Origin of the sequence: Thermosynechococcus sp. B3, from assembly GCF_030323045.1 — a bacterium.
Lineage (GTDB): Bacteria > Cyanobacteriota > Cyanobacteriia > Thermosynechococcales > Thermosynechococcaceae > Thermosynechococcus.
In genome coordinates this window covers 1,110,283-1,571,655 of record NZ_CP097584.1, presented here as the reverse complement: position 1 = coordinate 1,571,655, position 461,373 = coordinate 1,110,283, and the positions used below count along the sequence as shown (strand labels likewise).

Annotated in this window: 439 protein-coding genes, 8 tRNA genes, 5 pseudogenes, 1 CRISPR repeat array and 1 riboswitch (2 of these 454 cut by a window edge); of the genes and pseudogenes, 210 read left to right on the top strand and 242 right to left on the bottom strand. The window is 53.6% G+C overall.

All coding sequences use genetic code 11. The annotated features are described in order from the left end of the window. The 7 genes and pseudogenes from rppA to glgP form a co-directional block, all read right to left on the bottom strand. Nucleotides 1-347, bottom strand: partial view of a two-component system response regulator RppA gene (rppA, locus tag M0646_RS07910; RefSeq protein ID WP_286625237.1) — the 5' portion only. Its footprint begins 340 nt before the window's first position; the window shows 347 of its 687 coding nt (coding positions 1-347); it begins with the start codon at nt 345-347; the stop codon falls past the left edge of the window. 12 nt (nt 348-359) lie between these two features. After that, a complete protein-coding gene (locus tag M0646_RS07905; protein WP_286625236.1) occupies nt 360-1,214 on the bottom strand; it encodes a hypothetical protein in 855 nt (284 codons plus the stop codon). Beyond that, nucleotides 1,211-1,432, bottom strand: a complete 222-nt coding sequence (locus tag M0646_RS07900; RefSeq protein WP_286650004.1) for a hypothetical protein — start codon at nt 1,430-1,432, stop codon at nt 1,211-1,213. The genes M0646_RS07905 and M0646_RS07900 overlap by 4 nt, the downstream gene beginning before the upstream one ends. A 35-nt stretch (nt 1,433-1,467) precedes the next feature. Then, nucleotides 1,468-2,182 (bottom strand): annotated as a pseudogene (locus tag M0646_RS07895) (efflux RND transporter permease subunit); the annotation flags it as partial. A 59-nt stretch (nt 2,183-2,241) separates the two neighbouring features. Further along, complete coding sequence (locus tag M0646_RS07890; protein WP_286649488.1) at nt 2,242-2,724, bottom strand: hypothetical protein; 483 nt, start codon at nt 2,722-2,724, stop codon at nt 2,242-2,244. Next, the gene (locus M0646_RS07885) at nt 2,718-3,023 is read right to left on the bottom strand and encodes a nucleotidyltransferase domain-containing protein (RefSeq protein ID WP_149819724.1); all 306 of its coding nucleotides are present in this window, start codon (nt 3,021-3,023) and stop codon (nt 2,718-2,720) included. Before M0646_RS07885 ends, M0646_RS07890 begins: the two co-directional genes overlap by 7 nt. A 12-nt stretch (nt 3,024-3,035) precedes the next feature. Beyond that, entirely contained in the window at nt 3,036-5,627 is a 2,592-nt protein-coding gene (gene glgP, locus M0646_RS07880) for an alpha-glucan family phosphorylase (RefSeq protein ID WP_286649487.1), read from the bottom strand. Between the two features lie 38 nt (nt 5,628-5,665). On the opposite strand from glgP, the gene M0646_RS07875 reads away from it, so the two are divergent. Next, nucleotides 5,666-6,793: a hypothetical protein gene (locus M0646_RS07875; protein ID WP_286649486.1), complete on the top strand. Its 1,128-nt coding sequence runs from the start codon at nt 5,666-5,668 to the stop codon at nt 6,791-6,793. Here M0646_RS07875 and M0646_RS07870 read toward each other — a convergent pair. Together M0646_RS07870 and M0646_RS07865 are read right to left on the bottom strand one after the other, a co-directional pair. After that, nucleotides 6,697-7,701: an RsmB/NOP family class I SAM-dependent RNA methyltransferase gene (locus M0646_RS07870; RefSeq protein ID WP_286625229.1), complete on the bottom strand. Its 1,005-nt coding sequence runs from the start codon at nt 7,699-7,701 to the stop codon at nt 6,697-6,699. The genes M0646_RS07875 and M0646_RS07870 overlap by 97 nt on opposite strands. After that, nucleotides 7,679-8,419: a DUF561 domain-containing protein gene (locus M0646_RS07865; protein WP_286625228.1), complete on the bottom strand. Its 741-nt coding sequence runs from the start codon at nt 8,417-8,419 to the stop codon at nt 7,679-7,681. Before M0646_RS07865 ends, M0646_RS07870 begins: the two co-directional genes overlap by 23 nt. 109 nt (nt 8,420-8,528) lie before the next feature. On the opposite strand from M0646_RS07865, the gene M0646_RS07860 reads away from it, so the two are divergent. Next, nucleotides 8,529-9,473 (top strand): GTP-binding protein, encoded by a 945-nt coding sequence (locus M0646_RS07860; RefSeq protein WP_286625227.1) that lies wholly within the window; start codon nt 8,529-8,531, stop codon nt 9,471-9,473. On the opposite strand, the gene M0646_RS07855 is transcribed toward M0646_RS07860, so the two are convergent. Beyond that, the gene (locus M0646_RS07855; protein ID WP_286625226.1) at nt 9,470-11,059 is read right to left on the bottom strand and encodes an iron uptake porin; all 1,590 of its coding nucleotides are present in this window, start codon (nt 11,057-11,059) and stop codon (nt 9,470-9,472) included. The genes M0646_RS07860 and M0646_RS07855 overlap by 4 nt on opposite strands. A 136-nt stretch (nt 11,060-11,195) precedes the next feature. Here M0646_RS07855 and recJ point away from each other — a divergent pair, with 136 nt between their 5' ends. Further along, entirely contained in the window at nt 11,196-13,484 is a 2,289-nt protein-coding gene (gene recJ / locus M0646_RS07850) for a single-stranded-DNA-specific exonuclease RecJ (protein WP_286649485.1), read from the top strand. Between the two features lie 20 nt (nt 13,485-13,504). On the opposite strand, the gene psb30 is transcribed toward recJ, so the two are convergent. Further along, entirely contained in the window at nt 13,505-13,645 is a 141-nt protein-coding gene (gene psb30, locus M0646_RS07845) for a photosystem II reaction center protein Ycf12/Psb30 (protein WP_149819710.1), read from the bottom strand. 153 nt (nt 13,646-13,798) lie between these two features. Between psb30 and larE the strand changes: the two genes are divergently transcribed. Further along, complete coding sequence (gene larE / locus M0646_RS07840; protein ID WP_190278327.1) at nt 13,799-14,611, top strand: ATP-dependent sacrificial sulfur transferase LarE; 813 nt, start codon at nt 13,799-13,801, stop codon at nt 14,609-14,611. Here larE and M0646_RS07835 read toward each other — a convergent pair. Both M0646_RS07835 and M0646_RS07830 read right to left on the bottom strand, forming a co-directional pair. Then, nucleotides 14,583-16,124 (bottom strand): helicase C-terminal domain-containing protein, encoded by a 1,542-nt coding sequence (locus tag M0646_RS07835; protein WP_286649484.1) that lies wholly within the window; start codon nt 16,122-16,124, stop codon nt 14,583-14,585. The two genes, larE and M0646_RS07835, sit on opposite strands and share 29 nt — an antisense overlap. Next, a complete protein-coding gene (locus M0646_RS07830) occupies nt 16,097-17,590 on the bottom strand; it encodes a UDP-N-acetylmuramoyl-L-alanyl-D-glutamate--2,6-diaminopimelate ligase (protein WP_286649483.1) in 1,494 nt (497 codons plus the stop codon). The genes M0646_RS07835 and M0646_RS07830 overlap by 28 nt, the downstream gene beginning before the upstream one ends. A 347-nt stretch (nt 17,591-17,937) precedes the next feature. Between M0646_RS07830 and M0646_RS07825 the strand changes: the two genes are divergently transcribed. Both M0646_RS07825 and glmS read left to right on the top strand, forming a co-directional pair. Then, nucleotides 17,938-18,243 carry a hypothetical protein gene (locus M0646_RS07825; protein WP_286625221.1) on the top strand — a complete coding sequence of 102 codons (306 nt, stop codon included), beginning with the start codon at nt 17,938-17,940 and terminating at the stop codon, nt 18,241-18,243. 39 nt (nt 18,244-18,282) lie between these two features. Further along, nucleotides 18,283-20,163, top strand: coding sequence for a glutamine--fructose-6-phosphate transaminase (isomerizing) (glmS, locus tag M0646_RS07820; protein WP_286625220.1), 1,881 nt, complete (start codon nt 18,283-18,285; stop codon nt 20,161-20,163). Nucleotides 20,164-20,286: 123 nt separating this feature from the next. Here glmS and M0646_RS07815 read toward each other — a convergent pair whose 3' ends face one another. Both M0646_RS07815 and M0646_RS07810 read right to left on the bottom strand, forming a co-directional pair. Next, entirely contained in the window at nt 20,287-20,613 is a 327-nt protein-coding gene (locus tag M0646_RS07815; RefSeq protein ID WP_149819700.1) for a 2Fe-2S iron-sulfur cluster-binding protein, read from the bottom strand. Between the two features lie 207 nt (nt 20,614-20,820). Further along, nucleotides 20,821-21,561: an FHA domain-containing protein gene (locus M0646_RS07810; protein WP_286649482.1), complete on the bottom strand. Its 741-nt coding sequence runs from the start codon at nt 21,559-21,561 to the stop codon at nt 20,821-20,823. 316 nt (nt 21,562-21,877) lie between these two features. Here M0646_RS07810 and M0646_RS07805 point away from each other — a divergent pair, with 316 nt between their 5' ends. After that, nucleotides 21,878-22,015 (top strand): hypothetical protein, encoded by a 138-nt coding sequence (locus M0646_RS07805; protein WP_024125599.1) that lies wholly within the window; start codon nt 21,878-21,880, stop codon nt 22,013-22,015. Here the strand turns inward: M0646_RS07805 and M0646_RS07800 are convergent. Further along, a complete protein-coding gene (locus tag M0646_RS07800) occupies nt 22,012-24,774 on the bottom strand; it encodes an SMC family ATPase (RefSeq protein WP_286649481.1) in 2,763 nt (920 codons plus the stop codon). The two genes, M0646_RS07805 and M0646_RS07800, sit on opposite strands and share 4 nt — an antisense overlap. A 442-nt stretch (nt 24,775-25,216) precedes the next feature. On the opposite strand from M0646_RS07800, the gene M0646_RS07795 reads away from it, so the two are divergent. Next, nucleotides 25,217-25,576 (top strand): hypothetical protein, encoded by a 360-nt coding sequence (locus tag M0646_RS07795; RefSeq protein ID WP_206200320.1) that lies wholly within the window; start codon nt 25,217-25,219, stop codon nt 25,574-25,576. 11 nt (nt 25,577-25,587) lie between these two features. Here M0646_RS07795 and menD read toward each other — a convergent pair whose 3' ends face one another. From menD to ftsH3, 3 genes are all read right to left on the bottom strand, one after another. Beyond that, on the bottom strand, nt 25,588-27,276 hold the full coding sequence (menD, locus tag M0646_RS07790; RefSeq protein ID WP_286625216.1) for a 2-succinyl-5-enolpyruvyl-6-hydroxy-3-cyclohexene-1-carboxylic-acid synthase: 1,689 nt from the start codon (nt 27,274-27,276) through the stop codon (nt 25,588-25,590). Between the two features lie 148 nt (nt 27,277-27,424). Continuing rightward, nucleotides 27,425-27,495 (bottom strand) — tRNA-Gly (locus M0646_RS07785). A gap of 55 nt (nt 27,496-27,550) precedes the next feature. Next, complete coding sequence (gene ftsH3 / locus M0646_RS07780) at nt 27,551-29,389, bottom strand: ATP-dependent zinc metalloprotease FtsH3 (RefSeq protein WP_286625214.1); 1,839 nt, start codon at nt 29,387-29,389, stop codon at nt 27,551-27,553. A 128-nt stretch (nt 29,390-29,517) separates the two neighbouring features. On the opposite strand from ftsH3, the gene M0646_RS07775 reads away from it, so the two are divergent. After that, nucleotides 29,518-30,327 (top strand): pentapeptide repeat-containing protein, encoded by an 810-nt coding sequence (locus M0646_RS07775; protein ID WP_286649480.1) that lies wholly within the window; start codon nt 29,518-29,520, stop codon nt 30,325-30,327. Here the strand turns inward: M0646_RS07775 and hisB are convergent. Beyond that, the gene (gene hisB / locus M0646_RS07770) at nt 30,324-30,956 is read right to left on the bottom strand and encodes an imidazoleglycerol-phosphate dehydratase HisB (protein ID WP_286625210.1); all 633 of its coding nucleotides are present in this window, start codon (nt 30,954-30,956) and stop codon (nt 30,324-30,326) included. The two genes, M0646_RS07775 and hisB, sit on opposite strands and share 4 nt — an antisense overlap. Nucleotides 30,957-30,962: 6 nt before the next feature. Further along, complete coding sequence (locus tag M0646_RS07765) at nt 30,963-31,583, bottom strand: hypothetical protein (protein ID WP_206200315.1); 621 nt, start codon at nt 31,581-31,583, stop codon at nt 30,963-30,965. A gap of 127 nt (nt 31,584-31,710) precedes the next feature. Between M0646_RS07765 and M0646_RS07760 the strand changes: the two genes are divergently transcribed. Both M0646_RS07760 and M0646_RS07755 read left to right on the top strand, forming a co-directional pair. Next, nucleotides 31,711-32,625: a cell division protein FtsQ/DivIB gene (locus M0646_RS07760; RefSeq protein WP_286649479.1), complete on the top strand. Its 915-nt coding sequence runs from the start codon at nt 31,711-31,713 to the stop codon at nt 32,623-32,625. Nucleotides 32,626-32,674: 49 nt separating this feature from the next. Continuing rightward, on the top strand, nt 32,675-33,406 hold the full coding sequence (locus M0646_RS07755; protein WP_286649478.1) for a peptidylprolyl isomerase: 732 nt from the start codon (nt 32,675-32,677) through the stop codon (nt 33,404-33,406). Here the strand turns inward: M0646_RS07755 and M0646_RS07750 are convergent. Together M0646_RS07750 and M0646_RS07745 are read right to left on the bottom strand one after the other, a co-directional pair. Next, a complete protein-coding gene (locus M0646_RS07750; protein WP_286625208.1) occupies nt 33,366-33,902 on the bottom strand; it encodes a DUF2062 domain-containing protein in 537 nt (178 codons plus the stop codon). The two genes, M0646_RS07755 and M0646_RS07750, sit on opposite strands and share 41 nt — an antisense overlap. A gap of 78 nt (nt 33,903-33,980) precedes the next feature. Next, nucleotides 33,981-35,192 carry an MFS transporter gene (locus M0646_RS07745; RefSeq protein WP_286649477.1) on the bottom strand — a complete coding sequence of 404 codons (1,212 nt, stop codon included), beginning with the start codon at nt 35,190-35,192 and terminating at the stop codon, nt 33,981-33,983. A 310-nt stretch (nt 35,193-35,502) separates the two neighbouring features. Between M0646_RS07745 and M0646_RS07740 the strand changes: the two genes are divergently transcribed. Continuing rightward, entirely contained in the window at nt 35,503-36,906 is a 1,404-nt protein-coding gene (locus M0646_RS07740; RefSeq protein WP_149819674.1) for a BCD family MFS transporter, read from the top strand. Nucleotides 36,907-36,912: 6 nt separating this feature from the next. On the opposite strand, the gene M0646_RS07735 is transcribed toward M0646_RS07740, so the two are convergent. After that, nucleotides 36,913-38,163 (bottom strand): hypothetical protein, encoded by a 1,251-nt coding sequence (locus M0646_RS07735; protein WP_149819672.1) that lies wholly within the window; start codon nt 38,161-38,163, stop codon nt 36,913-36,915. Between the two features lie 295 nt (nt 38,164-38,458). Next, nucleotides 38,459-38,863, bottom strand: coding sequence for a hypothetical protein (locus tag M0646_RS07730; protein WP_149819669.1), 405 nt, complete (start codon nt 38,861-38,863; stop codon nt 38,459-38,461). A gap of 139 nt (nt 38,864-39,002) precedes the next feature. Here M0646_RS07730 and M0646_RS07725 point away from each other — a divergent pair, with 139 nt between their 5' ends. From M0646_RS07725 to cobA, 3 genes are all read left to right on the top strand, one after another. Continuing rightward, nucleotides 39,003-39,443 carry a DUF29 domain-containing protein gene (locus M0646_RS07725; RefSeq protein WP_286649476.1) on the top strand — a complete coding sequence of 147 codons (441 nt, stop codon included), beginning with the start codon at nt 39,003-39,005 and terminating at the stop codon, nt 39,441-39,443. Between the two features lie 89 nt (nt 39,444-39,532). Then, entirely contained in the window at nt 39,533-40,174 is a 642-nt protein-coding gene (locus M0646_RS07720) for an L-threonylcarbamoyladenylate synthase (RefSeq protein WP_286649475.1), read from the top strand. A gap of 53 nt (nt 40,175-40,227) precedes the next feature. After that, entirely contained in the window at nt 40,228-40,995 is a 768-nt protein-coding gene (cobA, locus tag M0646_RS07715) for a uroporphyrinogen-III C-methyltransferase (RefSeq protein ID WP_149819663.1), read from the top strand. Here cobA and M0646_RS07710 read toward each other — a convergent pair. Continuing rightward, nucleotides 40,969-42,855 carry a chloride channel protein gene (locus M0646_RS07710; RefSeq protein WP_286649474.1) on the bottom strand — a complete coding sequence of 629 codons (1,887 nt, stop codon included), beginning with the start codon at nt 42,853-42,855 and terminating at the stop codon, nt 40,969-40,971. The two genes, cobA and M0646_RS07710, sit on opposite strands and share 27 nt — an antisense overlap. Nucleotides 42,856-42,928: 73 nt before the next feature. Then, nucleotides 42,929-43,609, bottom strand: a complete 681-nt coding sequence (locus M0646_RS07705) for an NnrU family protein (protein WP_399374967.1) — start codon at nt 43,607-43,609, stop codon at nt 42,929-42,931. Between the two features lie 175 nt (nt 43,610-43,784). Here M0646_RS07705 and M0646_RS07700 point away from each other — a divergent pair, with 175 nt between their 5' ends. Next, a complete protein-coding gene (locus M0646_RS07700; RefSeq protein WP_286649473.1) occupies nt 43,785-44,852 on the top strand; it encodes an AI-2E family transporter in 1,068 nt (355 codons plus the stop codon). 108 nt (nt 44,853-44,960) lie between these two features. On the opposite strand, the gene M0646_RS07695 is transcribed toward M0646_RS07700, so the two are convergent. The 7 genes from M0646_RS07695 to accC form a co-directional block, all read right to left on the bottom strand. Then, complete coding sequence (locus M0646_RS07695; protein WP_286625199.1) at nt 44,961-45,149, bottom strand: nucleotidyltransferase substrate binding protein; 189 nt, start codon at nt 45,147-45,149, stop codon at nt 44,961-44,963. Between the two features lie 3 nt (nt 45,150-45,152). Further along, entirely contained in the window at nt 45,153-45,815 is a 663-nt protein-coding gene (locus tag M0646_RS07690) for a Uma2 family endonuclease (RefSeq protein WP_286649472.1), read from the bottom strand. 28 nt (nt 45,816-45,843) lie between these two features. Then, nucleotides 45,844-46,518 (bottom strand): Uma2 family endonuclease, encoded by a 675-nt coding sequence (locus M0646_RS07685; RefSeq protein ID WP_286649471.1) that lies wholly within the window; start codon nt 46,516-46,518, stop codon nt 45,844-45,846. Nucleotides 46,519-46,597: 79 nt separating this feature from the next. Then, a complete protein-coding gene (gene purM, locus M0646_RS07680; RefSeq protein ID WP_286649470.1) occupies nt 46,598-47,623 on the bottom strand; it encodes a phosphoribosylformylglycinamidine cyclo-ligase in 1,026 nt (341 codons plus the stop codon). Further along, complete coding sequence (locus tag M0646_RS07675) at nt 47,623-48,117, bottom strand: low molecular weight protein-tyrosine-phosphatase (protein WP_149819649.1); 495 nt, start codon at nt 48,115-48,117, stop codon at nt 47,623-47,625. The genes purM and M0646_RS07675 overlap by 1 nt, the downstream gene beginning before the upstream one ends. 10 nt (nt 48,118-48,127) lie before the next feature. Then, the gene (gene murG, locus M0646_RS07670; RefSeq protein WP_286649469.1) at nt 48,128-49,198 is read right to left on the bottom strand and encodes an undecaprenyldiphospho-muramoylpentapeptide beta-N-acetylglucosaminyltransferase; all 1,071 of its coding nucleotides are present in this window, start codon (nt 49,196-49,198) and stop codon (nt 48,128-48,130) included. Then, the gene (accC, locus tag M0646_RS07665; protein ID WP_286625194.1) at nt 49,198-50,559 is read right to left on the bottom strand and encodes an acetyl-CoA carboxylase biotin carboxylase subunit; all 1,362 of its coding nucleotides are present in this window, start codon (nt 50,557-50,559) and stop codon (nt 49,198-49,200) included. Before accC ends, murG begins: the two co-directional genes overlap by 1 nt. 135 nt (nt 50,560-50,694) lie before the next feature. Between accC and speA the strand changes: the two genes are divergently transcribed. The 8 genes from speA to M0646_RS07625 all read left to right on the top strand — a co-directional run bounded on the left by speA (nt 50,695) and on the right by M0646_RS07625 (nt 58,635). Next, nucleotides 50,695-52,629, top strand: a complete 1,935-nt coding sequence (gene speA / locus M0646_RS07660; RefSeq protein WP_399373731.1) for a biosynthetic arginine decarboxylase — start codon at nt 50,695-50,697, stop codon at nt 52,627-52,629. Nucleotides 52,630-52,637: 8 nt separating this feature from the next. Further along, nucleotides 52,638-53,024, top strand: a complete 387-nt coding sequence (locus M0646_RS07655; protein ID WP_286625193.1) for a hypothetical protein — start codon at nt 52,638-52,640, stop codon at nt 53,022-53,024. 49 nt (nt 53,025-53,073) lie between these two features. Next, entirely contained in the window at nt 53,074-54,192 is a 1,119-nt protein-coding gene (locus M0646_RS07650; protein WP_286625192.1) for an S-layer homology domain-containing protein, read from the top strand. A gap of 60 nt (nt 54,193-54,252) precedes the next feature. Continuing rightward, nucleotides 54,253-55,077: a signal peptide peptidase SppA gene (sppA, locus tag M0646_RS07645; RefSeq protein WP_286625191.1), complete on the top strand. Its 825-nt coding sequence runs from the start codon at nt 54,253-54,255 to the stop codon at nt 55,075-55,077. Nucleotides 55,078-55,107: 30 nt separating this feature from the next. Beyond that, nucleotides 55,108-55,539, top strand: a complete 432-nt coding sequence (aroH, locus tag M0646_RS07640) for a chorismate mutase (protein WP_149819637.1) — start codon at nt 55,108-55,110, stop codon at nt 55,537-55,539. A 2-nt stretch (nt 55,540-55,541) separates the two neighbouring features. Further along, nucleotides 55,542-56,012 (top strand): CBS domain-containing protein, encoded by a 471-nt coding sequence (locus M0646_RS07635; protein ID WP_149819635.1) that lies wholly within the window; start codon nt 55,542-55,544, stop codon nt 56,010-56,012. Nucleotides 56,013-56,108: 96 nt separating this feature from the next. Next, entirely contained in the window at nt 56,109-57,626 is a 1,518-nt protein-coding gene (locus M0646_RS07630; RefSeq protein WP_149819633.1) for a CapA family protein, read from the top strand. Between the two features lie 604 nt (nt 57,627-58,230). Further along, a complete protein-coding gene (locus M0646_RS07625) occupies nt 58,231-58,635 on the top strand; it encodes an NIL domain-containing protein (RefSeq protein ID WP_149819631.1) in 405 nt (134 codons plus the stop codon). Nucleotide 58,636: 1 nt separating this feature from the next. Here M0646_RS07625 and M0646_RS07620 read toward each other — a convergent pair whose 3' ends face one another. Beyond that, nucleotides 58,637-59,218, bottom strand: coding sequence for a Uma2 family endonuclease (locus M0646_RS07620; protein ID WP_286625188.1), 582 nt, complete (start codon nt 59,216-59,218; stop codon nt 58,637-58,639). 62 nt (nt 59,219-59,280) lie between these two features. On the opposite strand from M0646_RS07620, the gene M0646_RS07615 reads away from it, so the two are divergent. The 3 genes from M0646_RS07615 (at nt 59,281) to M0646_RS07605 (ending at nt 61,998) form a co-directional block, all read left to right on the top strand. Continuing rightward, the gene (locus M0646_RS07615) at nt 59,281-59,934 is read left to right on the top strand and encodes a TIGR02281 family clan AA aspartic protease (RefSeq protein WP_149819627.1); all 654 of its coding nucleotides are present in this window, start codon (nt 59,281-59,283) and stop codon (nt 59,932-59,934) included. 3 nt (nt 59,935-59,937) lie between these two features. Continuing rightward, entirely contained in the window at nt 59,938-60,522 is a 585-nt protein-coding gene (gene rdgB, locus M0646_RS07610; RefSeq protein ID WP_149819625.1) for an RdgB/HAM1 family non-canonical purine NTP pyrophosphatase, read from the top strand. 282 nt (nt 60,523-60,804) lie between these two features. Next, nucleotides 60,805-61,998, top strand: a complete 1,194-nt coding sequence (locus M0646_RS07605; protein WP_286649468.1) for a hypothetical protein — start codon at nt 60,805-60,807, stop codon at nt 61,996-61,998. Here the strand turns inward: M0646_RS07605 and M0646_RS07600 are convergent. The 11 genes from M0646_RS07600 to M0646_RS07550 all read right to left on the bottom strand — a co-directional run bounded on the left by M0646_RS07600 (nt 61,995) and on the right by M0646_RS07550 (nt 74,455). After that, the gene (locus tag M0646_RS07600; protein ID WP_286625186.1) at nt 61,995-64,238 is read right to left on the bottom strand and encodes a glycosyltransferase; all 2,244 of its coding nucleotides are present in this window, start codon (nt 64,236-64,238) and stop codon (nt 61,995-61,997) included. The two genes, M0646_RS07605 and M0646_RS07600, sit on opposite strands and share 4 nt — an antisense overlap. Before the next feature lie 402 nt (nt 64,239-64,640). Further along, nucleotides 64,641-66,848, bottom strand: coding sequence for a glycosyltransferase family 2 protein (locus tag M0646_RS07595; RefSeq protein ID WP_286625185.1), 2,208 nt, complete (start codon nt 66,846-66,848; stop codon nt 64,641-64,643). Between the two features lie 3 nt (nt 66,849-66,851). Next, on the bottom strand, nt 66,852-68,105 hold the full coding sequence (locus tag M0646_RS07590; RefSeq protein ID WP_286625183.1) for an HlyD family secretion protein: 1,254 nt from the start codon (nt 68,103-68,105) through the stop codon (nt 66,852-66,854). Next, complete coding sequence (locus M0646_RS07585) at nt 68,102-68,602, bottom strand: gamma-glutamylcyclotransferase family protein (RefSeq protein ID WP_286625182.1); 501 nt, start codon at nt 68,600-68,602, stop codon at nt 68,102-68,104. Before M0646_RS07585 ends, M0646_RS07590 begins: the two co-directional genes overlap by 4 nt. Continuing rightward, nucleotides 68,602-69,063 carry a tRNA (cytidine(34)-2'-O)-methyltransferase gene (locus M0646_RS07580; protein WP_149819613.1) on the bottom strand — a complete coding sequence of 154 codons (462 nt, stop codon included), beginning with the start codon at nt 69,061-69,063 and terminating at the stop codon, nt 68,602-68,604. The genes M0646_RS07585 and M0646_RS07580 overlap by 1 nt, the downstream gene beginning before the upstream one ends. A 27-nt stretch (nt 69,064-69,090) precedes the next feature. Next, complete coding sequence (gene lpxA / locus M0646_RS07575) at nt 69,091-69,897, bottom strand: acyl-ACP--UDP-N-acetylglucosamine O-acyltransferase (RefSeq protein ID WP_315863029.1); 807 nt, start codon at nt 69,895-69,897, stop codon at nt 69,091-69,093. A 12-nt stretch (nt 69,898-69,909) separates the two neighbouring features. Beyond that, entirely contained in the window at nt 69,910-70,371 is a 462-nt protein-coding gene (gene fabZ / locus M0646_RS07570) for a 3-hydroxyacyl-ACP dehydratase FabZ (protein WP_286649467.1), read from the bottom strand. A gap of 62 nt (nt 70,372-70,433) precedes the next feature. After that, complete coding sequence (lpxC, locus tag M0646_RS07565; RefSeq protein ID WP_286625179.1) at nt 70,434-71,291, bottom strand: UDP-3-O-acyl-N-acetylglucosamine deacetylase; 858 nt, start codon at nt 71,289-71,291, stop codon at nt 70,434-70,436. A gap of 11 nt (nt 71,292-71,302) precedes the next feature. Beyond that, nucleotides 71,303-73,336 (bottom strand): BamA/TamA family outer membrane protein, encoded by a 2,034-nt coding sequence (locus M0646_RS07560; RefSeq protein WP_286625178.1) that lies wholly within the window; start codon nt 73,334-73,336, stop codon nt 71,303-71,305. A gap of 118 nt (nt 73,337-73,454) precedes the next feature. After that, on the bottom strand, nt 73,455-74,036 hold the full coding sequence (locus M0646_RS07555) for a thioredoxin family protein (RefSeq protein WP_149819602.1): 582 nt from the start codon (nt 74,034-74,036) through the stop codon (nt 73,455-73,457). Nucleotides 74,037-74,218: 182 nt separating this feature from the next. Beyond that, nucleotides 74,219-74,455, bottom strand: a complete 237-nt coding sequence (locus M0646_RS07550) for a hypothetical protein (RefSeq protein ID WP_149819600.1) — start codon at nt 74,453-74,455, stop codon at nt 74,219-74,221. Between the two features lie 173 nt (nt 74,456-74,628). Here M0646_RS07550 and surE point away from each other — a divergent pair, with 173 nt between their 5' ends. Beyond that, entirely contained in the window at nt 74,629-75,432 is an 804-nt protein-coding gene (gene surE / locus M0646_RS07545) for a 5'/3'-nucleotidase SurE (RefSeq protein ID WP_286625175.1), read from the top strand. Here the strand turns inward: surE and xth are convergent. Further along, nucleotides 75,382-76,203 (bottom strand): exodeoxyribonuclease III, encoded by an 822-nt coding sequence (gene xth / locus M0646_RS07540; protein WP_286625174.1) that lies wholly within the window; start codon nt 76,201-76,203, stop codon nt 75,382-75,384. The two genes, surE and xth, sit on opposite strands and share 51 nt — an antisense overlap. 102 nt (nt 76,204-76,305) lie before the next feature. Between xth and M0646_RS07535 the strand changes: the two genes are divergently transcribed. Next, nucleotides 76,306-77,745: a DUF3084 domain-containing protein gene (locus tag M0646_RS07535; protein ID WP_286625173.1), complete on the top strand. Its 1,440-nt coding sequence runs from the start codon at nt 76,306-76,308 to the stop codon at nt 77,743-77,745. A 97-nt stretch (nt 77,746-77,842) separates the two neighbouring features. Continuing rightward, entirely contained in the window at nt 77,843-78,910 is a 1,068-nt protein-coding gene (gene cax / locus M0646_RS07530) for a calcium/proton exchanger (RefSeq protein WP_149819592.1), read from the top strand. Here cax and M0646_RS07525 read toward each other — a convergent pair. Then, on the bottom strand, nt 78,907-79,752 hold the full coding sequence (locus M0646_RS07525) for a transglutaminase family protein (RefSeq protein ID WP_149819589.1): 846 nt from the start codon (nt 79,750-79,752) through the stop codon (nt 78,907-78,909). The genes cax and M0646_RS07525 overlap by 4 nt on opposite strands. 244 nt (nt 79,753-79,996) lie before the next feature. Next, entirely contained in the window at nt 79,997-80,302 is a 306-nt protein-coding gene (locus M0646_RS07520; protein ID WP_149819587.1) for a DUF3155 domain-containing protein, read from the bottom strand. Nucleotides 80,303-80,575: 273 nt separating this feature from the next. Between M0646_RS07520 and M0646_RS07515 the strand changes: the two genes are divergently transcribed. Together M0646_RS07515 and M0646_RS07510 are read left to right on the top strand one after the other, a co-directional pair. Then, a complete protein-coding gene (locus M0646_RS07515) occupies nt 80,576-80,749 on the top strand; it encodes a hypothetical protein (RefSeq protein ID WP_149819585.1) in 174 nt (57 codons plus the stop codon). After that, on the top strand, nt 80,750-81,952 hold the full coding sequence (locus M0646_RS07510; protein WP_286625168.1) for an anion transporter: 1,203 nt from the start codon (nt 80,750-80,752) through the stop codon (nt 81,950-81,952). Here the strand turns inward: M0646_RS07510 and M0646_RS07505 are convergent. Further along, nucleotides 81,949-82,227, bottom strand: a complete 279-nt coding sequence (locus M0646_RS07505) for a hypothetical protein (RefSeq protein ID WP_149819581.1) — start codon at nt 82,225-82,227, stop codon at nt 81,949-81,951. The two genes, M0646_RS07510 and M0646_RS07505, sit on opposite strands and share 4 nt — an antisense overlap. Before the next feature lie 68 nt (nt 82,228-82,295). Further along, nucleotides 82,296-82,520 (bottom strand): replication restart DNA helicase PriA, encoded by a 225-nt coding sequence (locus M0646_RS07500; RefSeq protein ID WP_149819579.1) that lies wholly within the window; start codon nt 82,518-82,520, stop codon nt 82,296-82,298. A gap of 432 nt (nt 82,521-82,952) precedes the next feature. On the opposite strand from M0646_RS07500, the gene M0646_RS07495 reads away from it, so the two are divergent. Beyond that, on the top strand, nt 82,953-84,650 hold the full coding sequence (locus tag M0646_RS07495) for an N-acetylmuramoyl-L-alanine amidase (RefSeq protein ID WP_286625167.1): 1,698 nt from the start codon (nt 82,953-82,955) through the stop codon (nt 84,648-84,650). On the opposite strand, the gene rfaE1 is transcribed toward M0646_RS07495, so the two are convergent. After that, nucleotides 84,647-85,669, bottom strand: a complete 1,023-nt coding sequence (gene rfaE1 / locus M0646_RS07490) for a D-glycero-beta-D-manno-heptose-7-phosphate kinase (RefSeq protein ID WP_286625165.1) — start codon at nt 85,667-85,669, stop codon at nt 84,647-84,649. The genes M0646_RS07495 and rfaE1 overlap by 4 nt on opposite strands. 183 nt (nt 85,670-85,852) lie before the next feature. On the opposite strand from rfaE1, the gene glmM reads away from it, so the two are divergent. Both glmM and M0646_RS07480 read left to right on the top strand, forming a co-directional pair. After that, nucleotides 85,853-87,223 carry a phosphoglucosamine mutase gene (glmM, locus tag M0646_RS07485; RefSeq protein ID WP_286649466.1) on the top strand — a complete coding sequence of 457 codons (1,371 nt, stop codon included), beginning with the start codon at nt 85,853-85,855 and terminating at the stop codon, nt 87,221-87,223. 55 nt (nt 87,224-87,278) lie between these two features. Next, nucleotides 87,279-88,211 carry a methylenetetrahydrofolate reductase gene (locus M0646_RS07480; RefSeq protein ID WP_286649465.1) on the top strand — a complete coding sequence of 311 codons (933 nt, stop codon included), beginning with the start codon at nt 87,279-87,281 and terminating at the stop codon, nt 88,209-88,211. Here the strand turns inward: M0646_RS07480 and M0646_RS07475 are convergent. After that, nucleotides 88,165-88,449: a DUF427 domain-containing protein gene (locus M0646_RS07475; RefSeq protein WP_149819570.1), complete on the bottom strand. Its 285-nt coding sequence runs from the start codon at nt 88,447-88,449 to the stop codon at nt 88,165-88,167. The two genes, M0646_RS07480 and M0646_RS07475, sit on opposite strands and share 47 nt — an antisense overlap. Nucleotides 88,450-88,476: 27 nt before the next feature. After that, nucleotides 88,477-89,199 carry an ABC transporter ATP-binding protein gene (locus M0646_RS07470; RefSeq protein ID WP_286625161.1) on the bottom strand — a complete coding sequence of 241 codons (723 nt, stop codon included), beginning with the start codon at nt 89,197-89,199 and terminating at the stop codon, nt 88,477-88,479. Nucleotides 89,200-89,310: 111 nt separating this feature from the next. Between M0646_RS07470 and M0646_RS07465 the strand changes: the two genes are divergently transcribed. Together M0646_RS07465 and M0646_RS07460 are read left to right on the top strand one after the other, a co-directional pair. After that, nucleotides 89,311-90,441 (top strand): polysaccharide biosynthesis/export family protein, encoded by a 1,131-nt coding sequence (locus tag M0646_RS07465; RefSeq protein WP_149819566.1) that lies wholly within the window; start codon nt 89,311-89,313, stop codon nt 90,439-90,441. A gap of 16 nt (nt 90,442-90,457) precedes the next feature. Continuing rightward, nucleotides 90,458-92,686: a polysaccharide biosynthesis tyrosine autokinase gene (locus tag M0646_RS07460; RefSeq protein ID WP_286649464.1), complete on the top strand. Its 2,229-nt coding sequence runs from the start codon at nt 90,458-90,460 to the stop codon at nt 92,684-92,686. Nucleotides 92,687-92,693: 7 nt separating this feature from the next. Here M0646_RS07460 and M0646_RS07455 read toward each other — a convergent pair whose 3' ends face one another. From M0646_RS07455 to M0646_RS07425, 7 genes are all read right to left on the bottom strand, one after another. Then, nucleotides 92,694-93,764: a RuBisCO accumulation factor 1 gene (locus M0646_RS07455; protein WP_286649463.1), complete on the bottom strand. Its 1,071-nt coding sequence runs from the start codon at nt 93,762-93,764 to the stop codon at nt 92,694-92,696. A gap of 52 nt (nt 93,765-93,816) precedes the next feature. After that, nucleotides 93,817-94,722, bottom strand: coding sequence for a homoserine kinase (thrB, locus tag M0646_RS07450; RefSeq protein ID WP_286625156.1), 906 nt, complete (start codon nt 94,720-94,722; stop codon nt 93,817-93,819). A gap of 3 nt (nt 94,723-94,725) precedes the next feature. Beyond that, nucleotides 94,726-95,388, bottom strand: coding sequence for a uracil phosphoribosyltransferase (upp, locus tag M0646_RS07445; protein WP_149819559.1), 663 nt, complete (start codon nt 95,386-95,388; stop codon nt 94,726-94,728). Nucleotides 95,389-95,446: 58 nt separating this feature from the next. Next, the gene (gene uppS / locus M0646_RS07440) at nt 95,447-96,196 is read right to left on the bottom strand and encodes a polyprenyl diphosphate synthase (protein ID WP_190278017.1); all 750 of its coding nucleotides are present in this window, start codon (nt 96,194-96,196) and stop codon (nt 95,447-95,449) included. A 22-nt stretch (nt 96,197-96,218) separates the two neighbouring features. Next, nucleotides 96,219-97,097, bottom strand: coding sequence for a diadenylate cyclase CdaA (gene cdaA / locus M0646_RS07435; protein WP_149819555.1), 879 nt, complete (start codon nt 97,095-97,097; stop codon nt 96,219-96,221). 20 nt (nt 97,098-97,117) lie between these two features. Next, nucleotides 97,118-98,470, bottom strand: coding sequence for a diaminopimelate decarboxylase (gene lysA, locus M0646_RS07430; RefSeq protein ID WP_286625155.1), 1,353 nt, complete (start codon nt 98,468-98,470; stop codon nt 97,118-97,120). A gap of 131 nt (nt 98,471-98,601) precedes the next feature. Beyond that, nucleotides 98,602-99,441, bottom strand: a complete 840-nt coding sequence (locus tag M0646_RS07425) for a prohibitin family protein (protein WP_286625152.1) — start codon at nt 99,439-99,441, stop codon at nt 98,602-98,604. Nucleotides 99,442-99,547: 106 nt separating this feature from the next. Here M0646_RS07425 and M0646_RS07420 point away from each other — a divergent pair, with 106 nt between their 5' ends. Further along, a complete protein-coding gene (locus M0646_RS07420) occupies nt 99,548-100,204 on the top strand; it encodes an ATP-dependent Clp protease proteolytic subunit (protein WP_149819549.1) in 657 nt (218 codons plus the stop codon). Here the strand turns inward: M0646_RS07420 and M0646_RS07415 are convergent. From M0646_RS07415 to M0646_RS07395, 5 genes are all read right to left on the bottom strand, one after another. Further along, nucleotides 100,201-101,562 (bottom strand): LCP family protein, encoded by a 1,362-nt coding sequence (locus M0646_RS07415; RefSeq protein ID WP_286625151.1) that lies wholly within the window; start codon nt 101,560-101,562, stop codon nt 100,201-100,203. The genes M0646_RS07420 and M0646_RS07415 overlap by 4 nt on opposite strands. A 190-nt stretch (nt 101,563-101,752) precedes the next feature. After that, nucleotides 101,753-102,724 (bottom strand): solanesyl diphosphate synthase, encoded by a 972-nt coding sequence (gene sds / locus M0646_RS07410; RefSeq protein WP_011057594.1) that lies wholly within the window; start codon nt 102,722-102,724, stop codon nt 101,753-101,755. Between the two features lie 94 nt (nt 102,725-102,818). Continuing rightward, the gene (locus M0646_RS07405; protein ID WP_286625150.1) at nt 102,819-103,892 is read right to left on the bottom strand and encodes an ABC transporter ATP-binding protein; all 1,074 of its coding nucleotides are present in this window, start codon (nt 103,890-103,892) and stop codon (nt 102,819-102,821) included. Between the two features lie 3 nt (nt 103,893-103,895). Beyond that, on the bottom strand, nt 103,896-104,054 hold the full coding sequence (locus M0646_RS07400; protein WP_149819543.1) for a chlorophyll a/b-binding protein: 159 nt from the start codon (nt 104,052-104,054) through the stop codon (nt 103,896-103,898). A gap of 56 nt (nt 104,055-104,110) precedes the next feature. Continuing rightward, a complete protein-coding gene (locus M0646_RS07395; RefSeq protein WP_286625149.1) occupies nt 104,111-105,100 on the bottom strand; it encodes a succinate dehydrogenase/fumarate reductase iron-sulfur subunit in 990 nt (329 codons plus the stop codon). A 54-nt stretch (nt 105,101-105,154) separates the two neighbouring features. Between M0646_RS07395 and M0646_RS07390 the strand changes: the two genes are divergently transcribed. From M0646_RS07390 to M0646_RS07375, 4 genes are all read left to right on the top strand, one after another. Then, nucleotides 105,155-105,487, top strand: a complete 333-nt coding sequence (locus tag M0646_RS07390; RefSeq protein ID WP_315863028.1) for a YnfA family protein — start codon at nt 105,155-105,157, stop codon at nt 105,485-105,487. A gap of 261 nt (nt 105,488-105,748) precedes the next feature. Beyond that, nucleotides 105,749-106,873: a sodium-dependent bicarbonate transport family permease gene (locus M0646_RS07385; protein WP_286625145.1), complete on the top strand. Its 1,125-nt coding sequence runs from the start codon at nt 105,749-105,751 to the stop codon at nt 106,871-106,873. Nucleotides 106,874-106,913: 40 nt separating this feature from the next. Beyond that, nucleotides 106,914-107,246 (top strand): P-II family nitrogen regulator, encoded by a 333-nt coding sequence (locus M0646_RS07380; protein ID WP_149819537.1) that lies wholly within the window; start codon nt 106,914-106,916, stop codon nt 107,244-107,246. 53 nt (nt 107,247-107,299) lie between these two features. Next, nucleotides 107,300-107,371 (top strand) — tRNA-Gly (locus M0646_RS07375). Nucleotides 107,372-107,421: 50 nt separating this feature from the next. On the opposite strand, the gene uvrC is transcribed toward M0646_RS07375, so the two are convergent. From uvrC to M0646_RS07320, 11 genes are all read right to left on the bottom strand, one after another. After that, complete coding sequence (gene uvrC, locus M0646_RS07370) at nt 107,422-109,308, bottom strand: excinuclease ABC subunit UvrC (RefSeq protein WP_286625144.1); 1,887 nt, start codon at nt 109,306-109,308, stop codon at nt 107,422-107,424. Nucleotides 109,309-109,321: 13 nt separating this feature from the next. Beyond that, on the bottom strand, nt 109,322-111,097 hold the full coding sequence (locus tag M0646_RS07365; RefSeq protein WP_286625143.1) for a M61 family metallopeptidase: 1,776 nt from the start codon (nt 111,095-111,097) through the stop codon (nt 109,322-109,324). A 30-nt stretch (nt 111,098-111,127) separates the two neighbouring features. Then, nucleotides 111,128-111,442: a 30S ribosomal protein S10 gene (rpsJ, locus tag M0646_RS07360; protein ID WP_149819531.1), complete on the bottom strand. Its 315-nt coding sequence runs from the start codon at nt 111,440-111,442 to the stop codon at nt 111,128-111,130. 100 nt (nt 111,443-111,542) lie between these two features. After that, entirely contained in the window at nt 111,543-112,772 is a 1,230-nt protein-coding gene (tuf, locus tag M0646_RS07355; protein ID WP_149819529.1) for an elongation factor Tu, read from the bottom strand. A gap of 17 nt (nt 112,773-112,789) precedes the next feature. After that, complete coding sequence (fusA, locus tag M0646_RS07350) at nt 112,790-114,865, bottom strand: elongation factor G (RefSeq protein WP_206200247.1); 2,076 nt, start codon at nt 114,863-114,865, stop codon at nt 112,790-112,792. A 74-nt stretch (nt 114,866-114,939) separates the two neighbouring features. Continuing rightward, nucleotides 114,940-115,410 (bottom strand): 30S ribosomal protein S7, encoded by a 471-nt coding sequence (gene rpsG / locus M0646_RS07345; protein WP_149819525.1) that lies wholly within the window; start codon nt 115,408-115,410, stop codon nt 114,940-114,942. Nucleotides 115,411-115,481: 71 nt separating this feature from the next. Next, a complete protein-coding gene (gene rpsL / locus M0646_RS07340; RefSeq protein ID WP_149819523.1) occupies nt 115,482-115,886 on the bottom strand; it encodes a 30S ribosomal protein S12 in 405 nt (134 codons plus the stop codon). Between the two features lie 56 nt (nt 115,887-115,942). Next, nucleotides 115,943-116,677: a 16S rRNA (uracil(1498)-N(3))-methyltransferase gene (locus M0646_RS07335; RefSeq protein WP_286625142.1), complete on the bottom strand. Its 735-nt coding sequence runs from the start codon at nt 116,675-116,677 to the stop codon at nt 115,943-115,945. Nucleotides 116,678-116,688: 11 nt separating this feature from the next. Next, nucleotides 116,689-118,179: a leucyl aminopeptidase gene (locus tag M0646_RS07330; RefSeq protein WP_286625141.1), complete on the bottom strand. Its 1,491-nt coding sequence runs from the start codon at nt 118,177-118,179 to the stop codon at nt 116,689-116,691. Between the two features lie 55 nt (nt 118,180-118,234). Beyond that, nucleotides 118,235-118,654 (bottom strand): VOC family protein, encoded by a 420-nt coding sequence (locus tag M0646_RS07325; RefSeq protein ID WP_190278324.1) that lies wholly within the window; start codon nt 118,652-118,654, stop codon nt 118,235-118,237. A gap of 9 nt (nt 118,655-118,663) precedes the next feature. Next, nucleotides 118,664-119,950, bottom strand: a complete 1,287-nt coding sequence (locus tag M0646_RS07320; protein ID WP_286625138.1) for an efflux RND transporter periplasmic adaptor subunit — start codon at nt 119,948-119,950, stop codon at nt 118,664-118,666. Between the two features lie 145 nt (nt 119,951-120,095). Here M0646_RS07320 and M0646_RS07315 point away from each other — a divergent pair, with 145 nt between their 5' ends. The 4 genes from M0646_RS07315 (at nt 120,096) to M0646_RS07300 (ending at nt 124,103) form a co-directional block, all read left to right on the top strand. After that, on the top strand, nt 120,096-121,397 hold the full coding sequence (locus tag M0646_RS07315) for a valine--pyruvate transaminase (protein WP_149819513.1): 1,302 nt from the start codon (nt 120,096-120,098) through the stop codon (nt 121,395-121,397). Between the two features lie 36 nt (nt 121,398-121,433). After that, a complete protein-coding gene (locus tag M0646_RS07310) occupies nt 121,434-122,339 on the top strand; it encodes an Rpn family recombination-promoting nuclease/putative transposase (protein ID WP_286625136.1) in 906 nt (301 codons plus the stop codon). 103 nt (nt 122,340-122,442) lie between these two features. Continuing rightward, complete coding sequence (locus M0646_RS07305) at nt 122,443-123,723, top strand: glutamyl-tRNA reductase (protein ID WP_206200238.1); 1,281 nt, start codon at nt 122,443-122,445, stop codon at nt 123,721-123,723. A 5-nt stretch (nt 123,724-123,728) separates the two neighbouring features. Next, nucleotides 123,729-124,103 carry a YraN family protein gene (locus tag M0646_RS07300; protein WP_149819506.1) on the top strand — a complete coding sequence of 125 codons (375 nt, stop codon included), beginning with the start codon at nt 123,729-123,731 and terminating at the stop codon, nt 124,101-124,103. 5 nt (nt 124,104-124,108) lie between these two features. Here M0646_RS07300 and M0646_RS07295 read toward each other — a convergent pair whose 3' ends face one another. The 5 genes from M0646_RS07295 to queC all read right to left on the bottom strand — a co-directional run bounded on the left by M0646_RS07295 (nt 124,109) and on the right by queC (nt 129,091). Continuing rightward, complete coding sequence (locus M0646_RS07295) at nt 124,109-125,536, bottom strand: mechanosensitive ion channel domain-containing protein (RefSeq protein WP_286649462.1); 1,428 nt, start codon at nt 125,534-125,536, stop codon at nt 124,109-124,111. Between the two features lie 125 nt (nt 125,537-125,661). Next, nucleotides 125,662-125,961 carry a TMEM165/GDT1 family protein gene (locus tag M0646_RS07290; protein WP_149819503.1) on the bottom strand — a complete coding sequence of 100 codons (300 nt, stop codon included), beginning with the start codon at nt 125,959-125,961 and terminating at the stop codon, nt 125,662-125,664. 10 nt (nt 125,962-125,971) lie between these two features. Continuing rightward, nucleotides 125,972-126,136: a hypothetical protein gene (locus M0646_RS07285; RefSeq protein WP_011057571.1), complete on the bottom strand. Its 165-nt coding sequence runs from the start codon at nt 126,134-126,136 to the stop codon at nt 125,972-125,974. Nucleotides 126,137-126,341: 205 nt separating this feature from the next. After that, nucleotides 126,342-128,264 (bottom strand): molecular chaperone DnaK, encoded by a 1,923-nt coding sequence (gene dnaK / locus M0646_RS07280; RefSeq protein ID WP_149819501.1) that lies wholly within the window; start codon nt 128,262-128,264, stop codon nt 126,342-126,344. Nucleotides 128,265-128,389: 125 nt separating this feature from the next. Next, the gene (queC, locus tag M0646_RS07275; protein ID WP_149819499.1) at nt 128,390-129,091 is read right to left on the bottom strand and encodes a 7-cyano-7-deazaguanine synthase QueC; all 702 of its coding nucleotides are present in this window, start codon (nt 129,089-129,091) and stop codon (nt 128,390-128,392) included. 143 nt (nt 129,092-129,234) lie between these two features. On the opposite strand from queC, the gene M0646_RS07270 reads away from it, so the two are divergent. The 3 genes from M0646_RS07270 to M0646_RS07260 are packed head-to-tail and all read left to right on the top strand — an operon-like array spanning nt 129,235 to nt 131,356. Beyond that, nucleotides 129,235-130,269, top strand: coding sequence for a Gfo/Idh/MocA family protein (locus tag M0646_RS07270; RefSeq protein ID WP_149819497.1), 1,035 nt, complete (start codon nt 129,235-129,237; stop codon nt 130,267-130,269). Nucleotides 130,270-130,329: 60 nt separating this feature from the next. Next, on the top strand, nt 130,330-130,767 hold the full coding sequence (locus tag M0646_RS07265; RefSeq protein ID WP_226971906.1) for a hypothetical protein: 438 nt from the start codon (nt 130,330-130,332) through the stop codon (nt 130,765-130,767). Nucleotide 130,768: 1 nt separating this feature from the next. After that, nucleotides 130,769-131,356 (top strand): 4'-phosphopantetheinyl transferase superfamily protein, encoded by a 588-nt coding sequence (locus tag M0646_RS07260; protein WP_286625126.1) that lies wholly within the window; start codon nt 130,769-130,771, stop codon nt 131,354-131,356. Between the two features lie 54 nt (nt 131,357-131,410). On the opposite strand, the gene ribBA is transcribed toward M0646_RS07260, so the two are convergent. Continuing rightward, complete coding sequence (ribBA, locus tag M0646_RS07255) at nt 131,411-133,054, bottom strand: bifunctional 3,4-dihydroxy-2-butanone-4-phosphate synthase/GTP cyclohydrolase II (RefSeq protein ID WP_286649995.1); 1,644 nt, start codon at nt 133,052-133,054, stop codon at nt 131,411-131,413. A gap of 232 nt (nt 133,055-133,286) precedes the next feature. Between ribBA and M0646_RS07250 the strand changes: the two genes are divergently transcribed. Then, nucleotides 133,287-134,267: a methyltransferase domain-containing protein gene (locus M0646_RS07250; RefSeq protein WP_286649461.1), complete on the top strand. Its 981-nt coding sequence runs from the start codon at nt 133,287-133,289 to the stop codon at nt 134,265-134,267. On the opposite strand, the gene M0646_RS07245 is transcribed toward M0646_RS07250, so the two are convergent. Then, nucleotides 134,236-134,880, bottom strand: coding sequence for a YqiA/YcfP family alpha/beta fold hydrolase (locus tag M0646_RS07245; protein WP_286649460.1), 645 nt, complete (start codon nt 134,878-134,880; stop codon nt 134,236-134,238). The genes M0646_RS07250 and M0646_RS07245 overlap by 32 nt on opposite strands. A gap of 378 nt (nt 134,881-135,258) precedes the next feature. Between M0646_RS07245 and M0646_RS07240 the strand changes: the two genes are divergently transcribed. After that, the gene (locus tag M0646_RS07240; RefSeq protein WP_149819488.1) at nt 135,259-135,678 is read left to right on the top strand and encodes a photosystem I reaction center subunit II PsaD; all 420 of its coding nucleotides are present in this window, start codon (nt 135,259-135,261) and stop codon (nt 135,676-135,678) included. Between the two features lie 30 nt (nt 135,679-135,708). Here the strand turns inward: M0646_RS07240 and M0646_RS07235 are convergent, their stop codons facing one another. The 3 genes from M0646_RS07235 to M0646_RS07225 all read right to left on the bottom strand — a co-directional run bounded on the left by M0646_RS07235 (nt 135,709) and on the right by M0646_RS07225 (nt 140,284). Further along, the gene (locus M0646_RS07235; RefSeq protein ID WP_149819486.1) at nt 135,709-136,797 is read right to left on the bottom strand and encodes a patatin-like phospholipase family protein; all 1,089 of its coding nucleotides are present in this window, start codon (nt 136,795-136,797) and stop codon (nt 135,709-135,711) included. A gap of 2 nt (nt 136,798-136,799) precedes the next feature. After that, complete coding sequence (locus M0646_RS07230; RefSeq protein ID WP_286649459.1) at nt 136,800-137,741, bottom strand: diguanylate cyclase regulator RdcB family protein; 942 nt, start codon at nt 137,739-137,741, stop codon at nt 136,800-136,802. A 134-nt stretch (nt 137,742-137,875) separates the two neighbouring features. Further along, nucleotides 137,876-140,284: a dynamin family protein gene (locus tag M0646_RS07225; RefSeq protein WP_286649458.1), complete on the bottom strand. Its 2,409-nt coding sequence runs from the start codon at nt 140,282-140,284 to the stop codon at nt 137,876-137,878. Between the two features lie 328 nt (nt 140,285-140,612). On the opposite strand from M0646_RS07225, the gene M0646_RS07220 reads away from it, so the two are divergent. Then, nucleotides 140,613-140,915 carry a DUF3181 family protein gene (locus M0646_RS07220; RefSeq protein WP_149819480.1) on the top strand — a complete coding sequence of 101 codons (303 nt, stop codon included), beginning with the start codon at nt 140,613-140,615 and terminating at the stop codon, nt 140,913-140,915. Nucleotides 140,916-140,917: 2 nt separating this feature from the next. Here M0646_RS07220 and acsF read toward each other — a convergent pair whose 3' ends face one another. Beyond that, the gene (acsF, locus tag M0646_RS07215) at nt 140,918-141,982 is read right to left on the bottom strand and encodes a magnesium-protoporphyrin IX monomethyl ester (oxidative) cyclase (protein ID WP_286625120.1); all 1,065 of its coding nucleotides are present in this window, start codon (nt 141,980-141,982) and stop codon (nt 140,918-140,920) included. 273 nt (nt 141,983-142,255) lie between these two features. Between acsF and M0646_RS07210 the strand changes: the two genes are divergently transcribed. The 3 genes from M0646_RS07210 to M0646_RS07200 all read left to right on the top strand — a co-directional run bounded on the left by M0646_RS07210 (nt 142,256) and on the right by M0646_RS07200 (nt 145,351). Then, complete coding sequence (locus M0646_RS07210; RefSeq protein ID WP_286625119.1) at nt 142,256-142,987, top strand: heme oxygenase (biliverdin-producing); 732 nt, start codon at nt 142,256-142,258, stop codon at nt 142,985-142,987. Between the two features lie 38 nt (nt 142,988-143,025). Continuing rightward, nucleotides 143,026-144,408 carry an oxygen-independent coproporphyrinogen III oxidase gene (gene hemN, locus M0646_RS07205; RefSeq protein ID WP_286649457.1) on the top strand — a complete coding sequence of 461 codons (1,383 nt, stop codon included), beginning with the start codon at nt 143,026-143,028 and terminating at the stop codon, nt 144,406-144,408. A 94-nt stretch (nt 144,409-144,502) separates the two neighbouring features. Next, a complete protein-coding gene (locus M0646_RS07200) occupies nt 144,503-145,351 on the top strand; it encodes a fatty acid desaturase (protein WP_286649456.1) in 849 nt (282 codons plus the stop codon). Here the strand turns inward: M0646_RS07200 and M0646_RS07195 are convergent. After that, complete coding sequence (locus M0646_RS07195; RefSeq protein WP_226971905.1) at nt 145,343-146,080, bottom strand: DUF928 domain-containing protein; 738 nt, start codon at nt 146,078-146,080, stop codon at nt 145,343-145,345. The genes M0646_RS07200 and M0646_RS07195 overlap by 9 nt on opposite strands. Nucleotides 146,081-146,462: 382 nt before the next feature. Between M0646_RS07195 and M0646_RS07190 the strand changes: the two genes are divergently transcribed. The 7 genes from M0646_RS07190 to M0646_RS07160 all read left to right on the top strand — a co-directional run bounded on the left by M0646_RS07190 (nt 146,463) and on the right by M0646_RS07160 (nt 154,364). After that, complete coding sequence (locus M0646_RS07190) at nt 146,463-148,142, top strand: alpha/beta hydrolase (RefSeq protein ID WP_286649455.1); 1,680 nt, start codon at nt 146,463-146,465, stop codon at nt 148,140-148,142. Next, on the top strand, nt 148,142-149,638 hold the full coding sequence (locus M0646_RS07185) for a cobyric acid synthase (RefSeq protein WP_286649454.1): 1,497 nt from the start codon (nt 148,142-148,144) through the stop codon (nt 149,636-149,638). Before M0646_RS07190 ends, M0646_RS07185 begins: the two co-directional genes overlap by 1 nt. Nucleotides 149,639-149,734: 96 nt before the next feature. Continuing rightward, on the top strand, nt 149,735-150,088 hold the full coding sequence (locus tag M0646_RS07180) for a hypothetical protein (RefSeq protein WP_149819466.1): 354 nt from the start codon (nt 149,735-149,737) through the stop codon (nt 150,086-150,088). 37 nt (nt 150,089-150,125) lie between these two features. Continuing rightward, complete coding sequence (gene trpD / locus M0646_RS07175) at nt 150,126-151,145, top strand: anthranilate phosphoribosyltransferase (RefSeq protein ID WP_286649453.1); 1,020 nt, start codon at nt 150,126-150,128, stop codon at nt 151,143-151,145. A gap of 13 nt (nt 151,146-151,158) precedes the next feature. Then, complete coding sequence (gene nadC / locus M0646_RS07170) at nt 151,159-152,013, top strand: carboxylating nicotinate-nucleotide diphosphorylase (protein WP_315863181.1); 855 nt, start codon at nt 151,159-151,161, stop codon at nt 152,011-152,013. Nucleotides 152,014-152,066: 53 nt separating this feature from the next. Further along, complete coding sequence (locus M0646_RS07165; protein WP_399373702.1) at nt 152,067-153,710, top strand: ABC transporter permease; 1,644 nt, start codon at nt 152,067-152,069, stop codon at nt 153,708-153,710. Nucleotides 153,711-153,782: 72 nt separating this feature from the next. Next, nucleotides 153,783-154,364, top strand: coding sequence for a DUF1997 domain-containing protein (locus M0646_RS07160; protein ID WP_149819459.1), 582 nt, complete (start codon nt 153,783-153,785; stop codon nt 154,362-154,364). Between the two features lie 7 nt (nt 154,365-154,371). Here the strand turns inward: M0646_RS07160 and M0646_RS07155 are convergent, their stop codons facing one another. Both M0646_RS07155 and M0646_RS07150 read right to left on the bottom strand, forming a co-directional pair. After that, nucleotides 154,372-155,547, bottom strand: coding sequence for a hypothetical protein (locus tag M0646_RS07155; protein WP_286625108.1), 1,176 nt, complete (start codon nt 155,545-155,547; stop codon nt 154,372-154,374). Between the two features lie 13 nt (nt 155,548-155,560). Then, the gene (locus M0646_RS07150; RefSeq protein ID WP_286625107.1) at nt 155,561-155,980 is read right to left on the bottom strand and encodes a hypothetical protein; all 420 of its coding nucleotides are present in this window, start codon (nt 155,978-155,980) and stop codon (nt 155,561-155,563) included. Between the two features lie 203 nt (nt 155,981-156,183). Between M0646_RS07150 and M0646_RS07145 the strand changes: the two genes are divergently transcribed. Then, the gene (locus M0646_RS07145; protein WP_286625106.1) at nt 156,184-157,089 is read left to right on the top strand and encodes a polyphosphate kinase 2 family protein; all 906 of its coding nucleotides are present in this window, start codon (nt 156,184-156,186) and stop codon (nt 157,087-157,089) included. A gap of 43 nt (nt 157,090-157,132) precedes the next feature. Here the strand turns inward: M0646_RS07145 and radC are convergent, their stop codons facing one another. Further along, a complete protein-coding gene (gene radC / locus M0646_RS07140) occupies nt 157,133-157,882 on the bottom strand; it encodes a DNA repair protein RadC (protein ID WP_286625105.1) in 750 nt (249 codons plus the stop codon). Between the two features lie 309 nt (nt 157,883-158,191). Between radC and M0646_RS07135 the strand changes: the two genes are divergently transcribed. The 5 genes from M0646_RS07135 to M0646_RS07115 all read left to right on the top strand — a co-directional run bounded on the left by M0646_RS07135 (nt 158,192) and on the right by M0646_RS07115 (nt 163,951). After that, the gene (locus M0646_RS07135; protein WP_286649451.1) at nt 158,192-159,946 is read left to right on the top strand and encodes an iron uptake porin; all 1,755 of its coding nucleotides are present in this window, start codon (nt 158,192-158,194) and stop codon (nt 159,944-159,946) included. Nucleotides 159,947-160,096: 150 nt separating this feature from the next. Continuing rightward, complete coding sequence (locus tag M0646_RS07130) at nt 160,097-160,432, top strand: hypothetical protein (protein ID WP_286649450.1); 336 nt, start codon at nt 160,097-160,099, stop codon at nt 160,430-160,432. After that, on the top strand, nt 160,419-161,099 hold the full coding sequence (gene rsmG, locus M0646_RS07125; protein ID WP_286649449.1) for a 16S rRNA (guanine(527)-N(7))-methyltransferase RsmG: 681 nt from the start codon (nt 160,419-160,421) through the stop codon (nt 161,097-161,099). Before M0646_RS07130 ends, rsmG begins: the two co-directional genes overlap by 14 nt. 180 nt (nt 161,100-161,279) lie before the next feature. Further along, entirely contained in the window at nt 161,280-161,570 is a 291-nt protein-coding gene (locus tag M0646_RS07120) for a DUF1816 domain-containing protein (protein ID WP_149819445.1), read from the top strand. Between the two features lie 95 nt (nt 161,571-161,665). Beyond that, nucleotides 161,666-163,951, top strand: a complete 2,286-nt coding sequence (locus tag M0646_RS07115) for a ComEC/Rec2 family competence protein (protein ID WP_286649448.1) — start codon at nt 161,666-161,668, stop codon at nt 163,949-163,951. Here the strand turns inward: M0646_RS07115 and M0646_RS07110 are convergent. Genes M0646_RS07110 through M0646_RS07100 form a run of 3 tightly spaced genes read right to left on the bottom strand, consistent with a single transcriptional unit; the run spans nt 163,948 to nt 165,766 of the window. Continuing rightward, complete coding sequence (locus tag M0646_RS07110; protein ID WP_286649447.1) at nt 163,948-165,156, bottom strand: GTPase family protein; 1,209 nt, start codon at nt 165,154-165,156, stop codon at nt 163,948-163,950. The genes M0646_RS07115 and M0646_RS07110 overlap by 4 nt on opposite strands. Then, entirely contained in the window at nt 165,125-165,406 is a 282-nt protein-coding gene (locus M0646_RS07105) for a DUF2973 domain-containing protein (RefSeq protein ID WP_149819439.1), read from the bottom strand. The genes M0646_RS07110 and M0646_RS07105 overlap by 32 nt, the downstream gene beginning before the upstream one ends. A gap of 36 nt (nt 165,407-165,442) precedes the next feature. Continuing rightward, a complete protein-coding gene (locus M0646_RS07100; protein WP_286625093.1) occupies nt 165,443-165,766 on the bottom strand; it encodes a DUF2605 domain-containing protein in 324 nt (107 codons plus the stop codon). 184 nt (nt 165,767-165,950) lie between these two features. Here M0646_RS07100 and M0646_RS07095 point away from each other — a divergent pair, with 184 nt between their 5' ends. Then, complete coding sequence (locus M0646_RS07095) at nt 165,951-166,487, top strand: phycobiliprotein lyase (RefSeq protein WP_190278015.1); 537 nt, start codon at nt 165,951-165,953, stop codon at nt 166,485-166,487. Then, nucleotides 166,487-166,840 (top strand): VOC family protein, encoded by a 354-nt coding sequence (locus M0646_RS07090; protein ID WP_149819433.1) that lies wholly within the window; start codon nt 166,487-166,489, stop codon nt 166,838-166,840. Before M0646_RS07095 ends, M0646_RS07090 begins: the two co-directional genes overlap by 1 nt. Here M0646_RS07090 and sfsA read toward each other — a convergent pair. Next, nucleotides 166,837-167,562, bottom strand: coding sequence for a DNA/RNA nuclease SfsA (gene sfsA / locus M0646_RS07085; protein ID WP_149819431.1), 726 nt, complete (start codon nt 167,560-167,562; stop codon nt 166,837-166,839). The genes M0646_RS07090 and sfsA overlap by 4 nt on opposite strands. 345 nt (nt 167,563-167,907) lie before the next feature. Between sfsA and M0646_RS07080 the strand changes: the two genes are divergently transcribed. Genes M0646_RS07080 through M0646_RS07060 form a run of 5 tightly spaced genes read left to right on the top strand, consistent with a single transcriptional unit; the run spans nt 167,908 to nt 172,119 of the window. Beyond that, nucleotides 167,908-168,243: a rubredoxin gene (locus M0646_RS07080; protein ID WP_149819429.1), complete on the top strand. Its 336-nt coding sequence runs from the start codon at nt 167,908-167,910 to the stop codon at nt 168,241-168,243. A gap of 25 nt (nt 168,244-168,268) precedes the next feature. Further along, complete coding sequence (locus M0646_RS07075) at nt 168,269-169,276, top strand: photosynthesis system II assembly factor Ycf48 (RefSeq protein ID WP_255451625.1); 1,008 nt, start codon at nt 168,269-168,271, stop codon at nt 169,274-169,276. Nucleotides 169,277-169,315: 39 nt separating this feature from the next. After that, nucleotides 169,316-170,389 (top strand): aromatic ring-hydroxylating dioxygenase subunit alpha, encoded by a 1,074-nt coding sequence (locus tag M0646_RS07070; RefSeq protein WP_286649446.1) that lies wholly within the window; start codon nt 169,316-169,318, stop codon nt 170,387-170,389. Between the two features lie 57 nt (nt 170,390-170,446). Further along, nucleotides 170,447-171,226 (top strand): enoyl-ACP reductase FabI, encoded by a 780-nt coding sequence (fabI, locus tag M0646_RS07065; RefSeq protein ID WP_149819423.1) that lies wholly within the window; start codon nt 170,447-170,449, stop codon nt 171,224-171,226. 47 nt (nt 171,227-171,273) lie between these two features. Beyond that, nucleotides 171,274-172,119, top strand: coding sequence for a PspA/IM30 family protein (locus M0646_RS07060; RefSeq protein ID WP_286649445.1), 846 nt, complete (start codon nt 171,274-171,276; stop codon nt 172,117-172,119). Between the two features lie 6 nt (nt 172,120-172,125). Here the strand turns inward: M0646_RS07060 and M0646_RS07055 are convergent. The 7 genes and pseudogenes from M0646_RS07055 to M0646_RS07030 all read right to left on the bottom strand — a co-directional run bounded on the left by M0646_RS07055 (nt 172,126) and on the right by M0646_RS07030 (nt 175,709). Further along, nucleotides 172,126-172,197 (bottom strand) — tRNA-Lys (locus tag M0646_RS07055). 54 nt (nt 172,198-172,251) lie between these two features. Then, on the bottom strand, nt 172,252-173,034 hold the full coding sequence (locus tag M0646_RS07050) for an HAD family hydrolase (RefSeq protein WP_149819420.1): 783 nt from the start codon (nt 173,032-173,034) through the stop codon (nt 172,252-172,254). 17 nt (nt 173,035-173,051) lie between these two features. Continuing rightward, a tRNA-Gln gene (locus M0646_RS07045) sits at nt 173,052-173,123 on the bottom strand. A 69-nt stretch (nt 173,124-173,192) separates the two neighbouring features. Next, on the bottom strand, nt 173,193-174,203 hold the full coding sequence (locus M0646_RS07040; RefSeq protein WP_149819417.1) for a sulfate/molybdate ABC transporter ATP-binding protein: 1,011 nt from the start codon (nt 174,201-174,203) through the stop codon (nt 173,193-173,195). Nucleotides 174,204-174,420: 217 nt separating this feature from the next. Continuing rightward, nucleotides 174,421-175,002: a transposase gene (locus M0646_RS07035; protein WP_399374786.1), complete on the bottom strand. Its 582-nt coding sequence runs from the start codon at nt 175,000-175,002 to the stop codon at nt 174,421-174,423. A 12-nt stretch (nt 175,003-175,014) separates the two neighbouring features. Beyond that, a pseudogene (locus M0646_RS13210) lies at nt 175,015-175,188 on the bottom strand (IS630 transposase-related protein); the annotation flags it as partial. A 134-nt stretch (nt 175,189-175,322) separates the two neighbouring features. Continuing rightward, complete coding sequence (locus M0646_RS07030; RefSeq protein ID WP_286625081.1) at nt 175,323-175,709, bottom strand: hypothetical protein; 387 nt, start codon at nt 175,707-175,709, stop codon at nt 175,323-175,325. Between the two features lie 448 nt (nt 175,710-176,157). Between M0646_RS07030 and M0646_RS07025 the strand changes: the two genes are divergently transcribed. The 5 genes from M0646_RS07025 to M0646_RS07005 all read left to right on the top strand — a co-directional run bounded on the left by M0646_RS07025 (nt 176,158) and on the right by M0646_RS07005 (nt 180,966). Continuing rightward, on the top strand, nt 176,158-176,697 hold the full coding sequence (locus M0646_RS07025; protein WP_286649444.1) for a spore coat U domain-containing protein: 540 nt from the start codon (nt 176,158-176,160) through the stop codon (nt 176,695-176,697). 182 nt (nt 176,698-176,879) lie between these two features. Next, nucleotides 176,880-177,455, top strand: a complete 576-nt coding sequence (locus tag M0646_RS07020) for a spore coat U domain-containing protein (protein ID WP_286649443.1) — start codon at nt 176,880-176,882, stop codon at nt 177,453-177,455. Nucleotides 177,456-177,561: 106 nt separating this feature from the next. Next, nucleotides 177,562-178,227 (top strand): molecular chaperone, encoded by a 666-nt coding sequence (locus M0646_RS07015; RefSeq protein ID WP_286625078.1) that lies wholly within the window; start codon nt 177,562-177,564, stop codon nt 178,225-178,227. A gap of 10 nt (nt 178,228-178,237) precedes the next feature. Further along, entirely contained in the window at nt 178,238-180,502 is a 2,265-nt protein-coding gene (locus M0646_RS07010) for a fimbria/pilus outer membrane usher protein (RefSeq protein WP_286625077.1), read from the top strand. Then, nucleotides 180,475-180,966 carry a spore coat U domain-containing protein gene (locus M0646_RS07005; RefSeq protein ID WP_286649442.1) on the top strand — a complete coding sequence of 164 codons (492 nt, stop codon included), beginning with the start codon at nt 180,475-180,477 and terminating at the stop codon, nt 180,964-180,966. Before M0646_RS07010 ends, M0646_RS07005 begins: the two co-directional genes overlap by 28 nt. A gap of 14 nt (nt 180,967-180,980) precedes the next feature. Here the strand turns inward: M0646_RS07005 and M0646_RS07000 are convergent, their stop codons facing one another. The 7 genes from M0646_RS07000 to M0646_RS06970 form a co-directional block, all read right to left on the bottom strand. Continuing rightward, on the bottom strand, nt 180,981-181,214 hold the full coding sequence (locus M0646_RS07000; RefSeq protein WP_149819402.1) for a DUF370 domain-containing protein: 234 nt from the start codon (nt 181,212-181,214) through the stop codon (nt 180,981-180,983). Then, on the bottom strand, nt 181,208-184,510 hold the full coding sequence (carB, locus tag M0646_RS06995; RefSeq protein WP_286649441.1) for a carbamoyl-phosphate synthase large subunit: 3,303 nt from the start codon (nt 184,508-184,510) through the stop codon (nt 181,208-181,210). The genes M0646_RS07000 and carB overlap by 7 nt, the downstream gene beginning before the upstream one ends. Before the next feature lie 120 nt (nt 184,511-184,630). Then, nucleotides 184,631-185,137: a DUF6790 family protein gene (locus tag M0646_RS06990; protein ID WP_149819398.1), complete on the bottom strand. Its 507-nt coding sequence runs from the start codon at nt 185,135-185,137 to the stop codon at nt 184,631-184,633. 186 nt (nt 185,138-185,323) lie between these two features. Further along, nucleotides 185,324-185,971 carry a type II secretion system protein J gene (locus M0646_RS06985; protein WP_286625075.1) on the bottom strand — a complete coding sequence of 216 codons (648 nt, stop codon included), beginning with the start codon at nt 185,969-185,971 and terminating at the stop codon, nt 185,324-185,326. Between the two features lie 11 nt (nt 185,972-185,982). Further along, entirely contained in the window at nt 185,983-186,489 is a 507-nt protein-coding gene (locus M0646_RS06980; RefSeq protein ID WP_286625074.1) for a GspH/FimT family pseudopilin, read from the bottom strand. After that, the gene (locus tag M0646_RS06975) at nt 186,467-187,258 is read right to left on the bottom strand and encodes a prepilin-type N-terminal cleavage/methylation domain-containing protein (protein ID WP_286625073.1); all 792 of its coding nucleotides are present in this window, start codon (nt 187,256-187,258) and stop codon (nt 186,467-186,469) included. The genes M0646_RS06980 and M0646_RS06975 overlap by 23 nt, the downstream gene beginning before the upstream one ends. A gap of 18 nt (nt 187,259-187,276) precedes the next feature. Further along, nucleotides 187,277-188,992 carry a hypothetical protein gene (locus tag M0646_RS06970; protein ID WP_286649440.1) on the bottom strand — a complete coding sequence of 572 codons (1,716 nt, stop codon included), beginning with the start codon at nt 188,990-188,992 and terminating at the stop codon, nt 187,277-187,279. 414 nt (nt 188,993-189,406) lie between these two features. Between M0646_RS06970 and M0646_RS06965 the strand changes: the two genes are divergently transcribed. Together M0646_RS06965 and M0646_RS06960 are read left to right on the top strand one after the other, a co-directional pair. Then, a complete protein-coding gene (locus tag M0646_RS06965; RefSeq protein WP_226971901.1) occupies nt 189,407-190,711 on the top strand; it encodes an NCS2 family permease in 1,305 nt (434 codons plus the stop codon). Between the two features lie 49 nt (nt 190,712-190,760). Then, nucleotides 190,761-191,273, top strand: coding sequence for an adenine phosphoribosyltransferase (locus M0646_RS06960; RefSeq protein ID WP_149819388.1), 513 nt, complete (start codon nt 190,761-190,763; stop codon nt 191,271-191,273). Nucleotides 191,274-191,291: 18 nt separating this feature from the next. Here M0646_RS06960 and M0646_RS06955 read toward each other — a convergent pair whose 3' ends face one another. Continuing rightward, on the bottom strand, nt 191,292-192,989 hold the full coding sequence (locus M0646_RS06955) for a phospholipase D-like domain-containing protein (protein ID WP_286625071.1): 1,698 nt from the start codon (nt 192,987-192,989) through the stop codon (nt 191,292-191,294). Nucleotides 192,990-193,111: 122 nt separating this feature from the next. Between M0646_RS06955 and M0646_RS06950 the strand changes: the two genes are divergently transcribed. The 7 genes from M0646_RS06950 (at nt 193,112) to M0646_RS06920 (ending at nt 200,582) form a co-directional block, all read left to right on the top strand. Next, complete coding sequence (locus M0646_RS06950) at nt 193,112-194,341, top strand: acetate/propionate family kinase (RefSeq protein WP_286649439.1); 1,230 nt, start codon at nt 193,112-193,114, stop codon at nt 194,339-194,341. A 169-nt stretch (nt 194,342-194,510) separates the two neighbouring features. Continuing rightward, on the top strand, nt 194,511-194,942 hold the full coding sequence (locus M0646_RS06945) for a hypothetical protein (RefSeq protein ID WP_286649438.1): 432 nt from the start codon (nt 194,511-194,513) through the stop codon (nt 194,940-194,942). 29 nt (nt 194,943-194,971) lie between these two features. Continuing rightward, nucleotides 194,972-195,553 carry a L,D-transpeptidase gene (locus M0646_RS06940; RefSeq protein WP_286649437.1) on the top strand — a complete coding sequence of 194 codons (582 nt, stop codon included), beginning with the start codon at nt 194,972-194,974 and terminating at the stop codon, nt 195,551-195,553. Between the two features lie 263 nt (nt 195,554-195,816). Then, the gene (pilM, locus tag M0646_RS06935; protein ID WP_315862996.1) at nt 195,817-196,896 is read left to right on the top strand and encodes a type IV pilus assembly protein PilM; all 1,080 of its coding nucleotides are present in this window, start codon (nt 195,817-195,819) and stop codon (nt 196,894-196,896) included. Nucleotides 196,897-196,907: 11 nt separating this feature from the next. Further along, complete coding sequence (locus M0646_RS06930) at nt 196,908-197,609, top strand: PilN domain-containing protein (protein ID WP_286625067.1); 702 nt, start codon at nt 196,908-196,910, stop codon at nt 197,607-197,609. Continuing rightward, the gene (locus M0646_RS06925; RefSeq protein WP_286625066.1) at nt 197,606-198,328 is read left to right on the top strand and encodes a type 4a pilus biogenesis protein PilO; all 723 of its coding nucleotides are present in this window, start codon (nt 197,606-197,608) and stop codon (nt 198,326-198,328) included. The genes M0646_RS06930 and M0646_RS06925 overlap by 4 nt, the downstream gene beginning before the upstream one ends. Before the next feature lie 94 nt (nt 198,329-198,422). Then, nucleotides 198,423-200,582: a secretin N-terminal domain-containing protein gene (locus tag M0646_RS06920; RefSeq protein ID WP_286625064.1), complete on the top strand. Its 2,160-nt coding sequence runs from the start codon at nt 198,423-198,425 to the stop codon at nt 200,580-200,582. A gap of 65 nt (nt 200,583-200,647) precedes the next feature. On the opposite strand, the gene M0646_RS06915 is transcribed toward M0646_RS06920, so the two are convergent. The 4 genes from M0646_RS06915 to M0646_RS06900 form a co-directional block, all read right to left on the bottom strand. After that, on the bottom strand, nt 200,648-202,030 hold the full coding sequence (locus tag M0646_RS06915) for a ferredoxin:protochlorophyllide reductase (ATP-dependent) subunit N (RefSeq protein ID WP_149819371.1): 1,383 nt from the start codon (nt 202,028-202,030) through the stop codon (nt 200,648-200,650). Between the two features lie 33 nt (nt 202,031-202,063). Beyond that, nucleotides 202,064-202,444, bottom strand: coding sequence for a DUF5331 domain-containing protein (locus M0646_RS06910; protein WP_149819369.1), 381 nt, complete (start codon nt 202,442-202,444; stop codon nt 202,064-202,066). A 44-nt stretch (nt 202,445-202,488) separates the two neighbouring features. Then, nucleotides 202,489-203,334, bottom strand: coding sequence for a ferredoxin:protochlorophyllide reductase (ATP-dependent) iron-sulfur ATP-binding protein (gene bchL, locus M0646_RS06905; RefSeq protein ID WP_149819367.1), 846 nt, complete (start codon nt 203,332-203,334; stop codon nt 202,489-202,491). Between the two features lie 66 nt (nt 203,335-203,400). Then, a complete protein-coding gene (locus M0646_RS06900; RefSeq protein ID WP_286649436.1) occupies nt 203,401-203,658 on the bottom strand; it encodes a hypothetical protein in 258 nt (85 codons plus the stop codon). 294 nt (nt 203,659-203,952) lie between these two features. Here M0646_RS06900 and M0646_RS06895 point away from each other — a divergent pair, with 294 nt between their 5' ends. Then, nucleotides 203,953-204,585, top strand: coding sequence for a CPP1-like family protein (locus tag M0646_RS06895; protein ID WP_149819363.1), 633 nt, complete (start codon nt 203,953-203,955; stop codon nt 204,583-204,585). On the opposite strand, the gene dnaN is transcribed toward M0646_RS06895, so the two are convergent. From dnaN to obgE, 5 genes are all read right to left on the bottom strand, one after another. Beyond that, nucleotides 204,582-205,691 (bottom strand): DNA polymerase III subunit beta, encoded by a 1,110-nt coding sequence (gene dnaN, locus M0646_RS06890; RefSeq protein WP_149819361.1) that lies wholly within the window; start codon nt 205,689-205,691, stop codon nt 204,582-204,584. The two genes, M0646_RS06895 and dnaN, sit on opposite strands and share 4 nt — an antisense overlap. Before the next feature lie 96 nt (nt 205,692-205,787). Further along, complete coding sequence (murJ, locus tag M0646_RS06885) at nt 205,788-207,356, bottom strand: murein biosynthesis integral membrane protein MurJ (RefSeq protein ID WP_149819359.1); 1,569 nt, start codon at nt 207,354-207,356, stop codon at nt 205,788-205,790. Nucleotides 207,357-207,422: 66 nt separating this feature from the next. Beyond that, on the bottom strand, nt 207,423-208,694 hold the full coding sequence (locus M0646_RS06880) for a HAMP domain-containing sensor histidine kinase (protein WP_315863027.1): 1,272 nt from the start codon (nt 208,692-208,694) through the stop codon (nt 207,423-207,425). Between the two features lie 2 nt (nt 208,695-208,696). Next, nucleotides 208,697-211,228, bottom strand: a complete 2,532-nt coding sequence (locus M0646_RS06875; protein WP_286649435.1) for a CHAT domain-containing protein — start codon at nt 211,226-211,228, stop codon at nt 208,697-208,699. 38 nt (nt 211,229-211,266) lie between these two features. Further along, nucleotides 211,267-212,277: a GTPase ObgE gene (gene obgE, locus M0646_RS06870; protein ID WP_149819353.1), complete on the bottom strand. Its 1,011-nt coding sequence runs from the start codon at nt 212,275-212,277 to the stop codon at nt 211,267-211,269. Nucleotides 212,278-212,470: 193 nt separating this feature from the next. On the opposite strand from obgE, the gene M0646_RS06865 reads away from it, so the two are divergent. The 3 genes from M0646_RS06865 to M0646_RS06855 are packed head-to-tail and all read left to right on the top strand — an operon-like array spanning nt 212,471 to nt 215,378. Next, entirely contained in the window at nt 212,471-213,838 is a 1,368-nt protein-coding gene (locus M0646_RS06865; RefSeq protein ID WP_286649434.1) for an LCP family protein, read from the top strand. Then, the gene (locus tag M0646_RS06860; protein WP_286625054.1) at nt 213,835-214,731 is read left to right on the top strand and encodes an ROK family protein; all 897 of its coding nucleotides are present in this window, start codon (nt 213,835-213,837) and stop codon (nt 214,729-214,731) included. The genes M0646_RS06865 and M0646_RS06860 overlap by 4 nt, the downstream gene beginning before the upstream one ends. Nucleotides 214,732-214,775: 44 nt before the next feature. Continuing rightward, nucleotides 214,776-215,378 (top strand): Uma2 family endonuclease, encoded by a 603-nt coding sequence (locus tag M0646_RS06855; protein WP_149819347.1) that lies wholly within the window; start codon nt 214,776-214,778, stop codon nt 215,376-215,378. Here M0646_RS06855 and M0646_RS06850 read toward each other — a convergent pair. Further along, a complete protein-coding gene (locus M0646_RS06850) occupies nt 215,375-216,538 on the bottom strand; it encodes a pyridoxal phosphate-dependent aminotransferase (protein ID WP_286649433.1) in 1,164 nt (387 codons plus the stop codon). The genes M0646_RS06855 and M0646_RS06850 overlap by 4 nt on opposite strands. 96 nt (nt 216,539-216,634) lie before the next feature. Then, nucleotides 216,635-216,707 (bottom strand) — tRNA-Glu (locus M0646_RS06845). Nucleotides 216,708-216,807: 100 nt separating this feature from the next. On the opposite strand from M0646_RS06845, the gene M0646_RS06840 reads away from it, so the two are divergent. Continuing rightward, entirely contained in the window at nt 216,808-217,656 is an 849-nt protein-coding gene (locus M0646_RS06840; protein WP_286649432.1) for a glycosyltransferase family A protein, read from the top strand. Here the strand turns inward: M0646_RS06840 and M0646_RS06835 are convergent. Further along, nucleotides 217,653-219,647, bottom strand: coding sequence for an elongation factor G (locus tag M0646_RS06835; protein WP_286625052.1), 1,995 nt, complete (start codon nt 219,645-219,647; stop codon nt 217,653-217,655). The genes M0646_RS06840 and M0646_RS06835 overlap by 4 nt on opposite strands. A gap of 181 nt (nt 219,648-219,828) precedes the next feature. Between M0646_RS06835 and M0646_RS06830 the strand changes: the two genes are divergently transcribed. Further along, entirely contained in the window at nt 219,829-220,881 is a 1,053-nt protein-coding gene (locus M0646_RS06830) for a tetratricopeptide repeat protein (protein WP_149819339.1), read from the top strand. Between the two features lie 3 nt (nt 220,882-220,884). On the opposite strand, the gene hmpF is transcribed toward M0646_RS06830, so the two are convergent. From hmpF to M0646_RS06795, 7 genes are all read right to left on the bottom strand, one after another. Further along, nucleotides 220,885-222,570, bottom strand: a complete 1,686-nt coding sequence (gene hmpF, locus M0646_RS06825; RefSeq protein WP_149819337.1) for a pilus motility taxis protein HmpF — start codon at nt 222,568-222,570, stop codon at nt 220,885-220,887. Nucleotides 222,571-222,857: 287 nt separating this feature from the next. Beyond that, on the bottom strand, nt 222,858-224,054 hold the full coding sequence (locus tag M0646_RS06820) for a homocysteine biosynthesis protein (RefSeq protein WP_149819335.1): 1,197 nt from the start codon (nt 224,052-224,054) through the stop codon (nt 222,858-222,860). A 5-nt stretch (nt 224,055-224,059) separates the two neighbouring features. After that, a complete protein-coding gene (locus tag M0646_RS06815; protein ID WP_149819333.1) occupies nt 224,060-224,860 on the bottom strand; it encodes a hypothetical protein in 801 nt (266 codons plus the stop codon). Nucleotides 224,861-224,878: 18 nt separating this feature from the next. Next, the gene (gene rpaB / locus M0646_RS06810; protein WP_149821735.1) at nt 224,879-225,622 is read right to left on the bottom strand and encodes a response regulator transcription factor RpaB; all 744 of its coding nucleotides are present in this window, start codon (nt 225,620-225,622) and stop codon (nt 224,879-224,881) included. Between the two features lie 249 nt (nt 225,623-225,871). Then, entirely contained in the window at nt 225,872-229,291 is a 3,420-nt protein-coding gene (locus M0646_RS06805) for a phycobilisome rod-core linker polypeptide (protein ID WP_149819331.1), read from the bottom strand. A gap of 221 nt (nt 229,292-229,512) precedes the next feature. Further along, nucleotides 229,513-230,499 carry a thiamine-phosphate kinase gene (gene thiL / locus M0646_RS06800; protein ID WP_315863026.1) on the bottom strand — a complete coding sequence of 329 codons (987 nt, stop codon included), beginning with the start codon at nt 230,497-230,499 and terminating at the stop codon, nt 229,513-229,515. A gap of 2 nt (nt 230,500-230,501) precedes the next feature. Next, nucleotides 230,502-231,011, bottom strand: coding sequence for a TIGR02652 family protein (locus M0646_RS06795; RefSeq protein WP_149819327.1), 510 nt, complete (start codon nt 231,009-231,011; stop codon nt 230,502-230,504). Between the two features lie 177 nt (nt 231,012-231,188). Here M0646_RS06795 and thiO point away from each other — a divergent pair, with 177 nt between their 5' ends. Beyond that, entirely contained in the window at nt 231,189-232,295 is a 1,107-nt protein-coding gene (thiO, locus tag M0646_RS06790; protein WP_286625044.1) for a glycine oxidase ThiO, read from the top strand. On the opposite strand, the gene rpe is transcribed toward thiO, so the two are convergent. After that, nucleotides 232,292-232,987 (bottom strand): ribulose-phosphate 3-epimerase, encoded by a 696-nt coding sequence (rpe, locus tag M0646_RS06785; RefSeq protein WP_250681659.1) that lies wholly within the window; start codon nt 232,985-232,987, stop codon nt 232,292-232,294. The two genes, thiO and rpe, sit on opposite strands and share 4 nt — an antisense overlap. Before the next feature lie 195 nt (nt 232,988-233,182). Between rpe and M0646_RS06780 the strand changes: the two genes are divergently transcribed. Next, nucleotides 233,183-233,854, top strand: a complete 672-nt coding sequence (locus tag M0646_RS06780; RefSeq protein ID WP_286649431.1) for a hypothetical protein — start codon at nt 233,183-233,185, stop codon at nt 233,852-233,854. A 2-nt stretch (nt 233,855-233,856) separates the two neighbouring features. On the opposite strand, the gene M0646_RS06775 is transcribed toward M0646_RS06780, so the two are convergent. From M0646_RS06775 to M0646_RS06755, 5 genes are all read right to left on the bottom strand, one after another. Continuing rightward, on the bottom strand, nt 233,857-234,501 hold the full coding sequence (locus M0646_RS06775) for a tRNA isopentenyl-2-thiomethyl-A-37 hydroxylase MiaE (RefSeq protein WP_315863163.1): 645 nt from the start codon (nt 234,499-234,501) through the stop codon (nt 233,857-233,859). Then, complete coding sequence (locus M0646_RS06770) at nt 234,446-234,937, bottom strand: universal stress protein (RefSeq protein WP_286625040.1); 492 nt, start codon at nt 234,935-234,937, stop codon at nt 234,446-234,448. Before M0646_RS06770 ends, M0646_RS06775 begins: the two co-directional genes overlap by 56 nt. A 180-nt stretch (nt 234,938-235,117) precedes the next feature. After that, the gene (ubiE, locus tag M0646_RS06765; protein WP_286625039.1) at nt 235,118-235,795 is read right to left on the bottom strand and encodes a bifunctional demethylmenaquinone methyltransferase/2-methoxy-6-polyprenyl-1,4-benzoquinol methylase UbiE; all 678 of its coding nucleotides are present in this window, start codon (nt 235,793-235,795) and stop codon (nt 235,118-235,120) included. Nucleotides 235,796-235,804: 9 nt separating this feature from the next. Continuing rightward, nucleotides 235,805-238,087 (bottom strand): cache domain-containing protein, encoded by a 2,283-nt coding sequence (locus tag M0646_RS06760; protein WP_149819312.1) that lies wholly within the window; start codon nt 238,085-238,087, stop codon nt 235,805-235,807. Between the two features lie 88 nt (nt 238,088-238,175). Then, nucleotides 238,176-242,873: a translocation/assembly module TamB domain-containing protein gene (locus M0646_RS06755; RefSeq protein ID WP_286649429.1), complete on the bottom strand. Its 4,698-nt coding sequence runs from the start codon at nt 242,871-242,873 to the stop codon at nt 238,176-238,178. 163 nt (nt 242,874-243,036) lie between these two features. On the opposite strand from M0646_RS06755, the gene M0646_RS06750 reads away from it, so the two are divergent. Next, entirely contained in the window at nt 243,037-243,756 is a 720-nt protein-coding gene (locus M0646_RS06750; RefSeq protein ID WP_149819310.1) for an SDR family oxidoreductase, read from the top strand. On the opposite strand, the gene clpX is transcribed toward M0646_RS06750, so the two are convergent. From clpX to tig, 3 genes are all read right to left on the bottom strand, one after another. Further along, nucleotides 243,753-245,075: an ATP-dependent protease ATP-binding subunit ClpX gene (gene clpX / locus M0646_RS06745; RefSeq protein WP_149819308.1), complete on the bottom strand. Its 1,323-nt coding sequence runs from the start codon at nt 245,073-245,075 to the stop codon at nt 243,753-243,755. The genes M0646_RS06750 and clpX overlap by 4 nt on opposite strands. A gap of 32 nt (nt 245,076-245,107) precedes the next feature. Continuing rightward, a complete protein-coding gene (clpP, locus tag M0646_RS06740) occupies nt 245,108-245,797 on the bottom strand; it encodes an ATP-dependent Clp endopeptidase proteolytic subunit ClpP (RefSeq protein ID WP_149819305.1) in 690 nt (229 codons plus the stop codon). 84 nt (nt 245,798-245,881) lie between these two features. Continuing rightward, entirely contained in the window at nt 245,882-247,336 is a 1,455-nt protein-coding gene (gene tig / locus M0646_RS06735) for a trigger factor (RefSeq protein WP_286627169.1), read from the bottom strand. A gap of 264 nt (nt 247,337-247,600) precedes the next feature. Between tig and M0646_RS06730 the strand changes: the two genes are divergently transcribed. Continuing rightward, entirely contained in the window at nt 247,601-249,700 is a 2,100-nt protein-coding gene (locus M0646_RS06730; RefSeq protein WP_149819303.1) for a TIGR00300 family protein, read from the top strand. Between the two features lie 58 nt (nt 249,701-249,758). After that, nucleotides 249,759-251,216 carry a glutamate--tRNA ligase gene (gene gltX, locus M0646_RS06725; protein ID WP_286627140.1) on the top strand — a complete coding sequence of 486 codons (1,458 nt, stop codon included), beginning with the start codon at nt 249,759-249,761 and terminating at the stop codon, nt 251,214-251,216. Here gltX and M0646_RS06720 read toward each other — a convergent pair. The 5 genes and pseudogenes from M0646_RS06720 to ileS all read right to left on the bottom strand — a co-directional run bounded on the left by M0646_RS06720 (nt 251,206) and on the right by ileS (nt 257,040). Further along, nucleotides 251,206-251,700: a pentapeptide repeat-containing protein gene (locus M0646_RS06720; RefSeq protein ID WP_226972035.1), complete on the bottom strand. Its 495-nt coding sequence runs from the start codon at nt 251,698-251,700 to the stop codon at nt 251,206-251,208. The two genes, gltX and M0646_RS06720, sit on opposite strands and share 11 nt — an antisense overlap. Before the next feature lie 46 nt (nt 251,701-251,746). Next, nucleotides 251,747-252,551 (bottom strand): annotated as a pseudogene (locus M0646_RS06715) (transposase). Nucleotides 252,552-252,861: 310 nt separating this feature from the next. After that, entirely contained in the window at nt 252,862-253,365 is a 504-nt protein-coding gene (locus M0646_RS06710) for a hypothetical protein (protein ID WP_149819297.1), read from the bottom strand. Then, complete coding sequence (locus M0646_RS06705; protein WP_286627138.1) at nt 253,362-254,162, bottom strand: site-specific DNA-methyltransferase; 801 nt, start codon at nt 254,160-254,162, stop codon at nt 253,362-253,364. The genes M0646_RS06710 and M0646_RS06705 overlap by 4 nt, the downstream gene beginning before the upstream one ends. Before the next feature lie 16 nt (nt 254,163-254,178). After that, nucleotides 254,179-257,040 carry an isoleucine--tRNA ligase gene (ileS, locus tag M0646_RS06700; RefSeq protein WP_286627137.1) on the bottom strand — a complete coding sequence of 954 codons (2,862 nt, stop codon included), beginning with the start codon at nt 257,038-257,040 and terminating at the stop codon, nt 254,179-254,181. Nucleotides 257,041-257,137: 97 nt separating this feature from the next. Between ileS and ruvX the strand changes: the two genes are divergently transcribed. Further along, entirely contained in the window at nt 257,138-257,593 is a 456-nt protein-coding gene (ruvX, locus tag M0646_RS06695; RefSeq protein WP_149819291.1) for a Holliday junction resolvase RuvX, read from the top strand. Between the two features lie 41 nt (nt 257,594-257,634). On the opposite strand, the gene M0646_RS06690 is transcribed toward ruvX, so the two are convergent. Beyond that, nucleotides 257,635-258,360, bottom strand: a complete 726-nt coding sequence (locus M0646_RS06690; RefSeq protein ID WP_286627136.1) for a hypothetical protein — start codon at nt 258,358-258,360, stop codon at nt 257,635-257,637. 142 nt (nt 258,361-258,502) lie between these two features. On the opposite strand from M0646_RS06690, the gene M0646_RS06685 reads away from it, so the two are divergent. Further along, nucleotides 258,503-259,669: an aminotransferase class V-fold PLP-dependent enzyme gene (locus M0646_RS06685; RefSeq protein ID WP_286627135.1), complete on the top strand. Its 1,167-nt coding sequence runs from the start codon at nt 258,503-258,505 to the stop codon at nt 259,667-259,669. Between the two features lie 36 nt (nt 259,670-259,705). Here M0646_RS06685 and M0646_RS06680 read toward each other — a convergent pair whose 3' ends face one another. The 7 genes from M0646_RS06680 to M0646_RS06650 form a co-directional block, all read right to left on the bottom strand. Continuing rightward, a complete protein-coding gene (locus M0646_RS06680) occupies nt 259,706-260,326 on the bottom strand; it encodes a hypothetical protein (RefSeq protein ID WP_286627134.1) in 621 nt (206 codons plus the stop codon). A 148-nt stretch (nt 260,327-260,474) separates the two neighbouring features. Beyond that, on the bottom strand, nt 260,475-261,116 hold the full coding sequence (purN, locus tag M0646_RS06675; RefSeq protein ID WP_315863013.1) for a phosphoribosylglycinamide formyltransferase: 642 nt from the start codon (nt 261,114-261,116) through the stop codon (nt 260,475-260,477). Then, a complete protein-coding gene (locus M0646_RS06670; protein ID WP_286649989.1) occupies nt 261,106-262,341 on the bottom strand; it encodes a S41 family peptidase in 1,236 nt (411 codons plus the stop codon). The genes purN and M0646_RS06670 overlap by 11 nt, the downstream gene beginning before the upstream one ends. Nucleotides 262,342-262,435: 94 nt before the next feature. Continuing rightward, nucleotides 262,436-264,214 (bottom strand): iron uptake porin, encoded by a 1,779-nt coding sequence (locus M0646_RS06665; protein ID WP_286649988.1) that lies wholly within the window; start codon nt 264,212-264,214, stop codon nt 262,436-262,438. Nucleotides 264,215-264,490: 276 nt separating this feature from the next. Beyond that, nucleotides 264,491-266,173 (bottom strand): DUF3685 domain-containing protein, encoded by a 1,683-nt coding sequence (locus M0646_RS06660; RefSeq protein ID WP_286649987.1) that lies wholly within the window; start codon nt 266,171-266,173, stop codon nt 264,491-264,493. A gap of 11 nt (nt 266,174-266,184) precedes the next feature. Further along, entirely contained in the window at nt 266,185-266,352 is a 168-nt protein-coding gene (locus tag M0646_RS06655; RefSeq protein ID WP_149819279.1) for an ion channel, read from the bottom strand. A gap of 21 nt (nt 266,353-266,373) precedes the next feature. Then, nucleotides 266,374-266,961: a Uma2 family endonuclease gene (locus M0646_RS06650; protein WP_286627127.1), complete on the bottom strand. Its 588-nt coding sequence runs from the start codon at nt 266,959-266,961 to the stop codon at nt 266,374-266,376. A gap of 358 nt (nt 266,962-267,319) precedes the next feature. On the opposite strand from M0646_RS06650, the gene M0646_RS06645 reads away from it, so the two are divergent. The 7 genes from M0646_RS06645 to M0646_RS06615 all read left to right on the top strand — a co-directional run bounded on the left by M0646_RS06645 (nt 267,320) and on the right by M0646_RS06615 (nt 272,288). Further along, on the top strand, nt 267,320-268,333 hold the full coding sequence (locus M0646_RS06645; RefSeq protein ID WP_286649986.1) for a hypothetical protein: 1,014 nt from the start codon (nt 267,320-267,322) through the stop codon (nt 268,331-268,333). A gap of 93 nt (nt 268,334-268,426) precedes the next feature. Further along, nucleotides 268,427-269,578 carry an NAD-dependent epimerase/dehydratase family protein gene (locus M0646_RS06640; protein WP_286649985.1) on the top strand — a complete coding sequence of 384 codons (1,152 nt, stop codon included), beginning with the start codon at nt 268,427-268,429 and terminating at the stop codon, nt 269,576-269,578. A 6-nt stretch (nt 269,579-269,584) separates the two neighbouring features. Next, nucleotides 269,585-270,421 (top strand): sulfurtransferase, encoded by an 837-nt coding sequence (locus M0646_RS06635; protein ID WP_286649984.1) that lies wholly within the window; start codon nt 269,585-269,587, stop codon nt 270,419-270,421. A gap of 30 nt (nt 270,422-270,451) precedes the next feature. Further along, nucleotides 270,452-271,048 (top strand): DUF3611 family protein, encoded by a 597-nt coding sequence (locus M0646_RS06630; RefSeq protein ID WP_286627124.1) that lies wholly within the window; start codon nt 270,452-270,454, stop codon nt 271,046-271,048. A gap of 24 nt (nt 271,049-271,072) precedes the next feature. Beyond that, nucleotides 271,073-271,777, top strand: a complete 705-nt coding sequence (gene pyrF, locus M0646_RS06625) for an orotidine-5'-phosphate decarboxylase (protein WP_226972032.1) — start codon at nt 271,073-271,075, stop codon at nt 271,775-271,777. Between the two features lie 52 nt (nt 271,778-271,829). Beyond that, nucleotides 271,830-271,901, top strand: a tRNA-Val gene (locus M0646_RS06620). 54 nt (nt 271,902-271,955) lie between these two features. Beyond that, complete coding sequence (locus M0646_RS06615; RefSeq protein WP_149819267.1) at nt 271,956-272,288, top strand: hypothetical protein; 333 nt, start codon at nt 271,956-271,958, stop codon at nt 272,286-272,288. On the opposite strand, the gene glmU is transcribed toward M0646_RS06615, so the two are convergent. After that, a complete protein-coding gene (gene glmU, locus M0646_RS06610) occupies nt 272,285-273,634 on the bottom strand; it encodes a bifunctional UDP-N-acetylglucosamine diphosphorylase/glucosamine-1-phosphate N-acetyltransferase GlmU (RefSeq protein ID WP_286649983.1) in 1,350 nt (449 codons plus the stop codon). The two genes, M0646_RS06615 and glmU, sit on opposite strands and share 4 nt — an antisense overlap. Before the next feature lie 214 nt (nt 273,635-273,848). On the opposite strand from glmU, the gene M0646_RS06605 reads away from it, so the two are divergent. The 3 genes from M0646_RS06605 to M0646_RS06595 are packed head-to-tail and all read left to right on the top strand — an operon-like array spanning nt 273,849 to nt 276,475. Next, nucleotides 273,849-274,577 (top strand): HpsJ family protein, encoded by a 729-nt coding sequence (locus tag M0646_RS06605; protein ID WP_149819265.1) that lies wholly within the window; start codon nt 273,849-273,851, stop codon nt 274,575-274,577. A gap of 37 nt (nt 274,578-274,614) precedes the next feature. Further along, nucleotides 274,615-275,784, top strand: a complete 1,170-nt coding sequence (locus M0646_RS06600; protein ID WP_286627121.1) for a SpoIID/LytB domain-containing protein — start codon at nt 274,615-274,617, stop codon at nt 275,782-275,784. Nucleotides 275,785-275,836: 52 nt separating this feature from the next. Continuing rightward, nucleotides 275,837-276,475: a histidine phosphatase family protein gene (locus M0646_RS06595; protein WP_149819261.1), complete on the top strand. Its 639-nt coding sequence runs from the start codon at nt 275,837-275,839 to the stop codon at nt 276,473-276,475. 1 nt (nt 276,476) lies between these two features. On the opposite strand, the gene frr is transcribed toward M0646_RS06595, so the two are convergent. From frr to M0646_RS06580, 3 genes are all read right to left on the bottom strand, one after another. Further along, complete coding sequence (frr, locus tag M0646_RS06590) at nt 276,477-277,025, bottom strand: ribosome recycling factor (protein WP_149819259.1); 549 nt, start codon at nt 277,023-277,025, stop codon at nt 276,477-276,479. Next, nucleotides 277,012-277,740: a UMP kinase gene (gene pyrH / locus M0646_RS06585; protein WP_149819257.1), complete on the bottom strand. Its 729-nt coding sequence runs from the start codon at nt 277,738-277,740 to the stop codon at nt 277,012-277,014. Before pyrH ends, frr begins: the two co-directional genes overlap by 14 nt. A gap of 52 nt (nt 277,741-277,792) precedes the next feature. Beyond that, nucleotides 277,793-277,866 (bottom strand) — tRNA-Arg (locus M0646_RS06580). A gap of 65 nt (nt 277,867-277,931) precedes the next feature. Between M0646_RS06580 and nblR the strand changes: the two genes are divergently transcribed. Both nblR and M0646_RS06570 read left to right on the top strand, forming a co-directional pair. Further along, entirely contained in the window at nt 277,932-278,621 is a 690-nt protein-coding gene (gene nblR / locus M0646_RS06575; RefSeq protein WP_286627120.1) for a response regulator transcription factor NblR, read from the top strand. Further along, nucleotides 278,602-279,114, top strand: a complete 513-nt coding sequence (locus M0646_RS06570) for a DUF192 domain-containing protein (protein ID WP_149819253.1) — start codon at nt 278,602-278,604, stop codon at nt 279,112-279,114. Before nblR ends, M0646_RS06570 begins: the two co-directional genes overlap by 20 nt. Nucleotides 279,115-279,138: 24 nt before the next feature. Here the strand turns inward: M0646_RS06570 and M0646_RS06565 are convergent, their stop codons facing one another. Beyond that, nucleotides 279,139-279,309 carry a hypothetical protein gene (locus M0646_RS06565; protein ID WP_190278275.1) on the bottom strand — a complete coding sequence of 57 codons (171 nt, stop codon included), beginning with the start codon at nt 279,307-279,309 and terminating at the stop codon, nt 279,139-279,141. Nucleotides 279,310-279,548: 239 nt separating this feature from the next. On the opposite strand from M0646_RS06565, the gene chrA reads away from it, so the two are divergent. Continuing rightward, nucleotides 279,549-280,778 carry a chromate efflux transporter gene (chrA, locus tag M0646_RS06560; protein WP_286649982.1) on the top strand — a complete coding sequence of 410 codons (1,230 nt, stop codon included), beginning with the start codon at nt 279,549-279,551 and terminating at the stop codon, nt 280,776-280,778. On the opposite strand, the gene M0646_RS06555 is transcribed toward chrA, so the two are convergent. The 8 genes from M0646_RS06555 to menB all read right to left on the bottom strand — a co-directional run bounded on the left by M0646_RS06555 (nt 280,775) and on the right by menB (nt 289,184). After that, the gene (locus tag M0646_RS06555) at nt 280,775-281,590 is read right to left on the bottom strand and encodes a ParB N-terminal domain-containing protein (RefSeq protein ID WP_286649981.1); all 816 of its coding nucleotides are present in this window, start codon (nt 281,588-281,590) and stop codon (nt 280,775-280,777) included. The genes chrA and M0646_RS06555 overlap by 4 nt on opposite strands. 16 nt (nt 281,591-281,606) lie before the next feature. Continuing rightward, nucleotides 281,607-282,479, bottom strand: a complete 873-nt coding sequence (locus tag M0646_RS06550) for a ParA family protein (RefSeq protein ID WP_286627116.1) — start codon at nt 282,477-282,479, stop codon at nt 281,607-281,609. A 32-nt stretch (nt 282,480-282,511) separates the two neighbouring features. Next, nucleotides 282,512-285,175 carry an ATP-dependent chaperone ClpB gene (gene clpB, locus M0646_RS06545; RefSeq protein WP_286649980.1) on the bottom strand — a complete coding sequence of 888 codons (2,664 nt, stop codon included), beginning with the start codon at nt 285,173-285,175 and terminating at the stop codon, nt 282,512-282,514. Between the two features lie 95 nt (nt 285,176-285,270). Beyond that, a complete protein-coding gene (locus M0646_RS06540) occupies nt 285,271-286,032 on the bottom strand; it encodes a hypothetical protein (RefSeq protein ID WP_286649979.1) in 762 nt (253 codons plus the stop codon). A 9-nt stretch (nt 286,033-286,041) separates the two neighbouring features. Then, nucleotides 286,042-286,566: an SRPBCC family protein gene (locus M0646_RS06535; protein ID WP_286649978.1), complete on the bottom strand. Its 525-nt coding sequence runs from the start codon at nt 286,564-286,566 to the stop codon at nt 286,042-286,044. 4 nt (nt 286,567-286,570) lie between these two features. Beyond that, nucleotides 286,571-287,890, bottom strand: a complete 1,320-nt coding sequence (locus M0646_RS06530) for a TrkA-related ion transporter (protein WP_255451725.1) — start codon at nt 287,888-287,890, stop codon at nt 286,571-286,573. 164 nt (nt 287,891-288,054) lie between these two features. Next, entirely contained in the window at nt 288,055-288,303 is a 249-nt protein-coding gene (locus M0646_RS06525) for a Ycf34 family protein (RefSeq protein ID WP_149819240.1), read from the bottom strand. 44 nt (nt 288,304-288,347) lie between these two features. Next, on the bottom strand, nt 288,348-289,184 hold the full coding sequence (gene menB, locus M0646_RS06520; RefSeq protein ID WP_149819238.1) for a 1,4-dihydroxy-2-naphthoyl-CoA synthase: 837 nt from the start codon (nt 289,182-289,184) through the stop codon (nt 288,348-288,350). A gap of 155 nt (nt 289,185-289,339) precedes the next feature. Here menB and M0646_RS13130 point away from each other — a divergent pair. The 6 genes and pseudogenes from M0646_RS13130 to rpmB all read left to right on the top strand — a co-directional run. After that, nucleotides 289,340-289,567 (top strand): annotated as a pseudogene (locus M0646_RS13130) (hypothetical protein); the annotation flags it as partial. Between the two features lie 166 nt (nt 289,568-289,733). Beyond that, nucleotides 289,734-292,055 carry a DNA helicase PcrA gene (gene pcrA / locus M0646_RS06515; protein ID WP_286649977.1) on the top strand — a complete coding sequence of 774 codons (2,322 nt, stop codon included), beginning with the start codon at nt 289,734-289,736 and terminating at the stop codon, nt 292,053-292,055. Nucleotides 292,056-292,179: 124 nt separating this feature from the next. Beyond that, nucleotides 292,180-292,626: a hypothetical protein gene (locus M0646_RS06510; RefSeq protein WP_286627110.1), complete on the top strand. Its 447-nt coding sequence runs from the start codon at nt 292,180-292,182 to the stop codon at nt 292,624-292,626. A gap of 62 nt (nt 292,627-292,688) precedes the next feature. Further along, nucleotides 292,689-292,772, top strand: a tRNA-Leu gene (locus tag M0646_RS06505). Nucleotides 292,773-292,831: 59 nt separating this feature from the next. Further along, nucleotides 292,832-293,470, top strand: coding sequence for an LON peptidase substrate-binding domain-containing protein (locus tag M0646_RS06500; protein WP_149819234.1), 639 nt, complete (start codon nt 292,832-292,834; stop codon nt 293,468-293,470). Nucleotides 293,471-293,551: 81 nt separating this feature from the next. Then, entirely contained in the window at nt 293,552-293,788 is a 237-nt protein-coding gene (gene rpmB, locus M0646_RS06495) for a 50S ribosomal protein L28 (RefSeq protein WP_149819231.1), read from the top strand. Between the two features lie 14 nt (nt 293,789-293,802). On the opposite strand, the gene M0646_RS06490 is transcribed toward rpmB, so the two are convergent. After that, the gene (locus tag M0646_RS06490) at nt 293,803-294,513 is read right to left on the bottom strand and encodes a M15 family metallopeptidase (RefSeq protein ID WP_286627108.1); all 711 of its coding nucleotides are present in this window, start codon (nt 294,511-294,513) and stop codon (nt 293,803-293,805) included. 5 nt (nt 294,514-294,518) lie between these two features. Continuing rightward, nucleotides 294,519-294,923, bottom strand: a complete 405-nt coding sequence (gene psb27, locus M0646_RS06485; protein ID WP_149819226.1) for a photosystem II protein Psb27 — start codon at nt 294,921-294,923, stop codon at nt 294,519-294,521. Nucleotides 294,924-295,094: 171 nt separating this feature from the next. On the opposite strand from psb27, the gene M0646_RS06480 reads away from it, so the two are divergent. Continuing rightward, entirely contained in the window at nt 295,095-295,637 is a 543-nt protein-coding gene (locus M0646_RS06480) for an NADAR family protein (protein ID WP_226972031.1), read from the top strand. Here M0646_RS06480 and mutL read toward each other — a convergent pair. From mutL to M0646_RS06465, 3 genes are read right to left on the bottom strand one after another with little or no spacing between them, the layout of a single operon-like run. After that, nucleotides 295,579-297,189, bottom strand: a complete 1,611-nt coding sequence (gene mutL / locus M0646_RS06475) for a DNA mismatch repair endonuclease MutL (RefSeq protein ID WP_286627105.1) — start codon at nt 297,187-297,189, stop codon at nt 295,579-295,581. The genes M0646_RS06480 and mutL overlap by 59 nt on opposite strands. Next, nucleotides 297,189-298,403 carry a bifunctional phosphopantothenoylcysteine decarboxylase/phosphopantothenate--cysteine ligase CoaBC gene (gene coaBC, locus M0646_RS06470; protein WP_286649976.1) on the bottom strand — a complete coding sequence of 405 codons (1,215 nt, stop codon included), beginning with the start codon at nt 298,401-298,403 and terminating at the stop codon, nt 297,189-297,191. Before coaBC ends, mutL begins: the two co-directional genes overlap by 1 nt. Beyond that, complete coding sequence (locus tag M0646_RS06465; RefSeq protein ID WP_286649975.1) at nt 298,390-298,605, bottom strand: DUF2555 domain-containing protein; 216 nt, start codon at nt 298,603-298,605, stop codon at nt 298,390-298,392. The genes coaBC and M0646_RS06465 overlap by 14 nt, the downstream gene beginning before the upstream one ends. Before the next feature lie 141 nt (nt 298,606-298,746). Here M0646_RS06465 and M0646_RS06460 point away from each other — a divergent pair, with 141 nt between their 5' ends. After that, nucleotides 298,747-302,142: an EAL domain-containing protein gene (locus tag M0646_RS06460; protein WP_286649974.1), complete on the top strand. Its 3,396-nt coding sequence runs from the start codon at nt 298,747-298,749 to the stop codon at nt 302,140-302,142. Between the two features lie 81 nt (nt 302,143-302,223). After that, a complete protein-coding gene (locus M0646_RS06455) occupies nt 302,224-302,598 on the top strand; it encodes a hypothetical protein (protein WP_149819218.1) in 375 nt (124 codons plus the stop codon). Here M0646_RS06455 and M0646_RS06450 read toward each other — a convergent pair. Beyond that, the gene (locus M0646_RS06450; RefSeq protein ID WP_149819216.1) at nt 302,595-303,071 is read right to left on the bottom strand and encodes a Dps family protein; all 477 of its coding nucleotides are present in this window, start codon (nt 303,069-303,071) and stop codon (nt 302,595-302,597) included. The two genes, M0646_RS06455 and M0646_RS06450, sit on opposite strands and share 4 nt — an antisense overlap. Before the next feature lie 195 nt (nt 303,072-303,266). Between M0646_RS06450 and M0646_RS06445 the strand changes: the two genes are divergently transcribed. The 3 genes from M0646_RS06445 (at nt 303,267) to asnS (ending at nt 308,091) form a co-directional block, all read left to right on the top strand. Then, nucleotides 303,267-304,226: an FHA domain-containing protein gene (locus M0646_RS06445; protein ID WP_149819215.1), complete on the top strand. Its 960-nt coding sequence runs from the start codon at nt 303,267-303,269 to the stop codon at nt 304,224-304,226. A 68-nt stretch (nt 304,227-304,294) separates the two neighbouring features. After that, on the top strand, nt 304,295-306,691 hold the full coding sequence (locus M0646_RS06440; protein ID WP_286627098.1) for an endonuclease MutS2: 2,397 nt from the start codon (nt 304,295-304,297) through the stop codon (nt 306,689-306,691). Between the two features lie 11 nt (nt 306,692-306,702). Continuing rightward, on the top strand, nt 306,703-308,091 hold the full coding sequence (asnS, locus tag M0646_RS06435; RefSeq protein ID WP_286649973.1) for an asparagine--tRNA ligase: 1,389 nt from the start codon (nt 306,703-306,705) through the stop codon (nt 308,089-308,091). A gap of 1 nt (nt 308,092) precedes the next feature. Here the strand turns inward: asnS and trpB are convergent, their stop codons facing one another. Next, a complete protein-coding gene (gene trpB, locus M0646_RS06430; protein WP_286649972.1) occupies nt 308,093-309,334 on the bottom strand; it encodes a tryptophan synthase subunit beta in 1,242 nt (413 codons plus the stop codon). Nucleotides 309,335-309,382: 48 nt separating this feature from the next. Then, the gene (locus M0646_RS06425) at nt 309,383-310,159 is read right to left on the bottom strand and encodes a DUF1350 family protein (RefSeq protein WP_286627093.1); all 777 of its coding nucleotides are present in this window, start codon (nt 310,157-310,159) and stop codon (nt 309,383-309,385) included. Between the two features lie 75 nt (nt 310,160-310,234). Here M0646_RS06425 and M0646_RS06420 point away from each other — a divergent pair, with 75 nt between their 5' ends. Beyond that, nucleotides 310,235-311,455, top strand: coding sequence for a F420-0:Gamma-glutamyl ligase (locus M0646_RS06420; protein ID WP_190278271.1), 1,221 nt, complete (start codon nt 310,235-310,237; stop codon nt 311,453-311,455). A gap of 193 nt (nt 311,456-311,648) precedes the next feature. On the opposite strand, the gene M0646_RS06415 is transcribed toward M0646_RS06420, so the two are convergent. The 5 genes from M0646_RS06415 to tyrS all read right to left on the bottom strand — a co-directional run bounded on the left by M0646_RS06415 (nt 311,649) and on the right by tyrS (nt 320,176). Then, complete coding sequence (locus tag M0646_RS06415; protein WP_286627092.1) at nt 311,649-312,146, bottom strand: hypothetical protein; 498 nt, start codon at nt 312,144-312,146, stop codon at nt 311,649-311,651. Between the two features lie 94 nt (nt 312,147-312,240). Next, nucleotides 312,241-314,793: direct repeats of the CRISPR family, unit length 35 nt; unit sequence TTTCCATTTGTTCGGCTGGGAAAGAATCCCAGCAC. Nucleotides 314,794-315,088: 295 nt separating this feature from the next. After that, nucleotides 315,089-315,811 carry a cytochrome c biogenesis protein CcdA gene (locus M0646_RS06410; RefSeq protein ID WP_149821714.1) on the bottom strand — a complete coding sequence of 241 codons (723 nt, stop codon included), beginning with the start codon at nt 315,809-315,811 and terminating at the stop codon, nt 315,089-315,091. 4 nt (nt 315,812-315,815) lie between these two features. After that, nucleotides 315,816-318,500, bottom strand: a complete 2,685-nt coding sequence (locus M0646_RS06405; RefSeq protein WP_286627091.1) for a pitrilysin family protein — start codon at nt 318,498-318,500, stop codon at nt 315,816-315,818. 62 nt (nt 318,501-318,562) lie between these two features. After that, on the bottom strand, nt 318,563-318,892 hold the full coding sequence (locus M0646_RS06400; protein ID WP_286627089.1) for a hypothetical protein: 330 nt from the start codon (nt 318,890-318,892) through the stop codon (nt 318,563-318,565). A gap of 57 nt (nt 318,893-318,949) precedes the next feature. Next, entirely contained in the window at nt 318,950-320,176 is a 1,227-nt protein-coding gene (gene tyrS / locus M0646_RS06395; protein ID WP_286627167.1) for a tyrosine--tRNA ligase, read from the bottom strand. A 150-nt stretch (nt 320,177-320,326) separates the two neighbouring features. Here tyrS and M0646_RS06390 point away from each other — a divergent pair, with 150 nt between their 5' ends. The 7 genes from M0646_RS06390 to gap all read left to right on the top strand — a co-directional run bounded on the left by M0646_RS06390 (nt 320,327) and on the right by gap (nt 327,566). Continuing rightward, on the top strand, nt 320,327-322,258 hold the full coding sequence (locus M0646_RS06390; RefSeq protein WP_149819196.1) for a transglycosylase domain-containing protein: 1,932 nt from the start codon (nt 320,327-320,329) through the stop codon (nt 322,256-322,258). A gap of 221 nt (nt 322,259-322,479) precedes the next feature. Beyond that, nucleotides 322,480-323,001, top strand: a complete 522-nt coding sequence (locus tag M0646_RS06385) for a transcriptional repressor (RefSeq protein WP_190278270.1) — start codon at nt 322,480-322,482, stop codon at nt 322,999-323,001. 3 nt (nt 323,002-323,004) lie between these two features. Then, nucleotides 323,005-323,541, top strand: coding sequence for a DUF2808 domain-containing protein (locus M0646_RS06380; protein WP_286627088.1), 537 nt, complete (start codon nt 323,005-323,007; stop codon nt 323,539-323,541). 1 nt (nt 323,542) lies between these two features. After that, nucleotides 323,543-324,439 carry an LD-carboxypeptidase gene (locus M0646_RS06375; RefSeq protein WP_286627087.1) on the top strand — a complete coding sequence of 299 codons (897 nt, stop codon included), beginning with the start codon at nt 323,543-323,545 and terminating at the stop codon, nt 324,437-324,439. A 145-nt stretch (nt 324,440-324,584) separates the two neighbouring features. Next, nucleotides 324,585-326,132 (top strand): NAD(P)H-quinone oxidoreductase subunit N, encoded by a 1,548-nt coding sequence (locus M0646_RS06370; RefSeq protein WP_286627086.1) that lies wholly within the window; start codon nt 324,585-324,587, stop codon nt 326,130-326,132. A 52-nt stretch (nt 326,133-326,184) separates the two neighbouring features. Continuing rightward, nucleotides 326,185-326,520 (top strand): rhodanese-like domain-containing protein, encoded by a 336-nt coding sequence (locus M0646_RS06365; protein WP_149819186.1) that lies wholly within the window; start codon nt 326,185-326,187, stop codon nt 326,518-326,520. Nucleotides 326,521-326,543: 23 nt separating this feature from the next. Further along, entirely contained in the window at nt 326,544-327,566 is a 1,023-nt protein-coding gene (gap, locus tag M0646_RS06360) for a type I glyceraldehyde-3-phosphate dehydrogenase (RefSeq protein WP_286627085.1), read from the top strand. Here gap and M0646_RS06355 read toward each other — a convergent pair. After that, complete coding sequence (locus M0646_RS06355; protein ID WP_286627084.1) at nt 327,563-328,198, bottom strand: 1-acyl-sn-glycerol-3-phosphate acyltransferase; 636 nt, start codon at nt 328,196-328,198, stop codon at nt 327,563-327,565. The genes gap and M0646_RS06355 overlap by 4 nt on opposite strands. Further along, entirely contained in the window at nt 328,195-329,085 is an 891-nt protein-coding gene (gene fabD, locus M0646_RS06350; protein WP_286649971.1) for an ACP S-malonyltransferase, read from the bottom strand. Before fabD ends, M0646_RS06355 begins: the two co-directional genes overlap by 4 nt. Before the next feature lie 106 nt (nt 329,086-329,191). Here fabD and rpsP point away from each other — a divergent pair, with 106 nt between their 5' ends. Genes rpsP through M0646_RS06330 form a run of 4 tightly spaced genes read left to right on the top strand, consistent with a single transcriptional unit; the run spans nt 329,192 to nt 331,006 of the window. After that, nucleotides 329,192-329,443 carry a 30S ribosomal protein S16 gene (gene rpsP, locus M0646_RS06345; protein WP_149819178.1) on the top strand — a complete coding sequence of 84 codons (252 nt, stop codon included), beginning with the start codon at nt 329,192-329,194 and terminating at the stop codon, nt 329,441-329,443. Nucleotides 329,444-329,446: 3 nt separating this feature from the next. Continuing rightward, nucleotides 329,447-329,797, top strand: a complete 351-nt coding sequence (locus tag M0646_RS06340; RefSeq protein WP_149819176.1) for a KH domain-containing protein — start codon at nt 329,447-329,449, stop codon at nt 329,795-329,797. A 3-nt stretch (nt 329,798-329,800) separates the two neighbouring features. Next, on the top strand, nt 329,801-329,974 hold the full coding sequence (gene rpsU, locus M0646_RS06335; RefSeq protein WP_015126245.1) for a 30S ribosomal protein S21: 174 nt from the start codon (nt 329,801-329,803) through the stop codon (nt 329,972-329,974). Nucleotides 329,975-329,983: 9 nt separating this feature from the next. Then, nucleotides 329,984-331,006 (top strand): PhoH family protein, encoded by a 1,023-nt coding sequence (locus M0646_RS06330; protein WP_149819174.1) that lies wholly within the window; start codon nt 329,984-329,986, stop codon nt 331,004-331,006. Here M0646_RS06330 and M0646_RS06325 read toward each other — a convergent pair. Both M0646_RS06325 and M0646_RS06320 read right to left on the bottom strand, forming a co-directional pair. After that, nucleotides 330,951-331,673: a superoxide dismutase gene (locus M0646_RS06325; RefSeq protein WP_286627080.1), complete on the bottom strand. Its 723-nt coding sequence runs from the start codon at nt 331,671-331,673 to the stop codon at nt 330,951-330,953. The two genes, M0646_RS06330 and M0646_RS06325, sit on opposite strands and share 56 nt — an antisense overlap. A 54-nt stretch (nt 331,674-331,727) precedes the next feature. Then, on the bottom strand, nt 331,728-332,009 hold the full coding sequence (locus M0646_RS06320) for a hypothetical protein (protein ID WP_286627079.1): 282 nt from the start codon (nt 332,007-332,009) through the stop codon (nt 331,728-331,730). A 232-nt stretch (nt 332,010-332,241) separates the two neighbouring features. Between M0646_RS06320 and M0646_RS06315 the strand changes: the two genes are divergently transcribed. Next, on the top strand, nt 332,242-332,988 hold the full coding sequence (locus M0646_RS06315; protein ID WP_286627078.1) for a hypothetical protein: 747 nt from the start codon (nt 332,242-332,244) through the stop codon (nt 332,986-332,988). 71 nt (nt 332,989-333,059) lie between these two features. Here the strand turns inward: M0646_RS06315 and M0646_RS06310 are convergent, their stop codons facing one another. Next, nucleotides 333,060-333,245, bottom strand: a complete 186-nt coding sequence (locus M0646_RS06310) for an NblA/ycf18 family protein (RefSeq protein ID WP_024125509.1) — start codon at nt 333,243-333,245, stop codon at nt 333,060-333,062. A 204-nt stretch (nt 333,246-333,449) separates the two neighbouring features. On the opposite strand from M0646_RS06310, the gene lpxD reads away from it, so the two are divergent. Next, nucleotides 333,450-334,466 carry a UDP-3-O-(3-hydroxymyristoyl)glucosamine N-acyltransferase gene (gene lpxD, locus M0646_RS06305; protein WP_149819166.1) on the top strand — a complete coding sequence of 339 codons (1,017 nt, stop codon included), beginning with the start codon at nt 333,450-333,452 and terminating at the stop codon, nt 334,464-334,466. A gap of 113 nt (nt 334,467-334,579) precedes the next feature. Then, the gene (locus M0646_RS06300) at nt 334,580-335,539 is read left to right on the top strand and encodes a hypothetical protein (protein ID WP_149819164.1); all 960 of its coding nucleotides are present in this window, start codon (nt 334,580-334,582) and stop codon (nt 335,537-335,539) included. On the opposite strand, the gene M0646_RS06295 is transcribed toward M0646_RS06300, so the two are convergent. The 3 genes from M0646_RS06295 to M0646_RS06285 form a co-directional block, all read right to left on the bottom strand. Further along, entirely contained in the window at nt 335,536-336,678 is a 1,143-nt protein-coding gene (locus M0646_RS06295) for a histidine kinase (RefSeq protein WP_149819162.1), read from the bottom strand. The genes M0646_RS06300 and M0646_RS06295 overlap by 4 nt on opposite strands. Nucleotides 336,679-336,792: 114 nt before the next feature. Further along, nucleotides 336,793-337,119, bottom strand: a complete 327-nt coding sequence (locus M0646_RS06290; protein ID WP_149819160.1) for a hypothetical protein — start codon at nt 337,117-337,119, stop codon at nt 336,793-336,795. Next, complete coding sequence (locus tag M0646_RS06285; RefSeq protein WP_286649970.1) at nt 337,116-338,096, bottom strand: hypothetical protein; 981 nt, start codon at nt 338,094-338,096, stop codon at nt 337,116-337,118. The genes M0646_RS06290 and M0646_RS06285 overlap by 4 nt, the downstream gene beginning before the upstream one ends. A 162-nt stretch (nt 338,097-338,258) precedes the next feature. On the opposite strand from M0646_RS06285, the gene M0646_RS06280 reads away from it, so the two are divergent. The 8 genes from M0646_RS06280 (at nt 338,259) to M0646_RS06245 (ending at nt 342,970) form a co-directional block, all read left to right on the top strand. Next, nucleotides 338,259-338,558: a TMEM165/GDT1 family protein gene (locus tag M0646_RS06280; RefSeq protein WP_286627074.1), complete on the top strand. Its 300-nt coding sequence runs from the start codon at nt 338,259-338,261 to the stop codon at nt 338,556-338,558. Between the two features lie 134 nt (nt 338,559-338,692). After that, entirely contained in the window at nt 338,693-339,154 is a 462-nt protein-coding gene (locus M0646_RS06275) for a Fur family transcriptional regulator (RefSeq protein WP_149819154.1), read from the top strand. A gap of 5 nt (nt 339,155-339,159) precedes the next feature. Beyond that, nucleotides 339,160-339,804 carry a pentapeptide repeat-containing protein gene (locus tag M0646_RS06270; RefSeq protein WP_149819152.1) on the top strand — a complete coding sequence of 215 codons (645 nt, stop codon included), beginning with the start codon at nt 339,160-339,162 and terminating at the stop codon, nt 339,802-339,804. Nucleotides 339,805-339,881: 77 nt separating this feature from the next. Continuing rightward, a complete protein-coding gene (locus tag M0646_RS06265; protein WP_149819150.1) occupies nt 339,882-340,079 on the top strand; it encodes a DUF454 family protein in 198 nt (65 codons plus the stop codon). Then, nucleotides 340,076-340,411: a hypothetical protein gene (locus M0646_RS06260; RefSeq protein ID WP_286649969.1), complete on the top strand. Its 336-nt coding sequence runs from the start codon at nt 340,076-340,078 to the stop codon at nt 340,409-340,411. Before M0646_RS06265 ends, M0646_RS06260 begins: the two co-directional genes overlap by 4 nt. Nucleotides 340,412-340,614: 203 nt before the next feature. Then, the gene (gene folD, locus M0646_RS06255) at nt 340,615-341,535 is read left to right on the top strand and encodes a bifunctional methylenetetrahydrofolate dehydrogenase/methenyltetrahydrofolate cyclohydrolase FolD (RefSeq protein WP_149819146.1); all 921 of its coding nucleotides are present in this window, start codon (nt 340,615-340,617) and stop codon (nt 341,533-341,535) included. Between the two features lie 10 nt (nt 341,536-341,545). Further along, the gene (gene crtE / locus M0646_RS06250) at nt 341,546-342,469 is read left to right on the top strand and encodes a geranylgeranyl diphosphate synthase CrtE (RefSeq protein WP_149819144.1); all 924 of its coding nucleotides are present in this window, start codon (nt 341,546-341,548) and stop codon (nt 342,467-342,469) included. Between the two features lie 51 nt (nt 342,470-342,520). Next, nucleotides 342,521-342,970, top strand: a complete 450-nt coding sequence (locus M0646_RS06245; RefSeq protein WP_149819142.1) for a divergent PAP2 family protein — start codon at nt 342,521-342,523, stop codon at nt 342,968-342,970. 15 nt (nt 342,971-342,985) lie between these two features. On the opposite strand, the gene M0646_RS06240 is transcribed toward M0646_RS06245, so the two are convergent. Then, a complete protein-coding gene (locus M0646_RS06240) occupies nt 342,986-344,416 on the bottom strand; it encodes a mannose-1-phosphate guanylyltransferase/mannose-6-phosphate isomerase (RefSeq protein WP_149819140.1) in 1,431 nt (476 codons plus the stop codon). 257 nt (nt 344,417-344,673) lie between these two features. Here M0646_RS06240 and ndhO point away from each other — a divergent pair, with 257 nt between their 5' ends. The 5 genes from ndhO (at nt 344,674) to M0646_RS06215 (ending at nt 349,518) form a co-directional block, all read left to right on the top strand. Continuing rightward, on the top strand, nt 344,674-344,886 hold the full coding sequence (ndhO, locus tag M0646_RS06235) for a photosynthetic/respiratory NAD(P)H-quinone oxidoreductase subunit O (protein ID WP_149819138.1): 213 nt from the start codon (nt 344,674-344,676) through the stop codon (nt 344,884-344,886). Between the two features lie 110 nt (nt 344,887-344,996). Then, nucleotides 344,997-346,352 (top strand): folate/biopterin family MFS transporter, encoded by a 1,356-nt coding sequence (locus tag M0646_RS06230; protein ID WP_286627071.1) that lies wholly within the window; start codon nt 344,997-344,999, stop codon nt 346,350-346,352. Next, the gene (locus M0646_RS06225; RefSeq protein ID WP_286627070.1) at nt 346,349-347,812 is read left to right on the top strand and encodes a carotenoid oxygenase family protein; all 1,464 of its coding nucleotides are present in this window, start codon (nt 346,349-346,351) and stop codon (nt 347,810-347,812) included. The genes M0646_RS06230 and M0646_RS06225 overlap by 4 nt, the downstream gene beginning before the upstream one ends. A 3-nt stretch (nt 347,813-347,815) precedes the next feature. After that, on the top strand, nt 347,816-348,298 hold the full coding sequence (locus M0646_RS06220) for a CYTH domain-containing protein (protein ID WP_286649968.1): 483 nt from the start codon (nt 347,816-347,818) through the stop codon (nt 348,296-348,298). A gap of 38 nt (nt 348,299-348,336) precedes the next feature. After that, a complete protein-coding gene (locus M0646_RS06215) occupies nt 348,337-349,518 on the top strand; it encodes a M20 family metallopeptidase (RefSeq protein ID WP_286649967.1) in 1,182 nt (393 codons plus the stop codon). Here the strand turns inward: M0646_RS06215 and M0646_RS06210 are convergent. Genes M0646_RS06210 through M0646_RS06200 form a run of 3 tightly spaced genes read right to left on the bottom strand, consistent with a single transcriptional unit; the run spans nt 349,515 to nt 352,090 of the window. Continuing rightward, a complete protein-coding gene (locus M0646_RS06210; protein WP_149819130.1) occupies nt 349,515-350,654 on the bottom strand; it encodes an LptF/LptG family permease in 1,140 nt (379 codons plus the stop codon). The two genes, M0646_RS06215 and M0646_RS06210, sit on opposite strands and share 4 nt — an antisense overlap. A 3-nt stretch (nt 350,655-350,657) precedes the next feature. Then, nucleotides 350,658-351,068, bottom strand: coding sequence for a hypothetical protein (locus tag M0646_RS06205; protein ID WP_286627067.1), 411 nt, complete (start codon nt 351,066-351,068; stop codon nt 350,658-350,660). Further along, nucleotides 351,068-352,090, bottom strand: a complete 1,023-nt coding sequence (locus tag M0646_RS06200) for an ABC transporter ATP-binding protein (RefSeq protein ID WP_190278320.1) — start codon at nt 352,088-352,090, stop codon at nt 351,068-351,070. Before M0646_RS06200 ends, M0646_RS06205 begins: the two co-directional genes overlap by 1 nt. Nucleotides 352,091-352,195: 105 nt before the next feature. On the opposite strand from M0646_RS06200, the gene M0646_RS06195 reads away from it, so the two are divergent. The 5 genes from M0646_RS06195 to M0646_RS13200 all read left to right on the top strand — a co-directional run bounded on the left by M0646_RS06195 (nt 352,196) and on the right by M0646_RS13200 (nt 357,279). Then, nucleotides 352,196-353,158, top strand: coding sequence for an HMA2 domain-containing protein (locus M0646_RS06195; protein WP_149819126.1), 963 nt, complete (start codon nt 352,196-352,198; stop codon nt 353,156-353,158). 49 nt (nt 353,159-353,207) lie between these two features. After that, nucleotides 353,208-354,287: a PIN/TRAM domain-containing protein gene (locus M0646_RS06190; RefSeq protein ID WP_286649966.1), complete on the top strand. Its 1,080-nt coding sequence runs from the start codon at nt 353,208-353,210 to the stop codon at nt 354,285-354,287. A gap of 26 nt (nt 354,288-354,313) precedes the next feature. Then, nucleotides 354,314-356,524, top strand: a complete 2,211-nt coding sequence (locus M0646_RS06185; protein WP_286627066.1) for a glycosyltransferase — start codon at nt 354,314-354,316, stop codon at nt 356,522-356,524. 193 nt (nt 356,525-356,717) lie between these two features. Further along, nucleotides 356,718-357,002 (top strand): IS630 transposase-related protein, encoded by a 285-nt coding sequence (locus tag M0646_RS13205; RefSeq protein ID WP_399374366.1) that lies wholly within the window; start codon nt 356,718-356,720, stop codon nt 357,000-357,002. Beyond that, nucleotides 356,980-357,279 (top strand): transposase, encoded by a 300-nt coding sequence (locus tag M0646_RS13200; protein ID WP_399363083.1) that lies wholly within the window; start codon nt 356,980-356,982, stop codon nt 357,277-357,279. The genes M0646_RS13205 and M0646_RS13200 overlap by 23 nt, the downstream gene beginning before the upstream one ends. A gap of 23 nt (nt 357,280-357,302) precedes the next feature. Here M0646_RS13200 and M0646_RS06175 read toward each other — a convergent pair whose 3' ends face one another. From M0646_RS06175 to M0646_RS06145, 7 genes are all read right to left on the bottom strand, one after another. Further along, nucleotides 357,303-357,836 (bottom strand): NUDIX hydrolase, encoded by a 534-nt coding sequence (locus M0646_RS06175; protein ID WP_149819120.1) that lies wholly within the window; start codon nt 357,834-357,836, stop codon nt 357,303-357,305. Further along, nucleotides 357,824-358,648, bottom strand: coding sequence for a site-specific DNA-methyltransferase (locus tag M0646_RS06170; protein ID WP_149821710.1), 825 nt, complete (start codon nt 358,646-358,648; stop codon nt 357,824-357,826). The genes M0646_RS06175 and M0646_RS06170 overlap by 13 nt, the downstream gene beginning before the upstream one ends. A gap of 247 nt (nt 358,649-358,895) precedes the next feature. Beyond that, entirely contained in the window at nt 358,896-359,249 is a 354-nt protein-coding gene (locus tag M0646_RS06165) for a DUF1257 domain-containing protein (RefSeq protein WP_149819118.1), read from the bottom strand. Nucleotides 359,250-359,369: 120 nt separating this feature from the next. Beyond that, entirely contained in the window at nt 359,370-360,899 is a 1,530-nt protein-coding gene (locus M0646_RS06160; RefSeq protein ID WP_286627164.1) for an AAA family ATPase, read from the bottom strand. A gap of 44 nt (nt 360,900-360,943) precedes the next feature. Beyond that, a complete protein-coding gene (locus M0646_RS06155; RefSeq protein WP_149819114.1) occupies nt 360,944-361,267 on the bottom strand; it encodes a ribbon-helix-helix domain-containing protein in 324 nt (107 codons plus the stop codon). A gap of 132 nt (nt 361,268-361,399) precedes the next feature. Beyond that, nucleotides 361,400-362,395, bottom strand: a complete 996-nt coding sequence (fmt, locus tag M0646_RS06150; protein ID WP_286627063.1) for a methionyl-tRNA formyltransferase — start codon at nt 362,393-362,395, stop codon at nt 361,400-361,402. A 36-nt stretch (nt 362,396-362,431) separates the two neighbouring features. After that, nucleotides 362,432-364,696: a ribonuclease R family protein gene (locus tag M0646_RS06145; protein ID WP_286627062.1), complete on the bottom strand. Its 2,265-nt coding sequence runs from the start codon at nt 364,694-364,696 to the stop codon at nt 362,432-362,434. Between the two features lie 221 nt (nt 364,697-364,917). Between M0646_RS06145 and acpP the strand changes: the two genes are divergently transcribed. From acpP to M0646_RS06115, 6 genes are all read left to right on the top strand, one after another. Then, a complete protein-coding gene (gene acpP / locus M0646_RS06140) occupies nt 364,918-365,163 on the top strand; it encodes an acyl carrier protein (protein ID WP_149819108.1) in 246 nt (81 codons plus the stop codon). 4 nt (nt 365,164-365,167) lie between these two features. Then, nucleotides 365,168-366,430: a beta-ketoacyl-ACP synthase II gene (gene fabF / locus M0646_RS06135; protein ID WP_149819106.1), complete on the top strand. Its 1,263-nt coding sequence runs from the start codon at nt 365,168-365,170 to the stop codon at nt 366,428-366,430. Nucleotides 366,431-366,465: 35 nt separating this feature from the next. Then, nucleotides 366,466-368,460 carry a transketolase gene (tkt, locus tag M0646_RS06130; RefSeq protein ID WP_286627061.1) on the top strand — a complete coding sequence of 665 codons (1,995 nt, stop codon included), beginning with the start codon at nt 366,466-366,468 and terminating at the stop codon, nt 368,458-368,460. Between the two features lie 97 nt (nt 368,461-368,557). Continuing rightward, the gene (locus tag M0646_RS06125; protein WP_286627060.1) at nt 368,558-368,980 is read left to right on the top strand and encodes a hypothetical protein; all 423 of its coding nucleotides are present in this window, start codon (nt 368,558-368,560) and stop codon (nt 368,978-368,980) included. Between the two features lie 4 nt (nt 368,981-368,984). Then, nucleotides 368,985-369,395 carry a hypothetical protein gene (locus tag M0646_RS06120; protein WP_286627058.1) on the top strand — a complete coding sequence of 137 codons (411 nt, stop codon included), beginning with the start codon at nt 368,985-368,987 and terminating at the stop codon, nt 369,393-369,395. A gap of 97 nt (nt 369,396-369,492) precedes the next feature. After that, entirely contained in the window at nt 369,493-370,110 is a 618-nt protein-coding gene (locus M0646_RS06115; protein ID WP_149819098.1) for a DUF3727 domain-containing protein, read from the top strand. Here M0646_RS06115 and M0646_RS06110 read toward each other — a convergent pair. After that, nucleotides 370,107-371,504, bottom strand: coding sequence for an aminotransferase class I/II-fold pyridoxal phosphate-dependent enzyme (locus M0646_RS06110; RefSeq protein ID WP_190278264.1), 1,398 nt, complete (start codon nt 371,502-371,504; stop codon nt 370,107-370,109). The genes M0646_RS06115 and M0646_RS06110 overlap by 4 nt on opposite strands. Before the next feature lie 43 nt (nt 371,505-371,547). Here M0646_RS06110 and M0646_RS06105 point away from each other — a divergent pair, with 43 nt between their 5' ends. Genes M0646_RS06105 through M0646_RS06090 form a run of 4 tightly spaced genes read left to right on the top strand, consistent with a single transcriptional unit; the run spans nt 371,548 to nt 374,349 of the window. Continuing rightward, on the top strand, nt 371,548-371,829 hold the full coding sequence (locus M0646_RS06105) for a helix-turn-helix transcriptional regulator (protein ID WP_011057702.1): 282 nt from the start codon (nt 371,548-371,550) through the stop codon (nt 371,827-371,829). After that, nucleotides 371,822-372,073 (top strand): hypothetical protein, encoded by a 252-nt coding sequence (locus M0646_RS06100; RefSeq protein ID WP_286649965.1) that lies wholly within the window; start codon nt 371,822-371,824, stop codon nt 372,071-372,073. The genes M0646_RS06105 and M0646_RS06100 overlap by 8 nt, the downstream gene beginning before the upstream one ends. Nucleotides 372,074-372,115: 42 nt before the next feature. Further along, on the top strand, nt 372,116-373,108 hold the full coding sequence (locus tag M0646_RS06095; RefSeq protein WP_286649964.1) for a pentapeptide repeat-containing protein: 993 nt from the start codon (nt 372,116-372,118) through the stop codon (nt 373,106-373,108). A 44-nt stretch (nt 373,109-373,152) separates the two neighbouring features. Beyond that, nucleotides 373,153-374,349, top strand: coding sequence for a GNAT family N-acetyltransferase (locus M0646_RS06090; RefSeq protein ID WP_149819092.1), 1,197 nt, complete (start codon nt 373,153-373,155; stop codon nt 374,347-374,349). On the opposite strand, the gene nrdR is transcribed toward M0646_RS06090, so the two are convergent. Then, on the bottom strand, nt 374,346-374,834 hold the full coding sequence (gene nrdR, locus M0646_RS06085; protein WP_149819090.1) for a transcriptional regulator NrdR: 489 nt from the start codon (nt 374,832-374,834) through the stop codon (nt 374,346-374,348). The two genes, M0646_RS06090 and nrdR, sit on opposite strands and share 4 nt — an antisense overlap. A gap of 119 nt (nt 374,835-374,953) precedes the next feature. On the opposite strand from nrdR, the gene M0646_RS06080 reads away from it, so the two are divergent. From M0646_RS06080 to M0646_RS06070, 3 genes are all read left to right on the top strand, one after another. Next, a complete protein-coding gene (locus M0646_RS06080; RefSeq protein WP_286627052.1) occupies nt 374,954-375,085 on the top strand; it encodes a hypothetical protein in 132 nt (43 codons plus the stop codon). A 317-nt stretch (nt 375,086-375,402) separates the two neighbouring features. After that, nucleotides 375,403-375,726, top strand: a complete 324-nt coding sequence (locus tag M0646_RS06075; RefSeq protein ID WP_286627050.1) for a hypothetical protein — start codon at nt 375,403-375,405, stop codon at nt 375,724-375,726. 139 nt (nt 375,727-375,865) lie between these two features. Continuing rightward, nucleotides 375,866-378,004, top strand: a complete 2,139-nt coding sequence (locus M0646_RS06070) for a bifunctional diguanylate cyclase/phosphodiesterase (RefSeq protein WP_286627049.1) — start codon at nt 375,866-375,868, stop codon at nt 378,002-378,004. A gap of 29 nt (nt 378,005-378,033) precedes the next feature. Here M0646_RS06070 and M0646_RS06065 read toward each other — a convergent pair whose 3' ends face one another. From M0646_RS06065 to cofH, 5 genes are all read right to left on the bottom strand, one after another. Next, nucleotides 378,034-378,564, bottom strand: a complete 531-nt coding sequence (locus tag M0646_RS06065) for a YqhA family protein (RefSeq protein ID WP_149819084.1) — start codon at nt 378,562-378,564, stop codon at nt 378,034-378,036. Nucleotides 378,565-378,690: 126 nt separating this feature from the next. Then, nucleotides 378,691-379,776, bottom strand: coding sequence for a 3-isopropylmalate dehydrogenase (gene leuB, locus M0646_RS06060; RefSeq protein ID WP_149819081.1), 1,086 nt, complete (start codon nt 379,774-379,776; stop codon nt 378,691-378,693). Nucleotides 379,777-379,833: 57 nt separating this feature from the next. After that, nucleotides 379,834-380,763: a pentapeptide repeat-containing protein gene (locus M0646_RS06055; RefSeq protein WP_149819079.1), complete on the bottom strand. Its 930-nt coding sequence runs from the start codon at nt 380,761-380,763 to the stop codon at nt 379,834-379,836. Nucleotides 380,764-380,833: 70 nt separating this feature from the next. Then, complete coding sequence (locus M0646_RS06050; protein ID WP_286627046.1) at nt 380,834-382,435, bottom strand: DUF3352 domain-containing protein; 1,602 nt, start codon at nt 382,433-382,435, stop codon at nt 380,834-380,836. Further along, nucleotides 382,435-383,613, bottom strand: coding sequence for a 7,8-didemethyl-8-hydroxy-5-deazariboflavin synthase subunit CofH (gene cofH, locus M0646_RS06045; RefSeq protein WP_286627045.1), 1,179 nt, complete (start codon nt 383,611-383,613; stop codon nt 382,435-382,437). The genes M0646_RS06050 and cofH overlap by 1 nt, the downstream gene beginning before the upstream one ends. Nucleotides 383,614-383,682: 69 nt before the next feature. On the opposite strand from cofH, the gene M0646_RS06040 reads away from it, so the two are divergent. Continuing rightward, complete coding sequence (locus M0646_RS06040) at nt 383,683-384,012, top strand: carbon dioxide-concentrating mechanism protein CcmK (protein WP_286627044.1); 330 nt, start codon at nt 383,683-383,685, stop codon at nt 384,010-384,012. Here the strand turns inward: M0646_RS06040 and M0646_RS06035 are convergent. The 6 genes from M0646_RS06035 to M0646_RS06010 are packed head-to-tail and all read right to left on the bottom strand — an operon-like array spanning nt 384,004 to nt 387,137. Then, nucleotides 384,004-384,447, bottom strand: coding sequence for a hypothetical protein (locus M0646_RS06035; protein WP_286627042.1), 444 nt, complete (start codon nt 384,445-384,447; stop codon nt 384,004-384,006). The two genes, M0646_RS06040 and M0646_RS06035, sit on opposite strands and share 9 nt — an antisense overlap. A gap of 16 nt (nt 384,448-384,463) precedes the next feature. Further along, the gene (locus M0646_RS06030) at nt 384,464-384,622 is read right to left on the bottom strand and encodes a hypothetical protein (RefSeq protein WP_190278260.1); all 159 of its coding nucleotides are present in this window, start codon (nt 384,620-384,622) and stop codon (nt 384,464-384,466) included. Nucleotides 384,623-384,626: 4 nt separating this feature from the next. Further along, entirely contained in the window at nt 384,627-385,022 is a 396-nt protein-coding gene (locus M0646_RS06025; protein WP_286627041.1) for a Spy/CpxP family protein refolding chaperone, read from the bottom strand. Nucleotides 385,023-385,055: 33 nt separating this feature from the next. Beyond that, nucleotides 385,056-385,763 (bottom strand): GUN4 domain-containing protein, encoded by a 708-nt coding sequence (locus tag M0646_RS06020; RefSeq protein ID WP_286627040.1) that lies wholly within the window; start codon nt 385,761-385,763, stop codon nt 385,056-385,058. Beyond that, entirely contained in the window at nt 385,739-386,284 is a 546-nt protein-coding gene (gene rfaE2 / locus M0646_RS06015; protein WP_286627039.1) for a D-glycero-beta-D-manno-heptose 1-phosphate adenylyltransferase, read from the bottom strand. The genes M0646_RS06020 and rfaE2 overlap by 25 nt, the downstream gene beginning before the upstream one ends. Then, entirely contained in the window at nt 386,268-387,137 is an 870-nt protein-coding gene (locus tag M0646_RS06010; protein WP_149819065.1) for a branched-chain amino acid ABC transporter permease, read from the bottom strand. The genes rfaE2 and M0646_RS06010 overlap by 17 nt, the downstream gene beginning before the upstream one ends. Nucleotides 387,138-387,480: 343 nt before the next feature. Between M0646_RS06010 and M0646_RS06005 the strand changes: the two genes are divergently transcribed. The 5 genes from M0646_RS06005 (at nt 387,481) to ychF (ending at nt 393,493) form a co-directional block, all read left to right on the top strand. After that, nucleotides 387,481-388,557, top strand: coding sequence for a glycosyltransferase family 4 protein (locus tag M0646_RS06005; protein ID WP_286627037.1), 1,077 nt, complete (start codon nt 387,481-387,483; stop codon nt 388,555-388,557). A 59-nt stretch (nt 388,558-388,616) separates the two neighbouring features. Further along, nucleotides 388,617-389,975, top strand: coding sequence for a glycosyltransferase family 1 protein (locus M0646_RS06000; RefSeq protein WP_149819061.1), 1,359 nt, complete (start codon nt 388,617-388,619; stop codon nt 389,973-389,975). A gap of 168 nt (nt 389,976-390,143) precedes the next feature. Further along, complete coding sequence (locus M0646_RS05995; RefSeq protein ID WP_149819059.1) at nt 390,144-390,641, top strand: DUF2085 domain-containing protein; 498 nt, start codon at nt 390,144-390,146, stop codon at nt 390,639-390,641. Between the two features lie 109 nt (nt 390,642-390,750). Then, nucleotides 390,751-392,166 carry a type I glutamate--ammonia ligase gene (gene glnA, locus M0646_RS05990; protein WP_286627034.1) on the top strand — a complete coding sequence of 472 codons (1,416 nt, stop codon included), beginning with the start codon at nt 390,751-390,753 and terminating at the stop codon, nt 392,164-392,166. A gap of 235 nt (nt 392,167-392,401) precedes the next feature. Continuing rightward, nucleotides 392,402-393,493, top strand: a complete 1,092-nt coding sequence (ychF, locus tag M0646_RS05985; protein WP_286627033.1) for a redox-regulated ATPase YchF — start codon at nt 392,402-392,404, stop codon at nt 393,491-393,493. A 23-nt stretch (nt 393,494-393,516) separates the two neighbouring features. Here the strand turns inward: ychF and M0646_RS05980 are convergent, their stop codons facing one another. The 4 genes from M0646_RS05980 to rodA all read right to left on the bottom strand — a co-directional run bounded on the left by M0646_RS05980 (nt 393,517) and on the right by rodA (nt 396,103). Further along, on the bottom strand, nt 393,517-393,969 hold the full coding sequence (locus M0646_RS05980) for a diacylglycerol kinase family protein (RefSeq protein WP_286649963.1): 453 nt from the start codon (nt 393,967-393,969) through the stop codon (nt 393,517-393,519). 128 nt (nt 393,970-394,097) lie between these two features. Beyond that, nucleotides 394,098-394,586, bottom strand: coding sequence for an rRNA maturation RNase YbeY (ybeY, locus tag M0646_RS05975; protein ID WP_286627029.1), 489 nt, complete (start codon nt 394,584-394,586; stop codon nt 394,098-394,100). A gap of 20 nt (nt 394,587-394,606) precedes the next feature. Next, a complete protein-coding gene (locus tag M0646_RS05970; protein ID WP_149819048.1) occupies nt 394,607-394,774 on the bottom strand; it encodes a DUF3285 domain-containing protein in 168 nt (55 codons plus the stop codon). Nucleotides 394,775-394,828: 54 nt separating this feature from the next. Then, entirely contained in the window at nt 394,829-396,103 is a 1,275-nt protein-coding gene (gene rodA, locus M0646_RS05965; protein WP_286627028.1) for a rod shape-determining protein RodA, read from the bottom strand. Nucleotides 396,104-396,181: 78 nt separating this feature from the next. On the opposite strand from rodA, the gene M0646_RS05960 reads away from it, so the two are divergent. The 4 genes from M0646_RS05960 to M0646_RS05945 are packed head-to-tail and all read left to right on the top strand — an operon-like array spanning nt 396,182 to nt 400,648. After that, nucleotides 396,182-397,618 carry a cache domain-containing protein gene (locus tag M0646_RS05960; protein WP_286627026.1) on the top strand — a complete coding sequence of 479 codons (1,437 nt, stop codon included), beginning with the start codon at nt 396,182-396,184 and terminating at the stop codon, nt 397,616-397,618. Beyond that, on the top strand, nt 397,615-398,148 hold the full coding sequence (locus M0646_RS05955) for a GIY-YIG nuclease family protein (RefSeq protein WP_286627024.1): 534 nt from the start codon (nt 397,615-397,617) through the stop codon (nt 398,146-398,148). The genes M0646_RS05960 and M0646_RS05955 overlap by 4 nt, the downstream gene beginning before the upstream one ends. Next, on the top strand, nt 398,145-399,026 hold the full coding sequence (locus M0646_RS05950; RefSeq protein WP_286649962.1) for a 3'(2'),5'-bisphosphate nucleotidase CysQ: 882 nt from the start codon (nt 398,145-398,147) through the stop codon (nt 399,024-399,026). Before M0646_RS05955 ends, M0646_RS05950 begins: the two co-directional genes overlap by 4 nt. Nucleotides 399,027-399,079: 53 nt before the next feature. Beyond that, nucleotides 399,080-400,648, top strand: a complete 1,569-nt coding sequence (locus M0646_RS05945; RefSeq protein WP_286649961.1) for a serine protease — start codon at nt 399,080-399,082, stop codon at nt 400,646-400,648. Here M0646_RS05945 and M0646_RS05940 read toward each other — a convergent pair. The 5 genes from M0646_RS05940 to rseP all read right to left on the bottom strand — a co-directional run bounded on the left by M0646_RS05940 (nt 400,645) and on the right by rseP (nt 405,178). Beyond that, nucleotides 400,645-401,937 carry a hypothetical protein gene (locus M0646_RS05940; protein WP_286649960.1) on the bottom strand — a complete coding sequence of 431 codons (1,293 nt, stop codon included), beginning with the start codon at nt 401,935-401,937 and terminating at the stop codon, nt 400,645-400,647. The two genes, M0646_RS05945 and M0646_RS05940, sit on opposite strands and share 4 nt — an antisense overlap. Nucleotides 401,938-401,999: 62 nt before the next feature. Next, nucleotides 402,000-402,758 (bottom strand): hydroxyacylglutathione hydrolase, encoded by a 759-nt coding sequence (gene gloB, locus M0646_RS05935; RefSeq protein ID WP_286649994.1) that lies wholly within the window; start codon nt 402,756-402,758, stop codon nt 402,000-402,002. After that, nucleotides 402,755-403,384 carry a Uma2 family endonuclease gene (locus tag M0646_RS05930; protein WP_286649959.1) on the bottom strand — a complete coding sequence of 210 codons (630 nt, stop codon included), beginning with the start codon at nt 403,382-403,384 and terminating at the stop codon, nt 402,755-402,757. Before M0646_RS05930 ends, gloB begins: the two co-directional genes overlap by 4 nt. A gap of 10 nt (nt 403,385-403,394) precedes the next feature. Next, nucleotides 403,395-404,063: an endonuclease III gene (gene nth / locus M0646_RS05925; protein WP_149819035.1), complete on the bottom strand. Its 669-nt coding sequence runs from the start codon at nt 404,061-404,063 to the stop codon at nt 403,395-403,397. An 8-nt stretch (nt 404,064-404,071) separates the two neighbouring features. Continuing rightward, nucleotides 404,072-405,178 carry an RIP metalloprotease RseP gene (rseP, locus tag M0646_RS05920; protein WP_286627016.1) on the bottom strand — a complete coding sequence of 369 codons (1,107 nt, stop codon included), beginning with the start codon at nt 405,176-405,178 and terminating at the stop codon, nt 404,072-404,074. Between the two features lie 235 nt (nt 405,179-405,413). Here rseP and accD point away from each other — a divergent pair, with 235 nt between their 5' ends. The 3 genes from accD to M0646_RS05905 all read left to right on the top strand — a co-directional run bounded on the left by accD (nt 405,414) and on the right by M0646_RS05905 (nt 412,690). Continuing rightward, complete coding sequence (gene accD, locus M0646_RS05915; RefSeq protein WP_149819033.1) at nt 405,414-406,337, top strand: acetyl-CoA carboxylase, carboxyltransferase subunit beta; 924 nt, start codon at nt 405,414-405,416, stop codon at nt 406,335-406,337. Between the two features lie 119 nt (nt 406,338-406,456). Beyond that, complete coding sequence (locus M0646_RS05910) at nt 406,457-408,316, top strand: serine/threonine phosphatase (RefSeq protein ID WP_286627014.1); 1,860 nt, start codon at nt 406,457-406,459, stop codon at nt 408,314-408,316. 111 nt (nt 408,317-408,427) lie between these two features. Then, entirely contained in the window at nt 408,428-412,690 is a 4,263-nt protein-coding gene (locus tag M0646_RS05905) for a CHAT domain-containing protein (RefSeq protein WP_286627013.1), read from the top strand. 7 nt (nt 412,691-412,697) lie between these two features. Here M0646_RS05905 and hemC read toward each other — a convergent pair whose 3' ends face one another. Together hemC and M0646_RS05895 are read right to left on the bottom strand one after the other, a co-directional pair. Then, entirely contained in the window at nt 412,698-413,660 is a 963-nt protein-coding gene (gene hemC / locus M0646_RS05900) for a hydroxymethylbilane synthase (RefSeq protein WP_149819026.1), read from the bottom strand. 73 nt (nt 413,661-413,733) lie between these two features. Beyond that, nucleotides 413,734-415,068 (bottom strand): TIGR03279 family radical SAM protein, encoded by a 1,335-nt coding sequence (locus M0646_RS05895; protein ID WP_286627012.1) that lies wholly within the window; start codon nt 415,066-415,068, stop codon nt 413,734-413,736. 144 nt (nt 415,069-415,212) lie between these two features. Between M0646_RS05895 and psb35 the strand changes: the two genes are divergently transcribed. After that, a complete protein-coding gene (gene psb35 / locus M0646_RS05890; protein WP_226972025.1) occupies nt 415,213-415,458 on the top strand; it encodes a photosystem II assembly protein Psb35 in 246 nt (81 codons plus the stop codon). Continuing rightward, nucleotides 415,455-417,071 (top strand): cyclic peptide export ABC transporter, encoded by a 1,617-nt coding sequence (locus M0646_RS05885; protein WP_286627011.1) that lies wholly within the window; start codon nt 415,455-415,457, stop codon nt 417,069-417,071. The genes psb35 and M0646_RS05885 overlap by 4 nt, the downstream gene beginning before the upstream one ends. Here the strand turns inward: M0646_RS05885 and ntcA are convergent. The 4 genes from ntcA to M0646_RS05865 form a co-directional block, all read right to left on the bottom strand. Then, complete coding sequence (ntcA, locus tag M0646_RS05880; RefSeq protein WP_190278317.1) at nt 417,068-417,733, bottom strand: global nitrogen regulator NtcA; 666 nt, start codon at nt 417,731-417,733, stop codon at nt 417,068-417,070. The genes M0646_RS05885 and ntcA overlap by 4 nt on opposite strands. A gap of 174 nt (nt 417,734-417,907) precedes the next feature. Beyond that, nucleotides 417,908-418,552, bottom strand: coding sequence for a DUF2834 domain-containing protein (locus tag M0646_RS05875; RefSeq protein WP_286627010.1), 645 nt, complete (start codon nt 418,550-418,552; stop codon nt 417,908-417,910). A gap of 6 nt (nt 418,553-418,558) precedes the next feature. Beyond that, the gene (locus tag M0646_RS05870) at nt 418,559-419,218 is read right to left on the bottom strand and encodes a hypothetical protein (protein ID WP_286627008.1); all 660 of its coding nucleotides are present in this window, start codon (nt 419,216-419,218) and stop codon (nt 418,559-418,561) included. A gap of 391 nt (nt 419,219-419,609) precedes the next feature. Further along, nucleotides 419,610-422,336: an MGH1-like glycoside hydrolase domain-containing protein gene (locus M0646_RS05865; protein WP_286649958.1), complete on the bottom strand. Its 2,727-nt coding sequence runs from the start codon at nt 422,334-422,336 to the stop codon at nt 419,610-419,612. A 671-nt stretch (nt 422,337-423,007) separates the two neighbouring features. On the opposite strand from M0646_RS05865, the gene M0646_RS05860 reads away from it, so the two are divergent. Further along, nucleotides 423,008-423,850 (top strand): fatty acid desaturase, encoded by an 843-nt coding sequence (locus M0646_RS05860; RefSeq protein WP_286627005.1) that lies wholly within the window; start codon nt 423,008-423,010, stop codon nt 423,848-423,850. Here M0646_RS05860 and M0646_RS05855 read toward each other — a convergent pair. Together M0646_RS05855 and M0646_RS05850 are read right to left on the bottom strand one after the other, a co-directional pair. After that, complete coding sequence (locus tag M0646_RS05855) at nt 423,847-425,619, bottom strand: hypothetical protein (protein WP_286627004.1); 1,773 nt, start codon at nt 425,617-425,619, stop codon at nt 423,847-423,849. The two genes, M0646_RS05860 and M0646_RS05855, sit on opposite strands and share 4 nt — an antisense overlap. A gap of 232 nt (nt 425,620-425,851) precedes the next feature. Continuing rightward, a complete protein-coding gene (locus M0646_RS05850; RefSeq protein WP_149819006.1) occupies nt 425,852-426,400 on the bottom strand; it encodes a DUF1269 domain-containing protein in 549 nt (182 codons plus the stop codon). A gap of 141 nt (nt 426,401-426,541) precedes the next feature. Between M0646_RS05850 and M0646_RS05845 the strand changes: the two genes are divergently transcribed. Beyond that, on the top strand, nt 426,542-426,934 hold the full coding sequence (locus tag M0646_RS05845; RefSeq protein ID WP_149819004.1) for a 2Fe-2S iron-sulfur cluster binding domain-containing protein: 393 nt from the start codon (nt 426,542-426,544) through the stop codon (nt 426,932-426,934). A 6-nt stretch (nt 426,935-426,940) separates the two neighbouring features. Then, nucleotides 426,941-427,792: an inositol monophosphatase family protein gene (locus M0646_RS05840; protein ID WP_149819002.1), complete on the top strand. Its 852-nt coding sequence runs from the start codon at nt 426,941-426,943 to the stop codon at nt 427,790-427,792. On the opposite strand, the gene M0646_RS05835 is transcribed toward M0646_RS05840, so the two are convergent. After that, on the bottom strand, nt 427,789-428,514 hold the full coding sequence (locus M0646_RS05835) for a segregation/condensation protein A (RefSeq protein WP_286627003.1): 726 nt from the start codon (nt 428,512-428,514) through the stop codon (nt 427,789-427,791). The two genes, M0646_RS05840 and M0646_RS05835, sit on opposite strands and share 4 nt — an antisense overlap. A gap of 48 nt (nt 428,515-428,562) precedes the next feature. Further along, the gene (locus M0646_RS05830) at nt 428,563-430,488 is read right to left on the bottom strand and encodes a DICT sensory domain-containing protein (RefSeq protein WP_149818998.1); all 1,926 of its coding nucleotides are present in this window, start codon (nt 430,486-430,488) and stop codon (nt 428,563-428,565) included. Nucleotides 430,489-430,845: 357 nt separating this feature from the next. Between M0646_RS05830 and M0646_RS05825 the strand changes: the two genes are divergently transcribed. The 3 genes from M0646_RS05825 to M0646_RS05815 are packed head-to-tail and all read left to right on the top strand — an operon-like array spanning nt 430,846 to nt 433,443. Next, nucleotides 430,846-432,555, top strand: coding sequence for an AarF/ABC1/UbiB kinase family protein (locus M0646_RS05825; RefSeq protein WP_149818996.1), 1,710 nt, complete (start codon nt 430,846-430,848; stop codon nt 432,553-432,555). Nucleotides 432,556-432,609: 54 nt separating this feature from the next. Beyond that, nucleotides 432,610-432,981 carry a hypothetical protein gene (locus M0646_RS05820; RefSeq protein WP_149818994.1) on the top strand — a complete coding sequence of 124 codons (372 nt, stop codon included), beginning with the start codon at nt 432,610-432,612 and terminating at the stop codon, nt 432,979-432,981. 27 nt (nt 432,982-433,008) lie between these two features. Then, nucleotides 433,009-433,443 (top strand): hypothetical protein, encoded by a 435-nt coding sequence (locus tag M0646_RS05815; protein WP_149818992.1) that lies wholly within the window; start codon nt 433,009-433,011, stop codon nt 433,441-433,443. Here the strand turns inward: M0646_RS05815 and M0646_RS05810 are convergent. Genes M0646_RS05810 through M0646_RS05800 form a run of 3 tightly spaced genes read right to left on the bottom strand, consistent with a single transcriptional unit; the run spans nt 433,440 to nt 436,896 of the window. After that, a complete protein-coding gene (locus M0646_RS05810) occupies nt 433,440-434,765 on the bottom strand; it encodes a (Fe-S)-binding protein (protein WP_286627000.1) in 1,326 nt (441 codons plus the stop codon). The genes M0646_RS05815 and M0646_RS05810 overlap by 4 nt on opposite strands. Nucleotides 434,766-434,785: 20 nt before the next feature. Continuing rightward, a complete protein-coding gene (locus M0646_RS05805; RefSeq protein ID WP_286626999.1) occupies nt 434,786-436,033 on the bottom strand; it encodes an FAD-binding oxidoreductase in 1,248 nt (415 codons plus the stop codon). Next, nucleotides 436,030-436,896 carry a response regulator gene (locus tag M0646_RS05800; RefSeq protein ID WP_149818986.1) on the bottom strand — a complete coding sequence of 289 codons (867 nt, stop codon included), beginning with the start codon at nt 436,894-436,896 and terminating at the stop codon, nt 436,030-436,032. The genes M0646_RS05805 and M0646_RS05800 overlap by 4 nt, the downstream gene beginning before the upstream one ends. Nucleotides 436,897-437,075: 179 nt before the next feature. Here M0646_RS05800 and M0646_RS05795 point away from each other — a divergent pair, with 179 nt between their 5' ends. Continuing rightward, on the top strand, nt 437,076-437,903 hold the full coding sequence (locus M0646_RS05795; protein WP_286649957.1) for a DUF3598 family protein: 828 nt from the start codon (nt 437,076-437,078) through the stop codon (nt 437,901-437,903). Here the strand turns inward: M0646_RS05795 and lnt are convergent. Continuing rightward, on the bottom strand, nt 437,866-439,386 hold the full coding sequence (gene lnt / locus M0646_RS05790; protein WP_286649956.1) for an apolipoprotein N-acyltransferase: 1,521 nt from the start codon (nt 439,384-439,386) through the stop codon (nt 437,866-437,868). The two genes, M0646_RS05795 and lnt, sit on opposite strands and share 38 nt — an antisense overlap. Next, complete coding sequence (locus M0646_RS05785) at nt 439,337-440,536, bottom strand: DNA double-strand break repair nuclease NurA (RefSeq protein ID WP_149818981.1); 1,200 nt, start codon at nt 440,534-440,536, stop codon at nt 439,337-439,339. The genes lnt and M0646_RS05785 overlap by 50 nt, the downstream gene beginning before the upstream one ends. A gap of 130 nt (nt 440,537-440,666) precedes the next feature. Between M0646_RS05785 and M0646_RS05780 the strand changes: the two are divergent. From M0646_RS05780 to M0646_RS05770, 3 genes and pseudogenes are all read left to right on the top strand, one after another. Further along, a pseudogene (locus M0646_RS05780) lies at nt 440,667-440,896 on the top strand (acetamidase/formamidase family protein); the annotation flags it as partial. Nucleotides 440,897-440,956: 60 nt separating this feature from the next. Then, nucleotides 440,957-441,100 (top strand): hypothetical protein, encoded by a 144-nt coding sequence (locus tag M0646_RS05775; protein ID WP_226972024.1) that lies wholly within the window; start codon nt 440,957-440,959, stop codon nt 441,098-441,100. Nucleotides 441,101-441,520: 420 nt separating this feature from the next. Beyond that, nucleotides 441,521-442,069: a hypothetical protein gene (locus M0646_RS05770; RefSeq protein ID WP_286649955.1), complete on the top strand. Its 549-nt coding sequence runs from the start codon at nt 441,521-441,523 to the stop codon at nt 442,067-442,069. Between the two features lie 117 nt (nt 442,070-442,186). On the opposite strand, the gene M0646_RS05765 is transcribed toward M0646_RS05770, so the two are convergent. The 4 genes from M0646_RS05765 to M0646_RS05750 form a co-directional block, all read right to left on the bottom strand. Further along, nucleotides 442,187-442,639 (bottom strand): DUF4278 domain-containing protein, encoded by a 453-nt coding sequence (locus tag M0646_RS05765; RefSeq protein WP_286626992.1) that lies wholly within the window; start codon nt 442,637-442,639, stop codon nt 442,187-442,189. A 44-nt stretch (nt 442,640-442,683) separates the two neighbouring features. Next, nucleotides 442,684-442,768, bottom strand: a riboswitch (Glutamine riboswitch). Between the two features lie 124 nt (nt 442,769-442,892). Continuing rightward, on the bottom strand, nt 442,893-443,510 hold the full coding sequence (locus M0646_RS05760) for a Crp/Fnr family transcriptional regulator (RefSeq protein WP_286626990.1): 618 nt from the start codon (nt 443,508-443,510) through the stop codon (nt 442,893-442,895). A gap of 167 nt (nt 443,511-443,677) precedes the next feature. Next, nucleotides 443,678-445,198 carry an anthranilate synthase component I gene (gene trpE / locus M0646_RS05755; RefSeq protein ID WP_286626988.1) on the bottom strand — a complete coding sequence of 507 codons (1,521 nt, stop codon included), beginning with the start codon at nt 445,196-445,198 and terminating at the stop codon, nt 443,678-443,680. Nucleotides 445,199-445,231: 33 nt separating this feature from the next. After that, a complete protein-coding gene (locus M0646_RS05750) occupies nt 445,232-446,059 on the bottom strand; it encodes an aldose epimerase (RefSeq protein WP_286626986.1) in 828 nt (275 codons plus the stop codon). A gap of 78 nt (nt 446,060-446,137) precedes the next feature. Here M0646_RS05750 and M0646_RS05745 point away from each other — a divergent pair, with 78 nt between their 5' ends. From M0646_RS05745 to M0646_RS05720, 6 genes are all read left to right on the top strand, one after another. Next, the gene (locus M0646_RS05745; protein ID WP_149818969.1) at nt 446,138-446,503 is read left to right on the top strand and encodes a hypothetical protein; all 366 of its coding nucleotides are present in this window, start codon (nt 446,138-446,140) and stop codon (nt 446,501-446,503) included. Nucleotides 446,504-446,611: 108 nt separating this feature from the next. After that, complete coding sequence (locus tag M0646_RS05740; protein ID WP_149818967.1) at nt 446,612-446,953, top strand: LapA family protein; 342 nt, start codon at nt 446,612-446,614, stop codon at nt 446,951-446,953. A 73-nt stretch (nt 446,954-447,026) separates the two neighbouring features. Next, a complete protein-coding gene (gene def / locus M0646_RS05735; RefSeq protein WP_149818965.1) occupies nt 447,027-447,593 on the top strand; it encodes a peptide deformylase in 567 nt (188 codons plus the stop codon). 18 nt (nt 447,594-447,611) lie between these two features. After that, nucleotides 447,612-447,809, top strand: coding sequence for a hypothetical protein (locus M0646_RS05730; protein WP_286626984.1), 198 nt, complete (start codon nt 447,612-447,614; stop codon nt 447,807-447,809). Between the two features lie 16 nt (nt 447,810-447,825). Continuing rightward, nucleotides 447,826-448,209 (top strand): glycine cleavage system protein GcvH, encoded by a 384-nt coding sequence (gcvH, locus tag M0646_RS05725; RefSeq protein ID WP_149818961.1) that lies wholly within the window; start codon nt 447,826-447,828, stop codon nt 448,207-448,209. Continuing rightward, complete coding sequence (locus tag M0646_RS05720) at nt 448,210-449,145, top strand: branched-chain amino acid ABC transporter permease (RefSeq protein WP_149818959.1); 936 nt, start codon at nt 448,210-448,212, stop codon at nt 449,143-449,145. 10 nt (nt 449,146-449,155) lie between these two features. Here the strand turns inward: M0646_RS05720 and M0646_RS05715 are convergent, their stop codons facing one another. Both M0646_RS05715 and M0646_RS05710 read right to left on the bottom strand, forming a co-directional pair. Then, complete coding sequence (locus M0646_RS05715) at nt 449,156-450,814, bottom strand: Ppx/GppA phosphatase family protein (RefSeq protein ID WP_286626982.1); 1,659 nt, start codon at nt 450,812-450,814, stop codon at nt 449,156-449,158. Nucleotides 450,815-450,854: 40 nt separating this feature from the next. After that, entirely contained in the window at nt 450,855-451,577 is a 723-nt protein-coding gene (locus tag M0646_RS05710) for a hypothetical protein (protein WP_149818954.1), read from the bottom strand. Nucleotides 451,578-451,648: 71 nt separating this feature from the next. Here M0646_RS05710 and M0646_RS05705 point away from each other — a divergent pair, with 71 nt between their 5' ends. From M0646_RS05705 to M0646_RS05685, 5 genes are read left to right on the top strand one after another with little or no spacing between them, the layout of a single operon-like run. After that, nucleotides 451,649-452,173, top strand: coding sequence for a GNAT family N-acetyltransferase (locus M0646_RS05705; protein WP_149818952.1), 525 nt, complete (start codon nt 451,649-451,651; stop codon nt 452,171-452,173). Between the two features lie 39 nt (nt 452,174-452,212). Then, nucleotides 452,213-454,498, top strand: coding sequence for a phosphoribosylformylglycinamidine synthase subunit PurL (purL, locus tag M0646_RS05700; protein ID WP_286626981.1), 2,286 nt, complete (start codon nt 452,213-452,215; stop codon nt 454,496-454,498). After that, nucleotides 454,499-455,947 (top strand): amidophosphoribosyltransferase, encoded by a 1,449-nt coding sequence (gene purF / locus M0646_RS05695; protein WP_286626980.1) that lies wholly within the window; start codon nt 454,499-454,501, stop codon nt 455,945-455,947. It abuts the gene before it with no gap. Further along, entirely contained in the window at nt 455,944-457,794 is a 1,851-nt protein-coding gene (locus M0646_RS05690; RefSeq protein WP_286649954.1) for a S9 family peptidase, read from the top strand. The genes purF and M0646_RS05690 overlap by 4 nt, the downstream gene beginning before the upstream one ends. A gap of 7 nt (nt 457,795-457,801) precedes the next feature. Then, nucleotides 457,802-458,452 carry a riboflavin synthase gene (locus M0646_RS05685; RefSeq protein ID WP_286649953.1) on the top strand — a complete coding sequence of 217 codons (651 nt, stop codon included), beginning with the start codon at nt 457,802-457,804 and terminating at the stop codon, nt 458,450-458,452. Nucleotides 458,453-458,457: 5 nt separating this feature from the next. On the opposite strand, the gene tsf is transcribed toward M0646_RS05685, so the two are convergent. Both tsf and rpsB read right to left on the bottom strand, forming a co-directional pair. Beyond that, nucleotides 458,458-459,384: a translation elongation factor Ts gene (gene tsf, locus M0646_RS05680; protein ID WP_149818944.1), complete on the bottom strand. Its 927-nt coding sequence runs from the start codon at nt 459,382-459,384 to the stop codon at nt 458,458-458,460. Nucleotides 459,385-459,401: 17 nt separating this feature from the next. Next, entirely contained in the window at nt 459,402-460,193 is a 792-nt protein-coding gene (rpsB, locus tag M0646_RS05675) for a 30S ribosomal protein S2 (protein WP_149818942.1), read from the bottom strand. A 217-nt stretch (nt 460,194-460,410) separates the two neighbouring features. On the opposite strand from rpsB, the gene M0646_RS05670 reads away from it, so the two are divergent. Continuing rightward, nucleotides 460,411-461,373, top strand: partial view of a ParA family protein gene (locus tag M0646_RS05670; RefSeq protein WP_286626972.1) — the 5' portion only. Its footprint extends 429 nt past the window's final position; the window shows 963 of its 1,392 coding nt (coding positions 1-963); the start codon lies at nt 460,411-460,413; its stop codon lies beyond the right edge, outside the window.

Below are 461,373 nucleotides of genomic sequence, written 5' to 3'. Positions count from 1 at the left end.
GCCCGCAGCCGCGCCAGCAACTCAGCCATTGCAAAGGGCTTAATCAAATAGTCATCTGCCCCCGCATCTAATCCCTGAACGCGATCGCTGAGGCCATCCCGTGCCGTCAGCAACAAAATGGGCACCGTGTAGTGGTGGATACGCAGTCGCTGACAAACCTCCAACCCCGACAGCCGAGGGACCATCCAATCCAAAATCGCAACACTGTAGTCCACCTGCAACTGCTCAATGTAGGCCCAAACCAGTTCCCCCTCCTGCGCCCAGTCCACCACATAGCCTTCCCGTTGCAACACCCGCTGAATGGCGGCTCCTAAATCCGGTTCATCTTCAAGCAGCAACACCTTCATCCGTGCAATCCCCTAATTCACCGTCACCCAAAAGGGAGCAGTAACAATTTGCTCACCCCGCTGGAACTGTCCCCAGAGCTTGTAACGTCCGGGCACAGGAAACTGGGTCATAAAACGGATCACCTCCTTAGGTTGATGATCCACGGCATGGGCATGGAGATAATCAGCAGGTTCGAGGGGAGTCGTGTCTCGCAAAATCACCAGATGCCCTGCTTCGCCAAGGTAGGGGCGCAGATCCCTAAGGGGTTGCTGGGTGGCAGCATCCCGTAGGCGAAAGGCCACTTCCACCGCTGATCCAGCCTTGAGGGGTTGAGGGAGTTTTAGTTCGACTGCCGTTGTGCCAATCACTTGGGTGGTTTGAGCGGTTGGCGTACTCGATGCGGGCGGCGTTCCTTCAGCCGCGATCGGGATCATCGCCACCGTTTCGTCAGCGCCAGCGGGTTTATAATCAGCAATGAGGGTGTAGCCTCCCCCCTGGGGCAATGTGGTTGTGACTTGAAACTGACCTTCACCCAGATAGCGGGGATGCAGGTGCTGAAACACTTGAAAATCATCACTGACGATGATCAGGTGCATTAGCGCCTCTTGAAAACGCTCAAACTGCGTCACTGCTTCACCAGTGTGGGTGCGAATCGCCAACGTAAAGGTGGTTGGTTGTTGAGGCGTAGGTGCGGGCGCATTCAGCAGTTCCATATGGGTCGTAGCAGAGCCGTCTGCGTGCTCATGGTTGGGACTGTGGTGCAGGTGATGGTGGTCATGAAGCATAGGCATTTGCCGTTGCTGGGCAATCCCAAGGGTGGCGATCGCCCCACTCAAGAGCATGGCCAGTCCCAAGAGGGTGGGTTGGATAAAGCGTGGTAGCATCATTCTTGTCTTCCTCCCTGATTGGGTTCATAACGAAAGCGAAAACGACTGTTAATGGGTTGACCATTGATGGGGCTAAGGAGAACAATACGATAGTCTCCTGCCACGGGATTGGCTAGCCGTGCGGTGTAGTGTTTGTCCTCAGGGGTATAGGTCATCGGTAGAGTGACCCGATCGCCCGTTGGCGTTTCAATATCAGCAGTAACGGTAGCAGTACCCACGGGAATATGGTCTTCCCCCTCTTGGATATAGAAGTCAATATAAGCATAATTGCTCGCTGTCCATTAACACTGCCATCTCCCCGCGCTAAGGCAGGCCCTTTCGTGACTGTTGCCACATCCTGCACGCGAATTGGTTGGCCATTGCGGTGCGCCACCAACGCCACCGCTAAATCAGCGACTGATGTTGCCCGACCAATGCCCCGCACAATTAACTCCTGATCGGGAGTGACAATGACCCCACCCGCTGCATTTTCATTGGCGCCACTCACCCCCGCCACCACGTCCTGCAAAGAGACCTGTTGTGCGGCGAGGCGATCGGAGGGCATACATCAAAATCGTGGCAATGGGGGAGGTAATCGGTGAAATTTGGGGTGAGGCATTAGGTGGTAGGCGATCGCGCACCTCCTGCAACCGCTCGGTAATCAGTTGCCGTGCTTGATAGATATTCGTTTGCCAACTAAAAACTACCTTGACAACAGATAAGCCAAGAGACGATGCAGAGCGCACAGTTTCGACCCCTGCCGTACCATTGACGACACTTTCAATGGGCAGCGTAATCAGCGATTCCACTTCCTCTGGTGCTAGGCCCGGTGCCTCCGTTTGAATTTCCACTTGGGGGGGCGCAAACTTTGGCAGTACATCAAGGGGCATTTGCCGCAGTTGAAAAATACCGAAAATCGTCAGGGCGATCGCCCCGAGCACCACCAACCAACGTTGGACAATTGACCACCAAAGAATTCGATTCAGCATTACCACAGTGTGTTACTAAGGCTGATTTTGGCAAAGGCACATGAAATAAAGATGAAAAGCTAGGAGTTGCCGGACGATTTGTGCTTTATTCGTTGGCAAAACCGAGTTGCAGTTTCAATCAGGACAGGAACAAACTCGTGGGCAGCTTGCAAACTCGTGGCTAAGATGGCTGCATCTCGAATGTAATCGTGAACCATTTGATTGCGCAGTTGCCGCATGGTAAACCAAGCATCTGCATCGGACACAAGGCCGAGCCGTTCAGCACGGTCAAGGTTTTCCAAGAAAGTCGCCACTGGTTCGCCAAAGGCACTCAGATAGGCGGGCAATAGCTTGCTCCCTAGGGTATCTTGAAGGCGGCCAAAGCGTGCCAAAAAAGCATCCACCCGCTCCGCTAGGTCAATATCCTCCTCCAATTGTGCTGCCCGCCGTGCCGTAAATGGCTCCTGAAAGAGGCGTTGATCCGTCACCTGTAGGTGTGCCACTTCTCGCTCCACCAGTTGGCAGAGGTGATGTAGGCGTTCCTGAAGTTGAGGACTCAACATTGAAGGCGAACTCCCGTTTGTTGGGCCCAATCGTGAATCGGCTGCCGCTGGAGATTGGGTGCCCAGAGGAGAATGTCCACTTTACGACCTGCCATGGCGCGGCTGATTTTGGCACTGAGTCGAGCACTGACAAGGGCAGGATTCTCAACGGGGTGAGACAGCCGGATCAATAAATCCACATCGCCGCCCTTTAGGTCATCGTTCACCCGCGAACCAAACAACCACACTTCGGCTTCGGTACCTACCAGCGCCGCCACCGTCTGGCAAATTTGCTGCACTTGCTGATCCGTTAATCGCAACCTGATTCTCTCCTAAGCCCACAAAACCAGTCCCATTTCATAGGGATGACTCAAATAGGCGTGGCGCGGTAGCAGTTGGAGGGCAATGCCTTGGTGGCCACTCGTGTCGTAGCTCATCTCAGCGGTGTAAAGGCTATGGCCTTCAGGGGTGGTACCCACAAACGTCATCAGGGTAGGACAGGCCTCCTCTAGGGTGCCGGCCTCATTCACCCGCCCTTGGAACAAAATCACCTGCACATCGCTTGGCAATAGGGCACCGAGGGCAATCACGGCTTTGACTTCCACAAGTTCGTTAACCTCGAGGTTGTGCTCAGCCGAGGTTTCAACCCCGATAATCTGAATCGAGTACCAATGTTCAAAAATGTGGGCTTTCCAGCGAGCCAGTTCCTTGGCTGCGGCATAGTTATTTTCCTTGAGGATAAAGGAGCGATCGCTAGCAGGGAAATAGCCGCGATGGGCATACTCACGCACCATGCGGGCGGTATTGAACTGGGGCGTATTCAAAGAGAGGGCGGCTTTCATCTTTTGCACCCAGCCGCGCGGCACCCCATTTTCATCGCGATCGTAAAAGAGGGGAATGACATCCCGCTCCAACCGTTCATAGAGCGCATTGGCTTCCACTTGATCTTGATAGTGGCGATCGTCATAGGTTTCGCCGTGGCCAATCGCCCAACCCGTTTTCACATAGTCCGCCTCGTCCCACCAACCGTCCAAGGTACTCAGATTGGGTAAGCCATTCATGGCCGCCTTCATGCCACTGGTGCCGGAGGCCTCCTGAGGCCGCAAAGGGGTATTCAGCCAAACATCACAGCCTGCCACCATCATTTTCGCCACGTGCATATCGTAATCCGGGATAAAGGCAATGTGGTTGGCCATGCCCTCTTGGCGCGTAAAGTGAATAATTTCCTGAATCAGTTCTTTGCCGGGGTTATCCTTGGGGTGCGCCTTCCCCGCAATCACAAACTGGACAATCGGCCGCCGCTGCTTCGCCCCCGTTTTCACCGGTACGGATCCCAATAAAATTCGCCGCAGCCGTTCCACATCCCGCAAAAAGAGAGTGGCGCGTTTATAGGTAGCAAAGCGACGGGCAAAGCCAATGGTCAAGGCGGTCGGATCCAGCACTTCTGCCGCTTGCGTCAATTCAGCACTAGAGGCGCCCTGCTCTTCAAGCATCCGTTGTAGGCGCGATCGCACAAACATCACCAACTGATAGCGGCAAATCTCATGGATACGCCACAACTCCTCATCGGGAATACTGCTGACCCGCGACCAGAGGGGATCCGCCAAGGGCGCATCAGACCACTGCGGCCCAAGGTAAATATCCAGCAGGTATTGCAATGGTTCAGAAACGCGACTGCGAGCATGGACGCCATTGGTAATCGAGGTAATCGGCACCTCCGTCGGCGGCAGATTGGGCCACAGACCTTGGAACATCTGGCGGGAGACTTCACCGTGGAGCGCGCTCACCCCATTGACAAAACTGGCGGTATGAATGGCTAGGTTCGCCATACTAAAGGGTTCTTGAAAAGCCCCCGGATTCACACGACCCAAGGAGAGAAACTCCTGCTGTGAGAGGTTAAAGGCCTCCGCATAGTGGCCGACATAGTAGGTCACTTTATCGGCAGGAAACAGATCAATCCCCGCAGGCACGGGGGTATGGGTGGTAAACAACTGGCTGGCCTTGACCACCTGCAAGGCTTCATCGTAGGTAAGCTGCTCTTCGGTGATCAGTTGGCGAATGCGCTCTAGGGATAAAAAGGCGGAGTGCCCCTCATTCATGTGATAAACCGTTGGTCGCAACCCCAAGCTGTGGAGCAGACGCACGCCACCAATGCCCAGCAACATCTCTTGATGGATGCGCATGTCCATGTCCCCACCGTAGAGGTAGTCGGTGATCTGCTGATCGTAGGTACTGTTTTCTGGCAGGTTTGTGTCTAAAAGATAAAGGGGAACCCGACCCACCTGAACTTGCCAAACCCGTGCTTGGACTTCTCGATTGGGGTAGTCCACTCGAATCCGATGCTCTTGACCTTGGCCAGTAGTGACCAGCTTGAGGGGCAGGGTATAAAAATCGTTGCTGGGATAGCGTTCCTGCTGCCAGCCATCGGCACTGAGGTACTGCGAAAAATAGCCCTTTTGATAGAGCAGCCCCACCCCCACCAAGGGCAGTCCCAAGTCACTGGCGGATTTGAGGTGATCTCCGGCCAAGACCCCCAAGCCCCCCGAATAGATTGGCAGGCACTCCGTGAGGCCAAATTCAAGGGAAAAATAGGCAATACACTCGCCGGGAGGCGCGTCCGTGCGCGTTTGCTGGTACCACGTCTGCACAGGCTGGGCATATTCTTGAAATTGGCTGATCACCCGCTCCATCTGTGCCAAAAAGCCGTTGTCGGCCGCCGCATCCAAGAGGCGATCTTGGCGAATGCGTCCCAAAAGGGCGACAGGGTTATGGTTTGTTTGCTCCCACAGTTCTGGGTCGAGGCGGCGAAAGAGGGCGATCGCCTCCGTGTTCCACGTCCAGTAGAGGTTGTAGGCCAGTTCCCGCAGGGGTTCCAAACGTTGCGGCAGGTGAGGACGAACGTTAAACGTGCGGATGGGCTTCATAGGGGCTGCCAGTGTCGTCGTTTCTATCTTAATTTCCTATGCGCTTTGAGTATGATTTGCTGATTGTGGCGGCGAGTCCTTTGGCATTGGACATTGCCTATCGGTGTGCGGCCTTGGGGCGGATTGGCCTAGTAATCCCAGCCGCTGATGTGCATTGGCAATGGCAGTGGCAACGCTGGTGGCTGTCGCAGTTTCCCCCCCAAAGGTTGGACACTCAGCAGTGGCAGCACTTTCAAGCCCACCTCAGCCACGGACAGCGCCGCTATGCCCTTAGGGTCTTGGAATTGGTGGGGGTCGATGTGATCACAGGGGCGGGGGAATTTGTCTGGCAGCCCCGCTGTCATTTTCAGGTGGGGGGCGATCGCCTGTATGCGCAAGGCTATTTCCTCCTTGATGCGCCTGCGGCAATGGATGCTCAGGATATGGACGCCCTCAGCAGGATTGAGCTGGCCTGTTGGCACCACTGGTCTGGCAAAGCCTTGCATCCCGATGCACAAGGTCTGCCGCTTGTGGCCACAGAAGATGCGTGGTTCAACGATCGCCTGCATGCTGCCCTGAGTGGCCTCGGTCTAGGGGTTCCCCCACTGGGAAGGCGCAAAGCCCCCGATCCAACTCCTTTGAACCTGCACCGCCTCCAGCGAGATGCTCAAGGGTGGCTGCGGATCAATTCCCAAGGGCGCACCAGTCATCCCCAAGTCTATGCCTGTGGCGGTTGGCAGCGGGGGTACCATTTGCCTTCCCTGACCTACTTTGAGGCCTTTGCGATCGCCCGCCAGATTTTACAGCGAAAATCCCTGCCCCTTGATTACTACCGTCAACCGTGGTGGATTGCCCTACCTGTTCCCATTGCCCGCGTCGGTTGGAATGCGCGGCAAGCCCAGCAACGCCTCAGGGAACCCGTTCAACTGTGGGAGATTCAGCAGTTTAGTTCCGAGGGTCAGAGCTTGGGTCAAGTGGTGATCAACCGCCAAGGACAACTGCTGGGAGCTACCTTAATGGGTCAGGACGCGATCGCCGGTAGTCGCATTTTTGGGCAGTGTTTAGGTCAAAATGCCGTTGCTGCCATTACCTATGCCGGTTGGGAATTCGATTGCCAGCGCCAGCGATCGCCCAAGGCGCAACCTTCAGCCAATTGCGGTAAAGGATTGGCTTCCCCAGACCCCTGATGCTGCCAGAGGATCGTAAAGGCGCCTGCCCCTTCTCCTTGGTGGGGCCACAGCCGATAGCAGGGAAAGGCTGCTAGATGGGATTGATAGGCCGCCAGTGCCGCCACAGGTTGAGGAACCCACTGCGGAAACCTTGCCATCAGCCAAGCCGCCACATCCTCATTTTCATCCTGACTAAAGGTGCAGGTGCTATAGAGCAACCATCCCCCCGGACGCACCAAGGCTGTTGCAGTTGCGAGAATGCGTTTTTGCCGCCGTTGGTTGTGGCGAATCGTCAATGGATGGAAACACCCTTCAGCTTTTTGCCCCTTGGCCAGCAGCGATTGCCCAGAGCAGGGAGCATCCACAATCACCACATCAGCAGCGCCTTGGAACTCAGCAGCCAGCACTTCACTATCCCAAGCGGTGACGCCCACTGGATGCACTCGACAGCGTTTGAGATTGCTAATCAGCATCCCCACCCGTTTGCCAATGGTTTCATTACAGATGAGGTAGCGGGGTTGCAGCGATCGCCACGCAAAGAGGCTCTTGCCGCCGGGCGCCGCACACACATCAATCACCAATGACGGCTCTTGGGGCAGCGTCAGCAGCGGAACCGCCGCAAACACCGATGAGCTATCCAAGCAATAATAAGCCCCGGCCTCATGGAGAGGGTGTTGACCGGTACGGCTGCCGGGGGCAAAGCGACTCACCCAAGGGGGCTGCCAAGAAAGTGGCGGCAACGGCTCAAAGGGTAAGGGGGACGCTGACTCGCGACACCACAGCACCGTGGCAGGGTAGGGCGGGGGGGTGGTGAGAGCCTCTAAAAAACGCTCCCGATCGCCGGCAGTCTCAAAGAGACGGTTGGCACAGGCCACAGCCAATCGGGAGAGCATCACCACAGGCTTAGCGGTGGACGGCGATGGCACCTTTGACCGCTTCCGCGAGGGCACGCACACTGGCCACCATAGCCACTTCACTATTGAGTTGGTTGACGGCAGAGCCGACCCCGACACCCGCAGCCCCAGCAGCGATCGCCAAGGGAATCGTCACTGTCGAAAGCCCCGAAGCACACAGCACCGGCACCGCAACGGCGCGGGAAATTTCGTAGGCTGCCGCCAATGTCGGGGCTGCTTTTTCAATGAGACCCAACGTGCCACTGTGGTGGGGTTGGCTACTGGTTCCCCCTTCGGTTTGAATCACGTCGGCACCAGCGGCCACCAAGGCCTCAGCAAGGGCAACCTGTTGATCCAAAGGCAGCGTGTGGGGCACGGTTACTGACAGCATGATTTGGGGCAGCAACTCGCGAGTTTGGCGCGTCAATACCAGCACTTCCTCAGCGCTAAACACCCGCCCCTGGGCATAGAAGCTATCGTAGTTGCCGATTTCCACCAGATCGGCACCAGCGGCAACGGCATTCAGCAGTTGTAATGGCTCCACCGCAGACACACAGATGGGCAGCATCGTTAGTTCCTTGGCAAGGCGCACCAGCTCAGGATCGGCAGCAATATCCACAAAAGTGGCACCCCCTTGATCGGCAGCAGTCACCACCGCCCGCACGCGATCGCGATCAAAATTGTTGAGGCCACTAATAATCTTGAGAACAGAACGCTGCTCAAAGGCAGCGGCTAAACGCGGATGCAGCATAGACTTGAAACTTTCCGTAGTTGTGCATTTTTTTATCCTACAGCCCTTTTCACAACGACTGTAACTGATATTTGATAGGCTCAAAGAGTCTCTAGCTGTTGTCCAGCCTATGACCGTTCCCGTTACAGTGCTCACTGGCTACTTGGGTGCCGGTAAAACCACACTCCTCAATCGCATTCTCACCCACGAACACGGCAAGAAGGTCGCTGTGATTGTCAACGAGTTTGGCGAAGTGGGCATTGATCATCAACTGGTGGTCAATACCGATGAAGAAATTTTCGAGATGAATAATGGCTGCATTTGCTGTACGGTGCGCGGCGACTTGATTCGCATTATTGGCAACCTGATGAAGCGGCGGCACAAGTTTGATCACCTTGTTATTGAAACCACGGGGCTTGCCGATCCCGCACCCGTCATTCAAACCTTCTTCATGGATGAGGACATCCGCAGCCAAACTCACCTAGATGCCGTGATTACCGTGGTGGATGCCAAGCACATTCACTACCACTGGCAAGCGGACGAAGCCCAAGAGCAAATTGCCTTTGCCGATGTGATTTTGCTCAATAAAACGGACTTGGTAAGCGAAGCAGACCTCGCCCAGTTGCGCGATCGCATTCATGCCATGAACCCCTTGGCCAAAGTGTATTGCACCCAGCAGGCCGCCATCCCCATGGAGCACATCCTCGATGTGGGGGGCTTTGACCTTGAGCGGGCCCTCGAACTCGACCCAGACTTTCTTGGCGAAGATCACCATGAACACGATGAATCTGTTGGTTCTGTGGCCATTGTTGCTGAGGGCAAATTGGATGGCGCTAAGCTGCAAACGTGGCTGAGCCAGTTGCTGCAAACCCAAGGCCCCGATATTTTCCGCATGAAGGGGATTTTGCACCTCGCGGAGCAGCCCCAGCCCTTTGTTTTTCAGGGGGTGCATATGCTCTTTGATGGTCGTCCCCTCGATCGCCCCCTTGGCCATCAGCGCAATGAACTCATCTTTATTGGCCGCAACCTTGATGAAAGCCAACTGCGCCAAGCCTTTAGAGCCTGTCTTGTTTAGAAGCTAAACGTAGTGCGGATCAGCCCTTGGAAAATGGGGCTATTGGTGGCGCTATTGTTGGCATTGGTGATTGCCATAAACACAGGCGTGATTGTGATATTATCACTGAGGGGATAGCGGAAAAAGAGTTCATAGTTGGTTTGGGTGGCATCATTGATCCCGGATGCTGATGCCAACGAGTTAATAAAGGGCTGACCCACCGCCGCTGCTAGCAATGATCCTTCCGCCAACAAGTCCCGATAGGCCAAACCCGCCATCCATGTTTGCGCGGTGGTGTTTACTTGGCCACCAGCGGGAAGGACAAAGACCCCCGGATCCACAGTAAAGGGCCCCAAGCCATTAATCGTTGCTCCATCGCCATAGAGTTTCATATCGGAGTAGGCATAGCGGCCAAAGAGGCCAAACTTACCGAGGGTGAGTTCCACATTGACACCGCCGGCATTCTGGGAAATATTCAGGGTTGAGGAGTTGGTATATTGCAGGCGCACCGCAAAGTTGTTCCGTTCATTGGCACCAAAGGCACGGGCAAACTCCAGTTCCACGGTTCCCTGATAGGGATCGCCAAAAAGACCTCCTCCCGTAGGGATACCCGTCGGTGCTCCTGCTGCAGCGGCCACATAAACACCGCGCAGTGTGAAGAATCCGCCTCCCGGATTCCATTCAATACTGACACCCGCCCCACCGGGATCATTGACGGCATAGGGCACAATCAGCGGGTTGTTGATAAAGAAATTGGAACTAAAATCCCTGAAAGAATCGTTGGCGTAGCTATTGGTATCCACAATATCACTGGGATAAAATTGCGGCCCAACGCCGATGGTCAAATCTTTTGTGGGCTTGAAGCTATAGAACAGTCGAGATAATTCCACATTTGCGCCAACACCACTGTAATCGGCAGCGCCACCGGCAATCAAGCCGTTAGTACCAATCCCCGTTGCCCCAAACGTATCTAACCCGTTGTTACCCACTTCGAGGGTCGTGGTCAGTAAATCCGTACCGCGAAAACTGGTATTGAGGTTAATCTCCACCTTGCTAATCACCGTCGGATTGTAGCTGCCCCCAGTGAACGTATTCCCAGAGACGGGGTCAACGACTTGGCGAGTATTGCCACCGGCTTGAAAGGCCATCACGGCATCCACAGAGAGCTTGGTGGTTGTTGAAAATTGCGTGGCCTCCAGAGTAGCAGTACGGGCTTCGAGGTTGTCCACCCGTCCGCGTAGGGTCGCTAGTTCAGCGGCAAATTCCTCAGAGAGCCGTTGCAAAGTGGCTAAATCTTCCTTGGTGGCAAAGCGATCGCTCACAACATCGAGGCAGGCATTCAAGGCAGCAGCCATCTCAAACCGTGTTAGGGCACGGTTGCCCCGAAAGGTGCCATCGGGATAGCCGGCAATACAGCCGTATTTTTCGACAAGGGAAGCAAGGGCTTGATAGGCCCAATCGGTGGGGCGCACATCAGACAGTTGGGAGACAGAGGTCACCTGTCCCATGCTGGCACCAGCGGACATCTGAGGTTCAGCAACAGCGGCTGGACTGAGTAGTGCAAGGTGAATGGCACCCACCATGACCGTTGTTAGGGATTTTTCCATCACTGACCTCCTTACCTCACACCAAGACACTGCCCCGGGAATTCACCAAGGCTAAATGAGAATGATAACGATTATTATTCTATTTTCTCGGCCTGTCAACCGAAGCCACGCTCAAGTTAGCATTGGGGTTATCGCTTTGCCTATCTCCCCCCGCCGCATCATGGGTGCCCTTCCCCAGCAACGTTGGCTCTTGCCACCAATTGATCCCGAGTCTTGTGACGCCTTGAGGCAGGCCTTGGGTTGTCCCGCATCACTGGCGGAAATTTATCTGCGGCGGGGTCTCACGACTCCCACAGCCGTCCGGGCGTTTCTTGAACCCGAAACCCTAGAGCTACCGCCTCCCAATACCGTCTTTCCTGACCTTGATTTAGCGGTGGAATTGTTGCAACGGGCGATCGCCCGCGGTGACAAAATGACCATTTGTGGCGATTACGATGCCGATGGCATGACCAGCACTGCCCTTCTATTGCGTGCGCTGCGCCATCTAGGCGCCGACATTGACTATGAAATTCCCTCGCGGATGCAGGAAGGCTACGGCATCAATGAGCGGATTGTTCAAGACTGCTACGAGCGCGGTGTGAAACTGATTCTCACGGTGGACAACGGCATTGCTGCCCACCAGCCCATTCTCAAGGCACGGGAACTGGGACTGACGGTGATCGTGACGGATCACCACGATGTACCGGAGCAACTGCCCCCTGCCCATGCCATTCTCAATCCAAAACTGGTGCCGCCAGCATCCCCCTACCATACCCTCGCTGGGGTGGGAATGGCCTATACCCTTGCTCTGTCCCTAGCACAGCGACTGGGCAACTGGCGCGAACTGGTGCGACCCTTGCGAGAACTGTGTACCTTGGGCACGATTGCGGATCTGGCGCCCTTGACGGGAGTGAATCGCCGCTGGGTCAAGCAGGGGTTGCAAACAATTCCCACCTCTTCTCTTGTGGGGGTGCAAGCGCTGATGCGGGTGGCGGGTTGTTTGCCTGCTCAGGATGCTGCTCTCAAGCCGACGGTGGTGGGGTTTCGCTTGGGGCCGCGCATCAATGCCATTGGCCGCATTGGCGATCCCCAAGTGGTAATTGACCTGCTGACCACAGAAGATCCGCAGCGTGCTCTGGAATTGGCCACCCTCTGCGAGGCAACGAACCACCGCCGTCAGGAACTCTGTGCTGAAATTGAGAGACAGGCGATCGCCCACCTTGAAGAGACGGGCTTTGATCCCCAACAGGAGTGGGTCTTAGTGATCGTCCAGCCCGACTGGCACCATGGGGTCATTGGCATTGTTGCCTCGCGGCTTGTGGAGCGCTACGGCGTACCGGTGTTTATTGGCACCTATGAAGATGAGACAACCATTCGCGGCTCAATTCGCAGTATTCCCGAATTCCATGTCTTTGAAGCCCTTGAAGCGACCAAGGATCTGCTCTTGAAATATGGCGGTCATAGGGCAGCCGGGGGGTTTAGCCTACGGGCAGAGCATTTAGCGACTTGGCGCGATCGCCTGCGAGCCTTTGCCCAAACCTGTCTCAAACCAGAGGATCTGCGTCCCCTTGTTACCCTTGATGCCGAAGTCTCCTTTGAGCAGCTGACGTGGGACTTTTACGCCCAAGTGGAGCAACTGCAACCCTTTGGCAGTGAGAATCCGCAGCCAATTTTCTGTAGTCGCGGGGTCAAGATTCTCGAACAAGCACCCATGGGTCAGCAGCGGGAACATCTGCAACTCACCCTAGAGCAGAATGGGCGGCAGATGACCGCTAAGGCTTGGCGCTGGGGACAATTTTTTCCGTTGCCCACCACGGTCGATATTGCCTATCACCTCACAGCCCACACTTGGAATGGCGAAACCCAGTTGGAACTCGAACTCAAGGGGGTCAAACTCTCACTGGCGTGGTACGTCCCTAATCCGCCCAGTCACCCGCTTCCCCATTGGCAACCCCTACCGCCTTTGACAACCCTCCTGCCGCAGTTGCGGGACAATGTCTTGCTCTATGGCTATGGCCGCCCTGAGGTCCCCCCAAACTTAACCACGGCAATCATTCACTACGATCGCCCCCGCGATCGCTGTCGCACCCTCATTCTCTGGTCACTGCCGCCCTCTGCTACCCATTTGCGTTGGCTCTTGGCCATTGCCCAACCAGAAATGGTCTATGTAGGGTGCCAACGACCGGCGATCGCTCCTCTGACAACCCTCATCCTTTCAATTCAAAATGACCTTAAAGAACAGACTACGGTGAATCTTTTAGCCTTGAGTCAAACCTATTGGATTGCCCCCTGTACGCTTGTAGCGATCCTGCGCCATTTGGGCTATGGCTGCGAAGGATTTGCCCCCACCCTGAGCATTACCGCCGAACTGACACGATTGCAACGCTGGTATCAGCTGCAAGCCAAGGATTTGGCACGGCTAGCGCAAAGGTGGGGGACTTCCTAAGTCTTGAATAAAGAAATCGCCTACAAATTGCCGCGACGCACAGCCAATAGGAAGATAATTGCCGGCCCTGCAATGCCAATCATGGCAATCATGGTCAGTTGGGCAATCACCTCAAAGTTGATATTGCTAAGAAATTCAATAATGCCATTGAAAATTCCCATAGGTTCTCCCGAGCAATCAGCGGTTATCAGTTCGTGATTTTATTGTAGAGCAGGGGGGAGCACTCGCAGCATTTGGTTAATGAGGGCTTGAGCGTTCTTCTCTTATCCCTAAGCTAAACTGTAGGAGCAGAATTCTCGGAATATCGGTCGGTGATGGGCGTGGACAAACTAGCGGCCTTACGGGATCTCATTGGCGAACTCGATCGAGCCTTGATTGCCTACTCTGGTGGTATTGATAGTACGCTCGTGGCCAAGGTGGCTCAGGATGTCTTGGGCGATCGCGCAGTGGCGGTCACGGCGGTGTCTCCCTCATTATTTCCAGCGGATCTAGAGGATGCGCGTATTCAGGCAGCGACCATTGGCATTCGCCATGAGCTGATTGAAACCCATGAACTGGAGAACCCCAACTACGCCACTAACCCCGTCAATCGCTGCTACTTTTGCAAAAGTGAACTCCACGATCGCCTGCGGGAACTGGCTCAGGCGTGGGGCTATGACTATATTCTTGATGGCGTGAATGCCGATGATCTTCAAGACTATCGCCCCGGCATTGCTGCGGCCAAAGAGCGGGGGGTGCGATCGCCCCTTGCCGAGGTGGGGATTGGTAAACTCGAGGTGCGCGAAATTGCCAAATCCCTAGGGCTGCCGTGGTGGAATAAACCTGCCCAACCCTGTCTCAGTTCGCGTTTTCCCTACGGTGAGGAAATTACCCTTGCCAAGCTGCAACGGGTGGGCAATGCCGAATACTACCTGCGCAAGCAGGGCTGGGAACTGTGCCGCGTCCGCAGCCATGGCGATACGGCGCGCATTGAGGTGCCCCAAGAGCAGATTGCCCACTTTGTGACGATGACGGATCTGGAGAAGCTGGTAAACCACTTTCAGTCCCTTGGCTTTACCTATGTCACGTTGGATCTAGAGGGCTTTCGCAGTGGCAAACTCAACGCGGTGATTGGGCGCGATCGCTAACGCGGTTGTAGGGACTGAGACTCTGGAGAATTTCCCGGCCATAGCTGCGCTCCGTGAGCCGCCGATCCAAAATCGCCACCAGCGTTTCATCCTGACGCACAGGGGCAAGGGCACGATCCAGCACCGTCAAGCACTCTGGCAAGAGATACTGGCGAAACCAATCCTGTTTTTGCTGCTTGTGCCATTCAATGCGGGCACTTACCACCGCTTTTTCTGGCGAGGGCAAGGGCAACGTCGTTAAGACGAATAGCGCTGGGCAGGGCAACTGCGCCCCATGACGCAGCCAAAAGGTCTCCCCCGTCACTAAAATCGTGTTCGTGTCAAGGTTGGGGGTCTCCACCTGTACCCGTGAACCGTAGAGGGCAGCCAATTGGGTGGCCAACTGTTCCCGTAGGGGCACATCGCTGACAAGGATCACCGCCCGCCGATGGCCGATCGTGCCAATGAGATCGTAGAGACGCCGCAGGACGGCTGGGGCAAATTCTGGGGTGTTAGGGAGAGGTAAGTCTTCAGCAATTGAGAGCGTAATCGCTTCACTGTGGCGATCGCCAGCAAATTTAATCGTGGTTTGGGGAGGAATGCCCAATTCCTGTTGCACATAGGCCAAGGGCGGGTCAGTCTCCGGACCGCTACCGATCAGAACAAAGGGAGCTTGTGACCAAATGCCTTGAAAATAGGGACGCAAATTCAGGGGGTGCCCTTGAAGCGTAAAGTAGCCCACCGTCGGGTGGCGGCGTCCCCAAATTGCCGTGTCACTGCGGTTGAGGTATTCACGCAGTTGTGACCATTGGGGAGGCAACCCCTGCGGCCATTGATTGAGTAGCTCAAGGAGCGGTTGTTGTTCCGTTGGCGTCAGCAGGTAATCGCCATAGGGGTTGTGGGGCCGTTGCAAGAGATGCTGCACCAACTGGGCATAGACTTGGCGAATGGCATCAACTGCACCGGGAAGAGCCAGTTTCAAATGCTCCCAATCGCTGGTGGTAATGGTGCAGGTCATCTGCTGCTGGGCAATTTGGGGCAAGGCTTCAATGCCATCAATGATCGTGACAACGTTGGGATGGACGGTGGTGTGGCGACACCAGTCCTCGAGGCTCATTACAAGCACCCCCTCAAAGGCTGGCTGCGGGTACTGGCTATGCTGAATCGGTTTCGCAACCGCAAGGAAGGTGAGGAGTTCAGGAATTTTTTGGTGCAGTAGTCGTGTCAGTCGCTCTTGGGGGACGACAAGCAGGGCAGGTTCAGGATACAACAGCAGCGGCAGCAGATAACTCAGGCCATAGCGATGGTGCAACACTGCCCGCTGAGTGACTTGAAGTAAACACCCCCGCTGCAGCCGTAGGGCACGGGCAACCAGCCGCGCCAAGGTGAGATGGTGAGGCCACCGGCGATCGCCACTGCTGCGTAAAAATGCCCGTAATTGGCGGTGAACCTCTGCCTCAATCACAATCTGCTCGCTGTGGAACAACAATCCCCTATTGTGGCACGTTAGCCCTGATCCGGTCGTTGTTTGCATCGCTGTTCGAGGGCAGTGCGGGCTTCCTCGCGATCGTCGAAGTGAACTTTTTCAGTCCCCAGAATTTGGTAGTCCTCATGGCCTTTGCCGGCAATGATCACGCCATCACCCGGCGCTGCGCTCAGAATGGCTTGCAGAATCGCTTGACGGCGATCGGCCTCAACAATCAGCGGCGTTTGTGGTGGGATACCGGCTAGGATGTCATCAAGAATGCGGCGGGGATCCTCGGTGCGGGGATTGTCGGAGGTCACCACCACTTGATCCGCAAGGCGAGCGGCAATGGTTCCCATCTGGGGACGCTTGGTACGATCGCGATCGCCCCCACAGCCAAAGACACAGATCAGCTTACCGGGAATAAAGGGACGGGCAGCTTTTAACAAGTTCTCAAGGCTATCGGGGGTATGGGCATAATCCACAAGAACCGTAATCTCTTGGTCTGGGCTAATGCGCACCTGCTCCATCCGCCCCGGTACCCCCGCAAAGTCACGAATGGCCTTCAGCATCGATTCTAGGGGGAGTCCCACCGCTGCCCCCATGGCGATCGCGGCCAGCACATTGGCCACATTAAACTGTCCCACCAAAGGCGAGTCTAGGGTGCCGCTACCGATAGGGGTATGAACCGTGCCCGTCACGCCATTGACACGATAGGTGAGATGCTCAGCCCGAAAATCAGCATTCTCGCTGAGGCCATAGGTCCAGTAGCGATCGCGCGGCAACTGTTGAGCCAGTCGCTGGCCAAAGGGATCATCGCCATTAAGAATTGCTCGACCCTTGAGATAGTCAGCAGTAAAGAGCTTGGCCTTAGCGGCAAAATAGTCCTCCAGATCGCGGTGATAATCCAGATGATCTTGGGTCAAGTTGGTAAAAGCCGCCACCTCAAACTGACAGCCCCACACTCGATCCTGCGCCAAGGCATGGGAACTCACCTCCATGACCGCAAACCGACAGCCCGCTGCGACTGCTGCCGCTAATTGTTCCTGAAGGGTCACCGCAAAGGGCGTGGTATGACTGGCAATCTCACAGTGTCCCGGCCAACGACTATAGAGCGTGCCTAGGAGTGCCGTTGGGTAGCCCACACTGTTGAGGAGATGTTCCACCAAGTGGGTGGTGGTTGTTTTGCCGTTGGTACCCGTAACCCCTAGCAGGCTGAGATGCTGAGTGGGGTAATGATAAAAAGCAGCCGCGAGCCGACCACAGGCACGCTCAATATCGGGCACCACAATCACACAGGCATCTCCCTCACGGGGTTTGGCTTGCGGAGACACCACTGCCGCGATCGCCCCTGCCGCCAAGGCACTCGGCCAAAAATTGCCCCCGTCCACCCGCGTGCCGGGCATACCAATAAACAAAGAGCCACGCTGACACTCCCAAGAATTCGTACTCAGGGACTTCACCTCTTGATCGAGGGCAGGATGCTCAAAACTCGGCGTAATCGCTGCCGCTGTCAGGAGTTCCCGTAGGTTCATGGCTGTGCATCTCCAGTGATAGGCCGTTTAGGGTATTGTGGCACTACGGCACTCGCCGGTGAAAGATACGGAATTGAACGACCCCACTGTATGGATGAGGAATTCTGCGAGAGGAGATAAAGCCTAGGCACGTACCAGTTTGTGAAGTGTCTTGAGTTGCACTAAAAGCGCATGGACCCTAGCGGATTGGCGTAATTGCTCAACACAGCAGGTGACGGGAGTTATAGGCTGTCTCTCTGGCATCCTGTGACAATTTTTGTCCAAAGCTTGCCTTTTGTTAAAATTCCGATAATCTAGTTCATAAAAATCCAAATAACAAGATGTCATCAAGGTGTGGGTGTTGGGTGATGAGTGAGTGGCACAAAGTAGAGTGGAACATGGATGATCAAGAATGGCAAGCGATCGCCAATTCTCGCCGCCAGATTGAAACCTCTTGGCACAGGACAGTTTACCGCGTTCAGGTTCCCTCCAGAACCGCCTCGAAACCCTTAGACGCGATCACCATGCCAGCAGTTTCCCATCCGCGTTCGATTCAACCCATTGGCATTCAACCGTGGCAAGCCGAATTCACCAAAGAACGCTTTGCCTCCCGTTCGCGAATCCCCCTCAAACGGTCACAAGTGGAACTGCCGCAATTTGCTAGCCGTCGTTAGAGCACTCCTGTTTCTCTCAGCTTACGAGGTCTATAAATTATGTGTGGCATTGTTGGTTATATTGGCCCACAGCGAGCAGCCCAAGTCCTGCTTCAGGGGCTGCAAAAGCTGGAATATCGAGGCTATGATTCCGCTGGCATTGCCACACTCAATGAAGGCGAACTCCTCTGTGTGCGCGCCAAGGGCAAACTCCACAACTTGGCTGCAAAAGTTGAACAGCTTGACATTCTTGCCCATGTTGGCATTGGCCACACCCGTTGGGCGACCCACGGTAAACCAGAGGAACACAATGCCCACCCTCATCGCGACAGTCGCGATCGCCTAGCCGTGGTGCAAAATGGCATCATTGAAAACTACCGTGAACTGCGGGAGCAACTCCAAGCGCGGGGGCACATTTTCCGCTCCGAGACCGATACAGAAGTCATTCCCCACCTGATTGCCGAAGCGTTGCCTGAGACCCCCACCGCCAATGGCCTCCTAGCAGCAGTACGCCAAGCGGTTCATCAACTGGAAGGGGCGTTTGCGATCGCCGTTATTTGTGCGGATTATCCCGATGAATTGATCGTGGCCCGGCAGCAAGCCCCTCTTGTCATTGGCTTTGGCCAAGGGGAATTCTTCTGCGCCTCCGATACCCCAGCGATCATTCCCTATACCCGTGCTGTATTGCCGCTGGAAAATGGCGAACTGGCTCGGTTGACGCCCACAGGGGTTGAAGTCTATGACTTTGCGGGACATCGCCTACGCAAAACCCCTCGCACCCTCAACTGGAACCCCGTCATGGTGGAAAAGCAGGGCTTTAAGCACTACATGCTTAAGGAAATCTATGAGCAGCCGGGGGTGGTGCGCACCTGTTTAGAGGACTATTTGCGAGCCGATTGGGATGAGAACAGTTCCTGTAGCCCGGTGCAGTTGCACCTAGACCCCAGCCTCCTCGAAAATCTGCAGCACATTCAAATTGTTGCCTGTGGCACCAGTTGGCACGCTGGCCTTGTGGGCAAATATCTTCTTGAGCAAATCGCCCAGATTCCCACCAGTGTGCAATATGCCTCAGAGTTTCGCTACGCGCCGCCGCCCCTACTACCCCATACCCTCACCATTGGTGTCACCCAGTCTGGGGAAACAGCCGACACCCTTGCCGCCCTAGAGATGGAGCTAAAACGCCGCCAAGGACTCGAGGGTGCTCTCCAACCTCGTTTGCTGGGGATTACCAATCGCCCGGAAAGCAGTCTAGGGCATCTGGTGCCCCACATTATTGATACCCGTGCCGGCATTGAAATTGGTGTAGCCGCCACAAAAACATTCGTTGCCCAGTTGATGGCCTTCTATCTGCTGACCTTGGAGTTGGCATGGCAGCGGCAGTCTTGCGATCGCTCCCGCTTGGCGGAACTCGTCACTGGCTTGCGCCAATTGCCTGCCCAGATGGAGCAAATCTTAGAGAGCCAAGAACGCTATATTGAAGGTCTCTCCCATGACTTTTCCGAGACCCAAGACTTTATCTTTTTGGGACGGGGCATCAACTTTCCCATTGCCCTCGAAGGTGCCCTCAAACTCAAGGAAATTAGCTATATCCATGCTGAGGGGTATCCTGCGGGTGAGATGAAACATGGCCCGATCGCCCTGCTCGATGCCAAAGTACCGGTGGTCACGATCGCCATGCCTGGCAGTGTCTTTGAGAAAGTCCTCTCCAATGCCCAAGAAGCCCGTGCCCGCGATGCCCGCCTCATTGGTGTTACCCCCCTTGACGAAGCCGAAGCCCAGCACACCTTCGATAACCTTTTACCTGTACCCGAGGTCGATGAGCTTCTCTCCCCGATCCTGACGGTGATCCCCCTGCAACTGTTGGCGTATCACATTGCTGCTCGCCGTGGCTTAGATGTCGATCAACCCCGCAACCTCGCCAAGTCAGTAACTGTTGAATAACCTTAGTATTGCACCGACGGCAATGTCAATAACTAATAAAAGACCACCTAGCAAAACTTGTGGTCTTGCCCCTACGGGGTACTTAATTTTTGAGCGATAATAATGACGAAATTAACTAAAAGATTAAGTCAAGTTCAGTAAGTTATCTTCTTCGTGGGTTGAGATCACACAATCGGACGTGGGATAGGCTGCACACAGGAGCACAAATCCAGCATCCAACTCCTTAGGCTTCAAAAAGGAGTGATCCGACTGATCCACCGTGCCTTTGATGATCCGACCAGCACAGTTGACGCAGGCACCGGCGCGGCAGGAGTAGGGCAAAGCAATGCCTTGGGCTTCGGCAGCATCAAGAATGTACTCGTCGGCATGAACACGAATGGTTTTATTCAAGCCTTTGGCTTCATTGACCAGTGTGACATTATAAACTTTGCTATGATCCCGCTTTGTCATTCAAGCTCTCCTAAAACTTGCTTTTGAAATGCCTGTCTGTTTGTCCGCTTAACCCATGGCTTTAGAGCGATCGCAACCCCACAGGCAGTTGTAGAACGCATTCTATATTGCTTTCATTTTAGCAAAGGGACTCAGGGGAACGACTGTTATACGGAATTGTTTATACTTTGAAACTATTTATCAAAGCGATGCAGGATCTGGGTTGAGCTAGTGGCGGGTTTGAGTGGCAGGTGGTGTACTCTGCGGTTGACTGGGGGAGAAGCCCGATCGCCAGACGGCTCCTGCGATAATGGCAACAACCACCAGGGCGATCGCCCCTAGACCCACGAGGCTGGTTTTTGAGCCTTGGCTCTCTTTTTCATGGACGGTTTCTTTGTTGTTCCCCTGCGGCTCCCTGTCGCTCTCACTGGCCAAGGTCTCTTTTGCGGGTTCGGCTTCAGGATGTAACTGCGTGGCTGCCGCTGCCACCAATTCACGGCTCGGGGTTCGCCGCAGTTCGCCACTTAGCTCCATACCCACAAGGGTTTCCTTGGCACCCCGCAGATCGGATTTAATGCTTTGGAAGGCAATGGATTGCAGATATTGGCTGAACTCAGTATCCGCCATCGAGAGCATGAGATAGGAAGCCTTGGCTTTACGACCAAAGAGAATCACATCGCCGTGCTGCAATTCATGGCTACTGATGCGCTTGCCATTGACAAAGGTGCCGTTGGTACTGGGCTTACCATTGGCATTGCCATCCACCAAACGATAGCGATAGCTGGTGGTACCGGGGACAGGTACCCGCAGGAGAATAGCGTGCTGGCGGGAAACGGTTTCAAAGTCAATAACAATGGCATTACTCTCATCGCGCCCAAGGGAGTAGGCCGCTGCCTCAAGGGCGATCGCCCGCCGGCCACCCACGGTATTCAAAATTAAGACGTGACGTTCCTGTTGCAGGCTATTCATTATCTCTATCCCCCGTGTTTCAACAGCCCTCAAGAAATCATCCCCTCTGCAAATCTGAATACTCCCCGCCTTCAGCTTGAGTTAGGGCAGGAGCAACGTTACAAAACGTGACACTTCAACAAGTGGTCTAGGCTGTGTGCTTACTTCTACCTTTGCCTGTTTCACCTAGGGCTGCTGTGATATTGATCACATTGAAGAGGGTTTTTAGGGAGCGCCACAAATCGTAACAAGTCGTTATCCTCAACCCCACTGCCAGAAAAGCAGCCTAAAATTAATTTGGTTACTGTGGATTCAATGGTGCTTGGAGTTTATTCCTATGGCCACGGATTTTAATCGCGGCATTATGAAGTTTGATGGTGCCGACAGCCCAGCGATGATCGCGATTTCTGCCGTTTTGATTCTTGGCTTTATTGCGGCACTCATTTGGTGGGCACTCCACACGGCCTACGCCTAAGGGAGCGATCGCTCCAGATGGATCGTGTGCTCGGTGAGGGCTTCAAAGGTTTCATCGTGGCTAATCACAAAAAGTTGATGAAAACTTCTGAGATTGCTCAGGCTCTCGGCCAGTTGTTGGCGGCGCACCTGATCCATATTGGTGGTCGGTTCATCAAAGAAGGCAATGTCGGTGTTGACCAGTACCCGCAGCAGGGCTAAGCGCACCGCAAGGGCAGCACACATTTGCTCGCCGCCAGAGAGGCTCTTGAAGGGTCGCCAGTAGCCGCCCTCGTTCACTTGAATTTCGTAGTCTGCCGTCCACTGGAGCGACACATCGGGACGGTTGAGAAGTTCGCGCAGCAGGCGATCGGCTTCGCTGGAAACGGTGTGCAAATAGGCTTCACCAACCCGGGGACCGCTCTTTTTGAAAATGTCGCGGGCCGTCTCAATCAGAGAGTGGTGTTTTTGTGCCGCTACGAGCTTTTGCAGTGTCTTTTCCTTTTCGGTGGCGACTTCATCAAGATGCTTGAGGGTGGCAAGGCAGGTTTGGTACTGCTTTTCTTTTTCAGGAATCGCACCAAGGAGCCGTTGATACTCGCGGTGTAGCTGCTCGTAGCGATCGCGCACGGCTTCCAGAGCGGCTAAATCGACCCCTTGCTCTTGGGCGTTGTACTCTGCTTGGGCTTTGGCAAGGGCAGCTTGCAATTCATGGGCGGATTGGGTGGCTGTTCGCAGGGCAGCTTCATAGCTCTCTACTTGGGCGGCCTGCTGCTGGTGTTGGAGATAGGTATCATAGCTGGGACGCAAGCTAGCTAGTTCATCCCTAAGCTGTTGCCGCTGTTCCTCAAGGGTGGCATAGTGTTGGCGTTCCTCATAGAGGGGGGTGAGGCGAGCTTGTAGGGTGGCCTGTTCGGTACCCAAACGTGCGTAGTCGGCTTCCAGTTGGGGGGCTGCTGCCTGCTGCTCCAGTAACAGTTGCCGCTGGGCATGGGGTTGACCAAGGTTAGCGCGTTCTTGGCGTAATTTTTGCAGGCGGCGTTCGAGATCAGGGAGTTGTTGACTCAGGGGTTCTAGGGCTTGCTGGCGATCGCCCAACTGCTTAAGCTCTGCTGCCAAACGGCTGCGTTCCTCCTCAAGGGCTTGGGCTTGCAAGAGGGATCGTTCTGCTGCGGCAGCACGGGCAATGTCAGTTTCTAACTGTTTTAACGTCTGGTTGAGGGCGGGAATAGCGGCAGGATCCGTGAGGGTTTGTCGCAGTGCCGTGAGTTGATCCAAAAGCCAGTGATAATTCTGCTGAAGCTGCTGAAGTGCTTCTAGCCCCTCTTGAATGGCGGTGGCAACGAGGGAAAATTGCTGTGCCGCTGTAAGGCTTGTCATGGCCGCTGTGACAAGGGGATCGGTTGCCGTAGCGTGGCTTTGAGCCGTATTGAGAATGGGATCAAGGGTGGCAGCAAAGGCATGGGCGGCGGTGGCGTGGCTGAGTTGGGCTTGGAGTCGCTCCCATTCTGCTTGTTTAGCGCTCAAGGTGGCGGCTAAGGGACGCTGTTGCTCTAGGGCTTGCACCTGTTGCGCCATTTCCTCAAGGCGGGCTTGCAACGTTGCCGCTTGTTGCTTGAGGTGGCGCAGTTCTTGATCCGCCTGCTGGGCTTGTTGGTAGCGCGCCTCAAGGGGGGCAATTTCGGCATCGAGGGCGTCGGCAGCAGCAATTTGGGGTTCAAGGGCCGCGAGTTGGCTGGCAATGGTGGCGATCGCTTGGCGTTGGCTTTCAATACTAGCTAATTGGGTGGCCAGCTTGTGTTGCTGCTGCTCTAGCTTGCGAATGTTCTGCTCAAGGGCAGCTCGTCCCCGTAGTTGCTGCTCAAGTTCTTGGTAGCGGCTCTCTTGCTGCCGATAGCGATCGTAGTCGGCTTGCAATTGCTGGCACTGGGCTTGGCTGTTGCGAGCTGCGGCCAACTGGCGCTGGCGATCGCGACAGAGTTCCTCCTGCTGATGGAGTTGGGCTTCGAGGCGCTGACAGGTTTGCGCAAGACGGTTCAGCGTTTCAACGGCAGCTTCATATTGCTGTTTTTCAGTGGCTAAGGCCTGACATTGTTGGTGTAATTCCTCGCACTGCTGGCGATCACGCTCTAGCTCCGCTGCCAAGGCGGTTGCCTGTTGTTCATATTGCGATCGCGTGGCCAGTTCCTGTTTTTGCACCGCCAACTGCCGCTCTAGGGACACCACCTGCTCTTGGGAAAAATTGACGAGGGCAAGGGCATTGTCAAAGGCTTGGCGATAGTCACTGACTTGCAAAATCGGTTCAAAAACTTGCCGCCGCTGGGCGGGTGGCTTGAGAAAATCCGCCGTGATCATCCCTTGGGGAATGCCAATGATCTGCTCAAAGAGATCCCGAAGCGGAAAGGCACTGCGGATACCGAGGTGCTCCTGCAACCACACCTGCACATCTTCACGCAACGAAAGACCGAGGTCTCCCACTTGGGGGTCATAAATCGCGTACCCCGTTTGCGTATTGCGCCGTACCACATAGGAGCGACCATCTGCTGCCGAGATAAACTGAACTGTGGCTTCGGCGCGTTTAGCACCCTTGCGAATAATCGCCTTATTAAAGCCACTGCCATAGCCCGAGGTGGCATCAAAGAGAACCCAAGCAATGGCTTCAAAAATACTGGTTTTGCCCGCACCATTCTCGCCACAGATGACATTCACACCGGGCAGAAACTCAAACGTGCGATCGCGGTGGGTCTTAAAGTTTTTTAGGGTTAGTCGCTGAATTTCCACCGTCTGTCTCCAAAGGCTAGGGCAGTTGATAGAACGTTGATCAACCCATATCAAACAACAAGTGAGAGAGTTAAAGCTAGCTACCCTCGCTCAGCCAAGTGTGAAGTTCTTTAGGAATATTACTTGTCGGTAGGTGTTCTGCATTGATAAAACGATCCATACTTTTACAAAAGTTTACTTGGTCTTAAGTCTTTTTGAAAAAGTTGCCATTGGCGAGTGACTTTCCCTAGGCTGGATCTATAGTAATATCCTTGTTTTTCGGCAAGCTTGGTCTCCGCACTCGATGCTCCTAGCTCTAGGCACCCTACGCTTGGAGAAATGCCTAATTTATCTTATCAAGCGTATTTCCAGTGCCTAGGGTTAGCAATGCCTTGCACCGCTATTTTCTCCAGAGGCAGTTGAGTTGACAACTACAGCATTTCACCACGAGAGGATTTGACCTGTGGATTTATTACATAAGCAGATTCTGGTTCTGAGTAACAAAATTGATGCCCTCTACCAGATCGTTGAACAACTCAACCAAAAGGTTTCTAAGGCCCTAGAGGAGGGGCGGCTCAAGCCTCTGCCTGTAACCCCTACTGAGCAGAATCCTCTGCCCAAACCTCGCCCCTTGGTGAGTACCCCAGAACACAAGGATATTCTGGTGGATGATGACTATAGCCAAACACGCAACCTCAGTGGCGATCGCCCCCTGAGTCCAGAGGTGCAAATTCAACGGCTCACGGCACAACTCACGGCGGCCTACAACCAGATTGCTGCTCTGGAGGAACAGTTGCTCTCCCACCACATCCACAGCCACTGAGATACCACAAGTCAGATCCCAAGGTGAGCCAGCACCTGCTGTCGCCATTGGGCGTTCTGGTGGCGATCGCTCCTAAATTCCAAAAGCCGTATTTTTGGCCAAGGGGCAAGGGAAAGTTGGGTTTGCACATCCGCCCAATCCTGTAAGCAGTGATAGGGAATACCGTAGGCCGCTGCAAGATGGGCAAAATTGACCGCTTGGGGGGTGGCAAAAAAGGCCTCAAAGGGTGGATCAAACTGCCGAATCGGTAGATGCTCAAAAATACCACCGCCGTTGTTATTGATCAGCAGTACAGTGAGACACCCCTGAAACTGTGGCGTGATCAGCCAACCATTGGTATCGTGCAAGCAGGCCAGATCCCCAGTGATCAAGAGGGTCGGTTGACCGCGATGGGCAACCCCAAGGGCACTAGATAATGTGCCATCAATGCCGTTGGCGCCTCGATTAAAGTAAAAACGATGGTGGCGATCGCTCGCCCGCCAAACCCTCTCAACATCGCGCACGGGCATACTACTGGCCACAAAAATCGCCGTTTGCGATGGCAACCACTGCGGCAGATGGTAAATCAGCTTGGCCTCACAGAACCAATCAATGGCCTCAAAGGTTCGCTGCAGTTGCTCATGTACTCGTTGATCGTGGTCTTGCCAGTCCTTGAGGTAGGGGTTGGGGGGTAGGGGGTCGGGGGGGCAGTCCACCGCTTGGGGGGCGATCGCCAGCGTCTGACAGCGACCATGGAGAGGATTGTTGTTATCGCCCGTGGGGTCAAAGCACCAGATCAGCGGATCGCAGGCACTCAGCCACTCCCGCAGGGTCTTACTGGTGGGCAGCGGTCCCAGTTGAATCACTGCTTCAGGACGCAAGGATTCCCGTAGGTGGGCATTTCGCAGTAGCAGATCGTAATGGGTAATACTGTGGGGCAGCCCCCGTGCGTAGGAGAGGGCATCGGCAAGCACTGGCCACTGCAGAAACCGACTCAGGCGATCAATCGCGGCAGCTTCCGCTAGAGAATCCACCCCATGACTAGGCCCCGCAATAATTAACCCCCGCTGCATCTGCTGCCATGTTTGCCAAGGGAGAGCGGTGACAACCCGAGGCGGCACAAAGGGCTGCACCTGATCAAAGAAGTTTTCAGGAAGTGCCCCATGAAAATTGGCCTCAGGGCGCAGGTCAAGGGGATCCCGCAGGGGAATATTCAAATGGACTGGCCCCGGATCTGGCCAGAGGGCAGTTTGCCAGCTATGGCAGAGGGTTTGCCGCAGGTAGGGCAGCAAAGCAAGTTCCGGCAGACTTAGTTCGCGATAGTGACGTACCGCCTGACCATAGAGATGCACCTGATCAATGGCTTGCCCCGCTTGGCAAAAGCGCAATTCGGGGGGGCGATCGGCGGTCAGCACAATTAACGGTAAATGACTGAGGCTTGCTTCAATAATCGCGGGATAGAAATTGGCCGCAGCGGTTCCTGAAGTGCAGACAAGGGCAACGGGTCGTCCCTGCTGTTGGACAAAGCCAAGGGCAAAAAAAGCTGCCGAGCGTTCGTCAAGAATCGGCAGGGCCTCAAGATGGGGATGGGCAGCAGCCGCGATCGCCAATGGTCCAGAACGTGATCCCGGCGAGAGAACGACTGTCCGCAGTCCCAAGCGATAGAGGGTTTCAAAGAGGACGCTCGCCCAGAGGACATTGAGATTTTCAGTGAGAATCATCTATCAATCCAGAAGCGCTACCCTAGCCATAGGCCACCAATAGAATAGGGTGCTAAATCCAGTTTGAGCCTATTTTGAGACTTTGAAAGAGCATCCCAGAGTCTTTGCCATACGCCAAAATGCAGGTTCTTCAAGGAGTTGAGTGTTAAGCGGGCAGCGGGAATCGAACCCGCGTCTCTAGCTTGGAAGGCTAGGGTTTTACCATTAAACCATGCCCGCAGTCCCAAGGAATACTACATTAGCACGACCCTTGGGGCGATCGCAAAGGGCAAGCCTAGGGAATCGTTGCCATCTTCACATCGTTGCGATCCAAGATGCTTTGGAGTTCCTCAGCATCGATCGTTTCTTTTTCAATCAGCACTTGGGCAATTTGGTCAAGGACATGGCGGTTGTTCACCAAGACCTCTTTGGCACGGCGATAGGCTTGCTCGACGAGATTGCGCACTTCGTCATCAATGGTGGCAGCCGTTTCCTCGGAGAAGTCCCGTTCTGCCATAATGTCGCGGCCAAGGAAGACATTCCCGGTTTGCCGTCCCAAGGCCACAGGTCCTAGGCGATCGCTCATGCCAAAGCGCGTCACCATTTGCCGCGCCACCCGTGCCACCTGTTGCAGGTCGTTTGAGGCACCCGTTGTCACCTCATCTTCGCCAAAGACAATTTCTTCCGCGATGCGACCCCCCAAGGCAACAGCCATTTGGTTTTGCAGGTAGGCACGGCTATAGAGACCCGAATCCATCTGATCTTCGTTGGGGGTAAACCAAGTCAGACCACCTGCCCGCCCCCGGGGAATGATGCTCACTTTTTGGACAGGATCGTAGTCGGGCATCAGGGCACCGACAAGGGCATGACCCGCCTCATGGTAGGCGACTAACTTCTTGCGGCGATCGCTCATGACGCGGTCTTTTTTCTCAGGGCCCGCGAGGACGCGATCAATGGCATCGTTAATCTCATCCATCGAGATTTCAGTCAGGTTGCGGCGAGCTGCCAGAATGGCCGCTTCATTGAGCAAGTTCGCGAGATCCGCACCGGTAAAGCCCGGCGTCCGCCGCGCAATTTTGTCGAGATCCACGTCCTTAGCGAGGGTTTTGCCACGGGCATGGACTTTGAGAATATCGAGGCGACCCTTGTAATCAGGACGATCCACCACCACTTGACGGTCAAAACGCCCCGGACGCAACAGCGCTGCATCTAAAACATCCGGACGATTTGTCGCGGCAATAATAATGATGCCCGTATTCCCCTCAAAGCCATCCATTTCCGTCAGCAATTGGTTGAGGGTTTGCTCCCGTTCATCATTGCCACCGCCCAGACCGGCACCGCGCTGGCGACCAACGGCATCAATCTCATCAATGAAGACAATACAAGGGGCATTGGCTTTAGCTTGTTCAAAGAGGTCGCGCACCCGTGAGGCACCCACCCCCACAAACATTTCCACAAACTCCGAACCCGAAATCGAGAAGAAGGGAACGCCCGCTTCACCAGCCACTGCCCGCGCAAGCAGGGTTTTACCCGTTCCAGGAGGCCCCACAAGGAGGACGCCCTTGGGAATTTTGGCGCCCACTTCCGTAAAGCGATCGGCGTACTTGAGGAATTCCACCACTTCCCCCAGTTCCAGCTTGGCCTGATCAATCCCAGCCACATCATTAAAGGTCACTTGGGTTTGGGGTTCCATCTGTACCCGTGCCCGCGACTTACCAAAGTTCATCGCTTGGTTGCCGGGACCTGCTTGGGCACGCCGCAGTAGGAAAAAGAGCAGTACCAAAAGACCAATGGGAACAAGCAAGCTGCTCAGGGCGCGGAACCAGAAGCCATCGTTGCTTTGGGGCAAGACAGCGATGTCCACATTGTTAGTTGTGAGAATATCAAGGAGTTCAGGGTCATTGGGAAGATTGACGAGTACTCGCGTGCCATCTTGGGTTATAGCTTGAGCTTGGGAGCGGTCAGGGGTGATACTGACTTTGGTGATTTGCTTACTTTCGACCTGTTGGATGAACTCACTGTAGGGCCATGTCTGTTTGGTCGTGGGTTGGCGATCAAAGAAGGCAGTGGCCAAGGCCAGCACCACGATTGCAAGAAGAACGTATAAACCTGCGTTTCGCCATTGTTTATTCACCGATCGCCATCCTCCGCTAGGAAAAGTGAAAAGTCTTTACATAAGTTCATACTAACGCATTCTTTCGCAACCCTAGGTGAGCAGTCCCGTGGTTAAGATCATCAATATCCATGATAAGCCGTCAGAAAATGCTCGATTTAGACACCTGCTACCGGGTACTGGAGTTGGAGCCGGGGGCAACCCTCGAGGAAGTGAACCGAGCTTATCGGGATTTGGTGTTTATTTGGCATCCCGATCGCATCCCGAAGGACAACACACGGCTAATCGAGAAGGCACAGGAGAAAATTAAGCAGTTTAATGAAGCGCGGGATCAACTGCGGCAGCATATTGCCCGACACGGCAGCCAAACCTCCCAGCGGACTGCTAGCCAGCGGCAAACCTATCATTCCTCGCCGCCACCCCCACGCTATCAATCCAATCCCTACACCTATCGCAGCTATCATCCGCCCCGTGAGCCGCAGCAAACGACGCACCAGACCTATAGCCAACACCACAACCACACCTACAGCACCTATCAGCGCCAACGCACAGCCGCGCCCCCGCCCCCAGAGCCACCCCGCACGACGCCTCCCCACAAGGATATGTCGGGGGTGAATTTACAGGGAGCCAACCTGAGTGAAAAGGACTTTGAGGGGCGCAACCTCAGCCATGCCAATCTCAGCTATGCCGATCTCAGTGATGCCTTTTTGCACCGCGTGATTCTCCACCGTGCTAACCTGCGCCACGCCAATCTCTTTCGCGCCAATTTGCTGCAAGCGGATCTCAGCTATGCGGACCTGCAAGAGGCCAATCTCATTGGTGCTGACTTGAGTGGGGCTGATCTGCGGGGTGCCGATTTACGGGGAGCAAAGATCAGCCAAGGCAATCGCCTCCTAGTGAAACTGACCGGGGCACGCCTCACGGGAGCGATTATGCCCGATGGGCACGTCCACGCCTAAGCTTGAATCACACCCTTAGAACTGGGAATTTGCTGACTGCGGCGCGGGTCAATGGCGATCGCCATGCGTAGGGCACGGGCAAAGGCTTTGAATGTCGCTTCAATAATGTGGTGGGAATTAATGCCATCCAATTGGCGAATATGCAGCGTCATGCGGCTATGGTTCACCAAAGCAACGAAAAACTCCCGCACCAGTTGCGTATCATAGGTGCCCACCCGCTGCGTGGGAATCTGCAACCCATAGCTAAGGTGGGGACGCCCCGAGAAGTCTAGGGCAACTTCCACCAAACTTTCATCAAGGGGCGCTACAAAGTGACCAAAACGATGAATCCCCCGGCGATCGCCCAAGGCTTGATCGAGTGCCATCCCCAAGGTAATGCCCACATCCTCATTGGTGTGGTGGTCGTCAATATGGGTATCGCCTGTGGCCTGCACCCGCAAATCCACAAGGCCGTGGGAGCAAAGCTGATCCAGCATGTGATCGAGAAAGGGAATCCCCGTGTGATTGTCCGCTCGACCATTGCCATCGAGAACCAGTTCAACGTGAACGCTAGTTTCTTTGGTCTGGCGATCGATCGTGGCTTGGCGCAACAGAGGCGCGTGGCCATTACTGAGGAGAGAGTCATTCATGAAGAATTACTGACGCGGTTGGGGATTGGCAGAAGTGGCTGGCGGTGGACTCGCCGCAGGCGTTCCGGAAGGAATTGCCCCCGTACGCGGAAAGGGCACATCCACAAAACCTAATTCTAGCAATTGCTGATAGGCCTTTTGTCCCAGTTCACGGGTGGGGTTTTGGCTGCGGATAATTTCCACCAAAAGGGGCACGGCAAGCTCAGGTTGGTTATTAGCGCGATAGACCAAAGCCAGTTGAAAAGTTGCTTGATCGCGCAGTTGTGCTGCTTCTAGGGCACGGCGACGGTTGCTATCGGCAGCCGCAGTATCAATCCCCAAAAAGCTAGAGTTGAGGGACTGGTAAAAGTTCGAGAGTTGGTTCATCACCGTACGGGCTTCCAGCAGCTTGCGAGCGGCGACGGCATAATTTTGGCTATTGACTGCGGCGGCAGCCTCATCCATCAAGCGCTTGCCCCCCTCAAGGGTATAGATTGAGGAGCTGGGTGGGGGTGTGGGATTCACAATCTGGACATTGGGGCTAGAAGATTGATTCTGAGCAAACACTGCCCGCGGGAGTACCCCCAGTAGTAACACCCCAAGGAGCAGCGATGATCTTGAGCAGTGAGCAAATGTATTCAGGGGCATGGTGCGAACCCTTTACTAAGATAGAGGCAGTCAAGCGGACAATCAACATCGCGTATCTTATCACCAAGTAATGACAGCCCGTGCAGGATCCTAAGTTCCAATTTTCCTCAAGACTGAGGCCGTGGCCATGGTAAATCCCACTCCTCAGGGGACAACGGCTCATGATGCCATTCGGGAACGGCGCCGCCAATTGCAAAGTAAACGCCGCTGGCGGCAACTGGCAGGGCTTTGGCGTACCAGTGTCCTCTTGACCTTAACAGGGGGACTGGTTTGGGGACTGACGCTGCCGGACTGGGTTATCCGCCGCCCGGAGCAAGTGGTGATTCGCGGCAATCAACTGCTGAAAACGGAAGCGTTGCAGGCACAATTGCCCCTTGAGTATCCGGAGTCACTGCTGCGTTTGCGGCCACAGGAGATCATTCATGCCTTAGAAACGACGCTGCCTCTGCAACGGGTGACGATCGCCCGCCAACTCTTTCCGCCGACACTGATTGTCGAAGTCCAAGAACGCAAGCCTGTCGCAGTGGCCACCTGTAATCAATGCTGGGTAATGAGTGCAACCGGGCAGCTGCAAGGGCCTGCCAGTCGCTGGTTGGTGGATGGTCTCGGATTTGTTGCCCCGCTGAGTAGCTATCAAGCTAGGGCCGTGAAGCCAATGCCCACACTCCAGTTGCAGGGGTATTTTGTACCCGTTAAGGATGCGCCGCGCCCGCAGACATTGGCCGTGGATGGCGATCGCCAGCAGCAGTGGCAGCAAATTCACCAGATTCTCCAGCAGCAGGATCTGCCGATTACGGGTTTAGATTGGCGCAATGAACAGAATCTAATTGTCCAAACCCCCCTCGCGCCGGTTCACCTTGGGGTGGTGCAGTGGCATAGTCCCACATTTAAGAAACAACTCAGTGCCCTAGCCAGCCTCAAGCAGTTACCTCAGTACTTGGATCCCCGCCAAATGGTCTTTATTGACTTGGTGAACCCCGATGAACCCTTGGTGCAACTGCGGCAGCAGCCGACACAGCAACCCCTTCCCCGCAGTCATTAAGGCGCAAGGGCACGGCATAATAGAACGGTTAGCTTGGAGTGGCTGGTCAATGAAACCCTTGAAGTTCGGCACAAGATTGCCCCGATTTCTGCCACAGTTGGTGATGGTGCTCGGTGTGCTTCTGCTGGTGAGTTGCGCGTCACTCTCCTCAGTGGCTGACACCAGTTCAATTCCAGGAGCACAAAGCCCAACCCCTACGGCCAATTTACCTCGACTCAATGGCGATGCAACGATTGTACTGACAGTCAACGATCGCCCGATTACGATTCAAGTGAAGGGGGATGCTGCCCCGATTACCGCTGGCAATTTTGTGGATTTAGTACAGCGGGGGGTCTATGATGGCACGATTTTTCACCGCGTCGTCCGTGAACCCCGACCCTTTGTGGTTCAAGGGGGGGATCCCCAGAGCAAAGACCCCAGTGTGTCGCCGCAACTCTACGGCACGGGTTCATTCATTGACCCCGCGACCAATCGCCCCCGCTACATTCCCCTAGAAATTCTTGGTCAGGGCAGTGACACCCCCACCTATAGCCAAGCGGGCAAAGTCTCACCCGTTCTGAATCATACGCGCGGTGCGGTGGCCATGGCGCGATCGCAACTCCCCGATTCGGCCTCAGCCCAGTTTTATATTGCCCTTGATCAACTGGATTTTCTGGATGGCAATTATGCCGTCTTTGGCTATGTCACCGATGGTATGGACGTGGTGGACACGATCCAACAGGGCGATCGCCTGCAATCCGCTAAGGTTGTGGCCGGTTTAGAAAATTTACAGCAGCCATAGCAGAACGCCGCCGAAAGCGTTGCCGCAGGGTGGGTAACAGCCGCAAACACAGGGCGTAGGTGAGGAGTCCGGCAATCACGCCCACCCAAACACTGCCAAAAATCAGAATCGTTGCCATTTGCCCCCCCTGTTCGAGGAGCTTTTCCCAAGATTGCCACTCGCCAAAAGATAGGGCAGGCTGCCCCATCAGCCACCAGCCCACCTGAAAGTTAAACCAATACAAGGGCACATAGGTAAAGGGATTGCTCACCCAAGTGGCAAGGGCGGCCAAGGGCTTATTTCCCCGCACGAGGAGCGCTACACTGACCGCAATGAGCATCTGACCCCCAAAGAGGGGAAGCATGCCAGCAAAGACCCCTGCCCCAAGGCCACGGGCAATACTCTCAGTGCTACTGTGGGAGCGCATCAAGCGCAAATAGTGATAGCGGAGCGATCGTCGCCAAGCATGGAGCCAACGGGGCTGTCGAGAAGGCTGAGGAAAAGACAACCGCATCATAGGTGAGCTTCGAGAGGGTTCAAAGGTTGAAAAAATGGGCGAATAAAGGTCTTTGCTTAGCAGTTTGACATATTTTGCTTAGAGAGTGCTAGGGGTCGCATCCTTGGGCTTGCCCAATCCCAGCGCCAAAAAGCCAAGGGCGATCGCCATCATCACACTACTTTGCCAAGCGGGCGCCACCCCACCCCAGCGATCGAAGACCCACCCTGCCCATGCCGGTCCAGCAATCCCCGCCACACTTTGGAGCGATTGGCTAGCGCCAATAATTTTCCCCTGATCTTGATCTCGCACCCGATTGGAGATCACCCCTCGCAGGGAGGGCAACATGATGCCCACCCCAAAGGCCAAGCCCACAACACAGCTGTAGAGGAGCGGCACGCTGAAACTGCCCCCACTGGGAACAGCGGCAATCCCCAACAAGGCCAAGGCCACTAGGAGCAATCCCCCCAAGCTCAAGCGCTGCTCACCAAAGCGAGGAATCAATGAGCGAATCAAGCCCGCCTGCACAATCGTACTCACCACGCCAATAATCACAAAAATGATCCCCGCTTGGGCAGGTCCCCAACTCAATTGCCGCTTCAAGAAGAGGACGAAGATACTGGTAAAGCCAGCAAAGGCAAAGTTGAAAATAAAGAAGGCCATGAGTAAGGCTTGGAGGGTGCGTTGATTGAATAGCTCCAACCACTGTTGCTGCAAGGCAAAGCTCTTTAGGGTCAGGGGCGATCGCTGGGCTGCGGGCAATGACTCCGGCAAGATGAAGTAGGCCAACACCACATTGACCAGTGCCAAAACAGCGGCAAACCAAATCGGCAACTTGAGATCAATGGCTGCTAGACTGCCGCCAATGGCCGGCCCAAAAATGAAGCCAATGCCAAAGGCTGCCCCCGTTAAACCAAAGTTCTTAGCCCGATCTGCTGGAGCGGAGGTGTCGGCAATATAGGCCTGAGCCGTTGAAACCACGCCCCCCGTGAGGCCATCAATAATCCGCGAGACAAAGAGCAGCCAAGGCACCGTTGCCACAGCAAAGAGAATGTAGGATAGGGCAGTACCGGCAATGCAAATCAGCAACACCGGGCGACGTCCCCAGTGATCCGAGAGGGCACCCAGTAGCGGAGCAGCAATAAATTGAGCAGCGGCAAAGGCAGAAAATAACAGCGTCAAGCTCAAGGCATCAAAGTTAAATCGCTCCACAAGGAAGGGCAAAATGGGGAAAATCAGACTCTCACCCAAACGGTCGATGACAATTGTGAGTAAAACAATGAATAATGGTGAGCGTAGGTTGATCCCCATTGATGTGATACGTCCTGATGTAATGGATGCCTGCCCTGTCGGGTTTAGACCCCCAGAAAAAAGGCAGTACAATAAAAGACTACAACTTAACACAATACAGTCCTTTTCCCATCGATTGGACACAGCCCAAAACATCCTACTGATGAGGTGATGCCACCCATGTCTGCTTATACGGAATCTTTGAAGCGATCGCTCTTTTTGACACTGATTGCCCTAGTTGTATCATTGACGATTTCCTTCTTGATGGCAATCTAAATTTGCCCTGAAAATCATTTATCATCTTCTATCAGTGATGTGAGTTGAGTGAGGTATGGCCACTCGTTCTGCCGCTGCACCCCCGCCGCTGCCCCTGTGGGTCATGTTTCGCTTGGGTCTGTTTCAGATGGCACTGGGGATGATGTCGATTCTGGTGTTGGGGGTGCTCAACCGCATCCTGATTAAAGAACTGGCGGTGCCGGCCACATTGGTGACGCTGACGATCGCCATGCATCAATTTGTCTCACCGGTGCGCGTGTGGTTTGGCCAGCTCTCCGATGCCCATCCCATTGGCGGCTATCATCGCACGGGGTATGTCTGGGGTGGGGCTTTGGCCTTTACGTTGGTCACCTACGCGATTGTTCAAGTGATCTGGCAGGTGGGGCAGAGTTTAGATCAAGCGGGCTGGAGTCTCGTCACCCAAGGGTGGATTGGCCTATTGGGATTGCTCTTTGCCGCCTATGGCATTTGTGTCAGTAGTAGCTCGACCCCCTTTGCTGCCCTGCTCGTGGATGTCTCCGAAGAGGAAGATCGGGGCAAATTGGTGGGCATTGTCTGGTCCATGTTGACCGTGGGCATTGTTGTCGGTGCCATTCTCAGTAGTGTGCTGCTGCGGCAGTTGGAGCTAGACACCCCCATTGAACTGCTGCAACAAAGTGTGAATCGCCTCTTTTTGGTGGTTTTGACAGTGGTCTTTGCACTCGCGATCGCCAGCACCTGGGGGGTTGAGGCCAAGTATTCCCGCTACCGTGTGCGCAGTCGTGCCTGTGACAACCCGGAAAACATTACCCTTGGTCGCGCCCTGAAAATTCTCACGGCCAACTCCCAAACGTGGCGCTTTTTTCTCTTCCTTGTCCTGATGACCCTGAGTTTATTTATTCAGGAACCGATTCTGGAACCCTTTGGCGGTGAAGTTTTTGGCATGACGATCGCCGAAACCACCCGCTTGAATGCCTACTGGGGCATGGGTACCCTTGTGGGTCTAAGTTTCACCGGATTTTTGATTGTGCCCCGCCTCGGCAAGATCCGCACCACCACCTATGGCTGTTGGGGGGTGGCCTTGATGTTCTTGCTCTTGATCATCTCAGGCGTCACGCAGCAGGTGTGGCTCTTTCAGTTGCAACTCTTTCTCTTTGGCATTGCCGCTGGGGTGACAACAACGGGTGCCCTCAGTCTCATGCTGGACTTAACGGCGGCGGAAACAGCGGGGACATTTATTGGCGCTTGGGGCTTAGCGCAGGCCATTGCCCGGGGATCAGCGACTGTTGTCGGCGGAACGGCCCTTGATATTGGGCGTCAACTGTTTGGCGTGCCGATCCTCGCCTATGGCTTTGTCTTTTGTCTGCCGATGCTGGGAATGCTGGCCGCTGTCTTACTTCTGAAACGAGTGGATGTCAGTCAATTTCGCCAACAATCTCAGGTGGCGATCGCCAAGGTCTTGGCTGAGGACTTGGAATAGAGTCACCTACCAGCGGGCAAAGAAGGAAAAATCCAACTTACCAAAGTGGGTGACATGGGCGATATTAAAATACTCTAGGCAATTCACCAGCCAGCGTACCTTGCCGCGACTAAAGGACTGATAGTGGTTAAACAGGATCGCAAAGCGTTTTTCAAGGTAGGGTTTTACTTTCTTGCTGAGGAGCACAACCTTGAGCAATAAGCCAATCGTTGCCGCTGTGCCGATGGTATTGAGCAAGTCAACAAAAACCAGATGGTTAGGATTTTGGGCGCTATCCACCACTAAGTAGTTGAGGGTTTGGCTACAGGTGCGCACAATCGTAAATTCATTCAGAGGTTGTGGCTGCTGAAAGAGGGGCAGCGTTTCCAAATACTGGTAAAAGCGCTGGCGAAAGCGACCCCGCCCCACATCCGCTGTGGTGTCCGTCAAGTAGTGGAAGAAGGCATCCCGAAAGTCGCGGGTGGATTTCAGGCGTTGCAGCCGCTGTCCAAATTGACTGGCCAAGTCGCGATAGGTGTGGCGGCCATCCACCTTACCGACAAAGTGTTGAATCGAGGTTCTGACTTCCTCAGCAGAGAGCAACGTGGGATTTTTCACCAGTGGGATATTGTTATGCCCCTGAGCACGGCGAAACTCACTCGTGAGGTATTGACTCAGGTTCATTTCAAACTGCTGAGTGGCCTTTTGCTGAAAGTCTTGAATGTAGCGCAGGTCTTCGGGTGTCGTGTCATCGCCCACCAAGCAGTGGTTATAGAGATAGGGATAGCGGCGAATTAAGGTAGCAAGGGGGCGATCGCTATTTTGCTGAATCTGTGAAACGTCTTGGGCATCTTCTTGCAGAAATTGCACCATGCGCTGGAGCTTCTGAAAGGCTTCACTCTCTAAATAATCCTTCAGGAGCAGCCGCAGCTTACGCACAATCGGTGCCCGGCTCAGACCCCCCGCCGGCATCGCCACAGGCGTTTGCAGCATAGCCAGAAATTCGGGAACTGCCCCTTGGAGCAAAGGACGCGACTGCCAGCGGTTAATCAAAATGTGGCAGCAGCGGTTCATAAAGGGACGAAAATTATCTGCCACCCGTGCCCCCGTCACAATCCGATCCATCGCCTCTTGAATCTGGCGATCGGGATAGGTATAGCCCATGAGAAAAAGGGCACGAAACCGCTCAATGACTTGCTGCGGACTCTCGTGCTGCACACATTCCAGCAAGTGGTCGTAAATCAGTTGGTAGTCGTTTGCCTTTATCCAAGTATTCATGGGGAATATGCGCTCCTAAGCCACGCCGCTACCGACCGTGCTGGAATTCAGGGGCACAACTGCGAGGTTCTAACATACCTGCATCATAAAAGGCAACATATCGTTAACTGGTGATCGAAAGCACGTTTTTCCCGTGATCCTAATCACAAGAATGACTTAAGTACCTTTGATCGCTGACTAGCGCAAACGCCCTACTACTTTTTGATGATAAACAACAAGACAATCAATTGACAACCGACGATAAAAATTGGTGCCAAGTTCTCTCCTCATAAAGAGTTTTTAGGCTTCAAGAGCATTAGCGCCCCTGATACCCCGAAAGCTGAGCTAGACCCTCTAGGGGATAGACCCCCTCATAGCGTTTACCGTTGATTTCCCATGTGGGGTAGGCACGGATATTGGCCTGTTTGCACAGTTCTGGCTGGCCATTGGTACCGCGCGCATCGCACTCAATATAGTTGATACTTTTGAAAGCGCTGCCAAAGAGTTCTTTTTGCTTCATGCAAGCGGGACACCAGTAGGCACCGTACATCTTGGCATTGATTTTCTTGAGGTGGTTCGCCAGCCCTTGGGGGGAAATGGTTTGACTGGTTCCCTGCGCCATGACCATATCGGGAGAGTGCAAAACAGGTAAACGGGGCACAAGGGCGATCGCCAACCCCACACCCAAGCCAAACAGGAGATAGCGCAAGGAGTTTTTCATTGAGAACCATCCACTAACCCAATCTAGTGTACTGTACTCTACATAGTGCTAGAGCTAAAGACCGCGAGTACCGTCTTGTAGTTCCGCTATTCTGAAAATTGCATCTAAGAATCATGCTGGCACGCCTTATCTAGGAACAATGAAGCAGCAGTACGACCAAGATTACAGTGCGTGGATTGCAGAAACAGTGGCATTATTGCGAGAAGGACGATGGCAAGAGTTGGATCTGCCCCATCTCATTGCTGAGGTAGAGGACTTGGGCAAAAGTGAACGGCGCGCCATCAATAGCCAGTTAACTCGTCTGTTGCTACACCTCTTAAAGTGGCAATATCAACCCCAGCACCGCTCTGATAGTTGGTTGGATGCGATCACGGATGCCCGCACTCAAATTGAGCTGACTATAGCTGATAGTCCGAGCTTGCGGGATTATCCAGCCAGCCAACTTGCCATAAGCTATGAGCGCGCTCGCCGCCAAGCAGCAGCGCAAACGGGTTTACCGCTGAGCACTTTTCCTGAAACCTGCCCTTATCCCCTAGAGAGGGTTTTGACCCAGAGTTGGCTCCCCGAAACGGACACTTAGCTCAAAACACTAGACGAGGTGCATTCGCCCGTGCTATTGCCGTTAAACTAAAACTACGTTATAGCGGCAGTGCCCTTGCGGATCTTTGAATGGCAGCGATTTTTGAGCTTCATCCGGTTAACCCCCAGCCCCGCACGATCGCCCAAATTGTTGAGGCTCTCAAGGAAGGGGCAGTCATGCTCTACCCCACGGATACCGTCTATGCCATTGGCTGCGACATGAACCACAAAGGAGCGGTGCAACGGGTACGCCAACTCAAGCAACTCTCCAACGATAAACCCGTCACTTTTTTGTGCTCTTCCCTCTCCAACATTGCCCAGTATGCCTATGTCAGCGATGCCGCTTATCGCCTCATGCGTCGCCTGATCCCAGGCCCCTACACCTTTTTGCTCCCCGCTACCAAACTGGTGCCCCGCCTTGTCCAAAATCCCAAACGCAAAACCACGGGGATTCGCGTACCTGACCACGTTGTGAGCCAAGCGCTGTTGACCGCCTTGGGGAATCCGATTATTTCCACCTCAGCACGACTGCCTGACGACGAGACGTATTACGTGAATACCGCAGATCTCTTCGATGCCTTTGACAAACGGGTGGATTTAATTATTGATACCGGCGACCCCCCCGGACAGCAAATGTCGAGTATCCTTGATCTCACCGTTGACCCCCCGCTACTGGTACGCAAGGGACAAGGGTGGGAAGCGCTACCGGCAGAACTGGTGACTGCTGAGTGAGCCACTCTAGCTTTTCGGCAGATAGAAACCGTTATACAAGGTTTGATTTAAGAATGACTTCATCGCAATTAATTGGCAAAGTATATTTAGTGGGCGCAGGCCCCGGCGATGTGGGGCTACTGACGGTGCGTGCCAAGACGCTACTGGAGTGGGCGGATGTGGTGCTCTACGATGCGCTGATTAGCCCCGCAATTCTTAACTTGATCAACCCCGAAGCGGAAAAAATTCATGTGGGCAAGCGGCGGGGCAACCATACCCTGTCCCAAGGGGAGATTTGCCGCCTGTTGATTGACTTGGCTCAGCGCCATGCGGTGATTGTGCGCCTCAAGGGGGGTGATCCCTTTGTCTTTGGCCGAGGGGGTGAAGAGTGTCTTGCCCTTGTCGAGGCTGGCATTACTGTCGAAGTGGTGCCGGGGGTCACCAGTGGGGTGGCTGCACCTGCCTATGCGCACATTCCCCTCACCCATCGGGATTTTAGTTCTTCGGTGGTTTTTGTCACGGGCCATGAGGCTGCTGGTCGCTATCAACCGCGTGTAAATTGGTCGGCTCTGGCTACGGCGGTGGATACGATTGTGATTTACATGGGACTCCACCATCTGGGGGAAATTGTGCCGCAACTCTTGGCGGGTGGGCGATCGCCCCAGACGCCCTTGGCCTTTATTGAATCAGGGACAACACCGCAGCAACGGGTGGTGGTGACAACCCTAGAGCGAGCGATCGCCACCTATGACGAGGCACAGATTCAAACGCCTGCCCTGATTGTCATTGGCGAGGTCATTCACCTGCGCTCCCAGTTAATGGGAGGTCTCCACCAGATCTGAAGCAGCGGGTTCTAGGGGCAGCGACAGCATCGCCCACTCTAAATAGGGCAAAAGCTTACGTCGCGTTTGATCCAGAGAATAGGCAAGGCGGATATTCTCTCTGGTGAGTAGGCCTAACACCCGTTGCGGGTTCTGGCGATCGACCACGGGCAACTGCCTTAAATCCCGCGCTGCCATGCGATCGAGGGCGTCCTTCAGGGGTTCATCCCCATAGGCCAGTAACAGATCTCGCGTACAGACACTCCCCACCGTTTGCGTTTGATAGGCGGTTGTTTCCTGATCTGCTTCCCAACGGGTCAGCACCCGATTAATATCCCCAAGGGTGACCAACCCCATCAAGTCCTGCTGACTATCGGTCACAAAGGCGCAGTAGGCTTTTTTTTCGATGAGTTGTAAGCCAGCTGCAACCACAGGCGTCGCTTCGTTCAGAAACAGCACCTCCGATTGCATGGCTTCCGCCACAGAAAGATTGGGGGGACTTTCCTCCTGCTCCTCCTTCTGGGTCTGAGCGCTGGGTGCCAATGCGGGCAGTTCGCCCCGTTTTTGAACACTCAAACTATTCACTAGCCAGACACTCAAGCCCACCGCTGCCATCAGAGGCAAAATAATGCGATAGTCCCGCGTCATTTCAAAGAGTAGCAAGATAGCGGTTAAGGGAGCATTGACACTTGCCGCGAGGACAGTTGCCATTCCCACTGTGGCATAGGCTGCTGGTGCAGCAATGCTGTTGGCAAACATGGGTAGCAGGATCGGCAACACCTTACCGTAGGCAGCTCCTAGAGAAGCCCCCAAAAATAGGGCTGGTGCAAAGATGCCCCCCACCAGACCACTGCCAAGACTCACTGCCGTCAGTACCATTTTGGCTAGCAGCAATACCAACAACAAACCGAGGGAGAGGTTCACATCCCTGAGAATTGCTTCCACCGTTTCATAGCCAACGCCCAGCACTTGCGGTAAATGCAAAGCCACAAGGCCAACACATAACCCACCCACAAGGGGACGCAGCAGTAGGGGAATGCGACCTAAAAACTGCAGGGGGGGTATCTTCCTCTGAAAGACTTGGGGGAGCCACTGGAGCAAGTGGGTATAGGCAACGGCGACACCGTAGGCCAACAGTCCCAAGCCCAAATACAAGGGCAACTCAAGGGAACTGCGCACTTCATAGGTGGGCAAATCAAAGGCGGGTTGTGACCCCAAGCCAATTTGGGTAATCAGGGCAGAAATCACAGCGGCCAAAAGCACCACACTCACAGCCGTTGTTTCAAACGTGGTGCCCAATACCACCTCTAGGGCAAAGAACACGCCAGCGATCGGGGCATTGAAGCCTGCTGCCAACCCTGCCGCTGCCCCTGCACCGAGGAGCAACTTTTGCCGTTCTCGGGAAACCTTCAGCGCTTGACCAAGGAGAATACCGATGTTGGCGCCCACTTCCACACTGGGGCCTTCTGGACCAAGGGACGCACCTGTACCAAGGGAAATCGCCGCCGCAAGGGTTTTGGCCATGGGACGAATGAAGGGAATTTCCTTGCCCGCTTCTACGGCACCCATCAATGACACCAAGTTGGGACTAAACTCTTGGACAAACTGGCGGATGATCCCCACCAGCAAGCCCCCTAATGCAGGAACACAGGCCAGTGTCCAAGCGCCCCATCGACCCATCAGCCCCATCAAGTCTTCAAGGGCCATGTGATGAATTGTCTCAATCAGGTAACGAAACAGCAGCACACTCAGCCCTGCACTACCGCCAATCAGCACTGCCAAGACCAGTACGACGGTTTCCGGGGGCGGTTGTAATTGATTGAAAAGTCGAGTGAGGCGAGATTCAGCAGTCAGGGAAGGAGGGGAGGATGGGAAGGACACTGTTGCAAAGGGGTGAGAAAAAGTTGCTTAAAATAGCTCTATCTTCAATTATGCGGAATTTCCAATGGAGAAGCTAAAAGGGCAAAATTTGCGGCGTGACATGATAAAAGTAAGGATGTAGCCACCACAGCAAACCGACAAAGATCGCTACTCCCCCATAGGCGGGGCGCCAAAATTCCCGCCACACGAGTTGTTGCTTACCTTCCCAAATGGCTTTGAAGGGAATGATTGAGGTGCGGGCTTTCAGAGCAGTAAACACTTCTCCATGCCGTGCGTACCAGCGGCGATCGCCATGCCAAACCCCAAAGCAGTGATGGGCAATCAGCCCAAGGGAGGTCAACAGTGTAAAGGACGTGCCCAACCACAGCGTATGCGCCACACACCAGATCACCTGTCCCCATAACTGCGGGTGGCGGGTAATGCGAATAATGCCCGTTTCGTAGAGGTGCACTTCTGGCTTTTGTACAGCGGCAATCTCTAGCAAGTTAAATGTGGCTGGATAAAGAAAGAGAAACGAGATCGCCGATAGCCCCCACACGAGCGCCCCCATCCCCGGTACCCCTTGGAGTTGCCACAGTTGCACGCCGTCGTAGCGATGGGCCAAAAAGTAGAGAATCAAGGTTGTCGCTAAGGGCAGACTCACTAGGGCAAAAAAAATGCGATAAAGGCGGGCACCGACGCGCTTTTCTGCCCAAGGACGTAAGCTTGCCAATCCACTGTGGGCGATCGCAAACAAGAGCAATAACCCCACCATGATCCACTGCGAACTGGTTTGCCAACTGTGCTGATCCACGCCGATCTACTCCGTACGATTAAAACCCCATCCCATGATCCCAAAGGGTCAGACGCTTTGTAAAGTAATGTAACTGAGCCGCAAAACGCAGCCTATGAGCTATAGTCAAGGCGTTGAGGGCATCCGACATCAATCTATGTTCAATTGGCTCGATCGCCTCGAAAACCGCCGCCTACTGCGCCTGCTGCTGCTCTTTGCCCTTGGCTGGATTGGCGTGCAACTTTTGCACTACTTTGCCTACGTCTTACTGATCTTTCTTTTTTCGGCCATTCTGGCGTTTTTACTCAACTATCCTGTGGGCTGGCTCAAGCGTTACTTGCCCCATAGTTTGGCGGTTACCATTGTGTTTCTGGGGACATTGGCAATTCTAATCGGCTTGGGGATTACCCTTGGGTTGGCGATCATTGGCCAGTTGCAGGACTTGATCACCAATTTGCCTAGCCAAATTGATCTGTGGATTGACTCCCTTGAGAGGATGCAGCAGTTTCTGGCGCGATGGAATCTAGACATCAATTTCCAGCAACTGGAGTCAGAATTGCGCAACTTTGCCCTTGCGGGTCTGCAGTTTGGTTTTGGCAAGTTGCAGTCTGTCTTTGCGCTGTTGCTCAGCGGCATTATTCTGGCTGTGATTACCTTCTTTATGCTGCTGGAGGGGGAGCGGCTATGGCAGTACCTACTGAGTTTTTTGCCTGATCCGTGGCGCGATCGCGTGCCCCAAGCCTTAGAGCGGAACTTTTTGGGCTTCTTTAGTGGCCGTTTGCTTCTCTCTCTCTTCTTTGGTACTGCCACATTCCTTGTCTTGCTGGTGTTACGTGCCCCCTATGCCCTTGCCCTTGGGGCGATCGCCGGTGGCTTGGATCTCATTCCAGGGATTGGCTCAACGATGGGCATTTCCCTCATCTGCTTGATCCTGCTGCCCAAGAGTATTGCCCTGAGTGTACAAGTGCTGATTAGCTGTATTCTGCTGCAACAGGTGGAAGAAAATATCCTCATGCCCCGTGTGATGCGCAACTCCGTCAACCTGAATCCAGTGGTTTTATTTTTTTCCCTCCTAGTAGGGGCAACAGTCGCAGGAATTGTCGGTATTTTCCTTGCCATTCCGATGACGGGGACGATCGTCAGTTTGCTAGATCTCAAAGCCTTGCAGGCAAGCAGTGAGGCTGATCCGAAATCCTCGCAGGGCAAACGCATACTCAGGCAGTAGCAAGGAGATGAGCGAGGTAGTCATCGTCTGCTCTCAAACGTTTTGCCTTGACGCCGACCTTCACAAAGGTGTCCTGACGCATTCACAATTATTGTGCTGGATAATATCTCATTCTTGATTGGAATAGCTATAGTCCCTGAGCAGGTTCCACGCCAGTTCAAACGTGTACTCAAATCCTTGAATCACTCCCTGCTTTTCTATATTGCTCAAGGGGCGAGTACGGCACAGTTCCACCCCTTCCTGAAGCCTCTGAAACGCTTTTTTATAACTCTTGAGTCGCCACTGCCAGTGTTCCATGATCTATCCTTCACTGAGGGGGTGATCACTTCTTGTTGCCAACCCCTGTTGCAATGTGAGCATCACCTTTTTCATATCCCCTTGCAAAAGGGCCGGCAAGTTCAGCCAGAGGCCGGCAAACTCTTGACTACGCAGCACTCCCTCGCGATCGGGTTGTTGTTGAACGTAGCTTCCCTGCTCGCGGTGATACCAGTAAAAGACCTGTTCTGAGACCACCCACACCAGATATTCCTTGACGCCAAAACGGCAATAGAGGTCTTTCTTGTCGTGGAGATCGTAGGCGGCACTGCTAGTGGCAATTTCAATCACTAACTCCGGTGCCCCTTTGATGTAGTCATCGGCACTAATGCGTGATTGTCCCCCCGCCGATTCTTCGAGGCGCAATAGCACATCAGGTTGCACTTCATTGCTGTCATCCAGCCGTACAGTAGCATTGTCACACATCATCAAACTGGGCATCAGTGTCGCATAGGTACCCAGCCACACAACCATGTGTCCGTGAGGTTGAGCGTGCTTTCTTACTCTAATTGGGGAGGCCACAAACACGACTCCATTGATGAGTTCCGCTTTTTTGATGTGGGGAGAGTGCTCATAGCGGTATTCAAATTCCTCGCGGGTTAGGCGATCGCCACTTTCAAGGGGGATGATATTAACTAATTGAGTCATTCCGTAGCCTCCGGGGGCAACGCTAAATTTATTGTGATTGCCGCTTTAAGGCTTCAGCAAACCGTTGGCATTCAGGGGAAGCTAGCCCCTGTTGTAATGTGATCATTACGCTTTTCATATTCCCTTGTAAAAGGGCAGGCAAATTCAACCAGAGACCGGTAAACTCTTGACTGCGAAGCACTCCCTCGCGATCGGGCTGTTGCTGAACGTAGCTCCCCTGCTCGCGGTGATACCAGTAGAAGGCCTGTTCTGAGACCACCCACACCAGATATTCCTTGACGCCAAAACGGCAATAGAGGTCTTTCTTGTCGTGGAGATCGTAGGCGGCACTGCTAGAGGCAATTTCAATCACTAACTCCGGTGCCCCTTCGATGTAGTCATCAGCACTAATGCGCGATTGTCCCCCCGCCGATGCCTCAAGGCGCAATAGCACATCGGGTTGGACTTCATTTTGGTGATCAAGCCGGACTGTGGCGTTATCGCAAACCATGAAGGCGCTAAATTCAATGCTGTAGTGAAAGAGCCAGCCAAGAATGTTGCTATGGGGCTGGGCGTGGTTTCTAACCCGAATTGGTGAGGCCACAAACACGACTCCATTGATCAGTTCCGCTTTTTTAATGTGGGGAGAGCGGCCATAGCGGTCTTCAAATTCCTCGCGGGTCAGGCGATCGCCACTTTCAAGGGTGAGGAGAGGAGCCGTCATTTTTCGCAAAAGTCCGTGATAGCACCCAGCACCTTTATTCTAGGCGTCAGTGAGATGGTGAATGGTACACGCGCATCAACTAAGCAGCAGGTAATCCCAGTACCTCACCGGTGCCCGCAACAACGGTGCCAATTGGCCAACTCTCAACCCCCCACTCGGCAAAGCAGGCCTGCGCCGCTGCAACCGCTGACGGCGGTAAAACCACGGTGTACCCAATCCCCATATTGAAGGTGTTGAAAAGTTCGCCCAAGCTGACTTCCCCCATCTCCCCCAGCCAGTGGAAAAGGGGTGGAATCGGCCAAGCCTGAGGATCCAGTTGTGCGGATTGCCCTTGACCCAAGCAGCGGGGCAAATTTTCCGGCAGACCACCGCCGGTGATGTGAGCCATGCCGTGGATGGGAATCCCTTGCGCCAAAGCAGCACGAATGGGTTGGACATAGAGGCGCGTCGGTTCTAAGCACAGCTCGCCAAAGGGGGTGGAGCCAAGGGGGGTATCCTGCCAACTGAGCTGGCGATCGCCGACAATTTTGCGTACCAAACTAAAGCCATTACTGTGCAAGCCAGAACTGGCTAAACCCAACACCACATCCCCCACCTGCACCTGGGTGCCATCCAGCACCTGATCCTGCTCAACGACACCAACACAGAACCCCGCAAGGTCATAGACCCCTTCGGCATAGAATCCCGGCATTTCCGCTGTCTCCCCCCCCAAGAGGGCACAACCCGCCGCTTCACACCCTTGGGCAATACCCGCCACCACAGCGGTCATAATCTCTGGCGCCAGACAACCACAGGCAATGTAGTCCAAGAAAAAGAGTGGCTCAGCACCGCAGGTGAGGACATCGTTGACACACATGGCCACCAGATCAATGCCAACCGTATCGTGGCGATCAAGCGCCTGAGCCAGCTTTAGCTTCGTGCCCACCCCATCAGTTCCCGACACCAAAAGGGGCTGACGATAGCCCTTGGGAATTTGACATAGCCCAGCAAAGCCTCCCAGTCGTCCCACCACTTCCGGTCGTTGGGTGCGCTGCACCAAGGGGCGAATTTGCTCGACAAAGGCACGGCCAGCGGCTACATCTACACCGGCACTGCGGTAGTCCATCAATGCTGCTCCTGTAGTTGGGGGTAGTGAGCCTTGAGATACTCTAGGAGGCCTTCACAGGCATCGGTGAGCAGATCCAACACCTTCTCAAACCCCTGACGACCACCGTAGTAGGGGTCGGGCACTTCCCTCGCGTCGTGGTGACGGCAAAAATCACACATTAACCGCACTTTATCGCGGTATTTCCCTTCGGGGTCAAGGCGCAAGATATCATAGTAGTTTTCCCGATCCATCGCCAAAATCAGATCAAATTCCTCAAAGTCGGCGGCATGAAATTGGCGTGCTCGATGGGTCAAGGGCAGTCCCCGTTGCCGTGCCGTCATCACCATGCGGGCATCCGGTGGATCGCCAACGTGAAAGTTGCTGGTGCCGGCGGAATCACACTGAATCTCATGCTCTAGGCCGGCCTTTTTGATCAGATCCTGCATGATCCCTTCGGCAGCAGGGGAGCGACAGATATTACCAAGACAAACAAAAAGCAGACGGATGGGCATAGCGCGTTTCCTAGGGGGCGGGAATCAGCGTACGAATGAGATCAGCGACCTGCTGACTGCTGTTGGGCATGGCCAATTGGCGGGCATTCTCTGCCATGGCTTGTAATTTTTGGGGCTGCCCTAGCCATTCTAAAATGATCCGTCCGAGGCGATCGCCCGTCAATGCCGACTGCGGGATCATTTCAGCAGCGCCGGCACTCACCAGCACTTCAGCATTCACCGTTTGGTGATCTTCAGCCGCATAGGGATAGGGAATCAACAGCGCTGGGGTTCCTGTGAGGGTTAGTTCCGCCAAGGCACTGGCGCCAGCTCGACTAATGACGATATCCGCGCGGTGCAGCAGGGGTCCCATGGGTTCAAAGAAGGGAAAGACGAGATAGTGGGGATGCTGAACACTTTGGGCATCGGGATCATTGTTGCCCGTGAGATGCACCACCCAAGCCCCCGCCTCGAGCCAGCGGTGAACCGTTTCCCGTACAAGGCGATTGATGGCCACTGCCCCTTGACTCCCCCCCATCACTAGAATCAGGGGTACCTCCTTGGGAATCGGCAACTCCAAGTCGCCGGGATGGAGAATATCGGGACGCACCGGCGTGCCCGTGACCCGTAGGTTCAGCCGTTTGGATTTGAGGTAGGCTAAACTCGCGGGGGTACCCAAGGCAACCAGCGTACACCAAGGCGCCAGCCAGCGGGTGACTTTGCCCGGTAGGGCGTTGGATTCATGGAGCAGGGCGACACGCCCCAAACTGCGAGCCGCTAAAATAGCTGGCGCTGCAATGTAGCCACCGGTGGTAAACACCCCTTGGAAGTGTCCCTGTTTTAATAACTGGCGCGTTTGCCAAAAAGCTCCCCAAAATTGCCAGAGGGGGCGCAGCCTTGCCCAAGGGGTCTTGCCTTGGACACCAGCGAAGTTGATCGTATGCAGGGGGTACTGGGGCGGAATTAATTTCTGTTCAAGGCGATCGCGCACCCCCAACCAATGGATGTCATATTCAGGTAACTCTTCTGCTACTGCTAGTGCGGGAAAGAGATGCCCGCCGGTACCACTCGCTGCAATCAGTAGTTTCCTTTGCCCCAGCATTAAACATTCCAGCCCAATGTGGTCATGAGCTTATCGACAAAGTTGGTATAGACAATACCGCTGCGAAACTCTGGTGTGTCCATCACCTGCTGATGAAAGGGAATGGTGGTCGGCACCCCCATAATCGCACATTCTCTTAGGGCACGCTTCATGCGGGCAATGGCAGCGGGGCGATCGCTCCCCCACACCACCAATTTACCGATCAGCGAATCATAGTAGGGGGGGATTTCATAGTCGGTATAAACATGGGAGTCCATGCGCACCCCAGGGCCACCGGGGGGCAAATAACCGCTAATACGACCGGGATGGGGACGGAAATTGCGCTCCGGATCCTCGGCATTGATGCGGCACTCGATCGCGTGTCCGCGCAACTCAACCTGCTCTTGGGTCAAACTGAGGGGTTCCCCTTGGGCAATGCGAATTTGCTCCGCAATCAGATCCAGCCCCGTAATCATTTCTGTGACGGTGTGCTCCACCTGAATGCGAGTATTCATTTCCATAAAGTAAAAGTTGTCTTGGCCGTCGAGGAGAAATTCAATGGTGCCGGCACCGACGTAGTTAATGGCTTTGGCGGCAGTGACAGCAGCAGCTCCCATCTTGGCACGCAGTTCTGGGGTGAGGGCAGGGCTAGGCGCCTCCTCAAGGAGCTTTTGATGACGCCGCTGTACAGAGCAATCGCGCTCCCCAAGGTGAATGACATTGCCATAGCTATCCGCCAGAATCTGGAACTCAATGTGGCGGGGATTTTCAATAAACCGCTCCAGATAGACGCCGGCATTGCCAAAGGCGGCTTCCGCTTCCCCTTGGGCGGCACTGAGAGCCCGTCCTAAATCTTCAGCAGAGCGCACCAAGCGCATCCCCCGGCCACCCCCCCCAGCCGTGGCTTTAATCATCAGGGGATAGCCAATTTTGCGAGCGATCGCCCGCGCGGTTTCCTCATCCTGCACCAGTCCATCACTGCCGGGAATTGTTGGCACCCCCACCTGTTGCATCGTCGCTTTGGCGGTGGATTTATCCCCCATAGCACGCATGGCAGCGGGACTCGGCCCAATAAAGGTAATTTTGTGGTCGGCGCAGATCTCGGCAAAGCGGGCATTTTCCGCCAAAAAGCCATAGCCCGGGTGAATCGCCGAGACATGGCGGGTGAGGGCAGCAGCAATAATGTTGGGAATATTGAGATAGCTGCGGCTACTGGGGGCTTCGCCAATGCACACCGCCTCATCGGCCAATTGCACATGCAGGGCATGGCGATCTACGGTGGAATAGACGGCAACCGTTGCAATGCCCAATTCCTCACAGGTACGCAGAATCCGCAGTGCAATTTCGCCACGATTGGCAATCAAAATTTTCGTAAAGGCCATGGCGGTCAACGGTAGGGGAAGCGATCCCTAATGCTACCATGCCAGCCGAACGCTTCCGAAAAGGCGACGGCAATTGCATTGGTGCCACTGGCAAAAACAAGTTAGGATCAGCAGGGTTTTATTTGGGAGCGCACTATGGCTGCTGTGTCACCCACGATGGCCTTGACCGTTACGAAAACCAGCAATTGGACAATTGAGGACAGCGAGCAGCTCTACCGCATTCAGGGCTGGGGCGAACCCTACTTTGGGATTAATGCTGCGGGTCATGTCACCGTCTCTCCCAAGGGCGATCGCGGTGGGTCATTGGATCTCTATGAATTGGTGCAGGCGCTCCAACAGCGCAACATTGGCCTCCCCCTGCTACTGCGGTTTTCCGATATCCTTGAGGATCGCATTGAGCGACTCAATGCCTGCTTTGCCCGTGCCATTGCCCGCTATGGCTATCAGGGCACCTACAAGGGGGTCTTTCCCGTTAAGTGCAATCAACAACGCCACATCATTGAAGCCCTCGTGCGCTTTGGCCAGTCCCATCAGTTTGGCCTAGAGGCAGGATCAAAACCGGAATTGCTGATTGCCTTGGCCATGCTCAATACACCGGGGGCACTGCTGATCTGCAATGGCTATAAGGATCGCGGCTACATTGAAACGGCTATTCTGGCGCGTCGCCTCGGCCACACCCCGATCATTGTCCTTGAGCAGCCTGAAGAAGTCGCGGAAGTGATTGCTGTCAGTCAGGCTTTGGGCATTGAACCCATTGTGGGGGTGCGGGCAAAACTCAGTACCCAAGGGGTGGGGCGTTGGGGCACTTCTGCGGGCGATCGCGCCAAGTTTGGTCTGACGGTGCCAGAGATTTTAACAGCGGTTGAACAACTGCGAGAAGTAGGAATGCTCAATTCCTTGCAACTGTTGCACTTTCACATTGGCTCGCAAATCTCTGCCATTAGCGTCATTAAGGATGCCATTCGCGAAGCGGGGCAAATTTATGGCGAGCTGGTGCGCCTCGGTGCCAATATGCAATACCTCGATGTGGGCGGTGGCTTAGGGGTGGATTACGACGGCTCGAAAACCAATTTCCATGCCTCGAAAAACTACAGTATGCAAAACTATGCCAGTGATGTGGTGGCCGGCATTAAGGACGCCTGTCGGCAGCGGGGCATTCCCGATCCCATTCTCATTAGTGAGAGTGGCCGCGCCATTGCCTCCCATCAATCGGTGTTGATTTTCAATGTCTTGGGGGTCAGTGAAGTGCCCAAAATTACCCCCGAACCGGCCACGGAAGAGGAGCACCTGATTATTCGCAATCTCTACGATACCTACCAAACAATTGATGAAAACAACTACCAAGAGGCCTACAACGACGCCCTGCAATTTAAGGGAGAAGCCATCAGTCTCTTTAACTTTGGCTACTTGAGTTTGCCAGAGCGGGCACGGGCAGAGAGTCTGTTTTGGGCCTGTTGTGCCAAAATCCTCGGCATTGCTCGCCAGCAGGAATATGTGCCCGACGATCTCGAAGATCTTGAGAAAATCATGGCTTCGATTTACTACATCAATCTGTCGGTGTTTCAATCGGTGCCCGATAGCTGGGCGATCGATCAACTGTTTCCAATCATGCCAATCCACCGCCTCGATGAAGAACCCACAGAACGGGGCATCCTTGCGGATCTCACCTGCGACAGCGACGGCAAAATTGACCAGTTCATTGACCTGCGGGATGTGAAATCGGTCTTGGAACTGCATCCCTTTCGCCTAGGGGAACCCTACTACCTTGGCCTTTTTCTCAACGGTGCCTACCAAGAGATCATGGGCAACCTCCACAATCTCTTTGGGGATACGAATGCCGTCCATATCCGTCTAACCCCCAAGGGCTACGAAATTGAGCATTTGGTGCGGGGCGATACAATGCAAGAAGTCCTCGGTTATGTGCAGTACCAAGGGGATGCCCTCCTCGAGAAAATTCGCCGTCGTGCCGAGGCTGCCCTTGCGGAGCAGCAAATTACATTGGCAGAAGCGCAGCACCTACTGGAAAACTACGAGCGGAGTTTGCGCAGCTACACGTATCTATCCTCTTAGGGAAAGCCATGCTGGGAACATTTCAATCAAGCCATTTGCGCATTGAAGTGCCGGCCACCGCAGACCAACTGCGGGATTATTTGACGCAGCCAGCACAGTTACGGCAGTGGTTGTGGCCCCTACAGATTCAGACGACGGGCGATCGCCTGCAAGTGGGGGATACCTTCAGCAGTGAATTCCTGTGGTTAAAACTGGAACATCGCGTGGAACTACTCACAGCAGAGCGACTGGTATTGGTGCTGCGGCAGACCATTGAGGGCTGGCAAGAATGGTCGTGGGGAGAGGGCTGGGTACAGTCCTGTATTGAGGGGGTGACACCGCTGCCTCTAGAGTTGGGGCAGACTTTCCTTCTATGGCGGTTGAAATCAGTGCTGAGTGAAACGGTAGCAAGCTGAGGGTCGAAGAACGTTGAAGCGATCGCGCCAATTGGGATGGATCTTATTCTTGAGTGCCCTGCTTCTCAGCAGTTGTGAGGGCAGTGGGCTACAAAGTTGGTTTGCTGCTGACCCCAATGCTGATCAATGGGCGGGGAAAGCACCCACGCCAGAACCGACGACAACGCTACCAGAGAATTTACGGTTTCCTAATGCGATGCTTGTAGCCAATCAGCCCCAAGCGGGGTCACCCCAGACGACGGAAACCCGCTGGCAAGCACCCGCGCCGGCGATCGCCATCCAGCAATTCTATAGCCAACAATTTCAGCAGTCGGGCTGGCAACTGGTGGAGCAACAGGTAGCCGACAATACGATCACCCTCAGGGGGCGCAGTGCTGAACTGGAAGTGAGCGTCACCATCAACACGGTGCCAGAAAATAACCTGACAACCTTCACCGTGGCCTACACATCCACCAATAGCACCACGGCCACACCGTCTCCCCAGCCCACCCATTCCTCCCCCCAAACGTTCGCTGATCTAGAGGACGCCCCTGCCCCCCTACAGCCGGCCATTCGTGACTTGGCAGAACTGGGGGTTCTCAGCACCACGGGCGATCGCCTGCAACCCAATACCCCCATCAGTCGTGCTCAGTTTGTGCGTTGGTTGGTGACCACCTACAACCGCTTTTATGCCGATCGCCCCGCACGCCAAATCCGCTTGGGCAGCCGCAACGACACACCCATTTTCCAAGATGTGCCCCGTGATAATCCCGACTTTCCCTATATTCAGGGACTGGCGATGGCAGGATTTTTGCCCAGCCCCCTCACCGGCGATACTAGTACCCTCTTTCGCCCCAATGCTCCCCTTACTCGCGAAACGCTGTTGCAGTGGAAAGTGCCCCTTGATCAACAGGGGCGGCTCAGTCCCAGCACGATTGACCGCATTCAGCAAACATGGGGCTTCAAGGACAGTCAACGGATTGCTCCCCCCGCCATCAATGCCGTGGCCGCTGACTATCTCGCGGGGGATCTCTCGAACATTCGCCGCGTTTGGGGAGAAACCCTCTTGCTCCAGCCCCAAAAACCCGTCACCCACGCCGAAGCCGCAGCAGCCCTGTGGTATATCGGCAACGGTACCGAGGGACTCTCAGCAGCGATGGTGAAGCAAGCACCGCCCTCTGCCTCCTAGAACCTTGCTAGATTAGAAATCCGAGTCAATTGTTACGATTTGCTGAACTGATTGCTACCTATGCCTTGGCCCTTATCCCGTGGTTACCATCGTCAAATTGCCCGCCTCGAAATTACGGGGGCGATCGCTGGGGGTACTCGCCGTCGTGTCCTCAAAGCCCTGAAAACCATTGAAGAACGGGGCTATCCGGCACTACTGGTGCGCATTGACAGTCCCGGCGGGACCGTGGGGGACTCCCAAGAAATCTATGCGGCTCTCAAGCGTTTGCAGTCGAAAATGAAAATCGTTGCCAGTTTTGGCAATATCTCTGCCTCTGGCGGGGTCTATATCGGTATGGGGGCACAGCACATCATGGCCAACCCCGGCACCATTACGGGCAGTATTGGCGTCATCCTGCGGGGCAACAATTTGCAACGGCTCCTCGACAAGGTGGGGGTCTCATTCAAGGTGGTCAAGTCTGGCCCCTACAAGGACATTCTTGCTTTCGATCGCGACCTTACCGAGGAAGAAATCCGCATTCTCCAAGACCTCATTGACACCAGCTATCACCAATTTGTCCAAACCGTGGCCGAAGGCCGTAACCTCGATGTCGAAACCGTGCGCAGTTTTGCCGATGGCCGTGTCTTTACGGGTGAACAGGCCCTTGCTCTCGGACTGGTGGATCGCCTAGGAACCGAGGAGGATGCCCGGCGCTGGTTAGCGGAACTGGCCGGACTTGACCCCGACAAAACCAAGGTGCAAACCATCGAAGAACCCAAGTCCCCCTTGGCTCGGCTGTTTCCGCGTCAGCAGGAACGATTCCCCTTTCCCTGGCAAGCGGGTCTCGACTGGCTGGAATTTGAAATGGCCACCAATGGACTTCCCCTATGGCTCTATCGCCCCTAAGCTGGATACAGTACCCTTGCGGATATCTTGATGGAGGAGCACACTGTGGGCTGGCGCGTCCGAGCAATTCGTGGAGCAACTACCGCCACTGAAAATTCAATTCCAGCAATCCGTGAGGCGGTTTTGGAACTCCTCGGCGAGATTGAGCGGCGCAATGCCCTCGATTTCTCGGAAGTGATTAGTGTAACCTTCTCTGTGACCCGTGACCTCGATCAAATCTTTCCGGCGGCGATCGCCCGGGAATGTCCCCATTGGCGCAACATTCCTCTCCTCGATGTTCAACAAATGCATGTGGAGGGAGGCTTACCCCGCTGTATCCGCTGCTTGATTTACTTCAACACCCCCAACCCCGATCAACCGATTTACCATGCCTACCTGCGCCATGCCCAGAGCCTCCGTCCCGATCTGGCAATGCACGGCGACTACCATCCCCTCCATCTGTCCTCTCATTCCCTAGGTTAACTATGACCGCTCTTGTCCGTGACTACATGACCCCCAACCCCTTTACCATTCCTACCGATGCCCCGATTTCTGAGGCAGTTCGCCTGATGGAAGAAAAACAGGTGCGCGGCCTCCCCGTGGTGGATGATAAGGGCAAATTGGTGGGCTTGGTGTCTGAAGCTGACCTGATTGTGCGCGAAGCGCCTCTCGAGCCACCGTTGTACATTACGTTCCTCGGCAGCATTATTTACTTTGAGTCTCCAGAATCCTTTCATCAACACCTCAAGAAAACCCTCGGCCAACAGGTGCAAGATGTGATGACCCCCAACCCCCACACGATTAACGTCGATGCACCCATTGCTGAAGCGGCTCGCCTCATGGTGAATCACCACATTAGTCGCCTGCCGGTCTTGAATGCCCAAGGAGAATTGGTCGGCATTATTAGCCGTCATGATCTGTTGCGAGCCTTGCATACCCAAGAAACTTCTGCGTGACGTTTGTCAAATTGACCTGACACTAACTTTCAAGATTGGTGACTTCCCATAGAATAACCACAGGTTCGCTCGCGATCGCCTGAGGGTTCTTTGATCATGACCGCTTCCCTTGATTTGATTTGGCAGCAGGCACGGCAGGGTCAAGCAGAGGCCATTGCCCATTTGATGAACCGCACGCTTCAGGCCAAGGGAGTGCGTGCCCTCGTTCGGCGACGGGGTGACTGTTTACAAATTATGTTTGAAGCGGCGCGATCGCTCCCTCCCCAAGTCTGCGTTCAGTTTGTTTGCCGAGGCCTCAAGCAATTGGCGCCCCAAGGCGTTCTACGTGTACGGCTCCATGCTCGGCTCCTTGGCGAAGAATGGCCAGAATGGACACAGACCATTGACTTACAGGAGACCTTACCAGCGGCGCCGTCTGTGCAGACAAGCTCAAATCCAACGACACCTGCCACCACGCCATCCCATCAAGCGGTCAGTGCTTTTGCCCTCAGTTTATTGGCGATCGCGGGCACGGGTGCCGTTGCCCTTACCCTGCAAAATCAACTCAGTGTCGATGCCCCGCCGAGTGCGGAACCCAGTCCAGCCATTACAACCCCTGAACCCGACGTTCCCCTTGTGCCCCCCCCACCCGCCCCGAGCGATCGCCGTTTGCGGATTAAGGCCGTTGGCGATATTGTCCTTGGCACCAATTTTCCGAGTAACCGCTTGCCTGCGGATCCACAAAAGCTCTTTGCCCAAGTGAAACCCTATCTTCAGGGGGCAGATCTCCTCTTTGGCAATTATGAAAGTACCCTCACCGATCATCCCCATCCCTTCAAAAACACCAGTAGTGGTCGCAGTTTTGCCTTTCGCTCACCGCCCAGTTATGCACAGGTGTTGCGCCAAGCTGGTTTCAATGTCCTCAACATTGCCAACAACCACAGCTACGACTTTAATGAGCAGGGATTTCGCGATACGATTCGCCACATCAACGCCGCTGGCATGACCGCCATTGGTGATCTCAATCAAATTACCTACCTCGAAGTCAATGGCCTGAAAACCGCATTTATTGGCTTTGCCACCTACTACGGCCAAAATCGCATTCAAGACCTCAAGGCCGGTGCTGCTCTTGTCCAGAAGGCCAAGCAAAACGCTGATATTGTGGTTGTTAGTTTCCATGGTGGCGCCGAAGGCAGCGATCAAATTCACACCCGCGATCGCACCGAGTACTTTTATGGCGAAGACCGCGGCAATGTGGTTCAGTTTGCCCGCACCATGATTGATAACGGTGCCGATTTAATCTTAGGTCATGGTCCCCATGTCCCCCGTGCCCTCGAATTGTATAAAGGCCGCCTCATTGCCTATTCCCTAGGGAACTTTGTCGGCTATCAGACCCTGAGCAGTCACGGCACCCTTGGCAAGTCCTTAATCCTCGATGTTGAACTCGATGGTTCTGGCCGCTTCCTTCAAGGTAAAGTCATTCCTGTACGCCTCAATGCCAAGGGGATTCCCCACATTGATCAAAACTTTGCCAGTGTGCAACTGATTCGCCGTTTAACCCAAGCCGACTTTCCCAACACTCCCTTGCAGATTGAACGCCTCGGTGAAATTGTCAGCACCGATTCCCAATCCTAGTCTTCCTCTGGTCGATGAGACAACTGTTGGTGCTCAATTTTGACCGGTAGAAACTTAGGAATTTGCGTAATAAAGGATTCGGCTGTCGAACTATTTCCTCTTTGATTTCAATGTTACTCCTTGAGACATATTCAACTAACATTTCATTTCGTTTATACAATCCCCAAAACCAATATTCTTTAACTAAGCACTGGGCAGTGGCGGTCATATCTTTCGTTTCAGTGCGCTGACAACTCAACTGTACTGAAAGGGTGGGAGAAAAGTATAATTTTAAGAAAATGATTATCAAGCCAGCAAGCGTCCATAAAAGAGCCATTTCATCAGCAACGGATGAACCTTCTAGCTTGATTTGAGATTCGCTTTTCTTTGCAATGTTCATTTTTTAATAATTTATTAAATTTTGATAAAAATTCTCTATCTCATCCTATCTAGCAGGGTAACAATTTCACTTTGGAGATGGCTTTTAGGTTTATAGACTAGTAAACAAAATTTAATGGTTTTTCATTTTCAATTCCTATGAAAAGGGCTGTGCGCTAACTTTCACAGCGTTGCGAGTGTGCGATACTTGTGGAAAGGGCTGTACTGCGATGCAAAGCTTCAACCAGTGAAAAAGCGAGTCACATTGACATTCCCTCGACGGACGATTCAAATGCCCGTCACCTATCGCCTAGCCAAGGACTTTAACATTGCTGCCAATATCATCCGCGCCCAAGTGGCACCTAACCAAGTGGGCAAACTGGTTCTAGAGTTGGCTGGGGACATTGATCAAATGGAGGCCGCCCTAGAATGGTTACGACAACAGAATATTGAGGTTTCCCTTGCCAGCCGTGAAATTGTGATTGATGAGCAGGCCTGTGTCCACTGTGGCCTCTGTACGGGGGTATGCCCCACTCAGGCGCTGACGCTCCATCCAGAGACGTTTCAACTCCAATTTAGCCGCTCCCGTTGCATTGTCTGTGAGCAATGTGTGACCGCGTGCCCGATGGAGGCGATTCACACCAACTTTTAATTCAACTCCTCAACTCCTCCTCAAGGGTCACGTCTTGATAGATATCAGACAAGTGGCCTTGCCAAGCGATGCTCTTGAGTTCAACCGAATTTTGTGGCGGGGAATAGCCCTGCCAAACCCATAAGCCCGAGGTACTGCGACGAAAGGTCTCTAGCCGCTGCTGACGAGTATTGACCAGCACGTATTCCTCTAGCGTCTCAAGGCTTTGATAGTCAAGGAACTTATCGCCGCGATCAAAGGCCTCTGTTGAAGGAGAGAGCACCTCAATCACCAAGCAAGGGAAAGATTTATAGAGAGAGGTTTGCCGATCCCGTGGATCGCAGGTAACAAAAAGATCCGGATAGTAAAAGCAATTTCGCTGCTCCAGACGCACTTTCATATCTGAAATGTAGAGACGACAGCCCCGTTGGCGCACCGTTGGTCGTAGCAGAGTTGCCAAATTTAAGGCTAAGGTGACATGGGCATCGCTTGCCCCTGCCATTGCGTAGATCTGACCGTTGATGTATTCGTGCTTGACCCCACTTTGGGTTTCCCGTTGCAGATAGTCTTCAGGACTCAGTTGTGGCGAAGGTTGCGTGCTCATTGGCAGCCTAGAATAGCCAACGCTTATCTCGCTACTATTGATCCTAGGGTACGAAGAAAATTATGACCCAACAACACGGATATTGGGCACTGGCAACGCTGGCAGGGATGATGCTCCTGATTGCCCCGGCCAAGGGGGTGCCTGCGGTGGCACTGCCAGAAAGTTTTTATCGGGCGATCGCCAACCAAGACTGGGCAACAGCGGTGCAAATTCTCGATCAGGTCATTCGTGCCCATCCCCAACAGGCGCCAGCCCTTACTAGCTATCGTCAAGAATTGGTGCGGCTGCAACAACTTCCCCGAACCCCTGCTCCGCCCATGGCAACAGTGATCACCCAGCCCAGTGGCATCGTACCGATTCTGCGGCGGCAGGGAGGAATTCCCGTTATCCCAGTGATGTTTAATCAACGGTTACGGTTTGAGATGCTAGTGGATTCAGGCGCCAGTATGACAGTGATTACGCGATCGATGGCACGCGCTTTAGGCATTACCCCCGCTCAAGTGGTGGATAATCGCCTGTTTCATACCGCGAATGGTCAAGTGGTGCTGCCAGTGGTCTATGTCCAATCCATCAGCGTCGGCGGTTTTCATCGGAAGCAAGTGCCCGTTGCTGTCGCTGGGCCTGAAATGACCATTGGCCTATTGGGGCAGGATTTTCTGCAGCACTTTGATGTCAGTTTGCGGCAAGATCATATTCAGTTGCAGCGTCGTCCTTAGGAAATGCCCATTCTCGCCCAAGCGGTCTTAGCCAGTCACAATGCCGGTAAAGTCAGAGAGTTTCAAGGCTGGTTACAGCCATGGATTGGGGAGTTGCTGCCCCTGCCAGCCACGATTGAGATTGCTGAAACTGCGGATTCCTTTGTGGGCAACGCCTGTTTGAAGGCCATCACTGCCGCTCAGGAGCTGGGAAAGTGGGCGATCGCCGACGACTCGGGGCTAGCCGTTCATGCCCTTGAGGGGGCACCGGGGATCTACTCGGCTCGCTACGGTGCGACGGATGCTGAGCGTATTGAGCGTCTATTACGGGAAATGGCCGGTGTCAGCGATCGCGCCGCTGAATTTATTTGTGTCATTGCCCTCGCGCGTCCCGATGGCACGATTGCCGTTACGACCGAAGGACGGTGTGCAGGTGAGATTTTAACGGCGGCCCGCGGTCAAGGGGGGTTTGGCTACGATCCTATCTTTTGGGTGCCCAGTCAGCAGCGTACCTTTGCCGAGATGAGTCCCACTGAAAAGCAACAGGTCAGTCATCGGGGTCAGGCATTACAGCGGCTGCGGGAGTATTTGCAAACCTTTCATCCGTAGATTCACGGTTGTTGGCAGCAAGCTTTTTGTCCTACACTGACGCCAATAGTGTTCCTCAACCAACCTGTGGCCACTATGCAAGAACGGGTCTAGCGTCGCAAAGCTCCATTCAGCGATGCCCTTGATAGAAAGAAATTCACAGGGAATATAATGAAAGGAAAGGTGCACGTCCCGTAGGCCCAGTGGCTGGTAGTCTTCTTGCCGTGATTCAAAGCAAAAACTATGGGCGATCGCGAATTAATAGACCAATTTATTAAAGACTTGATTCAGAAAAATTCGCGAATGCTCTCGAATCGGCACCTGCGCGTCGAAACCACCTTTGATGAAGTTCAGTTGATTTCCTACAAAGATGGCATTGTTGCTCGGGTGAAAACAGATGCCCCCACCCTTGCCATTGAAGTACGAGATGCCTCCCCCTATCGGCCTCTGATTCAAGAGGTAATGGTAGATTATAAGATCTTCCAAGTCGGCGTGGCTCAAACCCCCGGATGTTTACGTTACGAACATCGCACCGTTCCCGAAGGCTATGTGATCCAGTACACCGAAGCGGGAGTGCTGTGGAAAGACCGCTGGGCACGGGGTAAGCGACGCGGCGCTCTGACAGGGGGTAACTCCCTTGGGATGGATGCGATGATTCTCTATCGGGGTACGTGGTATCCCATTCAAAGCGTCAATGCGGCCAATGGCTTTGTTGCTATTCGTACCTTGGGCGGGGAAGCCACCTACAGTGCCTCTGACTTTTTGGTGTGGCTGAAAAAAGAGGAAAAAGACACCGCCGAGAGTCCCAGTCAGATCAGTGCCTACAAACGGGGAGAACGCATGGGAGACATTGACAGCGCCCCCACCCAAATCCTCGATGCTACGGAAATTATGGCTGCCAAGGCCAGTAGCACCCCATCAACGCCAATTGACTCCCCTGCTGGCGAACCGGAGAAGGAAGAAGATCACGCCGTCATTTTGCCGTCAGCGCCACCAGTACCTGCGGTTGCAGCAACAGTTTCAACGCCCCCTGAGCCTGCGCAACCGGTTGAAGCCACCCAAGGGTATCCAGCGGCCAACTACGAGCACGCCGTCGGCTATTCTCACCCCAACTATGATTATTCCCAAGGGTATCCAGCGGCCAACTACGAGCATTCCGTGGGTTATCCCCACCCCAACTATGATTATTCCCAAGGGTATCCAGCGGCCAACTACGAGCATTCTGTGGGCTATCCCCACCCCAACTATGACTATTCCCAAGGGTATCCAGCGGCCAACTACGAGCACTCCGTTGGCTATGCCCATCCCAGTTATGGTCAGCCCTACCCGCCCCAAACCTACCAGCACATTGATCCCAACATTCAGATGGCCTTAACCTATCTCCAATCCAGCTTGGCCTATCTGCTGCAAGTCGAGCCAAAGAATGCCAACGTTCAAGCCGCAGTTCGCGCCACTAGTATGGCGATTCAAAATCTCCTCACCCTTCTCAATGGTTAGCGGCTCTCGGCGAGGGGATGCAGGCGAAGGACACTTTGAATCATTGCCCAAGCGGTTTTAATCTCAGGCACACGAACTTCATCCCATTGGCCGGGTTGACAGTAAAGATAACGAATAAAGCGACGTTGCTTTGGCAAAGAAAAGGGAAGAAACTGCACACCAATCTCTAAAGCCGTGGCGTTTTTTCCTAACGCAACCATTCTTGACCACCGCAGTTGGATCGGTAAGCGCAAGTAGACCAAAGGGCTCGGCGCCAGAAAGTGCAGTTCGCCTCGGGGGTCATCTAACAACTCCGCCGGCAACCTATTGAGACGTATTCGTGCCCCCTCCTCAGACAGGTCAACCGTTTGTCCGCCATAGCAGTTGTCCCCAACGATGAGTTCACAGGGTTCAGAACGCAGGAACCGCGGATGTCGTCGCTGCGGCACATCAATGGCCACCAGAGCACAGACCAAAATCAAGAGAAAGTTGTAGCTAGACCAGACCATGTTAATGGCCAAACTATCGGGATTGACCAGCGTCTCTTGCAAAGGCGAACTCCGCCAAATGAGACCAAACATCATTAGAGCGGCAATGATTAACAAGGGACGAATGACTGGCCAATTAACATTGATGCGATGGGGATCCACAATCCCCTTGGGCGTGACTTTGAAGGTTTTGCCCCTAGGACTGATCAGGGTGCGGATCACTGTGATAGCCATGGGAAAAACAATGATGGTTTCATAAACATCGGACCAAAAGGCGGAGCGGCGGCCTTCGGTGAGCCAAGAAAAGGCCATGATATTGCCCAAATAGTAGGGACAGTAAAAGTACACTACCTCGTTAATTGTGGCGCGCAGCGGCGCCAGCCCAAAGAGCAAAAAGGCCAAGGGCGCCAGCAAAAAAATAACGCGGGGGATCGACAGCAGCCAATAGAGCACGCCAAGGCTATGGTAAAAACGCTGCAGGAAGTTGAGGTTAGGAATGGTAAAAAAGTTGTCCTTGAGGAACAGTATTTGCAGGGTACCTTGTCCCCACCGCAATCGCTGGTTAATATAGGCGCTGATGGTTTCTGGCGACATTCCTGCTGAGAGGGCTTCATTCAGGTATTTGATCTGATAACCACGCCCCTGCAAATAGAGTGAGGTGAGGTAGTCTTCGGTGATACTGTCGGTGGGAATGCCGCCAATTTCATCGAGGGCACTACGGCGAATCACAAAACAGGTGCCACAACACACAACGGCGTTAAAGAAATCGCGGCTGGGCTGAATGAAGCGGAAAAACAGCGTCTGCTCGTTGTTGAGAATCCCCTCTAGCCCCAGATTCACAGTCACTGGATCCTCATTGAAAAAGTGTTGGGGGGTCTGTACCATTGCCGTTTTCGCATCTTGGAAAAAACCCACCGTGCGGGTGAGAAAGTTGCGACTGGGAACAAAGTCGGCATCAAAGACGGCAATCAACTCCCCCGTGAGCGTGGGCAGTGCATGGTTAATGTTACCGGCTTTGGCATGGCGGTTGTCGGGGCGATCGCGATATTCACAGCCGAGTTCTGCAGCTAGGGCACGCACCGCCGGCCGTCGGGTATCGTCCAGCAAGTAGATGCGCTTGTGGGGGTAGTCCATGGCTTGGCAGGCAATGACTGAACGCCGCAAAATGTCCACCCCTTCGTTGTAGGTGGGCAGAATCACATCCACCCAAGGCAAATACTCCCCCCGAATCACAGCTTGGCTTAGGCGATCGGCCTCAGGGCTGCGGTCTTTAGAAAAGATACACAGGGCAAAAAAGCAAATGGTATTTGTTAGGGTCAGTAGTTCAGCGATAAATAACAGAATCGAAATCGTGCCATTGAGGGGATCATCTAGGTTGAGGCTGTTAAAAAAACGCCAGAGGATATACCGCAGTGCCAACAGGGTCAGCCCCAAACCCACAATTAAACGCGACCAAAAATTGGGCTTGGGGGAGATCTCCTTCAGGAAGAACGTAATGGCAATCCAGACTAGTGTGGGCAATAGGAGTGCTTGAAGCGTCGTGCCGTCAGCCCGCAGCAGTGCTTTCCCCTCGTGCCAAAGACCGACTAAGTTGGGTAGAAAGTTTTGCCAATCCAGTTGACTCAGCAGGACGGCCAGAAATGCGCCACTGCCCAACAGTAAAAGCCACAGATCAGGGCTAATACGTCGCGATCGCGCAGGTGCCTGTGGCGTAGGCGGCCTCGATGGCTGAGAAACCCTAGGGGATAGGTTGTTAGTTTCAAGTAGCTTCATGGGAACACAGTCAGTTGGGATGAAGCTCTACATCCTGTACTCACTCAGAGTTGAACAACGCCACGACCTCAAAATTACGATCGGGTGAGCAACTCTTTAGATTTCAACTATTTTCAATGCTTTGATCAATGAGTCTTGGATGTAGCAGTGGTGTTAATTGATTTGATGAATAACAACGCTTCTAAATGCAAGATTAATTATCAGCAAAATTTCTGACTGCCTAGAATAATTGCAGCGAATTCGTAGGCTAAAAAATATGGCCGCTTTGGCTTGACAAGAATGGGACAGATGTAATTTTTCACCATGGTGCTAATCCATTTAGGGAACTTACCTCTAGTGTACCCAATGCTTTAGCAAAACTAAGCCTATACCGAAAAATTAAAGCAAAATTTCAACAATAGGCTAGCGACTTTCGGCAAGGGGATGCAGGCGAAAGACACTTTGAATCATTGCCCAAGCGGTCTTAATTTCAGGCACACGAGTTTCATGCCATTGCCCCGGTTGGCAGTAGAGGTAGGGGATCAGGCGACGGTGCTCTGCCAAGGATAGATCCACAAAGCGAATTCGCATTTCGACAGGGTTGCTGCTCGCCCCCTGCTGAAGTTGAATCAGGCGCTCCTGATCGTGCCAGCGCAGCTCTGCCGAGAGCCATAGATCTGCGAGTTCGCTAGGAGGCAAGAGGCGAAATTGGGCACTATAGGTTCGCAATCCCTGCGGCGAAGCATGGTTTTCCTGACAAGTGTCACAGCGGCGGATTTGTAAGCGGGCGCCCTCTTCAGAAATATCCACAGTTTGCCCGACGTAGCGATCGCCCCCAACAATGAGTTCACAGGGTTCAGCCCGCAGAAAGCGAGTAAAACGGCGCTGCGGTACATCAATGGCCACCAGCATACACACCAACAGCAGCGACAGATTATAGATTGACCAGACGATATTTACCGCCAAGCTATCGGGGTTGACAATCGTATCCTGCAGGGGAGAACTGCGCCAGATCAGGCCAACAATCGTCAAAATGGCAATGATCATCAGGGGACGAATCAGCGGCCAGTTGATATTGATGCGATGGGGATCCACCACCCCTTTGGGGGTCACTTTAAAGGTTTTACCCCTCGGACTAATGAGCGTGCGAATCACCGTGATCGCCATCGGAAAGGCAATAATCGTTTCATAGACATCCGACCAAAAAGCGGAGCGGCGACCTTCGGTGAGCCATGAAAAGGCCATGATATTCCCCAGATAGTAGGGAAAGTAAAAGTAAAGAATCTCGTTCACCGTTGCTCGCAAGGGAGCAATACCAAAGAGCAAAAAGGCCAACGGTGCCAAAAGAAAGATCACCCGCGGAATGGAAAGAAACCAGTAGATAATACTCAAGGAATGGGAGAGGCGCTGCGTTAACCGCAGATTAGGGGCAGTGAAAAAGTTTCCCCCCAAAAAGAGCATTTGCAGTGTGCCCTGCCCCCAGCGCAGCCGTTGGTTAATGTAGGCACTAATCGTCTCCGGGGACATACCCGCCGCCAAGGCTTCATTGAGGTATTTGACGCGATAGCCAAGGCTTTGCAGCTTAATGGTTGTCATGTAGTCTTCGGTGATACTGTCTGTGGGAATGCCACCAATTTCATCGAGGGCACTACGGCGAATCACAAAACAGGTACCACAGCAGACAACGGAGTCCCAGTAGTCACGACTGGGCTGAATAAAGCGGAAGAAAAGGGTTTGCTCATTGTTGAGGATGCCCTCAAGGCCGAGATTGACGGCAACGGGGTCTTCATTGAAAAAATGCTGCGGCGTCTGCACCATTGCCGTCTTGGGATCTTGGAAAAAGCCAACGGTGCGGGTGAGGAAGTTGCGGCTGGGGACAAAATCAGCATCAAAGACTGCTATGAGTTCACCACTAAGGGTGGGCAGCGCATGGTTAATGTTCCCTGCTTTGGCATGGCGGTTGTCGGGGCGATCGCGATATTCACAGCCGAGTTCTGCGGCAAGGGCACGCACCGCTGGCCGACGGGTATCATCGAGCAGGTAAACCCGCTTGTTGGGGTAGTCCATGGCTTGGCAGGCAATCACCGAACGCCGCAAAATATCCACCCCTTCGTTGTAGGTCGGCAAGATCACATCTACCCAAGGCAGATACTCACCGCGAATCACCGCTTGACTGAGGCGATCGGCTTCGGGAGCGCGGTCAATGGAGAAAATACAGTGAAAGAAAAAGGCCACACTATTGAAAACCGTCAGCAATTCTGCCAAAAAGAGAACGACGGAGATCGTGCCATTGAGGGGATCATCCAAGTTCAAACTGCCAAAGAAGCGCCACAATTCATAACGGATTCCCAGTAGGGCAATGCCGATGCTGACGATCAGCCGTGACCAAAAAGTGGGTTTAGGGCAGAGTTCCTTAAGAAGAAACGTGATGGCAAGCCACACAAAGGCAGGCAACAGCAGTGCTTCAAGGGTTGTCCCCTGAGGGCGCATGATGGCTTGTCCGCCCTGCCAAAAACCGACAAGATTCGGCAGCAAATCTCGCCAATCGACTTGCCACAGCAGTACCCCTAGAAGGCCGAGAAAGCCTAGGATCAAAAGCCAGCCATCGGCTTGCAACGACTTGAGGCGCATGATTTAGCTTCCAAAGATCACTTCAACACTTTGACCCACACCACAGAAACGCTCAGCGCTTAAGTCTTCAGGTAGGTTGTTCAGTTGAACGTCAACTGCCAGTTCGTTACGTACCAAGTCGGGAGGGGGCACAGCCACATTTTCACCCACTTCGACTTTGCCCGGCCCGCCGCGAATGGCACGGACAATCCCCGTTAGCCGGCGATCGCTCCCATCCAATAAGCGCACTGTTGCTTCCTGACCCACCCGCAGGCGAGGATTATCCCGCTCCGCCACCAAGCCCGTTGCCCAAACATCGCTACAGTCGAGAATTTTAACGATCGGATCCCCTGCGGTCAGGGGAATACCCAAATCCCCTGTTTTGTGGATCACTGACCAAACCACTGCGGTCGTCGGTACTTTCACGGGGGCAAGGCGTTGCAGGGAGAGTTGCTGTTTGATATTGGCAATTTCACGGCGTAACTCGGCAATCGTTGTGGCCACTGCCAAAAGTTCAACATCAATATCAACCAGTTCAGTTTCTAAATCAATGAGGCGGATTTGGGGAAAGCTAAAAGTACGCGAAGCATCCAGTTGCAATCCTTGGCGAGCCGCTTGTAGGGCTGTTTGTTGGCGGCGCAGTTCGGCCTGTTTACTCTCAACAAATTTCGCTGCTTGCTTGGCACGGGAAACGGCTTCATCGGCGAGTTGGCGCGCCACAGCCCCTGTTTCCACTAAGCTGGTATAGCGATCGGCTTCAATGCGGGCAATGGCCAGAGCTTCTTGGGCTTGGCGCAGTTCGCCTAGGGTACGCTGCACTGCCTCTTGGGCAAAGCGAACTTCAAGGGTTTGCTGACTCTGCTGATAGCGATCGAGTTGAGAAATCAGAGCCATACGGCTGTTGCGTTTCTGTTGCAGTCCCCGTTGTTGGGAAAGGGCGACATTGAGTCGAGTTTCAAGGTTCTGGCGATCGGTTTCCAGTTGGGGATTGCGATCGTTGCGAATCGTCCCAATTTCCGTACCGGCACTCAGGAGTTCGCCAGGGCGCAGTGCTCTTAGGGTTAAGGTGCCGGGAATTCTGGCATAGAGGGTAATAATTGTGCCATTGAGGTAGCCGACCCGACTGACCACATTGCGCTGTCGCCACCACAGGACATACACAGCTAAGCCAATGAGTGTCACCCCCAAGCCAATCCGCACTATCCGAAAAATGCGGCGCCGTTTCTCAGTTTGTGGGGGTTTGGTGGCAACTGCACGGGAAGATGATGAGGTATTCATATTCGGTTTTTCCACTCCCCCAACTCAGCAACATACTCAACAGGAAGCCCATGCTCCTTTGCCCCTTGGAGAATTGTCTCTAAATAGTCGGCTGAAGGCCACAGGGTTTCATCAATAAAATCCTCCCCTGCCACATAGGTCAGAGCCGTTATCGCCTGACCCGTGGACGTTATGACTCTAACAAATTCATGGCGGTAATGTCCCCACTTAACACCTTCGTAAAAATCTAAGCGTTCAATGTCTGCTTCTGTGCAGCGATAAATCACACCCCAAACAGAACGGTGAGGATCAGGGACAACATTTGCTTTGCCAGTGCCATCATTACTGCGTTTATTGAACACAAGGCGATAGCCCCGCAGTTCAGCAACTTCAGCAGTGGGGACGGTACCGATGCGACGTTTTTTTTGGGCGGTACAGAGGTTGCTGCCGTAGGCAAAGTACCAGATACAGCCGTTGTCTAAAATATGGGAATCATCAAGGGGGAGTGATTCGGTCATCAAGCAGTTGAGGAATAGAGTTGGCGGTAAACTTCCATGAGGGCGATCGCCACCGAAGCCGAGAGATTCAAACTGCGCACCGCCGGCTGCCACATGGGAATTTTCAAAAAGGCGTCACAGGTCGCTAAGACTTCGGCGGGGATGCCATCGGGTTCGCTGCCAAAGATCAGCCAATCACTCTCAGCAAAGCTAAAGTCCCAGTAAATCTGTTGGGCTGAAGGCTCAAAGGCAATCAGACGCCCCCCGCTATGGGTGGTTTTGAGGAACGTCGGCCAGTCGGGGTGGCAGTGCAAGGTGACATAGGGCCAGTAATCAAGACCAGCTCGCTTGAGGTAGCGATCGCTGAGTTCAAAGCCCAAGGGTTCAATCAGATGCAGTGGTGTGTGGGTGGCAGCACAGGTGCGGGCAATATTGCCTGTATTCGGGGGAATTTGGGGATGGACAAGCACCACAGCAGGCATGGCGTTGAGTCAGTGGCAACTAGAGACTTAATCCGTTGTCGCCCGGCCACTGGGGGTTAAGCCGCGCCGTCCCTCTTCGCGGGCATAGGTTAAAAAGCGCTGTAGATGCTCTAAATGCTCAGAAGGGGGTAGGGTTGCTAATTGGGCGATCGCCTGGGCAAGAGGTAACTCACGACGATAGAGAATCCGAAACGCCTCCTTGAGGTCGCGCATTTCTGCGTCTGTGACGCCTGCCCGCCGCAGTCCCACCTGATTGAGGGCACGAACCCGCGCCGGATGACCTTCCACCAGCATATAGGGGGGCACATCCCGATCTACCCGTGCCATGGCTCCCACCATTGCCAAGCGACCAATATGGACAAACTGATGAATGCCCACCATACCGCCAATGCGGGCCTTTGATTCAATGCAAACATGGCCAGCGATCGAGGCCGCATTCGTAATTACCACCTGATCCTCAATCACACAATCATGGGCCACATGGACATAGGCCAGCAGTAGATTATGGTTACCAATGATCGTGGCATCCCCTTCACCATTGGCGCGGTTAATCGTCACAAACTCGCGAATCGTGTTGTAGTCACCAATGCGCAGGGCACTATTGGCACCCGTATATTTTTGATCCTGAGAAGCCGTGCCGATGATCGCTCCCGGAAAGATACGATTACCTACCCCCACCTCCGTTGGCCCTTCAATAATCACGTGGGCACCAATTTCGGTATGGGCACCAACGCGCACCTGTTCACCAATCACGGCATAGGGGCCGACCCGAACTGTGGGATGTAGCTCGGCACTGGGATGAATGACAGCAGTAGGATGGATCAGTGTTTGCATCATTGATTGTGACTAGTCCACCAGCGAGAACATCATCTCGCCCTCACAGACCAATTGACCATTCACCTCAGCCCGTCCTTGCATTTTGCCGATGCGCTGCTGCTTGACAACAAGAAGCTCGGCCCGCAGGATTAACTGATCGCCGGGGACGACGGGACGGCGAAAGCGCACCTTATCAATGCCCGCAAACACAGAAAGCTTATCCTTTGCCCAGTTCATCTGCATCAGGACAACCCCTCCCACTTGGGCAAGGGCTTCCACAATGAGCACCCCCGGCATAATTGGGCGACCGGGAAAGTGCCCTTGGAAAAAGGGTTCGTTGATCGTGACGTTTTTCAGCCCCACGGCATACTTTTCTGGCACATAGTCAATGATCCGATCCACCAGCAAAAAGGGGTAGCGGTAGGGAAGCAACTGCTGAAGATCGGTAACCGTCAGCACAGTGGTCGGTGGGGAGTCAGTCAACGTTGGCATAGGGGTAGGTGTCGGCTGCAAATCAAAGATATAAACAAATCATAGGGGAGAATGGTTTTCTACTAAACCATCTGTTGGGCGATCGCCCGTGCCAATTGGGTATGCAGATGATGACTCGCCCGATAGGCGACATAATGCGCGATGGGGGGTGTCCCTAGGAGGGCTAAATCTCCCCAAAGATCGAGTAACTTGTGGCGAACGGGTTCATCGGCAAAGCGTAACGGCGGGTTGACCCAACCACTGGCACTGCACACCAGAGCATTCTCTAAACTGCCCCCCTGAATCAGGCCTTGGCTGCGCAGATACTCCACTTGTTCGGCAAAACCAAAGGTACGGGCAGGGGCAACGGCCACCGCTAGTTCTGAAGGGGTAAAGCTACACCACTGGCGACCAATCGCCGCATAGGGGAAGTCAATGCCATAGGTGAGGCGCAGCTCAGGAGCAGGAATGGCACTGACAAAGGCTGCCCCTTCGTAAATGGTGACAGGTTCCTTCAAGATGACTGCTGGCCGAGGAATCTCCTGAGGGACAACACCGACCCTTTGAATGCCTTCTAACCAAGGTTGCGCCGAGCCATCGAGCACCGGCACCTCAGCGCCTGTGATCTCAATCGTGACATTATCAATACCAGCGATCGCCAGCGCTGCCAAGAGATGTTCAACCGTGCGCACACTGGCGCCATTGGCGACCAACTCCGTTGCCAACTGAGTGGATTGAACCGCATCAATCTGAGCAGGAATCACGGGCTGTCCCTCCAGATCAAGGCGCACAAAGTGCCGTCCCGTGTTGGCGGGTGAGGGTTTCAAGGTCACTTCAACTGATTGACCAGAATGCAAACCTACCCCTGACCATTGGGCAGCCTTTCCAAGAGTTTGCTGTGCAGTTGCAGTCGGTGCCGTTGGTACAGAGGTCGTTACCATGGGTATTTCTCCTAGAAGCGTTCGCCAATGCCAAAGCTGAAGGCGCTGCCCCCTTCATTATTCCAGCCAAAGTCAATGCGGATATTGCCTAGGGGGGTATTCACCCGCAGGCCGCCGCCATAGCCTAGCCCCTCGCCGGGTTTACCGCGCACAATCCCCGGCTGACCGGGTACGCTGCGTTGGGTACCGAGCAAACTGGCTCCATCCACAAAGAGGGCGCCACCAACAATATTAAAAATTGGGAACCGATACTCTATTGTCCCTTGCACAAAGGCGCGCCCGGAGCCGATCGCCCCCTCTTCCCAACCGCGCACAGAGTTGGCACCGCCAATCGTAAAGGATTCATAGGGGGGCAAATCACCAAAAATATTGCCCGCTTGGATATTGAAGGCAAGGGTTTGTGGCCCCTCAATCCGCAGAAACTTCACGGGGATATAGAAGCTATAACTGCCCCGCACCCGATTCATGAGAATATTGCCCGCCCCAATGGGAAGCGACTGATCTACCCCCAAACGGATCACTTGGCCACTCGTCGGCCGCAGGGGATCATTACGCAAGTCCCGCAGAATTGCTGCTTGCACCGTAAACAGGTCATTAAAACCACGGCAAACACCATTGTCTGGAAAGGTTAAGCAGTTGCCTAAAGCATCCGTATTAAAGCGGCTAAAACCACTGTCTAGGGAGGTAACCCGCTGATATTGCAGCCCCAAGGAACCGGTCCAAGCGGTGCGTATCTGATCCCGATCCTTCGTAAAGGGTCGCGTAAAGAAGACGGCACTCCCCAAGCGGTTAATCCGCGGAAAGTCACCATTGGCCAAGCGAACATCAATTGGGCCATTGGTGAAGGTGGTGGGCACTGTCAGGCGGTTAAAGGCACTCACGGTATAGGAGGTGCGGTAGGGATCCCCCTTAATCCAAGGATCGGTAAAGTTAATGTCAAAGAGAAACTCCCCTTCAGTCCCCCCTTGGGCTTCAACACCAAATTTCCAGTTGCGACCAAAGAGGTTGTTTTGTTGGAATGCCACTGTGCCAAATAGCCCTGCAGCGGAACTATACCCCGCCCCAGCGGAAATACTGCCCGTATTGCGCTCTCTGATATTGAGAATTAGGTTCACTTTGCGTGGGTCTTGACCCGGTTCAAGGGCAACTTGCACATCTTCAAAGAGTCCCAGTTCAAAGAGGCGTCGCAAATCTGCTTGCACAGTATTTTGGTTGAGGACAACGCCGGGCTGGGTGTCCATTTCACGGCTAATCACAAAGTCACGGGTACGCTGTTTTGTCGGCTCTCCTTCTTTATTAAGGAAACGATAGGTGACCGCTTCAACCACCCCTTCAGCCACCTGCAACGTCACGACGCCATCGGGATCCACTTGGGGCGTGCCAACCACCTGCCCCAAGATATAGCCATTGTCCCTATAGAACCGGTTGATTTGCTCAATGCCAGACTGTAGCTCTCTGAGGTTGAGCGTGCGACCAATTTGCGGGGCAAAAATCTCGTTGACTTTTTCTGGGGTGAGTACCTGATTGCCCGCTACTTGAACGGCTCGCAGTACTGGATAGGGGCGCACGACAAATGTAATCCGCACACCGAGGGGGGTATCGCTGGGGACGGCATTGACATCAGCAAAAAAGCCCGTGGCAAAGATGGCGTTGGTATCCTCTTGTAGTTGCGTGCGGGTGGTGGTACTGCCAGGGCGAGTGCGAATGACTTGATACACCAATTGTTCAAGTTCGGGTGTGGCACCTTCAACCACCACTTCCGCAATCAGAACTTGGGGTTCATCAGCGGGGGGCTGACTCACAGGCGGCGGGGTGGGCGGTGCTGGGGTTGCTGCGGGAGGGCTTTCAGGCGCAGGCTCTACCGCTGGTGGCGTTGGGGATACTGGAGCTTCCGCAGGTTGGTTTTCAGGCGGAGGGGCTTCTTGGCCACGACTGGGACTCAAAGGACCGAGGGCGATCGCCACGGTTGCCATTGCCACTGCTACCGTTTTCAGGGCAGCCCCCATTGGCTGCATTCGCACTGGCGAAAAAAGTTGGTTATTCACTGCTCACACCTAAAAAACAAATCGCGTCAATACAGCCAAACCCATTGGCATTGATATAACAGTAGGTTAACGACTCAAAAGCGGCAATAAAAGTGCCCCTCTCTTTACCTTTCCAACATTAGCCGTAATAGGCGGGTTCATTCCCCGGTTTCCACTTGATATTACAGCCAAGACTCGGTTTTTGATCCTCGCTGGGGGTTTGACCAGCTAACACGGCATCAATGGCTGCACGCAAGTCTTTCCCAGTCACCGGTAAGCCATTCTGGGGGCGGCTATCATCGAGCTGTCCGCGATACACAAGCTTGCGATCGCCATCAAAGAGGAAGAAGTCGGGTGTACAGGCTGCCGTGTAAGCCTTGGCCGTTTCTTGGCTCTCGTCGTAACAAAGCGGAAATGTAAACCCTAGTTCAGTGGCCATCGCCTTCAGGGACTCTGGGGCATCATCGGGATAGTTGGCAGCGTCATTGGCACTAATGGCAACAATTCCTAGGCCAGTGTCTTTGTAGTCGCGCCCCAGCTTCGCCAATTCCTCTTGGACGTGTTTTACATAGGGGCAGTGGCGACAAATAAACATCACCAGTAGGGCTTTCTTATCGGCAAAGCTACTGAGGGAAATCGTTTGCCCACTCACCACATCGGGCAGCTGAAAATCGGGAGCAACAGTACCAAGGGCAAGCATCGTGGACTCTGTCCGCGCCATAAAACCTCCTGAGAACGCTGGCAAGAGTGTTACAAATAGCAATATCGTCCCTAGTGTACTCTGTTGCGATCGTTCCTCAAAGTGGTGAGAGGAGCAACTCCCCTAACCAACGCAAAAAGCAGCAAGATCACTCCTGCTTAGATATCATAGGTTTTAATTTTTGAGCACAGAGAAAAATTGCTTTAGCCAATATAGCTTTGACGGGAGACGTGCTTCTCAAAGGTGGCTTGGGTTTGATGGAGAAGTTGCTCGCGGCTGTCGCTGGTGTGTTTCAGGGCAGGCACCAAATTGCGCGCTTGGAGTGCCATGTGCAGTTGCAAATGGGCAACGTATTCGCTGAGGTCTTCACGGAGTAACGGATGACTTTGATGCACAGACACAGTGTTCTCCTTCAACTGATGGTTCAGTAGGCGTTCCATAGATCCTATCAATCCCTAAAGGCGGTCATGTCAGGAATGGTGCGTTCAAACTGTTCGGCAGGGTGGGGTGCGTCACTTAACCCTTTTAGAGGTTAACATTTCTCAGGGAGGGTGTTGCGATTTGCAATCAACTGTAATGTTTTGCCAATACTTCACGATTCAGGGGGCAGGAAATGCGGTTACTCATTGCCAATGATGATGGGGTCTTTGCCCCCGGCATTCGGACGTTAGCAGATACGCTGGCGATCGCTGGCCATGAAGTCGTGGTTGTGTGTCCGGATCGCGAACGCTCTGCTACAGGGCATAGCCTCACGGTCTTTGATCCGATTCGCGCCGAAGTCGTTAGCGATCGCTTTCACCCTAGTATTAAGGCGTGGGCCTGCTCCGGTACCCCCTCTGACTGTGTCAAACTCGCCCTTGGTGCCCTCCTAGAGGCACCCCCAGATTTTGTCGTTTCTGGGATTAACCAAGGCTCCAACCTCGGCACGGATATTCTTTACTCCGGCACGGTGTCTGCTGCCATGGAGGGGGTGATTGAGGGAATTCCCAGTATTGCCATTAGCCTCACCAGTTTCACAGTTCATGACTTTCAGCCAGCCGCTGACTTTGCCAGTCGTCTGCTCAAGGCACTGGAAACCGCCCCCCTGCCCCCAAAGATGCTCCTCAATGTGAATGTGCCGGCTCTGCCTGCCAGTGAAATTGCTGGCGTTGTCATTACACGACAGGGGATTCGCCGCTACCATGACCTGTTCCAGAAGCGCATTGACCCTCGCGGCAAAACCTACTACTGGCTCGCTGGTGAAGTGGTTGAAGAATATCCCCAAGACCCCAATCAAGCCCCCACGGATGTGGAAGCCATTGCCCAAAATCTGATTAGTATCACACCGCTGACCTTTGATCTCACCTACGGCCAAGGGGTTCAGGATTTAACCGAGTGGCTGCGCCAGCCCACTGTACAGCCCCTTTTCAATCTCTAAAACCACCGGTGCATGGTCACTGGGTTTCGCTAACCGCCGAGGGGCAGTATCAATATAACAGTTGCAGGCACAGGCTTTGATGCCAGGGGTAATGTAGAGGTGATCAATGCGCCAGCCGTGATTGCGGCGAAAGGCATTAGTGCGATAATCCCACCAAGAGTAGTGCCCAGGCGCCTCGGTAAAGTGGCGAAAGGCATCGTGGAAGCCAAGGTCGCGAATGGCCGCTAACAGGTTGCGTTCGGCATCGGTGGCTCCCACTTTTGTGGCGCGATCGCTGGCATCAAAAAGGTCTTTATCTTCTGGGGCAATATTAAAATCACCACAGAGAATCACCTCCCCTTGGGCAGTGAGCTGCTCGAGATAGACATGGAGGGTTTTTAACCAGTGCAGCTTGTAGTGGTATTTCTCACTGTCGTACTCTCCGCCGTTGGGAATATAGACATTTACCAAGGTGACATCAGGGGCTAATTGGGCGCGAATCAGTCGTTTTTGCGTATCCAACTCACTGTGACTGGGTAATTGGGGGGCAAAGCCTGCTTCTACGCCCGCAAGGGGCTGACGACTGAGAATGGCCACCCCGTTGTAGGCCTTTTGGCCACTACAATAAACTTGATAGCCACGATCCAGAAAGGGCTGACGCGGGAACTCAGCATCTGTGACTTTGGTCTCTTGAAGACAGAGATAGTCCACTCCAGTGGTGTCTAACCAGTGGCACACATGGTCAAGGCGGGTGCGAATTGAGTTGACGTTCCAAGTAGCAATTTTTGGCATCGGTTGATTTCAGTCAAAGTGATTTGCCCAAACCGTTATAGGGGGCAGCATCGGCACATACTGTAGAAAGTATAGTTGGGGAGTGGCAGCAGTACCCGAAATATGGCTGGGTATGTTTTGGTCTTGGCCGTGATTATTCTTGGGGGCGCGATCGCGACAGTGGGCGATCGCCTAGGCTCAAAAGTGGGCAAAGCCCGATTGAGCTGGTTTAATTTGCGGCCTCGCCAGACGGCTGTCCTGATTACCATTCTCACAGGCAGCTTAATTTCTGCCTCCACCCTTGCCATCCTCTTTGCCCTCAGCCGTGAATTGCGCGATGGCGTGCTGCGCATTGATACGATTCGCCGTCAACAAGCGGCTGCGGAACAAGAACTCGCCGAAACCCGTGCCCAAAAGGATGAAATTGAGGCGGAACTGGCACAATCCCAAATTGAACTGGCCAACATTCGCCAACGCCTTAGTCAAACCAACCAAGTCCTAGAGCAGGCCGTCAATCGTCAAACCCTCACAGAAGCAGAACTCAAGCAACTTCAAGACCGCTACACCCAAGCCCAAAAAGACCTCGAAAACTTTGAAGCCCAAGGGGCACGCCTGCGGCAAGAAATTCAGCGTTTGCAACGGGAGCGACAAGCCATCCAAGGCCGCCTCGAGGATGTGGCTGGCCAAAAAGCAGCCCTAGAAACCGCCATTCGCACGGCTCAACAGCGCCTTGCCGAGGTGGAAGGTCAAAAGGATCGTCTCCAAGCAGAGATTGATCGCATTCAGGATCAACTGGCCGTTGCCAATCAGCAGCAGCAGGTGTTACGGAATCAACAGCGCACGCTTCAGCAGGAAATTGCTGCCCTTGAGGCCAGTCGCCAACGCCTTGAGGAAAACGTGAGCATCCTTTTGCTAGGATTACGGCGGGGGACGATCGCCATTCGCACGGGGCAAGTCTTGGCCTCTGCGGTGATTCAAAATGTCAAAGATTCGGCTCAAGCCACCCAAGTCATTGAAGAACTCCTGCGGCAAGCGCGGCGCAATGCCATTGTCCTGAATAGTCCCCAAAACGTCAAACCAACGGATCAGGTGATTCAAATTACCACCGAAGACGTGAACCGCCTGCGCAGCCAAATTAGTGATGGCCAGCCCTATGTGGTGCGCATTTTAGCTGCAGCCAATTATCTACAGGGAGAAAGCAATATTCTTGTAGTGCCCCAAGTGGCGCGCAATCAGGAGGTTTTCCGCGAGGGTGAGAATCTGGCTACCATTTCCTTGGATCCGAGCCAGATGACCGATGAGCAAATTTTGCAACGCTTGGATCAGTTGTTTACGGTCAGTAATCAGCGGGCGATCGCCTCTGGCGTGCTCCCAGATCCGGTCACTGGCAGTGTTGGCTCCTTTCGCCAAATTGAGCTGGTGAAATTTGTCCTCGACCTCAAAGATCACCAAGGGACGATTGATATTAGCGCGGTCACCCCCACGTCCGTTTATACCGCTGGCCCTCTCACCCTCTCCCTTGTTGCCCGCCAAAATCAGCGAGTGATCCTGCGCAGTGGTTAGGCATCAGCATCATTGCCCACGAATTGGGCTGGATTCATCAAACCGCAGGCTAGGATAGAGGAGATTTTTCTCCGTTCACCATGTAAGGGGTGCCCCCATGAAGCGACTGGTTTCGATTGGTTTTTTGGTGTTCATTCCCCTCTCCATTGCTGCTGAAAAATTGGAATGGGGCGCCCTCACGGTTTTTGTTTTGGCGGCACTGGCGATCGTGCCCTTGGCGATTTGGTTGAGCACCGCAACGGAGGAGGTGGCTCTGGCCACTGGACCAACCATTGGTGGCCTCTTGAATGCCCTCTTTGGCAATGCAACGGAACTGATTATTGCTATTGTGGCGCTGCAAGCGGGTTTAGTGGATATTGTCAAAGCCAGTATTACGGGCACCCTGATGGCGAACCTTTTGCTGGTGATGGGGTTATCCATGCTGCTGGGGGGCATTCGCTACAAGGAGCAATCCTTTGCCCCAGTGGTGGCACGGGTGAATGCTTCCTCGATGACGGTGGCGATCGCCGCGATTCTCCTACCGGCAATGGTCATTTACACCTCCAGCAGTGTGCCGCCAACCGCAATTTCCAAAATGTCAGTCGTGGCCGCAATCATTCTGATTCTGGTCTATGGACTAACGTTACTCTTTTCTTTGAAAACCCACAGCTATCTTTACGATGTCAGCCAGGTGGAACTGGGGGACGAAGCGGGGCACCATGAAAAGCCGAACCTGCCCCTGTGGATCACGGTTCTAATGATTGCCACGATTGGCGTAGCCTTTGAGTCAGAAATTTTTGTCGGCGCAGTTGAAGCAGCAACGGAGGGCTTGGGTCTAACGCCCCTATTTACTGGGGTCATCCTCTTGCCGTTGGTGGGTGGTGCAGCGGAATATGTGACTGCGGTGGGGGTTGCCCTGAAAAACAATATGGATTTGTCCGTGTCCATCGCCTTGGGTTCATCCCTCTTGGTGGCGCTCTTGGTGGCACCTGTGCTGGTGCTGATTGGCCAGTTTATTGGTCAGCCGATGGATTTAAACTTTAGTCTTTTTGAAGTGGTGACGGTGATTATTGCGGTCGTGATTGCTAATGTGATTAGCCTAGATGGCCGCTCCAACTGGCTAGAGGGGGCGCTGCTGTTGGCCACCTATGGGATTCTCGGCACCGCCTTTTTCTTCCATACTTAGGAGAGGCGCTGAATCTGTAGTTGATAGGTCATGGTTGAGGTCACCCCCTGTCCCCGCAGGGCACCTTGAATGGGGGCAGCATCTGCCGGATCAGCGGCAGCCACAAGGGCAATGTGGCGATCGCTCACCGCTAGGCCGTGGGTGGGATCATAGCCGCGCCAGCCTGCCCCCGGCAAATACACTTCTACCCAAGCATGGAGGTGCCGTTCAGGATTATCCAAGTCTCCTTCCTGATAGCCACTGACAAACCGCGCCGCTAAGCCCACAGCCCGACAGGCATGGATAAACAAGACGGCCGTATCGCGACAGGAACCCATTTGTTTTGCCCAAGTCACACAGGGGGGCCAAGGGGCACCGGTTTCACGAATTTGGTGCTGACAGATACGGTAAATTTTGTTATTGAGGTCACTGAGAAATGTGAGGACACTGCCATCGCCACTGGCTAAAATTTGCCAAGCCAATTCATAGGCAACAGGATCCACTGACGGTGATAGATAGGGATGCAGGCTAGTTGCCAGTCGCTGCGGATAGTTAAAAGGGAGGGTGACTGCCCACGAGTCAAGCAGATAGTTAAAGGGGTTGTCGCAATAGGTTTCTACTTCAGAGGTGACCTGAATCATCAGGGAGGTGGTGGGCTGTGGTGACCACCAGTAGCGTTGAATGTGATTGCCATGGACATCGAGGACAGTACTTTGGCCTTGGGGAGTTGGTAAAATTTGGAGGGAGAGCGATCGCAGGCGTTGGTGGCCATCACTACGCGGGATCAAGCGTAAATCATGGGGGGCAAGGGCAACAGGGGCGCTGTAGGTGTAGGTAGTTTGATGATAAATGCGATATTCCATTTCATATCTAAAAGGAAGCCGCCCGAACCAATAACTGTCCAGGCGGGGTGTGGTGTGAGGAGTGAACGGAAACGTGCGTCTCCGCTATTTCTATTGTAGGGGACAGTTTCCAAATTGCCATAAGTAAATGGCGCAAAAAGATCAAATCTTTAGACCACACCCTAGATCCTCTCACTACCAAAGCAAAAAGAGTCAAGAACAGATCCTGACTCCTCAATAAAACAGACGTTTGTAAAAAAACAGCCTAACGAGTCGTGGCTGCCATTTTCTCTTCTGCAAGTTCCCTTAGGCTAGGGAATAAAAAGTGGTTTTCTTCAACGTACTGCGCACCAAACAAGCCCTTTTCTGCCCAGAAGTAGCGATCGGTGGTGTGCTCATTCCGCTTAACAAGAAGTAAAGCGGGTGGGGTGATCCCCTTGGCTTGAATAAATTTTCGTGCCGCTGTCACAGGTTTATCTTCGCCACTTTCGATGCTATATTGAGGTACGCACTCAAGGATTTTGCGTCCTTCGAGACGCCGCCGGCTCTTCCGCTTCCGTCTTCTGGCCAAGTTGCCTTACCTCCTTTGCCTTCAAAGAACTGTTATTGAGTTTACAAAAGTCGCCCTTTAGTATATCTGGTGTATTCTAGAATTTCAACTTTCCTTAATTTATCGAAACACGATTTATTGACGGGACAACGATCCCCAGCTTAGGATCAACGCTTTGCTGATCCCAGTGCCCCCACTATAGCAAATTGTGCCACTTGAGAAAGTGGTTCCTTCCATTTGCCCCACAGCCAATGGGCTACCCTAGAGAACGACTGTCTAAGCTGCTGAACCCCTATGATGATCCAACGCTTAGTGCAACGGGTGCTCGAAACCCAAGTGTTAACCTCAGCCATTGAAAACCAAATTTCCCAACTGTTGTGGAAGCGGGAATATGACGGTGATGACATGGCGGCTCTTGGGGAATTGCTCGATGCCCTAGAGGCCAAGAAAATTCAAACCCAACAGTAGGTGCTGCGGTCTCTCCTGCAACTTCTGATCCTTGCCCTCAGCTACGGTGCCTTAGCCCTTGGGGGGGTGCCGGGGCTATGTATGAATCGCGCAACGATCGCCCTTGTGAGTGCGGCTCTTTTGATTGCCTTAGGGGCGATTGATCTACCCACTGCATGGCAAGCCATTGATCCCCAAGCCATCGTGTTCTTGCTCAGCATGATGATTGTCAATGCTTATCTGGGCTTGAGCGGCTTTTTTCAAATAGCGATGGTGACGGTGGTGCGCTTTAGTGGCAGTCCCTTGGGGTTGTTGGTGTTTCTCGCTGTGGCGACGGGAATGCTATCGGCGGTCTTTCTGAATGATACCCTTGCCCTTGTGACGACGCCTTTAACCCTGCGCATTACCCATGTCTTGGGCTTAAATCCAGTGCCCTATCTGCTAGCGATCGCAGCGGCAACGAATATCGGTTCTGTGGCCACCCTCAGCGGCAACCCCCAAAATATCCTCGTGGGATCGTTTTCCGAGTTAGGATATCTGCCGTTTGCCCAAGTGATGGTTCCCGTCGCAGTGCTGGGGTTAGGGCTGCAAGTGGTTTGGTTGGGGTGGCTCTATCCGGAGGTGCGATCGCGCCAACCCTGTACATTGGCTACGCTCCAACCGGTGCAGGTGCAAAAAGGGTTACTCCATAAGACACTGATTGTCTCTGGGCTGATGTTTTTGGCCTTTCTGCTCGGCTTTCCCTTGGCAGAATCCTCTCTTTTGGCGGCAGCAGCTTTACTGGTCACCCGTCGGGTGAAGCCAGAGCGCATCCTTGCTCAGGTGGATTGGTCACTATTGGTTCTGTTTGCGGGTCTGTTTATTCTTACCCGCTGTATTCAAAACTTTGATTTATTAGCCGTTTTGCGCCCTTGGGCGAATCAGCCCTTGCCCCTCGTGGTGATTACAGCACTGCTGTCAAATTTAATTTCTAACGTGCCCACGGTGCTGCTGCTCGCACAGTTTATCCCCAAAGGTGCCGATCAACTCTGGTACCTACTGGCAGCCACAAGTACCCTCGCGGGCAATCTTACGCTTTTTGGTGCTGTGGCTAATTTAATTACCGTTGAGGCCGCTGCTAGCTCAGGACAGCGGTTTTCCTTTTGGCAGCACTTGCGCTTTGGTGCACCGCTCACAGTGTTGACGCTGGCGATCGCCTACGTTTGGATCGTGAGTCAGACCTAGGGGCTAAAGGTTGGGGTCGTTGCTCCAGAGGCACTCTCAAAGTAGGCCACATCAGACATGATGACAGGCGCATCGGATTCAGGAATAGGCTGCCCTTGACTGAGATAGCCGACACAGCCATTCATCAAGCTATAGACAAAAATCACGCCTCCCGCTGAGATGGCCACGAGGCCACTGGCCAGCAGTAAGGAAAAATCCCGGAGGCGGTAGGCACCGTGGAGGAGTCGCACCGACCACAGCACCAATGCCAGTACCAGTAGAAGTAAGATAGCCATATGTAAACTATCTTAACAACTCTCAGGATTTTCCTCATCAATCTTTAGATTCTTCTAATGAATTCTTGCTAGCACAGTGCCCGTGTTCGCTCTATGGTGCAGGTGAGATTGGCGCCATACTGACCCACATGGGTAATTTCAGGTGTATAGGCCTCTAACACCCGTCCTGTGCGATCGCACATCGTTAGGACGTAATCACAGTGGGGACACTGGGTGTGACTCACGGAGCCATAGCGTTGGCGAAGGGCTAATTTACCACAGTGAGGACAGTGAATCGTTTGCATGGTAACCATAGTTAAATAATCCTTAAATTCTTTTTGATGGACATGAACTTGTGATAAAAGGCGCTGCGCAAACTTGCGTTTCAAAATAACAAGACCAAAGAAATAGTATTGCGCAACATTAAGGCAATTTATGAGAGAGGACATTTTTTATTATGGATGGATTTCCCAGAGATGGCAATGATCCCAATGTTAAAAAATATGCTAATCTAGCGGGGATCAACGAATTCCATAAGTAGCCTAAGAGAAAACTTTTTCTTTTTTCTGAGAAGTGATTGACTTTTATAACACTCCTTTTCACAAGGATTAAACAGAACCACAATAGGCAAAACGGCATCATGGGCACCCCGCATTTTAGAAAAGGGCTGTAATCTGAAGAAAGGATTAAGAAATGTATGAGGGTTGGGGGTAAATAGGTTGAGTTTGAGTTTCTTTGGTGCACTCATGGTGAGTTCACTCCAGCCAGCAACAGCACAGGGTTCGCTACAAGTGGTTTATCCGCCGCGAGAGCACACCACCAGTGCCCCTCAGATTTTCTTTATTGGCACAGCACCGCCACAGGTCGTGGTGACGCTCAATGGTCGAGTGATTGGCGATCGCTCGCCAGCGGGACACTTTGCCCCCAAGCTTCCCCTGCAACCCGGATTGAATCACATCACCCTCCAAGCTGGAGATCAGCGCCTTGACTTTGCCATCACCCGCACGGTGCCCCAAGTACCGACCACCCTACAACCCCTAGAGCCAACAGCCGATTTAGTGCGCCTAGCCAATGAAATTGTTTGCTTTACTGCTGCTGCCCCCAGCGATCGCGCCGTGCAAGTCCAAGTGGGCCAGCGCATTCTGCCCCTAGAACCCCTACCGCCCCAAGTGCAACTGCCCTCTAATCTGGCTGCGCTGATTCATCAAGCGGATGTGGTTACTGCTCGCCCTTCTCTCTATCGCAATTGCCTCCAGCTCACCGAAGTGGGCGACTATGGCCCGATTCAATGGCAATTAGGAAACCAACGCCAACTGGGTGCCCGCATTCGTGTGGCTGAGCCAACGCAATTACCTGTTGTTGAAGTCACCCGCTCCCTTGGGGGGGTGGCACGCACAGGTCCTAGCACTGACTATTCCCGGCTGACGCCCTTGCCAGTGGGAACACGCGCACGGGTACGCGGACAAACGGGGGATTGGCTGCATTTGGACTATGGGGGTTGGATCCGCGCCAATGAAGTGCGGTTCCTCTCCAGTGCTCTGCCGACAACAGCCACCATCCGCAGTATTACCAGCCGTCAGCTTGCGGGTTGGACAGAAATCAGCTTTCCTTTGGATGTGCCCGTACCGATTTCGATTCAGCAGGGCGATCGCCAGTTCACCCTGACGCTCCACAACACGATTCCCCAAACCGACATCATTCGCCTCAATGCCGATCCCGTCATCCAGCGCCTGGACTGGTACCCCCTTGATCAAGACCGGGTGGAGTATCGCTTGACGCTGCATCATCGCCAACAGTGGGGCTATCGCGTGGCCTATGAGGGCAATCGACTAGTGCTGCAACTGCGTCATCCACCCCAACTCCAACGGGGGACACAACCCCTGCGGGGGATTAAAATTCTCCTTGATCCCGGCCATGGCGGGCCTGAGGACTTGGGAGCACGCGGCCCAGATGGTACCCCAGAGAAGGTCGTCACATTGGCACTGGCCCAAAAACTGGCACCCGAGCTAGAACGCCTTGGGGCAACAGTCATTTTGACGCGCACAGAGGATATTGATCTGGACTTGCCCGATCGCTTTCTCGCCATTGAATCAGCCCAACCCACCCTTGCCCTCAGCTTGCACTACAATGCTCTCCCCGATGCTGGCGATGCCCGTAATACCCAAGGAATTGGCACCTTTTGGTATCATCCCCAAAGCCATGACCTTGCCGTTTTCCTAGAGGGGTATCTCAGTCAGCGACTGCGGCGGCAGCAGTATGGTGTGTTTTGGAATAACCTTGCCCTGACTCGTCCGACAATTGCCCCTGCGGTGCTGCTGGAACTGGGCTTTATGATTCACCCTGAAGAGTTTGAGTGGATTGTTAACCCCCAAGCCCAAGCCGAGCTTGCCCATACCTTGGCTCAAGGGATTCTGGAATGGTTGCAGCAGGCGACGCGGGATTAATCTTCCAGCAAATGGTGAAGGGCTGCCGCCATCTCGGCGGTGGATGTGGTGGCTGTGCCAAACTGACGTACGACAATACTGGCAGCCAAATTGCCTAAAACTGCCGCCTCCCAAAGACTGGCACCCGCCACAAGGGCAAGGGTTAAAGCAGCAACAACGGTATCGCCTGCGCCAGTGACATCAAAGACATCCGTACGGTTAAAGGCGGGTAAATGGTAGGGCGCCGCCTCGCGACTAAAGAGACTCATACCAGCATCCCCCCGCGTAATCAGCACATATTTAGCCGCCGTCAACTCCAGCAGGTCTTCCCCAGCTCGCAGTACCTCCGCCTCTGTGCGAATCGGGTAGCCCACCGCTGCCTCTGCTTCTGGCAGGTTTGGCGTAAATAGGAAAGCACCGCGATAGCGAGCTAAATCCCGTTGGGTATCAACAATCGTGCGCTCATGCTCTAGGGCAGCCGCAATCACAGGGGGCGTAAAGACACCATCGCCATAGTCGGAGCAAACCACGGCATCGGCAGTCCCCACCTGCTGACGAATAAAGGCCGCTAGCGCCTCCTGAAGGGCTGGGGCAGGCAGATCATCGGACTTGCGATCCACGCGCACAATTTGCTGCGTCACCGACTGGCGAGCATGGCCAGAAATACGGGTTTTCGTCACGGTGGGGCGATCGCGATCCCTAAAAATTCCTTGGGTATCAATTCCTGCCCTTTGAAAAATCTCACACAGGGCTTGCCCTTGAGAATCCTCACCCACCAGACCCACCGCCTGCACCTGAGCACCCAACTTGGCCAAATTGTAGATGGCATTGGCACCGCCGCCGGGCACTTGGCGGGTAAACTCATGGCGCAAAATCAGAACAGGGGCTTCCCGCGAGAGGCGTTCCACCTGACCCGTGAGGAATTCATCGAGGGTGAGATCCCCCACCACCAGTACCCGTGCTGAGGAAAAGGACTCCAAAAAGTGTAGGAGTCGCCCTTGGGACGATTGCAATTGCTGGCGCAGGTCGGGTGGTAACATTTGGCTTTGCCTCAATTCCCGCTGATCCAGAATACTCCTGTGGGGGGACGTTGATGTGGCAGCAAAGGTTCATAGAGGTGCTATAGTCCAGAGAGAGTGAATAAATGTTAAGAATCGTCTCCTGCATAGCTCAGGAGATCGACTAGAAAATAATGAGTGTTGGTGTGGCGTGAGGAATCAACCATGACTGGGCAGCAGCCGATTCGGTTCGGAACCGATGGCATTCGTGGGCGGGCGGGGGAGTTGCTAACCCCCAACTTGGCCTTAAGCTTGGGATATTGGGTGGGAGAAGTGCTGCGACAAAGGACGGATGCACCCCAAGGCCCTTTTATCATTGGTCAAGATTCCCGCAACTCCAGTGATATGTTGGCCACAGCCTTGGCCGCAGGGTTAACCGCCGCTGGTTTTGAAGTGTGGAATGTGGGCCTGTGCCCGACCCCCTGTATTGCCTACCTAACGGCCACCACAGAAGCCATCGGTGGCGCCATGATTTCCGCCAGTCACAATCCCCCCACCGATAACGGCATTAAAATTTTTGGCAGCGATGGCAGCAAGCTCAGCCCTGATCTGCAAAAAGAAATTGAAGCCCACCTAAATGCTGGCCTATCCTTGCCCCATACGGAGTACTGGGGGCATTTGCATCATCGTCCCGAATTGCTTCAGCGCTATCGCCATGCGGTGCAAGCCCCCCTTGAGGATCGTCAACCGCTGCGGGGACTGCGGGTGGTGTTGGATTTAGCCTGGGGATCTGCGGTGGCGGTGGCACCGACGGTGTTCCATGCCCTAGGGGCTGAGGTGATTGCTCTCCACGATCGCGCCGATGGCGATCGCATTAATGTCAACTGCGGTTCCACCCATTTAGAACCATTACAACAGGCTGTCCGTGAAACCCGTGCCGCTATGGGGTTTGCCTTTGATGGCGATGCCGATCGCGTGCTAGCGGTAGATAGTCAAGGACGGGTGGTTGATGGCGATCACATTCTCTACTTCTGGGGACAACGGCTTCAGTCGCAGGCACAACTCCCCAAGGATTTGATTGTCGCCACTGTGATGTCGAATCTCGGCTTTGAGCGAGCTTGGCAAGCGCGGGGTGGACAACTGGTGCGGGCAGCAGTGGGCGATCAATACGTCCATGCAGAGATGCTACGCCACGGTGCCATGCTAGGGGGAGAACAGTCGGGACATATCCTCTGCCGTCACTATGGTGTGGGGGGGGATGGCTTGCTCACAGCGGTTCATTTAGCGACCCTAGTTCAGGATTCCCGTCTATCCTTGGCACAACTGCGAGACCAAAGTTTTACCGCCTACCCGCAAATTCTCCGCAATGTCCGTGTTGAGGATCGGCAGCGGCGGCTCCACTGGCAGGAGTGTGAACCTCTGCAGCAGATGATTGCCAAAGCGCAACTGGATATGGGCGATCGCGGGCGAGTCTTGGTACGTGCCTCTGGGACAGAACCCGTTATCCGCGTCATGGTGGAAGCTGAGCAGCAAAGTGTTGCTGATTATTGGACAGAGACCTTGGTGCAGACGGTGACTGCTTATTTAGCGGCCTAGGAACAGGCGTCACTAGCTTGTATGATAATTGCCTAGTCGCGCTCTAGCCATTTCCTTGTCAGTCTCGCGTTTTCAAGCTGCCTGTGAGCAGGGTGAGTTTCTCATCACCGCAGAGGTGTGCCCCCCAAAGGGCAGGGATGCCACAGCGATGTTGCGTCAAGCAGCCCATCTCAAGGGGCGGGTTCATGCGGTTAATGTCACCGATGGCAGTCGCGCTGTGTTGCGCATGAGTTCTTGGGCAGCCGCCTATTTGTTGCAACAGCAGGGGTTTGAACCCATTTGCCAGATCGCCTGTCGCGATCGCAACCGCATTGCCCTGCAAGCGGATCTCATGGGCATTGCTGCTTTAGGTTTGCACAACATTTTGGCACTCACGGGCGACCCCGTCAAAGCAGGCGATCATCCCCAAGCCAAGCCCGTTTTTGATTTAGAGTCTGTACGTCTATTGCGCATTATTGGCCAACTGAATCAAGGGGTGGATAGCGAGGATCGTCCCCTACCCGATGGCGCCACTCAATTTTTTGCTGGCGCTGCGGTTGATCCTCAGTCTGCCAGTTGGTCAGGCCTGCAACAACGGTTTGAACGCAAATTGGCAGCGGGTGCTCAATTTTTCCAAACGCAGTTAATTACCGATTTTGAGCGGCTAGCCAAGTTTATGGATCAGATTGCCGCTGGCTGTGGGCGACCCATTCTTGCTGGAATTTTTCTCCTCAAGTCGGCCAAAAATGCCCTGTTTATCAATCGCGCCGTGCCGGGGGCTTCGATTCCGCAGCACCTTATCGATCGCCTTGCCGCTGCCGCTGATCCCCTCGATGAAGGGATAACTATTGCTGCCGAGCAAGTGCAACAGGCACGGGAACTCTGTCAGGGAGTGCATTTAATGGCGGTGCGCCGTGAGGATTTGATTCCGGAAATTCTCAACCGAGCGGGAATTGCTCCCCTTAGCGCGTCACCTGTACCCCGCGCCAAAACGCCACATAGCCTTTGATATTGGCTGCCGCCGGCTTGGGATCGGGGTAGTACCACGCAGCATCACGATTCACCTCACCATTGACAACAACGTGGTAGTAGCTGGCTGTGCCTTTCCAACCACAAACGGTGTGGGTATCGCTGGGCTGAAAATAGGCCGGATTGAGTGCCTCTGGCGGAAAATAAACATTGCCTTCGACCAACTCATAGCGATCGCTCTCGGCCAAGGTTGCGCCTTTCCAAACTGCTTTTGCCATTGCTTTTTTTCTCAGTCGCTCCCCTTCTTAAGATAAAACAGGTGCTGTCAGCGGGGTAGGCACGTTGGGGCGATCGCAAAGAATTTGACCGTCACGAAACTGAATAATGCGGTGCGTGACAGCCGCCACATCGGGTTCATGGGTCACCATAATTACCGTCATGCCCGCCGCATTGAGTTGCCCAAAGATAGCAAGAATTTCTGCCGTGGTGTGGCTATCGAGGGCACCGGTGGGTTCATCGGCGAGCAGGAGTAGGGGCTGATTGACAATGGCGCGGGCGATCGCCACCCGTTGTTGCTGTCCTCCCGAGAGTTGATTGGGGCGATTCTCAAGGCGGTGACCCAACCCCACCTGTTCCAATGCAGCGATCGCGCGATCGCGCCGTTCCTTGGGGGGAACCTGGGCATAGACCATGGGTAGCATCACATTTTCCAGTGCCGTTAGCTGCCCCAGCAAGTAAAACTGTTGAAAGACAAAACCAATCTTGGCATTGCGAATATGGGCGAGTTCATCATCACTGAGGTGTGCCACATCTTGGCCATCGAGAAAATAGCGACCAGAGGTCGGGCGATCCAAACAGCCCATAATATTCATCATTGTGGACTTCCCTGACCCCGAAGCCCCCATAATTGCACAGTATTCTCCCCGCTGAATGTTGAGATTCACCTCCCTAAGGGCGTGAACTTCCGTTTCCCCTTGGCCATACACTTTAGAAATCTGTTCTAGGCAAATGAGTGGCGAATCCAGCATTACAATGAGGTAACAAGGCCATTTGCACTCATTCTAAAGCCTTTTTTCATGACCTTGGTGGCGAATAGATGGCGTATGGTAGAACAAACAAGTGAGTGAGGAGAATGAACCATGGGGTGCAAATCATTGCCAAGGCTACACAACACCGTCATCACGCTGGCGATCGCCAGTGGATTCACCCTTGGGGCAACACTGATGGTACCCCGCTCGGCCACTGCTCAACCCATGCCCCTCAGTCCAAGCTCCTATAGTTTTACCAGCATTAACCCCCTTCAGGACTATCTCCTGGGTGCAGGGGATGTGCTTTTCATTGAAGTGGTCAACCTGCCAGCCAGTGTTACTGGTCAGCGACAATTCACTGTTAATCTCGATGGCTCAGTCACCCTACCTTTGGCAGGGCGCGTCATGGTGGGCGGCTTAACTCTCCCCCAAGCGGAGCAGGTGATTCTGAACGCCTATAGTAAAGTCATGCGCTTTCCAGCAGTAACGGTTACATTGCAGACGCCGCGCCCCATGAAGATTTTGGTGGCAGGTGAGGTGAGCCGTCCAGGCTCCTATGTTGTTCCTTTTACTTCTGTATCAGCTTCTGCCCCCGGTATCGGCCTTTCCGGTGGCTTAACATGGCCTCGCCTGAGCCAAGTCCTTGCTCAAAGCGGTGGAATTACCCAAGAGGCCGATATTCGCAACATTGAGATACGCCGCCAACTGGGGAATGGCCAAACAGCCGTAACCAGAATTAATCTTTGGGAGATGATTCAGTCGGGGGATGCGAACCAAGATATCACGCTGCGCAGTGATGATGTGATTGTGGTGCCCAAGGCGAAGGAAGTGAATGCGGCTGAAGCCGTACGGGTGGCCTCGGCAACGTTTTCGCCACAGGTGATTCGGGTGCAGGTTGTGGGCGAAGTATTGCGACCGGGCTTGGTCGAAGTGCCAGCCAATGCCACGCTCACTCAGGGAATTGGGGCGGCTGGCGGATTCAATGTGCAACGTGCCAATATGTCTAGGGTGACGCTGGTGCGGCTGAATCGCGATGGCACAGTCAGTCGGCGACGGATTCCCTTTAGCTTGGCGGCTCAACCCAATGCCAACAATAATCCTGTGTTGCAACAGGGGGATGTGATTGTGGTGGAACGGTCAGGGCTAACGCAGGTGGGGGATACGATTGGGAATGCCCTGCGGCCGATCGGCGCCTTAGGAACCTTAGGAGTGTTCCTCAACTTAGTTAACATATTTGATTAGGAATGGCGTACTACTGATGTCGCTCCCACAAAAGATACCCAATTTACGGGTCGTTGATCGCGAAGTGCGTCCTGCGGGCGATCGCCAGCGAAATCCATCACGGTTCAGCACCAGAAAAAGTTCTAACAAGGGTGGGCTGCAAGCTTTTAGCGATCGCTGTCGGCGACGGTGGCGACTACTGTCAGGAACGGTTTTACTCTCATTCTTGGTCATGGGGGGGTATGTTTTCTGGCAACCCGAAATGTACGAGGCCTATTTTCGCCTCCTGATGGAACCAGTGAAGGAACCACAGCCTGCGCCAACCCTGACCCCCCGTGATGGCATTGCCAGTACCCTCCCCTCCCCGCCGCCAACCACACCCCCTCCAGTGGATGTGGGGGCACAGATTCTCGTTCTAGAAAGTGACAAAGTACTGGCACCCATTGCCCAGAAACTACAACAGCAGTATCCCCATCTGACCACGCGGGTCTTAGCTGAGCATCTGGAAATTCGACCAGTGGTTAGTTCCGCCACAGAGCAACTGCCGACCCAAACAAAAGTGCTAGAAGTGGCCTATCGCGATCGCCAGCCAGAAATCGTGACCGCAGTATTAAAGGCCGTGGCAGAGGCGTTTGTTGACTACAGTCAGCGCGATCGCCAAGAACAACTCAATCGCACCCTAGAGCAACTGGACAAAGACATCAATCAGCACCTTACAGAATTAGAGCAACTCCAGCAGCAACTCCAAGCCAGCCAACCCCAAGGCACGAGCCTGCAACCCTCAGAACAACTGCGCTTTTTAACAGAACAGTATCGCCAAATCCATAGCCTGCGCCAAGCGGCTCGCCTGAAGGCCGTGGAAGCCTACGGTCGTTTTCAAGGGTTTCAAGAACAACTCAAGATGACGCCCGCCGAAGCCCTAGCAGCAGCGAATTTAAGTACCTCCCCTGCTTATCAGCAACAGCTGGCACGCATTCAAGAACTGGATCAAGAAATTGCCAAGAATCTAGCCATTTTTCGGGAAGGGACACCCGTTATCCAAGCTCTTGAGGAACAGCGGCGAGTTTTGGTGGAGCAATTGCAGGCGATCGCCCGCCAAGTGATTGGTGAGCAATATCAAGTGGACAACCCCACGGCTCTGGGCTTTCAGGGAACAGTGTCACAAACGCTGATTACCAACTACATTACGGCGTGGATTGAATACGAAAACCAGCGGCGCTATGACGCCGAATTGGCTGCCCCTCAAAGGACAGTTGCCCAACAATTACAACAACTGAGTAGCCAACTCCCCGCCATTGATCGCCTTGAACATCGGATTCGGACGGCCAACCTCTCCCTCGAGATGCTCAATCAAGCCCGACAGGCAGTGCAACTACAACTAGCACAGAATAACTTTGCTTGGCAGGTGTTGACGGATTTAGAGAATCCCGCTGTCCAACCCACCTTCCCGCGCTTACTGCTGTTGGTGCTAGGGGCGATCGCCAGCCTTGTGTTGGGGGTTCTGGCTACTTATGTTGCAGATGCAGCCGCCAATACGTTTGTCAGTCCAGCCCAAGTGGAAGATGCCCTAGGCTTGCCCCTCCTTGGCAAAATTCCCAAGGCAACCCCCCAAACTAACCTCCGCCTAGAGCGCGTGGTGAAGGGCAATTCAGGGCTGTGGCAGGTGACTCAAGTCCTACCCTCTGTCGGGGAATGGGTGAAGTTTCAGGAAGCCTTTCACCATGTGTTTGCCAACCTCCAGGCCGTGGGTTTGGGGCATTCGTTAGCCGTGATTTCAGCCCTACCCACTGATGGGCGCACCACCGTTGCTCTGCATCTTGCCCTTGCTGCCGCAGGCACGGGTCAGCGGGTTCTGCTGATTGATGGGGATTTACGGCGACCCCAGATTCACCGCTATCTCGGCCTGACGAATGAACAGGGCTTGGCAGATTGGTTAATTCATCGGCGGCACTGGTATAGCGTTGCTCAGGCGCGGCGCGGTCTGGCAATTTTAACCGCTGGTGAGTTGCGGCAACAGCCGATGCGGCTCCTCAGCCAAGACACGCTCAAACAGTTCATGGCTCACCTGAAAAACTATTTTGATCTGGTGATTGTGGATACACCCCCCTTGGCCAACTTTGCTGATGCCAAACTCTGGTCGGGACTGGTGGATCAGACCCTTGTGGTAGTGAATCTGAAGGCACCCCAGCAGCCGGTGCGACTAGCCTTGGCAGATTACAGTTTGGGAAGTAGTAGCGCTCTGGGCGTTGTGGTGAATCTCGCCTAAAGTTAAGCTATTCCTCAAAGAACCAAAGTTCCTTGTTGATACTCTCATCCAGCACTTGGGGGGGGCGTAAGACGAGCAGGAGTTGGCCAAGAATTGGCGCTGTAGGGGGTTCAGGAAACCAAGCCAGTTGGACAGGATCGCTGGCCGCAGGTGCAATCAACAGATAGCGATCGCGCTCCCATTCTGGAAGACCACGATCCACAATCAGGAGCACTTGTTCAATGGGGAGTCCCTCAGGCGTGGGCGGTAATTCTGTGGGTAGGTCTGCCACTGGCCAAAGCACCCCGACTGGGTCAACAGCATTCAGGAGAACCTGCCAACTGGGGAGAGCCACTAGGGTCATGGGTTGAGGAACAGCGACTAATTGAAAAGCACCTGTAGAAGTTAACTGCGGTACTTGATTAAAGGCTGCAGCAGCGAGGGGGGCTGTTCCTGCCATGGGAACGAGGTAGGGCAGGTCTTCAGCGGAATCCAAGCGGTAAAGGGGGAGTCGAGGTTGGCTAGCAGCGGGAACCACGGTCAAGTCCGTCAGCAGTTTCTCAAGCGCTTGGCGACCTGTGGCGGATTCAACAAAGCGAAAGCCCTGAGCAATAAGGCGCGATCGCTGGGCTAAATCGCGTTGCTGCCGCGCCAGTTGCCAATAGTAGCGACCAATGCGATCGCCCACACTCTCACCAAAACCTGCACTGTCATCCTTTTGATAGCTCACGGCCTTGAGGGCACGGCAGACCTCATGAACCGCAGTGACATCCAGTTGTTTCTCAACAATGAGGGTGGCTGCTGCAAGGCGATCGCCCGCTGATAAGACCCGCAGTTCATAGAGCAGATCGCTGCCCCGCGTTTGAAAATAGGCACGCACAGATTCAGGGGCTTCCCGTAGGCTCTGACTCACTTGCAGGGCAATGATCAGTTGATTTTGGTGGATGGGTTCAATGCCCGTGGCCTCAAAAATCGCTTGGGGAGATAGCCCCTGTTTTTGCAGTTGCTGGCATCCGGCCCCCCAATCCTGCCAAGTGCCCTCCTTGCGGCGTAGGCGTTGCAGCACTTCCGTTGTCAGGGCATCCTGTTCTTGACTCATTTAATCACCTCCTATTGACAGGGAAGCATGCTATACAATTGCCTAAGATTGCCTAGCGATCGCGCACCGTTGTCCCTTGGCGTTGAATGGCCAGCACCTCCACCCGTGCCTGCACATCAAACTTTGCCCAAGTCTCCTTGAGGGCAGTGGCAATGGCGGAAGCGGTAACGGGATCCCCAAGGGCTAAAAGCGTGGGGCCTGCGCCACTAATGACCAAACCGTGGGCACCCGCCTCAAGAGCCGCCCTGTGGAGGTCGGTATAGCCTTTGATCAGACTTTGGCGGTAGGGTTGATGCAGGCGATCGCCCAAGGCCAGTTGCAGCCACTCCCGTTGACCCGTTTCCAAACCCCGCAGCAGAGCACCAAGGTGACTGATATTAAAAACTGCATCACCGTAGGTACAGTGGGGGGGCAGCACTTGCCGCGCTGTTTCCGTGGCTAGCTCAAAGTCTGGAATCGCCACAATCGGCACCACATCTTGATCCCAAGGAATCTCTAGCCAATGCCATCCCCCTGCACTCCCTTGGACAGCAAGACGACAGCCCCCTAGCAAGGCCGGCACCACATTATCGGGGTGGCCTTCCATTTCAATGGCCAATTCCAGAACCTCGGTATGACTGAGGGGAAAGCCCGCCAGCCGATTGGCCCCTACTAAGCCGCCAATAATTGCGGTTGCTGAACTGCCGAGGCCCCGTGCGAGGGGAACCCCCAGATCAATCTCTAAATACACAGGTGGGGCTTCACGCCCTAGATATTGATAGAGACGGTGGTAGGCACGATAGGCCAAATTGTCGGAGCTACTGCTGACACCAGCTGCTTCAGTGCCCCGCACATTGACATGGGGGCGATCGCTCAAGGAAAAGGTAAACGTATTGGTGAGGGTGAGAGCCGCTCCCAGACAATCAAACCCCGGACCCAAATTAGCCGTTGTTGCTGGCACAGTCACCACTGTCATCATCGGTTACACTTCCTCCCCGGTACCAAAGGCGCGATCGCCCGCATCCCCCAAGCCGGGCACAATAAAGCCCTGCTCATTCACTGTCTCATCAATCGTGGCCGCATAGACTTGCACTGCGGGAAAATGGGCACCGAGTTTCTGCAAAGCTGGCGGCGCAGTGACCACGGAAATGATTCGCACCAAGGCTGGGTCAATCCCCCGCTGCACCAATTCCTGCATTGCTGTCATAATTGAACCTCCCGTTGCCAGCATCGGCTCACTAATAAGGACACGGGTTTGCGGGTCAAACTGCGGGGGCAACTTATTGAGATAGCAACTGGGTTCAAGGGTGGCCTCATCCCGCACAATCCCTAAGTGGTACGTCTTTGCTGTGGGTAAGACCCCTTGGGCACCGTCGAGCAAGGCTAAACCCGCCCGCAGAATGGGTACCACCACGACGGGTACTTGCGGATTCACCACCAGCGCTGCACAGGGGGCAAGGGGCGTTTCAACCACTGTTTCCACCGTTGGCAACCATTCCCGCGCCGCCTCATAGGCCAGCCACCGCCCCAGTTCTGTCATTGCCACCCGAAATAAGGGAGTGGGCGTGTTGCGATCGCGAGCCACCGTTAGCCAGTGTTGAATGAGGGGATGAGGGGGGACATAAATGCGCAATTGGGGGGTCACAGTATCGCTCCAATACGTACCCGGCGGGCTTTCCTATTCTCCACTGAAATCGTCCCCTTTAGACACGGCCAAATCGCCGCTGTCGCTGTTGGTAATCCCGGAGCGCCTCATGGAAAGCAGCGCGGTCAAAATCCGGCCAGAGGGTCTTGGTGACGTAAATTTCTGAATAGGCCACCTGCCACAGCAAAAAGTTACTGACGCGCATCTCGCCACTGGTGCGAATCAACAAATCGGGATCCGGTAGGCCGCCCGTGTACAAATGGCGTTCAAAGAGTACTTCATCAATATCGGCGGGGTCAAGGCGTCCCGCTTTCACTTGGGCTGCAATCGAACGGCAAGCGTGGATAATTTCCCGTCGCCCACCATAGTTGGTTGCCACCACAAATTTAATTTTTTGGTTATTGGCCGTAGCGGTCATCGCTCGCTCAATTTCCGCTTGTAGGGAGTTCGGCAAACACGCCAAGTCACCCACAAAGTGAATTTGCACGCCCTCGGCAACCATTTCCGCCAGCTCCCGCCGCAACACTCGCTCAAAGAGGGTCATCAGAAAATCCACCTCCGGCAGGGGGCGCCCCCAGTTTTCTGTGGAGAAGGCGTAGGCGGTCAGGGCTTCAATGCCCCAATCTTTGCAACAGCGCAGCAGATCCTTGAGGGTGTCCACCCCGCGTTGGTGTCCCATAATGCGCGGTAAATTGCGCTGCTTTGCCCAGCGGCCATTGCCATCCATAATCACCGCCACATGGCGAGGTAGGCGATCGCGATCCAAATCAGCGGGTAACTCAATGAGTGACTGGGGCTGTAGCGTCATAGACACATCCTACTGGCGGAAATTAGCGCAGTGGCCATACCGTTTTCCAAAATTTTAAGCTGTGCCGACGTTGACGGGGTTGTGAAGTTCCCGTTTCTTGATCCTGCACATATTGCCGCAACAATTCCCCTAGTTTACTGCTTGTGAGGGGACGTTGAAGCTCCCCCTTAAAGGCAAGGGAAATTGACCCCGTTTCCTCAGAGACCACTACACAGACACAGTGGCTAATGCGTTCGGTAATCCCTAGGGCGGCGCGATGGCGAGTGCCCAACTGCCAAGGCCCCGTGCGATCCGAGAGGGGCAGGATCAACTTTGCCGCAATCACTTCAGCACCCCGCACCCAAATTGCCCCATCGTGCAGGGGGGAACTCACTTGAAAAATTGAGGTAATGAGTTCTGGCGAAAGGCGGGCATTGAGAGCGATCCCTGCATGGGTAAAATCTTGGGGGCTGAGCTTTGTATGGGTTTCCAAGAGAATGAGTGCCCCCGTACGATCCTGAGATAATCCCTTCACGGCCGTCACAATCAAATCAACGGCATCATTGGTGAGACTCGACTCGGCCACGGGCTGCACAAAGCCGAAAAACTGTCCTCGTCCCAACTGTTCCAGAAAAATGCGAATTTCCGATTGCAGAATAACGGCTAAGGCCACCGCAGAGCCAATCACTAAGTTGTGCAGCACAAAGCTCAAAAACTGTAGCTCAATGGCACGACTGAGGGAGGTTGCCAAAAGGAGGAAGATAAAGCCCCGTATCATCCAGAGGGTTCGCCGCTCGGCCACAACCCGCAAAATAGCGTAGGTTAGGGTCAAGACCAAAACCACATCCACGACTGTTCGCACCTTGGCCAGTGTCTCCGAGGACAGCAGCAGCCACGACAAGTTACCTAGGAGGCTTATCATCCCATTGTGCTCGTCACCTCCTAGGGGGCGGGGGTGCTCAATCGCAGGGGCAAGACATCATGGGCCACCAAATCAGCGTAGGTTTCCCGTTGCAGGATCAGGTTGGCTTCCCCCTCACAGACAACTACCGCCGCCGGCCGGGGCACGCGATTGTAGTTGGAGGCCATGCTGTAGTTGTAGGCACCCGTACTGGCCACCACTAAAATATCATTGACTTGCAGGGGGGGTAGGGTGACTTGGGGCAGCAGAATATCGCCCGATTCGCAGTGCTTACCGGCAACACGTACGGTTTCTGTGGCGGCAGTGGTCATGCGATTGGCACACAGGGCTGTATATTGCGCCTGATAGGTAATGGGTCGGGGATTATCGGACATGCCCCCGTCCACCGCAATGTAGGTGCGCACTTCAGGAATCACCTTACGGCTGCCCACGGTGTAGGCCGTCACTGCCGCAGGTCCAACGATGGAGCGACCCGGCTCACAGATGAGTTTGGGTAAGGGAAGATGGTGTTGCTGACAGGCTTGGCTCAGTTGATGACTAATGGCCTTTGTCCAGTGGGCGATCGCCGGTGGATTATCGGAGTCTACATAGCGAATGCCAAGACCACCCCCCACATTCAGTTCGCGCATGGGTAGCATCGCTTCACGGGCTTGAGCCAGCCAATCCACAAGGACATCACAGAGGTCTAAATGGGGTTGTTCCTCAAAAATCTGTGAGCCAATGTGGGCGTGGAGTCCGACCCAGTCTAGTTCGGGATGCGCCTTAGCAAACTGAAGCAACTCTGGAAACTGTTGCGGGTCAAAGCCAAATTTGCTGTCTAGATGTCCAGTGCGGATATATTCGTGGGTGTGGCATTCAATCCCCGGTGTCAACCGCAACATGACGCGCGGTGGGGTCGAGAGATCATGCTCCTCAACGTAGGCAGCAAGGCGCTCTAGTTCTAGCCAGTTATCGGCAACAATCGTGCAATTGACCTCAAGGGCATAGAGGAGTTCTTGGGGGGACTTGTTATTACCGTGGAAGTAAATGTGGCTGGCGGGGACGCCGGCACTCAAGGCAGTGTAGAGTTCACCCCCGGAGGCCACATCAATCCCCAAGCCTTCACTGTGGGCAAGGGCGCAGGTGGCCAAGCAGTTCCAAGCCTTTGAAGCGTAGAGCACCAAAAATTCACCACCGTAGGTCTGCTGGAGGGTGTCTTGGTATTGACGGCAGGCGGTGCGAAAGGTGAATTCATCAAGGATGTAGAGGGGAGAGCCAAACTGAGCCACTAACTCCACCACATCACACCCACCAATGGTGAGATGGCCGCGGGCATTGGTTTGCGCAGTCAGGGGTAAAATTTGTTGATTGGCAGCAAGCGGGGTGGAGATCATGGGTCAGTATCGCGAGAAATCAAAGAATAAAAGAACAAATCGCTATTCTCAATTCTAGGGGGATTTGGGCGATCGCTCCCTTCATCTGTTGAGTCTCTGCTGAGCCTGTAGTTCATCGAACCGTTCCTCAGCTATTTTGCTGCTGTTCCTGTCCAATTGAGGAAAAAGGGGGGTAGCCCTTCTTGGCCGTTGATCACAATCACTTGGGGCACTTGGGCACCGCCTTCGCGCCATGCTTCGATCGCTTCCTTTTGCAGCACTAACTGGCCCCCCGGAGCTTTGAGGGTTTCGGCAAGGAGGCGTTGGGCTTCCGCTTTCCCTTGGGCACGGTTAATTTCCGCTTGCGCCTGTTGAGCTGCCTCTTGGGCAATATAGACCGCCCGTTGTGCCCGCTGCTCAGCAATTTGCTTATCCTCGACGGCCTTGGAAAATTCCTCGGAAAAGTCAAGGTTAACGACACTGGTATCCAGTACGAGAATGTGGTACTTGGCTAGGCGATCGCCAAGGGCATGATCAAAATCCTCCTTAAGTTCATCCCGCTTGGTAATGGCCTCCTCCGCCGTGCGACGGGCAGCAGCAATTTTGAAGGCCTCTTGGGTCTGGGGAGCAATGATTTTGGCCACGATATTTTCCAGGGTCCCTTGGGTGCGGCGCACATCCACGATGGCCATGGGGTCTAGGCGAAAGTTGATGGCAAAACTGGCGGTAATGTCCTGCAAATCTTTGGTGGCACTTTCCGCTGGCACTTCAAACTTCTGTACAGTTACGTCATAGACATCCACACTGGCAATAAACGGCGGTTTCCAGTGAATGCCCTCGAGGAGGGGAGTATCCTGAGCTTTACCCAAAATACTCAGCACCCCTGCTTGGCCAGGATTAATAATCACCACGGCATTCAAAAGGACAACCAGCAAGACAATGGCGATCGCCACCACTGAGGAGGTGAGCCGCGAACTGGGGAGTTGATTCATGACCCAAGAATTGGATTTCTGCTTTGATTATAGGCGGTGCTTCCCACCGATCCGGAAGGCAATTCCTTGCTAGAGTACAGATAGTCTGTCATTTGCTGAGCGTCCTATGCGGTTGCCCCTTACTGCTGCCCAAGCGGCCTACTATGGTGATGCCTACTATCGCACTCCACCCCCCGATCTCCCTTCACTGCTGTTGAAGGAGCGGATCGTCTATCTCGGCATGCCTTTGGTGCCAGCGGTTACGGAGCTGATCATTGCGGAACTGCTCTATCTGCAATACGACGATCCCGAAAAACCCATCCGCATTTACATTAACTCGACGGGAACCTCCCGCTACGATGGCGAACCCATTGGCTTTGAAACAGAAGCCTTTGCCATCTGCGACACCATGCGCTACATTAAGCCCCCTGTGCATACGATCTGCATTGGTCAAGCGATGGGGATGGCCGCCATGTTGCTCTCGGCCGGTACCAAGGGGTGTCGCGCCAGCTTACCCCACGCCACGATTGTCCTGCACCAAACCAAGAGCTATGCCCAAGGGCAGGCCACCGATATCCAAATTCGTGCCAAGGAGGTTCTGGCCAATAAGGCGATGATGGTGGAAATTTTGGCGCAAAATACCGGTCAACCCCCTGAGCGGATCACCCGTGATATGGATCGGCTGCTGTACATGACCCCACAGATGGCGAAGGAGTACGGCATCATTGACCGCATCCTTGAACCAGAGGCTGTTACCAAGAAACTGCCAGCAACCTTGACCTAGTGCAACACCGCCGCCCAGTCACGGCCAATGCGAATGGTGATGTCAGAGGAAAGGACGCCAGTGGAGTTAGCAGAGACACGCCCCATGCCAAGGACAGAGCGGATCATTTGGGCGGCGCTGAGGTCTCCCTGTTGGGCGACAATTTCCGTTTCAGGGGTTTGCTGATACCACTCTTCACTGATGATCACATTGGTATAGCCATGGTGGGCGAGAAAATCCGCCATATCTTGAGCAGCCTCACGACTGCCGGAGGCATTTTGCAGGGCAATCCGCAGGGTGCCACTGTCGCCCCAAGTATAGTTGACTAGTTTTGAGGGGCGATCGCTAAAGTGCTCAGCAACCACCCGATCAATGCGGTCATCGTCAGGGAGCCAGTAGCTGACCGCATAGCCATCACCACTAAAGCGTCCCGGCAGCAGAATCAAACGCAGGTTGTCTGGCTCAATGCGCAGACTAAATTGGGCGATCGCCATCAGTTCGGCAAAGGTTAAATCCGTATCCACATATTTTTGCAGGACGCTGTAGATTTTCGGCAACTGAGTCAGCATGACGGGATTGGCCAGTTTCTTTTGCAGCGCCTTGATCAGCATTTGCTGCCGCTGGGCACGGCCAATATCCCCCAGTTCATCGTAACGAAAGCGAACAAAGCCCTCTGCTTGCTCCCCGTTCAGGGTTTGCAGCCCCGGTTGAAGATCAATGTAAAGTTTTTGGGTGTGATCGGTATAAACCATTCGCTTGGGCACGTTGACCTCGACACCGCCCACTAGATCGACCAATTCTCGAAATGCCCTCGTATCAATGCGAATGTAGCGATCAATGGGGGTATAGTTGAGGATTTCGCTGACCACCCGCACCGTTAGATCGACCTCTCCATAAACATTGGCGGCATTAATTTTGTCGATGCCATGTCCGGGAATTTCCACACGGGTATCACGGGGAATACTCAAGACCGTAATCGTGCCATTTTCAGGGTTAAACCGCGCCAGCAGCATCGTGTCGGTGCGGCCACGAAACCGTTCAGGGGAGCCGGGAGGAGCCCCTAGAACCTCATCCACCCCCAATACCAAGAGGTTCACTGGCCGACTCATGCCATATTGGAATCCCCGTGTCATCATTTCCAGCCAAGAGGGATCCCGTTGGCCACGATGGTTCGTGCCCTGAAAGGGTGACATCAAAACAAATGTCATGCCCGCAAAGGCAGAGACCAAGGACACACCACTAAAGGCAGCAATCCAGCCTAGGGTACGCCATAGCGAAGGGCGCGATCGCTGACCCCTGCTTTTTTGAGATACTTTTTGCCTTCCCCGACTACCCACAGTAGAACTCACCAGTTTACGCTGTTGAACGCCTCGTGCCACAAATTCACTCCCGAAATAAAAACAAACTGCAGGCTAGTCGGGTAGACGCAATCCCTGTCTCTAGTGTAGGGGATTGATTACTGATCCCGCACTTATACCTATTGGACTGCCCCAAGCAAGGCTTGTTTCTATTTTTCGGCCAATTCCTGAGATTTATGCGCTGGGCATTGGAGACCGTTCTGCTGGCAGCTTAATAGAGCCGCTCAAGGACATAATCTGTTAACTGGCTGAGGGCCTGACGCGGTTCCGACGGGGGTAGCACTTCAAGTGCCGGTAGAGCCGCTTGGGCATATTCCTTGGCTAAATTGCGAGCGTCTTCAATGGCACCACTTTGGCGCACTAGGTTGAGGGCGGTTTCTAGATCGCCTTCTTCACTGAACTCGCGCTCGATGAGGGTATGCAGATAGGGGGCTTTGGGTAGGGCAAAAAGGACGGGTGCCGTTAGGTTGCCATCCCGCAGATCTGAGCCAGCAGGTTTCCCTAGTTCTGCGGTGGAGCGAGTGAAGTCAAGGATGTCATCCACGATTTGAAAGGCTAGGCCCAAATTTTTGCCGTAGGTGTACATGGCTTCGATGGTTTCTGGGGGCGCTTCACTGAGAACCGCTGCCGCCTTGGCACTGTTGGCAATGAGGGAAGCTGTCTTGTAGTAGGTTTTCAGTAGATAGTCGTCTAGGGTAATGCTGGTGTCAAAGCGGTTAAAGCCTTGGCGAATTTCCCCTTCAGCAAAGTCTTTGATCACTTGGGAGAGGAGTTTCACCACTTGCAGGTTATCCAAATCCGCTAAGTACCAAGAGGCTTGGGCAAAGAGAAAGTCTCCCGCTTGAATGGCCACCCGATTGCCAAAGACACTGTTGACGGTGGGCACACCGCGCCGTAGTTGCGCTTGATCCACCACATCATCGTGAAAGAGACTGGCGGTATGAATCATTTCCGTAATTTCTGCCAAGCGGCAGTGCCGGGGAGTAATCCCCTGATCGGGCAGCGTGGCTCGCGACACCAAAAAGACAATGGCGGGTCGGATGCGCTTACCACTGGCAGCAAAAAGATGTTCGGCGGCAGCAGAGAGTACGGCGTGTTGTGCTCCAATCAGTGCCTTCAGGTTCTCCGTTAGTACACAGAGATCCGCTTCGACAGGTGAAAAAAGAGAGGTTACCGAAGTCATGGACGGGCTGGCCGCAGAAGTTACGAAATTTTACAGAATCCTAGTTGTATTCTAAGCGAACCCTCCAATCTTGGGTAAGGGTTCCGATGAATTTTCAGCTAGGCTCAAAATTGAAAGCCACCCCGCTCGTAGGGTCAAACAGATAAAGATGGCAAGCCTGCAACTGGAGAGGGTCACCCATTTGAGGGATTTGGTGATTAGGGGCTAACCACAGCAGTTCTTGGGAACTATCCATGAGGCGACAGCGGACAATGGCTTCGCGGCCTAGGGGTTCAACGAGGGTGGCGATCGCCCCCAAGCCCTTCTCACTGATAGACAAATGCTCTGGGCGAATGCCCACGGTGAGGGGTTGTTCACTTTTTAGCGGCCAATGGGGGGTGTCCGGACAGGGTAAGGGCTGCTGCGCTATCCACAGGCGGCTGCCATCCCAGCGAGCGGGCAGTAAATTCATCGGTGGGGTGCCCAAAAATCGCGCCACCATGGTATTGGCGGGTTTGTCGTAGAGATCAGCAGGGGTGCCAATTTGCTGGATTTGACCGCGATCCAGCACCACAATGCGATCGCCAAGGGTCATCGCCTCCGCTTGATCGTGGGTGACATAGAGGGTGGTAATGCCCAGTTGTTGATGCAATTGTTTTAGTTCAGCACGGGTTTGTTCGCGCAATTGGGCATCAAGGTTGGAAAGGGGTTCATCGAGGAGAAACACTTGGGGCGATCGCGCCAAGGCCCTTCCCAAGGCCACCCGCTGTTGCTGACCACCGGAGAGTTGACGCGGTTTGCGCTGCAGCAGGGACTCAATCCCGAGGAGCTTAGCCACTTGGAGCACCCGTTGCTGCCGTGTGGCCGGATCAACACCGCGCATTTTCAGACCAAAGCCAAGGTTTTCGGCCACGGTCATGTGGGGATAGAGGGCATAGTTCTGAAAGACCATTGCCACATCGCGATCGCGCCCACTGCGGCCATTGACACAGGTCTCCCCAATATAAATCTCGCCACTGGTGGGTTGCTCCAAGCCAGCAATAAGCCGCAATAGGGTAGATTTGCCACAACCCGAAGGCCCGACAATCACCCAAAGCGCCCCTGCGGGCACAGTTAGAGAGAGTGGACCAATTCCCACTCCTAGAGCAAATCGCCGCGTGACTCCCTCTAAGCGCAGTGTTGCCGCCACAACCTATCGCCAGCCCACCCACGTAAAGAAATCTTGGCCAGTCACCCACTCGAGCACCAGCAGGGCAATAAAGCCAATCATGGCAAAGCGGCCATTGATCAGCTCCGCATAGCGCGACCAACCAAATTGCGGGGTCAAATCATCGGGCGTCGGTTCACTCATGGTGTTAGGTATGCAAAACAACTTCTTTAGCTTGGCATAGAGCCTTCACTTTGTAATCACATTTTAGAAGAGAGCTGTTGCTGCTGTAGGGCGGTGATCACTGCCTTAATTTGGGCTTGAGCGGCAGACTTTTCAAATCGCAGTGGAAACTTGCCGCGCCGCAATAACCGCCAGCCTAAGGGGGCAAGGCTGACAACTCCACCGACATCTCGAAAGCGATTGCCCACCACCCGTAGGCCAAATTGCCGCTCATCCACCCAGCCACCGTCTTTCACTAGTTCCAAGAGCACTTGCCGATGGCGCACAGGACGGTCTTGATTGCGGGTTGCTGTTGTTGAGCGTGCTAGGATCGCCTGCTTGATCTCACTAATGCGATCGAGGGGTTGCACGCCCACGGGACACACTATATTGCAATTAAAACAACGGGTACAGCCCCACACGCCACTGGTAGAAGTGTTGTATTGGTCTAGGCGTTGGTCAGTTTCGCGATCGCGGGTATCGGCCACAAGGCGAGCTGCTTTGGCAAGGGCATGGGGGCCAACAAAGTCGGGATTCACTTCCACGGCATTGCAGGCACCGTAGCAGGCACCACAGAGAATACAGTTACCCGCAGCATTGAGTTTGGCGCGATCGCTGGGGGATTGGAGAAACTCCCGCTCAGGCACTTGTCGTGCCGCTGTACCCACATAAGGATTGACGGCTGAAAGTTTTTGCCAAAAATCGCTCATGTCTACGACAAGGTCTTTGAGGACAGGCAAATTCCCCAAGGGGGCGATCGCAATTTGGTTGGGAACAGGACTATTGGCTAACTCGGCATGAATACTTTGCTGACAGGCAAGGGCAGAACGACCATTAATCGTCATCGCGCAACTGCCGCAGATGGTGTTTCGACAGTTCTTGCGAAAGCTAAGACTACCGTCTTGGTATCCCTTGATTTGAATGAGGGCATCAAGAATGGTGAGGGAAGGATCAATCTCTAGTTCAAAGGCTTGCCAATAGGCGCTCTTGTTGGGTGCTTGGCGGCGAATCGTCAACTGAATTGTCATATGCTGGCGTCAGCCCAATGTAGTTTCCAGTGTATAGCAAGCACTGCGGCGATGATGAAAGTTGCAAAATCCCTACTTTACTTTCTGATCACAGGCCTCCTAGAGCTGGGGGGAGCCTATCTTGTCTGGCTGTGGCTACGGGAGCATAAAAGCATTTGGTATGCCTTAGCAGGGGCGATCGTCCTTTTTATGTATGGCATGGTACCGACGCTGCAACCTGCGCATTTCGGTCGTGTTCAGGCTGCCTATAGTGGCATTTTCCTGCTGGTGGCTCTGTTTTGGGGTTGGGGAATTGATAAGGTGCGCCCCGATAAGTTTGATTTGCTCGGTGCTGGGGTTGCCCTCCTCGGAACGCTGATTATCATGTACGCGCCAAGAAGCCATTGACAGCGTCGCGATCGCCCCAAGGTCACTCTATAAGCTGGGCTTATTTAATCTATTTGAAAGTAATGTTTATTAAATGTGTGTTTTGCTGAAGAATTTGCTATAGAGTAAGGCAAGCAAATCAAAAAGATTGAATAGATAAAAGACTATATTTGCGCCGTTGACCGACGGATGCAGGGGTGGCAATCGCCCAAATAGTCTTCTATCAACTTCAACATCTACAGCCCCATGGATAGCCCCTGATAATTAAGAAGAAATAGTACTGTGGATTTTCCCGGTCAGTTTTTGCAAGATTTTGTCAAGCAATTACAGTCGCCTACCCTTGGCTTCTTGCTGGGGGGCATGGTCATTGCAGCGCTGGGCAGTCAACTTCAGATTCCCGATGCCATCTATAAGTTCATTATTTTTATGTTGCTAATGAAAGTCGGCCTCAGCGGTGGGATTGCGATTCGCAGTTCCAACCTACAGGAGATGCTCTTGCCAGCACTCTTTGCTGTGGCGATGGGGATTCTCATTGTATTTATTGGCCGTTATACCTTAGCAAAGCTGCCGAAGGTCAAAACCGTTGACGCGATCGCTACCGCAGGTTTATTTGGGGCTGTGAGTGGTTCGACCATGGCAGCAGCGCTAACGGCTCTGGAGGCGCAGAAAATTAGCTATGAACCTTGGGCAGCCGCACTGTATCCGTTCATGGATATTCCGGCTCTGGTGACAGCCATTGTCGTTGCCAGCATTTACCTCAAGAAAAAACAGGAGAAAAAGGCGCCGGCTTCCCTCAGCGCCGTTGGTGCCTATGCGGGTGCAGGGAGCGCCACAGGTTATGCCGGGAGCACGAGTGAGTACCCCAGCAGTGCCAGTGAGTACCGCAGTCAACAAAGCAAACGAGTCAGAATCTGGCCGATTGTCAAAGAAAGTCTGCAAGGGGCAGCCCTTTCGGCACTGCTGCTGGGTGTTGCTTTGGGCATCTTTACCCGTCCCGACAGTGTCTATGAGAGTTTTTACAACCCTCTGTTTCGCGGTTTACTCTCGGTGTTGATGCTCGTTATGGGGATGGAGGCTTGGTCACGCTTGGGTGAGTTGCGCAAAGTCGCTCAGTGGTATGTGGTCTATGCCGTCGTAGCACCGCTGGTGCATGGCCTGATTGCCTTTGGTTTGGGAATGATTGCCCACTATGTCACTGGCTTTAGCCTTGGGGGTGTGGTGATTCTAGCCGTGATTGCCTGCTCTAGTTCCGATATTTCTGGGCCGCCAACATTACGGGCAGGGATTCCCTCCGCTAACCCTTCCGCCTATATTGGTGCTTCCACCGCGATCGGGACTCCCATTGCCATCGGCCTAGGAATTCCGCTTTACCTTGGCCTTGCCCAAGCAATCATGGGCGGCAGCTAGTGACCCAAACGCGCCAATTTCACTCAAGGAGGAACTCAGAATGGCCAAGCCAGCAAAGAAGCTCGTGATTGTGACCGAGAAGATTCTCTTGAAAAAAATTGCCCAAATCATTGATGAGGCCGGGGCGACTGGCTACACCGTGATGGAAACCAGCGGCAAAGGGAGTCGCAATGTGCGCTCCTCTGGTCAACCCAGCGTTTCCGATACCCAAGCCAATATCAAGTTTGAGGTACTCACCCAGACGCGGGAAATGGCGGAAAAAATTGTGGATCGGGTGGCAGTCGAGTTTTTCAACGACTATGCAGGCATTGCTTACATCTACGATGCCGAAGTGTTGTACGCCCACAGCTTTTGTGGTCCTGAGGGCTGCTGAAATTTCTGGGGCTTGACAAGACGCCTCCTAATTTTTTAAGCTAAAAATCTGTTGCGGGTATAGCTCAGTGGTAGAGCGCAACCTTGCCAAGGTTGATGTCGCGCGTTCGAATCGCGTTACCCGCTTTTGAGATAGCAAGCGATCGCCCTTTTTTTGAAAAGCACTTAGCTCTTTGCTAATCGGTATCAGCATGAAAATAGCGGTAAATTTTTTCCGCTAGACGGGGGCCGACCCCATGTACCTGCGCCAACTGTTCGGGCGTGGCCATGCGGATGTAGTCAATGGAACGAAAGGTGGCGAGGAGTTCCTTTTGGCGTTGATAGCCCAAGCCGGGAATTTGGTCGAGGTGCGATCGCCGTTGGCGTTGGGCACGTTTTTGACGGTGGAAGTTCAGGGCAAAGCGGTGAGCCTCATCGCGGACGCGGCGTAGCAATTGCACCCCCGGTTGCTCTGGATCGGTCGGCAGAGGTTGGGGGTGGTGGGGTAGGAAAATCTCCTCCCGCTGTTTGGCCAAGCTGAGAAGGGTGAGATCATCTAGGAGTGGCTCCAAGACCTGAACCACGGCGGACAGTTGCCCCTTGCCGCCATCAATGAGGATCACATCGGGCCAGTCATCAGCCTCTGGAGGGTCACCCTTGCCCTCAAGATAGGGGGCAAAGCGGCGGCGGAGAATCTCAGCAAGACTGGCAAAGTCGTCGGAGTGGCCAAGTTTTACTTCAGGGTTGCGGATGTTGTAGTGGCGATAGTGCTGCTTGGCGGGCAAGCCATCAATAAAGACAACCCGTGAGGCCACGGCGTCAGACCCTTGAATGTGGGAAATGTCGTAGCCCTCAATGCGGTGGGGAAGGGTGTCAAGGCCAAGGAGTTGGGCTAAATCTTCAAGAGCCGTTTGGGTGCGATCGCTGGCCTGTTGAATGCGTGCCAATTCTAATTCTGCATTGCGTTGCACCATGGCAATCAGTTCGGCTTTTGCTTGGCGTTGGGGGACAGTGAGGGTGACGGCGCGGCCTTTCTTTTCGCTCAAGTAGGTACGCAGCAGATCCGCCTCGGGGAGGGGATGTTGCAGCAAAATTTCACTGGGAATTTCTACATCATCCACTTGGGCATAGTGTTCTTCAAGCACCCGTTGCAAAATCGTGCCGACACTGCCACTTTGGGCATCGGCAACAAAAGCCAAACGTCCCACCAAGCGACCCGCACGAATTTGAAAGAGTTGAATGGCTGCATGGCGATCGCCCAAGGCAAGGGCAATGGCATCCCGTGACACCGTGTCATCAGGCAAGGACACCTTTTGATCCACGCCTAAATGCTCAAGGCCACGAATTTGATCCCGCAGTCGGGCTGCCAGTTCAAAATTCAGATCCGCCGCCGCTTGCACCATTTGTGCCTGCAACTGTGCCACCAGTTCCCCCGTGCGCCCCTGAAAGATCATGGCCACCTTGTGCAGCGTTTGCCGATACTCCTGCGGTGAAATCAGCCCTTGGCAGACCCCCGGACAGCGGCCAATGTCATAGTTCAAACAGGGGCGATCCTTGAAAAGGGGGCGGGGACGTTGCCGCAGTGGAAAAAGCCGCTTCACAAGGGCAAGGGTTTGGCGCAGGCGAAAGCTATCCACATAGGGGCCATAGTAGCGATCCTTGGGAGCATCACTGCTGGTATCGCCGACATTACCCAATTGGCGTTTGCGGGTAATGAAAATGCGGGGATAGGGTTCTGACCACGTAATACAGACGTAGGGATATTTCTTGTCATCCTTGAGGAGAACGTTGAAGTGGGGCTGATGCTGCTTGATTAAATTGGCTTCGAGGGCAAGGGCTTCGGCTTCCGTATCGGTGACGATGAATTCAATGTCCGCCACCTGATAGACCATTAATTCAAGGCGCGGCCCCAATTGGGCTGGCTCACGAAAATAGGAGCGCACCCGCGATCGCAGGCGTTTGGACTTGCCAATGTAGAGAATTTGATCCGTCTTGTCCTTGAAAAAATAAACGCCGGGAGTCAAGGGCAGTTGCCGCAAGATCTGTTCCAAGCGATCGCGATCCTGAATCAAGGGCTGAAGCATACTGCCACCTCCCCTAGAGCTGCGCCGCTGTGGCTCCCAACCAAGCTTCTAAATGTGCCCGCTGACTCGGCGTGGCATCGGCACGGCACTGCACCTGATAGCGGGGCTGAGGGTCTCCCAACATCAATGTTCCTGAGTGCAATTGCTGATCATGGAACCATGTCAAGTGAATCGTCTCTCCCACTGGGTATTCCCGCAATCGCTCTGACCAGTCCTCCGCCTTGACGCGCCACCCATTGAGGGCAATGATTTCATCCCCAGCCACCAAGCCTGCCTGTTCAGCCGGGGAGTCCCGCAGCACTGCCTTGATTTGCAGAGCGCCATGTTCCTGCTTAAACTGAAGTCCCGTATAGGGCAGCGCGTCTTGGGGCACCAGTTCCAAACCCACTTTAGCCAAACACTCCTGAAGGGGGAGTTCTACGGTTCCTTCAATGAATTGCTCGCGCCATGTGCCAAGGTTTTCATCGGCAACGGTTTCAATCGTTTCCCACAGCTCATCGGGAGTATAGCCCTGACCTGTCTCGCAATACTGCTGCCACAACCGCCGCAGGACATCGAGGAGCGATCGCTGGTGATTAAAATTAAGGCGAATCCGCAAATCCAGCAGTAGTGCCACTAGCTCTCCCTTTAGGTAGTAGGACATCTGCGAATTAATGCTATTTTCATCGGGGCGATAGAGCTTAATCCACGCATCAAAGCTAGCAGCACTAAGGGACTGAACAAAACGACCAGGGGTGTGTAAATAGCGATTCAGACTTTCGCTCAGCAGCTTAAGATAGGCCGCAGCATCAAATAACCCTGCCCAGAGGGGAATCAGTTGGTCGAAATAACTGGTTATCCCCTCCACAAACCAGAGGCTGGTGGTGTAATTTTCGCTGTCGTAATCAAAGATTTCAAAGGCTTGGGGGCGAATGCGCTTGACATTCCAAAGATGGAAAAACTCATGGGCCACTAAACAGAGGAAGCGGCGATACTGCTCCGCTTGCTGAAAGCCAAAGCGATGGAAGATCAACGAGCAGCTATTGAGATGCTCCAGACCGCCGTAGCCCTTGTGGGTAAGGTGCAAAATAAAGACATAGCGATCGTAGGGCAGGCCGCCAAAGAAACTTGCCTCTGTTTCAATGATCCGCTGCATGTCGGCGATCGCCCGCTGCGGCTCAAAATTGCCCTTGCCCCACACCGCCAATTCATGGGGTTTACCGTCCACCTCAAAGGCATAAACAGGGTGGGTACCCACCTCAAAGGGGCTATCCACCAGCAGATCGTAATTTGCTGCCCAAAAGGTGAAGCCATCCTCGCCAAAGGGTTCAAGCGGAGTCGTCACCCGCCAGTGCGGCGGTGCAGCAATGGTTACTGTTAGGGGCCGATCGCGATATTCTGGCACATAGAGACAGACCGCTGCCGGATTGAAGTAGGCATGGCTGGGATCAAAATGATTGGTGCGCACTGACAGTTCATGGGCATAGATGGCATAGCGCACTTCTAGTTCTAGACCCGGTGTGCAGGCCACCTGCCACTGGTTCTTGGCACACTTCCACCATTCCAAGGGGGTACCGTCGGCGGCCGTTACTGTAAAGTCCTGAAGATGCCTCGCATATTCGCGCACAAGGTAGGAACCCGGCGTCCACACCGGCAAGTGCAGATCAAGAACATCGGTTTGCGGTGCCGTTAGCCGCAGCGTTACCCATAAAAGATGCGTATGCCCCTGCTGGCAGTTGATTCTGTAGGCCATGGCAGGGGGCTGAAGAGAAGACTCAGAGGGGGAAGGATGAATGATCGTATGCGTCATACCCCCCAGTGTAGTGAACTTTGGCGACGCTTACAATTTCACTTCAATATCTACGCCCGCCGGCAAGTCCAACTTCATCAGGGCATCAATCGTTTTCGGTGAAGGTTGGTAAATGTCGAGTATGCGACGGTGGGTACGGGTTTCAAAATGCTCCCGTGAGTCCTTATCCACGTGGGGCGATCGCAGGACGCAATAGATTCGACGGCGAGTGGGTAGGGGAATTGGGCCAACGGGGGAAGCGCCGGTTCTTTTTGCAGTATCGACAATGCGATCGCAGGAAGTATCGAGCAAGCGATGATCAAAGGCCTTAAGGCGAATACGAATTTTCTGTTGTAGAGCAGCCATAGGAATCTTCCTTACTTGTCAAGGTTCAGAGACAATCCGACAAAATTCAGACAAAAAAAGGCCGCCAACACCACAGAAAGGCTAGCGGCCATAAGATCAACTACTTCAGGATTTTGGAGACAACACCCGCACCAATCGTCCGGCCACCTTCACGGATGGCAAAGCGCATCCCCTGCTCAATGGCAATGGGCTGGATCAGTTCCACGGTCATTTTGATGCGGTCACCAGGCATCACCATTTCAGCGGCGCTACCATCATCAGCGGTGAAGGAGGTAATCGTACCGGTCACATCGGTGGTACGCACATAGAACTGCGGACGGTAACCGGCAAAGAAGGGGGTTTTACGGCCACCCTCTTTTTCAGTGAGCACGTACACTTCACCCTCAAATTGGGTGTGGGGCGTAATGGAGCCGGGTTTGGCAATCACCATTCCCCGTTCCACATCCTCTTTTTTCAGACCGCGCAGGAGCAAACCAGCGTTGTCACCGGCAATCCCCTCTTCGAGGCTCTTCTTGAACATTTCAATACCGGTGACCGTCGTTGTGCGAGTTTCCCGCAGACCCACGAGTTCAACCGTTTCGTTGAGCTTAATGCGACCCCGCTCAATCCGACCCGTGGCCACGGTACCCCGACCGGTGATGGAGAACACGTCTTCTACAGCCATCAAGAAGGGCTTATCCACATCCCGCTCAGGGGTAGGAATGTAGTTATCCACGGCATCCATTAGCTCGTAGATTTTATCGACCCACTCATTTTCACCGCGTTGGGTTTTCGGGTTGGCGGTCATGGCTTCAAGGGCTTTTAGACCCGAACCACGGATGATGGGCACTTCGTCACCGGGGAATTCATATTCGCTGAGGAGTTCCCGCAGTTCCAGTTCCACCAGCTCCAGCAGTTCTTCGTCGTCCACCATATCCACTTTGTTCAGGAAGACAACAATGCTGGGCACCCCCACCTGACGAGCCAAGAGAATGTGCTCTTTGGTTTGGGGCATCGCACCATCAGTAGCGGCCACCACGAGAATAGCACCGTCCATTTGGGCGGCACCCGTGATCATGTTTTTCACATAGTCAGCGTGGCCGGGGCAATCCACGTGGGCATAGTGACGTTTTTCAGTCTCATACTCCACGTGAGCCGTGTTGATGGTAATCCCACGGGCTTTTTCCTCAGGGGCAGCATCAATTTCATCGTATTTGCGAGCTTGGGCTTTCCCTTGGGCAGCCAATGTCATGGTGATGGCTGCGGTCAGTGTGGTTTTACCGTGGTCAACGTGACCAATCGTACCGATGTTAACGTGGGGTTTGGTTCGTTCAAATTTAGCGCGTGCCATGTTGTTCCTCGTATAGACTATGCGTTCCCTTTATTTTTGGCAATGATCGCCTCAGCCACATTACGGGGGACTTCCTCGTAATGGCTAAATTCCATCGAGAAAATTCCCCGACCTTGGGTATTCGAGCGAATGTCAGTGGCATAACCAAACATCCGTTCGAGAGGGACTTTTGCCGTCACTTTGGCAATGCCATTTTCCACGGTTTGTCCCTCAATTTGACCGCGACGGGAAATGAGGTCTCCCATCACTGTCCCAAGGAATTCTTCTGGAACCTCGACCTCGACCTTCATCATTGGCTCCAGCAGCACCGGATTGGCTTTCATTACTGCCTCTTTAATGGCCATGGAGCCAGCAATTTTGAAGGCCATCTCTGAGGAGTCAACCTCGTGGTAGGAGCCATCCACTAATGTGACCTTGAGGTCAATCACTGGGTACCCTGCCAAAATCCCCGATTCACAGGCTTCCTTCATCCCCTGCTCAGCAGGTGGAATGTACTCTTTGGGAACGACACCACCAACAATTTTGGAGACAAATTCAAACCCAGTACCGGGTTCGGCAGGCTCTACTTCAATCACAACGTGACCATACTGGCCTTTACCGCCACTTTGACGGATAAACTTGCCTTCGGCACGGACGGGTTTGCGAATCGTTTCGCGGTAGGCCACTTGGGGTTGGCCAATATTGGCTTCCACTTTGAACTCCCGCTGCATCCGATCCACAAGGATCTCGAGGTGCAGTTCCCCCATCCCCGCAATCACGGTTTGGTTGGTTTCAGGATCAACGCTGACGCGGAAGGTGGGGTCTTCCTCAGAGAGGGCTTGCAGGGCTTTGGAGAGTTTTTCCATGTCCTGCTTGGTTTTGGGTTCCACAGCCACGGAAATCACTGGCTCTGGAATGTACAGCGATTCAAGAATCACGGGCGAGCTTTCATCGCAGAGGGTATCCCCCGTGAAGGTTTCCTTCAGACCCAAGGCAGCTCCTAAATCGCCGGCTCGCAGTTCATCTACTTCAATCCGCTCATCGGCTTTGAGCACAATCAAACGAGAAATGCGCTCTTTCTTGCCCTTAGTGGCATTGAGGACATAGCTGCCTTTTTTGAGAACACCAGAATAAACGCGCACGAAGGTGAGGCGGCCATAGGGATCCGACATGATTTTGAAGGCTAATGCCGCTAGGGGTTGATCATCGTCGGCAGCCCGCTCTACCTCTGTGCCATCGGGCAGATGACCTTTAATCGCTGGAATGTCAATGGGCGCTGGCAGATAGTCCACCACGGCATCAAGGAGCAATTGCACGCCTTTATTTTTGAAGGCGGAGCCACAGAGCATCGGCACAATGGTGCCAGCGATCGTCCCTTTGCGTAGGGCGGCGCGGATTTCCTCTTCTGTGAGTTCTTCCCCCTCAAAGTATTTTTCCATGAGGGCATCATCGGTTTCGGCAACTGCCTCGATGAGCTTGGTGCGATACGCTTCCGCCAGTTCAGTCATCTCGGCAGGAATTTCAGTGTCTTCGATTTCCTTGCCAAGGTCGTCTTTGTAGATTTTGGCGCGCATCCGCACCAGATCAACGATGCCTTTGAACTGATCTTCAGCACCAATGGGCAACTGAATCGGCACAGCATTTGCCCGCAGGCGATCGCGAATCTGGTCATAGACTTTGTAGAAGTTTGCCCCAGTGCGATCCATCTTGTTGACAAAGACGATGCGCGGGACGCTGTAGCGATCGGCTTGCCGCCACACGGTTTCTGACTGGGGTTGCACACCACCGACGGAGCAGAATACCGCAATCACCCCATCGAGAACCCGCATGGAGCGCTCCACCTCAATCGTGAAGTCCACGTGGCCGGGAGTGTCAATAATATTGATCTGGTGGTCTTTCCAAGAGGTGCTGATGGCGGCGGCTGTAATGGTGATGCCCCGCTCCCGCTCCTGTTCCATCCAGTCGGTAACCGTGGTACCCTCGTGCACTTCGCCAATTTTGTGCACCACACCGGAATAGAAAAGAATACGTTCAGTTGTGGTTGTTTTACCCGCATCAATGTGAGCGGCAATCCCGATGTTTCGCACTCGCTCTAGCGGGGTCGTCCGTGCCACAGCTACCTCCTTGTTTGTTGCATTACGTTAGAATTCTTAAATAATTGTATCCAACTCTTGAACCGTGTGACGGTTTAGTAGCGATAGTGGGCAAAGGCCTTGTTGGCTTCTGCCATTTTGTGGGTTTCTTCCCGTTTACGAATGGTGCTGCCGGTTTCGTTGGCGGCATCCATCAATTCATTGGCCAGCTTGGCGGACATCGAACGACCGGCTCGTTTGCGGGAAAATTGCACTAACCAGCGCAAAGCCAAGGCGACGCCGCGATCGGGACGAACTTCCATCGGCACTTGGTAGGTGGCACCCCCCACACGGCGGGCTTTCACTTCCACTAGGGGCGTTGCATTTTTTACTGCACGCTCAAAAATTTGCAGAGCATCCTCGCCGGTGCGCTCCTGTACGGTTTTCATCGCGTCATAGACAATGCGGCTGGCAAGGGATTTTTTGCCATTGAGCATAATCCGCTGGATTAACATATTCACCAGCACGTTGTTATAGACGGGATCAGGGGCAGTAGGCCGTTTTTGAGCGCGAGTGCGACGAGACATAGGTGTTTGCTGTTTGCTCTAGTGAAGTTTAAGATTTCAAGGGTGGACTCAAGGAGATAGGAGAACGGAAATTACTTCTTCTTGCCGGTAGCAGCAGCCTCACCGGGTTTGGGACGCTTGGCACCATACTTGGAGCGACCTTGTTTACGGTCTTTGACGCCAGCGGTATCCAACGTGCCACGGATAATGTGGTAGCGCACACCGGGCAAATCTTTAACCCGACCGCCGCGAATCATGACCACAGAGTGCTCCTGCAAGTTGTGGCCAATTCCCGGAATATAGGCGGTGACCTCAAAGCCAGAGGTGAGACGTACCCGTGCCACTTTGCGCAGGGCAGAATTGGGCTTTTTGGGGGTTGTGGTATAAACCCGTGTGCATACCCCACGCCGTTGGGGGCAGCTTTTGAGGGCAGGAGATTTTGTTTTCTTTTTCAACAGTTCCCGCTCTTGGCGGATCAGTTGCTGGATGGTGGGCATTGCTGCTTACGTTAATTTCACCGAACTTCTAGTGTATCGAGGTAGCCGTGGCGTTGTCAATGCTGTTGTGCCGTTGCGCAGTGCCTCTCAGTGTAATGGCTCACTAAGGTCAGGCTGGCGATCGCGGCGGTGACGGCTCTCAGGGTACGCCGCCCCAAGGAAAATGCTTGCCAACCAGCGGCCAAAACTTGCTCCACTTCTGAGGCTGTCCATCCCCCCTCGGGTCCGATCGCCAGATAAATTGGCTGAGATAGATTCATTTGGGGCAAGCAGTCCCACAGGAGCTGTGAGGCATTCAAACTGGCAATGTAGCCCTTGGGGGTGAGGCTGACCATTTCGGCAACGGAGAGGGGATCACTAAGGGTGGGGACATAAAGACGCTCACTTTGCTCGGCGGCCTCTTGGAGAATGCGCTGCCAACGCTGGTATTTATTGGCACTGGGTTGCAGGAGCGATCGCGCTGTTTGAATCGGAATAATACGCTTGACCCCCAATTCCGTTGCCTGTTGCAGCACTTGCTCAAAGTTTGCCACCTTCAGTAGAGCTAGACAGAGCATAATTTCTACACTGAGCTCCGTCTTTTGCTGTTCAGCCTCCAATAATTCGACAGTCTGCCCATTCACACCAAGCGTGCCCCGCCATCGCTGTCCTTGGCCATCCAAAATCGAGATGACATCGTTATCTTTTAAGCGCAGGACATGGCGGAGATAGTGGACTTGCTCAGGAGTGAGCCACACCTGTCGGTCTTGGATTTGTGAGGGTGAGACGACTAACCGCTGGGGCGATCGCATTCAATTTCTATCTAACTGAGACTGCATAGCCACTCCACCAATGTGCGCACAGGGTAGCCCGTCCCACAGGGATTATTGTAGCCATCCTCTTTTTCAGCCCAAACAGGACCGGCAATGTCAAGGTGTGCCCAAGGGGTGTGATCGACAAATTGCTGAAGGAATAGGGCGGCGGTAATTGATCCGGCCGATCGCGGACCGGTGTTTTTCATATCGGCCACTTGGGACTTCATGCCCTCAAAGTATTTATTTTCAAGGGGCATTTGCCAGAATTTTTCACCGGAGCGATCGCTGGCCTTTTGCAGAGCTTGCGCCAATTCTGAATTGTTGCTCCAAAGACCGGCAATATTATCCCCTAAGGCAACAATACAGGCACCGGTCAGCGTTGCCAAATCAACAATGGCATCTACGCCTAGTTTTTCGGCATAGACCAAGGCATCGGCAAGGGTGAGGCGGCCTTCAGCATCGGTGTTGTTGACCTCGATGGTCTTACCGTTGGAGGCGGTGAGAATATCCCCCGGATGCAGGGCACGGCCACTAATCATGTTTTCAGTGGCAGCAATAATAAAGTGAACTTCAATGCCAGCGGGTTTGAGTTGACCGATGACCTTGGCGGTTCCCAAAACGGCTGCGGCTCCCCCCATGTCCATTTTCATGGTTTCAATGCCCCCTTGGGTCTTGAGGTTGAGGCCACCGGAATCAAAGGTTAACCCCTTGCCAATGAGGGCAATTTTCTTCTGGACATTTCCGGCGGGAGTGTAGGTGAGGTGAATAAATTTCGGCGGTAGATCAGATGCCTGGGCCACTCCCAAAAAGGCACCCATACCCAAGGCGGCACACTCATCGCGCTCCAAAATTTTTGCCGTGAGGCCGTAGGTAGCCGCCAATTGCTGAGCCGTTTCCGCAAGGGTGACAGGCGTCACTTCATTGGCCGGGGCATTCACGAGTTCGCGCGCCAAAATCACCCCATCACAAATCTGCTGGGCACGGGTCAAGGCTGCTGTTTGCTCCCCTAAACCCAACAGGCTGACGGATTCTGGATAGGGCAGGAGTTTACGAGCTTCGGGATCCGACTTAAAACGCACATCACTGTGGAGGGCAAGGAGAACTCCTTCGGCAATGGCTTGGGCAGCATCCGCCACTTCTAAAGTCTCATGGGGCAGTGCCATGCCTAATGTTTTTGCGCGTTCACGGCGAGCCGTACGGGCAATGGTCGCAGCAGTGCGGCGCAGGGTCTCTAGGTTAAAGTCATCGCGATTGCCTAAGCCGACAAGGAGGAGTTTCTTAACGGGGAAGTTGGGCAATAGGCGCATGAGCAGGGAGGTGCCAGATTTGCCTTGAAACTCCCCTTCGCTGATGAGTTCTTGTAAGAGGCCATTGAGGCGCTGATCGAGGGTCGTATAGGGATCTGTAAGGGTGAGGGTGCCTTCCGTTTGAAAGACGGCGATCGCCAGTAAATCACCAGACCAGTCTGGAATTGCCGTAGTGGTTGTTTGCAGTTGCATGCCTATGGACGACCCAAAAATCTCTCGACCCCCTTATTTTATCGGGGTTTAGACTTCAGCAGGAACCAAGACACTGCAAAAACTCAAGGGGTAGACCATCACAATCGCGGATAAAGGCGACGTGATAGAGGTGGGAACCAATCACCTGTTGACTAGGCTTCAGGAGTAGCTCAAAGGGCAATTGCTGGGCAGCCAAGGTTTGCGCCACTTGCTGGAGCCAGGTTTCTAGAGGATGCGGATGATTACTGAGATCAAAGGAGAGGTGATAGTAGCCAACATAGTGCTCATCGTGAAAAGGGTCAGCAGCAGGGTGGGGTTCAGGGACTTGCACAAGTTCAAGGCGGGTGTGCCAGCCCTTGAGCCAACAGGCAAGGGTATAGCCCGTGGTAAAGCGGACATCCATCGTAAAGCCTAGGCATTCATAGAAGGCGATCGCCCGCTGAATATTGGCGGTGCGAATGGAAACGTGGTGCAAGCCCATAAACTACTCCTGTTTTGGCCGCAGCCGTTCCGGAAAATCAATAAAGACCCGCTCACCCGCCCTCAGGCCGCTGATAATTTGCGTTTGATCCTGCCAGCTACTGCCGATGGTGACAGGGCGAAATTTTGGTCGATTGTCTTCCCCCACCACATAAACACCTGTTTGGCCACGCTCAACGGCAATGGCCACGGTGGGTACCAGCAGAGCATTGTTAATTTTTTGTCCCAGAAAATCTAAGTCCACATTCATCCCAGAGCGCAGCTTCTGCAACCCAGTAACAAGGGAGACCCGCACCTGAAAGAACGTCACATTTTGCTCCACCACGGCTTCGGGTGCCACTAAGCGCACTCGTCCTTCAAAGGTTTCCCCCGGATAGGCATCGGCACGGATTTCAACAGGTTGCCCCACAAGCACTTGGCCAATGTCCACTTCTGGGACTTCGGCAAGAATTTCTAGGCCTTGGGCTATGGCCACAATTGAGGTGGAAGTGGCAGAGGTCGTGGCAGAGGCGGTGGTGGTGGGTGTCACAAAGGCTCCCGGATTGGCGTACTTCTGGGTAATAATGCCCGTAAAAGGAGCGCGAATCACTGTATCTTCAAGAGCTGCACGGGCAGCTTGGACTTGGGCTTGGGCAGCAGCCACGGCCGCTTCCGCTTGACGGATCTCTTCAGTGCGGGAACCCCGCTGTAACAGTTGCAGACGCTTCTGGGCTTCCTGCAGACTGGCGATCGCGCTATCCCGATTGGCTTTTAATTCATCAAGGGTATCGCGGGGAATCGCACCCTCAGCCGCGAGCAATTCATTGCGTTTCAGGCGTTCTTCTGCCAATTGAGCACGGGTGGCGGCTGCTCGCACTTGGGCTTCGGCTTGGGCAATTTCCTCGGCACGGTTACCGGCAACCACGCGATCGCGACGGGCAATGGCATCGGCGAGGTTGGCTTGGGCTTGGGCAAGTTGCGCCTGCTCATCGCGGTTGTCCATACGGGCGATGATTTGACCCGCCTTGACCTGATCGCCCTGCTCAACGTAGAGTTCGGCGAGAAGACCTGCCCGTTTTGGACTGATATTGACGGTTTGTACAGGGACAACTTTGCCCGTGGCAGCGATGCGAGCGACTAAATCGCGACTGTCTTGAACGGGTACGGTGTAGCGATCTAAATCAAGGGGCGTTTGGCGCGATCGCCACAGCAGTAGGCCACCACTGCCAATCAAACCAGCAGCAATCACCCCAATCACGAGCGATCGCCAAGGGGAAGAAGGTTTACCAACAAAGGGGATAAACGCTGCCATGAATGCCTTACAGTTCTTGGCCTATTCTAACGTTATGTTACAGTGACCCACCGAATAGCAGCATTGACCGTGTCTATTGGTTCCATCTGTCCCTCAATAGAAGCGCAGATGCTATCCTAACCAATACTGTCTATGTCCTTTGCCTATGAATCCTGCACTCTCCCAGATTGGCCAGCAAATGTCCCAACTGACGGGAGTTCGGGCAATCATGAAGGATATTATTGAGACGTTGCGCCTGAATCGCGGTCAAGACCTGATTAACCTGAGTGCAGGTAACCCCCTCATTGTCCCTGAGGTGGAGCAACTATGGCGCGACTGTACCCACGAGCTAATGGCCAGCCCAGAATTTGGCCAAGTGGTCTGCCGCTACGGCACAAGCCAAGGGTATGAACCGCTAATTGCTGCCGTTGTCGATGATTTTAATCGCCGCTATGGTTTGAACCTGACGGAGCGCAATGTCCTTGTCACCCCCGGCAGTCAGGCCATCTACTTCTTTGCTGCCAATGCTTTTGGGGGCTTTAGCGCCAACGGTGAATTAAAGAAAGTCGTTCTCCCCTTGAGTCCAGAATATACGGGTTATGGTGGCGTCAGCCTTACCCCTGATACCGTTGTTGCCTATCGTCCGCGCCTTGAGATTTTTGAAGCGGATCACACCTTTAAGTATCGTCCCGACTTTCAACAACTCCACATTGATGAGACGACTGGATGCGTCATCTTCTCTCGTCCCTGCAATCCGACGGGAAATGTGCTCACGGATGTCGAGGTGCGGCAAATTGCTGATCTCGCTGTCCCCTATGGCGTTCCAGTGTTGATTGATGCTGCCTATGGCCCCCCCTATCCCAGCTTGAACTTTACGGAACTAGCACCCGTTTTTGGCGGCAATATTGTCCACTGCCTCAGCCTCTCAAAAGCAGGACTACCGGGGGAACGGGTGGGGATTGCCATTGGCGATCGCGAGATTTTGAGTGTTCTCGAAGCCTTTCAAACCAATGCCTGTATTCATGCCTCGCGCTACGGTCAGGCGATCGCGGCCTTAGCCATTGCCAATGGTGCCCTAGCCGAAGTATCCGTCAATGTCATTCGTCCCTTTTATCAGCGCAAGTTTACAGTTCTCGAAGAAAACCTACGAACTGCTTTGCCCAAGGATCTTCCTTGGTTTTTGCATCGCGGTGAGGGGGCAATTTTCGCGTGGCTGTGGCTACGGGATTTACCCATGACAGATTGGGAATTATATCAACACCTGAAGCGAGCAGGGGTGATTGTGGTTCCCGGCAGTTCCTTTTTCCCCGGTTTGACCGAGCCATGGCGCCACAAACAGGAGTGCTTGCGTATTAGTCTCACTGCCAGTGATGAGGAAATTGCCCTTGGCATGCAACGGCTCGCCGCCACTATTACACAGGTGTATCAAGAGTTCCCTAGCCGCTCCTATTCTGATGTCCTCGCTTAAGCCCTCCTTCATGGGTAAGTACTTCCTCATTTCTCAATGCGCCGTGACTCCCTCTTTTACCAACTGTTTGCCCAGCTGCCCCAGACACTGTTTGACCTTTTGGGAATCAATCCCCCGCAGGGCTACCGCTTTGACTCCGTGGAGCTGAAGCAAACGGCCTTTCGCATTGACGGCGTCTTTCTCCCCCCTGACCCCTCAGGAACCGTCTATTTCTGTGAAGTTCAGTTTCAGCGGGACACTACCTTCTACGAACGCTTCTTTGCTGAGATTTTTCTCTACTTGCGCCTGTACCGCCAAACTTTCTCTGATTGGCAAGCGGTGGTCATTTATCCCCATCGCCAAGCCGAACAAGTTTCCTTTGAACCCTATGACGTGTTGGTCAAGAGCGATCGCCTGCGGCGGGTGTATTTGAATGAACTGGGGTCGCCAGCGGAATTGCCCTTGAGCCTTGCCCTGATGCAGTTGATGGTGGTACCAGAGGCAGAGATGCCCAGAGTCGCCCGATTACTTGCCCAGCGCAGCCAGACCGAAAGAGCGCCAAACTTGGAAGCCATAATAGAGTTAATCACTACCATTGTGCTGTACAAGTTCACCAAGCTGAGTCGGGAGGAGGTGCTGCGCATGCTGGGGTTTACGACGGAGGAGCTGAAGCGGACACGGTTTTACCAAGAGGTCTATGCCGAGGCACAAGAGGAAGGGTTACAACGGGGCTTACGGCAGGGATTACAGCAGGGATTACAGCAGGGATTACAGCAGGGATTACAGCAGGGAGAGGTACTTGTTGTCTTGCGGCAGTTAAGACGGCGGTTTGGCGATTTACCAACTAGTCTTGAAGAGCGCATTCGCCAGCTCCCTCCCCATCAGATTGAAGCGTTGGCAGAAGCTCTCCTTGACTTTGCGACCCTAGAAGACCTGAGGGGCTGGCTCAGGAATCTCGGTTAGGGAGAATCCTCCTTTAGTAAAGACTTGCAAACAAGCGTGAAGGAGGCTCAAGAATCCTGATACAACAATTGATGGAGTTGCAGCCGAACGTCAACCGATTCCTATGAATATTGCTGTCATTGGCTTGAGTCACAAAACCGCCCCTGTGGATGTGCGCGAAAAATTGAGTGTGCCAGAGGATGTGCGGGAGCGGGCACTGCAACATCTATGCGGCTACGCCCATATTCAGGAAGCGACCATCCTTAGCACCTGTAACCGCTTAGAAATTTACATTGTTACTAGTGACACTGAGGTGGGCGTGCGGGAAGTGCATCAGTTTCTCAGTGAGTGGAGTCATATTCCCCTGCCCCAACTGCGTCCCTACCTCTTTATCCTGCTGCATCAGGATGCGGTGATGCACCTCATGCGGGTGGCCTCGGGTTTGGATAGCTTGGTGATTGGCGAGGGGCAAATTCTCTCCCAAGTGAAGCGCTGTCATCAGTTAGGGCAGCAGTACAAGTCCATTGGGTCTATTCTCAATCGCCTCTTTACGGGGGCGATCGCTGCCGGTAAACGGGTACGCACAGAAACCAGCATTGGGACGGGGGCGGTCTCCATTAGCTCAGCGGCGGTGGAACTCGCCGACTTGCGGTTGCAAAATCTCCAGAACTGCCGCATTGCCATTGTCGGTGCGGGCAAAATGTCCCGCTTGGTGGTGCAACACCTGATTGCCCGAGGGGTGAAAGAAATGAGCATTATCAACCGCTCCTTGGAACGGGCACAGGAACTGGCGCAGCAGTTTCCCGAAGTACGCTTTGAACTCTTTACGATGACAGATCTACTGCCGATTGTGGCAGCAATGGATTTGGTCTTTACGGGCACAGCAGCGACACAACCTCTCTTGGATCGCGAGAATTTAGGGTCGGTGCTCACAGGCGATCGCCCCCTATCCATCATTGATATTTCCGTGCCCCGCAATGTCCATGCCAACGTGACAGAATTGGCCTCCGTGCAACTGTTTAATGTGGATGATCTCGAAGCAGTCGTCGCCCAAAACCAAGAGGCGCGACGCCAATTGGCTCAAGAGGCCGAGGGTATCCTTGAGGAAGAATTAGAGACCTTTTTGGCTTGGTGGCACGCCCTAGAAACGATTCCCACCATCCGCAGTCTGCGCCAAAAAATGGAAGCGATCCGTACCCAAGAACTGGAAAAAGCCCTCTCCCGACTAGGCAGTGAGTTTGGTGAGAAACATCAAGGGGTGATTGAAGCAATGACGCGCACGATTATTAACAAAATTCTCCATGATCCAACAGTACAACTGCAATCACAGCGGGATTTAGAGAGTCGTCAACGCGCTATGCAGACCCTCCAAGACTTGTTTAATCTCGAACCCATTGAAGCCTAGGGCCTATGCGCCACGTGGGCGATCGCGGCGAAGCGGTAGTTGTCGCGTGGCTACAAACCCAGCAGTGTCAAATTTTGGCTCAGAACTGGTCTTGCCCTTGGGGTGAGCTGGATATTGTTGTCTGTGATCCGCGGGGAGTGGTGCGCTTTGTCGAAGTGAAAACCCGCCGTTCCCACAACTGGGATTATGATGGCCTTGGCGCGATTTCCCCTAGCAAGCAACGCAAACTCATTTTGGCCGCCCAAGCCTTCCTAGAACGTCAGCCCCAGTGGCAGGATCATCCCTGTCGCTTCGATGTGGCCTTGGTGCGATACCAAGCAGGTACCTATCGGCTGCATCAATACTTGGAGCACGCATTTACGCTGGACGCCACCGATTGAGCACTTTACCAACTCAGGAGTTTTTGCAGGCGATCGCGAATCCAGTTAATCGGACGACTTTGATCCGACTCTTGGCGACTCAGTTGCTGAAGCTCCTGTTGATGTTGCGCCAGGACATCCTGACGGCGGGCGATCGCCACCGCAATCTCATCAGCAAGGGAAGGATGTTCTTTTAGCAACTGTTCAAATCCCTCCCGTGGTAAGACAAACAAGACCGTATCCGTCATTGCCATCATCGTTGTTGGGCAGGCCACCCCCAGCATCAGTGGTAGCTCGCCAAAGTGCTCTCCCGGATTAAACGTCATCATCGGCTTGAGTTCGCCATTCTCTTCATAGACCGCCGCCATCTGCCCCTGCAATACGATGTAGAAGTTACTGATTGCCTCCTGAGCACGGAACAAAATTTCCTTCGCTGCCAAGTGCTTGCGGTAGCCCGATTCAATGAGAAAGCGTAATTGCAAGTCATTCATGCACTGAAAATAGCTCACCTGCTGAAGCAGCGACTTTAAGGAGGGCGTTGCCGGTGCCAAGGGCATGCCTACCGTTTCGGCTGGCTCACTGAGGGGAGAGAGCGCTGGCGCATTGCGGATCCAGATGTCCCGTTGCGGGAAAGGAATCGAGATATTATGCTGCCGAAAGTAATAATCAATCTTGAAATTGAGACTGCTCTTGATGAACACTCGCCGCTCAATGGCATCCGTCCATACCCAAAGTTCAAACTCAAGCGCCGAATCGCCAAATTCACGGAAAATCACCCGAGGGGCTGGCTCCCTGAGGACATCTGGTTCAGAATGGGCAATGTTGAGCAAGACTTCCGTCACCAAAACTGGATCTGTCCCATAGGCCACCCCAATGGGAATATCAATACGACCGCGATGGGTTTCGTAGTACCAATTCAGCACCGGACTATCGGCAAGGTAGGTATTGGGCACCACCACATTTGAACCGTTAAAGGTTTGAATCACCGTGGCTCGCATCGAGACTTCCTGAACGTAGCCGCTGATGTTTTCAATTTCCACAAAGTCGCCGACACGCACTTTGCGCTCAATCAGCAGCGTCAGGCCACTGATGAGATTGCGGGTGACATCCTGCAAACCAAAACCAATCCCCACCCCCAAGCCACCAATAATCACCGCAAGGGAATCGAGATTAATCCCCACTGCTTGCAAAACAATAATGTAGCCCAGTGCTCCCCCGGCACCACTCATCACAGTGGAAATGGCCTCCCGGTTGCCTAAATCCAAACCAAGGCGCGGTAGGAGTTGATTTTTCAGCACCCCCTTGAAAAAGCGCGCCAAAATGGCAACGAGGATGAGCAACAGCACCACTTGAAACAGCCAACGCAGGGAAATCGTTTCCCGCCCAAGGCGAAACAACGGTGCATCGGCAATACTAACGAACGATGACCACAGTTCAATGACTTGGGATGGCATTCTCCACAGTCTCCTCAGGGGTTCACAAACTTAGACAGTGCCTAAGCTAACCCCCTCACTTTAGCAGGGGGCGATCGTCAACTGAAGGAACTTTCTCGCGCCATTAAGTGGCGATATTTTGGTCATCAAAGGCTTGGGTGCAGCATATCCCACAATAGCCAAAGGGCGATCGCCAAGAGACTACTGCCGGTCAGTGTTTGTAATCGTTGTTCTGAGAGGTACTGTGATAGCCAGCGACCAATCAATACCCCAATCAAACTAGTGGTTACTAAGGCCAAAGCTGCTCCCAAAAACACCAACCAAGGGGAGGCAGCGCGGGCGGCCATGAAAAATACAGCAATTTGAGTTTTATCGGCAAATTCAGCCAAAAAAACGGTTAAAAACGCAACCCCGAACTCTCGCCATGGCAACGCGCGCTTGATCACCGACTGCCCTCTAGGCGTCCGTCATTTCCTCAACCGTCTCGGTGGTTTTCGTCTCTGGGCGATTCTCCGTATTTAGGCGGCGGCTGTAGCGACCCGAAGAACGCTTGCGAAACTTGCGAGCATAGGCTTGGTTACGAAGAGCTTTTTCTTTCTTGGGATTGCGGCGTTTGGCCATGCTTACCTCAATGGTGGGGTGGTCTCAGCACTCAACAAAAATTAAGGACAGAAACTTTATTGTATCGGAATTTTTCCCCTAGCACAAGAAGCCTGTGATCGAAAAAACGGTGACTATACCCCCTCACAAAAATGAGAAACCCCCTAAGCTTTCACCTAGGGGGAGGAGGAGTCTTGTTCTGGCAGAAAGTTGCCAATGGGCGGGACTATTTGGTTTCCGAGAACTCAGCGTCAATCACTTCATCATCACCGCCACTACCACTGCTACCGCTGCTGCTGGAGCCAGTTCCATCACTGGACTGCGCACTTTGGTAGACACTGGAGCCAACGCTGTAGAGGGTTTGTTGCAGATCCTGCATCAGCGATTTCACCCGTCCAAAGTCAATGGACTCAATGGGTTTCTTCTCAGCTTCAGTGCCGATTTCCGATCGCAGGTTAGCAATGAGGGAGGTGAGGCGGTCTTTGTCGTTGGTCGAGACTTTGTCACCTAATTCGGATAGTTGTTTCTCCGCTTGATAGCAGAGTTGCTCCGCTTGGTTTTTGGTCTCAATTTTCTCGCGTTTGGCTTTATCGGCAGCGGCATTCATTTCCGCTTCGCGCACCATGCGTTCCACTTCATCCTTAGGCAGCGTTGAGGCGCCGGTGATGCTAATGGACTGCTGTTTGCCGGTGCCTTTGTCGCGAGCGGTGACGTTGAGGATACCGTTGGCATCAATATCGAACGTGACTTCGATTTGGGGCACGCCACGGGGTGCCGGCGGAATGCCATCCAAACGGAAGGTACCGAGGCTCTTGTTATCGGCGGCCATTTCCCGCTCCCCTTGCAGGACGTGGATCTCCACATTGGTTTGACCATCAACCGCAGTAGAGAAGACCTCAGATTTTTTCGTCGGGATCGTGGTGTTGCGGGGAATAATTTTCGTCATCACGCCACCAAGGGTTTCCACCCCCAAAGACAGCGGTGTGACATCGAGGAGAAGAATGTCTTTCACTTCCCCTGCCAGCACCCCAGCTTGAATAGCGGCACCCACCGCCACGACTTCATCGGGGTTCACACTCTGGTTGGGGTCTTTGCCCAATAGCCGTTTGACCAGCTCTTGGATGGCAGGAATGCGAGTGGAACCGCCGACGAGCACCACTTCATCAATCTGCTCTTTGCTGAGTTTGGCATCCCTGAGGGCTTGCTCAACGGGTACGCGACAACGGTCAATGAGGTCAGAGCAGAGTTCCTCAAATTTGGCGCGGGTGAGCGTCATGTCGAGGTGCTTAGGCCCATCCTGCGTTGCAGTAATGAAGGGCAGGTTAATTTCCGTTTGCATGACGCTGGAAAGTTCAATCTTGGCTTTTTCTGCCGCTTCCGTCAGCCGTTGCAGCGCCTGTTTGTCTTTGCGCAGGTCAATGCCTTCTTGGGCACGGAAGGACTCAGCCAAGTAGTCCACAATTTTCTTGTCAAAGTCGTCACCACCAAGGTGGGTGTCCCCGGAGGTGGCGAGCACTTCAAAAACGCCATCACCGACTTCAAGGATGGACACGTCAAAGGTACCACCGCCAAGGTCAAAGACGAGGATGGTTTCATTGGCTTTTTTATCTAGGCCATAGGCCAAGGAAGCGGCGGTGGGTTCGTTGATGATCCGCAGCACTTCAAGACCGGCAATTTTGCCAGCGTCTTTGGTGGCTTGGCGCTGCGAGTCGTTGAAGTAGGCGGGCACAGTAATCACCGCTTGGGTGACTTCCTCGCCAAGATATTTGCTGGCATCCTCTTTTAGTTTGCGCAAGACTTGAGCAGAAATTTCTTCGGGGGCAAACTGTTTGCCAAGGGCAGGGCAATCCAGCTTAACGTTGCCATTGACGTTCAAAACTTTGTAGGAGACCTCGGTGGCTTCGTGGGTCACTTCATCAAAGCGACGGCCAATAAAGCGCTTCACAGAATAAAAGGTATTTTCGGGGTTCATCACTGCTTGCCGTTTGGCAATTTGACCCACGAGGCGATCGCCATTTTTGGTGTAGGCAACAACGGAGGGCGTTGTCCGAAACCCTTCAGCATTGGCAATAACCGTGGGCTTGCCCCCTTCCATGACGGCCACACAGGAGTTGGTGGTCCCCAGATCAATTCCGACAACTTTTGCCATAGCGACGAAAACTCCCTTTGCAGGCTAACTTCGATGCGGGGCACAGCACCCATATTGGGCTTAACCCTCTCTCCTTCCTATAGTGCGATCGCTGCTGCCATGAGCAAAAGGGGGATTTACCGAACCTAGAGCGGGGGGTGAACCGCGTAGGGCAAGGGATCCCCTAAACCCAGCTCGGCAAAGGCCGCTAAACGCAATCGACAGGCATCGCAGCGACCACAGGCCTGTTGGTCATCGCTGTAACAGGACCAAGTTTTTTCCCAAGGAACGCCGTACTCATTCCCCAGACGAATGATGTCTTTTTTGTGAAGTTCAATGAGGGGGGTGACAATTTCAATGGGCTGGCCTTCACGCCCCTGTTTGGTACCCAAGCGATAGACCTCCTGCATTGCGGCAATATAGTCGGGGCGACAGTCGGGATAGCCAGAGTAATCGAGGGCATTGACGCCAATGTGCACAGTTTGCGCCCCTAGGGCTTCGGCATAGGCAAGGGCAACACTCAAGAAAATTGTATTGCGGGCGGGGACATAGGTAATGGGAATCTCTTGGCTCATGGTGGCCAGATCGCGATCGCGGGGCAAGTCAATCGTCAAATCAGTCAAGGCAGAGCCGCCCCATAACTGCAAATTCAAGGAGAGGATTTGATGCTGAATCACCCCCGCGGCACTGGCAATGGCGATCGCGGCTTCTAATTCCCGCCGATGGCGCTGCCCATAGTCAAAGGAAAGGGCATAGCAAGCATAACCCAGTGCCTTGGCACGAAATAACACCGTGCTGGAGTCTAACCCCCCTGAGAGCAACACGACGGCCTTTGGTGTCGTCATCATAGCTGTCTATCAAAACCTTTACATTTGGCAATGCTGTGGTAGCATCTTTCTGAAAATGTTCATTCTGTGAGTTTCTACTTACGGCGGGCGATCGCCAACACCAAGCCCTTCCCCGGTTGCGTAGAGGAGTGAAATAACTAGACATGAGTTCTGCCGTCCGTCCCCAGCCCGAACCACTGCGCATTGGCGTCATCGGTGTTGGCAACATGGGTCAGCACCACACCCGTGTTTTGAGTTTACTCAAAGATGTCGAACTTGTGGGCATCTCTGACGTGAATCTGGAGCGGGGCATTGATACCGCTAGCAAATATCGGGTGAAATTTTTTGAAAACTATGTTGATTTGCTGCCCCACGTTGAGGCGGTGTGTATTGCCGTGCCCACCCGTCTCCACCATGAAGTAGGCATTACCTGCTTGCGCCACGGGGTACATGTCTTGGTGGAAAAACCGATTGCCGCCAGTATTAGTGAAGCAGAATCCCTCGTCAACGCAGCAGCGGAGTGCCAGTGCATCCTCCAAGTCGGACATATTGAGCGATTTAACCCTGCATTTCAAGAACTGAGCAAAGTTCTGCGCACGGAGGAAATCCTTGCCCTTGAAGCCGATCGCATGAGTCCCTACTCCGATCGCGCCAATGATGTCTCAGTGGTTCTCGACTTAATGATTCACGACATTGACCTGTTGCTGGAACTCACCAATTCCCCGGTGGTGCGCCTAACGGCCGCCGGCAGTCGCTCTGCCAACTCTGGGTATCTGGACTACGTGACCGCCACATTGGGCTTTGCCAACGGCATTATTGCCACCCTCACAGCCAGTAAAGTCACCCACCGCAAACAACGGCGCATTGCTGCCCACTGCAAAAATTCCCTCACGGAGGCAGATTTCCTGAAAAACGAGATTCTCATTCACCGCAAAACCACCGCATCGTGCAGTGCCGATCATGGCCAAGTCCTTTACCGCCAAGACGGTCTCATTGAGAAGGTCTATACCAGCAATATTGAACCTCTCCATGCCGAGTTGGAGCACTTCGTCAACTGCGTCCGTGGCGGTCAACCCCCCTCGGTGGGTGGGGAGCAGGCACTCAAAGCATTGCGCTTGGCCAGTCTCATTGAGCAGTTAGCCCTTGATGGCCACAGTTGGGGACAGTTGGATGCTTCCTTGGCGGCACTGATTCGTTAGCACGCATCGCCCTCGTTTCCTTGCGCTAGGGTAGTAAGTACAGCAGCGAGGGTTGTGTCAATGACGGATCTGGAAGGTTGTGCCTTTTTGGCAGCCCAAGCAAAGGTGAAGTCCTATCTCGCCTACTGGTTTCAGCTGGGCAAACGGCTGTGTATTTGGGGCGGAGCGCATACGGTGCTGCCGCAACCTGTCCTTCAGGGCGATCGCTACAGTCAAGCCTTTGAGGCCTGCTGGGCCTATGTGATCTCTGGTCAGGCAGGAGACTGCTTTCTTGAGGACACGGCGGAGACGATTACGCAACTCTTGAGCGACTGTTGGGACATTACCCCCTGTGCTCGCTGCCAAATGCCTGTGCCTCTACCCTGTCATGGGTTACCCCCTGTACACTGTCCCTGTGCCAGTCTGCCCAATTGGCCGAATTTTGAGTTACCGCTGCCCCGCAGCCCCATTAATCCCCGCACTCACCTATTGTCACTAAAAAAACGCCTCAGTCTCTAATGTGTGGGATTTCCCCCTACCCCCGATTGTTGCCCCTCAATGGCAGGCGCCACACGACAATCTCACCTTGTATTCCCATGCGCTGCATCTTTGGTGGTTAACGCTTCCCCCTGATGTGCCCCGTGAGGTTACCCTGCGCGCCTATTTACGACGCTATCAGCCGAATCTTGGCGAGAAGCCTCTACCGCGTACCGCTGGGGGTAAGCCCTATTTGGATGCTTTGGAATTTAACTGGAGCCATAGTGGTAACTTAGCAGTGTTGGCTGTGAGTGGCCGGGCGGCTGTAGGGGTAGATGCAGAGATCTTGCGCCCCTGTCCTCAGCGTTCAGCCATTAGTCGGCGGTTTTTTGGGGCGGCTCTGCAACAAAGGATATTAGAGGGGAGCGATCGCTCGTTTCTCCAGGCATGGACATACTATGAAGCGTGGCTCAAGGCTCAGGGGATCGGGGTATGGCAGCGAACAGCAGCTCAGCCTTTAGAACATTGGGCAGTCAGTTTCCCCGTGGGCGATCGCGCCATTGCCAGTGTTGTTGTGCTAACGCCAACGCCGCTCCAGTGTGTTTTTTTTCGGCCAGAAGTAGTGGGATAAATGAATGTTCACACTTGAAAACGGCGTAGATGTTCCAAGATACCCATCGACGCTTTAACCTGCTACTGCTGACCATGAATAGATGAGATGAGGCTGCCACTCACTGGGGGGCTGTTGGGTGTAGGCTTGGCGATCGAGAGCCATCGGTAGGTTGAGCATTGGATCGCTGCCTGTCGCTACGAGAAACTCAAATCCCTTGAGAGTGGGCCATTGGCAAAATTGCCGCAGCAGGGTTTGCACCGCAAGCACATAGGGGTGTTCCGGCTGCTGATACCACTGGCGATCGGCCACATGGGGTTGGTCAAAGCCAAAGTGAACAATCAGGTCAGGATGTCCAAAGATGGCCTGGGCAACGGGCCGAGCTTCTTCGCGCACTAGCAAATGGACGCCTGCGGCCAGATGACGTATTTTTTCCAACCGCTCATAGCGATCGCCCGCATCTAATTGCAACTCCTGCCAGCGAAAGGCCACTGTGATCAGGTAAGTTTGTAGCAGCAGATGCCCCAGTTTCTCCGCCTTAGTCGTCAAGTAGGGGGTGTTGTAGGGCGTCGCTTCAATCAGCAGGGGCACCCGATCCACCACTTCGAGGCCATAGCCCTTGAGGCCAGCAATTTTACGGGGGTTATTGGTAATCAGGCGAATCTGCTTCACTCCCAAGTCATTGAGCATTTGGGCGCCAACACCATAGTTACGCAAATCCGCTGGGAAGCCGAGGTGCTCATTAGCTTCCACGGTGTCCATCCCTAAATCTTGCAGGGAATAGGCACGTAGCTTGTTGACTAGGCCAATGCCACGACCCTCTTGGCGCAGATAAACCACCACACCGCGTCCTGCCGCGTTAATCATTTTCAGAGCCGCTTGCAGTTGCATCCGACAATCACAGCGCAGTGAACCGAGGGCATCGCCCGTCAAACATTCAGAATGAACGCGCACCAGCACGGGTTGCTCGCTAAACGTGGCAGGATCTCCTTTGACAATGGCGACGTGCTCCGATTGATCGAGGGAATTGCGATAGCCATAGATTTGAAATTCACCGAACTCCGTCGGTAGCTTGGCCACAGCTTCGCGGCAGACAAAACGCTCATGCTGGAGACGATAGCTAATTAAGTCGGCAATGCTAATAATCTTCAGTTGGTGGGTGCGAGCATATTCAATGAGTTGGGGCAGCCGCGACATGGTGCCGTCGGGATTTTGAATCTCACAGATGACCCCCGCTGGGTAGAGACCTGCCAACCGTGTCAGATCCACGGCGGCTTCGGTATGGCCGGCTCGCTTGAGAACCCCCCCAGGGCGCGATCGCAGAGGGAACACATGGCCGGGGCGACGTAAATCTTGAGGCTGGGTCGTCGGGTCAATGAGGGCTTGAATGGTGCGGGCACGGTCTTCGGCGGAAATGCCTGTGGTCACGCCCCAACGGGCACCGGCATCAACACTCACCGTAAAGGCAGTTTGGTTGCTATCGGTATTTGTTGTTACCATCAAGGGCAAATCCAATTCATCGAGGCGATCGCCCTCCATGGCGAGGCAAATCAGTCCTCGGGCATGAACCGCCATAAAGTTAATCATGGCTGGGGTCACACGCTCAGCGGCACCAATGAGATCCCCCTCATTCTCACGATTCTCATCATCCACCACGACGATAACTTCACCCCGCCGCAGGGCATCCAACGCAGATTCAATGGAGTCAAACACAGGCACATCCGCCAAGGCAGTTCCTTCCAGAATTTTTAAGGCTCCTTATTATTAAGTTACAGCCTTTTTCACGAGGATTGGGTGCCCGCAGCACTAGCAGGCAGGATTGCACCAACTTTTCAAGATAGTATTGAACAGCGTACGATCTCCTATGAAAACCCATCTGTGGCTCTTTCCCTTGTGGAAATGCTAAAAACCTCGTCATCATAGTGAAAGGTTTCACCAGCCAATCTGCTGCATGTCTCATCTATTGCTCATACTGGTTATCATTGTTGGTGCGTTAGTCCTCGTGGGGTTAGCGCTTTATCTCCTGTTTCCTCGCAAGTACGAGTCTGCCCGCTCTGTCGCCGAGTCCTATGACGACTGGACCAATGACGGCATTCTTGAATTTTACTGGGGTGAGCATATTCACCTTGGCCACTATGGTTCGCCCCCCCGTCCCAAGGACTTTCGCCAAGCAAAGGCAGATTTTGTCCATGAAATGGTGCGCTGGGGGGGTCTCGATCGCCTGCCGCCGGGAACAACGGTTTTGGATGTCGGTTGCGGTATTGGGGGCAGTGCTCGCATCCTTGCCCGTGACTATGGCTTTCACGTGACGGGAATTACAATCAGCCCTGAACAGGTACGCCGGGCGCGGGAACTCACTCCTGCCGATCTCAATGTGCAGTTTCAAGTGGATGACGCTCTAGCCTTGTCATTTCCAGATGCCAGCTTTGACGTGGTTTGGTCAATTGAGGCAGGCCCGCACATGCCCGATAAACAGCAGTTTGCTAAGGAATTACTCCGTGTCCTAAAGCCGGGGGGGATTCTTGTGGTTGCCGATTGGAACCAAAGGGACGATCGCCAGCACCCCTTGAACCTCTGGGAGCGGCTCATTATGCGGCAGCTCTTGGATCAATGGGTACACCCCGCCTTTGCCAGTATTGAAGGCTTTGCCGAAGCCCTTGCCGCAACGGGTTTAGTGGCTGCAGAGGTGATCACCGCCGACTGGACGCAGGAAACGCTCCCCTCGTGGCTAGATTCGATTTGGCAGGGAATTGTGCGACCAGAGGGGCTGATTCACTTTGGCCTACCGGGGCTAGTGAAATCTTTGCGGGAAGTACCCACCTTTCTGTTGATGCGGCTTGCTTTTGGCATGGGACTGTGCCGCTTTGGCATGTTTCGCGCTGTGCGAGCCGAAGTTCCCGCTATTGCTCTAAACTCAACTGCCGAGAAATAATCGGGTACATCATGCCCCAAATGGCCGGCTGTAGGTCCTTGAGGGCGTGATCACTGTCTAATTCCACTCGACTCACCCAAGGGCGGCCTTCACAGTAGCGACGACTGGCTTCGATGGGAATCACCTCATCTTGAAGACCATGGAAAATGAGGGTGGGCACAGGCCGCTGCAGCTGGCGATCGTCGTACTCCAGTAAATCCTTGGCAAAGCCATAGCTAAGGGGCAGCAGGCGTTCTTTGGTGTAGTGATACACCTCCAGCACACCCGTTTCTTGCCAGCGGCGGTATTGATCGCCCAAGCGCGGCAGCCAATGGATCGCAAACTCAAAGGCAGGAGCAAGAAGAAAGAGTTGCACCACTTGGGGATGCTTTTCGGCTAGCCAAGCAGCCGTCAGGCCACCAAAACTGGAGCCAATCAATGTGACGGGTTCCTCTGGGGCGAGCAGCGCTTCTACCTGGTCAATTTGACGACTCAGGGTCAAGTGAAAAAAATCCCCTTGATTGAGATCAGGAATGAGTAGCGGTTGACCGAGTTCCGCAAAGCGATCGCGAAAATACTGAGCTTTACTTGAGCGCGGCGACGAGGCAAATCCATGGAGGTAGAGATATTGCATTGCTCAATAATCCCTTGTGAGGAGCGGACATATTTTTGTCGCACTTTGTCAATAATCTTAACAAATTAGCCCTTTAGCCATAGGTTGTTCAAGGGTGATCATTGAAAATAATTCAGAATGCTGATCAAACAGCTCAACAACAATTCCTTATTTTGAAGGAACTGTTACAGTTTCTCACAACTCGCATCAACACCGCGATTTCAATGCTACGATGCCGTTGAATCTGGCTACAGCCCTTTTCGCAAGGAGGGCAAACGCTCAAAACTGCGAAAGCCCTTGGGAGAAGATTGCATCCCCTTGATGTATCCCATATCCAAGAAAAGGGTTGTCTCTGGCCGATCTTAAGGATGAAAACGTGAGAGATTGAGGATCGAACGCATGACAACACTCACTGGGCAACCCCCGCTCTATGGTGGCAGCACCGGCGGCCTCCTCAGCGCAGCGGACACCGAAGAGAAATACGCCATCACCTGGACAAGCCCCAAAGAGCAGGTTTTTGAAATGCCGACGGCTGGGGCTGCGGTTATGCGTGAAGGGGAAAATCTTGTTTACCTTGCCCGTAAGGAGCAGTGCCTTGCCCTAGCCGCTCAGCAACTGCGTCCCCGCAAAATCAATGACTACAAAATCTACCGCATTTTCCCCGATGGCGAAACGGTGTTGATCCATCCCAAGGATGGTGTTTTCCCTGAGAAGGTGAACCAAGGGCGTGAAGCCGTCAACTCGGTGCCCCGCTCCATTGGCCAAAATCCCAATCCCTCGCAACTGAAGTTCACCGGCAAGAAGCCCTACGATCCATAGGTCGGTGCTGAGCTATCTCCTGATGACCCCCTATGGATCAACCATGGGGGGTATTGATTTTAAAGTAACGTTGTGATTGAGCAGTGCTGCTGTAGAGGTTTTTAACTCATCGGGATTCAAGAGTGCTGCCGTAGAAGCCTTTAACTCCCCATGGGTTTGGCGCAGGGTTCTCAGGTTCTGCACAAGGGTGAGGATCGGCTCAATGGCTGCCTTGGCATCGGCATACCCCTGTGCTTGCAGGGCGGCAATGCGATCGCTCCGGAAATCGAGCAAGCTTTCTAGACTCCCCAGTACAACCGTGTTTGAAGTATTCAGCACTGTCTGTGGTCGAATCTCAATGATCGTCAAATTAGGGAAGTCATAACGATTCCAAGGCACCCCATCCTCAAGGTGAATGACAATGGCATGGGTACAGCCCCGCTGCGCCAACGCTCCCAAGGGCACATTATCCTGAAGTGCCCCATCCACATAGGTTTGACCATTGACCTGTCGCTGCGGAAAGGCCAAAGGAATGGCCGCACTCGCCAGCAGCAAGTTCAATAACGTCTCTGGGTCATCCATATCCTGTGCCCGCAGCCACTCAGCTTTTGTGCCTGTCCAAACGCGACACATGTCAATCAATGTCATCAACAGGTTATAGCCCAGACCCGGAATTTGCAATGAGGGAAAAACCGTTACCCAAAGCTCCGTACCCCGTTTCAGTTGGTTGTAGTTTACATAGGAGCGCACAAGTTCTTCGATCGGGCGCGGGTCAAAGACGGAATGGCATTTGGGGAGAATCCCCGTCACTGTCAAAAAAGTATTGATCCATCCCCCAAATTCAGGTAAGGCAGATTGGATGCCATAGCTGATGAGAATGCTGAGCCAGTTGGGGTTGGCGGAGATGATATTGGCGGCACCAATCTCACGCCAAATCTCCTCGAGCTTGCTCACACCCCGAGCCAATTGCTGGGGATAGCTGGCAATGATGGCGCCATTGAGGGCACCGATACTGGTACCTGCAATAATGTGCGGTTCAAATCCCTGTTCAGCGAGGTAGCGCAGTGCCCCCACTTGGTAAGCCCCTTTGGCACCACCACCCGTGAGTACTAAACCAACTTTTGAACCAGTGTTTAGCATAATCACTCCTTGGATTTCAGAGACTGGAGGGAATGCAACGTTGCAGCGGCAGTTTCATGAACAATCCGTTGAATGACTTCTTTGGCATCTAGGGTATAAGGAGGGTGCTGAGGGACAAAGGAAGGCTGCTGTTGGCAGTATAGTGCTGACATATTGTGCAGCAAGGGATAGGAGTCTGAATAGCGGCAACTCGCCAGAATGTCGTAAACGATCTCTGTATCCTCTTGTGCTGTTGCTTGCCGAGTTACTTTTAGCAGCGTTGCGGTACTGAAGAAATGCTTGGGTAAGTCGTGCCGCTGGTGCGCCAAAATTTCATTCACCAGTAGGTCGCGATAATAAGTGACTTGTTGTTCAAGTTCTAGGTAGGCAATGGAACTGTTGTAGATTTCGCGGGCTAAAAATAGGATTTGGATAGCCCAAGGGAGATCGTGATAGCTTTGGCCACTTCGCCAGAGAGAGAAAATGCGATCGAAATCTTCCCGTGCCGTCACTCGCCGTTCAAGGGTAGCAATGCGTTTCTCTTGCTCTTGAAACTTGCGATCGCAGGTCTCAATTAAACTATTCAATAAACTATTCAATGCCTGCGTGTTGTGATTAAGCTCCTCACGAGTTTCTCGGAGAGAGTGCTGCGTAGCTACAAGACATTCACGAGTTTCTCGGAGAGAGTGTTGCGTAGTGACAAGGGCATACTCATTAAATTGCAGCTTTTCAATCAGTTCATTGGTAATGCTCAGTAATGCTTCCTGTCCTCGGGTCAAGTTTTGGGCAAGAAGGGTATCTTGCTGGTAAGTGCGACCTGTTAAACTATCCAGTAGCCTACCCCAAAAACCTCGATTGGCGCGATACGCTATCAAAGACTGATTCGTGTGAATGCTGTTAGCTAAATCAATCAGTAGTTGATCATTGGCAAGAGGGATTCGCTCTTCAATGGCTGAGTAATTCATAGAATCTACAACGCAAAAAGTACTTTAATCGACATAAATAAATCGGCATCATCTGCAGTCAGGGAGTACTGGGGGCTAGGTTAGCATAAAAGATAAAAAGTGTTGACACTGTACGGCAAGGAAAGCTAAATTAATCACTGATTAGAGGAATTTGCTGGTGAATCGCAGGAAGAACCATAATTTTCCAGAACTTCCTCTACTCGACGCGAATAAATTGGAATATCACACTTCGCTTTTTGAGCATCCTCCTCGAGTTGCTCTAGTTGCTTCATCACTTCTTCTTTTTCAACAGCAGACTTTCTCTGATATTCTTGGCTCTCAATCAGGGTTGTTCGATAATCCTTGAGATAGCTACTGAGATACTCGATGTATTGTTCTGCTTCTACTTTAAAACCGTTTTCTAAATAATTATTAACTTCTTGTTCTATTTGATTCGCTTGGGTGTCTATTTGTCGATTGATTTCCTCAACGACTTTATTGAGATAGACTACATATTCTTGAATAGTCTCTGTATAAATTTCATACACTTCCTTAGGAATTAGCCAAAGCCAGTGCCACCAAAATCTCTTTTCCACTTTTCGAAATTTATTGACAGTCCTAGTTAAAGGTTCGGGTCGAAGTTCAGAATTGCCAAAACTAGCCTTTGAAACCTGAAAATCAGGAAGGCTTAATTGCACATTAAAAGTCATCTGGAGTCGTTCTCTTGCTTTTTCTAGGATAGGCTGAGTTTCTTCCTCTATTTCTTTCTTTAATCCAAGGATTTTTTCTCCTACAAATTTTTCAATCTTTTTCTGGGTATCACCAAAAAACTTTTCTGCTTCTTGTGAAACTAGGTTAAATATTTTTCCCTGAAAATCTTCAGCGTCATGCCTTGAGCTAAAAGGAATCCTTAAATGATCCTCACGAGACTTGTCGTTGGTTAATTTGTGTGCAAAGTCTGTGAGAAAAAGCATTACTTTTTTGAGAACATCAGCCTGCTCATACTCTTTTTGAGAAAAAAGATGACTAACGTCTGCTCTTGCCTTGTTCTTCAATTCAGAGACTTCACTGGCAATCTGATTCTTAATTTCTTTTTGATACTCCTCGATAATATTCAAAAGATTAGCCGAATTTTCAATTTTCTTAATATCTTGATTTAGTTGCTTAATTTCATCCTCAAGTGTATCTAGGGTTGCTTGATAGCTTCTTTTTCGCAAATTAATGTCTTCAAGAAGCTTATGAATAAAGCCGTGAGTGATGTTTAGAGATTCTCTGATTACTTTCGGTGCAGCAATTTTAATGAGTTCACTAATCACTTTAGTGAAAAACTGATAAAATCCTGAGCGTTCATACCACTGCTTTCTAGCTTTCTTAGTAAACGCGTCTTTGTCAATATCTTCTAAGTCTTCTTCCCAGTCATCCCCAAGAATTTCTCTTGCCAAATCTCTGGCTTCAGGTCGAGTCCGCCAGTCTTCTCCTAAGTCATGCTGCTTCAGGAAACGAGCAGCACAATAGGCTCGTTGGGCAGATAGCTCAAAAACATGAGAGCTAGGAATTCTAAATTCCTGCTGCACAAACTCCCGCACTTCTGCAGGAGTCATATCCCCTGTGCGTCGTTGATCAACTTTGTTTACGAGGGCATAGATATTTTCAGTTCCACCACGAATCTCAGCAATTGCCTGAACGGTTTCTTGAACACTTTTAGCCGCTTCAGTCTTGAGTTGGGTAAAGTCTAGGACAACCAAAATGAGACTACTACGCTCAAGTTGTTCAGCAAAAATATTCTTGATTTCTAAGTTCTCGCCTGCTTCGTTAGGACCTGGAGTGTCAATAATCACAAGGTTGCCCAAAGCGGTGTTGATAGCCTCGCCTTCAGAGGTAAAAGGTGCTACTCTGATCTGGGGTAGCTCCCGCATCCGCTTTACAGGGTTGTAGGCAGGAACTATTTGGCTGGCTAAACGTACCAAATCATTCATTAGTTGCAGGGCTTCACGCACACTTTCGACACCTGTTGTTTCTTCTTTGAACAAAGTGCCGTCATTCCTGATAATGTTTTCAAATGTGGTGTAAAGATGAGGATATTTCTGTAACTTAGCTTTAACGTTGTCACAATTCCTATTGTATTCTTGGCGGATTTTCACCGCTGCCTTTTTGAATAAAGCGAGGGTTTCTTCGGGGACAAAGAGAACAGGTTCAGGGTAGTTTGTATCTAAAACGATTTCCGTTGCAGTAGCGGTCATGGCAGTATTGCGGGCAGGCAAAAGCGGTTGACCGACAATTGCATTGATAATCGTGGATTTGCCGGCTTTCATGGGGGCGACCACGGCCATGCGTAGAGCCATTTCCTCAACGTTGGTGAGGGCTTGCCGAATCGCTGCTGTACCTGAAAATTCTGTTTTTTCTTGAGATGAATCCCTCTCTGCTGTTTTATGGAGGCTGTTGTAGCGTTCAACAATGCCAACGGTCTGTTTCAGCAAATGAATGACATCCTGGCGCAAGTTTTCTAGTAGGGTCTCACTTGGCTGAATGTCTTGGGGAATGCCGGGGGGGATAGTCGTAGCCATACAATCAGCAATTAAGAGCAATTAAAAGAGAACTGATGCCTATGGTAGCACAAAGAATAAAAACTGTTGTAATCTACAGCTCTTTCCTAAAAGAAAAAGGACATGCTCCCTGTAACCATTGATTTTGGCTGCTTTGAGCGCATTCAGCACTTAGGGAAAAGACTGTTAGGGTTTTAGTTCTTAACAAAAATTAATGATTGGCCTTCTATGGGTGAGCCTGATCCTTGTCCACAGGTGTTTTCCCAATTACTATCCCATGATCGGTCTGTTTTAGCGATCGCCCCCCTTGACTGGTACAAATAGAGTGAATGAAAAAGCGGTGATCTAAATGAGTCGTACCCCCTTAATTGAACGTCTTGCGGCTGAAATTGGCCGTGATATCTATATGGATGTGGCCAAATGGCATCTGTATCTCGCTGATGCAAAGCTGGCAACCCCCCTCGCCGAAGCCTTTTTGCCCCTCCTAGAGCAGGGGGAGGTTAATTCGGCACAGGTCACGAGTGTTTTGCAGGAGGTTTCAGTTCCCCTCGGCGGGGGTCAGCAGTCCCTTTCCCTCGATCGCCTGATCCCCAAGGCCAACCAAGAGCTGCTGGTGGAACTGCTCAACCGTTTTCGCCAAGAGGAGCTTTAGCCCTAGTGCACGGTGCCCCATTCCTGTTGGGCATTGACGGGGGGCAACAGATAAATGCGCAGGAGATGACCCGCGATCGCCAACTGGTGAGGAAGCTTCCGCAAGGCCTTCAGCCACTTGGGTTGATTGCTGGCTTCAATGGCTTGGAGTTTTTTATGGATTTCGACACAGCGTTGCAGCCGCGGATAAAAGTCAGGGTGATCGACATTGAGCACCACCGAGAAGGTGCGAGCGGCCGTTTCATTGGTTTTGGCAATGACCTCGCGATCGAATTCCGTGGCATCAAGGCCAAGGGCTTCATAGAATTTGGCACGCTCATGCACCGTCAGCGTATGGGTGGCAAACACCGTCAGCAGGAAGAAGCGCATCCATAGTTTGGCACCCCAGCCTTGAATCAACTGGGGTTGGGAGTGGATCAATGCCTTGAAAATATCGCCGTGGCGGTTTTCGTCTTGGCACCAACTTTCAAAGTAGTTAAAGAGGGGATAGAAGGAATGTTCGGGGTGCTTTTCTAGGTGACGGTAGATGATGATGTAGCGCCAGTAGCCAATTTTCTCCGATAGATAGACGGTGTAGAGCACCCATGGCAGGGGGAAAAACGTGTAGGTGCGCGCCTTGGAGAGATAGCCCAAGTCCATGGCATGGCCAAAATCCATCATTGCCTTGTTGAGAAACCCTGCGTGTCGCGCTTCATCCCGTGCCATGAGGTGAAAGATTTCCGCCAAGAGGGGGTTGCGATTCTTCAGCTTGCGCGAGAGTTCCTTAAAGAGCAAAAACCCTGAAAACTCAGAGACACAGGAACGCTCAAGGTAATCAATAAAGGCTTTGTGGGTCTCTGCATCCAAGGTGTCCCATGTGCCTTTGAAGGAGTCATCGCGGACAAAGTGATGGCGGTTGTAGTCTGCCCGCATTTCCGCCAACATTGCTTCGAGTTGTTCCTGCTGGCGACTCAGGTCAAGTTTTGCTGCGTGTTCAAAATCTGTTGTGTAAAAGCGGGGGGTTAAAAGGTTTTCACGAATGGTTTTAACGCTCTGACTCGCATCGGGATTGGGGGCGATCGCCACCATAAGCTGTTCACTCCTATAGAACTAAACCTATGTAGGTCATACCGTTTTACTATACTATATCCCTCAGGACGGTCAATAACCGTCTTGACGATTTTGCAAAAGTAGGCAGTTTTGTAATGTTTTTTGAAGTTTCACTTGACAGCCATATGGTCAAAAAGTAATACTCACCCTTAGTTTGCCCTTCTGCCCCCGTTCAGCCCACGGCCATTCGCCGCTGGCAGGATGGCTTTGCCTCAAAAAAGATTGTTAAAACTGATTTCAGGAGTTACAGGTATGACCGTGCTCTCTCTTGCGCTGCGGGAAGGAACTGCTGAGGCTCACACCTTGGCCGAACACACCGCCTTCATGAAATGTTTTGTCCGCGGGTTGATTACGCCGAGCCTCTTCCGCCAGTTCTTGGCCAATCTCTACTTTGTGTACACCGACCTCGAAGCTGCCTTAGCCAGTGCTACGGGCGATCGCCTGCGAGCCATGTACTTCCCCGAACTGAACCGCAGTGGCCAACTGGCCGAAGACTTGGCCTTCTACTATGGCGAGGATTGGCGCGATCAGATTACCCCCCTCACGGCCACCCGCGTTTACCTCAGTCGTATTCATGACCTCGCCCAAAGTGATCCTCTGTTGCTCATTGCCCATTCCTACACCCGCTATATGGGGGATCTCTCTGGGGGACAAGCCCTCAGCAAAATTGTGCGTTCGCAGTTGACCCTCCCCGCAGGCAAGGGCACCGCCTTTTACGAGTTTCCAGCCCTGCCAACCCCAGAAGACAAGAAAGCCTTTAAGCAGCGCTATCGGGAAACCTTGGATAGCCTCAGCCTCGATGAGGTCGCGATCGCCCGCATTGTCAAGGAAGCCAACTTTGCCTTTGCCCTCAACTGCCACCTCATGCACGCCCTTGAGTCGGAGTTAAAAGCCACCATTGGCGATCAGATGTGGCAGTCCGTGGTGATCGAGAATCAGCCCAGTCGGCGTGAGCAATCCCGTCCTGAAGCCGTTGCCGTTTAAGGCCCACTGTTGATCTTGTTAGGAGCTTGCAAATATCCATGAGTGTGATTCAGCCGATTCAATTTGATGGGGCACTACTGCAAAAATACGATCGCCCCTTGCCCCGCTATACCAGTTACCCCACGGCTGCCGAGTTTACTGCTGACTTTGATAGCCACTGTTTCCAACGGGAACTGCTGCGGAGTAACGAAGAGCACCTGCCTCTGTCCCTCTACGTGCATATTCCCTTTTGCCAGACCGCCTGCTATTTTTGCGGTTGCAATGTCATCGTCACCCAAAGCCAAACCATTGCCAAAACCTACTTGGATGCCTTAGCAGAGGAAATTGCCCAAGTGGCGGCACGGCTGGATCGCACTCGTCCAGTGATTCAAATGCATTGGGGCGGCGGTACCCCCAACTATCTCACCATTGAGCAAGTGGAATCCCTGTGGCGGACGCTCACCCACCACTTTGAATTTGCCAAGGATGCCGAAATTTCTATTGAGGTGAATCCCCGCTATATCAACCGCGAGTATCTCTTTCGCTTGCGCGATCTGGGCTTCAACCGCATCAGCTTTGGTGTGCAAGACTTTGATCCTCAAGTTCAACTTGCCGTCAATCGGGTGCAGCCAGAGACGTGGCTGTTTCAAGTGATGGAGTGGATTCGCGCTGCCGAGTTTGAGAGTGTCAACATTGACCTGATCTATGGCCTGCCTTTTCAAACGGTGCAATCTTTTGAAACCACGATTGCCAAAACAGTGCGCCTTGACCCCGATCGCATTGCGGTCTTTAACTTTGCCTATCTTCCCAATTTGAAACCCATCCAAAAGCGAATTGACCCCGCTACCCTACCCGATGGCACGACCAAACTGGCCATTTTGCAGCGGGTCATTGAAACGCTGACTAGCCAAGGTTATCAGTACATTGGCATGGATCACTTTGCTAAGCCCACCGATGAGCTGGCGATCGCCCAAGCAGCTGGAACCCTCAAGCGCAACTTTCAGGGCTATACGATCCTGCCCCCCGCAGATTTGATTGGCTTTGGTCTCACCTCAATTAGCATGTTGCAGCAGGCCTATGCCCAAAACCAGAAGCACCTAGCCACCTACTTTAGTAACATTGCGTCGGGGCAATTGGCCACAGAACGCGGGATTCAATTACACCCTGAGGATGTGCTGCGCCGCACCATCATCATGGAGCTGATGTGTCAATTTACCTTGGACAAGGGGGCGATCGCCCGCCAGTTCAATCTCGATTTTGATACCCACTTTGCCCCTGAGTTAACTGCACTGCAGGAATTGGCTGCCGATGGTCTCATTCACTTGGGGCGCGATCGCGTGGAAGTTACCTCTGTGGGTCGGCTCCTGATTCGCAATGTGGCTGCCCTCTTTGATACCTACCTGCAACACAAATCTGGTAAGACATTTTCTAAGGCCATTTAGGCTCAGCCGAGGATTGTCTTGGTGGCTCAAATTCTCTAGATTACACTTGATTTCAACTTGCGTCTAAATCTGCAAACGGTGTTGAGGAGTGCCCATGTCATCATCCCTAGAATTCCAACCTGAAACTGCCCGCCTCAATTGGGCTTTTGTGCTTTTTTTAACGACGGTCCATGGCTTAGCCGTAGTTGCCCTCTTCTTTTTCTCTTGGTCAGCCTTGGCGGTCACCATCTTTCTGCACTGGCTCTTTGGTAGTATCGGCATTTGCTTGGGATACCATCGCCTCTTGAGTCACCGCAGTTTTCAAGTGCCCCAGTGGTTGGAGTACATCATTGCTGTTTTGGGTGCCTTGGCCATGCAGGGAGGTCCCATTTTTTGGGTTGCCGGTCACCGCTTGCACCATGCCCACACCGAAGATGAAGTCAAAGATCCCTACTCAGCGCGGCGGGGCTTTTGGTGGAGCCATATGCTCTGGCTGGTCTATCCCCACCGCCAATTTTTTGATGCTGAGGAGTATGCCCGCTATGCCCCGGATTTGACACGAGATGCCTTTTACCGCTGGCTCGATCGCTACTTTTTGCTGCTGCAAGTGCCCCTTGCGTTGCTGCTCTATGGCCTAGGGGGTTGGTCATGGCTGCTGTGGGGGATGTTTGTGCGGGCGGTCTTCCTCTGGCACAGCACTTGGTTTATCAACTCCGTGACCCACAAATGGGGCTACCGCCGCTTCGATACGCCGGATAACTCCCGCAATCTCTGGTGGGCAGCACTCCTTACCTATGGTGAAGGTTGGCACAACAACCACCACGCCTATCCCCACGTGGCCAAGGCCGGCTGGTACTGGTGGGAAGTGGATCCCACTTGGTGGGTGATTCGCACACTCCAAGCACTGGGGCTTGCCTCCAAGGTACAGTTGCCCCCCTCCACCGCCCTGTCTAAGTTACCGTAAATTGCCTCGGCTCCGTTGGGCGATCGCCAAATTGCTCAGGCGCTTGAGGCCAACCTCCTCAGCGGTCATTAACTCTGTCCACAGGGCATTCACCTTGGGGTTAGTTGGCTGTTGCTGCCGCAGTTTGACCAATGTCTCGAGGGCATCGTACCACAGACCATGGCTAGCCAGCAGGTTATAGCGTTCTACAGGACTGGTTTGGCGCAGTTGCTTGTTCAAGGTCGCTGGTAGTGCCACCCGCTGTACCCAACCTTCCACAAAGCGAATCTGTGATGGATCAGGATCCCGGGGATTACAAATGAGACTCACCGTCCAGCGGTAATCCACCCCCTCCTGTAGGGGCGGTACGTCACCCGCCAACGTAATACTGTCTAGGCGCGGGCGATGGGCCATCGGAAACTGCTGCTTGTAAATTTGCACCTGCGTCCCATCGGCAAGGTTCTGAAAGAGGGCAAACTCCAGAGCTTGGTAATTATTGGCGGGTAAATACCAGTAAAACGTGGGACGATTGGCTGCCGTTAAACCAATATTACTTGCTGGTACTAAGGCGGTTAAATCCGGTTCGTTCGCCGCTGTTTGCACTCTACAGACGCCGCGAGTGGCTGCCCCCTCCCGATTCCCCGGCCGGGATAGGTTTTTCGGGGGCGTGAATCCCGCCCAACTCAGACCCACATCGAGGATGAGTACGGCCAAGCTCCAAGGAACGAAATATCGCAGTGACGTGAACATAGGGCGTTTCATAGGTCAAGATCCTTAATGAAAAGCGGTAGCGGGAAGTGTTAGGGGGGCTTATCGTTAATCTTTGGTCATTTCCCTACCTGCCACACTACTACCATAGGAGTTGGGTGTGGGCTGCGGGGTGATAGCGCCAACGAGAGGGTGATGATGTCCATCACGTACTGGTATTGCGCTGGCTCACAACCTGAGTAGTTTTCCAGACGAGGACAGCACCCTAGCAGTTCCAAAGTGGCGCGGGCATGATGTCAGCAGCAGGCATATTAGCAAAGGGCTATCTCTATACTGGAAAGTACCTATAGAATTTTTGCGCTGAGCGCTGTTCCCACTACTTTTCTAAATTTCTTGATCTAGTGGTGTTGCGTGACTCCTCGCTGTGAACACTCTCTCCCTTAAGTGGTTTCTCTTGCCCCCCCTCAGTGTTGTGGCGGGTCTCAGCATCTTTTTGGCGGGATCAAGGGGGCTGTCGGCAACGGCAGCAGAACGGATTATTTTTCGCTATGGCCCTTTGGAGCGATCGCTCCCCATTGCTGATTTAGAACGCTTTGCTACCACTGGCCAAGCCTCCCCAGAACTCGCCAGCTATTTACGGTTATTGCCGCCTGTGCATCAGCAGCAATTGCGGTTGGCCTTACAAGAACGGCTGCGATTGTCCCCCGTGGCTGTTGCCCAACTGTTGTACTCCCCCCTAGGTCAAGAATTGATGGTGCAAGCGGGTCGGATCCTCGAAACCCAAAGCCGTCAAGAAAATGCCCTTGCCCTGCGATCAGCCCTGATTCTCGCTGCCACTGATCCCAAGGGTCTCACCGCGTTGAGTGTGATGCGCCATTACCCCTCCCGCAGTATCCGCTTTGACCTCAAGGAAGGACTCGTGATTCTCAAAAACTTCCAGCAGACAATCCGCGAAACAGAGACAATTCTGGATGTTGTTCGTCAACAGGCGATCGCAAATCAGCCAGAATCTATTCCTGCCAGTGTGCAATCACTGCTCCAACCGGGGCCTTGGCGGTGGCTAGAGATGCCTTGGACAGCGGTGGATGAATCGCCTCGGCGGTTGCAGTTGACGGGACATTCCCGCCCCATTGCAGCGGATCTCTATCTACCCATCGTTCCTGCGGGACAGCGGGTTCCAGTGGTCATTGTTTCCCATGGACTGGGGGCAAGTCGCTACAGCTATCGCTATTTGTGTCAACATCTGGCCTCCCACGGTTTTGCGGTGATTGCCCTTGAGCACGTTGGTAGCTCGACCCGGCAGGTACTGTCCTTTCCCATGGGCTATGTCAGTCCAAGGATGGCGGCCCAAGAATTTCTGGATCGCCCCCTCGATGTCACGTTTGTCCTCAATCGTTTAGGGACATTTCCTGAGCAACTCTATCCTTGGGCAGGGCGGCTAAATTTGGAGCGGGTGGCAATGATTGGTCAGTCCTTTGGCGGCTACACGGCTCTCACCCTCGCGGGGGCACCGTTGGATTTTCAACAACTGCGGCGACATTGCACAAGAAGTGTTCTCGACTCGTTTAATGTGTCACTGCTGCTCCAATGCCAAGCGCAAGCATTACCACCAAAGGTCTATTCCCTACAGGATCCCCGTGTGCAAGCGGTGATTGCTGTTAACCCGATTACCAGTGCTGTCTTTAGTCCTGAATCCTTGAGGCAGTTGAAAATTCCCGTTATGTTTGTGGCTGCCAGTGACGATACGATCGCCCCAGCGGTCGAGGAGCAAATTTATCCCTTTACATGGCTGACGACGCCCGATCGCTACTTGGTGTTGATAGACGATGCCACCCATTTTTCAACCATTGGTGAGGCAGGTCAAAATGAACCGGTGTTGCCTGTGCCCCAGTCACTTGTCGGTGCCATGCCCCCGCGATCGCGCACCTATCTGCGAGGATTGAGCTTAGCCTTTTTACGCTTGCACCTTCTAGGGGATGAACAGGCACGGCAATGGCTGACACCGGCCGCAGCAATGGCGTTGAGTTCGCCCACCCATGGCCTGAACCTGACCCAATCCCTAGCCCCAGAACTGTTGGAAAAGGTTCCACAGGCAGCGAAGTAATGATCAACTCGACTGTGAATGCTAAATCCCTGATGGTAGTGGGAACCACGTCCCATGCGGGTAAATCTCTCCTCACAGCGGTGATTTGTCGTTGGCTGGCGCAGCAGGGCTACCGTGTCACTCCCTTTAAGGGACAGAATATGGCCTTGAATGCTTACGTCACCCGTGAGGGCGGTGAAATTGGCTATGCCCAAGCAATGCAGGCCTGGGCGGCAGGGATAGAACCCGAAGTGGCGATGAACCCGATTCTCCTCAAGCCCCAAGGCAACATGACCTCCCAAGTGATTCTCAAGGGGCAGGTGGCGGGGGTCACCCAAGCAGCAGACTACTATCGGGACTATTTTGAGCGGGGTTGGCAGGCGATTACCGAGGCCTTGGCGGATCTGCGACAACGCTTTGACTGGATTGTGTGTGAAGGTGCAGGGTCACCCGCAGAAATTAATCTCAAGCACCGCGATCTCACCAATATGCGGGTGGCGACGTATCTTGGGGCACCGACGATCCTTGTGGCGGATATTGATCGGGGGGGCGTCTTTGCCCATATTGTCGGGACATTGATGCTTCTTGATCCTGCTGAGCGATCGCTCATTCAGGGGATTGTCATTAATAAATTTCGTGGCCAGCGATCGCTCCTTGACAGTGGTGTGCAATGGCTAGAGGAGACTACAGGAGTACCGGTTTTAGGGGTGATTCCCTGGCTCGAGCACCACTACGCTGCCGAGGATTCTCTCGATCTGTGGGATCCGCGTCCCCAACGCCAAGGGGCAGACTTGAAAATCACCGTCATTCGGCTGCCGCGCATTGCCAACTTCACCGATGTGGATCCCCTCCTAGCGGAACCCAGTGTCTCCCTTGAGTTTCTACCCCCCCATCGTCCCTTGGGGCAACCCGATGCCGTGATCCTGCCGGGGACGAAAACGACGATTGCCGATCTCCACGTCCTACGGCAAACGGGGATGGCAGAGCAACTACAAGCCTACGCTGCCCAAGGGGGAACCATTCTCGGTATTTGCGGTGGGTGGCAGATTTTGGGTATCACCATCAGCGATCCTCTAGGCCTAGAGGGCTGCCCCGGCACCTATAAAGGACTGGGACTCATGCCACTGCACACGCAATTGGGGGTAAGCAAATGTACCCAGCAACAACAAACCCAATCCATTTATTTCCCCGGTCCTGAGCCGATCGTGGGCTATGAAATTCACCAAGGCCAAAGTGAATACACAGGCGATCTCAACGGTTGGCAGCCCCTTTTTTCTGCTTCAGAACTCGGCCTTGTTAACACAGCGGGCACGCTTTGGGGCACCTACCTGCATGGGCTATTGGAAAATGGTGCTTGGCGCCGCCATTGGCTGAATGGGTTGCGATCGCGCCGTCAACTGCCCCCCCTACCCACAGCCATTCCCCACTATGCCGAGCAACGGACTGTTGCACTGGATCAACTTACAGAAGCCGTGATGGCTCATCTGAACCTAGGGAGCATTTGTAAATTATGTTGATGTAAAAATTTCAAATTGTTAGCAATTGTCATCCCTTGCAAATGACTCCCCTAGACTGAGGAACGATGTGCTGATGATAGGGAGTGCAAAAGAACAATGACAGTGGCTGCTTCTTGGTCAGTGGGAATCTTAATTGTTTCAGCGATCGCCGCTCTGAGTGGCTTAAGCTGGCTCTTGTACACAGCTTATCAAGAGGAAAAACAATGTCCCCTGCGGGAGTATTCCCCCCAAGAGGCCTATGGTGAAACCCTTTGGCGCATGATCTTTGTCTATTGGCTCGTCTATTGTGGTGCGCGGGGTCTGCAAATCGCTGTACCATTAGAAGGCACCGATTTAGGTCAAATGTGCAAAATCACCGCACTCTTGGCCTTTTTGCTCACCACCTCTTCGCTGCTTTGCTTACCGATGCACTATTGGCAGGCACGTCAGCGCCAGCAACAACTCAATTAAGTCTAATTCAGTCTCGATTCTCTGCCGACACAGTTCAATGTGGTCTGACCTGCTCCAACAACTCCTCGATCGCCAAGCCCTGACGCAAGAGCAGGCCACCCAGTTAATGCAAGGATGGCTGGCAGCAGAAATTCCCGATGCCCTCGCCGGTGCCATTCTCACGGCACTCCAGTTCAAGGGGCTGACGGTTGAGGAACTCACGGGCATGGCCAAGGTATTGCTGGCTCAGTCCGCCGCTGCGCCGCTAAATTTAGCCGAACCCCTCATTGATACCTGCGGCACTGGGGGCGATCGCGCGGGTACCTTTAATATCTCCACAGCGGTTGCCTTTGTTGTCGCAGCAGCCGGTGTCAAAGTGGCTAAGCACGGCAATCGTTCCGTCTCTAGCCGCGTCGGTTCAGCGGATGTCCTTGAGTGCCTTGGGATCAATCTTGCTCACAGCGATCCCGCCTTTTTGCTCAAGGAAGTGGGGATTACGTTTCTCTTTGCCCCCGGTTGGCATCCCGCCATGAAAGCCGTGGCTCCCCTGCGCCGTACCCTGAAAATTCGCACCGTCTTTAATCTCCTCGGTCCTTTGGTGAATCCGCTCCACCCCACAGGGCAGGTGATTGGTGTCTTTAGCGATCGCTATCTTGAAGCCATGGCCGGCGCCCTCCAACGTCTCGGACGCCAACGCGGGATTGTCCTCTATGGTCGCGAAGGAGTGGATGAAGCCACCCTCGGCAATATGACCGATCTTGTCATGTTTAGTAGCCCTGAGGAATCGCTGCGCCAAGAAGTCCTTGATCCCCAAGCCTTGGGACTCGCCAGTGCCCCCCTGAGGGATCTGGCTGGAGGAGATGTCCAGACCAATGCCGAGATTCTTACCCAAGTTCTGCAGGGCAAAGGCACAACGGCTCAGCAGGATGTGGTGGCGCTCAATGCCGCCTTAGCTCTCTACGTGGCAGCAGTCGTTCAAGATTGGTGGGAAGGGGTGGATCGGGCAAAGGCAATTCTGGCCAGTGGTGCCGCCTGGGACAAGCTACAGGCACTTGTTACACTGTCTAACCAATCCTAGGAAAACCTCTGTGGTGTCTGCCTATTTGCCCCCTTGGTGTGTTTTAGATCCCCTCTTGGATCAATGGTTACAGGAGGACATCGGTCGGGGCGATCGCACCACCCAAGCCCTGCATCTTCAGGATCGCCAAGGAAAAGCCCACATCCGTCTCAAAAGTCAGGGAGTGATTGCCGGTCTGCCCATTGTGGAGCGGGTGTTTCAACGCCTGACAGCAGCAGTAGTATTTACCTACGAGCAGGCTGAGGGCACCCTTTGTGAGGCGCCGACAATTGTTGCTCGCATTGAAGCTCCCCTAGAAACCTTACTCCTTGGCGAACGGCTGGCCCTCAATTGCTTGATGCGCCTCAGTGGCATTGCCACCCTCACCCATACCTATGCCCAGCAAATTGCTGACTTGCCGACGCAACTCGTCGATACCCGCAAAACAACGCCCGGACTGCGCCTGTTAGAAAAATATGCAGTGGCGGTGGGGGGCGGTGTCAACCATCGCTTTGGCCTTGACGATGCAATTATGATCAAGGACAACCACATTGTGGCAGCGGGGGGCATCACGGCTGCGGTTGAAAAAGTCCGCCAAGCCAGTCCCTTTCCCTTGGCGATTGAGGTGGAAACCGAGACCCTAGAGCAGGTGCGTGAAGCGGTTTCCCTTGGGGTGGATGGGATCATGCTCGACAATATGCCGATTCCAGAGATGGCAAAAGCCGTGGCCTTGATTCGTGCTGCAGCTCCCCACATTAAAATTGAGGCCTCTGGCAATATCACCTTGGAAACCTTGCGCTCGGTGGCCTTGACGGGGGTAGACTACATCTCCACCAGCGCGATGATCACGCGTTCCCCTTGGCTAGACTTTAGTTTGACCATTCTTTGAGTCCTGTCCACCTCTTGCCCACAACGTTAGTACCTATTTTGGGAGGTTGCCCGATGTTGAAATCCATGAGAATGCCGCAGCTGGTTCAGCTCAAACCCTGGGAGTTAGTGGTGTCGCTGATTGCAGTGGTGATTGCGGTACCGATTTTGGTCATTCTCAGTCAACTCTTTGTGAATACGGGTGACACTTGGCACCATTTGGCCACAACCGTTTTACCCGACTATTTACTCAACTCCCTCTGGCTGATGTTGGGGGTGGGAGCAGGGGTGATTGTCATTGGTGTCAGTACTGCTTGGCTGGTCACCAACTGTCAGTTTTGGGGGGTGCGCTGGTGGCAATGGCTACTGTTAACCCCCTTGGCAGCACCCGCCTATGTTTTGGCCTATACCTATACGGAGTTTTTCGCCTTTGAAGGTCCCATTCAGGGGTGGCTACGGGAGGTGACAGGCTGGGGCTACGGTGACTACTGGTTTCCCAATATCCGCTCCCTTGGCGGGGCGATCGCCATGCTCACCCTCGTTCTCTATCCCTATGTCTTTCTCTTGGCGCGGGTAGCCTTTTTGGAGCAGGCCACCTGTAGCTTAGAGGCCAGTCGTTCCCTTGGCTGTGGGCCTTGGCGCAGCTTTTGGACGGTGGCGCTGCCCCTTGCTCGGCCAGCGATCGCTGCGGGTACAAGCCTCGCCCTCATGGAAACCCTCAATGATTTTGGTACTGTGCAGTACTTTGGTGTGGATACCTTCACCGTCGGCATTTACCGCACTTGGTTTGGCATGGGCGATCGCGTGGCGGCGGCGCAGTTGGCCTCAGTTTTGGTGGTGATTGTTTTTGCCCTGCTGCTCGTGGAGAAATGGTCTCGGGGCAAGGCACGCTATTACAATCGCGGGGGCGATCGCCCCATTCCCTACGTGCTCAAAGGCTGGCGAGCCGCTTTGGCTTGGCTGGTCTGTGCCCTACCGGTGTTCTTTGGTCTTCTACTCCCCGGCGGGTTACTCCTCTACTTGGCCATCAGCTACCAACAACTGCACCTCAGCCGTGAATTTTTAGAACACGCCAGCCACAGCTTGATTTTGGCCACCCTCTCTGCGGTTTTGGCGGTGGGCATTGCCCTGCTCTTGGCCTATGGGCATCGCTTGCTGCCAACGGTTTGGGTGCGTTGGGGAACACAGATTGCGGCGATGGGCTATGCCATTCCCGGTACGGTGATTGCGGTGGGGATTCTCATGCCCTTGGGGTGGCTAGATAACGTCATTAACGATGTCACTGAGCACCTGTGGGGGGTGGAAGTGGGCTTGATTCTCAGTGGCACAATCACAGCCCTGATCTATGCCTACTTGGTACGCTTTTTGGCGGTTTCCTTGGGCAGTGTGGAGGCCAGCCTAGTGAAGATTCGTCCGTCCTTGGATGAGGTGGCGCGGACATTGGGGCGATCGCCCTGGAATATTCTGCGCACGGTTCACTTGCCGCTGATGGTGCCCGGCCTTTTTACCGCTGCCCTGATGGTCTTTGTCGATGTGATGAAGGAATTGCCTGCAACATTGGTGATTCGTCCCTTTAACTTTGATACCCTAGCCATACAGGTTTACCGCTTTGCCTCTGATGAGCAACTTCCCGAAGCCGCCTTAAGTGCTTTGGCCTTGGTGGTCGTCGGTCTCATTCCGGTCATTTGGCTGGGACGGCAAACCCGCTGGGCAGATTAGGGAGTTCGGTTTACCGTTTACCAATCTTCTTAATAATTCGTTACATTAGAAACAACGTTCGCTAGGTGTGCTATGTACTTAGAATTTAAGGCCAGCCAATCTGTGCGCCTCAGTATTGAAACACCCACGGCTCCCTTGCAGCACTACCTGCGCCAACCCCAGCGGCTTGTCTATGCCCTCACCGATCCAACCCGAGTGGAATTTTTGGGTAGCGATCGCTTTCGCCTCAAGATGCGTCCCCTTAACTTTCTCATGGTCAGCTTGCAGCCCACGGTGGATCTGGCTGTCCATGCTAATAGCGATGGCTCTTTACAATTGCGCTCCCTCGGCTGTGAAATTCGCGGCGTGGACTACATTAATCGCCGCTTTCACCTTGCCCTCGAAGGTTACTTGTCTCCCCAAGCAACGGCAAACGGCACGGATTTGATTGGTCTAGCTGACTTGCAGGTGGGCGTGGATATTCCGCCGCCTTTGGATCTCACACCGCGCCCGATTCTCGAAGCCACCGGCAATGGCTTACTCAAGAGCGTTCTGTTAACGATGAAACAACGCCTCAGTCAACACCTTGTCGCCGATTATCAACGCTGGCTCACGGAAGTGGAAACCAATGGCAGTGGCGATTGGCTCACGCCTGTCCCTGTCAGTTCCAGCTAAAACTTCCCTACAGATAGACCTGCTTGGTGCTGAGTAATTGCCCAAGGCCAAAGAGTCCCCGCTGGCAACCCCTTGCAGCAGCACCAATGGCCAAGGCATCCAAGCGCTCTAGTTGGGGGGGACGATTGACAAAGACAAGGGGGGTTTGCACCTGCTGATAAAAGGCACGGCAGTCTTCGTAGCTGCTGGCAATAATCCCACTGGCGGCGCTGCCATACTGGTGAATCCAATGCACTGCGGCGGTGAGATCCTCTTCGTAGTGCCACGCCAAGCGTTGATCCAGATAGGGGAGCGGCCACTCACTGGCGTCCACGAGGGGAATTTCGGGATAGTTGCGGTGTAAGTGCTCATCCACCCCCTGCTTGTAGCCCGCTTGGGTCAGTTCATTGATCACAAATGCCAGATGGGAGGGATTGACATTACCGAGCACAATGACCTTTTCAATGGCAAGGGCGCGATCGGGATTGGCTTGGTGGCTGTGCTGAATACAGTTGAGGACACTCTCTGGCGACACCGAACCATCCCAAACCAGATAGGTATTCCCAAGGGAAAGAGAGACCAAGGGACAGCGAGCAGCAGCGCGTTGCTCGGCCACAAAGCGGGAGCGGCCATAGACAAGGGCGAGATCAACAGCGACGGGATCCGCAAGCCAACTGGTTGGACTCAGGGAGAGGGTTTGAATGGTGGCTTTGGGCAGACTGGTTTTACTGAGGGCGGCCTCGATGAGACTGGCGATCGCCCCAGCAGTATAGCGGCTACTTTCACCACTCCAGAGCACAAGGGCATTTCCCGTTTTGAGGGCCATGCCCGCCAGCATCAAACTTAAAGTAGGTAGCCCTTCATAGACCAAGGCCACCACCCCTAGGGGCACGGCATACTGAAACCGCTCGGGTCGCGTTGGCAATGATTGCTGCCATGGATCTGCAGCATGGTAGAGGTGCTCTAGCCACTGGCGAATACGGTGCAGGCGCTCATGGGTCAGCCGTAGCCAGCCAAGAACAATCTGGGACACTGCTAAATCGCGGCTAGATTCAAGATCGAGCGTATTTTGCTCCAACAGGAGGGGTTCTGCTGTTGCCAACTCCTCAATCAATCGCCGAAGAGCGTCCTGACGGAGGGCATAGCTAACTTGGCTGAGGTGTGTACTGGCGACCCGCGCCCCCCTTAGCGGCTCAGGCAACATGGCCGTAGCGCATTCAACGACGGGAGAGGGCAATCCAGACTAGAAATGCCGGCATCAGTGCAATCAGCAGGGAGGCAATGATCCATAGCAGCCCTTCAGGTTTTAAGGACAATTGTAGAAGTAAGGGCAGCCAGAGGAGAATAGGCATCAATAAAAAGAAGCTCAGGCCAATCGCAAAATACCAATAGCTTTCTGAGAAGCCCCGCTGCAACTGATTCCACTGCAATCCTGTCCAATACCATGCGCGTTTGTAGGGATAGGTGGTGGCCAACTGCTCAATCGAATAGCCATCGGGACGGACGACAAAAATTTGCTGACAGCGCCGACAGCCAAAAGCTTCCGTGAGGGCGATCGGCATCAACTCCCCTTGGCGACGACAGGGGCAGGGGTAACTTGCATCGAGATCCAGTTTGTGAGGTTTAATCGGAGCCACGGTGGCTGTCCAAAACGCAAACGACAGAAAATGATTCGATGGCGGGCGATCGCTCGCCTACTGATACAGCATACAAAGAGAATTCTGTTTTGCCTGTGACTTATACAATTTGTTAAAGATAGCCGCGAAAGGGGGATATTTCGATTTTTCTGCAATGAGAGAATGTATGCTAGGATACAGTTCTGCCGCAACCCCTCCTGATCATGATTCCCCAAGATTTTCTCGACCAAATTAACCCCGATCGCTACATTGTTCCCGTGGGGGGGAAATTTCACTGGCAGGACTATGATCCTGCGGATACCGCTGGCCTCAAAAGCAAAGTCGAAGCCCAAGAACTCCTTGCCGCTGGCATTAAGAAGCTAGCCGCTTACCAAGATGTTCTCTATGCCCAGAATATCTATGCGCTGCTGATTATTTTCCAAGCGATGGATGCAGCGGGCAAAGACAGCACGATCAAACACGTCATGAGTGGCATTAACCCCCAAGGCTGTCAGGTGTATAGCTTTAAGGCACCGAGTGCCGAGGAGTTGGATCATGACTTTTTGTGGCGAGCCAACCGCGCATTGCCAGAGCGAGGCTGTATTGGTATTTTTAATCGCTCCTATTACGAAGAAGTTCTTGTGGTGCGGGTGCACCCCGATTTGCTCAATCGCCAGCAACTTCCCCCCGAAACCAAGACCAAGCACATCTGGAAAGAGCGCTTTGAGGACATTAATCACTACGAACGTTACTTAACCCGCAATGGCATTCTCATCCTCAAGTTTTTCCTGAATATCTCCAAAGCAGAGCAAAAAAAACGCTTTTTGGAGCGCATTAGTCGCCCGGAAAAGAACTGGAAATTTTCGATTGATGACGTGCGCGATCGCGCCCACTGGGACGACTATCGAGCGGCCTATGCCGATGTCTTTCGCCACACCAGCACTGAATGGGCACCGTGGCACATTATTCCCGCCAATCGCAAGTGGTTTGCGCGGCTGATGGTGGCTCACTTCATTTATCAAAAGTTAGCGAGTTTGAACCTACACTACCCAATTGTTAGTGAAGCCCACAAAGAGCAGTTACTGGAAGCCAAGGCATTACTGGAAAACGAACCTGACGACGAGGAATAACGGCTGCCACTGCCTCCCGAAATCGAGGAGCTTGGGAACATCCTTAGGCAGATCCATCCCCTTGGGGAACCTCTTGCCATAGGGAGGTTGTTTCCCGGAGGCTTTGGTAATCGCCATTGCCGAGAATCAAATGATCCAGCACTGGAATCCCGATGAGCTGTCCCGCTTGCAGAATTTGTTTGGTTAAGTCCAGATCCGCTTGACTGGGAGAGAGATTGCCTGAGGGATGGTTGTGGGCAATGATCAGGCGGCTCGCATTGCGACGCACCGCTTCACGGAAAACTTCGCGGGGATGGACAAGCGTTTCTGTGGCGGTTCCCACGGTAATCACATGAGACCCCAATAGGCGATGGCGCACATCCAGCAAGAGAACGGCAAAGCGTTCCGTCGGTTGCCACATGAGATCAGTACTGAGGACAGCGGCAGCAAGGGCAGGATTATCAATGATCGTTTGCTCCCCCGGTCGCGACTGAAAGACCCGCTTCCCCAACTCCACAGCCGCCAGAATGGTCGTGGCTTTGGCGGGGCCAACACCAGGGATGGCCATCAATTCCTCTGGGGTAATGTCGCGTAAAAGGCTCACGGCATCGGTACTGTTACCACTGCGCTCCCCCAACTGTTTGAGGATAAATTGTCCTAAGCCCACGGCTGAGAGTTTGCCCGCCCCTTGACCAGTCCCCAGTAAAATCGCCAACAGTTCTGCGGAACTGAGATAGCGGGCACCTTGGCTGAGTAGCTTTTCACGGGGGCGATCGCCGACGGGCAGATCAGCAACACGGAGGGAGTAGGACATGACAGCAGCGATCAACAGAGTTGCTAAAAAGCATACCAAGGTTTCCTCACAGCAGCGTTGGGACTGGTTTAGAGAAATTTGCAAGAAGTAGTTGACTTTTATTTGCAAGTAGTTCAAGCTAAAGAAAGTAAAGAAACCGTTTTCCTCTGTTCAGCCTCAATGAACGTATTGCGAATCTACTCCTAACTTTTCCTAGGGGGCAGGTGAGAGTTGCCTGTTCAGAAGTGCTGGGGGCGATCGCCCGATTGCCCTTGAATATCCTATAAATCGAGGCTTGCAGATACTTTGATCATGATTGAGGAGTGAATAATGGCGAGATCGATCGCGGTCTGGCTGGGGCTAGCTTTGGCTCCTGCGTGGGGAATGTCAGCAGCATTAGCTGCGAATCAGTTACAAGACATACCCCATACGAATGATGTGAGTGCTTCTGGATTTCTTGATGATAAGTTGCAACAAGTCACTCGTTCAGTAAAATCCCCCTTGCAAGTGGCACAAGTGCCAGCAGTGGCGGACTTAGAGGCTCAAGCTCCCCGACTCCCTGCCCCCGCGCCGTCTTTGGGAATGCAGCGGACAATGCCGCAAGTGACCTCAGTGAATCAACTCTCGGATGTGCGCCCCACGGACTGGGCCTATCAAGCCTTGGCCTCACTGGTGGAGAAATATGGCTGCATTGCCGGTTATCCCGATGGCACTTTCCGTGGCAATCGTGCCGCCACACGCTTTGAGATGGCTGCAGCCTTGAACGCCTGCTTGGATGTGATCAGCGATCGCTTTGCCAGCAAGGAAGATCTGGCCACCCTTCAGCGGCTAGCAGAGGAGTTTAGTAGCGAATTAGCGGTGATCAAGGGACGGGTGACAAATCTAGAAGGTCGCGTTGCCAACCTTGAAGCAACCCAATTTTCCACCACTACTAAACTACGCGCTTCAGTCATCTTCAATGTGTCCGATGTTCTCACGGGCACCCAAGCCGTTGCTGCTAACGCTGTTCCCAATCGCGGGCCCACCATCGAGGACAATACCGTTGCTACCTACCGCGCTCGGCTGAACTTTGACACCAGCTTCTATGGCAAGGATGTCCTGCGGGTGCGCATTCAGGCGGCCAATATGCCTAACTACGGAACTGTTACCGGTACCAACATGGCACGGCTCAGCTATGACACCAACACTGGCGGCCAATTCACCATTGACGACCTCTACTACCGCACCCCTCTGACCAACCGCCTATTCCTTGCCTTTGATGCATCAGCAGGCAATTTCGACAAGAATGTCTTTACCTTTAACCCCCTCTTGCAGTCCGATGAAACGGGAGCCATTAGCCGGTTTGGTCGCTTTAACCCCCTCTATCGCTTTGGTGGCGGTGCTGGCTTAACACTGCGCTATACCCTCCTTGAAAATAAAGAGCGGGGCACTGGCCTAACCCTAAATCTGAGCTATCAGGCACCGAACGCAGCTAATCCAAATCGAAATACACCAAATACTAATGGTCTCTTCGACGGTGCCTATGCCGCCTTGGCCCAACTCGACTGGCGACCTGCGAAGAACCTCGCCATGGGATTTACCTATGTGCGCTCCTTTGGTGTCGGTGTTGCTGGCGGAACGGGAAGCAGTGGGTTTGCCGGCTCTGCTGCCAACCCCATCGGCAATAACGCCAATGCAGCCGCCGATAACTTTGGCTTTCAGTTTACCTATCGCCCCATTCAAAAATTCAACATTGCAGGCTGGGTCGGCTACTCCAATGTCTATCAGGTACAAGGATTCACAGGCCCACGGCGAGAAGCAGAAGTCTTAAACTGGGCCGCCACCTTTGCTGTACCGGACATCTGGCGCAAGGGCGATGTTCTGGGTTTAATTGTCGGTCAACCCCCACAAACCATTAGCGTTCGCAATGTAGCGGGTGCACCGGGGGCAACCTTTAACTCCTATCACATCGAAGGGCTATACCGTATTCCGATCTCGCGGAATATTTCAATTACACCTGGCCTCATTGCCGTGGTCAATTCCAACAGCAACAGTAACAACGCGCCGCTGCTTCTGGGGGTTGTGCGAACAACCTTTAGCTTCTAGCTGTCCCTAGCTAGTGAGGAAATAGATGCCCTACCCCTAGGGGGGTGGGGTTTTGTTTTCGAGTTACCGCAAAAGATCAAAGGCAGCATTTGCTAAGGTAAGGGTACCAGTTGTGCAGTTATGAATGAGTACGTTTAGGAGCCTACCGCCATGTCTGAAGAACAAGTCCCACCCACAACAACTGAAGAACCGGTTGCTGCTGCCGAGTCATCCACCCCTGAGCCCCTTGGAGAAACCGTCAGTGCTGAGGAGGTGATCGAGGCGGCCAAAGAACTCTTGGCGGCTCTCCAACGCTTTGCCGCCGCTCAGTTAAAAGCCCTGCCAGCAGATGTACAAAAAGCCCTTGAAACGGCGATCGCAGAGCTGAAGTCGAATGCTGATACCGTCTCTAGCCATGTCAAGGATTTTGAGGAGCGACTCAAAGCGGCGTGGGAGGTGCTAACAGCAAAGAAAGAGTTGCCCAGTGGTGGTGATGGCGAGTCCTAGTCCGTTATTGCTTGAGCCATTCCCTTGGCAGGAGACCCTCCAGTGGCAACCCACACCCCAACAGCAGGAACAGTTCCAACGCTTCTATGGGGCAATCCTCGCAGCCAACCAAGGGATCAACTTGACGCGGATTACGGCAGTCCCTGATTTCTGGGAGAAGCACCTCTGGGATTCGTTGCGGGGGATTTTGCCATGGCTTCAGCCTACTGGGGGAACACCTTGGGGAACTAAGATTCAACAGGTCATTGATATTGGCAGTGGCGGTGGTTTTCCGGGGGTACCGGTGGCGATCGCCCGCCCCGATTGGTCAGTGACCCTCCTTGAAGCGACCCAAAAGAAAGTCAAATTTTTGCACTCTCTCCCTTCAAGTGTTGGTTTGGCCAACATTCAGCCGCAATGGGGACGGGCAGAAGCCCATGAGCGCCGCTATGATTTGGCCTTGATTCGAGCCGTCGGTGATGTGGCTCGTTGTTGTGCCTATGGGTTGCCCCTATTACGGTTGGGGGGCATTTTAGTCCTGTACCGAGGTCAGTGGAGCAAAGAGGATGCCCAAACCCTAGGAACCCTGCTGCCGCGATACCGCAGTCAACTCCTAGAGATTCAGGCCTTTGCCACCCCCTTGAGCCATGCCCAGCGCCACTGCGTTTACCTTCAGCGTCAGGGTTGAATGAGTGATCTTGTCCTCGTGGGGACTCTTAATGTAAATAAATTATGACAATCGATGGTTTGAAATTTTCACCCTACACATTTAGGGGGGGATCAGTTATACACAAATAGAGAGTAAACCAACAAATGTATTGAATTGATTGGTTAGGGCAACTTGGCAAGTCTCGGAGGAATACTGTCAATGTTTAACGATAGCAATACAAGTTTTACAAGCTGGCTCGCCGATCTCGTCAATGGTATGGGTCTGGCATGGTGGGTCAAGATAGAAACGAAAACCCCCCCCTGCACCTACTACTTTGGCCCTTTTCTGACACCCATGGAGGCGGAAAAAGAGAAGGATGGCTACATTGAGGACTTGAAGGCTGAGGGCGCAGAGGGACTTGAGGTCAGTGTCGTGCGCTGCCGTCCTGAAGAGGTGACCATTGACGCCGAAAAAAAGACGCGGGTGCCCCTTAGTGTTGGCATGACATAGGTTAAAGTCTGAATTGGTTCTAAAACTCTGTCCCTAAAGCATGATGCCGTCTTAAAGTTTCTCCTAAGTCTCTGGACGCCAACCCCAACAAGGCTATGTTCAGCATTACCAAGGCGGATGGAATTCTCTGGGCGATCGCCTTTATTACGGGGTGTGTTTTCAGTCTCTTTCAGTGGGGCTGGCTGGGGGTCTTGGCCCTAGGAGGGATGCTCTACAGCGGGCGGCGCTGGGGCGGTAAGGTTTGGCTGCGCCTGCCTTCGAGTCAAAGTTTTGCGATCGCCACCGGGGTTGCCCTTTTAGCGATGGCCTATGTGTGGCTGCGCACGCCCCAGCCGGGGGTGAATGACATCAGCAGTTTAGTGCCCCGTCTTGAGGGGTTGAACCTACCGTCAACGGTGCTCGTCGAGGGGCGTGTTGAAACCACACCACTACCTAATCGCGCTGGGCGACGACGCTTTTTCCTAGGGGTGGAGCGCTATCAAAATCTCAGTCAAGTACCGGCCCAAAGTGAGGTGCTGCAAGGGAGAGCCAGTGGCCGCCTCTATGTGACACTGCCAGCAGCGGAAGGGGCAAAGCTACATCCCAGCCAACGGATCCAGATTTCGGGGCGGCTCTATCTGCCTCGTGGGGGGGGCAGTGAGTTTTTTCGTGCCTTTAACTTTCGGCGGCAGCTTCAGTTACAGCACACCTTTGCTGGCTTAGCAGGCAACAAGGTCACGATTTTGGATCAGGGATCACCTTGGGGGTTGTGGGCACTGCGGCAGCGGATTATCCAAGTCCATGCCCAAGGGTTGGGCGATCGCTATGGTGCGGTGGTCTCGGCAATGGTGCTGGGGAACCGCGCGGTGGCCATTCCCTTTGAGGTGCGCGACAGCTTTCGGCGCGTGGGGCTATCCCATGCTCTGGCGGCCTCGGGGTTTCATACGGCGATTTTGTTGGCAGTTGTCTTGGCGGTGACGCGTTTCCTGCCGCAGCAGTGGCGCTATGGTTTGGGGGCTGGGGTCTTGGTGCTCTTTGCCTGTTTGAGTGGGTTTGCCCCCTCAGCAATTCGCGCTGTGTTGATGGGCTTGGCGGGTCTGGTGGCTTTGGTGAATGGTCAAAAGGGGCAACCCCTCGTGATTCTGCTGGCGATCGCCACTGCCATGCTGATCTACAATCCCCTGTGGATTGAGGACATTGGCTTTCAGTTGAGCTTCCTAGCCACCTTGGGTCTCATTGTCAGTGCTCAACCGATCAGCGATCGCCTCGATTGGTTGCCAACACCCCTGCGCAACTTTGTCGCGGTACCCCTCGCGGCCACCCTCTGGGTACTGCCCCTCTCTTTGGCAATCTTCGGTATTTTCCCGGTGTATGGTCTGCTGGCTAATGTCCTTGCCAATCTGCCCCTGGTTCTCTTGACGGTTGGCGGCTTCATCAGTGCCATGATCGGCCTCCTCGTTCCGCCTGTGGGATCGGCGCTTGCTTGGCTCCTCTACTACCCCACAGCTTTCCTCCTGTGGCTGATTCAAACCATCGGCCAGTGGCCGGGGGCAACGATCGCCCTTGGCAGTTTGGGTTGGCTGCAAGTTGTTGTTCTCTATGGCCTGATTGTCCTTGGGTGGCTGAGTCCTCGCTGGCGGCGCCGTTGGTTTTTGCTGTTTACCCTTGGTGTCACTCTGGTTCTCGTGCCCTTTATTCTGCGCCAAAATACCCTCTTTCAAGCTACGGTTCTCGCCAATACACAGGTGCCGACACTGGTGATTCAGCAACCAGCGGGGACAGTCGTCATTAATGGGGGAGATCCCCAAGGGCTAACGGCTTTCTTGGCTCAAGAGGGCATTAACCGCATTGATTGGGCGGTGGCCAGCGATCGCCAGTACCGTCAACAACAGGGCTGGCGCGAGATTCATGGGATCACCCCAATTCGCCAGTTTACGGATGTGCCAACGGCCAAGAGTGATCCTGCCTACCGGGAAATGTTGACCACCCTCAAGGTGCCCCATCAATCGCTTCCCCTGCGGCAACCCGTTCAACTGGGTCAGGTGAAAATTACTGTCCTGCGGGCGGATCCGGCTATCTTGACCTTGGAGATGGGCAACAGTCAGTGGCTCTTTGTCAGTGATCCCAGTCGCGATGCCGCTCAAACGGATTGGCTGGCCGTGACGCCCGTGGAGCCACCGCAGGTTCTCTGGTGGTGGGGGCGAAAATTAACGCCACGCCTCTTTGAGATTGTCAAGCCGCGCAGTGTCATTCTTAGTCGCAACGCCCTTGATCCCGCGATCGCCCGCTATCTAAAGGAGAAAGAAATTCCCTATTTTGTGGTCGGAGAAGCCGGGGAAGTGCGCTGGCAGGCCGATGGCTCCCTGAAGGCCAATGCCCCTCAAAACGATGGCTTGATTTAGGACTCGCTTTGGCGCAAGCGTAAATGTGCGGTTGCCAATGTTTCTTGGAGTACCTGCTGAATGCGCTGCGGATCGGGGGTTTTGCCCCCCATCACGTCGCCAAAATAGACACAGGCGGCTTCCCCCAAGGCCCAAGTATAGGCCGCCGCCCAAGAGGCAGACAGCACCGATCCCAAACCCGGAATCAATTTAATCAACTGTTGCCCCACCAACCGCGCCACAAATCCGCCGCCAATTGTGGTCAAGATGCCCCCGGCTTGGGAAGGCGAAAGGGTCTGACCGTACAACTGCCCCAGCAGCACCACCATCACCACCTGCACCCCCACAAGGACTGGCATCGTGGCAAAGGGCAAAGGCACTGCCGCCAAGGTTCCCGCCATCACTGCAAAGGGGGCAATGTAGCGCCGCCCCACCTGACGATAGAGGGGAGCCAGTTGATCACTGAGATGGGATTGGGCGATCAGCTCGCGGAGCAGTTGGGCTTCTGCTTTGGGCAGCACTGCCTCTAGGGTTGTAGCAAGGGTCTCAAAGCCATAAAAAACAGGGGTGTAGCCGTCTTCCTCCAACGTAAAGTCAAGGGGAATGACGCGATCGCTAATGTCAGCAAAGCGCTCCTTATGGCCAGCGATCGCCAAATTAACCTCAGGAATCTCTGGGGGATAGGGGGGATGATTTTCTTGGTTGGGGGGATACAGCTCGTGCAGACAGGTAATGGCCAAAATAAACGGAATCTCTGGATGAGCCTTCTTCAGTGCCTTTGCCACTTGGTGCAGGCGATCGCCCGCAAAATCCGTTACCTTGACCGTCAAAATAATCACTCGTGCCCGTTGACTTTGCTGCAACAGGTGATCCAATTCCGCCACCACCTCAGCCGTTTGCTCTGGCGTTTCCCCCAAGCCCACTGTATCCGTGAAGGTGAGCAGTGGCAGTTCAGCCGTGGGATAGTCATAGCGCTGTGTTTGCCGCGTATGGGGACGAAACCCCGCCCCGACAATACTGGCATCGGCACCCGTCATTGCCCGCACAATCGAACTTTTCCCCGATTGAGGTTTGCCAATCAGCAAGACCTCCGTCGCCGCTAATTCCTGCCGTGCCCTAGCCAAGACCTCCGCCAGTGCCGTTGCATCCACCTGAAACCAGCGGGTCAGGAACTGCCCATAGGAGCCTAAGAATTTAGGCTTGGGTTTCTCCACGGGCGTCGTCACCGTAGCTGGGGGATTCGCGGTAGATCGCATCCAGTTGGGCACGGGCATCCTCCACACTGAGAGAGCGCATCACCAACAGGGGCTCATCAATCACATGACCATCGCTATCTAACAGTTCGGGATGGGTCACCCGTGGCGGTGAAAATTGGCGTTGTGATTCAATGCCGAGGGTCAACAAACTCCGAATCAGATTAGCCATGGCCAGTAGTGCCAAGACTGTAAAGGCAACAATATAGATCAACTGCAACATGAAGAGAGCACCTCCGAGCCAAGCGCCGAGAATGGTTTAAGCGTCACAAGATTTGGATAAGCGATAGTGGTGGGCAACCTGCCAGCACTCCATCAAGAGCGTATGCCACTGCATCAGTACCTGTGTATCAACCCCCACTTGGCCGTCCGTTGCCCGAAAGAGGCTTTGGGTAGCAATCACATCATTGAGGGCCGTCTCCACCCGTTCAAGGAGTGCCTGCTGTTCCGCCACGTTCAAGAAGGGAATCACTTCTGTCTGCAAGAGCGATCGCGATCGCGTGAACCAGTACTGAAAATCTTCGAGTAGCGGCTCCAGCAAGACCTTAAGCAGTTGAGGTTCAGGTAAATTTGAGTGCAGCATAGGGATTGATGAGGGCGACCTACTTCTATCTTAAATCTTAAACTCGTTTACATATTGTTACATTGTTAATCTTTGACTGCATCTTTCCTCAGCGCGATCGTTTGGAAGGAATCGAAGAGACGGTGTACCCTAAAAAAAGACTCAAAAATACTGATCTTGTCCCCATTACATAGTGTGCGCAGGTATGGACATCCGCGACTTTTTTGCCCAAAGTGCTGGCCGCTGGTTTTCCCAACGTACCAGTCATCACTTGGCCTTTAAGCAAACTGAGTCAGGCAAGTCTCAGTTAACCATTGAATTACTGTCTGTGGATGATCCTGCGGTCATTGCCCTGTGTCAGCAATATGACATGGATCCCGCTTGGGCAGTGTGCGGTGCACGGGTCAGTTGGGACGGCACGATGGAATGGGACAGCGAGAAGCACGAAGGCTCAACGGTACTGGTGCCGATCATGGATCAGGGGTCACGGATGGAAGGCAAGCTCCTGCGGGAAATGGGCTATGCCGAAAAAGCACCGGTTGCCGGTCGCTTCAGTATGGGCAGTGATGGTGCCCTAACACTGATTACCGAATACGAAACCATGTACTCTGAAGAGCGCCTTTGGTTTGCCAGCCCCAATCTACGCCTGCGCACTAGTATTCTCAAGCGCTTTGGTGGCTTTAGTATGGCCTCCTTTTGCTCAGAAATTCGCTTAGGGGTGACGCAACCCGCCAATTCCTGATGGTCTTTCTCCACGTTGCTATTAACGTCACGGATTTGGAGCGAGCTGCGGCCTTCTATGAAGGGTTGCTGGGTCTTACCCCCGTCGATCGCCCCCTGAAATTCCCCGGCCGCTGGTATCAAATCGGTACGGTGCAAATTCATCTCATCCCAGCGGAGCAGGTGGTTGATCCCTGTCAAGATCAGCGGTGGGGACGTAACCCCCACTTTGCTCTTGGCGTAACTGATTTAGCCAGTCTCGAACAACGCCTAGTGGCAGCCCAAATTCCCTTGCAGCGCAGTGCCTCAGGACGAACCGCAATCTTTGTCGCAGATCCCGATGGCAATCTGATTGAACTTAGCCAAGTGTCCTAGAGTACCAGCTTGGCCGTTCCCAAAAACTGAATGCCCGTTGGCTCAATGGCAAAACGATAGGGCAAAATTTCCACCCCTTGGTTGTAGGCGGCGCGTAAGAGTTGTCCATAGGTGGGATCGGCACTGTCTCCCGGCGCAAAGCGATCGCAATCACCGCGATTAATAAAGTAGAGCATACACACACGAGTGTCAGGTTGGGTTTGCCGTAGCCATTGCAGTTCCCGCAGATGCTTTTGACCTCGCATGGTCACCGTATCAGGAAACAGGGCTAACCCCCCTTGCGCCCAAGTGGTATTTTTCACCTCAACATAGGCAGGGGGCTGTTGGGGATGATCCGCCAAGTAAAAGTCAATGCGGCTGCGCTCTTGACCATAGGCCACCTCTCGCTGCTGAGTGCCGTACCCAGCTAGTTCCGGTAGGATGCCTGCCGCCAATGCGGAAGCAATCACCCGATTCGGCAAACTCGTATTTACCCCCACCCACGTGCCATCAACGAAAATCATTTCCCACGTATAGGCCAGCTTGCGCTTGGGATCTGCATGGTAGGAGACTTGAACGGGGGCACCCACTTGGCAGATTCCTGTCATCGGCCCTGTATTCGGGCAGTGGGCTGTGATGCGATCGCCAGAGGTCAACTCAATCTCCGCAAAAAATCGCTGATAGCGCCGACAGAGAATTCCTGCTTGGAGCGGTGGATAGTGCCAACACAATGTGGGAGTCACAGGCGACCCGTAGAAAGTGCAGGTCTCTATTCTACCCCCAAAAGTAAAATGCCAGCCCCCTTGGTGATATGGAAGCCAGCATTCTACGGAATATTAAAGGAGATTTAAGGTTAAGGTCTATATGGGCTGACCTCAATTGAATACCCCTATCATGGCATCACTTCTTGGCAGGGCTGGCTTCCCTAATCTTTTCTTTATATTTATGTTGCAAAGGTCTGATCTTTCGTTACATGTCTTAGAGTTTCGCAGTATTGTCCTGAAAACTCCCCTGTCCTCATCACAAGAAACGCCCCTAAATCCCGTAGTATTAAGATGTATGTCGCAAATCTTAAAAATTTCTGAGGTATGACCGCCGAAACCCCTGATGTTGCGCCCTTAGATCGGTTTGAGTGCCGTGCCTGCGGCTACATCTATGAACCCTCAAAGGGAGACGAAAATCGCTCGATTCCGCCGGGGACAGCCTTTGCTGATCTCCCCGTAAACTGGCGGTGTCCAGTGTGCAGTGCTCCGAAAAAGCAATTTAGCAACATTGGACCTGTGGGATCCCCCTCAGGCTTCAAGGAAAATCTGAACTACGGCTTGGGTGTGAATCGCCTCACCCCCGGCCAAAAAAATATCCTCATTTTTGGTGGTCTTGCCCTTGCCGTTCTTTTTCTACTGAGTTTCTATAATGTTCGCTAAACAAATTGACAGTTACTGGCAAAAAATGAAAGGAATCAAGTTCCTGCATTGGCTACTGGTGACCGTTGTCCTCTGGATGAGCCTGAGTACCTCTGCCCTTGCCATCCCCGCCTTGGACTACAACCCTTGGGAAGCCATCCAACTACCAACCACCTCAACCATTCTCGATATGAGCTTTATTGACCGTAATCACGGTTGGTTGGTGGGTGCCAATGCCACACTGATGGAAACTCGCGACGGTGGTCAAACTTGGGAACCCCGTACGCTGGTTTTAGATAATCCCGACTATCGCTTCAACAGCGTTAGCTTCCAAGGGAACGAGGGCTGGATTGTCGGTGAGCCACCCATTATGCTGCACACGACCGATGGTGGCCAATCTTGGAGTCAAATTCCCCTCAATCCCAAACTCCCCGGCTCACCCCGCCTGATCAAAGCCCTCGGCAATGGCGCTGCGGAAATGATGACCGATGTAGGCGCCATTTACCGTACCAAAGACAGCGGCAAAAACTGGCAAGCATTAGTCCAAGAAGCCATTGGGGTCATGCGCAACCTCAACCGTTCGCCCTCTGGGGAGTATGTGGCTGTCTCCTCGCGGGGGAGCTTTTACTCCACGTGGCAGCCGGGACAAACGGCTTGGCAACCCCACAATCGCACCACCTCGCGCCGTGTCCACAATATGGGCTTTACCCCGGATGGTCGGCTCTGGATGATTGTCAATGGCGGTAAAATTGCCTTCTCTGATCCAGACAATTCCGAAAACTGGGGAGAACTGCTGAGTCCCCTGCGTCGCAATAGTGTTGGCTTCCTTGATCTGGCCTATCGCACACCCAATGAAGTATGGCTAGCAGGGGGTGCTGGGGTACTGCTCTGTAGCCAAGATGGTGGCCAAACGTGGCAGCAGGATGTGGACGTGAAAAAAGTCCCCTCCAACTTTTATAAAATTCTCTTCTTTAGTCCTGATCAAGGGTTCATCATTGGCCAGAAGGGGATCTTGCTGCGGTATGTGACTGACTTGACGGCTGCTTCGGCGTAACGTAGAAAATAACTGCCGAGCATCTGGTAGAGTCTGGTTATGAACTCCAGCAGCACTTCATTCTCCCTCCATGAGGGTAGTAGTTTCTTACGCAATATCTGGTACTATGGCCTGCCAGCCGCTGACCTCAAGCCGGGTCGCTGCCAAGCCAAGGTGCTTTTAGGGGAGCCTATTCTCTTCTGCCGTACCACTTCAGGCAAGCCCTTTGCGCTGCGCAATCTCTGCCCTCACCGTGGCATTCCCCTACACTATGGTCACTTTGATGGGGAAGAGGTGGAGTGCCCCTACCACGGCTGGCGCTTCAATGCCCACGGCCACTGTACGCTGATTCCCTCCCTGACCAGTGATAGTGATGTGGATCTCAAGCACTTTGGTGTGTTGAGTTATCCCGTACGCGAGGTGCAGGGCAATCTCTGGATTTTTTTCCCAGCCAATGAGCGTGATGTCAGTGAACCGACCCTAGAGGTGCCCCTTGTGCCCGGATTTAGCGCCGAGACCCAACCTCAAGCGGTGCAAAAATTCATCTTTCCGGGACATTTGGATCAGGTGTTTATTAACTTTATGGATCCCTCCCATGCGCCCTTTGTCCATGGGGCGTGGTGGTGGCGCAAGCGGGGCAAGCTCTTTGAGAAGGCAAAAACCTTTGATCCGTCGCCCTATGGCTTTACCATGCGCCGCCATCCCCTGTTGCGCAAGTCGTGGGCACACCATATTTTAGGTGGCCATCCTGAGGTGGAAATTATCTATCGGCTGCCGGGGATTCGCATCGAAACCAACTATAGCGATCGCCACACCTTTTGTTTTCTGATTACCCTTACCCCCATTAACGCTCAGGAGACTGAACTCACCGCCACCTACTACTGGACCTTTCCATGGCTCGCCCCCCTGAAACCCTTACTGGCTCCCTTAGCGCGGGAATTTCTCAACCAAGATTTGCGCATTGTGGCCAAGCAAAGCGAAGGCCTAAAGTACAAGCCACCGTTGACGCTTATCAAAGAGGCCGATTACCAAGCTAAATGGTATTACCAGCTTAAGCGGGAGTACGAGAAAGCCACCCAAGAGGGACGGGAATTTGTCAACCCCTTGAAAACCCAAGTCCTACGCTGGCGCTAAAGGCAGCAGCCCCTCTGGTACGATCAGAGGGTTAGATCATTCACACTGGCTGTACCTATGCTCCTAGACCTATCGGGAAAACGCGCCCTTGTGACCGGCATTGCCAATAATCGCTCCATTGCTTGGGGGATTGCCCAACAGCTCCATGCAGCAGGTGCTGAACTGGCAGTGACGTATCTTCCCGACGAGCGGGGAAAGCTGAAGCAAAAGGTCGAGGAACTGACTGCTCCTTTAGACCCCAAACTGCTTTTACCCCTAGATGTGCAGCAACCTCAACAAATTGACGAAGCCTTTGCTGCCATTGCCTCTACTTGGGGTGGCTTAGATATTTTGATTCACTGTTTGGCCTTTGCCCAAAAAGAAGATCTCAGTGGTGACTTTTCCGCCGTCTCCCTTGAAGGCTTTAATCTCGCTCTCGACATCAGTGCCTACTCCCTGATCTCTCTCAGCCGTGCCGCTAAACCATTGATGACCAACGGCGGGTCAATCATTACCCTGACTTATTTGGGGGGTGTGCGGGTTGTGCCGAACTACAATGTCATGGGGATTGCCAAGGCAGCCCTAGAAATGAATGTGCGCTACCTCGCGGCAGAATTGGGGCCTCAGAAGATCCGTGTCAATGGTATCTCCGCTGGTCCAATTCGCACCTTGGCCTCCTCAGCAGTGGGGGGCATTCTCGATATGATCCACCATGTGGAAGCCACGGCTCCGTTGCGGCGCACGGTGACCCAAACAGAGGTGGGCAACACAGCAGCTTTTCTTGCCAGCGATCTAGCCAGTGGCATCACTGGTCAAATTCTTTATGTGGATTCGGGCTACTGCATCATGGGGATGTAGAGGGCATGCGCTAGAGTAGAGTCAGCGAGTTATTGACGAGGCAAAGCATGGGTTTACTTGATCGTGTCGGCATGGTGATTCGCTCTAATCTCAATGCCATTGTCAGTGCTGCTGAAGATCCAGAAAAAATCCTTGAGCAAACAATTATTGACATGAACGAGGACTTGGTGAAGTTGCGCCAAGCCGTTGCTCAAGCCATTGCTGCTCAGAAACGACTAGAGCAGCAGTACGCCCAAAATCTTAAGGATTCCCAACAGTGGGAAGAGCGGGCACGCCTTGCCCTCAGTAGAGGAGATGAAGCCCTCGCGTTGGAAGCCTTGAACCGTAAGAAAACTGCCGCAGATACCGCTGCCGCCCTTAAAGCCCAAGTGGATCAAATGGCAGTCCAAGTAAAAACCCTTAAGGACAACTTGACCGCCCTTGAAAGCAAAATTTCTGAGGCGAAAACGAAGAAGGAAATGCTCAAAGCGCGTGTCCGGGCAGCCAAAGCCTCTGAGCAGATTCATCAAGCGGTCAGCAAGGTGGGCACCTCCAATGCGATGGCGGCATTTGAGCGTATGGAAGATAAAGTCCTGCAAATGGAAGCCCGCTCCCAAGCGATCGCTGAACTGAGTGGCGATACTCTCGAAAGTAAATTCCAAGCGCTCCAAAGCAGCGCCAACAAACAGGATGTGGAATTTGAACTGCTGGAAATGAAGCGGCAGATGGGCTTGTTGCCCGATGCTTCCTCCGCGGGGACACTCCCCCAGACCGCCAGTGGCAGCAGTCAGTTAAATATTAATATCAACGTCTCTACTCCCGAAGTGCAGGACGCACCACGCCCCAGTTCATCCTCTCAGAGTAAATCTATTGATGACGATATGGCAGAACTCCGCCGGCTATTGGATAGCTAGTTGGAATGGGTCGCCTGGGATTCGAACCCAAGACCAATCGGTTAAAAGCCGAGTGCTCTACCGCTGAGCTAGCGACCCGCGCTGTTGCGCAGCTTTTCCAGTATAGAGAAAACCACCTTGAAAGACAAGGGGTTAGGGGCAAAGCCAGTGGGGAAATTCACAAAATTGTTCTCGGCTGAGGAGATGGATGCGCGGATGTGCCTCGGCTTGGGCGCGATCGCCAGCAGTGGTATAGCCCCATGTCGCCAAGAAGAGTTCTGTTTCCTCTAGTTCCGGTGTAGCCGCAACCTGTAACAGTGCCCCGAGGCGATCCTCAACAAACCACAGGGGAGCACCATAGGTTGACTGAAGCGCCTCAAGAATCACAGGTTTTGGCTGCTGTTGGTCTTTGCCATAGATCGCCCTTGGGGGAAAGGAGATGCCCGCTTGCTCTAGCAAATACGTAACAAAGCGCTGCTCCTTGGTGGTGACAATGGCGAGGGGTTGACCTTGAGTCTGCCAGCGTTGCAAAGCGGCTACGACACCGTCATAAAAGTCATGGAGCGCCAGCCAGCTTTGCCAGTCCGTTGCAATCCAGCGATCGCGCAGGCCGTCCACTCGTTCTCCCAAATCGGTGGCAGTGAGATGGTAGGTAGCAAGTAGGCGATCGCGCACCTTTGGCCAGTTTTGGAGAATCTCTTGAGTAGAGGTGCCTTCAACAATTGCTCGCAACAGGAGCGGCATTTCCCAACCCACCGTAATCACAGGGCGCAATTGACCAAATTGCCTTTCTAGTTCCTCTAGGGAAAGCACAAGGGGCTGCTCAGGCCACACCTGCTGATACACCTGCCAACTGGTTTGAAAATATTCTCGCAGGCCGTTGCAGAGGACGCCATCAAAATCTAAGGCCAGTAATGAAGGTAATATTCTTGGCATTGATGTCTATAACCTAACTGGGGCGGGAGGATTCGAACCCCCGAATGGCGGGACCAAAACCCGCTGCCTTACCGCTTGGCGACACCCCATTGCGTTGCTTTGTTAGCATAGCAAGTTTGGCTTGGTTTGTTCAAGGGATGGACTGATTTTTTTCGTGCCTAAATGCTGTAATACAGGGGAAAGGACTTTGCCTCCCTTGGCTTAATAAAGACCTGTTGCTGGGGTTCAAGGCGCAGCTCGTCAAATCGCTCTCGCGATAGGTGAGCCATCAGCTCCTGTCCATCATCTAGGCGCAGTTCCACCTGAATTTCCCAACCCAAGTGAATGATGCGGTGAATGCGAGCTGAGACGGTGTTACCATTGGGACTCGTCTCAATGATGATGTCGCGCGGGCGCAGAAAAATATCGCAGTGGGCAGCCGTGCCTTCGCTTTGCTGAAAGACGCGGGAGCGCAGGACATTCACAGGGCCAATAAAGCTCATCACAAAGGGGCTAGCAGGATGGTCGTAAATTTCAGCGGGGGTACCCACCTGCTCCACTTGGCCTTTGTTCATGACGACAATTTGATCCGCGACTTCCATAGCCTCCTCTTGGTCATGGGTCACGAAGACCGTTGTCACATGGACATCATCGTGGAGGTGGCGTAGCCATGCTCGCAGTTCCTTACGTACCTTGGCATCGAGGGCACCAAAGGGTTCATCCAGCAATAGCACCTTGGGTTCTACGGCAAGGGCACGGGCAAGAGCCACCCGCTGGCGTTGTCCCCCAGAGAGCTGAGAGGGGTAGCGATCGCCCAAGCCACCCAACTGCACCAACTCGAGCAACTCCTCAACCCGAGCTTTGATCTTGGCACGGGGCACCTTGCGCAGCTCTAGGCCAAAGGCGATATTTTGGCGCACAGTCATGTGCTTAAAAAGGGCATAGTGCTGAAAGACGAAGCCAATATTACGTTCTTGGACACTTTGATAGGTGGCGTCCTTGCCCGTGAGCAGAATTCGGCCAGTGTCGGGCATCTCTAAACCCGCAATCAGCCGCAGTAAGGTTGATTTGCCGGAACCTGAAGGCCCCAACAGCGCCACCAAAGAGCCACTGGCAATATCCAAATCCACCTGCTTGACCGCTTGAAAGGAGCCAAAGGACTTAGAAACGTTTTCAATAGTGATGCCCATAGCACTGCTAGCAATACTCTAGTTTCTCTATAAGATTACCGTAGTTTTGAAGCCCTGTGTCTTTGCCCACAGGGCAAACGCATACTCAGACAATGGCATGGCAACGCACCGCCTGCGCCAACCGCTCTACCCCACCGTCAAGACTGAGTAGAATACAGATGCCGTGGATTGCCCTTGAGGCTCAAAACATATAGCTATTCCAATAAAGAATGAGACATTATCCAGCACAATACTTGCGAATCACTTCATCCATAGAACAGTTTAACCCTGCATACATCCGCGCTCGCTTCAGCGCACTGAAGTCGTGCTCAATCACATTCAAATCAAGAGAGTATTTCGGTAAAAATAACACCTCGTGACCCGCCGCTTTCACCACTGCCTGAATCGCCCCTTTTGGATGAATCGGTGCATTATCCATCATCAACAACGAACGTTTCTCTAACGCTGACAAACAGTACTGACTCAGCCAGCTCACAAACCCTAACGCATTCAAATATCCTGAAAACAGCATCGACGCTATGAAGTCTTTCTGGTGTCTATACCGTCCTGCGACTACACTCTCTCTTTTCTGACGCTTCCCAACTCGCTCTCCATTAATTCGTTGGCCTCGCGCTGACCACCCATACTCACACGCCACTCGAGAGTCAAACCCCGTCTCATCGATAGACACCACCGTTTCCTCCCCATGGCTCTCTACCCATGTGTCGAGCTGCTGTTGATACGCTTGCCGCTCTGCCTCACACCGTTCTTGGTAACGTATCTGTTTTTTTTCGGGTGATGCCCATCTGGTCGAGGGCATAACTAATGGTGGAAACTTGAACGCCAAATCGCTGGGCAGGGTCGATAAACGGTCATCGGGATGGGCAGCAACATCCGCTGCTAAGACTGCCCAATCCAGTTTCCAAGGACGACGGGGGACAACCGTGGGCGCTAAGTCGTCTCGCTTCAGCCAGCGATGGATGGCGGCGCGACTGACCTGAAAGATTTGAGTTGCTTCACTGATTTTGCCACCTTGCTTGATATAGGAGACAACCCGCTCTCGTCAGTCCAAGCTATAGCTCATATTCTTGAGTAACATTCATGACGCTTTGAGTATAGCCTATCCCTCTTGAAAATATCTCACTCCTTTTCGAAATTAATAGGAGCTGATGCAGGTGGTCTGTTCACCTGTTGCTTGAGGCCATCTATTTTTCGCTGAATACTGGAAACAGCAAAAAAGGGGAGTAACGGGATTGACCCCAAAAAGCCGATAACTAGGCAGCTAAAGACCACATCTTGCCACTGGTGTAGAATACCGTTCGCCACCAAAAATAGGGGAATAGCAGTTACACCAAGATACAGAAGAATAAATAGCCCCTGCAAAATCCTTGGCCAGACCCAGTTCCCTAGAGAAATGTCAACCACGATGACAATAATGCCCAGAACCGCCATTTCCCACTCGGTTAGGGTGTCAATATTACGCAAACTCTGAAGCAAAGCATCAAAACTTGGCAAGTCTGGCAACACAGCAATCACTCCAAATCAAAGGGCTACAAAATTTTCCTAGGCACTAGCATACACTCAAATAAAATGGGGTCAATCAACATTACAAAAATATTTTTGAGACTGCCTTCGATGGCGATCGCATGCCATCAACGATGATCCTGACGCTTGGGGGTGCCAATCTTTAGATTAACTTTTGTTGCGTAGTTAAAATTCTCTGTTCATAAGTCCTGTAAGTGGTGTAGGGTTGACAGCATCCCTCTAACGGCTGCAATTGTGAATTCGCCGCACACCTTCACATTAGGCTTGCGTAAGCTTGGCCTACGAGTCATGACTGAGTGCTCTCCAAATTCATAATTAGCAATTTGTAGGCTTCACTCTAGCAATTAAAATACTGATGAACTGTTGGGAGAAGAGTCTTATGCATCGCCCCTGTTTTCTGAGGCTAAAGCTCTACCCAATAAGTTTATTTTTGACTGCTGCCAGTGGTCTATTGCCACTCCTAACGGCTCAGCGCGCCCATGCTCAAACTTCACCTCAAACCAGTAACATCAACGTTCAGGCGACGGTGAAGGCAGCCTGTGTGATTAAGGGCGTTCAGGATATTAACTTTGGCACCTATGATCCCCTCGGTACCCACTACACCCAAGCGCTAGATGCCCAAGGTCAGGTGAGTGTGCAATGCTTACCGGGCACCCAAGCAACCATTCGGCTGAATCAGGGGAGTTATCCTGCTGCTTTGTCCAGTTGTCTTGTACCGCTGCGGCGTATGGCTTTTGGCTCCGCTCGCCTTCCTTATTTTTTGTATCGGGATAGTTCTTACTCCCCTCTTGACATTTGGGGCTGTAACTTCCTGAATGATGTGGACTACAGTGCGACCAATGCTAGCGTCAAAGACATTATCGTGTACGGCCGCATCCCATCGGGTCAAGCTCTTGCACTTTTAGGGACTCTGAATCAACTGACACTGGGTACTTATACCGATACGGTTCAGATTATTGTTTCTTTCTAAAGGAAAGATAAAACCTCCGTGAAATCACGGTAGGCAAGGGGGGGTATGCTGTAGTATTGTTGCTGCTAGTGTGTGTTGTAAGCTCACCGCGAGTCATCCCTAAAGGCTTGCTACATTCAGTATCAAAGTAACATCAAAGATTGAAGTGTAAACTTTTTGTTGTTCTCATAAGGGGTTTGGCGATGACTTTCTCATTCCTGCTCAAACGGATTCTTCTCAGTCTATTTCTTGCCGCTGCGGGGGGAGTGTTGCCTCTATTAATGGCACAGAGGGCAAAAGCCCAAACTTCGCCCCAAACAGCTAACATTCAGATTCAAGCAAAAGTCAACCCAGCTTGCAAAATTACGGGTACTCAAAATATCAACTTTGGCACCTATTCTCCATTGGGTGCCCACGCAACAACGCCCCTAGATGCCCAAGGCAAAGTCAGCGTTCAGTGTTTACCCAAGACCCAAGCAACTATCAAACTGAGCCAAGGAAATAATTCTGCATCAGGGTCTTCCTGCGCCAGTCCCAAGCGCCAGATGGCCAGTGGTACCGCCCGTCTTCCCTATGGACTATACAAAGATTCTGCAGCAACGGGGATTTGGGGATGCGATGCCAGTAATGATGTCGAGTACACTGCACCTAATGCCTTGCCCAAAGACTTCACTATCTACGGCCGGATTCCAGCAGGAAACAGCCTACCCGCAGGCATCTTGAATCAACTGACACCGGGAACGTACGGTGACACAGTTCAGGTCATTGTCTCGTTCTAAGGTCTGTTTTCCATTCGGGTGGCGGTTTGCCCTGCTAGCTACTCTCTTTGCTCTTGGTCTGAGTTCAAGAGTAGCTGCACAATCCTCAGAGTTTTATCTGAATGCGGTGCAGGTGTTTCTCTCACCGCGTCAGCGAACGGCATTGTTGACCCTGACCAATACGGGGCAGGTGCCGATTAACTTTGAGATTAGTGTCCGCCGCTGGCAGCAAACCGCCGATGGTCGAGAAGAGCTTACAGAAAGCGATGGCAATGTCGTGGCTTTCCCTGTCTTGCTGTCGGTACCGCCGGGAGAACAGCGGACTTTACGGGTTGGGGTACGGCAACCGGCAACCACTGAAGAGCAAACCTATCGTCTGTTGGTGACAGAACTGCCCCCAGCCAATGTCTTAGAAACCCAAGGGGCAGCCATTCGCATTATCAAGACCTTTAGCTTGCCAGTTTTTGTCCAACCCGCCAATATCCAGCGCCAAGGCGAAATTTTGAATGGTCGCGTCGAAGGGGGCAAATTAAGTTTTGTCCTGCGCAATAAAGGCAATGTCCACATTCAAACCCTTGGTATCACTGTTCAGGGGCTGAATGAGCAGGGAACAGTGGTGTTCGAGCGAATGCTGGAGTCGGTGTATGTGTTGGCCGATCGCGATCGCCCCTTTAGGAATATTCCTCTACCACAAACCAACTGTGCCCAAGTGCGCCAAGTCAAATTACAGTCTGTGGGCACCAACCCCTCCCTTACAACTGAAATTTCTACTCCCAACGGCGTTTGCGCTTAGTAGCCTCCTGATGGCTGCTCCAGTCTCTGCCCAAGCAGAAGTCTCTGCCATTTATACCCTTGAGGTGAATCGCGTTACCAAGGGGGATGTGATTGTTTTGGTGCGTGGCGACGATGTGCTCATCCCTGTGCAGGATCTAGTGAATGCCGGTCTGAGGGAGATTGGCGGTCGCCGCGAAATCATCCAAGGCATTGAGCACGTCTCCTTGCAGTCGTTGGCACCGCAGATGACATTCCAGCGGGATGATGCCAACTTAGTGCTACGGTTACAGGTGGGAGCAGCCCAACTGCCACAAACGGTCATTGACTTTAACCCGAGTAATGAACCGCCGGGGATTCGCTATAGCCAACCCTTAAGTGCCTACCTGAACTATGGCGTTTTTTGGAATAACTTTGAACAACTGACGGCTGCCAGTGAAGTGGCGATTAGCTTTGGTGGCAATGCCCTTACCTCAACGCTGGGGTTGACTGCCGATGGCAACCTGCAACGGGGACTCACTGCTTTTAGATTGGATCATCGGCGCCATCTCACGACTTTGACCCTAGGGGATGCGTTTATCAGCAGTGACCTGTTGGGCGGGGGTGGCCTTTGGGGGGGCATTGTTTGGGAACGCAACTTTGGCCTTAGCCCTTACCTGATTCGCCAACCCGCCTTTGACTTTCGGGGTGAGGTAACCACCCCCAGCAGCGCAGAAATTTACCTGAATAACTTGCTGATTCGGCAGGTGACGTTACCGCCGGGGCCGTTTATTCTCAAAAATTTGCCCGCCTTTGGGGGCTTTAATCGCTTGCGAATTGTGATAAAGGATGCTGAGGGCAATCAACAGGTCTTTAGCCGTAATTTTGTCCAGTCGTTTACGTTATTGCGCCCCGGACTATCGGAGTTTATTGTGGCTGCCGGTGCCGAGCGGGAAAATTTTGGCACGGAGAATTTCAGCTACGGAGATCAGGGGCAATTTTTGGCGGCCTATCGGCAGGGCATTTTGAATAACTTGACCCTGGGGGCACGTCTGGAAGGCAATGGCGATCTTTTGAATGCGGGCTTGAACCTGAGTACGGCGATTCCCATTGGCACGCTGGATGTGGCGGCGGCGGTGAGTACCACTGAGGGAAAATTGGGGAGTGGGATTGCTGTTGGCTACAACTATCCGGGGCGGCGGCTGGCCTTTGGTGGTGGGGTGCGCCTGCTCAGTGGCAACTATGTCAATACTGGCTTGGGTTTGGGGGACGATCGCCCGCAGTTAGAGGGCTTTGCCAATGCTACCCTCAGTCTGGGGTCGCGGCTAACAATCAGTGGTCAGTACTTTTTTACCAACCCCCGCGATCAAGGGGTGCGGCAACAGGCAACGATTCTCGCTCAAGTGCAACTCCGTCGCAATCTCAGTCTATACCTGCAAGGTTCGCGCTTCCTCTCTGGCAGTGATCAGCCAGTGAACCAAATCAGTGTTACATTTAACTACTTTCTGAACAATGCGGTGACACTTAACACCGGCTGGCTGCAACAGGGAAATCAGGGGGTTCCTTTCCTCAAGGTCTCGCGATCGCTCCCAGCGGGCGTCGGCTATGGCTATCAGGGACAGGTGCTTCAGGCCAATGAGCAGGCCTTTGTCAGTGGCACATTTTCTTACAATGCCCCTTGGAGCCGCTACCAAATTGGCTACGCGCAGGCAGGGGATACAGGACAGGCGCAAGTGGTGGTGGAAGGGGGATTCGTCACAATTGGCGGTGAAGTTTTTGCCACGCGACCGGTGCAGGGGAGTTTTGTCTTGGTGGATGTGCCCAATGTGGGGGGTGTGCGCACCTACTTAAGTAATCAAGAAATTGGTCGCACGAATCGTCGCGGTAAAATTTTGATTCCAGACTTGCTGCCCTACTACGGCAATGCCTTGCGGATTGAGGATCAGGATATTCCCATTGATTTTGCCATTGGCCGCACCGAGCTACTGATTGCACCGCCTTTTCGTGGGGGAGCGATCGCCCGCTTTGATGTCCGCCCCAGTCGCAACTATGTCGGACGAGTGGTGATTTTGCGGGGCAGTGAGCGGATCATTCCCAATTTGGGACAACTCACCCTAGAACGCAACAAGGAAAAAATCCCATCGCCCCTCTCGCCAAGGGGAGAATTTTACTTTGATACCCTAGAAGCAGGAACCTACACTGCTGAAGTGACCTACGAGCAACTGCGCTGTACGTTCCAACTGACACTGCCACCCAGTGACGATCTCTTTACTGACGTAGGGGAAGTTTCATGTTCGTTGCCCGACTCGCCACGATAGGATGCATCACTGGCCTCAGTTGCCTTGGGTATTGGGCAGCCGCACAGGCGCAGGGGACGGGTTGTCAGTTTCAAAGTGTGACCGGTTTGAACTTTGGGAGCTATGATCCTTTTTCGCCCATTCCTCTGGATACCACTGGTCAAGTCCAGTTTGTCTGTGTGGGGGGTGGGGCTGGTAGCTTTAACAACCGCCCCGTAACGGTTCAACTAAGCCAAGGGGGCAGCAATAGTTTTACACCGCGACAAATGAGCAGTGGGAGCGATCGCCTGAACTATAACCTCTACCTCGATGCTAATCGCAGTATCATTTGGGGCGATGGCACTGGGGGCACACAGCAAGGGGGACCGTTTATTCCCGGCAACAATGTCCTCAATACACTGACGATCTACGGTCGCATTCCTGCCCAGCAGTGGGTTGCCCCCGGCCTCTACACCGACTCACTGCGGGTGACGATTATTTTTTGATGTTTTGGAGACGTCTAGGGGGGTGGGTTGAGTCGCGCCACCAACGTTTCAGGATGCAGCGCCGAGAGAACGACAATCTCCCCATCCAAGACCAGTACGGCACGAGTCCGCCGGCCGTGGGTGGCATCAATGAGGTGATGATGCTGCCGTGCTTCGAGAATCAGGCGTTTAATCGGGGCAGAGTCGGGGCTGACGATCGCCAGCAGTCGCTGCGGCGAGACATAGTTGCCAAAACCAATGTTTAGCATTCCGCCCGATGGTAGTCCTGAAGTGCCCGTACCCCGAGGGTTGAGGTTTGCAGGGTTTTAATGGCGGCAGCCGTCGCCTTGGCACCGGCGATTGTCGTCACAATCGGAATCTTGTAGGCAAGGGCGGTGCGACGAATCAATTGGGCATCGGTACGGGCTTCCTGACCCGAAGGCGTATTCAGAATCAGGTGAATCTGCTCATTTTTAATCGCATCGAGGACATGGGGACGCCCTTCATGAAGCTTGAGGATGAGTTCAATATTACTCAGACCCGCCTCAAGCAGAGCATTGCGGGTTCCTTCGGTGGCAATAATCCGAAAGCCGAGGGACTGCAACTCCTGCACCACGGGCACAATCGCTGCCTTGTCGCGATCGCTCATCGATACAAAAACGGTTCCTTTCAAAGGTAACCTTTGATTGGCCGCCAGTTGAGACTTGGCATAGGCAGCACCAAAGGTCATGTCAATCCCCATCGCCTCACCGGTGGAGCGCATCTCAGGTCCTAGCACCGTATCGGTACCGGCAAATTTTTCAAAGGGCAGAACCGCTTCCTTAACAGCGACATGGTTGGGAATCTTCTCATCGAGGAAATTGAGTTCTGCAAGCGTTTTGCCTGACATCAGGCGGGCAGCCATTTTAGCAAGGGGAATGCCAATCGCCTTGGAGACAAAGGGCACCGTACGGGATGCCCGCGGGTTGGCCTCCAAAATATAGACCTGCTCCCCTTGTACTGCCAGTTGTAGGTTCATCAGCCCCACCACTTTGAGGGCCTTGGCGAGGGCAATACTCCACCTGCGAATGGTCTCCAACACGGTAGGAGAAAGGGATTGGGTGGGCAAGCTACAGGCAGAATCCCCAGAGTGAATCCCGGCTTGTTCGATGTGTTCCATAATCCCGCCAATCACCACGGTACCGCTGGCATCAGCAATGGCATCCACATCCACTTCAATGGCGTTTTCCAGATACTTATCAATGAGAATCGGTCGCTCTGGCTCCACCTGAACGGCTTCGTTCATATAGCGCTCCAATTCGGCATCAGAATAGACAATTTCCATGGCGCGACCGCCGAGCACATAACTGGGGCGCACCACTACGGGGTAGCTAATGCACTGGGCAATACTCAGGGCTTCGGCATAACTGCGAGCGGTGCCATTGGGGGGTTGGGGGATATTCAGCTCCCGCAAGATTTTCTCAAAGCGTTCGCGGTCTTCGGCAATATCAATGGAGTCGGGCGAGGTACCCCAGATTTGCGTTCCGAGGCGATCGCCATGGGTTTCGAGGTACTGCTGGAGGGGTAAGGCGAGTTTCAGCGGCGTTTGACCGCCAAACTGAATAATAATGCCGATGGGGCGCTCCACCTCAATAATGTTGAGGACATCTTCCTTCGTCAGGGGTTCAAAGTAGAGGCGATCGCTGGTGTCGTAATCCGTGGAAACCGTTTCAGGGTTGGAGTTGACCATGATTGTTTCATAGTCATCCGCCCGCAGCGCGTAGGAAGCATGGCAGCAGCAGTAATCAAATTCAATCCCTTGACCAATGCGGTTGGGGCCAGAGCCAAGAATCATTACCCGCGGCTTGCGGGGGGGCAATACTTCCGATTGCGGCGGCAGGGGTTCAACCTCACCCGTCTCCGGGTTAATCTGTTCCACCGGCCGCTCATAGGTGGAGTAGTAGTAGGGGGTGTAGGCCTCAAACTCGGCGGCACAGGTGTCCACGGTTTTATAGACGGGAACAACACCGAGGGATTGGCGATAGGCACGCACCTGATCATCGGTGGTTTTGGTGGCGTAGGCAATTTGGGCATCACTAAAGCCCTGCTGCTTGACCCGCCAGAGATCATCAGCGGTGAGTTGCTCTAGTTTGCTGCGCTTGAGGAATTTTTCCGTTTCTAGGAGTCCCTGCATCTGCCGCAGGAACCACGGATCAATGGCCGTCAGTTCGTAAATCTCCTCAACGGTCATCCCCAAAAGGAAGGCGTGGCGAATGGCAAAGATGCGATCGGGATTGGGTGTGCGCAGTTTCCCCCGCAGTTGCTCAAGGCTGGGGAGTTTTTCGGGGCGATCGCACCCCCAGCCGGCGCGTCCCGTTTCCAGCGATCGCAGGGCTTTTTGCAGGGACTCTTGGAATGTGCGGCCAATGGCCATGGCTTCACCAACGGACTTCATTTGGGTGGTCAGCACCGGCTGCGAGCCGGGAAACTTCTCAAAGGCAAAGCGGGGAATTTTGGTGACCACGTAGTCAATCGTGGGTTCAAAGCTAGCGGGGGTTTTCTTGGTAATGTCATTGGGGATTTCCGGCAGGGTGTAGCCCACGGCCAATTTCGCCGCCATTTTGGCAATGGGAAAGCCAGTTGCCTTAGAAGCGAGTGCTGAGGAGCGGGAGACGCGGGGATTCATTTCAATCACGATCACTTCCCCTGTTTCCGGGTTAACGGCAAACTGAATGTTTGATCCGCCCGTTTCTACGCCAATTTCCCGAATGATTTTGATGGCAGCATCCCGCAGCCGCTGATACTCTTTATCCGTCAGGGTTTGCGCTGGTGCGACAGTGATGGAGTCCCCGGTATGGATACCCATGGGATCCACGTTCTCAATGGAGCAGATAATGACCACGTTATCGGCCATATCCCGCATGACTTCTAGCTCATATTCTTTCCAGCCAATCAGGGACTGCTCAATGAGAATTTGCGAGACCGGGCTAGCCTCCAGACCAGCGGCAGCAAGCTCTTCAAATTCCTCTTGGTTATAGGCAATGCCACCACCGCTGCCCCCCAAGGTAAAGGCGGGGCGAATAATCAGGGGATAAACCCCAATCTCTTGGGCGATCGCCCGCGCCTCTTCGAGGGTATTGGCCAAGCCAGAGGGACACACCCCCACACCAATGCGCTGCATTGCCTCCTTAAAGAGCTTGCGATCCTCGGCCATTTCAATGGCTGGCAACTTAGCCCCAATCAGTTCCACCCCATAGCGATCGAGAACCCCCGATTTTGACAGAGCCACCGCCAAGTTCAGGGCCGTTTGTCCCCCCATTGTGGGCAGTAGGGCATCGGGGCGTTCGGCGGCAATGACTTTTTCCACCATTTCCGGGATGAGGGGTTCAATGTACGTGCGATCAGCGGTCTCAGGATCCGTCATGATGGTGGCGGGGTTGGAGTTAATCAGGATCACCTCGTACCCTTCCTCGCGCAACGCCTTACAGGCTTGGGTTCCCGAATAGTCAAATTCACAGGCTTGACCAATGACAATCGGACCCGAACCAATAATGAGAATTTTTGAAATATCGGTACGACGAGGCATAGGGACAACGCAGCCAAAGGATTTCAATCACGCCTTCCCTATCCTACACTCCCCCTTGCGATCGCGCCTGTTCTGTTAAGTTGAAAATCACTCGGTCACCAGCTCTGAGGGCGATTGGTGTTAGGATTTACTCACATTCCTATGAGGGTGGGACACATTCCAGCGACTGCGGCCCCACAGCAATGTCAAGATCAACGACGGTACGCCAACATCGTAAAGCCAAATCCCCCAGCCAGCATTGTAGGGGGCAAAATTTCCCAGCAACATCTGTTGGTAGTGGCCATAGGCACATCCCAACACATAGACCGAGAAACCAATCCCTGTTGCTGACCAAAACAATCCTCGTTGCCAAATACAGAGCAGGCCAAGAATCCCAAAGGCCAGATTCGCCATTGCGACCTCAAATTGGAAAGGACTCCCCGGTAACCAGCCAATTTTGCGAGCCGTCGCTGCAGCATCAAACGTATGCACCAACGCACTCATCACCCCCCCAATTCCCACAAAAATAACCAGTAGGTACAGCAAGCTGACATGGATGATCCCTGCCCGTGTACGCTGGTGAGGCTGTCGCCACAAATGCAGACCAATGCCAAGAATAGTCATCAGACTATAAAAAAGCCAAATCATGGTTGCATCCCTATAACAGCCGCAATAGAAAAACGATGACCCTTTTGTCAAACAGGGGGTACGTAAAGTAAAGGGGAGGTCATCCCGTTCCCTAGGAACTTTCACCGTTTTGAACCTATTCTATCCGAGTGAAGAGGAGAAGCTATCAGTGTTCCCAAAAGTACCTCTCAAGGAATGCTGCTGCCGCTAGGGAGTAGGGGTCGCAGATCCGGATCGCACGGCGGCAAGGGTTTCTGCTTGGTAAACCGTACCCGTTGACTCCACCAAACCGGCAATGCAGAGCTTAACGTTGCGGTTGTGCTGCACAAAAACTCGAAATCCACCCTTGTTGGTGCCACTATCCGTCGCGCCCGGCAAGTTATTGGTGCAGTTGGGACTCGTGTTGGCAATGCCATCAATTAACGCATTGGGGGTAGAGTCACCAATTTTTTGGCGATAGAGAATCATCGGGCCTCGCCACACCACATTGCTTGTCTTGGGACGGGTGTAATAGGCCACACGGGTTGTGCTGGCCAAAGTGCCGTTGTCCTGCTCCTCGAGGTTATCCGCTGGTTTTTCCATAAACATCACCAATTGGTAGCCACCACTTGGAATCGTCCAATCGGAGGGTGCCGTGGTTGAAATGCGAATGGCTGAGCGAATATCATCGGAGATAAAGTCGAGGGCGCGGCTCAGGTTCATGCGGGTAATTGCCTGCTCTTCAACACGACGATTGTTTTGCAGGATAGCCACCATTGCCCAACCACTCATGGCCACAACAATACCGCCAACGGCAGCCGCTACCAGTAACTCCGTCAATGTAAAGCCGCGATTGCCTCTGCGCCAGACCTGCATCTCCCTGCTCCTTAATCGCGCGCTTGACAGTTAGCGGCAGTTGCACCCGTGGTGTCCGTTGCGAGGTAATTGCCCGTACGCATTATCCCCAATCCTAAAGACACCACCAAACAGCGCTGAAGGGTGGGATTATTGGTAGAAGCAATGACAATAGTACCTGTACTACTGGTGCGCCCCTGAAAGCCAAACCGTACGGCGGCAGTTCCTATTCCTCGACGCAGGGTCACGTTTTCCAGTTGGCGGGAGCCATTGGGCAGACATTGGGGTGGATCCCCCGCGATAGTGGGATTGGTGCCTGTGTTAATCGTCACTCGACAGGTTTGGTTGCGCCGCATTGCCTCCCGTTGCGCTTCCCGCAGTGCCCCCTCTAGGCTTTCAAGGGCTTGGTTGACCCGCTGCGTTTCTAGCCAATAGAGAAAGCTCGGCGTGACAGCCACCGCTAAAATCGCTGCCACCGTCAGGACAATCAAGATTTCAATCAGGGTCATGCCCTGCTCACGGACAGCGGAAAAATGCATTGGGCACCACCTCGGTTGATAGTTGAGCAACGACGCGGTTGTTACTATTGCGCACAGAATAGGCCAGTTCTAGGGTTTGGAAAGGTGCCTCAGCACGGGTGGTGGGTGTGCGCGTCATCGTAAACGTGTCATTGACAATGGGGCGACTATTATTGCTGCTGTTCATCGGCGGAATCAAGGTTTGCAGGTAGGCACCAAAGCCACCATCAATGCCATTGGTTTCATTGGCTTGAATCCGACAGCGGGCATAGACACGAGTACCCGCCCCCCGATAGCCCCCTACTGGCGAGTCCAAGGTAATCGTGTTGGCTGACATAGAGAGAATACGGCGTGTGCCCGAGTCCGAACCAATGAGAACGCGATCGCCCACTCGAAACCCATCCGTGGGTGAAGTTACTGGACAGGCACCCCCGGTGCGATACTCTGGGGGCATGGCTTGATCGTAGTCACTTTCACCGGGTTCGATGAGCGCCAACGTGAGGGTTGTATCCGTGCTTTGGGCAGAAGCGGCCAATTTGCGTTGGGCAAACTTTGTCTGGCACAGATCGTAGGCAACAATTTTGATATTTTCCAGATCGTCTTGGATCCAGTGACTGGCCTCGGCAAATTTGCGGGCATCCGCTTGGAAAAAGGCGGCCACCACAATGGCCTGCATGGCAGCGATGGTAAAGAGGCTAATCACCAGAATAGAAGCCAAAACCTCCGCAAGGGTAAAGCCTTGGGAACGTTGCTTTACCAGCCAGTGGAAACAGAGTTTATGGTGAGTCATCAACATCGCCTCCGGCGTTTAGTACTGGGCTAAGCGGTTCCAGTTGCTGGCTTCCGTGGTGCGTGCCACCACAATTGAAGCATTGGTATAGTTGCCCCCTAGGGCTTCAGGCAGGCGATCGGGCACCGCAATTTCCGCATTGTTGGAACTGGAACCATTCCACTCCTTGGCCCAAACAGCCCCAAAAATATCAGGTGTTCTGCTGCCGCCATTAATCCCCACTTTGGCATCCGGGGCATAGACAAAGACACTCCCTGCTGTGGCACCACCGCTGAGAGTAAAGGATTGATCAGGCGTGCTGTTGTTGGGGTCTGGGGGGTTGCCATAGATCCGCAGACGATCCGGTGTGCCGACACCCGAGGGAAGTCCCATATTAGCGCCGGTACCGCAGGTAGAAGAGTCTGGGGAACATGTATTGTCAATCCCTGCTTGGCCGCTGAGGGAGATGTTGCCACTGACGTAGAGGCGAATGGCATATTTAGTCGTATCAAATCTCACCCTCTCGTTACCACTAAGGTTAATGTTGTTAATGCGGTAGGCGTAGTAAACTTTGTTAGGATTGACGATTCGCTCCCCAGGCCGTAGGGGATCGGGAATAAAGAAGGGAATGTTGGGATCGGGGTCAACGTAGGGGCGATCGTCGGGACGGGGAAAGTTTTGGTCAGTTGTCCTACCTGTAACGTCCTGTGAGTTTTGGGGAGGATTTCTGCCCTGTCCTGGAATCGGAAAGTTGGCGTAGGCACCCTGACTATAGCCGCCTGCCGCTTCTAGGGCTTCCCTAAAGTCAGTGACTTGACTGGAGGGTAACCAACTGGGCAGCGTGGTCAGGGGAACACTCCCTAGCACGGAACCACCCACCGCAGCGGGCACTTCAGGAAAAGGCGGTAGGTTAATCTTGTTGATGGCGATCGTCCCCTCAATAATCGCGTTATTGAGCGCTCCGATGGCACTGCGCAGTCCCTGTTGGGTCGGCTGGCCATTTTGGCACTGGGCTTGGGGAACCACACAGTTGGCAGGATTGGTGCAGATCACGTTGCCGTTGACGGTGCCAAAGACATCATTGTTGCCGAGGTTAATGCTTTGTGCCAGCAGGCCAGGGAAGTTGGAGGGCACGCTGCGATCCGTAATCACCATCTTTTGCAAGATGAAGGCATTCGCCGGCGAGTTATTGGGCAAGCGACCTTCGATCAACAGGTGTCCTGTTTGCGTTGGCGCATCGTAGAGATAGGAGAGAATACGGTAATTGCCCTGCACAGGGGTGCCAATTGTGCCGTTGAGGACAATCGTATTTAGGTTATCGAGGGTAAAGCAGGGGGGCGCATCAGAACCAAGGCTCGCCGCTGTCCATTCATTCACAGCAGGAACATTCAAACCCGTGGTATTGGGCTGACCCACTTTTGTTGCATCCGCTGCGCGACTGATCAGGTAGGGGCGGGCAGGATTAAAGTTCGTATTGTTAGCGGGGTTATAGGTGCGGCGCAGCAGAATCTGGTAGTTGCCATTGAGTAAGCCAAGGGTACGGGCCATACCGCCTTCAGCCACCGCAAAGGCCTGCTGAGTTTGTTTTTGCAAGCTAGCAGTGCTCACATCCAGTTGCGATCGCGAGAGCAGGGTTAGGGCAACCACAATCATGATCAGTCCCATGCCCAAGACCAAAGGCAGAGTAAACCCCCGCTGCCGATACCCCGAACGGGGATAGCGACGTTTCAGTGAGCGCACCAGTTTTTTCATCATTGGCCTGTCCTCTATTGTTCTATTATTGCCTATTGCCCCTATTGCCCCAACCTTAACCTTTGCTCTATCAATATATCTTGACTAGAAGAACTTCGTTGCTGCTGATGCTGAGTTGAATATGCCCTCAATTTTTGGCTTTTATACACAGTTGATATAATTTAACCGCAAACTTGAGAGAGGTGATGTAATCTCGCTCACATCCATGTCCTGCTCCCTATTATACCTTTCCCCAAAAGGCTCCATTTCAAGGGTACTCCAGCATAGAAGTGGCGAATCTCTCTGTTAGGGACAAGTCCAAACCTTATCAAATTCACTCATACTGGGCTTCAGTGTAAATAAACTTGAATAACTCTTGCACAAAGGAGCAACCTCTTGAGGAGACATGGGTACTTACGCTTTAGGGATTGGTTCAATTTGCAGCAAGCACACACCTCACTCCCTACCGAGGCACTGGCGGCACTGACAACATTTCTAACGATGGCCTACATCCTGCCGGTGAATGCGCAAATTCTTTCCAATGCTATTTTTTTAGCGCAACCACAGGATTTGCAGGGGGAGTTAGTGATTGCAACCGCAGTATCGGCGGCAGTGGGTAGCATGCTGATGGGGATTTGGGCAAATTACCCGATTGCGTTGGCCCCCGGCATGGGGATCAATGCCTTTTTTGCTTTTGCGGTGGTGGGGCAAATGGGGTTGCCTTGGCCATTGGCGTTGAGTGCTGTTCTCCTCGAGGGCATTGTGTTTGTGCTGCTGACCCTAACGGGGGTGCGATCGCTGATTGTAAATATGATTCCCATGTCCTTGAAGGTGGCGATCGCTGCCGGGGTGGGGCTATTTATCGCCTACATTGGCCTTAGCAATGCGGGAATTATCATTGCTGATGCTGCTACGAAAACAAAACTCACCACCTTTGACACATGGCCACCCATCCTCGCTGCCCTTGGGATTCTTTTGACGGCGTTTCTCTGTGCTAAGGGGGTGCGGGGCGCGATTTTTTGGGGAGTGATGATGACTGCCTTGGCTGCATGGCTAGTGGGAGCTACCCCTTGGCCGACAGGTTTGATCCAATGGCCGCAATGGCCGTCCCATCTCTTTGGTCAAGCCTTAGTGGGTTTTGGACAATTACAACCGCAGCAGTTGGGGTCTTTTCTCTTGGTCACCTTGGTACTGCTTTTTACCGATATGTTTGACACCGTGGGCACGCTCTCTGCGGTGGGGGTACAGGCGGGGTTTCTCAATCAGCAGGGACATTTCCCCCGCGCTTTGGGAGCCTTTATGGCGGATGCAGTGGGGACAATTGTTGGCGCCCTCTTTGGCACTTCCACCGTGACCACCTATATTGAATCGGCAGCAGGCATTGCCGTGGGGGGACGGACGGGGCTAACGGCGCTGATGGTGGGGGGCTTGTTTTTGCTCTCACTGCTGTTTTTGCCGATTACGACCGCCATTCCCAGTTTTGCGACGGCACCGGCCTTGGTGCTGGTCGGTGTCTTTATGGCGCGATCGCTCCCAGACATTCCTTGGTCTGATCTCACGGAAGCGATTCCTGCTTTTTTAGTGGTGTTGGTGATGCCCTTGAGCTACTCCATCAGTGAGGGGCTAGCGGTGGGATTTATTAGCTATCCAATCGTGAAATGGGCGGCAGGCAAAGGGAGAGAAGTGCATCCTGCTCTCTGGGGATTGGCGGTTATCTTTATTGCCCACTACTTTTGGCGTTAGACAGGATCTAAGATAGGATGCTTCTGAACTGATTGGAACCTAACTACCTATGGATCTCAAATCCCTGATTCGCGATGTCCCAGACTTCCCTAAGCCGGGCATTTTGTTTCGGGATTTAACAACGCTGCTGCAAAATCAGGCGGGGCTGCGCTACGTCATTGACCAATTGGTGGAAAAACACGCCAACGATGGCATTGACTATGTGGCTGGCATCGAGTCACGGGGATTTATTTTTGGCGCTCCCTTGGCCTATCGCTTGGGAGCCGGCTTTATCCCTTTGCGCAAACCGGGTAAACTCTGCGCGCCGGTCTATGCTGTGGAGTATGAGCTAGAGTATGGGCGCGATCGCCTCGAGATGCACCAAGATGCCATTGAACCAGGGCGGCGGGTGTTAATTGTCGATGACTTGATTGCCACAGGGGGCACAGCAGCAGCGGCGGCGGGTCTGATCCAAAAAGCACAAGCTGAACTCCATGGCTTTGCCTTTATTGTTGAGCTGACGGACTTGGGAGGACGGCACAAACTTCCCAATGTGCCAATTACCACCCTTGTAACCTATTAGGTGTGGCTTGCGAGGACATTACCACGTCACGCGATCGCGCAAGCGTTCGAGGAGCTTCGGCCCGACACCGGGGACAGCATCTAGATCGGCCAAGGATTGAAAGGGCTTTTGCTCGCGGGCACGGATAATTTCAGCCGCTAGTTTTGGGCCGACGCCCGGTAGGGTTTGCAGTTCCTCTGCGGTGGCCGTGTTCAAGTTCACCCGTGTAGTCGGTGTGCTGGCACGATTTCCTGAAGAGGGGGCAGGTCGGGTGGCAATCTTACCGCCACAGGCGGTCAACTGCTGCTGAATGCGATCGCGAATATGCTGCGGCAGACCCAAACGACTATTGCTATAGAGCCGCTCAAACTCCCGTTCGTAGTGAGCTGCAACCGTAGGATGCTCGATGACCAGCAAGAATTCATCATTGCCGCGGTTGGCCGCCTCGGACCAGTTGTGAGAACCAACAATGACGGTGCGATCGTCGACCACGCCATACTTGTGGTGCAGCTTATCGCCCTCTGGTAGGAGGGGGGTGCCCACCGTTTGAATGGGGTTTTGCCACGGGCGGTTGCCGGCTTCGTAGTAACAGTTGCCTTGACGGGCTTGGGCAGTATTGGCCATCGCCACCCCCATCATATCGAGGGCTTCGCTAAAGTCACGGTAGATAAATCCTGAGTCAATGAGGGCGCGAATGCTAACCCCTTGGTTATGGCGTTCCTCTAAAACGTAGGATAGTTCTTGATCTGAAAAGACAAAAAGCGCCATGTCAATTTTTTGGCGTGCCCAACGTAGTGTTTGGCCAATCAAGCCATTGGTGGAGACAGACCAAGGTTGCGATCGCGGGGTTGGCGAAAAGCGCACTGTAACCATGGCATCGCCCACCGCTACTGGTTGAGGGGGACGCACTGGCTTTTTGACCCCAAAGCGACTGTTGGGCTGACCACCGGGACCATCCCCCCACATGATGTTGAATTCCTCAGTAAATAGGCGTGCCACGGCGGGACTATCAATCACCAAGAGGGAGTTGGCATTGCCACGGGTATCGGGTCGTCCCAAGTCGCCGTGGACATCACTGAGGGTAAAGTTCGCCGTAGTCGCAATCACTTGGCGATTGTCAATCACAATAAACTTGTGGTGCATGAGCATACTGCCTTTGGAGCCATCGGCAGTGTCATCAATCCAAGGAATCTTCGCTTCGTTGAGAATCGTCTGCACATCGCGATCGCTGAGTTCGGCAGCACTGAGTTGGCCATCGCCGTTGGTGTCCACCAGCGCTTTCCAGTCGTTATAGCGCTCCCGCATCCTTGGATCCATGGCACTCACCTGCCCAGCACTGTATGTTGCCCAAGGGGCAGTGTAGGTATTTTCCATCACCACCCGTACCCGCACCCCCGTCTGCTGCCGTGCTGCTAGGGCCTTGGCAAGATTGGGTAAGCGAAACTCCTGCACCGCCACATCAATCGTCTTTTGTGCCTTGGCAATCTGCTCAATCATGATTGCCTCAAGGTCTTCCCCTTCACGGGTATAGGGGCGATAGGGTTCTTGATAACTGTGGGCTTGGGAGTGATTCATGTGTACCGCGATTTGCGGATGTTGAGGCAGCGGGTCTAGGGCAGGGCGGAGAATTGGGTGCGATCGCAATTGAGTGAGCACCACAGCCGCAATCAACAGCCCCAATAGAAACAACAGCAGATACACACCGTGTCGCCGCCATTTAAGCTTTTGCCAAAACACGCTGACTTCCCCAATGCTTGTCCCAATTCTAGGGCTATCTTTTTCGCCTCAAGGTGTTCTGCGCTGCATCGGTTGCCACGGGCGCTTGGCTAGGATAGAGGCGATGCTTTTGCAGGCCTGCCATGATCACGGTGCTGGTGTTAAATGCTGGCTCTAGTAGCCTCAAAGCCTGTTTGTATCGGTTAGCACCTGAAATGGCGGCAACGGCTGCCACACCCCCCGCTCCCCTTTGGCAAGGCCTGCTCGATTGGGGACAAGACCCAACGGTGGCGCGGCTCAAGGTCACAACTGCCGACCAGCGCTACGAAGCCAGCCTAACCCACCCAGAGGGGGGAATTGCAGGCCTACGGGACTGGCTCAAAACTCTCTTAGAAACCCTCACCAGCGGTTCGACAACGCTCCTAGAAAGCCTTGCAGAGATTACGATCATTGGTCATCGCGTGGTTCATGGGGGTAGCCGTTACCAAGCAGCGGTGCGCGTGGATGCGCAGGTGAAAGCAGCCATTAGGGAATTCAGTGAATATGCTCCACTCCACAACCCAGCGAACCTGCTGGGAATCGAATTGATGGCGGAAATTTGCCCCCAAACACCTCAAGTGGCCGTGTTTGATACCGCGTTCCATGCCCAACTGCCAGCAGTGGCGCGCACCTACCCTATTCCCTATGAATTGACCACCGCTGGTATTCAACGCTACGGCTTCCACGGCATTAGCCATCAATACGTCAGTGAACGGGCGGCCACCCTATTACAGCGTCCCTTAGCAGCGTTACGCCTAATTACCTGCCACCTTGGCAATGGCTGTTCCCTCACTGCGGTTAAGGGGGGAGTCTCGGTGGAGACCACGATGGGCTTTACACCCACGGCGGGAGTGATGATGGGGACGCGCTGTGGCGACATTGATCCGGGAATTTTGCTCTATCTGTTGCGGCGGGGCAAGACAGTTGAAGACCTCGATCGCTTGGTGAATCGGCAATCGGGCCTGTTGGGAATCTCTGGGGTGAGTAACGATTTGCGCCAGATCTTGGCAGCGATTGATCAGGGGAATGCCCAAGCGCAGTTGGCCTATGACTGTTTTATCTACTCCCTGCAACGGGGCATTGCCAGTCTCTTGCCCAGTCTTGGTGGTCTCGATGCGTTGGTATTCACAGCAGGAATTGGTGAAAATGCCGCCGGTGTGCGCCGCGATGTCTGCCGAGGACTGGGTTGGTTGGGAATTGAGTTAGATAGCGCAGCTAACGAAGAGAGCAAAGGCGATCGCGACATTGCGCTGCCGACTGCTCCCGTACGGGTTCTCGTGGTTCAGACCCAAGAGGATTGGGCGATCGCCCGCGCCTGCATACAGCTTCTGTAAACTGAATTTGCTGAAGAAAACATAAGAAAACATCAAGATTTATGCCCTAGCCTTGACGCCCCAAGGGCAGCGTACGTAGAATGCGGGTAATTATTCACTCCTCAGTATTCAGTTTTCAGTATTCAATCTTTAAATCGTCCAGAGACAAAAAAACATCAGGAGTTGAACTGTGTTGAATCTGCGTCGTACCGCTCTTGTTGCCTTGGCCGCAATGGCAACCTGTACCACTGTTTTACTTTCTCCTGCTGAAGCCAAACAGGTGAAGGCTGTGCGGGGCGTTGTCACCAACATTGATGGGGATAATGTCACCCTGCGGCAACCTTGGGGTGAAGAGATTGTGGTGGTGTTTGATCGCAAGCACCGTCAGCGCCCCTTCCGCAAGGAAATTGTTGAAGGTCTGGATGTGGCAGTGATTTTGGATCCAAAGGCCAGTGTGCCCACCGCCAAAATCATCTGTGCCGCCATCGTGCCTGCCCCTGAGTATGTCGCGGTAACCCCCATTCAAGTGCCTCAAGTGGGTGGCTCAGCACCGGCTCCGCGTCCGGCTGCCATTCCCCCCGCAGCACCACCGCCGGCACCGCCAACACAAATTCTGTTCTAAACATCCTGAGAGAGATCGGAGTTGTTCTCATGCTGGGCTGGGTCAGAGGAAAAACCTTAAGTTTAGCACTGGGGGCGACCGCTATCCTGCCTATGGCTGCTGTGGGTGCTGAAGAATTGAAGGTGAGCCGTGCCTCTGAGTCAGAGCCGTACTTGCCGACCACCTTAGCGCCCTTGGCACTTCCCCCCCTTGGTGAGGCAACTCCGTTTCTACCCGCTTTAGAACGCAAAATTGTCCTGCGCTTGCGGCAGCGCCGCGTCTTTCTCTATGAAGGTGATCAAGTATTAGCCAGCTATCCCGTGGCTGTGGGCAAGCCGGGCTGGGAAACGCCCCAAGGTAATTTCAGAGTGCTGCACAAAGTCGTCAATCCCCAATGGCGTAATCCCTTTACGGGGGTTTTGGTTCCGCCGGGGGGTCGCAACCCTTTGGGCGATCGCCTGATTGTCTTTGCCCCCATGGGAAATAACAACTATGCTGGCTTCCACGGCACAACGAATGAATCTTTGATTGGCCAAGCCGTTTCCCATGGCTGTGTGCGGATGCGCAACGATGATATTCGCGCCCTCTTTGAAAAAATTGAGGTGGGCACACGGGTGATTGTTCAGCCCTAGTTGATCTTAATTAAGAAAAACTGATACCATCATTGAGCGATCGCTGGTGACTTTCCCCAAGAGCGATCGCTCAAGTTTTGCATAAAGCCACTTTGCAAACCATACCAATGCATTGGAAAGAGCCGATGCACATTGGTTATGATCGCCTTAGCAACACAGGTGTTTCCATAACCCTGTCAGGTTAGGGTCTGGCCTCGTTCTGAAATTCACTCTTCACGCCATCTCGCTAATGCAAACTTGACCGTTCACTGGTGGGTGATATTGTGCTGGGAAATCTATTTGCAAAACCAAAGCAGGGCTTGGGGATTGAACTCACCCCAGAGCGGGTCAATATCGTACAGCTTCAGCGGCAAAAGCAGGGTCTGAAAATGACCGCTATGGCCTCAGTGCCCTTGAGTGAAGGCGCCATTGAAGAAGGCCGCATCATTGACACCACCGCCGTTGCCGATGCCATCCGTCAAGGGATTGAGGATAAACGCATCAAACAAAAAGAGGTGATCAGTGCTATTCCCATGAATGAAGCCGTGATTCGCCTGATTCGCCTGCCTGCGGAATTACCCGACTACGAATTGCGGGAAGTGGTTCTCATGCAGGAAGCCCCACTGTACCTTCCCTTTCCCCGTGAAGAGGCCGATGTTGACTATCAAAAACTGGGAACCTCCCTTGATGAAGATGGCATTGAGCGGGTAGAAATTTTGCTCGTGGGCACGCCCCGCGAAGTGACCGATGCCTACATCAATGCCTTTACCCAAGCCGGTTTACAACTCACCGCCCTTGAAGTGACCAATTTTGCCCTCATGCGTACCCTGCGGGATTCACTACAGCAGTTTGTGGGCGAAGCAGCAGCGATTATTGATATAGGCGACGAGGGCACAGAAATTAGCATCGTCAAAGATGGCATTCCCCAGTTCAACCGCAAAGTGCCCATTGGCAAAGAACGGATGCAAGAAGCCATTAGCCGCGCCATGAACTTGCCGCCTTCGATGGGCGTTGACCTGATTGAGAATCTGACCGTTCCCCTAGAGCCGATGGATGTGACCGGAGCACTCAACCCCAGTGGTGCCGCTATTTTGCGAGTGCTCTCCGATCTAGCAGACGAAATCCGCCGCTCTATTGACTTTTACCTCAACCAAGGGGAAAGTCTAGAGGTCTCGCAGTTGCTGCTTGCCGGTCCCGGTGCCAGTATTGGTCAAGTGGATGAGTTTTTTAGTCAGCGGCTCAACTATGCCACCACTTTGGTTGACCCCATTAGTTTGCTGGGACTGCAAACCCTAGAAGAGATTCCCCTCGAAAAACGCCCTGCCCTCGGCACGGTGATTGGTCTTGGTCTGCGTGGCGCTTAGGAGCATCCCCGATGTACTCAATTGAGATTAACCTCCTTAAAGAACGTCCCGAAGTGGGGGGCATGGCTGCTACCACAGCCGCAGCGGCAGGAATGAGTAATGTGCCGATTATTCTTGGCTCTGTAGCGGCGCTCTTTTTTGTAGGGCTTGCACTCCTCGGCTCGGTGGGTGCCAACCTCTGGCTGCAACAACTGACGAGTAAGCAAAAAAGCATTCAGAATCGCCTTGCAGCGATTTCTCCAAACCTGCAACGCATGGATGAAATTAAAAAAGAGCAGGAGCAGGTTACCGCGGAAACCAAAGCCCTAGCCTCGGTGTTTAATCAGGTCAAACCTTGGTCGGCGGTGATGCGCAATATGGCAACTCAAACGCCAGCAGGGGTACAAATTCGGCGGATTACCCAAGGCGGACAAACAGGCCAAGAGCTAACGATTGAAGGCACAGCCGTATCCTTTGATGCAGTCAGTGACTTTCTTTTGCTCTTGCAAAATCGCTCTCCCTTCTTTGATGGCAAGGCCACTCAGTTGGTGAAGGCGGAACGGGCAAATCAACAGGGTGAGGAAGAGACAACCGCAAGGGTTTCCTTCAATATCAAGACGGCGATCGCCAGCGTGCCGGCATCGGAACTCCTTGAAGAACTCGCGGCCAATGACGTTGAAGGACTGGTGGCGCGCATTCAATTTCTCAAAGAAAAAGGAGTGGTACAGGAATGACCCTAACTGGCGATTTTGGCGGCCCCCCGATTGAGGAACCCGCACCCAATTATCCGACGGTCTTTGGCATTACCCTGACACCCGTCGTCAGTGGTGTCCTTATTGCCTTGGTAGGTTTGGGAGCAGCGGTTTACTTGGGGAGTCTTCTCATTGCCCCCAAACTGGAGGAAGCGGCCAAGTTACAGGAGGAAATTGCCCAACAGGAAAATGACCTCTCCCAGCGGGAAGTGATCCTGAAGCAACTCAATGATGTAGTCGCGGGGTTAGAGCGCGCCAAGCAGCAAAATCGTGATGTGCGATCGCTCTTTGCCACACAGGAAGCCCTAGACACCCTCCTCCTTGACATTAACCGCCTGATCTTGACCAGCGGCGCCCAACTGACCACATTTGAACCCGATAGTGCAGCTTCAGGAATTGTCCAAGATGGCTCCCTTGGCCCCGAATTAAATGCCAAACTAAAACAACAGGTAACCAACGTTACGATTCAAGGGCCATTTCCCAGCATTTTGCAGATCATGCAAAAAATTGATCAGCAGCAGAACTTCCTCGTGATTAACAACCTAACGATGGAACTGATTGCTGACAAACCCGGTGAAGTGATTACCACGTTTAAGCTCATGGCCTATGTGCCCCTAACCCCTGAGGAAATTGCCGCTTTGGCCCCCCCACCCCAAGGAGGTGAGCAGCAAGGACAACCGCAACAACAACAGCAGCAATAGCGCATGGCAAGCCAAAAAGCAGCGTAGAGTGTCTTGGGAGTGAGTTGTATTCTCTTTTCATACATTTGGTGGCATTTGTGAGGAGTCAAGCATCGTGAGTCAGCTTTTACATCGTCTCGGCCTAGGGGTGGCCACAACGGCCCTTGTTGCTGCCAGTCAAACCCCCACTTGGGCCACAGCAACGGAAATTACGGGAGTTCGTCTAGTAACAGCTCCCAACGGCATTCAACTCCTCTTCAACGTGCAGGGGAATCTACGGCCAGCAGTTTTCACCGTCAATCGCGGCAATGCCTCCATCGCAGATATTACCAATAGCCAACTGCGCCTGCCCCAAGGGGGTGCCTTCCGCCAAGATAACCCCGCCCCCGGTATCTCCTCCGTCGAGGTGGTGCAACTGGACGCCAAAACCATCCGCGTCACCGTAAATGGCATTAGTGCTGCTCCCATTGGTGAAGTCATCCGCGAAGGACGCGATGGCCTGCAAATTAACTTCATTACGGCTCAAAGCCCCGCTGGTCCTCAAGTGTCCCCCAGTGGTCAACCCATGGCCATGCCCCCCGGCTCTAGTGCGGTGCCGCCTTTTCTACCGCGGCCAGTGCCACCCCCTGTTGGCGATATGCTAACTAGCCCCCTCAATGCAGATCCGGATGTCATCCAACTGGGCACGAACCAACGGATTCCCCGTTTACTCTTGCGGGAAGCCCCTGTGCGGGAAGTGCTTTCTTTACTGGCTCGCGCCGCCAATATGAACGTTGTCTTTCCGGAAGGCAATGGGGAAGCAGGCGGCGTCACCATCTCCCTCGATATTGAGAATGAATCCGTTCAAGACGTATTCAACTATGTGCTGCGGGTCACTAACCTCAAAGCCAATCGCCAAGGCCGCACTATCTTTGTGGGCCAAGCCTTGCCACCCGCTGCCCAAAACCGCATTGTCCGCACCATTCGCCTCAATCAAATGCGCGTCTTTGGAGCGGGTTCAACGACACGGGAAATTAGCTCCCTTGCCCAAACCGGCGGCACCATCGGGGGCGGAACTGGGGGTGCCCAAGCTGCAACAACCGCCCAAACTGCTCTCAACCGTGAAACTCGAGTTCGCGAGGGTGACTTACAATTGGGTGCCGTACAACTGTTGGAAATGTATGGTGCAAATTTGCCAGATACTGGTCGCCAAGATGCACCAACGGGCTGTGAACAGCTTCAAGTCCCAGCAGCAGCTGGCGGTGTGGTTAACCAAATTTGTCGTAGCTCCCTGCTAAAAGGCTTAGAAGTTGTCGGTGACCCCCGCACCAACACAGTGACATTGATTGGCACCCCCCGCAAAGTGGAAATTGCTACGCAATTGATTCAGCAATTTGACATCCGCAAGCGACAGGTGATGGTTAATGTCAAGTTTATTGATGTGAACCTGTTGCGAGGGCGGAGAGCAAATGCAGACTTAATTACTAATTTTGGCAGCAGCCTTTGGGGAGCTATCTTCAACGCTGATGGACTCACTGTTATCCGTGGCACCACACCTAACGTGGGTGGTTTGACCCCTGCCCCCCTCACTGGCGCACCAGTCAGTACACCCGTGGGGAATCTACTGAGTGACTTTTTTGCGCAGCTTCAACTTTCTATTGAAACTGGCAATGCCACAATTCTGACCAACCCCACCCTTGTCATTCAGGAGGGGAGTGCTGCGCAAGTCAATTTGACCCAAGAAATTTTCTCTGGCATTGAATCCACTGCTGATCAACAAGCCACTGGCGGCGGCGGGGCGATCGCGACTCAACAGATTCGCCCAATCCTGCGGCCTGTGGGGGTGATTTTTAATGTCACCGTAGAGCAAATTGACGATAATGGTTTTATAACGCTGCAATTGTCCCCAGAGGTGAGTGCTCCCAGCGGTACCTATGATGTGATTTTCCCAGGAGCGCCGACGGGTTCCACGGGGACACTGATCTCGCAGCGGCGGATGGAGTCGGGGCGGATTCGCTTGCGGGATGGCCAAACCTTGATGCTGGCGGGCATTATCCAAGATCAAGATCGCTCGTTGGTGAGTAAGATTCCAATCCTAGGAGACATTCCCTTGTTGGGGCGGTTGTTCCGCCGCGAGAGCAACCAGCGTCAACGCAATGAACTGGTGGTGATGGTGACGCCGAAGATTGTTGATGATACCCAAAATGCCGGCTTTGGCTATCAGTACACGCCAACACCCGGGAGTATGCCGCCAAATATTCAAAATCAGATTCTCCAACCTCCACGGCAACGCTAACACTTCTGAGTAGGGATTACCCCCTCCGAGTCTGTTCAGAGGGGGTTCATTTTTTTAGTTGGCCTTTAGTTGGCAACCAGTTTTTGCCAACCTAACCCTGCAAGGGCTTGATTGCGCCGCAGCGGACGGGTAACGAGTTCTAGAATGTCACGGGCATTGCCAAAGCCGTGAATTTGGGCAAAGGTGAATTCCACAGACCACTTGGTGCTGATGCCACGGGCTTCGAGGGGATTGGCATGAGCCATACCCGTAATCACAAGGTCGGGCTGGAGCGCCTTAATCCGCTGAAGTTGATTGTAGTTATCGGGTTTTTCAACAATGGTGGGGAGGGGATGCCCCATCTCGCCACAAGTCTTCGTCAAGAGTTCTAGCTCAGCTGCTTGGTAACGTTTATCCATGTAGGGGATGCCAATTTCTAGTACCCGCATACCACAGCGAATCAAAAACCGCGCTAGGGAGATCTCTAGGAGATTATCCCCCATGAAAAAGACCGATTTGCCTCGCACCAATTCAAGGTAGTCGCTCAGTTTTTCCCAAGTTTCGGCTTCGCGCTCCGCTAGGCCTTGGGGCTGAATCCCAAAAGTGGTACAAATCTGTTCGATCCACGCGCGGCTACCATCAGGGCCAATGGGAAAGGGAGCCGTAATGAGTTGACATTTGCGGCGGCGAATCAAGGTAGTGGCGGTACGACTGAGGAAGGGATTCACACCAGCAACGTAGTAGCCCTCATCAATCACTGGCAATTCGGTATAGCGTTTGGCAGGCAGCCATCCTGACACCTTGATGCCCTGTTTTTTTAATTCCAAGGTGAGTTGGGTCACCACGGGATCGGGCAGGGAGCCAAAGAGAATAAGGGGTGGGTGGTCGTGGTACTGGTGGGATTCAGCTTGGAGATCCTCTTTTTTCTTGCCAAAGTTGAGAAGGCGCTGGATGGGGTTGCGTTCCTCTGGATCGCTCACCGCTGTGGGCGTGGGACAACGGGCGGCCATGGCTGCTAGCACCGTATCTTCCCCTTGGGTAAAGGCATAGTCCAGACCATTGGCACGAGCCACAACAATGGGAATGCCAATTTCGGCTTCTAGTTTGGGCGCCAGTCCCTCCAAGTCCATTTTGATAATTTCCGTGGTGCAGGTGCCAATCCAGACAATGACACTGGGGTTGCGATCGCGCTTGATTTGGAGGCAGAGGCGCTTTAGTTCTTCATAATCATTGAGTTGCGCCGAAATATCTCCCTCTTCTAGCTCCGCCATGGCATAGCGGGGTTCGGCAAAAATCATCACCCCCATCGCATTCTGCAAAAAGTAGCCACAGGTCTTGGTGCCAATGACCAAAAAGAAACTGTCTTCAATTTTTTGGTACAGCCAAGCCACACAGCTGATGGGACAAAAGGTGTGGTAATTGCCCGTTTCACACTCAAAGTTGAGGGCATTGGGAGCAGTCGCAGTCATAGGGAGAGCCTCCAAATTTAGAAACGATTGGAACTAGGTTTGATGACTTTGAGCAGCCTCCTCACCGTGTTCTTCAGCCCGATTACTGACAAAGGGCTTAGGGGGTAGTAAGCGAGGTTCTGGGGGCAGTTGAGGAGGGTTATCGCCGTTGGCCCGTTCTTCGTCGGGGTTGAAGTTCAAGCCCAAGGCAGAAATAATGCGATCGGGATCGTTGCTGAGTTCGACAATGACGGGTAGAGCATCCAGTAAGCGCGGTTCCAAAGCCGTCAGCACCCCCAAAATAAAACTTGAGGAGGGGCGCCGTTGACCGCGATAGGTACTCCAAATCGCCAAGCGGACAATCCAATGGTGGTTTTCTTGGTAGTAGGCCAGCCACTTACTGCGTGCGCTTTGCCGTAATTGCTCAGGGTTCATACTCACTCCAGCGAAGGGGTTCCGTGGAGTATTCTAGGAGAGTTTTAGACCGCTGCAAGTGACCGTTCTGACCCCTGTGGGTTTAAGTAGAAGTCGGAGAGCAGGGCAAAAAGGTCGCGATCGGGGGCATCCTTGGGCACCACCCCCTCAGGCCGCGCCAAAATTTGATCGGCAATGTTCAAGTAGTAGTCACAGACATAGTTGAGACTGGGATCGCTTTCGGCCATCTCAAAGAGGGTTTTGCCCTTGACCCGTGACACGCGAATATCCTCAATCAGCGGCAGCACTTCAAGGATGGGCATGGGCACGGCTTCCACATATTTTTCAATGAGATCCCGCTTACTGGTGCGATTGCCAATGAGACCCGCAAGGCGCAGGGGGTGCGTGCGCGCTTTTTCACGGACGGAGGCGGCAATGCGATTCGCCGCAAAGAGGGCATCAAAACCATTATCGGTGACAATCAGGCAATAATCGGCATAGTTAAGGGGGGCCGCAAAGCCACCACAGACCACATCCCCCAGAACGTCAAAGAGAATGACATCGTATTCATCAAAGGCATTCAGTTCCTTGAGGAGCTTGACCGTTTCACCGACCACATAGCCGCCACAGCCTGCCCCAGCCGGGGGGCCACCCGCTTCGACACAATCCACACCGCCATAGCCTTTGTAGATCACATCCTCTGGCCAGACATCCTCGTAGTGGTAGTCCTTGGCTTGGAGCGTGTCAATGATGGTGGGAATCAGAAAGCCTGTCAGGGTAAATGTGCTGTCGTGTTTGGGGTCACAGCCAATTTGCAGGACTTTCTTGCCCCGCCGCGCCAGCGCCACTGAGATGTTGCAACTGGTGGTGGATTTGCCAATTCCGCCTTTACCGTACACTGCGAGTTTCACGTTGACTTTGCCTCCTAAGTAATGGAGCGACACGATGACCTAACTGCTATTCTCGGCCAGCGATCGCTAGAAGCGGCAGTGGTTAGAAAAATAATCTTTTTGTAATAAAATTTCAGCTGATTTGAGGATGAGCAAACGCTTTTTTAAGTTTGGGAAGTCTCTCAGGAAACTGGCATTTTTTTGAGAAGTTATCTTTAATTTTTTTGCTGTTAGTTTTTTAGTTAAATTAAACAAAAATACAAAAATTCCCGCCGCCAAGTCATCCCCTGACCAATTGGCCTCAAGGCTAAAATTTACCTGCCCAGCGATCGCGCCAAAAAACATCTGAAAAAAGAAACGTTTCTCCTAGGGGGCGATCGCCCGCATCGTTGTAAAGAATCATTAAAAATCTCGAAAGTAAATGATTTGTTACAATTTAGGCGGTTGTATCCCTTTGAGCGCTACTTTCTCTCGTTTTCCCTAGGAAGTGGTTAGAATTTGAGGGAAGGCGATTGTGCTACAGCGTTTTTCTCTGCCATCTCTCTGGACGAGCAAAATTAGCTCCTTGGAAAGGTGCGGCATTGTTAAGCTGTAGGGTAGCCTTCAGTCCGCTGTTGATACTGCCCGTAAGAATGGCCAATGAACAAAGATCAATTTGCCATGAGTGATAACCCCTACGAAAAGCTGCAAGTGCCGGAAGACGCTTCTTTCGAGCAGATTAAAGAAGCACGGGATGCGCTATTAGCGGCTCATCCGGGGGATGAACGGCAGCGTACCGAAATTGAAGCAGCCTACGATGCCATTTTGATGGATCGGCTGCGGCAACGCCAAGAGGGCAAAATCAAAGTGCCTGAGCGCATTCGCTATGCTGAGCAACTCAATGAACCGGCGCCAGCTAAGCCCAATCGCATTGCGAATCATCCCGCCCTTCAGTGGTGGCAGCAACAGTTGGACACCCCCAACCTGCGGGGCATCGCGATTACCTCAACGGTCTATGCCGTTCTGATGGCGATCGGGTTGTCTCAGGCCAATCCCGATACCTTGGCATTGGTGCTGTCACTGGGGGTTGGCTTTAACCTCGTGTGGCTGCAACGCAAAGAACAACGCCTTGGCCGTGCCTTTTTGATCACCCTCCTTGCCTTGATATTAGGCGCAGTGATCGCCGTGGGCATTTACCAGCTTGGTCTGCCGGGGGTCTTCCTCAATGTGGATCAACTGGTGGGCATTGGCGTTTTCGTCACCTTTTGGCTCACCAGCAATTTCCTGCGCTAACTGCGAATTTGAATCGGCATCACCAAGTATTTCATCTGGGCTTCCCCAAGGGGGAGGAGGATCGCGGGCTGGGTTTCGCCGTTGAGTTGCAGTTGCACCTCTGAACTATTCATCACCTTCAGTCCTTCGAGAAGATATTTGACATTGAAGGCCACCTCCATCGACTCCCCAGAAATCTGAGCCGGCACATTCTCTTCACCACTTCCCAATTGCGGCGCCTCAGCCGAGAGTTTGAGTTCTTGGGCTTCAGCATCAATGTTGATTTTGACGACGTTATTCTTTTGAGCCGCAAGAATTGCCACCCGTTCTAGGGCATCTGCTAGGGCCGATCGCTCCACCGTGACTTGGCGCGCAAAGGTTTTGGGAATGAGTTGGCGGTAATTGGGATACTGCCCCTCCAACAGACGGCTGGTAATGCGAGCATCGTTGCCAATATCAAACACCACTTGAGTCGGGTCACAGCGCAGCGCTACATCCCCGTCTTGTTTCGCCATCAGCCGCTCTAGATCCTTGAGGGATTTTGCGGGAATCGTAATCGGCGAGAGGGCTTCCGGCACAGGCTGTTCAGTCAGCGTAACGGCGAGGCGGTGGCCATCGGTCGCTGCAAACTCAAGGCGATCGACCTCAAAGGTCACATGCAACCCGGTGAGAATTTGCTTGGTTTCATCAGTGCTCGCCGCAAACAAACTCCCCTGAAGTCCCCGCCGCAATGCTTCTGCGGTCAAGGTTACAGGTGTCACATCCTCTAACGTGGGCAGAGCAGGAAATTCCTCGGCACTCATCCCCTGAATCTCAAAGAAACCGCTGCCATAGTCGAGGATCACTCGCGTATCTTCCGCCGTAATCTCAATATCGCGATTGGGCATCCGCGACACCATCTCACTAAAGAGCTTAGCAGAAACAGTAATTGCCCCCGGCACCTTGACCTCTGCATCCAGCCAGATTTGCATCCCCAAACTGAGATCAAAGACGGAGAGTCCGAGGCGGCCACCCTCAGCTTGCAGGAGAATATTCGCCAAAATCGGGTGCGACGGATTGCTCGGGGCAACGCGACTCAGGGGGGCGAGCTTACTACTGAGAACTGATTGTGAACAAACAACTTTCATGGTGTACTCCACGGCAGAGGCAGATGGGATAAGAGGCAACGGAGAGAAGAAGAAACGCGGCTCGTTATTGGCCGATCTACTAGCATACTATGCAATCTATGACTGGTATCGCTTGGGCAAAAACCGCCGTACTTTGCTCAGGAAAAACTCTAGCTCCGGTAGATTTAGGGGCGAGATAGCCGCTGCAAAAACAATCAGGCTGACACTGCCGGCGATCGCCAACTGCAACAGTTGCACCCCCAAGCCTTCCCGCCCCCAAAACAATTCCAGTCCTTTGAGGGCACCCCAACCTGCCGCACCACTGAGAACACTGGCTAGGGCAATTCCCAGCAACGGCACCATTAGCTCCCCCCAAGGTAGCCCCCCCAAACGACGGTGCAAAATCCAAGTCAGGGCAATAAACGATACGGTATTCACCCCAACCGTGGCCATTGCCAACCCAACAGCGCCAAAGGCTTGGGTAAAGAAAAAGCAAAACAGGGCATTAAATCCCAATCCCCAGAGGGTGATGTAGAGGGGTGTGCGGCCATCCTCTAGGGCATAAAAGACCCGCACAATGACATCGCGGGCAAGGTAGAAAAACATACCAACGGCATAAACCAATAGTAGCGCCGCCACAAGTTGGGAGGCCTGAAAATCAAAGGCACGCCGCTCATAGACCACCCGCACTGCCGGCAATGCCAAAGCTGCCATCATGCCACCGAGGGGCATCATACTCAAGGCAGTGAGTACCAAACTCTGGCGAATGCGTTCCTTGAGATCCGGCCAATGTTCTGGTTGTGCCAACTTTGAAAAAATGGGCATATAGGGCACAAGGATCACATTGGAGAGAATCCCTAAGGGCGTTAGAAAGAGGAGTTGGGAGTAACTCAAGGCCGACGCAGCCCCCACAGGCAACTGGGAGGCAAAGAAAAGACTGATATAGACGCTGATCAAGAGCATTCCCGAGGATAGGGTGGCAGGCCCCATGAGTTGAATTAACTCCCGCACCTCGGGACGATTGAGATCAAAACGTAATCGCAATGTACCCATGCCGGCTTGCCATTGGGCAGGAATTTGTACAAGCCATTGCAGTACCCCTCCCGCTAGGGTTCCCCAAGCGAGCACTGCTGGGCCAAATTGATCGGCAAAAAACCAAATGCCAATAATCACCGCTAAACTAGACAGCAAGGGACTAATGGAAGGCAACCAGTACTGATCGGCAGCATTGAGGGTACCAAAGCCAATGCCAATCAAACCCGAGAGCACGGCCAAGGGTGCCATAATCCGAAACTGCTCTGCGGCTAAGGCTTGAATCTCTGGACTGGCACCGGGGGCAATGAGTTGAATTAAGGGGTCAGCCAGCACCATCAAAATGGCGGTCAGCACCAGTAATAGGGCACCCACAACGGTGGTAATGGTTTCCACGAGGGGCGCGGCTTTTTCGGGCGGTTGCTTGAGAACCACACTGATGATCGAACTGTGGAACGGACCATTGATCCCCCCCAAGAGCACAAAGAGAAACCCCGGAATCACATAGGCATAACTGTAGGCATCCACTGCGGCGCCCACACCAAATTCGGCGGCGATCGCCTGCTGGCGAACCAGTCCCGCGACTTTACTCAACAGCGTTGCAACGGCAACAATGGTGGCAACATGGGCAAGCGAACGCGATTTCTTTTCCACAGTGGTGGCAATCCTAATAAAACTGACTGATTTGGGGATAACTCTGGCGATGATCGTACCAGCGATCTAGATCTCTTTTATTTCCGCTGGCAGCAGAATCGTAAAGCAGGTGCCTTGACCGACTTCGCTAGTCACCTGAATCTGACCGCGGTGGGCTTTGACAATGGATTGGGCGATCGCCAGCCCTAAACCCGTCCCTTCGGACTTTGTGCCCTGAAGGCGATAAAAGCGATCAAACAGGCGGGGCAGTTCACTGGCGGGAATCCCCGGTCCATTATCAGCAATTACGACACGGTAGAATTTACCCTGCTGATCCAACCTCACTTGAATCTGACCCCCCGCAGGGGTATATTGCACGGCATTACTGAGGATATTGGTTAACAAGCGGCTGAGATGATCGGGGTTGCCCCACAGGCGATAGGCCTCTGTCTCCGCGGTCTGGGGATCCGCAAGCTCCAACGCCAGTTGCAGTTGTTTTTGCTGGATCAGAGGTGTTTGCTCCTCAATCACCCCTAGGAGAATAGCATCAAGGTGACAGGGCTGGGCCTGCAGGGGAATCATGCCGCTATCTTGGCGAGTCAGAAAGAGCAAATCATCCACTAAGCGACTGAGGCGGCGACTAAGGCGTTCAATGACTAGGAGTTGTTGGCGTTGGGTTTCCGGATCCGCAGTGGCTAAGGCGACTTGGACATTGGTTTGAATGAGGGCCACGGGGTTGCGCAATTCATGGGAAGCATCGGCGGTAAATTGCTTCAAATAAGCATAGGACTGCTGCAGGGGGGCGATCGCCAGCCGTGACAGGAACCAACCACTAATACTCACTAGGGTCAGCGTAATTGTGATACCAACCAACAGATCCCAGAGCAGGGCTTGACTCGGCTGGGTCACCTCGAACCAAGGATGGCTGACCCGCAAATAGCCCAGTAGGCGATCGCCCACCACTAAGGCCACCGTCATCTGCCGTAGCCAGCGATCCTCCCCCACCTGCACCGTTTCTGCTGTCCGATTCAGATGCAAGGGCAGATCAAGGGGTTCTGAAAACGTGCTCCAAGCCAACTGCTGATCCGGAGTAAACCCCTCTAGGTCAATGTGATCCTCCTCCAGTGCCGCAAGGGGACTACTGCCTAAACTGGTTTGCCAATCAATGGCTTCCGCCGTGCCCGTGTCAATAATCAGGGAACGACTCACCACCTCAACAACGTGGCTGAGGGTGTCATCAATGCGCTCGATCAGGGTTCCCCGCACATAGAAAAAGAACCCCGTGGCAAAGATGAGGAGCAGGAGTGCCGTTACCCCCACATACCACAGTGCAAGACGGTATTGAATGGCACGAACCATCGTCATCGGGGCAATGCTAAGGGAGACCAATCACCACTGGAAACAAACGCCGCCCAATAGTAGGGGGATTCATCCTTGAGTCGCTGAAGCTGGACTTGCCGCAGGGCTTCTGTGCGCCCCATGCCTCGGCGCAGATTTTGGTAAAAGGCCACCATCATATCGCGGGTTACTTGATCATCCACTTTCCATAGGGTACTCACCTGCGATCGCGCCCCAGCCAATGTAAACGCTCGCCGCAATCCATAGACCCCCTCCCCATTCACCACCTCCCCCCGTCCCGTATCACAGGCTGAGAGCACCACCAACTCCGTACCCCTCAGGTTCATACCGGTCACCTCTAAGGCCGTCAGTACCCCATCCTCCACGTCTGAACCGCTCTGGCGTTGGTTAAACCCCGCCAAGGCCAAACCCGAACGCAAAAGGGGGTTTTCCAGAATGTCCCTGTTTCCTGACGGGGCTAAAAAGAAGCCGTGGGTAGCCAAGTGGAGAATTTTTGGGGACTTCGCCGCCTTAACCGCTGCTTCGGTGGCCGCCCCTTGAACCAACAGCCGCGCTTGGGGCAGGAGTGCCCTGAGGGCTTGGGCTTCTTGAGCCGTCCCCGGCAAAGGAGCAAAGGCCAACCCCCGCAAGTCAAGGGAGCGCACCGCCGGGGAAGCGGCAGAGGCATTGCCAAAGGAATGATCAAAACTGGGGTCAGCCACAATCAAAGGCACAGCAGCAGATTCTGATTGGGATTGCAAACGCAACAGTTCTCGTCCTGAGGTGAGCAAGGTAATGAGATAGGACTCCACCAAGTAGCGCCCTTGGGCATCCACAAGCGTCTGAAAGGGAATGGTGTTGAGCTCACCATCAGGGGCAATGAGCAAATGGGTGGCCGCCCCAATCCACGGCAGAATGGGTGTGATTAACTGCGCTGCCAAAGTCTGAGCTGGCCGCTGAACTTCGGATTTAGGCAAACGGGGGTCAGCCAACCGCAAACGGACTTGGCGTATTTGGGCATCAATTTCGGCCGCAGAACCAATGTCTTTGCCTATGGGTGGGCCGCTAGCCGGCAACACATAGACCCCATAGCGCGGCTCACTAAACTGCCGCTTGCTAAAGTCGTAGGGGCGATAGCGCACAAACTCAACCAGCACCCCATTGGCAGGAATCGCCCGTTGCACAGCAGCAATGGTCACTGGTTCAGTGAGTTCGCGAAAGCTAGCACTGCGCAGACTCAGTTCGGCTTCCAGTTGATTGGCCTGGGCTTGAAGTTGCTGCACTTGGGAGAAAGCTGCTGGCTTTGCTGAAGCAAAAACGAGTTTAGCGATGGTTGTGCGCAATGTGGTGAGTTGCTGGAGCTTCGCTTGATCTGGCGCCGCTAGTTGCCGTCGCAGTCGTGCTTGGTTCTGGCTGAGAAAATCCAGTAATCGCCCTTTGCGGCGCAAAATCGTTGTTAAGGCCAAGGCAGTGGCCTCAGAATTGTGGGGAAGACTCTGGAGATGCAACGTGAGAATGGCATCGGTACTGTTTTGAAAGGTTCCTAGATAGTTGCGCTTGTAGTCCTCTGAACCAACGATTAGATTCTGACTGAGGTTCTTTTCCTCAATTTCCTGTACGTTTTGCAGTAGGGCAAGGGTTTGGGTAAGATTTCCCTGTTGCCAATAGACCGCAGCAAGGTTTCCTAGGGCAGCAGCGGTATGGGGATGGCTTTCCCCAAGGCGGGATTGGGCGATCGCCAGCGCCCGTTGATAGAGAGACAGTGCCGCTGCGTAGTTGCGCTGATCAAAATAGAGCGTGGCTAAATTATTCAGGCTGGCAGCAATATCGGGGTGACCTGCGGGCAACGTTTGTTCGCGAATCTGAAGGGCACGTTGGTACAAGGGCAAGGCGTCAGCATAATTCTTTTGTTCCCGATACAGGGCTGCGAGGTTGTTCAGCGTTGTTGCCACGTAGGGACTCTTCTCCCCAAGGGTTTGCTCAAAGATCCTGAGGGCGCGTTGATACAAGGGCAGGGCGGCTGCACTCTTTTTTTGCTCAGTGTAGAGGAGACCGATGTTATTGAGAATGACCGCCACTTCGGGATGATTGAACCCTAGGGTCTTTTCGGCGATCGCCAATGCCCGCTGAAACACTGGCAACGCAGTATCATAGTTCCCTTGAGCACCGTAAAGATTGGCCAAGTTATTGAGTGTTGCAGACACCTCTGGTTGATCTGACCCCCCAGCACGCTCGTAGATAGTCAATGCCCGCTGATAGAGGGGGAGTGCTGCTGCATAATTTCCCTGCTCAACATGGAGCTTTGCCAATTCGTTGAGACTGGCTGCCAAAAAGGGATGGTTGCTGCCCAGCGTATTTTCCACTAAGGTCACAAAGCGCTCTGCTAGGGGAATAGCAGCCTGCACATTACCTTGTTCCCGCAGTTGATCAATTTGATTGGCAAGTTCCTGAAATTGCTGGGGGGATGGCTGGGCTAGAGTTGGCGAACACAGACTAAGAATCAGACTACTTCCAAGGGCGATCGCGCCCCGGACAAGGCATCTTCTGGTGTTCATTTTTTTCCTCGGTGGTTCCTCAACAGCACCCGTCACAATCAAGAATACTGATGGGAAACGCTCACCCCCAGTTCCTGCCAAATGGCATCTAAGAGAAGCTCTAACCCCTGACGCGCCACCGCAGAGATGGCAAAAACCCGCTGACCGGCATAGGCAGCGAGGGTCTCTTGAATAGCCGTAATTTGCGAAGCCTCTAGGGCATCAATTTTATTCAGGGCAATGATTTGCGGGCGATCGCCCAAGCCGTGCCCATAAGCCACTAGCTCATCGCGAATGGTTTGGTAAGCAGCCACCACATCCTCAGCCGTGGCATCAATCAAGTGCAGCAGCAGACGGGTACGCTCAATATGGCGGAGAAACTCATGCCCCAACCCCAGACCCGCATGGGCACCGGCAATGAGACCGGGAATATCAGCAAACACGGTGCCATCACCATTGGGTTGGCGCACCACACCTAAATTGGGCACCAAGGTTGTAAAGGGATAATCGGCAATTTTCGGTCGCGCTGCTGATAACACCGAAATTAGGGTGGATTTACCGGCATTGGGCAGGCCAATAATGCCCACTTCCGCCAGTAGTTTGAGTTCCAGCCGGAGATGCCGCTCTTCCCCCTCTAGCCCCGGTAGGGCATAGTCTGGTGCCCGTTGATGATTGCTAAGGAAGTGCTTATTCCCTAACCCCCCTTTGCCCCCCTTAGCCACCAGCAGCGTTTGACCGGGGGTGGTGAGGTCGCCCAGTAATTCCTCGGTTTCGGCATCCCAAACCATGGTGCCACAGGGCACTTCAATCACTAAATCTGCACCACAGGCACCCGTACGGTTATTCGGCCCGCCCCGTTGGCCGTTGTCCGCTTTGAAGACATGGGCATAGCGAAAGTCCAGCAGCGTTTGTAAATTGGAGACTGCTTTGAGAATCACCGAGCCACCATTGCCGCCATTCCCCCCTGAGGGGCCTCCCGCAGGTACATACTTTTCACGGCGAAAGGCAATAATGCCGTCGCCCCCCTTCCCAGCTTTGACATGAATTTCGGCGAGGTCAATAAATTGCATTTTGGCCGCAATCGGTTGCGTATGAGTTGGATATTTGAGTATTGTATCTTGCCAACTTGTTGACAGTTCTTTTCACGGGGATAGCACAGACTCCAAAGGGTGAAACTCCGTATCGAAGACGCTTGATGTACGTCATAGGAGAATAAGGGCTATATGGTAGGCTTAAGGGAATTTTTAGTGTGGCGAGGCAATAGTGTTTATTCGATGGCAACGCCGACGACGACCCGCTCCGCCTGAAGAAGGGGTTTTATTTTGGCGACTGGTGTTGTGGCTAGGGGTTGCCTTAATTTCCGGCAGCCTAGGGGCACTGTGGGGGCTATTGAGTCAGAGTACACCACTCATGCAGCGATCGCTCAGCAGTCGAGAGTGGCAGGTGTTTCAACGGGGCGATCGCTGGACAGGGGCAAGGCTCCATCAACCCTTGAATTTACTGCTTATTGGCTCCAAGGTCTTAACCTCCGACTTAGATGAACCACCCGACCCCAACCTTACCTACCATGCCCTAGTGAATTCCGTTGAGGGGCTATCGGACTCACTTCTACTGGTGCGTTTTGATCCAGTGCAGCAACGGTTAGTGGTGCTGTCAATTCCCCGCGATACCCTCACCTTCATTCCGGGTCGGGGGGATGCCAAAATCAACGAAGCCAATGCCCTCGGTGGACCCGCACTGGCGGCGGAAACCGTGAGTGATTTGCTAGGGGATGTGCCCATCGATCGCTATTTGCGCATTAACGTTCAAGGCATTGAGAAACTCATTGATGCCCTTGGGGGGGTGACAGTGGATGTACCCATAGCCATGCGCTATCGGGATGACAGTCAGCGCCTCTACATTGATTTGCAGCCCGGACGACAACACCTGAATGGCAACCAAGCCCTACAATTTCTGCGCTTTCGCTACGATGCCCTTGGCGATATTGGCCGCGTGCAGCGACAACAGATGTTTTTGCGGGCACTAATGGAGCAAACGGCTCGCCCCGAAACCCTTGCCCGTACCCCCCAGCTTCTCAGTATTATTCGCGAAAACTTGGATACCAACTTAACGGTTGAGGAACTGATGAGCTTGGGGCAATTCCTCACTAGCTTGCCGCGATCGCGGGTGGAGTTTCTGATGCTGCCGGGGAACTTTAATGGCAGCACCGATGAAGTGGAAGTGAGCTATTGGTTGCCCAATTACCAACGGATTGCTTGGCTAACGGATCACTATTTCCGCGACACCCCTACTGCTGATCCGCGCGAGACAGGTCTGCCCCCCCCTGCCCAAGTGCGGATTGCGATTCAAAATACCACCCTGCCAGAATCATGGGTCATGCGTCTGAGTCAGCAACTGCAAATCGCCGGTTACCCCGATCCTTTGGTGGCAGAGCCATTGCCCCAACCGATGCCGATTACACGGATCATTGCTCAGCAGGGGGATTTGGCGGCAGCGCGTCGGGTGCAGTTATTGCTGGGATTTGGGGAAGTGCGGGTGGAGAGTACGGGTGTGCTAGCATCGGATGTGACGATTCAACTGGGCGACGATGCCCGCGATCGCCTGCAATTGAGACTGACAAAATCTCTGTGAGTGAACCCTACGTGATTGGTGTTGATCTTGGTGGCACTGCCATCAAAATGGGGCGCTTTAGTCCCAAGGGGGATTGCCTCAATACCCTAACGTTGCCGACCCCTCAGCCTCCCTTTCCAGAGCGGGTGATTAAGGCCATTGTGCAGGGGATTAAAGAACTGGATGGTGAGGATCGGGCGTTGGCGATCGGGATGGGCATACCGGGGCCTGTGGATGCCAGTGGTCGCATTGCCCGCCGTGCCATTAACCTTGACTGGTACGAAGTGCCCATTAGCGACAGCCTCGAACATCTGACGGGGAAACCCACCGTGATTGGTAACGATGCCAACTGTGCTGGCCTTGGAGAAGCATGGCTAGGGGCAGGGAGTCAGTTTAAGGATTTAATTTTGCTGACCTTGGGGACGGGGGTCGGCGGTGCGATTATCCTCAATGGCGATCTCTTTGTCGGTCGGGATGGTGCTGCCGGCGAGTTGGGGCTGATTACCCTCGACTACAACGGACCTCCCTGCAACAGTGGCAATCGCGGTTCCCTTGAGCAACATGTTTCCGCCCAAGCCCTGCGGCGGCGCTGGGGCTGTGAACCCCATGAGATGGCAGAGCGAGCCAACAATGGCGACCCTGAGGCGATCGCCCTCTGGCAAAGCTATGGCCGTGAATTAGCCGCTGGCATTGCGAGCCTTGTGTATGTCCTCACCCCCGAAGCAGTGATTATTGGTGGGGGGATTAGTGCCGCCAGTGACCTCTTTTTTCCCTCGATGATTGCTGAATTGGAAGAGCGGGTGCTGCCCACCTCCCGCAATCACCTCCACTGTTTGCGAGCCACCCTTGGCAATCATGCGGGCATCGTCGGTGCAGCCAAACTAGCGTGGAAATATGTGAAAGACCACCTCTAAGTTGCCTTCGCTAGGATCAAGTTATTCGGCTTAAATCAACCGTTATGACTTCTACAACACCCGTGGACAGCTCGCCGCTGCTGCTCAATGTCCGCAATGCAACGGTGCAGGTGACCCCAGAGCAGTTTGATCAGCTCTGCCGCGATAATCCTGATCTGCGCCTAGAATTGACCAAGGCTGGAGAATTGATTGTCATGCCGCCAACGGGGGGGCAAACGGGTGCCCAAAATTTTGAGCTGATTGTGGAAGTGGGGCTTTGGAACCGGCAAACGCAACTGGGGCGCGCCTTTGATTCCTCAACGGGCTATGACTTTACAGCTTTGGGGGGCGGCAAACTCTCCCCAGATGTCTCTTGGATTGCTAGCCCCCGCCTAGAGGGGGTTGATCTGACGGGCTTTATCCCTATCGTGCCGGATTTCGTTGCTGAGTTGCGATCGCCCTCGGATGCGATTGACCGCTTACGCGCCAAAATGCAGGAGTATCGGCGACTGGGGGTGCGCTTGGGGCTGCTGATCAATTCCCAAGACCGCCAAGTGGAACTCTATCGTCCCCAAGAGGACGTGGTTGTTTTAGACGCCCCCCAGGTCGTTGATTGCAGCGAGGTGATGCCGGGGTTTCTCCTACCGATGGCGCGGTTGTGGATTTAGAGCCGCTCGACAAATTTTGCCAGTCGCGTCAGGCCTTTTTCAATGGTGGCCAAATCCGTGGCGTAGGAGAGGCGAATGTGATCATCCATGCCAAAGGCTTTACCGGGAATTGTGGCCACCTTTTCTTCCTCCAGCAGGCGATCGCAAAACTCTACGGAACTTAAACCCGTTTCGCTAATATCCACAAAGAGATAAAAGGCGCCTTGGGGTTTGAGACAGCGCAGGCGAGGAATCTCAGAAATGCGTTCATACATACAGGCACGGCGATCGCGGAAGGCGGCCACCATCTCGGCCACACAGGCTTGACTTCCCTCTAGAGCCGCAAGGGCACCGTATTGGGCAAACGTACAGACATTTGAGGTGCTGTGGCTCTGAATTTTCGTGGCGACTTTAATCACATCGGTTGCCCCTGCCAAATAGCCCACACGCCAACCCGTCATCGCATAGGCCTTGGCAAAGCCACTACAGACAATGGTTCGCTCAAAGGCCGCCTCACTGACAGCACCGATGCTCAGGTGTTCAGCCCCATCGTAGAGAATCTTCTCGTAAATCTCATCGGAGACCACCCACAGTTGATGCCGCACAATCACTGCCGCTAGTTCGCGAATTTCCTCGGGGGTATAGACCATGCCCGTGGGGTTGCTGGGGGAGTTGAGGACAAAGAGCCGTGTTTTGGGGGTAATGGCATCCTCTAGCTGGGCAGGGGTAATCCGATAGCCGGTTTCCGCAGTGGTTGTCACAATCACCGGCGTGCCACTAGCCAAGTGCACCATTTCTGGATAGCTCACCCAGTAGGGGGCAGGAATAATCACCTCATCGCCGGGATTGATTAGGGCTAGCATCAGGTTAAAGAGCGCCTGCTTGCCGCCATTGGTGACGAGAATATTTTCAGCACGATAGGGCAGGTGGTTGTCGTTGTTGAGCTTGGTGGCGATCGCCTGCCGCAAGGCCGGTTCCCCTGCCGCCGAACCATAGCGGGTTTTGCCTTGATCGAGCGCTGTTTTTGCCGCCTCACGAATGTGGGCAGGGGTGTCAAAGTCGGGTTCGCCCGCACTAAAGCTACAGATATCCTCTCCAGCCGCGCGCATTGCCTTGGCTTTGGCATCAATCGCCAGCGTTACCGACGGCGTGACCCGCATCACCCGCGTTGCCCAGTCCATCCTTTGTCTCCTGCACTACTTTCCGTATTGTGGCACTTTGGCAGGGGAGCGGCGAATCAAATATCGACCGTTCACGTTGAGGTTGCCAGTGGAGGATACCCCCAGGGGAATTCGAATCCCCGTCGCCTCCGTGAAAGGGAGGTGTCCTAGGCCTCTAGACGATGGGGGCAAGACTCAGCATTAGTTAATGTAGCGAATGCCCTGAGCGTTTGTCAACACCTTGGGAAATTTTTGCATCGCAGCCGCTCCTAGGGAGAAAATGAGGGCGAGTGACTGAGGGACTTGCTGTGGAACTTGCTGGCCTACGTTCCTTCTCGATTGTGATGCCCGCCTACAATGTGGTGACCCAGCGGGGAGAAACGGTCTTTCGGGAAACCCTTGAGAGCATTGCCGCCAGTTGCCGCTACCTCCAACAGCACTTCCCCTACGCCACTGCGGGGGAATTGATCCTTGTGAGCGATGGCTCTACGGATCACACCTGTGATGTAGCAACTGCCCAGTGGCCGGATGTAGTGCCCCTACAATTGGTGGGCTTGCCGACGAATATTGGGATTGCGGCAGCGCGGAACATGGGGGTGCGCTTGGCCAAAGGGGAGGTGATTTTTTTCTGTGATGCCGATGATCTCTACCGCCCTGAGCATTTGTTTTTAGCCCTATCGGTGTTGAATCAGCCTTTACCAGCACCCTATGCCCCAGCGTATTTTGGGGCGGTACGCACAGGGGTCTATTGTCGCGATCGCCTGCATCCCTACTGGCACAAAAGCCTCGAGCAAACGCTGGTGCTCAATCTCGCCGTGCGCCGCGAAGTCCATGAGTTTATTGGCGGCTTTCCCGAAGAGGAGGTGTTTCGCCAATTTCGCTATGGGGCTGAGGATGTGGCCTATGCCCATTGGCTGCACCAGTTTTGCCACACTGCCCGCCTCCAGCAGCAGACCGTTGAGTACCGCCGCTTTCCCAATAGTTTCTTTGACCGTCAACTCAAGAAATTCCAAGCCGCTCCCGGTACCGTGGCCGATGATCTGGATGCGAGCGATCGCCAGCAGGAGGCGCAGATTCAGCAGATTATGGCCACACGACTTCAGGAATTGCAGGCCAAGGCGGCTCAACTGGTGGCCTAGGCTTTTTTGTGGCGCTGGACAATCGTCGCGGCCAGTTTCTCCGGTACTTCTTGAAGATGGTCAAATTGCCAATGGAAGCCACCTGTGCCCATTGTCAGCGATCGCAACTCCACCACAAAGTCATGCATTTCTGCTTGGGGTAAATAAGCCTCAATCTGTTCCCAGCCGGGCCAACCCTCCTTATTGCTGTAGCCCAAAACCTGACCGCGCCGCCCCGTCAACGCCTGCATCACCTTAGCCGTAAAAGCTTGGGGCATCCACACTTGGACTGCCATGATGGGTTCTAGGAGTTGCGGTTCACACTGGGGAATTCCCGCTTGCATGGCGAGGCGAGCCGCTTGGCGAAAGGCCTGCTCAGAGCTATCCACGGAGTGATAGGAGCCATTGGTGAGGGTCACCGCCACATCCACGATCGGAAATCCCAACGGTCCTTGGTTGAGAAATTCCCGCACCCCTTGCTCGACACCGGGGATATATTGCTTGGGCACAACGCCGCCGACAATGGTTTCACTAAATTGAAAGCCGCTGCCGCGTTCTAGGGGAGCAATATCGAGGTACACATCGCCAAACTGGCCGTGGCCACCGGTTTGATGTTTATAGCGGCCATGACTGTTTTTCGTGCTGCGGCGAATGGTTTCCTTGTAGGGGACTTGGGGGAGATGGGTTTGCATCGGTAGGTTATATTTGCGGCGCAGGCGATCAAGGGCAATCTGCAAGTGAATGTCACCCTGTCCCCAGAGAATAATTTCATGGGTATCGCCATGCTGTTCCCAGCGCAGCGCCGGATCTTCCTCAAGAAGTTTTTGCAGCGCGCTGGTGAGCTTCACCTCATCACTGCGTTTACTGGGGGTAATGGCCAAGGCATAGACGGGTTCTAGTTGGGGGGCACAGGGCAAAGGCACCGCCTGACCATTGATACTGAGGGTCTCACCCGTACGAATGCCCTCTAGGCGCGCCAAGAGAACGATGTCCCCCGCTGTGGCTTGTCCCAAGGATTCCAGTTGTGTACCTTGGGCACGGTAGATACCACCCACACGCACCCCATTCAAGCTCATACCATCGGTCAAGGTACCCTGCCAGACCCGAACGAGGGAGAGCTTGCCGCCTCCTTGGGGTAGATAGAAGGTCTTCAGTACTTGGGCGAGGGGTTCCTCACCATTGATCTGGCGATGGGCAGCAGTTTCTGTGGCATCGGGTGCTTCGCGATCAAGGGCTGCCAATAGAGGGCGCACACCGTAGTCCGTTTGCGCACTGCCAAAAAAGACGGGCACAATTAAATCGGCTCCCAACTCCCAGCGCAGATCCGCCATGATTTCACTTTCTGGCGGCGCAATATCCTCAAGGAGTTCTTCCAAAAGGTGGTCATCATAGTTGGCTAGAGCCTCCAGTAGCTCCGCCCGCGCCGCCTGTTCAACGGCTTGTAATTCCGAAGGAAAGGGAACTAAATCCGCCGCTGCCCCCGCATGATAGTGATAGGCCTGCTCCGTCACCAAGTCAATGTAGCCCAAGAGATCATCCCCCTGCCAAATGGGGTACTGGTGGGGTACCAAGGGGCGACTGGAAACTTGGCGATAGGCCGCGAGGATCTCCATGTAGGGGTCATGGGCGCGCTCCATCTTGTTGACAAAAAGAATATGGGGAATCTGCCAGTCATCGAGGAATTTGAACAGGGGGGTTAGGGTAAAGGCGCGATCGCTAAGGGGTTCACAGACAACGATTGCCATATCCACCCCCACGAGGGCATTGAGGGTTTCTTGCAGCAATTCCACCGAGCCGGGACAGTCGAGAAGCGTCAGCTCCAAGTCTCCATACTGGGTATGAACGACATTCAGTTCCACCCCCATTTGGCGATCGCGAGCCTCAGGGCTGGTATCTAGAAGACTACTGGCCTTACTGCTCGTGGCGTGGGTAAGGCGCAAAATGCTTTCTGCAAGGGTTGTTTTGCCACTGTTGTAGCTGCCCACAAGGGCAATGTTGCATCGTCTCGCCATCACACACCTACCTTTTGATTTGCCATTCGGGTCAAAATTGTCCAGAATAGAGCCTTAGTTTGCCTTAACTAGATCTCTTAACCCTTGGCGATCGCCCTTGGCGGAATTTGCAGTATCTCTTAAGAGAGCTGTAAACAACCGTTAAGTTGGGGTTAACGTTTGCGAGGAGGACTCACTCACGATGCGCTTCAATTCCCTTTTGTGGGCTAGTATTGCCAGTCTTGGCCTTTGGATGGCATCGCCAGTACACGCCAATAGCCAAGTCAGCACGCTGATGCAAGAAGGGCGACGGCTAGTGGAAGCAGGAAACTATGCCCAAGCCTTGGCCATTTATCAGCAACTGCTCCAGAGCGAGAGCCGTAATCCCCGCGTGCATTCTGCCATTGGCTACCTCTATGCCCAGCAGGGACAATTTGCCGAAGCCGCCCGTGCCTACCAACGCGCTATTGAGCTGGATCAACAAAACGCTGATTTTTACTATGCCCTCGGCTACAGTCTGGGGATGATGGGGGAAAACCACGGGGCTGCTGCCGCCTACCGCCAAGCCATTCGCCTGAATAACCGTAATGCCCAATCCTACGAAGGACTGGCGGTGATTCTCGCCCGCATGGGGGATCCCCAAGGCGCTATACAGGCCTACCGCTCCGCCCTCAGTCTTGACCCCCGCAATTGGGCGGCTCAAAAGGGATTAGGCGTTTTGCTGCTCCAACAACGCAATATTCCTGAAGCCCTCAGTAGTCTGCAACAGGCGGCAGCCCTTGCCCCTAGCAATGCCTCGATTCAACTCAACTTGGGGATGGCACTTCTGGCCGCCGGCGATCCTAGCAATGGCTGGCAAGCGATTGATCGCGCGGCTAACTTGGGTCAGCGGGATGCGGATCTGCTACAACAGGTGGCTGAACTGGCGGCTGCTGCAAATCAAACCGAGCGAGCCATTCAAACCTATCGCCGCCTAATCACTTTGCAACCCGAACGGCTAGCCACCTACTTTAGCTTTGGCGAGTTGTTAATGCAGCAGAACAACCCCCTTGAAGCGGCGGCCATTTATCGTCAAGCCACGCAGATCAACCCTAGAGATCCCGAAGGATTTTACCGCTTGGGCAAAGCCTTGGCAGCGCAAGGGCGGCGGCAGGAGGCTCGCAGTGCCTATCAAGTGGCTTTGAAACTGTACCGTGAGCAAAATAACCGCGCAGGGGAAACCAAAGTCCGAGACGCGATGCGGCAGCGCAATTAGCGACTAAGCCCCCTGCCCTAGATTCATGACGACCTGCTGCAATTCAGAAATGAGAGCACTGGGACGGCCATTGAGGATATTTTGGTTTAGTCCCTCTAGGCCTTGGCGCAGGTGATTGAGGCGATCTTGAACGGGCTGTAAAATCTCCCGCAGCAGATTCGCTTGGCCGCGCTTGGCAGCGAGTAACCGTTGCTCTTCAATCAGTGCCTGTTCTTCTTGACTGAGTTGATCTTTTTGCTGCTGTTGCAGTTTGCGGCGCTCTTCAAGGTCGTGGCGCAGACTTTCGAGATCAGTATAGGCCTGCTGCAATTCTTCCGCGAGTTGATTGACAGCCACACTGTACTCTTGAAACTGGCGCTCCAGTTCACTGAGGATGGGAATGAGGCTAATGCCCTGTTGGGAGGCGGGATCTTTGCGCGCCTCTAGCACTTGTTTGTGAATTTTGTAGATCGCTTCTTTTTCACGGATATTTTGCCGCTGTCCTTCAAGCGCCTGATTGAGCAGATTACAGCGCTGGCGTTCGTCCTCCAGTTCTCCTGCCAGTTGCAGGCGATCGAAATCACTGGCTGCTTTGACTTTTTGCTCCAGTTCTGCCAAGGACTCCAGAGCCATTTTTAGCTCTTCTTCTTGATCGTTGACAAAGGCAGAGGCACGTTTGAGGTCATTACCGCGGTTGGCGACTTCTTTTTCGAGTTCCTCCATGGGCATTTTCATCAGGGCATTCACATCCACTGCCTCTGTGAGATCACTGACCATGGCTTGGCGCATTTGCTGGATCATTTCCTCCTGTTGGGCAAGGAGGTGACGTTCTTTTTCAAGCACGGACTGTTTGTAGCGGCAGAGTTCCTCCTGCAGGGCGATCGCTCGACTGTCTTGCCAAAATTGTTCTTGAGCGGTGCGCCACGTCTCCTCCTTTGCATGGAAGGCTTGCAGTTGTTCCTCTAGGGCAGCTTGCCGTTGACTCAGCTCCTGCTCCAGTTGCTCTAGTTGCTGCCAGTATTGACTCAGCAAGGCTTGCTGCTGGTCTAAAATTTGAAAACATTCCGCGATTTGAGGACGCCCACCACTGTTGAGGGTCTCTGCCAACTGCTGCAAAATCGAGTCCACTTGGCGAATTTGCTCTGGGGATAGGCCAACGCTGTGGCTTGATTTAAGTTGTTCCCAGCGCTGCTGCTCTTGGTGCACTTGGTGGCGTAAATTTTCAAGGGCTTGGCGCTCTGATTGAATCCGCTGTTCCTCGACGGTCAATTCTTCTCGCAATTTGTTGAGTTGTGCTAGTTGCTCTTCAGCGCCGGCCAATTGCGCCTCTAGTTCTTGGAGTTCTTCTCTGCGCTGCTCAAATTCCTGTTCCCGTTGATTGAGAGCTTCCGCCTGATAGGAGAGGGATTGCTTCCAGCCCTCAATTTCTTCCTCTTGACTTTGGAACCGCTCACGCATCCGTGTGAAGCCGTGCAAGATACCGGTGAGACGGCGCGTTGCTTCATCCACGTTTTGAATCTGGCGGTTGGCGGCCATTTCTACAAAGACCAACACACCATTGCCGTAGTCACGACTGTTGTCAAAGGGAATGGTTTCTTCGTTTTGGGGGACAGGGTGCCAGTAGCCCGACTGCTCACGCATCAACAACTTCAACTCGGATTTCGTCCCCATGAAACCCGTTTTTTTAATCACCTCGGCGAGATACTGCACAGCCCTTGACCTCTACCCTAACGCTGAGACTGACACACAACTAGAACATACAACAACCGTAATCATACGCATGACGGAATTAAGTGAGTGAAGGATGCAACTTTTCGTCTGTCCGCGATCGCTGGAATCCAGAACCCTATATTTTTATTAAACACCCATCGGCAAGCGTTCAGCAGTGGCCTGAATCACTCGGTCGGGGACTGGAGAATTGCCAAGGCCAAGGTGGTTGAACTATTGGTCATTATAGCGAAAGGAGGGTTGCTACCCGCCAAAAGTTATTAATGTCATTAATCATCACTGGCAGCGGGCATCCAAGGTTGCTGTGGCAGAAAGGCGCGATCGCGCGGCAGGGGGGCAACGGGTTCTGTGAGGGTAAAACGACCACTGTGGATCCAGTCTTTGAGGACTTCGGCAATGCGCTGACTAAAGTAAAGACTCGTCAGGGGAGCGGTGCGCACAGTTTTGCCTTCAATCTTGATTTTGCCTGACTTGAGTTGAGCATAGTTGACCATGCCAAAGGTGGGACGCACGCGGCGGGGAATTGAAAAGTCAATAACTGGGGCAACCACGTCTTCATCGCGAATGGCACAGCGGGCAATGACCTCTTGATCCAACACCGGCAGCGGAACCCCCACCCCCAGCATCAGGGACGCTCCATAGTGCTTGAAATAGCAACCGCGCACCCAAAAGGGATCCATCTGTTTGGCATCACCAATCAGGGCAAGGGTGGCCGCTGGACCAATGGGGATGTCGTTGGCCAACCGTTTTTGCAAGGGGAAGTGTTGAGTGCCTTCCCACGCCACATAACCAATGCCGCCGCCGAGGAAAATGCGCGTGCCAATCCCCACCAGTCGCAAGTAGGGATCATTCAATAAAGGTGAGAGGGCGCCGCCACAGGCATAGACGGCATTCCCCAGTTGCGGTTGCAGCGGACCAAGGTAGGTATAGAGCGGGCGATCGCCACCATTGACACCGACAATAAAATTTTGATAAAGATTGCGGGGGTTATAGAGATAGAACTGATTGATCGTCTCTTTGCTAATCACCGTTTCTAAACTGGCGCGGGGATAACAATCCGTGACATAGCCCACTGCCCGTAGGGGAATGGCTTTACCTGCAATCAAATCGGCAATGACATGGCCACCCCCTCGCTCCCGCAGACTGTCGGCTTCGCCCGCTTCGGAATTGGGATCAAGGGATTGGGCTGCCCCCAAGTACAGATCGACGGCGCCAAAACCACTATAGGCGGGAATGCCATCGAGCCAGCACTGCCGCAGTTTAATCGGCGGATCCGTCGGGCCTAAGTTAAGGATCGCCCCAGAGGACTCCATGGGTTCAAAGGTACCCGTTGTCACCACATCCACTTGGCGGGTTGCTTCCGCAATGCTCAGACTTTCAAGGCGGGCTTTGAGTTCTGCCAATGTCCAAACGGTGGCTTTACCTGCTGTAATCTTTTCATTGATTTCGGCAATCGTGCGTTCCACAGGCGTTACCGCAGATCTTCAGGATGGCGAATTTGCCAAGTGCCATCGGGGAGCCGTGAGACCTTGCCCCCAAGGCGTTCAATATTCTCTATCGCCGTTTGCCGCGAGCGATCGCTGACCGCATTCACCAGTGCCCAAATCCAAGCATTGATCTGCGCCATCCGACTATCGGGATCCCGCCGTAGGGTTTGTGCCAACGAGCGATAATACTCTGCTGCGGCGCGGACTTGTGGATCTGGATTCATTTCTGCCCAAGCCGCTGCGCGATCGTAGGACTCTGCTGCCGCTCGCCCCTTGCCCAAAAAGAGCAATTCATCCATCGCCCGAAATACCCATGCCAAGTAAGCTGTCGGTTGATAGGCGGGATCCATCGCTGCCAGACCCCGATCCATCAAAGCCACAGAGGTTTGCGGCTGTCCTGCATACACCGTAATTGCCGTCGAGAGATAGGGATAGGTTGGGGCAAAGCGGGGGTCTTTAGCGATAATCACCTCAAAGAAAGCAGGTGCATCGTCGTAACCCGTGACTTGGCGGGCAGCGGAATCACCAAAAAACTGCAAAAATTGCAAAAACGCCCAATCGGCAACTAAATTGTCAAAACCAAAGGAAGGGAGATTTGCCAAAAGCCGCATTTGAGTAATGGTTTGGGCATTCTGGCGCTCATATTCGGCATCGGTGAATTGTTCTGCCGTTTGAACCTGTAACTGACGCAGGGCATCCTGCTGCATAAAGGCAATAATGCTCAAGGCCACAACCGTCAGACCTAGACCCACAGCTTCTGACCAGCGCCAGCGTTTTTGAAGCATGGCTCACCCTCAAGCCAGTTAGGAATTTTTGTTGCTTGCTTCTCCCGGTTCAGTAATTCGCTGAAAGAGATAGCCTGTTCCCCGTGCTGTCAAAATTAATTCTGGATTACTGGGGTCTTCCTCTAGCTTAGCCCGCAAGCGGGAAATGTGGACATCCACCACCCGCGTATCCACATGGCGTTCTGGCGTGTAGCCCCACACCTGCTCGAGAATTTCTCCCCGTGAGAAGGGTTCCCCCGAGCGACCCACCAGCAATTCCAAGAGCATAAATTCCATACCCGTGAGGCGAATGCGCTCATCCCCTTTATAGACTTGGCGCTTGTTGGTATCAATGCGAATATTGCCCACCTGAATCACCCCAGAGCTAGGGATACCAGAGGTGCTGGTTTTCTCAATGCGTCGCAGCACCGAGCGAATGCGGGCTTCCAACTCCTTGGGGGAAAAGGGCTTGACCACATAATCATCGGCGCCCAGTTCCAGCCCCGTAATGCGATCGGCGACATCGCCAAGGGCAGTGAGCATAATAATGGGGACATCGGATTCTTTGCGCAGTTCTTGACAGACGCCATAGCCATCTAGTTTGGGCATCATCACGTCAAGCACTACTAAATCTGGCTGCTCCTGCCGAAATGTGGTCAGGGCTTCCTCGCCATCGGCAGCAGTGACGACGGTATAGCCAATCATTGACAGCCGAGTTTCTAAAATGCGGCGAATACTCGCTTCATCATCAACAACGAGTATCTTTTCTTTGTGGCTCTCCAAAGTAACGGACACTCCTACTCAATGAGGACAGTAATGGATAGAAATTAAAATGTGAATTTTTTGTACTCTATCATTTTTTTACTGGCTATAGAAAGACTCCCAGCCCTCACTAGGACGGGATTTTGCCGATTTTTCAGAATTGAAAATCTTTAAGATATTTTAACGTGGTCTTGTCGAGAAAAAAAGCGGACACCCCTGCAAGAGCATCCGCTAGTGTATTGATTCACCAGTGGTTAGTGGCAGCGTTCCCTAGTCGCGGTGGCTTGGCTGAATCCCCACCAACGAGGGCGAGAGGCTTGACCAAGACTGCTTCACCAAGTCGGCATCGGCCTTGACACTGCCAATGTAGTTGCCCGCTGGCAGGGTGGGGAAGCGTTTGTAGGGCACGACATCTTCGCCAAAGTAGCGGCTGTACTCAGGGCTATTCACCATCGTTTCGACAGCAGCCTTGAGGCCTTGATCCGCCAAGATTTTGTTGTATTGGCGAATTTCCGCTTGGGTGGCCGGGGCGCGACCGAGGAGGTGACGGAAGAGGAATTCAATCACCTTGGTGTTGGGATAGGGGGTGTAGAAGCGGTTGCGATAGATCTCCGAGCTGGCCAAGGTACGCACAAACTCGCGGACGGTAATTTCACCGTTGCGCAGGCGGCTCTCGAGATCAGGGCGCCGGAACTGGCTGGGCACTTGGCCACTGAAGACATCCATCACTTGGCAGTAGATGGCATTGATCAGCAGTTCCACTTCAGCACTAGGGGCACCCACGGTCATGCGGAAAATGCGAGCAGGACGGCGACGGCTGGTACCGACCCCCACTTCCACTGATTGACCATCGCCATTGCGGAAGGAGCGTCCCAATTCGATAAAGCGGGGTTTGCTGGGATCCGCTTGACGCGCTTTTGCCTCTTGCTCAGCGATCGCCCGACTGAGGAGCGGCAGCTTCGTGTTATCGAGGCGAGGTTTCACGGGTGCGAAGCTGGGCACGACAATCGCATCACTTTGCTTCGTGAGTTGATTGTGCAGCTTCTCAGTGTTGGGGAAGTTGGCCGCCGGCAGGGTGGGGAAGCGACGATAGGGCACCGTATCCTCACCAAAGGCTTCAGCGTATTCAGCACTACTGACGAGGGCTTGGACAAAGGCCTTTAAGCCTTGGGTGGCAAGAATTTGGTTGTAGCGGCGAATTTCCGCTTGATCAAGGGGCGCCCGACCCAAGAAGTGCTTGGTGCCCAGTTCGATCACCTTGGTGTTGGGGTAGGGGGTGTAGAACTCCTTCTGATAGAGTTCCGAGCAACCCAAGCCCTCGATAAACTCCTTGAGGGTGATCTCGCCGTTGCTGAGCTTCGATTCAAGGGCGGTAAATTCATCGCGGACAATGTAGGGCGCCACATCCCGCTCAAAGACCTGACGATAGGCCGCCTGAATCACTAGTTGCAGATTTTGCTTGTCATTGAGATCCGTGAGCTTAAAGACCTTGGTTTGGTCGCGGCGCTTGCTCACCCCTTGATTGGCACGGAATTCAATTGCTGGCTCGGTTCGCAGTTCGGTCACCGCCCCCAGTTCGACAAAGCGAGGTGTTTCTTCTTTTTCAGGGGGTACGCCAGTTTCACCAATCGTGCCAGCGCGGAGCGATCGCAGAGCCAAACCTTGGGGCGTAATGTAGCGCTCGTAGGGAACCGTATCTTCGCCAAAGGCTTCGCTGTACTCTTGGCTGTCAATGATTGCATCCACCAAGCCATAGAGACCTTTCTTCGAGGCAATGTCGAAGTAGGCATTCATCTCTTGGCGACCATAGGTGGGACGACCCAAGAGGCGACGGTGAATATATTCAATCGCCTTCGTGACGTACAGCGGTGTCCAGTAGAGGCTGCGGAAGAGGTTTGACTTGGCCAAAATCCGCACAAATTCACGCACAGAGATTTCACCATTTTCCAGTTTGATCTCGGCCACTTTTTGGCGCTGCCCTTCATAGACATCGCGGCCAAAGACTTGCAGATAAGCGGCACGAATCACCCGCTGGGTCGAACTTTCAGCAAATTTGACGCTGTCGCCGCCCGTGGCGATCGAGCGTTTGCCAATGCGGGCATTGATGCTGGGCAGCTGATCCAGTTTGAAGACTTTGGGCCCTAGGCTGCCGGGGGCGACCCCACGCGCTGCGGGATTGCTCACCTGATTGTTGATCCCTGGCCCGCGCGTAATGAGAATGCGGCGGGTGTCTTTGTTGAAGGGTTGGGGGCGAGCATTGGGATTTTTCTTCTCTTTTGGGAAGATGGCGCCAAACTGAATTTCCAAGGGATCGTTGCCCGCACCGTAGGGGTGTTGATCCGGCAGCGGCTGATCCTGAGCGGCAAAGGTGGTGATGAATTGCGGGACTTTACGGAAGGGAGCACTGTACTTGAAGAGATCCTGTTGGGCACCCCAGTTGCGGCACTCTTGAGCCTCTTGACCCAGACCCCGCAGATAGGGCACCGTCTCTTCACCAAAGTAGTCGCTGTATTCCTTGGAATCCACAAGGGCATCCACTAAGGCTGGAAGACCCCCTTTGGAAATAATGGCAAAGTAGGTTTGCACTTCCTCACGGCTCGAAGGCCCACGACCCAAAATATGGCGGAAGGCCAGTTCGAGGGCACGGCTGTTGATATAGGGTTCGTAGAAGTTTTTGCGATAGAGGGGCGATTTGGCCAGTTGGCGGATGAACTCCTTCATGGAGATGGAGCCATTTTTCACCTTGGATTCTAGGTCAGAGATGCCCAAGCCGTAGGCACGGGAGATGTCGCGTTCAAAGATTTGCCGATAGGCGGCTTTGACCACTTCGTTTTTCTCGGCAGCGGATAGCCCCGGCTTCATCACAAATTTGGGACGGCGTTCGGCGGCATTGAAGTAAATCTGGGGTAGTTGCAGACCTTGAAGATCCGTGGAGTTGCGCTGCCGCACTTTATCGGAGGGGGCAGGGGCAATAAATTCGTTGATCAGAACTTCAAAGTAGGTTTCCACAATGCCCTTGGCTTCGGCGTCTTTTTCAAAGTAGCTAAGAGCCGCCCGCCGCATTTCCTGTAGGGCAGCAATGGTGGCATCAGTGGAGCAAGCAGCCTCAATAATTTCTCGCAAGCCGCGCGTATTCACCGCCAGAATGTTGGGATCGCCAGCCACAATGGCATAGGTGGTATAGCGGAGGAACCAATCCAAGTCGCGCAGGGATTTTTCCATGCGGGCAGGGCCATAGCGGGCAATGTTGATCGGCTTGAAGCCCACGGGTGCACCACCACCAGAGGCACTAAAGACGGAGCGCAAGCCCTCTAGGAATCCACCACGGGTGTCCACATAGGTTGCGGTTCCCAACTTCATAGCTTCTTTCATGTCAATGGCTTCGCCCCTTGCCCCAGTGGTGAATTGGGGGGCTTCTTCAGTTTGGGGACGGGAGAGGAAGGCCATGGGGGAACCACCGACAAAGATGCGGTTGGCAGCACGGGAAACAATGATGTCGGCGTTGCGGGTGAGGGTGGTGGCAATTTCAAGGCGTTTTGCCCCAGAGCGCAGATAAACAGCGAGTTCATCCAGTTCACCCCGATTCAGGAAGCGATCCTGCTGTTCGGCTTGGATAATCGTTGAAACGGGGACTGTTTGATAAAGTTGCGGGCGGGCAACCGAGCTTCCACCACTTGCTTTGACAACCATGGTTACTAAGAGGCTCCCTTTACTTTTAGTTAACGCGCTAACTTAGATTAGAACGATTCGGGGGTAGCTCGGTATTTTTTTAAGAAATGTATAAATTTATGGGGATTTATCGGCGATCGCCCCCAAGCTTTATGAATTTTTGTAATATTCCTTGACGGCGGTGCCCGACCTCAACACCCATGCCTGCTTCAGGCAACTAATCCGCCCCCTCAAGCGATCGCCTAAAAGTGCTGAAAAAGTTGATCGGGCTGCAGGGGCAATAATTCACCATTGAGCTTGAGTTGCACTTTCTTTTCAGGAATCATTTCCCCAACAATGGCGGCTTGCTCACCCGCTGCCCTACAGAGCTCTTGAGCCAAGTCTGGGGCAAGACACAACACCAGCTCAAAATCTTCACCGCCATAGAGGGCCCAGTTCAAGGCCTGCGGGCGATCGCTATAGCCCACCATCGGAATTTGCTCTGCCCAAAGAATCGCACCCACCCCACTGGCTTGACAGAGTTGCAAGACGGCAGCCGCTAGACCATCACTACTATCCATGCCAGCCAGACGCGGCGGGGGCACCTGTTGGCGCAACCATTGGACAATATCCAATCGCGGTTGGGGGCGTTGATGGGCTTGAATCCACGCTTGCCGTAGTTCTGCGGACACAGTACTGGCCCACTGCGGATACAAAAGGCACTCGAGACCAGCGCGGGAGGCACCATGAACCCCCGTCACGACAATGACATCCCCCACCCGAGCGCGATCGCGATAAATAATCCGTTCTGGCGGCGCACTGCCCAAGACCGTGATGCTGAGACTGAGAACGCTAGAGCGACAGGTATCACCACCGATAATACTAGTGCCGTAGGCTTGGGCACAGGCAGCCATCCCTTGGTAAATGCCCTCAATCGTTGCCACAGGACAGTTGCGCGGTGCCGCGAGACCCACCGTTAACCCCAAGGGCAATGCCCCCATGGCTGCAAGGTCGGATAAATTGGCGGCCAGCGATCGCCAGCCCACATCCACCGGCGTCATGGTCACAGGGGTATCGCCCATGCCTAAACTAAAGTGCACCCCCTCCACTAGGACATCGGTACTCACAATCAGTTGCTCCCCAAGGGGTAGCGACAAAACCGCTGCATCATCGCCAATCAATTCCCTGTGGCAATAGGGGCGCAGGCGCTCAATCAATTCCAGTTCGCCACAGTCGGCGAGGGTGAGCATCACTAGTCAAACATCCGAAAATAGGGGGGGCGAATGGGGGCGCCGGGTTCTTTTTCGAGATCAAAGTTAATCACATCCCAGCGCTCCTCTTGGCTAGCGGGGGGGCTAAACTCAACGGGCAAACCAAAGAGGCGCAGCATTTGGGGATCTGTGGGGCCTCGCCAAGGGGTACTGCGTTCGAGGTAGGCACAAAAGAGATCCCGATAGCGTTCGGCAATAATGACTTTGGTGGCACGGTAGCCTTGGGTGTAGAGGCGATCGAGGGCATCGTGAATTTCAAAGCGAATCCCGTCGGGGTGGGTGTGCTGGCGATACCATTCGCCGTCCCAGAGGCGCCAAATGCGGCCGGATTGTAGGTGCATTAATTCCCCCGTTTTGGCATCGGCTTCAAAAGGACCGTGGCGCGGGCACAGGTACGTATCGGTGAGGGTCAGGGCGGGAATGACTTGCCGACAGTGGGGACAACGGATTTCAGGACCAAAGATCGGGTAGTGAGAGCCGGATGAGATCATGAACAGTTACCACATAGCGGCAGCAAATCCACCGCGATCGCCCTTATTATAACGAGTTGACTTCAGGAGCGGAAAACAAGGCGCCGTTCCCTCTCAAGTGGGTGGTTTGGGCTACCCTTTAAGGAGTGGCAGGTGCCAAGATAAAGAAATGCGTAAATTGGGATTGAAGCGTCAAGAATGATCCTTGGGGATGAGCAGCGAGACATTTTGATTATTGGTGGCGGCACCATGGGGCTGGCGATCGCCATCGAATTGGCATTGCGGGGGGCACGACCCACCGTTCTCAGCCGCCAGTTTCGGGAAGCAGCGCTCCATGCCGCAGCGGGAATGTTAGCCCCCCAAGCAGAAGGCTTGCCCGCAGGCGCCATGTGGAATTTGTGTACGGCAAGCCGCAATCTCTATCCCAGTTGGATTGATAAGCTTGAGCAACTGACGGGCATGGATGCGGGCTACTGGCCCTGTGGTATTTTGGCACCCGTGACCGATGAGCGGCAGCGCGATCGCGCCCACCCCATGGAAGCCGACAGCCGCTGGCTCGATGCGTCTGAACTTGGGAACTATCAACCGGGCTTTGCGGAGAGTGTCCTAGGGGCTTGGTGGTTTCCCCAAGATGGGCAGGTGAATACCCGCAACTTGGCCAAGGTCTTGGTGAGTGCCGCTCGCATTCTAGGAATCGAAGTGATTGAGGGCATTAGTGTCCAGCGGTTTCAGCAAACCCCCCAAGGGGAGATTACAGCCTTGGAGAGCGATCGCGGGCGTTGGTCTGCGGGGATTTATATTCTGGCCACAGGCGCATGGGTACAAAGCCTACTTCCCCTACCCGTCACCCCCCGCAAGGGGCAAATGTTAGCCCTAAAACCGCCGGGGCAACCCCTGCTCAACCATGTGATCTTTGGCGATCAACTCTATCTCGTGCCGCGTCGCTCTGGCAAAGTGGTGGTGGGTGCCACCAGTGAGGATGTGGGTTTCCAAGAAGGAACGACGGTTGCTGGCCTGCAAGCACTGCTGAATCGTGCCACCGCCGTTATTCCAGAGTTGGCCAGTTACGAGGTGATTGATACGTGGTGGGGCTATCGTCCAGCCACCCCCGATGATTTACCGATTTTGGGGGAAGGGCCAGCGACCAATCTTTACTTGGCAACGGGGCATTACCGTAATGGCATTTTGCTTGCCCCGATTACAGCGAAGCTGATGGCCAACTTGATTTTGCATCGGACGGGCGATCGCCACCTGAAAGCCTTTTCGTGGCAGCGATTTCAAACGCCGTCAGCAACCAGTGCCTAAGCAGTCACCAACTCAGGACTAGGACGTTTGCTATGGCGGATGCCCGCGATCGCTGCTGCGTAATCCGGTGCCTTGAAGACCGCTGAACCGGCCACAATGGCATTGGCACCGGCCTCGAGAACTTGCCACGTATTGTCCACCTTGAGGCCGCCATCCACTTCAATCCATGGGTCTAGGCCGCGCTCTTCGCACAGTTGCCGTAGTCGCCGAATTTTTGGCAAAACCGCTGGAATAAATTTCTGGCCCCCAAAGCCGGGGTTGACACTCATAATCAAGACGAGGTCACAAACATCGAGGACGTACTCAATGAGTTCAAGAGGGCTAGAGGGATTGAGTACTACCCCTGCCTGTTTGCCCAGTTCGCGGATTTGACAAAGGGTGCGATGCAGGTGAGGCGAGGCATTGTGTTCAGCATGGACAGAGATAATATCTGCACCGGCCTTAGCAAAATCGGCCACATATTTTTCTGGCTCGACGATCATTAAGTGCACATCGAGGGGCTTTTGGGTCAAGGGGCGAATCGCCTCAACAATCAATGGCCCAATCGTGATATTGGGAACAAAACGACCATCCATGACGTCGACATGGATCCAGTCGGCTCCCGCCCGATCCACCGCTTGGATCTCTTCACCCAAACGACTGAAGTCCGCAGAGAGAATGGAGGGAGCAATCACGACGGGCTTAGCACTCATGACCGATTGATTCCGTAAATAACGTTACAGTTGTTCCCAGTGTACCGAGCGATCGCCCCCACAGCAACTCTGCACTGCAAAGACCACTTTGGCAACTGCCTATGCATAGCCACTGCCAGCCAACGGTACATTTTATAGTAGGCAACAAAGAGCACGTCTGCACCACCAGACCATCATCCAAGGGTGAGACACCAAATGTTCAAACAGCGCACCAAGATCATTACCATTGCAGCCGGGTTGCTGGCCTCAACAATGAGTAGCTGTGGCTTCATGGTCACTGAAACAGAAATTACGGATCAACCCGTTGCTCCCCCCGCAGCCGCTCCCACCACCCCTGAACCCACCGAACCCGGTACCGCTGGATCTGCAGTTGCCGCCTTAACCCCACCCACCAACCCCAAAACCTACATTGAGGGACTCTCGAATATTGGTCGCCCGAATCCTTTTGAGCCTGTTCCGCTACCAGACACGGGTGGTGTTGAGAATGGTGGCATGGAAAATGGTGGCACGGTTGAAGGGGGTGGCAATGGCACTGCTGGAACAGTGGGCAATGGTGCAGGTACGGGTGGTACCGCTAGCCGACCGACACCCCCCCCGCCACCGCCCCCACCAGTGGACGCCCAAGCGGTGAAGGTTTTTGGTGTGGCTGCCGTAAATGGTCGCCTACAGGCAATTATTCGCTCACCCAAAGAGAATGTCACCCGTACGGTGCAGGTGGGGGATACAATCGCTGGCAATGTGCTTGTGCGGGCCATTGATGCCTATGACACCACACCCGCAGTGGTTTTAGAACAATTTGGTCAAACGGTGCGCCTTACGGTCGGTCAGCCCGCCACTGCGCAAGGGGCAACACCACCAGCAATCTAGGGCTAGCTGTGAATCCGCGGCAAGGGGTAGGGCGTGCTGAGAATCTCACTCTCAAGGGCAGCCAACTGCTGCAATCGCTCTGCCACCACCTCTTGGCCAAAGGACTCATAGGCCAAGTACCAATAGGTGCCATAGTGGCGTGCTTCAGAGGTGACTAAGCTAGCAAAGAACTCCGCCAGTTCCTGATCTGGGCAGTGCTGAGCCAGCAGTTGCAATCGTTCGTGGCTGCGAGCTTCAATCAATGCGCAAACCAATAGGGTATCCAAGAAGCGCTGGGGTTCCTGCGGGCGGACAGTGGCATTCAAGCGAGAGGCGTAGGGGGGTGCACTTAGGGGGGCAAGGGCAATGTGGCGGCGTTCCAGTTGCTGATTGACTTGACGGAAGTGATCGAGTTCCTCTTGGGCAATATCGGTGAGGGCATCCACCAATCGCTTGTGGGAAGGATAGCGAAACATTAAGTTAATGGCAACACTAGCGGCTTTGCGCTCACAGTGGGAGTGATCGAGCAAAATCGTATCTAGGTGAGCGATCGCCTGCGCCACCCAATTGGCACGGGTGGGCTGCACGAGGAACTTAATGCGAATGGGCGCTTCAGGCACGGCGGCGCTGGACGGTGAGCACAGAACAGGGGGCGTTGTGGAGCACATAGTTGCTGACACTGCCGAGAAAAAATTCACTCAAGCCCTTGAGACCCCGCCGCCCCAGCACAATCAAATCACTTTCCCAATCTTTGGCCAGATCACAAATGGCACGACCCGCATCCCCTAGGGCTTGGGTAAATTCTGTGGGCACCCCTTTTTCAGTGGCAATTTGGGTGAGGTTGCGCAGCATATCCAAGCCTTTTTGCTCAAAGTTTTCCCACTGCTCCGCATAGGCACGCATCACTTCCTCGTGGAGTCCCACATAGACTCCCGACGCCAAAGGGGTGGTAAAGATCGGGTCAGGATAGGATTCATTGGTAGGCGAGAGGACATGAATGAGCATCATGCGGGCTTGGTAGTGCTGTGCCAAATCCAGCGCCGTTTGAAAGACCTGTTCTCCCAGTTCACTGTCGTCAACGGCAACGAGAATTTTTTTATACATACTGCCCTCCAAATGCCCTGTGGTTCGCCTACAGCCTTTTTCACAGCCATTGAGTATAACTGAGAGCTACTTGCCCCCATTCCTAAAAGCTGATCAGGCCTCCTCAACCGTATAGAAAAAGGCTGTACTTATAGCTTAGAGGATTGGCCAAGGAGTGAAGCCTAACATTTGTAACCTAGATTACTTTTGGGCAACAGTAATCGCCATGAGTCCCCCCAGCAGAGGGTAGTGTTTCACGCTTTCAAAGCCCGCTTGTTGAATCAGTGCACAGAGGGTAGGGGGGGTGGGAAAGGCCTGAATGCTCGGCCACAAATAGTCATACTCTGCTGCCAAGCCATACTGACGGGCGGTGGGCACGACCCACTGTTGCAAGTACCATTGCTGAAATTTCTGGAGTGCGGGGGTTTGGGGATGGCTAAAGTCAAGAATGGCTGCCCGCCCAGCGGGGACAAGCAGCCGAAACATTTCCCTGAGGGCTTGGGGAATCTCTGCCACATTGCGTAGCCCGTAGCCGATCGTGATGCCCTGAAATGTTTGATCCCCAAAGGGTACTGCTAAAGCATCTCCTTGCAGCCATTCAATTTGGGGGTAATGGTAACTGCGTTGACGGGCGATCGCCAAGGGTGCTGCCGCAAAATCCAACCCCACCACCCGCCCCTGCCGCCCCACCCGACGCGCCAGCACACGACTCAAATCCCCCGTGCCACAGCAGAGATCTAAAGCCGTTGCCCCTTCAGGCAGTTCGAGCCAGTCCACGGCCATTTGCTTCCAAACATGGTGAAGGCCAAAGCTCAGTTGATCATTGAGGCGATCGTAGAGGGGGGCAATGCGCTCAAACAGGGCTTGGATATCGGTCATGGTTTAGCCTTAGCGCTGGCGACGCTGACGCAAATAGTTCGCCTCACGGCGTAATTGCTGAAAGTACTCCGTTTCGGTAATTTCGGCCACCTGCTGCCGCCGTTTTTCGTGATCAATTTCCACCCTTAGCTCTTCGATTTGCTGCTGCATCGCTTGTTCACGCTGTTTGCGCTCAGTAATGTCCTGCACCAATCCTTCATAGTAGAGAATCTTGCCCTCGGCATCCCAGACCGCCCGCATATCCAATTCGACCCAGATGATCTGGCGATCGCGCCGATAGGCCTTGAATTCAAAATGTCCCGTTGTTCCTCCAGTCGCAAAATGATTCAGAATCTCATCACGGGTGCTGGCTTCCACATAGATTTGGTCGCGAATACTGGTGACGCTCTGCACCATTTCTTCAGGAGAGTCAAAGCCAAAAATTCTGGCCATGGCGGCATTGACCCGAATAAACCGATTTTCTGTTGACGCCTGAAAAATCCCCTCAAGGGCATTCTCAAAAATACTGCGGTAGTTTTCCTCAGCAATGCGCAGTGCTTCCTCGGCGCGAATGCGATCGCTAATATCAATACCGACGGCAACCGTATGGGTACCCTGCATGTATTTTTGCAAAGCCACGAGGTAAAATGCGGTTTGACTATTGCGCTTAACGGAGATCACCCGTGAGGCAAATTGATCGGGAGAATCCACAAACTCCTGCATAAAGGCTGCCAACTCTCTATCCTCACGCAAAAAGCCCAAGGGACGACCAATAAACGCCTCTGGTGGCAAATTCAAGGTTTCTGCCAACTTGCGATTCACCCCCTTATAGATGCCCTCGGCATTAATCCACGAGATCGTACCCGGTACAGCATTGAGTACCGCCTCAAACTGTTCATTGGCCTCAAGCAGTTCATCACGAATCTGCTCAAGGGAGCGGTTTTTCTGGGCTAACTCCTCAAAAGAAATGCGCAACTGGCGCATCATGGCATTAAAGGCATTGGCCAGTTCTCCCACCTCATCAAGGGAGTGCACCTGCACCAGTGTCGTCAAATCCCCTGCCTGCACGCGGCGGGTCGAAGTCGCCAAGGATTGAATGGGTTTGACAATGGCATTGGCCGTGAGATAGGCCCAAACACTAGCCAACAACAGGGCACCAAGGGTAATGGCAAAGGCCACCAACCGTTTCTGGGTGGTCATGGTATGAATCCACGCTTGGGACTTCCCCACAAAGGCGATACCAATGGGCGGTGGATGCGGCAAATCGAGCTGCTGGCGAAAGTCCTGCAATGGACTGTAGATCGTTACATAGGGAGAACCCAAAATGTCAGTTGTGCCGAAAAACGTTTTGCCCTGATTGAGCACTTGAGTGGCCACTTCGCGAGCAACGCGGGTACCAAGGGCGCGAGTCTGACCATCGGTGTAAGGTACATTGGTGGCAATCCGCAAATCTTGGGCAAAAATTGTTGCCACCGTATCTACCGTGGACCATTCTGTGGTGGCATCCACAAGATCCGGCATATTGTTGAGTAAAATGCCCGTCAGAATTAGCCCCTGAAATTGGTTGTTTTCATAGAGAGGCTTTGCGGCAAAGGCCAGTAAGCCAATATTGCCGTCCGCAATGGGGTAGGTACCCACAGGGGCTGGCCGTTGCTTGGCGGGTAGAGTTGCAATGGGTTGAGGACGCAATGTGATCTTGGCCTGCTGGGCTAAGCCCAGTTCTTGTAACTGCTCACGACTGAGGAGCACCAGACCGCTAATCATCTGCTGGCGATCGCGAGCCACTTGAAACATCGGTAAGTGAGCAATACTGCTGGCTTGATGTGAGCTGAGACGATAGTAGGAATGGGTTTCGGGGGTCAAGTCAAGGAGTGCCTCTCCCGTTTTAGCCAAGACCATTGTTTGCTGGGCGAGTACCTGACCACTAGCATCGCTCACCAGCATCAGATTCATGGGACGCTCAGTAGTATCCACCTCCTCAAGCAGATCGCGGATAGTGGAGGGATTCATCATACGGGTGAGGGGTTGACCCACGTGCTGCACATACATCCCATTGGCAATCAAGAGGGCTTGAATGCGGGACTCATAGGCCAAGTTATCAATTTCCCACTGCAAATCCTGCAAGCTAGAGCGCAGTTGCTGCTCAAGTTGACGATCGAAGTTATGATTACTGACCTGAATCAGGGCTTCGGTAATAATCACGGCTGGAAAGAGCGCCACAAGAGCCAAGGCCAAGGTAAATTTCCAACGCAGACTTAACCGCTGCCATGCGGTCGAGAATCGTTGAGATAAGGCTCTAGCGGAATTTTTCATCAAGATTGATACCGAGGGTACTGCAACTGCCGCAATTGTCACCTTCCAAGCTTGAGCGTTGCTGGCAGTACATTGATCTTAGACGACCTTAAAAACGGTAACGGAATTCAATAAAGCCTGTGCCCTCACCACTGGTGCTCACCTGTCCGCCAAGGCGAATCTGCTCTGTCACCTGAAACCCAAGGTTAAACCGCGTCGGATCACTGGGAGCGGTGAGCAACTGCAAGAGGGAAACCGAGGTAAAACTGTTCACTTGAAAACCCAGTTCAGCCCCTAGGGCAAGGGTTGGGGCTTGGCTTTGAGCCTGGCGATCGGGGGGCACCACCGCTGGAAACATCCGAAAGGAAGTGCGGTTGCCCGTGGCCTGATCAATCAATGCCTGTAGGTTGTTGAAAAGAGCTGATCCGGCAAGACTGGCCACCGCCGCTTCTCCCCCCACTTGGTTGAGATCCGCAATTGAACCACCGCCCATCAAGGCAAGGAGTTCGGTCGTGCTGCGCGAAGGGGTACTGGATAGCTCAAGCACCGCAGGCAAATTGGTTTGCAATTGACTGGCACGACCATTGATGCGGGCAGTAATGCGAACGGTATTCAGCGTCCCTAAACTGGTGGCTGTGAGGGAACCCGCATCGGAGAGTCGCGTCACGGTGCCGGGGGTATAAACTTCAGTGGCAGTGGCAGCAAGGGTGAGGTTGAGTTCGGGATCCAAGCCATTGGCAGGGGTAAAGAGCACATAGTTATCCGCTCGCCGCTGGAGCAAAAAGAGGGTAGTGAACAGATTCAGTTGCCCGCCTGTGAGGCGAATTTTGCCGTCAGGCTGGAGACTATCGAGACTCCCATTGAGGGTTAAACTGCCAGTGGCCGTTAGGTTGAGAACGGGCGATCGCGTCACCCGCAAGGCATCTGAGATATTAATTACCAAGTTATCAAAAGCTAGGGGTTCAAAGGGACTGTCAGCAGGAGTGGCTAACCCATTGCCATTGACCAAACCATTGATGGCGCCTAAATCCAAACGGCCTTGGCTGAGTTGGACACTGCCCCCCAAATCAGGACTCAGGAGAGTATCCGTAATCACGAGGGTGCCCTCTACGGTGCCGCGATAGATATTGCCGGCATTCACTTGCAAGCGTCGCAAGGACGCGGTGAGGGGGGTCGCAGCATCAGGATCATCGGGGACCAAGGGAGTCTGAATCGGTAACACCCCTGCCATCGTAATTTGCCCTTGGCTAAAGAGACCTTGAATGCCATCCACCCGCAGGCGATCGCGATCGAAGCGCACCCGCGCACTGAGATTAGTCACCGGTTCCTCAAAGGCGGGAGTTTTAATCACCGCATCATCCACACTCAGGACGCCATTCACCATCGGCTCCGCCCACGTTCCCCGCAGTTGGGCTTGGAAAACTCCCTTTCCTTGTTGCCATTGCACCTGATCGGTAAAGAGGTTGATTAATGACAATCCTTCGTCCTTGACACTCACATCTAGCGCCAACTGCGGATCAACAACCGGTTGCGGGTCTAGGGGGTAGATCAAGGGAACTGAGCCACTCACCATTAGGGGTTCTGGCGTATCCAAGCGGGCGATCGCCTGAAGGGCAAGACGATTTTGGGCGTAGCGGAATGTGGCATTCGCTGCCTCCAAGGGACGTTGATTCAACCGACCCTCCGCAAGGGTCGCCTCACCGGCGAGAATGGGCTGCTGCCATGAGCCAGTCAACACCGCTTGGGCATTCACCTTACCGTCCACATCCACCCCCGGCGGCAAAAGACTTGCCACAAGACTCACAGGGAATTGCTCTAGCCGCAGTTGGGCATTTTGCTGGTTACCGCCAAGAATGCCATTGACGTTTAATTGCCCACCATTCACAAGCAGATTGAGGGTTGTCAGCACCAGTTGATTTTGGGCAAAGCGACCGCGACTCAGAAACTGATCAACTGCGTAATTTCCCCACTGCCAATTGGCGCCCTTGAGATCAAAGCTGGCCACCAGACCCGACTGCGGGGTTTGACTCAGATTGATTTGGCCATTAAAAGTCCCCTGAAGTTGCTCCAAGGGGGGCAGCAGCTCCGGCCGCCGCACCAAAGCCGCTTGGGCTTGCAGCATCTCAATTTCGGCAAGGCGGCGAATTTGTGTTAGCACTGAGACTTGCAGACCTTCCCCTGCGGTGGGTGTGCCCAAATCTGCAGCAGTCCCCCGAGCGGTGGGTTGGCCAATCCCGAGGACGATGGCGAGTCCCGTTAAATCCGCTAAATTGCCTTGGGCAATCGTCAACTGCGCCCCCAATTGTTGAGGCTGGAGATCGGCAGTGAATTGATAGCGACTTTCCCCTTTTGTAAAAAGGCCAGATTGAATCGTCAGGCGATCGCGACTCAGACGGAATTGCGCTTGCAGGCGATCGCCCCGCCATGCCCCTAACCCCGGTCGCTCTACGGTAAAACTACCCTGCCCCCTCGTCCAATTTTGCAACTGGAGATTGCCTGAGGCCAGTCCTGCGAGAATGGCTTTTTCGGGGAGTTCCGAGAGCCGTAACCGCAGGGATTCCACAGGAAACTGCTGCAGACGCAGATCAAAGCTCTCCCCTTGGCGCTGGCCGATCAGTTGCGCCTGTTGCCGTTGAACCAGCAGTGAGCGGGGTAAGCCATCGGCATCCAAACGAAACGCCAAGCGATCGCCCCCCCCCTGTAAATTGAGGGCTGCCCCCTGTTGTTGGCTCAAGGTAACCGTGCCCGTGAGTTGAGGGGCAAAGCGCAAATCATTCACCGCCAATCCTTGGGTGAGCAGTGCCCCCTGAAACTGGAGCCTATCGAGGCGGCCTGTGAGTTGGCCTTGAAAGGACGTGGTACCTGCAAGGGTGAGGGGAACGGGGAGATTCGGTTCCAAGAAAGTGCTTAAGGTACTCAGGGGGAGATTTCTGGCTTGGATGCCCAATTGAATGTCAGTGGGTTGTAAGGCCGCTAAATCAACACCAATAGTGCCTTGGGCGCGGATCGCACCGAGGGTGGCTTCTTGCACTTGCAATTGCTGACCATCCCAGTTCACAACTGCAATCAGCGGATCACCCGTGGGGGTTTGATCCACTTGCAGATTGGCACTAGCTCGAATCGCTGGTAGCGTTAGTTGATCCACCCGTCCTTGGGCGATCGCCTGCCCACTGAGACGACCTTGTAACTCTTGATTCAACTGCCGTAGGGGAATATTCTCAGCCTGAGCCTGCAACTGCCACTGACCGGCGGCGGCTTGCACTTGACCCCGCAGACTCCCCCCTAAAAACTGCATTTGAAACTCAGGAACGAGCAGTTGAGTTTGCGTCAGACGGGCGGTGCCCCGCAGTGGATACTGAGCCGTCGGTAGTTGAAAGGCGGCATTGGCCTGCCAAGCCTCTGGGGTACGCAGATTGCCACCAAAGTCCAGTTGTGCAAACCCCTCCCCTAGGGACACGGGCGGAGCCACATCGTAGCGGCGGGCGATCGCCTGCAGATTCACCTGCTGCACTTGTGCTTGGCCACGAAACTCGCCCGTGGGTTCTACCCCAACCGTTGCCTGTACCTCACCGCCATCCACCAACTGGGCGCGAACCTCCATCAGCCTAACCCCTTGCTCAAGGGACGCCATAAACGGCAGCCGTACCTGTTGCAGTTGCAGTTGATCCACTTGGAGCGGTGTTTGGCTGCGCAGTTCACCTATGACTTGGGGATTCTCCAGATCCCCCTGCACGCGAAGGGTGGGAACTTCCACTTGACCCCGCAGGGGAACCGGTGGCGTAATCTGCAAGGCCGTTAAGGTAGGGGCGAGATCAAACCTCGGCACTTGCGCTTCAATGTTCCAGCCGCTTCGGAGACCGACGGTGCCTTGAGCCTGCCAGCGGACATTGGCGATCGCCCCGCGCAAATAGTGCAGCTTTGCCTGATTGCCCTGCAATTGCACATGGGCCTGTAATCCCTTGATGTCTTGGGGCACAAAGGCCGTGCGTAAAGTACCATCCCGCAACCAAATTTGACCCGTGACTTCGGGGGTTTCTGGTAAAGGCAGACGAACCCGTAATTGCCCCTCCAATTGGCCGCCTTGGACACGAATGGTCTCTGGCAGAATCTCATTCCCGAGCCCAAGGGGAATCTTACTGAAGCGCAAATCCAGTTGTCCTGATTCTTGGGGTTGGTTCCAGTCCCCCTGCAATCGCCATTGGCCACCCCCGGCCAGTTGTCCTTCCGCTTGACCTTCGAGGGCAAAATTCTGGCGATCGGGCGTCAGGGTCAATCCGCCATGAATTTGGTGCAGCAGGTAGGCAGGACGCCGAAAGGGTTGAACCAGCACAGAGCCATCCCGCACCTTCACCTTGATTTGATTCAGTTGAAACAAGCTCGGCTCCTCCTCTGGCAGCTGAACTTCTGTGCGCCACCACCGCCCTTGGGCATCCTGAACCACCGTGAGTTGGGGTTGGTGGAGAGTCACGTCGAGATCTAATTTTTGACCTGTCAGAAGCTGCCATGGATTAAAGGCGACTTCAATGCCATTGATTAGCGCGTTGTCCAACTCGGGAGTGCCATCTTCTGGCGTGTAGCTGGGAACCGCTGAGGAGCCAAAACGAACAACATTCAGCCCGACGTGCTCAACGCCGCCAATTTCCACTGGCCGATTGAGACGCTGTTGTAGTTGTTGGGCAATTTCAGGAGCCAATTCATAGTGCACAAACCACCACGCCCGCGTTCCACCGAGCACCACCAAGGCAATCATTCTCCATCCCCACTGACGAGACCAAAGGGTAAAGGGGGGTTGTGGTTGCTGCGTCATTCATCCCAACTCCGTCACACCTAGGCAAGACGCTTAACAGCTCAATCCTAATACGCAGAACAAAGGCTCGTCTTTCTAAATTTGATTGCCCAAGCGATGGGTAGGTTCTGGGCAATTCAAGAAACGCTAGGATAAAAGGATGAACGTAAAGAAATGTAACAAAATGAGTGTCTTAGCAGATCGTGTGGTGTTAGTGGTGGGTGCCACAGGTGGCATTGGTCAAGCCGTTGTTGAGCAACTCCAAGAAACGGGTGCCAAGTTGGTCTTAGCGGCTCGCTCGAGCGATCGCCTGCAAGCTTTGGTAGAGCAGCTTCCCTCCTCAGTCACCGTACAAATTCAGCCCTGTGACATCACCCAACCGCAGCAAGTGAGCGAATTAATGCAAGCCATCCGCAGTGAGCAGGGACGCCTCGATGTATTGATCAACGCGGCGGGGGCTGGCCTCCTCAAGCCCTATCAAAAAATTACTGCGGCTGAACTGGATCAGATGCTGGATCTAAACCTTAAGGGTTGCTTTTACACCAGCCAACAGGCTGCCGAACTCATGAAAGAGCAACAACAGGGACACATCTGCACCGTTGTCGGTATCCTCGGTAAACATTCAATGGCGATGGGGTCAGCCTACTGTGCTGCGAAATTTGGGGTGGTGGGCTTCAGCAAGTGTATGGCCGAAGAACTCAAGCGCTATGGTATTCGCTTTAGTCTGTTCTACTTTGGCGGTGTGGATACGCCCTTTTGGGATGCCGTCAGCCTCAAAATCGATCGCCAGAAACTGCTGCGACCGGCCACCGTTGCTCGTCTGATTCGCGCTACCCTAGAAACGGATCCCCATGCGGTTCCCCTTGAGTTGAGCTTGATGCCCGATAGCCACGTCTTCTTCTAAGCAGAAAGTGTAGGCAGCGAAGAAGGATGCAGGAGTAGTTCAGCCGTGGAGCGTTTTTCCACCATTTCGGGCGTGATGGTACATTCGCGCAGGTCTTTGCGGGAAGGCAGTTCGTACATCACGTCCAGCATAATCTCTTCAACAATAGCGCGCAGGGCACGGGCACCGGTTTTACGACGGTAGGCCTCTTGGGCGATCGCCTCTACCGCCGCCGGTTCAAAGCGCAACTCCACACTGTCCATGCGCATGAGTTTTTGGTACTGCTTCAGGAGCGCGTTTTGAGGTTGGGTAAGAATTTCTGCCAAGGCGGCCACATCCAACGGCTCTAGCACGGCCACCACGGGAATACGGCCAATGAACTCTGGAATCATGCCGTACTTCACCAGATCGTGGGGTTCCAGTTGCTTGAGAATATCCGCAGAGCGTTTTTCCTTGGGGAGGGGTTCGCCATCGCGGACAAAGCCCATTGCCTTCTTGCCCACCCGCTGCTCAATGGTTTTCTCTAAACCAACAAAGGCGCCCCCACAGATAAAGAGGATATTCGTCGTGTCAATTTGAATGCAGTCTTGGTAGGGATGCTTGCGCCCCCCCTGCGGCGGCACATTGGCGATCGTCCCCTCTAGCATCTTCAGCAGCGCCTGCTGTACCCCTTCCCCGGACACATCACGGGTAATTGAAGGATTTTCACTTTTGCGGGCAATCTTATCAATCTCGTCAATATAGATAATCCCCCGTTGTGCTTCCTCCACATCCATATTGGCGGTTTGCAGCAAGCGCAGCAGGATATTTTCCACATCTTCCCCCACATAGCCGGCTTCCGTGAGGGTAGTGGCATCGGCAACCGCAAAGGGAACATCGAGGAGCTTCGCCAATGTCTGAGCCAAGAGGGTCTTGCCAGAACCCGTCGGGCCAATCAGGAGAATATTGGACTTTTGCAGTTCGACGTTGTCATCGCCCCGCTGATCACCATCCAAAAGACTCAGGCGCTTGTAGTGGTTATAGACCGCAACTGAGAGGATTTTCTTAGCTTCATGCTGGCCGACCACGTGCTTATCAAGAAATTCCTTGATTTGCCGAGGCTTGGGCACTTGGCTGAGGGGCCGACTGCGGGGTGTGCTGCGGGGCGATCGCGACGGTGTGGAGTCTCGACGGGGAGCCGCCGCATTGGGAACGGTGGCCAATTCCTCATCGAGGATTTCATTACACAGTTCTACGCATTCATCACAGATATAGACCCCAGGGCCCGCGATGAGCTTACGCACCTGTTCCTGTGACTTACCACAAAAGGAGCACTTGAGGTGGGTATCATATTTGGCCATAGGGAACCTCTAGGGTTGCACGTAGGGTGTACTTAGTGGCTAGGGAGGGTCTGCCGCGTCACCACCTGATCAATCAGACCGTAGGCCTTGGCCTCTTCAGCGGACATAAAGAAATCCCGCTCCGTATCAGCTTCAATGCGCTCGATGGGTTGCCCCGTGTGTTGTGACAAGAGTTCATTGAGCTTGCGCTTGTGGTAGAGAATTTCCCGCGCTTGGATTTCAATATCCACTGCCTGACCCTGGGCACCTCCGAGGGGCTGGTGAATCATGATCCGCGCATGGGGCAGCGCCATCCGTTTGCCGGGGGTACCGCCAGACAGTAAGAAGGCACCCATACTCGCCGCCAAGCCAAAGCAGAGGGTACACACATCGGGGCGAATGTGCTTCATGGTGTCGTAGATGGCCATGCCGGCTGTAACCGAGCCACCCGGTGAGTTGATGTACAGGTAAATGTCTTTTTCCGGATCTTCGGCATCAAGGAACAGAAGCTGCGCCACGATGGAGTCAGCAACCGCATCATCAATGCCTCGGCGATCGCCTGCGCCCCCCCCTAGGAAGATGATCCGCTCCCGCAGGAGCCGCGAGTAGATATCAAAGGCTCGTTCACCCCGCCCCGACTGCTCAACCACCATCGGCACAATATTGGCATGGGTAGGCGGCAGATTGAGCGCTGGAGAGCGCAGAATGGCACTGAGGGGATGGTCGTAACGCGATTGCAGCATAGTTGCCTAGAATGACGGTTCGTTTGTAATTAATTGTAACTAGTGGTTTGTCCCCGTAGGGATCATCACTTTCATTATGCCGAACTATTCTTGGGCTGGGGCAGAACTTGCTTTTTTCCCAGAGCGTTTTTGCGGCTTAGATGGCTTTTCAGCAACGGCCTCCGTCTGGGTATCTTTGGGCGCTTTAGCAGTCGCTGTGGGCTGCTCAGTGGCTGTGTCGGACTGCACTGGCTGAAATGTATTTTGCTCTAGGAGCCAGTTGAGGGCTTCCTCCTGCTGCACTTCATCGTGGGCAAATTCGCGGAGTCGTTCTAGATCCTTGGCTGTTTGGTTGCCCAACACCTCTTTGTAGCGGTTCAGCCGTTCCTCCACTGCGTCGGGACTAGGTTCAATGCCCTCTTGACGAGCGATCGCCCTCAACAATAAACGGGAGTGCACCTCCTTCGCTGCCCCCGGCTCTGCCTCTTGACGCATTTTTTCGTAGAGTTCCTCGGTCATAATCTTGTTGAGATCAACGCCTTGGGACTGAATTTGCATCAGCGTCGTCCGCACCTTCACATCTGCCTCTTTGCGGATCAGGGTTTTTGGCAATTCAACTGGATTTTGGGCAATGAGGGTATCAATGAGGGCAGCTTCTTTCGCTTTCTTGTCTTGATTTTCAGCTCGCTCCTGATGGTTTTGTTCCAGATAGGCCCGCAATTCTGCCATCGTACTGAATTCACTGTGCTCAGCGGCAAAGGCATCGTCTAGGGGGGGCAGTTCCGGTGCTTTAATCCCTAGAAGTTCAATCTCAGCGGTCAATTGTTTGGGGATTTCTGCTTTCCCTTCCTCGACTTCCTCAGCAATAGACACCGTCACCGTTTTGGCTTCACCGACACTCATGCCGACAACAGCAGCAGGAATTTCTTTGATCAAAAAGGGTTGCTCTTCATCGAGGGACAGGGGCAGTTCATCTGCTGAGAGTTCCTTCACCACCTCCCCATTTTCATCTTTGGTCACCAGTTTTAGGGTGACATCATCGCCCCACTGAGCGGGCCGGTCTTCGACGGGAATGAGGGTGGCGTGCTCCCGTTGGTGCCGCTGCAAGAGCTTCTCAACAGTTTCGGGATTGTAGGTGACGGGATTGTACTCAATGGTTAGCCCTTTATAGGCTGTGACTGTCACTTCTGGTTCAACATCAAACGTAACGCTGAAGGAAAAGTTTTCGCCGGGCTGAAATTGCTTCAGTATTTCTGGAATGTCCCCTTGAAGTTCAAGATTACCCAAGTAGGGGATATTGTTCTTTTCGACGGCGGCTTTAACGGTATCCTCAATCAGTTTTTCCATGGCCACATAGCGCAGCCGCTCTTTGCCAATTTGCTGCAATACCAGCTGCCGGGGGGCTTTGCCCTTGCGAAATCCGCGTAGCTGTGTATGGCGAAGGAGATCATTGACCACTTGGTTATACACCTGTTGAGAGTGTGCCCCCGAAACCTCAATCGTGGCGAGGAGTTGGCTATTGGCACGGGGTTCAGTCGCCATGGAAATGATGTCAGTCACGTCAGTCAAGGTCATTCCCCTTCGCAAATGGTGTCAGTTGGCTGTGCGCGATCGCACAAATTATAATTTTAGCGCAGATTTCCCCTGCTATTTGCAAATGGAGTTGCGCTTAAAGACACAGGGCAATGGGTGTAATGTCAAGGTTTGATGACAAAACTAATCGTCAGGATCCCCACTGCCTATAGAATAAAAGTTTGTGATGGGTGCCGTGTAGCCCACACCTAGACTGTTTTCACAAATTGCAACGATTTCTAAACAACCCCTATGAGTTCAACCCTGCGATTCCTCATGTGCCCTCCCACCCATTATGAGGTGGACTATGTAATCAATCCTTGGATGGAAGGAAATATCCACAAGTCCTCCCGCGATCGGGCACAGGAGCAGTGGCAAAAACTCTACGAAATTATCCATGCTCGGGCAACGGTTGACCTGATTGAGCCGCAGCCGGGCTGGCCGGATATGGTGTTTACGGCGAATGCGGGCTTGGTGCTCGGCGATCGCGTGGTGCTCAGTCGCTTTTATCATCCAGAACGTCAAGGGGAAGAACCCTATTTCAAAGCGTGGTTTGAATCTCAGGGGTATCAAGTTTTTGAGCTACCGAAGCAACTGCCCTTTGAGGGAGCCGGAGATGCCCTCTTGGATCGTGAGGGTCGCTGGCTGTGGGCAGGGTATGGCTTCCGTTCAGAATTGGATTCCCATGCCTATTTGGCGAAGTGGCTGGATATTGAAGTCCTCTCCCTGCGGCTCATGGATGAGCGTTTCTACCACCTTGACACATGTTTTTGTCCGCTCACGGATGGCTACTTACTTTACTATCCTCCCGCCTTTGATGCCTACTCCAACCGCCTGATTGAACTGCGGGTACCAGCGGATAAACGAATTGCCGTTAAAGAGGCTGATGCGGTCAACTTTGCTTGCAATGCCGTCAATATCGATCGCACGGTGATTCTCAACTGTGCCAGCCAAGAATTGAAGTCCGCCCTTGCCCAAGTGGGCTTTGAGGTGGTGGAAACGCCCCTGACAGAATTTCTCAAGGCGGGGGGTGCAGCTAAATGCTTGACCTTGCGGGTGACCGAACCCGTGCGCGAAGAACTCCATGCCACGGCGACAATTCCCAGTCGGGTCATTCATCTGGAGGGACACCTCCTCGACTCTGGCCTTGTGAACCGTGTCCTAGACACAATTGTGGAAAGTGGCGGCAGTTTCCAAGTCCTGCAATTTAATCTTGGCGAACAACGGCAAAGTCCCTCCCAAGCGGATATTCGGGTCATGGCGCCCGATGCCGAGGTCATGGATGCGATCATGGCGCAGTTGATCACCCTCGGTGCGATTTTACCGCCCTCAGAGGTGTGTGATGCGACCCTCGAAACCGTCACCCAAGCGGGGGTTGCCCCGGATGATTTCTATGTAACCACGATTTATCCCACAGAGGTACGAGTTGCCGGCGAGTGGGTTCGGGTTCAAAACCAACGCATGGATGGGGCGATTGTGGTGCGCTCAACCCCGGAAGGCACGGTGGCGGAGTGTCGCATTCTGCGGGATTTAGAGGTGGGCGATCGCGTGGTCGTGGGCGTCGAAGGCATCCGCACGATTCGGAAAACGGAAAGCCAGCGCAGCACCCAAGAGTTCACCTTCATGGGATCAGGGGTCTCCAGTGAACGCCGCGTCGAACTGGTGGTGGAACAAATTGCTTGGGAACTGCGGCGCATCCGCGATCAGGGGGGCAAAGTGATTGTGGTGGCCGGCCCAGTGGTTATCCACACCGGCGGTGGTGAGCATTTAGCCAAGCTGATCCGTGAAGGCTATGTCCAAGGACTCCTCGGCGGCAACGCGATCGCGGTGCACGATATGGAGCAGGCGATCATGGGCACCTCCTTGGGAGTGGATATGCAGCGGGGCGTTCCTGTGCGGGGCGGTCACCGTCACCACCTGAAAGTGATCAATACCATTCGTCGCTGTGGCAGCATTGCCAACGCCGTGGCTCAGGGCATCCTCACCAGTGGCGTGATGTATGAGTGTGTGAAGAATAATGTGCCCTTTGTCCTAGCGGGGTCAATCCGTGATGATGGCCCACTGCCCGATACCCTCATGGATTTAATTGAGGCGCAGCGGGAGTATGCCCGCCTGATTCAGGGCGCAAACATGATTTTGATGCTCTCGTCGATGCTGCACTCCATTGGTGTCGGCAATATGACCCCCGCCGGGGTGAAGCTCGTTTGTGTGGATATTAACCCAGCGGTCGTCACTAAACTAGCGGATCGGGGTTCTGTGGAATCCGTGGGCGTGGTCACCGATGTGGGACTGTTCCTCAGCCTGATGGTGCAGCAGTTGGAGCGGCTGAATCGTCCCTATACCCTTGCCTAGAAGCTTTTCAGCCAATGGGGTAGGATCGAAAAGGCAATTTTTGTATTCGAGGTCAGCAGTGACAGTTCGTGTTCGTTTAGCACCGAGTCCGACAGGAAATCTGCACATTGGGACTGCCCGTACCGCTGTGTTCAACTGGCTTTACGCCCGCCATCGGGGAGGGAAATTCATTCTGCGGATTGAGGATACTGATCGCGAGCGGTCTCGACCCGAATATACCGAGAATATCCTTGAGGGCTTGCAATGGCTGGGGCTGACGTGGGATGAAGGCCCCTATTTCCAGAGCGATCGCCTTGATCTGTACCGCCAAGCGATTCAAACCCTTTTGGACAAGGGACTCGCCTACTACTGCTACTGTACCCCTGAAGAACTCGATGCCCTACGCTCACAACAAAAAGCCAAGGGACAAGCCCCGCGCTACGACAACCGTCACCGTCATTTGACCCCAGAGGAGCAAGCCGCCTTTGATGCCGCAGGACGCACCCCCGTCATTCGCTTCAAAATTGAGGACGATCGCCAGATTGAATGGCAGGATCTGGTGCGTGGTCGAGTGAGTTGGCAGGGGGCTGATCTGGGGGGCGATATGGTGATTGCGCGAGCTGCCCCCCGCGGCGAAATTGGCTACCCCCTCTACAACTTGGTGGTGGTCGTCGATGACATTGCCATGGGCATTACCGATGTCATTCGCGGTGAAGACCACATTGGCAACACACCCAAACAAATTTTACTCTACGAAGCCCTTGGCGCCACTCCCCCCAACTTTGCCCATACTCCCTTGATTCTCAACTCAGCGGGACAAAAACTCTCAAAACGAGATGGGGTGACCTCCATTTCTGACTTCCGAGCCATGGGGTATTTAGCCCCCGCCTTGGCCAACTACATGACACTCTTGGGTTGGTCGCCCCCTGAAGGGATAGGGGAACTCTTTACCCTTGATCTGGCGGCGAAGCACTTTAGTTTTGAACGAATTAACAAGGCAGGTGCCCGTTTTGATTGGGATAAGCTCAATTGGCTCAATCGTCAGTACATTCAGCAACTAGAGCCAGCAGAACTTTTGGCAGAACTGATTCCCTTATGGCAGGGGGCAGGCTATGCCTTTGATGAGGGGGGCGATCGCCCTTGGTTGCTTGACCTTGCCCAACTCCTTCAACCGGGTCTCAACACCCTCAAGGAGGCCATTGATCAAGGGGCAGTTTTCTTTGTACCCACCATTACCCTTGATGCTGAAGCAATGGCTCAGCTGAGCCAACCCCAGAATGCGACGATTTTGGCGTACCTACTAGCACACTTGCCGACAGAGCCAAGGCTCACAGTGGAGATGGGACAACACCTGATTCAACAGGCCAGCAAAGCCGCAGGGGTCAAAAAGGGAGCAACGATGCGATCGCTGCGCGCTGCCCTCACGGGTGCTGTCCACGGTCCTGATTTAATGGCCACGTGGCAAATTCTCCACCAACGGGGCTGGGATCAACCGCGACTTGCGGCAGCATTGAAACAGGCACAGGTTACTTCCTAGGGGCTGGGGGGCGATCGAAGATCGTTTGGCTTAAATTAGCCCCACTCAAATTTGCGCGATCGAGATCTGCCCCCTTCAGGTTTGCAGCCGTCAAATTCACATCAATCATGTTTGCCCCCTTCATGACCGCATTCTCCAAATTGGCACCGCTAAGATTGGCATTGACAAGGTTGCTAAGGGTGAGGCGTGTTCCCACCAGTTGTGCCCCTGCCAAATTGGCATTGACCAAAATCGCTAGATAGAGACTGGCACGGTTCAAGTTTGCCCTTTCCAAATTGGCGCCAAAGAGATTCGCACCCGCCAGATAAGCGCCCTCCAAATTGGCACCTGCTAAATTCGCCTTAAACAAATTGGCATCCATTAGGTTCGCGCCCCGCAGATCACAGTTGGGACATTGGCGCGTTTCCAAGAGTTGTCGCACATGGGCAGGATTTTCAGCCTTAGCAACCGCTGGTACAACCAATGGTAGGAGGACTAGAGACAATGCTCCTGCTCGTAGCTTTATAGCTATTCCAATAGAGAATGAGATATCATCCAGCATAATACTTGCGAATCACTTCATCCATAGAACAGTTTAACCCTGCATACATCCGCGCTCGCTTCAGCGCACTAAAGTCGTGCTCAATCACATTCAAATCAAGAGAGTATTTCGGTAAAAATAACACCTCGTGACCCGCCGCTTTCACCACTGCCTGAATCACCCCTTTCGGATGAATCGGTGCATTATCCATCATCAACAACGAACGTTTCTCTAACGCGGGCAAACAGTATTGACTCAGCCAGCTCACAAACCCTAACGCATTCAAATATCCTGAAAACAGCATCGGCGCGATGAAGTCTTTCTGGTGTCTATACCGTCCTGCGACTCAACTCTCTCTTTTCTGACGCTTCCCCGCTCGCTCTCCATCAATTCGTTGGCCTCGCGCTGACTACCCATACTCACACGCCACCCGAGAGTCAAACCCCGTTTCATCGATATACACCAGCGTTTCCTTGCCGTGGCTCTCTACCCATGTGTCGAGCTGCTGTTGATACGCTTGTCGCTCTTCTTCACACCGTTCTTGGTAACGTATCTGTTTTTTTTCGGGTGATGCCCATCTGGTCGAGGGCATAACTAATGGTGGAAACTTGGACGCCAAATCGCTGGGCACGGTCGATTAAACGGTCATCGGGATGGGCAGCAACATCCGCTGCTAAGGCTGCCCAATCCAGCTTCCAAGGACAACGGGGGACAACCGTGGGCGCTAAGTCGTCTCGCTTCAGCCAGCGATGGATGGTGGCGCGACTGACCTGAAAGATTTGAGTCGTTTCACTGATTTTGCCGCCTTGCTTGATATAGGAGACAACCCGCTCTCGTCAGTCCAAGCTATAGCTCATATTCTTGAGTAACATTCATGACGCTTTGAGGATAGCCTATCCCTCTTGAAAATATCTCACTCCTTTTCGAAATAGCTATAGCAGTAACAATACTACAGCATCCCCCCTTGCCTACCGTGATTTCACGGAGGTTTTATCTTTCGTTTAGAAAAAAAGAATAATCTGAACGGCATCAGTACAGCTACTGGGTACTAGTTGATAGGAGTACCTCCAAGGTGTAAGTCAGAGCTGCACTTAGTACAATTGACTCGTTTGCAGGTAAATTCGATTAATTATGGGAGCTACTGCTTTGATAGACAACACGACCATGCTCCCTAGCCCAGGTTTCCGAGAAGCTGATATGGGAGATGGCATTCCGACTTTGATCAAGCTGACGATTTGCTTCGGTAAGTACATCACTGGGTTCTAGCTCGTAAATCACTTTGCAGTTGATTTGGTTTTCCTTCTCAAAAACGGCTAAGTAAATTTTTGTGTTGCGGGTAATTCGTGTAAGTGATTGGGCACGCTTTTCAGGAGGTTCCTTAAACATTCGGTCAAGCTGACCGCTTCCACCTTCTATACAAGATAAATATTCATACTTTTCACTTGGGTCGCTAATGGCATGAGCATCGGCATCACGCTTAGAATCAATTAGTTCGTGACCTAGCAGGTCAGCAATAATCATTTCCTTAACTAACCCCGGTTGCAGTAGGTTGCGAATACCAATTGTTTGAGCAAGTTGAGACGCTTGACGGATCAGATCAACAATTTGACGATAAACTTGCTGTTTCACCAATCAAAAAGCCTCCCCGCGATTTCATACTCTGCCTCACGTAATCTCTCGTTTGCTGCTTGGACAAACTTTTGATCTTGCTCAATAGCAATGAAATGCCTTCCCAAGCGTTTACAAACTACAGGGGTTGTACCGACACCGGCAAATGGATCAAGCACTAAGTCACCCTTATTAGAGCTTGCTTTGACTAAGCGTTCAATCAGCTGCTCTGGCTTTTGAATGGTATTGAGTGCTTCGCGAGCTACTAGTTCTTTTGACTTATACGTGAGCTGTTTAATATCTCCCCAGACATCTCCTGGGTTTTTACCTTCTTCATTGAATTTAGTTTTGCCATACTTACCATTAATCACTGATGGTACCCGCTCACAACGACGACGGTGCTCTAGCTCTACTAGCTGTGGTACCCGAATAGCATCTAAGTTAAAGGTTTTGGGACGCTGGCCTTTAATAAAGTAACAAATAAGATCATAGTTATTTGTGTAGTTGATCCGTCCTTGGGCTAGGCGACTGGGCTGATACCAGACAATTTTTGCCTGTAAGTTAAGAAATGGACGGTAGTCAATAAAGTCAATACAATCAGGTTTACCAAAAAGGTAGAGCGCTCCTCCCTCTTTCAATTTTTCAGCAAAGATGGTGATGAGTTTGAGGTTAAACTCTTGGATGTTAGAGATGCGATCCCATGGATTGGTGGTTACACCGTAGGGGCCGTCGCAAATAATGAGATCAATGCTCGCACTTTGAATCTGGGGCAAGAGGGTAAAAGCATCAGCTTGGTAGATACGATCGATCTCTAGCATGCTTTCGCTCAATGATCTAAAACGTCCCTTCTAGGGCGGCTTGACAGCGATCGCACAACTGGGGATGCAAGGCCGATTGTCCCACACTTTCAGAATAATTCCAGCAGCGGACGCATTTCTCACCCTTGGCATGACCAACACCAATCCATAGCCCTTCGGCTTCAAGGACATAGGGTACGTCCACCCCTGCCTGTTGCGGCATCAGCTCCACTTGGGACACCAAGAAGAGATAGCGCAATTCATCCACCCCATTGCCACTGAGGGCATCACTGGGATTCATCTCCGCAAGGCGATCGCGCCACTGTGGATCGGCAACATAGAGCCACACTTTGGCTTCCAAAGAGGAGCCAATGAGCTTTTCGGCACGGGCCTGTTCGAGCACCTTATTCACCTCTAGGCGTAGTTGCCGCAGGCGTTGCCATTCACTGGCTAGCCCCGGATCCTGCCACTGGGCAGGAAGCTGTACCCAGCCGCTTTGAAAAACCGAAAGATAGGGGGTTTTGAAGGGCAAATGCTGCCAAATATCTTCGGCTAAATGGGGAAGCACTGGAGCAATAGCACGGGCGAGGTTTTGAACCGCAATGGCAAGGACAGTTTGACAACTACGACGGCGATCGCTCGCGACAGCACTGATGTACAACCGATCCTTGGCAATATCGAGATAAAAGTTCGACAGATCAACAACACAAAGATTTTGAATCGTTTGGAAAAAGCGATAGAACTGAAAGCTATCAAAGGCCGCCGTTACTTCGCTGAAGACTTCATGCAGCCGATGTAGCATATAGCGATCCAAGGCGGGCAGTTGGGCATAGGGAATGGCATCTTGATCGGGGTCAAAGTCGTGAAGATTCCCCAGAAGAAAGCGAGCCGTATTGCGAATCTTGCGATAGACATCCGCCAACTGCTTGAGGATATTTTTACCAATGGGGACATCATTGGCATAGTCCACGGAGGACACCCACAGACGCAATACATCGGCACCATAGGCAGGGTCTTGCTTTTGGTTTTTGCCCCCCTCAATCACTTCGCGGGGATCCGTGACATTGCCGAGGGACTTGCTCATTTTCCGTCCCTGCTCATCGAGGACAAAGCCGTGGGTGAGGACTGCTTTGTAGGGGGCTTGGCCTTTAACGGCAACCCGTGTTAGCAATGAGGATTGAAACCAGCCGCGGTGTTGGTCAGAGCCTTCGAGGTAGAGATCCGCCTGTTGATCGCCGAGAACCGCCGCCCAAGAAGAGCCAGAATCAAACCAGACATCCATCGTATCGGTGCCCTTTTCGTAGCGATCGGCCTGATCTTGCAGGGATTCGGGCAGCAATTGCGCAACGGAGAGTTCCCACCAGGCATCAGACCCGCGATCGCGAATAATCGCTTGCACATGGGCAATGGTTTCTGCCGTCAGCAGGGGTTCCCCCGTTTCTTTGTCATAAAAGACGGGAATGGGCACACCCCAACTGCGCTGCCGCGAAATACACCAATCGGAACGCTCCGCCACCATTGCCGTAATGCGGTTTTCCCCTTGGGCAGGAATCCACTTCACCTCGGCGATCGCCCTGAGGGCGGCATCGCGAAAGCCTTCAACGGAAGCAAACCACTGCTCCGTGGCGCGGAAGATGGTTGGTTTTTTCGTGCGCCAGTCGTAGGGGTACTTGTGGACATAGGGTTCTTCCTTGAGGAGGGCGCCACACGCTTGCAGTGCCGCAATCACCGCCTCATTCCCTTCCTTGAGGACATTGAGACCGGCAAATGACCCCGCTTCCGCCGTAAAGCAACCATTCTCATCCACAGGCGACAGGATCGGCAAGCCATAGCGCTGACCCACGGCATAGTCCTCTAAGCCATGGCCAGGGGCAGTGTGAACCAGACCCGTCCCGGAGTCGGTCGTGACATAATCACCGCCAATGACAATTTTGCTCTCGCGCTCAAAGAGGGGGTGGCGATAGCGGCTATTTTCCAAGTCAGCCCCTTTGGCGGTGGCAACCACCTTGAGCGTACAACCGAGGGTTTGGCTGAGGCGCTCCACCAGATCCTTGGCCACAATCAAATATTTGTAGCGGGCACTGGGTTTGACTTCAACAAGGGCATAGGTGAGATCGGGATTGACACTGACGGCCAAGTTGGCGGGAATCGTCCAAGGGGTCGTTGTCCAGATAGCAACCCCCAATTTGCCTAGGGCTTTGTACCAAGACTTGGCTAAGCCTGCGGGCAACTCGATGACTTCAAAAGCGGCATAGAGACTGCGGGAGGTGTGGCCTTCGGGATATTCTAGTTCGGCTTCGGCGAGGGCGGTTTTAGAACTGGGACTCCAGTGCACCGGTTTCAGACCGCGATAGATATAGCCCCGCAGCACCATTTCGCCAAAGACACCGATTTGTGCTGCCTCATAGTCGGGGGTGAGGGTCAAATAGGGGTGCGCCCAGTCGCCCCAAACCCCATAGCGTTGGAAACTCTGCTTTTGCTCGGCAACGGTTTTGAGGGCAAATTCCTTGGCCTGTTGGCGGAGGGTGAGGGGGGTAAGCTGGGCACGCTGTTCGGGTTTCAGGTTTTGCAGTACCTTGAGTTCAATGGGCAGGCCGTGGCAGTCCCAACCGGGGCGGTAGTGTACCTTGCGGCCCCGCAGCAGTTGATACTTGTTGATGATGTCCTTGAGGATTTTATTCAGGGCATGGCCAATGTGGAGAGCGCCATTGGCGTAGGGGGGGCCATCGTGGAGAATAAAGACCTCACCCGGATTGGTTTGCTGCAGCGTTTCATAAATTTGGTGCTGTGTCCAAAAGGCCTGTAATTGGGGTTCCCGTGTGGCTGCATTTGCCCGCATTTCAAACGTGGTTTGGGGCAGGTTGACGGTGTCTTTGTAGTCGGGGGTCGCGTCAGTCATGGGTGGGTACAGCGGGGTATGATCGTTTTCAGCTAGGGAAAAAACGCATCTTGGCAATGGATTTAATTGTAGGAGAACTGTTCTTATTCACTCAAGGATGATTTCCGTTCTAGGTTTGGATCTGGGGCGCAAGCGCATTGGTGTGGCAGGGTGCGATCGCCTAGGGCAGTTGGCCACGGGCATTACAACTATCCAACGGCGGAATTTTGCCAGTGATGTGGCGCAGCTTCGCCAGATTTGCCAAGAGCGAGGGGTGGAGAAATTAATTGTGGGCTTGCCCTACACCCTCGATGGTCAACTGGGTTCCCAAGCCCGGCAGGTGCAACATCTGGCGGAAAAAATTGGTGCGGCCTTGAACTTACCCGTGGAATATATGGATGAGCGACTCACCTCATTTCAGGCGGAAGAGATTCTCAAACAGCGGCGGCGATCGCCCCGTCACCACAAGGACTTAGTGGATCAAATTGCTGCTGCCCTCATTTTGCAACAATGGCTCGATGCCCGTTCGCAAGCGGCAAAAGCAACACTGGCACCCGCTGATCCACAGCTATAACGGAGGCTGAAAAGTTGTCTGCTCAAATTCTTGGGCACGGGCTACCATGTGCGGGGCTGAAACTGCGCATCGTTGAGAATCGCCACCCCATCTCCCGACTGCGCCAACACAAACAAGCCCTGCCGATAGGCATAGCGAGCCACCTCAGGGGGCACGATCATCCCTGCCACCGCTCCCAAGAGCTGGGTGTCTCGATACTGGTGTGCCAAACGACGAAATTTCGCGATCCGCTCTAAATGCTCATCCACATCCCCTTGGCTCAGTTTGGTTTTCACCTCGACGAGAACCGCTTGATTGGTATTGACGACTAGCAGATCAATTTCTAAACTCTCATTGCCATCTTGGAGAATGACATCGCTGTAAAGCTGAGAGACGGCAATGCCGCGACTCTGAAATAGGCGCAGCACGGCGGGGCGCACCTGCCATTCCACAAATTCCCCAAGGCGATTGCCCAGTTTCCCCAGTTGCTGATTGAGTTGGCGCGCTTCTTCCCGCAACAAGCGTTCCGTTTCTTGAAATCGCCGATCCGTCTCTTGAAATCGCCGATCCGTCTCCTGAAATCGCCGATCCGTCTCCTGAAATCGCCGATCCGTTTCTTGGAAGCGGCGCTCTGTTTCTTGAAAGCGGCGCTCTGTTTCTTGGAAGCGGCGCTCTGTTTCTTGGAAGCGGCGCTCTGTTTCTTGGAAATGGCGTTCGGTTTCCTTTTGAGCTTCTAACAGCTCCCCTAGTAATCGCCAAACGTCATCAGGAGTGTATGCCTTTGTCATGACTTAATTGACAGGATTAATTTACCGAGCCGTGCTTGCAAGTGCCGCCCCTTGAGTGGGGGAATGAAAAGGGGACTTGCTACAGATCTTTATCTTAAATCCTTTGCGGTAGCATCTATCTATCGCTCTGCAATAACTATCGATGAACCTAGAGACACTGCGCGCCTACCACGACACCTACCCCGCCCTACTGAATAAGATCTACCTCAACTATGGGGGACAAGGGCCGCTGCACCAAGACACATGGCAGGCCATCATCCAGAGCGATCGCCACATTCAAGAGGAAGGCCCCTTTGCCAATCGCGTCTTTCCCTGGCTGAGTCAACAACTGCAAACCCTGCGGCAAGAACTGGCGCGGCTCTTGGGGACAAGCGCCGAGACCATTGCCCTCACGGATTCTGTAACCACTGGCTGCAATATCGTTCTCTGGGGGATCAACTGGCAAGCGGGCGATCGCCTGCTGATTTCTAACTGTGAGCATCCGGGGGTCGTGGCCATTACCGAACAATTGGCGCGGCGGTTGGGAGTGGTGGTGGATCGGGTGGCCTTTTGGCCCTGGTGTGAGGATGAGGTGGCCGCCATTGAAGCCCGACTCCATCCCCGCACACGCTTGGTGGTTCTCAGTCATTTGCTGTGGAATACCGGGAAACTTTTGCCGTTAGAAAAGATTGTTGACGTTTGCCATCGTCGCGGCATCCAAGTCTTGGCAGATGGTGCCCAGACGGTGGGCATGGTGCCCCTCAATTTACCCGCCTTGGGGGTGGACTACTATGCCTTTACGGGGCACAAGTGGTGCTGTGGCCCTGCGGGGCTAGGAGGGCTGTATATTCGGCGCGATCGCCTGCCGACGTTGGAACCCACCTTCATTGGCTGGCGCGGCATTCATCAAACCCGTGATGCCCAACCGGCAGGCTGGAAGGAGGATGCCAGTCGCTTTGAAGTGGCCACAACCACCTTTTCCTTGGTACCGGGGTTAACCACTGCCCTGCGGGTGCATGATCAATGGGGGACTGCCCAAGCGCGATATGAGCGCATTTGTGAGCTGAGTCATTATCTTTGGCAACAGTTACAGGGCATGGTGGGTTTGACCTGCTTGAGTCCCGTGCCGCCGCCGTCGGGCTTGGTGGCCTTTCAGTTGGCCAATGGTCAGCATCGCCAATTGGTGCAAGACCTTGAGGCAGAGAATATCTTGGTGCGGGAATTGCTCTATCCTGCCTCGGTGCGAGCCTGTGTGCATTACTTTACGCTGCCGCAGGAGTGCGATCGCCTTGTTGCTGCCCTCAAACACTGGCTCCAGAATCATCCTTAGGACGCTTGAGAATTGAATTAGAGCGATTAGAGTCACCTACCATATCCGAGGCTGAAACTGCGCATCATTGAGAATCGCCACCCCATCTCCTGATTGCGCCAGCACAAACAAACCTTGCCGATAGGCATAGCGAGCTACTTCAGGGGGTACGATCATCCCTGCTACGGCGCCCAAGAGCTTGGTGTCCCGATACTGGTGTGCCAAACGACGAAATTTCGCGATCCGCTCTAAGTGCTCATCCACATCCCCTTGGCTCAGTTTGGTTTTCACCTCGACGAGAACCGCTTGATTGGTATTGACGACTAGCAGATCAATTTCTAAACTCTCGTTGCCGTCTTGGAGAATGACATCGCTGTAAAGTTGAGAGACGGCAATTCCCCGACTCTGAAATAAGCGCAGCACGGCGGGGCGCACCTGCCATTCCACGAATTCCCCAAGGCGATTGCCCAGTTTCCCCAGTTGCTGGTTGAGTTGGCGCGCTTCTTCGCGCAGCAAGCGTTCTGTTTCTTGGAAACTTCGGTCAGTCTCTTGAAATCGCCGATCCGTCTCCTGAAATTGGCGCTCCGTTTCTTGGAAGCGGCGTTCTGTTTCCTTCTGAGCCTCTAATAGCTCCCCCAATAACCGCCAAACATCTTCAGGGGTGTATGCCTGCGTCATGACTGGATTAACAATTGCTCACGGATACATCCCCAATCCTAACCCGAATCAATGCTCTCCACTGAGAAAAGGATGCTGACGCAATTCCCAAGCCAATCAGAAAAAAGGGTGAACCCTCGCCCTGAGAGATCCTTCTATTGGCCAAGGATCAGCAGGAAGCTTGTGATTGCCGTGCGGCAATGTCGGCGATCGCCTGCTTGAGAATGCGGTGTTCTTGGACTTGAATGCGGGCATGGAGGGTTGCGGGCGTATCATCGGGGAGAACCGGCACCGCCGCTTGGACTAAAATTGGGCCACTATCCACTTCCTCTTCCACCAGATGGACGGTACACCCAGTAATTTTCACACCTGCTGCCAAGGCCTGCTCAACGGCACGCAATCCCCGAAAACTGGGGAGCAAACTGGGGTGGAGGTTAATTACCCGCTGGGGGTAGGCATTGAGGAGGACAGGCGTCACAATCCGCATCCAGCCCGCCATCACTACCCACTCGACCCCATAGGCTTTGAGAGTTTCGACAATGGCCGCATCCAGACTTTCGCGGTTGGGGTAGTGGCGATGGTTGAGGAGGACACTGGGAATCTGCCACTGTTTTGCCCGCTCTGCGACAAAGGCATCGGGATTGTTGTAAATCAGAACTTGAATCTGGGCAGCCAATTCCCCTTGGGCGATCGCTTCGGCGAGAGCAGCAAAGTTGGAGCCATTGCCAGAAGCTAAAACCCCTAACCGCAGGGGATGGGGCGCGGGCGCGATCGTGGGTGCCGATGGCACAACAAGAGCCTCACTGGACATGATGGGCATTACTGATTTTAGTGCTCAATAATTCTAAGGCCTTGGTCACCATTGGATCCGTGGGTCGTGCCACCAAATTCGGATTGAGCCGCAATTCCAAATCGCTACTGGGATCGACCGTCACCAGCACATCGGGGGTGATCCCCCCTGCGGCAATATCGCGACCCTTTGGCGTCAGATAACGAGCTACCGTTACCACGAGGGCAGAGCCATCCCCCAGTTCATGAACCGCTTGAACCCGCACCTTACCAAAAGTCGGTGTCCCCACCACGGTTGCGCGCCCCTGATCCTGCAAAGCAGCGGCTAAAATTTCACTGGCACTGGCGGAGGCCTGATTCACCAAGACCACAAGGGGCAACTGACTCAAGGCACGTTGGCGGGCACGAATCGTCTCTTCTCGCTGGTTTTGCTGAATGCGCACAATCACCCCAGAATCGAGCCATTGGCGGCTAATTTCAATGCCGGCTTCTAGGAGCCCCCCCGAATTGTGGCGCAAATCCAGAATGAAGCCTTGAACTTTCTCTCGTTGCAGGATTTGGATCGCCTCTTGCATCTCTTGTTGGGAGCGGCTATTAAAACCACTGAGGCGAATGTAGCCCACCCGAGGATGATTCAGAACCTGAAAATTCACTGTACGCGGAATTTCACCGGCGCGGGTGAGTTCGACACTAAAGGGTTGGGGTTTGCCCTCACGGCGCACCAGTAGGCGCAACTTACTCCCCGCTGGCCCTCGCAACGCCAGATTGGCTCGCTCCAAGGTCAGGCGATCGCTCCCCCGACCGTTAATGGCCAGAATTTCATCTCCCACTTTCAAATTCGCCTTGGCAGCCACCGACCCCGCTTGGATTGCCTGAATGCGAAAGAGTTCCCCCGACTCCACGAGGGTGAGACCCACATCCACCTGCTGGCCTTGGGTTTGCAGGAGCAGTTGACGGTACGCTTGGGGCGGCAGAAAGCGGGTATAGGGATCATTGAGGCGGACAAGGGTTTGTTGAATCACCCGATAGGCGGCCTCGCGATCGCCATAGGGTTGGGAGAGCAACTCCTGACGAATGGCCTGCCAATCCAGACGATTGAAACTGCGATCCAGATAGCTTCTGTAGATAATTTGCCACGCCTCATCCACCAAAGCCTTGGGAGCATCCTTGAGCGTACTGGTGCCCCCCAGTGCTGACGGCATTCCCAATAGTGCAACACCGACGCCGAGAATTGCCCAGTATTTCACCCCACAAATCCATTGACAACGCCTCGCCCCTATTCTATCGTCCCCACATAAAAAAATCCCCCTCACAGGGAGGGGGAAACAGGTCGGTGAGGATTTAGAAGCTAAAGGTTGTCCGCACAGCGCCAACAACGATGGGATCGTTGTTTGAGTTACTGTTGGGGTTGAAGATGGCAATCACCCCAGGGGTAATCGAGATATTGCGACTCACCGCAAAGCGGTAGAAGCCCTCTAGGTGATAGGAGTTGAAGCGCGTGTAACTTTCGCCAAGAACACCAGGGACGTTTGTGATGCTAATGAGCTGCGGGGGCTGGCCAAAAACAAGACCCAGCACATCTCCCTTCCGCCAGAGGTCAGGGGAAGCAAAGGTAATGGCCCAGTTGACAATTTCAGCTTCACGGCGGCCACCTGCTAGAGCAACACCTCGAACACCATAAACATTGGCATACCCTGCCCAGCCCGCAACATTCAACTGCTTGATCGGGCGATAGGTAAACTGGAAGCCCACCGCATCCGCTGCTTGGTTAGGCACGTTGTTAGCTGCATTCCCCAAAGGGTTTGCCGCTGAGCGGAAACCAGAGCTACCTGTTCCCCCAAAGGGATCAAGGCCATAGGAGTGGGTGTAGGTCACCCCCAAGGCGAGGTTTTTCATGGGGCGCACATCCACCTGAGCCAAAGCAGCATAGGCACCATCAAAGAAGCCATTGAGGCCATTGTTCGCAACTCGATCAGGGTCGTTGGCAAAGGGTGCAAGGTAGCCCACATTGAGGGTGACGCCGGTGCCCCGTTCCTTATTTTGGATGAGGTCGTACTTAAAGGTCACACCCGCAGCATTGGCAGCACTCCCAGCACGGTAGATGGGATGATAACGCCCAAAGCGAGAGAGGGCACCCGTATCACTGGATTGGAGGAAGGGGTTGAAATTGTTGACATTGTCGTTGAACTCACCCCCCACAAAATCTAGGATCATTTGACCGCGACGGGTCACTGGGAAGCTGTAGAAGGCTTTTTGCAGTTCAAATTGGTTGTTATTAGTGCCATCATAGCCAAGGCGCCCCATATTGGTGCCCATCAATGCGGCATAACCAGTAATATTAGCTGCTTGCAAGCGCAACCGTAGGCGATCCTTGCCATAGAAGCTGGTATCGAGGTTGAGACGAACGCGGTTGTTAACAACAGTGTTATCATCAATTGCGGGTTGCGCACCACCTGCACCAGGACGTAGTGCCCGCTCGTTCGTCAATATATCGGAGACGTTGAAGATAACCGTAGCGTTGAGCTTAGTGAGGGTGGCAAATTGAGTGGCTTCGAGGTTGGCGACGCGGCCTTCAAGGTTGGTGACGCGGCCTTTGATGACGGCGAGTTCATTGGCAAATTCTTGCATCAGGCGGCGCAGGGTTTCAAGGTCTTCCTTGGTGGCAAAGCGATCGCTAATTACATCGAGGCAGGCATTCAAAGCGGCTGCCATTTCATAACGAGTAGCGGCACGATTGCCACGGAAGGTGCCATCGGGATAACCGGCAATACAGCCGTATTTCTCGACAAGAGAGGCCAAGGCCTGATAGGCCCAGTCTGTAGGGCGCACATCCGAGAGTTGGCTTACAGAGGTCACTTGACCCATGCTCGATGTCGTAGGGACACGCCCCACTTCTAGTTCGGCCACTGAGGGCACAGAGAGGTTGCTGCGGCGATTTTGGGCAACAAGTGTCGTGCTGGTGGGCAGTGTGGTTAGGGATTCAGCACCAGCAGTAGGGGTTTGAAACTGAGTGCTACTGAAGTTGCTCAAAGCGGTATCAGCGGCTGTTGCTGCACCTGCCAGCACACCCAACAATAAAATAGGCGAGGTCAAAACCAACCCCGGAAAAATGCGGGACATAACGTCTTACTCCTTCACTCCTCAATGAACTTGTCCTAAAGAACGAGTCCCTAAGACAGAATTCTCCTTCAATTATTGATCCTACTGAGATGCTCGCTAAAGTTATTCATCTGCCAGCAAGCTGAGCTATCAGACTTTCTTACAGAGGCTTTAGCACATCTCATAGAAACTATCCCCCAAGGGGCAGAGATAGTTACTTACCAGCCAGATTCTAACACCGTGTTCGTTGGCTTAAGGTTATCTCAAGGTTAGGAGCCGTTTAAGAATTAGGCCAGCTCAAGGTTTGGATGAGGTTTTTTGGGCTTCAGAGCGACTCCAGCCACTGCCAACGGATTGACCAATTCCCTGCAAAATGCCCTGACCAATGAGTCCCAAACCGCGACCAATCACCTGCGTCAGCAGATACACCACTCCCTTGCCGACCCAAGCCACCACTGCCCGTACTGGGGGGGCTAAAGCATCGCGCGCCTCCAGCGCCAAGGTCAGAGCGTAGGGAATCCCCTCGAGTTGCATCAGTTCCTGTTGACGGGGGACGGTCAGCGCTAGTTCCTGAATTCCTCGCTCCGTGAGCCGCAGTAAGACCAAACGACTTTCAAAGATATCTTGGGGTTCCTTGACCCAGCGCCGCCAGCGGTAATGCCAAGAGAGAGCGTTGCGAAAGCGTTCCATTTCCCGCGTTGAGGTGTATTGCGGCTGAAAAAATGTCTGTTGAATCACTGCACTATAGCAACACCGATTCAGCAGCGGATAGACAATGCCATTGGCGACAGTGAGGAGCCAATGATCAAGGAGGGCATCGAGGATTTCCAAGGCGGCAGCGGTGCCGTAGCGATAGGTCTGCTGATGAATCACGAGGGGCTGTTGCACCAGTAAATGAGCCAGCATCTCCGCCACAAAGGGGATTGGCTTCAGATAAACGCTGGCCACAGTTTCTCTTTCTGTGAGCAATTGCTCAATCAGATCGGCGTCACTGCCGAGGGCAAAACGATAGGGACGAAAAAACTCCCGCAGGCTCTGTTCCCACAGGTCTTGCAGTAGGGAGCTACCCCGCTGGTGCAGAAATTCAATACTGGGTGGTGTTGCTTGTAAAGTGCGCACGAGGAGATCCCACTGCCGCAGGATGGTATAGAGCAGTTCCCGCCGCTGTTGTAGGGTGAGCACCTCTAACTCCAAAGGCCGCGACGTTAGGTTCAAGAGATCCGACTGCATCCGTTGTAAGCAGCGATCCACCAATTGGGAAATGATCTCAATCTGCGGACGCACGGGGGGCACCACTGGCGCAGGAGGGGCTTGACTCGGGTGTGGCAAGAAACGGGAGACTAACCAGCGGGCAGCACGAATTTCCCGATGGCGACCTTCACACACCAGCCGTTCGAGGGCAGAGAGGCGCGATCGCCCCAAGTACTGATCCAAAGCCTGTAACCACGCATCCATTTCCCCCAATCCCTGCTGCAGAACCTGATACCGCCAACGATCCCACGGATTGGGAAAGAGCACACTCAAGGGGGGTTTTGGAGGCGTGACGGTGTGAACGATTTCCCCTTGGGCAATGGCCAGAATTCCCGCCAAGAGATCACTCAGCGCCGTATTGCGATGGTAAATGCCTTCGACACCCGCCTGTTGGGCAAGGGAAACTAACTCAAGGGCAGCGGGTCGGACAGTGAGAATTATCCGCAGGGTAGGATAGTGCTGCTTCAACCACTGCCACAGCCAAGGGGTAGTGGCATCATTCACTGTGAGTTGGGCATCACAGAGAACAATCCAAGGCGTGCGTTCTTGATCGAGGGGCGTGTTTTCCAGATAGGTGATCAGACCATGGCCATCGTGAAAGACCAGCGGCTCAATCCCCAACTGCTGCTGAATTCCTGTCCAAAGGCCAAGGCGCACCACATCCTCTCCCTCGACAATGATGAGACCAAAGTTGGGGGAGGCATCAGCAGTGATAGGGGACATCGACATTTGCGCAAGACTTAGTTGGGGTTGGGACTATTCAGATATTGACTGACCAGCCGTGCCATGACAATTGCTGAATACATTTGACCAAAAATGGCCTCAAGATTGGCGATCGCCATCGCTAAAGGACTTGTGGCAGTAATATCGCCATAGCCCACGCTGGTGAGATGGGTAAGGCATGGCACAGGTCAGTCAAGGAATTCTTTTTAGGACTCACCTAACTCAACGTCTGCATAGAGATCACTGAGTTTTAAGGAAGTCTGTAACGAGGGCAGTAGTAGCTCCTGCGTAATATCTTGCCAAATCGTGAGCAGCCATTGATATTCAGCCTGCCGCAAATATTGTTCAACACAGGGGCGATCTTGGCTAATCAGGAGATATTCTTGCAGGGTTGGAATCTGGCGATAGTCGAAAAATTTTGTCCCGCGATCGCGATCCGCTGTCGAAGGCGATAAAACCTCAGCAATGAAAATCGGCTGCATCACCACATCGTTGCGTCCCGCCACCAAGGGCACCGGCTTCGGCGTCACCATGACATCAGGATAGTAGTACGACTGCGTTTCCGGAATCCAGAGGCGTTGATCTGTGACAAAGACGCGGTAGGGCTGTCCCTTGAGTGCCAAACTCAACAGAACAGTTAAGGAACGAACCAACTCGTTATGATTAACGCTGCCCCCGGGCATAGTGTAAAGTTCTCCTTGGCGATACTCATGACGTTCCGTTGCCACCACTTCTTGAGCTAAGTAAGCTTCCGGAGTGAGGTACGTGACCGCTGGCTCCAATACTGTGGTCATCAGAGTTCCCGTCAACGCGATAGTTCAATCCTAAGCAATTCAACGCCCCTTTCTAACATATGGGGTACACGGTGAAATGTTCTTCTACTAGGGTTTTGAGCGTGGTCAATTCTTGGGACAAAGTCTGTCAGTGAAACGTCGCCAAATCAACCGCTTACTCCTCTGGGGAAATGCAGCCTTGGTAGCCAGTTTGACCCTCCGCTAATGGTGTGAAGCCCAAACGCGGGTTCCCGATGACAGCGAATTTCACCTGTTGTTTGGGACGGCAAGGTCTATATTGCCTATATTGCCGCACGGGATGGTTATCCCTACTGTTTGGGGTAGGCTATACTGCTGAAGCTGTGCTTTTCTCCGACCGATGGAGCCAACGCCTGATTTTGTTTTGCCCATTCCGGCGGCGGATACGCCCCTTTCGGAAGAGGAATTTCTCCAACAGGTACGCCAAGCGTGGCAGGTGTGTGAACGCTTTGACCTGCAAACGGAGATCTGGCGGGGACAAATTTTGCGAGCCGTGCGCGATCGCTATCGCCATCAAGGGGATGAACGGGGGATAGGCTTTCAGCAGTGGCTCCAGGAACACGAAATCAGTAAACGCCGTGCCGATGATTTGATTCAGTTGGCCGATCGCGCCGATGAATTGCTCAAGGAACGTCCCCTGCCCCCCGAAGCCATTGCTCGCTTTAGTAAACGCGCCTTTTTGGAAACCGCCGCAGCGGATCCTGAGGTGCAAGCCCTGATTACCCAAGCCGCAGCAGCGGGCGATCGCATTACCCACCGTGAAGTGCGCCAACTGCAAGCGGAATGGACGGCTCTGCACTCTGATCTCCTACCGCCAGTGGTGCGCCAAAAGGCCAGCGATCGCACCCTTGCCCCCCGCTACATCGCTCCTCTAGTCAAAGAATTAGAAAAGCTCCCCCCCCAACAGCAGCAGGAACTCTCCCAAGAGCTGGCCAGCGACCCCAGTGTGGAAACGGTTAAGGAAATCACAGCGACGGCTCGCCAACTCAGCCGCTATCTGGAGGCCGCTCTCCAAATTCAAGCCCTCAACGCCCACCCTGTGGATCTGGAACAAGTCCTGATCGAAGCCCAGCGCCTTGAACAACTGCAAACCGTTGCCGATCTTCTCCAGCAGGCAGCGCAACTGGAAAGCACCATTGCTCGGCTTTATACCACGTGGCAGCGCCTCAGCCATTTGAGCGATCGCCTCTACCAAGCATCGGGTGCCAGCACACCGCAATTACAGGCCCTATTAGAAGCCTTGGATTTTCTCTCTGGGGATATGGTGCAAATTGAATTAGCGGGACAAATTGTTAAACTGCATATCTTCTCAGAAAGAGAAACGAATGCCCTAGATTCTCCTCCCGAATTCTAAACCAGTGGATCACCGATGTCCCCATTACTGGTAACGTGGTATGGAAGCCATTCAATGGCTGGCGGAGTAATTATCGATTTCAGCACGGTTAGCATGAGAGTCCTCGTAATTGGCGGTGATGGTTATTGCGGCTGGGCGACAGCCCTGTACCTTTCAAATCGTGGCCATGATGTGGCGATTTTGGATAGCCTCATTCGGCGTCATTGGGATGCTGAACTCTGTGTCGAAACCCTCACGCCGATCGCCCCCATTCAGCACCGTCTGCAACGCTGGCAGGATCTCACTGGCAAAAAGATTGGCCTTTATATTGGCGATATTTGTAACTATCACTTCCTTGAGCGCGCCATGCTGGAGTTTCAGCCCGAGGCGATCGTCCACTTTGGCGAACAGCGCTCCGCCCCCTACTCCATGATTGATCGGGAACACGCCGTCCTCACCCAACTCAATAACGTGGTCGGCACCCTCAACCTACTGTACGCTATCCATACCCACAACCCTGACTGCCACCTTGTAAAACTGGGCACCATGGGTGAATACGGCACTCCTAACATTGACATTGAAGAGGGCTACATCACCATTGAGCACAATGGTCGCAAAGATACATTGCCCTATCCCAAGCAGCCCGGTAGCTTCTATCACCTCAGTAAAGTTCACGATAGCCACAACATTCACTTTGCTTGCCGCATTTGGGGCTTGCGTGCCACCGATTTGAACCAAGGGGTAGTCTATGGCGTGCTCACCGAAGAAACGGGCATGGATGAATTGCTGATCAACCGCCTTGACTACGACGGTATCTTTGGCACCGCCCTCAATCGCTTCTGTATTCAAGCTGCCATTGGTCATCCCCTGACGGTCTATGGCAAGGGGGGGCAAACTCGCGGCTTCTTGGATATTCGCGATACCGTGCGTTGTATCGAATTGGCCGTTAACAACCCCGCCGCACCGGGTGAATTCCGCGTCCTCAACCAGTTTACAGAACAGTTTAGTGTGGGCGACCTTGCCCACAAAGTTCAAGAAGCGGGTAAAGCCCTCGGCCTCAAGGTGGAAATCCAGCACCTCGAAAACCCCCGTGTTGAAAAAGAAGAGCACTACTTCAACGCCAAAAACACCAAATTGCTGGATCTGGGACTGCAACCCCACTACCTGTCGGATTCGCTCCTTGACTCCCTGCTGAACTTTGCCATCAAATACAAAGACCGAGTGGATGTCAATCACATTCTCCCGAAAGTGAAATGGCGCGCCTAAGCTCCTATGCCCCCCTATGCCGTAACGGCCTCTTGGTTGACTGAGCATTTGGCAGATCCAACGGTTGTGATTGTGGACTGCCGCTTTGACCTCATGGACACGACGCGCGGGCAACGGGAGTATGCCCAAGGGCACCTGCCGGGTGCCTATTATCTCGACCTAGAGCAGGATCTCTCCAGCCCTCGGCAAGAACATGGCGGCCGTCATCCCTTACCTGATCCCGAGAAATTAGCAGCACGGCTGAATGAGATCGGGGTAACTCCAGAGACGCTAGTGGTGGCCTACGATGACTCACGGTTTGCCTATGCGGCTCGCTGCTGGTGGCTTTTGCGCTGGTTGGGGCACGATCGCGCAGCGGTGCTTGATGGTGGCTATCGCGCCTATGTCGAAGCTGGGTATCCGACAACCACTGAGGTTCCCTCGCTTCGGCCGGGCAATTTCCAGCCCCATCCTCATCCGGAGTGGGTAGTGGATCGCGCTGCCGTGATAGCTGCTCAAGCTGCCCCCCAGACAGTGATTGTGGATGCCCGCGAACCCCGTCGCTATCGCGGTGAAATTGAACCGATTGACCCCGTGGCAGGTCATATTCCCGGAGCAGTGAATTATCCGTGGCAGGCCATCTCCGATGCACAGGGGCGACTCAAATCGGTTGCCGAACTGCAAGCCCACTGGCAGCCCTTGGCTGCGGCTGAGCAAATCATTGTCTATTGCGGGTCGGGGGTAACCGCCTGTGTGGATATTTTGGGGCTGGCGATCGCTGGCCTGCATCAAACCAAGCTCTATGCGGGCAGTTGGAGCGATTGGTGTTCCTACTTGGCGGCACCCCATGGCCGTTCGCTATGATCAAGCCTAAGCCCTCTTCCTCACCCGACCATGGAACGTCTTCCCGGTAATGCCCCCCCACCATCCCATCGCAGTACGACCCAACCTCTCCACCGTCTTGGCCGTGAACTGCAACGCTTTGGCTGGATTGGCTTTTGGACACAGGTCGTCCTTGGCTTTGTCTCGCTGTTGATTATTATCATTGTTATCTTTAGTCGCCAATTCAATATCAATCGTCCGCAAAATGGCATGAATAGTCCCACACTGGGCTTAGTGCTGGCGATTATTGGTCTAGTGTTTTTAGGCGTGAGTATTTACTGCTGCTATCGCTATCCGCAACTGGGACGACGCTTGGATCGCCCAGAAAAACGCCCGACCAAGGAGCACGTGATCCGCAGCTTGAATATTGGTCTCTGGGTAAATATTGCTGGCATGATTTTTACGGTGGCTGCCGCCGAGTGGAATGTGGGAATGTTGTTGCTCAAGGTGCTGTCGATTCCCCAAGGGGCGGCGGTCTATGCCACTAATGTCTTGATTGAGCCGTTGGAGATTTTTGTGATTCAGGCGAAGGTGAATACGATTGCCGCTCAGTTGACGGGTATTATTGTGGCGCTGTGGTTGTTGCGCTGTGTGCGCCGTCCCCTGTGAATCGTCTGAGGAGATCCAAGAGACTTGTTTAATTCTCAAGAGGCTGTTGCCAGCAAAATTATTGTGGCCTTGGATGTGCCCAATTTGGAGGTGGCGATCGCCACTATTCATACGCTGCCCCAAGTGCAATTTTGGAAGGTGGGGCTAGAACTCTTTTGTGCCAGTGGGCCGATTATTCTCGATGTCCTCAAGGATCAGGGGAAGCGTATCTTTCTCGATTTGAAGCTCCACGATATTCCCAATACGGTGGCCGCCGCAGCCCGGGCGATCGCCCCCTATGGCGTGGACTTTGTGACTATCCATGCGGCAACGGGATTAGCGGGTCTGAAAAGCGCGCAGGCGGCTCTAGGGGGAAGCGCCACCCAACTCATTGGGGTGACCTTGCTCACCAGCATTGACGCAAACACCCTGCAGCAAGAACTCCAGATTCCCCTTGATCCGGCCACCTATGTTGAACGCATGGCTGATCTGGCCCATCAAGCGGGACTGGCGGGCATTGTCTGCTCTCCTCAGGAGGCGGCACGGGTAAAACAACGCTGCGGAGAGGAGTTCTTGAGAATTTGTCCGGGGATTCGCCCCCTTGGTACTGCCACAGGGGATCAAGCGCGATCGCTGACGCCCAATGCCGCCTTTGCTGCTGGTGCCTCTTATCTTGTGATTGGCCGTCCGATTTTACAAGCAGCGGATCCCGCCGCAACCTTTGATGAAATTTGCCGCCGCCTCGTCTGAGCGATTTACAAAAGCCTGCAAACCAAGATATGATTAAAAATTGTCTGAACTAGGGCGATTAGCACAGTGGTAGCGCACTTCCTTCACACGGAAGGGGTCACTGGTTCGAATCCAGTATCGCCCATTGCTGACTGCAAGTTATAAGATGAACTTAATCAGACGAGTTTAGGACTCTGCCATGAGTACCCCAATTCCGCCGCTTCAACTTCCCCCCTGTGGTGACTGCACTGCGGATGCGGCATGGTTGGAGGCAGCTCTTCTCGATTGGCTCAACACCGAGTATTTACCGGAAGCTGTGAATCTGGCGATCGCCCAGCGAGCCGCCCAAGTGTACCGCCGTCAGCGGCTGGAAGGGGAGCATGATCTTGGCGGCATTCTCTTGGCTCTGGTCACGGAGTTGCAAGAGTTTGATTTTTCCCAAAGCTTCTATAGCGAGTTTGCGGTTGCTAATGCGGTGAGTGATCTGCTCCTGCGGCGGCTGGGCATTGAACCCTGCTGTGGGGCGGGCTAGGCCTTGGGGTGCCAGTTGGGCTTGACCACTTGACGACAGCGGGCAATGACAAGGGCATGATCCGGTACATCTTCTGTGACCGTTGAACCCGCCGCCACCGTAACATTTTCGCCAAGGGTTACCGGAGCCACTAAAACACTGTTAGCCCCGGTCTTGGTGCCGTTACCGATATGGGTGGGGTGCTTGCGCACACCGTCGTAGTTGGCAGTAATCGTGCCGGCACCAATATTCACGCGATCGCCCAAGGTGGCATCGCCTAGGTAGGACAGATGAGAGGCCTTGGTGTCACTGCCCAACTGCGCTTTTTTTAGCTCGACAAAGTTACCAATGCGGCAGTGATCGGCAACCAGACTTTGCTGGCGGATGTGGGCAAAAGGCCCCACTTGGGTATCATGGCCAATCTCACTGTCGCTAATCACGGCATAGCGAGCCGTCACCCGTTCGCCAATCACACTGTTTTCAATCAAAGTGCCGGGGCCAATGATGCTACCACTGCCAATACGGGTTTGGCCGCGCAGGTGAGTTTGGGGTTCAATCACCACATCCGGTGCTAGCTCAACGGTGTCTTCAATCGTGGTACTGGCCGGATCAATCAGGGTCACCCCCGCCTGCATCCAAGCATTTTTGATGCGATTTTGCAGCACTTGATAGGCTGCCGCCAACTGCACGCGATCGTTAACGCCCAAAATTTCCTCATAGTCTTCCACGTCCACCGCCATCACAGGACTGAGGGCATTGACGGCATCCGTGAGGTAGTATTCCTGCTGATCATTGTTGGCTTGGAGATAGGGCAACACAGCAGCAAGTTGGGGCCAGTGGAAACAATACACCCCAGCATTGATGCGGCGGTTTTGCTTTTGGGCTGTGGTGCAGTCACGGTCTTCAATAATTTGCTTCAAGATATTCTGACTGTCACAAATCACACGGCCATAGCCCTGGGGGTTGGGAATTTGTGCCGTTAAAATGGTGGCTGCATTGTTGTGTTGCTGGTGAACTGCGAGCAAGTGTGCTAGCGTCTCGCCACGCAAGAGGGGCACATCGCCGTTAAGTACCAAAAGATGGCCTTCATAGTCCTTGAGGTGGGGCAAAAGCTGCTGTACCGCATGACCCGTTCCCAGTTGTTCGCGCTGCTCGACAAATTCCACGTGGGGTTGATCCGCTAAGGCAGCCCGCACTGTGTCTCCCCCATAACCAATGATCACAAACTGCCGTTGCGGTTGCAGAGATTGAACTTGGTGCAAAACCCAGCCCACCAGCGATCGCCCACCTAGGGGATGGAGAACTTTTGGCAGCGAGGATTTCATCCGTGTGCCTCGTCCTGCCGCTAAGACTGCCACAATGACCATGGATTTGTTGTGCCTCAATGCGCAAAGGGATGGCGAACGAGCAATACTGGGGAGAAGCAGCCCAGCCGCATCAGCGCCATGCACAATTGGAGTATACCAAGGTTGCGGTAGCCAAAGATAGCAGCGCCATAGGCGAGTCAATGGGTCCAAGATGAATCAACGGCACCAAAATCCAGTAAGGTTGATGCAGTAGTTGACGAGTCACTCACAGTCCATGACCGCTTCCAAATCAACCAAGCGACCTGTCCCCTTGGCGGCTCAGTTCCTAAAACTGGTGGGAATCATCCTGCTCCTCACCTTTTTGGTCGAGTGGGGTATCCTCTTTATTACTCCCCAGTTCAATAACAGCCAGTGGCAACTCACGGTCGTCAACCAATTCATTGAGCGCGGTGCCACCCCCTTGATTGGGTTTGTCTTTATCTACACTGGCTTTTGGATTCAAGCGGTTTCTGGCAGTACGACGCAGCCGGAGCCGGGGGAACCTGCCCTCAAGGATTGGCGATTTTGGGTCTTTGTCCTCTCGAGTTTGCTGGGATTGCTCTGCCTGCTGGGGATTCCCCTCTACCTATCGATTACGGGGCAAATTATGGAACAGGCGGTCAACCAAATCAATCAAGAGGCAGCACAGGCAGAAATTCGGGTTGAGCAGGAACAGCAGCAAATTAAACAACTGGCCAGTAGCGGTCAACTGGAGCAACTCCTGAAAAGCAATCAACTCCCCCCCGATCAACGGGCGATTCTCGAGCAGTTACAAAAAGACCCCCAAGCCCTTGATAAACAAGCGGGTCAGGCACGGGAGCGCATCCGCAACCAGCAACAAGAAGCGGTGAATCGAGCGCAACAGGAAGCCTTTGTGAATCGTCTAAGGGTAGGCATTCGTAGTTTTCTATTGGCAGTGGGCTTTATTACCATTGGTTGGAGTGGTCTGCGCGAGCACCGCTAGGCATCGTCACCATTGCCGCCTACCTGAGGAGTAGAATATGCCTTACCTCATTGTGCGTTGGCGTCTTCTGTCGCAGTCGCTGGGTCTTGGCTGCTTGATCAGCCTGCTCCTACAACTGACGGCCGCAGCAGTGGAATTGCGGGTCGCGGTTTTAGATCGGGTACGCCAAGTAACAATCAGTAGCTCCACCCCAGCGCAATTACGGGATGAGGCGGGTCGGGTGCTGACAGTGGCACCGCAGCAGAATATTACGGCGGTCCTCACGGGGGCGGGGGTACAAGCAGGGGGTGTGCGGGGGCGGCAAGTTTTCCTCGAACCTCGAGACAATGGCCTCGTCCGGGTGGGCGATCGCTGGTATCGCGGGCGGTTGCAATTGGTGAGTACCAGTGAGGGGATGATCGCCATCAACCTTGTGGATTTAGAGGAGTATCTGCCCAGTGTCGTTGGTAAGGAAATGTATCCCTCTTGGCCGCTGGAAGCCCTCAAAGCTCAAGCGGTGGCCTCCCGTTCCTTTGTCCTCTTTCGGCGCGATCGCGAACGCCGTCGTCCCGGTAGTCTTTTTGATGTGGGTGCCACCGTCACCCATCAGGTGTATCCGGGGGTCAGTTCAGAAACCGCCAGTACCCTAGCTGCCGTTGCCGCCACCCGCGGTCAAGTGCTCACCTACAATGGCCAAATCATTGAAGCCGTCTTCCATGCCTCCTCAGGGGGTCACACTGAAAATTCAGAGCACATTTGGCAAAATGCCGTTCCCTACCTGCGCGGTACCCCTGACTTTGACCAAGTCTCCCCCAACTTTCAGTGGACGGTGCGTTTCACCGCGGCACAACTGCAACAACGCCTCCCCGGTATTGGTACCATCGTTGGCTTTCGCCCCTTGCAATTGTCCCCCCAAGGGCGAGTCATGGCAGTGCAAGTGGTGGGCACAGCGGGTAGCCGCACCATTTCAGGCAGTGAACTACGGCGGGTGTTGGGATTGCGCAGTACCCTACTGACAATTACGCCAGAGTATGGCAATGTGGCCAGTCAAGGGGGGCACAGTGTGCCAGTGGCCTTTACAATTACTGGCCGAGGTCACGGTCATGGCTTGGGCATGAGTCAATGGGGGGCTTACGGTATGGCATTACAGGGCTACACCTACGACCAAATTTTGGGGCATTATTACCAAGGCGTTACATTGAGTGTATTGGACACGACTCAGCGTTGACGAGCTTTGTGCCCCTCGACTATGCTGCCCCTAGCGGTATGGGGTGAAGGTTGTGGTCTTAACACTCTATTTCTTGCGCCACGGGCAAACTAGCTTTAGTCGCGCCAATGCCTACTGTGGAGAACTGGATCCACCCTTAACGGATGCCGGTCTAGCGATGGCTGAGGCCTTTGCCGAACACTATGCTCAGTTGCCTTGGCAAGCCGTCTTTGTCAGTCCCACGTTGCGCACGCGAACCACGGCACAGTTTTTGTGCGATCGCGTCGGTCTCCAGATGCAGGTTCGCGATGGTCTGCGGGAAATTTACTATGGTCAGTGGGAAGGCCTCTCCCCGGAAGAGGTGAATGCCAAGTTCCACGATGACTATGTGCGCTGGCTGGCGGATCCGGGCTGGAATGCCCCCACAGGGGGTGAGCGGGGGATTGACATCTACTACCGCAGTAATGCCGTTCTCCTAGAAATTGAGCGGGAGTATCCCGACGGCAATGTTCTGCTGGTTTCCCACAAGGCCACCATTCGGATTATGCTCTGTGGTCTTCTGGGTATTGATGTGGGACGATTTCGCGATCGCATTGCTGCCCCAGTAGCCAGTGTCAGTATTGTCGAATATACCTCCCGTGGGCCATTGCTCCTTGCCCTTGCGGAGCGATCGCACCTGAGTCCCGAACTGCGGCACTCGCCGGGCACCTAGCCTATACGGTCATAATGTCCTTTTCTTTCTCGGCGAGCAGGGCATCAATTTTACCGATGTATTTATCGGTGAGCTTTTGCACTTTCTCTTGCAAGTCTTTCACTTCGTCTTCAGTGAGTTCGCCGGCTTTGCCCTCTTTTTTGATGTGATCAATGGCATCACGACGGATGTTGCGAATAGCAACTTTGCCCCCTTCGGCAATTTTGGCGGCAGTTTTCACCAGTTCTTTGCGTCGCTCTGTGGTCAAGGGCGGAATATTGAGGCGGACGCTGGAGCCATCGTTGTTGGGCGTCAATCCTAAGTCAGAGAGTTGAATGGCTTTTTCAATGCTGGCCAATGTGGAGCGATCGTAGGGCTGAATCAAAATCGTGGTTGCATCGGGGGTAGAGATATTGGCCAAGGAGCGCAGGGGGGTTTCCGTGCCGTAGTAGTCCACCATCACCCGGTCTAATAACGCCGCGTTGGCGCGACCCGTGCGGATACTATTAAAGTCATGCTGGGTTGCTTCAACCGATTTTTGCATCCGCTCTTCGACATCAGCTAATTTCACAGGAGCCTCCAACCATCGTACCAATGGGTTCCCCAGTCAAGGCACGGTAGATATTACCGGCCGTTTCTAAACTAAACACAATAATGGGGATATCATTATCTTTACACAGGGCGATCGCTGTACTGTCCATCACTGCTAAGTTGTGGGTAAGGGCATGGGTATAGGTGAGACTGCGGTAGCGACGCGCGTTAGGATTTTTGTGGGGATCGGCGTCATAGACGCCATCTACTTTAGTGGCTTTGAAAATGACTTCCGCATCAATTTCGGCAGCTCGCAGGGCGGCTGTTGTGTCAGTGGTAAAAAAGGGATTTCCTGATCCTGCCCCAAAGATCACTACTCGTCCCTTTTCCAGATGACGAATGGCACGACGACGAATATAGGGTTCGGCTACCTCCTGCATAGCAATGGCAGTTTGTACCCGCGTAGGGACATTCATTTGTTCGAGGGCGTCCTGCAGGGTCAGGGCATTCATAACGGTGGCAATCATACCGATGTAGTCTGCGGTCGCCCGATCCATGCCAGCAGCCGCTCCTTTCACACCGCGAAAGATATTGCCACCCCCCACCACAATGGCAGTTTGAACTCCCGCTTGCACCACCTGAGCAATTTCGTTGGCAAATGCCTGCACCACTTTTGGATCAATGCCGTAGTTCAGGTTGCCCATGAGGGCTTCACCGCTCAATTTGAGCAATACGCGGCGATATTTAGGACTCATTGCGAGGATTCTTGCACTCCAATACGCTCCCCATCAACGATAGCAGGTTAGACGCGCCCGGTTGGACTCGAACCAACGACCAATCGCTTAGAAGGCGAGTGCTCTATTCCGCTGAGCTACGGGCGCATTTTTGAACATTTTCCCACAAGGCATAAGCTGAAAGTAAGATCTTCATAGTAGGGATGATTGAGATGGAGCTAAATTCTCCCCCTTCACGTTTACTTTTGGTCTGCGCTGACAACCACTTGTCACAGCGCATGGGGCAAGACCTCCAAGCCGCAGGCTATGACCCTGTGATTGCAACAACGGAAAAGGAATGTCACTTGGCCTGCGCAGAATGGCAGCCTGCCCTGATCATCATGGACCGCTATTTGGGGCGGCTCAACAGTATGGAGTTGTGCCAGCGGTTGCGCCAGCAGGGGATTAGTTTGCCAATTCTACTGATGCTGGAGAGCGATCGCCTAGAGGATCGGGTGGCGGTGCTGGAGTCGGGTGCCGATGATTACCTACTGCTGCCCTATAGTCCCAAGCCCTTTTTGCAAATGATTCAGCTTTATCTGAAGCCGCCAGTCACCCAAAGTGAGGTGTTGCGATTTGATAATTTGACCCTTGATCTCTTGACGCGGCGGGCGGAGCGCAATGGGCGCACGATCGATCTAACGATGAAGGAGTATGAACTACTGAAGTTTCTCATGGAGCATCCCCGCGAAGTCCTTACCCGTGAGCAAATTTTAGAAAATGTCTGGGGCTATGACTTTTTGGGAGAATCCAACGTCATTGAAGTCTATATTCGCTATCTGCGGTTGAAGATTGAACCCGATGGCGAAAAACGGTTAATTCACACAGTGCGAGGAGTGGGCTATGTTCTCCGTGAAGCGTAAGATGCGCGGGTTGGTTCTGGGATTGGTCACGTTGGGGTTACTGCTGGGCTGTCAAAGTCTGAGCCAAGGGGATCCGGCCGCACCCCCGCAAATGGTTCGCGGCATTCCGCAATATCTACCCATTACGGCCAAGGCACGCATTCACGATACATGGATTCAGTTGGAAGTGGCGCGCACGCCGGCACAGCAGCAGTTGGGCTTGATGTTTCGTCCTGAATTGCCGGGCGATCGCGGGATGCTGTTTCCCATCTCTCCGCCTCAAGTGGCCAGCTTCTGGATGAAGAACTGCCTTATTCCCCTTGACTTGATTTTTCTCAGGGACGGTAAAGTAGTGGCGATCGCCCCCGAAGCTCCCCCTTGTCAAACACTCCCTTGCCCCACCTACGAATCCGGGATTCCCGTGGATGCCGTTTTAGAGCTGGCGGGTGGCCGCGCCGCTGAATTGGGACTTAAGGTCAATGATCCTGTAGAGATACAGTACTTGGCGCCTTGATTGATGGACAGGGTTCCTTAACTCTTAAGGGTTGTTATTATTCCAAAGCAATTTAATTAAATTCCGTGCTGTAGCTTTGGTAATAAACTCCCTTAGCTTCCTAGCCTCTTCTACAGCCGTTGTATCTCCTTTTTTTTCACTACTTTTTTCTTCAATTAGAGTAAAAATTAGACCCACGATGCCAATAGCGGTCATAGTCTTTAGGTAGGTCGGTGATTTAGAGAACTTGTCGAGCATAGTCTAAATTTTTGCAAGAAGTTTTGTGGCTAATATAATTTAGCCAAAATCCTAAATTAAGCGCCAAAACCCTGTCAAGGTTTGTTTCACATTTTTTACCTTATCCACAATTGCCGTTACCCCCTCTTGTTTGTTGTTTAACTATATGGCAATATAAGAAAATATAATTAGCTACAGCCATCGCGAGGGAACAAGCCATGCTGGAGTCCGAGGAAGAGTCGTCGTCCCCCCTGCCTCTGAATCTCTGGGAAATGACCGCTGTATTTCTGAAACTGGGCAGTATTGGCTTTGGCGGTGGAATTGCCATGATCGCCCTCATGGAAAATGAGTTTGTTAAGCGACGGCGGCTCTTGGCCATTGATGAATTTCTGCACGGGGTTGCCCTCAGCCAAATCCTAGGATCGTTCCCGGTCAATACGGCGCTCTTTATTGGCTATCGTCTCCATGGATTTTGGGGTGGTCTGTTGGGTAGTCTGACCTTTCTGCTGCCGTCTGTGGTGGCGGTGATTTTACTATCTTGGCTCTATTTTGGGTTTCATACGATTCCCTCGTTGCAAGGTGCCCTAGCGGGGCTAACGCCAGTGGTCATTGGCATTATCTTGGCAGCAGTCTGGTCAATGGGGCAAAAGTCTGTGCGCTCGACGGTAACGATCGCGATCGCCATTGCGGCCTGTCTCGGCAGTTTGACCCACATCAATCCCTTGCTCATCCTTGGCAGTGGCGGCATCATTGGTCTCATTCTCCAACTCAGCCCACCGACAAAAACCACAAAACTCCAAACTTCCCAAAAATCCGCCCTCGTTGGCTTACCCCTAGCGATCCAGACCCTACCCCACCAAGCTGCCCAAATGGCCACTGCCTCTTCTCAACCCGTTCAGTGGCTGACCCTAGTGCTTACCTTCCTCAAAGTGGGCATTGTTTTCTTTGGTGGTGGCTTTGTCCTGATCCCCGTGTTGAAACAACTGTTGATCGATCAGTTGCATTGGCTAACGCAGCAGGAATTTATTGATGGTGTGGCTATTAGTCAATTGACCCCAGGGCCGATCGCTGTCATTGCCACTTTTGCGGGATTCCGTGTTGCTGGTATTGGTGGTGCTTTTTTGGCAACCGTGGCCTTATTTTTGCCATCCCTATTATTGATGTTTGCTCTTGCCCACTACTATCAAGTGGTGAAGCATCTCCAACGGGTGAAGCAATTTTTGGCAGGGGTCAATCCTGCGGTGGTGGGTATGGTGTTGTCAGCAGCAATTAACCTTGCGCCTGCCATTCTCCACCTCGATCAGCCCGTCAGTCTCATTCTCAATAGTGTGCTCTTGGTCTTTTCCCTTGTAGCGATTACGCGCCTCAAATGGCACCCAGCGATCGCCCTTGCTGTGGGAGCAACAGTTGGATTATGCGGTGGCCAATGGTTAACTGGCACGGCCTAGAGAGGAAAACTCAAACTTGCTGGTACAGGGCACTTTTCGAGTTTTGCAAGGGTCTGAGACTTCAGTTTCAAAATTTCTTTAAGATGAATGAGAGACTGAAAGGGAGATTGAGTACGAGATTCAATAATCTTTTTGATATATTTTCGACTGCTTTTTTTACTTACTCCTGCATTTATAAGCCACTGTTGGATTTCAGCTTCGGAACCTTGATTAAGCAAGCGTATTTTTAACTGAGGTTGGTTGCGATCTGCCGAGGAGGCTGATAGCATTGTTGTTGGTGTAGACAGTGACACTTGTGACCGTGGTAAGCTATTCAGTTTGGCATTGATGTTTACTAAGGCTGCCTCCATTTCTTTTAGGGACTGAAAAATGGCTTGATTTTGCTCTAGAAGCTGCTGAAGGAGTGTCTTGGTAAGGTTTCCGCTGGAGTTGCTCGCTGGTGAGTCAAAAGCTAAAGGATCTGTAGTTTGTTCTTGCTTTTGTTCTTCTGTTACCTCAGAAATTGCGGAGTTAGGCTGAATTTGATTGAGGATGGCAGCTTCTATTTCTGGCGTGTCGTTTTCCTCAAGAATCAGGGCATTGATTTCTTTAAGATTGGCTTTTTGGGCAGCATAATACTGCTGATGACCTGACAAGAGTTTGAAGCGATGACAGGCTAAGCGATCGCCCAAACGCCGTACCACTAGCGGTGGAAAACAGATACCTGCTTTGAGAATTGAACTAGCCAGTTCCTCGATCCTTCCCTGATCTGCGGGCACAAGGTCAGGGCTCAGTTCAATCGCTGTCAATTGAATACGTTTGCTATTGACCATTGCATTTTAGGGTTGACTAGGACTGAGTGATCCAATTGAGTTCATCTACCAAATCATTGAATTCACGAGCCGAATTTGAATTGGGCTTAAAGCGAAAAATAGATTGAGGTGCTGGTATTTCACTATCACCAACTGTAATTACTCGATTGAGACTACTGGACAAATCAACACATTCTGTGATAATTGTCTCTAGAATTTTCAGAGGATACTTATTCGTAATTGCTTCTTGAACAGCAATAAACTTACTTGAATTCCTAGTTCGGCCATGAATTTTTGAGGGCAAAATTCCCACAATATCTAAGGGTTTTTTACCCAACTTTACCCGCAAGTCTGCAAATCGTCGATTAATATCTTTAACAAACGATATGACGTACTTTAGGCCTTGATTGGCAAAGGGCTTAAAATCTGAGGGAATAATTAGATAATCTGAGGCAATCAGGGCAATTTCGGCGTAGAGATCCCAAGCTGGCGGTGCATCTATGATGACAATATCGTAGGCATCCTTGAGTGCTTCTAACTTCATAAGCAGTTGTAGATGAATGGCATCAATCTCCTTCAGTAGATCACGGGTTTCAATGCTCACTAAATCAATATGGGCAGGGACAACATCAATTTCTGGGTGATTAAAAGACTGGGATTTCCTAACCACTTTTTCAATGGGATACTCATCGGCATATCTGAGCACATGGAAGATATGAGCATCCCGCAGTGTATCCTCCTCTTCAAACAGAAAACTCATTAAGCCAGTGGCAAAGGTCGTATTGGCTTGAGAGTCCATGTCAATGACCAAAACCCGCTTTTCCCGACAACGAAAGGCAGCCGCTAAGTTGACAGCAACAGTAGTTTTCCCCACACCACCCTTGTTGTGATAAATGGTAATAACTTTCACGCTTCTTTCCTGTCGAGTCGGTTACTGAAGGCTTAGGAGGCGGTGACGGTGTCGCGATCGCCTGCACCTGCGAGGTTGGCAGGGCTAAAGGTCAACTCACCATTGACCAAATCTACCAAAATCGTATTGCCGGGTGCAAAGACCTCTTCAAGGATCTTCACGGCGAGGGGGTTCTCCAATTCCCGTTGAATGGCGCGTTTCAGAGGACGTGCCCCATAGACTGGATCAAAGCCCACCGCCACCAAATGATCTAGCGCTGCCGGGGTGAGGCGCAGGCGAATTTTTTGATCCGCAAGGAGTTTCTCCACCCGTCGCAGTTGAATTTGAGCAATCTGTGCCAGTTCAGTCCGCCCTAGGCCATGGAAGAGAATCAAATCATCAATGCGGTTGAGAAACTCAGGCCGAAAATACTGTTGCGCGCTTTGGAGTACCCGTTGGCGCATTTCCTCATAGCGACTGTCATCCCCGGCCAAATCTAAAATATGCTCGCTGCCCAAGTTGCTGGTCATAATGATCACGGTATTGCGGAAGTCTACCGTTCGCCCTTGAGAATCAGTGACGCGGCCATCATCGAGCACCTGCAAGAGCACATTAAAGACTTCCGGATGGGCTTTTTCCACCTCATCAAACAGAACTACGGCATAGGGACGACGGCGAATCGCTTCCGTCAGTTGCCCGCCACTGTCAAAGCCCACATACCCCGGTGGTGCGCCAATCATGCGGGAGACGGCGTGTTTTTCCATGTACTCCGACATATCAATGCGCACAAGGGCATTTTCATCATCAAAGAGGGCTTCGGCAAGAGCACGGGCCAGTTCTGTTTTGCCCACCCCCGTAGGTCCCATAAAGAGAAAGGAACCAATGGGACGGGCAGGGTCTTTCATGCCGGCTCGCGCTCGGCGAATCGCTGCGGCCACGGCGGCCACGGCATCAGTTTGACCAATCACCCGCTGATGGAGGACTTGTTCCAGTTGCAGGAGTTTTTGCCGTTCTGAGGCCATGAGTTTTTGCAGCGGAATTCCCGTCCACTTGGCAACAATTTCAGCAATGTCGGCTTCGGTGACTTGATCGCGCAAAAAGGTGCCACCTTCCGCCTGCAATTCCAAAAGTTGTGCTTCGGTGCTTTCCAATTCCCGTTGCAGCGTCTCGAGGCGACCATATTTAAGTTGAGCAGCTTTGTTGAGGTTGTAGTCCCGCTCCGCTTGCTCGATTTGCAGCTTTACCTGATCTTCCTCTTCTTTGAGGCTGTTGATCCGCTCTAGGAGGTCTTTTTCGGCTTGCCAGCGGGCTTGCATGGCCTGTTGTCGCGGTTGCAGTTGGGCAATTTCCTCTTCGATGCGCTGCAGGCGATCGCGGGTGGCTTGGAGTGGCGCTTGGCTCAGGGGCAGACTTTCTTCCTGTTTGAGGGAGAGTTTTTCCATCTCCAGTTGCCGCAGTCGCCGCTCAAGGGCTTCCAGTTCAGCAGGCTTGGTGGTGATTTCCATTTTCAGTTTGGCCGCCGCTTCATCTACCAAATCAATGGCCTTGTCGGGTAAAAAGCGATCGCTAATATAGCGATCCGAAAGCATCGCCGCTGCCACCAGTGCCGAGTCAGTAATTTTGACGTTGTGGTGAATTTCGTAGCGATCCTTGAGGCCGCGCAAAATTGAGATCGTATCCTCAACGCTGGGTTGGCCAATATACACCTGCTGGAAGCGACGCTCAAGGGCGGCATCCTTCTCAATATGCTTGCGGTACTCGTCTAGGGTGGTGGCACCAATACAGCGCAGTTCGCCCCGCGCCAACATCGGCTTCAGGAGGTTGCTGGCATCCATTGAGGAGTTTTGATTGGCACCGGCACCAACCACGGTGTGCAATTCATCAATAAAGAGAACAATTTGACCGTCGGAATGGGTCACTTCATGGAGAACCGCCTTGAGGCGATCTTCAAAGTCACCGCGAAACTTGGCACCCGCTACTAAACTCCCCAGATCAAGGGAGATCAACCGCCGATTTTTCAAGGATTCTGGCACATCGCCATTGATAATCCGCTGGGCAAGGCCTTCGGCAATGGCGGTTTTACCTACACCCGGTTCACCAATGAGCACGGGATTATTTTTGGTGCGGCGGGAGAGCACTTGAATGACGCGGCGAATTTCTTCATCGCGGCCAATGACGGGATCCAGTTTGCCTTGGCGGGCTGCTTCGGTGAGATCGCGACCGTACTTTTCAAGGGCAGCGTATTTATTTTCGGGGTTTTGGTCTAGGACTTTTTGGGCGCCGCGAATCGCTTTGACGGTGGCCGCCAACTGCTCGCGATCGCAATTCAAAGCGCGGAACAGACGTTGACCAATGCGGCGATCGCCCACAAATGCGAGGACAAGATGCTCAACCGAAATAAACTGATCCTCGTGCTCTTGGCGCAGGCGGTTGGCTTCATCAAGCAGGGCATCCAAACTACGGCCACAGTAAAGTTCGCTCCCCGTTGGCACGCGGGGCTGCTGCTTAGCAAACTCCATCAGCCGCTTGAGCACCCATTCAGTGTCAATATCGGCCCGTTCAAAGATCAGTTGCCCCAGTCCCTCCTCCCGCAGGAGGGCAATCATCAAGTGCTCTGTTTCCAGATATTGGCTGCGATATTCCCGTGCCACATCTTGGGACTTAACAATGGCTTCCCATGCTTTATCAGTAAACTTTGTTGGATCCGTTGGTTGCATAGTGATAATTGAGGGCAAAACCCCACCGACCGTGAATGCATTATGCCATCATCTTCAGTGTAATCAACAGGCCAGCGCCACACTCGCAGGACGACTTATAGAGGTGGCAGATAGAGAAACTGCCGCAGGAGATTAGCGAGTTTTTTCTTGCTGTCATAGCCGCTACTGTAGTACTGCCGCAGGGGAACTGTCTCGCCAGAAGTGAGGTGTACCACAACGCGATAGAGGCGATCGCCATCGGAATCCACGGAGCTTTCAATCGCAATGTCCCTGATCGCGCGCAAGTGCAATTCCTTCTGAGTGCGGCGGAAAAAATTTGCATGGAGAATCGTCAAGGTGCCACTGCCCCGATCCAAATCCAGTGTTAAGACGGATGCGAAAGAAATGAAACTCATCCCTACCAGAAAGAACACCCCCGCAATGATCCCAATGAGCCAGCGATCGTCCACACGCGCTGAAAGTTCGGTTTGATTGGGATTGGCTAAGAACTGATTAATTTGCTGCACCATGGCGGCGCGATCGCCCGGCTCCGAGGAGGCAACGCCTAATATGGTTGAGTTACCCGCTACTTCAAGAACAACGCGGTACATGCGATCGCCTTCGCTGTCAATGTAGTCCTCCAACTTTGCCTGTCGCAGTAGAGGAAGCGGAATTTTCACCCGCTCTTGGCTCACGAAAGAGGTTGTGGTGGCAATACATTCATAGGGTAGGGTTTGGCGTTGGCAGTAAATTTCTGCAACAGGAAAGAAGCTGAGCATCAACGTAGGTACAAGAGCAAACACCCCACCCATAAACCAACTCAGCAAAGGGCGTTCCCGCAAGCGCAAGCGATAGTCCGTTTGCTCTAAAATTTTCATCGCTGATCGTTATCCTTGAGCACGCAAAAATGCTGCGACACTGGCCGCCAACTGCTGAAAGTTGGGTTCAATGCGCTGGCCTAGGTACTCCTCAACTGCGCGGGCAATGATGCCTGCCAAAAAGGAGGGAACACCGGCAATGCGTTTGGGATCGATATGCAAATGCCCCCGGCTGGTGACAATGGTTGAGTCACCCACAGCAATGAATTGATTTTCCCCTTGGCAGTCAATGGCCTCGGTAAAGGCATGGGGTGCAATGCGCCAGCGAGTAAGATAGTCGCGATCGTCCCAATGGGTGTAGTCCGTCCACGAGAGCATTGCCTCACTCAGCAGTGCCCGAGCCGCTGCCGGAATTTCGCCACCCCCATGCCAGACCAGAACCATCTCTAAGATCTCAGGCTGTTCCCTGCGCTCTTGCACCTCAATTTTACGCACATTGGGCATCCAGTTGACTAACTCAGGCAGGCGATCGCGATAGGTGCGATAGACGTGCTCGCGGGGAAAAGGTAATTCTACTTGCGAGGAAATTTCCATGAGCTTATCCCCACTGTGGATACTGCCGCGCAATCACAACCACATAGTCCCCCCCTTGCAGCTCATAGTCCATTGGTGGGTTAATCTCCGTCTGGCGACGCCCCTCAATGCGACGTTCCACAGCAACTAAGAGGGCATCGTACTGCTCCTTGAGGTGTCGTTGCGCATGCCAAAAGGTTTTGCCTGCCAGCGTTGACGGCAAAGGCAGCCGATAAAATTGGTTTCCCACCTGTACTGTTAGCAATTCCGCAAAAACATCCATCGCCCCTTGATTGCGTACTGCATTGCCAATCAGGTGACCCGCCATTTCATCAGCCACCACCACATCTTCCACCCCTGCCGCCTGAAGTTGCACATTATTATTGCGATCCAAAAGCTGGGCACAGGTGTAAATCGTTGGATTGAGTTTTTCCATGGTCAGTGCAGCGAGAACCGTTCGGGCATCGCGGTCTTGATCACTGCGGGGCTGGCTGGTATCCGCCAAGAGAATGGCACGGGAGGCGTGGTAAATCTGCACCTTCTCTAAAACGTCAATGCGGGTATAGTCTCCCGAATAAAAGTAAAGGCGATTTTGATCTACTCTCCGCAACTCACTCAAGGGCAACTGTTCAAGTTCAGCAACAATGACAATCGGTGCATGGCGGGTTTGGGGATCGGTTTGCAACTCCTGCAACACTAGGGGGGCACTGCGATTCCAGCCACAGAGAATAATGTGGTTGCGCAACTCATCCAAGTCAAAGTTCTTAATGCTCATGACTGATTGCAACCGTTGCACCATGAAGGCAGACACCACCCCTGTAAACACTGCAAACAAAGTCAGCCCCGACAAAACCACCACTAGGGTAATGATCCGCCCGGCATGGGTTTTGGGATAGGCACCAATGGGTTCGGCGGACACTAAGGAAAAGAAGCTGTACCACAGGGCATCCCCAAGGGTCTCGATGTCTGGGTTTGAGGTTCCTTCGATAATATAAAAAGCCAGTCCCCCAAAGAGCATGATCAACACAATGATTAACAGTGCTGAAATTTGGGCACCGTAGAGACCAGAAATCTGGGGAGAAATGTAGTGTAGGTTGCGATTGATCAAAATCGAGGCACGGGGTAGGCGCAAAAGGGGCAGCAGACGAAACAGGGGCCACTGGGGCGGCATCGGTAAAATCGCGACTAGATCAAGCCAGTAGTGGCGGAAAAATCGTTGCTTTTTGCGGGCGATCGCAAAGCGTAGGAATAACTCAACAACAAAGCACAGCCGTAGGGGCAAATCCGCCAGCATCAGAAAAAAATTAGGGTGGCCGGGCTGTACCCAGAAAAGATCGACCACCACTAAAAGTACCCATAGTAGGAGCAAAACCAGCAGGCTAATTTCTACCTGTGGTGCGTGCAGAAATAGATCAAGCTGTTGTCTTAGCCGGCTTTGTCCCATGAGTGCCGCTAGAAGAGAACATCAAATTGCCGCGATTTGCCGCGATCGCCGGCTAACCATCAGATTTAGGTGGGAATCAATTCTCCTGGACGCAGTTTTGCCCACCGTCCCTGTTCTTCGACAAAACTGGCACAACCAACCACATCCCACTCCAAGAGAATCTCTTCCCCTTGGGTACGGATGTTGATATTGATCGTCGGCTCAATCGGGTCAAAGTCTGGTGTGAGGGTCAGATGGGGCTGTTGGTGCTGCTCTTCAACGGCATAGTATGTGGTGCAGCGATCCACAAGGGCGCAGTTAACACAGATACACATGGCGAACTCTCCCAATGCCACATGCTCCTACTCTAGCGCATCCCTTAGGGGCGCCAAGGGAACTGCTGAAAGTTGGGGGGACGTTTTTCCAAAAAGGCGTTTTTGCCCTCGGTACTCTCTTCAGTGAGGTAGTACAGCAAGGTTGCATTGCCAGCTAATTCCTGTAGGCCGGCTTGACCATCACAATCGGCATTAAAGGCCGCCTTCAAGCAGCGAATGGCCAAGGGACTTTTGGTGAGAATCTCTTGCGCCCAGCGGATCCCCTCCGCCTCCAGCTCCTCAACGGGGACAACAGCATTGACTAGACCCATCGCTAAGGCTTCCTGAGCTGTATATTGTCGACAGAGAAACCAAATTTCGCGCGCTTTTTTCTGGCCGACAATGCGGGCAAGATAACTGGCACCAAACCCCGCATCAAAACTACCCACCCGTGGCCCCGTTTGACCAAAAATGGCATTCTCAGCAGCAATGGTGAGGTCACAGACCAAGTGCAGCACATGGCCACCGCCAATGGCATAGCCGGCCACAAGGGCAATCACCACCTTTGGCAGGGAGCGAATTTGCCGTTGCAGATCCAGCACATTCAGCCGTGCTACCCCCTGATCATCCAGATAGCCTGCCTCACCCCGAATACTTTGGTCACCACCCGCACAAAAGGCATACTTACCATCGGTGTGGGGGCCTGCCCCGGTGAGCAAGACAACGCCAATCGTGGGATCGTTGCGGGCATCCTCAAAGGCCTGACTCATTTCGACAATGGTTTGGGGACGAAAGGCATTGCGCTTGTGGGGACGGTTAATCGTAATTTTGGCAATGCCCGTCGTTTTGTGGTACAGGATGTCAGTGTAGTGGTGAACCTGCTGCCAGTGGACGCTGTCCATAGAGTGTGATGGGTAAGATGGATTCTCATTGTAACCTGAGGGGTTCTCGGGTTTAGAGGGGAGCAAAATCGCAAAAAAAATTAACATCCACCACCTAGGGGAGGCTAGGAGAGCTATGTTAGGCTGTTGCTGACAATAGTTTGTGCTTCTTTGCTATGAGCGACCTCCTCAACACCTGCCCCAATTTGCAAGCGGATTGCGATCGCCTCCTTGAGCTGTTGAATGCGGAACCCAAGCTGCGCTCCTTATGATATTAGGCCAGTTCAAACTTCCCTGCGCAAGATGGTTTCGCCAACATTTGAGATTGTTTTTGCGGGGCCTTTTAGTGCTGGCAATCAATGCTCATCAATGCGCTGTTGGAGCGCGAACTCCTCTACAGTGCCCGAGATCCCCTGTGGGATGATATCGCCTCAAACCCAAGGCTGGCAGGAGGGTCAACCCATCGCCGTCTGATGCCGTGATGCCCGCAGTACTGGCGGATGGGGGGCTAACCCGTTGGCTGGTCATAACAGGTATCATAAAACTTTAGGCGAATGGGCGTAGCAGCAAATGAGTAGGGATTTTCTGGCAGGACTGAATCCATCACAACGGCGGGCGGTGGAGCACTATTGTGGCCCGATGTTGGTGGTGGCAGGCGCCGGTTCCGGGAAAACTCGCACGCTCACCTATCGCATTGCCCATTTGATTCGCCAGCATCAGGTGGCACCAGAAAATATCTTGGCGGTGACGTTTACCAATAAGGCCGCCCGCGAAATGAAGGAGCGGCTTGAAGCTCTCTTTGGTCAAGAGGTGGCTCAGCAACTCTACAGGCGAGACTGGCTGGATCTCTCTCCCCTCGAACAACAGCGGGTGCGATCGCGAGTCTATCAAACCTACACGAAGTCCCTTTGGATTGGCACGTTCCACAGCCTGTGTGCCCGACTCCTGCGCTTGGAAATAGAGGCCTATCAACATCCCCAAGGGTATCGCTGGACGCGGCATTTCACCATTTTTGATGAGTCAGATGTGCAAAGCCTGATTAAGGAAATTGCCACTGCGGAACTCAATCTCGATGAGCGCAAGCATGATCCGCGCGGTATCCGCTACAAAATTAGCCATGCCAAAAACCGAGGGCTAAGCCCCGATCAATTGGAGCAGGAACAGCGATCGCCCGCTGGCCGGGTGGCCGCAGAAGTTTATCGTCGCTATGAGGCAACCCTTGCCCAGAATAACGCCCTTGACTTTGATGATTTGATTTTGCGAACGGTGCAGCTGCTACAACAGCACCCTGAGCGCCTTGAGTATTGGCATCAGCAATTCCAACATATTCTGGTGGATGAGTACCAAGACACCAACCGCACCCAATACAATCTCATTCGGCTACTGGCCACCAATGGTACGCCACCGCAACAGTTTCAGAATTGGGGCGATCGCTCGATTTTTGTCGTCGGCGATGTGGATCAGTCCATTTATTCCTTTCGCTGCGCTGATTTCACTATCCTGATGAATTTCCAACAGGATTTTGGCGATCGCCTGCCCGATAACCACAGCCGCACAATGATTAAGTTGGAAGAAAACTATCGCTCCACAGCCAACATTTTGCAGGCCGCCAATCATCTCATTGAGCACAACAACGAACGCATTGATAAAGTGCTGCGTCCCACCAAAGGAGAAGGCGCTCCCATTCACTGCGAGTGTTGTGACACTGAAACCGATGAAGCCTCTTTTGTTGCCCGAACCATCAAAGCTTTGGGCAGTCAATCCCTCGAACCCCAATGGGGACGGTTTGCCATTCTCTACCGCACCAATGCCCAATCGCGCCCCTTTGAGGAGGCCTTAGTGCGTGCCAACATTCCCTACACTGTGGTTGGTGGTCTCAAATTCTATGAGCGCAAGGAAGTCAAGGATGTTCTCGCTTATTTGCGGCTGCTGCAAAACCCCCAAGACACCGTGAGTCTGCGGCGAATTATCAACGTGCCACGACGCGGCATTGGCAAAACCAGTTTGGATCGCCTCAGTGACGCCGCGCAAACCCTTAGCATTTCCCTGTGGGATTTAATTGCCGATACCGAATCCATGACGCCCTTGGCCGGGCGAGCCAGTCGTGCCGTGCAGCAGTTTGTGACCCTCATGACCCGCCTGCGATCGCTAGTGGACGACATTGAACTGCCTGAACTAGTGAAAACCGTGATTGAAGAGACAGGCTACCGCCGCGAACTCGAAAACGAAGGCACTGACGAAAGCCTAGAGCGACTGCAAAACCTAATGGAATTGGTTAACGCTGCCCAGCAATTTAGCGAAGAAAACGAGGGGGCAAGCCTCAGCGATTTTCTCAACAGTTCTGCCCTTGCCTCGGATTTGGATACCTTGCAGGAGGGAGAGGGCGTTGTTTCCCTGATGACCTTGCATGCCGCTAAGGGGCTAGAATTTCCCGTTGTCTTTTTGGTGGGCATGGAGCAGGGACTCTTTCCCAACTTCCGCAGTCTCAACGACCCCATGGCCCTTGAAGAAGAACGCCGCCTTTGCTATGTCGGCATCACCCGTGCCCAAGAACAACTCTTTCTCACCTTTGCCCAAAGCCGTCGCCGCTACGGTGGCAGTGAAGATACGATTCCTTCGCAATTTTTGACAGAGCTACCCCCAGAAGTGCTGACAGGGAATGTTCAACGACGACCCAAAATGGCTGCTGTCACGAAGCTATCCCCCGCACGGTTGAGCAAGGCTGCTGCCTCTGGTTGGCGGGTGGGCGATCGCATTCTCCATCCTGTCTATGGCGAAGGGGAAATTACCCATGTCTTTAACACTGGCCCGAAGCTCTCCTTGGCGATTCGTTTCCCACGTCGCGGGCAAAAGGTGGTGGATCCCCGGCTGACACCCCTTGAACGGCTATAAATCGAGCGAACCGATCCGAGCTGAACAATATGAAGTCTTATTGCAGGATGCGGCTGTTTGGGTGCCATTCACACTTTTTGAGCGTCAGGATAAGCATGAACTTATAGGAACTTAGGAACTTCCCGTGAGCAACAGCATTATTGCAGCAACCCTTCTTGCCCTCAGCGTTGGGGCGCACACCTACGCGATCGCCCCCCAAGTGCCCGCAATGGTCGCTCAGCCAGCCCAACCCGCAGGCACCACCTTCTATGCTGATATGGGCGAGGGTCTATTTCGCATCAGTGGCCGCCCGAACCAAAAAGTAACGTTTATGAGCATTGCCATTGATCCGCAAAAGGTGGCGGATATTAATATGCAACTGGCGGATGGCAACTATATTGGCTTTTCTGGCAACGTCATGCAGCAGGATGCCTACAATCTGCGGATTCGCTTGACTAGTTCTGGTATGGCCGATGCCAATGGCACCCTCAATATTCGTTATGGCAGTCAGCAGTCCATTCTCAACTTGGCGGGCAATGGTCAATTGGATGGTCAGCCCTTTGTGCTCACCTTCAGAGGCAAGATGAAATAATGAGTTGACAGAATTCCACCAAACCCAAGATAATAAAGGATCGCTGACCAAAATCTACACGAGCGGAACTGGCGGAATTGGTAGACGCGCTAGATTCAGGTTCTAGTGTCCGCAAGGACTTCGGGGTTCAAGTCCCCGGTTCCGCATCCTAGGAAGCCTGCAAAGTACGGTACGATAGAAGCATTGGCTTCTGTGCGCTGTCATTATGGCTTTTTCGTCCATTGCCGTTCGCGAACTCCCCATTTTTCCCTTGCCGGATGTTGTGCTCTTTCCGGGGCGACCCCTGCCACTCCACATTTTTGAATTTCGCTACCGCATCATGATGAATACGATTCTTGAGAGCGATCGCCGCTTTGGCATCGTGATGTGGGATCCACAAACGGGACGGCCAGCCACGGTGGGCTGTTGTGCGGAAGTGCGTCGCTACGAACGGCTTCCCGATGATCGCATGCTCATTGATTCCTTGGGTCAGCAGCGGTTTCGCATCTTGGACTACGTGCGCGAAAAACCCTACCGCGTTGGACTAGTGGAGTGGATTGAGGATGAACCCACCAGCATTGATCTGCGCCCCTTGGCCAAGGAAGTGCGGCAACTTCTTGAGGATGTGGTGCGCCTCTCAGCAAAACTGACAGAACAACCCATGGAGCTGCCCCCCGATGTGCCCACGGCTGCCCTTGAACTGTCCTATTGGATTGCCAGTAATTTTCGCGGTGTCGCTCAGGAGCAGCAACGTCTTCTAGAGCTACAATCCACCTACGATCGCCTACTGCGGGAAGCAGAAATTTTAACCACCACCCGCAATCACTTGGCGGCCCGCACCGTCCTCAAGGAAACCTTCAAATAGGCCGTGTGCTTCTCGGCGGAATATGTTACGCTAGAAGTCTTGGTTATTTTGCATCACATTGCCTTGCAGGGGAGAAAACCAATGAGCCGCGTTTGTCAACTGACTGGAAAAAAAGCCAATAACGCCTACGCTATTTCCCACTCCCACCGGCGGACGAAAAAACTGCAAGAAGTGAATTTGCAATGGAAACGGGTGTGGTGGCCAGAAGGCAACCGTTGGGTGCGGCTGCGCCTCTCTACCAAAGCCATTAAAACCCTTGAGCGCAAAGGCCTGAGTGCATTTGCCAAAGAAGCGGGGTTGAATCTCAACAAGCTCTAAGGGATTAGCTAGCCTTAAAGATCGATGCGGCCATAGCGAGCGAGGATGTCCCGCTGGCCAGTCTGTTGCTGCGTTTGCCAAGCCCACAACTGATCCCCAAGGGAAAAGTGCCACCACTCATTGGGATGGCGCTGAAAGCCTGCATGGCGCATTGCCTGATAGAGAATTTGGCGGCGTTGGGCAAAGCAAGCGGCATGGGTCTCTTCAGGATGGCGATCGTAAAAATCGGGAAAAGAACGTTCAGAAATTTCATCAATGACACCCCCCATCTCCAAGGGATGGCCTGCTGGGTCAGCGAGGGTAAGGTCAACGGCAGCGCCGGTACTGTGGGGGGGTGGTTGCTGAGGGTCTAAACTGGGCACCGCCCAAAATTGATCAACCTGTTGCCAAATCTCGCGGGCGATCGCTGGCTCAAGTTGCTGCGCATCATACCCCCGTTCTTGACAGAGGGTAGCAAAGGTATGCGCCACCATGAACTGCTGTACCGCAATTGGGCGATAGGCATCAAAAATCGCCAGTTGCCAGCCGTAAGGTTCTAGGAACGCTTGGGCGCGCTCAAGGGCAGCAATGACCCCCACCCGCAACCAAAAGGGAGAGGCTTTGCCATAGGGGGCACCTCGGCTTTGATAGGGATGGGGTTGCAGCCGCAGAAAGGTAGGTGGAATAGGCGCTAGGGGTTCCCCACACTCTGCAATCGGAATCTTGGTATAGGGCTTATCCCCCATTGGGACTAGGACTTGGCTTCGCGATCAAGGGCGAGTTCAACTTGCTTAAACTCTTGTTCGAGGCGGGCTTTCAGCTTCTCCGGGAGGGGACGATTGGGATAGGAACTGTAGTGACCCGCAAGGGAGTTGAGGGCAGTTTGCATCGTCATAAAGGAAGAGAGCGATCGCAGGGAGTCATCGCGACGATAGAGGGCAAAGAAGTCATTCAGTTTTTTGCGAGCCTCTGCTTGAGCGGCCTTCTTGTTGGGGTCATTATCCGGTAGGGCGATCGCTTCGCGCAGGCTACTGATCAGCGCAAGGGTATCTTCACGGAAATTTCCCGTTAGCCCCGTGGGCACATTAGCACAACTGGTCAGGAGTAGTGACACACTTAGGAAAAGTGCCCAAACCATCGCCCAAAAACGTTTCATATCAAACCCCAAAACAAAATTAGGTCTTAAGATACCCATGAGGCTGATCTTAGCAAGAATTGGCTCCCCTAACCCGCTTCTGTCTCTGCGAAAAGGGCTGTATTTGGGGCATGATGATCTCAGTCCTCATCAATGCTTAGGTGATCAAGGGGTGCGGGAACGCGGTTGGCAATGACCATCTACTTTTATCGCGTCAAGGATGCCTACGGCAGTTTTTCCAATTTCTCTCCCCACGGTTTTACCCTTGAGGGCTACTACTGGCCAACAGCGGAGCACTACTACCAAGCCCATAAATTCTTTGGCACTGCCCATGAGGCCTTTGGTCATGCCATTCGCATCGCCCCAACTCCCGAAGCGGCTGCCCAACTCGGTCGCAGTGGTCGTTACCCCGTGCATCCTCAGTGGGATCAACTGAAACAGCCAGTGATGTGGCGTGCCCTTGTGGCCAAATTTACCACCCATCCCGACCTGCGGGAACTGCTCTTAGCAACTGGGGATGAAGAATTGGTGGAAGATTCCCCAGTAGATAGCTATTGGGGTTGTGGGGGCGATCGCCAAGGCTCGAACTACCTAGGACGGCTGCTGATGCATCTGCGGCATTGTCTGCGCCAAGGGGCAGATCTTCACACTTTCACCCCTCTGCAAGATTGCCAATCTAAAGGCCATGACTTTTGCCCACCACCCAGTGACGACGGAAAAAACGGGCAAGGCTAGATTCTTGCAGTTGCAGACAGATGGGGCGACCATGGGGGCAGGTGTGGGGTTGACGGCAGCGGTACCACTGATCCACAAGGGTTTGCATTTCTGCAAGGGTGAGGGGCGTGCCGTTACGAATGGCGCTGCGACAGGCAACGGCCACCTTAGCAGCAGTTAGATCCGCCACTTGGCTAAGTTCAATGAGAGCCGCCACCACATCTGGGCGATCGCGCAATAGAGCAGGCACACGGCGCACTGCCCAAACCTGTACCCCAAAGGGGGCGATCGCTAACCCCCAGTCTTGAAAGCGTTGCACTTGCGTCTCCGTGAGGGAGTCCACCAACACCGGCTGCTCTAGCTCCACCACCTGCCAATCTGTTTCAATTTGCTCGTACAGCACCCGTTCATGGGCAATGTGCTGCTCAATCAACCAGATGCCTTCGGCGTGCTCAACAATAATGTACGTATTGTGCAACTGGCCAACCACCTTGAGGGCTGACTGGGGCGATGGACTGGGGGATAACAAGGTTCGATAGCGGCCAGGGGGTTCAGCAGCTTTAAGCAGGTGATAGCTCGTTGTGGGGACGGTTAGGGAGGCCAGCAGTTGGCCAATGCGCTCGACTAACAGAGCTTGCCATTGCTCTGGTTCCCGTAGATAGATCGTGCGCTTTTGGGGTGCTGCAGACCAATCAATCGCCGCCGGGGGTAAATGGAGATGGGCAATACACAGGGGAAAGCGCTGCCGCGGTAGACCGCGACCAAAGGCCTCAAGAATCACCTGCTGCCACGAGGGATCACTGTGCAGTTCGACCCAACGGCCATTGACAGCCACCCCTAAGCCATCGGGGCGGGGACGATGGTGGCGATCCGGCGGCGCCAAGACCAGTTCAATTTGGGCATCGCTCATTTGGCGCAGATCTTGGGGATGGAGTTGTGGGATGAGTTGCAGCAGGCGATCGCCCAAAGACGCCACCGCCGGCCAGTGGTGCCAGCGCTTTCCATCCTTAAGGAGATGCCAAGCCACCTGCGGGAAACACAGGGCAATTTCCTGAAGGCGCCGCTGAACCTGTTTGGGATTGACCCCCTGCTGTCGTTGCGGCCAGTCCTGAAAAAGTTGCTCAGCAATGACGCGAGTCCCCACGGCCATTCCTAGAGGACGCTGGCTGCGCACTTGACCCTGGGCATCATAACTCACTTGCCAACCGGTCTCCGCCTCACGGTGGCGAGTGCAAATCGTTAACTGTGCCATTTGCGCCAAACTGTGGAGGGCTTGACCGCGAAATCCCAAGGTTGTGATGTCCGCCAATTCCCCGCTGAGGGGCAACTTGCTGCTGGTGTAGGGGAGAGCCACTTGGGTGAGATCTGCCCAGCGAATCCCTTCGCCATTGTCTGTGACCTCAAGATGCCATGCTGAAGGGCGCCAGTGGAGGTGAATGCGACTCGCCCCGGCATCGAGGGCATTTTCCACCAGTTCTTGGACAACCGTGGCTAGGGAGTCGAGGGTTTCAGCGGCAGCGATCGCTTGCCGCATTGGTGCTGGTAGAGGCACCACCGTCAGGACATCGCTCATCAGAGCCATTCTTGGGCAACGTCAAAAATTTGGTGGGCCAGAATTAACTTTGGTACCTTGGCAAGGTTGCGCGATCGCCCTTGACGATCCAGCACCACCGCTGCGTTTTCGTTGCTGCCAAAGCCACCATCGGCTTGATCCACCGCATTGGCAACTATCAAATCCAAGCCCTTGCGTTCTAGCTTTTCGCGGGCGGGCGTTACAATATCCCCCGTTTGGGCAGCAAAACCAATCAGACGTTGGTGGGGTTGGCGCATCTGAGCCACCGCTTGCAAAATATCGGGCACCGGACTCAGGGGTAAGGCGGTAGGCAACTCCGATTTCGGGAGCTTTCCCGACCACTGTTGAGCCGGGCGGACATCGCCAACGGCGGCAGCCATCACCAGCCAATCTGCCTCTGGCCACACCTCAAGGACAGCTTTGCACATTGCTTCGCTACTGATTGCTTCAATAGCGCGTACCTGGGCTGGGATCGGCTCGGCGATCGCCCCATGAATCAACGTCACCTTTGCACCGCGATGCAGGGCTGCCCTTGCCAGAGCGATCCCCATTTTCCCCGTTGCCGGATTACCAATGAAGCGCACTGTATCCCAATACTCGCGGGTGCCCCCCGCCGTAATCAGCAGATGCTTGCCAGCTAAGTCTCGCTGGCCGTGGGTATAGGCCAAGGAGTCCAAATAGGCAATGATTTCCTGCGTCTCCGCCATCCGCCCCACACCGACGCTGTCACAGGCCAAGCGGCCATAGGCCGGGGGTAAGCAATGATAACGGGGCTGTTGTTGCAGTTGTTGCCAATGGCTCTGTACCGTCGGTTGCTCCCACATTGTGGTGTTCATGGCCGGTGCCACCAAGATGGGTATTTGGGAGGCCAAGACCGTACTCGTGAGCAGGTTATCCGCCAAACCCAGCACCAGCTTTGCCAACGTATTGGCCGTGAGGGGAGCAATCAACATCAGCGTTGCCTTTTCTGCCAGTTCAATGTGTAGCGGTCGCGGCGCTTGGGGATGCCAAAAATCCGCATCTGTGAGTACCGATTGCCGGCACAGGGTCGAAAGGGTCAACGGCGTAACGAACTGCGAGGCGGTCTCTGAAAGGATGGCAGACACTTGCCACCCCGCCTTTACTTGCGTGGAGATCACATCACAGATTTTATAGGCAGCAATGCCACCCCCCACCCCCACTAATAAATGGGGAACTGCCCTAGGACTCGTCAAAGGCTTCTAAATCCAGAAGATACAAATAAGGCTCTACCAGCTCTGGCCGCTGAAAGGCAATGGCCCGCAGCAGATGCCAATCCTCAAGGGCAGCAAAGGGCGTGTCATAATCGTCTTCCTCAAGCCGTCGTGCCAAAGCTGCCACCTCTTGGGGGGTGAGATGGTTAATATACTCCTGAGTGTAGTGGTGGGTTGCTTGCATACCCCCTCCTGCAGGACGCCTAGAGCGTAGGCCTACAATACTAGTATACTCCCTGCCCTCAACCCTAAAATTGACTGTGCCAGAGTGAAAAAGCTGCTGTCCTAGGGGGTATCATGTCCCTAGCCCTTTTTGCCGCTGCCTATGGCTAGCTCCCAATTCTTACGAGTGGCCGCTCTGTTGAGTCTAGGGGTGGCAACGGCCGTTTTTATAGAATGGGTTCTCGCTGCAATCACTTCCCACTCGCCTCTGTTGGTTGGCATTGATATTTTCGCTGCCATCGCCCTTGGGTTAACCGCATTGGCCATCACCCTCATGGGATCTAGGGGCAGAGATCGAGAATTAGCATGCCTCCCCCAGCTCTGTGGCCTAGTGCTTGTTCTCATGGGGGTGGCAATTGCCGTAGCAGTTTTCAATGCTCAGGAAATCACTGCTCCGTGGCAAGCGCTGTCTTTGCCGGCCTACACCAGTTTGCTACGGCCTGTGGCCTTTATAGGGCTAGGGGTGGCCCTGTGGGGGGTCAGGGGGGAACGAAGTTGGCAAGTGATTTTCGGTCAAGGAGGGGCAATCACAAGTGCCTGTCTGCTGTTCCTTGAGGTATTGGCCGGTCTGTACCAATTGCCGCTGTCTCTTAGTGCCTCTGCCCTTGGCCAAATCCTCGCCTGCGTTCTTCTTGGGCTGTTGAACCTCTGCCTTATGCAATGGCATCCCTCCCTAGGGGTGATGCGTTACTTCAGTTCACAAAGGATAGGTGGCCTACTCTTGCGGCGATTGTTGCCTTGGAGCATCCTTGGCCCCCTCCTCATTGGTTGGGTAATTCAATGGGTACACCACGATCGCCTATGGCTTTCGGAGCGCTTAGCCCAAGAGGTGCAGATCATCAGTATCATCGCTTTTTTGGTCACTCTTTTGGTTACGGAGGCTCAGCATCTGAACCAAGTAGAGCAGGAGCGGCAGTCATTTTGGCGCGCCTACACTGAAATGGACGAGGTGTTCCGCAACAGCCTGCTTTTATCACCGCTGCCGATGGCGTTGGTGGCGGCGGATGGTCAACTGTGGTTGATGAATCGGGCATGGCAAGAGCAAACCGGCAGCAGCCCAGAGGAAACCCCCACATGGGAGGGGTGGTTAGCCATTGCCTTTCCTGAAGCAGCGCAACGCCAGTGGGCGGCCACAGAATTCCAACGCTGCCTTATAACGCAGGCACGGGTTGAGCATGGGGATGTGTGCATCCGCACTCGCGCCAAACAAGAGCGTATTTGGCAGATGGTTTCCCTGCCCCTGCAACTGCCCAACGGCAACCAACAGTTCATTTTACTGACGGCAGTGGATGTCACGCGACAACGGCAGCTGACCCAGCAACTTGCAGCCCAGCAAACGGAACTTGAGGCGCAGGTGATTGCCCGCACCCTCGATTTGCACAACGTCAATGGGGAACTCCAGGCCGCCCAAGAAAAGCTCAATCAACTGTTGGATCGCGCCGATGCCTTTGTCAGTGAAATACGGCTCTTTCCTGATGGCTCTTGGCGCTATGAGTATCTCTCCCAAGGGCACCTGCGCATTCTCGGCTACAGCCCCCTTGACTTTCAAGAAGACCCGAATCTTTGGCGATCGCGGGTTCCTTCCGAGGACTGGGAAGCCTATCATCGTCCCTTTCGCGAGAAATTACTCCAAGAAGGCTGTGCCCACACCGAATATCGCTTTCAACATCGCGACGGCCATGAGGTGTGGATTTCCCTCAATGCCACCGCTGAACCTCAAGGGGATGGCAGTTACCTGATCACCACGGTGGGGGTGGATGTCACCCAACGCAAAAAAGCGATGCTAGCCCTAGTGGAAAGTGAAACCCGTTTTCGCCAGATGGCCGATGCCTCACCTTTGATGATCTGGCTGGCAGATAGCAAAGGCACCATTGAGTTTGCCAACCAAACCATTTGCCGCGTCTTGGGCGCCTCCTTAGACCAAATCCTTGGCTGGAACTGGTTAGACCTTGTCCATCCTGAGGATCGGGAGCGCACAGAGCAGGCCATCCGTCTTGCCGTTGAGCAGCAGCAAAGCTATGAAATTGAGCACCGCCTGCGCAATGGCCAAGGTGTCTATCGCTGGGTACTCAAGCAAGCGGCACCCCGCTATGCCGAAGACGGCACTTGCATTGGCTACCTTGGTTCCTGCTTGGACATTACCAACATCAAGCTAGCGGAGGAGAAATTGCGGCAACTGGCTTGCCAGGATAGTTTAACGAATCTCCCCAATCGCGCCTTCCTCACAGAAAAAATTGATCAACTGCTGGCTGCCTACCACCGCGGTGACATTCCGCCCTTTGCCGTTTTGTTTTTGGATTTGGATCGGTTTAAGGTCATCAATGATAGCTTGGGTCATGATGCCGGCGACGAGTTACTTCTAGAAATTGCCCATCGCCTTCGGTCGAGTATGCGCCAGCAGGAGATCGTTGGCCGATTGGGGGGAGACGAGTTTATTGCCATCCTCGAACACATTGAGGGTCTCCAGCAGATTTATGAGTATGGCGATCGCCTGCGCCGTTGCATTAGTGAACCCTATGTGCTCAAGGGCACTGAGGTAAGTGTCAGCGTCAGCATTGGCATCGCCATTGTTAATTCTCGTTACCGCACTGCCGGTGAACTGCTGCGGGATGCTGATATTGCCATGTATGCTGCCAAGGCCCAAGGGTGCAACGGTATGCAACTCTTTGAATCGGAGCACCACCAAGCGGTTTACACCCGCTTACAACGGGAACAGGAATTTCGCCGTGCCCTAGAGCAGGAGCAACTAGCGCTCTTCTACCAGCCCATTGTCAGCCTCAGTCAGGACAGCCTTGTTGGTTTTGAAGTATTAGTTCGCTGGCAGCATCCCGAAAACGGTTGGATCAGTCCGGCAGAATTTTTGCCCTTGGCTCTGGGGTTGGGTCTAGCCACAAAACTGGATCAATGGGTTCTGCAAAAGGCAATTTTCAACCTCTACCAATGGCAACAGACACTGGGTTCTCGGGCTGCCGACTTCACCCTCAGTGTCAATATTTCCAGTGCTTTCTTTAATTCTGGCCAAATGGTTCCTTTGCTCAAGCATCTGTTGCCGCTCTATGGGATTCGCGGCCAGCAAGTGATTCTGGAGATTACTGAGGAAGTGATCATGCCCGATTCAAGGTTTGCCCAAGAGCAATTGGAGGCGCTCCAAGCCCTTGATATTCGCTGTGGCATTGATGACTTTGGCACTGGCTATTCCTCCCTCAGCCGCCTGAGCCAACTGCCGTTGTATACCCTAAAGATTGACCAGTCCTTTGTCCGAGACATCGAAACCAATTTCCAAAATTTAGAAATTGTTCGTGCCATTATTAGCCTCGCCCGAACCCTGCAACTAGAAGTGGTTGCCGAAGGCATTGAACATCTCTCCCAAAAGCAGTGCTTGCAGGCGTTGGGCTGTCAGCGGGGTCAGGGGTTTCTCTTTGGTGAACCCCTCTCTGAGGAGCAAGCGCACCAGTTACTACAAGCGAGGATCACGCCTTGTCAAACGGAAAGCAAATAATTGTTGCATCAAGACCGTTATCTAGGGGTCAGCAAAGCCCCTTGGCTATCTTAGATAAAGACCGCTGAGTGGAGAAGCCTGATGACCCAGCCGCTGATTGCTAGCCTCATGCTGAGTCTTTCCCTTGGGGGAGCGATCGCCCCCTTGGCGATTGCCCAAGCAACTAATCCTGAGCCTGTCAACATTGTCGAGTTAGTTCGCGCTCGCAACTATGCCCGCCAAGCTGCAGAACGAACCAATGGCGGATTAAGTCGCTATCGAGCCGAGCAGTCCATGCATGGGCCTGTCCGTGAAGCTCCCTATGTGCGCAATGCCGACGGCTCCTACACGTTTCGGATTTTGGGCCATCGAGTCAGCAATGGCGTGCCCGCATCCCTGCCCAGTATCGAAACTGTCGTTACTGTGGCTGCCGATGGACGCACCACCATTGACTACAACGGCCCGATTCGCAACTAACTGACCAAGCCATCGCCTTTGGCTAAAAACTCCTTGAGGAACCAGCGATGTTTTTGGTGGGTTTGCACCAAACGGGTGTAGAGGTCAGCCGTACCAATGTCGCCCGCCTCAGTGGCCACTTCTGCATCTTGGTGCATCTCGGTAATGATCAGCTCATGGTTAGCGATCGCCTCCTCAATCATTTGCTTGACCGTGAGTTGGCCGCTTGAGGGGGTTACCGTTGCCACTTTGAGATAGTCTGCGGGGTCTGCCACTGGCTGGCCATCAAGCATCAAGCTACGCTCAGCCAGTTCATCAATCATGGCAAAGACTTCTGTTCCCTGTTCTTCAAACAGCAGGTGCAACTCCCGAAACAAGGGGCCATAGGTTAGCCAGTGGTACTTTTTATAGTTCAGATACAGGACAACCGCATTGGCCTGTTCCCGTTTCAGCGTGGTCAGCACTTGCTCTTTCAGCGTTGTTGTTGCACTCATAGTGGTCTCCTTTGACAGTTATCGAACTGTCCTGTCTATTTATCATACTCATAACGAGTACGTTTTAGCAACCTAGAGGGTGCTACTGCCATTCTATTGACATCTAAGATGGAGGTAGTCCCTTGCTGCTCATCAACGCTAGGATAGGCAGCATAAAAATAAGTTTGATGATTTGAGTGTTTTTTAGCTGCTGCTATGGACGCCTCAGCCAATCGCCCCGATACCTACGTTCCACACCTACAAGCACCCAGCCGTTCTGGTGAACAGCAGTGGGGGTTCATGCGTCCCAGTGAGCTGATTCTAGCGGCACCCACACCCCGGTTGTTATTGCACTCCATTTACATGCAACGTTCAATTGTGTTGGATCAGTTACCCGTTTGGCAAATTGGTCGAAGTAAAGATTGTGATATTGTCCTACCCGATCGCTGGTGTTCGCGGCACCATCTTTGTATTGAGCGGCAGGCGGATCATCGCTATCGGCTGACTGACCTCAAGAGCATGAACGGGACATTTATCGGTAATAACCGTATCCACGCGCCCCATCTCCTCAGACACGGCGATCGCATTTCCATTGGTGAGTCAGAACTAGAGTACATTGACCTACGGGATGCGCCGAGTCCTCACCCCTACACCAATCATTCCCATGGGAGTAATAGCCAAGTCACGGTCTTGATGACCCACTCTTCGCGTACCCAAGGGGAAATGTGGCGGGAATTATTGAACTCCCAAGGGATTTCGACGATTTGGGCAACATCCCACTTTGAGTTAGAAAAAATTATTGCCCATGTGGAGTCCCTCAACTGCAAAGTCAGCCTCTTGCTCCTCGATTTGGGAATGCCAAAAACCAATCCCTACGATTTTTGTCGCCAGTATCGCCAGCGCTATCCAGAAATGAATGTCATTCTCCTCAGTGGCCTGCGCACCCGTGTCCATGAATCGGAGTGCAAGTGGGCGGTCAACCAAGGCGCGATGGCACTCTTTGCGGGCTTGCCGCGCGAAAATCTGTTTGGAGATCTCACGAGTATTACCGAGCGATTGCAAACGATCGCCCAAGCCATCGAATGGACCTACTTCAATCCTGAAGCCCTCACCAGTACCCTGCTGAAACTGCAGGATGCCGTGGATGCGGAGATGTCGTCGGGGATGGTCCTCTAGAACCGCTGCACGGATTGGTGAGCAGTGCTACAGTCAGTGAAAGTAGTGTTTTCAGCAGATAGCGAACATTGGTTGTTCTCACATCACAAGTTAGTGCACTAGACAAATCCCTAGGGCGGCTGGAGTGGCCGCGTCTCTGTTATCAGTTGGCAACGTTTGCTGCTACCAAACGGGGGATGCGCCAGCTGCAGGGGGGAGAGATTCTAGGGGGCACCCAAGCAGCCAGTCAAGTGCTGTTGGCTCAAACCACTGAGGTGATTACCCTAGAAACGGTGCACCAAGTGCGCTTAGATTTTAGCCAAGTCACGGATATTGAACCTGCCCTTCGCCGGTTGGATCATGGGGGCTGTTTGCAGGGAATGGAGCTACTGGCGATCGCCCACCTGTTGAGTGCGGCGCGGCAACAGCGGCGTCAAATTGAGGAACACGCGCAACTCAATGAACTCCAACAACTAGTGGCCGGTGTCCGTACCTATCCTGAGGTGACTCAGGAGATTTACCGCTGTATTACCGATCAGGGGCAAGTGAGCGATCGCGCCAGTCCAGAATTGGCTGAGATTCGCCAGCAGCAACGGCAGTGCCGTACCCAGATCCAGCAGCAACTGCAGCAGATTCTGCAGCAGCGAGCCAGTGCTATTCAAGAGGCAGTGGTCACCCAACGGCGCGATCGCTATGTGTTGGCAGTCAAAGCCACCCACAAAGACCAGATGCCGGGGATTGTCCACGATCTCTCCGCCAGTGGTGCCACGCTCTACATTGAGCCACGGGAAACCATTGACCTGCAAAACCGCCTGCAACAACTTACCCATCAGGAGGCTGAGGCCGAACGCGCCATTTGCCAAGCCCTCTCGGATCAGTTGGCCACGATTAGTGATGATTTGTGGTATCTGCTCGATGTGCTGACCACCCTCGATATGGCGGTGGCCCGTGCCCACTATAGTCTCTGGTTGCAGGGCAACCCACCCCAGTTTGTCAGTGACACGCGACTGCACCTGAAGGCCTTGCGCCATCCCCTGTTGGTGTGGCAGGAGCACCATGAGCAAGGACAGACCGTGGTTCCCATTGACATTGAATTGCACCCCCCCACCAAGGTGGTGACAATCACTGGCCCCAACACTGGCGGCAAAACAGCAACCTTGAAGGCCTTGGGCTTGGCAGCACTGATGGCAAAAGCAGGGTTGTATGTGCCAGCGGCAGCGCCCGTAGAGTTGCCTTGGTTTACAGGGATTTGGGCAGACATTGGGGATGAGCAGTCCCTGACCCAAAACCTGTCCACCTTTTCCAGTCATATCTGCAATATCCGCGATATTCTCACAGAGCTCGAGATGACAGGGGGCAATACGTTGGTGCTCCTCGATGAAGTGGGGGCCGGCACCGATCCCAGTGAGGGCACAGCCCTAGCGATCGCCCTGTTGCGCTATCTGGCAGAGCACGCCAGTCTCACCTTTGCCACCACCCACTATGGCGAACTCAAAGCCCTCAAGTATCAGGACAGCCGCTTTGAAAATGCCGCCGTTGAGTTTGATGAGACCACCCTTGCCCCGACCTATCGGCTGCTGTGGGGCATACCGGGACAGTCTAACGCCCTAGCGATCGCCCAGCGGTTGGGGCTATATCCCAGCATTATTGAGGATGCCAAAGCCTTTCTCAGTAGCGACAGCAACCGCATCAATGAAATGATTATGGGGTTGGTGGCACAACGCCAAGCCCAAGAGGCCAAAACCACAGCGGCAGCGGCGCTGCTGCGGGATACAGAAGCCCTCTACCAAGAAATTGCCACCAAGGCTCAAGAACTGCGACAACGACAGCAGCAACTGCGCCAACAACAGGAGGAGCAGGTACGCAGCGCCCTCCATCAGGCTCAGCAGGAAATTGCCAAAGTAATTGCTCAACTGCAACGCGCCAACAGTCCCGAACAGGTACAAGCTGCCCAAACGGCCCTAGCTCAGATTGAAAAAACCTATCTCCCCCCGCCGCCGCCTGCCGAATTTATGCCGCAGCCCGGCGATCGCGTGCGTTTGCCCCAATGGCAACAGGTGGGCGAAGTCCTCAGTGTCAGCCAGCAGGGGGATATTGTCGTCCAAGTGGGTTCCGTGAAATTTACTGTGCCGCCCCACGCCGTAGAGTCCCTCAAGGGCGAACCGGTACGCACACCATCTAAACCCAAGGCCGACCCAGCTCAAGCTCCCCTCCCACCCCCTTCTCGCACCCCAACCCCAGCACCCGCCATTCGCACAGAGAGCCGTACCCTCGATCTGCGGGGCAAGCGCACCCATGAGGCGGAACCTCTCCTAGAGGAATTTCTCAACCGCCAGCAGGGAACGGTTTGGATTATCCACGGCCACGGCAGTGGTGCCCTCCGCCAGTTTGTGCATCAATTTTTAGAGCAGCACCCCAGCGTTCAAAGCTATCACCTTGCGCCTCCTGAAGAGGGAGGCCGGGGAGTAACCATTGTGCAGTTATAGGAACAAGACCCATGCAGCAGCGGATTAAGGATATTCTTCATCAAGGTCAAGTGGGCGATCGCGTCACCGTCAAGGGCTGGGTGCGCACCAAACGCGAACTCAAGGAATGTACGTTTGTCAACGTCAACGATGGCTCAACCCTAGCCGGATTGCAGGTGGTCATTCCCAACACTGTGGCAGCAGCAACGCCAGCCATTAAAGACCTGACCACAGGGGCTGCCGCAGAATTCAGTGGCGAACTGGTGCGTTCTCCCGGCAAAAACCAAACCATTGAACTCCATGCCCAGCAGATTCACCTTTGGGGCAGTGCCGATCCAGAAACCTATCCCCTGCAAAAAAAACGCCACAGCTTTGAATTTCTACGCACCATTGGTCATCTCCGGCCGCGAACCAATACCCTAGGCGCAGTGATGCGAGTGCGCAATGCCTGTGCCACTGCCATTCACCAATTTTTCCAAGAGCGGGGATTCCTGTGGGTACACACCCCGATCATTACCGCCAGCGACTGTGAAGGGGCTGGGGAACTCTTTACCGTCACCACCCTGGATTTAGCGCAGCCACCCAAAACCCCAGAGGGGAATATTGACTTCAGTCAGGACTTTTTTGGCCGCCGTGCCTACCTGACGGTGAGTGGCCAACTGGAGGCAGAAATTATGGCCACGGCATTTACCAATGTCTATACCTTTGGCCCCACCTTCCGCGCTGAAAACTCTAACACCTCGCGGCATCTAGCCGAGTTTTGGATGGTGGAGCCAGAGATGGCCTTCTGTGACCTGATGGGAGATATGGAACTGGCGGAGGCCTTTTTGCAGTTTGTCTTTCGCTATGTCCTTGACCACTGCAGTGAGGATATGGCCTTCTTTCAGGAGCGGATTGATAATAGCGTCATGGCCACCGCCGAACAGATGGCAACTCAACCCTTTGCCCGCCTCAGCTACACAGAAGCCATCCAAGTGCTGGAAAAAAGTGGTCGCGCCTTTGAATTTCCCGTGGCTTGGGGGTTGGACTTGCAGTCGGAGCATGAACGCTACCTCGCCGAGGAATACTGCCAACGCCCGGTGATTGTCTATGACTATCCCGCCAATATTAAAGCCTTCTATATGCGCCTCAATGATGATGGCAAAACGGTGGCTGCCATGGATGTCCTTGCCCCGAAAATTGGTGAGATCATTGGTGGCTCCCAGCGGGAAGAGCGCTTTGAGGTGTTACAGGAGCAGATTGTCCGCCGTGGGCTAGACCCTGCCCCCTACTGGTGGTACTTGGATTTGCGCCGTTATGGCAGCGTCCCCCATGCCGGCTTTGGTTTAGGATTTGAGCGGCTGGTGCAGTTTATGACGGGGATGGATAATATCCGTGATGTCATTCCCTTTCCTCGTACACCGGGGAATGCGGAGTTCTAACTCAGGGGGCTTGCTGTGCCTCAAAATAGCGGCCAATCGTTTCCACGTCCTTGTCGCCGCGTCCTGAACAGTTAATGACAATGCGCGGCTGCCCCGTTAATTGCGGGCATAGCGTTTCCAGATAGGCCAAGGCATGGGCGGTTTCGAGGGCAGGGAGAATGCCTTCCAACTGGGTAAGACGCACACAGGCAGCCACGGCCTCAGCATCGGTGACACTGTAGTATTCGGCACGGCCAATGTCCTTGAGGTAGCTGTGCTCTGGCCCGACGCCCGGATAGTCTAAACCGGCACTGATGGAGTGGGCCTCAACCACCTGACCATCGGCATCCTGCAAGAGATAGCTCATGGCACCGTGGAGTACCCCCACTTCCCCTTTGGTCAGGGTGGCAGCATGGTGACCCGTGTCCACCCCTTGACCCGCAGCTTCAACACCAATTAAGCGCACTTGAGGTTCCTCGACAAATTCATGGAAGAGTCCCATGGCATTGGAGCCGCCGCCAACACAGGCGAGCAGAATATCGGGCAGCCCGCCCCATTTCTCAAGGCACTGCCGCCGCGTTTCTGCCCCAATGACGGCATGGAATTCCCGCACTAGCATTGGGTAGGGATGGGGCCCCGCCACTGAACCCAAGATGTAATGGGTGGTTTCAACATTGGTTACCCAATCGCGAATCGCTTCGGAGGTGGCATCTTTTAGGGTGCCTGTGCCTGCACTGACGGGGGTCACTTCTGCTCCCAATAGGCGCATCCGCAGCACATTTAACCGCTGCCGCTCCATATCCTGTACCCCCATGTAAATCACACATTGGAGGCCAAAGCGGGCACACACTGTTGCTGTAGCTACTCCATGCTGACCGGCACCTGTTTCCGCAATAATGCGCTGTTTGCCCATGCGTTTGGCAAGCAGGACTTGCCCGAGGGCGTTGTTGATTTTGTGGGCACCCGTATGGTTGAGGTCTTCCCGTTTTAGATAGATCTGGGGTTGGGCTTGATCATGGGCATAGTGGGCACTGAGGCGTTCGGCAAAGTAGAGGGGACTGGGACGACCAACGTAGTCCCGCAGCAGTTGCTGAAATTCTGCTTGGAATTCAGGGTCTTGGCGATAGTGGGCAAAGGCCGCCTCCAATTCACTGAGGGCGGGCATCAGCGTTTCGGGAACATACTTGCCACCAAAGCGACCAAAGCGACCACGGGGATCGGGGCGAGCAGCGGCACTGAGGGCAGCAGAGGGGGCAACAGTCACGGGCAAAGTCCTTTTTTCATCAAGGGTTCCTTATGTGATTGTGCCACGCTAGGGGCGGGAACGGCGGGCAGTGCCTAGGGGATTGAGCCACTCCAACAGACACTCCTCCAGAATCTGCATTTCCGGAAAGAGACTTTGCTTGATCCACTGGCCGACGGCATCTAGGGGAGAAAATTCTGCGCCGACTTGCCACTTGAGTCCTTGGCTGAGGGGGGTGAGGTGATTCCCCGGTAGCTTCAAGGCAGTGACCATATCGCCAAATTTGGCTCTGAGGAGACTGCGCAGGCGGGCTGTTTGGTCAATATCGTCCTCTTGGAAACGGATCAAGAGATTACGGCGCACAGGATAGCGCTCTTGAATCAGTTTTTCGGTTTCTGTCGGGCTGGGACTGAATTCGACACCCACGGGGGCAAGGTTTTCTATCCAAGGAATGGATTGACTGGCGGGGTAGTTGTTGAAGGCCATGAATATATTCCCAGCGCGATCGCCATCGTAGAGGCTATTGATCAGCAGGTGGAGCTTGCAGCCCATACTGTGTCCCAAACCATAGATGGGCAATGCCGCTGGGTAGCCGCGGCGATAGATCAACCAATCAAGGGCATAGTCGAGTTTATTCAGCACATCGAGGGCGATCGCCCCATGATCAAAGGTGTTCACAAAGGGCGTGGCAATAATGCCATAGCCCGCCTCCGCTAGGTGCTCCAACAAGCGCCGATAGGTCAATTGCGGTGCCGCTGCCACAAAAGCTCCCCCCAGAAAGTGAATCCACCCCAAGGGACGCTGGGGAAGACACAGCCAACTGCCGCGAACCTCTTGCCACTCCAAAATCCAGTCACTCCAAAAATGCCTAACTGACTGTAATCTAGCGAATACGGGAAATGCAGTGGTACAGGACACGTGATGATTGCAACAGTTATCGGCATAGGGGCAGCCGCCCTAGGATTCCTAGCCCTTTTGGTGGCGATCGGTTTGGAAGGGCGGTATCGCCAGCGGCCAGCCCATCCCCTTGAAGTGATCCGTGCCACTTGGAATCTGGAAATCTATGAGCCAACCCACTACCGTTTTGTCGGGCTATTGGGACTGAGCAACCCCCACCGTGGCCTTGAGGTGATGGTGCCAGACTTACGGGCAGAGGTGGTGCTATTGTCCGATGGCCGTGTCGATATGATTCAGACGGATGTGCAGGTCATCCCCCGCCACCCGGAGCCAGAGTTTCCCCCCCGTGCCGATGGCTATTGGTTTGCCTATATCGTCAAGTCCACCAAGCAAACGAATGTCGAGATTTGTGTGGATTTGCAGGGAATTGGCGTGAGCGAGGTCAAGGCTGCTTGGGTCAAGATTCACTACATTGCCTATGGCCCCCATGGTCGCTTCCTGAAAACCCATCATGAATTTATCCCCCTCAAGTTTCCGGCCACGGGAAATACAGGTGTGTGGCGACAGGCGGAGGGATGTCAGGTACTCCCCATTCGCACCCATTTACTGACGCCGTTGGATATTCCCCTAGAGGTACTCAATCGCTACGTCATGCCCCATGCCCAAGCAGGTGATATTGTCGCAATTGGTGAAACCCCCATTGCCATTATTCAAGGCCGCCTCAAAGATCCTGCCCAACTGCGCCCCGGCTGGGTAGCAACGCGGGTGTGCCAGTTCTTCTTGCCGACTTCCAGTTTGGCAACGGCCTGTGGCATGCAAGCCTTGGTCGAGGAAGTGGGAGCGCTACGGGTGCTGTTGGCCTTTTTGGGGGGGGCGATCGCCAAAGTCTTTGGTCACAAGGGCGGATTTTATCAATTGGCCGGCGAACAAGCTCGCCTCATTGACGATGTGACAGGTACTCTGCCCCCCTACGATCAATTTATTGTTATGGGACCTGTTAACCCCCAAGCCGTCGTGGAGGATCTGGCAGCAAAAACGGGTTTGGGCATCGCCATTGTGGATGTTAACGACCTAGGGGCAGTCAAGGTGCTTGCCGCTAGCCAAGGAGTCTCCCCTCACTTCCTCACGACTGCTCTGAAGAAAAACCCCGCCGGTAATGCCGATGAGCAAACACCCATTGTCTTAATCCGGCCTTGCGGTGTTTCTCCGAGCTCGACTGAGGGTTTCCTAGACAAGATGCATTAGCTCTTATGGCCAACCGTTTCCATTAGTTCGGCTGGGAAAGAATCCCAGCACACTTGAAACAACTGCCCCAGTCTCAACTCTTTGATGTTTCCATTTGTTCGGCTGGGAAAGAATCCCAGCACTCTTGTCCTGAGCATGACGTTAAACTGCATCCGTGTTTCCATTTGTTTGGCTGGGAAAGAACCCCAGCACCTTAATCTGCAGCAGTATCCACAACGTCTAAGCGTTGATACTCTGCTGGAAGCCACAGCAAAGACTGCCATGACTCCGAATAATTTAGGAGTACGTGCTTGTCAGCTTGGAGTTGCAATAAACTGATGATCTTTCCTTGTAATCCCCTAGGAAGCTTCCGAAATGCCGATGAGGTCATATTGGCAATATCACTCCAGCCTGTTTTGTCAATCAAGGTTCCGTCCCGGCTGAATTGAATGGACGGTGCCCAGTCAGACGGCAACTTGCCGTCTTTCAAAATCGCGTAAAGAATTTTGGAAGAGCTTGGTAGAAAGAACCCTAAAGGAATAAAAGTCATTTTTTGAACAAAACGCTCGTCAAGCCTAGAATAGGATGCCAAATTTGCTCCACTGTAGCGACTGTAGAGTGGGACAACAACTTCTGTGGCAAGCGTTTTCAGGGTAATAGGTGGTGATGCAGTAGCCCGTTGAAGGACTTCTCTGGCAAATAAATCATCCATATCCAACTCCAAAAGTAATAGGTGGTGATGCAGTAGCCCGTTGAAGGACTTCTGAGAATATTCCCATAATGTTTCTCCAAAAAAATAAACTCGATTTCTATTTGTTCGGCTGGGAAAGAATCCCAGCACTAACTAGTTTTAATTAATTAATTAACTAACTAGGCGTTTCCATTTGTTCGGCTGGGAAAGAATCCCAGCACCTGCTGCCCCTGAAGCGGTTGCCCCTGAAGCGGTTTCCATTTGTTCGGCTGGGAAAGAATCCCAGCACGCCAACCTCGTGTTGCAGATTCTTGTAGCGATCGACCTTTCCATTTGTTCGGCTGGGAAAGAATCCCAGCACTGTTCTCGAGGTGGTTCCCCAATACCGGGAGTTTCGCTTTCCATTTGTTCGGCTGGGAAAGAATCCCAGCACGAGGAAGGTATTCCCATTGGAATTCTAAATTTAACCTTTCCATTTGTTCGGCTGGGAAAGAATCCCAGCACAAGAGTGTAGATTAATTTTCTACACTCACGTCCTGAGGTTTCCATTTGTTCGGCTGGGAAAGAATCCCAGCACGGTAATAGATTTTTTAGAAAACCATAACAAAAAAGTTTCCATTTGTTCGGCTGGGAAAGAATCCCAGCACAACAAGTTTGCAACCCGCCTACGGGCAAAAAGCTTGTTTCCATTTGTTCGGCTGGGAAAGAATCCCAGCACAAAGGGGATGTAATGTTGTATTGTAATCCAACTCATGGTTTCCATTTGTTCGGCTGGGAAAGAATCCCAGCACCTTACTTAAAAGAACCTCAACCTATTGAAGTTCACCCGTTTCCATTTGTTCGGCTGGGAAAGAATCCCAGCACTAGCAAAAAAGGCGAATATTTTATACTTGTTATCTAAGTTTCCATTTGTTCGGCTGGGAAAGAATCCCAGCACCTGCGGTGCCAAATACGTATACCAAAAAGAGCACAAGTTTCCATTTGTTCGGCTGGGAAAGAATCCCAGCACTCTTTAAGAGCCTCAACAAGCTCTGGACTTCGAGCGTTTCCATTTGTTCGGCTGGGAAAGAATCCCAGCACGAGGAAGGTATTCCCATTGGAATTCTAAATTTAACCTTTCCATTTGTTCGGCTGGGAAAGAATCCCAGCACAAGAGTGTAGATTAATTTTCTACACTCACGTCCTGAGGTTTCCATTTGTTCGGCTGGGAAAGAATCCCAGCACGGTAATAGATTTTTTAGAAAACCATAACAAAAAAGTTTCCATTTGTTCGGCTGGGAAAGAATCCCAGCACAACAAGTTTGCAACCCGCCTACGGGCAAAAAGCTTGTTTCCATTTGTTCGGCTGGGAAAGAATCCCAGCACAAAGGGGATGTAATGTTGTATTGTAATCCAACTCATGGTTTCCATTTGTTCGGCTGGGAAAGAATCCCAGCACCTTACTTAAAAGAACCTCAACCTATTGAAGTTCACCCGTTTCCATTTGTTCGGCTGGGAAAGAATCCCAGCACTAGCAAAAAAGGCGAATATTTTATACTTGTTATCTAAGTTTCCATTTGTTCGGCTGGGAAAGAATCCCAGCACCTGCGGTGCCAAATACGTATACCAAAAAGAGCACAAGTTTCCATTTGTTCGGCTGGGAAAGAATCCCAGCACTCTTTAAGAGCCTCAACAAGCTCTGGACTTCGAGCGTTTCCATTTGTTCGGCTGGGAAAGAATCCCAGCACTTCTCACTTTAGATGAAAGAATACAACCCTCACGTTTCCATTTGTTCGGCTGGGAAAGAATCCCAGCACCATGGGTTTCAAAACCTTTTGAATTGGAAGGGTATTTTCCATTTGTTCGGCTGGGAAAGAATCCCAGCACACTATTTGCCAGACAAATTCAAGCAGCTAACGTTTGAATTTTCCATTTGTTCGGCTGGGAAAGAATCCCAGCACGCATTCAGCGTACGCACAACCGAAATTCGCCCAAAAGGCGATTTTCCATTTGTTCGGCTGGGAAAGAATCCCAGCACCTAAAGAATTATCGCCATCTAAGGCAGCTAATGCTCTTTCCATTTGTTCGGCTGGGAAAGAATCCCAGCACTGCTCTTGAGCAGCAGGATAAGATTTTCACTTTGGCTTTCCATTTGTTCGGCTGGGAAAGAATCCCAGCACTTGGAATACGCTGATCAAGCAACTTTGCAGCGGTTACTTTCCATTTGTTCGGCTGGGAAAGAATCCCAGCACCCGCCAATAGGGGGTTATTTTTGGCCACCGTTTCACGCACCTTTCCATTTGTTCGGCTGGGAAAGAATCCCAGCACATTATGGACATTTACTATATCAAGCTCAGCGAAAACCTTTCCATTTGTTCGGCTGGGAAAGAATCCCAGCACTAGATTTGCAGTGGAACCAACTGTACTATTTGCCAGACTTTCCATTTGTTCGGCTGGGAAAGAATCCCAGCACTCAAGTTACGCCTGAGGCTATTAGCTATTTGAATACTTTCCATTTGTTCGGCTGGGAAAGAATCCCAGCACAAAGAATCCCTCTTAAAAACGAGCTTGTCAAGATTAACTTTCCATTTGTTCGGCTGGGAAAGAATCCCAGCACTTATAATAACCATAACTTTCTTTTATAATACTAATACTTTCCATTTGTTCGGCTGGGAAAGAATCCCAGCACTGCGCCTTCCTAGAAGGTGCTCTACGACTACTATAGCACAGGTCATTTTCAAGCACCTAGAGAGGATCATTTTTTTGTTTTTGTAAATTTTTTAGATCCGCAGGGTCACAGGATGTGAAAGTCACTCTGGAACTGAATTTCGGGAAAATTCAAGCACCTCCAAATCTGTTAGAAATTGCTCAAAGCGTTGTGGAGACTGGGTTTGAGAAAATTGCCAAGCTGAGAGGATATTTTTGTCCAGAGGTGCTTGCATGGCTGCCGCCATCGGCTAACCACTGCCCCTTTGACTTGAGCACTAAAGACGAATGGCTAAAGCAATGACGCCAAAAGCAATGAGGAGCACACCGCTCACAGGGGTAATCCAACTCGACCACTGCCGCAGTGCCAAGAGCTTTTGCAAGGCACCGCTAAATACTCCGACTAAAATCAGCGGCGCGACATACCCTGTTGTATACGCCAACAGCAGGCCAGCCCCCACCACTAGCTTTTGGGTTGTGGCCACCCATGCCAGCAGCGTTGCCAAGACCGGCGTACTACAGGGTGCTGCCACAAGGCCAAATGTTGCCCCTAGGGTATAGGCTTGCAATCCCGCAGGAACCCGATCCGGCAGTTCCTCTAGGAAGCGACTGCGGGGAAAGCTCAGGGGCAAGGCATTGAGCAAGTTTAAGCCCATGGCGATCGCCACCAAGCTCACCACGATCGTTAACCCCCAGCCCACCTGACCGTAGATGCGACCAGCAACAGCAGCAATCATCCCCAACAGGGTTAAGGTGGTTGCGAGGCCAAGGGCAAACCAAAGAGACTGGCGCAAGACGGAGCTATTTTGCTTTGTGGCGTAGCCGGCGATGTACCCGACAGTAATTGGCAGCATCGAAAGGGTGCAGGGAGTCAGACTTGTGAGCAGTCCCGCCAAAAAGATAATCCCCACACTCATGACGCTGAGACTGCTCAGTTGACCACTCACCCATTGGTTTGCCCACTGTTCTAGTTGATAGAGTTGGAGCGTTAAGCTGGCCATGGCATCAAAGGTTAAAGGCAACAGGGGGACCCGCCGTCACAATCACCAATCGCTCTGGATCAAGGAGATCGCGTAGAGCTTGATTCACTTGCTCTAGAGTCACCGCTTGCAAGCGATCGCTAAACTGTTGTAATTCCGCCGGCGGTAAGCCCACACTGGCATTTCCCAACAGCGTCCGTGCCACCACATCGACATTGGCTAATTCCACAATGTAGGTATTGCTGAGGCTGCGCTTGGCCGCATCGAGTTCGGCAGCAGTGAATCCTTGGCGGCGCGCCTCCCGCAGGAGTTGCAGCGTGGCCTGAATGGCCTTGGCGGTATCTTCGGGAGCCGTTTGCAGTTGGATGATAAAAGGCCCTGCCTGACGACTGGCACTAAAGAAGCTATAGATGCCGTAGGTCAAGCCTTGGCGATCGCGAATCTCTGTGCCCAAGCGACTGGCCAGCGTGTCTCCCCCTAGGATGTGATTCATCAGCATCGCTGCGTAGAAGCGAGAATCGCGGCGATCGATCCCCGGCGCCCCCAGATAGGTAATCGCTTGGCTCTTACCGGCAATCACCGCATTCTTAAAGAGGGTTTGCTCGGGCGGTGAAACTGCAGGAAAGGTTAGGGACAGGGGATCCGTTTGGGGTTGCCACGAGCCAAAAATTTCATTGAGGCGCGATCGCACCTCCACTGGGTCAAAATCTCCCACGAGGGTCAAAATCGTGTGATCGGGGGTATAGGCCGCCCGATAAAAGTTCAACAGGTCTGGGCGTTGAATCGCCTGTACAGATTCAGGAGTGGCAAAGGGATGCAGGGGATGATTGGCGGGATAGAGGGTTTCTTGCAGGACGCGGCGCCCCCAGCGCACAGGATCATCCGCCTCAAGGCTCAGAGCCGTGAGATAGCGTTGTTGGCTGAGCTTAAACTCCGGTTCTGGGAAGGTGGCTTCTTGAAGGACTTCACCAAGGGTTTGCAACAGCGTGGGCAGTTCACTGGCCAAGGCATAGCCCTCAATATCCACTCCATCGCGGAAGGCACTGAATTCTAGGCTAATGCCACGATCCTCAAGGGTTTGTGCCAGCGTCAGGGCATTTTTGCGCCGCGTGCCATTGAGGAGATTGGCAGCAGTGAGGTGGGCCACCCCCGGTTGTGTCAATAGATCGTAGGCTGTTCCTGCGTCAATGCGCCCCGCCAGCGTAATGGTTGGTGTACTGCGATCCACGAGTAAGAGCACCCGCAGGCCATTTTTCAGGGTAAAGGTTTCCACCCCATTATTTTTGACCTCAGGGGCAGCCTGCCCACTCCCTTGGGGTAAATAGGCGGCAATGGTTTGCGGATCCACTGGCTCACCGACAAGATTATGGGCGGTGGTTTGGGCACCCGGCCGACCTGAAAGCTCAACATCGGCAAATTCACTGGGAATAAATTCCCCCACAATCCAGCGATCGCGCCCAAAGTAGGTTTGCACCACTCGTTGAACATCCGCAGCCGTGACTTTTTCAATGGCCGCAAGGTGGCGATCGCTAAAGCGATAATCTCCCGTCAGGGTTTCATCATTAGCCAATTGACTGGCTTGGGCATCAATGTCACGATTGCGCAGGATAAAATTGGCCTTGAGCTGTTGCTTAGCCCGTTGCAGTTCAGCGGCGCTCAAGGGATGCTCTGCCAGTTGGTTCAGAATCTGGCCAATGGTCTGCTCAATCGTCTCAAGGGATTGCTCCGGGGCCGCGATCGCGCCAATTTCAAACCAGCCCCCCGCCTGTAACGCGGCCACATAGGAGTAGGCCGAACTGGCTTGACCCGTTTCCATCAATTCCTGATACAAGTACGAACTGCGTCCGCCACTGAGGAGCATATCCAGCACATCCAAGGCCGCCTGATCTGGATGGGTCATCGCTGGAATGGGTACCAAAATCTGTAATAGCGGCGCACTCCCCGGTTCTGTGAGGCGAATTCGCTGGGCTTGACCTGCCGTTGGCGGCGGTAATGAAGGAGACTTTAGAGGGTCGGTTGGCCGAGGAATCTGCCCAAAGGTTTTCTTGACCAGTTCCAGTGCCCTTGGGGGACGAACATCGCCAGCAATCACCACAACGGCATTATCGGGGCGATAGTACTGGTGATAAAAACTCTTCACCGCTGGCAGCGTAAACTGCTCCACATCACTGGCCGTTCCCCCCACTGGCAAGCCGTAGGGATGGTGGGGATAGAGGGCGGCCATCACGGCTCGACTGAGGCGATATTCAGGACTATTTTCATAGCCTTGCAGCTCCGAGATCACCACCCGTTTTTCACTCTCAAGGGCCTCGGGGGTCATCAGGATATTGCGCAGGCGATCGGCTTCAAGGATCAGCAGTGGTTCTAGTTGGTCAGCGCGCACCGTATGGTGGTAGGCGGTCATGTCGTAGCTGGTAAAGGCATTGGAAGCACTGCCAAGGGCATAAAACAACTGACCAAACTGGACGGGACGGCTCTTGGTGCCCTTAAACATCAAATGCTCCAGTTGGTGGGCAATCCCATTTTCTCCCTTGGGTTCATGGCGAGAACCAACGCGATACCACACCTGTAAACTCACAACGGGTGCTGTGGGAATCTCTTTGATCAGCACCGTGAGGCCATTGTCTAAAACGGTTTTGGTTACACCACTACCGAGTCCTTCTACCGTGTGCAGGGGAAAAATCACCGCCAAACTGGTACTCAAGAGCATCAAGCCAATAAATAATAAGATTTTAACGAATCGTGGAACTAGCCCTAGGGTCATCGTTGTAGTTAATTCCCTTGGTGGGCGATCGCGCTCACAAGTGGTGTAATCGCCGGGGAAAGACTCGCCAGAACCACGACCGATGCTGCCGCAATAATAATCGTTGTTGCCATCCGCACCATGGCATCGGTGCCCCGCTGATAGACCTCAAACTTATACTCTTGATTTTTCACCTGAGTGGCCAACTCACTCACATCCCCTTGCAGTTTGTGCACATCAGTTTGGAGCTTTTCGACATCCGTTTGTAGTTTTTCGACATCGGTGCCGAGCTTCTCCACATCTACACGCAGCGCCTGCAACTCGCTGAGTACCTTGGCTTGAAATTCCTGCTCGCTCATCCTACACATTCTCTGCACCACCTCATCTTCATTCTGGCAGAGAATGCCAACCGCCACCTAAGGTAGAAAGCGCAGGAATTTTTTCTTACCCACTTGCAGCACTTGGTTCACATAGGGTTCCGGTGCCGTGAGGGTAAAGTCCACATCCGTAACTTTTTCGCCGTTGAGACGCACCCCACCCCCTTGGATCTGTCGGCGCGCTTCGCTGCTACTGGGGCAGAGCTTGGTGTGACTGAGCACATAAGTCAGCTTCACAGGAAACTGAAACTCCCCAAGGGAATACTCTGGAATCGATCCCGCCTGTGCCGTTTGCCCTTGGGTGACGATCGCGGCTAGTTCCGCTTGGGTTTGCAGGGCGAGATCGCGCCCATGGTACTGACTCACGACTTCTAGGGCCAAGGCCTTCTGGCGATCGCGGGGATTGGGGGGTAAACTGTCCAAGGGCAAATCCGTGAGCAACTCAATGTATTGGTTCACCAAGGCATCGGGAATTTTTTCCAGCTTGGAGTACATACTGGCTGCCGATTCCGTAAGCGCCACATAGTTGCCAAGGGACTTCGACATTTTCTGTACTCCGTCCGTGCCCACTAGGATCGGCATCAGCAGACCAAATTGCACGGTGGGCAAGCGAAAATGGCGCTGTAAATCGCGACCGACAGCAATATTGAACTTTTGATCCGTCCCCCCCAACTCGACATCTGCGGCCACCGCCACCGAATCATAGCCCTGCATGAGGGGATAGAGAAACTCATGGAGAAAAATGGGCGTTTCCTTGGCGTAGCGTTCGGCAAACCCCTCCTTGGCCAGCATTTGGCCAACAGTCATCGTTCCCAGTAGCTCAAGAATTTTCCGCAAGTCCAGTTTAGCGAGCCACTCCGAGTTGTAGCGAATTTCTAAGCGGCCGGGGGTCTCAAAATCCAAAATGGGTTTCACCTGCTCAAGGTAGGTTTGCACATTGGCAGCCACTTCTTCGGGGCTGAGTTGTTTGCGCACCTCGGACTTTCCTGTGGGATCGCCAATTTGAGCCGTAAAGTCACCAATAATCAGTACGGCACAGTGACCCGCATCCTGAAACTGCCGCAGCTTGCGCAGCACAATACTGTGGCCAAGGTGAATTTCGCTGCCGGTGGGATCAATGCCAAGCTTAACCCGCAGCGGGCGCTCCGTTTGCCGCAAATAGGCCCAGAGATTTTCTTCGGGTTTGGTGGAATCAGGGACATGGGGAAACGTTTCGACAACGCCGCGCTGGAGCCGGGCAATTGTGGCCTCAAGATCTGAAGACATCATGGAATTGGGCTGGGACATTTTCTGGTCTAGGATGGCTATGATAGCAATCAATTGCGATCGCGGGGCAATTTTGCCATCCCTTACTTTTATTCCAATAAAAAAATCATATACGAAGTAAAAAATAATTGGCGTAAGGAAGCGACTGTCGTGTCCACCACTACCCTTGGCAAACACCCCTCCCAAACTCGCCCCCAGGATGAAAACTTCTGGCATGGGGTCCTGCGCATTGCTAACCGTACCTTCCTTGTGGGGATGACCTTTGGTTGTGCGGCGATCGGCGGGGGACTGCTGGGCTTGGCGATTAGCTTTCGGAATTTGCCGGATGTGCGATCGCTGCGGGGCTACATTCCCAGTGAAACGACGCACATTTACGATGTCAAGGGCACCCTCCTTGTCAGCCTTCACGATGAAGAAAACCGCGAAGTCGTTCCCCTCAGCGAAATTTCCCCCAATTTGAAGCTGGCTGTAATGGCCATTGAAGACAGTAGTTTCTACCAGCATCGCGGTATTAATCCCATTGGTATTTCCCGTGCCTTGATGGTCAACCTCACCTCGGGGCGTACCGTACAGGGTGGCTCTACCCTGACGATGCAATTGGTGAAAAATCTCTTTTTGTCTCAAGATCGCTCCATTAGCCGTAAAGTGGCTGAGGCTGTTCTGGCCATGCGCCTCGAGCAGATCTTCAGCAAAGATGAAATTTTGGAGATGTACCTCAATCAAGTCTATTGGGGACACAATACCTACGGCGTACAAACCGCAGCCCAAAGCTACTTCAAAAAAAATGCCGCTGATCTCACGCTTGCCGAAGCCGCCATGATGGCTGGCATTATTCAAGCGCCCGAGGCCTATAGCCCCTTTGTGGATTTTGACCTCGCCAAGGAACGGCAGCAGTTGGTGCTGGATCGGATGGTGGAATTGGATTGGATCACCCCCCAAGAGGCCGCTGCCGCTGCCCAAGAACCCATCAAGCTAGGGGAAATTACCTCCTTCCAGCGCAGTCGTAGCCCTTGGATTACGGATGCTGTGTTGCAGGAGTTGACCCGCCAATTTGGTCGTGAAGCGGTTATCCGTGGGGGAATGCGGGTACAAAGTAGCCTTGATGTCAAGGTGCAAAAAATGGCCGAAGAGGCAATCCAACGCGGCTATCAAACCCTACGGGGCAGTGGTGTGCGCGCCGATCAGTTGGCCTTGGCGGCAGTAGATCCACGAACGCACTATGTCAAAGCCCTTGTCGGCGGTGTGGACTACAACCGCAGTCAGTTTAATCGCGCCACCCAAGCCATGCGTCAACCGGGGTCTGCCTTTAAGCCCTTTGTCTTTTATGCTGCCTATGCCAGTGGCAAATATACGCCCGATTCTGGAATTAACGACTCACCCGTTAGGTATCGCGATGGCAGTGGGTGGTATGTGCCGCGAAATTACGATGGCTCCTTTATGGGTGGGATGTCTATGCGTATGGCTTTGGCCACGTCCCGCAATATTCCTGCGATTGTTCTTGGCCAAGAGGTGGGCATTGAGCGCGTCATTGAAATTTGCCGTACCCTTGGCATTACCAGTCCCATGCTTCCTGTGGTTTCTCTACCTCTGGGGGCTGTGGATCTAACGCCCTTGGAAATGGCCGCGGCCTATGCCACATTCGCCAACAATGGCTGGCAATCCCCCACCACAACCATCATTCAAGTCACCGATAACAATGGCAATTTGCTCTTGGATCACACACCGCGCCCCAAACTCGTGCTTGATCCTTGGGCCGCCGCCGCCCTAAACAACACAATGCAGAGTGTGATCACCAGTGGCACAGGGACAGCCGCCAACATTGGCCGACCCGCGGCGGGGAAAACAGGCACCACCTCTTCTGAGCGGGATATTTGGTTTGTTGGTTATGTGCCACAACTCTCAGCGGCTGTTTGGGCAGGGAATGACAACTATGCACCCCTCGGGCAGGGGGCAACGGGGGGTGGCTTTATGGCACCCATTTGGCGGGATTTCATGAGTCAGGCACTCAAGGATGTGCCCATCGAAGACTTTACTCCAATGTCGAAGTTCCAGCGACCCAAGCCGCAACGGCAAACAAATTAGCAAACAAATTAGGGATTGGTTTTTGAACTGGGTTCTGCGCCACTGAACCCATTAACACTTGATTTGATCGATTTGATCAGATGGTGCTTGGGCGTTGCAACTCATTTGCAGAAACTTCAGTAAAACTATTGTAATTATTCTCAATAAGCTGGGGTTGTTGCAAATGACACTTGTTGTCGGCTATCATGCAAACCAATATCGGCAGATCAAGCGAATCTTCTATGCCACTTTATACAGCAGCAGCCTTAAAGGCAGAATTGAATGAGAAGGGCTGGCGGTTGACGCCACAGCGAGAAACCATTCTCAATATTTTCCAGAATCTGCCCAAGGGCAATCACCTGAGTGCTGAAGACCTGCACCATGAGTTGCGCAAACAGGGACACTCCATTAGTTTATCCACCGTTTACCGCACCGTAAAGCTGATGTCGCGGATGGGTATTCTGCGGGAGTTGGAACTGGCAGAGGGACACAAGCACTATGAATTAAATACCATGTCCCCGCACCACCATCACCACATGGTGTGCGTGCAATGCAACCGCACAATGGAGTTCGACAATGATACGATTCTCAAGCAGGCTCTGAAGCAGACGGAGAAGTATGGTCTGCAATTGATTGATTGCCAACTGACGATTTACACCATTTGCCCAGAGGCGCTGCGGCGCGGTTACCCCGGACTGCCGGAAAACTGGGTCTGTAGTAGCGCGATCGCCCACGGCACAGAACCCCCCTCGCGGGGTAAATAAGGGATGCGACGACCCTTCGCGATCGCCCTTGTGGGCATAGCTGCTTTGCCCCCTCAGAGCCTAGGGGTTGAGTTTCCCGATGGTCGGGTGGCCTTTGATCAGCCACCCATTTTTGTTGAAGCCAATACCCGCTATCCTCAAGTGTGGCTAACGAATACCACCTACAACTTCATTGTGCAGATACCGACCACCGCAGGCGAACCCCTTGCCCGGCTTGACATTCAACAACTGCCCGGCATTGAGACAATTTACTTTTTGCCCCAACGTACCCGTGCTTTTATCGGCGATCGCTCCCACCAGCCGATTCCCTTGGCCGAGGTGACCTTTGATGGCCATTCAGCGCTGCTCACAGTGACCTTTGATCCCCCTGTGCCACCGGGGTCGTACCTGCGGGTTGAGGTTGCTCCTGTGCGCAATCCCCAATGGGATGGGACGTATCTTTTTGCTGTGACAGCCTTTCCTCGGGGGGGCGATCGCGCCCTAGGTCAAAATATCGGCACGGGTCGCTTGCAGTTTTACCGCAACTCTAATTTTTTCTAACGTGACCGTCTTTGCAACATTACCGCCGCCGCTTCAGCCGGGCGATCGCCTTGCCGTCGCCTTTCCCAGTGGTGTCCTCCGCCAAAGGGAACCTTTTTGGCAGGGAGTGGCCTGTTGGCAAGCTCAGGGCTATGAGGTGATTGTCGATGAGGCGGCCTTTGCCGGCTGGGGCTACCTTGCGGGTGCCGATCAACAGCGGCGCGATCGCCTGCGGCACTTATTGCAAGATAATTCTATTAAGGGTATTCTCTGCGGGCGGGGTGGATTTGGAGCGACTCGTCTGTTGGAGCAGTGGCAGTGGCCAGCGGTATCGCCGAAATGGCTGATTGGTTTTTCGGATATTACGGCTTTGCTGTGGAGCTATGCTAACCAAGGGGTGGCCGGTGTCCATGGCCCAGTACTCACCACGCTGGCGGCAGAACCCCTTTGGAGTCAGCAGCGGCTTTTTGATCTGGTGCGGGGCAAACCCCTAGAGCCGCTCTTGGGAACGGGTTGGGGGGGCGGTGTGGTGCAGGGTCGTCTTTTGGTGGGGAATTTAACAGTCGCGACTCATTTACTGGGGACGCCTGATTGTCCTTCTTTTGAGAATGTGATCTTGGCTCTAGAGGATGTGGGTGAAGCCCCCTATCGCATTGACCGCATGTTGACGCAGTGGCGCTGCAGTGGTGTGTTGCATCAGATTCAGGGGATTGCCCTCGGTCGTTTTAGTCGCTGTGAGGATCCGACCACCCAACCCAATTTTCGGCTGATTGAGGTGTTGCAGGATCGCTTAGGGGATTTGGGGCTTCCCATTGTCAGTGACTTGCCCTTTGGTCATGAGGGGGTGAACGCTGCCTTACCTGTGGGAGTCGCAGCAGAGTTGGATGGCGATCGCGGCTCTTTGCGGCTATTGCTCTGACCCAAAATCAAAATACCACCTCTGCCAGTGCCGAGATTGGTAAAAACTAATCCCACTCATAAGCAGAAGGCGATCGCTGGCAAACAATGAAATGAAAATTCGAGTGATAAGATATGGGGGATTCCATCAAGGCGCGTAAAGAGTTATGGATTTGGTGACACTGGCCGGACAGCTGAATGCAGGCACCATTTTGCCGGAAACCATCGTGATTGTGACGCTGCTCGTCGTCCTCCTAGCAGATTTGATTCAGGGACGCCAAGCCGATCGCTGGACCCCCTACTTTGCCATTGTCGGTTTAGGGGGAGCGATCGCCACGATGATTCCCCTGTGGACTCAGCCCGACACCGTCAGTTTCTTTGGCAGCTTTATTTCTGATCACCTCAGCCTCTTCTTCCGGGGACTGATTGCCCTTTCAGCCTTGGGCACGATTCTCATGTCCATTCGCTATGTTGAGCAAACGGGCAGTTCCCTCGGCGAATTTATGACGATTCTGTTGACCGCCACGGTGGGTGGCATGTTCATTGCCGGTGCCCAAGAACTGGTGTTTATCTTTGTGGCGCTAGAGACCCTGAGTATTGCCTCCTATCTGCTCACCGGCTACACCAAGCGCGATAGCCGCTCCAACGAAGCCGCCTTGAAATATCTCCTGATTGGTGCGGCCAGTTCTGCCATTTTCCTCTATGGATCGTCACTGTTGTATGGCCTCTCCGGTGGGTACACCCAATTACCAGAAATTGCCCAAGCTCTCTCTGCGGAATCCTTGGGTCTGGTGGTGGCCTTAGTGTTTGTTATTGCTGGCATTAGTTTCAAAATTTCAGCAGTGCCCTTTCACCAATGGACGCCCGATGTTTATGAGGGTGCCCCTACGCCTGTGGTTGCCTTTCTCTCCGTTGGCTCCAAAGCGGCTGGGTTTGCCCTTGCCATTCGCTTTTTGACCTTGGCCTTCCCCAGTGTCACCGATCAGTGGCAACTCATCTTTACGGTGCTGGCGATCCTCAGCATGATTCTCGGCAATGTGGTTGCCCTTGCCCAAACCAGCATGAAGCGGATGCTCGCCTACTCCTCCATTGGGCAGGCGGGGTTTGTGATGATTGGTTTTGTCGTTGGCACTGAGGCAGGTTATGCCAGTATGCTCTTTTACCTGCTGGTGTACCTCTTCATGAACCTTGGCGCCTTTACCTGTGTGATTCTCTTCTCCCTGCGCACGGGTACCGATCAAATTAGTGAGTATGCCGGCCTCTATCAAAAAGACCCCCTGCTCACCCTCGGCCTGAGCCTCTGTCTGCTTTCTCTGGGGGGGATTCCTCCCTTGGCCGGCTTTTTTGGCAAAATTTACCTCTTCTGGGCGGGTTGGCAAGCCGGTGCCTATGGTCTGGTGCTGCTGGGTCTATTAACGAGTGTGATCTCGATTTACTACTACATTCGTGTTGTCAAGATGATGGTAGTCAAGGAACCCCAAGAAATGTCCCTAGCTGTGCAAAATTATCCCGAGGTTTCTTGGTCAACCTTTGGCATGCGTCCTTTGCAGGTGGGTCTAGTGATGACGGTGATTGCCACCTCCTTGGCGGGTATCTTGGCCAATCCCCTCTTTAACTTGGTGAATACGGCAGTACTAGATGTGCCCCAAGTGGCTCATCAACCGACGGCGATCGAGGTGGCCTACCAAAGCCTACCGCCGGCAGGTAAATCTTAAGGATGACTTTAGTACCATCCCCGATCTATCCCCCTAGAATCAAGGGGAAGCTATGCTAGGACAAATCACAGTGGTGGAATTAGCGCAACGCCTAGCCACAGAGGCGGATACCTTGCAACTCATTGATGTGCGGGAACCAGAGGAGTGGGCGATCGCCCATCTTCCTCACTTTACGCCTTTGCCCTTGAGTGCGTTTCCCCAATGGTCGCCCCAAATTTGCCAGCTCTTTGATCCAGATCGGGAAACCTTGGTACTCTGCCACCACGGTGTGCGATCAGCGCAAATGGGTCACTGGTTGATTCAGCAGGGATTCCGTAATGTGAAAAACATTGTCGGTGGTATTGATGCCTATGCTGCGGCAGTGGATCCAACCCTACCCCGTTATTAGTTGATTGCCTTGGGAGAGTTTTCATGACCTTGAAAGTCGGTATTAATGGCTTTGGCCGCATTGGCCGCTTGGTGCTACGGGCGGGTCTCGCCTACGACAATATTCAGTTTGTCGGCATTAACGATCTCGTGCCTGCGGATAACCTTGCCTACCTCTTTAAGTACGATTCCACCCACGGCATCTATCCGGGAACCGTCAAGGCCACGGCAGAGGGCATCGAAATTGATGGTAAGTTCATTCCCTGTACGGCCATTCGCAATCCCGCAGAACTGCCTTGGGGATCGGTTGGCGCCGACTACATTGTTGAATCCACTGGCCTATTTACTGGCTATGAGGGGGCGGCTCAGCATCTTCAGGCCGGTGCGAAACGAGTGGTGATTTCAGCCCCCACCAAGGATGCCGATAAGGTGAAAACAATTGTCGTCGGTGTTAATGATGCGGCCTTTGATCCAGCGGTGGATGTGATTGTCTCCAATGCCAGTTGCACCACGAATTGCTTGGCACCGGTGGCGAAGGTACTACATCAAACCTTTGGGCTAGCTGAGGGCTTAATGACCACGGTGCACTCTGTTACCGCAACCCAACCGACGGTGGATGGTCCTAGTAAGAAGGATTGGCGCGGCGGCCGCGGGGCTGGCCAAAATATTATTCCCGCCTCTACCGGCGCTGCTAAAGCGGTGACACTGGTGTTGCCCGAACTCAAGGGCAGGTTGACGGGGATGGCCTTTCGCGTACCCACACCCGATGTGTCGGTGGTGGATTTAACCTTCAAAACTGAGAAGGCCACGAGCTATGACGAGATTTGTGCGGCAATGAAGGCAGCGGCTGAGGGGGATCTCAAGGGGATTCTCGGCTATACCGAAGAGGCGGTTGTCTCCAGTGATTTTATCGGTGATGGCCGCTCCAGTATCTTTGATGCCACAGCGGGGATCCAACTCAATGCCAATTTCTTTAAGGTGGTGGCTTGGTACGACAATGAGTGGGGCTATTCCTGCCGTGTGGTAGATCTCCTCAAATTGATGGCCGCTAAGGATGGTCTGCTCTAGCGACCCAAGTCATGGAGACGGTGGATCACTTCGCAGCAGTGCTGTGTGACTGCTTCTAGGGCAGCGCGATCGCCCGAAGCTGGGGGCGGAATGGGAGCACCAATGCGCACTGTAATGGGAACGGGTCGGGGAAATCCACCTTTTTTGAGAATCTCTTGGGTTCCCCAAAGGCATACGGGCAATAAAGGCGCCTGAGCTTTGGCGGCAATGAGTGCTGCCCCCAATTTCGGATCATAGATGCGCCCATCTTTCGTGCGCGTGCCCTCCAAAAAGACCCCCACTGCCCAACCCTGTTCTAGAGCTTTGAGGGCGGCCTGCAATGCGCGGCGATCGCCAGCTCCCCGCTTCACAGGATAGGCACCGTACCACCGAATCAATGTCCGAAAAATGGGAATCTGGAATAATTCCTCCTTGGCCATCCAAGCCACCGGTCGGCGCACACAGTTAGAAATCAGGGGTGGATCAAAGTAGCTGGCATGATTGGCTACCACCACCAGTGGCCCTCGCAGCGGTACCTGATGGGCACCATAGATGCGCCCGCGAAAGTAGGTGTGCAGGAGTGGACTCACCACTGACCATTTGAAAAGATGGTAGAGGAGCAGGCTGATCAGCGGCTCGCGATCGCGACTCACCCAAGGCTCTCCAAACTAGCGATCGTGGCAATGCTGGTAACGGTGATCTCTGGGGTCGTGCGTTTAACCAAGCCTGCCAATACGTTGCCGGGACCAATTTCAAAGGCTTGGGTCACCCCCGCTGCCGCAAGGGCATGACAGGTGTCCACCCACCGCACAGAGCCGGTCATCTGCGATTGCAACCGTGCCTTGATCACCGCTGCATCCGTTGTCGGTTCAGGTTCGACATTATTCAAAACGGGAAAGATCGCCTCGTGGAAGGTGCACTCCTCCAGCAGCGTGGCAAATGTGGCTGCCGCCTCCGCCATAAACGGGGAATGAAAAGCCCCACTCACATTCAAGGGAACCGTTCGCTTCACCTTAATTTTGCCTAGCACCGCGTCCACCGCTGCCGGCAGCCCCGAAATCACCACCTGCCCCGGATGGTTATCATTGGCCAGAACCACATTGGCTGTGCTGGCGATCGCCTCTTGCAACTGCTCGCGGTCAAAGCCAATCAAGGCCACCATCTTGCCCCCCCCAGCGGCATTCATCAGTTCGGCTCGCCGCTGCACTAACTTCAGTCCTGTTGTAAAGTCAAAAACCTCCGCCGCATAGAGGGCAACATATTCGCCGAGACTATGCCCCGCAACAAAGTCCGCTTTTGCCCCCTGTTCCTTGAGGGCATCCACAAGCAAGCTCTCCACCAGAAACAAACTCGGCTGGGTATAGAGGGTTTGATCTAAGTTACCGATACGACCTGCACAGCACTCAATGACCGACCACCCCAAAATCGCCGCTGCCTGTGCGCACCGCTCCTCGGCTGGGGGATAGGCCGTCAGCAAATCCGCCATCATTTCTGGATGTTGCGACCCTTGGCCGGGAAATAACCATGCTGTCTTTGTCATCGGCAGTGCTCAACTCGAACCGCAATCTACTTTACCCGATTTGGGATGTCCGTTATACTAGAAAATTGTCGATAAAAATCTGCCCCTTTTATCTCCATAGGCTGACATGATTAAACTGCGTCTCAAACGCTACGGCAAAAAACGGAACGCCACCTATCGGATTGTGGCGATGAACAATACCGATCGCCGCGATGGGCGTGCCCTCGAAGAATTGGGCTTCTATGATCCGATCCGTGATGAAGTGCGCCTCAAGGAAGAGGCTATCAAGCGGCGTTTGGCGCAGGGCGCACAACCCACAGATACCGTGCGGCGGCTGTTTGTCAAAGCAAATCTTCTCCCCGAAACTGCCAAAAAATAGGCAATGACTGAGTCGGCTGCCCCCAACTACGCTGCCTTGATTCGCTTCCTGCTGGAACCCTTTATGGAAGCACCGGAAACGCTACGGCTGCATGCGGAATTTTCCCCTGCCAATTCTCGCATCTGGGTACGCCTTGCCTTTGCTGGCGAGGATAAGGGACGGGTCTATGGCCGTGGCGGTCGCAATCTCCATGCCATTCGAGCAGTTCTACAGGCTGCTGCCCAAGCCGCCGGTCAGCAGGTTTACCTAGATGTCTATGACGATGCCAAAAGTACGCCTAAAATAGATCATCAAGGGAGCGATCGCCCCCGGCGATTCCGTCGTTCTTATCCATCATCAAGGAGGCAAAGTTAGCGCGTGTCTGAAGTGCGTTTAGGTGAAAACGAATCTATTGAGTCCGCTCTACGGCGATTCAAGAAAAAAATCCAAAAAGCGGGCATTCTTTCGGAAGTCAAACGGCGTGAACGTTACGAGAAACCCAGCCTGCGCCGCAAACGCAAACAGGAGGCCGCCCGCAAGCGCAATCGCTAAGCCTTGGGTATGACCACGAGGGAAAGCCTCACGATTGACCTCCACAGCACTGAGAGTGCGATCGCCCTTGTCGGTGAGCAAGAAGCCAACCTGCGCATCTTTGCCGCCCAAACAGGGGCGACCCTTGTTTTAAGGGGGCGGGATCTCTACATCACTGGTACCCCTGCTCAAATCCAACTCTGCCAACAACTGATTCAAGACCTCGGTACCCTCTGGCGCGAGGGGCGTCCTGTGTCTGGGGTAGATATTCTCACCGTCCGCCATGCCTACGACACCCAGCAGCGGGAAGCCCTCCAAGAGCTGCAACAGGATATTCTGGCTCGCACCCGTCGCGGCGACATTATTCGTGCCAAAACCTTTCGCCAGCGCCAGTACATTCAAGCCATTCGCAGCCACACACTCACCTTTGGCATTGGGCCAGCGGGCACCGGCAAAACCTTCTTGGCCACCGTTCTAGCCGTCCAAGCGCTACTGTCGGGTACTTATGAGCGGTTGATTTTGACACGGCCTGCGGTGGAAGCAGGGGAGCGGCTCGGCTTTTTGCCGGGAGATTTACAGCAAAAAATTGATCCCTATTTGCGTCCCCTCTACGATGCTCTCTACGAACTAGTGGAGCCAGAGAAAATTAGTAACCTGATGGAGCGGGGGGTGATTGAAGTGGCTCCCTTGGCCTATATGCGAGGGCGTACCCTCAATAATGCCTTTGTCATCCTCGATGAGGCCCAGAACACCACCCCTGCCCAGATGAAAATGGTCTTGACCCGCATTGGTTTTAACTCCTGCTTGGTGGTAACGGGGGACTTGACACAAACCGATCTACCAGAACATCAAACCTCCGGCCTCAGTGTGGCCACGAAAATTCTCAAAGATGTCGAAGGGATCGCGTTTTGTTATCTAACCAAGGGGGATGTGATTCGCCATCCCCTTGTCGAGCGAATTATTGATGCCTACGATCGCCATGAGCAGGCCTTGCTTACTAAGTCAAAAGAGCGCGCATCTGGGCGTAGCGATCGCTCAGCCAAGGCCAATTAACCACCTGCCACCAAGCCTCTAGGTACTGATCGCGACGGTTGCGATAGGTCAGGTAGTAGGCATGCTCCCACAAATCATTGCCCAAGATCGGCACTTGCCCTTGCATCAGCGGCGAATCTTGGTTCAGTGTGGTGGTAATGGCCAGATTTCCTTGGGGCGTCAGCACAAGCCAGACCCAGCCACTGCCAAAGTGCTTTAGACCTGCCTGCTGAAACTGGGTTTGAAACGCTGAGAACGAGCCAAAGGTGGCTGCAATTGCTGTGGCCAGCTCCCCCGTGGGTTCACCGCCCCCATTCGGTGCCATACTTTGCCAAAAGAGGGAATGGTTGGCATGGCCGCCGCCGTGGTTGCGCACGGTTTGTTGAATGGCGGTGGGTAGTTGGCGAATGTGGCGCAGTAAATCCTCAATAGGTAGCCCCTGCCATTGCCGGTAGGGCGTCAGTGCCTTGTTCAGCGTCTTCACATAGGCCGCATGGTGTTTGTCGTGGTGTAGCTGCATCGTCTGCGCATCAATCACTGGCTCTAGGGCATCGTAGCCGTAGGGCAAAGGCGGCAGCGTATAAATTTCTGACGGCTCACCTTCAGCCACGGCTGGGCGCGATCGCAACCAGAGTGTAGCGGCACTGCCGACGAGAAGGCCAAGGGTTTGACGACGGGTTAGGGGCATAGCGAGTACGTGAAATGTTCCCGCTAATAGTTTAAGTCTTTAAGTTCCGCAGGATTATTCTTGGCGCAGTAGGAGTTGTTGAGCTTGGCTGGGTGTCAGGAGTTGGCCATCCACTTCAATTTGCAGCACCTTGTCAGCGGATGGTTGCAGCGTCGTACTGGCCTCACGGCGGTCTTTAGAACGCCACTGATTTTGCCAAAGGCGGTTCATTTCCGAGGATTCAAAGCCAGTGGTCGGGGAAATGGGATTAAAGATCGGGGGCAGGGGAGTCGCCAACGTGGCCAAGGGATAACATATCCCCAGCAACACCACGCTCAGCAGCAGTGGACGAGTCATAAGTCAATACCTCTTGGGAGCGATCGCAAATAATTTTTACAGTAGGCTTCTTCTAACCGCTTATTTTTTTCACCAAGGTCAGCCCTCATTCTTATTATATCCTCTGGAACTAAAGTCCTTTTTGGGTTTTTTCCCTCGTACTGAAGCGTTGAGGCTACCAAGCTTCTGTATTGTTTCCTAAGTTATGATGGTAAGACGTACGCACCAGTTTGTTGGCAATTATCAATCCAGAATGACACAGGCATACACCCCTGAAGATGTTTGGCGATTATTGGCAGAGCTACTGGAGGCTCAAAAGGAAACAGAACGCCGATTTCAGGAAACCGAGCGACAATTTCAAGAAACAGATCGGCGATTTCAAGAGACTGACCGGCGTTTTCAGGATCTTGAACAGCGATTTCAGGAAACGGCTCAACGTTTTCAAGAAACAGATCGGCTTTTTCAGCAGACTGAACGGCAATTTCAAGAAACAGATCGGCGGTTCCAAGAGACTGACCGGCGTTTTCAAGAAACGGAACGGTTGCTCCGAGAAGAAGCACGGCAGCTCAACCAACAAATTGGCAAACTGGGCAATCGCCTTGGGGAGTTTGTGGAGTGGCAAGTCCGCCCAGCCGTGTTGCGCTTATTTCAGAGTCGGGGAATTGCTGTTTCTCAACTCTACAGTGATGTGATTCTTCAAGACGGCAACGAGAGTTTAGAAATTGATCTGTTGGTCGTTAACACCGATGAAGCCGTTCTCGTCGAAGTGAAAACAAAACTTAGCCAAGGGGATGTTGATGAGCATTTAGAGCGGATTGCGAAATTTCGCCGTCTAGCTCACCAGTATCGTGGCACGAAACTCTTGGGTGCCGTGGCAGGGATGATTGTGCCGCCCGAGGTGGCTCGCTACGCTTATCGGCAAGGTTTGTTTGTGTTGGCGCAGTCGGGGGATGGGGTGACGATTCTCAACGACCCGCAGTTTCAGCCCCGTGCGTGGTAGGCCACTATCCCCTACTTGATTCGACGGAGGAAGCAAGGTGGAGAAAGAGGTCCGTCCCACACATGTGTGACCTAGGCAGCGCGTTTGACCAAGGAGCGAATGACGTTGTCTTTCATCATCAATAGGCGAGAGGCTTGCAACAGTAGCTCACGAGCTTCCTGAAGGCTCATGGCACTCACTTGCTCCTCCATCACCCGCATTTGAAACTCCTGTTCAAAGCTGAGGTCAACATTCAGTTCGGGGAAGCGTTGCTCCATAGAACGTACTCCTTACTCCATGTTATCGGGCATACGTGTTAAAAAATATAACAAACACATTGACAAAGTTGCCACTCAATGAATATCACCCGTGCAAAGGATAAAATGTTCAGCATGAACGATTTCACTAAATTCTTGATTGGTTTCACAAACGAGACCTGATAGACTGAGCTAAAACTTAAGTTCGATGATGAGGACGGCAAGATGCGGTTGGCAGAGGTGGCTGAACGGTTTGGGGCAACCCTCGACTGTCCAGAGCAGGGCGATCGCCCCGTTTTGGGGGTAGCCCCCCTCGAAACAGCAACAGCAACAGACATCTCCTTTCTAGCCAATCCGAAGTACACCGCTCTATTGCAGACTACGGCAGCGGCTGCTGTGTTTGTCCGTCCCGATTTTCAAGGGGAAGCAGCCTGTCCCCTGCTGCGGGTGCCCCATCCCTACCTTGCCTTTGCCAAATGTATTGAATGGTTTTATCCGCAACCCAAACCCTCCGCCAAAATTCACCCGACGGCAATTCTGGGAGCCAATGTCGTCTTGGGAGCTGAGGTGACCATTGGTGCCTATACCGTGATTGGCGATCGCGTGCGCATTGGCGATCGCACAATAATTGATAGTCATTGCACGCTCTACGATGATGTGGTGGTTGGCGCCGATTGCCGTATCTATAGCCACTGTGCCTTGCGGGAGCGGGTGCAATTGGGCGATCGCGTCATTCTGCAAAACAGTGTCGTTCTGGGTAGTGATGGTTTTGGCTATGTGCCTCTGCCCGATGGTCGCCACTATAAAATTCCGCAAGTGGGCACCGTGGTCATTGGCAATGATGTGGAAATCGGTGCCGGCACAACGATTGATCGCGCCACCTTAGGGGAAACCAGCGTGGCGGATGGCACGAAAATTGACAACCTGACGATGGTGGCTCACAACTGCACCATTGGTGAAAATTCGATTCTCTGTGCCCAAGTGGGCTTGGCCGGGTCGACCCACATTGGTAATCACGTCGTCCTTGCTGGGCAGGTGGGGGCAGCGGGTCATTTGACCATTGGCGATCGCACCATTGTCTCCGCCAAATCCGGCATCAGTAGCTCTGTTCCCCCAGATAGCCGCATGGGGGGGATTCCAGCCATGGATCAAACCCTCTACCTCAAGGTTTCAGCCGCAGTGAAGCAACTGCCGGATCTCCTCAAGCGAGTGCGCCAATTGGAAGCAAAGGTAAGGGGATAGCATAGATATTCTAACCACCCTCTATAGTGGAATTAAGGGCTAGGGTTGCCTTTTGGATCGTTCATCATGGGGTGAGGGGCAATGGGTCACACGAATCTGCGACACTAAAGCTTATGACTCCTCCAGCAGCCATTCGATTACTGCCCAGTGATCAGGAATTGTTCCAAGCGCTCCTTGGCTACCATGAACTGACAATCAAGGCAGACAAGCAAGCAGCCTTACTTACCTTGCTCCAGCGCGATCGCGCCCAAGTCATTGTCAAAAGCATTGCCCAAGCTGCCTTTCCCCAAACGGCCTTTAACTTTGCCCTCTGGATGCTCAACCATGACTTGGTGACACTGGATTGGCTCTACGACATCACCTATCGCATTTCCACCCAGGGCTGTCAAGAAACCATTGATTTGGGATTGCTCTACGGCAGTCTCAAGCACTTAAGTGCAGGGGATCAAGCCATTGTCTTGGGTCAAACCGATGCTGCTCTTAAGGCCATTCGCCTTGATGACTTGGATCTAGCAACCTTGATTACGACATTGGAACCGGGGATAGCCATTAGTTTGCTCTCTTGGTTTGTCACCTTTAAGAAAATCACGACAGTGGATCTGGAATACATCAGCCAAATTGTCCAGAAGGTGAAACCTACCGCCGAACCACCCCAAGAGACCACTGAGATTCACTCCCAACCCCTCGTCCCTGAACCCCACATCATTGAACTCACCCTTGAAGACAAATTACTGGATTTGAATTTGCAATTGGGGGGCACAGAAACAGAGATTCTACCCAAGGTTTTGGATCGCTTTTTATTTCGGCGCACCCGTGAAGATAAGGTGGTCTATCGTCCCAATACACAGGTGGTACGCCTTGCCTGCGTTGGCGAAGAGCGCCGTGACATTCCTGTGCCAGTGCGCAGTGCCAAAACATGGCCACCGGGAGTCTATGTGATCTATCGCGAGCAGGAATCCCTACAACTGATGCGCTTGCCAGATAACGAGTTCTACGAAATTTTGCCCTTCGGGCCTGATCCCTATCTGCGTGCTGAAACGATCGCCCGCATGGTCAAGGAAGGGCAGCGCTAGCTATAAACGGGCAGTGTGAAGTGAAAGCAACTGCCTTTTCCCGGTTGGGAGTCCACCCAAATCTGGCCGTAGTGCATACGAATAATTTGGCGGCAAAGGGCAAGGCCAATGCCATAGCCTTCAATGGTGCGATCGCGATCGAGGCGAACCGTCTCGCCAAAAATTTTTTCCTGCTGCTCAATGGGAATACCGGGGCCAGTGTCACAGACGGTAACTTGTACTTTTTGAGTCATGCGGTGAAAGGCACTGAGGTGAATTTTGCCCCCTGCAGGAGTGTATTTACAGGCATTGTCCAGCAGGTTGACAAGGACCTGACGAATGCGATCGCCATCGCCATAAACCAAGGGTAAATCCAAGGGAATGTCGGTGGTAAAGTGCTGCTTTTTACGTTCAAAATTGAGGCGCACATCCTCAACCGTTTCTTGGCACAGTTGTCGCAGATCCAGTTGCCGTGCCATAATTTGCAGTTTGTCTTGGGGCCCGCGCGCCGCTAAGAGTAAATCCGTAATCAGTTGTCCCATCATCTGGGTTTGACTGCGGGCATGGTGAAACAGGCGTTGGATGTCCTCAATATGGAGTTGCTGAGTGCTCTCTTCCTGAAGGTTGGCCTCGAGGGTTTCAAGGGCAATGCCAACAGCAGTGAGGGGGTTACGCAACTCATGGGCCAGCAAGCCAATAATCCGATCTTTGAATTGCAGTTGTTCGGCAAGGCGATCGCGCTCTTGACGCAGTTGAAACAGCTCATCCTTGAGGCGGCTGAGTTCCATGGAGCAATCGGACTGCTCCGCTGCCGACTTTTGCATATCTGCCTGTAGGCCAAGAGCCACTTCCCGCTGCCAGCGCGGCCACCAATAGTCCACCTTTTGCAGTAGCTTGCGACCAGCAAGGGTTTGACGCGGTTCAGGGCGGACTTTAATCAAGGCAGGCGTGGCAACCAGCTTGTACTCCTCTAGGAGATAGGGCTGCTCACCTATGGGCACCACTTTTAACTCAAAGCCAAAGTTCGAGGGCAGTTGCTGAATGTGGGCTTGAATAGCAGCGGTTTCCTCTTCATCGCCCGGACGATTGGCAACAAACAGGAGCAAACTGAGCGGCGGTGTCGTTTCTTGGGTAGAACTGGCATCCGCAGACGCTTTCATTGAATCACCGGTGAGTATTCTCAAGGGCAATGAATGGCGCTTCCTGGACAGGAAACACTAGAGAGCAATCAAAAGATTAACTAAATGTTAGCGGATTCTCCCTCGCAACCCAACTTAAGATTGCTGGCCATCCCGCCGGCCAAGTTCGTAGATTGCCCCACCGATGGTTGCCATCAGGCCTAAACTCAAGGCCCAACTTTGCCCCAAGCCCAAACTACAGAGGATAAAGCAACCCGTCCCCACCAAAATAAAGGGAACTAGCCCCACCATCCCTGCCCAGAATTCGGCACTTTGGTTTGCTTCACCCCCTAGCCACGTCACTAAACGCTGTATTAAGGCTTGCCCCGTGGGATAAAAGCCCCAGTACAGGGCGATCGCCCACAGACCAGACCCCGCAATGGCAATGGGGGAGAGAGAAACCTGCTGCAAATTGGGAATCATAGGAGTCCTTGAAAAATCTTGGGATCAAACATTTCTCGGAGAGATAGATAGTAGGGGGTAAAAACACTTGTATCATAGCCAGCGGCACGGGTTTGTATTTCCTTACCCAAAAGGTGCACCATTTGAAACACTAGCTCCCATGTCACATTCAGCGAAGGATAAAGCATCAAACACAGGGGAAAGAGTTCCCGTTGCAGCGCCCCAAGGCTTTGCTCCAAAAGACATACCCAGAGGTAGATTTGGAACATCTCGACATCGCGAATACTGGAAACACGCACACTGGCTTGGGTCAAAGGGCCACTAAAACAGCGGTGCTGGGGGTTGAGTTCGGCAACACGATCACAAATAGCGGTGGCGATCGCCGTGCTCTGAGGCAACAGATGGCGCACTAAAGCCAAGGCCGGATCAGTGTAGTCGTAGTTGGCTGCTGCGTTATAGGCACGGTGCAAGGGCATGTAGAGGTGATCATCAATGACTTTGAAGAAGCTACTGAGGATCGGACGTTGGCTCGTTGGTGCCACTTCTAGCAGTAATACCCCCGTGTGGTGAAACTGCATACTGACAAAGCCAATCACCCGCGGATCGACGGCAGTATAGCGGCGGCGAATCTCACTGATGGCACTAGCCAGCTTGGCGGTCATTTGCTGGGTGCCCTTGCCGGCTTCGTAGAGTTTGAGGGTGCGCTGATAAATGTCATGGATGTCTTTGGAGATGCTCCAAGGATCCACCAGTTCCGCTGGGATGCCATGGCGAATCATCTCTGCGGCCAAGAAGCCTTCGGTACGCTGCCAAGCCTTGACACTGGCATTCCGCAATTCGGCCAAGAGCCGAGGGGCAACCACCGCTGGATCATCCTCCGCAAGGGCGGTGGTGTTGAGGTTGGTAATATAGCGCTTTGCCCAAGCCTGTGCCAGACTGCTCAAGGAGGTGGTGTCCGGTGCGATCGCGCTCGATCCGTCAGTAGTGGTATTCAACATGAGCACCTCCGCCATTTAGAACAGGGCTATAAGCAGAATTGATGTTAAGAATTGTAACTTGTTTTAAGCTGATCCTGCCACCCTGCGCCACTAGCGATCGTTGACCGCAACTGCTCATACCGTTAATCTGCCCTATAGCAGCAACATCTTTGGAGAAATTGGATGGACTGGCAATCCTTTGCCGTGAGTTTTGCGATTGTTTTCTTGTCAGAACTGGGGGACAAGAGTCAACTGGTGGCAATTACTTTAGGGAGTAATGCCCGCTCCGCTACCGCTGTCTTTCTAGGCGTGGCCTCTGGCTTAGTGTGTACAACGTTTTTCGGTGTGCTTTTGGGCAGTGGGATTGCCACATTGATCCCCGTGAAGGTGGTCAAGGCGATCGCTGCCATGATGTTTGCCTTTCTGGGGTTTTATTTGCTGTCTCAAACAGCGGCTGACAGCCTTGACAAGGAGCGAATTTGATTATAACCAAAGGATTGATTATCATAGTGACTACAGGTTAGCAAATGGATAACCCTAAAACTGCGATTTAACTGCGATAGGCTACTTAGCTAAGCAAAATCTGCTGTTTGAATTTTATTTTTTAGGATAGCGCCGTGTTCACGTCTCCTGCTCCCAGTCCCCTACCCCCCATTCGTTCCCTTGAGGATGCGATCGATCGCTGTCAGCGGCTTGGATTGCGGCTGAGTCGGCAGCGGCGTGCCATTCTTGAACTGCTCTGGGATGCCAAGGATCACCTCTCAGCGCGGCAGATCTACGATCGCCTGAATCAAGCCGGCAAAGACATCGGCCATACCTCTGTATATCAGAATCTCGAAGCCCTTTCCGAGCATGGCATTATTGAGTGCGTTGAGCGTGCCGATGGGCGCCTTTACGGCAATATCAGTGATAGCCACAGCCATGTCAATTGTCTCGATAGCCAGAAAATTATTGACGTTCACGTTGAGCTACCCCCCTCTCTCATTGCTGAGATTGAAGCAAAAACTGGCGTGAAAATCGTTGACTATCGCATTGACTTTTATGGTTATCAAAACGCTGAGGCGAGCACCCAAGGATAACTATCGTGGCCAATCCCCAACATCTTCAGCTTCTCAAGCAGGGGGTTACCGCTTGGAATCAATGGCGGGAGCAAAACAGTGATATTCGCCCTGATCTGGGACAAGCCGATCTCACTGGCGCCAATTTGGAGCTGTACAACCTCACCAATGCCAATCTCGATCAGGCAAATTTAGCGGGGGCTGATCTGCGCAACGCTTTGCTCAAGGATGCCTACATGGCTGGAGCAAACCTCTACATGAGTGACCTGATTGAGGCGGATTTGCAGGGGGCCTGTTTACAGCGGGCTACCTTAGCGGGTGCTGATCTCTACAAGTCAAATATTGCCATGGCCGATCTGCGCCAAGCCAACTTGGTGGGCACGCTACTGCGGCGAGTGAGCCTAGTGGAAGCGACCCTTGCCTATGCCAACCTCACCCGTGCCAATCTCTTTCAAGCCAACCTGCACTTGGCCGATCTCAAGAGCGCAATTTTGCAAGAAGCGATTCTCGAAAGTGCCAGTCTCATTGAGGCCAACTTTGAATATGCGGTTCTCATTGCGGCCAAGATGTCGAAGGCCAATGCCCGCCGTGCTAACTTTAAGGGGGCAAACCTCTACAAAGCAGAAATGGACGGCATGGATCTGCGGGATGCGATTCTCGATAAAGCTTAGCACCAGCAACTTGTGAAAAGGCAAGGTTCAGGCTACGTTAGAGGTGAATCATCCTCGCCTATTGCAACTCGAAAGGAATGCCTGTGACTAAAAGCATCCGTAATACAGCACGTATGGTTCTTGGTGTGATTTTTGGAATTATTGGGGTTGTCGGCTTCATTTTACCCCTAGTGCCAGGAACGCCTTTTTTGCTGATAGCGGCAGCTTGTTTTAATTCTATGGAACCTGAGGAGACCGCCAGTGCCCAAGGGAATGAATCGCCACCCGTGGCATGAAATACTTTTTCCTCACTGAGGGGTGGCAGATTGGCCGCGTGTGGGAACCCCAAGGCCTCTGGAATGAGCAAGCGTGGCGGCGATCGCCCGTGATCACCCGTACCTGCCTCTACATCCTAGAGGGGGAGGAAAAGCTTTGGCTGCACCAAGTGGAGGAGATGGTTCTCATGGTAGAAGTGAAGCCCAGCCATCCTGACCCTGCCTCAACCATTGGCCAAGTGGTGCTTAAGCGCCTGATGAGTGCGGAGGATGTGCTGACCTACCTGTGTACCACCCCTGCCATTGCCAAAATTCAAGTGGAGCGAACCTCCCCTTCGGGCGATCGCCCCTAGCGATTCTTAAGCCTTTGGCACAATTTGTTAACTCTTCTGGCGTAATTCCCTATCTGCGGTGGCCTAGCAGAGAGAACTTGATCAATGCTAGCCTTGGTGCTCCCTGTTTGAGGTAAACTAGTTCGATGTTGTTGCCAACCGATGGAAACGCATTCGGCAACTCAACCCTAGACTTTTGTGATTGATCAATTTTAAGGTGTCCTTTGGTTGCAAACTCCGCTGCCTGCCTTGATGGCAAATCCTTAGCCCAGTCCATTGAACGCCAGTTGGCTGATCATGTGCGGACGTTTCAAGCCCAGTGGGGGCGATCGCCCGGCTTGGCGGTGTTGCGGGTTGGCGATGATCCCGCCAGTGCCGTGTATGTCCGTGCCAAAGAACAAGCCTGTGGCCGCGTCGGGATTCAATCCTTTGGTGCCCATTTACCGGCCACCATTACAGAAGCGGATTTATTGGCCAGAATTACTGAGCTAAATCAGGACGAATGGGTGGATGGCATTCTGCTGCAATTGCCCCTACCGCCCCACCTTGATCCCCGTCCCCTGCTATACGCGATTCATCCGGATAAAGATGTGGATGGCCTGCATCCCGAAAATCTCGGTCGGCTCGTGCGCGATGAACCGGGACTGCGCAGTTGTACGCCTGCTGGAGTGATGCAGCTTTTGGCCGCCTATGGCATTGATGTTGCAGGTCGCTCGGCAGTGGTCGTGGGTCGCAGTATTTTGGTCGGCAAGCCCTTGGCCTTGATGTTACTCACTGCCAATGCAACGGTGACGATCGCCCACTCGCGCACCCGTGATCTTGCCAGTGTCACCCGTAGTGCTGAGATTTTAGTCACAGCAATGGGACAGCCGCGGCGGATTACTGCCGACATGATTCGGCCGGGGGCAGTGGTCATTGATGTCGGGATTAATCGCATTCAACGCCCCGACGGTAAATCGAGTCTCTGGGGCGATGTGGACTATGAGGCTGCCTGTGCTGTGGCCAGTTATATTACCCCTGTTCCGGGGGGCGTCGGTCCGATGACCGTTGCCATGTTGTTGCACAATACTGTATGGAGCTATTGTCGCCGTCACAACTGGCACAAGCCCCTGCTCTCGTTGACCTCTATGCCGCCCGCACGCTGAGGAGTTGTTCATGATTTCCGCTGATCCCCCCCAAGTCCATCCCGCCGGCACATTTGATCTCAAGGCCTACCTCAAAGAACGCCAAGCCCTTGTGGAAGCAGCCCTCGAAGCATCGATCCCCGTTGCCTACCCAGAGAAAATTTACGATGCGATGCGCTATTCACTGATGGCAGGGGGCAAACGGCTGCGCCCGATTCTTTGCTTGGCCACCTGTGAACTGATGGGGGGCACCGTGGAAATGGCCATGCCCACCGCCTGTGCCCTAGAGATGATCCACACGATGTCGCTGATCCACGATGATCTGCCGGCTATGGACAATGATGACTACCGTCGCGGCAAGCCCACAAATCACAAAGTCTATGGCGAAGATATTGCCATTCTGGCGGGGGATGGCTTACTGGCCTATGCCTTTGAATATGTGGTGGAACAAACGAAAAACGTGCCCGCAGAGTATCTGCTGAAAATTGTGGCGCGGTTGGGGCATGCGGTGGCAGCAACGGGATTGGTGGGCGGTCAAGTGGTGGACTTGGAGTGTGAAGGGCAGCCGAACATTGGTCTAGAAACGCTGCACTTTATCCACTCCCACAAAACGGGGGCATTACTGGAGGCCTCTGTGGTTTCTGGGGCATTACTGACGGGGGCGAATGAATCTGATGTGGCTCGCCTGTCGCGCTATGCGGCAAATATTGGCTTGGCGTTCCAGATTGTGGATGACATTTTGGATATTACTTCGACCCGCGATGTCCTCGGTAAAACCGTTGGTAAAGATGTGGCCGCCCAAAAAATGACGTACCCGCGCCTGTGGGGTCTGGAAAAATCTCGCCAAGAGGCTGAACGCTTGGTGGCAGAGGCGAAGGCAGAGTTGGCTGTGTATGGGGCAGCCGCCGTTCCTTTGCAGGCGATCGCCGACTACATTACCAGCCGCAGTCATTAACGATCCCGAAGTGGGTTAGGATGGGCGCAGAGTTTGTCCTTGTCCGTAACCATGATGGACGGTCTTCGTGAGCTACTGGCTAACCATGTCCTCTGGGTCGCTTTCGCCGCCAGCGCGATCGCCCAAATGCTCAAGTTACTGATTGACATTGCCAAACACCGCAAGCTCAATTTCCGCGTTCTAGTGGAAACGGGGGGCATGCCCAGTTCCCATTCCGCCCTAGTTACTGCTCTGGCGACTGGGGTAGGGCTGCAGCGGGGCTGGGATAGCATTGAGTTTGCGATCGCCGTTGTCTTTGCCTGCATTGTCATGTACGATGCGGCCGGGGTGCGCCAAGCAGCCGGTAAACAAGCCCGCATTCTCAATCAAATTGTCGATGAATTTTTCCAAGATGGGCACGAATTGGCAGAAGCCCGCCTCAAGGAGTTATTGGGGCACACCCCCATTCAAGTCATCGTTGGTTCCGCCCTTGGGGTGGCGATCGCTTGGCTGGCGGTCTAAGGGTTTGCCCAGCGGTTATTGCCCTGTCTCGCGACCATAGCGATCCTCAAAGCGAACAATATCATCTTCGCCAAGGTAGGCTCCCGACTGCACCTCGATCATTTCAAGGGGAATTTTCCCCGGATTGGCCAAGCGGTGCACAGCGCCCACAGGGATATAGGTGGACTCATTCTCCGTCAGCAGAAACGTTTTGCCATTGCAGGTAACTTCCGCTGTACCACTGACAACAATCCAATGTTCTGCGCGGTGATGGTGCTGTTGCAGCGAAAGACTCGCCCCCGGCTTGACCGTAATCCGCTTCACTTGAAAGCGATGACCCGTGTCAATGGAATCGTAATGTCCCCAAGGGCGATAGACTACGCGATGATTGTAAGCCTCACTGCGCTTTTGGGCTTGCAGTTGCTCCACCACTTGTTTCACCTGCTGTGCCGCCTCCTGATGGGCAATGAGAACAGCATCAGCGGTTTCTACAACAATGAGGTTTTCCACCCCCAGTAGAGCAACCAAGCGGTTTTGACTATGGACAAAGCAATCTTTGCTGCCATAGGTGAGAACATCGCCACGGCAACTGTTGCCAAATTCATCCTTGGGTGTCACCTCCCAGAGACTTGACCAAGATCCCACATCACTCCAGCCACACTCTAGGGGCACTACCGCTGCTTTTTGCGTCTTTTCCATCACCCCATAGTCCACCGATAAACTGGGACACTGACTCAAGGGTGCTGTGGCCAAGCGGATAAAGTCCAAATCCTCCTGTCCCTCCCGCAGTGCCAAACGACAATGGTGCAAAATGTCTGGCTGCTGCTGTGCCAATTCTGCTAAGAAGCTCTGGGCGCGGAAGAGAAACATACCGCTATTCCAAAGGTAATGGCCATCCGCTAGATAAGCCTCTGCCGTTGCCAAATCGGGTTTTTCGACAAACTCTGCCACCCGATAGGTGTGGGCCTCACTGAGGGCTTCCCCCCGCCGAATGTAGCCGTAGCCTGTATGGGGAGAGGTGGGCGTAATGCCAAACGTTACCAACCAGTCCTTGGTGGCGGGTGCAAGTGCCCGTTGTAGCCCCTGCTGAAAGGCGGCAACATCCTGAATTAAATGATCCGCTGGTAGCACCAAAAGAATGGCATCGGTGGCGAGGACTTCTGTGACGTAGAGCGCAGCAAGGGTAATCGCAGGAGCCGTATTGCGCCCCAAGGGTTCGAGCAAAATCCGCGTTGGTGTCACCCCTAGCTCTTGAAATTGTTCCGCTACAAGGAAGCGATGGGCGTCATTGGCCACCACCACTGGCGGTTGCACTTGGGGTAAACCCTGCAAGCGTTGCCACGTTTGTTGTAGCAGACTCTGCCCTTCGGCAGTTAAGCGCATAAACTGCTTGGGATGGGCTTGGCGCGATAATGGCCAAAGGCGACTTCCGGCTCCCCCCGATAGAATCACTGGAATACAGTCCATGCAAGGTTCCCCTCACGTAATGCGACGCTTAAGCGTAGTCTATCGCCAAAGAACTTCGTCTTGGTTCAGACCCCTGTTCTTTTTGTTGCTCATTTTCTAGGGGCTACTGTTTTGGCAGTGCCCGATGAATGGCAGTGAAGGACTGAGGTGGCGTTTCCCCTTGGTTAAGGTTTGGCAATTGGATTCATCAACAGACTTAAAGCCCTTGGCGATTCTCCTTGGGATAGAATGTGGGCTGATCAGCGTTAGGGTTTCCTATGGCGATTAAAAAGGGAGATTTGGTAAAGGTCGTTGCTGAAAAATTGGCCAACAGTGTTGAGGCCTTGGCCAGTGATCATCGCTATCCCCCCTATCTCTTTGAGGGACGAGGCGAGGTGGTGGAGATTCGCGGTGACTATGCGCAGATTAAATTTCCAGTGCCCACCCCTACAGTTTGGCTGCGCCTCGATCAACTGGAGATCGCCAAATAACCCCAATTAGGGTCTCCTGCTAGCCTAGGAGCCAGTGAAGAGTACCCGTGTTAGCAATTTTCAGCGTGTCTGGATATGATGGAGGCAATGCTATTGCTTAACATTTAGTAATGTTAGTTCAACCTTCGCAACCTCAACGCTGGTTTCAGTGGCTCAAGGAGACGCTCCTTTTTGGGCAAGAACCCAGTGGCGAACTCTTAGCCATTTTGCTGGTGTATTTTGTCCAAGGGGTGTTGGGCTTAGCACGGCTGGCCATTAGCTTTTTCTTTAAGGATGAGTTGGGTCTGTCGCCGGCGGAAGTGGCGGCATTGATGGGTGTGGCTGCGCTGCCTTGGGTCATTAAGCCGGTATTTGGCCTCATTTCTGATAGTGTGCCGCTTTTGGGATTTCGTCGCCGTTCCTATCTTGTCCTGTCGGGCTTGCTGGGCTGTGGGGCGTGGTTGAGCTTGGGGACGTGGGTGGCTACCCCTTGGCAGGCAACGGCAGCGATTCTCGCAGCCTCGATCGCCATCGCCCTCAGTGATGTGATTGTCGATTCACTGGTGGTTGAACGGGCACGCCAAGAATCGGCGACTGAAATGGGAACGCTGCAATCCCTAAGCTGGGCAGCGACTGCCGTGGGGGGCATCCTCACCGCTTACTTTAGTGGCCAACTGTTGCAGTGGTTTAGTCCGCGTACAGTGTTTCAAATTACAGCGGCGTTTCCGCTCTTGATGTCGGGGGTTGCGTGGGCGATCGCCGAAGCACGGGTTACGGCTCGGCCTCAACTGCGTCAGACTTGGGAGCACATCAACCGTGTGCGCCAAGCCATGATGCAAAAACGGATTTGGTTGCCGGTGGCGTTTCTCTTCCTCTGGCAAGCCACCCCCGGCTCGGAATCAGCCTTCTTTTTCTTCACAACGAATGAATTGGGCTTTGAGGCGGAGTTTTTGGGACGGGTGCGCCTTGTCACTAGCATCGCCTCCCTCTTGGGGGTGTGGATTTTCCAGCGCTACTTGAAAACGCTGCCCATTCGTACCATTTTTTTCTGGAGCACGATTCTCTCAGCCCTTTTGGGACTCTCTAGCTTGATTTTGGTCACCCACCTCAATCGCCAATGGGGCATTAGTGACCAGTGGTTTAGCTTGGGGGATAGCCTCATTTTGGCAGTTATGGGGCAGATTGCCTTTATGCCGGTACTCGTGTTGGCGGCACGGCTGTGTCCGCCGGGGATTGAGGCCACCCTCTTTGCGCTGCTGATGTCCATTAGCAACCTTGCCAATCTGGTCTCCCATGAGTTGGGGGCACTGCTGACCCACTGGCTGGGGATTACCGAGCATAACTTCGATCGCCTCTGGTTGCTGGTGCTCATTACCAACCTGAGTACGCTATTGCCCCTACCCCTGTTGAACTGGTTGCCGCAGCAGGTGCCGGCGCCCGCCTCTCAATCCTCTGTCACTGTTGAGTTGGAGCCAAGTGTCTCATGACTGGAGTTTTAGATCGCCCCTACACGATGGCGGATTGGCGGGGGGGGACCGAATCTCTCACCCAAGAATATGACTATTGGATTGAGGATGTCGAAGGTACGGTGCCCACGGATTTGGTGGGAACGCTCTACCGCAATGGCCCTGGACGGTTGGAGCGCGGGGGAGTGCCCTTAGCCCATCCCTTTGATGGCGACGGCATGATCTGTGCTTTTCGCTTTGAGAAGGGACGGGTGCATTTTCGCAATCGCTACGTGCGTACCGCTGGGTTCTTAGAGGAGGAAAAGGCCAATCGCCTTCTCTATCGCGGTGTCTTTGGCACCCAAAAACCGGGGGGCTGGCTGGCCAATTTCCTCGATATTCGGGTCAAAAACATTGCCAATACCCATGTGATCTATTGGGGGGGCAAATTACTGGCGCTCTGGGAAGCCGGTCTGCCCTACTGCCTTGACCCTGTGACCCTAGAAACCATTGGCCTCGACAACCTAGGGGGTCTCCTCAAGGAGAGGGATGCCTTTGCAGCGCATCCCCGCTTTGATCCTCAGACGCAGCGGCTCGTGAATTTTGGTGTCAAGCCCGGCCTGCGGACTCGTATTACCCTCTATGAGTTTGATGCCAGTGGTCAATGTGTCTCCCAACCTGTCTTTGAAATTCCGGGCTTTGCCTTTATCCATGACTTTGCCCTGACCCCCAACTACGCCATTGTCTTTCAAAATCCAGTGCAGTTAAATCCACTGCCCTATCTGCTGGGACTGCGGGGCGCTGCCCAGTGCATTCAATTCAATGCGCAGGAACCGACACGGGTTTGGCTGCTGCCTCGTCGGGGTGGGACTCCCCAGATGTTGACGATGCCCGCCTGTTTTGTCTTTCACCATGCCAATGCCTACGAAGCTGGGGATGAAATTCATGTGGAGTCCATTGCCTACAGCCACTTTCCCAATCTCGAACCGGGCATGGATTTTCGGGAGGTGAATTTTGCAGCGCTGCCCTCAAGCCTGCTGTGGCGGATTCAATTGAACCCCAAAACCAAGGCTGTGGATTGGCAAGTGGTGAGCGATCGCCCCTGTGAATTTCCCGTAGTGCATCCGGCCAAGGTGGGGCAACCCTATCGCTACACGTATTTGGCGGCAGGGCATGATCCGAAAACCAATGCGCCTCTCCAGGCACTGTGGCGGTGCGATCGCCAGACGGGGGAGGAACAATTTTGGTCGGCGGCACCGCGTGGCTTTGCCAGTGAACCCATTTTTGTCCCGCGGGGTCTGCAAAAGGGTGACTTTCTCTGGCAGGGTGCCCAAGGGGAAGAGGATGGCTGGCTCTTGCAGGTGGTGTATGATGCCAGTTGCCACAAATCGCAGTTACTCATCTTTGATGCGGCAGCCATTAGCGCCGGGCCAGTGGCACGATTGCGCTTGAAACACCACATTCCCTATGGTCTCCACGGTTCATTTACCACAGCGGTCTAGGCAATGGGCATCGAAATTGAGCGCAAGTTCCTTATCACAGGCGAAGAATGGCGATCGCTGGTCACAAGTGTGTCCCAATTTGCCCAAGGCTACCTGTCCACGGTTCCTGAGCGCACGGTGCGGGTGCGTCTTGCGGGTGACCAAGCATGGATCACAATCAAGGGCAAAGCCAGCGGTGGCCAACGCCGTGAGTATGAGTATGCTATCCCCGTTGCTGATGCCAGGGAACTCCTTGCGGAATTGTGCCTACAACCCATCATCCAGAAAAACCGCTATCGTATTCCAGCGGGTGATCTGTGTTGGGAAGTGGATGAATTTACTGGCGCCTGTACTGGCCTGATTTTGGCAGAAATTGAATTGCCCCAGCCTGACTATCCCCTGACTCTACCCCCGTGGATTGGCCTTGAGGTGACCGACGACCCCCGCTATACCAATGCCTACTTAGCGGAGCACCCCTATCAGGAGTGGGCAACCGGCAATTCCTGAGATTCGATAGGATACAAAAATATCGCCACGGCTGCGCTATGCTTGCTCGGATTCGTCAGATTACCCAAACCCTCACCCCCCGTCTCATTGAAATTCGTCGCCATCTGCACCGCTACCCCGAATTGAGTGGCCAAGAACATCAAACCGCTGCCTATGTGGCGGGGGTACTTTCCTCCGCCGGCTTAACGGTACAGCAGGATGTGGGGAAAGTGGGGGTGATTGCGGAACTGGCGGGGAATCCCACAGAACAGCGGCTCTTGGCCATTCGCACCGATATGGATGCCCTGCCGATTCAAGAGCGCACTGGACTCGAGTTTAGCTCAAAACATAGCGGGGTGATGCACGCCTGCGGTCACGATGTCCACACCACGGTGGGTCTGGGCACGGCAATGGTGTTAGCAGCCCTCAAGGAGGAGTTCCCCGGACGGGTGCGGTTTATTTTTCAGCCTGCGGAAGAAATTGCCCAAGGGGCGAGTTGGATGATTGCCGATGGCGCTATGAAAGAGGTGAGTGCCATTTTGTCGCTCCATGTGTTTCCCACCATTCCAGCGGGGGAAGTGGCGGTGCGCTACGGTGCGTTGACGGCGGCTGCCGATGACATTGAGTTAACGATTTTGGGAGAATCGGGCCACGGTGCCCGCCCCCATGAAGCGGTAGATGCGATTTGGATTGCCGCTCAAGTGATCAGTGCTTTGCAACAGGCCATTAGCCGCACGCAGAATCCCCTGCGACCCGTGGTGGTTACCTTTGGCAAAATTCAAGGGGGACGGGCTGCCAATGTCATTGCCGATCAGGTCACCCTTCAAGGAACGGTGCGATCGCTCCATCCGGAAACCCGTGCCACCCTCCCGACCTGGATTGAGCAAATTGTGGCCAATGTCTGCCATGCCTACGGTGCCCGTTACAAACTCCACTATCGGCGGGGCGTACCGGGGGTGGAAAATACGCCCTACCTATCGCAACTGCTGGCGGAGGCGGCGACTGATGTGGTGGGTGCCCCCCATGTGCATATTTTGCCGGAACCGTCCCTGGGGGCAGAGGATTTTGCCCTTTACCTAGAGCATGCCCCCGGTGCGATGTTTCGCCTTGGGGTAGGGTTTCGCGATCGCCCCAACTATCCCCTGCATCACCCGGAGTTTGATGTCGATGAACAGGCTATCCCCGTGGGTGTGATGACCCTTGCCCATGCGGCCTGTCGCTATTGGCAGATTCCCTACTAATGACGATTGGCATGGTAGAGCATGCCGAGGGCGATCGCGCTGACTATCCCCTTTGGCAGCCAACTGGCCACAAGGGGTGAAATGGCTCCCCCCTCACCAAAGGCCGTGAAGATAAAGGCACTGACATAATAGCCAAAAATAATTGCCACACTGAGCCCAAAGGCCCGCCCCTGTCCTTGGCGGGGAGAACTGATCCCCAAAACAGCGCCGACAACAGCAAAACTGAGACACAAAAAGGGGAGGGAGAGCTTTTCCTGCAACTGCACCCGCCACTGCCGCAGACGTTTGGCATCGCCACTTTCCGCCAAAACTTGCAAGTACTGATAGATTTCGCGGCTGGTCATAAACTCTGGTGCTCGCGTTTCCATCGCTAAATCAAGGGGGGTGCGGGGGTAGGCAAATGTTCGTTCTGAGAAGGTCTCGGCCACGTCATAGTCGCGATCGCGGGTCAGGTGGTGGTAGGTGCCCTGCCGAAACAGCCACGCCGAACCCTGCCACTGGGCTTCCTGCGCCGTAATAATTTCTCGCAATTGCCCCTGCTCAAAGTTCAACACCGTCACTTGACCCATGACCTCGCCATCAAAACGATGGGCAAAAAAGAGTTGCTGAAGCTGCCCCCCAGCAAAACGACGGTAGAAGATATTGCGGGTTTGAAAGGTAGGTTGGGGGCGTTGAATCGCCACTTCCAAGGTCTTGATGGCGCGGTAGGCCATGGGGGGAGCCACCAGTTCATTGAGGGCAAAGGTGAAGAGCAAGGCACAGAACCCCGCTAGGAGCGCCGGTCGCACTAAACGCAGCGGACTCACCCCACAGCTTTTGCAAGCAATCAGTTCACTGCGGCGGGACAGTTGACTATAGGCAAGGAGCGAACCAAAGAGCATCGCCATGGGAATGCCCAGCACCGCAAAGGTGGGCAAACGCAGAAAAAAGACTTGAAGGGCACTGAGGATGCCAAGGTTGTGCTCCACCATATTGCGAATGAGGTAGAACACCGTACCAATAACGGCAGCGATCGCCGTAAAAATGCCAAAACCAAAGACAAAGGGGCGAATCATCTCCCGCAGAATATAGCGATCCAACAGGGAGAATCGCGGCTGCCAAGGCATCTTCTCAAGGGATCGGGCGATCGCCAGCATCTTTTATAGTCCCAAGCGGGGTTTCGCCAACTTCCAATAACGAAAGAATCGCTTCAAATCAGCATTGGCAGGTAACGTGACAAAGGGTTCTGGCTCTAGGATCTCCACTGGATAGGCCAATTGCTGACAAATGGCGCGAAAGCGAGGGCTAGGACTGGCCATTGTCACCACGCGATCGCCGCCGTGCACCTCAACAAAGGCATTCACCAAGGGAGCGACCTCACCCCGGTACATTTCCACGGGGAGATCCAGCAGGCACTCATAGAGAAAGACCAGCCGCTTCAGGCGAATTTGCCACTCCTTGAGGAGCGCTACATCCCAAACAAAAATGGCCGGCGCCTTGGGATAGCGGTCAAAGATGGGCGCCGTGGGGTCGAGGCAGTCTCCATGAACCCAAAGAATTGGCTGCCCCATTAGCGTTGCATGGCCTCTTTTTTCAACTGTTTGCTGTCCCGCTGCGCCGCTGCTGCCAAGTCGGCATCCAAGAGGGTTTGACCCGTGGCGGCCAAATAGACATCATCTAAACTGGGTCGTGACTGCGCCAAGCTAAAGAGGGGAAGTCCTGCTTCCTCTAGCGCCCTTCTAATGGCTGCGATCGCCACAGCCGCATCTGTGACCACCAGATTCAAGGAGTTGCCTTGGTTGGCATTAATCAGCGCCGATTTCACGCAGTCCAATTGACTGAGAAGGGCCTGGGCCATTTGTGCCTCTTGACGCGGTGTAAATTCTCGTACCCGCAACGTGACGCGATCGCCCCCAATATTGGCCTTGAGTTCCTCGGGAGAGCCACTGGCAATCACCCGCCCCTGATCGAGAATCGCCAAGCGATCGCTAAGGAGATCCACTTCCTCAAGGTAGTGGCTGGTCAAGATAATGGTCAGTCCCTGAGCCTTGAGATCCCGCAGCACATCCCAAATCACTTGGCGACTTTCAATGTCGAGGCCTACGGTGGGTTCATCTAAGACAAGCACTTGGGGTTGATGCAGTAGTCCTGCCGCGAGATCAAAGCGTTTGCGAATGCCACCCGAGTAGGTACCACACTGGCGATCGCGCCATTCCAATAAATCCAACCGTGCCAGCACTGCTTCAATGCGCTCTGGAATCAGGGCACGGGGAATGTGGTACAGCGCCGCCTGTAATTCTAGAAATTCCTGACCCGTGAGGATTTTATCAAGCGCCACCTCCTGAGCCACATAGCCTAATTTTTGGCGCACTAAATGAGGTTGGTGGAGAACCGAAAGACCACAGACTTCCAATACCCCAGCATCCGGTCGCGAGAGGGTACACAGACAGCGCAGTGTTGTCGTTTTCCCTGAGCCATTTGGCCCCAGCACCCCAAAAATTTCCCCTTGATGGGCGCTAAAGGAGACATCGGCCACCGCTGTAATGGCACCGTAGGACTTCTTGAGATGTTCGACCTTTACCGTGGCTGTCATGGTCATTCACTCTGTGTGTGATTCCCTTAACATTTTGACAGATCTTCCTCCTTGCTTTGGTGCGCGTGCTACAACGGCAACTAGAGCCTATTGGGTGGGTTTCCCATGGCCACTGCCGAAACTGCGCCGATTGCCGAAGTCATGCACCTCACGGGCGATCGCCTGCGATTGCGGATTCAAGAACTGAAAACGGATGCTGCCTTTCGCGATTCCCTGAGTGCCTATCTGAAAACCCGCCAAGGGATCAAATCTGTTCACGTTAACCCCCTTGCCGCCTCAATTACCATTGAGTATCACCTCGAGCAAATCACACCCCTACAACTGCTGGCGGCCATTCAATTTTGGGGGGATGTCCAGATCATTGGCCAAGGCAATAAGGGCTTGCAAAACCTCACCCGCGCCTTTGATCTCGAACCCGAAGAGGTGGGCAACAAACTCACCTCCATGGGCGGATTTCTCATGGGCGGCTATGTAGGTGATATTCTCGGTGGCATGGTGGGGGGAACAGCGGGTGGCCTGTTTATGGGGCCTGCGGGTGCGGTCATGGGGGTGCAAGTGGGCACCTTTGTTGGCGGTGTGATTGGTGCGCGATTAGGGATGGAAGCCACGGAGCAAATCACCCAACTGCAATTTACTGCCCTTGAGGAAACGCCGGAACGGGTCGCGAAAGTCTTGGAGATTCGCACGGGTGACAAAATTGGGGGTACCGCCGGTGAAATTGCTGGCGGCTTGGCGGGGCAAGTGGTCTTGGGGCCTGTGGGCGAAACCGTCGGGCGCGTAGTGGGCAATATGGTTGGTGCGCAACTAGGGGAAGATCTCGGGCGACAGTTGGCGGCGCCATCCCCTGAGGAACCTCCTCCCCCATCCCTGCATCTTTTCCTAGAGTGGTGGGTGAAAACCAGTCAAGCCTTTACTAAGGAAACGCTATGGGCGACCCTCGGTGGCATGGTGGCACGGGCCATTCTGGGGCCTCAAGCCGAAGCTGAGGGCATCCGAGCCGGTACCCGCATTAGTCGTCATCTCGATATGCAACAGCCCAACACCGCAGCAAAAGAGAAAAAAGTATAATCCTAAAGTAATGGCCTATGGAGATGTCCAGCGCGACAGGAGCGAACCAATGCTCGATACCATCTTACTCCTCATTATCGTCGTGATGGGAATTGCCGTTGGCTTCAACAGCATTGACCTCCTCCCAGAAACGGTTCTTGCTCAAGTGGCCAATGTGCGGGGATTGCAGTGGGTCATGGCTGGCTTTGGCGCCATTGTTGGCATTGCCCTTGGTTTATTGTTGCAGTCCCTTTACCATCGTCTTGAGCGCAGTATCCGTCAATTGCCCCCAGAAACGCTCTTGTCGCGAGCCGTGGGTCTAGTGGTGGGGTTGCTCTTGGCCAACTTGATGCTGGCACCGATTTTCCTGTTGCCCATTCCCAAGGATTTTTCCTTTATTAAACCCCTGATTGCTGTTCTCACTAGCGTTGTCTTTGCCTATTCGGGAACCACCTTGGCCGATAGTCACGGGCCTGCCCTGCTGCGGTTAATTAACCCCAATGCCGTTGCTAGCAGTCTCTTGGCTGAGGGGATGCTCAAACCTGCCCGGGCAAAGGTACTGGACACCAGTTGCATTATTGATGGCCGCATTGAGGCGCTGTTGAATCTTGGGGTACTCGAAGGGCAAATCATTGTGCCCCAGTTTGTACTGCAAGAGTTGCAACTGATTGCCGATGCGGGGAATGAACAAAAACGGATTCGTGGTCGGCGAGGTCTCGACGTTCTCAATCGCCTCCAAGCCAGTTTGGGCGATCGCATTGTCATTCACTCCGCAGACTATCCAGAATTAACAACGGTGGATGCCAAGCTGGTGCGCCTCTGCCAAGAAATCAACGGCACTCTTGTCACCAATGATTTGAATCTCAACAAAGTTGCCCGCTTCCAAAAAGTGGATGTCTTTAACGTCAACGAGTTAGCGCAAGCCCTGCGCCCCATCTACCTCCCCGGCGATACGCTGGAGTTGAAGATTCTCAAGGAAGGGAAAGAACCAGCGCAAGGGGTGGGCTACCTTGAGGATGGCACGATGGTGGTTGTCGAAGAGGGGGTGGATCACATTGGCGATCAGTTGTCGGTGGTTGTGACCAGTGCCCTGCAAACCTCGGCAGGCCGCATGATTTTTGCCCGTCTGCAAATGCCAACGATGGCCTAAATTTCCTCTTTTTAGGGGGTCTCCCTATGACCCATGAGCCACCCAAGCCCACTTCCCCCCCGCAACTGGTTTCACCGTGGGTCTGGGGTCTTTTTGTTTTCAGCATCCTATTCCTCTTTGGTGTGCTGTTGGCGACGGTGTGGCGACCGACGCTCTTTCCCATTGATTTAGTGAATCCCGATCAGTTGCGGCCTCTGCCCGACCTCCTGCAGATGCCCACCGATGATTTAAGCGTGTGGTGGCCCATTGTCCTTGCGGCAGTGGTGGCAGTTGCCCTCAATTTTATTCCCAGCAACAATGTCACACGCTTGATTATTCGCTTCATTGTTATTCTCTTTGGCTGCCGCTATCTGGTGTGGCGGGGCTGGGTGACGCTCAATGATGCCCACTGGTTGAGCTTTACTGCCAGTATTGGCTTCTATGGTCTTGAGGTGCTCTACTTTTTCACCTATTTGCTTTACTTCTATCAGACGGCATGGCTGACGACTGCATGGCGATCGCGCCAGGCCGATCACTATCAGCAGGCAGTTCTCAGCGGCGAATACTGCCCCAGTGTGGATATTTTTATTCCCACCTATAATGAGCCTCCCTATATTTTGCGGCGGACGATTGTGGCCTGTCAGGCGATCAACTACAGAAATAAAAGCATCTATGTCCTCGACGATGGTCGGCGATCGGAAATTGCGGATCTCTGTGAGCATCTGGGGGTCAACTATCTCACCCGTCCCACCAATGAGCACCGCAAAGCAGGTAACCTCAACCATGCCCTGAAATACACCACTGGTGAACTGATTGCCGTTTTTGATGCCGACTTTATTCCCTTTCAGAACTTCCTGAGCCGCACCGTGGGCTTCTTTCAAGATGATCACGTGTCCATGGTGCAGACCCCCCAGCACTTCTTTAACCCTGACTACCACTCCCAAAACCTTGGCATTGAGTTCATGATGCCCGGCGATATGGAGTACTTTTTTGGCTTTATTCAGCCGGGGCGGGACTTTGGCAATGCTATTATCTGCTGCGGTACCTCCTATGTGGTGCGCCGCCGTGACCTAGAAGCCGTGGGTGGATACTATACCCGCTGTGTAGTCGAGGATTTCCAGACGGGGACAAGGATGCAAATTGCTGGCTACCGCCTGATTTATCTGAACGAAATCCTCAGCATGGGGGAATCTCCTCGCAACTTTCAGGATCATTTAGAGCAACGGCTGCGCTGGCTACAGGGGAATATGCAAATCTATTTCTGTGGTGATGATCTCCCCATTTGGTCAAAACTGTCGTGGTTTCAGCGCAGTTGCCACCTCTCGCTGCTCTTGCACAACATTAATCCCTTTATCCGCACGTGCTTTCTCGTTGGTCCGTTTTTGAGCCTAATGACAGGCATCTCCTTAACGGTGGCGACATTGGGTGAGTACCTTTTCTATGCCCTGCCCTACACGCTGTTAGTAATTGCCACCTTTAGCTGGGCGACAGAAGGGCGGTATTTTTCCGTCTGGGGTGAAGTCTATGAGGTGACCTTTGCCTTTCCGGGGATGGTGCAACTGATTAAAATCCTCCGCAATCCCTTCGGTAAAATTGGCAGCATTGTCACTAACAAGGGCACCCTCTCCAATCGGAAGCGGTTGAATTTGCGCTATACATGGCCGCTGGCGGCGTTTGTGATTGCAGTCGGGGTGGGGGTCTTTATCCGCTATGGGGGTTACTGGCTCCATATCTGGCCACCAATGGAGTATGAACGGGCGGGTTTAGAGGTGATGCTGGCTTGGACGCTCTACAACGCCTTTATTGCCTTGATTGCGGTTCTGTCCTCCATTGATCAGCCCACCCGCCGTCAGAGCGATCGCTTTCCCGTTTGCACCGTATGTCGTTTCCAACTGGGGGATCAAACCTACTGGGGCTATACCCGCGATGTGTCGGAGACTGGTGCTGCCCTGTTGCTGACTGCAGGGCGTTTTATCGAAGCCCAAAGAGATACCGTCGGCAGGCTGACCTTTTTGGAACAGGACTTTAGCGTCACCGCAGCCGTGGTTCGTACCCGCACTGAAGAGGAGCGGTGCTGCATTTACCTGCGATTTTTAGAGGTCAGTGATGAGGCACAGCGGCACCTCGTACAACTGCTCTATGGTGGCCTCACATGGTGGCACAAACCCAAAGCCCCCAATGGCCTAGATGCCTTTTGGCCAATGTTGATTCGTCTCTTCGACTTTCGATCGCTCTTTAGCCTCTATAGCAATAATTGACCGATAGGCTCACAGCTCAAAAATTTGCCCTAGGGGACAATAAAAGTGTGGCAATAGGGGAGATGTCAACGTATAGCCATTTCGAAAGGGAGTGAGATATTTTCAAGAGGGATAGGCTATACTCAAAGCGTCATGAATGTTACTCAAGAATATGAGCTATAGCTTGGACTGACGAGAGCGGGTTGTCTCCTATATCCAGCAAGGCGGCAAAATCAGTGAAACGACTCAAATTTTTCAGGTGAGCTGCGCCGCCATCCATCGCTGGCTGAAGCGAGAGGACTTAGCCCCCACAGTTGTCCCCCGTCGTCCTTGGAAGCTGGATTGGGCGGCCTTAGCAGCGGATGTTGCTGCCCATCCCGACGACCGTTTAATCGACCGTGCCCAGCGATTTGGCGTCCAAGTTTCCACCATTAGTTACGCCCTCGACCAGATGGGCATCACCCGAAAAAAAACAGATGCGTTACCAAGAACGGTGTGAGGAAGAGCGGCAAGCGTATCAACAGCAGCTCGACACATGGGTAGAGAGTCACGGCGAGGAAACAGTGGTGTATATCATGGATAATGCACCGATTCACCCGAAAGGGGTGATTCAGGCAGTGGTGAAAGCGGCGGGTCACGAGGTGTTATTTTTACCGAAATACTCTCTTGATTTGAATGTGATTGAGCACGACTTCAGTGCGCTGAAGCGAGCGCGAATGTATGCAGGGTCAAACAGTTCGATTGATGAGGTGATTCGCAAGTATTATGCTGGATGATGCCTCATTCTCTATTGGAATAGCTATAAAGAGAGATACAGCCATTGCAACAAAACAGCACGACATTGCAAGCACTCCAACTGTGCAAGAAGCTGTGAGATGTCCGGACTCCCGAGCCGAAACCTGCCCCCGGCTTGAGGTACCGTTGCCCTTGGTGCGAGTTCAGCAACAAAGCCCCACACTCTTTGATTGGAGAAAGCACTATTGACCAGCCAAGGCTGCTCACTGATCGGGGTGATTCCTTGAATGACATCAGCGGTAATTCCCAATTCCCGTGTCAAAATTTGCGGCACGATCGCGATCGGATCTTGATCCGACCCTACTCTGCCACCGGGAAAATCCACCGTAGCTCGCTGAACCCCCACCCGAAAGGTTGGCGGCAAGCAGATTAAATCCTTCCCTTGCAGCGGCAGGACAATCACCGAGTCCGCCTTTTCTACCCGCCAGTATTCTAAGGTTTCACCTGTGTCCGTCAGCCACTTCTCGGCAATCAAGGTCACCCACTTGGATTGAATGCGTACCAGTTCATCGAGCGATCGCCAATTCACTGTTGCCACTCTTCAGGAACTTGGGCTATTTTCTCATGCCCTGTGGGGGCGTACACCGGTCTGCCGAGGGGACGGTAGGGCAGGGTGCCATTTTCATAGGCCTGAATCCGTTGGCGAGCAATGTTGACATAAGCGGGTTCCTTTTCACAGCCCATCGCCCGCCGATTGTGCATTAGGGCAGCCAAAAGCGATGATCCCACCCCCATATAGGGGTCAAAGACCCAATCCCCTTCATGGCTGAGGGCGAGAACGCACCGCTCCACCAACTCAATGGGAAACTGGCAGGGATGCAATGTTTTTTCAGGATGATTGAACTTGACATTGGGAATATCCCACACCAGTTCTTGCCAATCCTGAAGAAGGATTTCCCAGACATCGGATGGATTTTTGCCCAAGGGATTGCCCGAGGGTTTGCCCTTATTGGGGCCTTTGAAATGGCGTTTCCCCGGATATTTGGCTGGAATACGCACGGCATCCAAATTAAAGATGTAGTGATCGGACTTCGTGAACCAGAGAATCGTTTCATAGCGGCCAGAAAAGCGCTTTGTGGCATGGAGACCATGGCCAAATTTCCAGATGATGCGATTGCGCAGCTTCAAACCCAACCGCTTGAACAGGGGATAAAACAAAATATCCAAGGGATACACCTCTCCCCCTTGAACAAAATTCCCCACTTGCCAGCACAAACTTCCCTCTGGCCGTAGTACTCGATATAGCTCGGTAATTACCTCACTTTGGCTTTGGAGATAGTCCTCGATCGCCACCGGCGTTTCATAGGCCTTGCCGAGGTTGTAGGGCGGCGACGTAAAGATGAGCGTCATAGCCTCATCCGGCACCTGACGAATCACCTCACAGACATCTCCACTGGCAACGACTAGCTTAGCCTCTGGAGAAAAACGCTCTTGAATGTGCTGGCCAGAACTCAATAACTATAAGCCATCCTTCCCTGTACCGCCAAAATACCATATTCGTAATCCTGAGATAAAAAAAGAGGCCGACCCCTAGGGAGTCAGCCAGCGGATTACTTGGGAACGCGCGCTAGACAGTACAAAGCAATTGGCAACAGGATTAGCTATGCACCACAAGCTTGACGTTGGCGTTCTGAAGGCCAGGACGCTTCACCTCAGCCAAGGTTTTGTTGATGGCATATTTTTGGTTGATCGAGTTGATCAGCTCGGTTTGGTTGTGTTTTTTGGCCACACCCCAGAGGTCAGCAATCAGATCAAAGGTGCCATCAGCATTGCGAGACCAGCCCAGATCATACTCGCCATCGAGGACAGCGACGATGTCAGAGCGAACACGTTGGCCATTGTAGCCACGCACATCGGCATTGGTTTTCACCGTAATGCCCAGATCCCGCAGGGACGCTTTCAAGATTTCAGCATCGGTAATTTTCGTACGCAGGGTGCTGAAGTGAGACATGTGGATTTCCTCCAGATTGAGACAGAAACATTGGACTGAATGAACCACAATTTATGGCGAACCAAACCCCTGTGGTCGGGTCTTTCTCCCATCTGCGCAGGGCAGACAGAAGGAAGCTTGTCAGAACTCCAGTCGCTGGTATTCAGCCACTGAAGCAGCCGCCGGACGCGCCCGTTGGCGTGCCCAATCACGCAGTGCCGTGACCTGCTCTTGCATCGTCTTGGAAAGGGGTTGAGTGGCACGGCTAGCGGCAATAATGTCTAACTGGGTAAACTCACGCCCTTGAGCAAAGGCTTCGTACATGGCAGCAATGATGGCCTGCTCAATCTCGGCACCTGAAAAGCCATCACAGATATTGGCCAGTTGCTCTAGGTCAAAGCGATCAATCTCGCGACGGCGCTTGGTGAGGTGAATGCGAAAGATTTCCTTGCGCTCCTCGGCATTGGGCAAATCCACAAAGAAAATTTCATCAAAGCGACCTTTGCGCAAAAATTCACCGGGGAGCCGTTCGACGCGGTTGGCTGTCGCCAAGACAAAGACGGGAGACTTTTTCTCCTGCATCCAAGTCAGGAAGGAGCCAAAGATCCGGCTTGAGGTACCGCCATCGGAGTCCGAGGAGCCTGCTCCGCCCGCAAAGGCCTTGTCCATTTCATCAATAAAGAGAATGGCAGGGGAAATGGATTCAGCGGTTTTTAGGGCATTGCGCAAATTGGCCTCCGATCGCCCCACCATTGAACCGTCATAGACGCGCCCCATATCAAGGCGCAGCAACGGCAAGCCCCAAAGGCGGGAGGTGGTTTTGGCAATCAGGGACTTCCCACAGCCGGGAACCCCCAAAATTAACATCCCCTTCGGTTGCGGTAAGCCGTATTCACGCGCCTTTTCACTGAAGGCGTTGGCGCGTTGGCGTAACCAGACTTTCAGTTCCTCTAGACCGCCGACCGAATCAATGGTTTCATCCACTTCCATATACTCGAGGATGCCATTGCGACGAATAATTTGCTTTTTCTCGGAGAGAATAATATCTACCTCTGCTTCCGTGAGGCGACCTGCGGTCACTTTGGCTTTGCGAAAGACTTTTTCAGCTTCATCCCGCGTCAGGCCAAGGGTGGCTTTGACGAGTTTTTCCCGTACCTCAGGGGTGAGGCGGCGATTGCGGGGGTCTAGTTGCTCCCCGAGCACCTCATCCAGTTCACTAATACTGGGTAGGGGGTAGTCAACGACAACGATTTCTTTTTCCAGTTCGACAGGAATCCGCTGCGCTGCTTCTGGGGACATGAGAATAATGGTCTTGTGGCTGCTCTTGAAGCTGGCGATCGCGTCCCGTAAAGAACGAGTCACAGGGGGCGAATCAATGAAGGGGTGCAAATCCTTGAAGACGTAGATGCCCGGTTCCCGTTGGTGAACAACCCATTGAATGGCGGCTTCCGGCGAGACAGTGTTGTGGTGACTGTTGTTGCGGGGATGGCCATACTCGACCATGCCGTGGGTCACTGTCCAGATGTAGAGCTTGCGGGGAGACCGCCCTTGAGGCCCGACTTGACTTTGGGCAATGGTAGCGATCGCCTGCTCAGCCCGCTCTTCTTCAGAGGTCAGGAGGTAGATCAACGGATATTGCGCTTGGATGAGGATACTTAATTCTTCTTGCACAGCAATCACCTCCTTCTTTCAAGGCTGACCCAACACCCCCGCCCCTAGCGGGCAGACACCAACTCGACGGAGAGCGAAGGAACACTGAGGCTGTCGTCATCAATCACTGTGGGCTGATTGACCAAGGCCGTTAGCTCATCCCCCCGTAGGACAAGGGCACTAGCACACTCTGGGCAGTGGTAAACCCGATGCACATTGCCATGCTTTTGCTCGGCATATTCCGCCAGTACTTCTGGGTGAGCCAGCAGAAATTCAATGGCACGTTCAGCAAGGGTGGACATCGTTTCCTGCTCGACCACAGCGGCAATCTTTAGCTGGCGGTGCACATCGGGGGATAGATACAACGTAACCTTTTGCTTATCTTCCATAGGGGTTAGAGACGTACCTAGGTATGTGTGCCAGTGTAGTGAGCCGATCCGAGGGGTGTCAAGGTGAAATGCTGTCAAAACGGCAAAATCGTAACATTTAGTTACATTAAGCCCCGCGTGCTTAAAACTCAGTTACAGGGCTGAGGGCATAATACCGAATTGAGTGGCGATCGCCAGCCGTACCCCATTGACAAAATCCCACCCCGATTGGGCTTTGCGACCACTCAAGTGCACTTGACTCAGCAGCAGGCGACCCTTGCCCGTCTGTACCACGGGGCCCCATCCCTTAATTAGCTCTACCACCGTACCCGGGGCGGAAGATGCCTCAGGCTCACAAACAAAAGAGTGTAAAGGTTCCGGTAATTCGGCCCTCACTTCGGGCACCAATGGCCACGTTTGCAGCAGTTTCAAGGGGGTGTCTTGCCACTGGGTATAGGCATAGGGGTAAAAGGCGCGCACTTGGTTGTGAAGGGCTAAGGCCGATCGCCCCCAATCAATGGCATAGTCACTTTTTTGAATGAGCGGTGCGTAGGTAGCCTCAGCGTCGTTTTGGGGTTCGGGTTGAAGCTGTAGCAGTTGCTGCAAGGTTTCTAGTAGGAGGTCGGCACCCATGTCACTGAGCTTGGCACTGAGGGTAGCAGCGTTATCTCCTAGATGAATCGTTACTTTGCGCTTCAGGAGCATCGGGCCTGTGTCCATACCCGCATCCATGCGCATCGTCGTCACGCCGGTTTCCCCTTCGCCATGGTAGAGCGCCCACTGAATGGGCGCGGCACCGCGATACTTCGGCAGCAGCGAGCCGTGGATGTTGATGCAGCCGTAACGGGGAATCTCAAGGATCGACGGGGGCAGGATTTGACCGTAGGCCACCACCACAAAGACATCAGCGCCTAGCGATCGCAAGACCTCAGGCAGCTCTGGATCCCGACGCAGACGTTCCGGCTGCCAAACCGGTAATCTGTGGCCAAGGGCTAAGGCCTTGACCGGAGAAGGCGATAACTGGTTGCCCCGTCCCCGTCGGCGATCGGGCTGGGTGACCACCCCCAACACTTGATAGGTCTCTGTTTCCAGCAGCCGTTGTAGCGGCGCAAGGGCAAACTCCGGTGTGCCAAAATAAATGATTTTCAACCGCTGCCCACTCCCTGCAAAACGTCAACTGCTGGTTTAGAGAGTCTCAGGAGCGTCATCCTCAGAAGGGGTGAGGGCTTCGCCGCCGTCACTACTACCGTTGAGATCTTCTTCCGTCACTTGGGAGCCACCACTAATAACCGCCAAATCCACCTGCTGGCGGTAGGAATCCACATTTTTAATCAGGACTTCAACGCGATCGCCCAAGCGGTAGCGCAAGCGGTTACGCCGACCCGTCAAGGTTTGGGCATGGGCACGGTATTCATACCAGTCATCCTTGAGGGAGCTGACGTGGACTAAGCCCTCAACATTAAAGTCAATCAGTTCCACAAAGAAGCCATAGGACTGCACGCCGGTAATAATGCCCGAACGCACTTCGCCGATGCAGGCTTGGACTTGGCGCACCCGTTGTAGCCCCACCAAATCCTTCCAAGCCGTGTAGGTTTGCCGCTCCCGCTCTTGGAGGTGGGGGGCTAATTCGTTAACGAGGGTGTCCACTTCCCGCTGGATATCGGTGGTGAAAACAGTCCAATTCACCTGCTCCAAGCAACTGGACTCGCCAAGATTGACGCGCTCTTTTGCCCGTGGCCCGCGGCGATCGCGCCCTTCCGTCAGGAGAATGTGCAAAATGCGCTGATTCACAATGTCAGTGTAGCGTTGGAGGGGTGAGCAGAAATGGCCATAGCCCTCGCCAGTGGCCAAACTAAAGTGGGGCAGCGCCACGGCAGTATCGCTGGCGGGTTTGAGTTTATCGAGCAACAGTTCCTGCAACACGGCTGCTAGATCCGAGGTGGCCAATTGTGCCATAAAGCGCTGACAGTCGCGGGGCGTGACCTGCGTGGGATTGTCTAGGCTCAAGGGCAAGTTGAGATTTTGGCAGAGCTTGAGAAAATCCTGCACGGCATAGAGTTCGGGCACAGGCTGCGTGCGGTAGAGAGCCGGTACCCCCAACTTCGCCAAATGCCGAGCCAGGAGTTCATTGGCAAGGATCACTAAGCTTGTCCAAGGGGTGACCCTCGGTAGGGGAATGGCGGGGGCGAGACCCTCATCGGCATAGGCAAGGCTCAGGGCATCCGCTGGCGTGACTTCAATACTCCCCCGTGCCTGTCGTTGCTGACTCACGGCATTGGCAAGGTGAATCAGGGCACGCAACCAATCACCGGAAGTATCCCCTAGGGCAAGGGTGGCCGCCACCTGCTCACTGGTGACACAGGCATCAACGCGGATACAACTGCGGTAAATTCTGTAGGACTGAACTTCACCGGCATTGTTGATCACCATCAGCAGCGAAATGGCAGCGCGATCGCCCCCCGGCAGCAAGCGCAACCTCTCCAATTCCTGCGGCAAGAGGGGCAAACTCAGTTCAGGGGTGGCGAGGGTCATCCCCTGACGGCGAGCAGTGCGATCCAGCAGTTCATCGCGGGGGAGCAATCCCCCCACATCGCTAATGTGAATCCCCAACTGCCAGAGATTTTGCTCGAGGGCATCGAGGGAAAAGGCCACTTGGGGTTCTTGGCCGGGAGCCACTAAGGTAATGGTGACCAGTTCCCGCAAGTCTTGGCGATCGCTCAAGTCCAAGGTTTCCAACTGGGCATTTAAGGTGGCGGCTGCTGTCCGCAGGGCTGGGCTAAATTGGCGGACAAGATTATGTTTGCAGCAAATCAAATCTAAGGCTGGCGCCGATTGGGCATCACTCCCTAGGATCTGGCCAATTTCCCCCGTCGGCAGGTACCCCCCCAAGGGATAGCGGCGAATGTTCACATGCACCAGTTGATCCACCACCGTGGATAGATCGGACACGAGGTCATTGGGTTCAAGGGCAATTTCAAAGAGCAGGCGATCGTCGAGGGGAATGGCCCGAAAGCCGTCTTCGGTCTGTTTCACCCGGGCAATCACCGAGGGATTTCCCCGCTCAAGGATCAGTTTCACTTCCCCCTCTGGAGATTTCTTGCGGCGGCCTTCACGGGTGACCCGCACCAGCACGCGATCGCCATTCCAAGCGGTACTGAGTTGATGCTCACGCACAAAAATATCTTCAGCACCCTCGGTATCTTGAATCGCAAAGCAAAAACCCTTGCTGGAGCAGCGCAGCCGCCCTTCAATCAACCCATCATCACTGGCGCGGCGATACTTGCCCCGTTCTTTGATGAGCAGGCCAATGCGTTCTAGGGCATCAAGGGCAATTTCCAGTTCTCGCTGGCTCTCAGGATCGTCACAGCCGAGTTTTTTTTCGAGAACTTTCGGGGCAACAAATTTATCTTCGCTAAAGTTGGCAAGCAGACTGGCAATCGTAAAATGCATCGGCAACTCGGTGAAGGGAGGGCAACAGTGGATGTAGCGTTGTTGGTGTCAAGTATCCAAACTGTAGCTTATCACAGTTGCAGGAGTATCTTAGGGGATCCCCAATCTGTCCTATAATTATGGCGCGTTGATTCTGGGCACGAAACATCCTAGATTTGAGGAATGGCGATCGCCCGCATCAATTACTGTTCTCAATCGTTGTCCATCCAGTTAAGGCATCTATGAATCAATCTGAAATTCTCGAAAAAGTAAAAGCCATTGTTGCCGATCAACTCAGTGTTGATGCAGAAAAGGTTGTGCCCGAAGCAAGTTTTGCCGAGGATCTCAATGCTGACTCCCTTGACTCCGTGGAGTTGATCATGGCACTTGAGGAAGCGTTTGGTGTGGAAATTCCCGACGAAGAGGCGGAAAAACTGAAAACCGTCCAAGATGTCCTTGACTTTATCAACAATAAGGTAGCTGCATAGATCCATGGCAAAGGCGCACCAAAAACGGGTCGTTGTCACGGGGATGGGGGCAATTACCCCCCTCGGCAACACCCTTGCGGAGTATTGGGAAGGGTTAATGGCCGGTCGCAACGGCATTGATTACATCACGGCTTTTGATGCCAGTCGTCATGACTGCCGCATTGCGGGTGAGGTGCGTGGCTTTGATCCCACCCTCTACATGGATCGCAAAGATGCCAAACGCATGGATCGCTTTGCTCAATTTGCCGTGGCTGCCAGTAAGCAAGCCCTTGCAGATGCCCAATTGACGATTGACGAGGGCAATGCCACTGACATTGGCATCATTATTGGTACGGGTGTGGGCGGCCTAAAGGTGATGGAGGATCAGCAGGAGGTCTATCTCACCAAGGGGCCCGATCGCTGTAGTCCCTTTATGATCCCGATGATGATTGCCAATATGGCCGCCGGACTCACCGCCATTCACACCGGTGCCAAAGGCCCGAATTCCTGTTCCGTGACCGCCTGTGCAGCGGGTTCCAATGCCATTGGCGATGCCTTCCGTATGGTGCAGCACGGTTATGCCAAGGCCATGATCTGTGGCGGTACTGAGGCAGCGATTACTCCCCTATCAGTGGCGGGTTTTGCGGCAGCCCGTGCCCTGTCCACCCGCAATGATGACCCCCACCATGCCAGCCGTCCCTTTGACCTCAACCGCGATGGCTTTGTCCTTGGGGAAGGGGCAGGCATCTTGATCCTTGAAGAATTGGAATTTGCCCTTGCCCGGGGGGCACGCATCTATGCAGAAATGGTGGGCTATGGCTTGACCTGTGATGCCTACCACATGACTGCTCCCTCACCGGGGGGAGAAGGGGCGGCCCGTGCCATTGAAGCCTGCCTCAAGGATGGGGAGATTGCCCCGGATCAGGTAAGCTATATCAATGCCCACGGTACAAGTACCCCCGCCAACGACAGTACGGAAACTGCCGCTATTAAACGTGCCCTTGGTGAGGAAAATGCCCGTCGCGTTCCCGTGAGTTCGACAAAATCCATGACGGGGCACCTCCTAGGGGGGTCAGGGGGTATTGAGGCGATCGCAACGGTGATGGCGGTTGCCCACGATCGCATCCCCCCTACAATTAACTTGGAGCAACCGGATCCTGCCTGCGATCTGGACTATGTTCCCCATCAGAGCCGGGCATGCTCGGTGACGGTGGCTTTGTCCAACTCCTTTGGCTTTGGTGGGCACAACGTGACGTTGGCCTTCCGCAAATTTACTCCCGATCGTTAACTGTCTGCTGCAAACCCAATTAGAGAGAGAAAGCAATGCCTGCGGTGACTCAATCCCTTGATGAACTCTGTATTAATGCGATTCGTTTCCTAGCGATCGATGCGGTGCAAAAGGCCAACTCCGGGCACCCCGGCCTACCAATGGGGGCAGCACCCATGGCCTATGTGCTGTGGAACCAGTTCATGCGGTTTAACCCCAAAAATCCGCAGTGGTTCAATCGCGATCGCTTTGTCCTTTCGGCGGGTCATGGCTGTATGTTGCAGTATGCCCTGCTCTACCTCACGGGCTACGACAGCGTCACCATCGAGGACATTAAACAGTTTCGCCAATGGGGATCGCGCACACCCGGTCACCCGGAAAACTTTGAGACCCCCGGTGTGGAGGTGACTACAGGCCCTCTCGGTCAAGGGATTTGTAACGCCGTTGGCTTAGCAGTGGCGGAAGCCCATTTAGCGGCTCGCTTCAACAAGCCCGATGTCACACTAGTGGATCACTACACCTACGTTATCCTTGGCGATGGCTGCAACATGGAGGGCATCTCCGGCGAAGCCTGCTCCCTTGCGGGTCACTGGGGCTTAGGCAAACTCATTGCCCTCTACGACGATAACCACATTTCCATTGACGGTTCCACCGACATTGCCTTTACAGAGGATGTCTGCAAGCGCTTTGAGGCCTATGGTTGGCACGTGCAGCACGTCGCCGATGGCAATACGGATCTTGCGGGCATTGCCAAAGCCATTGAAGCGGCCAAAGCCGTAACCGATAAACCTTCACTCATTAAAGTCACCACTACCATTGGCTATGGTTCCCCCAACAAAGCCAACACCGCTGGGGTGCACGGCGCTGCTCTTGGGCCTGAGGAAGTCAAGCTCACCCGCGAAAACCTTGGCTGGAACTATGAGCCCTTTGTTGTCCCCGAGGATGTCCTCAACCACTTCCGCAAAGCTGTGGAGCGCGGTGCTAGCTATGAAGCGGAGTGGAACCAAACCCTCGCCACCTATCGCCAAAAGTATCCTGAGGAGGCTGCCGAATTTGAACGGCTGCTGCGGGGTGAGTTGCCCGCCAACTGGGATGCTAATCTGCCGAGCTACACTCCTGAAGATAAGGCTGTGGCCACCCGCAAGCATTCGGAAATTTGCCTGAACGCGATCGCCCCCAATCTGCCCGAACTCATTGGCGGTTCTGCGGACTTGACCCACTCCAACCTCACCGAACTCAAGTGCTCCGGTGACTTCCAAAAAGGCCAGTACCAAAATCGCAATATTCGCTTTGGCGTGCGCGAACACGGCATGGCTGCCATCTGCAACGGCATTGCTCTCCACAATTCCGGCTTGATTCCCTACTGTGCCACTTTCTTGGTCTTTGCTGATTACCTGCGGCCTGCCCTGCGCCTCTCAGCCCTCTCCCAAGCGGGGGTGATCTATGTGATGACCCACGACTCCATTGCCCTTGGTGAAGATGGCCCTACCCACCAACCCGTGGAGACCTTGGCCTCATTGCGTGCTATTCCCAACCTACTGGTGATCCGTCCTGCCGATGGCAATGAAACCTCGGGTGCCTACCAAGTGGCCGTCCAACGCCGCAAACAGCCAACCCTCTTGGCACTGACGCGGCAAAATGTGCCCAACTTGGCCGGTACCTCTGCGGCCAATGTTGCCAAAGGTGCCTATATCCTTGTGGATTGCCAAGGTACTCCCGATTTGATCCTGATTGGCACCGGTTCAGAAGTCTCCCTCTGTGTCAAGGCCGCTGAAGTCCTGACAACTAGTGGCAAGAAAGTGCGGGTGGTGTCCATGCCCTCCTGGGAACTCTTTGAGGAGCAATCCCCTGAGTACAAAGCCAGTGTGCTGCCGGCGGGGGTAAAACGCCTTGCGGTGGAGGCGGCGTCCAGTTTTGGTTGGTGCCGCTATGCCGATGCAACGGTGTCGATCGAGCGCTTTGGTGCCTCGGCTCCGGGGAACGTCCTCATGGAGAAATTTGGCTTCACGGTGGACAATGTGGTGGCCAAGGCCAATGCCCTGCTTGGCTAAGTTGCCAATGGTACGCCTTTAGACGGAAAATATCAATAGATGCTCAGGGTGGGGGGTATAACTCTCTGCCCTGTTTTGCTTTTTTTGAGAACGCCCTATGCCACGTCGTCGGAAAAAATTTCCCTGCGGCCACCAAGGCTATGGTCAGGTTTGCCACTACTGCGCTCAGTTGATCCAAGCAAAAGCTCTAGAGGTAGCAGAACAGGAACAAGCACGACTGGCACAGGAACAAGCACGCTTGGCACGGCAGGAATGGGAGGCTTCCTTTGCCAACGATGTGGTGGATCTCCAAGGGTTGCCGAAGTGGATTGTCCTCAAAGCCCGCCAAGTGATTGCAGAACTCCTTGCAGGAGCCGACTATCGCCAGTTCAAGGGCAAGCGCCTGAATCACGATCGCCGAATTATTAGTATTCCCCTGAGCTATAACTATCGCCTCATCTGCTATGACACGGGCGATCGCATTGAACCCCGCAGTGTGCTCTCCCACGAAGCCTACAATGTCAAAAAACCTCTCGCTTAGTCTCATGACGGCCAACACGGATCATCCTTGGTATGCAGCGGCACAACTGATTCAACCGGCACTGATTCGCCTGCTTGATCATCTGCGGCGATCGCTAGAAACTTCCCCTTGGCAGGGCACCTATGAAACCGTTGAGATTCCCTGTGGTGAAGCCGAACCACAAATTCTCTACTGGCTGCACTTACGTCAGGGCGATCGCCAAGAGCGGGTGAACCTGTGGGAGCTGTGCTACCAAATTTGTTTTCAGCAGTACACCCCAGAACTGGACTACAACGGCATCCATGACTTTCAGGTGGGGGAGGTGCAAGCTGACCTCAGCCTCTTTGACCCTGCTGGGGAGGTGGACTGGCACAAGCTCGATCAGAAGGCAGCACAGGTGGTTGCCGCCCTATTTGCCGGCTTAGATCCCCCTTAATTTTAAGTTTTTGTAGAAAAATTAACCAAGGCTGCCCCACGGCGACCCGCTGCATGGTATGCTCCAATGCCATAGGGAATCTTTTTACCGAAGCAGCATGGGTTCAAACTATCAAAACCAGCAAAATAGTAATGAGCAGCCTTGGGAGGAGGAAGACTTCGAGGAGGAGATGGAGCAACTCCGCCTTTACGATGATGATGGTCGCTTCCTCGACTGCTACATCGAGTTTCGTCTGAAGGTGCAAGGGGAAACCTATGCGCTGCTGCGGCCAGTGGACTACCCCGTAGAAATTTTTGCGGTCGTGGCCGAAAACGACGAGGAAGAAATCTTGGTGCCCCTAGAGGAGCAGGAAATTGATGCGGTCTTTGATACAGCCCGTGCCATCCTTGAAGAACAAAACCTCACCCTCAAGCGCACTGCACTAACCCTCACCGTAGCGGGTGAACTGCCGGATCTGGATGAAGATGAGATTCTCACGGTTGAGGTGGAAGCCGATGATGACATTGAGGAGTATCAACCTCTGGGCAGTAGCTTCTTTTGCGGTACACGGGAATACAGCGTTTATACGCCCCTGAGTCCCACCCTTTATGTGGCTCGCCTTGTCCCCGGTCAAGAACCTGAACTCCTCTCTCCCCAAGACTTTCAACACCTGCAACCCCTCTTGGAACAGCATTTGGTGAGCCATCTCATTGAAGAGGAGGACTGGGAAGACTAGACCCTACAGATTCTTAGGGTTTGTAGCGTAGGATCGGTAGCCCCCACGATCTCTGCCCCCAGCTCTTGGAGGGTTTGCAAGGTTTCAATCACTGATGCAGTGATCCGTTCGCCGGCGATAACAGCGGGAATTCCCGGTGGGTAGGGGGAGAGGGTCTCAGCGCTAATCTCATTTAAGGCCGCCTTGAGGGGAACCGATGCCTGTGGGCAAAAGTAGGCATCCCGTGGTGAGAGTGCGGGTTCTTGGCGGTTAGGGATTGGTGGGATGGCCAGTGGTGGCAGAGGGGCATGGTAACAGTATTCGGCGCAAACACTTTTTAGGCGATCGGCCAAGATTTCGAGCATTATTTGGCTGGTACCGAGGCCAAGGCAAAAGGTGAGCGATCGCCCGCTGGGAAATTCAGCAATGATCTGCGGTTGCAACAGCTCATCCAGGGCAAACCCCGTCAGACCGATCGGCCAAGTCCCTAGGGTCAATCGCAGCGGATCCTGAGGGATACCTGTGGGCTGCCAGCGCGGTAAAGGCCATTCAGAGGTCTTAACCCACTGGAGAAGTCGCGCGTAGATTTGCTCTCCCTGCTCAGCCATCTGCACCCCCGCCCGCTCAAGGGCTGCCAAAAACCAATAGCTGGGACTGGTGGTTTGCACGAGGTTCAGGGCTTGACTCAAGCGCTCAGGGGACACCCGCTCCCCCTTCAGATGCAGCACTGCCGTTTGGGTTAACGTGCCGAGGGTTTTGTGCCACGACTGCACCACCACATCTGCGCCTGCGGCCAAAGCGGCTACCGGCAAGGCGGGATGATAGGCAAAATGACTGCCGTGGGCTTCATCGACAATGAGGGGCAAACCGTGGTCATGGACGCACTGAGCAATCTCGACCAAGGGTGAGCAAAGGCCTTCATAGGTGGGACTGACAAGCACAACCGCCTTGGTATCGGGATAGGCAGCCAAGCCGGCGGCAACCACATCACGGGTAACGGGCAACGGCAGCCCCCACTGGGGATCAACGGCGACTCCCAAATAGACGGGCTTCGCCCCCGTTAACACCAGTCCCGCAATCACTGAGCGGTGGACATTGCGCCCCACGAGAACGCGATCGCCCGGCCCTACCGTGGCTAGAAGTGCGGCTAAAAGACCACTGGTGGCACCATTCACCAAAAACCAAGCGCGATCGCTCCCCGCCGTCGCCGCTACCGCCGCCTGTGCCTCTGCCAGCACTCCTGTTGGCTGCGCCAAATTATCAAGGCCGGGCAACTCACTTAAATCTTGGGCTAAGGCCATTCCCCAAAGGGCACGCAACAGCGGCTCCATGCCTCGACCCCGTTGATGGCCGGGCGTGTGTAAGGGAATCGTGTGGTTTTGGGCTAAAAGAGCAGCAAGGAGAGAAATCGTCAACTACAATGAATATAAGGGTCTAAGTAATTATACGGATTTAGGGATGTCTATACCGCAAGACGATCGGTTGGAGTATTCACTGCTGTCGGAGCGTGAGCTACAGGTGTTGGAGCTTGTGGCGGCGGGGCTAACCAACCAAGACATTGCCGCCAAACTAGACATCAGCAAGCGTACGGTAGATAACCATATCAGTAATATTCTAATGAAAACAAAATCAGAAAATCGTGTGGCACTTGTGCGCTGGGCTTTAGCCTGGGGTAAAGTTTGCTTGAATGATGTCAATTGTTGTGCCTTACCCACTCCCCCGACCCAGCCCCATGAGTGAACGGGTGTACTACAATCCCCGCCTGTCACTGGCGGTCTATCGTGAGCTGGCTGCCCACTTGCAGTTACTCGATGGGGTTTCTGTGCGGCTGTTGCCCCAAACCTGTTCCCACTTTGACTACGAACTCAGTCAAATTGAAGGCATTGCCGTGGCTGTGCCCCCTACGCTTGACCGAGATGCCCAAGCACGATGTGAGGAGATTCTGGAACACTACGGCCTTCAGCACGGTGGCTGGCAATGTTAAGGACAGACATCCCTAGCGCACTGCTCCCTACGTTAGATTGCCATGGACGCTGAAGAGTTGCTCGCTCGCTATGCCAAGGGCGAAACCAATTTTCAAACTGTGAATCTGGCCGGCGTTCGTCTCGTGGGTGCCGATTTGATTGGTATTGACTTGCGCGGTACCAGTTTACAGGGGGTGCATTTCCAGTTTTGTCATTTTGGTCGTGCTGACTTTAGCTATGCCCTCTTGACGGGCGCCCGCTTGGAGGGATGCAACTTTACCCAAGCAGTTTTTAACGATAGCCATTTTCGTGATGCCCAATGTCATGGTTGCGTTTTTGATCGCGCCAATTTGCAGGGAGCAGATCTCACATTGGCCGTTTTTCGCGACTGCAACTTCCTGAGTAGTGACTTGCGACAGGTGAATTTAAGCCATACGGTTTTGGCTGGCTCCTGTCTGCGCAGTGCTAACTTTCGCAAAGAGAACTATCAGGAGGGGGCAAGTCTGGTGGGTGCAGATCTGCATCAGGTAGATCTCCAAGGAACGAATTTGGCAGGGGCAGATCTATCGCGGGTGAACCTCAAGGGGGCGCATCTTAAAGAGGCCAACCTCAATGGCGCCAACCTGACCCAAGCGAATTTAGAAAATACCAATCTTCAGGGGGCAATTCTCACCCGTGCCATTCTCTATGAGGCGAATCTGGTGGGAAGCAACTTACGGCAGTCGCGGCTGGCTCAAGCAGACCTGCGGGGAGCGATTCTCACGCAAGCGGATTTAAGTCAAGCGATTCTCTCCGAGGCGCGGCTTGATGATGCCCAAGCTCAAGGGGTGAACTTGCGGGAAGCGGTTTTGAATAAGGCGGATTTGCGGCGTACGGATCTCACCGGGGCGGATTTGCAAGAAGCTCGCCTCATTGATGCCTACCTAGCCCGCACGAATCTCAAGGGTGCCAATTTACGTCAAGCCAACCTAATGCGTGCTGATCTCAGTAGTGCCCTGTTGCTGGAGGCTTGCTTGGAGCAGGCATTAATGCCCGATGGCAGTGTCTTTATCTAAAGCACTTGCTATAGTACAACAGAGACGCAGTTTCCCTGAGGGGTATGGCAGAGTTTGCAGCGGCACTGGCACCGGAGCTAACGATTCAGTGGGTGAATGCGATCGCCAGCGTTCCCCAAGACCAGTGGGATGCTCTTGCGTTGCCCCTAGAAACCCCCTTCTTTGAATGGGAATGGCTGCACCAAATTGAAGCCTCTGGCAGTGCAACGCTGCAAACCGGTTGGCTCCCCCATCATCTCTTGGTTTGGCGCGATCGCCAAGGTCAGCGGGAACTGGTCGCTGCCGCTCCCCTCTATGTCAAAGGCCACAGTCAAGGGGAATTTGTCTTTGATCACCAATGGGCAGAGCTGGCGGCGCGGTTGGGCATTCGCTATTATCCGAAGCTGCTGGGGATGGCGCCCTTTACGCCGGCGGTGGGCTATCGCTTTCTCATGGCCGAGGGGGTGGATGAGGTCAGAATGACCAAAGTGATGCTCCATGAAATTGATCGCCTCTGCCAGCGCCACCGCTTTTCCAGTTGTCACTTTCTCTACGTCGATCCCCAATGGCAGCCCGCTGTCGAAGCCTACGGTTATCGTGCGTGGCTCCACCACAGTTACATCTGGCAAAATCGCAACTATCAGACCTTCGACGACTATCTCGCGGACTTCAATGCCAATCAACGCCGCAACATCAAGCGCGAACGCAAGGCCGTGGCTCAAGCGGATCTCACGTTTCGGGTTCATCGGGGGGATGAGGTCAGCCGCAGCCTATTGCGCCAAATGTACGATTTCTATGCCGATACCTGCGACAAATTTGGCTGGTGGGGCAGCAAGTATCTAACACGGCAGTTTTTTGAAGCCCTCAGCGATCGCTATCGCCATCGAGTCGTTCTTTTTGCTGCCTATCCTAGGAGTGGCGCGCAGCGTCCCATTGCCATGTCCTTTTGTATTACCAAGGGAGCCAATCTCTACGGTCGCTATTGGGGCAGTGCCCAGGAGATTGATTGCCTGCACTTCAATGCCTGTTACTACGAACCCATTGAATGGGCGATCGCCAACGGCATTCAGCGCTTTGATCCCGGTGCTGGCGGACGCCATAAAAAACGGCGAGGCTTTCCGGCCACTCCCAACTACAGCCTGCACCGCTTCTATGAACCCCGTTTAGCGCAAATTTTTGACCACTACATTGCCCAGATCAATGATGAGGAGCAACGGCTCATTGACACGATGAATGCCGATCTACCCATGAAATCCCTCTAGGACTGGGAGAGCGTCACCAACTCTGGAGAGGCAGGGGTCTCTTGGAGATGGGCTAATTCCGCAACAAAATCACTAATCCCTTGGAACTGACGATAGACCGAGGCAAAACGGACATAGGCCACTTCGCTAAGATGACGCAGCCGCTGGAGTGCCGCTTCCCCCAATTCGGCGCTAGTGACTTCGCGGCGCGATCGCAACTGCAAATCCGCCTCAATATCATCTACGAGGGCTTCAATTTTTTGTTGGGGAATGTTGGTTTTGCCACAGGCGGTCATGATCCCCCGTAGCAATTTGGAGCGATCAAAGGACTCGCGATCGCCATTGCGTTTAATGACCGTAATGGGAACGTACTCAATCCGCTCATAGGTGGTGAAGCGACGGCTACATTGGAGGCACTCTCGACGCCGCCGAATACTTTGCCCCCCCTCTGCCGATCGAGACTCTAGAACCCGACTATCCGTATGGTGGCAATAGGGACACTGCATAGGGATCCCCGCTTATTTAGGCACCTGAGAGTATCATAGCCGATTCTTTCGAGCGATTAACATTCGCAAGGGCTGCGACAGCGTTTGTTAGGCTAGGGGTATCCATCGGGTATCCTGCCATGACCGATCCAAACCCCCAAAAGAAACGTAATCAACCCACGATCATTAACGTCGAGCCAGAAAATTTACTGCTCATTGTTGCCCTTGGTCTTTTCATTCCCTTAGTGATTGTGGGCTTTTTTGTGCACTAGGCTGAAAAAAACCAACCGCCTTGCCGTTATCGTTCTGCAAATAGTTTCGTTGCAACGACCCCTCAATGGCCGCAAAAAAGCCTAGGAGACCCTAGGGATTGACTATAAAAAATGTTAATGAATTGTAAAGATAAGAGCAAAGGACGAGTCTAATCAATAAAAAAGCAGCAAGAAATTAAAGAAAAATTTAGAACATTCCCTAAGATAGTGTAGCCTAAGTAACCCCTTTTCCCCGAAGCGCGTGGTAGGTTTTGAATGAAGCCAAAATTTTTCTAATTTTTCTATTTTTCCTTTAGCAAAGCAAGCGCTAAGTAATTATGCTGCACCTATCCATTTCCCAGGTTTATTACCTACGGCGTCTACTGCGCCAATATGAACCAATGCTCAAGCCTGTGATTGCTGAAGGGGCAGCACAGGTGGCTACGGCAGAAGTGGATCTGGGCGCTGTACTGGAGAGTCTTTATCCCGAGGCTGAGGAGTTGGCAACCGCCACCGAACAGTTGAGTCGGCTGATTCTTCTGCACCAGAAAAAAGAGCTGCTGTCTGCTGAGCAATATGAGGCGATTACCCAGCAGATTTTCTGGATTTTGGGACTAAAATACCTCTCACCAGAGGTGGGGCAACAATCAGTTACTGCTTAGGCCCTTAGGTTAGAAAATACAAAAATCTGCGGGGTTGGCAAGGAAAATGTCGCAAGAGGCTCCAAAGGGAAGGGGTCTTTCTAGTGCCATTGGCTGGTTCCAGCTGTTATTTCCCAAACGCCAAAGCTAGGATAGGATCATGGAGCACAATTCCTCCTTTTTATTTCCTCAATTTGGTCATCCAATCATGGGTGGGCAGGCGGGCTATGGTTTTGATTTTCCAGCAAGCGCGGATCCCTATGAGCTGCTGCGGAGTGTTTGTGCCCGTTTACCTCTGCTGATCCTGTTCTATGACAATGAAGGGCAGATTTACTCCATTAACCAAGAGGTGACGACCCAGTTGGGCTGGGATACGGGGGACTTGCTCTCGCGGGATTTTTTGAGCCAGTGTTTTCCCGATCCAGAGACCCAGCGGCAAGTTCGTTATTGGATGGTTCATACTCCTAGCGGTTGGCAAGAAGTGCCTATCCATGGGGCGGATGGCCAAGTCCTAGAGATGATCTGGGCCTTTGTGCGCTTTCCCAATGGGGCAGGGTTGATCTGCGGCTACAACATCACCGATATAAAGTTGACCCAAGCAGCGTTGCTGGAAACCAGCGATCGCTATGCACTGCTCACCCGTGGCATCAATGATGGCATCTGGGACTGGAATCTGACGACCAATGAGACATTTTATTCCTCGCGCTGGAAAAGTATTCTCGGCTATCAGGATCACGAAATTGGCAACCACATTGACGATTGGCTCAAGCGGATACACCCCCAAGATGTCGAGCGGGTCAAATTGAATTTAATGCTCCATGTGCGCGGCCAACTCCCCCATTTCCACCAAGAGTTTCGCATTCAACATTGCAATGGCTCTTATCGCTGGGCGTTGGCACGGGGGCTGGTTTTGCGGGATGCCTACGGGAATGCCACGCGGGTTGCGGGTTCTCTGACCGATTTGACGGAACATCGCCTTGCCGAGGCACAGTTGCTCCATGATGCCCTCCATGACTCGCTGACGGGGCTAGCCAATCGCACGCTGCTTTTTGATCGCATTGAACAAGCGGCTCGCCATGGTCGGCGTCGTCCCGACTACAAGTTTGCCATTTTGTTCATTGACATTGATCGGTTCAAGGTCATTAACGACAGCCTTGGCCACACTTGTGGTGACTTGATTTTGATTGAGTTGGCCAATCGCCTCAGCCGCATTGTCCGCCCTGATGACACGGTTGCTCGCATTGGCAGCGATGAGTTTGTGATTTTGCTGGATGATATTCGTGACAACAACGATGCTTTGGGGGTGTGCGATCGCATTCGCTGTGAACTCGATAAACCCTTTATGGTCAAAGATCAACCAATTACGCTGCGGGTGAGTATCGGCGTGGCCACGCGATCGCCCCACATTGAAAAAGCAGAAAACTACTTGCGCAATGCCGATATTGCCATGTATCGTGCCAAGTTGGCGGGGGGCAATCGCTATCAAGTCTTTAGTGAAGAAATGCATTTGATGGCGCGCGATCGCCTTTCTCTTGAAGTCGGCTTGCGCCAAGCTATTGAGCGGGATGAATTTACCCTCTTTTATCAGCCCATCTATCGTCTTAGTGATAATCGTCTCTACGGTTTTGAAGCCCTGATTCGCTGGCAACATCCCACCCAAGGTTTATTACTGCCCGATCGCTTCATTCCCCTTGCTGAGGAAACGGGACTCATTTTGCCTATTGGCGATTGGGTGATCTGGCGGGCTTGCCGCGATCTTCAGCACTGGCACGAGCAATTTCCCCAGTGTCAGTTGTCTGTGAATGTGAATTTATCGAATCGGCAACTGATGCACCCTGCCCTAGCCGAACAGGTGTTGGCGGCCCTGGAACAGACCCAGATTCCCCCCCATTGCCTGCACCTCGAAATGACCGAAAGTGTAGGCATTGATCAGCCCGATCAGGTGCGCGACATCTTACTTAAACTCAAGGCTCAAGACATCAAGCTCAGCCTCGATGACTTTGGCACGGGTTATTCTTCCCTGTGCTACTTGACCAATCTTCCCATTGACATCCTCAAAATAGATCGCAGCTTTGTGAAGCTGATCACTGAAACCGAGCAAAAACCCCTTGTGATTGATGCCATTGTCAGCCTTGCCAAGGGATTGGAACTCGAAGTGATTGCTGAAGGGGTGGAGCATCCCTATCAAGTGACGCGACTGCGGGAACTGGGCTGTGACTATGCCCAGGGCTATTATTTCTCGCAACCCCTGAGTATTGAGCAGGTGGATGCCCTGTTGGCGCAGATTCATGCTACTTAGAAACACCATTTCTTGGAGACCCTAAGCATCTAGTGATGGGCTTCTGAACTGACGCGGTACATCAAGTAGGTGCTGATGGCAATAATCAGAATTGCGGTGGCCAGATATAGTAAGTCAAGGGGCGTTTTGACATTGAAGGCAATCAGTTGCTTAAAGAAAGTCACCACCAGAGCCATGACGATTGTTTTTAGCAGTTTATCCTTAAGCTGATCTAAACTTTGAGCCTGCATCAGGGAAACATCAGTGGCGCGATCGCGAGCCAGACCCGCATCAATTTTAGAAATAAACAGTTCATAGATACCGAGGGCAAACAGCAACAAAATAATGCCAATTAAATACAAATCAATACCCGTGATGATGTAGCCAAGGGTTTTGATATAAATTGTGGAATCCCCATAATTGCGAAATTGGATGCCCAGCCCTAAAAGAATTTCATGACTGCCGAGAATAAATAGAGCAAAGGTACTGAGTAGGCTAAAAATGACGGGAATAATGACAAAAAGACGGAAATACCAGAGAAAAGGCTCAACAAGCCTCTCCAGTTGGGATAATCTTCGCATTACCAAGATCACCAAAAGCTCCTAACATCCTAGCAGAGGCACTCGCCAATCAAAGAAGGTGGGAAATGTTAGGGGAGCAATAGCTAGGGGTTAGTAGTTGAAGATTACTAGCAGAGGAGTAGGAGCCTATTGGGATAATTCTTTAATCAAGAGGTTGCCCATTTCGCGACAGCCCACCAGCGTACAGCCCTCAGCCATTAAATCGCCAGTGCGGTAGCCTTGATCTAAAACAGCAGTAATCGCTTCTTCGATCGCTTGCGCTGCTGCTGGTTGGTTGAGGCGATAACGCAGCATCATGGCCGCACTGAGCACCATTGCCAAGGGATTCGCTTTGTCTTGGCCGGCAATGTCGGGCGCCGAGCCATGAACCGGTTCAAACAGACCCGGCCCGGATTCCCCTAGGCTAGCGGAGGGGAGCATACCAATACTGCCGGTGAGCATGGCAGCAATATCGGAGAGAATATCGCCAAATAGGTTACTGGTGACAATCGTGTCAAACTGTTTCGGGGCGCGCACCAGTTGCATTGCGGCATTGTCCACATAGAGGTGGGTGAGTTCCACATCGGGATATTCAGCGCTAAGCGCAGTCAGGCGATCGCGCCACAGTTGGGAAACTTCAAGGACATTGGCTTTATCCACGGAGCAGAGTTTGCCCTGCCGTTTGCGAGCCGTTTCAAAGGCCACGCGGCCAATGCGGTCAATTTCCGTGGCGGTGTAGGCCATCGTATTCACCCCCCGCTGCTCACCCGTTTCCGTGGTGAAAATACCGCGCGGTTGACCAAAGTAAATGCCGCCAGTCAGTTCGCGCACCACCATGAGATCCACGCCGGCAATCACTTCCGGCTTGAGGGACGAGGCATGGAGCAGTTGCGGAAAAATCTTGGCGGGGCGTAAGTTAGCAAATAAACCCAGACCAGCGCGAAGGGCAAGTAATCCCGTCTCCGGGCGCAGATGACGGGGTAAGCTATCCCACTGCGTTCCGCCAATGGCGGCTAAAAGCACGGCATCACTTTGCCGACAGGTTTCCAGCGTTGCTGCTGGCAAGGGTTCCCCCACAGCATCAATGGCAGAGCCGCCCACAAGGGCAGGAATAAAGTCAAAGGCCAATTCAAAGCGAGGGGCGATCGCCTGTAACACATCGAGGGCAACAGCCGTAATTTCTGGACCAATACCATCCCCGGCCAAAACAGCAATGCGATACGTGGTTGCCATGCCTGTCTCAAAATCACCGATCTTCTAATCTACACCAGCAGCGGTCTTCCCTTGAGGCTATTCCGAGAGATAGCCATCCGGCAAAATCGCCTCGCTCATATCCACAGCACTGAGATCAACGCCATTGAGGCTGGCACCGGTAAGAATCGCTTCAATGAGATTGGCTCCCCGCAGATCGGCACCACTGAGATTGGCTCCCATTAAATTCGCCCCAATGAGAATGGCAGAGCTGAGATTGGCGCCCCGCAACAGTGCTTGGGCAAGGCTCACTCCCCGTAAATCGGCACCCACAAGGTTGGCTTTGTCCAAACAGGCATGGCGCAAGTTGGCTTCTTTGAAGGCCACTTCCCGCAGATAAGCTTCCTCAAGGTGAGCACGGCGCAGATTGGCTCCAATCAGGACGGCTCGCTCTAAATTGGCTTGGTACAAATTGGTGGCACTGAGATTGGCACCGCGTAAATTGGCCTGCACCAGTTGACTTTCTCGCAAGACGGCATCTGCCAAATCAGCGCCCCGCAGGTAGGCTTCCGTTAAGTTGGCACGGGTGAGGTTGGCACGTTCTAGCTCAGCAAGGGTGAGATCCGTGAGCGTCAGGTTGGCATCCCGCAAAATGGCTTCACTCAGTTGGGCACCGGTGAGGTTGGCTTCACTGAGGTCGGCATTGGCAAGGTTGGCACGGCTGAGATCCGCCCCCGTTAGGTTGGCCTTGCGCAACGACACCCAGCGCAGATCGGCGCTAATTAAAATCACACCCCGCAGATCCGCCCCCCGCAAATCCGCCTGACTGAGATTGACGCCCGTAAGAATGGCTCCCCGCAAATCAGCCCCTTGCAGGTTGGTACTTTGTAGGGCAGCATCGGTGAGATCGGCACGGGAAAGGTCAATGCCCGTCAAAATATACCGACTCAGGTTAGCGCGGCGCAAGCGTACCCCCGCAAAGTCGCGATCGCCCACGCTATATTGTTTCAGTAGAGCATCTGGTTCCACAGTAATTCAGTCACGTCCTTCAGTAGCAAATCTGCGTCTAGTTTTAGGGTTCCCCCAGTTTTGGCTGAACCTACGGTGGTGAGAGGGGTTTTAGGCGGATTCGAGCGATGTAGTGGGTAAACCGATTATCCCGCACCTGACTGGTGATGCCTAGAGCAGCAAAGGGTTGGAGCGATCGCGCCACTTCAGGTGCTAGTTCAGGCAAGAGCAAGTTATTTTGCAGTGACCCAAGGTGACTCAAATTCAGGTAGAACTGCGTGTCCTTGGGCTGGGGCAGCACCGCACGATAGAGGGGAGAGTCGGCAAGGGAGCGCTCAGGGCGGGTACTCATATCCGTCAAAGGGCCGAGTCCCAAAAAGAGGGTCTGGTCATTCAGCCAACCATGCTGCCCCACCGGCAAACCTGGGGGAATACGCCAAGTGGTGATCGGTTGCGGTTCTGTTGCCGTTTGTTGTACTTGCCACCGCAGGCGATCGCGAATTTGGCTATCGAGCTGGCTCAGGGTTTGACTGGCTTGGGGGCGATCACTGGTCTGACTGAGAAAGAGCAAACTAGGGGCATTGCCTAGGGCGGGAACGGGCACAAAGGCAGCAGCAAATTCGCCATCCATCCAAGGCACAAAGGCCTGTTGCCAATCAAGGCCAGTGAGATCTTTAACCGTGCTGGCGATCGTCTCTTTCACTGAGGCGGGGGTATTCTGCCATAAATTCTTAAAGGAGCCTGTACCGTAAAAAGCAAGGGTCGTTTCAGGCACAAGACGACTAAGTTCACGGCTTTGACCTTCACTGACCAAGGCTTGATTCTGCTCAGGGCGCCAAGTCACCGCCTCCAATTCGATTTGCTCAGGGGTCATGTCTGCGGTGAGCACCATCCCTTGCAGTTCCCGCGGGGGTTCAGGCAGACTTCCTTCAGGGGCGGCCATCTGACTGGCTAAAAAGGCGGGTAGGTTCAAATAGAGTTCCACCAAAGGGCGATGATCCGATAACCCTTTCACTGCCTGTTGATAGGTGGGCTGGCTGCCAATGCCGTTGTTGGCTTGGGCGGTGGCAATGACTTGTTGCAGGGCGCTCTGGTGCTGACTCCAAATGATGTAGGCCTGATTCTCATGCGCAACAAGGGCGATCGCACCGCTATCGGGGTCAGGGAGAATCCCCTTGGCCTTGAAGATTTTCACGCCGTTGATTTCTGTGATCGGCTCGCCAATGACGCTTTGCAGCAGTTGCTCCCCCATCGGTACATTTAGGGTCGGCACAATCCAAACGTGGGGCGGCACCGGCGATTCTCTGACGGACTCTGGGGTAATGGGCAACAAGACCACTGTGGCTTGGTCACCAATAAAGGGGCGCACATCCTTGAGGTAATCCAGTTGCGCTAGATTCACCCCCTCTGGCGAGAGCGGATCATAGCTGGGGTTCAACCAGGGTTGGGCTTGTAACAGGCCACTTTTGGCAAGGGCTTCCCAAGGCTTGGGATCCGTGGGTAAGGTGAGGGTCAATAGGGCACTATTGGGGGCGATCGCCATTCCGGGCGCGATCGGACGTTGACTAAACCGTTGCCACAGGAAGACCCCCGCAGCGGCGGCTGCCCCGACAATAACCACGGCAACACCACCCACTAGCCAAGGGCGGAACCGACGGGGAGACTGAACTGAAGGCTGAGATTCCGTGGTCATCACAACTCTCCAACGGGATGGTAAAGTGTGGTGCGCTGACATGGGGTTCGCCCTAAGGAGCAAATTGCGGCCACCAGATCTGCTGGACTAACGCCCGTGCCCCCCTGCGCTCCAGCCACTGAGGTAATGTGTTCTTCCATCAGCGTTCCCCCCAAATCATTACAGCCCCAATTCAGTGCCATTGTCGCACCCTCAAGGCCAAGTTTGACCCAACTGGGTTGATGGTTGGCAATCCACTGCCCCAAAAAGAGCCGCGCCACTGCCGTTAGCACCAATGTCGGTAATAACTGCGGTTGGTGGTGTCCTACCCATTGTCGCATTGCCTTGGGGGCAAGTTCCCCCACATAGGGCAGCAGAATAAACTCGGTAATTCGCGCGGGATAGTCGTGTTCTAAGGCCTTTTGCTGAAGTTGCTGTAGGTGTTGTAGGTGAGCCACCTGATCCGCTGGCGTTTCAATGTGGCCGCAGAGCATTGTGCTGGTTGTCCATACCCCGAAACGATGGGCGGTTTCAACAATCTCTAGCCATGTCGCGGTGTTTATTTTCTCAGGACAGATTTTTGAGCGCACCCGATCCACCAACACCTCCGCAGCGGTACCGGGCATGGAGTCCACCCCAGTCTGATGCAGAACATCAATCACTTGGGCATAGGAGAGGCCATCCTCGCGGGCAATGAATTGAATTTCTTGGGGCGAAAAGGCGTGGAGATGGATTTCAGGAAAGGCCGTTTTAATGTCCCGCACGAGGGATTGGTAATAGCGCAAACTGGAGCCACATTCTTTAGCGGCTGGATTGAGTCCCCCCTGCATACAGATTTCTGTCGCCCCTTGGGCAACTGCATCAGCCACTTTGCTCAGGATCGTGTCAATGTCGAGCCAGTAGGCATCGGCAGCGGTGGCATCGCGACGAAAGGCACAAAAGCCACAGTGTTGCTCGCAGATATTCGTGAAGTTGATGTTGCGGTTGATCACATAGGTGACGGTGTCGCCTACCTGTTGTTGGCGCAGGCGATCGCTCGCGGTTTGTAGTGCCCTGAGGAGGGGGGGCAATGGTCCTTGAGGATCACTGCTTGCGGCTAAGGGAAGAGCGGCTGTCAAAAGGGTGAGGGCTTGTTGGGCAGAAATGCCATTGTTGGCAAGAGCCGCCTCTAGCTCAGCGATCGCCCCTATGGTCTGCATCGAATCTACTCCACCTTTAGGAAATTAGGTCACTCTTCCTTTAGCTTAAGCACAGCCCTTTTCTAAAATATGGGAGACGTGGAAGGGGGAATGGCAATGGCAGCAGAAGCGGTGGGCATGGTGCAGGTCTTGGGGTACCCGGCAGCCCTTGCTGTGGCCGATACCTTGGTCAAAGCGGCTCAGGTTACCCTTGTCAGTTGTGAGGGAATTGGTGCGGGCTATTGGACAGTGGTGATTCGGGGAACGGTGGCGGACGTGAATGCAGCAGTTCGAGCAGCGCGATCGCTCAGTGGCCATGAGGTCATTTCCCATCAGATTATTGCCCGTCCCGATGGCAATCTCGAACAGGTTTTACCGATTGTAGTCCCGCAGCAGCCAGCCGAGGATTTTCTACTTTAAGGTGTTTTGAATGGGCGGCTGAGGTAGGAGCCGTCGCACTGACCGTACTAGGCTATCAATGGCGGTAGCTGGAATAAAGTGAGCCGCATTATGCTTTGTTTGAAAACAACCTGGGGCAGCCTCTAGATCCCCTTCAGCACCAATCCATTCCCAAAACTGAGGAAAAGCGGTTTGAATGTCCGCTAAATCAATCGTCATTTTGTGGGTTTTGTCCCACAGAAAGAGTTCAATGTTGCTATTCACCGTATGGCAATCGTCCAAACACACCTCTAAGGGGTCAGCATTGGCTGGCAAGTTGAGCAAGATGCCCTCGCGGTATGCTTTCATCATCCAGATGCCATAGCGCTGGCGGTAGCTGCGGGCAACACTGAGGTCATCCCGCTGCAGGTGAACGTAGTAGGCGCGATCGCCATAGGTTTGATCGAGTCGTCCCAAAAACTAAGAAAGGGGATTATCCAAATTCAATGTGGCGATCGGGGTAGGCCAAACGTGCCTCACCGAGCAGGAATGTCCGCGACTCATGGGCACTGCTGAAATTGGTGATGAAGGTGCAAGCTTTGGCAAACGTGACCGAACCGCAGCGACCGGTACAGAGGACAAAAACGTTCATAACGCTAGCGAGATCCTTGCAGTTGCTTCACTTGCTCAGGGGTGAGAATTGTCAGCATTTCGACGCGGGTATCCTGCATCACCTTCGAGAGTTGTGTCTTTTGATCAGGGCGCAACGAAACGGCGTCCATGGCTTCACCGGTAGATTTCCCCTGTTTGATGGCATTGCGAAAGATGCGCTGCTGGTCGCGATCAAGGATCTTGAGGATGCGATCGTTGGTGCGCAGGGTGAGGCGCAGTACGGCCTGTTTTTGCTCAACACTGAGATTGAGTTTTTTCATTTGCTCAGCGGTCAATAGGCCGCCACTGGTTTGAGCCACGACTTGGGGTGGAATGACTGTGCCACTGATGCCAATAATCAAGGCGATCGCCACCATGAATCGCTGTACCTTCCTGTTCATCTCTACCACCTCACTACAGTCGTTACCCCCATTCTAGGCTGTCCAAGCGGGATGATTGAGCAGGGCGTTGATCACCTGTACGCCCCGCAGTTGATTGGTCAGGGGTAAATGTCCGCGCGGGGCACTCAAGTCCCAGATAAATTCATTCGGATAGCGCGGCCACCGCTTGCCCTGCCGCCAGCCAATTTTCTCCCACAGCCGATCCCAGTTTTGACCGCAGCCTAGCCACAGTTGCCGTTGCACCGAATAGCCAAAGCGACCCAAGGAAAAGGCGAGCCACAATTGATCAATGGTTTGTAAATCCACAATCGGGAATTGCTCCACCTCCGTAAAGTAGAGCCAGCGGCGTTTTTGTGCCAAAGGACCCGCCAGTTCACAGAGCTTTTGGCTGGTTAGGCGATCGGCGGCTTCAAATTTTTCGGCCACCAGGAGTTCAGCCAGTTCCTGATAGTCCACCCCGCGATCGGAGCGCAGCGGGATCACCCCTTGGGGATAGTGTTGTTGCAAAAAGGCTTGCACAGAGGCTTCTGGGCTGTGGAATAGGAGACGATAGGCCTGACCGCGGATCCAAGGGGCGGGTGGGGGGGAAAAGGTGGCACTGTCTTTGAGGAATTCCTGCAAGAGGTGATAGCCTTCACTGCCTGCCGTACTCAGGGTGCTCATGGCGGCCAGTTGGGATTTTTCGTTGCCGTTGTACAACTGCTCCCGTAAATCGGCTAAGGCTGGTTCTGTGGTGACCATGCGCCCGGTGACTCCTCCCCATGCAACTCTAAAATGCGTTGGACGATCGCCGTTGTCGAACTGGGAACCTCTACTTGAATGAGTTCAATGCGACCACCATAGCGCTGCACAGCCGCCGCTTCCGGTAGGGTCTCCAGTTGGTAATCGCCCCCCTTGACGTAGATCTCCGGTTGGAGAACCTCGATCAGGCTCGTGGCAGTGCGATCGCTAAATAGCACCACCGCATCTACTGATCGTAAACTAGCAAGCACCTCTGCCCGCTGCTGTTCGGGAATAATTGGCCGTTTTGGCTTTAGAGTTGCCACGGAGCGATCGCTATTCAAGCCCACCACCAAGCGTTTGCCTAGGGCACGGGCTGCTGCCAGATAGCGGACATGACCCGCATGGATCAGGTCAAAACAGCCATTGGTAAACACCAAAGGGCGCCAGTCTTGGGGCGCAACATTGATGGTAGCCACAAGGGCTTCAAGGGTGTAAAGGTTCAGGGGACTTCTCCTAAGAACACTAACTGAGCGTGCCACGAAATAGCCCTTGGGGACGTACTAAAAGCACCGCCATCATGATCACTAGGGCAACGGCCAGCTTGTATTCAGAAGGAATCATCAGGGTACTCATCTCCTGAGCCACGCCAATAATCAGGGCGCCAGCGATCGCCCCATAGGGATTGCCAATGCCACCGAGAATTACACTGGCAAACAGGGGCAAGATCAAAAACCAGCCCATCGTTGGCCGCACAGCGGTAATCAGGCCATAGAGACCCCCGGCCACCCCCGTGAGCACCCCCGCCAAGAGCCAAGTACACAGCACCACCCACTCGACATCAATCCCCGAAACCCGCGCCAAGTCGAGATCATCGGCTACGGCTCGCATAGCTTTGCCCACCTTGGTGCGTTGCAGGATCAAATGCACAGTGGCGATCGCCACCACCGCCAAAATCATGACAATCACCTTCGAGTAAATAATTTTCACGCCCCAAAAATCAAGGGCAGGCATCACTGGCAGCCGATAGGTTTGGTTTTCACTGCCCCAGATGAGAATCACGGCATTGCGCAGCAGAAATGAAAGACCAATGGAAATAATAATCAGAGTTGTTGAGGTTGCGCGGCGATCGCGCATCGGCTGCCACAGGAGCTTCTCACTCAGGAGCATCAACCCTGCCGTTCCCAAGCCACCGATCGCCATTGAGAGCCAAATATCCAGTCCTGTTGCATTAGCCACCAGCGTTAGGTAGGCTCCCGCCGTCATAAAGTCGCCGTGGGCAAAATTGGGCAGGCGCAAAATCCCAAATGTGAGCGTCAAACCCACTGCTGCGAGGGCAATAATACTGCCCACCGCCAATCCGTTAACAAAGAGTTGAATCAGTTGAATATCCATGAACGATTGCGACTAAAATTTGAGAAAACGTGAAAGGGGCAGCACCTGCTCATAGAATAGCGATCAGTGGGGTGTTTAGACGAGAGCCTTTTCTCTCACTGGAAAAAGTGAGTTCTATCTCGAAAGCTTCAAGCCAAACCCAAGATTATATCTTGATTTATACTGCCAAAATGTAGCGACAATAACAAATAATAGTACGGATTCCCGAAGTTTCAGGTAGGGATTTACCCCCTTGGTCTTTTTCAGTGAGATTGCGTACCGTTGAGGCAGCCATGCTGCTGAGTCAATCGCGCGATTAGCATCAAGGCAGCGGTGACCAACCGTATTGTTCGAGGAGGCTTGTATGCGCATTGCTCAAATCGCTCCCCTGTGGGAACGGGTACCGCCGCCAGCCTACGGGGGTGTGGAGTTGGTGGTGAGTCTGCTCACAGAAGAGTTAGTCAAGCGAGGGCACGAGGTCACGCTGTTTGCCAGTGGCGATTCCATTACCCAAGCCAAATTGGTTTCTACCTATCCCCACGCCATTCGCCTCGATCCCAATGTGCAGGAATATGCCGTCTATGAAGCTCTGCAACTGGGAGAAGTCTTTAGTCGTGCCAATGAATTTGATGTCATCCATTCCCATGTGGGCTATACGGCTTTACCCTACGCCAGTCTGGTGAAAACACCCGTTGTTCACACGCTCCATGGTCGCTTTACGACGGATAATGAGCGCATTTTCAGCCAATATCGCAACCAAAACTATGTCAGTATTTCCTATTCCCAGCGGCAACTACGGGATTTGAACTACATTGCCACGGTCTATAACGCCATTGCCGTGGAAACCCATCACTTCTATTCCCAGCCCAGCGATCCACCCTATTTGGCCTTCTTGGGACGGCTCTCCCCGGAAAAAGGCCCTCACCATGCCATTGAAATTGCTAAGCGAGTGGGCATCCCCCTGCGGATGGCCGGCAAAGTGGATCGGGTCGATCGCGACTACTTCAAGGAATTGATTGAACCCCACATTGATGGTGAATTGATCCAATTTATCGGCGAAGCAGATCATCCAACCAAGAATGCTCTCCTAGGTGGAGCGATCGCCATGCTCTTTCCGATTACGTGGCAGGAACCCTTTGGCCTAGTGATGATTGAGTCCATGGCAGCCGGTACGCCAGTGGTAGCGATCGCCAAGGGGGCAGCGCCTGAAGTGATTGAGCACGGCAAAACCGGTTTTCTGTGTCACTCCGTTGACGAATGTGTGGCGGCTGTTGCCCAAGTGCCGCAACTGGATCGCATGGCCTGTCGAGACTATGTTTGGCAGCGGTTCAGTGTTGAACGGATGGTGAGCGAGTATGAAGCAGTCTATGATACCGTTCTCGCCGACACCTTTGTCCATAATGGACATCGTAGGGGGACGATTGAACTGCTGGCCAGTTAGGTGTATCCCTGAACCCTGTGCAAAAGTGTTTCTTTGACCGTTATTCAAAAGGTGTATTTATGCAAGCATTATCAACCCGTACAGCAAAAAATACACTTCCTCGGGCGTTTGCCATGCCCCAACCGCAGGTGCCTGCCCGTCAACCCATTGCCTTGATTTCTGTGCATGGGGATCCCGCCGCTGATGTCGGCCATGAATCCGCTGGCGGCCAAAATATCTATGTACGGCAATTGGGGGAAGCCCTCGCGGCAGCCGGGTGGCACGTGGATATGTTTACCCGCAAAATCCATCCCGATGACCCCGATGTCATTGAACATAGCCCCCACTGTCGCACCATTCGCCTCGAGGCAGGCCCTCTGACCTATATTCCGCGTGAGAAACTCTTTGAGACCTTGCCGAAGTTTGTCGAAGCCTTCAAGGCTTACCATGCCAAATATGGCTATCCCCTGATCCACACCAATTACTGGCTCTCTGGCTGGGTGGGTTGGCAGTTGCGTCAGGAGTTGAATTTCCAATGGCTGCACACCTACCATTCCTTGGGGGTTGTCAAATATCAAGTGGCTTCCGAGCAAGCCCAACGGGATGAAACCCGCCTCATGGTGGAAAAAGCCATCCTTGAAAATGCCGACTGTGTGATTGTGACTAGCCCCCAAGAGGAAGCCTACCTACGGCGTTGGGTCTCCAAGGCAGGGCAAACACGTCTGATTCCCTGTGGCACGAATTTGCATCTCTTTTACCCCGTGGCCGATGCCCGTGCCCAACTGAATTTGCCTGCCGATGAGCCGATTGTGCTCTATGTGGGTCGCTTTGATCGCCGCAAAGGGATTGAAACGCTGGTGGCAGCGATGGCTCAAGTGCCCCAAGGGCGGTTACTGCTTGTGGGGGGGAGTGATCCGCAGCGCAGTGATGGTGCCGAACGGCGGCGCATTGAAGGATTAGTGCAGGAGTACAACTTGGGCGATCGCGTGACCTTTGTCGGGCAAATTGACCATGAGCGCTTGGCGGTTTACTACAGTGCTGCCAATGTCTGCGTTGTGCCCAGCTACTATGAACCCTTTGGCTTGGTGGCCATTGAAGCGATGGCCTGTGGCACGCCGGTGATTGCCTCTGCGGTTGGGGGCCTGCAATTCACGGTGATTCCCGAGGAAACAGGGCTACTGGTGCCGCCTCAGGATGCCACCGCCTTGGCCAAGGCCATTCAGCGTATCTTGGCTAATCCAGCTTGGGCGCGTACCCTTGGGGAAAATGGCCGCGAGCGGGTGCAAGCCCTCTTCAACTGGGAAGCGATCGCCCTCCAGATGGGGCAACTGTACCGGCAACTCTTTGCTGCCTCCCTCATGGGGAATTCACCGCGCTTAGAGACGGTTAAGAACACAGCCTCACTGACAACTGTGACCAAGGCGGCCTTAGCCTCCTAAGCTTCTTAATGACGTAGCAGAGTGGTTGAGGACAAGATTAAGCAGCATTCCTGTGTGGAGGGATCATCTCTATCTCGCCGCTCTGCCCAATCACTGATTGCCCTTGCTGTGAACAATTTGTTAAATTCTAGGGGGTTGTTTATCATTTTGTATCATTTCTAACATCCAATGGTGCGGTGGCGATCGCTTTTTCCCCTATGGCCTGATGTCATTCTGGCGGCACTGATTCTAGGTCCTTTGTTTGCGCCTTTCTTGGCCGCTAGTCATTTTCTTTTCTTGCCTAAAATTGCCCACATTATCTACACGATGGGCAATCATGTATGTCCGCAGCCAGAAATGGGCTTGATGCTCGCTCCCCCTTGGAAAATGGCGGTGTGTATGCGCTGCTATGGCACCCTTCTGGGGGTTCTCCTCACCCGTTGGTGGATTGAGCGTTCCACCACTGCCCGCGAGTGGTACTGGCTGCCGCAGTATGGTCTGGGGGGCTTTTTAGTGGCGGTGTTGTTAATGCTGTTTTATCCCCTTGAGTGGGCACTGCAACACTATGGCGTCTGGGGCTATTCCAATTGGATTGTCTTTCCCTTTGGGGCGATCGCGGGACTGGGCTTGGGATTACTGATCATGCCCCTGTTATATCCCAAACAGCGCCTTGCTACCTCCCGCTAGGGAGCAAACACCGAAATTTTGGTAGCCTCCGATACAAAAATTAACTGGGGCAACTTTCTACCATAGATTGTCGCTGCGGTGCGCCCAATACAGAAGGAGTAACCTATACATGGCAACGCCCCAAGAAATCTTGAATTTGATCAACAGCAAGTACGAGCTAATCGACTTGAAATTTATTGACATGCCCGGCACGTGGCAACACCTGACGGTTCACAAGAGCCAAATTGACGAAAGTTCATTTACCGAGGGTGTGCCCTTCGACGGCTCCAGTATTCGCGGTTGGAAAGCGATCAACGAATCCGACATGGTGATGGTGCCGGATCCGGATACGGCGTGGGAAGACCCCTTCATGAAAGAACCCACCCTGAGCATGATTTGCACCATCAAAGATCCACGCACCGGAGAACTCTACGATCGCTGCCCGCGCTCCATTGCCACCCGTGCCATTGAGTACCTAAAAGCCACCGGCATTGGCGATACGGCCTACTTTGGCCCCGAAGCCGAGTTCTTTGTTTTCGATGACGTTCGCTACGACCAAAACCAAAAGTCTGGCTACTACTACGTTGATAGTATTGAAGGTCTTTGGAACACTGGCCGTGAAGAAGAAGGGGGCAACCTCGGCTACAAAATCCGTGGCAAAGAGGGCTACTTCCCCGTTGCGCCCACAGATACGCTGCAAGACCTGCGCACAGAAATGCTCTTGACGATGGCCAAGTGCGGTGTACCCATTGAAAAACATCACCACGAAGTGGCCACAGGAGGTCAGTGCGAGTTGGGTTTCCGCTTTGGCACTCTCATTCAAGCTGCCGACTGGCTGATGACCTATAAGTACTGCGTCAAGAACGTTGCCCGCAAGCACGGTAAAGTGGCAACCTTTATGCCCAAGCCCGTCTTCAACGACAACGGTTCGGGGATGCACACTCACCAGTCGATTTGGAAAGATGGTCAACCGCTGTTTTGGGGTGAGGGCTACGCCAATTTGAGCCAAATTGCACTTTGGTATATTGGGGGTCTTCTCAAACACGCCCCAGCGCTGTTGGCCTTTACCAACCCGACAACGAACTCCTACAAACGACTGGTTCCCGGCTTTGAAGCCCCCGTGAACCTTGCCTATTCCCAAGGCAACCGCTCTGCCTCTGTGCGGATTCCTCTCACTGGTGCCAATCCCAAAGCGAAGCGCCTAGAGTTTCGTTGCCCCGATGCCACCAGTAACCCCTACCTTGCCTTTGCGGCGATGCTGTGTGCGGGCATTGATGGCATCAAGAATCAAATTGATCCGGGTAGCCCCTTGGATGTTGATATCTATGACCTCAGCCCCGAAGAACTGGCCAAAATTCCCTCCACCCCCGGTTCACTGATGGCGGCTCTGGAAAACCTGCAAAAGGATCATAGCTTCCTCACAGCGGGCGGTGTCTTTAGCGAAGACTTTATCCTCAACTGGATTCAGTACAAGCTGGACACAGAAGTGATTCCCATGTCCCTGCGTCCTCACCCCTATGAATTCACCCTCTACTTTGATGCCTAGGGCAGTGAATCCCTAGAGCCTTGCATTTAGGGATATAGCACTTAGAGGCACTCATCAAGGGTTGCCTCTTTTATTTTTGCTGCCGATTCTTCTCTGACAGCGGTTTTGAGTGTGCCCGTAGTTGCCTAGGGCTGGAATTTCTGATAAGTTGGAGTGTTATTGAAAATTAACCTTCCCATTTTTGGGTGCAATGGCTGGGAAATGTCTTCCCTTGAGAATGAGGTTGTAGGGTCTGATGTTACGCGCGGGAATTGTCGGCCTACCGAATGTGGGCAAATCAACGCTGTTTAATGCCCTTGTGGCCAATGCCAAGGCCGAGGCGGCCAATTTTCCGTTTTGTACGATTGAACCCAATGTCGGTGTGGTGGCCGTCCCCGATGAACGGCTGGATGTATTGGCAAAAATTTCCCAATCAGCGCAGATCGTGCCGACACGGGTAGAGTTTGTGGATATTGCGGGTTTGGTGAAGGGAGCCAGCAAAGGGGAAGGATTGGGCAACCAGTTCTTGGCCAATATTCGCGAGGTGGATGCCATTGTGCACGTGGTGCGCTGCTTTGAAGATGAGGATATTGTCCACGTGGCAGGTCGCGTCAATCCTGTCGAGGATATTGCGGTCATTAACTTAGAACTTGCCCTTGCGGATTTAGCGCAAATTGAAAAACGGATTGAACGTACCCGTAAGGCAGCGCGATCGCAAAAAGAGGCACAGATTGAACTCACGGCTCTTGAAAAGCTCCTTGGCGTGCTCAATGAGGGACAGCCTGCTCGTCTGTGTCAACTGACGGAGGACGAAGAAGCCGCCATTCGCTTTCTGGGATTGCTCACCCGTAAGCCCGTGATCTATGCCGCTAATGTGGCTGAGCAGGATTTGGCCACTGGCAATGAATGGACAGCGGCGGTTCAGGAGATTGCCCAGCAGGAGGGGGCGGAGGTGGTGATTGTCTCTGCTCAGGTGGAGGCTGAACTTGTGGATTTGCCCGAGGGCGATCGCGCTGAATATCTTGCTAGCTTGGGGGTCACTGAAGGGGGCTTGCGATCGCTGATTCGCTCAACCTACAAGTTGCTGGGTCTGCAAACCTTTTTTACTACAGGGCCTAAGGAAACTCGAGCCTGGACGATTCCAGCGGGTGCCAAAGCCCCCCAAGCCGCAGGCGTTATTCACAGTGACTTTGAGCGGGGTTTTATTCGCGCTGAGACGGTGAGCTACGCAGACCTAGTGGCCTGTCAGTCCATGACGGTGGCTAAGGAAAAAGGCCTAGTCCGCAGTGAAGGTAAAGATTATGTTGTGCAGGAGGGGGATGTGATGCTCTTCCGCTTTAATGTTTAGCCCCTCCTGATTGGATGACAAGTTTATAGCAACGTTCCGACAATGGGGTAAACCAAGGGGGGCACAATTATGGCCATCGCCACCCCCACCGCTGCGATCGCGCTGAGCAGAACCGCACCAGCGGCACAATCCTTGGCAATGCGAGCGAGATCATGATATTGCTTACCAACGGTGAGATCCACCACCGCTTCAAGAGCCGTATTCAGCAGCTCTAGCCCCATGACAACACCAATCGTGAGCAAAATCACTGCCACCTCAACGGGGGGAAGTTTTAGCAAACCACTGAGGGCGATCGCGCTAAGACCAACTGCGGTGTGAATCCGAAAATTGCGCTGAGTTTGAAAGGCATAGACCACTCCCGCCCATGCATAACGGAAACTATTCAGTAAAGAGGGCGCCACACGGTAGGAGCGCTGTCGCAGTATGGTTATCCCTGATGTTTTCTCAGCGTAGGTGGCAAGAACTTTTTGTGTCATAACGTTACCCATCACACCAAACATTGGTCTTTAAGTGTTGACGCTGGATTCCATACACCTTAAAAAGTTTTTCAAAAAATTTGGCTGTTAACGCCTTCCATTTAAGCACATCCTTTGGGATTTCGTTCCTATGGATCATCGGGAGAATAGGGAGGGGCAAGACCCACTGCCCTAAGACACTCAGCCTGCTGGGCAAGCATGCGCGCCAATTGCGTCTCATCGGGATGATCCCAGCCCAAAAGATGGAGGAGGCCATGGCAAGCCAGCCAAGTCACTTCTATGGATAGAGAATACCCCCCTTCTCTGGCTTGCTTTCGGGCGGTGTCGCCAGAAATAATAATGTCCCCTAGGTACTCTGGTTCTGCAGGGGGCAGAGGAAGCCCGTAGTCACGGGTGGCAAAGGCGAGTACATCCGTAGGGGTGTCGCGATCGCGATACTGATAATTAAGCACCTGAATTTCAGCATCCGTCGTTAAACGCAGTGTTACCTCATAGGCCTTACCTTGGTTTGGTTCAACCATGGCAATCCACGTGCGAAACCACACTTGCCAAGGAAGTTCTGCCACCTCATTGCTCAGGGAAGGATCGTGAAGTTCTAGATAGACGGTAACCGTCATTTGTTTTTGCTGTGTTCTCACTAGCGGGTGAGGTAGGACAAGCCCACCAACAACGCCAACAGACCGATACTGGTGAGGGCAAAATGGGTCAGAGATTTGCCCCCCTTGCGTACCATGTTCCGCATGGCCAATTTGACATAACTGGGCTGCTCGACAGGGGAGGGCGTGGGTTCTGGGGACTCGCTCATGGGATTTCACTGCTATGGGCAATCTTCATGAATTTTAACAAAGGGTGCTTGACTTCAGTAGCGCGATCGCGGGCAATGATTGGCCACCGATTGCACTAGCCCCAAACCAATATAGGTTGCCAAAAGGGCAGAACGGCCATAGCTGAGGAAGGGCAAGGGAATACCCGTCACAGGAAATAGGTTCATGGTCATGCCGATATTGACCACCGCTTGGAACATCAGCATTGCAAAGAGACCAATGGCTAGGAGCGAGCCAAAATCATTGCGGGCGCTATTGGCAATTTGCAATAGCCGCAGGCCAATCAACCAAAACAGTCCTAAAACCAGCAGCCCCCCCAAAAAGCCTAATTCCTCACCGATGGCGGAGAAAATAAAGTCCGTGTGCTGCTCAGGGATAAACCCCAATTGTGTCTGCGTGCCGTGAAACAGCCCTCGCCCCCACAGTCCACCCGCACCAATGGCAATGCGGGATTGGATCAGGTGATAGCCCGCCCCCAAGGGATCCTTATCGGGATCTAAAAACATTAAGAGGCGGTCTTTTTGGTAGTCCTTGAGAACACTCCACAGCAATTGACCCAGTCCTGCCCCTGAAAGGTTCAGAACAATGCCGCCGATCGCCCCAATCCACCCCAAGGGCAGGTTTTGCCATGCCACAACCCCCATCCCTAATGTCCACAGGAACCACAGCACCAGATTGAGTGCATAGGGCAGCGGTAGGGCAAAGAGAATGGCCGCCACCAAAGGAGAGAGCATCAGCACAATCCAGCCCAAACGGGCATTGGCCCAATAGAGCATGCCCAAGGTGATGGCGCCAAAGACAAGGGAGGTCCCCAAATCAGGTTCGGATAAAATCAACCCTAGGGGCAAGACCGTTGCCGCAAACACCCGTAGAATACCCCTGAGGCCATTGGCAGGCACCCGCTGGAGAAGGGCAGCTTGGGTGAGGATGATCGAGATTTTGGCAAATTCTGAAGGCTGGAGGTTAAAGCCCGCAATGGGCAGCCAACTTTGGGCACCGTTAGCTTCCACACCAAATAAGCTCACAGCCAGTAGAAGGGCACAACTGATACCATAGACCCACCAATGGACTGAGATAAAGACCGATGTCGGCACCCGTGCCAGTAGGAAAAGCAAAATCGTCCCCACGCCCGCGATCGCCAGATGTTGGAAGCCATCCTTTTCGCCAATGTGCAGCTCGGCACTGTGAATGGCCACTGCCCCCAACAGCGTAATCAGCCATACGGCAATTAAAAGGAGCCAATCCATCCCCCGCCAAGGGTGGAGCCAAGCAGACCAGCGGCGTTGCCATAGCCGAGTTGTCCAAAACATCGCCCAATATCCTTCGTTCGCACTAGGCTGGAACAGTGGTGGTTTGATCAAGATTCCCATTCTAGCTTGAGTGGATCCATGCTTCGGTGGCGACAGGGTTGGTCAAGGCTTTTGTGGTCAATTTCGGGGCGGCTGCTGCTGGTGATGCTGCTGATTTCCCTATTACCGATGGGGATGGTGGTGCTCTACAACCAAACTGAAAGCGCTGAAATGATGAAGCGTTGGGAAATTGATGCCCTGCAACTGCTGGCGATCAGCAAAGCCCGTTCCCTTGATCAGCTGTTTCAGGATGCCCTCAATGATGCTCTCTTGGTAGCCAATGACAGTGACGTACGGTATTTCCTGAGGCGTGGGAGCCATAGTGCCATCGAGCAAGCGACGATGAATAACTTCCTCGAAGATGTCAAGAACCTGAACCCAGCCTATTATCAGGTGATTCTCCTCAACCGTGAGGGCCAAGCGATCGCAGGGACACGGCGTACCCGTCTGGGGCTAGACTACAAGAACACCCCCCTCTGGCAGCAGTCGGCAACAGCAGACTACTTCATTTCTCGGGTCAAAATCAATAGCGCGATCACTGAGCGACCCCTGTTTGTTGTCTTCCAAACGATTATTGATAGCAATAATGAACGATTGGGAGCAGTTCTACTACCTCTACAAGCGACCGCAGTCAAAGACATCGTGACCTACCTAGTGCCCGATATTCACGGTGAATCTTTTCTCATTGATGATCACGGTCTGATTCTGAGCACCACAAATCCTTACCTGAATTTGCATAGCATTGAACCACTCCCCCCCGAGATTCGCGACCAATATTTTCTCTTGACATCACCTCAACCCATTCCCACAGTGGCAGATCGCAGCTACACCTTGCGCAATGTCTTTCTCAAGGCCAAATCAAAAGAGGTCGGTGCTCTCCTCGCCAGTCGTTCTTCCGGAGGCGATGCCGATTATATCTATGCCTATGCGCCCCTGACCCGTCATCAGGGCGTTGTTGTGGTCAGTGTACGGTTGAGCGAGTTTCTAGCGCCCTTAGAGCGGTTGGCGACCCAAGGTTTCCTCAGTCTTTTCTTTGTTGGTGTTGGGGTCATTCTCATTTCCCTGATTGTGGCTCGTTCGATTACTAAGCCGATTCGTGCCCTTGTCAGTGCTGCCCACGCCCTCAAGCATGACCAGTTTAACGAGTTTAATCCCAGAGTTCTCAGGCACTATGCTCAAGGGAGTGATGATATGGCAGAACTTGCCCAAGTCTTTTTGGACATGGCACAGGCGGTAGAGCAGCGCCAAGATCAACTGGAGGAGGAACTGAGTGAACTAAAAATCGAAATTGACCAAGAAAAGCGAAAGAAATCCGTTGCCGAAATTACCAGCACCGACTACTTTCAAGAACTGCGCCAACGGGCACAACAATTGCGCCAAAGGGCCCATACCAAATCTCCCACTCCTGCCACACATCCACAGATAGGGCATACTGAGGGTGAAGCACGCAAAGATGAGCCACCCCTGCCAACATGAGCTTTCCTGCGCCGACTTTGGCTGAATTGCCCTTCCATCCCTACATTGATGGTTCAGGTCGGGTAGCACCGGATCTTAAGGGGGCGATCGGTCTCTATGCCATTTTTGATGCCACTGGCAGCGTACAGTATATTGGCTATTCGCGGGATATGCGACTGAGTTTGCTGCAACACCTTGTGCGTTGTCCGCAGCAGTGTCGTGGCTATAAGGCGATCGCCATCGAACGTCCCGATCGCCCGTGGCTAGAAGCTGTAAAACAACAGTGGCTAGCGGAATTGGGAACCGTCCCCCTCGGCAACGATCGCGATCGCCCCCAGTGGGAAAATGCCATTGATGTCAGGGAGCAAATGACCGAGGCCGAACGCACTGCATGGGCAAGTGCCGATCCATTGACGCAACCGAAACTGCTAAAACAGGTGGCGCGGCGGGTTGAAGCAGCAATTCTAGAACAGCTAAAGCAGCGATCGCTACAGGAGCCGCTGGTCTTTAACGCCAAACTGAAGGAAAGTGGACGGCTGGACCTCAAATGATGACTTCTCCCCCCCTGACCTCTAGCCAAATCTGGCAAATCAATCAACTTCTGCGCCAAGCGGGGCAGCGGGCACGGCAACTGGCACAGCAACCCTTTGAGGTCATTGAAAAGGGACGCCAAGACTTTGCCACCAGTATTGATCGCTTCTTGGATCGGCTGCTAAGTCAGAAATTTCGCGCTTGGTTTCCTGAGGATGGCATCATCAGCGAAGAAAATGCTGACTCCCAAGCGATCTTTCAAGAACCGAAAAATCGCTACTGGCTGATTGATCCCCTCGATGGCACGGATGATCTGATTCACCATCGCCAAGGTTACGCCCTCATGGTGGGCCTGCTGGCGCACTACAGTCCAGTGGCGGGTTGGATCTATGCTCCCAATCTGGATCACCTCTACTATGGCGGTAAAGATTGGGGACTCTTTCAGATGAGCAGTGGTGGCCCCCCTGTCCCCCTCTTACCCGTTTGCCCGCCCTCTCCTAATGAAGACCATTGCCCGATCATGATTGGCTATCGCGACTACCGCACCTACGGCGATGCAATTCATCGGGTGTTGCCCCAAGTGGAATTTCGCTTTCTGGGCAGTTTTGGTCTCAAGGTGATTGAAGTGATTTTGGGACGGGCGGGACTCTACCTCTACTTAAATCAGCGGGTGAAGCTCTGGGACACCACCGCCCCCTTGGCTTTAGCAACGGCAGCAGGTTTGGTGTGCACCGACTTGCAGGGAAATCCCTTGCGCTTTGATGCTACGGGGTTACAGGGACAGACCCTTGCCCATCAGCAACCAATTCTCATTGGCTGGCCAGAGTATATCGCTGCCTTGCGATCGCCCTTGGTGGAGGCGATTACCGCCGTTCAACTGTCCCTTGGCTCTACCTAGAATCCCTGAGAAATAGGCTATCGTGGGGCTAGAGTCTGCTTGGAGGCATCCCGATGGGGCGCTGGCACAGTTGGTCATTGGTAGGAATGGCGATCGCCACCGTCCATATTGCTCAGCCTTTTCCGGCTCAAGGGGTGAGCGTTACAGAAGTTGCCCGCATTGCCAAAAATATCACCGTGCTCATTGAAGGTGCCAACAGCCACGGCTCAGGTATCCTACTGCAGCGCAAGGGCAGTACCTACGTTATCCTCACCGCCTACCATGTGGTTGAAAAGGCCGGCCAGTACACGGTGAAAACGGTTGATGGTCAGCGCTATGCCATGCGACCCAATTCCATTCGTCGCTTGCCCGGCGTTGATCTGGCCACGCTGGAAATTGAAAGCAACCGCGATTACACCCTTGCCACACTGGGAAACTCCGTAGAGGCAGTGGAGGGCATGCCCGTTTTTGTGGCTGGTTTTCCTGCTCAGGAGGCCTCGGTTCTGGGGGGCATTTATCAATTTACCGAGGGGCGGTTGACGGCCAATGCCTCGCGTCCGATTCAAGATGGCTATGCCTTGGTCTATAGCAATCCCACCTTGCCGGGGATGAGTGGCGGCCCTGTCCTCGATGAAAATGGCCGTTTAATTGGGGTTCATGGCAGTGCCGATATTGCTTCTACCCTTGTGCAGGAGGGCAGTGGCTCCAGTACTGTCTTTGTGAAACGCGGCTTTAATCTCGGCATTCCCATCAATACCTACTTGAGTTTGGCCACACCGTCGCGGGAAACCACGGCTCTGCCTGCCCCGACCCCCCTGAAAGCAGCGGACTATTTCCTCGCCGCTGAGGAGCACTTCCAACGCAAGAATTTTGCCGCCGCCATTGACAACTATACCCAGGCGATCGCCCTCAATCCCAACTACAGTGAAGCCTATCTGGGACGCGCCGTAGCGCAAATGTTTGCCCTTGTGCCTCACCAAGACTTTAATCAGCTCGGTGAAGAACTGGGAACCAAGTACCTGAGTCGTCTGACCCAAGGTAACCCTATTCTCAAGGATGCCTTTCCCCCCAACCCGCCCACCCCGATGCTGGATACGTTTGTCCGCAATATGGCTGAACGCCCCAGCACGATTCAGCAGGACATTGCCAAGGCGATCGCCCTCAATCCCCAGTACACCGAAGCCTATGGCATCCGTAGCTTTTTGAATTTGCTCCTCGGCAACTTTGGTACTGCCGTTGCGGATAGCGATCGCGCCCTTGCCCTCAGTCCCAACAACAGCGATCTACAGATGATTCAATCCTTGGCGCTGTTTCTCAGTGGCGATTTTCGCCGCAGTATCCCCGTGTTTGATCGTCTCATTGCCGCCAATCCCAAGAGCACCGACTATCATTTGCTGCGGGGAATTGCGGCTTTTCTCATGGGAGATTATGCCCTCAGTCGCCCCAGTTGGACGGCCTTGACGCAACTCACCCCCAAAGATCCCATCCCCTTTGCGGTGCGGGGTGTAACGTATCTCCTTGAACAGAACTCCAAAGCGAGCCTACCGGATCTGCGCCAAGCCGCTGAACTCTATCGCCAACAGGGGAATATGCAGTCCTACAACGAAATGATGGACGCAATTCGTCAGATTGAGAACCGCTAGCGTTGCCACTGCTGCAAGAGCCAACGACCCAAACGAATCAGGTGTTCTTCAATCCAGAGAAACAGGCGATCGCACCACAGCAGCAGCCGTTCAAACCAGTGGAGTTCATAGCCAATCAGGGCAGCATCCACATCAAGAATTAACTGCTCTGGATTTGGAGGGACACTGGTGGCCGCAGTTTCTGAGGGTGGCGAATGGGCTAGGGAATCAGAGCGACTGCCTAGGCTAAGAAGGGTCTCCACGGGAGAAAAGACTGGCAAAGGATCCGTAGCCGCCAATAGCGGTGAATTTACGGCTGCCACCACTGGGGGTTGGAATCCCCCTAGCCAATAGGAGAGTTGACTCAGCCAGTTTGGGAAGGGCAGCTTGAAGGGATTGAGATGGCGTTCAATCCAAGCCAGAACTTGCGCCTGTTGGGTGGGGCTGAGGGTGTAAAGAATGGTGTTATCCGTGCCAATGAGCACCATCTGCTGGGTTTCTAGGAGAGTCGCAATCCCCTGTACCCGCACTTGGGACAGCGTATTTTTGCGGCCGAAGGGAAGGCGCGATCGCAACCAGCGGAGGGCAGCGGTTAGGGGAGACACCGTGGGTAGGACTAAATCCCCTTCACTAGCACCTGTTAACTGAAGTTGCCCTAGAAAATTGCCCACCAAACAGGACGGTGGGTTAGAGCCTGCTTTGAGCGATCGCTGCTGCCAACCCCAGAGCCAGTGATGCCGTCGCCGATACCACTGCCGAACGTGCTGATAGTACGCTGCCAAGGCATAGGCAATGTGTTGCTCAATTTGCTGCTGTTCTGTGGCGGTGAAGATTTTCAAGGGACGGGCAGCCTCATCCACAAGCAATAGGGATTTTGCGGCGCGATCGCAGGCAAGGTAAAAGGGTTGCCGCTGTGCCAAAGGTGCATCCTGTGGTGGTAACGTCTTGGACGGGGGTTGAAACCAGCGCTGCCACCAAGTCAGTGGGCGGGCAATGGGGGCGATCGCCACCACCCAAGAGTCATCCTCCCCTTTCGTCAGGGAGAGGGCAGACATCACACTTAACAACGCTTCATCGGCAGGGGGTGCCGCTGTGGGTTGCGCTAGGAGGCGTTGACGCATTCGAGAGACGCTGCCCATGAGTTGGGGGAGTCCCCGCTGCCAAACCTGTGCCAGAATGGCGCCAATCACCTGCAGCGTGCCACTGAGGCTGCTTTCAATTTGCCATAGTTGGCGTTGCCAGTGTTGCCGCCAACGGTGCCATTGCTGTTGCCAAAAGCTCAAGAAGCGACTCTGATAGGAAACTGCCATCGCAGCTTTGGGGGTAGAGGAATATAAAACTAGATTACCGTTCTGATGTGCTCAATAGGCACCTAGTATTGATCCCGTTTACCCCGCAACCGTGTAAAGGTCTGGAGGGGGGTGGTTGCCCCCACTGCTGCTTGAATGGTGCTGACTTCACAGCGTAAAAAAGGATTCGTTGCCTTTTCAACGCCAATCGTACTGGGAATCGTGCTTTTTCCTTGGGCGCGATCGCGACAGACTTGAGCATAGCGCTCTTGCAGGGCAGGATTATTGGCATCCACTGTCAGGGCAAAGCTGAGGTTCTTTTGGGTATATTCGTGGGCACACCAGACCCGCGTTTGCTCCGGCAATTGCCGCAGTCGATTCAAAGACTCCAACATCTGTGCCGGTGTCCCCTCAAAAAGACGACCACAGCCACCGCCAAAGAGGGTATCACCGCAAAACAGATCGCCCGTTGCTGGCCCATAGTAGGCAATGTGACCGCGGGTATGGCCGGGAACAAACAACACCTCAAAAGCATGTTCGCCAAAGGGCACGCGATCGCCGGCACTAAGAAAAACCGTTTGCTCTGGAATGCGGCCTTGATCTTCGCGGCTGCCATAGACTTCGATATTGGGGAAGCGCGATCGCAGGGCACGATTGGCACCCACATGATCCCAGTGGTGGTGGGTATTGAAGATCGCCGTCAGTGTTGCTCTCAATTCCGCTAATTTGGCAAGAACAGGTTCTGGCTCTGCCGGATCCACCACTGCCGCTGTCCCCGTTTGCGGATCATGGAGCAAAAAAATGTAGTTATCTGTAAGGGCATTGAGGCGATAAATCATCATGGCCGTTGTTCCCGTACCCAGCGTCGCCAATTTTTCTCTGCCTCTACCTCATCCATTTTGGCCTCTGCCAAGAAGCGATAAAGGCATTCCTTGGGCACCCATGGAAATAAAGGGGAGCGATCGCACCCTTGATAGCATCCGTCCCACAACTGGAAAATTTGCCATTCCCGACCATTGTACCGCCATAGCTCCGGTACCCCCAAGGCCGCATACAGCTGGTTTTTATCGATATCGGTATGGGTCATGTCCACCTCAATCACTAAATCAGGCGGTGGATCAATGATCAGATCAATGCTGCGGCCAGCCACCTGTGGTTGATGGTAGATGTAATAGGCATTATCTGGTTCTGCTCCTCGCTTCAGATCCGGTCGCCACAGGGCTGTTGAGCGCAGCGATCGCAGCCGCAGTCCTGTTTCCACCACCAGAATGCGCAAAAATAGACCCATTAGCTCACTGGCAAACTCATGCTCTTCAAGGGGCATCGTAATTTCAAGGATTCCGCAATCAAATATCAAGTGGGCAGCACGGGTTTGCGGCAGAGCATTAAGAATCTCTTGGTACTGCTGCCAAGTGAGGCCGTGGAGGGTGACACGCTGTTCGCCCGTAGTTGTGGTTAGGGTTTTCATGGCAAATCCCCTATGACTTTGGTATCAGCTTCCTGCCTGTGGCACACAAATCAATGAGTTCACAGCCTTCGCACTGGGGTTGGCGCGCTTGGCAAACCGCCCGCCCATGGTAAATCAAGCGAATTGACCAGTTTTCCCAATCGGGCTGGGGAATCAGGCGCATTAAGTCCCGCTCAATTTTCACGGGATCCGTTTCTTGGGTCAGCCCCAACCGCCGACTCAGCCGCTTGACATGGGTATCCACCGTCACTCCCCCCAAAATGCCGTAGCCATGGGCAAGAACCACATTGGCAGTTTTCCGCGCCACCCCCGGCAGTGAAAGCAAATCTTCCATCACCTTGGGCACTTGACCCCCATAGACTTCGACAATGCGGCGGCAGGCGCCTTGAATATGGCGGGCTTTATTGCGATAAAAACCAGTGGACTTGATGTACTGTTCTAGCTCAGCCAAATCAGCCATGGCAAAGTCCTCGGCATCACGATAGCGAGCAAACAGTGCCGGGGTGACTTGATTCACCCGCTCATCCGTGCATTGGGCAGAGAGAATCGTGGCTACCAGCAGTTGCAGCGGATTGGCAAAGTTGAGGCTACAGGTGGCATCCGGATAGAGGCGCTTGAGGCGGGTGAGAATTTCCAAGGCCCGTTGTTGCTTGGCCGCAAGACGACGGGTAATCGCCATAGAAGCCCTTAAAAGAGTTGCTGCACCCAGCCCAAGCCCGTGAGGTTCACGGTGTCCCGCACGATGAGGAACATCCCCAGTCCAAGGAGCAACACCAGCCCCGTTTGCATGACGCCCTCTTGAATGCGATTGGGTAAGGGGCGACCCCGCAGCGCTTCCACCAGTAAAAAGAGCAGTTGACCGCCGTCAAGGGCTGGAAAGGGCAGAATATTGATAATTGCAAGGTTAATACTGATCAAGGCGGTAAAGGTAAAGAGCTGTTCAGCATTGGAGCGGGCAATATCCGCGCCCATCGCTACGATCGCCACCGGTCCTGAGACCTGTTGAGCCGCTTGATCAAAATGCTGGAAAAGTTCGCGAAACCCCTCTAGGGTCAGCACAACCACCCGCTGAAACTCCGCTGCTGCCGCCGTGACTAATTTAATCGGGTTTAAGGTGTGTTCGCGGTAAATGTCGGCATGGGGGGCTAATTGAACGCCAATCCGGGCTTGACCATCCTCACTCACCTCTGGCGTGACGGTAATCTCTTGGATGTGCCCTTGACGTTGAATCGTCAGTGTCAGGGGTTGCTGCGGATGCTGCTGAATGGCTCGCATCAGGTTTGGTAAGCTATTGGCATCGGCACCCAAGGGTTGGCCATCCACGGCTAAAACCAAGTCCCCCGGCTGAATGCCCGCTCTGGTGGCCACAAGACTACTTTCGGGGACAAGGGCGGGAATGAGGACACCCTCATAGTAGGTGGCCTGACTAATGCCCATGACGCCCACTTGCACCAGCAGTAGCAAATAGGCAAAGACCAAGTTGGCAATCACCCCCGCGCTGATGACAATGGCGCGATCCAAAATCGGCCGGTTGCTCAGGAGATTGGGATCGTTGGCGGGAACGCTGCTATTGGGGTCATCGTCTGGGAATCCCACATAGCCCCCTAGGGGAATCAGGCGCAGGGCGTACTCCGTATCCTTGCCTTGAAACTTCCAGAGGATCGGGCCAAACCCAATAGAAAAGCGGTTGACATGAATGCCTTGGCTGCGGGCAGCGATAAAGTGCCCCCACTCATGGACAAAAATCAAGATTCCCAAGATGGCGATCGCCACCACGACTGCAACCATGGACATAGATTCAACCCAGTGCTACGCTGCGAATTGTTAACTCCCTTTTATTGTGACACCGAACTTCCCCTTGGATCGGTGATCTCGCCACAGCCCCTTGCATAATTTTTCAAACTTGTGCGATATATTGCAAAAATGCAACAAAGTGGCATGATAAGTAATTATTCTTAGTGGACGCTCCTGAGAGAGACCCATACAAACGTGCTATTTGAGACCTCAACGTTAAAGGGAATTTTCTACAATGTCTTTATTTGATTGGTTTGCAAATCGCCGTAAAGAAACCGCCTTGACCCCCATGCAGCCAGAGCGGGAGATCGCTGATGGTCTTTGGACAAAGTGCGAAGCCTGTGGCATCATGATCTACAGCAAAGATCTGCATAGCCATCAACTGGTGTGCCCAGAGTGCGGCCATCACCATCGCGTCAGCAGTAGTGAGCGTATCCAACAACTGATTGACCCCCACACATGGCGCCCCCTCGATGAAAATTTGGTCAGTTGTGACCCCTTGCAATTTAAGGATCGCAAGCCCTATAGCGATCGCCTGCGGGAGTATCAAGAGAAAACCGGTCTCAAGGATGCCGTACAAACCGGCCTCGGCCAACTGGAGGGGCTGCCGGTTGCCTTAGGGGTGATGGACTTTGCCTTCATGGGCGGTAGCATGGGCAGCGTGGTCGGCGAGAAAATCACCCGCCTGATTGAACGGGCCACTTGGGAGCAGATTCCCCTTGTGATTGTCTGTGCCTCTGGCGGTGCCCGCATGCAAGAAGGGATGCTCAGCTTGGTGCAAATGGCGAAAACGGCTGCTGCCCTCGAACGGCATCGCAGTGCAGGTCTGCTTTATATCCCCGTCTTGACCCATCCCACTGCTGGGGGCGTGACGGCTAGCTTTGCCATGTTAGGGGATATTATTATTGCCGAGCCAAAAGCAACGATCGCCTTTGCGGGGCGGCGGGTTATTGAGCAAACGCTGCGGGAAAAACTCCCCGATGACTTCCAAACCGCCGAATTTGTCCAGAAATGCGGCTTTGTGGATGTGATTGTGCCGCGGACTCACCTGAAGTCAACTTTGGCACAGTTAATTCGTTTACATCAACCGGTGACGCGTCATGTTTCCTCGACCCTGCTGCCCAAATCATTTCCTGTGATGGCAATGGCTGAGGAATAACAGCAGCAACCCCCAGATCAAGGGTTGTCCTAGGGCGATCGCTATACAATAGGGGATACCGCTCCCACACCGCAAGGGGTGGTCGTCACTGTGCTGTCTTTGCTGGCTCATCTGCTCTAATGCCTACCGCTCAAACTGATCAAAACCTCAAACTTTGGTGGGGCGTTCTCTATCCTGCCTATACCGATCACCCCATTTTGGCTGTCCCCAACCGTAACTCTGAGGGAACTGTGTTTGAGCAGGACACCAATCCTCCCAATGCCGCCGCTTTTTTTGACCCACAGCACCGCTACCAACGCTGGGATCACCGTTACGCCTGTGATTTGCCCCAACTGGTACAGGACCTACAGCCTGAGGAACCGACGCTCTTAGAAGCCCTCCGCGAAACGGCTCAGGATTGGGCACAGGGGTTAAACATTCTCGACCCCAGTGTGGTCATTCCCCATTTGCAAGCTCAATACCCTGACCTCAGTGCGGTGGCGATCGCCTACCTTGCCTTGCACCTTGTCTATCCCGAAACCATTCCAGCCATTCACGATGCGTGGCTAGATACCGTTTCCACAAGCAACTTACCGGCCAACTACTGCCACGGCATTATTCTCGACTACAATCACACAGCGCGCCCTCTGCAAGATGTCTGGCAAGACGACAACATTTCCGATGGGCAAATTTTTCAGTACCTAGAGGACATGATTGAGCTGTGGAAGACTCTAGAACCGTGGCACTGCCATTATTCCTTGCTCACAGTTAGGAATTTAGCCGTCAACCCTGACGATCAATTGCGGCTGCATCAACTGGACTTCACCTTGCCCTTAGTGAAAACCTTTGAGCGACCCACGCCACCCCCCAGCCTCGTTACTGTTTGGGAAGAGTTATTTCGCCATGCCTCTAGTCGTCGTCAAGCCGTTTTTATGCCGCTCTTGGTCTCCTTGAGCACGGCTCCTCTGGAGAAAATCTCAGAAATTCAGATGTTGCTCGACTCTCTCGCCTCCACCCTGCGCAATGAACCTCTGCCAGACTTTGAGGAGGAGACAGGTGAAAGTACGGGTGACTTGATTAATGAACTGCCAGACATCACCCTCTCATCAGAATCACCAGAAGAGGATCATACCGCTATTGAGGATGCACCCACTGCCCTCTTACCGCGGCAACTGGTTCAAGTGGATGTTGCTGCCCAGACAGACACCGGGCGCGATCGCCACCACAACGAGGATTTTTACCTGATTGATCATCGGCAGCAAGTGCGTCTCACCCCCCAAGGGCAGCAGTTGGATGTTCAGGGACTTTACGTGCTCTGTGACGGCATGGGGGGGCATGCAGAAGGTGAAATTGCCAGTTCCCTTGCCACTAAAACTATTCACGAATACTTTGAACAGACATGGCCGTGGCAGGGAGAACTCCCTAGCGCTGAAGAGGTTCGCAAGGCCATTTACCGTGCCAATGAAGTCATTTTTGCCACTAATGATCAAAAAGGGAAAACCGGCAGTGGCCGCATGGGGACAACGCTGGTCATGGCTCTAGTGCATAACTACCACCTACGCCTTGGCCATGTCGGTGATAGTCGCATTTACCGCTTTACCAAACGTCAAGGACTGCAACAACTCACCATTGATCACGAAGTCGGTCAACGTCTTATCCAACAGGGGGTCGAGCCGGAGATTGCCTATGGCCGCCCCGATGCCTACCAACTCACCCAAGCCCTCGGCCCTCGCAACAATGAGGCCATCTACCCAGAAGTCATCGACCTAGACATCGAAGAAGATACCCTGGTTTTACTTTGCTCCGATGGTCTGTCCGATAATCGCTGCCTTGAAACCCATATCATTAGCCACTTAGTCCCGATGCTCGACTTTAGTATCCCCCTCAGTCAGTCGCTCCATAAATTGATTGATATGGGGAATCAAGTCAATGGCCACGATAACTTGACGGCGATCGCCCTCCGCTTCAAATTGCGCTCTGTTCTTAATGCCCTATTTTAGACAGTACCCGCACCAGACACTTTGCCAAGTGGCACATTGCCTTGATTGCACTTAAAATAGTCCCTGAGGATAAAACTATCCTCATTAGCAAGTTTTTTTACATAACGTCATATGAATTCTCAATGCTTAACAAAAGTGTTGCCCTACAGCTGGGTGATCCTGACTAGCTTGACCTCTTTTCTTGGTACACCCGCCCTTGCTGAAATTACCCCCGCTCCCAATGCCACTGGCACCACCGTAGAAACCGTCAACCATCAGTTCAACATTGGTGGCGGACAACGTTCTGCCGATGGCCAAAACCTTTTTCACCTGTTTCGTGATTTCAATGTCCAGCAGGGGCAAATCGCCAACTTTCTTTCTACCCCGCAAATTCGCAACATTCTTGCTGGCGTCAATGGTGGCAGTGCTAGTTATATCAACGGCGTGCTGCAAGTTACAGGCGGAAACAGTCATCTCTACCTCCTGAATCCTGCAGGTATTGTTTTTGGTCCGAATGCGCAGTTGAATCTACCAGCGGCATTCCATGCCTCGACAGCCCAGCGCGTTCACTTTGGCAATGGCCTCTTTGATCTCAATGGTTCAAACACCTACAGCCAACTCAATGGCTCCCCGATTGGCTTTGAATTTGCTAATAGAGGCATCCTAATTAATGAAGGCAATCTTAGGGTGAATGCTGGTCAATCCCTGACCTTGATGGCGCATCAGGTGATCAATACAGGTACCCTTGGCGCAACGGGGGGCACGGTCAATGTTGTGGCGGTACCTGAATCAGGTCTGGTGCGCATTTCCCAAGAGGGCATGCTCCTCAGTCTAGAGATTCCCAAAGAGCGATTGCCCGCCGCAGGCATTATTCAGCCAATTGATCTCCCGACGTTACTCACAGGGGGTAATGGCTATCCTGCCGTCAATAGCGTGATTCAAAATCCAGATGGCACGATTCATTTGGTTCACGACAGTACCAAGATTCCCCTAACCACAAATACAGCAGTCATTGGCGGCACGATTGATGTGAGTCATACCACCGGCGCCGGGGGTAAAATCACCATTGCTGGCCAAGGCAGTAATATTGCTCTGATTAATGCTCAACTGAATGCTGCGGGTAATACAGGGGGCGGCACAATTCTCATTGGTGGTGACTACCTAGGGGGAACAACTGGAACCGGCCGTCTAGAGAGCAGCTTCAATGCACAAAACCTTTTTGTTAATGCCGGTACTCTTTTGAATGCTGATGCCACCCATCAGGGTAACGGGGGCACAATTATCAATTGGGCAGAGCACAACACGCGTTTTTATGGCCAGATCAGTAGCCGTGGCGGTGCCCTTGGGGGAGATGGCGGCTTTGTCGAAGTTTCCAGCAAACAGTTTCTGGATTTTCAAGGCAGAGTCGATACCACTGCCCTAAATGGCAACACAGGAACATTATTACTTGATCCAACAGACATATATATCAGTAATAGCATGTATGATTTGAACATTACTTCCTCTTCGCCCTTTAAAGCATTATCAAACTTTCCTTCAGTTTCTGTGTTAACTATAGGAACGCTGTTATCAGCACTCAATTCCACAAACGTTGTGATAACAACAGACAGTACTGCAAATTCTACTGGGAATATCTATGTAGAAACCTCAATTTCCAGCAGCTCGACAAACTCACTCACGCTACAGGCTGATAATGATATCATCATCGGCTACCCCATCTCGCTTCAGGGGAGCTTGGTATTACAAGCACAGGGAGTGATTCAAAATCAATCATCCTTCAATAATCCAATTAATATCAGTGCAGCAAACATTAGTGCCAATGCTCCCATACAAACTAATGGCGCCAATATCACCCTCCAAGCTAGTGGCAATATCTTCCTTCCTTCTAGTGGCAATGTTCTCAGTACATCAGGTGGAAGTATTAATCTACAGAGTAGTGGGGGTACGATTTCCCTTGGAGGTTTAGTTAATGCATCTGCAGGCAGTATCCAATTCAGTGGTAACACAACTCTACTAAACTCAACGAGCTTTTCAGGGAAAAATATTACATTCAATGGCAATATCAATGGCAATCATTCTTTGAATATTGACTCAACAGGTCAAACCGCCGTTTCAGGAACAGTCAACACTGCAAGTCTAAGCATCAATGCTCTTGGTAATATTCAGTTGAACAATGTCACCACTAGTTCAGATATTAGTCTAGACTCTGTACTTAAGATTACTGCTGGTAATTTGCAAGTAACTCAAAGTAGTGGTACTATCGGCGTAGTTGCTTTTAATGACATCACTCTCGGCAACCTAATCAGTGCAGGCGGAGCGATCGCAGTCTTTTCAGGAAGCGGGGGTATTTCAACTGGCAATATCAACAGCAACGGTGGTTTTGTTTATCTTGATTCCATAACTGACATAACAACTGGTAATATCACGACTCGCGGGGGTGATTTGGCTGCTGTTGCCTACAGGGGTGCTTTAACAACAGGTAATATCAATACAGCTGGCAGTGGTGGCAATGTTACACTGTTTGCGCCTACGATTACGACGGGTGATATCTTCACCAACGGTGGTAACTTCTTAGCTTGGACTGGTGATTTCCCTATTCCAACCTCTAGAGGTACGATTGATCCAATTCCGGATGATGATTTAACACTGCCTGATCTATTCACTAATCTCCAGACAATACCCAGCGGCAACTTAACGCTGGGCCATTTGATGACCGGTGGTGGGGATGTCAACCTAAGGGGAGGCAATCTAGTTTTCAACTGGATTAATGCTGGGGCGGGCAGTGTTGATATTTATGCGCAAAATTCACTGCGTGGCTTGGGTACGTTTGTTTTCAATGGTGTACCTACCACGGTATGGGGTGACTCAGTGAATATTTTTATCAACAATGCCACTCCATTTTTAGTGGGCAATTCCGAAACGAATGGAACTGCAGGGGCAATTCAAGCCGAGGGATCGATTATTCCTGTACCCAAAACGCTTTTAGGTCTTGTGGAGGTCGGAAATATCCGTTTTGAAAATACAGCTCAAAATGTTGTCGATAGCAGCTTGATTTCTCCTGAAGAAGCCAATCCACTATTAGAACCCCCTACACCAGTCATCCCAGAACCCCTTAAAGTACCCAGCGTTCCCCCTGAAATTCTCTTAACTAGAGATATCGAGACTGCCCTAGCTAGCAATAACATTGAAGGTGCACTGGCGTTACTCGATCTACGGGGCTGTCTAGAAGTTAGCAGTTATCTAGAACGTACCTGTGATAGGCAGGATTTCTCCCTTGAGGATTTGCAGGCAGCCCTCAATGAAATTGCCAAGCAAACAGGTAAAAAGCCAGCTGTCATTTACACCCTAGCCCGGCCTGACCAATTTGATCTCATCTTGGTTACCCTAGAGGGGAGGCCGCTTTATACACCGCTGCAGGGAGTGGGGCGTCAACAGTTATTAAAAACAGTGGATACTTTTATTAACAGGGTGCGTGATCCACGCCTGATCAATACCCGTACTTACCTACCGGCGGCACAACAGCTTTACCAATGGTTGATTGACCCTTTGCGTGCTAAATTGAATGCCCAGGGCATTGACACACTGGTCTTTGTTCTAGACAGTGGTATGCGTAGCATTCCCTTGGCAGCGCTCCATGATGGTCAAAACTTTCTTGTAGAGCAATTTAGCACGGCACTGGTTCCCAGTATAAGGCTCATGGATATTCGCTACCGCAGTATTCAACAGGAACCCATCTTGGCAATGGGGGCATCGGAATTCCCGGATCAGTCCCCCTTGCCGATGGCGCCCCTAGAGGTGGCGCAGATTGTTAAAAACCTAGGAGGAGGTCAAGCCTTTCTCAATGAGGCCTTTACAATTGCCAATTTTAGACAACAGCGCCGTCAAGGACTCTACCCTGTAATCCATTTGGCCACTCACGCTGAGTTTCAACCAGGAGCTGCAGAAAATTCCTACATTGCTTTTAGGGATGGGCGATTGAATCTTTTGCAGTTCCAAGGCTTACAGCTTAACCGTCCCCAAGCAGAATTTTTGACCCTCAGTGCCTGCCGCACGGCGGTTGGAGATTTGGATGCAGAACTGGGGTTTGCGGGTCTGGCGGTACAGGCGGGGGCGAAGTCGGTGCTGGCCAGTTTGTGGTATGTCAGCGATGAGGGGACGTTGGCGCTGATGACTACTTTCTACGATTTGTTAAATACGGTACCCATTAAGGCCGAGGCGCTACGGCAAGCGCAGCTAGCGATGCTGCGCGGCAATATTCGCATCCAGGACAATGAACTGCAAACAATTCGTGGCCGCATCCCGTTACCCCCAGAAGTTACCCAAGGGGCTGGTCGTCGTTCCCTCGATCATCCCTACTACTGGGCTGCTTTTACAATGGTAGGGGTTCCATGGTAGGGATAAACTAACGCTCGAGACGGGCAGTAGCAAAAATTTCTTCCAAAATCTCTGAGGCTCCCTGTTCCCGCAGCTTCAAAGCAAGGCGCGTCCCCAGTTCTTCGGCTGTGGCGGCATCTCCTGTAAGACTGTCCTTGACAAGGCGTTGGCCATCGAGACTGGCGACCAATCCTGTGAGGGTGAGTTGACCATTCTCAATCACCGTATGCACCCCAATGGGCACTTGACAGCCCCCTTCCAATTGCCGTAGGAAGGCTCGCTCTGCTAGGCAACGGGCTGCTGTTTCTGGATGTTCAAGGGTCTTGACCAAGGCTAAAATGTCAGCATCGTCGGCGCGGCATTCAATGCCCAAGGCGCCCTGACCCACGGCATAAAGGGAGACTGTTGCGGGTAAGACTTGGCTAATGCGATCGCCAAAGCCCAAACGCCGCAGGCCAGCCACCGCCAAAATCAAGGCATCGTATTCCCCAGCATCTAATTTGGCCAAGCGAGTATTTAGATTGCCCCGCACATCCTTAAACGTGAGATGGGGGTAGTGGTGGCGCAACTGTGCCAAGCGACGCAGTGACGAAGTACCAATGACCGTGCCTTCAGGTAGGGTATCAATGGTGTGTCCTGTCCATTTTGCACCTAAAATAAGGGCATCTGCTGGGTCTTCCCGCTCAGTAATCGCGCCTAAAACTAAACCATCGGGCAACTTGGTGGGTAAGTCCTTGAGGGAGTGAACGGCCAAATCGGTCTCACCCCGCAGCATTGAGAGTTCTAGCTCTTTGGTAAAGAGGCCTTTATCGCCAATTTTGGCAAGGGCGACATCAAGGATATTGTCTCCTTGGGTGGTCATGGTCACCACCTCAAAGGCGCGATCGCGATAGTGGGCTTGCAGTTGCGCCTGTACCCATTCCGTTTGCACGAGAGCCAGTTGACTTTTGCGGGAACCAATGCGAACCGGACGGGATGAGGTGGCAATCATAGCGTTGAGTGTGCAGCGGACAGCATCCAGCCATTATAGGTTGCGGGGATCCCAAGGGGCAAGATCAGGCATTTTAGGGGTGAGTACAAGCAGCAATAATCCCTGCCGCGCCACCAGAGACCACTTGAATGGGGACCCCTAGTGCTTCCTCCACAGTGGCTAAAGGCACATCATCGAGAAAAACGGGTTCATCGTGCTTGAGCATCAGACTGGGCAGAAGCAGGCGATCGCCCAAGGGTTTGCCCTTCAGGTGATAGATCAAATCATGGCCGGTTAATAGCCCTGTCACGGACATCTGCTGTCCCCAATAGTCGCTAGCGAGGGCATAGAGATCAAGGCGCAGGTTCTCAATTTGGTTAAGGCGAGCCACCAAGGGTGCAAAGGCCTGTTCCACGGTATTACCCACCACCCAACTCAGATGACGCGGCTGCGGTAAGCGTTGGGGAAGCTGTTGGGCGTGAAGCTCAAACTCTTCTAAAAACAGGCGAATCGTTCCCACGCCATTACTGAGTTGCGGATAGTCCTGATAGTGGGCGGCGGGGGGTAAGGGCGATCCGGCAATCAAGAACCATTCATCTGCTAGCCAAGCAAAGGGGGTTTGCCACTGCTGTTCAAACCGCCGTTGGAGCGCCTGTACCCATTGAATCACCGCTTGGGCATGATCAGGGGTGACGGGAATCAGTTCATCCTCAGCAGGGCGAAAGCGGGTCAGTCCCACGGGCACCACCGCCACCGAGAGCACGGTTGGCTCTTCAGGATCATAGAACTGGGCTAAATCCCGCAGTGTTTGCTCGAGGCACTCGCCGTCATTAATCCCCGGACAGACAACCACTTGGGCATGGAGTTGCAGCCGTTGCTCTTGAAACCAGCGAATCTGTTGCAGAATTTCCCCCGCCCGTGGATTTTTCAGTAGGCGTTGGCGAACACTGGCTACTGTGGCATGGACAGAGACATAGAGGGGGGAAAGGCGCAAGCGGGCAATGCGTTGCCATTCTGAGGGAAGCAGGTTCGTCAGGGTAATGTAGCTGCCGTAGAGGAAGCTGAGGCGGTAGTCGTCATCCTTGGCGTAGAGGCTTTCCCGTTTGCCGGGGGGCTGCTGATCAATAAAACAAAAAGGGCAGCGATTGTTGCACTGCATCAACCCATCAAAGAGGGCAGTGGTAAACTCCAGTCCTAAATCTTCATCAATGTCTTTTTCAATTTCGAGAACGTAGGTTTGGCCGTCTTTGCCCAGTATTTCGAGGGTGAGGTATTCCTCGGCACAGAGAAACCGATAATCAATCAAATCGCGGGGGCGATCGCCATTAATGGCCACCAACGCATCACCGGGTTCAAATCCCAACTCAGCGGCAATAGAGCCGGGTTCCACAGCAGCTACAACAGCCGGGCGAAGGGCGCGATCGCTCATGGTTGATTCTTGAAAAGAGGGGGGACAGTCAGCAAAACTTCTTTATCTTGTACTGTACCTTAGGCAGCACAGCCGCTTCCAACTCTCAGGATTCTCAAAGCAACCATAGGGTTGATATAGTGGTGTTCTACATATTTCTAAAAAATGTTAACGAGGACGATAATGGGGTCATTGGGGATTAGCTTTACCGTTGGTGCAGGTAACTTTGTCCCCTTTTATGGGGTGTTGTTGCTGGGTCTTGTGGCGGCCGTGAGTATTGGCCTCATTGCATGGTACAACTCGAAGCGTCCCCCCGGTTGGGAAAATGCCGATCGCCCCAGTTTTATTCCCAAGTTGAATCTCGAAGAGTCTGAGTCCAATCCCACCCCTGATGAGACAACAGATTCGTGAAGCTCTTTCGGATTCTTTTACGGGCGGCTTGGCCGACGATTGTTGCGGCAGCGATCGCTGGCCTTCTCAACGGTGGCAGTACGGCTGCGCTCATTGCCCTGATCAATGCTGCCCTCCAAAAAACCCCTGCCCTCCAGCGCCTCTTACCTTGGGGATTTATTCTCCTCGGCACGCTCCTACTGCTGACCCACTTTAGCGCCCAAGTGCTCCTGGTGCGGGCTGCCCAACAGGCGGTTTATGAAATGCGCCTCCTCCTCAGCCGCCAGATTCTCGCTTCACCCCTACGCCAGTTAGAAGCCATTGGCAATCCGCAACTCCTTGCGACGCTGACAGAGGACGTGGATGCCGTCTCCCGTTCCTTTTCTGTCCTGCCCAATCTTTTTAATGCCATTGCCATTGTTATTGGCTGCCTGATTTACATGGGTTGGTTGTCGCCGCCCCTCTTTTTTGCCCTTGTGGGCTTGATTGTCATTGGTACTGGCAGCTACTTGTTTCTAGCGGGCAGAGCACGCAAATTCCTAGAGCGGGCACGGCAGCAACAGGATCACCTCTTTCAACACTTTCGGACACTCACTGAGGGCAACAAAGAACTCAAGCTCAATCGGCAACGGCGGTTGGCCTTCTTTTATCGGGAATTGGAACCCACTGCTCAGAAAACACGGCAGCAAAACGAGCTAGGGTACATGGTCTTTGCCATTGCTGCCAGTTGGGGGCAGTTGCTGCTCTTTGTTACCATTGGCTTCTTTCTCTTTACGCTGCCCCATTTGCTGGGAGCCACACCCACAGTTCTCTCAGGGTATGTTCTGACGATCATTTACCTCATGCTGCCGATGCAACAGGTGATTGATGCCATTCCGGTATTTAGTCGTGCCAGCGTTGCCCTCAAGAAGGTGGAATCCCTACAACTGAGCCTTGGAGATCCGCGCCAAAACCTCAACGATACAGGCGAACTCCCTCCCCTTGGCTGGAAAACCCTCTCTCTGCGGCAGATCCGTCATCAGTACCGCAGTGGCCATGGGGATGAACCTGCGACCTTTACCCTAGGCCCTTTGAGTTTGACCGTGGAGGCTGGGGAACTTCTTTTTATTGTCGGTGGCAACGGCAGCGGCAAGTCAACGCTAGCGAAAATTATTACAGGACTCTACATTCCCGATCAGGGGGAAATTTGGGTGGATGATCACTGTTTGCAGCCTGAGGACTACGAATGGTATCGCCAACACTTTGCCACCGTTTTTAGTGACTTTTATCTTTTTGAGTCACTGCTGGGAATTGAATCCCCCGAACGCCTAGCAGCCGTCCCAGCATATCTTGAAAAATTGCGCCTCAGCCACAAAGTTCGCCTAGAAGGCAACCGCTTTTCCACGACATCTCTTTCCCAAGGGGAGCGCAAGCGTTTGGGGTTGTTGATGGCCTACCTTGATGATCGCCCCGCCTACCTCTTTGATGAATGGGCAGCGGATCAAGATCCCCTCTTTCGGGATATTTTCTACCGCCAACTCCTCCCTGAGCTAAAGGCTCAGGGCAAAACGGTATTTGTGATTAGCCATGACGATCGCTACTTTGACGTGGCCGATCGCCTGATCAAACTCGACTATGGCCAACTCGTGACCTAGGTAAACTGCTGGCTCAGCATCAGCGGATTATGCACCGTGATTTTCTTTTTATGAATTGAGATCATTTTTTGATCCCGAAGTTCCCCCAATAGGCGAGTCACAGTGACCCGTGTCGAACCAATGGCCTCGGCGATCGCCTGATGGGAAAGCTTCAAATCCACAGTGACTCCCGCACTCGTGGGAATCCCAAAATCACGGCAAAGAATCAGCAAAAAGCTCACCAAGCGGGATCCCATATCGCGGTGGGCAAGGGTCTCGATCATCATCTCCGTTTGCAGGATCCGCGATGACAGCCCCTGAATCATAAACATCGGCAAATCGGGATCCTCGTGCATCGCCTTTTCCACCTGTTCGATGGGAACGGCCAATAGCTCCACATTCGTAAACGCCACCGCATGGTAAAAGCGATCGGAGCGGGTGCCGGTAATCAGGGACAGCACCCCAAATACGGTATTTTCCCGCAGCAGTGCCACCGTAATTTCCTCGCCTGCTTCATACACCCGTGAGAGCTTCACTGCCCCCTTGAGGAGAAAATAGACCTTTTCCGCTGGATCCCCCGGAAAGAAAATGGTTTTGCCGCGTTCGTAAGTTTCAGTGGTGGATGGAAACAGGCCACTGGCCATGTGGCGAAAGACGGGTGCTAAGGGTTGATCTTTGTTCATGAGTCGTGTGTCAATCCAAGGTGGTTTAACGGGTGGTGTGGCGATCGCATAGGGTGCTGTCGGCATTGATATCCCCCCAACAATGCAACTCTTTCAACGCCAGCGAATCTTGCTCTGGGTGAAGAGTTCAGCATTGACAGATTAGTAAAACCAATTCAGGGGCATTTTTTTGTATCATGCCACACTTTTTTTCGAGAGAATTAAGGGTGGGCGCAAAAGCAAGTACCCTAATGCTCCCAAGAGGGGGACAAGGCTCCACCAGCGCCACGGTGACTTTTCCAGCCCTCGCCGTTGCCAGTCATCCACTAGTAGCACCGGCAAGAGCAACGACAGGAGGCAAAAGTCTAGGCCCATCACATGAATAAAGCGGCTGGTTTGCCACTGCTGCCAAAAGTCTGGCCAATCGCCGCCGACCAAGCCATAGCCAAGAAAGCCCATAGCCAATAAATCAATGACAACGGCAGTGAGCCGTGATTCCCAAAGGCGTACCCCCCGATTGAGTTCTCCGCTGAAGATCGGTGCTGGCTGGCGCAGGATGAAGTAAGGTAACAGGGCAAACGCACCCACGGCAAAACTAAAAGCCGCAAATGGCCACGCGGGAAATCGCTGTTCTTGACCATCCACCACCAGTAATGCGGTGTAAATCAGTGGCCAGACGCCCATCAAATTAAAAAGACTGACAATGAGGGGGTTAATGCCTTGCCAGTCTCCCGTTGCTAGCCGTTGAATGAGTGTCAGTGTTTGCGGTTGATCGGGGGGTGCAAAACCAAAGCTATAGACAATCAATCCCAGCCACAGAACCGCAAAGAAAATCCGCATACCACCCTAAGCTAAAACCGTTTCGGGTACCCCCGCTTTTTGCAGTTGCTTCGTAAATTGCGGCAGCACTCGCTGGCACTGGCGGATAAAGGCCTCTAGCCAACCTTGCAAGTGCTCTAGCTGCTCCTCACTGAGAAACACATCGCGGGTGGACTGGTAGGATTGACAAACCACACGACCATCATTGGTCACTGTAAAGTCAGCGAACCAACTGCTGTAGGGACGAGTCCCCCGCCAATAGTTGGCCACAATCATCTTGCCAAGGTATTTCTGGGCGATGTCGCCAATTTTGTTAAAGTGTTCTAGCACTTCCGCCAAGGTGAGGGCTTTTGCTGCGGCGCCTTTTGTTTCTTCAAGCTGCGGCAGGGTAATGTCTGTCAGTTCTTCGCGAGGCTGTCCCCCCAGACCCATGAGGGCAAAGAGTTTTTGTTCCAGATTGGCGAGGTAGCTATTGTAGGTTTGGCCGTTGCGGCTGAGGGTTTGGTGCATCCGCACAATGAGATCAATTTCTGCCAACTTAGTTGCCGCCAAGGATTCTAGGCGTGCCAATTGATCGGCAAAAGCTTGACTGTCACTTTCGGCACCACTTACGGTCAACCCAAGGGATTCAGCACGCTTTGCAAGGAGACGGCGAATGTAATAGCGGGTCATGGGTGTGAGTGACATAATCCTAAACCTCAAAGACAGCCAATGTGGAACATAGGCGGAATGTAAACTTTTGTAAATTAGCTTAACATCTCTCTGGCTGTATTGCAAAATGTAAACGTTACACTTACTGCAGCAGATTCCAGCAGCAGTAGAAACTAACTTTAGGCAAAAGTGAGTTCATTCCTCCTGTTTATCTGAGTTCATTCCTCCTGTTTATCAGTGTAAAAAATGGGGGGTGCTGTTTGGCCAGTAATTTCACGGAAATTTACTTGTACGTTGGCAAATTCAATAGAACTAAAATCAGCTAGGATTACTGAGTTTTAGACTTTTGTGGGGGTGTCCAAGTCTTGACCTAAAAAAGGGGGCGATCGCCCCCCCTATCACAATACGCTTCAGCCTTAATCAGGTGCTAGCTGGCGCTGACCAACTCCGCTAAGCGTTTCGAGACCACAGCCAAGTGTCCTTTCTCCAGTACCTCATCGGCGTCGAGAACATTGAGTCCCATGATGATCCGTGCAATCAGACCCGTCCAGCCGGTTTGGTGACTCGCACCTAGTCCTGCGCCATTATCCCCATGGAAGTATTCATAAAACAGAATTAGATCACGCCAGTGGGGATCACTTTGGAATTTTGCGGTGGCACCATAGAGTGGTCGCCGCCCCGATTCATCCTTGAGGAAGATACTGGCCAAGCGGCGGGCAATTTCTGCCGAGACCTCCCAGAGGTTGAGCCAGCGCCCTGAACCGGTGGGGCATTCCACCGTAAACTCGTTGCCGTAATAGCCATACATTTTGCGGAGAGCTTGCACCAAGAGCGCGTTCACGGGCATCCAAATGGGACCACGCCAGTTGGAGTTACCGCCAAAGAGGCCGGTGGTGGATTCACCGGGTTCATAGCTGACGCGATAGGCCTCGCGGCCGAGTTGGAAAATATAGGGGTGATCGTAGTGGTGACGAGAGAGGGCACGGATGCCATAGTCACTGAGGAATTCACTCTCATCCAACATGCGGGTGAGAATCCGCCGTAGTTTGGCCTCGTTGACGGGGGAGAGCAACCGCCGTTTTTTTACACCCGGGCGATCGATGGGGTTAATGTTGGCTAAAAGCTCAGGGTGGCGGGCATTAAAGGCAGCAATGCGTTCCCTAAAGGTGGGTAGGGAGTCCAGCAACTCTTCCGAGAAAATGGCAGTGGCACACAGGGGCAGCAATCCCACCATCGAGCGTACCTTCAGGCGCTGGGCACGACCATCGGGCAGCCGCAGCAGGTCATAGTAAAAGCCATCCTTTTCATCCCAGAGTTCATCTTTCTGGACGCCAATGCGATCCATCGCCCCGGCAATGTAAATGAAGTGCTCATAGAATTTGCAGGCAATATCCTCATAAACGGGATTGTGCTGTGCTAGCTCCAGCGCCATAGAGAGCATATCGAGGGCAAACATTGCCACCCAAGCCGTACCATCCGCCTGCTCAAGAACACCACCGGTGGGTAGGGGCGCACTGCGGTCAAAGACGCCAATGTTGTCTAAACCAAGGAAGCCACCTTCCATGACGTTGTTGCCGAGGGAGTCCTTGCGGTTGACCCACCACGTAAAGTTGAGCATGAGCTTGTGGAAGACACTCTCAAGGAAGGCCAAGTCACCTTCGCCTTTTTTCATGGCTTTGTCCAAGAGATAGATTTGCCACGTGGCAATTCCATGCACAGGCGGATTCACATCACTAAAGTTCCATTCGTAGGCGGGAATTTGACCGTTGGGGTGCAGATACAGTTCATTCACCATCAGCTTAAGCTGCTCTTTGGCGAAGTCGATATCCATCAGAGCTAAGGGCGAGCAGTGGAAGGCTAAGTCCCAAGCGGCAAACCAAGGATATTCCCACTTGTCGGGCATGGAGATAATGTCGGCGCTTTCAAGGTGGAACCACGATTTGTTGCGGGTAACGATGCGCTCTTCCACATCGGGGGGCAGCGCTTTATCTTCCAACCACTGCTTAACAGGGTAGTAGTAGTACTGCTTTGTCCACATCATGCTGGCAAAGGCTTGACGAACCACATTGCGCTGATCAGCAGTGCAGTCACTGGGGATGAGGTGATCAAAGAAGAGATCCGCTTCGGTGCGGGCTTGGTTGAGGCAATCGCTAAAGGCATTGCCAAAGCTGAGGGGGCTACTTTGGGCAGATGCTAGGCGTAGTTGAATGATCTCAACCCCTTGGGCGGGAACTGTGACTTGATAGTGGGCAGCCACCTTGGTGCCGACTTTGCCGGGGTTGACGGCATTTTGCTCGCCATTGATCAGGTAGCGGTGAAAGGCATCCTTAACGTAGGGCGAGGCATTGGGCTGGCCAAAGAGCCGCTCAAAGTTGGTTTCGTTCTCAGTGAAGAGGAAGGGCACTGCGCGATCGCTCACAAATTCATACTCTCCTAGCTCCTCATGGCGTGCGCGCACTAATGTTGCATCCATTTGCTTCAGTTCTGGTTTGGCGAGAACCTTGTCCGGTGTCCAACTCCACGTATTGCGGTACCAGAGGGTGGGCAGAACGTGCAAATGGGCAGCTTCGTTGCCGCGATTGTGAATGCTGATTTGAATCAAAATGTCATTGGGAGCCGCTTTGGCATATTCAATGAAGACATCGAAGTAGCGATCGCCCTCAAAGACCCCTGTATCCAAGAGTTCATACTCCATTTCAAAGCGGCTGCGGTGGCGGTTGGTCATCACCAGATCAATGTAGGGATAGGCAGCTTGGGGATACTTGTAGAGGTATTTCATGTAGGAATGGGTGGGCGTACTGTCGAGGTAAAAGTAATACTCTTTAACGTCCTCCCCATGATTGCCTTCATTGTTGGTTAAGCCAAAAAGCCGTTCCTTGAGAATCGGATCGTTGCCATTCCAAAGAGCCAAGGCAAAACAAAGCCGTTGCTGCGCATCACAAATGCCACCGAGGCCATCTTCACCCCAACGGTAGGCACGCGATCGCGCTTGATCATGGGAAAAATACTCCCAAGCATTGCCGTCGGCGGAATAGTCTTCCCGTACAGTGCCCCACTGCCGCTCGCTCAAGTAAGGTCCCCAAAATTTCCAAGGGTTGGCTTGGCCATGAACTTGATTGAGTCGTTCCAGTTCAGGATTGACAGAAAAAACCATCTTTAACCTCGCTTGTTATCTCAAAAGTTCTATAAATGCCTACAAACTCAAACGGAAACTCTTATAAAAAGAGCTTGGCGATTTGAGGATAAGCAAAGTATCCTAACTCCTCAAGAAAGAAAACATTAAGGTTTGGAAACCTTCTAGGGCAGATATAGCCCTTTCCTGAACTAGGGGGACATCTGGGAATCCAATCCGCTACAGTAGGAGTTGTCGCAGTGTTGAGCGTCTTCGTGAAAGAGGCAATACCCGACCCAGATTTTGCTTGACCTGATGCGCGGCAAGCCCCGGCACTCATGCCGGCGGCGAAGGATAGTGCGGATGGCGGAGGCATCCTAATCATGGTATTGCCACTGAAACCCAAGGTGGCCTACGGCAGGGCATGCCGGCAAGATACAAGCAGCGGTTAGAACCCGCCGAAACGATTGCGCAGTCATCCCTGCGTGGTGTTGTAGGAATCTGCGGCTTTCAGGCCGGGGGGAGGACAAGTCTTCTCCAATCTCCGCTATAATGAATGTAAAGGCTGGTTGTTTGCTCGTTAAACGTAGGTTGTTTAGGAAGCCATTTCTCTAGGCATCTAGGTAAAAAGCAGTCGTAACCATCTTTGCTCTAGGGGAACAGCCGACAGGGCTCAACTCCACTTTGAGTTTGTCAATTTGTTCGAGAGTTTTATGACATCTGTTTCTTCGTTGCCTGCGCACCCCCTGCGTCCCAATTGGGGGGTGATTTTTTTTATGGGCATTGTGCATTTGGGAGCGTTGCTGGCATTGGTACCGGGGCTGTTTTCCTGGCCGGCTGTGCTGTTGTGTGTTGTTCTCTATTGGGTGTCTGGAGGCCTTGGCATCACCCTAGGCTGGCATCGCCTGATCACCCATCGCAGTTTGCAGTGCCCGAAATGGCTGGAATACTTTTTTGGCTTTTGCGGCAGCTTGGCCTGTGAGGGTGGAATTATTGAATGGGTTGGCCTCCACCGCAACCATCACCTCCACTCCGATCAAGAACTGGATCAGCACAATTCCCAAAAGGGGTTTTGGTGGTCGCACATGGGCTGGATGCTCCAAGAAGTGCCCGCCAAGGCAGAGGTGGAACGCCTCACCAAGGACATTAACACTGACCCCGTCTATCGCTTTTTGAATCAGTACTTTGTGCCCATTCAAGTGGGTTTAGGGGTCTTGCTGTATCTGTGGGGGGGACTGCCCTTTGTGGTCTGGGGCATCTTTGTCCGCCTTGTGCTGGTGTATCACCTCACGTGGTTTGTCAATAGTGCCACCCATAAATTTGGCTACCGCACCTTTGAATCGGGCGATCGCTCCACGAATTGCTGGTGGGTTGCCCTGCTCACCTTTGGCGAAGGCTGGCACAACAATCACCACACCTACCCCCATTCGGCACGTCACGGTCTGCAATGGTGGGAATTTGATATTACGTGGCTCACGATTCGGGCACTGCAAGCGATTGGTCTGGCCCAAAAGGTGCGGCTCGTGGAAGCCCCACAAATCAATAAAAGCCCTTAAAAGGGGTACTGGGGTTCCGCCTCTTGCCAAATGTGGATCAATTCCCTCGCCTCTGGGTAGAGGGGATGCGTGGGGGGGATGAGTTCGGCGGTGGCGATCGCCTGCTGGTTGTCCCGCCCCACCCAATAGCGCGCCTGCTCCAAGATATTATTGCCCCACTGCACAATCAACTGGTTGGCGGTGGCATAGACACTGGAGTTGGGGGAGATTTCTTGGGCAATGGCAATGGCAGCAGCAAAGTCGCGATCGCGCCCCCCTCGAGCACGGCGCTGGGCTTCCTTCAGGCGAGTCATATCTAGGTCAGGCTGCCAGCTCACCGCTTCCGTTGCAACGGGGGGGAAGAGTTCTTTGAGGCGATTTTGAGCCGTTTCGTAGAGGGCGCGCTGGGGACGAATTTGCTCAAGGAGTTGGCGGGCTTGCAGCAGGGCTTCAGGGGTGCCTTGGCGGGCAAGGGCATTGGCTTGATCGATCAGGGGTTGATCCTCAGCAATCTGGATTTGACGTTGCCACAGCCGTCGCTGATCGCGGATTTGGTTTTGGCGATAGGGACTCGCGTCCGCCAAAGGAATGTTGAGCCTGTTGAGGGCAAGGTAGAGGCGATCCAGCGTGCCGCCACGGGCAATGGCCTGCGCTTCTGCGAGGGTTCGCAGTACCTGCAAATCTGTTTGCCAGCGCCGAATGGCCTGCTGGGCTTCAAAGTAGAGGGGGCGTTCTGCCGTAATCGTTCGTGCTTGGGCGATCGCCCGATCAATATCCTGACCCATCCCCGCTTGGGCAAATTCTTCTGCGGTTGCCAACGTCACCACATCCTCAGCGCTGCGGGCACTCCTGACATCACGGGGAATTAAAACAGCAATGCGCCTTGCCTCTTGGGGGTCATAGCGATTCAGAGCCGCCACTGCTGATGCAAGTAACTGTTCACCCAACTCATTGAGCAATCGCCGCGCACCGGGATAAATATCACTGGTGGTGGGAATTCGCCGCACAATTTCAATGGCAGCGGCCAAGTTATCAGCTCCCCCCTGTGCCATGAGGGCACGGGCTTCATCCAACTGCCGATCTTCCCGTTGGGCACGGATAATCCGCTCATTAAAGGCGCCAAACTGCTCTTGTGCCCAATAACGACAGGCAACAAATTGCAACTGGAGCGAGATTTGAAAAGCTTCTCGCCATTCGAGGTTTTTTAAGGCGGCTTCGGCGCGTCGGTAGATGGCCTCTCCCTCTTGCCAAATTTCCTGCCAGCGCTGAATGCGTTCTTCCACCTTGGCATAGGCTTGGACATCACGGGAAATGCGCCGCGCAAAGGCAATCGCCCGATTTAATTGCCCCTCATGAAAGGCTACCTCTGCCAAGGCCAAAACCTGATCTGACCACGCTTCTAGGCGGCGATTCATCTCAGGGGCAAGGGGATGATCGCGGGGCAAGTCATCAATGAGATCAATGGCATGGAGCAAATCTTCAAGGGTGTGTCGCTCCGCCGCTTGTTGGGCGCAGTAGAGGCGAAAGGAGGCCGATGCCAAAGGCCAAAGGACAAAATCACAATTGCCGGGAGTCGTCGGTTGCCGCAGCAGCAGCCACAGGGATAGCCCGGAAATCCCGACGGAGGTGAGGAGGGAGAGGCTGGCCACCACTTGCCAGTGTTGCAACCAAGGTAGGCAGGCACGCCACTGCTTTTGAACCAAGGGAATTAGATGGTTAAGTTGGCGCGATCGCCCACCAAAGCGTTTTAAGATCGCGATCACTGCGGTTGATTTAGTTTGATCCTGCACCGTCTCCCACTCCCCAACACTCCCTATTGGCCTCCCTAACTGTGAGCACAATGCCCAGTGACAGCCCTTTTCTTAGGCGTTAAGGAACTGAAATGTTGCCCGACACTCACTTGCGCAGTGTTGCGTGGGTTCCATCCTTGGGAAAAGGGCTGTACCTAGGGAATGGCCGAGCCTCTCAAAATTATCCTAATCAATTTAGAGCGAGAGCTAGACCCAAGACAAACTCAACAAACTAACTGTTCGCCGTTTCACTGGGGGTTGTCGCTTCGCTCGGGGCAGGCGATTGGGACGCCGGATTGCCTCGGTTAAGGGCTTCTTGCAACTTGGCTTCATCCTCTTTTGATAGGGAGGTGCGCAGGACTTTACCACCAAAGGGAGCAATTTCCTCAAGGACTTTGTCGGGTGTGGCTTGACGCACCAACGTAAAGATGGCCGAGCTACCGGGGGCAATGGTTTGTCCCAATTCCTTGATGAAATTATCGTCAATGCCAATATCGGTAAATTTGCCGGAAATCGCCCCCGCCACAAGACCCGCAGCCCAGCCCAAGAGGGGATTGAAGAACAATAGACCAATGAGCAGCCCCCAAAAGCCACCGCCAAGGGCCCCCTGGAGGGTCAAATCCTGAGTCTGGTTGATTTTAACCTTGCCATCTTTGGTGCGCACGACAACAGCCGCGTCCTCAAGGTCAATGAGATGCTCACGCTGGAGTTTCAATAGCTGGATTAATACTTCGTTCGCCTTGTACTCATCATCAAACGCAATGACCACTAAGGTACTCATAACTTTAGGTCTCCCTACGAATGTGGGTCATAGAACCGCTCCTACCCTAGCATTGTCATTAGCAGGTTGGGATTGCGGTATTGTAGCTAAGGGACGAAGCAAGGTCTTTGACAGCCCTTTTCACGGTAAGATAGCGAGACCATGAGCACGCCACAAACCTACACAGTGACCATTCACGTGCGTCCCCTCAAGCCGGGGGATCTACCCACGCGGACGTACACAATTACTGTTCCGAGCGATCGCTATATCCTGCAATACGCTGAGAGCCAAGGCCTTGAGTTGCCCTTTTCCTGTCGTAACGGTGCCTGTACCACCTGTGCCGTGCGCATTCTCTCTGGCCATGTTTATCAACCCGAAGCCATGGGACTCTCCCCCGCCCTGCAAGCCCAAGGCTATGCCCTATTGTGTGTCAGCTATGCCCGCTCTGACCTTGAGGTGGAAACCCAAGATGAGGATGAGGTCTATGAGCTGCAGTTTGGCCGCTACTTTGGTAAAGGGCGAGTCCAGTTGGGTCTGCCCCTCGATGAGGATTAATCAGCCATGACAGGAGTGGAGTGCCCACTGCCGGAGAATGAGCGGCAGCGCTATCTGGAAATTGCCACAGAGGCGGCCCTGGCTGGCGGCGCGGTTCTTCAGCACTATTGGGGCAAACTGAGTGAGATTGAGGAAAAGGGGCGCTCTGGTGACCTCGTCACGGTGGCCGATCGCCAATCAGAAGCGGCGGTACTGGATGTAATTCATCGCCATTGTCCAGACCATGCGGTGCTCGCGGAGGAATCGGGTCTTTCGGGACTGAAGGATAATCCATTTCTGTGGGCGATTGATCCTCTGGATGGCACCACCAACTATGCCCATCAATACCCCTTTAGTGCGGTGTCTGTTGCCCTTCTGGTGGCGGGGGAACCCCACGTTGGTGTCGTCTATGATCCCTTTCATCGCGAACTGTTTCGGGCTGCTACAGGCCTCGGTGCCACCCGCGATCGCCAGCCCATTCGGGTTTCCACCACTGCAGAATTGAGTCATAGTCTTTTGGTCACGGGTTTTGCCTACGATCGCCGTGAAACCGAAGACAACAACTATGCAGAATTTTGCTACCTCACCCATCTCAGCCAAGGGGTACGGCGGGGTGGGGCGGCAGCCATTGACTTGGCCTACATTGCCTGTGGTCGCCTTGATGGTTATTGGGAACGGGGTCTCTCCCCTTGGGACTTGGCTGCTGGTGTAGTCCTTGTTCGTGAAGCTGGGGGCGTCGTCACTGCCTACGATCAATCCCCTTTTCAACTGACATCAGGGCGGATTTTAGCGACGAATGGGTATCTCCACACTGCCCTGAGTGAGGCACTCCTGCGGGTAAAGCCCTTGGGCTTTTCGTTTCTGCCAGAGGGAGGTTAGGCCTCTAGGCGTATCGCTTCAGCTAAACACGTCCGTACCTGTAGGGGTTGATAGAAATTGGTTTGTTGGAGATCCACCTTAGACTGGGCAGCGAGGAATAGCAGCGCCCAAAAGACCCCCACAGGATCGGGTTTGCGCTGCAGTAGCACTTGGAAGTCTAGCCATGTCCCTTCGGGAGCCATTTCTCCGAGGAGACTTTCTACTTCGTTAGCCATCTCCGTGAGGTTTTCTTGGTGCGCCAGTTGGGTAATTGCCTTGAGGGTTGTGGGACGGCGACGCCGCCGCGGTTGATGCGGCCGCAGCACCTTTGCACGGTCGTTCTGAACGGCCATGGTTTTCAGGTGGGCAATCAATTCCTCAAGGGTGACGCGGCGCCGTTGTTGGGGGGGAGCCACGGGGCGACGATGCAAATGCTGCTCTAGGGCATGGGGCAAGACCACAAAGGACTGGTTTTCACTGATCTCTGGCGGCTCTGCGAATTCTGTTTCCTCGGGCATCGGTTCAGCAACTGCAACTAGGCGATCGCTCTTCAGGAGCACCAGCATCGCTGCATACAAAAAGGCCTGCCCTGATTCACTGAGATTGGGTTCCCCCCGCCGTGTCAACTCCGCCAAACAGCGATCGAAGACCTCAATCACTTGAATATCCCAAGGGTCAATTTCCCCCCGCTCGGCCAAGTCAATCAAAATGTCAATGGCGGTATCGGCAAAGGATTGGCTCATGGTTGGCTGCCCACTCGTTGTTGTCTATCTTAGGAGGCTTGGCAGCCCCTATCCAGAAAAAGGCTCAGCAATGGGAATCGTAAAGTGAAACTCACTGCCGCGATCGCGCCCCGCCGACTCCGCCCAAATTTGTCCCCCCAAATTGGTAATGATCTGGCGACAGATCGCGAGACCCAAGCCCGTCCCACCCGCAGAGCGCCGCAGTGCTCCCTCCTCCTGATAAAAGCGATCAAAAATCGTTTCCAAGCGATCCGGCTCAATACCGCGCCCCGTATCGGCAACCGTCACTTCCAATAGACCATCGGGACGAGGCTTGGCAGCAATGGAAACCTGACCCGACTGTTCCGTAAACTTGCAGGCATTATCGAGTAGCTTCGAGAGCACCTCCACTAGCCATTCGCCATCTGCTCGGATCAAGGGCAATTCCTTGGGCAAGACTGTGCGAATGGTCGGTAGTTGATCCTTGGGGGTGCGCAGACTACTGAGGGCTAGGTCCACCAGTTCTTGGAGGGGGAGGGGTTCCGGTCGCCACTGCACCCGGCCACTTTCCAACTGCGAGAGGGTGAGGAAGTCCTGAATCAGTTTCCGCATGCGCTCAGCATCGGCCAAGGCGGTACTCAGCATCACCTGCCGCAGTTCTGGATCCATATCGGGTTCACTGGCTAGGCTTTCAAGGCAGACTTGGATTGTCGAAAGGGGCGTGCGCAGTTCGTGACCCGTAATTGCAATGAGATTACTGCGGGTGCGATCTAAGGCCTCCAGTTGCGCGTTGAGTTCCTCCAGATCTGCGTAGGCCTCCGCCTGAATCAGGGCAACCCCCACTTGGGTGGCGATCGCCTCCACTAATTCTGCGTCCATATCGTGCCACGGCAGCGGTTCGCCGCGGTGCAGTTCAACAATGCCCAACAGTCGCCCTTGATAGAGAACAGGTGCCAGTAGGAGGGCTTTGACGCCGGCGGCCTCGAGGGGTTTGAAACGGGTCGCCTCGTAGTGGGGATCAGCGGCCACATCATCCACCTGAATGACCTGCTGATGTGCCAGTGCCTGCTGGGTGTAGGGGTGCTCACTCACGGGCCAATACTGGTACTGCAATGGCGGTAGAGCACCGCTGGTGTACTCGTGCTCAATGCGCACCCGCGTATCGGTACTGCGGCAACGGTAAATGAGACAGCGATCGCCTTTGAGGGCTTCCCCTAGTTCTGCCACCGCACGAGTGAGAATTTCTGTGGGATTAAGGGAGTTGCGAATCGCCGTGGTAATTGCATTGGTGAGGCGTTCCTTGCGCTCTTGAATGGCAATTTGGCGGTAGGCCTTGATTTGCTTGTACTGGCCGGCTTGGAGATAGGTCACTAGGCGATCGGCAAAAGGGGCAGGATCACTATTGCACCCCGCCACTTGGCGATAGGTCTCAACCCATGCCCGACCTTCCTTGAGTTTCTCCTTCAGTTCAGGGCGGTACTCCCGAATACGGTTGAGGAGGATTTCAGCGGTTGTCGCTGCCACCTGCCGATCAAAGGTCCAAATGCCCTCAAAACGACGCGCCGCATCCATCGGCGGCAACACATCTAAGCGATTGGCGGGCGATCGCTGGACTTCGCGGCAGACCAAGCAAGTGCTGTAATTTTTGCCCAAGACGGTCAAATGCCATTCTTGACTGAGGGCATCGGCGGGATCAAAGGCAACCGTTTCATAGTCTCCCGAGCAGTTCTTAAACTCGGTTTCCGGGGCAGCCAAAACGTAAACGTGGTGGGACTTGGTGGCAATACGGCGGTAGCGATGGGCTTCTTGACGATAAAAGCGTTCCCGCTGAAAGCAGGCAATAATAATCGGCGCATCCTCGTTGGCCAAAACCTGATCCTCCATTGCATGGGAAAGCGCCGTCAGCGATGTCTTGAAGTACAGTTGCGATCGCAAGCGAGGCAACCGCGCCAACAACTCCTCAAGAACAGATGTGGCAATGATCCTGTTGGCCATGGAAGGGTGTGAATAAGAAGATGCCCTACGGTACCATTATCGGCAAATCCGCACCAGCGAACCTACTGAAATTCAGTTCGAGCGGCTGTACCTAAGTCAACCAACGGCTGAATTGCTGGAACCTCCAATCTTAAACTTTTGTTAAGAATTTTATTGATTGGCAGGGCTTATGTGTAGTTTTCTATACTATATTTAAGCAAACCCAAAAAGATCAGCTCCTCTAGCACCGGGGATCAACAAAATCCTCATCATTGCAATGGTTGCTTACAGTGTTCCCAAAAGCGCTCCGTGGAAACACCCATGGCAAGGCAAGAGGGGTGTAGTAAGTTGGGTTTCAGAGAATAAGGTGAAAAAGCTGTGACTGCCCGTATTTCTGCTGTCCCTAGTGCTGGTCATCGTCGGTATGATCCTGAGGCGATCGCCCGCTACTACTGGCGACATCCTTGGCGAGTTATCTGGCGGTTCGTTAACATTTCGGTATCTTTCTTGACATTTTGGCTGCTGTTGCAGTGGGACAAGTGGCTAGGTCAACAGGAAAGTCAGCGTCCCCTGCGAGCAATGCAACTGCGCAAACTCCTGATCCGTTTAGGCCCAACCTTCATTAAAGTCGGTCAAGCCCTCTCCACTCGCCCCGATTTGATTTGTCCCGACTACCTCGAAGAACTGACGCTCCTTCAGGACAAGTTGCCCCCCTTTGCCAATGAGATTGCTATTGCCATTATTGAGCGGGATCTGCGCTTAAACCTAGGGGATATTTTTGCCGAATTCTCACCCCAACCGGTGGCCGCCGCCAGTCTCGGCCAAGTCTATCGAGCCAAACTCCACAGTGGTGAAGAAGTGGCCGTCAAGGTGCAGCGTCCCAACCTCTTGCCCGTGATTACCCGCGATCTCTTCTTGATCCGTCTTTTGGTGCAGTGGGTCAAGCCTTGGCTACCGATTAACCTCTGCCATGATTTGCGGGACATTGTCGATGAATTTGGCCGCAAGCTCTACGAGGAAATTGACTACCTCAATGAAGGGCGCAATGCCGAGAAATTCGCTGCCAACTTCCGCGATGATCCCACGGTCAAGGTACCGAAAATCTACTGGCAGTACACCAGTGAGCATGTGCTGACCTTGGAGTGGATCCATGGCATTAAGCTCACCCGTACCGATTGCATGGTGGCGGCGGGCGTTGATCCCGATGAGCTGATCCGGGTGGGGGTGATTTCAGGACTGCGGCAACTCTTGGAATTTGGCTTCTTCCATGCCGACCCCCATCCCGGCAATCTCTTTGCCATGCCGGATGGCCGGATGGCCTACATTGACTTCGGCATGATGGATCAACTGGAGGAGAGCACTAAAGAATCCTTGGTGGATGCCGTCGTTCATTTGGTGAACAAGGACTATCAAGCCTTGGCGACGGACTTTGTCAAACTGGGCTTTTTGACCCCGGAAACGGATATTACGCCGATTATCCCTGCCCTTGAGTCGGTCTTTGAGGAGGTGATTGGCTCCAGTGTGCGGGAATTCAACTTCAAAGTGATCACCGATCGCTTCTCCGAGTTGATGTATGCCTATCCCTTCCGGGTTCCCGCTAAGTTTGCCCTAATCATTCGCTCTCTAGTCACCCAAGAGGGCATTGCCCTGTGTCTCAACCCTAACTTCCGCATTGTTGATGTCAGCTATCCCTATGTGGCACGGCGTCTGCTGCAAGGAGAATCGCCCCAACTGCGGCGACGGTTATTGGATGTCCTCTTCAAGGATGGTCGTCTTCAGTGGCAACGCCTGGAAAACCTAATTGCGATCGCCCGGCAGGATCAGCACTTTAACCTCGCGCCAACCGCCACCTTGGGCTTGCAGTATCTCTTTTCTGAGGAGGGGCAGTACCTGCGGCGGCAAATTGTGCTAGCGTTAACCGAAGATGACCGTCTCCACACCGAAGAGGTGCAACGCCTTTGGAATTTGGTCAAGTCTGATCTGCGTCCGCTCTTCTTGATTGATGTGGCATGGGAAGCCCTCAAGGCCTCTGTCTCCCACACGCTCGGTAAAGAAGAAGACAGCAATTCCTTGGTGGTGGCCAGCTAAGGGTTGGCAGCGGTTATCAACGTTCCTGAGTGTCCAAGAAGGATTAGGTATCCCGTGTTTGATCCACCCATTGTCTTGCTACTGGCGGGTATTTTTATGGGGTTGACCAGTGGTAAAGCCTTTGAAGCCACCCTCAAGCAGAGCGTCCAAGAATGGAACCGCAGTCGCTCCACCCGCGTTCTGAGTCAATTGCGCGGCCCCCAACTTCAGTTGCCCTACTTGGGGATTTCCATTGGTATCTGGCTCTTCCTGATGGCGGGATTGTGGACCTATGGCTTTGGTGCAGGGCTGAGTATGGTCATTGCCTTTGTGCTGACGATCGCCACCGCCCTTTTGGTGTGGTATCAACTGGGGAAAGTGCTGACGATTTTAAGTACGGGTGGCTCTCGTGCCCTTGATCTCGATGCCCTTGAGGCCAAGGAATAGTTTTTTATAACTCCTAAAGGAGGCGTTGTGGATTTACTGACCCAAGTGGATGAACTGATTGCCAACGCCCCCGATGACCCTGCGACTGTGGCGGCGGTACAGGCGATCGCCCCCATTCTCTACGAGGAAGCCCAGCGCTACGGGCAAACGGTTTACTACGTCCTGCAAACTCCCGATGGTCAGTGGCAGGTGATTACCCTTGAGGAACAGCACCCCCCCCACCAGCAAAAAAACGTCATCCACGCCTATGGTAGTGAAGCCATGGCTCAAGAGGCCTGTGATGAACAAGTGATCCCAGTGCCCATGCCAATTATTCCCCTTTTGTTTCAACTGTTGGCGGCAGAGCCAGTGGATAGCCTGATGATCCTTGAGGCGGATGGCGAACGAGGCTGGGAAGTGGGGCGAGAATGGTTACTAGCTCAAGTGCGCGCAATCCTCAGTGCCCCCCCGGATATAGCCTAGGACGGAAGCTGCTCACCACGAATCGCCAAGTCTAGCAGTTGCATCGGGTGGTAAATGGGCACGGAGCTACTCTGCTCTTGGAGATACTGCCGCAATTGCACGGTGCAGCCCACATTGGCTGAGACAATGACATCAGGGCGAGTATTCAGCAGGTTGCGTACCTTTTGGCGTCCCAATTCCGCCGCCACATCGGGTTGAAGAATGTTGTACACCCCGGCACTGCCACAGCACAGGGCTGCATCGAGGGGTTCGCGCAGTTGCACTTGGGGAATTTGTCGCAGCAGTTGCCGCGGTTCAAGGCGAATTTTTTGGCCGTGGATCATGTGGCAGGCATCTTGATAGACCAAGGTCAAGGGGCGATCGCCCAAGGGGTGGAGCGGTGTCACCAAGCCCTGTTTGACCAAAAAGACCTGCACATCCTCCACCTTTTGCACAAAGTCACGGGCGCGATCGCGGTACTCTGGATCGGCAGCCAAAAGGCGATGATATTCCTTGAGGGTGTGGCCACAACCCGAGGCGTTGATTAAAACCGCATCCACCTTGGCCGCTGCAAAACAGTCAATCATTTGGCGTGCAAGGGTTTGCGCCTGATCCTCCTCCCCTTGGTGATGGGGCAGGGCACCACAGCACCCCTGTTGTGGCGGTAGCACCACCTCAAAGCCATTGGCACTTAAGACGGAGATCGTGGCTTCATTAACTTCCGGCAAAAAGAGCCGTTGGACACAGCCAAGAATCACCCCCACGCGGCCACGCTGTTTCCCTTGGGCAGGCACGACTTCAGGCCAGCGATCGCGAAATGTTTTGGCTGAAAGGGGCGGTAGCATTTGATACATGGCCGCAAGGGACTTGGGCAAGAGCCGTTTCAGGAGTCCCAGCCGCTTTTCGAGATGTGCCAAGCCGAGTTTTTGGTAGAGCCAGAGCGGCCACAGGAGGGCACGCAGCCGTTGGGGATAGGGCAGCGTTTGGAAAATCAACTGCCGCAACCAGCGATCGCCCACAGGCCGCTGATAATGGCGCTGCACTTGAACCCGCGTGGCCGCAATCAACTTATCGTACTCAACCCCCGATGGACAGGTGGTGACACAGGCCAAGCAACCCAAACAGGAGTCAAAGTGCTGTACGACATCCGCCAGTTGCACCTGTTCCTCATGAATGGCATCCATGAGATAGATACGACCCCGCGGAGAGTCCATTTCAGTACCCAACACCCGATAGCTAGGACAGGTGGAGAGGCAAAACCCGCAGTGGACACAGGCATCAATCAGGTGTGGATCAGGGGGTGACTGGGCATCAAAGCCAGCCACAGGATCAGTTGCAGTCATTCGTAAGTATTGAAACTTGTCTAGAGATTGCCGACAAAAACGCCAGTGCCAAAGACACCCGTTGCATCCAATTGTTGCTTAAGCTTCCGCATCAATTCAAGGGCGTTGCCGCGATAGTCCCAAGGATCGAGTTGCTGCTTGAGGTTCAGGGGGGCGGCTAAGACGGTGACATAGCCCCGTGGTAGCCCTTGGCGCAGCCTGAGAATGAGTTGACCGAGATGCTCCTCCTGTCCGTGGAGATAGGCGTAACCGACCCCTGCACTCATTTCGCCTCGGCACTCGCAGGCCAATTCCCTTGCCAACTGCTGAAGCTGGGTGAGGGCGGGCAACATTTCGCTTAGAGGCACACCGATTTTGAGAATCACTTGATCGGGGGTGGGGTTGAGGGTAATGCCTAGGGGGGCTTGGGGTTCCAGTTGCAGATTATGGGTCTGGGCAATCTGACTCAGGCGATCGCCCAACGTACCCGCAGCAATCACTTCCCGCAGGGTATGGAATTCCAATTCCAACAGCAGCGTCCCCCGTGGTTCAAGGCGCAACACACACCGCGCGGGCGCAAGGGAACTCGTCAAAATCACCTCAAGTCCCTTGGCCAAAGCAGAGACTTCCCCCCGCAACTGCCAGATTTGTACCGCATCCGGCAGGGGATAGACCCGCAACGTCACCTCCGTTAGGATGCCCAGCGTGCCATAGCTGCCGATCAGGAGTTTCATCAGGTCGTAGCCGGCAACATTTTTGACCACCCGCCCTCCCGCTTTGACGATTTGGCCATCACTGCGAATGAACTTGACCCCCAACAATTGATCGCGCCATGACCCATACCGCTGCCGTAGGCTGCCATTACTTTGGGTGGCCAAGCAGCCGCCAAGGGTGGCCGTTTCTCGAAAGAGGGGATCTGCGGCAATCCACTGTCCTGCGGGTGCTAGGTGGTGCTGGAGCTGCTGAAAGGGAATACCCACTTGGGTGGTGACGGTCATATCGGCAGCCGCATGATCAATGAGCTTCTGCCACGCCGTTGTCCGCAGAAAAATATCTGCCTTGGGGGTGTTCCCGAGCCAATTGAGTTTGGTGCCTGCGCCAATGGGCAACACTCGCCAGCCTTGGCGCCGGGCATAGGCAATCACTTCTGCCCCCGCTTCTGGGGTGGGGGGAGTCACCAGCAGGGCATACTCAGGAAGGTAGGGACGCAGGTGGGGAGCGCGATCGCCCAATTCAGCAAGGGAGTGAACCGCTGCATCCCCCAACAGGGCGCTCAGGGTTTGTTTCATGGATTACGGGTGGGCAGTTCAAAGACAAACCCTTCGTAGTACAGGAGTTGGCCATCCTCACTCTTGACGGGGCGGGCGCATTCACAGATGGTTGTGATGCTGTGGTCAGCGCGATACACCTTGGAAACCAAGTTGCGCACAAAGCCACGAGTTTCAATTTGCTGTTGGAATTTTTCCCAAGCGCTGTCATCCACGTAGGGACGATGATTATGGTGTTCTATATCCGCTAGCCAGTCTTCAGCATCGGCATAGCCATAGATGCGTGCCAAGGCATTGTTGACTTTGAAGTAAACCCCCTCGGGCGAACTTTGGTAAATCCCGACCACGGCTTCCTCAAACATCTGCCGATACTGTTCTTGCGCTGCTTGCAGTGAGGAGACCAAGTCACGCCGCTCCTCGACGATTTCCTGCAACTGCTGGTTTTGCTTTTGCAAGAGGGCATTTTTTTGCCGCAGCTTCCGCTGTAGGAGAGCGATCGTCAACTGATTTTTTACCCGTGCCAGCACCTCCGCCTGCTGAAAGGGTTTGGTGATGTAGTCGGCGCCGCCAATCTCAAAGGCCTTGACCTTGTCAAAGACATCATCGAGGGCACTAATGAAAATAATGGGGATATGCTTGGTCTTGGGATTCTCCTTCAGGGTTTGACAGACCTCGTAGCCATTCATATCAGGCATCATGATGTCCAAGAGAATGACATCCGGGGGTTCGGCCTCAATCCCCATGAGCGCCATTTGGCCACTAATGGCACCGCGCACATCGTAGCCTTCCAGTTGCAGCAGTGTGGTTAAAACTTCAACATTTTCGGGGGTATCATCGACTATCAGAATGCGACCAGCCCCTGAATCAAAGAGGTCGGTGGTCATGCACGGGTCTCCCAATGGCGATCGTTTGTCAGCGCCCTGACACTCCCCATCCTATCAAAGTTTTTTCTGAGCGCCGGCGATCGCCGGCCACTTCCCAATTGGCAAGATCTCCAATACTTTATTTTTCTATAGTAATGATGATGGTGGCACACAGCGGTAAAGATAATCAAGGATAATCAATGACAACAAATTGGGAAAATTTTCGCAAAAACCTTGGGGAATGGCATGGCTCCTTTACGGCGGTCAGCCCTACGGGAGACGTGGGAGCGTCAGTGCCCTCGATTTTGATCCTTGCCGATACTGCTGACGGTCAACGGGTGCGCTTTGAACTGCGACGCTTTGGCAATGGTCTCGATCAGCCCCCCACCAGTGAAACGGTGCAGGAGTATGCCACCATTGGCCGCCAAAATGTCTTTTTTCCGACGGGGGCTTTTTCTAAGGGATCGTTGCAGGTGGCGCCCTTTGCCGAGTTTGGTGCGGAGTATGGCTTTGTCATGGGCGATCGCCGACTGCGGTTTGTCCAACTCTTTGACAAAAATCAGCACCTCCAATCCATGACTCTGATTCGCGAGTTTCGTGCCCACAGTAACGCCGTTGAACGTCCTCCCTTAACCGTGGATCAACTCCTAGGGGAATGGCGCGGTACCGCCTACACCGTCTATGCCGACTGGCGATCGCCCACGGAAACCCCGACCCATCTAAGTCTTTGGCGCGAGGGCGATCGGCTCTACCAACTGCTGCAAACCCCCGACCACGAGGTGAAAACAACGGCCACAATTGCTGGTTCACGGCTTCTCTTTAGCGATACGGATCAACCCAAGCAGCTTGTCCTGCTCCCCGATGGCACCTCTAGCCTGACGCCCCTACAGGTGTCCTTTCGTCAACCCTTCTTTGTTGAGGTGGGCTGGTTGTGGGCAGAGGGGCAGCGGCAACGCCTCATTCGCACCTATGGCGATCGCGGCGAATGGGTCAGTGCGACACTCGTTGTCGAAGAACGGATAAGCTAAGCATCCCCAGCAAGAGGGGTAGCAACCAATCCCCATAGCGAGTGTAGAGGGTCTGGGTTTGCCGCCGCAAAATCGTTGCCGCATGAATCACAAACTCATCAGCATTGGAGAGCCAAACAGTTTCCCCCGTAGGCGCAATCACCGCAGAAAGGCCCGTATTCGTGGAGCGCACGAGCCAGCGATCGCCCTCGACGGCACGCAACACATCATGCCCATGGTGCTGGGTCATCAGTTGGCGACGGTAGGGATCATTGTTGGCAACACTGAGGATAAACTGGCCCCCATGAACCAGTTGCCAGCGGCTGCGGTGGGAAAAGGCAGATTCAAAGCAAATCAGGACAACGGCCTTGCCCCAAGGGGTGGTAAAGACCTGATCAGGGTTCCCCGGCAGGAGGCGCGATCGCAACGTGGATAACCGCTGTACTACCCCCGCCAGCCAATCGGGAATATATTCCCCCAAAAGAACAAGGTTGACTTTGTTGTAGCGACTGTAAATCTCCCCCTGCCCATCGAGGGTCAGGAGCACCTGATGATGCCCCCCTAGCGTCTCCATGAATGTCCCTAACCACAGGGGAACCCCTGCCTCGCGAACAGCGCTGGTGATGGGATTGACTTGGTGTGGTTGCCACAAAATCGGCAGTGCCCCTTCCGGAGTCAAGACGGCATCAACCCCTAGAGCCACCAGTTGGCGATAGCCACGGGGATAGTCCTGCCAAGCGCGGCGGATACCCTCTGGCGTGAGCTTTTCCCGTGTCGGGATATTGCCTTGGATCAAACCCACCCGTAGGGGTTCCCCTTGATCCGCAGTGACACTGACGCCTAAAACAGCATTGAGGGCGATCGCCCCCAAAAGAGTAACAACAAGCCATTGCTTTGCCCATGTGTGCCGCCGCAGACTGAGGGTGACTAAGCCATTCACTGTCATCACGACTGCCGTAATCGTGGTGGGTCCCGCCAGACGACCCAGTTGAAGGAGTCCCGTTGGACTTTGGGTCAGGGATAAACTAATCCACCACAGGGGCGAATAGCTCCAGAGGGCTTCAAGGGCACACCAAAGGGTGACACCCCATAGAAGTTGCCAAGGGGCAGATTGCCGCACCCCATAGCGTGCCATCAAAAAAGCCCAACTCCCACTCAGGACTGCCCCCCAACCACTCAGGAAAAGCCAAATCCCCCGCGAGATTAGCCAACTGGGCACTGGCGCAATGCCAATCCACATCAAGGGATGCAAATCCCACACCCAGCCTAAGCTACTGCCATAGAACCCTAGTCCCCAACACAGGCCGGCGATCGCTGCCCACAGTGGCGATAAAACCTGACACTGCCACCACAGGGGCACAATTCCTATGAAGGCCAAGAACCACCCGCTTACTGGCGGTAGCGCCAACTGCGTTCCCCAGCCCGCGATGCCTAAACCAACACACAGCAGCCACCTAGGCAATACTTTGGCGTTTGCGTTGCTCTTTGGGGGAAGGAGCCACATGCCAGTGTCCTGCTTTAATCAGTTCCCGTTCCAGTAAAGCAAAAAAGCGTTGGCGATCGCTGCCGCGCACAACGGCTAAATTGTGGGCTTCTGCTAATGCCACGGGGTAACCCCGCCCTTTTTCAATTTGTGCTGCCGTCAACGCAACTGCCTGTTGCCACAGGTCTGCATCCCGCGCCACCCATTGAGGAACTTCCAAACGCACTACTTCCGAGCCACCGTGGAGGTAGGCAACGTAGATGTGATGGTCGCCGTAATGTTCCAGAATGCGACTGCGGCTCCGCCAGAGGGGACTATACTGTTGCGGTGCCAAGTGTGCTTGCCAGAGGAGCACATCCCGCAGGGGATCAAAGACTTGACAAGGGGGGCGATCGCGAGTCGCCTCGAGGCCAGTCTGACTCGTCTGACCACAGTGGAGGGCACAGTTGGGTTCAGGGTAGGGGCAAACCCCCAAGCGCAGAAAATTCACCGTTTCATGACTGCGGGAGGCACTGACATAGCCCACCAAGGGAATTCGCTTCGCACGCAATTCATCCCAAGCAGCTAAGATGGGCGTCAACAATTCCTCACGCACCATTGGCGGCAGTGATTCCCACGCCCAGAAAATCAGTGAACCATCCACGAGTGCTAGGCTGGGGGCTTTCTTGTTTTGCGCTTGAATGAGTTCAACAAGGGCAAGAATTTCCGCTTGAGTGCGGCGGTAGCGTAACCAATCCTCTATGGTGAGTCCCCAGCCCCGCGATCGCCCCAATTCATCGGGGTCATAAACCAACTGCGGCACACTATCTAAATGGGGGCGTTGCCCTTGACCGTAGGCGATCGCCACCCGTCCCACATTAATCAAATAGCAATAGGCAATTTCGTGGTGACTGGGGGCAATTTGCGAGCCATCGGTGGCAAAAATTATGTGTGACCTTGGGGCAGGGGGGACAGCGTGCTTCACCGTCAGGGATTCAATGGGTTCAGCAGCATTAAAGGGAAAGGACTCGCCCCACGCTTGGATGGCTTGGCGATAGTGCTCTAAATTTTCTGCCATTACTGTCAACACTTCGAGGGCACGGGCTTGTTTTTGTTGGCTGGCGATCGCCCCTTGGCGGATCACTTGACCCACCGTTCCCATTTGAGCAGCTACTTTGACGAAGTCCAACACTGTTTTCGTATCTGGAGATACAGCTGTCCTGAAGACCTGCTCCAATACTAAATCTAAACAACATCTCAATAATTGCTCATGGGTACTGAGTTACAGGTGAGCACACTGCCAATCGTTGGAGTCCGTCCCTATACCGAAGACTCTGTTCAAAGTGGATCTGACTAAGCCCATGGATCAGCAAGAACTGCCGGGGCATAATCGCTGGCATCCAGAGATCCCCGCAGTGGTTTCAGTCAATCCCGGTGATGTGTTTCGCATTGAGTGCAAGGATTGGACGGACGGCCAAATAATGACAGCAAAGAAAATGGGGGCAGTTTCCTGACGGATCACTTCCCGAAGGCCGCAAAGGCAGTTTGGGACTAATCTAGTGAACCCGCCTTTTGTCCAGAGTGTCAGCAGCTTGGCCGACGCATTTTTTCAGTGCCAGCGGTAAATCTCTCTTCCGCCTTGCCCCGACCCTCGCGGGGGAGTGACCCAGAACTGGTGCAGCGATCGCCCCAAGAACCCAAGCCTCCCCGCTTTCAGCAGCAATCCTGCGGTCGCCGGTGGATGCTCAATCACTAATTAACCGCTCACACAGGATGAGGTGAGCATTTTTGCCGCTTTTTCAGCCTTGGCTAAACTGACATCCGAACATCTAGCTTCTCTTAAAAGAGCTCTACTGGCCACGCTGAATTCGTGTGAAGAGATCCCTCTGAAAAGAGCTGTATTAAGATTTGTTACAATTAGGAGTTTCGCGTAACTTCAGCTATTGTGAGAGGTACTGTCAAGAGTAACGGATGTATGTCCTTGAAAAAACGGCAGCCCTTTTCTGAAATATGTCATAACATATTGTGCCTAAACACAATAAGCACAAAAATGTGTGACCCGTCCTACAGCGGCGTTGGCTGCTGCAAGGATGTTCGATCCCTGTGAAAGGGGCTTTACCCAATTGATGTCCCATTGTTGTTGAAAGTTGATGATTTTCTACTCGTAGGGGCAATCATGAGAATTGGTGAATTACTACTCAAGGCGGGGTTAATTACACGAGGCCAACTCCAAGTCGCCTTAATGGAAAAAAGCATTTATACCAACTTGCGCTTTGGTGAAATTGTTGCCCTCCATGGTTGGTTGCCCCAAGAAACCATTGACTTTTTTGTAGAAGAGTGGCCAAAACTCAGCCAAGGTAAAGAAAAACATCCCATCGGTTTTTATCTCAAAAAGGCCAGTTTACTGACTGAGGAACAAATTCAGCAAATTCTCAAAGAACAATGGCAGACCAGCTATCGCTTCGGTGCCTTGGCTGTCCTCAATGGCTGGGTGAAACAGGAAACAGTGAACTTTTTTCTGCAATCCATTAACCCCAATGCCCTCAAAGAAAGGACGCGCATCGAGAAGGCCACACTGTCGGATATCAAGCGCCCAACTCCCCAAAGTCGCAAGCCTTCAAAACAATCCCTTGCCTCCCTGAAGAAGGTGGCCGATCCAGAGGACTTGGCGGAGATCGATCTCGATCTTGATTTTGATCTTAATGAGATTGAATGGCTAACTTAGGCCAAGTGCAGCCATTGCTTGACGCCCTAGGCTGAAATAAAAAACTCGCACCAGAGATAACTCCCATGCGAGTGCCGTTACGAATCAGTCTTGAGAGAGGACAATCACACCCCTGTGCTAGCTCATCGTGGCATGACTGCGATCGTAGCTTGTCCAGACATGGGGCTTAATTTTGCCCTGAATTTGGTTCCAATAGTGACCTGCGGCCGCAGGCAATCCCATTTGGGCAATCATTCGCGTGAGGAGGGATTGTTCGCGGTTTTTGATCACTTGGTGGTGATGGGTGAGAATGACCCGCGAAAGTTGATTGAGATCAAGCGCTGGCATATTCACTTCCTTGGCTGTGTTGGCAGCAGTAGTTGCCGTCGTATTCACAGCTTCCGTTTGACCCGTACGGTAGGCAACACCGCGATAGATTAAATCCCGCACAGGTTGAGCTGGGGGATTCACTGCGTGGGTGCAGTGGTAATTCCAACCCCGATATTTGGCTACAACATCGGTTGCTTCACTACGGACTGCCGGAGGAACGTAGTCGTATTGAACGCCGCGATAGGTGAGTGTCGTTGTCATCATCATCGCCCCAAATGATGTACTGGCTAGTTGTTGTCAGCTGAGGCGCGTTCCTTCGGGACCATTGCCCTACTTCCGTCTTCGCTATTCACCCAAACTTTTTGGTGGTTCCTAGCAAAGATGAACGATTTATTTCTGTATCTAATTTAACAGTTTTGCCACCATGAGTGCAAGTGGTTACAAAAATTTACACTAGAAACCTTCTCTTTTGTGCCAGAGGTGCCCTGATCAGGGGAGAACTAACCTAAATCACCTAAACCTGAGCGGCGTTGGTGAGAATGATGTGGCGATCGCGATCGTAGGTGAGCCACTGCTCCTCTTTGAGTTTGCCCAACAGACGTGTGATGGTCACTCGACTTGTGCCAATCGCCGTTGCCAGTTGTTGATGGGTAAGGCGAACAGTGTAGCGTGTGCCCAAGGGATGGGGCTGACCAATTTCTTGCTTTAAGAGCAAGAGTAAATGGCGTAATCGCTCCTCAATCCGGCGATGGCTGGTAATTCCTAAAAGACCTTCCGCTTGCCGTAGGCGACGAGCCAGACCCCGCACAAGGCTTTGGGTCAAGTTGGGTGAGGATTCTACCTCCACCAGTGTAAAGAGCATCAACTCTGCCTTGGAAAGTGCCTTGGCTTGGTAGGCCGTTAAACTGGTCAAGGGTAAACCAAAAGCAGTACCGGGGGTGGCCAGTCCCACCACCACTTCTTCACCATCGGGGTGCAAAAGGTTTAACAGCACGACGCCCCGGCTCACTAGCCAAATGCGCTCTGGCTCCATCCAGATGCTGTCCCCCATGCCAAACGTGTGTAGTCGAGAGGAGGAACGCCAGCGTTCCTCCACGGGGGGAGTGATGGCAGCAAGGGAGACGTTTGCCATGGCAGCAGAACCTCAAGCAAAAGAAACCAATACTTAGGCACATCCCCAAGAAATTGGTAGTTCTTCCAACATTCCCAGTGCCTGTGTTCTGGGTAACGTTAGCAACAACCGCCTATTAGACTAAGGGGTAAATGTAAAAACCAGATGATGGCTCCTTGATCATTTGGTTAAGGCTTGCCGCCCAGCGCAGAGATGGCCTCCAATAAACCGCGAGCTTTGTTCAAGGTTTCTTCGTATTCCCGCTGCGGATCGGAATCCGCAACAATACCAGCACCGGCTTGGACGTGAATGAGGTGTTGGTGGTCGCTTAGCAGTTGCACCACCATCGTGCGAATAGCGATCGCGGTATTGAGTTGACCTTCAAAGTCATAGTAACCATAGGCACCAGAGTAGGGGCCACGGCGGCAGCCCTCCAATTCATAGATAATTTCCATGGCCCGAATTTTGGGCGCCCCACTGACGGTTCCAGCCGGAAAACAAGCTTGGAGCAGATCCCATGCCGTTTTATCGGGCAATAGTTCGCCCACCACATTACTGACAATGTGCATGACGTGGGAGTAGCGTTCAATCACCATAAACTCCTCGACGGTGACACTCCCCTGACGACACACGCGCCCCAAATCATTGCGCCCCAAATCAACCAGCATGACGTGTTCGGCCACTTCTTTGGTATCGGCGAGGAGTTCTGTGGCGAGCTGCTGATCTTCGGCGTAGGTGTGCCCCCGCTTGCGAGTGCCAGCAATGGGACGCACTGTGGCAAGGAGAGACCCACGTTTTTCAGGGTGGTGCTCTGCTTTAACCATGACTTCTGGACTAGAGCCAATGATCTGCCACGTGCCAAATTGAAAGTAGGCCATGTAGGGGGAAGGGTTAATCAGGCGCAAGGAGCGATAGAGGGCAAAAGGATCACCACTGTAGGGGGCACTGAGGCGTTGGGAGAGAACGACTTGGAAAATATCACCGGCGCGGATGTAGTCCTTGGCGCGCTCCACATTGGCACGGAAGGTTTCTGGGGTGGTATTGCTGGTGTAACTGGGGGTGTGGCGACTGGGTTGCCAGGGCAGCTGGGTGGCCTCAGCAGGAATACGGGTTTGCAGTGCGTTCAAAAGCCGCTCTAGGCGATCGCTGGCATAGGTATAGGCCGTTTTCAAGTCCATCTCACGGGTATCAGCATAGACCACCGCCCAAATTTTCCGCTTCACCTGATCAAAAATCAGGATTTGATCCACCTGCATCCACACGCCATCCGGCAAATCCTTTTCAGTGGCAGGATGAATCGGAACCCGCGGCTCAATCCACTGAATCAGTTCATAGCCCCAAAAACCAAAAAGACCGCCAATGCCCCCCGGCAGTTGTGGTAGCTTCACGGGTTGATAGGGGGCAAGGCAATTGGCCAAAATTGTGAAGGGATTGCCCGTAAATGTGGTGACTGAGCCATCGCGATGGGTTTGGGTGGTTTGGTTGCCCCGCGTTTCTAGTACCCACAGCGGATCACAACTGAGGAGGCTGTAGCGAGCCAATTGTTCACCCCCCTCGACGGACTCGAGCAAAAAGTTGTAGGGGCGATCGCGACAGACCCGATACCAAGCGGACACGGGCGTGTCCATATCCGCCACCCACTCCTGATAGATGGGGATGAAGTTACCCTGCTCGGCAAGCTGACAAAAGGTCTGAAAATCGGGGTGCATGGTCGCGTCTGTGAAAACCTTTCTATTTTCTCCCTAAAGGGGGGCAACAGCAATCTCGACGCCAAGGGTAAGGTGCTTCTGTGGTGGCACGTGCAGGAGATCTACCCCCGTATTCAAGGCATTGCGGGGGGCAGTCCAAGGTTCTAGACAGTAGTAGGGTTTGCCCTGAACCGTCCAAAAAACGAGGGTTGTAAACGCTGTATCGTAGCGCAGCGTCAGGCAGTACTGTTGTTGCAGATCACAGACGCGAGCCACTTGACCCGTGAGGGGACGACAGGCCAAATCCAGTTCTGCCGCATGCCAGTCAAACGTGCCGCTAAAGGTGAGGGGTTGTTGCGTTTTCTGATCCACCATGGCATGGATTGGCAGGTCAAACTGCAATTGCTGCTTGTCAGCAACGGCAAAGTAGGGATGTAAGCCAAAGCTAAAGGGCAAGGGGGTGTCACCGGGGTTAGCCACCTCAAGGGCGATCGCCAAGGCATCAGCAGCAAGGGTGTAGGTTAAGGTCAGATGAAAGGCAAAGGGATAGACTTGGCGCGTGGCTGGCGTATCCTGCAATCCCAGCTTCAAGAGATGTTCCTGCTGATCTAACACCTGCCATGGCAAATCCCGTGCAAAGCCATGCTGCTTGAGGGGATAGGTTTGGCCATTGTGGTGAAATGTATCCTCGGGCAAATTGCCACAAATGGGAAAGAGAATGGGAATACCGCCACGCACGCTTAACTGCGGGTTGGCAAAGCGCTCCCGATCCAAGTACAGCAGCTCATGACCTTGCCACTGCCAGCGGCTAATCAGGCCACCGCGCTCTGGAATCACTTCAACGCGAGTACGTTCGGCGTGGAGAGTATAGGGCATTACCATAGCTGGACAGTACGCCTGCTTTTTAGGATACACTCGCGACTACGCTAGAATAGCGACAATGCCCTTGGAGGGAGGCCAATGTCCCTAAGATTTACCCTAAACCCCACCTTACGTTTTTGGTTCAGTGTGTTGCTGGTAACTTGGTTACTGGGGCTACTGGGGCTAGGCTGGTTAGTGCAATCCTTTCTGGTGCTGTTTTTCATCTTGATGTTGACCCCTGTACTCCTTTTTGCAGGGTTACAACTTTGGTTTCGCTGGAAGTTGGTGACGGCGGCTTGCCCAGTGTGTGGCTTTGAATTTAGCAGTTTGAATAATACCCAAACCCAATGCCCCGCCTGTGGCGAAATCCTGATGGTGCGCGATCGCCAGTTTCAACGCTTGACTCCCCCCGGCACCATTGATGTCCAAGCAGTGGAAGTCAGTCATTCAGTGATTGAAGACTAGCCACAGTGGTATGATTAGCCCAAGATTGTTGGTCGCTGGCAAGAGGCCCGATGCGACAATCCCTGTCTATGACTAAATTTGTTGACTAGATTTGCTACAGGATGCCCTATGCGACAACTGAACTTCTTGATGATATTTGTCATTGGCTTGGGCTTAGTTCTCTTTAGTATTCAAAATACCGAACCCGTTAGTATTAAGTTCTTTGAAGGGAAAGTGATTCAAGCCCCATTGTGCATTGAACTCATTGTGGCCATGGGCATTGGTGCCGTCTTTGCTTGGGTCTTTAACGTCTGGGTACAGGTGCAGCGCATCTTTACGATTCGCGTGGAAATGGAAGCCCGCGATGAGCAAATTGCCCACCTTGAGGAGGATGTGGAACGCTACAAAGCTGCCCTTGAGGAGCAACAACGCCTCCTGCCCAGTGTCAGCAGTGCCTCGACGGAAAAGTAGCCGAGAGCCTTGAAAATTCGTTAGGCTAGGAAATGATTAACTTTTGTTATTTTGTGTTAACTCGGCGTGTCCTATGGCTACCTCTCTGGCTGTTGAAAAGAAAAAGTTAAAAAATCCGCCCCTGCAATTGCACTATTTGGGCGATCGCGTGCTGCGTCAACCCGCCAAACGGGTCAGCAAAGTGGATGACAGTATCCGCGATATTGTGCGGAAAATGCTGCAAACCATGTACAGTGCCGATGGCATTGGCTTGGCGGCACCCCAGGTGGGCATCAATAAGCAAATTCTTGTCATTGATATTCATCCCGATGACCCCGAGGCAGAACCGTTGGTGATGATTAACCCGGTCATTAAGGACTTCAGTGAAGACCTTGAAGTCTGCCAAGAGGGCTGCCTGAGTATTCCGGGGGTGTACCTAGAGGTGCGTCGTCCGGCCATGGTGGAGGTGGCCTACAAAGATGAGTGGGGGCGTCCCCAAGTGATCATGGCGGGTGGGCTACTGGCGCGGGCGATCCAGCATGAAATTGATCACCTGACGGGGGTGATGTTTGTGGATCGCGTCGAGAACCAAGCCCTACTGCGCCACGAACTCAAAGAGCATGGGTTTACCGCCAGTGCCGTGCGTCCCATTGCTGCCTAACCCTGAGGATCATCGTCTGTGGCCAAGAGTTATCTATACCTATTGGGTGCCTGTGTGGCAGCGATCGCCACGGTGGGTTGTGTTTTTGAACTGAGTTCGGGAGAAGCCCAGTTGGGAACCATTCCAACTACCGTGATTTTGCTCCTCAGTGTGCCCCTTGGTTTAGTAGCCTTTGTAATGGCGGTGCGCCTTGCCCGTGCCAGCGATCGCCCCTGATGGATTGGAATCTGCTATGACGCTCACCTACCCTGACGACCTGCAATATCTCGACAGCCATGAGTACCTGCGCCTTGAGGGCGATACAGCCACCCTCGGCATTAGTGCCTTTGCCGTCGATCAACTGGGGGATATTGTCTTTGTTGAGTTGCCTGCCGTTGGCGATGTCCTAAAACCCGGCGAACGCTTTGGCACCATTGAGTCGGTCAAGGCCGTTGAGGATCTCTATGCACCCCTCGCAGGAACCGTGATTGAGGTCAATCAAGCAGTCCTTGACAACCCCGAGCAAATTGCTGCGGATCCCTATGGGGAGGGGTGGTTGGTGAAGGTGCAAGTCAGTACCCCCCCTACGGGACTCCTCTCAGCAGCGGATTATCGTGCCCTTGTGGAAGGAGCGTAGGTGGTAACAAGCGGCCTGCAAGTCCTTGTGGATGGATTGGCCACAGGGAGTGTTTATGCCATCTTTGCCCTCGGCTATACCCTTGTCTTCTCGATTTTGGGCATCATCAACTTTGCCCACGGTGCTGTTTTTGCTATTGGCGCTTATCTCACCTATGCCCTCTTAGGGGGACGCTTTGGCTTTAATGGTCTGTTGGCCAATGGACAGCTTCCCGTTGCCTTACCCTTTGCGCTGGCCTTAGTTCTCAGTGCCCTTGGCTGTGGCCTGTTGGGGGTTGGCATTGATTGGGTCGTCTTTCGACCCCTGCGGCAACAGCGCGCCGATACCCTCTTGACCGTGGTGGCCAGCCTTGGGGCGGCTGTTCTCCTCACCAACCTGATCCAGTATTTGGTGGGTGCCGAAGTCTATACCTATCCCGATCAACTCTGGGGGGGATTGCCCCTCACCCTGCGATTGGGGGACATTGCCCTGCGCACTAGTCAATTTGTCATCTTTGCCGTGGCCGTGGTTTTGATGATTGCCCTGACCTATTGGGTCAAAGGGACGCGCATGGGGAAAGGATTGCAAGCGGTGGCCGAAAATCCGACTGCCGCGACATTACTGGGCATTGATAGCGATCGCATTATTCAAGTGACGTTTTTTGTCAGCAGTGCTTTGGCTGCCGTTGCTGGTACCCTCGTCGCCCTGAGTGTCGGGATTACGGGGCCGCAGTTTGGCGTGATCTTTGGTCTCAAGGGGTTAGCGGTGATTGTTCTGGGGGGCCTAGGGAGCTTACCGGGGACAATGTTGGCGGGCTTTTTGCTGGGACTAGTGGAGGCAATGGTGCCTGCCGCTGCTTCGGGGTTTCGGGATGCTGCGGCCTTTGCGATTCTCTTTCTGGTGCTGCTTGTGCGTCCCCAAGGGCTGTTGGGGCAGCCCCCAGTGGAAAAAGTTTAAGGCTGTTGAATTAGTAGTTGACTGCTGTGGCTAGAGCCGTACTGCTGGTGGGCACTAATTCCACCTTCAAACTGACGCCAAATTGGCTTTCAAAGGGTTCTTTTTTGTAGTTGACACTCCAAATTTCCAACTCACAGCGATCGCTAGGATCTGCCGGGTGCACCTGCACACAAAACTCCCGCTGGGAAGCGTGCCACTCACAGGTAATGTGATCCACGGCCCCGATTTGCCGCCGATCCAACGCTGAGGCCAACCGTAGAATCGCACTCAGTTGCTCGACAATTTGCCGTTCTCGCCGTCCCACCAATTGGCGGAAGTTCTCATGCTTTTTCTTAGGGGGGCTTTTGCGGTGATAGCGACAGAGGTTGGCAATGATCTCAATTTCCGTATCGGTGTAGCCGAGCAGACCCCCATGGCGCACAAGGTAGTAGGAATGTTTGTGGTGGGCAGAATGGCTAACGTAGTGGCCAGCATTGTGGAGGATTGCCGCTGCCCAGAGGAGTTCCCGTTCCGCTTCTGTCCAGTTGTGAAGAACCCCTTGGGTGCGATCAAAGAGCGTTAGGGCAAAATTGGCCACCCGTTCACTGCTGGCAAGATTGACATGGAACTTTTGCGCCAAACTGTAGGTACTGCGCTGACGCACCGAGCTTTGATAGCGGAGGCGGTCTTCAATCAGGCCGTGGGTGAGCATCCAGTCCACAATGATGCCTTCCCGCAGGGCGCGATCGCAGGTGATCAGGCTGGTTTGACCCAGCATCTCCATGGCCTCAGCGAGAATCACTGCCCCTGCAACAATAATTTCAGCGCGCCGCTCCGACATCCCCAAGAGTTGACAGCGCTGGTTAAAGTTTAGTCGCCGCAATTTGGCCACAAGTGCCTTTAAGTCCCCTAGCGTCAGTTCATAGCCGCGTAGGGAGGGGGGACAAGCACCAAGGCGATCGCAGGTGTGAATCATCATCAGGCTTTCAATCGTGCCTGAGGTACCCACCAATTGCGGTTTTTCATGGGGGCTGAGCTGCTGCCGCAGGTCTTCAACGGCACGATCCAACATTCCCCGTACATAGGCGCGCAGAGCCGCGTAGTCCTGATCGCTAATGGGATCGCTTTTGACAAATAAGTCCGTCAGGCGTACTGCCCCCACTTTGGTGCTGCTGAGGTAGCGGGGTTCATGACCATCCCCCAAGATTAACTCTGTGGAGCCACCGCCAATGTCAATGATGATGTGGGGCTTGCCGTTGAATTCTAGCCCCGAGAGCACCCCCAAGTAGATGCGCCGCGCTTCCTCTTCGCCGGAAATTAGATCAATGGTCAGGCCGGTCTCTTCCTTGACCCGCTCTAAAAACTCGCGACCATTGGGGGCTTCGCGCACCGCACTGGTGGCCACGCCAATAATTTCTTCCGCCTTGAGACCCGTGGCCAATTCGCGACAGCGGCGCAGGGTGGCGATCGCCCGATTCATGGCCTCTTCCGTCAGTTGGCCGGTAATTTGGCAGCGTTCCCCCAGCCGCACCATATCTTTTTCGGCAGCAATGATTTTGAAGCTGGGTAAACTGGGCTGAATTTGCACCACCACCATGTGAATTGAGTTTGTCCCGACATCAATGGCCGCCAGAATGCGATCGCTGAGATTCACTGCTCGCCACAGGTGGAGATGTTGTTCAGCAGCCATTGGACTTGTATCGAAGGGGACAAACACCCCCTATCCTACCCTAAGTGTTTCCCGTTAGATGATCCTTAATCTTGGCAGCAATACGCGAGCCTAAATAATCAGGAATCACACTGCCATTCGGTCCTAGCAGATAGAGCAATAGCCGCACCCGGCCCTGCCAAAGCATAAAGTTGATATTCACCACCAGCAGTTCCTCTTGCCAAATGGCATGCATCACCTTGTAGAGCAACGCCGGATGATTGGTGGACTCCACCAACAGTGCCGGCAGATGAAAGACCTGATCCTGATAAAAGCTGGTGGTAATTTGCGGCAGGCCTTCGTTGAGGTTAAACTCCATGGCCAGCATTTCCTCAACGGCAAATTCACCACTGAGGGTCTGTTGGAGGGCACGGCGCACGCTTTCACTGCGCTTTTTCGTCAGGGGTTTGCCCTGCTCTGAGAGCACCAGTTTGACAAACACCAGCATCGGTGGTCGCACATGGCCATAGAGCGAGACATTGTGAATTGTCAGCTTGTAGGCGGCCATCACCCCAAAGAGATCACTGAGCAGGTAAGAGTGATTGCGGTGGGCAAAGTGGAGAACGGAGCGATCGCCCTCGGGGACAATCTGAATCACCGCCTGATTGGTCTTATGAATTTGAAACCCCAGTTTCAGGTTTTGCAGTTGGACATCCCGACCAACAAATTGCTCATAAAAGTCCGGAAAGGAGCGGTTGAATCGCTTCAGGACATCAAGGTTACGCAGTTGAAAATCGGAAACCATGGGTGAGAGTCGCTATACTATAGCCTAGGCCGGGTTACACTTGGTCATTTTCCCATCTCCAGCATACTTGCATGAGCTTCTGGAAATCGCTGTTCAATTCGCAACCGACTGCCAGCACCACCACGACGTCCCCTAGTTTAGGTTCTCAGGTAGAGCGGGACAATGGCAGCGAAAGCCAAATTATTTTCAGCAAAGAAAAAGATATTGATGTCTATGAACTCGAAGAACTTTGTGATGCCGTGGGCTGGTCGCGCCGTCCCATTCGCAAGGTGAAAAAAGCAATTCAGCATAGCTTTTTGGTGATCTCGATGTGGGAGCAGCGGGGTGCCTATCGTCGTCTGATTGGCTTTTCCCGTGCTACCTCTGACCATGCCTTTAATGCCACGATTTGGGATGTGGTCGTGCATCCAGAATTTCAAGGGCGGGGTCTGGGCAAAGAATTAATGCGGCAGATAATCAAAGAACTGCGCAGCGAGGACATCAGCAACATTACCCTCTTTGCCGATCCCCATGTGGTGGACTTCTACCGTCAGTTGGGTTTTCGCCCGGATCCCGAGGGGATTAAGGGGATGTTTTGGTATCCCAATTCCCGCTAGGCTCGATAATCAATAACGTAGCCGAAATAATCCTTTGCCATGAGCCAACCCCCCCTCGTCACTGAGGCTGAGATTGCTGCTGCAGGCCTCAAGCCCCAAGAGTACACCGAAATTGTCCGCCGCCTTGGCCGCCATCCCAACCGCGCGGAATTGGGCATGTTTGGGGTGATGTGGTCAGAGCATTGCTGCTACAAAAACTCCCGTCCCCTGCTCAAGCAGTTTCCCACCCAAGGGGCACGGGTACTGGTCGGTCCCGGTGAGAATGCCGGCGTCGTGGACTTAGGGGATGGCTTGCGCCTTGCCTTTAAGATTGAGTCCCACAATCATCCCTCGGCCATTGAACCCTTTCAGGGGGCAGCGACCGGCGTGGGGGGGATTCTGCGGGATATTTTCACGATGGGGGCGCGTCCCATTGCCCTGCTGAACGCCCTGCGCTTTGGCGATCTCAAGGAAGCCAAAACCCAACAATTGGTGAAAGGAGTCGTGGCGGGTATTGCCCACTATGGCAACTGTGTCGGTGTGCCCACAGTGGGGGGCGAGGTCTATTTTGACCCTTGCTATGCCGGTAACCCCTTGGTGAATGCCATGGCCTTGGGCCTCATGGAAACCCTAGAAATTGTTAAATCGGCAGCCAGTGGCATTGGCAATCCGGTGCTGTATGTGGGCTCTACAACGGGTCGTGATGGCATGGGAGGGGCTAGTTTTGCCAGTGCCGAACTCACTGATGAATCAATGAGCGATCGCCCCGCCGTCCAAGTGGGGGATCCCTTCATGGAAAAATGCCTCATTGAAGCCTGTCTGGAAGCCTTTCAAACCGGGGCAGTGGTGGCCGCCCAAGATATGGGGGCAGCGGGCTTGACCTGCTCGACTGCGGAAATGGCTGCCAAAGGCGGTGTTGGTATTGAACTGGACTTGGACAAAGTGCCCGTACGGGAACAGGGGATGGTGCCCTACGAGTTTCTCCTTTCGGAATCCCAAGAACGGATGCTCTTTGTGGCGGCGCAAGGGCGGGAAGCGGAACTGATTGAGATTTTCCATCGCTGGGGCTTGCAGGCGGTGGTTGTGGGTCGCGTCATTGCTGAACCGCTGGTGCGGGTGCTTTACCGGGGCGAGGTGGCCGCAGAGGTGCCTGCCCGTGCCCTAGCGGAAGATACCCCTGTCTATGAGCGGCAGTGTCCCAGTGAGCCACCTGTCTATGTCCAACAGGCGCGGCAATGGTCGGTGGATCAATTGGCGTTACCGGCGCGATCGCCCGCGGAGATTTTGCTCACTCTTCTCGCCACCCCCAGTATTGCCTCTAAAGCATGGGTCTATCGTCAGTACGATCACGAGGTGCAAAACAACACCCTCGTCTTCCCCGGTGATGCTGATGCAGCGGTGATTCGCCTGCGGGGTACCCCAAAAGGGATTGCAGCAACCGTGGATTGTCCCAGCCGCTATGTGTATCTGGATCCCTACGAAGGCGGCAAAGCAGCCGTGGCCGAAGCGGCTCGTAATCTGAGTTGTGTTGGAGCAGAACCTCTGGCCGTTACCGATAACCTTAACTTTGGCAGTCCCGAAACGCCCGTGGGTTACTGGCAGTTGACCCATGCCTGTCGGGGTCTGGCCGAGGCTTGTCGTGCCCTACAAACGCCGGTCACCGGGGGCAATGTCTCCCTCTACAACGAAACGATTGATAGCAACGGCCAACCACAGCCGATTTATCCGACCCCCGTGGTGGGGATGGTGGGGTTGATTCCCGATTTGCAGCGGGTTGTCGGTCAGGGCTGGCGATCGCCCGGAGATGCCATTTACCTATTGGGGTTGCCTCTGACCACGCCCTTGAGTGATCCGCGCCTGAGCCTCGGTGGGTCGGAATACCTTGCCCAGATCCATGGCCTTGTGGCGGGGCGTCCACCTCAGATTGATTTAGACCTAGAGCAGCGAGTGCAGGCGGTGTGTCGCTATGGCATTCAGCAGGGGTGGGTTGCCAGTGCCCACGATCTCAGCGAGGGGGGCTTGGCCGTGGCCTTGGCGGAAAGCTGTCTCAGTGGCCAACGGGGGGCAACGATTCAATTGCCAGCGGGCACCTATCCGCGGTGGGATGTGCTGCTGTTTGCTGAAGGGGGGGCGCGCATTCTGGTTTCGGTGCCGCCAACGGCACAGACGGTGTGGGAAACCTATGCGCAGGCGCAACTGCCCAATGCTTGGACACGCCTAGGGGTTGTTAATGGTGAACATACAGAACTGTGCATTGACACCTGTGACAATTCTCCGCTCATCAAGGTTACGATAAAAGAGTTAGGTATTGCTTGGCGATCGCCCCTGCCGAAGTATTTGGACTAAATGACAGAACAACAATTTGCTGATAAGCCGGAAGAAGCCTGTGGTGTGTTTGGGGTCTATGCCCCGGGGGCGGATGTGGCTCGCCTCGCCTACTTTGGTCTCTATGCCCTGCAACATCGAGGTCAGGAATCGGCGGGAATTGCCACATTTGCGGGTAACACCGTCCACTGTTACAAGGACATGGGCTTGGTCTCTCAAGTCTTTGATGAAGAGATTCTTGGAGGGCTGGTGGGAGATTTGGCTGTCGGCCACAACCGCTACTCGACCACGGGTTCTAGTCGCATTGTCAACGCCCAACCAGTGGTGGTGGACACTCGCCTAGGGCCTTTGGCCTTAGCCCACAACGGCAACTTGGTGAATACCTACGCTCTGCGCGAACAAGTCCTAGCCTGTGATGCCCCTACGGCGGTGTTAGCAAGCACAACGGATTCGGAACTCATTGCCTGGGCGATCGCCCAAGCGGTGGCTACTGGTCAATCCTGGTCAGAGGGGATGATTACTGCGGCTCAACAGTGCCAAGGGGCTTTTAGTCTAGTCATGGGTACCCCAGCGGGATTGTTTGGGCTGCGGGATGCCCACGGCATTCGTCCCCTAGTGATTGGCCGCCTAATGATAGAAGGGACACTCCACTATGTCCTTGCTTCTGAAACCTGTGCCCTCGATATTATTGGTGCGGACTATGTGCGGGATGTGGAGCCGGGGGAACTCGTCCACATTACTGCTGAAGGCATTGGCAGTGTGCAATGGGCAGAATCCCAACGCAAGCTGTGTATCTTTGAGATGATTTACTTTGCCCGCCCCGATAGTGTCATGCAGCGGGAGAGCCTCTATAGTTACCGCCAGCGCCTGGGGTACCAGTTGGGGCGTGAAGCCCCCGCCGATGCCGATGTGGTGATTGCTGTGCCCGATTCGGGTGTGCCAGCGGCCATTGGCTTTTCCCAAGCGACGGGGGTGCCCTACGCCGAAGGCTTGATTAAAAATCGCTATGTGGGGCGCACGTTTATTCAGCCCACCCAGTCGATGCGGGAGTCGGGAATTCGGATGAAGCTGAATCCGCTGCGGGATGTGTTGATGGGACAGCGGGTGGTGATTGTGGATGACTCGATTGTGCGGGGCACCACTAGCCGCAAAATTGTCAAAGCGCTGCGGGATGCCGGTGCAGTGGAAGTACATATGCGGATTTCCTCGCCGCCGGTCACTCACCCGTGTTTCTATGGTATTGACACCGATACCCAAGATCAACTGATTGCAGCCACCAAGTCCGTGGCTGAGATTGCGGCTCAGATTGGCGTGGATTCCCTGAGTTACCTCAGTTGGCAGGGGATGATTGCCGCCACCTACGATACGGGCGATCGCTTTTGTTCCGCCTGTTTTACAGGCAAGTACCCGATTAGCATCCCGGAGCCAGTGAAACGGCAAAAGTTGGTGCTTGAGCAAATTCCCCAATGAGTCTGGACTACGGTCACTGGCCTTCCATCCTCTCTGCCACCGCAGTCAGTGCTGCGGCCACCAGTCTCAGTGAATTGCGCGCCACTCCCCTAGGTTTGGTGTGGTTAGAGCGGCGTCCCCAAGAAAAGGGGCGAGTAGTGCTGGTGCGTCAAGGGCAAGAACTTTTGGCTGCCCCTTGGAGTGCGCGATCGCGCGTGAATGAGTATGGCGGCGGTGCCTACTGGTACCACGGTGATCAAATTTACTTTGTTAATGATGCCGATCAGGGGATCTACGCCCTTGGGGAACCCAGCCCTCAGTTAATCTATCAAGCGGCGAATACGCGCTTTGCCGATGGTTGCGTCGATCCCTGGCGCGATCGCCTGCTATGTGTCGAAGAGGCACATCTGCCAGAGGGTAGCTCACGGCAATCCCTTGTTGCCATTTCCCTATCGGGGGAGCGGACGTCCTTGATCACTGGGGCTGGCTTTTATGCTGCGCCACGCTTGAGTCCAGAGGGTCATACCCTTGTCTGGTTGCAATGGTCAGCACCGCAGATGCCTTGGGATGGCTGTGAACTGTGGGGAGCCATGGTCAGTAGTGACGGTTTCCTTGGTACGCCCTACCGCATTGTTGGCAGTAGTGAGGAATCTGTGCAGCAACCCCAATGGCAAGGAGAGACCCTCTACTACATCAGCGATCGCTCTGGCTGGTGGAATCTCTATCGTTACCGTGATGGCCACCATGAACCGGTTTGGCAGGCCAACTATGATGCCGGTGTGCCCCTGTGGGTCTTTGGTCAATCCACCTATGCTCTTGTGAACGCTGAAACGGCAGTTTTAACCTATAGCGATCGCGGCCTATGGCGATTGGCAGTGGTTTCCCTCACGACGGGGGAATGGCAAACTGTCCCGACGGACTACACTGAGATTCATTCTCTCGTTCGCCTGAGCGATCGCGCCGTTGCCTTGATTGGCAGTTCGCCCCTGTTACCCCCCCATCTTGTTGAGTTCAATCTGGATGACGGCACCACCACACCGCTGCAACCCATTGCTTCTCCTCTGCCACGGGAGTGGATTTCGCAGCCCGAGGTGATGGAATTTCCCACAACTGAGGGTGCAACCGCCTACGGCTTTTTCTACCCGCCCCAAAATCCCCAAGTACAACCCCCGGCAGACTCACGCCCCCCCTTAATCGTGAGAAGTCATGGCGGGCCAACGGCAGCCAGTGGCACAGGTCTCGATTTGCGCATCCAGTTTTGGACCAGTCGCGGCTTTGCGGTGTTGGATGTCAACTATCGTGGCAGTACGGGTTATGGTCGTGCCTATCGCAATGCCCTGCGGGGACAGTGGGGCGTGGTGGATGTGGCGGACTGTAGCGCTGGGGCAGAGTATTTAGTTCGCCAAGGAAAGGTGGATGGCGATCGCTTAGCCATTCGCGGCAGCAGTGCTGGGGGCTATACCACTCTGTGTGCCCTGACGTTTACGACAACCTTCCATGTGGGGGCGAGTTACTACGGCATTGGCGATCTCCTTAGCCTGCTCAAGGAAACCCATGCTTTTGAAGCCCATTATTTTGATCAACTGATTGCCCCCTATCCCGAAGGGGCAGACCTCTACCGCCAGCGATCGCCCCTCTACCATGCGGATCGCCTCACCTGTCCGGTGATTTTCTTTCAGGGGCTAAAGGATGTCGTTGTTCCCCCCAGCCAAGCGGAACAGATGGTAGCCGCCCTGCAGGCCAAGAGCATTCCCGTAGAATATTACACCTTTGCCGAAGAGGGACACGGCTTCCGCCAAAGCAGCACGATCGCCACCGCCCTTGAGGCAGAATTGAAGTTTTATCAAAGGCATTTACTCAAAGGCTAGAAGAACAATGTTTACTGGCATTATTCAGGCGATCGGTATCCTCCAGCAACGCTCCGAGTCCCAGTTGGCGATTACTGCGGCCGCTGCCCCTTTTCTTAAGGACGTGGCCATTGGCGATAGTATTGCCGTTGAGGGCGTCTGCCTCACAGTGGAAACCTTTGATGCCACGGGGTTTACGGTCAGTGTCTCCCCGGAAACGCTGCAACGCACCACATTGGCGGCCAAAGCGGCAGCAGGCGCAATGGTGAACCTAGAACCTGCCCTACGCGTTGGGGATAGGGTGGGAGGGCATTTTGTGACCGGTCATGTGGATGGTGTCGGCACCGTACTGGCGATCGCGCCCACAGGCACGAGTTGGGAATTCACCTTCTCTGCCCCTGAAGCGGTAGCAACCTACATCATCCCCAAGGGCAGTATTGCCATCAATGGCATTAGCCTTACCGTTGCCCATTGCAATGAAAAAGGGGATGAATTCAGCATTGCTGTCATCCCCCATACCTATGCAGAAACCACGCTGCAATTTCTTAGGGTTGGCGATGGCGTGAACCTAGAGGCGGATCTATTGGGCAAATATACCCGCAAGTTTCTCCAGCCTCAAGACGCCTCAACCGCAGTCGAAATTGACCTCGCCTTTCTCCAAGCCCATGGCTACGCCTAGGGTCATTATTTTTTCTTCTTGGCAGTCCGAGACTTGCCACCAGATTTTTTGGCAGCAGCACCAAATCCCTTACTTTCAGCCGTAGGTTCAGCGACTGGGTCAGGACTTTCGGCAGCAGGCTCAGCCACTGGTTCCACTGTCTGCTCAGAAACTGCGACAGGTTCTGGAGCTGGCTCGTCAGGTGTTGTTTCCGCTGCTGGTTCAGGGGCACTCACTTCAGGCGTTGCGGTTTCGGCCACTTCTGCGGGTGCTTCGGCAGTTTTTGCGGCAGCACTCATGGCTTGGGTTTGGGCGGCCACCTCTTCAGCAAGGTTGGTTTCTTGCTTCTCAATCCCCTCACCGAGGACAAAGCGTTGGAAGCGGCGAATCTGGATATTTTCCCCCAGTTCAGCAATGTGCTCTTTGACCAACTCTTCAACGGTCTTGGACTGATCGCGGATGAAGGGCTGGTTGAGCAGGCACAACTCTTTGAGGGTTTTCTCCAGTTTGCCAGCAACAATTTTCTCCTTGACCTCGGGGGGCTTGCCCTTCAGGGCATCGGAGCCAAGGGCAATCTGGCGTTCTTTTTCTTTGTACTCCTCAGGAATATCGTCGATTGAGACAAATTCTACATTCGGGCAAGCGGCAATTTGCTTGGCAATGTCTTGGACAAGGGCTTTGAATTTCTCGTTGCGAGCCACAAAGTCGGTCTCACAGTTCACCTCCACCAGCACGCCAATGCGCCCGCCAGTGTGAATGTAGCTATCCACCAGACCTTCACTGGTGACGCGCCCGGCTTTTTTACCCGCAGAGGCTAGACCCTTTTGCCGCAACCAAGCAATGGCGGCTTCCATATCGCCGTTGGACTCCTGCAAGGCTTTCTTGCAGTCCATCATGCCGGCACCGGTTTTGTCCCGCAGTTCTTTGACTAGTTTGGCTGAAATCTCTGCCATGATCTGTTCCTCAAGGATTAAGCGTCAGAATCATCTGGAATATCTAGGGCGTCAGCATCACCATCGTCGCTGGCGGTCATCCCATCGTCGTCCTCATCACCGAGATCCGCTTCTGGTTCGTCCAACTGACCATGGCGGCCTTCGTAAATGGCATCGGCTAGTTTACCCACAATCAGCTTAATCGAACGGATGGCATCATCGTTAGCGGGAATGGGAATATCCACTTGATTGGGGTCGCAGTTGGTATCCAGCAGCGCCACGATCGGAATCCCCAATTTGTGACACTCGGCAACGGCGTTGTACTCGCGCTTGACATCAACAATAATCGCGACATCGGGCAGCCGCCGCATTTGTTTAATCCCGCCAAGGTATTTTTGCAAACGTGCCAGTTCTCGCCGCAGGGCTGAGGCCTCCTGTTTTGGCCGCAGATCAATGAGGCCATTTTCCTCCATGCTTTCTAATTCTTTGAGGCGATCAACACGGGTTTTGATGGTATTCCAGTTGGTGAGCATCCCCCCCAGCCAGCGCTGGTTGACGTAGTAACTGCCGCAGCGGAGCGCTTCCTGTTCGACAATGCCGGCGGCTTGGCGCTTAGTACCAATAAACAAAAAGCGTTTGCCTTTTTCAGCGGCGTTGCGGATGTAGTTGTAGGCTTCATCCACCAGTTGGGCGGTTTGCACGAGGTCAATGATGTGCACCCCATTGCGAACCGTGAAGATGTAGGGTGCCATCCGGGGGTTCCAGCGGCGGGCTTGGTGGCCAAAGTGAACCCCTGCCTCCAGCATTTGGGCAAGGCTAAGAACTGCCATTGAGTTGTACTCCTATGGGTTAAACAACCATCCGTCCATCATCCGGTGAGGACACCCAAGGGGACGAATGTGAAAGATTTGCAGATTTATTATCATAGCCAATGATCAAGGCTGTTGGAAAGCCCAATCCACAGTGATTTGGTAGCGTCGTGATCTTGACGCTCAGGGGTGGCCAAACTATTCTGAAAGATTCAAGACGGCTGGATGGTGCTGAACGTTGGATATTTCCCGCTTGCGATCGCAATGGCAACAAATTCACGGTGACGAAACCTCTGAAGCCGTTATTGAGCAGCACTTTGTGCAACCGCTCCTGAGTGTGTTGGGCTTTGGCGATCGCGATCGCCTCTCTTCCTTTGACACAGGTGCAGGCATTGCCGATGTGGCAGCCCGTTTCCCCCGCGAGCATCAGCCTCCTTTTTGTCAGACTCAAGTTGACCCCGATTTAATTGTGGAGATTAAACCCCCTGCCCGTCGCTCCCGCAATACCCCCAGTCAAACCGTGGTCTTGAACCTTGAGAATGGGTCTGCCCATCATAGCCGCGCTCTGCAACAACTCCGCCAACTTTTCAGGGGTTGCCATTGCCAAGGAACCGCTTGGGGGTTGATCACGAATGCCCGCCATCTACAGCTTTTTCAACGCCATGGTCACTTGGTCTATCCAGTGACGCCCAACTATGAACTGACGGGCGATCGCCTTGAGGGCATTATCGAAAACCTCAAAACCTGCTTGCGATCGCGCCCCCGTGCCACCACCCTCTGTCTCTATAACCATAAGGGGGGAGTGGGCAAAACCACCACTACGATTAACTTGGGCGCCACCCTTGCTGTGGCAGATGCCGCTGTCTTGCTCGTTGATTGTGACCCCCAAGGGGATCTCAGCCGCGCCCTTGAGCTAACCCCCACCAGTACGACCCTTGCGGCTTGTCTGCAAAACCCTGATGAGCCGATTACGGCTACGATTCGCCCTTTTGACCTGCGCATCCGCACCAGCAGCAGTATCAAATCTGCCCATATTTTTGACGTCATTCCTGCTGCGCCACAACTGCAAAGCATCCTCATTCAGGCGATGCAAACCCAATATCCACCCATTACCCGCCTGCGGGAACTCCTTACCCCCTTGCGCGATCGCTACGACTACATCCTCATTGACTGCCCCAGTGCTTGGCTCTTTTTAAGTAAG

Coding starts and splice junctions, on each gene's coding strand:
- M0646_RS07905 (WP_286625236.1), bottom strand. CDS start 1,214: ATGATGCTACCACGCTTTATCCAACCCACCCTCTTGGGACTGGCCATG.
- M0646_RS07890 (WP_286649488.1), bottom strand. CDS start 2,724: ATGTTGAGTCCTCAACTTCAGGAACGCCTACATCACCTCTGCCAACTG.
- glgP (WP_286649487.1), bottom strand. CDS start 5,627: ATGAAGCCCATCCGCACGTTTAACGTTCGTCCTCACCTGCCGCAACGT.
- M0646_RS07875 (WP_286649486.1), top strand. CDS start 5,666: ATGCGCTTTGAGTATGATTTGCTGATTGTGGCGGCGAGTCCTTTGGCA.
- M0646_RS07865 (WP_286625228.1), bottom strand. CDS start 8,419: ATGCTGCATCCGCGTTTAGCCGCTGCCTTTGAGCAGCGTTCTGTTCTC.
- M0646_RS07860 (WP_286625227.1), top strand. CDS start 8,529: ATGACCGTTCCCGTTACAGTGCTCACTGGCTACTTGGGTGCCGGTAAA.
- M0646_RS07855 (WP_286625226.1), bottom strand. CDS start 11,059: ATGGAAAAATCCCTAACAACGGTCATGGTGGGTGCCATTCACCTTGCA.
- psb30 (WP_149819710.1), bottom strand. CDS start 13,645: ATGGGAATTTTCAATGGCATTATTGAATTTCTTAGCAATATCAACTTT.
- larE (WP_190278327.1), top strand. CDS start 13,799: ATGGGCGTGGACAAACTAGCGGCCTTACGGGATCTCATTGGCGAACTC.
- M0646_RS07835 (WP_286649484.1), bottom strand. CDS start 16,124: ATGCAAACAACGACCGGATCAGGGCTAACGTGCCACAATAGGGGATTG.
- M0646_RS07830 (WP_286649483.1), bottom strand. CDS start 17,590: ATGAACCTACGGGAACTCCTGACAGCGGCAGCGATTACGCCGAGTTTT.
- M0646_RS07825 (WP_286625221.1), top strand. CDS start 17,938: ATGAGTGAGTGGCACAAAGTAGAGTGGAACATGGATGATCAAGAATGG.
- glmS (WP_286625220.1), top strand. CDS start 18,283: ATGTGTGGCATTGTTGGTTATATTGGCCCACAGCGAGCAGCCCAAGTC.
- M0646_RS07815 (WP_149819700.1), bottom strand. CDS start 20,613: ATGACAAAGCGGGATCATAGCAAAGTTTATAATGTCACACTGGTCAAT.
- M0646_RS07810 (WP_286649482.1), bottom strand. CDS start 21,561: ATGAATAGCCTGCAACAGGAACGTCACGTCTTAATTTTGAATACCGTG.
- M0646_RS07805 (WP_024125599.1), top strand. CDS start 21,878: ATGGCCACGGATTTTAATCGCGGCATTATGAAGTTTGATGGTGCCGAC.
- menD (WP_286625216.1), bottom strand. CDS start 27,276: ATGATTCTCACTGAAAATCTCAATGTCCTCTGGGCGAGCGTCCTCTTT.
- M0646_RS07775 (WP_286649480.1), top strand. CDS start 29,518: ATGCTCGATTTAGACACCTGCTACCGGGTACTGGAGTTGGAGCCGGGG.
- hisB (WP_286625210.1), bottom strand. CDS start 30,956: ATGAATGACTCTCTCCTCAGTAATGGCCACGCGCCTCTGTTGCGCCAA.
- M0646_RS07765 (WP_206200315.1), bottom strand. CDS start 31,583: ATGCCCCTGAATACATTTGCTCACTGCTCAAGATCATCGCTGCTCCTT.
- M0646_RS07760 (WP_286649479.1), top strand. CDS start 31,711: ATGGTAAATCCCACTCCTCAGGGGACAACGGCTCATGATGCCATTCGG.
- M0646_RS07755 (WP_286649478.1), top strand. CDS start 32,675: ATGAAACCCTTGAAGTTCGGCACAAGATTGCCCCGATTTCTGCCACAG.
- M0646_RS07750 (WP_286625208.1), bottom strand. CDS start 33,902: ATGATGCGGTTGTCTTTTCCTCAGCCTTCTCGACAGCCCCGTTGGCTC.
- M0646_RS07745 (WP_286649477.1), bottom strand. CDS start 35,192: ATGGGGATCAACCTACGCTCACCATTATTCATTGTTTTACTCACAATT.
- M0646_RS07740 (WP_149819674.1), top strand. CDS start 35,503: ATGGCCACTCGTTCTGCCGCTGCACCCCCGCCGCTGCCCCTGTGGGTC.
- M0646_RS07735 (WP_149819672.1), bottom strand. CDS start 38,163: ATGAATACTTGGATAAAGGCAAACGACTACCAACTGATTTACGACCAC.
- M0646_RS07730 (WP_149819669.1), bottom strand. CDS start 38,863: ATGAAAAACTCCTTGCGCTATCTCCTGTTTGGCTTGGGTGTGGGGTTG.
- M0646_RS07725 (WP_286649476.1), top strand. CDS start 39,003: ATGAAGCAGCAGTACGACCAAGATTACAGTGCGTGGATTGCAGAAACA.
- M0646_RS07720 (WP_286649475.1), top strand. CDS start 39,533: ATGGCAGCGATTTTTGAGCTTCATCCGGTTAACCCCCAGCCCCGCACG.
- cobA (WP_149819663.1), top strand. CDS start 40,228: ATGACTTCATCGCAATTAATTGGCAAAGTATATTTAGTGGGCGCAGGC.
- M0646_RS07705 (WP_399374967.1), bottom strand. CDS start 43,609: ATGGTGGGGTTATTGCTCTTGTTTGCGATCGCCCACAGTGGATTGGCA.
- M0646_RS07700 (WP_286649473.1), top strand. CDS start 43,785: ATGTTCAATTGGCTCGATCGCCTCGAAAACCGCCGCCTACTGCGCCTG.
- M0646_RS07695 (WP_286625199.1), bottom strand. CDS start 45,149: ATGGAACACTGGCAGTGGCGACTCAAGAGTTATAAAAAAGCGTTTCAG.
- M0646_RS07690 (WP_286649472.1), bottom strand. CDS start 45,815: ATGACTCAATTAGTTAATATCATCCCCCTTGAAAGTGGCGATCGCCTA.
- M0646_RS07685 (WP_286649471.1), bottom strand. CDS start 46,518: ATGACGGCTCCTCTCCTCACCCTTGAAAGTGGCGATCGCCTGACCCGC.
- purM (WP_286649470.1), bottom strand. CDS start 47,623: ATGGACTACCGCAGTGCCGGTGTAGATGTAGCCGCTGGCCGTGCCTTT.
- M0646_RS07675 (WP_149819649.1), bottom strand. CDS start 48,117: ATGCCCATCCGTCTGCTTTTTGTTTGTCTTGGTAATATCTGTCGCTCC.
- murG (WP_286649469.1), bottom strand. CDS start 49,198: ATGCTGGGGCAAAGGAAACTACTGATTGCAGCGAGTGGTACCGGCGGG.
- accC (WP_286625194.1), bottom strand. CDS start 50,559: ATGGCCTTTACGAAAATTTTGATTGCCAATCGTGGCGAAATTGCACTG.
- speA (WP_399373731.1), top strand. CDS start 50,695: ATGGCTGCTGTGTCACCCACGATGGCCTTGACCGTTACGAAAACCAGC.
- M0646_RS07655 (WP_286625193.1), top strand. CDS start 52,638: ATGCTGGGAACATTTCAATCAAGCCATTTGCGCATTGAAGTGCCGGCC.
- sppA (WP_286625191.1), top strand. CDS start 54,253: ATGCCTTGGCCCTTATCCCGTGGTTACCATCGTCAAATTGCCCGCCTC.
- aroH (WP_149819637.1), top strand. CDS start 55,108: ATGGAGGAGCACACTGTGGGCTGGCGCGTCCGAGCAATTCGTGGAGCA.
- M0646_RS07635 (WP_149819635.1), top strand. CDS start 55,542: ATGACCGCTCTTGTCCGTGACTACATGACCCCCAACCCCTTTACCATT.
- M0646_RS07630 (WP_149819633.1), top strand. CDS start 56,109: ATGACCGCTTCCCTTGATTTGATTTGGCAGCAGGCACGGCAGGGTCAA.
- M0646_RS07620 (WP_286625188.1), bottom strand. CDS start 59,218: ATGAGCACGCAACCTTCGCCACAACTGAGTCCTGAAGACTATCTGCAA.
- M0646_RS07615 (WP_149819627.1), top strand. CDS start 59,281: ATGACCCAACAACACGGATATTGGGCACTGGCAACGCTGGCAGGGATG.
- rdgB (WP_149819625.1), top strand. CDS start 59,938: ATGCCCATTCTCGCCCAAGCGGTCTTAGCCAGTCACAATGCCGGTAAA.
- M0646_RS07605 (WP_286649468.1), top strand. CDS start 60,805: ATGCTCTCGAATCGGCACCTGCGCGTCGAAACCACCTTTGATGAAGTT.
- M0646_RS07600 (WP_286625186.1), bottom strand. CDS start 64,238: ATGAAGCTACTTGAAACTAACAACCTATCCCCTAGGGTTTCTCAGCCA.
- M0646_RS07595 (WP_286625185.1), bottom strand. CDS start 66,848: ATGCGCCTCAAGTCGTTGCAAGCCGATGGCTGGCTTTTGATCCTAGGC.
- M0646_RS07590 (WP_286625183.1), bottom strand. CDS start 68,105: ATGAATACCTCATCATCTTCCCGTGCAGTTGCCACCAAACCCCCACAA.
- M0646_RS07585 (WP_286625182.1), bottom strand. CDS start 68,602: ATGACCGAATCACTCCCCCTTGATGATTCCCATATTTTAGACAACGGC.
- M0646_RS07580 (WP_149819613.1), bottom strand. CDS start 69,063: ATGCCTGCTGTGGTGCTTGTCCATCCCCAAATTCCCCCGAATACAGGC.
- lpxA (WP_315863029.1), bottom strand. CDS start 69,897: ATGCAAACACTGATCCATCCTACTGCTGTCATTCATCCCAGTGCCGAG.
- fabZ (WP_286649467.1), bottom strand. CDS start 70,371: ATGCCAACGTTGACTGACTCCCCACCGACCACTGTGCTGACGGTTACC.
- lpxC (WP_286625179.1), bottom strand. CDS start 71,291: ATGGTAACGACCTCTGTACCAACGGCACCGACTGCAACTGCACAGCAA.
- M0646_RS07555 (WP_149819602.1), bottom strand. CDS start 74,036: ATGGCGCGGACAGAGTCCACGATGCTTGCCCTTGGTACTGTTGCTCCC.
- M0646_RS07550 (WP_149819600.1), bottom strand. CDS start 74,455: ATGGAACGCCTACTGAACCATCAGTTGAAGGAGAACACTGTGTCTGTG.
- surE (WP_286625175.1), top strand. CDS start 74,629: ATGCGGTTACTCATTGCCAATGATGATGGGGTCTTTGCCCCCGGCATT.
- xth (WP_286625174.1), bottom strand. CDS start 76,203: ATGCCAAAAATTGCTACTTGGAACGTCAACTCAATTCGCACCCGCCTT.
- M0646_RS07535 (WP_286625173.1), top strand. CDS start 76,306: ATGGCTGGGTATGTTTTGGTCTTGGCCGTGATTATTCTTGGGGGCGCG.
- cax (WP_149819592.1), top strand. CDS start 77,843: ATGAAGCGACTGGTTTCGATTGGTTTTTTGGTGTTCATTCCCCTCTCC.
- M0646_RS07525 (WP_149819589.1), bottom strand. CDS start 79,752: ATGGAATATCGCATTTATCATCAAACTACCTACACCTACAGCGCCCCT.
- M0646_RS07515 (WP_149819585.1), top strand. CDS start 80,576: ATGATGATCCAACGCTTAGTGCAACGGGTGCTCGAAACCCAAGTGTTA.
- M0646_RS07505 (WP_149819581.1), bottom strand. CDS start 82,227: ATGGCTATCTTACTTCTACTGGTACTGGCATTGGTGCTGTGGTCGGTG.
- M0646_RS07500 (WP_149819579.1), bottom strand. CDS start 82,520: ATGGTTACCATGCAAACGATTCACTGTCCTCACTGTGGTAAATTAGCC.
- M0646_RS07495 (WP_286625167.1), top strand. CDS start 82,953: ATGGTGAGTTCACTCCAGCCAGCAACAGCACAGGGTTCGCTACAAGTG.
- rfaE1 (WP_286625165.1), bottom strand. CDS start 85,669: ATGTTACCACCCGACCTGCGCCAGCAATTGCAATCGTCCCAAGGGCGA.
- glmM (WP_286649466.1), top strand. CDS start 85,853: ATGACTGGGCAGCAGCCGATTCGGTTCGGAACCGATGGCATTCGTGGG.
- M0646_RS07475 (WP_149819570.1), bottom strand. CDS start 88,449: ATGGCAAAAGCAGTTTGGAAAGGCGCAACCTTGGCCGAGAGCGATCGC.
- M0646_RS07470 (WP_286625161.1), bottom strand. CDS start 89,199: ATGCTGGATTCGCCACTCATTTGCCTAGAACAGATTTCTAAAGTGTAT.
- M0646_RS07465 (WP_149819566.1), top strand. CDS start 89,311: ATGGGGTGCAAATCATTGCCAAGGCTACACAACACCGTCATCACGCTG.
- M0646_RS07460 (WP_286649464.1), top strand. CDS start 90,458: ATGTCGCTCCCACAAAAGATACCCAATTTACGGGTCGTTGATCGCGAA.
- M0646_RS07455 (WP_286649463.1), bottom strand. CDS start 93,764: ATGAGTCAAGAACAGGATGCCCTGACAACGGAAGTGCTGCAACGCCTA.
- thrB (WP_286625156.1), bottom strand. CDS start 94,722: ATGATGACAGTGGTGACTGTGCCAGCAACAACGGCTAATTTGGGTCCG.
- uppS (WP_190278017.1), bottom strand. CDS start 96,196: ATGACGCTACAGCCCCAGTCACTCATTGAGTTACCCGCTGATTTGGAT.
- cdaA (WP_149819555.1), bottom strand. CDS start 97,097: ATGATAAGCCTCCTAGGTAACTTGTCGTGGCTGCTGCTGTCCTCGGAG.
- lysA (WP_286625155.1), bottom strand. CDS start 98,470: ATGATCTCCACCCCGCTTGCTGCCAATCAACAAATTTTACCCCTGACT.
- M0646_RS07425 (WP_286625152.1), bottom strand. CDS start 99,441: ATGAATCAACTCCCCAGTTCGCGGCTCACCTCCTCAGTGGTGGCGATC.
- M0646_RS07420 (WP_149819549.1), top strand. CDS start 99,548: ATGCGGTTGCCCCTTACTGCTGCCCAAGCGGCCTACTATGGTGATGCC.
- sds (WP_011057594.1), bottom strand. CDS start 102,724: ATGACTTCGGTAACCTCTCTTTTTTCACCTGTCGAAGCGGATCTCTGT.
- M0646_RS07400 (WP_149819543.1), bottom strand. CDS start 104,054: ATGAGTGAACCGACGCCCGATGATTTGACCCCGCAATTTGGTTGGTCG.
- M0646_RS07395 (WP_286625149.1), bottom strand. CDS start 105,100: ATGACAATTCAGTTGACGATTCGCCGCCAAGCACCCAACAAGAGCGCC.
- M0646_RS07390 (WP_315863028.1), top strand. CDS start 105,155: ATGAAAGTTGCAAAATCCCTACTTTACTTTCTGATCACAGGCCTCCTA.
- M0646_RS07380 (WP_149819537.1), top strand. CDS start 106,914: ATGGCCAAGCCAGCAAAGAAGCTCGTGATTGTGACCGAGAAGATTCTC.
- uvrC (WP_286625144.1), bottom strand. CDS start 109,308: ATGCTTCAGCCCTTGATTCAGGATCGCGATCGCTTGGAACAGATCTTG.
- M0646_RS07365 (WP_286625143.1), bottom strand. CDS start 111,097: ATGACGCATACGATCATTCATCCTTCCCCCTCTGAGTCTTCTCTTCAG.
- rpsJ (WP_149819531.1), bottom strand. CDS start 111,442: ATGGCTGCTCTACAACAGAAAATTCGTATTCGCCTTAAGGCCTTTGAT.
- tuf (WP_149819529.1), bottom strand. CDS start 112,772: ATGGCACGCGCTAAATTTGAACGAACCAAACCCCACGTTAACATCGGT.
- rpsG (WP_149819525.1), bottom strand. CDS start 115,410: ATGTCTCGTCGCACTCGCGCTCAAAAACGGCCTACTGCCCCTGATCCC.
- rpsL (WP_149819523.1), bottom strand. CDS start 115,886: ATGCCCACCATCCAGCAACTGATCCGCCAAGAGCGGGAACTGTTGAAA.
- M0646_RS07335 (WP_286625142.1), bottom strand. CDS start 116,677: ATGCGATCGCCCCAGCGGTTAGTCGTCTCACCCTCACAAATCCAAGAC.
- M0646_RS07330 (WP_286625141.1), bottom strand. CDS start 118,179: ATGCAACTGCAAACAACCACTACGGCAATTCCAGACTGGTCTGGTGAT.
- M0646_RS07320 (WP_286625138.1), bottom strand. CDS start 119,950: ATGGCAGCGTTTATCCCCTTTGTTGGTAAACCTTCTTCCCCTTGGCGA.
- M0646_RS07315 (WP_149819513.1), top strand. CDS start 120,096: ATGAATCCTGCACTCTCCCAGATTGGCCAGCAAATGTCCCAACTGACG.
- M0646_RS07310 (WP_286625136.1), top strand. CDS start 121,434: ATGCGCCGTGACTCCCTCTTTTACCAACTGTTTGCCCAGCTGCCCCAG.
- M0646_RS07305 (WP_206200238.1), top strand. CDS start 122,443: ATGAATATTGCTGTCATTGGCTTGAGTCACAAAACCGCCCCTGTGGAT.
- M0646_RS07300 (WP_149819506.1), top strand. CDS start 123,729: ATGCGCCACGTGGGCGATCGCGGCGAAGCGGTAGTTGTCGCGTGGCTA.
- M0646_RS07295 (WP_286649462.1), bottom strand. CDS start 125,536: ATGCCATCCCAAGTCATTGAACTGTGGTCATCGTTCGTTAGTATTGCC.
- M0646_RS07285 (WP_011057571.1), bottom strand. CDS start 126,136: ATGGCCAAACGCCGCAATCCCAAGAAAGAAAAAGCTCTTCGTAACCAA.
- dnaK (WP_149819501.1), bottom strand. CDS start 128,264: ATGGCAAAAGTTGTCGGAATTGATCTGGGGACCACCAACTCCTGTGTG.
- queC (WP_149819499.1), bottom strand. CDS start 129,091: ATGATGACGACACCAAAGGCCGTCGTGTTGCTCTCAGGGGGGTTAGAC.
- M0646_RS07270 (WP_149819497.1), top strand. CDS start 129,235: ATGAGTTCTGCCGTCCGTCCCCAGCCCGAACCACTGCGCATTGGCGTC.
- M0646_RS07265 (WP_226971906.1), top strand. CDS start 130,330: ATGACGGATCTGGAAGGTTGTGCCTTTTTGGCAGCCCAAGCAAAGGTG.
- M0646_RS07250 (WP_286649461.1), top strand. CDS start 133,287: ATGTCTCATCTATTGCTCATACTGGTTATCATTGTTGGTGCGTTAGTC.
- M0646_RS07245 (WP_286649460.1), bottom strand. CDS start 134,880: ATGCAATATCTCTACCTCCATGGATTTGCCTCGTCGCCGCGCTCAAGT.
- M0646_RS07240 (WP_149819488.1), top strand. CDS start 135,259: ATGACAACACTCACTGGGCAACCCCCGCTCTATGGTGGCAGCACCGGC.
- M0646_RS07235 (WP_149819486.1), bottom strand. CDS start 136,797: ATGCTAAACACTGGTTCAAAAGTTGGTTTAGTACTCACGGGTGGTGGT.
- M0646_RS07230 (WP_286649459.1), bottom strand. CDS start 137,741: ATGAATTACTCAGCCATTGAAGAGCGAATCCCTCTTGCCAATGATCAA.
- M0646_RS07225 (WP_286649458.1), bottom strand. CDS start 140,284: ATGGCTACGACTATCCCCCCCGGCATTCCCCAAGACATTCAGCCAAGT.
- M0646_RS07220 (WP_149819480.1), top strand. CDS start 140,613: ATGAGTCGTACCCCCTTAATTGAACGTCTTGCGGCTGAAATTGGCCGT.
- acsF (WP_286625120.1), bottom strand. CDS start 141,982: ATGGTGGCGATCGCCCCCAATCCCGATGCGAGTCAGAGCGTTAAAACC.
- M0646_RS07210 (WP_286625119.1), top strand. CDS start 142,256: ATGACCGTGCTCTCTCTTGCGCTGCGGGAAGGAACTGCTGAGGCTCAC.
- hemN (WP_286649457.1), top strand. CDS start 143,026: ATGAGTGTGATTCAGCCGATTCAATTTGATGGGGCACTACTGCAAAAA.
- M0646_RS07200 (WP_286649456.1), top strand. CDS start 144,503: ATGTCATCATCCCTAGAATTCCAACCTGAAACTGCCCGCCTCAATTGG.
- M0646_RS07195 (WP_226971905.1), bottom strand. CDS start 146,080: ATGTTCACGTCACTGCGATATTTCGTTCCTTGGAGCTTGGCCGTACTC.
- M0646_RS07185 (WP_286649454.1), top strand. CDS start 148,142: ATGATCAACTCGACTGTGAATGCTAAATCCCTGATGGTAGTGGGAACC.
- M0646_RS07180 (WP_149819466.1), top strand. CDS start 149,735: ATGACAGTGGCTGCTTCTTGGTCAGTGGGAATCTTAATTGTTTCAGCG.
- trpD (WP_286649453.1), top strand. CDS start 150,126: ATGTGGTCTGACCTGCTCCAACAACTCCTCGATCGCCAAGCCCTGACG.
- M0646_RS07165 (WP_399373702.1), top strand. CDS start 152,067: ATGTTGAAATCCATGAGAATGCCGCAGCTGGTTCAGCTCAAACCCTGG.
- M0646_RS07160 (WP_149819459.1), top strand. CDS start 153,783: ATGTACTTAGAATTTAAGGCCAGCCAATCTGTGCGCCTCAGTATTGAA.
- M0646_RS07155 (WP_286625108.1), bottom strand. CDS start 155,547: ATGTTGCCTGAGCCGCTAAGGGGGGCGCGGGTCGCCAGTACACACCTC.
- M0646_RS07145 (WP_286625106.1), top strand. CDS start 156,184: ATGATTCCCCAAGATTTTCTCGACCAAATTAACCCCGATCGCTACATT.
- radC (WP_286625105.1), bottom strand. CDS start 157,882: ATGTCCTACTCCCTCCGTGTTGCTGATCTGCCCGTCGGCGATCGCCCC.
- M0646_RS07135 (WP_286649451.1), top strand. CDS start 158,192: ATGGCGAGATCGATCGCGGTCTGGCTGGGGCTAGCTTTGGCTCCTGCG.
- M0646_RS07130 (WP_286649450.1), top strand. CDS start 160,097: ATGTCTGAAGAACAAGTCCCACCCACAACAACTGAAGAACCGGTTGCT.
- rsmG (WP_286649449.1), top strand. CDS start 160,419: ATGGCGAGTCCTAGTCCGTTATTGCTTGAGCCATTCCCTTGGCAGGAG.
- M0646_RS07120 (WP_149819445.1), top strand. CDS start 161,280: ATGTTTAACGATAGCAATACAAGTTTTACAAGCTGGCTCGCCGATCTC.
- M0646_RS07115 (WP_286649448.1), top strand. CDS start 161,666: ATGTTCAGCATTACCAAGGCGGATGGAATTCTCTGGGCGATCGCCTTT.
- M0646_RS07105 (WP_149819439.1), bottom strand. CDS start 165,406: ATGTTGCAGTTGATCTATATTGTTGCCTTTACAGTCTTGGCACTACTG.
- M0646_RS07100 (WP_286625093.1), bottom strand. CDS start 165,766: ATGCTGCACTCAAATTTACCTGAACCTCAACTGCTTAAGGTCTTGCTG.
- M0646_RS07095 (WP_190278015.1), top strand. CDS start 165,951: ATGGACATCCGCGACTTTTTTGCCCAAAGTGCTGGCCGCTGGTTTTCC.
- M0646_RS07090 (WP_149819433.1), top strand. CDS start 166,487: ATGGTCTTTCTCCACGTTGCTATTAACGTCACGGATTTGGAGCGAGCT.
- M0646_RS07080 (WP_149819429.1), top strand. CDS start 167,908: ATGACCGCCGAAACCCCTGATGTTGCGCCCTTAGATCGGTTTGAGTGC.
- M0646_RS07075 (WP_255451625.1), top strand. CDS start 168,269: ATGAAAGGAATCAAGTTCCTGCATTGGCTACTGGTGACCGTTGTCCTC.
- M0646_RS07070 (WP_286649446.1), top strand. CDS start 169,316: ATGAACTCCAGCAGCACTTCATTCTCCCTCCATGAGGGTAGTAGTTTC.
- fabI (WP_149819423.1), top strand. CDS start 170,447: ATGCTCCTAGACCTATCGGGAAAACGCGCCCTTGTGACCGGCATTGCC.
- M0646_RS07060 (WP_286649445.1), top strand. CDS start 171,274: ATGGGTTTACTTGATCGTGTCGGCATGGTGATTCGCTCTAATCTCAAT.
- M0646_RS07050 (WP_149819420.1), bottom strand. CDS start 173,034: ATGCCAAGAATATTACCTTCATTACTGGCCTTAGATTTTGATGGCGTC.
- M0646_RS07040 (WP_149819417.1), bottom strand. CDS start 174,203: ATGGGCATCACTATTGAAAACGTTTCTAAGTCCTTTGGCTCCTTTCAA.
- M0646_RS07035 (WP_399374786.1), bottom strand. CDS start 175,002: ATGCCCTCGACCAGATGGGCATCACCCGAAAAAAAACAGATACGTTAC.
- M0646_RS07020 (WP_286649443.1), top strand. CDS start 176,880: ATGACTTTCTCATTCCTGCTCAAACGGATTCTTCTCAGTCTATTTCTT.
- M0646_RS07010 (WP_286625077.1), top strand. CDS start 178,238: ATGGCTGCTCCAGTCTCTGCCCAAGCAGAAGTCTCTGCCATTTATACC.
- M0646_RS07005 (WP_286649442.1), top strand. CDS start 180,475: ATGTTCGTTGCCCGACTCGCCACGATAGGATGCATCACTGGCCTCAGT.
- M0646_RS07000 (WP_149819402.1), bottom strand. CDS start 181,214: ATGCTAAACATTGGTTTTGGCAACTATGTCTCGCCGCAGCGACTGCTG.
- carB (WP_286649441.1), bottom strand. CDS start 184,510: ATGCCTCGTCGTACCGATATTTCAAAAATTCTCATTATTGGTTCGGGT.
- M0646_RS06990 (WP_149819398.1), bottom strand. CDS start 185,137: ATGATTTGGCTTTTTTATAGTCTGATGACTATTCTTGGCATTGGTCTG.
- M0646_RS06985 (WP_286625075.1), bottom strand. CDS start 185,971: ATGCAGGTCTGGCGCAGAGGCAATCGCGGCTTTACATTGACGGAGTTA.
- M0646_RS06980 (WP_286625074.1), bottom strand. CDS start 186,489: ATGCATTTTTCCGCTGTCCGTGAGCAGGGCATGACCCTGATTGAAATC.
- M0646_RS06975 (WP_286625073.1), bottom strand. CDS start 187,258: ATGACTCACCATAAACTCTGTTTCCACTGGCTGGTAAAGCAACGTTCC.
- M0646_RS06970 (WP_286649440.1), bottom strand. CDS start 188,992: ATGATGAAAAAACTGGTGCGCTCACTGAAACGTCGCTATCCCCGTTCG.
- M0646_RS06960 (WP_149819388.1), top strand. CDS start 190,761: ATGGATCTCAAATCCCTGATTCGCGATGTCCCAGACTTCCCTAAGCCG.
- M0646_RS06950 (WP_286649439.1), top strand. CDS start 193,112: ATGATCACGGTGCTGGTGTTAAATGCTGGCTCTAGTAGCCTCAAAGCC.
- M0646_RS06940 (WP_286649437.1), top strand. CDS start 194,972: ATGCTGGGCTGGGTCAGAGGAAAAACCTTAAGTTTAGCACTGGGGGCG.
- M0646_RS06930 (WP_286625067.1), top strand. CDS start 196,908: ATGTACTCAATTGAGATTAACCTCCTTAAAGAACGTCCCGAAGTGGGG.
- M0646_RS06925 (WP_286625066.1), top strand. CDS start 197,606: ATGACCCTAACTGGCGATTTTGGCGGCCCCCCGATTGAGGAACCCGCA.
- M0646_RS06915 (WP_149819371.1), bottom strand. CDS start 202,030: ATGACTGCGACTGCTCCCAATGCCCTCAACTTTGAGTGTGAAACGGGC.
- M0646_RS06910 (WP_149819369.1), bottom strand. CDS start 202,444: ATGAACCCTGAGCAATTACGGCAAAGCGCACGCAGTAAGTGGCTGGCC.
- M0646_RS06900 (WP_286649436.1), bottom strand. CDS start 203,658: ATGTTTTTTGGCGCGATCGCTGGGCAGGTAAATTTTAGCCTTGAGGCC.
- M0646_RS06895 (WP_149819363.1), top strand. CDS start 203,953: ATGAACAAAGATCAATTTGCCATGAGTGATAACCCCTACGAAAAGCTG.
- dnaN (WP_149819361.1), bottom strand. CDS start 205,691: ATGAAAGTTGTTTGTTCACAATCAGTTCTCAGTAGTAAGCTCGCCCCC.
- M0646_RS06880 (WP_315863027.1), bottom strand. CDS start 208,694: ATGGTTCGTGCCATTCAATACCGTCTTGCACTGTGGTATGTGGGGGTA.
- M0646_RS06875 (WP_286649435.1), bottom strand. CDS start 211,228: ATGAACACCAGAAGATGCCTTGTCCGGGGCGCGATCGCCCTTGGAAGT.
- obgE (WP_149819353.1), bottom strand. CDS start 212,277: ATGCAATTTATTGACCTCGCCGAAATTCATGTCAAAGCTGGGAAGGGG.
- M0646_RS06855 (WP_149819347.1), top strand. CDS start 214,776: ATGACTTCTACAACACCCGTGGACAGCTCGCCGCTGCTGCTCAATGTC.
- M0646_RS06850 (WP_286649433.1), bottom strand. CDS start 216,538: ATGGACTGGGCAACGCGGGTGATGCGGGTCACGCCGTCGGTAACGCTG.
- M0646_RS06835 (WP_286625052.1), bottom strand. CDS start 219,647: ATGGCGAGACGATGCAACATTGCCCTTGTGGGCAGCTACAACAGTGGC.
- M0646_RS06830 (WP_149819339.1), top strand. CDS start 219,829: ATGCGCTTCAATTCCCTTTTGTGGGCTAGTATTGCCAGTCTTGGCCTT.
- M0646_RS06815 (WP_149819333.1), bottom strand. CDS start 224,860: ATGCTTCAAAAACGCTGGCGCTGGTCAGAAGCTGTGGGTCTAGGTCTG.
- M0646_RS06805 (WP_149819331.1), bottom strand. CDS start 229,291: ATGGTTGTCAAAGCAAGTGGTGGAAGCTCGGTTGCCCGCCCGCAACTT.
- thiL (WP_315863026.1), bottom strand. CDS start 230,499: ATGCTCACCCTCGCCGACTGTGGCGAACTGGAATTGATTGAGCGCCTG.
- M0646_RS06795 (WP_149819327.1), bottom strand. CDS start 231,011: ATGATCTCATCCGGCTCTCACTACCCGATCTTTGGTCCTGAAATCCGT.
- thiO (WP_286625044.1), top strand. CDS start 231,189: ATGATCCTTGGGGATGAGCAGCGAGACATTTTGATTATTGGTGGCGGC.
- rpe (WP_250681659.1), bottom strand. CDS start 232,987: ATGAGTGCTAAGCCCGTCGTGATTGCTCCCTCCATTCTCTCTGCGGAC.
- M0646_RS06780 (WP_286649431.1), top strand. CDS start 233,183: ATGTTCAAACAGCGCACCAAGATCATTACCATTGCAGCCGGGTTGCTG.
- M0646_RS06775 (WP_315863163.1), bottom strand. CDS start 234,501: ATGTGCTCCACAACGCCCCCTGTTCTGTGCTCACCGTCCAGCGCCGCC.
- M0646_RS06770 (WP_286625040.1), bottom strand. CDS start 234,937: ATGTATAAAAAAATTCTCGTTGCCGTTGACGACAGTGAACTGGGAGAA.
- ubiE (WP_286625039.1), bottom strand. CDS start 235,795: ATGACCGATATCCAAGCCCTGTTTGAGCGCATTGCCCCCCTCTACGAT.
- M0646_RS06760 (WP_149819312.1), bottom strand. CDS start 238,087: ATGAAAAATTCCGCTAGAGCCTTATCTCAACGATTCTCGACCGCATGG.
- M0646_RS06755 (WP_286649429.1), bottom strand. CDS start 242,873: ATGACGCAGCAACCACAACCCCCCTTTACCCTTTGGTCTCGTCAGTGG.
- M0646_RS06750 (WP_149819310.1), top strand. CDS start 243,037: ATGAGTGTCTTAGCAGATCGTGTGGTGTTAGTGGTGGGTGCCACAGGT.
- clpX (WP_149819308.1), bottom strand. CDS start 245,075: ATGGCCAAATATGATACCCACCTCAAGTGCTCCTTTTGTGGTAAGTCA.
- clpP (WP_149819305.1), bottom strand. CDS start 245,797: ATGCTGCAATCGCGTTACGACCATCCCCTCAGTGCCATTCTGCGCTCT.
- M0646_RS06730 (WP_149819303.1), top strand. CDS start 247,601: ATGAGTTCAACCCTGCGATTCCTCATGTGCCCTCCCACCCATTATGAG.
- M0646_RS06705 (WP_286627138.1), bottom strand. CDS start 254,162: ATGCTAGAGATCGATCGTATCTACCAAGCTGATGCTTTTACCCTCTTG.
- ileS (WP_286627137.1), bottom strand. CDS start 257,040: ATGACTGACGCGACCCCCGACTACAAAGACACCGTCAACCTGCCCCAA.
- ruvX (WP_149819291.1), top strand. CDS start 257,138: ATGATTTCCGTTCTAGGTTTGGATCTGGGGCGCAAGCGCATTGGTGTG.
- M0646_RS06690 (WP_286627136.1), bottom strand. CDS start 258,360: ATGACAAAGGCATACACTCCTGATGACGTTTGGCGATTACTAGGGGAG.
- M0646_RS06685 (WP_286627135.1), top strand. CDS start 258,503: ATGAACCTAGAGACACTGCGCGCCTACCACGACACCTACCCCGCCCTA.
- M0646_RS06680 (WP_286627134.1), bottom strand. CDS start 260,326: ATGACGCAGGCATACACCCCTGAAGATGTTTGGCGGTTATTGGGGGAG.
- purN (WP_315863013.1), bottom strand. CDS start 261,116: ATGTCCAGTGAGGCTCTTGTTGTGCCATCGGCACCCACGATCGCGCCC.
- M0646_RS06665 (WP_286649988.1), bottom strand. CDS start 264,214: ATGTCCCGCATTTTTCCGGGGTTGGTTTTGACCTCGCCTATTTTATTG.
- M0646_RS06660 (WP_286649987.1), bottom strand. CDS start 266,173: ATGTCGATGTCCCCTATCACTGCTGATGCCTCCCCCAACTTTGGTCTC.
- M0646_RS06650 (WP_286627127.1), bottom strand. CDS start 266,961: ATGACCACAGTATTGGAGCCAGCGGTCACGTACCTCACTCCGGAAGCT.
- M0646_RS06645 (WP_286649986.1), top strand. CDS start 267,320: ATGGAGCCAACGCCTGATTTTGTTTTGCCCATTCCGGCGGCGGATACG.
- M0646_RS06640 (WP_286649985.1), top strand. CDS start 268,427: ATGAGAGTCCTCGTAATTGGCGGTGATGGTTATTGCGGCTGGGCGACA.
- M0646_RS06635 (WP_286649984.1), top strand. CDS start 269,585: ATGCCCCCCTATGCCGTAACGGCCTCTTGGTTGACTGAGCATTTGGCA.
- M0646_RS06630 (WP_286627124.1), top strand. CDS start 270,452: ATGGAACGTCTTCCCGGTAATGCCCCCCCACCATCCCATCGCAGTACG.
- M0646_RS06615 (WP_149819267.1), top strand. CDS start 271,956: ATGAGTACCCCAATTCCGCCGCTTCAACTTCCCCCCTGTGGTGACTGC.
- glmU (WP_286649983.1), bottom strand. CDS start 273,634: ATGGTCATTGTGGCAGTCTTAGCGGCAGGACGAGGCACACGGATGAAA.
- M0646_RS06605 (WP_149819265.1), top strand. CDS start 273,849: ATGACCGCTTCCAAATCAACCAAGCGACCTGTCCCCTTGGCGGCTCAG.
- M0646_RS06600 (WP_286627121.1), top strand. CDS start 274,615: ATGCCTTACCTCATTGTGCGTTGGCGTCTTCTGTCGCAGTCGCTGGGT.
- pyrH (WP_149819257.1), bottom strand. CDS start 277,740: ATGAGTCCTAAATATCGCCGCGTATTGCTCAAATTGAGCGGTGAAGCC.
- nblR (WP_286627120.1), top strand. CDS start 277,932: ATGGAGCTAAATTCTCCCCCTTCACGTTTACTTTTGGTCTGCGCTGAC.
- M0646_RS06570 (WP_149819253.1), top strand. CDS start 278,602: ATGTTCTCCGTGAAGCGTAAGATGCGCGGGTTGGTTCTGGGATTGGTC.
- M0646_RS06565 (WP_190278275.1), bottom strand. CDS start 279,309: ATGACCGCTATTGGCATCGTGGGTCTAATTTTTACTCTAATTGAAGAA.
- chrA (WP_286649982.1), top strand. CDS start 279,549: ATGCTGGAGTCCGAGGAAGAGTCGTCGTCCCCCCTGCCTCTGAATCTC.
- M0646_RS06555 (WP_286649981.1), bottom strand. CDS start 281,590: ATGGTCAATAGCAAACGTATTCAATTGACAGCGATTGAACTGAGCCCT.
- clpB (WP_286649980.1), bottom strand. CDS start 285,175: ATGCAACCAACGGATCCAACAAAGTTTACTGATAAAGCATGGGAAGCC.
- M0646_RS06540 (WP_286649979.1), bottom strand. CDS start 286,032: ATGAAAATTTTAGAGCAAACGGACTATCGCTTGCGCTTGCGGGAACGC.
- M0646_RS06535 (WP_286649978.1), bottom strand. CDS start 286,566: ATGGAAATTTCCTCGCAAGTAGAATTACCTTTTCCCCGCGAGCACGTC.
- M0646_RS06525 (WP_149819240.1), bottom strand. CDS start 288,303: ATGTGTATCTGTGTTAACTGCGCCCTTGTGGATCGCTGCACCACATAC.
- menB (WP_149819238.1), bottom strand. CDS start 289,184: ATGGACAGCGTCCACTGGCAGCAGGTTCACCACTACACTGACATCCTG.
- pcrA (WP_286649977.1), top strand. CDS start 289,734: ATGAGTAGGGATTTTCTGGCAGGACTGAATCCATCACAACGGCGGGCG.
- M0646_RS06500 (WP_149819234.1), top strand. CDS start 292,832: ATGGCTTTTTCGTCCATTGCCGTTCGCGAACTCCCCATTTTTCCCTTG.
- rpmB (WP_149819231.1), top strand. CDS start 293,552: ATGAGCCGCGTTTGTCAACTGACTGGAAAAAAAGCCAATAACGCCTAC.
- M0646_RS06490 (WP_286627108.1), bottom strand. CDS start 294,513: ATGGGGGATAAGCCCTATACCAAGATTCCGATTGCAGAGTGTGGGGAA.
- psb27 (WP_149819226.1), bottom strand. CDS start 294,923: ATGAAACGTTTTTGGGCGATGGTTTGGGCACTTTTCCTAAGTGTGTCA.
- M0646_RS06480 (WP_226972031.1), top strand. CDS start 295,095: ATGACCATCTACTTTTATCGCGTCAAGGATGCCTACGGCAGTTTTTCC.
- mutL (WP_286627105.1), bottom strand. CDS start 297,189: ATGAGCGATGTCCTGACGGTGGTGCCTCTACCAGCACCAATGCGGCAA.
- M0646_RS06465 (WP_286649975.1), bottom strand. CDS start 298,605: ATGCAAGCAACCCACCACTACACTCAGGAGTATATTAACCATCTCACC.
- M0646_RS06460 (WP_286649974.1), top strand. CDS start 298,747: ATGGCTAGCTCCCAATTCTTACGAGTGGCCGCTCTGTTGAGTCTAGGG.
- M0646_RS06455 (WP_149819218.1), top strand. CDS start 302,224: ATGACCCAGCCGCTGATTGCTAGCCTCATGCTGAGTCTTTCCCTTGGG.
- M0646_RS06450 (WP_149819216.1), bottom strand. CDS start 303,071: ATGAGTGCAACAACAACGCTGAAAGAGCAAGTGCTGACCACGCTGAAA.
- M0646_RS06445 (WP_149819215.1), top strand. CDS start 303,267: ATGGACGCCTCAGCCAATCGCCCCGATACCTACGTTCCACACCTACAA.
- asnS (WP_286649973.1), top strand. CDS start 306,703: ATGCAGCAGCGGATTAAGGATATTCTTCATCAAGGTCAAGTGGGCGAT.
- M0646_RS06420 (WP_190278271.1), top strand. CDS start 310,235: ATGATTGCAACAGTTATCGGCATAGGGGCAGCCGCCCTAGGATTCCTA.
- M0646_RS06415 (WP_286627092.1), bottom strand. CDS start 312,146: ATGGATGATTTATTTGCCAGAGAAGTCCTTCAACGGGCTACTGCATCA.
- M0646_RS06410 (WP_149821714.1), bottom strand. CDS start 315,811: ATGGCCAGCTTAACGCTCCAACTCTATCAACTAGAACAGTGGGCAAAC.
- M0646_RS06405 (WP_286627091.1), bottom strand. CDS start 318,500: ATGCTCTTGAGTACCAGTTTGGCGGTGATTTTTCCCCTGCACACGGTA.
- M0646_RS06400 (WP_286627089.1), bottom strand. CDS start 318,892: ATGAGCGAGCAGGAATTTCAAGCCAAGGTACTCAGCGAGTTGCAGGCG.
- tyrS (WP_286627167.1), bottom strand. CDS start 320,176: ATGTCTTCAGATCTTGAGGCCACAATTGCCCGGCTCCAGCGCGGCGTT.
- M0646_RS06385 (WP_190278270.1), top strand. CDS start 322,480: ATGCCACTTTATACAGCAGCAGCCTTAAAGGCAGAATTGAATGAGAAG.
- M0646_RS06380 (WP_286627088.1), top strand. CDS start 323,005: ATGCGACGACCCTTCGCGATCGCCCTTGTGGGCATAGCTGCTTTGCCC.
- M0646_RS06370 (WP_286627086.1), top strand. CDS start 324,585: ATGGATTTGGTGACACTGGCCGGACAGCTGAATGCAGGCACCATTTTG.
- M0646_RS06365 (WP_149819186.1), top strand. CDS start 326,185: ATGCTAGGACAAATCACAGTGGTGGAATTAGCGCAACGCCTAGCCACA.
- gap (WP_286627085.1), top strand. CDS start 326,544: ATGACCTTGAAAGTCGGTATTAATGGCTTTGGCCGCATTGGCCGCTTG.
- fabD (WP_286649971.1), bottom strand. CDS start 329,085: ATGACAAAGACAGCATGGTTATTTCCCGGCCAAGGGTCGCAACATCCA.
- rpsP (WP_149819178.1), top strand. CDS start 329,192: ATGATTAAACTGCGTCTCAAACGCTACGGCAAAAAACGGAACGCCACC.
- M0646_RS06340 (WP_149819176.1), top strand. CDS start 329,447: ATGACTGAGTCGGCTGCCCCCAACTACGCTGCCTTGATTCGCTTCCTG.
- M0646_RS06330 (WP_149819174.1), top strand. CDS start 329,984: ATGACCACGAGGGAAAGCCTCACGATTGACCTCCACAGCACTGAGAGT.
- M0646_RS06325 (WP_286627080.1), bottom strand. CDS start 331,673: ATGCCCCTAACCCGTCGTCAAACCCTTGGCCTTCTCGTCGGCAGTGCC.
- M0646_RS06320 (WP_286627079.1), bottom strand. CDS start 332,009: ATGACTCGTCCACTGCTGCTGAGCGTGGTGTTGCTGGGGATATGTTAT.
- M0646_RS06315 (WP_286627078.1), top strand. CDS start 332,242: ATGACACAGGCATACACCCCTGAAGATGTTTGGCGATTATTGGCAGAG.
- M0646_RS06310 (WP_024125509.1), bottom strand. CDS start 333,245: ATGGAGCAACGCTTCCCCGAACTGAATGTTGACCTCAGCTTTGAACAG.
- lpxD (WP_149819166.1), top strand. CDS start 333,450: ATGCGGTTGGCAGAGGTGGCTGAACGGTTTGGGGCAACCCTCGACTGT.
- M0646_RS06300 (WP_149819164.1), top strand. CDS start 334,580: ATGACTCCTCCAGCAGCCATTCGATTACTGCCCAGTGATCAGGAATTG.
- M0646_RS06295 (WP_149819162.1), bottom strand. CDS start 336,678: ATGAAAGCGTCTGCGGATGCCAGTTCTACCCAAGAAACGACACCGCCG.
- M0646_RS06290 (WP_149819160.1), bottom strand. CDS start 337,119: ATGATTCCCAATTTGCAGCAGGTTTCTCTCTCCCCCATTGCCATTGCG.
- M0646_RS06285 (WP_286649970.1), bottom strand. CDS start 338,096: ATGTTGAATACCACTACTGACGGATCGAGCGCGATCGCACCGGACACC.
- M0646_RS06280 (WP_286627074.1), top strand. CDS start 338,259: ATGGACTGGCAATCCTTTGCCGTGAGTTTTGCGATTGTTTTCTTGTCA.
- M0646_RS06265 (WP_149819150.1), top strand. CDS start 339,882: ATGCCTGTGACTAAAAGCATCCGTAATACAGCACGTATGGTTCTTGGT.
- M0646_RS06260 (WP_286649969.1), top strand. CDS start 340,076: ATGAAATACTTTTTCCTCACTGAGGGGTGGCAGATTGGCCGCGTGTGG.
- crtE (WP_149819144.1), top strand. CDS start 341,546: ATGATTTCCGCTGATCCCCCCCAAGTCCATCCCGCCGGCACATTTGAT.
- M0646_RS06245 (WP_149819142.1), top strand. CDS start 342,521: ATGATGGACGGTCTTCGTGAGCTACTGGCTAACCATGTCCTCTGGGTC.
- M0646_RS06240 (WP_149819140.1), bottom strand. CDS start 344,416: ATGGACTGTATTCCAGTGATTCTATCGGGGGGAGCCGGAAGTCGCCTT.
- ndhO (WP_149819138.1), top strand. CDS start 344,674: ATGGCGATTAAAAAGGGAGATTTGGTAAAGGTCGTTGCTGAAAAATTG.
- M0646_RS06230 (WP_286627071.1), top strand. CDS start 344,997: ATGTTAGTTCAACCTTCGCAACCTCAACGCTGGTTTCAGTGGCTCAAG.
- M0646_RS06225 (WP_286627070.1), top strand. CDS start 346,349: ATGACTGGAGTTTTAGATCGCCCCTACACGATGGCGGATTGGCGGGGG.
- M0646_RS06220 (WP_286649968.1), top strand. CDS start 347,816: ATGGGCATCGAAATTGAGCGCAAGTTCCTTATCACAGGCGAAGAATGG.
- M0646_RS06215 (WP_286649967.1), top strand. CDS start 348,337: ATGCTTGCTCGGATTCGTCAGATTACCCAAACCCTCACCCCCCGTCTC.
- M0646_RS06210 (WP_149819130.1), bottom strand. CDS start 350,654: ATGCTGGCGATCGCCCGATCCCTTGAGAAGATGCCTTGGCAGCCGCGA.
- M0646_RS06205 (WP_286627067.1), bottom strand. CDS start 351,068: ATGGGGCAGCCAATTCTTTGGGTTCATGGAGACTGCCTCGACCCCACG.
- M0646_RS06200 (WP_190278320.1), bottom strand. CDS start 352,090: ATGACAGCCACGGTAAAGGTCGAACATCTCAAGAAGTCCTACGGTGCC.
- M0646_RS06195 (WP_149819126.1), top strand. CDS start 352,196: ATGGCCACTGCCGAAACTGCGCCGATTGCCGAAGTCATGCACCTCACG.
- M0646_RS06190 (WP_286649966.1), top strand. CDS start 353,208: ATGCTCGATACCATCTTACTCCTCATTATCGTCGTGATGGGAATTGCC.
- M0646_RS06185 (WP_286627066.1), top strand. CDS start 354,314: ATGACCCATGAGCCACCCAAGCCCACTTCCCCCCCGCAACTGGTTTCA.
- M0646_RS13200 (WP_399363083.1), top strand. CDS start 356,980: ATGCGTTACCAAGAACGGTGTGAGGAAGAGCGGCAAGCGTATCAACAG.
- M0646_RS06170 (WP_149821710.1), bottom strand. CDS start 358,648: ATGACGCTCATCTTTACGTCGCCGCCCTACAACCTCGGCAAGGCCTAT.
- M0646_RS06165 (WP_149819118.1), bottom strand. CDS start 359,249: ATGTCTCACTTCAGCACCCTGCGTACGAAAATTACCGATGCTGAAATC.
- M0646_RS06155 (WP_149819114.1), bottom strand. CDS start 361,267: ATGGAAGATAAGCAAAAGGTTACGTTGTATCTATCCCCCGATGTGCAC.
- M0646_RS06145 (WP_286627062.1), bottom strand. CDS start 364,696: ATGCATTTTACGATTGCCAGTCTGCTTGCCAACTTTAGCGAAGATAAA.
- acpP (WP_149819108.1), top strand. CDS start 364,918: ATGAATCAATCTGAAATTCTCGAAAAAGTAAAAGCCATTGTTGCCGAT.
- fabF (WP_149819106.1), top strand. CDS start 365,168: ATGGCAAAGGCGCACCAAAAACGGGTCGTTGTCACGGGGATGGGGGCA.
- tkt (WP_286627061.1), top strand. CDS start 366,466: ATGCCTGCGGTGACTCAATCCCTTGATGAACTCTGTATTAATGCGATT.
- M0646_RS06125 (WP_286627060.1), top strand. CDS start 368,558: ATGCCACGTCGTCGGAAAAAATTTCCCTGCGGCCACCAAGGCTATGGT.
- M0646_RS06120 (WP_286627058.1), top strand. CDS start 368,985: ATGACGGCCAACACGGATCATCCTTGGTATGCAGCGGCACAACTGATT.
- M0646_RS06115 (WP_149819098.1), top strand. CDS start 369,493: ATGGGTTCAAACTATCAAAACCAGCAAAATAGTAATGAGCAGCCTTGG.
- M0646_RS06105 (WP_011057702.1), top strand. CDS start 371,548: ATGTCTATACCGCAAGACGATCGGTTGGAGTATTCACTGCTGTCGGAG.
- M0646_RS06100 (WP_286649965.1), top strand. CDS start 371,822: ATGAGTGAACGGGTGTACTACAATCCCCGCCTGTCACTGGCGGTCTAT.
- M0646_RS06095 (WP_286649964.1), top strand. CDS start 372,116: ATGGACGCTGAAGAGTTGCTCGCTCGCTATGCCAAGGGCGAAACCAAT.
- M0646_RS06090 (WP_149819092.1), top strand. CDS start 373,153: ATGGCAGAGTTTGCAGCGGCACTGGCACCGGAGCTAACGATTCAGTGG.
- nrdR (WP_149819090.1), bottom strand. CDS start 374,834: ATGCAGTGTCCCTATTGCCACCATACGGATAGTCGGGTTCTAGAGTCT.
- M0646_RS06080 (WP_286627052.1), top strand. CDS start 374,954: ATGACCGATCCAAACCCCCAAAAGAAACGTAATCAACCCACGATCATT.
- M0646_RS06075 (WP_286627050.1), top strand. CDS start 375,403: ATGCTGCACCTATCCATTTCCCAGGTTTATTACCTACGGCGTCTACTG.
- M0646_RS06070 (WP_286627049.1), top strand. CDS start 375,866: ATGGAGCACAATTCCTCCTTTTTATTTCCTCAATTTGGTCATCCAATC.
- M0646_RS06065 (WP_149819084.1), bottom strand. CDS start 378,564: ATGCGAAGATTATCCCAACTGGAGAGGCTTGTTGAGCCTTTTCTCTGG.
- leuB (WP_149819081.1), bottom strand. CDS start 379,776: ATGGCAACCACGTATCGCATTGCTGTTTTGGCCGGGGATGGTATTGGT.
- M0646_RS06050 (WP_286627046.1), bottom strand. CDS start 382,435: ATGACCACGGAATCTCAGCCTTCAGTTCAGTCTCCCCGTCGGTTCCGC.
- cofH (WP_286627045.1), bottom strand. CDS start 383,613: ATGCAGACCATAGGGGCGATCGCTGAGCTAGAGGCGGCTCTTGCCAAC.
- M0646_RS06040 (WP_286627044.1), top strand. CDS start 383,683: ATGGGAGACGTGGAAGGGGGAATGGCAATGGCAGCAGAAGCGGTGGGC.
- M0646_RS06030 (WP_190278260.1), bottom strand. CDS start 384,622: ATGAACGTTTTTGTCCTCTGTACCGGTCGCTGCGGTTCGGTCACGTTT.
- M0646_RS06025 (WP_286627041.1), bottom strand. CDS start 385,022: ATGAACAGGAAGGTACAGCGATTCATGGTGGCGATCGCCTTGATTATT.
- M0646_RS06020 (WP_286627040.1), bottom strand. CDS start 385,763: ATGGTCACCACAGAACCAGCCTTAGCCGATTTACGGGAGCAGTTGTAC.
- M0646_RS06010 (WP_149819065.1), bottom strand. CDS start 387,137: ATGGATATTCAACTGATTCAACTCTTTGTTAACGGATTGGCGGTGGGC.
- M0646_RS06005 (WP_286627037.1), top strand. CDS start 387,481: ATGCGCATTGCTCAAATCGCTCCCCTGTGGGAACGGGTACCGCCGCCA.
- M0646_RS06000 (WP_149819061.1), top strand. CDS start 388,617: ATGCAAGCATTATCAACCCGTACAGCAAAAAATACACTTCCTCGGGCG.
- M0646_RS05995 (WP_149819059.1), top strand. CDS start 390,144: ATGGTGCGGTGGCGATCGCTTTTTCCCCTATGGCCTGATGTCATTCTG.
- glnA (WP_286627034.1), top strand. CDS start 390,751: ATGGCAACGCCCCAAGAAATCTTGAATTTGATCAACAGCAAGTACGAG.
- ychF (WP_286627033.1), top strand. CDS start 392,402: ATGTTACGCGCGGGAATTGTCGGCCTACCGAATGTGGGCAAATCAACG.
- M0646_RS05980 (WP_286649963.1), bottom strand. CDS start 393,969: ATGACACAAAAAGTTCTTGCCACCTACGCTGAGAAAACATCAGGGATA.
- ybeY (WP_286627029.1), bottom strand. CDS start 394,586: ATGACGGTTACCGTCTATCTAGAACTTCACGATCCTTCCCTGAGCAAT.
- M0646_RS05970 (WP_149819048.1), bottom strand. CDS start 394,774: ATGAGCGAGTCCCCAGAACCCACGCCCTCCCCTGTCGAGCAGCCCAGT.
- rodA (WP_286627028.1), bottom strand. CDS start 396,103: ATGTTTTGGACAACTCGGCTATGGCAACGCCGCTGGTCTGCTTGGCTC.
- M0646_RS05960 (WP_286627026.1), top strand. CDS start 396,182: ATGCTTCGGTGGCGACAGGGTTGGTCAAGGCTTTTGTGGTCAATTTCG.
- M0646_RS05955 (WP_286627024.1), top strand. CDS start 397,615: ATGAGCTTTCCTGCGCCGACTTTGGCTGAATTGCCCTTCCATCCCTAC.
- M0646_RS05950 (WP_286649962.1), top strand. CDS start 398,145: ATGATGACTTCTCCCCCCCTGACCTCTAGCCAAATCTGGCAAATCAAT.
- M0646_RS05945 (WP_286649961.1), top strand. CDS start 399,080: ATGGGGCGCTGGCACAGTTGGTCATTGGTAGGAATGGCGATCGCCACC.
- M0646_RS05940 (WP_286649960.1), bottom strand. CDS start 401,937: ATGGCAGTTTCCTATCAGAGTCGCTTCTTGAGCTTTTGGCAACAGCAA.
- gloB (WP_286649994.1), bottom strand. CDS start 402,758: ATGATGATTTATCGCCTCAATGCCCTTACAGATAACTACATTTTTTTG.
- M0646_RS05930 (WP_286649959.1), bottom strand. CDS start 403,384: ATGAAAACCCTAACCACAACTACGGGCGAACAGCGTGTCACCCTCCAC.
- nth (WP_149819035.1), bottom strand. CDS start 404,063: ATGGCGATTACCCGTCGTCTTGCGGCCAAGCAACAACGGGCCTTGGAA.
- rseP (WP_286627016.1), bottom strand. CDS start 405,178: ATGTCCATGGTTGCAGTCGTGGTGGCGATCGCCATCTTGGGAATCTTG.
- accD (WP_149819033.1), top strand. CDS start 405,414: ATGTCTTTATTTGATTGGTTTGCAAATCGCCGTAAAGAAACCGCCTTG.
- M0646_RS05910 (WP_286627014.1), top strand. CDS start 406,457: ATGCCTACCGCTCAAACTGATCAAAACCTCAAACTTTGGTGGGGCGTT.
- M0646_RS05905 (WP_286627013.1), top strand. CDS start 408,428: ATGAATTCTCAATGCTTAACAAAAGTGTTGCCCTACAGCTGGGTGATC.
- hemC (WP_149819026.1), bottom strand. CDS start 413,660: ATGATTGCCACCTCATCCCGTCCGGTTCGCATTGGTTCCCGCAAAAGT.
- M0646_RS05895 (WP_286627012.1), bottom strand. CDS start 415,068: ATGAGCGATCGCGCCCTTCGCCCGGCTGTTGTAGCTGCTGTGGAACCC.
- psb35 (WP_226972025.1), top strand. CDS start 415,213: ATGTTAACGAGGACGATAATGGGGTCATTGGGGATTAGCTTTACCGTT.
- ntcA (WP_190278317.1), bottom strand. CDS start 417,733: ATGAACAAAGATCAACCCTTAGCACCCGTCTTTCGCCACATGGCCAGT.
- M0646_RS05875 (WP_286627010.1), bottom strand. CDS start 418,552: ATGCGGATTTTCTTTGCGGTTCTGTGGCTGGGATTGATTGTCTATAGC.
- M0646_RS05870 (WP_286627008.1), bottom strand. CDS start 419,218: ATGTCACTCACACCCATGACCCGCTATTACATTCGCCGTCTCCTTGCA.
- M0646_RS05865 (WP_286649958.1), bottom strand. CDS start 422,336: ATGGTTTTTTCTGTCAATCCTGAACTGGAACGACTCAATCAAGTTCAT.
- M0646_RS05860 (WP_286627005.1), top strand. CDS start 423,008: ATGACATCTGTTTCTTCGTTGCCTGCGCACCCCCTGCGTCCCAATTGG.
- M0646_RS05850 (WP_149819006.1), bottom strand. CDS start 426,400: ATGAGTACCTTAGTGGTCATTGCGTTTGATGATGAGTACAAGGCGAAC.
- M0646_RS05845 (WP_149819004.1), top strand. CDS start 426,542: ATGAGCACGCCACAAACCTACACAGTGACCATTCACGTGCGTCCCCTC.
- M0646_RS05840 (WP_149819002.1), top strand. CDS start 426,941: ATGACAGGAGTGGAGTGCCCACTGCCGGAGAATGAGCGGCAGCGCTAT.
- M0646_RS05835 (WP_286627003.1), bottom strand. CDS start 428,514: ATGAGCCAATCCTTTGCCGATACCGCCATTGACATTTTGATTGACTTG.
- M0646_RS05830 (WP_149818998.1), bottom strand. CDS start 430,488: ATGGCCAACAGGATCATTGCCACATCTGTTCTTGAGGAGTTGTTGGCG.
- M0646_RS05810 (WP_286627000.1), bottom strand. CDS start 434,765: ATGACTGCAACTGATCCTGTGGCTGGCTTTGATGCCCAGTCACCCCCT.
- M0646_RS05805 (WP_286626999.1), bottom strand. CDS start 436,033: ATGAAACAAACCCTGAGCGCCCTGTTGGGGGATGCAGCGGTTCACTCC.
- M0646_RS05800 (WP_149818986.1), bottom strand. CDS start 436,896: ATGACCACCGACCTCTTTGATTCAGGGGCTGGTCGCATTCTGATAGTC.
- M0646_RS05795 (WP_286649957.1), top strand. CDS start 437,076: ATGACAACAAATTGGGAAAATTTTCGCAAAAACCTTGGGGAATGGCAT.
- lnt (WP_286649956.1), bottom strand. CDS start 439,386: ATGTGGCTCCTTCCCCCAAAGAGCAACGCAAACGCCAAAGTATTGCCT.
- M0646_RS05770 (WP_286649955.1), top strand. CDS start 441,521: ATGAGAATTGGTGAATTACTACTCAAGGCGGGGTTAATTACACGAGGC.
- M0646_RS05765 (WP_286626992.1), bottom strand. CDS start 442,639: ATGACAACGACACTCACCTATCGCGGCGTTCAATACGACTACGTTCCT.
- M0646_RS05760 (WP_286626990.1), bottom strand. CDS start 443,510: ATGGCAAACGTCTCCCTTGCTGCCATCACTCCCCCCGTGGAGGAACGC.
- trpE (WP_286626988.1), bottom strand. CDS start 445,198: ATGCACCCCGATTTTCAGACCTTTTGTCAGCTTGCCGAGCAGGGTAAC.
- M0646_RS05750 (WP_286626986.1), bottom strand. CDS start 446,059: ATGGTAATGCCCTATACTCTCCACGCCGAACGTACTCGCGTTGAAGTG.
- M0646_RS05745 (WP_149818969.1), top strand. CDS start 446,138: ATGTCCCTAAGATTTACCCTAAACCCCACCTTACGTTTTTGGTTCAGT.
- M0646_RS05740 (WP_149818967.1), top strand. CDS start 446,612: ATGCGACAACTGAACTTCTTGATGATATTTGTCATTGGCTTGGGCTTA.
- def (WP_149818965.1), top strand. CDS start 447,027: ATGGCTACCTCTCTGGCTGTTGAAAAGAAAAAGTTAAAAAATCCGCCC.
- gcvH (WP_149818961.1), top strand. CDS start 447,826: ATGACGCTCACCTACCCTGACGACCTGCAATATCTCGACAGCCATGAG.
- M0646_RS05715 (WP_286626982.1), bottom strand. CDS start 450,814: ATGGCTGCTGAACAACATCTCCACCTGTGGCGAGCAGTGAATCTCAGC.
- M0646_RS05710 (WP_149818954.1), bottom strand. CDS start 451,577: ATGGTTTCCGATTTTCAACTGCGTAACCTTGATGTCCTGAAGCGATTC.
- M0646_RS05705 (WP_149818952.1), top strand. CDS start 451,649: ATGAGCTTCTGGAAATCGCTGTTCAATTCGCAACCGACTGCCAGCACC.
- purL (WP_286626981.1), top strand. CDS start 452,213: ATGAGCCAACCCCCCCTCGTCACTGAGGCTGAGATTGCTGCTGCAGGC.
- purF (WP_286626980.1), top strand. CDS start 454,499: ATGACAGAACAACAATTTGCTGATAAGCCGGAAGAAGCCTGTGGTGTG.
- M0646_RS05690 (WP_286649954.1), top strand. CDS start 455,944: ATGAGTCTGGACTACGGTCACTGGCCTTCCATCCTCTCTGCCACCGCA.
- M0646_RS05685 (WP_286649953.1), top strand. CDS start 457,802: ATGTTTACTGGCATTATTCAGGCGATCGGTATCCTCCAGCAACGCTCC.
- tsf (WP_149818944.1), bottom strand. CDS start 459,384: ATGGCAGAGATTTCAGCCAAACTAGTCAAAGAACTGCGGGACAAAACC.
- rpsB (WP_149818942.1), bottom strand. CDS start 460,193: ATGGCAGTTCTTAGCCTTGCCCAAATGCTGGAGGCAGGGGTTCACTTT.